Here is a 460047-nt window from a genome sequence, read left to right on the forward strand (position 1 = left end):
TTGGACATCTTGGCGGTGGGGTGCTGCAGATCGTAGATCTTCGCGGATTCCTTCTGGATGAAGGGCTGCGGCACCGTGAACGTCTGGCCGAAGCGGGTGTTGAACCGCTGGGCGAGGTCACGGCTCAGTTCGACGTGCTGGCGCTGGTCCTCGCCCACGGGGACACCGTGCGGCTGGTACAGCAGGATGTCCGCGGCCTGGAGGATGGGGTAGGTGAACAGGCCGACGCTGGCCTGGTCTGAGCCCTGTTTGTGGGCCTTGTCCTTGAACTGGGTCATCCGGGACGCCTCGCCGAAACCCGTGATGCAGTTCAGGACCCACGCCAGCTGGGCGTGCTCCGGCACCTGGGACTGGACGAACAGCGTGCACTTGTCCACGTCCACGCCGCCGGCAATGTACTGCGCGGCCGTGACCCGGGTGCGGTGGGCCAGCTCGGCGGGGTCCTGCGGAACGGTGATCGCATGGAGGTCCGGGATGAAGAAGACGGCGTCGTACTCATCCTGCATCCGGACCCAGTTCACGAGGGCTCCGAGGTAGTTGCCCAGGTGCAGGGAGTCCGCGGAGGGCTGCATGCCCGAGAGGATGCGGTGCCGGGCCCCGGTGGTAGCCGGAGCGGGTTTGCCGGCGGCTGTCTCAGGGTCAGGAGCGACGCCGGCGTCGGTCACAGTGGAAGTAGAGGTCATTCGTGGAAGCCTTAAAACTAGAGCCGGTAGTCCACTACCAGCGGGGCGTGGTCGGAGAAGCGTGTGTCCCAGGACGATGCCCGGTCAACAACGGCTGACACTGCGGCAGCAGCGAGAGCGGGCGTGGCCATGTGGTAGTCGATGCGCCAGCCGGTGTCGTTGTCGAAGGCCTGGCCCCGTTGCGACCACCAAGTGTAGGGGCCGTCGACGTTACCCGCCAGGCCCCTGTGAACATCCTTCCAGCCGATTTCCTCGCCGAAGAAGCGGTCAAAATACGCCCTCTCCTCCGGCAGGAAGCCTGCACGTTTGACGTTGCCCTTCCAGTTCTTGATGTCCAGCTCTGTGTGGCCGACGTTGAGGTCACCGACGACGAGGGCGTGGTCGCTGTGCTTGGTGAGTTCGGGCAGTCGCTTGATCATGACGTCAAGGAAACGGAACTTGTCATCCTGCTTGGGCGTGCCGGCCTCGCCCGAGTGCACGTACGCGCTCACGACGGTCAGCTGCGATGCCTCGCCCTCCGCGTTGCGGACGGTGTAGTCGGCTTCGACCCAGCGTCCGGTGGTGGCAAAGTAGTCATCCCCGATGCCCACGCGGGTGGCAAGCGGCTCTTCGCGCGAAGCGATGGCGACGCCGGCCCGGCCTTTGGCCTCGGCCTCGGCGTGCAGGATGAACCAGCCCTCGCCGAGCAGCTCCTGGACGATCGCATCGGGCGCGCGGACCTCCTGGAGGCACAGAATGTCCACTTCGCGCGGTTCAAGCCATTCCGCCATGCCCTTCTTATAGGCGGCACGCAGGCCGTTGACGTTGACTGATGCGATGCGAAGGTGGTCCTTCTTCAATGCCGAGCTCACCCGATCCACTCTAGTCGATGATGGTTCCGCTGACGGGTTCGTCGCCGCCGGCCGAGGATTTGATCATGTCCCGTGCGTTGGTCGAGGTGATCTCGATGGTCTCCAGGGCCCGGCGGATCGTGTCCTGGTCCGCGGCCTCGCCCTTGGCACGTTCCTGTTCGACGACGCGCACCTGAACCTGGACGATCTTGAAGGAGTGGTCGAGCTTCATGTCGCGTACGCTCTCCGCAGGGAGCCCTTCACTGACCACGCGGGTGCCGCCATGGTCCACGCTGCTGGCGGTCGGCGCCCGCCCGGTGGCGGCGTTGAAGGCGTTCTGGGCCTCGTCGAGCCTGGCCGCGGCCCGCTTGGCGGCCCGCTGGATGCTGAACACCACGAACGAGGCCAGCGCCAGCCAGGCGCCGGCGATGATCGCCACGACCCAGCCCACGACGTCGTTCTGGTTGGCCGCGAAGATCACGGCGACCGTGAACGCGATGATGAAGACCAGCATCCCCGGTCCGCTGATGCGGAACGTGGAGAACCGGCCCGTGGCCGTGGTGGACGAGGACGCGGGGCTACCCAGAGATTGCATGAGCCTATTATCGCAAACGGGGCAGGCCGCCCGCGGCGCTTCCACCCCGGGCGAACGCCGCCCCCGCCGCGGAGATAGGCGAAGCGGCCCCGGAGAGGCGCCCCGCACGGCGCGGCTGAGGCCACGCGGCTCAGTTCAGGCGGTTCAGGCCGCGCGGCCCAGTTCAGGCGGTTCAGGCCACGCAGCCCACTTCAGGCGACTCAGGAAAGAACCAGGCAGAACGGGTGGCCGCTGGGGTCGGTGTAGACCCGGAAGGATTCCCCGCCGCCTGCCAGGCGCGCAGCGCCGAGCCGGATGACTTCGGCCTCGCCGGCGTCGAGGTCGGTGACTTTCACATCCACGTGCATCTGCTGCGGGTGCTCGGCGTCGGGCCACTGCGGCCGGACCAGCCTGTCCACGCGCTGGAAGGCGACGGCGGGACGGTCGGCGGCGTCGCCGATCGAAATCCAGTCCGGGTCCTCCTGCACCCGGATCATGCCCAGCAGCTCCTGGTAGAAGCCTGCGAGCGTGTCCGGGTTCTCGCAGTCGATGACGAGTGCGTGCCATTGTCCGATCATGGGATCTCCTTAGGTGAGGAACAGCCGGCGCAGGCGGCCCGTGGTGAGCGTGACGCCGAGGGCGATCATGACGAGGTAGTAGCCGACGTGCACGGCGGTGGCCGGGGTGAACACGCCCACACTGATCTGGCGCAGCAGTTCCACGCCGTGCCACAGCGGCATGGCCTGGATGAGCCACTGGATGTACTGCGGGTAGACGCTGACCGGGTAGAACGTGGCGCTGAACAGGAACATCGGCAGCATCACGAAATTGATCCAGTCCATCTGCTGGAACGTCTTCATGAAGCTCGTGACCCCCATGCCGAAGCTCGCGAAGCCGAAGGCAATCAGCACCGAGGCCGGGATCATGAGGATGGCCCATGGCGTGGTGATGAGGCCCATCACGCCCATCACGGCGGTGAAGCCGGTGGCGTACATGAACCCGCGCAGGAGGGCCAGGAAGATCTCGCCCATGGCGACATCCAGCGGCCCCAGCGAGGTGTAGAGCATGCCTTGGTACAGCTTGGCGAAGTTCATCTTGAAGAAGACGTTCCAAGTGGAGTCGTAGACGGCGCCGTTCATGGCGGACACTGCCAAGAGTGCCGGCGCAATGTACGCGGCGTAGCTGATCTCCTGCCCGCCGGGGCCCTGGACGGACCCCACGATTGCGCCCAGGCCCACACCCATGGAGATCAGGTACAGCACGGGTTCGAAGAACCCGGAGACCATGACCATCCAGTTGCTGCTCTTGGTGGCCATGAGCCCGCGGGCGACGACGGCGCGGACGTTGCGGGAGTACATGGGCCCGAAACGCCGGCGGCGTGCGGCGTCCGTGACGCTGTGGTCCCCCGCATTGAAACTTCCGGTAAGAACGCTCATGAGGCCATCCTTTTGGCGAACTGGCGCTTGGACAGGACCCAGCCGGCGGCCGCGAGGCCCAGCAGGAAGACCAGGTGGACGATCGTGAGCCACGGCTCTTCCTCGTAGCCGTAGCTGACCACGCGGCCAAGTTCGGTGCCGTGCCAGATCGGCGAGATCCAGCCGATCCAGCGGACGCCGAGCGGAAGCGTGTCCAGCGGGAAGAACGTGCCGGAGAACAGGAACAGCGGCATGACGATGAACCGCATGACCATGGCGAACTGGCCTCTGTCATTCCGGATCGTCGCCGCGTAGGACATAAGCGGCAGCCCGAAGGACAGGCCGGCGAGCGTGGCGATGAGGATGGACACCCAGGCCCAGGTGCCGGGTGCGGCCCCGAACAGGGCGACGACGGCGAAGTAGAGGGCCGACTGCAGCAGGAAGCGGACGGTGACGGCGATGACCTGGCCCCCGGCGATCTGCTCCGGCGTCAGCGGCGAGGCGTGCGGGCCGTAGTAAACGCGCCGCCACTTGAAGCCGTCCATCACCGGAAAGGTGAACTCGTTGGCGGCCGTCATGACGGCGGCCGAGATCAGCAGGGCGGGCGCGATGAACGTCAGGTAGCTGACGCCGCCGAAGGCGCCGGCGCCGTTGGCCTCGACCAGTGTGGCCAGGCCGACGCCCATCGCGAACAGATAGGCCACCGGCTGCCCCACGCCGTACATGACGATGGTCCAGCCGTAGCCCTTCATGACACGCAGGACCTGTTCGGCGTAGTAGAAGGCGCCCCAGCGGCGGGCACGGGCGGCCGAGACTTCCGGCGAGTGGGCGCGGAGGGCGGGCGTCGCCGTCGTCGTTGGCTTAGTCAACGAGGCTCCTGCCGGTCAGGCGCAGGAAGACGTCTTCCAGCGAAGAGCGGCGGACCAGCGAGGTGACCGGCCGGAGTCCCCGGGCGGTGACCTGTTCCAGGGCGGCCTCGCCGTCATGGGCGTAGATGAGCACCCGGTCCGGCAGGGTCTCCAGGCGTTCGCCGATGCCTTCGAGCTCCGCGCCGACGCTCGCGTTGCGGTCCGAGCCGAAGCGCAGTTCGAGCACCTCCCGCGTGGAGTAGTCGCGGATCAGGCTGGCCGGAGAGCCCTCGGCCATGATCTTGCCCTTGTCCACCACGATCAGGCGGTCGCACAGCTGCTCGGCCTCATCCATGTAGTGGGTCGTGAGGATCAGGGTGACGCCCTGTTCCTTGAGCCGGAACAGCCGGTCCCAGAGGATGTGCCGCGCCTGCGGGTCCAGGCCGGTGGTCGGCTCGTCCAGCAGCAGGATCCGGGGTTCGTTGATGAGGGAGCGGGCGATCGTCAGGCGCCGCTTCATGCCGCCGGACAGGGCGTCCACCTTGGCGTTGGCCTTGTCCGTGAGCTGGGCGAATTCCAGCAGCTCGTCGGCTTTGCGCCTGAGGTAGCTCATGGGAAGGCCGAAGTAGCGGCCGTAGACCAGCAGGTTGTCCCGGACTTTCAATTCCTCGTCCAGGTTGTCCTGTTGCGGGACGACGCCCAGGTGGGCGCGGACTTCCGGACCGTGCTGCTCGGGGTCCAGGCCCATGATGCTCAGGCTGCCGGAGGTGCGCTGGGAGACCCCGCCGATCATCTTCATCGTGGTGGACTTCCCGGCGCCGTTGGGGCCCAGCAGGCCGAAGGCTTCCCCGGCGGGGACGCGGAAGGAGATGCCGTCGACGGCGGTGACCTCGCCGTAGCGTTTGGTGAGGTTTTCGGCGGTGATGACGTACTGCGGAGCGGCATCAGAGGGGCTGCTCACGGGGGATTCTTTCGAGACAAGTTCGGACACCCGCACCACGGTAGTGGATCCCCGCAAAGTATGAAAGAGTCTTTTCGTAAAAACTCCTGACGTATTCGTTCTGTTATGCGTCCCGGCGGGCAGGTGCGGCGTTCCGCCCGATTCAAGCCCCCGCTCTTAAAGCCACAGGGCACCTGCTTCGCGGGAAGCAGGTGCCCTGTCATCAGCTCGGATTCCTAGGCGAGCCCGGCGTGGCTTTTCGATGCCAGTTGGCGCTCGGCGGTTTCCACCACGTTGGCCAGGAGCATGGCGCGGGTCATGGGCCCCACTCCCCCCGGGTTCGGCGAGAGCCAGGCGGCGACGTCGGCCGCGGCGGGGTCAACGTCTCCCGTAACCACGGCCTTGCCGGTGCCGTCGTCCACGCGGCTGACGCCGACGTCGAGCACGATCGCCCCGGGCTTAAGGTCCCCGGCCTTGATCATGTGCGGCTGGCCGGCGGCGGCAATCACGACGTCGGCCTGGCGGAGTTCGGCCGGCAGGTCCACCGTGCCCGTGTGGGCCAGGATGACCGTGGCGTTGACGTCCTTGCGGGTCAGCAGGAGTCCCACCGGGCGGCCGATGGTGACGCCGCGGCCGACCACGAGGACGCGCTTGCCGTTGAGGCTGATGCCGTGCCGGGTCAGCAGTTCCACGCAGCCCTTGGGAGTGCAGGGCAACGGGGACTTCATGGGTCCGCTGACGTTGGCCACGAGCCGGCCCAGGTTCATCGGGTGCAGGCCGTCGGCGTCCTTCTCAGGGTCCATGGCCTCCAGGATGACGTCCTGGTCGATGTGCTTGGGCAGCGGCAGCTGGACGATGTAACCGGTGCACTCCGGGTTCTCGTTGAGCTCGCGGACCACGGCCAGGAGTTCATCCTGCGTGGTTTCCTCGGGCAGGTCGCGGCGGATGGACGTGATGCCCACCTCGGCGCAGTCCTTGTGCTTGCCGCCGACATACCAGGTGCTGCCGGGATCGGAGCCGACCAGGATGGTGCCCAGTCCGGGGGTGACGCCCATGGCTTTGAGTGCGGCCACGCGTTCTTTCAGCTCAGCCTTGATGGCAGCGGCGGTAGCCTTGCCGTCAAGGATCTGGGCGGTTTCAGCCATTTTTGCAGAAGTCATCGATTACCACTGCTCGTGCTGGGGGTACAGCGGGAAATCGGCGGCCAGCTTGTCCACGCGGGCCTGCAGGGCCTCGATATCCGTGGCCGCGCCGGACTTCAGCGCCGTGGCGATGATGTCGGCGACCTCGGTGAATTCCTCGGCGCCAAAGCCGCGGGTGGCCAGGGCCGGGGTGCCGATGCGCAGACCGGAGGTGACCATCGGCGGGCGGGGGTCGAACGGCACGGCGTTGCGGTTGACGGTGATGCCCACGGAGTGCAGGAGGTCCTCGGCCTGCTGGCCGTCCAGCTGGGAGTTGCGCAGGTCCACCAGGACCAGGTGCACGTCGGTGCCGCCGGTCAGGACCGAGACGCCGGCGTCGGCGACGTCGGTCTGGCCGAGGCGTTCGGCGATGATCTTGGCGCCTTCGAGGACGCGCTCCTGGCGTTCCTTGAATTCCTCGGTACCGGCGATCTTGAAGGCCACTGCCTTCGCGGCGATCACATGCATGAGCGGGCCGCCCTGCTGGCCGGGGAACACGGCGGAGTTGAGCTTCTTGGCCCATTCCTGCTTGGCCAGGATGACGCCGGAGCGCGGGCCGGCGAGGGTCTTGTGCACGGTGGAGGTGACGACGTCCGAGTGCGGGACCGGGCTCGGGTGCAGCCCGGCGGCCACGAGGCCGGCGAAGTGCGCCATGTCGGTCCAGAGCAGGGCGCCGACCTCGTCGGCGATCGAGCGGAACGCGGCGAAATCAAGGTGCCGCGGGTAGGCGGACCAGCCGGCGATAATGACCTGGGGCTTTTCGGCGATGGCCTGCTCGCGCAGCTTGTCCATGTCGATCCGGAAGTTGTCTTCCTCGACCTGGTAGGCGGCAACCTCGTAGAGCTTGCCGGAGAAGTTCAGCTTCATGCCGTGGGTGAGGTGACCGCCGTGGGCCAGGGAGAGGCCCAGGATCTTGTCACCGGGGGTGATCATGGCGGCGAGCGCGGCGGCGTTGGCCTGCGCACCCGAGTGCGGCTGGACGTTGGCGTATTCGGCGCCGAAGAGCTCCTTGACGCGGTCGATCGCCAGCTGCTCGGCGACGTCGACGTATTCACAGCCGCCGTAGTAGCGGCGTCCCGGGTAGCCCTCGGCGTACTTGTTGGTCAGGACGGAACCCTGGGCTTCCATCACGGCGCGCGGGGCGAAGTTCTCGGAGGCGATCATTTCCAGGGTGCCGCGCTGGCGGCCAAGCTCCTGGGCCAGAACGGCGGCGATTTCCGGGTCGAGTTCGGCCAGCGGCTGGTTGCTCACGGCGGCTGAGGTGGCGGTAGTAGTAGTCACGAGGAACTCCTGGTAGGCAACGGGTACGGCTAATGGTCAGGCTACCGGCTGGCCCGTTGCACCGCCCCTTGATGACGGACCCCTGGACAGCGGGACGCGACGTCGGCGATTGGCACCCTGAACGGGCGCCGGCAACGGCCTGACAGCGGTGAAGCTGCCAACCGGTAAGACATGACCCTCGGCCCAGGCGTACGATCCGTGGTCTTCGTGAGTGCCGCTCCCTGATGGTTAGCCATCCAACGCCAGTTGCGACGGGTTAACACTACCAAAACGCTTACAAAACTGCCCCTGAAGCGCGGGTAGGCTGTTCTTCGTGACTGACGAGAACCTGACTGCTTCCTACATCCTGACTCTGTCCTGCCCTGACCGGCCCGGCATCGTGCACGCCGTCGCCGGAGCCCTCCTCGTGGCGGGCTGCAATATTACGGACTCCCAGCAGTACGGCAGCCACGGCACGGGCACCTTCTTCATGCGGGTGGAGGCGACGACGGCCGCCGAGCGGGCCGAGCTGCAGGCGGCACTGGAGCCCGTGGCCCAGGCTTTCGGCATGCAGTGGAGCCTGAACCCGGCCGGCCGGAAGGTCCGCACCCTGCTGATGGCCAGCACCTCGGCCCACTGCCTGAACGACCTGCTGTTCCTGCAGCGCTCCGGCACCCTGCCGATCGACATTCCGGCCATTGTCTCCAACCACCGGGACCTTGAGGGCCTGGCGGAGTTCTACGGCATCCCCTTCCACTACATCCCCGTCACGCCGGACACCAAGGTCCAGGCCGAGGACGCCCTTCGTCTCCTGATGAAGGAGCACGACATCGAGCTCACCGTCCTGGCCCGGTACATGCAGATCATCTCCGACGAGCTTTGCAGCGAACTCACGGGCAAGGCGATCAACATCCACCACTCATTCCTGCCCTCTTTCAAGGGTGCCAAGCCCTACCACCAGGCGCACGCCCGCGGCGTGAAGCTCATCGGGGCCACGGCACACTACGTCACGGCAGCCCTGGATGAGGGACCGATCATCGAGCAGGAAGTCATCCGCGTGGACCACCGGCGCACCGCCGAGCAGTTCGTCCAGATGGGCCGCGACGTGGAGGGCCGCACCCTGGCCCAGGCCGTGCAGTGGCATGCCGAGCACCGCGTCCTGCTCGACGGCAACCGGACGGTTGTCTTTAACTGATTCCGGTCCTTGACTAGAGCCATGGACTCCATCCGGAAGGACCGGCTCGAATCATTTGTGGCCCTGCTCAAGTCAGAGGGGCGGCACGCGGTGCTGGGGCTCGACTGCGGCTCGGGCACCGACGGGCTGCACTTTGTGCAGTCCGGCATCCATTTCACCGGCGTCGACCCGTCCGAGGAAAATATCCATGCCGCACGGGCGCACGGGCTGGAGGCGTCCGTTGCGGGCCCGGAATCGCTGCCGTTCGCCGACGCCGCGTTCTCCTCGGTCTGGGCGGTGGACGCCCTGGCGGGCCTGCCGCCGGACCAGTGGGACGACGTCGTCCGCGAACTCGGGCGGGTGGCCGAACCCGGCGCGCCGATCGCCGTCGTCCTCCCGTCCCCCGCCCCGCGCAGCGAAGGCGACGCAAGCGACGGGGGAAGCGACGGCGCAAGCGACAGCAAAGGTGGCAGCGCAAGCGACAGGGGCGGAGAAGCCGCAAGTGACAGCAAAGGTGGCAGCGGCGACGGCGGCTTTACGGTCCTCCGCTCCCCCGGCTGACCCAAACCCCCGTTGCCCTATCGCTTATGGCTGCTCTGAGCGCTCAGAGCAGCCATAAGTGATAGGGCAACGGGGTGGGCAGGTGTCCTAGGCTGGAGGCATGGCTCCCCTCTACGCATTCGCCGGCACGACCCCGGCCGTCCATGACTCCGCTTTCATCGCGCCCACGGCCTCGGTGATCGGCAACGCCACGCTGGCTGAGAACTCGAGCGCCTTCTACGGCGTGTCCGTCCGCGCCGACACCGCCGCCATCACGGTGGGGGCCGGCAGCAACCTGCAGGACAACGTGGTGCTGCACGCCGATCCCGGGTTCCCCTGCACCGTCGGGGCCCGGGTCAGCGTCGGCCACAGCGCCGTGGTGCACGGCTGCACCGTCGAGGACGATTGCCTGATCGGCATGAGCGCCACCATCCTCAACGGGGCCGTGATCGGCGCCGGCTCGCTTGTTGCTGCCGGTGCCGTGGTGCTGGAGGGTACGGTCATCCCGCCGCGCTCGCTCGTCGCCGGGGTGCCCGCGAAAGTCCGGCGCGAGCTCAGCGACGAGGAGTTCGCGGGCGTCCAGCGCAATGCCGCGCACTACCAGGAGCTGGCGCGGGCCCACCGCGAACTCCACAGCGCCTGAGCCACGGGGCTGCTGCGTCCAGGCGCCGCTTAGTCCACAGAGCTGCTTAGTCGAGGGCGATCGGGCCCAGCTCGGGCAGGAGCTCGCCCGGGCCCGGGTTCCCGGCCGGTGTCCGGCCGCCGAGGTGGTTGACCACGCCCCAGACCGCGTTGAGGCCTGTGGTGACGGCACCCTCGGCCCAGCCGGCGGTGAAGGAGACGTCGTCGCCGGCGAGGAAGATCCCGCGCTGTTCGGCGGGCAGCCCGTCCTGCTTGAAGTGGGTGAAGAGCCGCTGCTGGTAGCGGTAGTGCCCCGGCAGGTTGGCCTTGAAAGCGCCCATGAAGTTAGGGTCGGCCTCCCACGAGACCGTGATCGGCTGTCCCACGATGTGGCTGGCGATGTCGACGCCCGGGTAGATCTGCTCCAGCGAGTGCAGCATGAGCTCCGCACGCTGGTCCGCGTCGAGTGAGAGCCACTTCAGCGCGTCGTCGTTCCACGTGTAGGACAGCAAGATCACGGCGGGCTGGTCCGGGCCGTTGTCCAGCAGGTACGTGGCCCGGTTCAACCGGTCGGTCAGCGTCATCGACAGGACCTCGCGGCCGGTCTCCGGATCGATGTCCTTCCAGAACGGCCGGTCCACCATGACGAAGGTCTTGGAGGACTGCATGTAGTGCGAGCGTTCGATCGCCGTCCACAGCTCGGCGGGAAACAGGGTTTCGTCCGTGTGGATCCGCGTCGACAGCAGCCAGGATTGGCACGTGGTCACCACCGCCGGGTAGGCGGACTCGCGTCCCCAGCGTTCGCGGATCCGGAAGTCGCCGCTGCCGTCGCGGGCGATGCGCTCCACGGCGCCGCGGGGGGCACCCGCATGCAGCGACGCCAGGGAGGTGCCGTCCGGCCAGTGCGCCATGCCCGACGGCGCGTGCTCCCACAGCGCCTCGGGGAGCCGCTGCGCGCCGCCGGCGATGAGCCGGTGCTGGTCGTCGGCGTCGGTGTAGACGACCCGGAGGATTTCGAGGATGGAGTTGGGGAAGTCGGTGTCCCAGCCGCCGGTGCCGAAGCCCACCTGCCCGAACGCCTCGCGGTGGGCGAAGCCGGCCTGCTTGAAGGAGTCGCTGCCGGCGATGAAACCGTAGAACGTCTGCTCGTCCAGCTCCGGCAGCAGCGCGTTCCACAGTTCCTTGATCCGGGCCGTGTCCCGGGCCCGGATGGCCTCCTGCATCTCGGCGAACCGGGCGCCGTCGTTCACGGCCGCCTTCCACGCGTCCGCGACCTCCAGGAAGAACGGGGGCAGGTCCGCCGCGGTCTCGGCGTAGTACTTCTGGCCCGCGAGCTCGATCACCGTGCTGGAGGTCGCCGGCGCCAGCGGATTGGGGAACTCCTGGGTGTCCAGCCCGAGCAGGTCCACGTAGTGGTAGAAAGCCTTCCCGGAGACCGGGAACCGCATGCCGCCGAGGTCCGCCACGATGCCCGGCGCGGACGGGAAGCTGGCGGTCCTCAGCCGGCCGCCGATCTGATCGGCCTCATAGACCACCGGCCGCAGGCCCAGCTTCATGAGCTCATAGGCGGTCACGAGCCCGGACAGGCCGGCACCGACGACGGCGACCTCCGTCCCGTACAGTTCCGGCGGCACGGACCCCAGGCCGTCCGGGTGGGCCAGATAGTGGTCGTAGCTGAACGGGAAATCCGGGTTCAGCATGGTGATGGGCGCCTCGGCCGGGGTGGAAGCCGGAGTGGTAGCCGGAGTGGTAGCCGGCAGTTCGGTGGCGGTGGTCATGAGATCTCTGCCTTCAGTTCCTCGGTTGTGGTGGTGTTGGCGGGTTGGCGGCTTGATAGTTCACGGTATTCCTCGTGCCCCAGGGCCGCCACCCTGGAGTTCTTGCGGCCGTAGCCGAAGTAGGCGGCAAGGCCCACGAGCATCCAGACACCGAAGACCGCCCAGGTCTCGGCGCCGAGGTTGGCCATGAGGTAGGCGCACATGAGGGCGCCGAGAATCGGGGTCAGCGGAAAGAGCGGGACGCGGAAGCTGCGCTTGAGCTCCGGGCGGTTGCGGCGCAGGTAGAGGACGGCCACGTTGACCAGCGCGAAGGCGAACAGGGTGCCGATGCTGGTGGCGTCCGCGAGGGCGCCCAGCGGCACGAGGCCGGCGGTCAGCGCGACGGCGGTGCCCACGATCAGGGTTCCGGCAACCGGCGTGCCGGTCCGGGGCGAGACGCGGCCGAAGACTTTGGGGACGAGGCCGTCGCGGGACATGGACAGCAGGATCCGGGTCTGCCCGTAGAGGACGGTCAGCACGATGCTGGCGATGGCAAGCACGGCACCGACGGCGAACACGACGCCGACCCACGGCTGACCGGTGATTTCCTCGAGGATCTTCACGAGGGCGGCTTCGGTGCCGTCGAACCAGCCCCAGGGTCGGGCGCCGATGGCGGCGACGGAGACGAGCACGTAGATGCTGGTGACGATCAGCATGGAGAGCAGGATGGCCCGCGGGAGGTCGCGCTTGGGGTTGCGGGCTTCCTCGCCGGCCGTGGAGGCGGCGTCGAAGCCGATGTAGGAGAAGAAGACCCGTGAGGCCGCGGCCGAGACCCCGGCGGCGCCCATCGGCATGAGGGGTTCAAAGTGTCCGCCGTTGAACGCGGTGAACGCCACGGCGCAGAAGAACAGCAGGATGCCGACCTTGATCAGGACAATCGCGGTGTTGATCCAGGCGCTTTCCTTGGCACCGCGGACCAGCAGCACCATGGCCAGCACCACAATGATGATTGCGGGGACATTCAGCACCCCGCCGGCTCCCGGCGGCTGCGACATCGCGTCCGGAAGCGTGAGGCCGAAGACCGCCAGGGCCTCGTTGACGTACTGGCCGGCACCGACCGCGACGGCGGCCACGGAGACGGCGTATTCCAGAACCAGGCACCAGCCGCAGATCCAGGCCATGCCCTCGCCCATGGTCGCGTAGGTGTAGGAGTAGCTGGACCCGGCGGCAGGCACCAGGCCGGCCATCTCCGCGTAGGACACGGCGGAGAGCAGCGCGGCGAATCCGGCGATGGCGAAGGAGATCCAGATGGCCGGTCCGGCGAGCGGCACGGATTCGCCCAGGATGACCAGGATGCCGGTGCCGAGCGTGGCGCCGACGCTGATCATGGTCAGCTGCAGTACCCCGAAACTGCGGACCAGCCGCGTGCCGCCGTGCCCGGTCTCGGCCTCGCTGACCAGCTGCCCGATCGGCTTGCGGCGCAGGAGCTGGGCGGCGAGCCCGGGACGGCCGGCGGCAGCCGGCGGGCGTTCCCCGATCAGAGTTGGCACAGTCATCGTTGACGTCCTTATCTTCAGTAGTGGTCGGTTTCCCCTGACCCACCCTAGGCTTGTGAGCCACCTCTCACGGGTGTGCAAAATGACCTATAGTCTTCAGTCATGAGACTTAATGCACTGCCGACCCGGTGGTGGGCCCGGCGTCCGGGCGGCCAGACCGGGATCCACGGCCGTGGCTGCTGAGGGCTCCGAGCGGCTCGGCTTCGTCACTCTGGCGCAGTTCCTGGGCCAGCTTCCGGCGCTGAAGGTCCTGCACGACGGCGGCAACGGAGAGGGGCGGCTGCGCTGGGTTGAGCCGAGTGAGCTGGACGACCCGACCCCCTACCTGCTCGACGGCGAGTTCCTGCTCACCGCCGGCCTGCCGTTCGTAGGCGACGGCGGCAGCCAGGATGCGGTGGACGCTTATGTGCGGCGGCTGGTTGAGGCCCGGGTCGGTGCCCTCGGATTTGGCCTGGAACCCTACTTCGATGCCGTGCCGGATACCGTGGTCCAGGCCTGCCGGCGGCAGGAGCTGACGCTGGTGTCCATCCCGGGGAACCTCCCGTTCGCCGCCCTGGGGCTCGAGTTCTCCCGGCTCCTCGAATCGGACAACGCCAAGACCTTCCGCCAACTGGCGGACACCAACCGGCAGTTGATGCGCGCGGTCCTGTCTGCGCGCCCCGAACATGAACTCCTCGCCGCCCTCGTGCAGCGCGTCCCGGTCTGGGCCGTGCTGGTCGGCGCCGACGGCCGGGTGCGTGCCCGCGGCCCGGCCGCCCCGGGCGTTGATTCAGCCGCCTTGCAGCCGCTGCTGACCCGGCTGCTCGCCGGCAGCGGTCCCCGGGTGGAGATGGATTCGTTCGACGCCGCCGGCTCGTCGCTGGTCTTCGGGCATCCGCTGCGCAGCACCCGGGACGCCAACCTCGGCGCTCTCGTCATCGGCACGGACGCCGCGCTGACCCCGGCGCAGAACAGTGTTGTCTCCACCGCCGTCGGCCTGCTGGAACTGCTGGTCCGCCAGCGCACCAGCGGTTCCCTGGCCCCCAGCCAGCTGGCCACGGCGCTGCTCCTGCATCCGGAAAGCGTGGCGTCAGGAACGGCACGGCACGTCACCGGGTTGAAGGACCTGCTGGCACAAAGCATTTCCTCCACCCGGTCCGGTCAGCTGCGCGTCATTCAGGGCCTCCGGCTGGACACCGCCGCCGGCAGCGGCAGGACGGCGGACGCGCCGCGCCGCACGGGCGAGGGCCCGGTCCGGGAGCTGCTCGAGTGGCGCAGGCTGTTCGACACCAAACTGGTGGAGCTCACCGACTACGGCTTTGCCGCCATAACGCGCCTGAAGGTCGACGACGCCCTGCTCGCCGAGGTCGAACGGCTCGGGTGGAGCCTGGTGATCGGCAGCAGCACCGAATTCGCCGGCCTGGCGGAGGCCTACCAGCGCGCCTCCTCGCTGCGGAAACGTGTGCTCACGAGCCGCCGGAGCGCCCGGGAGGACGACGTTACGTGGTCCGTGACGGGCCTGCTGGGCGCCGAGGCCGGGGCCCAGCTGGCGGGGCGCCTGCTGGCACCCGTGCTCGCGCTTGAGCCGGAACGCCGCGACAACCTGCTCGGCATCCTGCGGGCCTGGCTGGGCGAGAACGGCAGCTGGGACGCCACGGCAAAGGCCACGGGCCTGCACCGCAACAGCGTCCGCCGGCAGATCGGCATCATCACCGATCTGCTGGGACTTGACCTCAATCAGGCGCAGGCCCGCGCGGAGCTGTGGATAGCGTTCCAGTACCTAGGCGGCCTGGAGCTGCCCGGCGCCCCGGCTGGCTCGGCGGTGCCGGCCGCGTCCGACGTCGTTGCGCCGGCTGCTGGCTCCCCCGCCGCCCAGACCCGTGGCCGGACGCCCGCCGGTCAGACGTCCCAGGAACGGTAGATGTCCGGGCGGCGGTCGCGCAGATACGCCACGGCGGCCTCCGGATCGTCCGCCCTGTCTGCGCTGCCGGCCCCTTCGGCAGGGTCCGCGGCGGCGTTACTGGGTTCACCAAGCTCGGCAAACAGCAGTTCCGCCCCGGGGCCGGCCTCGGCCAGGACGGCTCCGTCCGGACCCGCCACGATGCTGCCGCCGTGGAAGTCATAGCTGCCCTCCACGCCGGTGTGGTTGGCATAGGCGACCGTGAGCTGGTTCTCCAGGGCCCGGGCCCTGACCAGCACCTTCGGCACGGCGTCGAACCCGCCGGCGAGGGCCGTCGGCACCAGGAGCAGTTCGGCACCGCGCACGGCGGCGGCCCGTGCGGACTCGGGAAATTCGATGTCGTAGCAAATAACCAGCGACGTTTTGAGCCCGTGGAACTCCACGACGCCGGGGGCCGCGGCGGCCGGCGCAAACGCAGCCCGCTCATCGGGGCCGAACAAGTGCACTTTCCCGTAGCTGAGCAGTTCGTCTCCTGACTCGTCGACCAGAGTCGCTGAGATGTGCCACCCTCCTGCTGGCGTCACGGCGGGCAGGCTGTAGACCAGGGCGATGTTATGGCGCCGGGCGATCCCCGCCAGGGCCTCCCGGAGCGCAGGCAGCGTGGCGGGGTCGAAGTCCGTGCGCAGCCGGCCCGGCGCGTAGCCCACGGGGAAGAGCTCGGGGGTCAGCAGCAATTGCGCCCCCGCGGCCGCCGCCGTGCGCGCCGCGTCATCCACCGCGGCGCAGTTCGCCGTTATGTCCAGCACGGCGGAGTTCGCCTGCATCAGGGCCAGCAGCACCATTACCACCTCAAGATTTTCCGGGCACCTCCGCAGGACCGCTGCGGACTCTCTTGTCCCAGCGTAGCTTCGGCCCACACGGCCTGCAGTGGTGCATTTCCGCCCGGCCGTCCGGCGGGCAGGGCAGAACGTCCCGGCAGCGGAGCGTGGAAGCGCTAAGGGCCGCTCGCGCCGCCGGAATCCTGCGGCACCGTTATCAATGCGTTAACTTCTTGACTACAAGCCGCGGATGCGTCACGCTTCATAGCATGCCCTCACCAACGCGCTCAACGAGGAGCCGAACCAAGAACCCGGGATCGCAGTCCGCGCTCCGGCATCTGAACCAGCAGCGGATCATCGAATGCCTCCTCGCCGGTCCTTCCACCCAGGCGGAACTGGCCCGCCAGACCGGCCTTTCCACTGCGACTGTTTCCAACATCGTCAAGATCATGCAGGACGCCGGACTGGCCTCGACCGAGCCGATCACCAGCTCCGGGCGACGGGCATTGAACGTACGGCTCAACAGCAACGGTGCCGTCGCCGTCGGGATCGACTTTGGCCGCCGCCACTTGCGCGTGGTCCTGGCTTCGCTCAGTTATCACGTGATCGCCGAGGAATCGGTCCTGCTTCCCTTGGGCCACCACGCGGAGGAGGGCATCCAGGCCGCCGTCGGTGTACTGGACCGGCTGCTCGCCAGCAGCGGCGTGGAACGCAGCGCCCTGGTGGGTGCCGGCGTCGGAATTCCCGGCCCGATCGACCGGCGCACCGGCACCGTGGCGCAGGGCGCGATTCTGCCCGAATGGGTGGGCATCAACATCCTCAAACGCCTCGAGGAAGCCCTTGACCTGCCCGTTTTCGTGGACAACGACGCCAATCTGGGCGCCCTGTCCGAGGTCACTTGGGGGCCGCACAGCGGCGTCAGCAACCTGATGTTCCTCAAGATCGGTTCGGGCATCGGCGCGGGTCTGATCCTCAACGGCGTCCCGTACTACGGCAACGTGGGGATCACTGGCGAAATCGGCCACGCCACCATCCACGAACATGGGCTGATCTGCCGTTGCGGGAACCGGGGATGCCTGGAAACCATCGCCTCCACCACCACCATGATCGAACTCCTGAGCCGTGGCGAGGATCGGCCCCTCACGCCCGGAGACATCGTCCGGAAAGCCCTGGAACGGGACTCCGCGACACTCCGTGTGGTGGACGACGCCGGTCTCGCCGTCGGACGCGCCCTGGGCAACGTGGCGAACCTGATCAACCCGGAAGTCATTGTGGTGGGCGGTCCGCTGGCAGGGCTCGGCGAGCTCCTCCTGGATCCGATCCGGCGCGGCCTGATCCGCCACGCGGTGCCGGTCATCGGGGAGACCACTACCCTCACGATGTCATCCCTGGGCGACCGGGCGGAGGCTCTCGGGGCCACGGCTTTGGTGTTCCAGCACGCCGGAATCCGGCGGAACTAACCATTCGTTATCGGGCCGTTGCGTTAAAGACTTGACGACAAGGCCTGTGATCCAGTTTACTTTTCCATCAGACGGCCCTGCGGTTTGCAGGGGCGGACAACGAAGTCATGCATTGGAGGCGTAAGGGCAGATGACGTCCCTCAACACGCACAGTGATCCGCTAATCCTCGAGATGCGTTCCATCACCAAGGAATTCCCCGGCGTTAAAGCTTTGGCCGATGTGAGCCTGCGGGTGAAGGCCGGCGAGATCCACGCCATCTGCGGTGAAAACGGCGCCGGCAAGTCCACCCTGATGAAGGTCCTGTCCGGGGTTTACCCGTACGGCACCTACACCGGGGACATCGTTTACCAGAACGAAGTCCAGGAGTTCAAGGACATCCGCGCCAGCGAGCACGCCGGAATCGTGATCATCCACCAGGAACTCGCGCTGATCCCGGAACTGTCGATCATGGAGAACATCTTCCTCGGCAACGAACCGACCAAGCGCGGCGTGATCGACTGGACCGAGGCCCGGAAGCGGTCCATCGAACTGCTGGCCCGGGTGGGGCTGCGGGAAGACCCGGACACCCCCATCAAGGAGATCGGCGTCGGCAAGCAGCAACTGGTCGAGATTGCCAAGGCCCTGAACAAGTCGGTCAAGCTCCTGATCCTGGACGAGCCCACGGCCGCGCTGAACGAGTCCGACTCCCAGCACCTGCTGGATCTCATGCTCGGCCTGAAGGGCCGCGGCATCACCTCGATCATCATTTCCCACAAGCTCAACGAGATCGAACAGATCGCGGATGAGATCACGATCATCCGCGACGGCAAGTCGATCGAGACCCTGAACGTCAAGGCCGACGGCGTCGACGAGGACCGCATCATCAAGGGCATGGTGGGCCGGACCCTGGAATCCAGGTTCCCGGACCACGAGCCGAAGATCGGCGACGTCCTCTTCGAAGTGAAGAACTGGAACGTCGGGCACCCTCAGATCCAGGACCGCCTGGTCTGCAAGAACTCCAGCTTCTTCGTCCGCCGCGGCGAGATCGTCGGGTTCGCCGGCCTCATGGGCGCCGGACGCACCGAGCTGGCCCGGTCCGTGTTCGGGCGTTCCTACGGCCGCTTCATCTCGGGCCACGTCTATAAGGATGGCAAGGAACTGCAGCTCAAGAACGTCCGCCAGGCGATCGACGCCGGGCTGGGCTACGTCACGGAGGACCGCAAGTCCCTGGGCCTGAACCTGCTGGACGACATTAAGGCCACCACGGTCTCGGCGAACCTGCGCAAGATCAGCAAGCACTTCGTGGTGGACACCAACAAGGAGTACATGGTTGCCGAGGAGTACCGGAAGTCGCTGCGGACCAAGACGCCCTCCGTCGAGGAAGGCGTCGCGAAGCTCTCCGGCGGCAACCAGCAGAAAGTCGTGCTGGCCAAGTGGATGTTCACCGACCCGGACGTGCTGATCCTGGACGAGCCCACCCGCGGGATCGACGTCGGCGCCAAGTACGAGATCTACGGCATCATCCAGAACCTGGCCAACCAGGGCAAGGCCGTGATCGTCATTTCCTCGGAACTGCCCGAACTGCTGGGCCTCTCGGACCGGATCTACACGATTTTCGAAGGCGCCATCACCGGCGTGCTGAACAAGGACGAAGCAAGCCAGGAAAGCCTCATGAAACTCATGACGTCCGCCCGCAAGACCGCCTCACCCTCTGAGACCATCCAGAACTAGCCGAACACCCCGGACACAAGGACTGAAACAATGAACGCGCTCAAGAAGCTCTTTGGCGGCAACACCCGCCAATTCGGCATGATCTTCGCCCTGGTTGCGCTGATCGTGTTCTTCGAGATTTTCACGGAGGGCCGCACGCTCACGTCGGGCAACGTCATCAACCTCTTCAACGGCAACTCCTACATCCTGATCCTCGCCATCGGCATGGTTCTGGTCATTATCGCCGGGCACATCGACCTCTCGGTCGGTTCCGTCGCCGCCTTCGTGGGCGTCTGCGTGGCCCTCTTCATCCGTGACTGGGGCCTACCCTGGTACATCGGCGTCCTGATGGGGCTGGGGCTGGGCATCCTGATCGGAGCCTGGCAGGGATTCTGGGTGGCCTACGTCGGCATTCCAGCGTTCATCGTGACGCTGGCCGGCATGCTGATCTTCCGCGGCGCCAACCAGTTGGTCGGCAAGTCGAACACCATCCCGGTCCCCACGGATTTCCAGTACCTCGGCTCCGGCTACCTGCCCGAGATCGGCCCGAAAACCGGCTATAACAACCTCACCCTGGTCCTGGGCCTGCTCGGCGTCGCCTTCGTGATCTTCAGCGAGATCCGCTCCCGCCGCAACGCCAAGGCACTCGGCGCCGAGGTCCCCGAAGTCTGGGTCAGCGTTCTCAAGCTGGTCCTGGTCTGCGGCGCCATCCTTTACGCCACCTACCTCTTCGCTACCGGCCGGCCGGGCACCTCCTTCCCGATCCCGGGCCTGATCCTCGCCGTCCTGATCCTCATCTACGGCTTCATCTCCTCCAAGACCGTGATTGGCCGCCACATCTACGCCGTCGGCGGGAACCGACACGCCGCCGAGCTCTCTGGCGTCCAGTCCAAGAAGGTCAACTTCCTGGTCATGATGAACATGTCCTTGCTGGCCGGCCTCGCCGGCATGATCTTCGTCGGCCGGTCCACCGCCTCAGGCCCGTTCGACGGCGTCGGCTGGGAATTGGACGCCATCGCGGCTGTCTTCATCGGCGGCGCCGCGGTCACCGGTGGCGTGGGCACCGTGATCGGCTCGATCATCGGTGGCCTGGTCATGGCCGTGCTGAACAACGGCCTGCAGCTCCTGGGCGTCGGCGCTGACCTCACCCAGATCATCAAGGGCCTGGTCCTGCTGATCGCCGTCGCGTTCGACGTCTACAACAAGTCGCAGGGCAAGCGGTCGATCATCGGCATGCTGATGAAGAACTTCGGCCGCAGCAGCGAGATCAAGGCCGACGAGACCACCCAAACCAAAGAGGTCATCTCCAGGGGGATATGATCCGCTACCCCGAATCCCGAATCCCACAATTCTCCGCACACCACCAAAAGAAAGAGAACCAAGCAATGCGAATGATTGGTAAAGCAGGAAAGGCAGCAGCAATCGCTGCAATTGCGGCACTGGCGCTGACAGCCTGCGGCCGTTCCGACACCGGAACCACCAGCGGTTCTTCCTCCGGGGGCGAGGCCTTCCCGAAGGGCTCTTCTATCGGTGTCGCGCTGCCCCAGAAGACCTCAGAAAACTGGGTCCTGGCTGAGCAGCTGTTCAACGACGGCCTCACCAAGGCCGGCTACAAGCCGGATGTGCAGTTCGCCAACGGCGGCGTTTCGGATCAGCAGAACCAGATCAGTGCCATGATCACCAAGGGCGACAAGCTCATCATCGTCGGTGCCATCGACGGTGCGCAGCTGGGCACCCAGCTCAAGCAGGCCAAGGACGCCGGCGCCACGATCATCGCGTATGACCGGCTGCTCCTGAACACCGAAAACGTGGACTACTACGTGGCCTACGACAACTTCAAGGTCGGCGAACTCCAGGGCCAGGCGCTGCTGGACGGCATGAAGGCCAAGAAGCCGGCAGGCCCGTACAACATCGAACTCTTCGCCGGTTCCCCCGACGACGCCAACGCGAAGGTCTTCTTCGACGGCGCCATGAGCGTCCTCAAGCCGAAGATGGACGACGGCACCCTGAAGGTCCTCTCCGGCCAGACGAGCTTCGAGCAGGCCGTTACCCAGGGCTGGAAGGCAGAGAACGCCCAGAAGCGCATGGACACCCTGCTCGCCGGAACGTACGGCAGCGCCGCGCTTGACGGCGTGCTGTCCCCGAACGACACCCTGGCCCGCGCGATCATCACCTCCGTCAAGGCCGCCGGCAAGCCGATCCCGGTTGTCACGGGCCAGGACTCCGAGGTTGAGTCAGTCAAGTCCATCATGGCGGGCGAGCAGTACTCCACCATCAACAAGGACACCAACGCGCTCGTTGAGCACTCGATCACCATGGTCAACGACATCCAGGCAGGCAAGAAGCCGGAGATCAACGACGACAAGTCCTACAACAACGGCGTCAAGGTTGTTCCCGCGTACCTGCTGAAGCCGGTCATCGTGACCGCCGAGAACGTCCACACGGCCTATGTCAACGATCCGGTACTTGGACCGATCACCAAGCAGTAGTTCCTGACCAGCAGTTCCTGACTTAGGCGCAGGTTCCACCGGCGCCAGCCAGACACGAGAGCCCCGGCTCCCCCGCAAGGGAGGGCCGGGGCTCTCGTGTTGCCTGCGGCGTTTTGCCACTCCCTTTTGCCTCTACTTTTTTTGCCTGCTCCCTTTTGCCTGCTCCCTTTTGCCTGCGGCAGAGAGCTTCACAGCGGATCCATAGCTTCACCGGGAGGTTCGCACAGCAGCCCGTACCACTGTGGGACCAGCCGCCGGACAGTGGGTCCGGCAAGAGACACCCAAGAAAAATTAGGAGTACCGTGAGCGTTCTTGCCCGGAGTGTAGGCAACGCCTTTCGAAACAAGGTCAGGACCGCCGCTGTGGTGGCCGTGCTGGCCGTAGCAATCGGACTTGCCCTGGCCATGCTCGTAGCCAACCAGGCTGTCACCGGCAAGGTCGCCGAGCTCAATGCCTCCGTAGGCACGGTCCTGACGGTCAACCCGGCCGGCGGCCAGGGGTTCGAAGGCGGCGGCGAGCCGTTGACCGCAGCGCAGGCGGCCACCGCGGCCGCCGTCCCCAACGTCACCAGCGTGGTCGGCACCAAGGCACTGCGCCTGCGCAACGCCGCCGAAGCCGCGGCCGAGGCCGCGTCCGGACGGACAGGCCAGGGCGGCCCGGGAGGCCAGTCGGCCACCTCCGTCACCACGAGCCTCACCGCCGCAGTCGACGCCGGCACGCTCGGGAACCGGAACCAGGCCGCCTCCGGGGCCTCCGGAAGCGGCACTGCCGGCTCCACCCAGGCCGCGCCGTCGTTCTCGCTGCCGGTCACCGCAACGGGCATCGGCGCCGAGGTGGACTCCACCGGCAAGGCCCTGCAACTGACGCAAGGCACCGGCCTGGGCGACTACACCGCCGCATCCACCGGCGCCCTGCTGGGCACCACACTGGCCACGAAGAACGGCCTGGGCGTGGGCTCGACATTCACCATCAAGGACCAGACCTTCACCGTCAAGGGACTCTTCGACGCCGGCACCGCCTTCGGCAACAACGCCCTCTACGTGACGCTCCCCACCGCCCAGACCCTCGCGGCGCTGCCGGGCGAACTGTCCACCATGATCGTCACGGTCAACAGCATGGAGAACGTCGACGCCGCCAAGACCGCCCTCCAGGCCGCACTCGGCTCCGATAAGGCGGACGTCACCCAGGGCCAGCGGAACCTGCAGACCGCCGTCAGCTCGCTGGACAGCGTCAAGAACATCTCCTTCATCGCCTTCGCTGCGGCCCTCGCCACTGCCGGCCTGATCATCCTGCTGATCATGGTCATGCTGGTCCGCGAACGCCGCCGCGAGATCGGCGTCCTGAAGGCCATCGGAGCGCCTAACCGCACCATCGGACTGCAGTTCGTGCTGGAGGCCCTCGTGCTGGTGGCCATGGGCAGCGTGGTGGGCGCGGCCATCGCGTCCTTTGCCAGCGGCGGGATCGCGAGCGCCCTCATCAGCTCAAGCAGCAGCACGACTGCGGCTACCGGCCAGCGCGGCGGCCCCGGAGGCTTCCCCGGCGGCCCGGGCGGTGCCTTCGGCGGGGCCAGCCAGCTGCTGACCTCCGTCACGGCGAGCGCCTCCCCCGAGATCATTGCCACGGGCATCGCCGCGGTATTCGGCGTCGCCATCATCGGGGCCCTGGTTCCGGCCCTGCTCACCGCACGCATCCGCCCCATCGAAGTCCTCCGAGGAGAATAGCCATGATCGAAGTGAAGAACCTGGTCCGCACGTTCAAATCCGGTGACCGGACCATCAAGCCGGTCAACGACGTCAGCTTCGAGCTCGAACAGGGCACGCTGGCCTCGATCGTGGGCAAGAGCGGCAGCGGCAAGAGCACCCTGCTGTCCCTGCTCGGCGCGCTCGACAAGCCGACCAGCGGCGACGTGGTGGTCAACGGCGTGAGCCTGGCCAGCATGCCGGACGCCAAGCTGACGAATTACCGGCGCCGGGACATCGGATTCGTCTTTCAGCAGTTCAACCTGATCCCGAACCTCTCGGCCGTGGACAACGTGATGCTGCCGATGGAGTTTGCCGGGGTGCGCAAGGCCGCCCGGCTCGAGCGTGCCCGGCAGCTGCTCGAACAGGTCCAGCTCGACCCGGACAAGCACGTGCGGCGCATCAACCGGCTCTCCGGCGGGGAGCAGCAGCGGGTGGCGATCGCCCGGGCGCTGGCGAACGAACCGAAGCTGATCCTGGCCGATGAACCCACGGGTAACCTCGACGAGCAGACCGGCGAGCACATCATCGAGCTCCTCAGCGCGCTCTGCCGGGACCACAACACCACCATCCTGGTCGTCACCCATGACCGGTCCCTGGCCAACAAGACCGAGCGGCGGTTCCGGCTTCAGCAGGGCCGGCTCACGGAGGAAACGACCCGGACCCGTGCGACCGCGGCCGTGACCGGCTAACGGCGGCGCTGCGGGCGGGTCCCTTCCGATCCTCCCGCAGCTTTTGCCCCCAAGAACCAATCCCTCCCGCAGATCCCGCCCCCAAAACCCAATCCCTCCCGCAGGTGGGTGAGAAGATGGCACCATGTCTGCCCTCATCGCGAAGCCGTGGCTGTTCAGCCAGCCGGACCAGGACCCCCGTACCGCCACCGGCGCCCGGCTGCGCTGGGGGATCATCGCCACCGGCGGGATCGCCGCAGCGGTCACCCGCGACCTCGAACTTCTGGCGGATGCGGAACTGCATGCTGTCAGCTCCCGCACCCAGGCGGCAGCCGACGCCTTTGCGGCCGACTACGGCTTTGTCCGCGCCTACGGCGACCACGACGGCGCGAACGGCTACGACCGCTTGTTGGCGGATGACACCGTCGACGTCGTCTACGTCGCTACGCCGCACGCCCACCACCACGAGATCGCCCTCGCCGCCCTCAACGCCGGCAAGCACGTACTCTGCGAGAAGGCCCTCACCATCAACGCGCGGGAAGCCGCCGAGCTGATCGCGGTGGCCCGGGCTAACGGATTATTCCTTATGGAGGCGGTGTGGAGCCGTTTCCTGCCCAGCATGCAGCGGGCGTTCGAGATCGCGGCCTCGGGCGAGATCGGTGAGGTCAAGTGGGTCGGCGCCGACCTCGGCTTCCCGGCACCGTACTCGCCGGGTTCCCGGCTTTGGGCGCCCAAGGACGGCGGCGGCGCCCTGCTGGACCTGACGGTCTACCCGCTGCTCTGGGCGCTCGGCACGCTGGGGTTCCCGCAAACAGTCAGCGCTACCGGCTGGCTCAACGACGACGGCGTGGACGCCCAGAACGCTCTGACGCTCGGCTACCACCACGGCGCGCAGGCCCAGCTGACCTCCTCGTTGCTCGCGCATGGGCCCCGTACTGCCACCGTCGCCGGCAGCAAGGGCTTCCTGCAGACCTCCGGCTCCATCAACAACCCGAAGGAGCTGCTGGTCAGGGTTGGCTTCGACGATCCGCGCACGGAGCAGTTCACGACGGTGGGTCGCGGCTACACCTACGAGCTCCGCGAGGTCACGCGCTGCATCCAGCAGGGGCTCACTGAGAGCCCGGTCATGCCGCTGGAGGACTCCCTGAACACCATGCGGCTCTTCGACGGTGTACGCGCGCAACTCGGAGTGAGTTACCCGAACGACGCCCACTGACGACCCCCCCGCCGGCCGCGAACCCGGCCGGGGCCCAGTGTCTCGGTATGCCTACAGTTTCGGCGCTGCTCTGGACTCGCCCGTTGGGGCCGACTTACCCTGTAGGCAATTGTCTACTCTTCCCGGAGCGGGGGTGCGCGCATGGATCCAGCAGCGTCGCCCTCCCGCGCGGGCCGCAGCCTCCGCCCCCTGCGCCGCGTCGTCTTGGCGGCCCTAGCCGGCGCCGCGTGGCTGACGCTCTCAGGCACCGCCGCGCAGGCGGACGACGCGTGCACGATCTACGGGCCGGCCGGCGACGAGCACGGGACTGTAGCAGCTGCCGAATGCGCGGATTCCGACGACTTCCCCGTTCCCGCCCTCGACGGCTCCCAGGTGCCTCTGGAGTCCGACCCGGCCCCGTCGGGCACGTGGACCGCGGGCGCCGTTCCTGCGCTGGCAGTAGCCCCGGCGGACGCTTCCCGTACCGTCGCCTCGAACGACGTCGCAGATGACGCGCGGGTCGCTGCTGACAAGGCGGCTAAGGGAGGCGCTGGGAGTGCCGTTGGGAGTGCCGCGCCAGTTCCGGACGCGCCACCGCCCGCAGTTGATCCCGGACCTCCTGCCTCCGATCCGGCGGTATCTGATCCTCCACTCCCCGCGCCAGACGCCGCCCCGCCTTCCACTTCGCCCGCCGCGGATCCCGCCGTCCCGGCAGTGGATCCGACAGTTCCTGGCACCGGGGTGGTTCCGCCCGCCGTCGACCCGGCCGCTCCTGTAGTGGACCCGGCCGTTCCAGGCACGGGCACTGTTCCGCCGGTCGGGGTCCCCGCGGCTCCGGTGGATCCGGCCCCACTGCAACCAGGTGACCCCGCCGCCATCGTTCCGGGCGTGCTTCCGGGCGCCGCCGTTCCGGGTGACGGCACAGCGGCAGCACCGCCGGCGGCCGTCGTCGGCACCTCCCCGCCAGCGAACAGCGTGAAGGCAGCATCACAGGAACCGCCAGCGCCCGCCGCTCTGGCAGGTCCTCCGGCTCCCGGCCCGCTCCAGACATACCGCCCTGCGGTTGCCCCGGTCACCTATGCCGGTTTGCTGATGTCGGAACCCGTTTCGGCGGCACCCGTCCAGTCGGCCGCTGCCCCACCTGCCGAACCTCCTGCCGGCACCGGTGGTCCGCCGGTCTCCCCCGGCACCCCCGGTCCGAGCCCCTGGCATGGCGGCACGGGCCTGCCTGCCCCTGACGCGCTCCCGGCTGCTCCGGGCTCGGGGTGCGGCAGCGGTCAGTCCGCCAACGGGCCTGTCGGAACGGCTGCCTGGATGCCCGGCCTGTACTTCTGCCTGCCCACAACAGGAGCCGATCCCATCACCGGTCCGCTCCAGCACGAATACGCCGCCGTTAGCGCTGATCCCGGTTCTTCTCCTGACTAGTCGGGCCGTCTCTGTCTCCACAGAGCACGGCCCGTCGGGCTGCCTTGGCGCCCGTTAACTGTCACCCAGGAGATTTCCCAATGGACTCAACCGTCCGCCGCCGGGTTGCCGGCACCCCAATTCGCAACGGGCTGATCCCGTCAGCGCCGTCACCGGCTGCGCCGCCAAAGCCCGCAGCATCAAACCCGGCACCGCCAAAGTCCGCACAGTCAGAGCCGGCACCGTCAATGTCCGGGCCGTCGGAAGTGCTGCCCGCACCCGCGCATCCGGAACGCTCCGGCCAGCATCCGCGCGCCGGATGCAAGGCCCGCCCGCCGTAATGCACTGCCCCGCTCCCCTCGAGGTCCTGTGACCGCCGGAGCGAGGTCGTTGGGTCCGCTGGGGGACCCAACGGCATTCACTGGCTCCGGCGGTAGGGCGCCTTCGAAGGAGCGGCCCGTCAACACAAACCCGTCAACAAAAGAGGCCCGCTGCCGGCCACGGCGCATCCGACACAGGCCCAGGGTGACGGCAGCCGATACCCGTCCCCGTATTATTCTTGTGGAGCGCCGCCGTGGCGCACAGGGAAGATACGGGGACATCGTGGACAGTTCGCCCAACAGCATCATGGCGGAGCCCTTGGGCGGCCGCTATCAGCTGGGGGATGTGATTGGCCGGGGCGGCATGGCATCGGTCTACACTGCCAAGGACCTGAACCTGGGCCGGGACGTGGCGCTGAAGCTCTTCGCACCGCAGTCGGCCGACCCGGATGAACTCCGCCGCCAGGAAGCCGAGATCGAACTGCTGGCCACCCTGAACCATCCAAGCCTGGTGACGTTGTTCGACGCCGGCACGGACACCCGGATTCCCAATGAGCCCAGGCCCTTCCTGACCATGGAACTCGTGGACGGCCAGGATCTGCGGACCAGGATCCGGCATAGTCCCCTGCCCCTGGACGAGCTGGCCGTCGTCGGCGCCGGGATCGCCGACGCCCTCGCCTACGTCCACGGGCTGGGCATCGTTCATCGGGATATCAAGCCCGCCAACATCCTCCTGGTGCCGGTCCGGCCCGGCGAGCCGCTCCGTCCCAAACTCACCGACTTCGGCATCGCCCGGATCATCGACGGGACCCGGCTGACGGCTACGGGAACCACGGTGGGAACCGCCGCCTACCTCAGCCCGGAACAGGCCCGCGGCGCCGATCTCGGACCGGCGAGCGACATCTATTCCCTGGGCCTGGTCCTGCTCGAATGCCTCAAGGGCCAGGTCGAATACCCGGGCAGCGCCGTCGAATCCGCCGTAGCCCGCCTGCACCGCGCCCCCGCCATTCCGGCCGAAGTCCCCGCCGAGTGGGCCCGGCTCATCCGGGCCATGACCGCGCTGGACCCCCTGGACCGTCCCTCGGCCGCCGAACTCGAGGCGGCATTGCGCTATGCCCTGGTTTCCCCGGGATCCCTGCCCGGGCCCATCAAAGAGGACCATACCCGGGTCCTCCCGTCGCCGCCGGCCAGGCCGGCACGGCCGCCGAGGCCCGGGGCTGCCCCCGGCACCGGCGCATTAGGGACAACTGGAACGCGCCCCCTGAATCTGCTGGACCCGGCAGCTGTGCCGCCCCGGCCACGACGCCGCCCCTCGCTTTCGCGAGGAACCGCTTGGTTCCGCCGTGCCGGGCTCCGTACCCGCGTGGCCCTGGTGCTCGCCGTCGTCGCCGTCCTGGCCGTGGGGGCTGTGATCGCGGTGGCGCTCTCCACCCCGGCCCCCGTCGACGTCGTCCCCTACCCCACTGTCACGGGACCGCTCGGGGACCACCTGAAGGATCTGCAGAAGAGCGTGGAACCATGAGCCGGCGAATCACGTGGCGGGACCGCAGCGGTTCCAACTACCGGAGGGCCGCAGGGCGCCTCGCCGGAGTGCTGCTGGCCGGGGTGCTGGCCGGATCGATGGCGGGCTGCGGCTCCCCCGCACCCGACTTGGGCCGCGATGCGGCCACGCAGCTACAATCCCAAGTCCTGGCCGTCAGCGAGGCGGCCGCCGCCAATGACCCCGCGGGCTCCCTCAAGCTGCTCGACGAACTTCTGACCCGACTGGATGCCGCTGCCGCCAACGGCGAGGTGTCCTTCAAACGCCACCAGAGCATCAAGTCATCGATCGACGCCGTCCGGGCTGATCTCGCCGCGCAGCAGGCGGCCGCCGAACGCGCCGCGGCGGACAAAGCGGCGGCTGAAAAAGCGGCGGCTGATCAAGCCGCTGCGGCACAGGCGGCGGCAGCTGCCGCACAGCCTGCACCGGCCGCCGTCGCGCCGGCTCCTGCACCCGCCGGGAAAGCGAAGGAAAAGGGAAAGGGCAAGGGCTGACCCGAGGCCCGCCGGCCGCCACCTCTGGGGCAGGATCAGGGCGTGCCCGCGCCGCCGTCGCCGTGGGTATCGACATGTGGTCCTGCGGCCTCATCGGGCAGCAAAACGCCCCGCGTCCCTTTCGGGAAGCGGGGCGTTCTGCGTCACAACCGGCTGCGCGCTGCGGGAGTGCTGCGCGGCCGTTGCGGCTGGAGCCTACTTCGTCAGCATCGCGAGGACTTCGCTGAACTTCGCCGAGGGACGCATGACGGCGGAGACCTTCGCCTCATCGGGGCGGTAGTAGCCTCCGATGTCCACCGGGGAGCCCTGCACGGCCAGAAGTTCGCCAGTGATGGCTTCCTCGTTGGAGTCCAGCGCGCCGGAAACGGCAGCGAAAGCGGCGGCGAGCTCGGCGTCGTCGTTCTGGCGGGCCAGTTCCTGGGCCCAGAACTTGGCCAGGTAGAAGTGGCTGCCGCGGTTGTCCAGCTCGCCGGCCTTGCGCTTCGGGGACTTGTCCTCCAGCAGGAACGTGCCGGTGGCGCGGTCCAGGGTGTCGGCCAGGACCTGGGCACGGGCGTTGCCGGTGCTCGTGGCAAGGTGCTCGAAGCTAACGGCCAGGGCAAGGAATTCACCCAGGCTGTCCCAGCGCAGGTGGTTTTCCTTGAGCAGCTGCTGGACGTGCTTCGGGGCGGATCCGCCGGCGCCGGTCTCGAACAGGCCGCCGCCGTTGATCAGCGGAACCACCGAGAGCATCTTGGCGCTGGTGCCGAGTTCGAGGATGGGGAAGAGGTCCGTGAGGTAGTCGCGGAGCACGTTGCCGGTGACCGAGATGGTGTCCTCGCCCTTGCGAAGGCGTTCCACCGTGAAGGCCGTGGCCTCGTCCGGGGACATGATGGAGATCTCCAGGCCCTCGGTGTCGTGGTCCTTGAGGTATTCCTCCACCTTGGCGATCATCTGGGCGTCGTGCGCGCGGCCCTTGTCCAGCCAGAAGACGGCGGGCGTGGCGGAGGCGCGGGCACGGGTGACGGCCAGCTTGACCCAGTCGCGGATCGGCACGTCCTTGGTCTGGCAGGCGCGCCAGATGTCGCCCGGGGCGACCTGGTGCTCGATCAGCACGGTGCCGGCGTCGTCGACGATCTGGACGGTGCCGGCGGACTGGATCTCGAACGTCTTGTCGTGGCTGCCGTATTCCTCGGCGGCCTGGGCCATGAGGCCGACGTTCGGAACGGTCCCCATGGTGGTGGGGTCGAACGCGCCGTGGGCGCGGCAGTCGTCGATGACGACCTGGTAGATGCCGGCGTAGCTGCTGTCCGGGAGGACGGCGAGCGTGTCGGCTTCCTGGCCGTCGCGGCCCCACATGTGGCCGGAGCTGCGGATCATGGCCGGCATCGAGGCGTCGACGATCACGTCGGAGGGCACGTGCAGGTTGGTGATGCCCTTGTCGGAATCGACCATGGCCAGTTCGGGGCCCTCGTTGAGGCCCTTCTCGATGGCTGCCTGAACGTCGCCGCGGATCTCCTCGGGGAGGTCCTCAAGGCCGTTGAGGATGGAGGCCAGGCCGTTGTTGGGGCTCAGGCCGGCCGCGGCGAGCTGCTCGCCGTAGGTAGCGAAGAGATCGGCGAAGTAGGCCTTGACGACGTGGCCGAAGATGACGGGGTCTGAAACCTTCATCATGGTGGCCTTCAGGTGGGCGGAGAAGAGCACGCCTTCCTTCTTGGCCCGGGCAACCTGGTCAATGAGGAATGCATCCAGGGCGGCGGCGCGCATCACGGTGCCGTCGATGACCTCGCCGGCCAGGACCGGGAAGGCGCGCTTGAGGACCTTCACCGTGCCGTCTTCCTTGACGAGCTGGATCTTGATGTTGGTGTCCGCATCGATCACCACGGACTTCTCATTCGAGCGGAAGTCGTCGGCTGCCATGGTGGCCACGTTGGTCTTGGACTCTGGAGACCACGCGCCCATGCTGTGCGGGTTCTGGCGGGCGTAGTTCTTGACCGAGAGCGGGGCGCGGCGGTCCGAGTTACCTTCGCGCAGGACCGGGTTCACGGCGGAGCCCTTGATCTTGTCGTAGCGGGACCGGATGTCCGTTTCCTCATCCGAGGCGGGGTTGTCCGGGTAGTCCGGCAGCGCGTAGCCATGGCCCTGGAGTTCGGCGATAGCCGCCTTCAACTGGGGGACGGAGGCGCTGATGTTGGGCAGCTTGATGATGTTGGCTTCCGGCGTCTTGGCAAGCGCGCCAAGTTCGGCCAGGGCATCGCTGACGCGCTGCTCTTCGGTGAGGTAGTCGCCGAATGCGGAGATGATGCGGCCGGCCAGCGAGATGTCGCGGGTCTCCACTTCCACACCGGCCGTCGAGGCGAACGCCTCAATGATCGGCAAGAACGAATAGGTGGCCAGCATCGGCGCTTCGTCGGTGTGGGTATAGATAATCTTTGCCATTGCTCGGGCGTCTCCCTGAAGGTCTGGGTATTTCCGGAATCTTGTGTTATCTCAACACCCCTAACTTACCCGAGGTGCCCCCTTTGACGCCTACCGGCGTCGTGCGCGGACGGGAGCATGACACCCAAAAACGGCATAACAAGAATTGACAAGTCACTTTACAGATTAGTCAAACTGCCGTAGTTTCGTTCCCATCCAGCGGCCGCCACAGGCGGCCGCCCCGCTTTTCACCGGTTAGGACACCCATGAGAACACCCAAGACTCTGGCCACCAGCCTGCTGACTCTTTCAGCCGCAGCGCTGCTGGCCCTGAGTGCCGCGGGGGCGGCCACCGCCTCCCCCGCACCGGCCAAGGCACCGGTCTCCGCCTCCGACGTCACAAGCCACACCGTCACCGAAACCGGGACGGCCGACTACTGGACCGCGGAACGCATGCGGAACGCGGTCCCCGGTGACGTCCTGGCGGACAAGGCCATGAAGCGCGGCAAGTCCTCGAAGTCCGCGGCGGCACCGCTGGAGGGTGCCGCCCCGAGCACTGTCGAGGCTGCGGCTCCGACGCTTCAGTCCCAAGCGCAGCAGTCGCAGACCCTGCAGACCAAGGCCAACGCAAGCGAGAACCCCGTCCCGCACATCGGGAAGGTCTTCTTCACCCTCGGCGGGACCAACTACGTCTGCTCCGGCAACTCGGTCTCCTCCGGCAACAAGAGCACTGTCACCACGGCCGGGCACTGCGTCAACGAGGGGCCGGGCGCCTTCGCCACCAAGTTCACATTCGTCCCGGCCTACCTCAATGGCGCAGCCCCCTACGGCAAGTGGACGGCCAAGGCCCTCTACGCTCCCACACAGTGGAGCTCCGCCGGCGACATGACGTACGACACCGGGTTCGCCGTGATGTCCACACTCAACGGCCAGTACCTGACCGATGTGGTCGGCGGCTCCGGGCTGCAGTTCAACGCCGCCCGCGGCCTAAGCTACAAGTCCTTCGGCTACCCCGCCGCGGCGCCCTTCAACGGCGAATCCCTCAAGAGCTGCTCCGGCACTGCCACCAACGACCCCTACAACCCGCAGTTCAACACCCAGGGAATCCCCTGCAACATGACCGGCGGCTCCTCGGGCGGTCCGTGGTTCATCGGCACCAGCGCTTCCGGTTACCAGAACTCCATCAACAGCTACGGTTACGGCAGCAACTCCACCACCATGTACGGCCCGTACTGGGGCAGCGTCATCCAGCAGGCCTACACGACGGCGGCCGCTTCCTAGCCTGACCGGCGTTCCTGACCCGGACCGCACGAGCCCCGGTTTCACCTACCCCTGCAGTTTCGCCTACCCCGGCGCGGGGTCACCTGCAGCCGGTCTCCAGCAGTGGGGACGGCCCACGGTGGCCCCGCGTCGGCGTTGAACAGTTGAACATGCGACGGCGGTCCGCCACGGGACATGCCCTCCCCACAGGCCAAGGCCTGGACATATCCCCCATATATCCAGCCCTTGGCCTGAAAAATGAGCATGTCCCCCGCGAGAATGAGCATGCTCCGCGGGCTCGCCCATCAGCCCACTCCTCGCCACAAGGAATGAACATGACCTACGGGCTCGCCCATCAGCCCACTCCTGGCCGCGAAGAATGACCATGTCCCACAGCCTGCCCACCGACCAACACCATGGCACAACGGACGAGCATGTCCCGCGAAAAGAATGAGCATGTCCCTTGGCCTGGCTGGTGACCTCCAACGGCGACAGAGGTCACCGGACATGCCCTCCCAACACTCCAAGGCCTGGACATATCCCCCTATGTCCAGCCCTTGGCCTGAGAAATGAGCATGTCCCCCGCAGGAATGAGCATGCTCCGCGGGCTCGCCCACCAGCCCACTCCTCGCCACAAGGAATGAGCATGACCTACGGGCTCGGCCATCAGCCCGCTCCCGCCCGCGAAAAATGAGCATGTCCCGCAGCCCTGCTCGCCGACGGACCCGGAGGGCACAAAAAATGGGCATGTCCTCCGGATAAGGGAGGACATGCCCATTCTTTGTGCGGCTTCTACTGCGGCGGCTTCTGCGTACAGCGGGAACCGCGGATGTGTGCAGCTGGAACCGCGGACTCCTAGTGGAAGAAGTGGCGGGCTCCCGTGAAGTACATCGTGATGCCGGCGGCGTTGGCCGCGGCGATGACTTCCTCATCCCGGACGGAGCCGCCGGGCTGGACCACGGCCCGCACGCCGGCGTCGACCAGGATCTGCAGGCCGTCCGCGAACGGGAAGAACGCGTCCGATGCCGCCACCGCACCGCGGGCACGCTCGGGAGCCTCGCTGGCGTCGGTGCCGGCCGCACCGCCGGCGGCGTCGACGTCGGACTCCACGGTGACGCCGAGCGTGTTGGCGCGCTCCACGGCGAGCTTGCAGGAATCAAGCCGGTTGACCTGGCCCATGCCGATGCCGACGGCGGCACCGTTGTCCGCGAGCAGGATGGCGTTGGACTTGGCGGCGCGGCAGGCGGTCCAGGCGAACGCGAGGTCGGCCAGGGTGTCGGCATCGGCGGCGTCGCCCGCGGCAAGGGTCCAGTTGGCGGGGTTGTCACCCTCGGCGTCGACCTTGTCCGTGGCCTGCACCAGCATGCCGCCGGAGACCTGGCGGAACTCGGTCGGGTAGCGGCCGTAGCCCTCGGGCAGCGCCAGGAGACGGATGTTCTTCTTCTTGGACAGGATCTCCACGGCCTCCTCGTCGAAGCCCGGCGCGATGACGACCTCCGTGAAGATTCCCGCCACAGTGCGGGCCATGCCGGCGGTGACAGTGCGGTTCGCGGCGATGACGCCGCCGAACGCGGACACGGGATCGCAGGCGTGGGCCTTGGCGTGGGCGTCGGCGATCGGGTCCGCCGCGGACGCGGAGCCCACAGCCACGCCGCAGGGGTTGGCGTGCTTGATGATAGCGACGGCGGGCTCGGCGAAGTCGAACGCGGCGCGCAGGGCGGCATCGGCGTCGACAAAGTTGTTGTAGCTCATGGCCTTGCCGTGGATCTGGTCGGCCTGCGCGATGCCGGCCGGGGCGGCCTTGTCCACGTACAGCGCGGCCTGCTGGTGCGGGTTTTCGCCGTAGCGGAGCACCTCGGAGCGTTCCAGGGCCAGGCCGGCGTAGGCGGGCCAGTTGATCAGGCCGTCGCCGTCCTCGTCGAGGAACTGGCTGGCGGTCCAGGTCGCCACGGCGGTGTCGTAGCTCGCGGTGTGCGCGAACGCCTTGGCGGCGAGCCGGCGTCGGGTCTTCAGGTCGAAGCCGCCCGAGGCGGCCGCCTCCACGACGGCACCGTACGACGCCGGGTCCACCACGATCGCGACGGCGGCGTGGTTCTTCGCGGCTGAGCGGACCATCGCCGGGCCGCCGATGTCGATCTGCTCGACGACGTCGTCCGCCGCCGCGCCGGACTTCACGGTCTCCACGAAGGGGTAAAGGTTGACGACGACGAGGTCGAACGGCTCGATGTTCATGTCGGCCAGCGTCTGCATGTGGGCCGGGACGCGGCGGTCCGCGAGGATGCCGCCGTGCACGCGCGGGTGCAGGGTCTTGACGCGCCCGTCCAGCATTTCCGGGGAGCCGGTGACTTCTTCGACTTCCTGCACGGGGATGCCTGCGGCGGCGATCTTCTTGGCCGTGGAGCCGGTGGAGACGATCTTGACGCCGGCGTCGTGCAGGCCCTGGGCGAGCTCCTCCAGACCGGTCTTGTCGTAGACCGAAATCAGTGCCCGGCGGATGGGCACTCGGTCGATGGATACACGGTCAAGCTGCGTGAAGCTCACAAAAAGTCTCCGTCTTATATCGCGGCGGGCCGCGGGTGGTGGGGATGCGGCCAGTTTATCGCGTCCCGGCCCTCCGCCTTCCCTCGGGGCTGCCCGCGCGCCGGAGTGTGAAGCATGCACCGGCCGTGCCCGGGCCACGTAGAGTTTTCACACAGGAGGCCAAGATGAACACGTACACCACTGTGCCCAGCGGCGAACAAGTGGTCCAGGAACTGCCGTGGCGGTGGAAGGTCCAAGGCCGGATCTTCCTGATCGGCGGCCTGGGCTTCATGTTCGACGCCTGGGACGTCACCCTCAACGGCATCCTCATTCCGTTGCTGTCCAAACACTGGTCCCTGAGCCCCGGCGATGCCGCCTGGATCGGCACGGCGAACCTGATCGGCATGGCCCTCGGTGCCTTCGTCTGGGGCACCATCGCGGACACGATCGGCCGCAAGAAGGCCTTCACCGCCACGTTGCTGATCTTCTCCATCTTCACCGTTCTCGGCGCGGTCTCCCCCGACTTCATGTGGTTCGTCGTGTTCCGCTTCATGGCCGGCTTCGGCCTCGGCGGCTGCATCCCCGTGGACTATGCGCTGGTGGGCGAGTTCACACCCCGCAAACAGCGCGGCCGGGTACTGACCGCGATGGACGGCTGGTGGCCGATCGGCGCCGCCCTGTGCGGTTTTGTCTCCGCCGGACTGGTCGCGGCCTTCGCTGACTGGCGCCTGACCATGCTCGTCATGGTGCTCCCGGCACTGCTCGTGTTCTGGATCCGCCGCAGCGTGCCGGAGTCCCCGCTCTTTTTGATCCGCAAGGGCCGCCGCGACGAGGCCGCCAAGGTGATCGACAGTCTGGTCGAGGCCACCGGCGCCGAGCCCCGCGTCTACAGCCTGCCCGCACCGCAGGACGCACCCCGGCTCTCCGCCGGCAGCGCGTGGACGCAATTGCGTGCGCTCTGGCAGTTCAACTGGAAGATCACGACGGCGGCCTGGGCCCTCTTCTTCAGCATCCTGCTGGTGTACTACCTGTCCCTGACGTGGATGCCGCGGATCCTGATCGGCGCCGGCTTCGAGGAGTACAAGGCCTTCCTGACCACGGCGTCCATGGCCGCCGTCGGTCTCCTCGGCGTGGTGGTGGCCGCCCTGCTCGTCGAACGCGTGGGCCGCAAGTGGATCCTGGCCATCACCGGCCCGCTCTCGGCCCTGACGCTCGTGATTGTGGCAATCGTGGTGGACATCCCGACGGCGGCCGTGTTCTGGCTCCTGGTCTTCGGCTTCGTGGTGCAGGTGGCCATCCCCGTGCTGTACGCCTACGTCTCCGAGCTCTACCCCACCGAGCTGCGCGGTTCCGGCTTCGGCTGGGCCTCGACGTTTTCTCGCCTCGGCGCCGGGTTCGGACCGCTGGTCTTCGCGGCCGTCCTGTGGCCGCAGCTGGGGCTCGCGACGTCGTTTGCGCTGGCCGGCGGCCTGGTGCTGCTGTCCGTGCTGTGGATGGCGTTCTTCGCCCCCGAAACCAAGCAGCGCCGGCTCGACTAGCGCGCTCTCCTTACTCCCGGATGCGCTATCACTTGTGGTCTCTCTGAGCCGCCGAAACCGCCATAAGTGATGGCGCATCCGGGGAATGACATCAGGGAGTTGGGGCGCGAGCAAACAGACGACGACGGCGCCCCTCACCTTGGGAAGGTGGGAGGCGCCGTCGTCGTGGTCGTCCAGCCCTGCTACTGGATGCAGGTCACGTAGACCGAAAGGGTGTTCGTCTTCAGCTGGGTGACGGACCAGCCCGTCGGCTGGCCCGATGCCCCCACGACCGGCTGGCTGGCCGTAACCTGGTTGCCGTTATTGCTGAGGGACGAGAAACCGCCACCGGTAGCGACGTGGCCGGCCGCGCAGCTGGCCACGACAGTGAGTGTGGAGGCGCTGGCCGACGCGACGGTCACGCTCGTGGACGCCGCGGCACCGGTTGCGCCGGTCGCTCCGGTTGCACCTGCGGGGCCGACCGGTCCGACAGGTCCCATGGGCCCGACAGCGCCGGTAGCACCTGCGGCGCCGGTCTCGCCCTGCAGGCCGGTCAGACCCGTCAGGCCGATGGCGCCGGTCGCTCCGACTGCGCCGGTCTCGCCCTGAACACCCTGGGCACCGGTCTCCCCGGTGTCGCCCTTGTCCCCGGTGGCACCCGTCGCGCCCGTGTCACCCTTGTCGCCCTGGGCGCCCTGGGCGCCGGTCTCCCCGGTGGCACCCGTCGCGCCCGTGTCACCCTTGTCGCCCTGGGCGCCCTGGGCGCCGGTCTCCCCGGTGGCACCCGTCGCGCCCGTGTCACCCTTGTCGCCCTGGGCGCCCTGAGCTCCTTCGGCTCCGGCGGCCCCCGTTTCGCCGGTGGCACCCGTCGCACCGGTCTCGCCCTTGAGGCCCGGCAGTCCCTGGATGCCGGCAAGCCCCTGGATGCCCTGGGCACCGGCGATGCCCTGGATGCCCTGGATGTTCCAGGAGATCGCGGTTTCCTTCTTTGAATCGCATGATGCACCGGCCGCGAGCACACGCAGCTCGCCGCCGTTGTTGTTGTTGTAGCAGCCCTTGATTTCGCCGGCGGGCGTCGAGGACGCCGCGACGGCCGCAGAAAGGGCGCCCGTTCCGAGAACGAGCGCCGCAGTGAGACAAAGGATCTTTGGACTTGTTCTGGCAAGGCTGAATCGAGCCATGGAATACCCCCGAATGACGCAACGAACGAATGAGACTGCGCCAGACTACGGGGCCATCCCACTACTTGCACCGGCTCAGAAATACCTGTCTTTGCCTCGGCACTACCCGACTTTTGCGGCGGAGTACTCGCTTTTGGGGGTCCGACTACTTGGTCGGGTTGGGAGTGCCGCTACTTGCGTCCGTTGTGGGCCGCGGCAAGGGACGCCAGCGTGGAGACCAGGAGGCGGCGCTCTACCACCTTGATGCGTTCGTGCAGGGACTCTTCGGTCTCGCCGTCCTCGATCGCCACGGCCTCCTGCGCGATGATGGGGCCGGTGTCCACGCCGGCGTCGGCCCAGTGGACCGTGCAGCCGGTGACCTTCACGCCGTAGGCCAGGGCGTCGCGGACACCGTGCGCGCCCGGGAAGGACGGCAGCAGGGCCGGGTGCGTGTTGAGGTATTTGCCGCCGAACGCATCGATGAAGCCGGCGCTGACAATCCGCATGAAGCCCGAGGACACCACGACGTCCGGGGCGTAGGCGGCGACGGTCTCAGTCAGGGCCGCGTTCCAGGCAGCCCGGTCCGGGTAGGCCTTGAAGTCCACCACGAACGTCGGGATTCCGGCGGCCGCGGAGCGCTCCACCCCGAATGTTCCGGGCCGGTCGGCGCCGACGGCGGCGATCTCGACGTCGAGCGCGCCGGCGGTCACGGCGTCGATCACTGCCTGGAGGTTGGAGCCGGTGCCGGAAACGAGGACTACGATGCGCATGGTCCTAGCTTATGGGGCCGCTCGCGTAGGCTGGAAACCATGAATTCCCCCACGGACTCCGGCGGCGGCCAGCCCGGCCGGCATCCGCGCGGCGCGGCGGTCAAAGACCCCCAGCAGCTGACCCACACCCTGTTCCGGCTGTTCATCGTCGCGGTCCTGGGCGCCTTCTTTGTCTTCCAGCTCGACGTCAGCTACCTGTGGCTGACGGCCCTGCTCACCACGGCCGGGATTGTGCTGGGCATTATGGTGCTGATCCGGGCCGTGAAGTACAAAGCACCGCGGTTGGTCCTGTTCGGCGCGATTTCCGGACTGATGGCCTCGGCAGTGATGCTGCTGGTGGTCCTGGCCTCGTCACTGTTCTTCAGCCAGATCCGCGACTACCAGCAGTGCGTCCGGCATGCCCTTACGGAGCAGGCAACATCCGAGTGCAGGACGCAGCTCAACAACTCCATGCCCACGCAGTTCCGTTAGCGGCCGTTGACCGCTTCGAGATCGGCTTCCCGCAGCTTCTGCTGGCGTTCCAGCCAGGGACCGGCCGCGTAGCCGATCACGACGCCGATCCCCACCTCCGCGGCCACGAACAGTGCCGTGCGGAGCGGGTCGGGGCCGATCTCCGTCAGCCTGCCGATTCCGGCGGACCCGCCGGCAAGCCAGGCGAGCCCCGCCGCGAGCAGCCCGGCGACCGAGCCGATTACCGCGCCCAGCACCAGGGTGGACGCCGCGGCGGTAAACCAGCGGGCCCGGACCTTGATGGACAGCCATTCGTCGAAGTGGTTCTCGCCTTCGCGCAGGAACCACCAGCCGGCCAGCACCCCGGCGAGCGCCGGCACCACGAGGGCCACGAAGCCGAAGTCCAGCGACCCGGACGGCAGCGCCGCGAACACGGGGATGGACGGCAGCGGCCCGACGGCGGTTCCGAGCGGGCCGGCCGCCGAGCCGACGCCCAGCGCAAACCCCGCGCCGGAGATCCAGGCCAGGGCAAACACAACGAGGTTGGGCAGAAAGCCCAGCAGCACAATGGTCAGGACAGCGCCGCCGATGGCACCGGCGTCGAGCCCCTCATACACGGCCACCACAAGGTTCCAGTGGATGAAGAGGTCGACGGCAAGCAGGGCCCCCGCCATCGCCAGGGTCGCCATCAGCGCCACCGATCCGGCCTTGATGGCGGAACCAAGGTAGGACCCGGCCCAGCGGGAGTGCTGACTGGTGCGGGACAGCCAGGCCACGGCGTCGACGCCGATCAGACGGCTCCAGGAGCCTGCCTCGCGGCGCGCGCCCACCACCATGCCCAGTCCGAACGGGATGAGCGGGATCAGCGCGGCGGACCACAAGCTGATGCCGACGTCGGACGTGCGGCAAACGAACCCCGTGGCGATTCCGAACCCCGCGTACATCAGCCAGGATCCGAGCAGGGCCTGCCAGAGCTGGTCCGTATACGAGGCGCGGGCGAGCCGACGCCCGGCACGCCAGGCGAGCAGGAACGGGATGAGGGTCAGCCCCAGCGGAATCAGTGAGAGCGTGCCGGAATCAGGGTGAGCCGCTGACCCGGCGCCGGCGGTGTCCAGCAGCAGCGGCACGCCGTGGATCAGCAGCCAGGCTTGGCCGGCGAGGCGGGCCAGGAGGTCGAACCCGCTGTTCTGGAATCCGGCCGTGGCCCAGACCGTGACGATCGGCGCCGCCACCACAAGGGCGGAGATAACGGCGGCCTGGGCGGACTCGAGGGCACCCTGCAGCCACAAGGGCATGGGAAGGCCACGTTGTCCGGTCTGATCAGCGCGCAGTTTCATCGAGTTCCATGGTGCCACGAGCCCGGCATCCGGCCGGTTACCGACAGGCACAACGCGCGGATCCGCGGAATTCGCGTCCCCCGGCTGCCGGCGCTTTTTCCACACCCGGGCCGTAAAATTGTAAATGTCCGCAATCAGTGGTTGGAGGCAGCAAATGACTACCGCATCTCCTCATGCCCATGGCGTTCATTTTGGTCGGACGGATGTACAGAACGTAGGCATGGGTGTAGGTATCGTCCTTATCGTCGTGGGCATCCTGGGGTTCATCCCGGGCATCACTACGAACTACAGCGAACTCAGGTTCTTCGGGCCCGATTCCAAGGCCCTGTTCCTGAACCTGTTCCAGGTGTCGATGTTGCTGAACATTGTTCAGCTCGCGATCGGCGCCACCGGCTTGACGATGTCCCGGACCGCCGTGGGCGCCCGGAATTTCCTCATGGGCTCCGGCCTGCTCTACATCGTCCTGAGCATCTACGGGTTTATCGTCGGCGTGAATTCGGCGGCCAACTTCCTGTCGCTGAACACCATGGACAATTGGGCCTTTATGGTCATGGGCATCGTAATGGCTGGCGCAGGCTGGCTCATGACAAGGCATCTTGAAGAAGACGTGAAGACCCGGTCATCAACCCCCGGGACCTAAGGGAGCCGCGAATGAGTAACGTTTCATAGCATTCGAAAAAATTCGTACTACCTGCTGGTGCAGTGGCTTAGCGGAAACGCGGCGGCTGCACCAGCTTCCTTTTGTGAGCACGACGACGACGGCGGCGGTGACGACGACGGCATCCTGGGCTGCCCCGCTCCCGCACCCCGTTGCCGACGACGGCCGCCAGCACTACTGCCTGGCGGCCGTTGCCGTGTGCCCGTGACTTATGGCTCTAGTCGCCCGGGGCACGGTTGAGGACCATCACAAGGGTCAGGACTGTGCTCGGCCAGGGGCATCCTCCTGCCCCGGCTACAGACCCGACCCGCAAGAAGGACCCGCCATGTCGGTGGCTTGGATTCGCGCATCATCCTTCCGGCTCACGGCCGCCAGCGTCGCCGTCGTGCTCACGGTCGCCCTGGGCGGGTGCACTCCCGGGCCGCAACCGCCGGCGCAGCCGCCGTCGTCGTCCGATCCCGTCTACCGGACCATGCTCGAAGAGTTCAGCAAGCGAATGCTCGACGGCGGCGCCCCCGCGGTGCTCATCCAGCTCCGTGTGGGGGCGGACGAGTGGTCCGCGGCGTACGGCGTCCGCAACCTGGACAGCGGTTCCCGCACCGAAATCACGGACCCTGTCCACATCGGCGGCATCACCAAGTCCATGGTGGCGGTGTCCGTGCTTAAGCTGGCCGAGGAGGGCATGCTCCAGTTGGACGCGCCGGTCAGCACGTACCTGCCGGAGTTCGACCAGGTCATGCACCCGCCGGGACCCGTGACCGTCCGCCAACTGCTGCAACATCGCTCCGGCATGCCGTCCGTGGACGGCCCCTTGTACGATCCGGCCACGGTGCAGCAGGCGCTGACCACCAGGGTGAGCCTGGCGGACCTGCTGGCCATGGCGGGCCGGATCACGTGGCAGGCAAAATTGGCCCAGGGATTTGAGTACTCCAACTCGAACTACATCGCCCTGGCGCTGATCGTCGAACGCCTGCGGGGCCGGCCGATCGGCGAAGTGATCCGCACCGACATCATTGAGCCGCTGGGCCTGGGCGGGACCCAGATGACGGCGTCCGGGCTTCCGCCCTCGGATATGGTCCACGGCTACATCACGCTGGACCGCAAACGGCTCGACGTCACCTATCCCGCGGCGCAGATCGACAACTCCGCCGGCGGCATGGTGTCCTCCATGGCGGATGTGAATGCGTTCTACCGCGCCTTGCTGCAGGACCGGCTGCTCAAGGCCGACACGATCATGCAGATGCAGAGCCCTCTCTATGCCCGGTACGGCCTCGGCGTCGTGCGCTGGAACGACCTCTGCACCAACGACTTCTACTACGGCCATCCCGGCGACGTGCCCGGCTACGGCACCATCGCCATGACCAGCGCGGACGGCACGCGGCAGCTCGCCATGGCCGTGGCCTACCCCCCGCAACCGCTCCAGTCCGGGGCCACCCGTATCCTGCGCGAAATGGAAGCCATCGCCGAGGACTCCCTCAACGCCACGTGCCCGGCCGCGCCGTCAGAGGGCGTCAAGGTTGCTGCCGGCAGTCCGGGCTGAATTTGCGCGAGGTGTGGCGGCCACTGCGACAAATAGGCATTGCGACGATCGGCACTGGGACAATGGGCACATGAGCGCGATCATCCTCGTCTGGAACCCCGACGAACGGAACAACTGGACCTACCCGGCGGTCTTGGAAGAAGTCGCGGACACAGGCTGGTTCCTAGCCAGCTGGGAGGTCGGAAACCGGGACGCCGGAAGCGGGGACGCCGCGTCCGGTGCGGAGGCGTGGCTCGTGCTCCAGGGCCGCCACGGGCGCGGCCTGATCGGTCACGGCGTCATCGTCTCGGAGCGACCGGCTCCCCGCTTTCCGGCTCCCGACCTTCAAACGCTCCGCGGTGAAGCGCCGGCCATTCGAACATCCGGCGGCCAAACATCCGGCGCCGGGGACGCAGCGCCGGCCGCTGCCCCGCTCTATGTCCGCGTGGCCTTTGATTCCCTTCTGGCCGCCGGAGACCAGATCCCGTTCGAGACCCTCACGGACGCCGTGCCGGGCATCGACTGGGAAGCTCTTCAAGGTTCCGGACTCGCCGTCGAACCGTCCGCCGAACCGCTGCTCCACGGGATCTGGAGCGAATACGGCCGGCAGCCCGCGGCCGACCCCACCCACACCGTGCCCGGCACCGTCCCGGCGGCAACGGTCAGCCGCGTGGAAGTAAACCGGTACGAACACAGCCCGGACGCGCAGCGCGTATGCATCGCCCATCACGGAACCAGCTGCGCCGTGTGCGGGTTCTCGTTTGAAATTGCCTACGGGGAGCTCGGCAAGGACTTCATCCCGGTCCACCACCTGGTCCCGGCGTCGCAGCTGGGCAGCAACTACGAACTGGATCCCGTCACGGACCTCGTGCCGCTCTGCGCCAACTGCCACGCCATGGCACACCACGGGGTGCGGACGCCGCGCACGGTCGCGGAGCTGCGCCGGATCATGGCCGACGCGGGCTACCTGGCGGGACAGACGCTGACCGTGAAAAAGCTCCAGGCCCAGCAGGACGCCCGGCGGATCCTCGACCAGCATTAGCAGTCACACCTCTCAGGCGGACCACACCTCGCGGAACTTGCCGCTGCGGTCCGGACGGGGCGGCTCGTCGGCGAACCGGACCTCCACGCCGTCGGCGCCCTGGGCGGCGAAGAACGCACCCAACCGTTCCTGTGCCGCGGTCCGCACGGCCGCCGTCGTGGCCTCCGGGTAGAGCTCGAGCCGCACGGTCAGCTGCCGCATCCCGGTGCGGATCGCCTGGAAGCGGCGGACGCCGGCGGTTTCCTCGATTACCGTCCCCAGCGCCAGTGGCAGCACCGTCACCGTTCGCCCGTCCGCGGCATTGAAGGTCAGCACGTCGCCGCTGCGGCCTTCGACGCGAAGCGCGGGGAACGGGCTGCCGCACGCGCACGGGCCGGGAATCATCTGCACCCGGTCGCCCAGGTTGTAGCGGATGAGGGGCTGGACCCGGTTGGCCAGGTTGGTGACCAACACCGTGTGGGAGAGTTCACCGGCCGGAACGGGCTGGAACGTCCTGTCCACGGGCTCCACGATGTACCAGTCCGCGTTGACGTGGAACTGCCCCTGCCGGCACCGGCTGGTCAGGGCGAGCGCCTCCGAGGCCAAGTACCGCACAGTAGCGCGGCAGCCGAGGGCCGCTTCGATCTCCGCCGCTCCGGTGGCCGCGAGGCTTTCCCCGGACGCGACGGCCAGGATCGGCCGGATCCTGAGCCGTCCGGCCTTATTGTTCGGCGGCCAGCTGCAGCATGGCGCTCGGATACCCGTAGAGCATGGTCGGTTGGAACTCGTTGAGCTCCACCACGAGATCCGGGAGCGGCCGGAGCACGGAGAACACGCGCACGTGGCGCGCGATCGTGGGGCTGCGGCGCCGCACGGTTTCGGTGAGCACGACGCCGGCAAAATGGTCCCCGTCCGCGATCAGTGCCGCGGCCCGCAGCCCCCGGTGCAGGAAGGCCCGGGTCTCCGCGGCCGTCACCATCGTCCGTCGTTCGCGGATCCGGGCGAGGAGGTTCGCCACCAGCCACGAGGTCCGGTCATGGACCAGGACCGCTGGCTCCCCGGTGGTCCCCGACGTCGTCAGGACGAGGTAGTGCCCGCGGTAGAAGCCGCCGACGCGCGAGGGGTCGTCAAGGAGGTCCGCCTTCAGTCCGGCGAGGGTGATGTGGGGGTCGGTCACCCAGTCATCGAAGTTTTCCATGAGCTCGCGCTTGCCCACGGGAGGCAGTTCCCCCAGGTTCGTGACAAGATCCGTGAGCGTCTCCGGGACGTCCCGGTACAACCTGCGGTAGAAGGGCGACGCCGACCGCGCGTGGTCAACGAGCGCCGCGAGCCGGTCCCGCTGCCGGCGGGCGATCGCGTCCTGGCCGGCATGCTCGGCCCGCCAGATGTCCCACGCGATACTGGTCATCCCGGCCGTCCGTGTCATCCCGAGAGGAGAGCCGCGCATCACCCATCACCCTTTCGCGGGCCCGGCACATCTGCTGCCCGCCCTCCCACGCTTGCGCGCTTGTGCTATTCCACGCTGGCACGCTACACCACGTTGGCACGGCGGCGACCGCCCCAACAGGGGCTTTCGGCACCGGCGGGGCTTGGGCGTATGCCCGGACACTGTCGAATTGCTGGACTTACCGGCAGGTAGCACCACAGACTGTGTACAACGGCTGGCTGGGCGGCGTCGCAGTTCCTGCTTTCCAGGCAGGCCGGGGACTACCAGCAGCATCGTTTGGGGCTTTGCTTTTACACCTTTTCCACCACCGTGAAGGGACCTGGTAATGCAGGACTTGTCAGCTTTCTACCCGCTCATTTCGATCATCCTCGGGGCGGTCGTGGTCATCGGCGTCATCTGGGTGGCAACAAAACTGATGTGGAAGGTGGCTGAACCGAACGAGGCCCTCATCATCTCCGGGCTGACGCGCGGCACGCTGGAAACCCGGGAGGGCATGGACTTCAAGATCGTCACGGGCAAGGGGGCCCTGGTGCTCCCGGGGCTCCAGACCGTGCGGCCGCTGTCCCTGACACTGAATGAAACCGAGCTCAAGGTCTCCTGTGTGACCTCCCAGGGCATCCAGGTCATTGTTGACGGCGTGGTCATCTACAAGATCGGGGATGCCCCGCCGTTCATCGCCAACGCCGCACGGCGGTTCCTGGGCCAGCAGCCCAAGATGGAAAGCCAGGTCTACAACGTCTTTGAAGGCCATCTTCGCTCCATCATCGGCAGCATGACGGTCGAGGAAATCATCCGCGAGCGCGACAAGTTGGCCTCCCAGGTCCGCAGCGCCAGCGGCGTCGAAATGGAGAAGCTGGGGCTTGTGGTCGACTCGCTGCAGATCAAGGACCTCCAGGACCCCACTGGCTACATCCAGAACATCGCCAAGCCGCACATTGCCATGGTCAAGATGGAGGCCCGCATCGCGGAGGCCACCCGGAACCGCGAGGCGGCGGAAAAGGAAGCAGAGGCCGAGGCCATGATCGCCGACGCCCAGAGTTTGTCCGCGATCCGGCAGTCCGTGGCGCAGGCCAATGCCGAGCGGGCCAAGGCGAACGCGGCCCAGGCCGGGCCCCTGGCCGATGCCTCGGCGCGCCAGCAGGTGGTGGTCCAGGAAACCGAGGTGGCGAAGCTCGAGGCCGACCGGGAGGAACAGAAGCTCCAGACCACCGTCCGCAAGCCCGCCGACGCGAGGGCCTACGCCAAGCGCACCGATGCCGAAGGCCAGAAAGCCGCGGACATCAGCGCCGCCGAGGCACTGGCCCGGCGCACCGAGCTTGAGGCCCAGGCCAACGCGCGCCGGACCGAGCTGCAGGCCCAGGCAAACGCCAACGCCGCGGCAGCAGCAGCCGGAGCCACCAAGGTCACCGGCGAGGCCGAGGCTGCTGCCACGAAGGCGCGCGGCGATGCTGCCGCCTCCGCCATCAAGGCCAAGGCGCTGGCCGAGGCTGACGGCATCAAGGCCCGTGCGGAGGCGCTCGGAACCAACCAGGACGCCGTCATCTCCCAGCAGCTCGCCGAGAACATGCCGGCCATCGTGGCGGCGGCAGCCGAGCCGTTTGCGCACGTCGGCCAGATGACCGTGCTCAATGGCGGCGAAGGGGTCAACCGGATGATCGGCGGGATTTTGGCACAGGTGGGCGACTACCTTCCGGCGCTCTCGACCGCGCTCAAGAACGGCCGGGACGCCCACAAACGGGACGGGAAGGCTCCGGAGGCATAGGGCCGGCGTGCGTGCAGGGATCAGGGGATCGTGATGCATAAGGATGTTGACCGGAGCCTGACCGGAAAGATTGGGCGCGTCACCGGACGGATCGGCCCGGGCACCATCGGCGAGGTCATGCTGCCGGTCCGCGGCGGAACCAGCGCGTTCCACGCTCACCCGTTCGACAAAAGCAGCGTCTTCGCCGTGGGCGAGCGGGTCCTGGTCATTTATTTTGAGCCGCCCCAGACCGTCTTCGTGGACGAGCTTCCGGACGTTCTCAAACCAGAATGACGGCCTCCCTGTTGCCTCACGTCAATAGGTCCGGGAGGGTTGATTCGTTGCCTCACGTGAAAAGGTCCGGTTCAGGGGCGGGTTGAACGAGGTGTTGACTTTGTAGTTGCGGGGTGCGGCTTTGGCTTGGGCGAGGGTTTCGAGTTCACCTGTCAGTCCCAGGATCTGCCGGGACAACACCGCGGGTTTTAGGCGTTTGAACTGGGCGTTCATGGTGATGACGGGGCGTTTGCGGGTGTCCGGGTGGCGGGCGGCGCGCTGGTGCGGGGTGAGCGCGGCATCATGTTTCTTGATGACTTTCGCGCCGTGGCGTTCCTTGGACACCAGCTTCTGCTGCGGGAGCAGATAGTTCGTGAACAGCCCGTCAAGCTCCCAGATCTCGTTGAGCTTCTCCAGTTCCGCGGCGGTGTCATAGCGGTAGTAGCCGACCAGCTCCCGGACCCTGGCCCAGTTCTTTTGTTCCACGTGGGCGCCATCGTTCTTGTTCCCCGGACGGGACCGGGTAAAGGTGATCCGGTGCTCCTGGCAGTAGGCGAAGAGGTAGTCGTTGATGAATTCGGTGCCGTTGTCCGAGTCGATCCCCACGATCGGGAACGGGAACCGTGCCAGCGCGTACTTCAGGGCCGCGAACACCCATTTCTGCGCCTTGTTCGGCACGGACCGGTTCACGGTCCATCCCGTGGCGATATCCGTGACCGTCAGCGTGAAGCAGAACTGCCCGGAGGCCACCCCGCCCTCGTGCCCCACCAGGTCGATCTCCACGAACCCGGGCACCGCATCGTCCCAGTCCGCCCAGGTCCGGACCGGGATCTGGGACTTCAGCAGCGATCCGGGCTTGGTGTGGGAACGGCCCCGCAGCACCAGCTTCTTCCGTTCCGGGGCCAGCCGGCGGTCAATCGTTGCCGCGCTCATCCGCATCAGCAGCTCCGCCTCCTCATCCGAGAGCATCAGTTCCCCGTCCCGGCGCAGCAACGGCACCAGCACCGGCAGCATCGGGGCCAGACGTTTGCCGGCCGGAGCGCGCAGCACCGCCCAGCACACCACCAGAGCCTCGACGACCCGCGGACCATACACCGGCGGCCTCGGCTCCCGGGCCCGCACCGGCCGCAGCTGAAGCGCCTGCCGCAGGGCCCGGCGCGCATAGTCCCGGTTCCAGCCCGTGAGCTCCACCAGCTCATCGAGGATCCGGACCTTCTCCGGCCGGCCGGCCCGGGCATACGCCCTGGCCTTGATCACCGTGACAGCCTTCCGCTGGCTCATCGTCAGTCCCATCCCTCAAGGATGTCCACGGCCCCGTCGTTCCCGGACCTTTTCAGATGAGGCAACGTACCCGGCTCCACGGACCTTTTCCATGAGTCAACGCGGCCTCTGGACGCTAGGAGGCGACGGGCGTATTCTGAAGTTCCGTCGCCTCTGGAGGTATTTCAGATGGAAGGCAATATGCGTGAGCGTCTCGGGCCGGCCGCCAGGTTCGTAAGTGGTTCCGGCATGCAAGCCCGCGGCCCGGTCGGCAACTGGCCCGATCCGCTGTAGCCCGTCCTTCCGCCATGCCGTCCGGCACCGCCGTTGAGTCGGAGTGTGCCGTGAACACATGGCCTCGATGATTCGCGCCCTCTTAGCCGCACGCTCCCGCCGTCGGCCCCCTCTCTGAGCCTCGCCCCGTTGCTCGCGGCACTCGGCTGACCGTGCCCACCTGTTAACCCAGTCTTCCCCTGCCGGCAACGCCCGCTCCCCCGCACCGCAAGGCGGCGCCCGCACCGTGGAGGAGTGAGGATCGCAATCGTCGCCGAATCATTCCTGCCGCTCATGAACGGAGTTACCCACTCCATCCTGCGCGTGCTGGAGCATCTGCAGGAGCGCGGGGATGAGGTGCTCGTGATCGCGCCGTCCACGCAGGACACAGACGTCCCGGACGAGGTCTATGGCGCCCACGTGCATCGGCTCCCCTCGGTCCCGCTGGCCGGCTATGCGAATGTGCGGGTGGCGTTGGGCGGTGTGTATCGGGTCAAGCGAATCCTTGCCGACTACGCGCCCGACGTCGTCCACCTCGCGTCCCCGTTCGTGCTCGGCTGGCGTGCAGCGCAGGCCGCTCACCAGCTCGGCATCCCGACCGTCGCGATCTACCAGACCGAGGTGCCCGGCTACGCTTCGCGCTACGGCGTCCCGTTCCTGGAGAACTGGGCCTGGAACCGGGTGGAACATATCCACCTGCTGGCCTCGCGCACCCTGGTCCCCTCCACCTTCGCGCTCAACCAGCTCCGCGGCCGCGGCATTCCGCGCGTGGACATGTGGCGGCGAGGCGTGGACACGCAGCGGTTCACCCCGGAGAAGCGCGACGCCGGCTGGCGGGCGTCCGTAGCCCCCGGCGGCGAGCGCCTGATCGGGTACGTCGGCCGGCTGGCGGCCGAGAAACAGGTGGAGGATCTGGCGGTGCTGGCGGATATCCCCGGAACCCGTCTGGTGATCGTCGGCGACGGGCCCCAGCGGGCGGCCCTGGAGGCTGCCCTGCCGGACGCCGTCTTCACCGGGTTCCTCGGCGGCGACGAACTGGCCCGGGCGGTGGCGTCTTTCGACCTCTTCGTGCACCCCGGCGAGTTCGAGACCTTCTGCCAGACCATCCAGGAGGCCATGGCCTCGGGGGTGCCGGTGGTGGCCACCGGCCGGGGCGGGCCGCTGGACCTCGTGGAGAATTCGCGGACCGGCTGGCTCTACGAGCCCGGCGACCTCGCCGGGCTCCGGGCCCGCGTGATGGACCTGATGGGCGACGACGCCAAGCGCCGCGCGTTCGCCGAGGCCGCGCATGCCTCGGTTCAAGGCAGGACGTGGTCGGCCCTCGGGGCCGAGCTCGTGGGCCATTACAAGGCCGTCACCCGGGAACCCGCCGTCGCCCGCTCCCCCCTCGTTGCCCTATCACTTAAGGCTGCTAAACAGGGGTTTTAAGCACCATTAGTGATAGAGCAACCCGAAGAATGGAGGCGGGGCCAACGGGGGCCGGACCCGCCCTGCGCTCGTGGTGACACCTCCGGGACCGTCGGGACGCCTATGATTTCCCGATGGGAGGGTTCTAAATGACTGATTGGTCTCAGATGTGCACGGCGGTAACCGGGTGACGGCGCCGTCGAACCCGGAGGGAGCATCCGGCAAGGCCCCACAGTACGAGGATCTGGTGGAATCCTGCCCCGACGCCCTGCTCGTGCTGGCCGAGGACGGCACCATCAGGATGGTCAACGCCGCCGCGGAGCGCATGTTCGGGTACCCCCGTGGGGAGCTCGCGGGCATGGACCACCGCATGCTCCTGGCCGAGGGATTCAGGAACGGGTTCCAGCGGATGTTCTTCACCCTTCGCCGTGAAGCGGACAGCACAGCAGCCGCAGACGCCGAAACTGCCGTTGCCTGTGCTGCTGCCCACGTGCCGATGGAGGTATACGGGTTGCGGCGGGAAGGCACAGAGTTCCAGGCCGAGGTGGCCTGCTCCCTCGTCGTCACCGATGCCGGGCCTCACTCCGGTGCCGCCGGCGGTACCGACGCCGATGCAGGCGCCGACGCCGACGCCCGGACGGCCGGCATGATTGTCGCGATCCGCGACACCTCGCACCGCGCGGAGACCGACGACGGACTCCGCGAGGCGATGTCGCTGCTGAGCGCGACGCTCGAATCCACAGCCGACGGCATCCTGGTGGTCAGCAGCGAGGGCGAGATCGCCGGCGTCAACAGCCAGTTCGTCACCATGTGGGGCATCCCGCGGGAGCTGCTGGCCACCCGCGACGATGGGGCCGTCATGGGCTTCGTCCTGGACCAGTTGCAGGATCCCGCCCAGTTCATTGAAAAGGTGGTTGCCCTCTACGCCGATCCCGCGGCCGAAAGCCACGATGTCCTGGAATTCCGCGACGGCCGGACGTTTGAACGCTATTCCCGCCCGCAGAAGGTCGCGGACCACGTGGTCGGACGCGTGTGGAGCTTCCGCGATGTGACCGCGGCCAAGGTGGCCCAGGACCGGATTGCCCGGGCCATGGCCGACCTCGCCGAGCAGTCCGCCCAGCTCAAGGCGCTGGCGTTCCGGGACGGATTGACCGGCCTGTCCAACCGGCAGCAGTTCAACGACAGCCTCGCCAGCGCCCTCGCAGGCCCGTGCGGCACCGCCGTCGACGTCCTGCTTCTGGACCTTGACGACTTCAAGGAAGTCAATGACATCCTGGGCCACCACGCCGGGGACCAGATGCTCATTGAAGTGGGCCGGCGGCTCCGGACGTGCGTCCGGCCGAACGACGTCGTGGCCCGCCTGGGCGGCGACGAATTCGTGGTGCTGCTGGTCGGCTCGCTGGATCCCGAAGCCGTCGCCGCCAGGATCGTCGACTCGCTGCGGGTGCCCGTGTGGATTGATGGCACCATGCTGCGGCCCAGCCTCAGCCTGGGGCTCGCCTCGATCAGCGAGGACGCCGTGGACGCCTCCGAGCTCCTGCGCCGTGCCGACGTCGCGATGTATGCCGCCAAAGCCGCCGGCAAGAACCGGTACATGCGCTTCCGGCCGGAGATGATGAAGGCCCTGGTGGACCGCAACGATCTCGAGGCCGGTCTGCGGCTGGCGGTGGACAACGGGCAGATTGCCGTGCACTACCAGCCGATCGTCTCGGCGGACCGCGGGACCGTGGTCAAGGTCGAGGCGCTGGCCCGCTGGGTGCGTGACGGGGTGCTGGTTTCGCCCAAGGATTTCATTCCGGCGGCGGAACGCAGCGGCCTCATCGTCGAGATCGGAACCGAGGTCCTGCTGCGCGGCTGCACCGAGCTCAAGCCCTGGCTGGATCAGGACGCCTCCCGGTCCCTGGCCGTGAACGTCTCCGGCATCCAGCTCCAGCATGGGGACTTTGCCGAACTGGTGCTGGCCGTGGCGGAGTCCTGCGGGGTGGATGCGCGCCAACTGGTCGTGGAAGTCACGGAAAGCGTGTTCTTCGACGACGACTGCCACGTCATCCGCCAGCTCATGAACCTACGCACGGCCGGCGTCCGCGTGGCGCTGGATGACTTCGGCACCGGCTTCTCCTCGCTCGGGCGGCTTCAGGGCCTGCCGGTGGACACACTGAAGATCGATCAGTCGTTCGTGTCCATGATCCGCACCGGCGCGGAACAGCTGCCCATCCTCAACGCCATGATCGGCATGGCCCACGGCCTGGGACTCACCGTCACCGCCGAGGGCGTGGAAACGTCCGCGCAGGCCGAGTACCTGATGGAGCTGCGCTGCGATTCCCTGCAGGGCTTCCTGTTTTCGGGCCCGCAGCCGGAGTCCGGGCTGCAGCAGGGACTGGAGCAGGCGGCCCGGGCCATCGCCGCACTGCGGGGCGACCGGGTCCCCGGTCACCGGTGACCGGCAAATCACCGGTGACCGGCAAATCACCGGTCCGATGTGCCGGACGGATGAACTGGACAAACGTACTGGAATGTACTGGACAGATGTACTGGACATTGGGCCGAACGACCCTATGATGCAGTGAAACGCATTGACCCTGGCACCTTGGCCGGGAACATCATCGCTCTATGAACTTCCGTCGCTTTGGGGGCCGGTATCGTCGTGGGAACTGGGTTTGGTGAAGCCCTGCTGGAGCAGGGTCCTGATGCGTTTCTGCTGTTAACTGCGGACGGCACCATCGCCTTCGTGAATTCGGCTGCGGAACGCCTGTTCGGATTTCCACGTGAAGAACTGCTGGGCGTGGACCACGCCGTCCTGCTCACGGAGGAAGGCAGCGGCGGCTTCCTGCGGGTCTTTGGCCGGCTGGGCCGGAAGAGCCGGGCCGCAAGCCGGCCGTTCGCCGCCGTCGGACGCCGCCGGGACGGGACGGAACTCCCCGTGGAGATCACGTGCTCGCTCGTGACGGTCGACGCCGGCACCGCCATGGCGGTCGCCGTCCGGGACGCCGATCACCGCAACGACCCCGACGCCGGTCGGCGGCTGGCCGTCTCCCTCCTGGACGCCACGCTGGAGACGACGTCGGATGGTATCGTCGTGGTCTCCAGCGAGGGCCAGATCACCGGGATCAACGACCAATACCTGAAGATGTGGGGCATGCCGCCGGAGCTGATCGCGGCCGAAGACCCCACCGCGCTGGTCCGGTTCATCGCCGACCAACTGACCGATCCCGACTACTTCCTGCAAAAGGTGTCAGCACTCTACGCGGACACGGTGATGCAGAGCCACGACGTCCTGGAGTTCGCCGACGGCCGCACCGTGGAGCTGCACTCGCGCCCGCAGAAGGTGGCGGACAGGATCGTGGGACGGATCTGGAATTTCCGCGACATCACCTCGCGCCGGCGCGCCCAGGACCAGGCCCGCCGCGCCATGGAGGAACTGGCCGAGCAGGCCGGAAAGCTCAAGGCGCTGGCCTTCCAGGACCCGCTCACGGGGTTGGCCAACCGGATGCTCTTCAATGAGCGGGCCGCGGCGGCGCTGCTCACGCCGGACCCTGTGCACGTCCTGCTCCTGGACCTGGACGACTTCAAGGAAGTCAACGACGTCCTGGGCCACCATGCCGGCGACGAGATGCTCGTGGAGATCTCCCGCCGGCTCCAGAACTGCGTGGGCCCGCACGGCACCGTCGCCCGGCTGGGCGGCGACGAGTTTGTCGTGCTGCTGGTCGGCTGCCGGGACGCCGACGGCGTGGCCCAGCGGGTGGTCAGCACTCTGAATGCCCCCGTCTCCATCGAAGGCACGCTCATGCGGCCCGGCCTGAGCCTGGGCGTGGCCTCGCGGGACGCCGGGACGGAGACGTCCTCGGAGCTGCTGCGGCAGGCGGACCTGGCCATGTACGCGGCCAAGGAGGCTGGCAAGAACTGCTATGTGCACTTCCGCCCGGAGATGCTCGCCGCGCTGCTGGAACGCACCCAGCTCACGGCCGGGCTGCGGCGCGCGGTGGAGCTGGGGCAGATCATGGTCCACTACCAGCCCGTCATCTCCAGCGACCGGCTCGACGTCGTGCAGTTCGAGGCGCTGGCCCGCTGGGAATGGGACGGCGAGCTGATCCCGCCGGACGATTTCATCGAGACGGCCGAACGCAGCGGCCTGATCCGGGAGATCGGGGCCGAGGTCCTGCGGCGCAGCTGCACCGAGCTCGCGCCGTGGCTGGCCGAGGATCCGTTCCGGAGCGTCGCCGTCAACGTCTCGGGCGTGCAGCTGCAGCACCGGAACTTCGCCGAGCGCGTCCTGGACATTGCGGCCTGGAGCGGCGTGGACCCGCACCAGCTGGTGCTGGAAGTGACCGAGAGTGTGTTCTTCGATGCCCACTCCCACGTGATCGGCCAGCTCGAGACCCTGCGTGAAGCCGGCATCCGCGTGGCCCTGGACGACTTCGGGACCGGCTATTCCTCGCTGGGCCGGCTGCAGGACCTGCCCGTGGACGTGGTCAAGGTCGACAAGTCCTTTGTGTCCATGCTGCAGACCGGTACGGAAAAGCTGCCCATCCTCACCTCGATGATTCACATGGCCCATAGCCTGGGGCTGAAGGTCACGGCCGAAGGCATCGAGACGCCGGCCCAGGCCCGCTACCTCATGGACCACGGCTGCGATGCCCTGCAGGGATTCCTCTTCTCCCGCCCCGAGCCCGCTGCGGCCAGGGAGCGGGCCGTCCGCAACTCGGTGGCGGCCATCGCGGAACTGGAGGGCGTACCGCTGCCCGGGTAGCCGGTGCGCCGCGGTCCGCCGGGCTGTTGGTGCCCCGCATTTCTGGCCTATTCAGCACTTTCGACACATTCGCTCGCGGCATGATGCCCACCGCCCTCGGCGGGCACGCACCGCATATGATTCAGTGAGCGCAGCGCCCGGTTCTCCGCCGGGCGCCCGATATCATCATCCGTCGCCTGGGGGGCAGTCAAACATCGTGGAAGCCGGTTTCGCACAGCAACTGTTGGAGTACAGCCCGGACGCCCTGCTGCTGGTCGGCCGGGACGGATCCATTTCCTTCCTCAACACGGCAGCGGAGCGGCTCTTCGGCTATTCCCGCGCGCAACTCCTCGGTGCGGACCATAGCCTGCTCCTGGCCGAGTCCTCCCGGGAAGAATTCCACGGCGTCCTGGCCGGGCTGGCCGCGGCCCCCAGTCCCCACGCTCCGTTCGCCGGCTCCGGGCGCCGGGCCGACGGCACCGAACTCCAGGTCGAAATCACGTGCTCGCTGGTCCCCGCCCCAGCAGCAGCGCCCGACACCGGAACCTCCGTCGCCCTCGCGGTCCGCGACGCCGGCCACCGGATTGCAGGCACCGGCCCGGTGGCCGGAGCCACCCCCGGCAGTGGCGCCCTCAGCAGCGCTGTGGGTGGCGGCGCGACCCACGGCAGCGCCGGCAGTTCGCTCAGCGGCGACTTCCGCCGTCGTACCCCTAGTGCTGCGGGCGCTCCGGGCGCCGCACGGGCGGCAGGGGCGGCTCCCGCGGCGTTCGTCGGGCACGACGACGAACTCAAGGCCGGGTCCCTCCGCGATCCACTGACCGCGCTGCCCAACGGTCCGTTCTTCAACGAGCGGCTCGCCGCGGCGCTGCGCCGGCCGGATCCCGTGGACGTCCTGCTGCTGGACATCGATGACTTCAAGCACCTCAACGACATGCTGGGACGCTCGGCGGCCGATGAGCTGCTGGTGGAGGTCGCGAGCAGGCTGCGCAACTGCGTCCGTCCGCACGACACCGTGGCCCGGCTGGACGGCGACGAATTCGCGGTGCTCCTGACCGAATGCCTCAACGCCGACGCCGTGGCCAAGCGGATCACCGAGGCCCTGCACCAACCGCTGCGCGTCGGCGGCACCATGGTCCGCCCCGGCGTGAGCATGGGCCTGGCGTCCAAGTCCGCGCAGACCCTGGACGGGGCCGAACTGCTGCGGCAGGCCGACGCCGCCATGACCGCGGTCAAAGCCGCCGGAAAGGACAACTGGCTGCGGTTCCGGCCGGAGATGCTGAACACCGCCGCCCACAAGGCCGACGGCGAGACTGGGCTCCGCCGCGCCGTCGAGCTCGGCCAGATCTCCGTGCATTACCAGCCCGTGGTGTCCCCCGGCATCGGCTCGGTGGTGCAGTTCGAGGCGTTCGCGCGGTGGGAACGGCACGGCCGGCTCGTGCCGCCCAACCAGTTCCTGCCCGTCGCGGAGCAAAGCGGCCTCATCCGCGAGATCGGAGATGAGGTCCTGCGCCGCGCCTGCGCCGAGATCCGGCCCTGGCTGGCCGGCGACGCCGCGTACAGCGTCGCGGTGAACGTCTCGGGCCTGCAGTTCCAGCACCGGGACTTCGCCACGGACGTGCTCGCGATTGCCGCGTCCACGGGCGTTGACCCGCACCAGCTGACGCTTGAGCTGACCGAAAGCGTGTTCTTCGATGCGTCCTCGGACGTGCTGGGCCAGCTGCGTCACCTGCGGGAGGCCGGCGTCCGGATTGCGATGGACGATTTCGGCACCGGATACTCCACGCTCGGCCGGCTCCGGGAACTGCCCCTGGACATGGTCAAGATCGACCGTTCCTTCGTGGCCATGATCAAGACAGGACAGGAACAGCTCCCGTTCTTCGGCACCATGGTCAACGCCGCGCACGCCCTGGGCCTGAAGGTCACGGCGGAAGGCATCGAGACCCCGTCGCAGGCCAAGTACCTCATGGACCGCGGCTGCGACTCCCTGCAGGGCTACCTCTTCGCGAAGCCCGCCCCCGCCAGCGACCTCGCCGGGACCATGGAGAGCGCCCTCACCGCCCTGGACAAGGTCGACGCCGGGCGGTGACTCTGCGTGTGCCCCCTGTTGCCGGGCGTCACCAGGTCGGCGCGCGTTGGCGCCCCCACACTCCGCCGCAATCCGCCATTGGACCCAAACGGCCGCTAAGCATCATGGCTTAGCGGCCGTTTTTGGCACTTCGTTGGATCGTCCGGGCCCGCCCCAGGAGCCCCAGAAGTCGGGGTCCCGGCGGGGTCCCCGCTCTAGCGCTTTTCGCAGGCGATGCCGTCGTTGTCACGGTCGAGGTCGTACTCGCCCCAGTGGCGCGCACCGCCGTCGTTGTAGCTGTAGACGGTGTTGTCGACGCGGAAGTTGGTGACCGGCTTTCCGCTGGTCTTGTCGCGGGCGCCAGCGCGGCCGACGCCGTGCGGGTAGACCTTGTTCAGCTCCGTGCAGTTCTTGTACGACTTCGACGCGGGCGCAGCGGATGCCGGCACGGCCGTGGCGCTCAGAACGACGGCGGTTACCGCCAGGGACGAGACAAGCAATTTCTTCAGGCGCACGGTAGACAGCACTCCCCCAAATAGAAGCCCTCGGCCGCGTCTCGGCGAGGGGCAGGAAAATGCTACCCCACCGATTCGCCGTTTCCCGTGAGGCTCCGCCCTGGTGAATTACTGCCGGGGGTCCAGCGTGTCGCTGTCCCGGGCCACCATCGCTTCGCTGCGCTGCCACAGCGCCTTGGCCAGGCCGGCGTCGTAGGCCTGCTTGTTGGCCTTGGAGAGCGTCCGCTTCGCGTAGTAGGTGCCCGAGATCCAGTCGTGGCCCGGGGTGGCGTTGGCGAGCCACACAAGGGTGTCCGCGCCTTGGTCCGGGGTCAGCATGAAGCGTTTGAGGAACGACTTGTAGGCGAAGCGCATGGGGCTCGTGGAGTCGGCCGCGAAGTTTGTGGCCACGCCGCCGGGGTGGAAGGCCGCCGTCGAGATCCCCTCGGCGTTGTAGCGGTTGTGGAGCTCGGTGGTGAAGAGGATGTTGGCGAGCTTGGCGTTGCCGTAGGCGCGGTTGGTGGAGTAGCTCCGGGCCGCGTCGAGGTCGTCGATGTCCAGTTTGCCGAAGATTGAATTCGCCACGCTGGAGGTGTTGATGACAGTGGCGTGGCTGGCGGTGAGAACGTCGATCAGCCGGGTGGTGAGCAGGAACGGGGCAAGGTGGTTCACCTGGAAGGTTTTCTCGTGGCCGTCCACGGTGAGCTCTCGGGGTCCCATAATGCCACCGGCGTTGTTCGCCAGGACGTCGATCCGCGGGTACTTCTCCGTCAGCTGCGCGGCCAGGGTGCGTACCTGTGCGAGCTCGGCGAAGTCGCTGACAAAGAAGTCGGCGCCGATTTCCTTCGCGATCGCCTCGGTCTTCTCCGCGGAACGCCCGACGACGACCACGCGGTCCCCCTGCTGGGCGAAAGTCCGTGCGGCGGAGGCACCGATGCCGTCGCTGGCTCCGGTGATGACGATAGTGCGCTCGGGCATTGACGTGTCCTTAGAACGAAAGCGGCCGGCTGGTCTTTTGGAATCCAGCCCCGTCGAATTCTAACGATCCCAACTCGGAGAACGTTCCGCTGGAGCCGGGGCTTTCCCCGGAGTCTGCTGGGAGTTTCCCGAAACTGGTGCGGGTTCTAAATCGAAATTGATGCAGGTGTTAAATGCGGGAGGACCCCCAACCTGTGGTTGGGGGTCCTCGACCTGAATGGTGTTCCGGCGGTGACCTACTCTCCCACACCCTCCCGGGTGCAGTACCATCGGCGCTGTGGGTCTTAGCTTCCGGGTTCGGAATGGGACCGGGCGTTTCCCCCACGCTATGACCGCCGTAACCCTGTGTCCGCACCCTGGTTCTTTCGTTCCGGGGTGGGAAATCTGTGTGGTTACAACCTGCTGCACCGGTGTTGCTGGTGCAGTTGTGGTGTTGTGTATGTTGTTGTGGTTTTGTTCCTGTTGCAACGTGCCGCGGGTGCGGGTTTGTTGGTTGGGAACCACATAGTGGACGCAAGCAGTCTTGTTTCTTTGTACCCTCCCCTGGTGCGAACCCCTTTTGAAACGGGTTCGCGGGAAGAGTGTGTGGTGTAAGTTATCGGCCTATTAGTACCGGTCAGCTTCACGAGTCGTTAGTCCTCGCTTCCACATCCGGCCTATCAACCCAGTGGTCTGGCTGGGGGCCTCTCACACACAAGGTGTATGGAAATCTCATCTCGAAGCGAGCTTCCCGCTTAGATGCTTTCAGCGGTTATCCCATCCGAACGTAGCTAATCAGCGGTGCACTTGGCAGTACAACTGACACACCAGAGGTTCGTCCGTCCCGGTCCTCTCGTACTAAGGACAGCCCTTCTCAAATTTCCTGCGCGCGCAGCGGATAGGGACCGAACTGTCTCACGACGTTCTAAACCCAGCTCGCGTACCGCTTTAATGGGCGAACAGCCCAACCCTTGGGACCTACTCCAGCCCCAGGATGCGACGAGCCGACATCGAGGTGCCAAACCATGCCGTCGATATGGACTCTTGGGCAAGATCAGCCTGTTATCCCCGAGGTACCTTTTATCCGTTGAGCGACGGCCATTCCACAATGTACCGCCGGATCACTAGTCCCGACTTTCGTCCCTGCTCGAGATGTCTCTCTCACAGTCAAGCTCCCTTGTGCACTTACACTCGACACCTGATTGCCAACCAGGCTGAGGGAACCTTTGGGCGCCTCCGTTACTTTTTAGGAGGCAACCGCCCCAGTTAAACTACCCATCAGGCACTGTCCCTGACCCGGATTACGGGCCGAAGTTAGATGTCCAAAGTGACCAGAGTGGTATTTCAACGATGACTCCACCCGAACTGGCGTCCGGGCTTCAACGTCTCCCACCTATCCTACACAAGCCACTCCGAACACCAATACCAAACTATAGTAAAGGTCTCGGGGTCTTTCCGTCCTGCTGCGCGTAACGAGCATCTTTACTCGTACTGCAATTTCGCCGAGTTTATGGTTGAGACAGCGGGGAAGTCGTTACTCCATTCGTGCAGGTCGGAACTTACCCGACAAGGAATTTCGCTACCTTAGGATGGTTATAGTTACCACCGCCGTTTACTGGGGCTTAAATTCTCAGCTTCGCCTTGCGGCTAACCGGTCCTCTTAACCTTCCAGCACCGGGCAGGAGTCAGTCCGTATACATCGTCTTGCGACTTCGCACGGACCTGTGTTTTTAGTAAACAGTCGCTTCCCCCTGGTCTCTGCGGCCCCGATCCCCTCCCACCAGCGTGTGGTGTTCAAGGTTGGGGCCCCCCTTCTCCCGAAGTTACGGGGGCATTTTGCCGAGTTCCTTAACCATAATTCTCTCGATCGCCTTAGTATTCTCTACCTGATCACCTGTGTCGGTTTGGGGTACGGGCGGCTAAAACCTCGCGTCGATGCTTTTCTCGGCAGCATAGGATCACCGAATCCCCCCCTACGGGGGTCCCGTCAGATCTCAGGCATCATGAACGGCGGATTTGCCTACCGTTCGCCCTACATCCTTAGACCGGGACAACCATCGCCCGGCTCGGCTACCTTCCTGCGTCACACCTGTTAATACGCTTGCCTCCCAGGATCAGGTCCCGCGCTCCACCAAAACCCTCACACCCAAAGGGTGATCGGGCAGGTCTCGGGCGGTTAGTATCCCCTGTTCAACATGGGCGGTTTTTCGCCGGTACGGGAATATCAACCCGTTGTCCATCGACTACGCCTGTCGGCCTCGCCTTAGGTCCCGACTTACCCAGGGCAGATTAGCTTGACCCTGGAACCCTTGATCATTCGGCGGACGGGTTTCTCACCCGTCTTTCGCTACTCATGCCTGCATTCTCACTCGTGTAGGCTCCACCGCTGGTTTACACCGCGACTTCACCGCCCACACGACGCTCCCCTACCCATCCAGACGCCTGAACCACAAGGGCTTAGCTAATATCTGAATGCCACAACTTCGGCGGTGTACTTGAGCCCCGCTACATTGTCGGCGCGGAATCACTTGACCAGTGAGCTATTACGCACTCTTTTAAGGATGGCTGCTTCTAAGCCAACCTCCTGGTTGTCTTCGCAACTCCACATCCTTTCCCACTTAGCACACGCTTAGGGGCCTTAGTTGGTGGTCTGGGCTGTTTCCCTCTCGACTATGAAGCTTATCCCCCACAGTCTCACTGCTGCGCTCTCACTTACCGGCATTCGGAGTTTGGCTGACGTCAGTAACCTTGTAGGGCCCATTAGCCATCCAGTAGCTCTACCTCCGGTAAGAAACACGCAACGCTGCACCTAAATGCATTTCGGGGAGAACCAGCTATCACGAAGTTTGATTGGCCTTTCACCCCTACCCACAGCTCATCCCCTCCATTTTCAACTGAAGTGGGTTCGGTCCTCCACGACGTCTTACCGTCGCTTCAACCTGGCCATGGGTAGATCACTTCGCTTCGGGTCTAGATCACGCCACTGCAACGCCCTGTTCAGACTCGCTTTCGCTACGGCTTCCCCACACGGGTTAACCTCGCGACGTAACACTAACTCGCAGGCTCATTCTTCAAAAGGCACGCCGTCACAACTACACAGCAAGCTGCGGTTGCTCCGACGGATTGTAAGCACACGGTTTCAGGTACTGTTTCACTCCCCTCCCGGGGTACTTTTCACCTTTCCCTCACGGTACTGGTCCGCTATCGGTCATTAGGGAGTATTTAGGCTTATCAGGTGGTCCTGACAGATTCGCACGGGATTTCTCGGGCCCCGTGCTACTTGGGATACTTCACCAGGCGGTACACAACATTTCGGTTACGGGGCTCACACCCTCTACGGCCGGCCTTTCAAGACCGTTCACCTATGCCTGCACATCACACCTCACCAGCCCGGCAGAACTGGTATGGAAAGTCCCACAACCCCGACCATGCAACGCCCGCCGGCTATCACACATGGAACGGTTTAGCCTGATCCGCGTTCGCTCGCCACTACTAACGGAATCACTATTGTTTTCTCTTCCTGCGGGTACTGAGATGTTTCACTTCCCCGCGTTCCCTCCACGCACCCTATGTGTTCAGATGCGGGTCACCAGGCAGCTCGCGCCCCTGGCGGGGTTTCCCCATTCGGACACCCTGGGATCACAGTCCGGTTATCGACTCCCCCAGGCTTATCGCAGATTCCTACGTCCTTCTTCGGCTCCTAATGCCAAGGCATCCACCGTGTGCTCTTAAAAACTTGACCACAAAAGATCAATCAGAAATTTTCGAGAGAACCATGAAAACCACCACCACCGCCCCGAAGGACAACAGCGACAGATCCAGGTTCATATTCTTGGAAATTGCTTCTTATAAAAGATGCTCGCGTCCACTATGTAGTTCTCAAACAACAACCCCGTACCACACACCCCACACACACAACCCACACGGGCCGATACATGCATGATCGATGCAGCCAGGAAACCAGAAACACAAGTCCCGGAACAATCACGGCCAAAGCCGCAACCACCCGGTCCTGTTGTCTCAGGACCCAACAGTGTGCCAAACACTAAACCGCTGATCATCTCTCCCGCACCGTTCCAGGACGCTCTCAAGAGAGCATCCGTACTGGGTGCCGGTGAAGAACCGGCGGCCGCTATTTGTTGATATTCCACCCGTGAGCACCCGCCGCAGAACAATCGTCTGCGCAACGGGCGTACTCCTGACAACCCCGCCACACTCAAATGCATGAGGCACGGTGGTTGTAGGTGCTCCTTAGAAAGGAGGTGATCCAGCCGCACCTTCCGGTACGGCTACCTTGTTACGACTTAGTCCCAATCGCCAGTCCCACCTTCGACAGCTCCCTCCCACAAGGGGTTAGGCCACCGGCTTCGGGTGTTACCAACTTTCGTGACTTGACGGGCGGTGTGTACAAGGCCCGGGAACGTATTCACCGCAGCGTTGCTGATCTGCGATTACTAGCGACTCCGACTTCATGGGGTCGAGTTGCAGACCCCAATCCGAACTGAGACCGGCTTTTTGGGATTAGCTCCACCTCACAGTATCGCAACCCTTTGTACCGGCCATTGTAGCATGCGTGAAGCCCAAGACATAAGGGGCATGATGATTTGACGTCGTCCCCACCTTCCTCCGAGTTGACCCCGGCAGTCTCCCATGAGTCCCCGCCATTACGCGCTGGCAACATGGAACGAGGGTTGCGCTCGTTGCGGGACTTAACCCAACATCTCACGACACGAGCTGACGACAACCATGCACCACCTGTGAACCGGCCCCAAAGGGGAAGGACTGTTTCCAGCCCGGTCCGGCCCATGTCAAGCCTTGGTAAGGTTCTTCGCGTTGCATCGAATTAATCCGCATGCTCCGCCGCTTGTGCGGGCCCCCGTCAATTCCTTTGAGTTTTAGCCTTGCGGCCGTACTCCCCAGGCGGGGCACTTAATGCGTTAGCTACGGCGCGGAAAACGTGGAATGTCCCCCACACCTAGTGCCCAACGTTTACGGCATGGACTACCAGGGTATCTAATCCTGTTCGCTCCCCATGCTTTCGCTCCTCAGCGTCAGTTAATGCCCAGAGACCTGCCTTCGCCATCGGTGTTCCTCCTGATATCTGCGCATTTCACCGCTACACCAGGAATTCCAGTCTCCCCTACATCACTCTAGTCTGCCCGTACCCACCGCAGATCCGGAGTTGAGCCCCGGACTTTCACGGCAGACGCGACAAACCGCCTACGAGCTCTTTACGCCCAATAATTCCGGATAACGCTTGCGCCCTACGTATTACCGCGGCTGCTGGCACGTAGTTAGCCGGCGCTTCTTCTGCAGGTACCGTCACTTTCGCTTCTTCCCTACTGAAAGAGGTTTACAACCCGAAGGCCGTCATCCCTCACGCGGCGTCGCTGCATCAGGCTTGCGCCCATTGTGCAATATTCCCCACTGCTGCCTCCCGTAGGAGTCTGGGCCGTGTCTCAGTCCCAGTGTGGCCGGTCACCCTCTCAGGCCGGCTACCCGTCGTCGCCTTGGTGAGCCATTACCTCACCAACAAGCTGATAGGCCGCGAGTCCATCCAAAACCACAATAAAGCTTTCCACCCCCCACCATGCGATGAGGAGTCATATCCGGTATTAGACCCAGTTTCCCAGGCTTATCCCAGAGTTAAGGGCAGGTTACTCACGTGTTACTCACCCGTTCGCCACTAATCCCCGGTGCAAGCACCGGATCATCGTTCGACTTGCATGTGTTAAGCACGCCGCCAGCGTTCATCCTGAGCCAGGATCAAACTCTCCGTTGAAGAAAAACAGACACAACACGCGCCCCCGGGAAAACGGGAGACACACGCTGCACAAAATTTGAAACCAGCCAAAAACACCAGACCACACCACGAGGTGGCGGGCCCGGCACATTCAACCAATTCAATACAATAAATTGGTATCAACAAACTTGGCACACTATTGAGTTCTCAAACAACAGACACACCCGGCACCACCACAACCAACAAACAGTCGCGGATCGCTCCGGAGCAACTTTTCAAACTTACCCGATCTCGGGAGCGTTTGCAAATTCGCATTTCTGCGATCTACATTCTCTCGAGAAGGTCCCCACCCTTATTCGGCACGCTAATTTGCGAACCATTTTCAGGCTGTTTAGAAGGGGGTCGGTCGCTTTCTTTCCGCATCAGCGGCGGCGACTCGAATTACTTTACACGCCGGGAGGACCCTGCACAAATCGGCTCGCAAAGGTGTCCCCTGGCGTCATATTCCCCGGATCCACGCGGAATCCGGCCGCATCACCGGCCCTTCCAAAACCCCAAAGACCAAGCCTTGCCCCTATGGCCTGCGTCACCTACTCCGTGCCCGGCGCCACGATAGCGTCGGGCAGCGGCTGCCCGACGCGTCACTCCAGGGCTGCTTAAGTCTCGGGTGTTGACGGAACTGCGGAATACGTGACGTCTCCCGGCAGCAGCCAGCAATACTGCAGTTCCGCGTCACGGGTGGAGGCCGTCACCTCCCCTGCGGGACGCGGGGCTGACGTAGCGCGCATCGCGGCCCACCATGTCCTAACGTTCAGCACTTCCGTTCCTTTCGATCGATATTGCGACGGGCTCGAAGACCCGGAAAGTCAGGACCAGCCGGCCGTGCAGACCTCCGCCGGGCGCCCGCCCGGGAGGCACTCCCCCCGCAGGCACTCCCCCGGGCGGCCCCATGAAGCCTGCCCCGTGAATCTGGCCAAGTGCCGACTCACGGTTACCTCCTTTTGGTACCCGGCTGCATCCCTCGTGTGAACCCGGTCAGCAGCACGTCGGCGAGGGTGCCGCGCGATCCCTGACTTCGCGATCTGTCCCCCCGGGGTTCCTGACCGCGCGGTCCCTCACCAAGCACTTCCAAGTCCGGATCCGCCTGCCCGGCCGGAGAGGCGGCCATCGCAACCAGCCAGTCGCCGTACCTGGTGATGTCCGTGCCGTTCGTGGCGGCGACCGCGTCGCAGGCAAAGCCGACGGCGCTGGACCCGTCGCTCAGGCGTACGGAGCCAAGAAGCATCGGCTCGGGCAACGCCGCCAGGAATTGACCCAGCGCCGCTTCGGAGAGAAGCCAGCGCTCGGCCACCAGTTCCGCCCCGTCCTCCGAGCGGTACACGCCGGGTTTGGGTGGCTGGGTGTCCAGCGAGACCATTCGGTAGCGTGCGGCCGTGCGTACGTGCCCGGCCCAGGAGGCTCCCAGGGTTTCGAGTTGGTGCGCCAGCGGCTGGCCCTTGCGGTGCGCCCCCACCACAACCAGGGGTACCGAGGACGCGCCGGCACGGACGGGCCACGGCTTTCCCGCGGGCAACTGCCGGGAAGGAGCGGCCCCGGCCGCGAACAGCGTCGGGGGCGGCGATGCGGTCTCAATCGTGCGGGCGATGTCGGCCACCACGGCGTCGTCGAACGTGCGACCCACAACGGTGAGCCCGAACTGGGCTCCCTCCACCTCTCCCGCGGGTACGGCAACGGCACACAGATCGAACAGGTTGCAGAAATTCGTGTAGGTGCCCATGCGCGAGTTCACGCCCACAGGGTCGGCCGCGACGTCCGCCAGGCTCGGGTGGAACGGCGCGGTGGGGACCACCAAGGCATCGAATCCTTCCAGGAGCGCCATCGCCTGCCGCTTCAGTCCGTCCAGCCGGGCGGTGTCCGCAACATAGCTGGGTGCCGGCACTTGGCCGGCGCGGCGGACGATTCCGGCGACCGTCGGATCCAGCCCCGCAGGATTTTCTGCGGTGTCGCCGGCGGCGTCAACGAAGGCCCCGACGGCCGCGTAGCGTTCGGCGACGAGCCCGCCGTCGTACAGCAGACGCGCGGCCCGCAGGAAGACCTCGAACTCGATCGGCTCGGCGTCCACGCCAGCGGCGTGAAGCCTGGCGATCTGTCGGCCGAATTCAGCCGCCCACGTCTGCGGGAGTTCCGGAAGGCTGGACGGATAGGCGACGCGCGGCCGGTCGGGCGCCGCGAGCCGGACATCGGCGGGCCACGGGCGAGCCCCGCCGGCCATAATCCCCATGGCCAACTCAGCCGAGCCCAGGTCCCTTGCGAAAATCGTCACGGCGTCCCAAGAGCGGCACGCCGGCACTACCCCGGCGGTGGACACCACGTCCAGCGTGGCTTTGATGCCGACGATCCCCTGGAGCCCGGCGGGGACGCGCCCCGATCCCGCGGTGTCCGTGCCGATGGCGATGTCCGCCAGCCCCAGGGCCACGGCCACGGCGGATCCGGAGCTGGAGCCGCCGGAGATACGGTCCGGGCGCCGCGCATCGCGGACCGCCCCGTGCGGGCTGCGTGTTCCCACCAGCCCGGTGGCAAACTGGTCCAGGTTTGTCGCCCCCACAACCACCGCGCCCGCCGCCCGCAGCCGGGCCACCGTCTCCGCGTCCCGCGCCGGGGTGTAGGCGAAGCCGGGGCACGCCGCGGTGGTGTCAATCCCTGCCACGTCGACGTTGTTCTTCACGGCGAGGAGCAGCCCGGCCAGGGGCAGCTCCTCGCCCGCGGCCACCGCGTCATCAACGGCCGCCGCCTCGGCCAGCAGTTCGTCCGCTCCCCGCACGGTGATCCAGATTTCCGGCCGGCCGGAGGCTTCGATGGCGGCCAGCGCCGCCCGCACCCGGGCGATCGCACTCGGTCCTTCAAACGTCGTCCTCATACTGTGGCCTCTTCCAGTTCCTTGGCGTCCAGTTCCTTGATTAGTTCCTCCGCGGAGGTCTCCACAGGCAGCCCGAGAACCACCAGAACTTCGCCGCCCACTACCTGGGATCCAGCCACCGGCAGCACCTGCTGGACCACACCGTCGCACGGGGCGGCCAGCACCGTTTCCATCTTCATCGCCTCCAGCGACACCAGCGGCTGGCCCTTCACCACGTGGTCCCCCGCGGTGACATCCACCTTCCACACGCTGGCGGCGAACGGCGCGGAGACCAGGGTGCCGCCGTCGGGGACCACCAGCTCTTCAGGCTCCGGGACGACGGCGGCTGCCGCGTCCGCGCGGTCGAACTCGCCGGCGTCGGCCCAGGCCTGACGTTCGACGGCGAAGGCCGCCGCCTGCTGCTCGCGGAACACCGCGATGGACTCGCTGTTCCTGGCGAGGAAGTCCTCATGGTCGGCAAGGGAGAAAGTGCCGTCTTCGATTTCGACGCCGCGTCCCCTGCCCGCGGCCATGTCCGCCCGCAGGTCCAGCAGCTCTTCCGGGCTGACCGGGTACCAGGAGATGCGGTCGAAGAACCGCAGGAGCCAAGGCGAACCCGGTTCGAACGGCGCGGAATCGGCGTAGCGGGACCACACCTGGGTGGTCCGGCCGACGAACTGGTAACCGCCGGGCCCTTCCATGCCGTAGATGCACATGTAGGCTCCGCCGATTCCCACGGCGTTTTCCGGCGTCCAGGTCCGGGCCGGGTTGTACTTGGTGGTGACCAGGCGGTGGCGGGGATCGAGGGGTGTGGCCACCGGGGCGCCCAGGTACACGTCGCCCAGGCCCAGGACGAGGTATTCGGCGTTGAAGACCGTGTCGAAGACATCGTTCACGGACTCCAGGCCGTTGATGCGCCGGATGAACTCGATGTTCCACGGGCACCAGGGGGCGTCGTCCCGGACGCCGGCCATGTAGCGCTGGATCGCTTCGCGGGTGGCCGGATCGTCCCAGGACAACGGCAGGCGGACGGTTCGGCTGGGCACCACCAGCTCTGAACTCGCCGGGAGGGCGGCTTCGATGTCCTGCACCAGGCCCAGGAGGCGCGGGGCCGGGAGCACCGTCGGGTCGATCTTGATCTGTAGGGACCGGATCCCGGGTGTGAGGTCCACGATCCCCGGCATGCGCAGCTCTTCGAGGTGCTGGTGCAGGGCGTGCACGCGGGCCCGCAGGCTGAGATCGAGCACCATGTCGCCGTATTCCACCAGCAGGTTGTCATCGCCGGAGCGGCGGTAGGTGACCGCGGGCCGTCCGCGCCCTTCCGGCACCCGGCCCAGCACGCCGTCGTCGCCGTCTCCCCGGCGGATACCGGCGGACGGCAGGGCCGTGCCAGATTTCAAGACGCCGGCACCGGCTGTGGAACGGGACCAGCCGGCGTCGCCCGGCAGCACCAGCTGCCGCCCCGGTCCCAGGTCCTTGGCCGACGGTGCCTGGCGGGCCTCCACCGGCACGAATCGGACGGTGTCGCCGGGACGGAGCTGGCCGAGCTTCCAGCGGTCGGCCGTCACCACCGTCACAGGGCAGACGAAGCCGCCGAGGCTGGGACCGTCGGGGCCGAGCAGGATGGGGGTGTCGCCGGTGAAGTCCAGGGCGCCCACCGAATAGGCGGTGTCGTGGATGTTCGACGGGTGCAGTCCCGCCTCGCCGCCGTCGCTGCGGGCCCACCGCGGTTTAGGCCCGATGAGGCGGACGCCGGTGCGGGCGGAGTTGAAGTGCACTTCGTAGCGAGCGGCGTAGAGGTCCTCGATGTCCTCGCGCTGGAAGAACTCGGGGGCGCCATGCGGGCCCTCCACGACCGTCAGTTCCCACGCGGAGGTCAGCACCGGCCTGCTGTCCGACGGAACGGGACCGGCCTGGCCAGGCGCTGCCGGCGACGGATCCTCCGCGGCAGGGTCCGCGGCAGCCACCGTGGCAGTCTCCGGGGCCACGGCGCGGAGCACATCCCCGGACCGGAGGACGCGGCCGCCATGGCCGCCGAACTGGCCCAGGGTGAAGGTGGACGCGCTGCCCAGATATTGCGGCACGTCGAGTCCGCCCTGGAACAGGATGTAGCCGCGGAGCCCGGACCCTTCGGCGGTGCCGACGTCGAGAGTGCCTCCTGCGGGCACCGTCACCGGTTCCCAGGCGGGCACGTTCGCGCCGTTCACGGTGAGCGTGGTGTCGGCGCCGGCGACGCACACCGTCGTCGCATGGGTGAAGTGCAGGCAGGGGCCGGTCATGGTGAACTCGAGCCCGGGTGCGCCTTCGGGGTTGCCGAGTGCCTGGTTGCCCAGCCGGAAGGACAGGTCATCCATCGGGCCGCTGGGCGGCACGCCCACCTGCCACAGCCCGGCCCGGCCGGGCCAGTCCTGGACGGAGGTCTGCAGGCCGGGCCGCTCCACGGTGATCCGGGGTTCCGGGTCGCCGAGGTCGTTCAGGGTGCCGGTGGAGTGGGTGGCGTCGCGGACCACGTCTAGGCCGGTCACGGCCCGGAGCATCCCGAGGTTGGTCTCGATGCCGTCGATCCGGGTGGCCTTCAGCGCGGCGCCGAGCCGGTCGAAGGCCTGGTTCCGGTCCGTGCCGGTGGTGATGATCTTGGCCAGGAGGGGATCGTAGTTGGTGGAGACCTCGCTGCCGGTTTCCACCCAGGCGTCCACGCGCACGCCGTCAGTTCCGGGGTAGGCGGCGTTGGTGACGGTTCCGGAACTCGGCTGGAAGTTGCGGGCCGGGTCCTCGGCATAGAGCCGGGCTTCGACGGCGTAGCCGGAGACGGGAATGCTGTCCGGGCGCCCGGCCAGCACGCCGGCGGCCTCAGTCCCGCCCTGGGCCAGCCGGAGCATCCATTCCACAAGGTCGACGCCGGTGACGGCCTCGGTGACGGGGTGTTCGACCTGAAGCCGGGCGTTGACCTCCAGGAAGGACGCTTCCTGGCGGGCCGGGTCGTAGACGAACTCAACGGTCCCGGCCGAGCGGTAGTCCAGCGATCCGCAGAGCGCCCGCGAGCTACGGTGCAGTTCGTCGCGGAGCGCGTCGGGCAGATCCGGGGCGGGCGCCTCCTCCAACACTTTCTGGTGCCGGCGCTGCAGCGAGCAGTCACGGTCGCCCAGGCTGACTACCCTGCCGTCGCCGTCGCCGAAAATCTGCACCTCCACGTGCCGGGCGTGCTCGACGTAGCGCTCGGCGAAGACGCCGGCGGTGCTGAAGCTCGCGCCGGCCAGCCGCGCCACCCGGGGGTAGCTCTCGGTGAGCTCATCCTGGGTGCGGCACACGGTCATGCCGATGCCGCCGCCACCGCCCGTGGCCTTGAGCATGAGCGGGAACCCGATGTCGCGGGCGGCAAGCACGGCCGCGTCCACGTCCGGGAGCAGGCCGGATCCGGCGATCATGGGCACGCCGGCGGCCCGCGCGGCGTCCCGTGCAGTGTGTTTGGTGCCGAAGATCCGGAGTTGTTCCGGGGTGGGTCCCACGAAGACCAGCCCGGCGGCCTCCACGGCCTCCGCGAAGCCGGCGTCCTCCGAGAGGAAGCCGTAGCCGGGGTGGATGGCGCCGGCACCCGTGGCCGCGGCCGCCGCCAGCAGGGCCTCGACCTTGAGGTAGGACTCCTTGGCGGGGGCCGGGCCCAGGAGCACGGCCTCATCCGCCAGCCTGACGTGGCGGGCGCCCCGGTCGGCTTCGGAGTACACGGCCACGGTGCGCAACCCGATTTTCCGGGCGGATTCGATGATGCGGCAGGCGATTTCGCCGCGGTTGGCGATCAGCAGGGTGTCGAAGCGGTTCACAGGGCAGCCTCCGGGCGGGTGACGATCATGCGGACGGGCGTGGGGTTGAAGCCGTTGCACGGATTGTTGATCTGCGGGCAGTTGGAGACCAGCACCAGGGTGTCCACCTCGGCCCGGAGGGCCACCCGCTTGCCCGGGGCGGAAAGGCCGTCCACGATCCCGAGGGCTCCGTCGGTGTCCACCGGAACGTTCATGAACCAGTTGATGTTGGAGACCAGGTCACGCTTCCCCAGCCCCCAGCGGGACCCCTCGATCAGGAAGTTCTCCACGCAGGCGTGCTGTTCGCGGGTGTGCTGCCCGTATCGCAGCGTGTTGGATTCCTGCGAGCAGGCTCCGCCGATGGTGTCGTGCACGCCGACTTCGTCCGCCACCACGGTCATGAGCGGCAGGCCGGCGTCGGAGCGGAGCACGGAGCCGGTGGTCAGCACGATGGAGCGCTGCGCGGCGAGGGTGACGGCGGCGGAGTACCGCACGTCCCTGTCGTCTGCCGCGTAGAGCAGGCAGTCCACCGCCTGGTTGCCTTCCAGATCCACGATGGTCAGGACGTCCCCGGCGCACACGACGGCGGACCAGGGACCGCGGGCTTCGACGTATTCATCCAGGATGACGGCGCCGTCCGCGAGCGCTGTTTCCCTGGCGGTGGCGGCCGGGGGTTTCAGGGTTTCAATGGCGGTGTTCATCGTGCGTTCCTTGCCATGAGGTCGTGGTCGGTGTTGTTCAGGGCCTGCCGGTGTTCGGGGGACAGTGGTCCGGTCAGGAGGCCCTCCGCGAGCAGGCCGAGGTCGTTCGGGGCGTGCCAGGCGACGACGTCGACGGCGGTTCCGCTGAAGTCCGGCCGGGGGTCCAGGGGGTGGGCGGTATTCGCCAGGAGCACCACGGCGTCCATGTGCAAGAGGATGTCGACGGCGGCACCGGCGCCGGCGGCACCGGTGAACCGGATGCTGCCGTCCGGGTCAACCCCGATGCCCTTGAACAGGGAGAGCGACGGCGCCACGTCCCGTGCGCCCAGCCCCTGCTTCAGTGCGGCCAGGGTCAGGAGTTCCCGCCCGGCGGGCGAGCTGCTGTGGGCGGTCCCGGCGCCGTAGCGGGCAGTGTTCCCGGCCAGCGTGGTGGTGCCGGTCAGGGCATCGTGGCGGGCGGAGGTATCGGCCACGATCGTGGCCATCAGCCGGCCGGCGTCGGAGAGTAGCGGGTGTCCCGCCGTGGGGTACGCCTGCCACGGGACCTTGACGGTGTCCGCCACGTTGAGCCGTTCGTGCAGAGCCCCGCTCCGGTAGAGCAGGACGTGGACGCAGGCGTCGCCGTCGGTGTCCGTGAGCCGGATCCGGGTTCCGCGGGCCAGCGGCAGGGCGGTGTAGCGGCCGAAGGCCACGGATTCGGCCCAGCTCAGGCGTTCCTTGGCGGCCTCGGGCAGGCCGGCGGTGTACCGCGCCGGGGCGGAGGCGGCCGGGACGTGCCGCATGGTGTCCGCGGTGCGGCCGTGCTGTTTCCGGGCGTGCGCGCGGGCGCCTGAAGTGGTGGATGTGGCGGTGGCTGGTGTTTCGGTGGTCTGTGTCATGTCAATCCTGGAGTGGGGCGTTGAGTGGCGCGGGCAGATAGTCAGGCGGCCTGGGAGTCAGGCGTTGCGCGGTCAGGCGTCGGCGGGGTCTTCGCTGCGGCTCGCGGACCGGGCGCTGGTGCGCCGGATCCCGAGGCCGAGCAGGAGCACGATGCCCACCATGAGCGGGGCGGAATAGAGGAGGATTCCGTTTTCTCCGGAGGGGTCGTACACCTCGGGCCGCGGCCAGGCGAGGTTGACCACCATGACGGCGCCGTAGAGCACCGCGAGGATGTTGACGGGCAGGCCCCAGCGTCCTAGGGAGAACAGCCCTGCCGGCATGGTCTGGCCCACCCGGTCCCAGTCGCCGCGGAGGCGGTTGAGGAGCTGCGGCACGGTGACCAGGAGGTACGCCACGTAGACCATGACGATGCAGACGCTGCAGAGCGTGGTGAAGAGGGCGGCGTTGCCGACGTTGATGGCCAGCACGCCCACGGCCAGTGCGCCGATGGCGATGGAGGGCCACATCGGGGTGCCGCGGGTCGGGTGCACGGAGGAGAGCAGGGCGGAGGCGGGGAGTTTGCCGTCGCGGGCCATGGAGAACACCAGGCGGGACCCGGCGGTCTGGATGGCGAGGGTGCAGACGAAGATGGCCACGGCCACGTCGACCAGGAGCACTTTGCCCCAGAAGGTGCCCAGGACGGCGGTCAGCACGTAGGGCAGGCCCTCGGTGGCGAGCCGGCCGTCGTCGAGGCTGGGCGCGGCCATCAGCGCCGTGATGATCATGAGCGCCCCGCCGATGCCGGAGATGATCAGGGCGGAAAGGATGGTCCGGGGTGCCGTCTGCCGCGGGGACTTGGTCTCCTCGGAGAGCTCACCGGCCGAGTTGAAGCCCACCATGACGTAGGCGGCCATCAGGCCCGAGACCATGAACGCGCCTACCGCGCCGAGGTCGGATCCGGCCAGGACGGTGGTGTCCATCACGACGTCGGGTCCGCGCTGAGCGGCGGTGATGAGCGCCAGGATCACGGCGGCGACGCCGACGATTTCGCATGTCACGCCCACCGAGTTCACGTGGGACATCAGTTTGACGCCCAGGGAGTTGATCACCGTGGTGACCACCAGCAGGATGGCCCCGAGGACGACGGCGTTCGCGGCGCCGGTGGTGGTGTTCAGGGCCGGGTCGCCTCCCACCAGCTGGAATCCATCCCAGAGCTGGGGCAGCACCACCTGCATGGCGATGGCCGCGGCGGCGGCGGTGACCACCTGCGCCAGGGCCATGAACCAGCCGGCGAACCACCCCACCGTTTCACCGCCGACGCGGCGGGCCCACTGGTAGACCGCCCCGGAGAGCGGGTAGCGTGCTGCGAGCTCCGCGAAATTCAGGGCCACCAGCAGCTGGCCGATCAGCACAACCGGCCAGGTCCAGAAGAAGGCCGGGCCGGCAAAGGAGTAGCCGAACGCGAAGAGCTGGAAGATGGTGGTCAGGATGGACACGAAGGAAAAGCCTGCCGCGAAAGAGGCATATCGGCCCAGCTTGCGGTGCAGGGACGGCTCGTAGCCAAGCGACGTGAGGTCTGCGTCATCCGTCTGCGCGGATGAGGGAAGAACTGTGGATGTCATCGGAATCTCCGGGGCTGGAACGGCGTTGGGGTTGATGCGTTCCGGCAAATGCAGCACTGGGCCCAACGCTGCGGAATACCGGTCACTTGATAGTTTTCCAGCCGGACATCCCGAACTCGTTTCGCCCGTGTAAAAGGTGGATTGACGGAATATTTCCGCGGTGTTTCCCGAATCTCACCGGGTTTTGGGCCGCACCGCGGGCCCCGCAGGGGTGCAAGAGCAGGGCTCCGCAGGGGTGCAAGAATGATGCCGTGACAACAACCGGCCCGGGGCGCCCCCGCAAGCAACAGCCTTCACGTCCCGGCGCCACGGCCCGTGACGAAATCCTTGACGCCGCCGCCGAACTCTTCACCACGCAGGGGTATGCCAACACTTCAACCCGCTCCATCGCGGAGGCCGTGGGGATCCGCCAGTCGTCGCTCTACCACCACTTCAGCCACAAGGACGACATCCTTGAGGTCCTCCTGGCGGGCACGGTAGCCGGTGGTCTCGCCTTCGCCCGCACAGTCTGCGCCCTGGGTGACGGGGACCGTAGTCCCGTGGCGGCTGCGGCGCGACTGCACGCCGTCGCGCTCTATGACGGGACCCAGTTGTGCACTGCGCGCTGGAACCTCGGGGTGCTCTACAACCTGCCGGAGGCGCGCAGCCAGCGGTTCCACAGCTTCATGGCCGACAGGACGGAGCTCCGGGGCCTGTACCAGCGGCTGGGGGCGGAACTCCCCGCGACCGGGTGGGCCGGCACCAGCCAGAACGGGGACCTGGCCTTCCGGCTCGTGGAGTCGCTTGTTAGCCTCCGGGCCGACGGGCTGAACACACCGGAGTCACCACTGCAGGCGGCCGACGCCGGCATAGTCCTTTGCGGCCTGGCGGACAGCCTTGCTGCGATCCGGGCCCGGAGTGCGGAGCTCGTGACCAGCATGGGTTGATGGTCGGCGGACCCCATTCTGCTCACCTGAAGGCGTCACAGGACTGGTTCCCGGCACGTCACCTGTCCCGGCCGCGCCCGAACGGCTAGCATTCAGCAGTACCGGTGCCCTGAGAACCCGGTATTGCTGTCTTCCCGCAGGACACGGCGGAGCGCTGCAGGAACCCGGGCAACAGAGCTGTCTGGAATCAGGACCGCAGGACCCTAAAGGAACCCCAGCGGGTTGAGGCTTAAGGAGGAAGAGTTGTCGAACTTCCTCTTCGCCACGCTCGACGCCGGCGGCAACCTCCCGCCCGCCCTGGGCATCGGTCGCGAGCTGTTGCAGCAGGGACACCGGGTCCGCATCCTCGGGCACGCCCGGCAGGCGACGGCGGTGGAGGCCACCGGCGCGGAATTCATTCCCTACCGACAGGCGGCCCCGCTGGATCTCGCCGTGCCGGCCCCCGCGCACCGGCAGTTCTCGGCCATGCTGTCCGCATTCAGCGACGCCGGCATCGGCCGGGACCTCGTGGAGGAGGCGCGACGGGAGCCGCCCGACGTCGTCGTCATCGATTGCCTGCTCCTGGGCGCGATCGATGCCGCCGCCAAAGCCGGGCTGCGGCACGTGGTGCTGGTCCACAGCTTCTTCGCGTTCTTTGACGGCCCGTTCCGGCATGGCCCCATGGGCGCCGCGCTCACGCTGAATGGGCTGCCTCCGCGCCGCGTGATGCGGCATGCGGAACGGGTACTGGTCTGCGCGGACCCGCTCCTGGACCCGGCAGGCTCCTGGGACAGGGTCTCTTGGGAGAGCCACCCGGACAAGGTGGTGTGGTCCGGGGCCGTGGTGGACGACGTCGTGTTGGCCGGTGCCGGGACGCCGTCTGCCCAGCAACTGGTTCCCGCACGGCCCCCGTCCGCGGCGCCGTCGTCAGGGGTCTTGACTGCCGGACCGCCTCCCGGACCTCCGCGCGTCCTGGTGAGTCTGAGCAGCACGGCGTTCCCCGGGCAGCAGGAGGTGCTGCAGAAGATCCTGGATGCGGCGTCCGGATCGTCCGTGGAGCTGATCGTGACCACGGGCCCCGCAGTGGATCCGGCGAGCCTATCCGCGCCGAAAAACGCCACGGTGCACCACTACGTCGACCACAACCGGATCATGCCGGGCTGCAGTGCGGTCATTTGCCATGGCGGCCACGCCACGTCCATGCGCGCGCTGGCCCACGGCCTGCCGGTGATGGTCCTGCCGATGCACCCCATGATGGACCAGCACATGGTGGGCAAGGCCATCAGCACGGCGGGCGCCGGTGTGCTACTGAACCGCACGTCATCGCCGGAACAGATCAGCGCTGCCCTCGCGGCCCTGCTGGCGTCCGAGAGCCACCTTAAGGCCGCGGCGTACATCGGCGACCGCCTCCGCAGGGCCGCCGGCGCCCGGACCGGTGCACCGATCCTCGCCGACCTGGTTGGCTGAGCGCGGGGCGTGAACCTCCCGTTGCGAACGGCTCGGCCTGCCGCACAATCCGGTGAGCTTGCCGCAGCCTCTGTCCCGCCGTCGTCCGCGGGACTAAACTTCCAGCTGCACCGATGGGATTGCCACCGTGCTGAAACCGTTGCGTGGAAGGACATCTGCCATGGAATGCATAACGTGGTTCGCACCGATCCTGCCCGGGAAACTGGAGGCGTGGAAAGCACTGGACGCCGAGATGAGCGGGGCCCGGGCGGAAGAACACAAACGCTCGCGCGAGCGCATGGGCATGACCCGCGAGGTTGCCAGCCTCATGCAGACCCCACAAGGGGACTTCGTCTGCCTGTTCCACGAGGCCGAGGATCTGGGCAAGGCGTTCCGGGCCCTGTCGACGTCGGACGATCCCTACGACGTGTGGTTCCGGGAGCAACTCGTGGAACTTCACGGCCTGACCCCGGAGATGCTGCAGGGCCCTCCCCCGGCCGAGCTGACGTTCAACTACAAGGCGGACTGAGCTGCAAGCCTCCAAACTAGCCAAACCCGCCGGGACTCCTTCGGGACTTGACTAGCAGGGACTGGGAGCTCTTCCTCGGAGTTCCCTCATCTGATCCTCAATCGCCCGAATGCCCCGAATTCTCCGCCGCCCGACGGAATTGGGTAGCAACGACAACTCCTGGCCTACTCGACGGCTCGAACCCGACGTTGTTCGGCTGTAGTGAGCGGCGCAAGGAGCCGCGACAAAAACCCGTAGAGGAGCCGGGCGAAGAAAGCCTCACCCCGCCGGCAGTCCCTCCACGAACGCCACCTGCGTCGAATACTGCTGATAGAGCTTGACGGCTTCGTCGATCTCAATGTGGCCGAAGTTCAACGCGACTTGCAGCCCCTCCAGTTGGGCGCTGCAGGTCTCGGCCGCGCTCACACGGTCCGCCAGTGAACGGGACGTGGCAAAATTTGTGGCCAGCGCCGCGGCAACGGAAAAGATCACCGCGAACAGGCACAGCACGCGCCACACCAGCGAGTCGTCGCTCAGGTTGAAGATTGCCGCCACCGATTCGGTGAACCCTGTGCCTCCGAAGGCGGGACCGGCAGTGAGCGCGGCGGCCAGCGCGCTGCCTACGATGCTGATATTGGCCAGCCGGGTGCGCCGGGGTCTTTCCTTGCTGAGATAGGAACGGAGGGCCTGCTGCTTCTCGTCGATGCGGGAGGACAGCCTTTGCCTCGTATCGGATGTTTCGTCCATGATCTGGTACCAGCTTCCCTCGCCGATCGTGTCCGCACGCCCGGAAAGTGAGAACCGTCTGCTGGCGGCCCGCCTGCTTCCCCGGAATCCCCCAGCCGGGCGGAAGCTCCCGCCCCGTTGCCGCTCTCCTCCCGAAACGCGCACACGTTTAGGATGCTCCCGCGTCACTGCGGGTGTCTATACGGATCATCCAGCTGGCTGCCGGGCGTGCCCAAGGCGCCGCTGGCCACTCCAGGTGCCGTGGGCGCCCGACGAAGTCGACGATCCGGCGCGCGTTCGCCCGCCTCGACGTCGTCCGGCCGGTGGGGACGAGCCGTCGTCCGGCCATGCGATTGCAGGAGTTGCGGTTGACAGCATCCGTTGGCGCGAGTAGTACGACTTTGGGTGAGAAACGAATGTGGAAGGAACGCGAATGGTAAGAATAATCGTTGAGTTCGTTCTGGCGGGGATCTTCGTGCTTCTTGCGATCGTGACCGCGGCGAACCCGCAGTGGATTGAGACGGTGTTCGGTATCGATCCGGACCGGGGAAGCGGCGCGTTGGAGTGGATAATCGTGGCGTCGTTTGGTGTGCTCGCGATTGTTGCAGCTGGGCTCGGCACTCGGACGGCGGTGCTCCGGAGGCGGACTGCGCAGGCATGACGGATTGGGTCCGTGTTGCCTGAACCGATCACAGTCTGTTCAGCAACCAGCGAGCCAGCCTCCTGAACGTGGATTGTTCGCGTCGCCGCGTGAGCGAGTAGGGCAATCGACGGCGTGCAGAGCCGGTGCAGGCAGGCTCAGCAGCCCACTGTCGCGCTTGGATCAACTGTGATAAACCGGGCCACATCAGATCAAGGAGGTGTCCCATGCCAGAAGCACGTCGCGGCGCTGACAAGGAAGCCCGCAAGGTCGGCCGGCGGGGCTACCGGCCCAAGAAGATCCCTGAGCGATTCGAGGAGGAGGCTGAACCGGGCCGAGTGCCGCCCGGCGTTGGCCCGTTGTCGGAGCAGCAGAGCGAACCGACCGGGACCGCTTCCACCGAGGGGCCGGAGGGACCTGGACGAGAACCCGTCACCTTCACTTCATACTCGCCGTTGGATCCGACCCAGCTGACCAACGTCAAGATCCCGGTCGACCCTTCGGGGGCGGCATCGCCGTCACGCGTGGTGGCGATGGTGGGCAACGTCTACCTCGCAGTCTCCAAGGACGACGGTGCCACCTGGCGATACTTCGACCCGACCACCATCTTCCCGTCGTTTGCCGGCGGCCTGGTCGGAGACCAGCAAATGATCTATGTCCCCGAGTTTGACCTGTTCGTATGGATTATGTTGCACAACCCTGTACCTGCCACTGCGGACGGCGCGTTCCGGATCGCCTGGGGGTCTGCCGACGACGTTGGCTCGAAGCCGAAGTCCGCGTGGACCTTCGTCGACTTCGTCGCCTCCGACCTCGACGTGGCCGCGGCCTTCCTGGACCAGCCGCACCTGTCCTACTCGAACCGAAACCTGCTGGTGGCCGTGGACGCGCAAGGGAAAGGTCGCGTCGTCGTCCGGATCCCGCTCACGGATCTGCGGACCGGCAGCGTGGGATGGGATTACACACCCCCGCTCTCGGGCATCAGCTACCAGTTCTCCGCCCCCTGCGGCGAGAGACCGCCCGGCGCTTTCCTTGCCGGTCACGTGGACACCTCCACGTTGCGGGTGATCGAGTGGCGCGACGGCGACCCGAACTTTCACGAACATGACGTCGCTGTCGACAAGTACTCCGACTCCGGCGATTTCTCGTCGACCACGCCGTCAGGGGTGGACTGGAGCAGTCGCTGCGGAGCTCGGCTCAGCGGATCGACCTGGCAGGACGAGAGTCTCTGGTTCTCATGGATGGCGCCGCGCAGCGGTGCCGGTGAAAGCCCCAACTACCCGCAGCCCTATACCCGAGTGGTGCGCATCAACACGTCCACGTGGAAGAGGGACAGCGAGCTCCAGGTGTGGAATCCCGACTACGCATTCGCTTACAGCGCGCTGTCGCTGAACTCGAACAACGAGGTCGGAATCGCGGTGGCATGGGGTGGCCCGAGCGCCGAGGTAGACGCAGCGTTCGGGATCCTCGGTGACTTCGTCGTCTGGTACCAAGACGGATCGACCGCGACCGAGGGCCGGTGGGGTGACTTCCTCCGCACACACCGGTCTCAAGTAACTCCAGCCCACTTCGACGGGTTCGGCTACTTCACCACCAATGGAGGCAGCATCACACAAAACCCCTACCACGTTCGATACGGGCGGTAAGCGGAACCGTCGGAAGGCATGAAGGTGGCGAGCTGACCGGTGGGCGACCGGTTAAATGGCGGCGTGAGGGGGCATAGCGACCCCAGAGCAGAGGCAGGCTCCTTCTCGAAGTCCGTCGATGAATCCGGCGATGCCTGCCCGGTCCCGGGCAGGCATCGCCTTGACCGACGCTCCAACGCTGAAATCGGCGGTTAGGCCCGTGCGATGACTGGACTGCGTTACTGGCGTGCGGTCAACGGAGGGAGCGCAGTGACGCGTATGGTTCGCTGGGGAGGGTACCTGCCGTCCAGGGGCGGGCAGACCGCTCGAGCGGGGTGTGGCCCCGGCCGTCGCGGACGACCGCGACGATGGTGGCGACGGCTGCGTAGACCATGAGTGCTACGAGCAGGATGGCGGCAAATTCCATGGAAAAACACCTCGGGCGATTGATGAATCCGGTTGTTGGGGCGAGTGATGAAACTGGTTGCTGGGGCCGGATTCCGGGGTAATCGGTGCGGTGAGGGCTGCAGTTGTGGTCGGGTTTCCGGACCCCATATTTCCGGTCCCTTTGGGGGACATGTCCAGTTTCCGCGGTCACCGTGTGAGCCAGCGTGTGAGCGGTTTCGCGCCCGTTTTGGCTTCGGGCTGGGTCCGTTCCCGCGAAGACGCCGACGCCGTTATGTCCTACCTGCCCGAAGAAGAGGCTGTTCCGCTGGCGTGGCCGCACTGCTACCTTGACTGGATGGAACGATCTCTGATGAGGCCAAGGAACCGCAAGATCCTCGCGGGAGTCTGCGCGGCTATTGCTCAGCGCTTCGGCATCTCCGTGACACTGGTCCGCCTCGGCTTCGTATTCTTCGGCTTCTTCGGCGTCGGCGAGCTGGTCTATATCGCGTTGTGGGTCCTCATCCCCAAGGCCAAATAACGGCCACATGTCCGAACAGTCCGCCGCGGACACCAGCATGACGGCAGGCGGCCGGCAGCGTTGCCGGCCTCCCGCCGTCGAATGGATGCTTCATCGCGCTGCGGTGCGTTGGGGGTCTGCGGCGTATTCGGACCAGCCGCCGGCGTAGAGCCGGCCTTGGCCGAGGCCTGCGTGTTCAAGGGTCAGCAGGTTGTGGCATGCCGTGATGCCTGATCCGCAGTAGGAGACGACGGTGGAACCGTCTCGGATCCCGGCGCGGGCGAACGCCTCGCGCACTTCCGGGATGGGGCGCAGGCGCCCGTGCTGGTCGAGATTCTCCCGGCAGGGCACATTCACGGCCCCGGGGATGTGCCCTGCCTGAGGATCGGTGGGTAGCTGAAGGCTGCCGTCGAAGCGATCCGTGTTGCGCGCGTCGACGATCGCCCCGTGCCACCTGTCGAGGTCTTCGGCCTGCACCAGGCGTTCCTCGGGCCAGTCGGCAGCGGTGAATGTCGCTGGGAAAGGACGTGCCGGATTCTTCTCGAGCGGGCCCGGCCATGCGGCGATTCCGCCGTCGAGCAGGGCCGCGCGCTTTCCGAGGGCTCGCAGCATCCACACGAGCCGTGCTGCGATGACTCCGCCGGCGTCGTCGCAGGCGACGACCGTCGAGTCGTCGCCGATGCCGAGCGAGGACATTCCTTGCGCGAACACTGCGGGATCCGGCAGCGGATTGAGTCCGCGCGGCCCGGTGTCGCCGGACAGCCAAGCGTCGAGATCGACGAACACCGCGCCCGGGATGTGCCCGCCGTCGTACTGCGTCCGCCCGGACGAACCGTCGAGATACCAGCGCACGTCGACCACGACTACGTTGCCGAGGTTCGCCCGAAGCCACATCGCGTCAACGAATACGGGCGGTAAGCCACGGGTTGCCTGAGTCGATTCCATGGCCCATGGTAATCATGCCGTCCACGATTCAAGACACTTAGTCTCGCATTTCGAACACTTGCGATGCGCGCTCGTCTCAGCACACGTTTTCCGCCAGCCGCCGCCGCCGGTCCCCCGGCGTAGCATGACTCATATGGCCGACACATGGATTCGGCTCCTCGGTCCGCCCAGGATCGAGTCGGCTGGCACCCCACTTAGGCAGCCCCGGGGCCGCAAGGCCTGGGCTGTGCTGGCCTACCTCGCGCTGCAACCGGACGGCACCGGCCGGGCCCGGACGGCAGCCCTCCTGTTCCCCGACGCCGAGGACCTCCTCGGCGCCCTGCGCTGGAACCTCTCTGAGCTGCGGCGGACCCTCGGCGCGGACTCCGTCGGCGGCGATCCCCTGCGGCTGGTGCTGCCGGCCGGGTGGAACTGCGATGTGCTGGCAGCCCTGCACCCCGCCGGCGACGCCGACCCCCGGGCCTTCGACGGCCAGCTCCTGGAAGGTCTCGCCTTCGCGGACTGCCCCGTGTTCGAGTCGTGGCTGGAGGACCAGCGGCACCGGCTCGAGAACTGCATGCTGGCGCTGCTCTACGAGGCGTCGCTCGCCGCACTGTCGGCGGGAAGGGCGGACGACGCCGTCGACCTCGCCACCCGCGCGCTGCGCCTGGACCCTTTCAACGCCGACTGCCACGCCGTGCTGATCAAGGCCCTGCTCTCCCTGGGCGAGTACCGGCGGGCGCGGGAGCAGGCCGACAAGTGCCGGGACCTCTACCGCCGGGAGCTCGGGCTCGGCCTGCCCGCGGAGGTGCGCCGGGCCCTGGCGGACGCGGACCCCGTGGCCGAGCCCGGGATGCCGGCCAGTGCGGCCACGGTGCGCTCCTACCTCGACGCCGCCAGGGCGTCGCTCTCGGCCGGCTCGGTGGACCGCGGGCTGGAGCAGCTGCGGCTGGCTGTCGGGCTCGCCCAGCGAACCGATGATCACCACCTGCTCGCCGAATCCCTGGTCACGTTGTCCGGGGCCATGATCCACCAGGCCGGCGGCCGCGGTGCCGAGGTGGCGGATCTCCTGCACCGCGCGCTGTCCGCCGAAGGGCCCGACGGCGCCTCCCGGACTGCGGCGACCGCCTTCCGCGAGCTGGGCTACTTGTCGGTCCAGCGCGGCGTTCCGGACCGCGCGGCCGGCTGGCTGGACCGGGCGATGCGCGCGGCCCAGGGAATCCCGGACGAGCAGGCACGGATCCCGGCGATCCAAGGCATGCTGGCCTCGGACACCGCGCACTACGGGGACGCCGTGGCGGCCTTCACCGAATCCGGAAGATTAGCCCGGGAGGTCGGGAACCGCCGGCAGCAGGCGTTCAGCGAGGCCCTGCTGGGTCGCGTGCATCTGCTGCGCGGAGACCTGGAGCAGGCGGCCGCCTGTTTGGACCGGGCCCGGAACTGGGTCGCCGGGGAACACTGGACGGCGTTCGAGCCGTTTGTCGCCGGAGTCCGGGGCGAAACCTACCTTGCCGCGGGCCGGCTGGACGCGGCGGCGGACCTGATTGACCGGTCCTGGGTCATGGCGGAGCTGGCCGGCGACCACTGCTACATGGCCCTGGCGGCGGGCGCCGAAGCGCGGCTGTTCCTGGCGCACGGCGACCTCGCCGCCGCCGAACACTGGATCAACCGGGGCCTCGAGCCCACGCCCTGGTATCTCTGGTATTCGGCCCGGCTGCTCGATGTCGCGGCGGAAGTCGCCATCGCCACCGGGTCTCCGCGTGCGTCCGAGTTCGTGGAGCGTCTGGCCGCACTGGCCAGCCGGAGCGGCATGCGGGAGTTCGTGGTCCGTGCGCAGTCCCACCGTGCGGTCCTCGGCGACGAGGCCGCGGCCCAGTCCGTGCCCTGGTTGGCCCGGGAGATCGACAACCCCGCGCTGACCGCGTTCCTGGACCGGCGCCACGGCGTCTCGCTGTGATGAGGCTGGCCGAGACGTGACGGCGTCGTACGCGTTCCGTGGCGAGCTATGGCACTATCCCGAGGAAGCCGGGTGGCATTTCATTACGCTGCCGCCGGACCTGGCCGAGGAGCTCCGGGACGACGCCGCCCCGTTCGCCAAGGCCTTCGGTTCGGTCAAGGTGACCGCTTCCATCGCCGGGCAGCGGTGGTCCACCTCGGTCTTCCCGGACAGCAAGAGCGGCTCGTACTTCCTGCCGGTCAAGAAGAGCGTCAGGACGGCGGCGGGGATCCGCGCCGGAGACGAGGTCGACGTCGTACTTCAACTGGAGCTGGGCAGCTGACCCGACACAGCACAGGTGGGTTAAACAAAAGCAGGGCCCGTCCGAAGACGGGCCCTGCTAGAAACCTAACGGTTCCGGGTATCTTAGGAAATTAGATAGCCTGGATGTTGGTGGCCTGGGGACCCTTGGGGCCCTGCTCGGTTTCGAAGGAGACCTTCTGGTTCTCTTCGAGGGAGCGGAAGCCGGAGGAGTTGATCGCAGAGTAGTGTGCGAAAACGTCCTGTGAGGAGTCATCGGGGGAAATGAAGCCGAAGCCCTTTTCAGCGTTAAACCATTTGACGGTACCAGTAGCCATTATTTTTGTCCTTCGTGAAGGTGGAGGAACTGTCCCGACTTTCGGGTCCTCCTGTTTGGGGTGCTCAAAACCGCTGCTTCAGAAGAACAAGGTCTTGCAACCTTGCGTACTGCCTGAACTACGAACTGCATAAACACAACAACAAGATCAACTGTACAGGAGATTCCGGACGCCATTTACCACAGTCCCAACTTCTCGATATATACGGGGCCACCGTCCGCTGCGGCTCCCGGGCGGCGCCGGCCCCGACTGCCTGCGGGCAGACCGCCTGTACCGTGCCCGGCCGCGGGCATATCCTGCAGGAAGACCAGTCCGCGACCATCAGTTACCGGAGGAAGACCCATGGAAATGCCGAAAGCGTCCGACGCCGACAAGGAGCACTTCCGCTCGGTGCTCCCGGATCGTCCCGAGGTGGTCATCAAGCCCATGTTCGGGAACCTCGGGGCGTTCGTGAACGGCAACATGTTCGCCGGCCTGTTCGGGCCCACCATCGGCGTGAAGCTGGGCGACGAAGACAAGGAAGTGCTCGAAAGTACCGAGCGGACTGTTCCGTTCGGGCCGCCGGAGCGCCCCATGGGCGGCTATACCGGCTTGCCGGAGATCTGGAATGCCGAGGGCGACGGCGATGAGGCGCGGGCCAAGGCCTGGGTGGAGAAAGCATTCGAACATGTGGCCCGGCTGCCGCCGAAGGCGTCGAAGGTTTCTAAACCCCGGCCCAAAAAGTTGGACGACTAAGGCACTACCACATTCACGAGTTCGGACCGGCTGCCGGTTTCCAGGTCCTCGGTAAGGCATAGGAAAAAGATAGGTCAGTCCGCACTGAACCAGAACAACCTTGACGAACACCAGGCGTGGAGAGGCACCGCCAGGAAGGCCGTCGGCTGTCGCAGGGCACCGCCGGAGAAATACTGGCGCGCAATCTGGCAGGCTTAGCCCCATGAGCAAATTCAAAGACATGGCGCAAGGGTTTCTTAGTAGCATGGCTCCGCAGCCGAACCCCTTCGCGGAGCAGACAATAGGGCTCCTCGGCGACCTCGATCCTGCAGCGAAGGCACAGGTACTCGCACAACTCGCTGTCGCCGAAGAAATCAACCAGCTCAGGGGTGCCGTGAAAGCGCTGGACTCGACCATCTCCTTAAAGAGCTAGACCGTCTTGGGTCGTTCCCTCGGCACCTTGGCCATCATTTCAGCGGAGGGCGCCGAGACTACACCATTGGTCCCACTGGCTGGCGGGCCCTATGCTCCCTTTGGCCTTCCTTCTGAGGGCCGCCGTCTCCTTCGCCAACCCTATTCCGCGTCCCGAATCCTCTGGGCATCGAAACCCTAGGTTGTGAGACGACCGGGAGCGCAGCTCGCAGGTCACCCTCAGCGGACAGGTCACCCAAGCCGGAAATCGATGCGTAACGTAGTAGGAGCTGGAGGCTACTTGCCCCCTGGTGCCTCCTTCACTGGAAAGTCGGAGATCCTCGCCAGTATCTCTCCGGATACGAAGTAGGGGTTGCCGGCATTGTTTAGCACTTCGATGAGGACCGCGTCCCCGTCGCGCTCGAGGACACGGTACTGGTCGCCGACCCGGAGCTTCGGTTCGCTGCGGTTGTCACCATCGCGGTCGGCGTGGACTGTGAACATCTGACCCGTCGTCGGGCTGGGTGAGGTGCGCTTCTCGATGGCGGCTTTCGCATGCCTGACGGCACTCGGCAGAAATGAGCCCGCGAAACTGCCAACGGCAAACGTGCCTCCGAGGATGATACCTACGGCTTTTCTGGGTCCGCCGAGCGCCTTGAAGATCGTCGTTATTGTCTGGTAGCCGCCCAGGTTACTCATCCACATCCCCCTCGTAGGTCTTGTTCTTGATCATTTTACCCAGCCGCTTCCGTTGGCCCGGTCATGGGCGTAGCGTCCGGTTGACGATCACCTTGCAGGCGGGCAGGCCCCTTCTTCCAACCCGACTTGGTGTCTCGAAAACTCAGGGTCGCGAAACGCATGCGTTGCAAGACAACTCAAAACCCATTAAGCGACACCACGCAGAACGCCGCCGCGAAGCGCTGAGCTCCACCCCGCCATCAGCAGGGAAGTCCGTCGGCTCCACTCCTTGAATGCTGTCCGACCGGGCGTAAGGTTTTTTACATGGGACCGATTCTGGACACCCTTATCGTCGGGGCCGGGCAGGCTGGCTTGGCCACGAGTTACTGGCTAAGCCGGGCCGGCGTCGAACATCAGTTGCTGGAACGGCGCGAAACGCTCGGCGGGGCGTGGCAGGACCGCTGGGACGCGTTTTGCCTGAACACGCCGAACTTCTCGCTCGCGCTGCCCGGCATGCCGTATGACGGCCCCGCCCCGGAAGCATTCATGCTGCGGGATGACCTCATCCGCCATTTCCGGCACTATGCGGAGCGCATCGGCGCTCCTGTCCGCACGGGTGCGGACGTCACCCGTATCGCGCCCGCGGAAGGCGGCGGCTTCAACGTGGCCACAACCCAGGGCAGCTGGCGGGCCCGGAACCTGGTGCTCGCTACCGGCGGTTACCAGAAGCCGAAAATCCCCGCACTGTCGGCGCAACTGCCCAGCCACATCCTGCAACTTCACACCGACAGCTACCGCAACCCGGACCAGCTGCCCGACGGTGCCGTGCTCATCGTTGGCACCGGCCAGTCCGGCGGCCAGATCGCCGAGGAACTGCTCGCCGTCGGCCGCGAAATCCACCTGGCGGTGTCCACGTGCCCGGAAGCACCGCGCCGGTACCGCGGCCAGGACCTCATCTATTGGATGATGCAGCTTGCACAATTCGGCCCCGACTATGGACTGAACGGCCTCACCGTGGGTCAGTTGCCCTCCCCCGCGGCGAGGTTCGCCTGCAACCCGCTGGTGTCCGGCGCCGCCGGCGGCCACGACATCCACCTGCGGGACTTCGGCCGGCGCGGCGTCCGGCTGCACGGCCATCTGGAAGCAGCCGACGACGGCGACCTCGTCTTCAGCGATGACCTTCCGGAACGCCTGGGGATGGTGGAGTCGGCGTTCTACCAGCGGATGAAGCCGATGTTCGACAGCTACATTGCCGCCACCGGCATGGCCGCACCGGAGCCGGAACCGCCGCGCAAGGACGACTGGCTTCCCTCGGAGCCGGCGCGGCTGAACCTCAAGACCGCCAACGTCACGTCGGTCCTCTGGGCCACGGGCTACCGGCTGGACTTCAGCTTCCTGGAGATCCCGGTGCTGGACGAGTGGAACTACCCCCGGCACCACCGCGGCGTCACCGAGCACCCGGGCCTGTACGCCGTCGGGCTGCCGTGGCTGACCGGGCACGGCTCGTCCATCGTGGCGGGCGTGGGCCGCGACGCCGAATACATTGCGCAGCACATCGCCGAGAACATCGCGCAGGACACCGGGCAGGACACCGCCGCTCCGTGACGGCGACGTTCCAGTGGGGTGGCTACCCCGCGCAGGCCCCGTCGACGTCCACTGGCGCCGCGAGGCCCGCGGAGCGGACCGCCGTCGTTATAGGTAGTCCCCGGCCCGTTCGCGGGCGATTTCGAGCAGCGTGGACTGGAAGGCGACCTCCGCCGGGGCATAGACCTTGTCCTGGCGCTGGGCCAGCAGCACGCGCCGCAGGGGCGCGGCGGAGCCCAGGCTGATGACCCGGACGTCCGGGTGCTGCAGGGCCACCGCCGTCTTCGGCACCAGGGCCACGCCCATCCCCACGCTCACCATCGCCTGCGCCTCCTGGTAGTCGTTGGCCAGGAAGCCGATGGCCGGTTCGAACCCGGCCTCGTGGGCGGAACGCTGCAGCACCTCGACGACGGGATGCGCCTCGGCCCGCACGATCCACGATTCCTTGCGCAGCTCCTCCATCCGGATCTCGTCCCGGTCCGCCAGCGGATGGCTGCGGGACACCAGCAGGACCGTGCTCTCCTGGAACACCTCGGTGAGCCGGATGGAATCGTCATGAAAGCGGTTCCAGGGGTAGTCCCAGAGTAGGCAGAGCCCGGTCACCCCGGACTGCAGGTCGCTCACCAGGTTATCAAAGCGCGCACTGCGAAGGGACAGGCCGATTGCCGGGTACCTCTTCTTGAAGGCCCGGATGACCACCGGCAGAAACGAGCCGGCGAGCGTCGGGAACGTACCAACAGTCAGCGAGCCCCGCTTGAGGCCGGCGATCTGGTCCAGGTCGGACTGGGCGGCGCGCATCTGACCGATGACCTTGCGCGCGTGGCCGGCCAGCACCTGGCCCGCCTCGGTAGGCACCACTCCCCGGGAGCGGCGGTTCAGCAGCGGCTGGCCGACTTCCTGCTCCAGCTTCCGCAGCTGCTGCGAAACGGCGGAGGGCGTGTACATCATCAGCTCGGCCGCGGCGGTGATGGATCCCTGCTCCACCACCTCCACCAGCAGGGCAAGGCGCCGTATATCGAACAATTCCTGCTCAGGATCGTTAAGCAACGCTTGGCCCTTCTGTTGAATCCGTTAATTCTATACATTCACGCTCCAGTTCGCCGGGTTGCGGGAGCAATTTCCGACGGCGGTAACCCCGGACGCGGGATCGTGCGAGCCTCATTAAGAGTGAATGAAGCATTACTACAGTCCTATGCAGATATCCAACCTTGTCTTCATTTGTGATCTGGATCAATCTCGAATCAAGCCCGTGAACACGATTGGGCAGAACCGAAGCAAGGAACAGACCATGAAGATCGAAGCGGAGTGGATGCGCGGAGGCACCAGCAAATGCTGGGTCTTCGAAACCGGCCAGCTGGATGAGACCGGGACCAGCCCGGACGTCCTGCTGCCCCGGCTGTTCGGCAGCCCCGACCACCGGCAGATCGACGGGGTGGGCGGCGCCACCTCCACCACCAGCAAGGCGATGATCCTCCACCGCCCCGCGGACGCCGGCGTCGACGTCGAATTTACCTTCGCCCAGGTGGGAATCGAAGAGGCCGCCGTGGACTGGGGCAGCAACTGCGGCAACTGCTCGGCCGTCGTCGGCCTGTACGCCATCGAAAAGGGCTGGGTGGTCCCCACCGGCGACGTCACCCGGATCGTCACCCGCAACACCAACACCGGCCAGATCATTATCCAGCGGGTCTCGACGCCGGCCGGCGCCCTGCCGATCGTTCCGCAGGCCCAGATGCCCGGCGTCCCGTTCCCGGGCTACCGGGTGGGGCTCGGCTTCCTGGACCCGGCCGGCAAGACCACCGGCACGCTGCTGCCCACCGGAGCGGCGACCGACACCATCACCGCCGGCGGCACCCGCTGGACCGTGTCCATGGTCGACGCCGGAGCGCCGGTCGTGATGCTTCGTGCCGAGGACCTGGGCCTGGACCCGGAGCGCCACGCCAGCTGGACCGCCGGTCTGGAACTGCAGCTGGACACCCTGGAGCACATCCGGCGCCAGGCAGCGGTGCGGATGGGGCTCGCGGCGACGCCCGCCGAGGCTGCCCGCGCCGTCCCCAAGGTCGCCGTCGTGGCCGCGCCGGCGCCGTCCGACGGCGAGTCCGACGTCGCCGTCGTCATGCTCTCGATGGGCAAGCCGCACCCGGCCCTGGCCATCACCGGAAGCATCGCGCTGACCCTCGCGGCCCGCACGCCGGGCACGTTGCTCGGCGAGATCACCGGCGGCACCGCCGGCCCCACCCTGCGGCTGCGCACCCCGGCCGGGGTCATTGAAACCTGGAGTGAGGAACGGGACGGGCAACTGCTGGTCGGCGTCGACCGCACTGCCCGCACCATCGCCACCACCACCATCCACCTTCCCGAGGCCCTCGGCACCGCCGTCGACGCCTCCCTTGCCAGCGCTACTCGATGAGGAGACAGCATCATGACGAACACCGCAGAAAAGACTTCAGAAAAAACCGCAGAACAAGCCTCAGAACAGACCGAGGCGCGGACCGCCCCCGGCGACACCCGGGTCCAGCCCTCCCGGCGTCCGGACCGCCGCCGCCGTATCCTGCTGGTGACGGTGGCCACGATTGCTGTCCTGGGTCTCCTGGCCCTCCTGTTCGGAGGTGGTCTTTTCACCCCCGCGGCCGCCTCTGAATCGGAGCCGACCATGACCGCCACCCAGATCATCCCGCTTGTCATCCTCGTGGTGATGTTCGTCGTCGCCACCAAATGGCCGCTGAACATTGGCGTCATGGGGCTGGTGGCATCCTTCGGCGTCGGCTATTTCATGCTCGGCATGAGCGACAAGGACATCCTGGAGGAGTTCCCGGCCAGCATCGTCCTGACGATCATCGGCGTGACCTACTTCTTCAGCATGGCCCAGCGGAACGGGTCCATCGACATCATCGTCCAGACCTGCGTGCGCCTGGTCCGGGGCAAAACCATGCTGCTCCCCTGGGTGTTCTTCCTCCTGGCTGCGGCGCTGACGTCGCTGGGCACCTTCTCCCCCGCTGCGGTGGCGCTGCTGGCGCCGGCGGCCCTCGGACTGGCCTACGAGTCACGCATCCACCCGGTCCTGATGGGCGCCTTCGTCATCAACGGCGCCCACGCCGGCGGCTTCTCCCCGCTGTCCGTCGCCGGGGTGCTGGTGCACGACATCGCGCTGAAGAACGGCTTCCCCATCTCGCAGGGCGGGCTCTTCCTGGCCAGCTTCGCGCTGAACTTCATCCTCTCCGCCCTGACCATCGGGCTGTTCGCCCTACTGGGCAAGCTGCGCGACAAGCACGCCAATGACTACGCCGGCCTGGACACGGCCCGCACCGGACGCCCCGGCGGCCAGCAGATCTTCACTTTGGTGCTGATCGCCGCGATCCTGGTGTGCACCCTGGGCTTCCACCTGCCGATCGGTTTCGTGGCCCTCTCCGCCGGCCTGCTGCTGGCGTTCGTCAACATCAAGGAACACAAAACGTTCATCGGGGGCGTGTCGTGGTCCACCGTCCTGCTGGTGGCGGGCATGATCACCTACGTCTCTCTGCTCCAGCACGTGGGCGTCATCGACACCCTCGCCGAGATGGCCCTGGCCCTGGGGGCGCCGCTGCTGATCGCCCTGGTCCTCTGCTACGTGATCGGCGTCGGCTCCGCCTTCGCGTCCTCGACGGCGCTGCTCACCGCGTTCATCCCGATGGCCGGCCCGCTGCTGGCCACCAGCTCGCTGAGCGCCTCCGGCACGGTTGCGGCCCTCGCCATCGCGGCCACCGTGGTGGACGTCTCCCCCTTCTCCACTGACGGCGCCCTTGTGGTGGCCAACGCCCGGGACAACGACCGCCAGCGCGTCTACCGCCAGCTCATGATGTACGCCGGCGGCGTGGTCCTGGTCGCTCCCGCCCTGGCCTGGGTGCTGCTGGTACCGACCGGGGTTATGTAGGCGGGACGCCCGGATCCCGGGGCCCCGCGCCGGCACGTAGGACTGCCGGACCGACTCCGGCAAGCGCACGGGAAAACCCTGCACTCCAACGCAACAGGAAACCCGATAGACGGGCGCAGGTAAACCCCGTACGCACCAAAGGCAGGACGGCTCTGACAGCCGCCCTGCCTTTGGCTTGCCGGGAAGCGTTAGTCCGCATCGACCGTGACTCAGCATCGACGCCCCTGTCCGGACGGGTGCGGAGGTCACGCGTATCGCGGCCGCGGAGGGCGGCGGCTTCGACGTGGCCACAACCCAGGGCAGCTGGCGGGCCCGGAACGTGGTGCTCGCCACCGGCGGCTACCAGAAGCCGAAAATCCCCGCACTGTCGGCGCAACTGCCTAGCCGCATCCTGCAACTTCACACCGACAGCTACCGCAACCCGGGCCAACTGCCCGAGGGTGTCGTGCTCATCGTGGGCACCGGCCAGTCCGGCGGCCAGATCGCCGAGGAACTCCTCGCCGCCGGCCGCGAAATCCACCTGGCGGTGTCCACGTGCCGGGAAGCACCGCGCCGGTACCGCGGACAGGACCTTATTTATTGGATGATGCAGCTTGCACAGTTCGGCCCCGACTACGGACTGAACGGCCTCACCGTGGGGCAGTTGCCCTCCCCCGCGGCGAGGTTCGCCTGCAACCCGCTGGTGTCCGGCGCCGACGGCGGCCACGATATCCACCTGCGGGACCTCGGCCGCCGCGGCGTCCGGCTGCACGGCCATTTGGAAGCAGCCGACGACGGCGACCTCGTCTTCAGTGATGACCTTCCGGAACGCCTTTCCCTGGTGGAGGCGGCGTTCTACCAGCGGATGAAGCCGATGTTCGACAGCTATATTGCCGCCACCGGCATGTCGGCACCGGAGCCGGAGCCGCCGCGGAAGGACGACTGGCTTCCTTCGGAACCGGCGAGCCTGAACCTCGAAGCCGCCAACGTCACGTCGGTCCTCTGGGCCACGGGCTACCGGCTGGACTTCAGCATCTTGGACATCCCGGTGCTGGACGAATGGAACTACCCCCGGCACCACCGCGGCGTCACCGAATACATTGCCCAGCACATCGCCGAGAACAGCACCGCCCGGTGAAGGCGACGTTCCAGACGGGAGGCTACCCCGCGCAAGGCCCGTCGAAGTCCACCGGCGCGGCCAGGCCGGCCGAGCTGAACCACTCCCTGGCCCATGCCTGGACCGAGGGTAGCGCGAGTTGTTCGGCAACAAGCTCCGGCGGCCCGTCGAACACGGATTTCCCCTCCTCCAGGAGGTCCCCGCTGCCGCTGCCGGCGAGGAGCCCGAAGAGGGCAGGCTGGTCGAGGAAGGGAAGCTTCCCGCCGTCGCCGTCGGTCAGCACGCCCCAGCGCGAGGTGAACAGCGAAAACTCCTCCGGACGTTCCCCATGCTCCGCCACGAGCGGGCAGGCTTCGCCGTCGAGCTGGACACGCCGGTAGTTGGGCTCCGTTTCGTCGAGAGCCATCAGTTGCACATCGTCCAACCACGACAGCCAGACCGCCGTGCACTCTCCCATCAGCGGATACGGGGCGGCGGCGATGTAGCCGGCCCTGCTCACGTGGGCGGAGTGGCCAACGGCGATGTTGCAGAGCTGCCCCCGGACCAGCGGCAAGACCGCACTGACAGGCTGGTGGTAGCTGGCGAATTTTCGCCGCATCACGTCGGCGCTGGAATTCGAGCCGATGGAGACCACCAGGGACCGGGCTTCCAGCGGTGCCGCGCCGGCTTGCGCGAGGGCTTCATCCAGTCCGGCTGAAAGCTCAAGGGGCCGGAATTCATTGCCGTCCGTGACCCCCGAGGCCACGGGCGGGTCCCACGGATACAGCAGCGGATCGAGATGTCCTGCCCCGCCGGCCCCGCTCAGTCCCATGGCGTCAGCCAGGTGAAGCCGTCGGCATCGTGCTGGAGACTAATCAAGGTGGCCCGCTTTCATGGCTCGGGACTTCCAGTGTCCCGCACTTTTGGGGGAACCGGGCCTTCGGCGCTTAAGGAGCCGGCCAGCCCGCGCCGCTTCGGTGCGAAGCCATTCCTGCAATCCCCGACGCAGCCGCTCAACGTCAGGCTCCGCAGAGGGTCAACGCCCTGGTGATCGGGGCCGGGCAGGCGGGGCCGGCTACCAGCTACTGGCTCACCCGGCGCGGCGTGGAGCACCAGGTCCTGGAGCGGCGGGATGCTCTGGGTGGGGGTGTCAGGACCGGTGGGACTCGTTCTACCTGAACACACCCAACTTCTCGTTCATGCTGCCGGGGCTGACGTACGAGGGTCCCGAGCCCGATGCCTTCCTCCCCCGCGACGCCGTCATTGACCTGTTCCGCGACGATGCGCACAGGATCGCCACAGCTGGGCACGGAGGCCACCCGGATCGCCAAGGCGGGCGGCCACCTCAGCGTGGCGACCGCCGGCGGGCGCTTCATGGCAGAGAACGTGGTCTGTTAGCGGCCATGAAAAACTGCACATAGCCGGCCACGAACGTGCCCACTGGCGGCCAGTGGAACTGCCCGCCGGTGGCCATGAGATCTGCCCACTTCCTTACTAAACCAACCGCGTCTTAAACGGTGGGGGCCTCTCCCTGGGGTTTGATGACGGTGTCTAAGCGCACCAAAAGCGAACCAGGAAGAGGCCCTGTATGAAGTCTGACGGAGAAATCATGGAAATTCTTGCTGCCTACGATCTGGCCGGATCGATGCGCGCCGCCGCGGAGCTCACGGGCTGCTCGCACCACACTGTTGCCAAACATGTCCAGGCCAGGGAGGCTGGCCGGCCGATCGGGGAACCCGCGGCCCGGGGCCGGGTCACGGACGTGTTTCTGCCCAAGATCGAAGAATGGATCGAAGGATCCAAGGGCCGGATCCGCGCGGACAAAGCCCACGAAAAGCTCCTCGCCCTGGGCTACACGGGTTCGGAACGCTCCACCCGCCGCGCGATCGCGCAGGTCAAGGCGGCGTGGCGGCTGGGCCATACCCGCGTGCACAGGCCTTGGATCACTGAACCGGGCATGTGGCTGCAGTACGACTTCGGCGACGGGCCCCGGATCGGCGGGGTGAAGACCATCCTGTTTGTGGCCTGGCTGGCGTTCTCCCGCTTCCGGATCGTGATCCCGCTCAAAGACCGGACCGCGCCGAGCGTGTTCGCGACCCTGGACCGGTGCTTCCGGATCCTGGGCGGGGCACCAACGTATGTGCTGACGGACAACGAGAAGACCGTCACCACCGCCCATGTTGCCGGAGTCCCGGTGCGGAACCAGCAGACCCTGGACTTCGCCCGGCACTACGGTGTCACCGTGCTGACCTGCCAGCCCGCGGATCCGGCCACCAAAGGCGGCGTCGAAGCCTCCGTGAAGCTCGCCAAGGCCGACATCGTGCCAAAAGACACCAACCTCCGCGGCGAGTACGGCACCTTCGCGGAACTGGAGGCTGCCTGCGCGGCCTTCATGGACGAGGTGAACAACCGTGAGCACCGGGTGACCCGGCGCAAACCGGCGGCCATGCTCGCCGAGGAAGCGCCCCGGCTGCACCGGATCCCGGACACCGCCCACACCGTCGCGTTCGGGCTGGCCCGCACGGTCCCGGAGAACACCCCGATGGTCACCTTCGAAAACGCCCAATACTCCGTGCCTTCCCACCTGCTCGGGGCCCGGGTGTTCGTGCGCACCCACGGGACCGGGCCCGGCGAGCAGGTCATCATCGTCCATCACGGCGCCTCCGGCCCGGTCGAAGTCGCCCGCCACGACCGGGCACGGCCCGGCAGCCCCGCCATCGACGATGAGCATTTCCCCGGAACCCGGACAAAGCTCCCGGGCGATTACGAGGTCAGGGCCCGCAGCGCGGACGAAGCCGCGTTCCTGGCCATCGGGGAAGGCGCCAGAACTTGGCTGGTCGAGGCCGCCGCTGCCGGGACGGCACGGATGAACATGAAGATGGCCGAAGCCGTCACGCTGGCCAAAATCGCCGGCACCGACCACGTGGACCGGGCCCTGGGCGACGCGGCCCTGCACGGCCGTTTCGCGCACCCGGACCTCACCTCGATCCTGAATGCCAACATCCGACGCACCACCACCCACGCCGCCAACGAAGCCACCTCCCTGACCCAAGGCACCGGCGCGTGGGCCGCCATCGGCAACCCCGCCCTGAACACCACGGCCGGCAATACCGCAGCGGAGGAGGCCTGATGAGCCCCGTCACCACGACCAACACCGCCGCCCCGCCGCTGCCGGCGGACCTCGAAGCGCTGATGCGGTCCCTGAAAATGCCCCACGCCCGGGCACTGGCCCCGGAACTGATCGCGACCGCCCGCGCGCAGCGCTGGGAACCGGCCGAAGTCATCAAGGCCCTCTTCGCCGAGGAAGCCGCGGGCCGGGCCCGGTCCATGCTCGCCTCCCGCCGCAAAGCCGCAGGCTTCCCGACCGGGAAAACCTTCGACGCCTGGGACCCCGCCGCGTCCTCCATCCCCGCCCCGACCCAGCAGGCACTGCGGACCCTGGAATGGATCACCCGGCGGGAGAACCTCGTCGTCTGCGGCCCGTCCGGGACCGGCAAGACGTTCTTCCTCGAAGCCCTCGGCCAGCAGGCCGTCGAAGCCGGAATGCGGGTCGCATGGTTCCGGCTCGAGGACCTCGGCGTCCTGATCCGCGCGCACCGCACCGATGACAGCGTCACCCGGGCAGTGTCCCGGATCCTGCGCGCCGAGCTCGTGGTGATTGATGACATCGGCCTGTTGCCGGTGGCCACGGACGCCGCCGAAGGCCTCTACCGGGTCGTGGACGCAGCCTACGAAAAACGCTCCGTCGCGATCAGCTCCAACCTGCCCCCCGCCGGCTTCGATGAACTCATGCCCAAGACCCTCGCCACCGCGACCGTGGACCGGCTGCTGCACCACGCCCACGTCTGCCAGACCAGCGGCGACTCCGTCCGCCTCACCCAGGCCCTCGCCGGAAGGAGTAACCCGACTGAACTGACCAACCCAACGATGGCCAACCCGCCGAACCAATCAGTGGGCAGATCTATTGGCCATCACCGGGCAGTTTTACCGGCCACCAACGGGCACATCAACTGGCCGCCCGTGGGCAGAAACTATTGGCCATTGACACTTCGTCGCGGTTCTTGGGGAAAATGGATTCCTGGGTGAGTGTCAGGCCGCCGTCCGGACGGCGCTGCCGGTCTCAAAGATCGCGCCAAGGATTGTCCCTAGCCAGTCACACTGCGTGCCTGCGCTTTTGCAATGAGGGGTCCAGCGATCCGGGCGGCGAGCAAGTCCACCTCAGCCAGCAGCTGGTTTGGGGGTTGATCCAAGTTCAAGGCGTGGCAGTGAATCGCTACGCGAGGCGGGTCAATGACATACGTCTTCACGTCTTCTTCGCCCTTGGCATACACGAGATGACCTTCGGTTAGGCCAAATTTTAGGCAGTAGGCCAGCATCTGGTAGACATCAGCGTGCGGGAAGCGTCCGTTCTTCTCTGCCTTGTATTTGGCGTCGACAGCGGCCCTGACGGAGCCCCTCGACCGCACCAGGATGTCAGGCTTTATTGCGAGCTCGCATCCCTGATCAAGGTACGAGGAAGACTGCAGATCAACTTTTTCACCGTGTTGTGACAGGCTGATGCGAAGAGCCGTCGAGACGAAATCTTCGAAGATTCGCCAAGTGTCGAACAGGAAGCCCGAAGCCGTACTGTCCCCTTGGCGGTGCTCTAGGGATGAGTTGCGCAAGATTAGTCTCGACAGCCCCACGGCACCCTTGTACCGTCCATTCAATCTCTGGAAATGCACGCGTGGCAACGAGCTACCGCGTCGTATGGGTGTTACGCCTTCAAACCGCTGAGTCAGCTTCATGATGGCTGCCCTATTGCCGGCATTCAATGATCGTAGGGCCAGAAGCCTCAGCGATGCAGAGAGCAGCAATTGATTTTCGGCCGTGTCAACCGTGTACTCGTCGAAAATGATCTGTGCCGGCAGCGCCAGTCCGCCGCGACGGCCGATCTGTGCCGAGATGTCCAGGCGCCCTCGAACCATAGGCACTGCGTCGTCGAACGTTTCGTAAGTTTGGTGCATCCCTTGGGCAAGGGCGATTCCAACCTGACGGATGAACGAATGCGCAATCGTGTCCAGAAGCGTTGCATCGCTTCCAAGGACGATGGGTTGTTCCTGCCAGAATTTCTGGTCTCGTGAGAAGCCCATCATGTAGAAGAGCCGAGCAATAGGAACCTTAGGGACGATTTCCACCTGCCAGCCGTCAACATGAACGACCCCGACTTTGCTGACACCCGAGATCGTCCAGTCCCCGTTACCAAGCGGAACGACGTTGGCCACGCCCAGACCGGAGATGGCGGCCGCGACACGGGCAGGAACCGAGACTGATGCCTCGTACCCGCCCTCCTTGAGAACTAGATGTTCCATGTCTTATTCGACCGGCGCCTCAGCGGGCAGTGATGGTTTCGCGACGCGGTGGCGCAGGGCTTCAATGCCGTACGTTTTTTCGATATCCAGGCCTTCACCAAAGTGGTATTCGGCCAACAACGGCAGGATGTCGTACTCCCAGATCTCCTCGAGCTGGCCCGGTTCGAATGCTAGCTGCTGGGGCATCAGATAACTTGGTCCCACCTTGAAATCAGCGTCGCCGATGCGCTGGTTGAGACGTGACAGCAGTCGTCCAGGTTCAGCGTCCAGATCGTGGTGCCGCAGCCACTTTTCAAGAACCTGTTGAATTGGGTACTTATCCGGATGCAGTTCAACGAATGAGAACCGCCGGCGCATCGCCGCGTCGAGGAGCGCAATTGAGCGATCTGAAGTGTTCATTGTACCGATTATGAAAAGGTTGGATGGTAGTTCGAAGAAGTCGTCGTTGTCACGGCTGTACTGCAGTTTTATGGGCCGATTTCGATACTCAAGGAGGAAATAAAGCTCACCGAAAATCTTGGCTAGATTACCCCTATTGATCTCGTCGATCACGAGCACGTAGTTGAATTCCGGATTCCCGACTGCCTGGTCCACTATCCGTCGCAAGGGTCCATCCATGAGCTCGTAGCTCAAGTTGCCGGAATCAGTCGTGACTGGACGGTAGCCCTGAAAGAAATCCTCGTATGAGTAGCTCGGGTGGAACTGAACAAGTTCCGTGTACTTCGCGTCGCCCGCAATATGCTCGGCCAGAGCCATGGCAACGTAGGTTTTTCCGGTACCGGGAGGACCGTAAAGGATGACCTGGCGACGACGTGAAATTAGATTGAGTAGCTTTTGCAACCAGTCCCCGTCGATGTGGAGGCGTTGCGAAAGTTCGGCAGTCGCCCTTCGGAAAACTCCGCGATCTACTGGCTCAGTCTCCGGCGGAAGTTGTTCATCGATAGGCTCCTGAATCGAGCCGGGACCGCGCCATTTGGGAAGCAAGGCATCGCTGTAAAAATCGATCGGGCCCGTTTCCGATTGCTGCATCGCCAGGACGATCCGGAAAAGGTCCTCGTCAATGTCGCCTGTAGATTCCCCGATTTCACCGAGGAATCTGTCGCGAACTGCCTTCTTGTCTACATCCGGAACTATGGATGTGAAGTAGTCAGGACGACCCACATACAGCAGTGAATTTCGCTGAGTCGGATATGTATTTCCGCGGACAGATGCGGTGAAATTTTTCCAGGACTGGGAATCTTCTAGGATCTTCTCCTGATCCTCAGCGTCCAATTGGAGCCATTCCTGAACCAGTCGGATGTGAATGCTGATGGCAGGATGAGCCTGACCCACCATCCACGGGCCGGGGTGGTAGACCCCGTCCTTCAGTGCTTCACGGATCTCCCTTGGCACTTCGACCGGGTGATTCATGGAACCGAGAATTTTCCCTATACGAGCCAGCTTCGCACGTTCCCCCATCGCACTCTTGTGGAGCGGAAGCAGCTGCCAAGTTGTCAGTTCGGCCAGCAACAGCTTTGCGTCGTCATCGAGTCCAGCCAACTGGACCTCAATCTTTGTTAGGAAGTCGGTTCCCTCCACGTTCACGGCACTGACGAAATGCGTGAGCAGGACATCGACATTCGGCTTGGTCCAGACCGAGCGCCCTGGGGAAAACACTGAACTGGATTGAGCGAGACCTCTCTCCCGAAAGAGTTGAGCCGCCGTTCGCACCCTTTCCTCACTGACATGACGGGCAACTATCGTTGTCCTCAGCAGCTCGGCCTTCTTTTGCCGGTTCTGCTTGCTCCACTCGTTGTACAGGGAGCGAGCCTCGAGAGCCAGAGACTCGTCGTCGGGGAAATCGACCAAGGCGGATCGGCCCGCTTCAGTGATCTTCCACAGCCCGTCGCTCTCGGGGTTCTTCCACAGCCACCCTGCCTTGGACAGATCCTCGGATGCCCACGAGAGATTGGCAGTTCCCCGTATGCCGCCGCTCGGTAACAACTCCAGTTCGTGCTCGGTCCATGGTGATCGATCCGCGGCGAGCGCCATTATGCCATCGTCTCCCGGCTTGTTATAGAGGCCCTCGGGATGTTCCGCCAAGAGTTGCAGAATAAGCCGCGATCGAGAGATGTTTCCATTGGGAGATGCCATTTTCGGTCCTGATCTGTGGATGCGATTTTCCTAGTGAGTGTGCACCATTGACTTCACAGCGCGCAGTATTCACGTTCGATTCTGGAAGGTGTGTCCGCGGGGCGGGCCACGTTGCATTTGAAGCAGTTCGAAAGGGTACCGCCCCGAATTCCGTTGCCTGACGAGTTCCTGTGCGCCGCTACGTTCGTCCAAGCTCTTGAGCACGCTCTCGCGCAGGTCATTGGCCAGTTGGACATGGATAGAAGCAAACCCACTCTCACGTAACTTTGCCGCCTTGTCCATCGCAAAGCCTTTCGATTGTCTTTGACAAATCTGATACTCAACTACGTAGTACCGAGCACGACTTTTACACCCAACGCCGGGCCCGACGATAGCCGATAAACTCGTACGCTAGCGTATGGTGGCAAATGGCTGGAATCTAACGCACACGCTAGTGTTCAAGTCATGGCAATTATTCGTAGCTTAGAGCCCGGCCGTTTTTCGGTGCGATTGAATCCAACCGAAGTCGACTGCACATATCAAATATTCGAGGACGAGACCCGCGGACGGGTGCTGCACCTCGCAACTTACGGATCCGACAATCGTGCATCCGCGCCTAAAGTCAGTCAGGTCATCCAGCTGGGTGAGCGTGAAGGCCGAAAGTTGCTTGAGATACTGCAAGAGCTCTATCCCTAGTCCTAACAAGAGGTCTGGACTGTTCTCCCCTGGCTCGCATATAGCTTCCCAACGCGGCACGGCATAGGGCCCTGTTATCCTCCAACCGTTCAGAAATCTGCACGGCTGATTAGGGCCATACTCGCGCACTTTTCCAGAGCACTAAGAAGGCGTGCGGCCTGCCTTTCAGTCGGAACCAGCTTTCGTCGCGCGACTGTCAAGATGATATCCCTGTCTGTGGGGCTGATCACTCCTGCGTGCCTGCCCTCGGAAAGGACTTCCTCCCAAACGTGCGGTGCAACGTTGAGCATCCGTTCGATCATCTCAAAGCCAGTGTCCATACGGCGTTGCTTTCGTGCCTCTGCTTGACGACTGCTGAGGCTCACGCCAGCAATCAAGTCACTTGCCAGTTCATCTGGCAACTCAGTTCGCGCTAGTTTTGCAAGGTTCCAGCAGGCTTCCTGCTTCGCCCATTGGGTTACGTTGTCCTGAGGCCGATCCTCGTCCGTCAGGACGCCGTGCATCGCGCGCGCGGTGGATATAAGCGTATCCAGTGTTGTCTTGCTCAGCTTTTGTCGCTGCCATACTGCCTCAAAGTCGAACTTGGACCCCGGGAATTGGCGCTCTACCTCATATGAGAACTTAGACATCGCGTACGTCACGACGTTGGCCAGGTAGCCAGTGCCCTGCCACGGCTCCTTCACGATGGATGAACGCAGTTCGTTGTACATGATGGCTTTCGCTATGTTCGTCCGGAAGTATGCGTCACCGAATTCGTCAGGCTTTTCACCCCAAGCCTTGTCTGCCAGAACGGCATATGCAGTGAAATTGCTCTGCGCCCCTCTGCTCACGAGGTGTGGCTTCTGAGACCAAGAGAAGGCATACTTTGCCCAGTCGGTCTTCGTCACCTTCTGGCGCTTCGGGTACTCCAGGTCGAACTTTCTCTTCTCGCTGGCGGAACCACCATTTCGAGTGTTTTCATATTGCCCGCGTGTGCGTTCATAGAACCATCTGGTTTGGTACTGCTCACCCTCCTGCGCGGGTGCCTTAAGCCGTCGGCTTATCTGCTCAAGTCGCACATGGAACTCACTATTCGAGAAGAAGTCAGCTTCGCTAACCTTGTTTTGGCTATTCGCAAAGCGAGAGATGTTGGCGACCAGACTCCCGGCCTGATCCGCGTCGACGGTGACCAGTTTCATCTGCACGAAAACGTCGTCCAATTCACGTCCCTGCTGCTTCAGGAAGTACAGCAGTGATGAGGTGGTCTGCCCTCCATTCACAATTTGCCAGTTCCGTATGGAACGAATTCTCACGCTGCCGGCCGAGGTGACGACGTCGATATCTGTGGCTGTGGTCGTAAGCCCATTGTTGTAGGCCAGGAACATCTCGGGTTCGTGCGCAAGTGTATACTGAATCCCCTTGTTGACCTTGCCACGCGCACTCAGAAACGTACGTACGTTGGACTCAAGTAGCTGGCTTCCGAATTCTTGGAAGACTTCGGCTAACAACTTGCCCGGCAAAACGGCCAGATAGCTCTTGGCGTGTTCGCCGCTCTGCGCTCCCACGAGACAGGGCAAACCATCTGGCATCCATCGCGTGAGATCGATTTCAAGCTCGTCACGGCCGCTTTCGGAGAGCGAGAGCTCCTCAAATCGACGAACATCCCAAATTGTGTACGACGCAGCTTTCTCACACACCTGATTGGTTGGGATGGTCTGAATGCGCTGGCTCATAGTCCCATCCGTCACGAGGATGAACTTGAGACGGTCCGCACGCTTCAACTGCTGGGCGAAGTAGGAGGCATGTTCGGATTCGCGGGAACTTGGTTCGAGATTTTCAGTCAGCCAGCCGTCCGCCGCATGCTCGAGGAAAGAAGCGCCAGACGCGAAGATTCGTTTTGCATCGGTCATCGTCAAGACTCGCCCTGGCTCGTCATAGTGCAGTCCCACTATTACAACCAGGGAATCGTCAGCATGGTCCTCTGCGTAACCTAGTATTTCCAACACTCGACCACGGCGGCCCGTGCAACGCAATGGCTCGATAGCGACGTCGAACACTACTTCTGCCGCCTCTAGTCGTTCCGCGAGCTCATCGGCAAACGCATACAGCTGGAATTCGGATTCTCCCGCAGCCCTCAAGGCAATGTTGTTGCGAAGCTCGTTCTCAAAATCGTTCATTACGCCCCCAATGCTCCAACTAGTTTTCCAGCTTCAGCGTGCTCTGGTAAGGCTCAAGAGCGCCAAGATCCAGGCTATAAGACACGTCCGATATACCCACCGGGACCGACGTCTCACTGACACGCGGGAAATCTCCCAAGACGTCGAACACCAGTTCATTTGTTGGCACGAACCACCACTCGCCGTAGTAGTCGTCAGTGAGGTCGATCTTGGTCGCGTCCAACGCATCCGCCCACAACGCCTGGCCTTCCAACGAACTGTCTACCTGCCCCGTCAGCGAGCCTATGAGCGACGTGAGACTAATAGCACCGTCGTCATTGGGGTTAGCCCGCTCCATCGGAACGACGGCAAGCTGTAGCGTGACATCCGGAGTCTCGAGTTGCTCCACACTGGTAATCCTCACCCGAGTCGCCGGGCGATGTGCTGATTTCACTTCCACACAGTGTCCGGAGACGAAGATGAAGTCTTTGCTATTTCCATAGGGGCCATTCCAAGCCCGAAGGGCTGTTATTGGTTCAAGGCCCAGCTCGAGCATGCGGCGCAACATGATGAGCTCGGCGAAGAGGCCACGGATTCCTTCTTCACTCAACCGACCCACCTGACGCGCCAGGAGTTTACGGAACCCTTCCAGGGCATTCAGGAATGTTTCCAAGGCACCGCTAAATGATGCAGCTTTACCACTTTCGCTAAGTAAATGCCGGCACAATGCTGAAAAAGCCGGCCGGAGCCCCTTTTCCGTCGATGCGATTTGCAAGTAGTTGGTTCCATCGTCCCGGGCCTCAATGAAGACTGTGAATCCCCTGGCCCCGTCAACGAACTGTGGCAGAGCCTCGCGCAGTTCCAAAACAATCGCCGGACGGCCTCCGACATTCTGGGCAAATACGGTGAACCATCTGTGCTCTATGGCTAGTATCTGGTTGTCGCCTTTCGCCAACACTCCAGCCAGCTTCTCCTCAATTCTCATTCCTCGACCTCATCGTCGTCCTCAGTAGTCGGCATACCGAAGTTAATTCGGGCGAAGACCTTGTTGACAATGAACTTGGCGCCATGTCCCTGTTCCAGCTCGACCAACTCTTCTTCCGCGGTAAGTCCTGGAAAGGCCACTTTGAGAGCGACCAGCGGGTCGTCTTCGGATATCCACTCTTCCAGGTCGGTGGATCGGGAAGTAATTGCGTAGATCAGGATGACTGGACGTTCAAGGGCATTGCGGGCGATCGTTCCTTCGGTGACTTTCTCATCCTCAGACAACTCCTGCTCCAAATGCCGGACACGCTCAATTGTGAGCACGTTCTTGAGGTCGCTACCGGCAGCCACGCGCCGATTACCCATTCGCAACACCTTGGCTCCGTGCTCCGCAGAGATACCGTCACGAACGCTACTTTTGACGGTGATAGGGCCGAACGAAGCATTCTCCCCGCTGCCGCTAACGAATGCTACGTCCCAGAGGTCGCCGTTCTTAGCGTCGGCGAGGTACGCCGCAAGTTGGGCCGACCCCTGCCCTCCTGTAGCTCGCCCAAAGAATGGTTCGTGGTCGTACCCACGGAACTTGGTGAAGAGACGCTCTATGAGGTCCGCCGGTACTGATCTCCACACCTGGAGGTGCCCGGAACGCAACTCGGGGTCTTCCGCATGTCCCAATTCATGAACTTCGACGGCAAACTTCTTCACAGCCTCCAGATTTCGTGCCCGATCCCCGGCCTCGGACGACAGGACGTGAGATTCGAACGTAGCTCCATGTATAGAAATCAAGCCTTCGAAGGCAACACCGTGCTTCTGTTTGTTCGCCGCAGTGATCATGAATGATTCAGGATGTCGACGCATCTTCAGGCCGAAGTCCTTGGGAGTAAGTTCAAGGGCATTCATTTCCCGTAGCGACGCACGAAGGTCCGCAGAGAGCTCGGCGACGTATTTGAAGAGTTTCACAACGTCGTCGTCGATCCAGATTCGGACTAGGTCTTCATACCGGGGCCGATAGCCAAACCAGCGTCCCATTTGGAGGAGTGTATCGGCCGCACCTGCTCGGCGCACGTAGTAGCTGATGTGCAGTCCGTCCAACGTCAGTCCGCGCGCCAAGACGTCGCCACCAATAAAGACTGTCGGTCTCAGGGACTCCTGGAAGCGGGCATCGCGCGACATTCCGCTCAGCCGCTTGTTTCGTCCCGCCATGGTCAAACCGTTTACAAGTTCCACACGGATGTCTTCGGCAACGGCGAGGACATGGGTGCGAACCTCGGACCAGGTAACTCCAGACTGTGAGTACTCGCGTTCAAACATCCTGCGCAATCGCCCAGTGGCTATAGATTCGGCACGATTCTCCGGCATCGCAAACTCTGCAAGAACGGCAGCAGTTATGTCACTCACGGCGAGTTCAGTCAAGCTCGCTATCTTGGCTTGCACGTCGTTGAAGCGCGAAACATTGATCATCATGGCGGCTGGACGTGGTCCATCCTCGCGGGTTAACCGGATTGCCGTGCCAACGTAGAACGCCGACAATGCCTCCAACATGCTTTCGGGCAGGGCATCGACCACCCGCGTGCGCTTGTGCGAGAAAGGCAATATTTCAAGACAGTCTGATACATCCGTGATTATTGAACGGTGGTTGGTTGCGCCAGGTTCACCGCCAAGATAGGTCTCGATCCCTTGATAGTTAGAAGGACTCTCCAGTGACTGGATATAGTCACGCGGGAACAAGTCGTCCTCAACTTCGTCGTCGATAAGTACGTTGGCGAAAGGAGTTGCCGTAATACCCATGTAGGAATTGCGTGACGAGGCGGAGAGAAGATGCCGTATGCCTTTATTTACCGCTGCAACCTCATCTTCCGATTTTGTGTTAATTGAAGCCCAATCCGCCTCGTCGTCGATGACCACCAAGGGTAGCGTGTGTTGTCCCTGGTGAGCCTGTCGTTTCAGGTAAGCCGCGAGGTTAGCGAGCACTTTGGCGTTCTTTTTTATGACAAACACTGTTGGTGTGTCACCAAAAGCGACTACTCCGGCTCTTTTGCTTGCGGCATTGAAATCTGAGCGAGCTGTAGTCAGTACATTTGCCTGGAGAGTTTCATCTATTTGGCCTACGCCCACTCGAATGGTGGCTTCCTGAGCAATATTCTCGCTCATGAATAGTGAGTCAAGTCCAGTTAGATCGGAGTCCACTCGGCGCTGAGTCTGCCGCCTCAAATCCTCCGTATGACCGCCAATTATAACGATTAGTTTGTACCCGTAATCTATCGCTTTGTTTAGAACTCCAATATAAGTAGCGGTCTTTCCTGACTGTACTTCCCCGATGGCCAGACCCCTTCTAGCCCATTCGCCGGTCTTTGTGGGATCACCCATTAAGTCCACAATTTTGTCAGTTTGAGCATCCAATTTGTCCACAACTCGGGGGCTCCACTCCCGTCGCAGGAGAAGTTCCTCATAGGCATCCCAGCGGGCACGGGGAACAGTCTCCTTCCGCATTTCGACCCAAGGTTGGAATGTCAACTTGTTGATGACGCCAATACCTATTTTGAGTTCAACGGCATGAAGCTCGAGCACTCTGTCGACGACCCACTGGATATCCACCGGGCCGAGCCCTTTCGACACGAATGGAGCCATTCCGACAGCCCGCGCCCGTACCTCGTCTAGGTCGATCGTCTCATCATCGATCATGGTGCCATTCAGCGCACGCAACAGTTTCCGCTTCTCAGCGTCCAGCTCGATCACGAATCTTCCTTCCAAACGGCATCAACAAGGGTTTCTAGGTCATTTACGCGGTCAAATGGTTCGATCGCTGCCAGGACCTTCACAATCTGATCCGGTGCGCCGGCAAAGGCGTGAGTGTCTCGCAGTCCTCGCAGTCGGGCACGCACATCGTCGACATCGGCAGTGGCTTGCACGGGATGGTCGTTCTGGGCTGCGTGAACATAAAGGTCTGAAACGGGGAAGGTTGCAGAAAGGTCAGCAAGCAAGCGGGCTAGGGTGACCTTGGACTCTGCATCAATGTTCTCGCTCAGTGCGAGAACCAATGGGTGCTCCTTGTTTACCTCGTAGCGGTAGCCGTCCCGATCAACAATCTTCTGCCACATCCGCACGATCTCTACGTCGGTTTCCCTCCGCCCCCTGAAGGTATGCACACGCTTGCTTTTTGCGATCACGCCGCTGAGGATGCGGCGTAGATGCGTTTTAAAAACCTGCGGCGGCTCGGCACGTGACTTCTTTATGTCCAGTTGCCACAGATGGTCCAGCGTATTTGGCAGGTCGACTCGGATCCTCGCCTGCTTAGTTAGTTCGTCTCGCTTCGCCAGTCCATACCAGTGGCCGTGAGAAATTAAGCGCCGATTCCTGTAGACATAGAAGCCCTGGGCTTCACGCATGTCGACCCCCAAGTCGGCGCGCTTGCGGTCCTTTGCGGTCATTCCAGATGCATGGGGAAGCGTAAAAGCGGTGGCCTCTATTTTGTGTCCATCGACAACAATGCGCTCCAAAGGTGTCCGCTGCGTCTTGGGGTTGGCTAACAAAAACGGATCCAAAGACGGAACGAGAACGCCATTGACGCTTATCCGAAGGCGCTCTGCGGTACGCCCCTCAAGGAACCGATGAAAGGTCAGACTCAGGTGCTCACGCAGGCCGGATAACCGCTCGGCCATCACTCCCCCCGCATCTTCCGCTCGACCCAAGAGGTAATCCAGGTTCCGCCAGACGACCAACGTTCCAGCGTCCCGCCCGCTAAAGGCCTCTATTCCGGGAATACCCTCGAGCTCTACATCATCTAAGACCTGAAGTGACCATTGACCCGTTGCTTTCACATGGTCGATGTCCCACTGAAGGGCAGTCGTTACTCCCGATTTACGCGTAACAACGGTGAGTTGCCTAGCTTGAGACAGTGAAGCAGTCTTCAAACCTAGACCGAATCGCCCAAGGTCCTGACTGTCCCGCACCCCGTTTCCCACAGACCCTGCGAGTCTTAGGGCTGCCCGGGCGGTCGCCGGGTCCATCCCATCGCCGTCGTCGGTGATGGTGACGAACTTTGCTTCTACCGGATCGCCGACAATGTCTACGCGTTTCGCCTTAGCGGTGATGCTGTTGTCTACCAGGTCGGCGATAGCGGACTCGAATGAATACCCGACCGAGCGCATCGATTCCAGCAGTTCTACTCCAGGCACCAGAACCTCGTCCTGCACTTGCCTACCGTCCCCCTTGGACTCCTGACGTCCTTCGTGCAGTCAACGAAAAACAGACCTCATCGTATGAGCCAACTCATGCAGTGGGCCCTGGGGGAACAATACCCGAGATCTGATCGTGCGATCGCTAACGTGGAACTGGGTCGCGTAGCCAAAGTACGCGAGATGCGACCGAACGTTGCATAGGCGGTCCTTGCGGCCGGCACGGAGCCCTAAACGCCAGCCAGCTTGGATTGCCCACCCGGCCGCCAGGTGGAACGGGATTCTCAACCTGAGAAGCACATTTTCCGAGGTCGGTGAACACCACCGACGGCCACTTCACTGAATTCATCGAAGCCCAGCAACCGTCATCCACATAGAAAGTGCATTCAATCTTCAAGTACAGGACAACCCGGAAGCCCGGCCGTATCGTCACCGGCCGGGCTCCACCGCCGAGATCCGGCGTAACCCGTTTCAAACCAAGCCCAGCGGGCATAGCAATACAGGTTTGTACTAGTGGACAGAGAAGTCGAGGGCGTACTGACCGTTTCCGAGGTAGGTCACGTCGATGTCCGAGCGCCCATAATGATCGAGTTGTTGCCTTCCAATGAACGCCCCTGATGCAAGGCCCATACGACGGCGAATGTAAGACCCCAAGTGCGAGTTTGGCGCAGAAGTTGTTAGGTCCTTCCCGTAAGGGTTGTCACCGCTGGCTATTCTCACCGACAGGAGCTCCAAATCATCCCCCACCATATCGAAAGTTACATTCCGTGGCGGAAAGAAGCCGCTCTGTCCGATTGCAGATGGGACAGAAATATACGCCTCATCTTCGCTTGCCCGACCACGGCTCAGGCCCCAGTTAATGCCCCCTCCGGGAGCATAGTCATCACCATTCGACTTAAGCAGAGACAAGCTACGCGTAATGCCTACCCACTCACCGTCGCCTGAAGGTTCCCCCGGTCTACGCTCAGTCAACCTCGCCAGGGCCAATTCGGACGGTCGTTGATGACGCAAGGGCAACTGATCACGTGTCACTTCGTCAACGTCGGCACAGGCAAGCAGCAGACCCACGCCGGACTCACAGTAGTCATCTGCCACCTCAGGATACACGTGGGTCATGACATTCTGCTGTCCCGTGCGTTGCAGGCCGAACCCGGGATTGGTGTAATTGGCCGACCCCACGAACGCGTCGACGGGCGAGCCTTTGGCTGACCACACATACACCTTGGAATGCACGACGTGTGGCCCTGGAAAATAGGAAACCTTCAGGTTTCCGTCCAAGAGCTTTTGTTCTGTCAGGCGCACGAACGCGTCGTGCTCCGGCCGCGTGGTACCGCCGGCCGCGAACATGCCGACGCGAAGATCGATAGACACTTTGGGCAATGCTGAACCCGAGATACCGAGGGCAACCTTGAGGCGACTTATATGCTCAATGATCGTGGCCGGTGATGCGTAGCCGGAAACAATTGTCAAGGTGTCAGCACCGGCTAAAACCGGCTGGATCAAGACTCGTTCGAAAAGCTCTGTGGCAAACATTAGACCCCATTAGGTCGAGCACTTAGCTCGAAAAGACCGGAACCCGCTTCATTAGATTGGGCTCCACAAAATCGTAAGCCAGCCCGGCGAAAGTACGCAATACGGCCTCAAAAACAACGCGGGCTCCTGCCACCGGCACAGCCATGCCGATTTGCTTGCGTACGCTTTCCTTGGATCCCTGGAAGTGGTACCAGTCGGGGAACGTCTGCAACCTAGCTCGCTCCCTATTTGTCAACGCACGGTTTTCCGACCAGTGATACACATGAGTGCCACCGCCCCCGGATCCGGTGATGGTATAGGAGGGCATGTCAGGGCGAAGTCTCTTGTAGATCTGGCTCATAGTCGCGCCGGCTACATTTAGCTTCAGGTGCTCGGGCAGATCTGCAGTGAACGCATTCTGGCCCGGCAGGATGTGAGACAGCCGCTCCTGCACGACCGGCGACTGCTTTGTATGTTCATTATTGTGAGCGTCAGCTGCGATAGGGGGGCATTCAATGGCCGCCTGGGAACTGACATCAAGGTCGCTGTAGAGCGCCGGCGAAGGGACCTTAAACTCAACATCCTGATCGTTTCGGATACCCACGATCAGAATCCGGTGTCGTGCCTGCGGCACTCCATACTGCTCGAATTTGTACAGGTGAGGAACAACGTTGTACCCGGCCTGGATCATTTCACCAAGAATGAGCCCAAAGGTGTCTCCGGAGTTAGAGCTTCGGAGTCCACCGACGTTTTCCGCCACGAACCATAGCGGCTGGTGAGAGTTTAGGACGCTTATACCATGCTGATACAAGGGTCCGAAGGTGCCGTCAATTCCTTTCTGCTCCCCGACAATACTGAAGTCATTGCAGGGAAACCCGAACGCAAATCCCTCGATCTCAGGCAGTGAGTGTGTCTCAAGGGTCCGGACATCCTCGCAGTGCACGGTATCGGTGGATGCCCCCGGGATGTTCGCAATGTAAGTGTCGCAAGTGGAGCGATCATAGTCGCTCGCCCACTGGTGGACTATTTCGTGTCCAGGTACGTTGACTCCCGCCAGCTTGGCGCCCAACGCGAGACCGCCTGGGCCTGAAAACAACTCACCGAGTCTGTACTTCACTGCATCTCCCTTGGGAACTAACGGCTGAGCGCGGACCGGGGCCCGCGCTGCGAATTCGCGTCTCATCGCAACTACGAATGTATGTTCGACTGCGCCAGTCTAGCAGCTGCCTACGACGACGAGAGAGATCGCGCGCGGGGACTCACGTGGCGGGAAACAAACACCAGTCCCCACGCGCAATGACCGCACCCTTTAACACGCCGCACTAGGTCGCGTGAGCATCCATGTCACTGACGGGCGACTCGTCCGCCAGCAGGCTCAGGTCGTCATCCTGGTCTAGTGGCGCCAGATCGATGTCGTCCTCCGGCTGCAGGGATTCCGCCAGCGCCCGGAAGACGCCGACGGCGTCTGCGACGGGCAGTGCACTAAGCCGCCGATATCCCATCATGAAGTTCGTCTCTTTGAAAAACGTCCTTGTGATGTTCTTCCCCCTGCTGTCGAAAACGCCTTCGTCGTCAAGCGCCTGCAACATGGTCATCAGAACTTCCCTTGACCAACCGATCTTTCTGTCTAGAAGTTCTTGGAGTAGCCGCTGGTTGGAAAACATGAGCTTCGTGAAGTGGTAGGGATCATCTCGGCGGAGCCCTTCAAAGCGCCCCGATGGATCGTTCCACGGCGATACGGTAAGCTCCGTCGCCCACCAGAGTCGGGATAGTGCGTTTCGACCGAGAGTACGTGGGCTCCCATCCGTAAACCATCGCCGCTCGACCTGGCGGGCGAACTTGGCCCTTTCTTCGCTGGTGATGCCAAAGGCAATCTGCGCCAGTCCGGATGGCCATCGGGACTGGACGTATTGACGAAAGGTGACATGTGTCAGATAGGTCCACAGCCGCGGGTCGGACGCTTGCAATCTCGTGAGACGAAGATATTGGTGCAACCGGACAGCATCTCTAAAGTCGTCTTCCCGGCGCCCGTCAAGTTGCGGCTGCACTCCGTGGAGCACAATCGGGGATTCAAGCCTGGACACGTCAGTGAGGTCGAAGTTCGACGATACGTATGGTTCGACCTTATGCTCCCGCTTTACAAGGTCCAAAAGTTCCTCTGTGTGGGCCCGTGTAAACACGTACTGCTTGTCGCTGGTCACAGGATTTCCCCCATCAGATCGTGGAACTCTGCATCGCTTTGCTTGGCCGCCAATCCCGCCAGGCATCTATCAACGGGGTCTCCTAGGAGGTCCTGCGCTGCCCGAAGTGGAGTCTCCTCGGTCAGCCCTCGCGTGGAACGCATCTCCTGCAGACGGTCGAACCATCCGTACCCGGCGAAGTCGGTCTCGCCGTTGTCAATCTGTTCGAGCGCTGCTACGAGTACGGGTAAAACGACTGCTGCGTGGACTACTTCGGGGGCGAATTCACGCGCTTTCATGTAATCATCGAAGGCGCTGGACGATAGACCGATAACCAGGAAATCGCCTTCATAATCAACAGACATGGCCTCCTCTTGCGTCGGGACCTTGTGAATCTTGACAAAGGATGCGGCCGAATTGTGCATTGGGTCGAAGGCTGGGTCTGCCACGAAAGAAGCTGTTCCGCCCGTCGCAATCACATCACCCGGCTCAAGCGTGAAGGGGTCACCGGCCAGATCTGCATGAGTGCCAGCCGGGAGATAGTCTGTAGCCCCACTTAGCGCCACTACGTCAAATGAAACCTCGACCAGGTCCCTGAGCTCCTCAGCTGGGATGGAGATGGAGAGACCCGGTTCGTGCGTGAGGACTGTTCGTCGGTAGAAGGTTTTGCGACAAACTATTTCCACAGAATACGTCGCATTGCGGTCCAGGATTAGTTCAGCGATGGTGGAGTGGTTCAAACCCATGACGATGTCCAGCTTGTACCGGTCATCGTCGGGCGTGCATTCCAGCGTTGGCTCGAATGTCCCCTGAAGGTCGTCGCTATTGCCGAGAACCGGGTACGGATAGCTGATCCGGAGGTCACTCATCTCAAGCCACCCCCAGGGTGTAGCGACCTGTGGATTTCAGGGTGATCATAAGCTTCATCGGGACGTCCTGCTCCAATTCCAGATTTAGAATTCGAGAGCCCTCGATTTCCAGCAACTGACCCGATTCCATCTGCACTGACTCCACAGGGATAGTCGAAGAGACCACCTCACCAATTGCAACGATCTCGAGCGCCCCGGACTGCGTGGTCTCCGGGTGGAGAGTAGCCGAATATCGACGTCGGCCCCCGGAGACGACCTCCCGCGAGCGGAAAAGCAGTTTGGATGTGTCCAGTGCCGGAGACGTGTTCGCCTCGCCCCCCTTGGGCGGCTGCGTGCTTGACTTCTTCTTGTTCTTTGGTTCGCCGGCTCGCCCGCCGCTGCCTCCGCCCTTTTGCCTCGGCTTCGTGACCTCAACGGTTCGCCTTGTTGGCTTGTTCGGTCCAGATACTTCCGCTTCGCCTGCCTTTGCGGATTCGGCCCCGCTCTCAACAGGCGACGTTTCTTGGGTCCGCTCGGACGAAGTAGTCCTACCGACTTGATCATCGCGCTGCGCCCGCTCTGGGAGATACCCAGCCAAATCCGGTATATCCTCCGGATCGGAATTGGCTACAGGCGACAACGTCTTCAGCTCGCGCTTGATCCAGTCTGTGATGTAGCGCAAGATCCTGGCCCCCTTTTCCCTGTCTCGACTCTGGTCCCACTTGTCGTGCGCGGGTGGCTCCAGCCCGCGAAGAAGTCGGTTGCCCTCAGGGTCGTCACAGATGAAAACCCCAGCAAAAGGTTCACTAAGCGCGTATGCGTTCTTCTCGAACACCGTCATCTTCGCCCGGCGCATCATCTGGATTTTTCGAGGAAGATTGGCTCCCGTTTTGACGTACAGATGAACTTGCCCAAGGAGCGGCAAATCACCCTTGAAGTGGCGGGTCCGGTCATTGACCGCATCGAAGTAGGGCCGAACACCCGCGAACTCGGGGGAGGATGAAATGATCTCACCCAAAGTGGCGGCATTGAGCTGGAGGATCTCCTGACCGTTCTTCCTGAAGTCGACAACCAGATCGCCGAAATGCACCGCAGCCCAGAAATTTGCGAGTACGGACTTGAGCAGCGCCTGGTGCCAAACGTCGGACGCTGATCGATACCCGAGGACAAACAGGTCCGTCCCGCGTTGGGTTCGTCTAAAGGGTGAGGGAATAGCATCTGGATTGCGGACGGACTTGACCCCCGGGCTGGCCAGGAATCCAAGCTGACCAACCCCACGCTTGACGTCTTGGTCTCCGGCTATGTAACTCGACAGCCGAGCTTTCCCTTGGAAGACCGACTCGCCGTCACCGTTGACGGTTCCGTACAGGACGGTTCGGAGTTGGGAAGCAGCAAACGGGGCCCCCTTGCCGATACCGAACGAACCGCCGCCGACCCCATGCATGGAATTTGAACCGGAGGCCCGGATTAGCCTGTACCAGCCGCCCTGTTTGTCGTCATCCTGACCGTCGAGCCCAGAGGTGTTGAAGTCAGAAACCTTGAGCACCGCGAGGGTATCCCGCGACAAAAGACCAATCGCCGTTTCATAGAACGCAGCGGCGCGCTCTTGGCCTTCGGCGTAGTCATAGGCTCGCGTCATGATCACTTGAAGTTGATCAAGCTTTGGAATGTCAGCCTTGTCAACGTCCATGAGGTCGAATGAAACGCGTACTGGGGTGGAATCATCCAGACGGGCGTCTAGAGAGTTTTGGATACTTTCACGAGCGATGTAGTGCTCATGCTGGCCCTCGAAAGTTTCTCGTAGGGGGTCGTTGATACCGTCCTCATCCCCACCGCCCGTGGTGGGAAAATACCACGAGTACGCCTCTGACGCTCCTAGCTCGGTCATTTGCATGATCCCCATTTAATTGTTGATTGTTTGGCATGTAACGCTCAAGTTGACGTCATAAGACGTTGCTCGGGCGGTCATCGCACTGAGCTTCGACGGACTCGTGGTGGCCCGGGCAACAAAACAGTAACGTTTACATAACCGTTATCGGCGGCCGGCGACGTGGCACGGCTTCGAAGCTCACTGCGTCAAGCCTGCATGCCTCCTCCAGGTTTCCCTGAAGCCGGTACAGGCCTGTTCCCGTTTTGGATCCGAACCCATAAAGGCGATACAGGTGCCCCTGAAGGTCCAAGACAAACATGTCGAAGTATTTTGCGACCGTGGCATCGACCTCGTCCACCGTCCACGGTTTTCCCGTCTCCCCCGTAAGCATGCCGCCAGGATATAGCATTCGTTAAGTTGCAAACGTCGTTTCGTCTTCGAGGAGTAGCCCCCGGCATGTTGAACTACTGGATGTTCCCGAGGCCCTTCCGCAAACTCACGGGGGTTCCGTTGCTAGTGGCGGTCAGCGTGAAGCTGGCGCTCGGGAGGGAATGGGCAGGCCAACGACAGACTCAAGTCAATTTCGAAGAGGCCTTGGAACTAGAAGGACTTAAGCGTCCGGGAGAACGGCGGGACGGCTCTGGAAGTGGCGGCCGAACACACCAGGCCGCACTCAAGACGCTCGGCCTCGTGTTTAACGGCACGGACCAGCACGGGGTCAGGAGACTGTTTACCACTCTTGCCGGCGACGCGCTGGCCAAGGGGTCCAACCCGATCCCGGTACTCACGGAACAAGTCATGAAGAACCAATTCCCTTGCTACCAGTACAGCGGCGCCCGGGGCCTCAAAGAAATGGCACCTCGATTCAAAGTGCGCCCATTCGTCTTCATCCTGCAGCTACTCCTGCATCCCCAATTGAGTGGGAACCTGACCCAAGAAGAGACCGCCAAGCTTGTCATAACGTACGGTGAGTCTAATAGCCCGAAGTGTGTCGATGACGTCGTTGACAGAATTCTGAAGTTTCGCGCTGACGGCGACTCGTCTCTGGAAGCCGACTTTGACGAAAAGTTCGGAACTAGCTGGGAACAGTCACGGGCGGGAAACCGGTTTGGTCACCTCCTCGATGTGGCCAATACCGCACTGAACTGGTTGGAATACACATTACTGACGCAACGTGAACTCCGGCCCTCGTCTGTCAGCCTGATTCCCAGCCAGGTGGCGAAGGCACAACAGTACGTGAACAATTACCAGTCGAAACCGTTGCTCCGGGACCACACCGACGAGGCGAAGTTCCAGCGGGCCTATGGCCTAGCTCCTGGAACCTTTCGCGACAACCGGAACCTAACGCGCGAAGCCACAGTGACCCTCCAAGCTGTAATGGCATCCGAAGTCAATGCTCAGTTCGTGAAGCTTTCTACAACTCGGATCATCACGGGCGTCGATGCAGGGCTTGTCCGAGAGATTAGAGACATTACCGGCTTCGATGAGGCTTTCGTCCAGAAGACCCTTCAGAAACTGCATCCTAACGGCGAATTGGGACCGTTCCTGACTAAGCTCAACGAGATGGCTCATCAGGGTCGTGAGGACGCGCGGGACTTCGAGCTGGCCACCGCTGAAGTGTTCCGCAAGGTCTTTGGCTTCGAAGCGGAGCAGATTGGCCAGCACGGACGTCAGCCGGACATTTGGGTCAAGGATCCGGCAAACGGGTACTCCGGCATCATCGACAACAAGGCGATCAAGGACTTCTCCATCAGCCACACTGCCGAATCGGTCATGGCCAACACCTATATCCCTGCATACCTTAGCAACGATGGGCACGACCTGGCGTTCTTCATGTACATCGCCGCGGGACTGAAACCGACCATTAACCGGGGTCTCTCCAACATCATCGAACAGACGGGTGTCGGCGGCTCTGCAATCGACATAGCCACGTTCATCGAACTGGTACTGCAGTATGAAGACACACAACACGAGTCCGGCCGCGACGCGCTGCGCGACCTATTCTCTATCGGCCGCGCCATTTCGCTCTCCGACATAGAAGAAGCCTTGTCCGTCAGAGAAACGTAGGAACCGGCCTGGACGTTGACCCAGCCCGGTAGCTTTCGTGTCCGTGGCCGCCTGGATGGCAAGCGGGGCGGCTCGCGAGGGCACCCGGGAGCGGCCCCGGTCCTCCCTGCAACGATTCGCTGCAGCCCAGCCCAACGAGACCTGGCAGTCGGACTTCACCCACTGGCGCTGGCCGCTGGCTGACGGCACGGGCACCGAGATCCTGAATTTCCTCGATGACCACTCCCCTCACCTGCTGTCCTGCACCGCCCGTGCCCGTATGACAGGGCCGCTGGTCGTGGCGGAATTCCTCGCCAGCATCGAAACGCACGGCGTCCAGGCCTCAACGCTGACAGACAACCGAATGGTCTACACAAGCAGGTTCTCCGGCGGAAAGGGCGGCCGGAACGCCTTCGAACGCACCCTTGCAGCTTTCGGCATCCGGCAGAACGACTCACCCAGCCCCCGCAGACCCAGGGAAAGATAGAACGGTGCCACCAGACACCCAAGAAATGACTGCACGGACAACCGCGCCCAAACCCTGGCCGAGCTCAAAGACCAGCTCCGGAAATTCCGGCACATCTACAACCCCGAACGCCCGCACCGTGCCCTGAACCGGCGCACCCCGGCCGCCGCCTACGCGGCCACACCCAACGCAGTCCCGGGCGCCGGCCCCGACCGGACGCACCTCCGTGCCAGCACCGACCGCATCGACACCACTGGGAAAGTCAGCCTTCGCTTCGCCGGCTACCTCCGGCACCTCGGCATCGGCCGGGCCCACGCCGGCGCCGCCGTCCTGGTCCTCACCGAGGAAAGGGAGGCCGTCGTCATGGACCCGGCCACCGCGGAAATCCTGGGTTATAGGACAAAACGTGTGTATGGGAGGGACTTGCTTCCCGGTGCTGGCGGGCGAAATTAGGGGTAGCTAAGCTTTGGGACCTTAGGGTGGCTGGGGTGCTTGTATATCTCTGGAATGTCTGGTTTGCGGCCGGGGGCTGGTTCGGAACGGTAAAACGGCTGCGGGCAAGCAGCGCTACCGGTGCCTGGATCGCGGGGCGAGCCGCTCGGGTGAACGCCCTGATGTGAGCCGTCGGGCGGAGCTTGAGGCGTTTCTGGGCTGGCTACTGGGCACCGGCAGCCAGGCAGGGACCGTCTCGTTCGGCACGCCCCGGTCGTTCCGGCGCCGCACGGCGTGGTGCTGGAATGTCGCCCCCGGGATACCGGCTACGGGCGAAGTCCACGATCAGATCCAGGTCGACGGGATCTATGCCGGCTCGTGGTGTTGCCTGATCGCGATCGCCGGAGACCACGTGATCGGCTGGCAGTGGTGCGACACCGAAAAGAAGGCCGCGTGGGCGGCCCTGCTGGACCGGTTCCCCGCACCGCGGGTCGTGATCACCGACGGCGGATCCGGGATCGCCGCCGCGTTATCTGGCTGCTGGTCCGATACCGCCGTGCAGCGCTGCCTGGTCCACGTCCCACGCAACGTGCGGACCTACCTGACCGGCCGCCCCCGGACCGAGGCCGGCAAAGCCCTCCTGCGCCTGGGCCGGGCCCTGACACGGATCACCACGGCGGCCGAGGCCGCGGCATGGCTTGGTGGCCTGAACGACTGGCATCGGGTCCACGGCCAGCTGGTCCGGGCCCGGACCTACCGCAGTAACAACACCCTGGCGCCGGCGTGGGTGCGGGCGAATCAGACCTGGTGGGTTACCCATGACCGGCTGCGCAAGGCCTACCGGCTCCTGGAACGGCTAAGCCAGGCCGGGACATTGTTCACCTACCTGCGCACCGAGTTCGCCGGCCTGGGCATCGCCTCCACGACCAATCGGATTGAAGGCGGCACGAACGCCCAGCTACGACTGTTGCTCAGGGCCCACCGCGGGATGAACGAAGAGCACCAGAAGCGGGCCATCGAGTGGTACCTCTACCTGCACAGCGAGAACCCGGTCCAGCCCGCCCGGCTAATCCGGCCAGAGCACCACACAACCGCACGCCTGCCGGCACAGCCAGCACCCGAGCAACCACACGGACCCGAGGAATACGGCACCGCGGCCAGCGCAGACGAAGGCCTCTGGGCCCGCAAGGGCTGGGCTGGACGCACCTGACACGCCCGGCATTTACACACGTTTTGTCCTATAACCCGAAATCCTCGCGGAATTCACCCTGGACCCGACAAAGAACTATCAGGGCAAAAAGAAACACCCCGGTCCGAAGACCGGGGTGTTTCGGATGACCCGACACATCCGTGATGGATGTCTCGTCTCACCACACTGGTGCGCGGAGGGGGACTTGAACCCCCACCCCCTTTCGAGGACTAGCACCTCAAGCTAGCGCGTCTGCCATTCCGCCACCCGCGCGGGTGGTAATTCGCGATATTTTTCGCCACTGGGCGTATCAATTTCTCCGAAGTAGCGTCAACGAGCTTAGCATGAAGCTACCGGGGCCGGGCTTGTGTTGGTGAATGTCCGCCGCGCTGGGACACGGCCTCCGCCAGGGTGTCGGCTAGTTCGGACAACTGGATATTCTGACGTTGGACCCGCCAGGCACCCCGAGCACCTTGAGCGTGCTCCGCGCGAGTGGGCCTCAGCGAGGCAGGACCAACCTGCCCATACCTCCTATCTAATCCCACAACCGCAGGCCCTCCCCAGCGTCCCGTCCGATGTCTGCTCCAACCCTGCCAGTTGAGGCTTCATGAACGGCCGGAATTTGTCTCCATCAAGGTAAGGGCTCGTCCAGTAGCTCTCCTTGATCCAGCGCCTGCGGTTAAACCGTCCACAGCAATTCCGTTGCTTTCATCCGGTGGGCATTTGGGCGGCCATGAGCTAAAAACTCCGTTCTACCTCTTGGTCCTTGCGGAAATGTTTGCCGTGCCCCGCACCCACAACCGCGACGGCCTCCCCCGCGTCCCGTCGGACATCTGCCCCGTTCCCGTCAGCTTCGGCTCCATGAAACGGCGGAACGTGTCACGCATTTGAGTCGCGCCGGCCACCGCCTCGTGCAGCTCCCGCAGATCCCGCAGCGTGAACGGCTCATCCAGCAGCTCGCCAGGATCCGGTGCCTCACGGTAGGCAGCCCGCAGCCACTCCACCGCCTTCGCCACAATGTCCGCGTGGCCGTACGGCAGCCCGGCGATCAGCTCCGGTTCCCCGGTCACCGAAGCCAGCCGGACGCCGTCGGACTTCAATGCCTCCTCGAGATCCTTCAGCGGCACCACATCCACGTGCGCCACCGACAGCACCCAGCCGCGGTCATCGCGCCCGGGCTCGTCAAAGACCTGCAACTGGCGCGGCACCCGCCCGGAGATGCCCGCCTTCTCTCCCAGACACCGCAGCACCGCGTCCGCGAGGGTCTCGCGTTCGCGCAGGAACGTGCCAGGCAGCGCCCACATTCCGTGCCGATGCTCCTCTTCGCGCCGCACCAGCAGCACGCACACGCTGCCGTCCGCCACCGTCAGCACCGCCGTATCCACCGCCACCGAGGGGCGCGGGTAGTCGAGCAGGGACGGACCGGGACTGTTCTTGGAATCCTTCACACGATTATTTAACGCAGTCTTGCGCTAAAGATGCAAGCCATGCATACTGGAGTCAATTAGCGCAGAAATGCATTAAATCAATTGGAGGTCCATCATGAAGATTCCACAGCTCCACGTCGGCGCCGGCAGCAGGCTCGGGCCCCTCGGCATCTTCCCGGTCTGGACCTCCGGCTTGGGCAGCCTCGGCATCAGCACCGGGACCCACGCCGACGTCGCCGTGACCGAACTCGCCAGCGGCGCCCAGGTCGACCGGCTCACCGTCACCAACAACGGCCCCCACCCCGCGCTGCTGCTGGAAGGCGAACTGCTCGAAGGCGGACAGCAGCACCGGACCTGCGCCCGCGACGTCGTCCTGGGCCGCGGCGAAACCCGCGACATCGACACCTTCTGCGTCGAAGCCGGCTGCTGGGAAGCCGGAGAAACCAGCCACCGCCGGCAGGCACGGCGCGCCCCGCTGAACGTCCGGTCCGAGCTGGCCAACGGTGGTCCCAACAGCCTGCGCGGGACCAACCGGCAGGGCCGCATCTGGGACCGCGTCCGCCGCTTCGACACCGCCCGCGGCGCCTCGGTGACCAGTTCCCTGCTCGACCACATGGACCGGTTCAAGGAGGACGTGCACAACCGCTTCGACGCCGCGGACGCACCGGCCGCGCTGGAAGGCCAGCGCGGCGTCGTGATCGGACTCGGCCAGCAGCCGCTGCTCCTGGAGGTCTTCGGCACCAACACCCTCTTCCGCCGCCACTACCGCCAGCTGATCGATTCCGCGCTGCTGGACCTGGAACTCCTCTCACCCCAAGCGCTGGCGTCCGGCCCCATGCCGGGCCAGCGTGCCCGCGACTTCGCCGCCCACGTCCAAGCGATGGACTTCGGAACGTTCGACGACGGCGCCGCGGCTGTCGAAGTCCGGAACCACGGCTCACTCCGGAGCCGCAATGTCTCCCGCGCCGCCGGAACCGTTTCCGCCGCCGGCATCGCCGTCGAGCTCGCCAAGCGTCGCCCCCAGCTGGCCCACCTGACTGGCTGGAACACCCAACACCCCCTGATGGAGATGGCATGAAACTGACCCCCTTGCAGAATGACCGCGCGGCCGGCGTCCTCGTCGCCCTGGCCGCCGGCGATGCCCTCGGAGCCGGCTACGAATTCGGCACGCCGCTGCCGGACGATGCCGAGGTCACCATGAAGGGCGGCGGGCCCTTCGGGTTCGCACCGGCCGAGTGGACCGACGACACGTCCATGGCCATCCCGATCGCCCAGGCCGTGCTGGAGGCAGCGTCCAACGCGGGGTCCTCCTCCTCCGCGGCGCTCACCATGATTGTCCGGGCCTGGACCGCATGGGCCGCCGAGGCCAAGGACGTGGGCGCCCAGACCAATTCCGTCATCGCGGCCGCCCGACGGCTCGCTTCCGCTGCCGGCAGGAGCGAAGTCCATGCCGCTGACTTCAGCGCCGCGGCCGCGGACTTCCACGCCCGCACCGGCCGCAGCGCGGGCAACGGCTCACTCATGCGCACGGCACCGCTGGCCCTGGCCTATCTCGACCGTGACCCGGCCGAGCTGATGGCTGCCGCTGGGGCGCTCAGCGCGCTGACGCACGCCGACCCGGACCCGCGGGAAGCCTGCGGCCTCTGGTGCGTGGCCATCCGTGCAGCGGTCCTGACCGGGAGGCTCGACGTCCGGACCGGCCTGCCGATGCTGTCCGCCGACCGGGCGGCACTGTGGCTGGAACGGATCGAAACGGCGGAGCGGTCCCGGCCGCGGGACTTCACGCGCAACGGCTGGGTGGTCGAGGCGTTCCAGGGCGCCTGGAGCGCCATCCACTTAGCGGGCGCGTCGGCGTCCGGCCCGGCGCACCTACGGGCAGCACTGGAAGAGGCCGTCCGCGGCGGCCGGGACACGGACACCGTCGCCGCCATCGCGGGCGGACTGGTGGGCGCCGCTTACGGCTACACGACCGTGCCTTTCGAGTGGCGGCGCCGCCTGCACGGCTGGCCCGGGCTGGGGGCACGCGACCTCATGATGCTTGGCATGGAGCTCGGCCGCGGTGAGGGCCGCCGGCCCGCGTCTTGGCCGCGCGCCGAGCACCAGGACTACAGCATGTGGAGCAGCACCGATGCGCTGGTCCAGCACCCGCACGACGACGGAGTGTGGCTGGGCGGCGTCGGGTCCCTCGCGCGCGTGGCGGAGTTGGGGATCGACGCCGTCGTCTCCCTGTGCCGGCTGGGAACTGCTGATGTGCCGTCCGTTGCGCCGGAGGACCATGCGACTTTCTGGATCATCGACTCCCCTGTTGAGCACGACAACGCCCACGCCGCGTTTGTGCTGCGGGACGCGGCATCCGCCGTTGAACGTTTCCGGGCGGAGGGCAAGACGGTGCTGCTGCACTGCGTCCGGGCGGAGTCGCGGACGCCTACCGTGGCCGCGTTGTACGGGGCGCGGGTTGCGGGGATTACGCCGCTGGAGGCGCTGGACGATGTGCGTCGGGTGCTGTCTGGCGCGAATCCGAACGGATTGTTCGTAAAGGTGCTGAAGAATGCTCAAACAGCACCATAAGATGAGCAAATTGTGGGTCTCGGAGTCCAAATAGCGGTTCGCGGAAATGCAGGGGGAAGATAGTGCCCGTTTACCTTGAAGAGCTCGCCCTGAGCGTTGCCCGGTGCGATGAACTATCGGCAGCAAATGATCCGGAAACGGGCCACGGGCACCCCTGCCACAAGATTGTCAGGTCCCAAGACGCCAATAAAGGTCCGGTTCAAGTCCCGGAAGCGTGGGCCGGCAACCTTGAAGCCGCACGAGTAGTCTTTCTTTCGTCAAACCCCGCCATTAGCGTCGGCAACCCGAACGCCAAGTGGGCGTCGAAAAAATATGCTGAAAAGTACCCCACTGTCGACTGGGCAGATTCTGACATCGCTGACTTCATGGTCAACAGGTTCGATTCGGAGCATGGGTGGGTGGTGGGACGACGACATCGTAAGGTGGATTCCGCGGCCGTCGACGGCTCCCCCGCGTACGGTTCTCCGGAGCCGTATTGGGGCTGGGTCGAGAAACAGACGAAGTCATTGCTGGGTCCAGACGTCGACTGGTACGACGCCGCCGTGATGACCGAAGTCGTCCACTGCAAATCCAACAACGAGTACGGCGTTCCTGAAGCAGCGCTGCGCTGTTCTACAAGTCATATGGGTCGAATCCTCGAATTGTCATCGGCCGGACTGGTCGTCGTCGTTGGTGGTCAGGCAGCCAACGCTTTTCGCGTCGCCTATGCCGAGCCGCTCGGGAGCAAGCCTAACTTCGGCAAACACAGTCTCAATGGACTGCCTGACGCAAACCACAACGTCTTCCAGCTTCAAATCGGCGGGCGCACGAGGCTTGTGTGCTTCGTCAAGCACCCGGGAGCGCGCGGCGGGTCCGCAATGTTGGAGACCCAGTATCCCGATGACATCGAACGTATTCGAAATGCAGCAAGGGGGCAGCGATGAAATGCATTCCGGAAGAACCGGACTTCGGTGACGGCCAGCTGGCGGAGAAGGTGCTCTGGGATACGCTGAAGAAGAGCCTGCCGGACGACGTCGTACTTGCTCACTCAGTCCAAGTTCGAGACGGGCGCGCGGAACACGAGATCGACATCCTCGTCCTGTGGCCAGGAGTGGGTGTGGCCGCCATTGAGGTCAAAGGCGGCAAGGTAGGCGTCGCGGACGGACAGTGGTACCAATCAGACCGCTCCGAGAAACGCCCTCTCAAAAGCCCAGTGGTGCAGTCCCAGGGATCCGCACACGCCTTCAAGAACTGGATCGAGTCTCGACTCGGGAGTCGACTGACCAGCCGTTTCGCTTACATGGTCAGTTTCCCGTACACGGACGTCCGGCAAGATTGGGAGATGGCCGGCTGCCCTCGGGCACTCGTCTTGGACAAGGCAGACACCGTTTCCCCCGCCGCACTGGTCCGCGCGGCCATAGAACAGGAAGGCAGTGGCTCAACCCCTTTGGTGCCGGCGTTCATGGATCGAATCGTCCGCGTGCTCAGCGGAAAGCTGGGAGAGGACGAGGCTCGGACTCAGGACCATAAGGAAGCCGAGGACGCGCAGGATCACCTCACCGAACGTCAATCAGTGTTGTTGCGGGCAACCCGGTCGGTCCCCCGGATCAGGTTCACCGGAGGGGCCGGCAGCGGCAAGACCTGGTTGGCCGTGGAAAAGGCCCGGCTGCTGTGCAGGGAAGGCAAACGCGTGGGCCTGTTCTGCTACAACAGAGGGCTGAGCCAGTACTTGCAGCAGCAAGTCTCCGGCTGGCGGCAGGCCAAACCCATTTTTACGGGCGAATTTCATGAGTACGTCCGGGCGCTCGGTGTCCCCAACGGTTCCGGGCAGGATTATTTCGAGGAGGAAATGCCCCGCCTTCTCATGGAACTGGCGGGCCGCATGGAACCGCACGAGCGTCTGGACGCCGTCGTCGTCGACGAAGCGCAAGACTTTGCCCCGCTGTGGTGGGAATCGCTGCTCGCCTGCACCACCGATGCCGAGGCCGGTGAGGTTTACGCGTTCATGGACGACCGGCAGGACGTTTACCAAAGGTGGGGCGGGACTGTCGCCATCGGCAAGCATCCGACGGCAGACCTGGTGCCGATTCATATCGATGAGAACCTCCGCAACACCAGGAAAATCGCCGAGACGTTTAGGTCTTTCGCAGGCGAGCACTTCACTCCCCGGGGCGGCACGGGCCTGCCTGTACGGCGAGTCGAATGCCTGACGGACGACGCCCTCGACACCGCCGACGAATGTGTCGAAGCGCTCATGGACGAAGGCTGGTCCAACAACCAGATAGCTCTCCTGACCACCAAGTCACGGCACCCGGTGCATCAGGAGCGCTTCGACAACGATTCCATTGCCGAGTACTGGCTCGACTTCCATGCGAACAACGACGTCTTTTACGGCCACGTCCTGGGATTCAAAGGCCTCGAACGATCCGCGGTGGTTCTTTGCGTCAACGGCTTCAAGGACCTCGGCCGCGCAGCGGAGCAACTGTACGTTGGCCTCTCCCGGGCCAGGAGCCTGCTGGTGGTGGTTGGCGATTCTGCTTTGTTGGAAGAGGCTGGCGGGCGGGACCTCAAGGCAGCACTCGCCCGGGCCGACACGTGGATGCCTGCAACTCCGGCCGATCGGTGAGGGGACGGGGTGGCTCCGCCAATATTGTCAGTGCCGCGAAGTATGACTTCCTACAGGAGACAGGACCCCGACTGGGATAGGGAACGAAGTGAATCTTGAAACGGATGTGATACTCGGTGCCTTTGCAGTCATCGGTATTTTCGTTGTATGGGTAACGCGTCGAAATAGTGCGAAAGACCGCCCGGGCGACAGGGCACTTAAGCCGACGGCAGACACCATCCCGCCCCGGGCGCCATCGCCGCCGGAACGGGGCCGACCACCACGGCCAACCACAGGTTTGGGGCAGGCTAAGGCACCGACCGAGTCGCAGCCTGAAGTCGTGCGCCGCTTTCACGCTCAGCTACTCACTGACACCTCGGGAGCGCCAATAGGCTCTGGAGATCGGGCCGCATGGTTAAAGGCTCGGCTGAATGGGGTGACAGCTACCGACGTCGGAAAGATCGTCAAACTCAACGGTCACTTCAGCGAGCAACGAGCTGCCCTCCTGGAAGCAAAGTTGAGCGGTCAAGAAGGTCCGTTCCTGCCCGCTTACCAGCACGGCATCGACAGGGAACCCATCATTGCCGCCTGGGTTGCCGGGAACTACGGGATCCAGCCCAACAGCCTGCTTTGTCGTGGCGACAACCCACGTCATCTGGCCACACCGGACGGTATCGGTGCCGGTGTCGTCGCCGAGATCAAGACGTCCACCCGGCCTTTGGACCAGGCGCTGGGCACGTACAGGGATCAGCTTCAGTGGCAGCTCTATGTGACGCAGTCGGAGCGTTTGCTGTTTGTCGTCGAGAACAGGGACACTCTCCAGAGGGAAGCCCGCTGGATAGAGCGGGATGATTACCGCATCTTGATCCTTGCCGCACATGCCGATGCGTTCATCCAGGAGCTGGACGAGCGTCGAGCAGCCGCCCGTCCTTCGATTGCGACGCCAGCGCAGCAGCCAGCAGCAGGCCCAGTTGCTCCAGTGCCGGCAGCAGTAGGGACTGCTTCGCCCGGCCTTCCGCACGCGCCTGCCTCGCTGTCTACCGCTGCGACTACCCCGGCCCCGGCAGTGACAGTTGAAAATGACGTCGATGAGACCCGTCCTTGGAACGACGCTGAACGCGGGAAGCTCGTGGCTGGCTACGTGGGAGGTGCAACGATTGCAGAGCTCGCGACGCGCGTCGGCACAACCCATCGGGCAGTCGTCTTCGAGCTCAGCCGGCTGTGGCTAAAGCCAGAAGGTTCGATGGTCGATCCCACGGCCGCGAGGTTCGGAGCCTACTGGAGTTCAGGGGAAGAGCGGACCCTTAAGGACCTTTACTCGACTGGCATCAGCCTCCCGAACATTGCCCGCAAAATGCAGCGCGACCAGCTGGGCATAGCCTTCAGGCTTTTCGAGAACCACATTCCGCAGTTGCCAGCGGCTCCTACGACTCCAGCAGAGAAACGCAAGGCACATACGAGTCCTACGCCTGAACCGTCGCTGCCTCTCGACTTCGAGACGACGAACCCCGCACCGCCAGCGCCGGCACCTGAGGCTATAAGCATTTCTGAAATGCCAATACCTGCCGTACTTCTTCCTCCCAAAGTCGCTGTCCAGCGTCAAGAAGTCGTGTTGCCACCCGAGACAATCGTCGGAGGCCTCGACCCAGATAACGACTCAGATGACAATCGCCATTGGTCGCCGATGGAGTTGGGGAGATTGCTGAATCTGTATGGCGACAACGAAGACATGGAGATCTTCGAACTGGCTCGACATTTCCGCACCACGAGCCGCGCCGTCGTTATTGCCCTGGCGTCCATAGTCCTTGAGCCGCAAGGTCCACTTGAAGATCCTCACCTCGCGAAGCGGGACTGGACCCAAGGTGATGTCGACACCGTCCATGACTTATTCAGAGCCGGGTCTCCTCTCCCCCAAATCGCGCATGCTACCGGACGTGACCAGTTGTCCGTCGCCTTCCGTCTTCTTGGGGATAGACTTCCGGAGATTTCAGGGCTGATTGAAGAATTCCAGACGGCATGACAATCGTGATGCCAAGCTTGGCCAAACAGGGGGGAAAATGACAGTTCCGGACATTCTGGATGACGACCATATCGATGCTGCAGCCAAACTTCTCAGCGCATACTACCGTCGAACAACTGCCGATCTGCCCGCCTACACGGGAAGCCTGTTCACCAGCTGGGCCGGCGGTGGAGATGCGCCGGACGTCGTGGACTGCGTAACGTCCGACGACCTCATCGCTGTCTCATTTCTTGCATTGGACGTCCCCGGCGAAGCAGCCTTCGGAATTCTGGAGACTCATGCAGCTCTGATTTCCGACCTTCTGGCGCAGATTCCGGCCGACCTCGACATGGCCGACATTCAAACGAACAACTTCGACAAACTATTCGGCGAAGACAGCCCTGCGCTTCAGCTATGGCACGTTCTCCGGGGACGCGACACCGGCCGCTGGGGCATGGGCGAGACTCGCACGAGCAAGTTAATTGCCAGGAAGCGTCCCAGGCTCATCCCCATCTACGATTCGATCGTAGGTCCGCTGATGGAACTAGAGACCGGGTCGGTGGGCCAGTGGAAAAAGTGGCACACGGCGTTAACCAATGGCGCAGGCCTTCCCCAGCGGCTCCGAGAAATTCGCAGGGTCTCAGGAATCTCAGATCCGATTTCTGATATTCGCGTCATGGATATCGTGCTCTGGATGCACGGGAAGCGGAATCTCGCCTCGTGATCGGCCGCAAACGGGGGCCCGAGACGCTCAGGGACAACTATGCGCAGTTCATCGAGCAGCTGGATGCCGCCTCGAAGAACCTACGCGCGCGTCACGCATCACTGAACAGAACGCTTGCAATGGTGGGCGTGCTGTTCAATCAAAATGAGCTCGGCCTCATTCTATGGAAAGAACGGCGAACCAGGCTCGGCAAGTTGGTTGCCAAAGAAACGAAGTCGCCAGACAAAGAAAATTCGCTGCGCGAGCTCCATGAGGTCGCGCTCAGGATGGAATCGATGTTTCTGCTCCGCACGCAACGCATCGGGGAGCAACAAGCCGCTGTCAAGGGCCGCTTCGAGGAAATCAATAAGTCACTTCTCGATCTTGACAGGAGCAAGCTCAAACTCCATTCGTCCCGAATGCTGTCGCGCGATCGCGAGAATCTCAACAGAGCTGTCGCAGGCCTTGCTGGCACACCCCAGGGCGCAAGCGCGGCCTCGGCGGATCTCGGCCTTCGCGATGACCTCAACGAAGCGCGACGGGCTATCATCTTGGCCGAAGCTCTCCTGGAACTGAAAGGGAAGTGACCGTGACGCAATCCCCATCAGAGAAGTTTGTCATCAGAAGTTTCACTTCTGAGCAGTGGGACGGCAGGAGCAACCCTGGACCAGTACATATTCTGAAGAGGTTCAGCCGGAAGCGGCTATTAGTCGGTCTCGTTGTTTTCGTCATCCTCCTGGGCCTAGGAACTTTCGGTGCCGTGATTTTGACACTCGGCGTGCTAGGAATTGTGTTCAAGTGGCTAGTGTCCGGGGACAAGCCCAGCCAGAAGTTTGTGAATGAGCTCATGGAAGATGTCAATGACGCTCTCATTGAACTCACCGGTGACCCGAATGTCAGTCTGTCCGCCAAGGATCTGAGGGGGTTGCACAATTCCGGCCGGCACGTACCGCTGCCCGTAAACGGAGTGGCAGGACTCGAGCTACGCGTCGGCAGCGAAAGGCTGGCTGCTGAGGTCCGAACAACTCGGGTCACTGTCGTTGCCACCGCACCCGACTATGGAACCGCCAGCTTCGACCGGCTGCTTCAGGCCACTCTCGACGCCGACTGACGAGACACGCCGGCAGGCCCAACATATCGAACCGGGTCTGCTCGCAGGACAGGGACTCCGGAAACTGCTGCTCCAAAGCGAACGCCGGACCGCCGACGGCTGGGGCCCGCTCAGCGAGCCTTCAGCCCGTCCCAGCCGTACTTTTTCGTCTCCAGCGAGCTAGGCCGAAGCCATTTGGCGATCACAGAATGCCGCCAAAGAACGCCGAAAGTCACGGGCGCGCCGCCAACAAGCGTCACATAACTGTTCACGTATTCTGAGACCCGCGAAGCTAGCTAGACACTGAACCCCTTTGGGAGGACTTGCCATGCCTCAAGATCCGATTGACGTTGTCGACGCCGTCGACGCTGTCAACACCGACGACGCCAATGATGCCGACCGGAAGGTCGTCGAGGATGAGCGAGCCGAGCTGCGGGATTTCATCAAGGGGCTCAGCCCGGACGACATCAAGTCTGGCGGATGGTTCACCAAGCTCGTTGCCCAGGCCCTGAGCTCCTACACCGGCAAGGTCACCTGGCAGTACTTCCAGGAGAAGTATGAGGGCGTACCCGCAGACGCCATCGTCGATCAGCGGATCAAGATGGCGACTCGGTACGCCGCGCTCGAAGGTGGGCTTTCCGCCGGCGCCTATTCGGCGGCCATCATCTCCACATTGGGGACCCTTGGTGGTTCCTCGCCGGCAACTGTCCCGGCCGCCGTCGCGACCGTCATGGTTGATGTGGCGTTCATCACCCAGCTCCAGCTCCGTCTGGCCTACGACGTCGCGGTCCTCTATAGGGTCCCGCTCGACTTGTCCGACCCCGATGACATGTGGAAACTCATCCGGGTGGCCTTCACGATCAAGAGCGGGGAACTCGTGCGTGGGGGCGTGGCCAAGGCGGTCCCGGCCATCATGCGGCCGGTGATCAAGCGCTTCTATTCCGGAGCGGTCCTGACCGCCGCGAAGGGGCTTCCCTTCGTCGGAAAGTTCCTCCTGCAGCGCACCGTCATCAAGATCGGAATCCCACTCGTCGGCGTTCCGCTCGCGGTGGTGCTGAACCGCTACACGACGCTGGTCGCGGGACGGCACGCGCAAGCCGTCTTCCGGAGTGAGGCGCGGGTGATTGAACTCGCCGAGAATCTGTGCGAGCGGAGTCAGCACCCGCAGCTGACACTGTGGGTCGCGTGGCTCGTCATCATGGCGGACGGCAAGATCGCCGACGAAGAGGCCCTGTTGATGCGTCACCTGGTGAGGCTGGTCCGGGACCAGCATCAGGTGGTCGATGAGCAGCTCGCTCGCCTCGTCGATATCGACCCCGCCGAGGTGTGGCGACGCCTAGACGCCGAGTCAGGGGATCTGAGTGAAATCCTCGACGTGGCCAACCGGGTGGCCGCTGTGGATGGTGCCGTCAACGCGCTCGAGAAAGCAATCATCTCCGAGCTTCAAGAGCGGTGCGTCCGCGTCTGACGCCGTCATGCGTCATCTGTCCGGCGCCTGAGACTTGCCTCCCCTGCACGGCCCCGCAACTGCTGAGGAAGCGTCGGCTACAGCTTCCGCGCTTGTGAGTCATCCGGTGCCTCGCCCGAGGAAGGGCCGGCGCTGCGCGCCGCTTTCCTTAGGCCACCAAATCCCTCAATCGGGTCTGCCCGGGAGACAGGCCAGGGGTGACGATCTCTTTCCCGGCCACCACGCCCAGCCGAAAACCGCCACCACCCGGCCCCTCCCCACAGCCACCGTAAACTGACAGCCACCCACCTCAACAGGGGGTACTTAAGAGATACAAGCCTTCAACGTCCGGTGAGCGCTGACGTTGAAAACGGGGCCGCACTTATCCGTCACAAGCTGTCCGGCTGGTCATGAAGCTGGGCCAGAAATAGCCGTCCTACCGGGGCCGTCCAAACCTGTCGCAGTCACGTGCGGCCCAAGGTAGCGGGTCGGTCCCGAGCAACGCTTTTGGACGGTTGCCAGCACTCAAGGACTAGCCGCGGCGCACGCTCCTTGGCGGCGACACCACGGGATTACAGAACGCCGCCAAAGAGCAATCAAATCCATACCCGAGATCTCATATCCAGAACGCACCACCGCTACCGAATCACGATGCGAAAGCGTCCTGGATAGTTCCTAGCCCCCGCCCTTCTCCGGCCGCCCGTTTACGAAACGCGACGCGATCCCACACCCACCCTCTACTGTTGATCCTGCACGCAACGAAACCGTTTACGTAAACCGTTTTCCGAAACCGATTACGCAATCAGAGCAGCAGAAAACAAGACACCCTCAGGGAGGAGGAACAGTGGTCACCATCCGCGATGTCGCCAAGCACGCCGGCGTTTCTCCTGCCACCGTTTCTCGGGTTGTCAACGGGCTGGTGGGCTACTCCGACGAGACCCGGGAACGTGTCGAAACTGCCGTCAAGAGCCTCAGCTACGAAACGGACTACCTCGCCCGGGGCCTCAAGACCCGGCAGACGTCCGTCATCGGGCTGCTCGCGCCGATGGTCTCCGATGCCCTGGCTTCCCAGGTGATGCAGGGCGTGGAGGAGGAAGCACAGGAACGCGGCTACGCCGTGATGCTCGGCCGCACCGGCGCCAAGTCCGCCTACATCGCCGGCTACCTGCGGACGCTGCGCACCTACCGGGCCGCCGGCGTCATCCTCATCTCCGCGGTGATCACGCCGGAGACCAGGCAGCTGCTGGGGCCCAACGTCCCCATCATCTCCGTCGCCATCAGCGACAAGTCGGGCTCCCCCAGTGTGGCCATCGACGACGAGCAGGCAGCCTACGACGCGACCCGTCACCTGCTGCGGCTCGGCCACCGGCGCATCGGTCTGCTGACCGGGGATCCGGCGTCCATCTACGTCGCCCAGCCCCGGAAACGCGGCTACCTCCGCGCCATGACCGAAGCCGGCTGCACCCCGATCACGGCCACCGGCAGCTTCTTCTACGAAAGCGGCGCCGCCGGCACGGACGAACTGCTGCAGCAGGAACCCGGCCTCACCGCGATCTTCGCGATGAGCGACGAGATGGGTGCCGCCGTCGTCAATGAACTGCAGCGGCGCGGCCTCCGGGTGCCGGAAGACGTCTCCGTCCTCGGCTTCGACAACACCTCGACCTCCCTGCACGTCAACCCGCCGCTGAGCACCATGGCCCAGCCGCTCGAGGACATGGGACGGATGGCCGTGAAAAAGCTGCTCCGCTCCCGCGACCTGGGGCCGAAGATCATGCCGCACCGGCTGATCGAGCGCGGCTCCACCGCGCCGCCGAGCTCAACACCGGCGGACCCGGCACCCCCCGGCACCCCAGAACCCTCCAGCTAAACCCAACAAACCAACCACCCACGGCGGCAGCCGGCACTCCCCCGTGCCACCAGGCAACCCGCCGCGATTCCGCATGCACCAAACCACCCGCACCAACCCATCGCACACCCTAGAAACAAGGAGCAACACATGAGGCAGCGCCGCCGCACCTGGCAGACTATTCTCGCCACCACCGCATCCCTGACCGTCGCCGCCGTCGCCCTCACCGGCTGCGGCGGGACCGCCACGGACGCGAAGAGCACCCCGAACGCCGCCGCCGCGTCCTTCGAGGGCAAGGGCCCCATCAACTATGTCTCCAACCGCGATGCCTCCGGCGCCGCGAACAAGAGCATCGAGGAATGGAACGCCGCCCACCCGGATCAGAAGGTCACGTTCATCGAACTGCCGGACTCCGCGGACCAGCAGCGCCAACAGCTCATCCAGAACGCCCAGATCAAGTCGGACACCTTCAGCGTGCTGAACCTGGACGTCGTCTGGACCTCTGAGTTCGCCGCCAACAAGTGGATCCTGCCGCTGCCCCAGGACGCGATCCCCACCGACAAGATGATCCCCGCCACCGTCAACGCCGCAACCTACCGGGACACCCTGGTCGGCGCCCCGTACTACACCGACGGCGCGCTGTTCTACTTCCGCTCGGACCTGCTCAAGGCCGCCGGCATCGCCGCCCAGCCCAAGACCTGGGACGAAATGAAGACCGCCTGCAAGGCCATCCTGGCGCTCCCGGAAGCGGCGGGCATGTCCTGCTACGCCGGCCAGTTCGACAAGAACGAGGCCCTCACGGTCAACTTCTCCGAGGCCGTGGCCTCCGCCGGCGGCACCGTGGTGGACGCCGACGGCAAGCCCACCGTCAACACCCCCGAGGCTCGGAAGGGCCTGAACCTGCTGGTGGACGGCTTCAAGGAAGGCCTCTTCCCCTCCGACGCCATCACGTACCTCGAGGAGCAGGGCCGCCGCGCGTTCCAGGACGGCAAGCTCGTCTTCCTGCGCAACTGGCCCTTCCTCTACGCCTCCCTGAGTGCCACGGACGGCTCCAGCAAGGTGGCCGGCAAGTTCGGCATCGCCTCCATCCCCGGCACCGACGGCCCCGGCGTCTCCACCCTCGGCGGCCGCAGCCTGGCCATCTCCCCGTTCACCAAGAACAAGGCCACTGCCCTGGAGTTCGTCAAGTTCTTCACCAGCGAAGAGCAGGCGCAGAAGCGCCTGGCCCTGTCCTCCCGTGCCCCGGTGTACGCCTCCCTCTTCGCGGACCCCGCCGTCGTCGCCAAGCGACCGTTCTTCCCCACCCTGCTGACCTCGCTGAACAACGCCCAGCCCCGCCCCAAGGTGGTCCAGTACGGCGCCACCACCAAAGCCATCCAGGAAGAGGCGTACGCGGCCATCACCGGCAAGAAGGACACGGACACGGCCCTGAACGACATGCAGGCCAAGCTCACCGAGCTCTCCGCCAAGTAATTCCGCCCCATAGCACCTGCCGGGCTGGCCGGTTCACCCCGGCCGGCCCGGCAGCTGCAACCCCAGTGAGGTTCCCAGAATGACGACGACGACGACCGCCCCGCCCGCCGGCGCGCAGCCCGGCACGCCCCAACCTGCCAGCCTGCGCAAACGCGGCAACCGCGCCAACCGCGCCAACCGCACCCCCGGCGAAGGCCGCATGGCAGCGCTGCTGCTCTCCCCCACCATCCTGGTGCTGGCCCTGGTGATCGCGTACCCGCTGCTCGCCGCAGTGCACCAGTCCCTCTACCGCGCCGAATCCGGGCTGGACGCGGACGGCTTCGTGGCCGACGTCGAATCCTTCGTGGGCCTGGCCAACTACGCCGACCTCTTCGTCGGGGAAACCGGGCGGCGCTTCCTCAACGCGCTCGGCAACACCACGTTCTTCACCGTCACCACGGTGTTCCTTGAGACCGCCCTGGGCCTCTGCCTGGCCCTGGCCATGAACCGAGCCTTCCGCGGCCGGTCCTTCCTCCGCGCCAGCATCCTGGTCCCGTGGGCCGTGCCCACCGCCGTGTCCGGTCTGCTGTGGCGCTGGATCTTCCAGTCCGACGGCATCGCCAACACCCTGCTGGGCAGCGAAATCCTCTGGACCGCCGAGGGTAACGCCTCCCGCGCGGCCATCATCATCGCCGAGGTCTGGAAGACCGCCCCGTTCATCGGCCTCCTGGTCCTCGCCGGCATGCAGGTTATCCCCGGTGAAGTCTACGAGGCCGCCAAGATCGACGGCGCCGGCTGGTGGCGCCAGCTCGGCTCCATCACCCTCCCATTGGTCAAGCCCACCCTCCTGGTCGCCGTGCTGTTCCGCATGCTCGACGCCCTGCGCATGTTCGATCTCCCCTTCGTGCTGATCGGCCCCGGCAAGGAATCCGTGGAAACCCTCTCCATGCTGGCCTGGGACGAATCCAACCAGCTCCGCTATGGCTCCGCCTCCGCGTTCGCGGTCATGCTCTTCCTGTACGTCGCCGTCGTCGCGATCGTCTTCGTCAAGGTGCTCGGCGCCGACGTCACCGGCGCCAAGGAACTGAAGCTGATCTCGAAGAAGAATCGCACCCAGGCAACCCGCACGCTGGCGAACACTGACCAGGCAACCGCCGAACAGAAGAAGGCCGAGGCCACCCGATGACCATCTCCAACCTCCGCAATGCCGCAGCGTCCTCCGGCGCACCTGGCGCCATCGCGCCCGACGCAACCGCCGCCGTCGGCCATTACGGCAATCCGAAAACAGGCAAGCCGAAAGCGCCGCGCACGTGGCGCTCCTACTCGGTGTACCTCGGCCTGGCGCTGATCTTCGCCTACTGCCTGGCCCCGTTCTACTGGATGCTGGTCTCCAGCCTCCGCCGCACCGCCGACATTTTCGACAACACCCTTCTCCCGGCGCCGTTCTCGCTGGAGAACTACGCCAAGGTGTTCGACGGCTCCACCATGTTCGGCCAGGCCCTACTTAACTCGCTGATCGTCGCCGGCACCACCACCGTGTTCGCGCTGCTGCTGGGCGTCTTCGCCGCCTACGCCATCTCGCGGCTGAACTTCCGCTTCAAGTCGGTGATCCTGGGCGTCATCATCGCGACGTCGATGTTCCCCGGCATCTCTGTCGTGGTGCCGCTGCTGCGCCTCTTCACGGACCTCGGCTGGATCAACACCTACCAGGCGATGATCGTGCCCAGCCTGTCCTTCGCGATCCCGCTCGCGGTCTGGAACCTCACCACGTTCATGAAGGCCCTGCCGTTCGACCTCGAGGAGGCCGCGATGATCGACGGCTGCACCAAGTGGCAGGCGTTCCGCCGGGTCCTGCTCCCGCTCGCCGCGCCCGGCGTCTTCACCACCGCGATCCTGACGTTCATCCACAGCTGGAACGAGTTCATCATCGCGCTGTCCATGATCAACGACCCCAAGATCCAGACCGCCACGGTGGCGATCTCCAAGTTCACCGGCGCCACCGAATTCCAGGCGCCCTTCGGCGAGCAGATGGCCGCCGGCGTGATCGTCACCGTACCGTTGGTCATTATGGTGCTGATCTTCCAGCGGCGGATCGTCGAAGGCCTCACCGCGGGCGCGAGCAAATGAGCTCTGTCGAGGAAACTGCGATCGCGCAGGCGGCTGACTGGTGGCAGTCCGCCGTCATCTACGAGGTCTACCCGCGCTCCTTCGCCGACGGCGACGGTGACGGCGTGGGCGACCTCGCCGGGCTGATCGCCCGGCTGCCGTACATCGCCTCCCTCGGCGTCGACGGCATCTGGATGACCCCGTTCCAGCCCTCGCCGCAGGTGGACCAGGGCTACGACGTCACCGACTACTGCGGCGTGGACCCCCTGTTCGGCACCATGGAGCAGTTCGACTCGCTCCTGGAGCAGGCCCACGCGCTGGGCCTGCGGATCCTGCTAGACGTCGTCCCCAACCACTGCTCCTCCGAGCACCCGCTGTTCCAGGCGGCCCTCGCGGCCGGCCCGGGCTCGCAGGAGCGGGACATGTTTCACTTTGTGCCGGGTCCCATGGGCATGTCCGACGACGGCGGCGCCGGTTCTGCATCTGACGCCGCCGACGGTTCGACCAACGACGCTTCAGCCGATGACGTCCCGCCGAACAACTGGCAAAGCGTCTTCGGCGGCCGGGCCTGGAGCCGCGCCAACCCCGAGTCCGAGACGGACAAGGACTGGTACTTGCACCTGTTCTCGGCTGGCCAGCCCGACTGGAACTGGCGGAATCCCGCCGTCGGCGATTACTTCGACGGCGTGCTGCGCTTCTGGTTCGACAAGGGCGTGGACGGGCTGCGGATCGACGTCGCGCACGCGCTGTTCAAGGCCGACGGGCTGCCGGACTCGCCCTCCACGGGCGGGGTGGTGGACGGGCTGCGGTCCAACCCGCAGGTGTCGGACCAAGAGGACGTCCACGAGGTCTACCGCCGCTGGCGCACCATCGCGGAGAACTATGAGCCGCACCGGCTGCTGGTGGGCGAGGTCAATCTGGAGCCGGCCCGCGCCGCCCGCTACACCCGAGCTGACGAGATGCAGCAGGCCTTCGCCTTCGCGTTCGTGAAACTCGGCTGGGACCCGGAGGCGTGGGCAGCTGTCGGCAACGAGCTCGAGGCCGCCCGGCAGCTCCACGGCGCCGCCCCCACCTGGGCGCTGGAAAACCACGACATCGTCCGCTCCGTCACCCGCTTCGGCGGCGGCGAGCTCGGCGGCATCCGGGCCCGGGCGGCACTCGTGGCCTTAATGGGACTGCCCGGCGCCGCCTACCTCTACCAGGGCCAGGAACTCGGCCTGCCCGAGGTCGACGTCCCCGTCGAGGCCCGGGTGGATCCGATGTGGGCCCGCGGCGGCGTCTGCCGCGACGGCGCCCGCGTCCCGCTGCCCTGGACCGAAAACACGGCGCTCAACCACGGCTTCTCCCTGACTGAACCTGTCGCGGATACGTGGCTGCCGGTCCCCGCGGGCTGGGGAACGCACGCCATTGAACGCCAGCAGCAGGACCCCGAATCCGACCTGAACCTGACCAAAGCGGCCTTGGAGCTGCGCCGGCAGTTGTGGAAGAACGAGGTATTCACCGCGGACGACGGCGGCACCTGGCGGGTCGAGGCCGGAAACCTCCTCATCTGCGAACGCAACGAGCACTTCCTCGTCGCCGTCGCGATGGGAACAGAACCGGTTCCGCTCCCGTCCGGCACGGTTCTGCTCAGCGCCTCCCCGCTGGACCAGGACGGCTGGCTGCAGCCGAACAACGCCGTCTGGGTGCTGAAAGGCTGAGGGTTGGCCGAGCTGACCGAAAGCGGCTCGCCCGGCTTCGCGGCGCTTGGAAGGCTGTCGAGATGACCGAAGGAAGGGTCTCCGGCAGAGAGGCACACACGCCGTCAAATTGCCATAGTCTTCCCAGGGAACTGGTAGCTTATTCCCAGCGAGCCCATCGGAAGCATCTGGCAACCACGCCCTTCCCGACAGTTGCGGCCTCGCTGCAAGCAGGGGGAATCTTGAAGAAAACACTCGCTCTAGTAATGCTCGCCGGTCTCATACTGACAGGCTGCGGCAGCAAACAGGCATCCGCCCAAACGGAAACCGCCAAGGCAACGGCTGTCGCCGAGAACACCATCGAGGTCCCCGACGTTGTCGGCCTTACCCTCGACAAGGCCACTGACCAGCTCAAAGACCTCCGGTTGAAAGCCCACGCCACGGATCTGACCGACGGCAAAACGATCATCATCGAGAAAAACTGGCAGGTGGTAAGCGAGGACCCTCTCGCCCACGCCAAGGTCGCCGAGGGTTCCACCGTGAAACTAGGGGTCAAGCACCTCACGGATGAAACGCCGACGCCGACGCCCACTCCCCCACCCACCCAGGCCGCTGCAAAGGTTGTAGCTCCTGTGGCGCCGCCGGTCGTGAAGGCACAGCCCGTGGCACCACCCGTAGTAAATGCACCGCCGGTGGCGCCGCCCGTTGTCAAGGCTCCGCCTGCAGTGGCACCGCCCGTTTACAGCGGGATCATTTGCAACGACGGCTACGCCTGGCCAAACCCGACCCGCCGCGGCGCCTGCCACGGCCACGGCGGCATCCGAAACTAATCGTCGCCAACGTGACAATGGCCGGGCCGCCCTCGCGGGCCGCCCTCGCGGGGCGCCCGTCGCTGTCGCGATGAGCACCGAACGCGTGCAACTGCCCGCCGGACGGTCCGGCTCAACGCGAACCCGCCAGAACAGGACGGTTGGCTGCAGTCGAACTACGCGGCCTGGGTGTTGCGCGGCTGAGGCTTCGGCTGCGGGGCCGTCCACGATTCTTCGGGAACGTGGACGGCCCTTTCGCCTCTCCGTTCGGGAGCATGAACCTACTGTGCCTCCAAATGAGGTACTACTGGATGAGGTTCTTCGTCCGGACTTCCTTGAGCCAGTCCGGAAACTCCGTCAGCATCTTCTTGAACAGGACGGCGTCGCTGATCGCGTCCACATCGCCAATCGGCTCATAATTGGCGTTGTCCACGAACCGCTCCGTGAGCGTATCCAGCTTCTCGAGGAATGCCATTGATTGGCTGCCGATGGAGAGGAATTTCCAGAAGATCGGCGCCGTCGACACCTCAGTCAGAGCGCGGACGGCCTTGGACTGGTTGTCCGGGGCGCCGTCGGTCAAGAACAGTACGTACACAGGAATGTCTGCGGGGGTGGTCGGCGCCGGAGCGATCGGCGCTGGCTGTGCCTTGCCAAGTCCGAAGAACCCCCTTTTCGGCGGGGCGGGCGGGGCCTGCGGTGCAGGCGGGGCGAACCCGAAGTGGTCACGGATGGTGAGGAAGGCATCGGCGTAGTTTGTGCTGCCCATTCGCCGGCCGTTGGTCAGGCGGTCCACGGAGCCGGCGAAGTCATCGATACTGATTTCGCCCAAGTACGCCGCTTTGGAGTCGAAGATGAAGAAGTCGATGTTTCCGTCGTCGTCGAACTGAGTTGCCAGGGCCAGCGCTTTTTCGACAAGGCGCTGCATAGACCCTGACTTGTAGGCCCGACTCATGGAGCCGGAGAAGTCTAGGGCGACGGCGACCTTGGCTTTCTGGCCGTTCAGCCCGGAGAGATCAACGGCCTGCGACGCGGTTTTGGCCAGTGAGAGGAGGCCCGGGGCCTGTTCACTGATCTTGTCGAGGGAAAGTGCCATATCGGTTCCTTTTCGTTGGGTTGTGCCAACCATATAGCTGACGTGTCCCGAGTTCATTTGGCGGCGCGTCGATTTCCTTGCAGGATTCCTTAAGAGGTGATTGAGAGCGATCTCTGGACCACGTGGAGGAGAATCCACGCCTCGATCGCCGAAACAATGTGACAGGAATCCTGATATCTGTTTGCAAGGCCATACAATCCCCTTTGACGCAGGATAGCGCCGAGGCCTGACACCCAGGGAAATGCTGAGGTGCCAAAAACATGGGGATGACAAATTGAATAGCTACCAACTGCTCCTAGGCACGCAGGGTTCGTACGTCGAGCCGCCAAAACCGCCGCGGAAGCCGAAAGTTTCAACATTCGTGGTCGGAGCGATCACGCTGGCATTCATGGCGATGGGGGCTGCAACCAGCGGGCTCGGTGGGGCACTGATTTTCCTCGCCATATTTGCCGCACTTACCGGCCTCTACGTCGTGATCACGGGCCGCCGCTCGTGGGCACGGCTGCCCGGCAGCCGAAAAGCCGGGGGTGTCGTCCTTGCAGCCTCTCTGGTGCTCTTCGTCGTCGGTGGGCTGACCGTCCCGCCTCGGTCTGCAGAAAGCATCGCTGCCGAGGCGGCTTCCGCGAACGAAAAGCGAGCAGCAGAAGAAGCGGCCCGCGCTTCCGCCGCTTCGTCACAGGCTTCCTCACCCTCCCCTTCCCCGTCCCCGACGGATACCGGGGAGCCGATGGACCCTGAGAACGTCACCGAACTCGCCAGGGGCGTCAGCTATACAGCTCCTAAATCCCAGCCGGCGTACGCAACGAAGGCGCTCGACCTCCTCGCTAGTCTCCCCGTCAAGGCAACGGCGCCGACGCCGGGCTACGATGACCGCGCCATGTTCGGCCAAGCATGGGCCGACACTGACAGGAACGGTTGCGACACCCGCAACGATATTCTCAAGCGGGATCTTTCGGACGTCACGTTCGCAGATGATGGGCATTGCAAAGTGCAGAGCGGGACCCTCGCGGACCCCTACACGGCAACAACGATCCACTTCCAACGCGGCCCTGACACCAGCAGTGCTGTACAGATTGACCATGTGGTTGCCTTGGGTGACGCATGGCTTACGGGCGCCCAGCAGTTAACGGGAGCGCAGCGCATGGCGTTTGCCAACGATCCCCTGAACCTTCAGGCCACAGACGGGCCGACCGACGTTCAGAAGGGGGATGGTGACGCTGCGGCGTGGCTACCGGCGAACAAGAGTTTCCAGTGCGCGTACGTTGCACGGCAGATTTCCGTTAAGGCGACGTACGGGCTGTGGGTGACGCAGGCCGAGCACGACGCGATGGCCCGCGTACTAGCAGACTGCGTCGACCAGTTGGTTCCGACCAGTGAGAAGGAAGTGACGGTGGTAGCGTCCGCCGAAGCGACAACGGAGCCGGAACCCTCGGCAAACGTGGCCGTGGTTGTTCCGGCACCGGTGGCACCCGCGCCCGATCCGTACGTTCCGGCGCCCGCTTACGTCGCGCCCGCTCCTGCGCCGTATGTTCCACCGGCACCGGCGCCTGCACCGTATGTACCGCCGGCGCCCGCACCGGCGGCAGCGTATTACGCCAACTGCACCGCGGCGAGACAAGCAGGGGCCGCGCCGATCTATGCAGGCCAGCCCGGGTACAGCAGCAAGCTCGACCGTGATGGCGACGGCGTCGCCTGCGAGTAACAATTATCGCCCGCTCTTGGTCCGGCTAGTGCGCGGGAAAGCCTCCCTCGCAGCCGGACCAGGGCTATGGCGGGACGAGTACGATCACAATCCAGAAACACTGGGGCGTCGCAGGACAAAGCGTCGCACCCGCCGCATATGATGTTGGCACGAAGTCTTGGGGGATAACTTCCGGGACGATTTTCGCCGTCCTGCCGTCGTTGACTGGACAGGACCTGTCGTTTCCAGGAGTTGTTCCAGCGTGTTTCTCAAGACTTTCGGTTGGTCGTTCGCGGTCACCCTCATCGCATTGGTGGTCGCTTTTCTTTATGGCGGCCCTCAGGCACTGATTCTCTGCCTCATCTTGGGCATTCTTGAAATCAGCCTGAGCTTCGATAATGCTGTGGTCAACGCGCGAATCCTTGAGCGGATGAACCCGTTCTGGCAGAAAATGTTCCTCAGTGTGGGCATTATTATCGCCGTGTTCGGTATGCGCATCCTCTTCCCCCTGCTGATCGTGGGAGTCACCGCTGGCCTGAACCCGGTGGAAGCTGTCAGCCTCGCAATGGAAAAGGGTGACCCGCACACCCCGGGCAGTTACGGATACCTGCTGCACGAGGCCCACCCGCAGATCGCGGCCTTCGGTGGAATGTTCCTTCTGATGCTGTTCCTGGACTTCATTCTGGCCCACCGGGATATTAGATGGATCAAGTTCCTGGAGATCCCGCTCGCCCGGCTGGGCAAACTCGAAGGCGCATCGTTGATCATCGGCCTGGCCGCTCTGGCCATCGCCGGGGCTGTATCCGGCGAGAAACAGGGCATCGTCCTTCTCGCGGGCCTGCTTGGCATGATCACCTATTTCCTCGTGAACGGCCTCGGAAATCTCTTCGACGTCGATGAAGACGGCGACGTTGATGCCGCGGATGCGGACCTCGTCGTGCACTCGGGCCCTTCCGGTACGGCTCAACTCGCCGGCAAGGCCGCCCTCATGCTGTTCCTGTACCTGGAAGTCATTGATGCATCCTTCTCCTTCGACGGCGTCATCGGAGCCTTCGCCATTACCGCGGACCCGATCATCATCGCGCTCGGACTGGGCTTCATCGGAGCCATGTTCGTCCGCTCCCTGACCGTGTTCCTGGTCCGGCAGGGGACGCTGGACGAATTCGAGTACCTGGACCACGGCGCACACTGGGCCATCGGCGCCTTGGCAGTAATCCTGCTGGTTACGATCGTGGTTCCCGTCAACGAGATCGTTACCGGCCTCATCGGCGTCGTGTTTATCGGTGCGGCATTTATCGGATCGGTGCAACGCAATAAGAGGAATCGTGTCGCTGAGCAGCCTCAAACGCGCGAGTCGGCGGACGCAAACAGCTAGCTCTACATCACTTATCAAGGCAACAGCCACCACTAAGAAAGCGAGCAGTTAAATGGGTTTGAGTTTGCAAAAAGGCCAGACGCTGTCACTGACGAAGCAGAACGGCGATTCGATGACGAACGTCCGTCTGGGCCTCGGCTGGGACTCTGCTGTCCCCGCAAAAAAAGGATTCTTCGGCGGAACTAAAACGGTGGAAATCGACCTGGACGCGTCAGCCATCCTGTTTGACGCGCAGGGCCAGCACCTCGACACTGTCTTCTTCAACCAGCTGACCAGCAAAGACGGTTCCATCCGCCACACAGGGGACAACCTTACGGGCGAAGGGGACGGCGACGACGAGACCCTCATGGTGAATCTGCCGAATGTGTCCCCGGCCGTCGCGCACATCGTGTTTGTTATCACCAGCTACAGCCAGCAGACCTTCGACATGGTCCAGAACGCGTTCTGCCGCGTCATCGACGACTCGGCTCAAGGCAGCCCCGAAGTCGCCCGCTACGACCTCACCGAATCGGGACCATACACAGCGATGGTCATGTCCAAGCTTTCGCGGAACGGCAACGTCTGGAACTTCCAGGCCATCGGCGCGCCGGCTAACGGACGCACGCCCGGCGATGTCCGCGGCGCCGCGGCATCCGCCCTCTAGGTCGTTAGCTCTCTCGAACGTACATCACCAAACTGAAGGAGTACCTCTTGTCTAGCCTGACTCTGAGCAAGGGCAGCAACCTGTCACTGACCAAAGCCGATCCCGGGCTCCGCAAGGCCATGATCGGCCTCGGGTGGGATCCGCGGACCACCGCCGGCGAACAGTTCGACCTCGACGCCTCAGCTCTCCTGGTCCGCGCCGACGGAAAGGTCCGCTCTAACGATGACTTCATCTTCTACAACCAGCTGTCCTCGCCGGACGGCTCTATTGTGCACCAGGGCGATAACCGCACGGGTGAGGGCGAAGGCGACGACGAGCAGATCCTGATCGATCTCGACTCGGTCGCAGCAGACATCGCAAAGATCGTCATTGTCGTGTCGATTGACCAAGCAGAGGCGCGCCGTCAGAACTTCGGCCAGGTCCGCGATGCATTCTGCAGAGTTGTGAACCAGGACACAGACAACGAGGTTGTCCGCTACGACCTGACAGAAGATGCCGCAGCGGAAACGTGCATGATCTTTGCCGAGATCTATCGAAATGGCGGCGAGTGGAAGTTCCGTGCCGTGGGCCAAGGCTATGCCTCGGGCCTCCGTGGCGTAGCCACGGACTTCGGCATAGCGCTGGACTAAAAGCCGGATGGCCCGGGCAACTCGGGCCATCCCTCCAACACCCGACAGACTGAACAAGGAGAACAACCATGGCTGGCTTGACGCTTACCAAAGGCAGTAACCTCTCGCTCACCAAGACCGATCCGGGGCTGAACAAGGTTCTCGTCGGGCTGGGCTGGGATCCTCGCACGACCACCGGTGACGCCTTCGATCTGGACGCCTCGGCGTTGCTTCTCGGCGCCGACGGCAAGGTCCGCAGTTCTGCGGACTTCATCTTCTACAACCAGCCGGCCGCAGCCGACGGCTCGGTAGTCCACAAAGGCGACAACCGATCCGGTGAGGGTGACGGCGACGACGAAGTGGTCGCGGTCGAACTCTCGGCCGTGGGCGCAGATGTTGAGCGAATCGTCTTCGTGGTCTCGATTGACCAGGCGGACACCCGCCGGCAGAACTTTGGCCAGGTACGCTCCGCATACTGCCGCGTCGTCAACCAGGATAGCGACGCGGAAGTGGTCCGCTACGACCTGAGCGAGGATGCGGCGCCGGAAACCTGCATGATTTTCTCGGAGCTCTACCGGCATAACGGCGAGTGGAAGTTCAAGGCCGTCGGCCAAGGGTACGCGACGGGCCTCGCTGGCATCGCCGCGGACTTCGGCGTCCAGCTCAGCTAAGCCCCGAGACCACAGAAAGAGAGACGCAATTATGAGCATGCAACTCACTCCGCCAGAGACGTCATCATCGACTCCCCTCGTCCTGAACCCTCCGGAGGCTCCGGGCATCGTCAAGGAAGACGACGCCCCGGGCATGGTCCCGGTTCCGGCGGAACGCCAGCAGGAGATCAACGCCCAGGCGCGTGCCTTCATCACCGAAGTGTCGGCCATGAGTCCGTTCAGCCCCGAATACTCCAGCAAGATCGATGGCATCAACCGGCTTGGCGGCCAGCAGCTCGTGGCATCCGCCAACACCTCGAGCCGGCTCCTGGAGCGGTCGTCCACGTCGCTGGCCGGCGCGAAGAAGTCTGGCAGCAGCGCCCAAGTGCAGGTCGCCTCAACGCTCGGTGAGCTTCGTTCCACCGTGGAGGACCTCACGCCCAACAACGCTGACCTGGGCGTCGGCCGGAAGATCCTTGGAATCATTCCGGGCGGCAACAAGCTAGCTAAGTATTTCCAGAGATATGAGAGTGCCCAGACCCAGCTCGACAAGATCATCAAGTCCCTGATGGCGGGCCAGGACGCGCTGCTCAAGGACAACGCCTCCCTGGCGCAGGAAAAGACCCAGCTGTGGGAGACGATGCAGGGGCTGAGCGAATACGCGGTATTCGCCAAGGCCCTGGACACGGCGACAGCCAACCGGATCGATGAGATGAAGATGCAGGGCCAGATCGAAGAGGCGGGCAAACTCGACTCTGACGTGCTGTATCCGATCCGCCAGCGCCACCAGGACATTCTGACCCAGCTGGCTGTCTCGGTGCAGGGCTATCTGGCTATCGACTTGATCCGCAAGAACAATACCGAGCTGATCAAGGGCGTTGAACGGGCCCGCACGACCACGATCTCCGCACTTCGCACGGCCGTCATCGTTGCTCAGGCACTGGCCAACCAGAAGATGGTGCTCGACCAGATCGATGCCATCAACACGACGACGAACAACATGATTCTGAAGACCAGCGAGATGCTCAAGGATCAGACCGCTCGGATCCACCAGCAGGCGGCCAGTTCCGGCGTCAGCGTGGAAACGCTGCAGAAGGCGTTCGACAATGTCTTCCAGACCATGGATGCGATCGACACCTTCCGCTCCCAGGCCAACAAGAGCATGGAAGGCACCGTTCACGCGCTCGAAACTGGGCTGGAACGGGCCCGCCCCTACCTGGACAGGGTGCGGAAACAGGAAGGGAATTAGTGGTCGTCACCCCTGAGCAATAGGCTTACGGGCTATGGTCGCAAAATTCTTAGGCTCGCTGTTTGGCGGCGGAGCGGTACCTCGCTCCGCCGCCTTCTCCGGTGACGAATCTCCTGCCCCGGCGGACTTGGCTGCAGACGAGCTGACAGTCACCCGGGACGCACTCGAGGAGCTGCGACGGACGGTGCTCGCCAATGGCGCCGAACTGCCTCCCCTCGTCGTGTCACAGGTGCTGCAGTTGGCCGACATCCTGCGTGCCCTCATCGGCTACATCGGCCGGTCAGGTGCATCGACGGAGCAGGGCGTCCTGCTGAACGCCGTCGTCACCGACTACCTTCCGTCCCCGCTGCGGGCATATCTGATGCTGGCCCCTGGGTCGCGGCGAGACGAATCCGCCGACACGGCGGTGTTGCTGGAACAGCTCGACACGCTCTACTCCACCGTCCAAAACCTGGACAATCAGGTCCGCACGGGTGCCATAACGGAACTGGCCGTCCACGGCCAGTTCCTCAGGGACAAGTTTGATATTGATGGTCTTCATCTGGAAGGACGCTAGTGGCTTCAATGGTCGCGGGCAGCAACGCCGCCCTCACTGCTGAGAACCCCGGGCTGGAGAAAGTGCTGCTGGGACTCGGCTGGGACATAGTCCCTAGCCGCGGCCCGCAGGCCGAGCTGGTGCCCATGGTGATCATGTGCGGGACCGATGGCCGCGCCATCTCGGATGACCATCTGGTTTTCTTCAACCAGATCACCAGCCCCGAAGGCAGCATTTCCTTCGCGGGAGCGGAAGACCAGGAACAGATCGACGTCGACCTCAACCGGGTGCCCGAGTCGGTCCACAAGATCGCAGTGCTCCTCTACGTGGATCCGGACGTGCGGGGCCCCGGTACCTTCGGTGCCGTCAAAAACGCCTACCTGCGGGTCGCCACCGACCAAAACCGCGAGCTCCTTCGTTTCACGGTGCCGCGGGGGAACCTCGACAAGATCAACGCCATGATTCTCGGGGAGCTCTACCGGCACGCCGGGGGCTGGAAATTCCGTGCCCTCGGCCAGGGCTATGAGGCCGGGCTCGCAGCCGTTGCCGCTGACTTCAAGTTGAGGCTCTGAAAATGGCGTTGAACCGAACCTTGCTGCGGACCGACATCGGATACCTCAGCCGACGCCGGAAGCCTGTGGATCAGCCGGAGCCTCTTCGACCCACTGCGCAAAGTGCAGCAACGTCCTCGCACCTCGACGCAAGCAGGGCGGGTTCCGGTGGCCTCACGCTCAATGCCAGCCCGGTGCGCATACCGTCCACGAAGGCCTCAGTGGCTTCCAAGTCGGGGCCCCGGCACGCTCCGTCCCTGTCGGAGCGGCTGTTCCCGGCCCCGGATTTTGGCAGCGTCCGCGAGTTGGGGGAAGCCAACCCGGTGGTGCGCTTGAACGCCAGGCAATCCGCGATTGGCTCGCTCCTGGTGGCCGGGGTTCGCTCGGTGGCATGGGAAGACCAGCAGTTCACCACAGGTGCCCACCACACGGACGGGCACAAGGCCGGCACCCCCGTCGTTACCCAGGGAAACCGACCCCTGGCAGGCGTGCAGGACGGGGCCGGCATCGTGTCCCTGCGCCATGTCCGGCTCCTGCGCCGGGCCCTCTTCATCGCCGGGGAAACCCCGCTGACAGTCGGAGTCTTCGACGGCGCGGCCGCAGCGGTGGCTGCCCGGAACGATGCCGGGTTGCGGAGCGTTCTGTACGTCGCGCGGATCGGCGCGGTTCTGGAGCTTCGCGCAGAATTCGTCCCGGCAGACGCCTCCGACGCAGCGATCTGGGCTATTTTCGGTTTCACGATGACCATTCCACTGGACCAACGGGTCCTCCTGCGCTGATCCGGCAGCGCACTACTGCAACAACTAGGGGACAATGCAGCACTTCAAAGCCTTGGCCGAATCCGTCAAGGATCGGCTTTTCCACCTGCGCCCCGAACTCCTTCACCGCACCTCGGACCCCGGCCTGCTGGCCGTCGCGCTGGGTGCCACCCTGTACTCGCCCGCCACGAGAAGCTCGCTGGCATATGGAATCCGGAAACAAGCCGGAGCGGGGTGCCTCAGCATCGTCGTCTGCCTCGAAGATGCCGTTCCTGACGAGGAGGTGCCCGCCGCAGAGGAGAACCTGCTCGCTGCACTGGCTGAACTGTCCCAAGACGATCCGGGCGAACTCCCGCTGATCTTCATCCGGTGCCGTACGCCCGAACAGTTGCTCGACGTCGGACGCAGGGCAGGTGCGGATCTCGGAGTCGTCTACGGCTTCGTACTACCCAAGTTCGAGAACGAGACAGGGCGCGGGCGTGCCTTCCTGGCGGCACTGGAGCTGTTGAACAAAGAAGCCGGACGCACGGGAGACTCAAAGGGACAGGCCCTGAGGGCGATGCCGATCATAGAGGACCTTTCGACAACTCATCTGGAGTCGCGCGTCCGGGTGCTGACAGACAACCTGGCCCTGGTGGAAGAGTTCCGCGAACTGGTCCTGTGCGTCCGGATCGGTGCCACGGACATGTCCAGTGCCTTTGGCCTGCGGCGTTCCCGCGACCTGACTATCTACAACGTCAAGGTCGTCGCGAACATCATTGGCGACGTCGTGAACATCTTCGGCCGCCCGAATGACGGCTGGGTCATCTCCGGCCCGGTCTGGGAGCACTTCGTCAACACGGAACGGGTCCTACGGCCCCAGCTGCGGTCCACGCCTTTTGAAGCCGTCAACGAGGGCGAACTCCGGAACCGCATCCTGATGGACAATCTGGACGGCTTGATTCGCGAGATCGAACTGGATCTCGCGAACGGCCTGCTGGGCAAGACCGTCATCCATCCCAGCCACGTGCCAGTGGTGCACGCCATGTGCGTCGTGAGCCACGAGGAATACCTCGATGCCCTGGACATAGCCGGGAGCCTAGGCGGAGGAGTGAAGGCATCGTCCTATGGAAACAAGATGAATGAGTTGAAACCACACCGTGCATGGGCGGAGCGCACCTTGTTGCGTGCCAGGGCCTTCGGGGTCGCGAGGCCCGGCGTTAGTTTTGTCGAACTACTGGAAGCGAGCATGCGGTGAAGCAACTCTCTACGGATGCTCCCTGGAGCGGCGGTTACGTGCGCGATGCCCTCGGCGTCGACGTGGCCTCGGACCAGAGTCGCAGCCTGCTGCCGGTAAGCGCCCTGGTCGGGCTGGCGCTGCGGCGCAATCCCAAAAGATCCCATCTGCTCGTCTCGCGGGTGCTTGCCAAGCACGTCCCTACCGAACCCGGGATCGCGACGTCGGCGGGGCAGCTTCTGGGGCTCATGGTCCGCAGGGAACTCCAGTTCCCCGCCAATGCCGCTGCCGGTCCGGATGCGGGCACCGATTCACGCACCGCCGGATCGCTGACCGCCGTCATTGACGAGGCCGCAGGGAGGCTGGCTCGCCTGCTGGAGGGCGACACCGCTCCGGACGGCGGCACGGCACCGAACGAGGACAGGCGACGCAGCAGAATTGCCGACATGGCCAGCCTGGGCGAACTGCTCGCCCGATGGCAAACAGAACTTCCCGGCGTCGCGACCATCGGTTACGCGGAAACAGCCACCGGGCTGGGCCAGCTGGTGGCCGGGCAACTGGGGACCTACTACATCCACTCCACCCGGCAGAGCAGCAGCGGGGTGGAACCCTACGGCGCGTTCGAGGAAATGCATTCGCACGCAACCTCCCACCAGTTGCTGCCGACCAGCCGCGCCGCCCTCGACCGGGCCGAGACCGTGGTCCTGGTCGATGACGAGCTCAGCACCGGCGCCACGATCATCAACACCATCCGCGAACTGCACCGCACCGCACCGCACCGCCATTACGTCGTCGCCTCCCTGGTGGACCTGCGCTCCCCCGCAGACCGGGACCGCCTTGACGCGCTGGCACACGAACTCGACGCCAGGATCAGCGCCGTGGCACTGGCGCAGGGAAGCATCCAACTGCCGGAAACGCTTGCTTCGGACGCGACGGAGCTGATTAGCGCCATCCCGCTCCCGCCTGCAGCGGCCCCCAGGCCGGGCCTGATCCAGCTGCTGGACCTCCACGGAATCGTGCCACCAATCCGCAGCGCCCGCTTTGGCGTTGCCGGGCGTCCCGATCCGGATCAGGCGGCGCGGATCGCGGGCGCTCTGGCCGCGGCCCTTGGCAGCCGCGGCGACGCGGGGGCCCGGGTGCTGGTGCTCGCCACGGAGGAATTTATGGCGCTCCCCCTGGCGGTCGCCACCCGGTTGCAGGACCTGCGCCCTGACGCCGACATCCGCTATTCCACCAGTACCCGCTCACCGATCGCCGCGCTGGACGAACCGGGCTACGCGATCCGTTCGGCGATTGCCTTTGGCAGCGACGACGACGCCCCGGACGGGCCCGGGCCGCGGTTTGCCTACAACTTCATGCACCCTGAAGGGCGTTTCGATACGGTGCTCATCATGGCGGAACCTGGTACAGCGGAGTCCGGGCTCCTGGGCCCCGGCAAGATCGCCGAGGCCGTCTCCGGCAGCGCCGACGATGTCCGGCTGGTCATGTTGCCGGCCCAGCCACCGTTCCCAACGCCGCTGCTCGGCCCCGACTTCGGCTCTTATCTGACCGAGGACGTCGAATGGCTACTGAAGGACCTGAGTTCCGCGCAGCTGGAAGCGCCGAGGGAAGAGCGTGAGGCCGCCATCCAATCCGGCAAGGCCAGTTACGCCGAATCGCTGCCGCAGGAGTTCAAACCGTCGCCCGAGTACGACGCCTTGTTCCAGGCCGCGCTGGAGAGCACGTCCGTCCGGATCGCGCACGCCGTCGGAACGCTCACCGAGCAGGTCCTGAAGCTGCGCGGCAACGCCCCCGTGCTGGTTTCTCTCGCCCGAGCCGGAACTCCCGTGGGCATCCTGATGAAGCGTTGGGCCTGGGAAGTCCACGGACTAAAGCTGCCGCACTATGCCATCAGCATCGTGCGCGGACTCGGCATCGACCAGACCGCCCTCGGCTATCTCGCGTCCCGGCACCGCCCGGACGACATCATGTTCGTCGACGGCTGGACCGGCAAGGGAGCCATCGCCCGTGAACTCGCCGCCGCAGTCGAACTCTTCCGACAGACCGACGGGCCGGCGTTCCGGCCCGACCTCGCGGTCCTCGCGGATCCCGGGCGCTGCGTCCGGATCTTCGGCACGCGGGAGGACTATCTCGTCCCCTCGGCCTGCCTGAACTCGACCGTCTCCGGTCTCGTCTCACGCACTGTCTTCAACAAGTCGCTCATCAGCCCCGGCGATTTCCACGGGGCCAAGTTCTACTCGGAGCTGGCCGGCAGCGACGTCTCCCACGACTTCCTGTCGGCCGTCACAGCCCAGTTCCTCGGCGTCCGGGACGACGTCCTGCGGGCAGCAGCGCACGCCCCCGCAGACATCGTCGGGCTCCCGGAAGCAGACTGGTCCGGATGGTCCGCCGTCGAGCAGATCAGCCGCAGCTTCGGAATCAACAACGTGAACCTGGTCAAACCAGGTGTCGGCGAAACCACCAGGGTCCTCCTGCGGCGCGTGCCTTGGAAGGTGCTGGTGCGCCCCGAGGCTGTGCCGGAGCTCGCCCATGTGCTGCACCTGGCCGAACAGCGCGGCGTCGAGGTGCTGGAGGTCCCTGACTTGGCATACAGCTGCGTCGGACTGATCCATCCGCTGCACACGCCGGGAGCAACCGGCGCCGATGGCAAGGCCGTGGTGGACGTATGAGCGTTCACTCAAGCGGCGCGCCGGTCATGGTGGCTAGCGACCTGGACCGCACGTTGATCTATTCGGCAAACTCCATGGCGCTCGTGGGAAGCGACCATCTGGCGCCCCGGATGGTGGTCGCCGAGGTGTATGACGCAGCTCCGCTGTCTTTCATGACCCGGACAGCGGAGGAGCTGCTGGAGGGGATCGTGGAGAGGAGCGTCTTCGTGCCCGTCACCACCCGCACCCGGGCGCAGTTCTCCCGGGTGCGGCTGCCCGGCTCGGGCCGCGGGTATGCCGTGACGACGAACGGCGCCGTGCTGCTCCACGACGGCGAGCCGGACGGCGACTGGTCGCGGCACATCCAGCGGTCACTGGGGTCAGAGTGTGCGCCCCTGGACGACGTGTTGTGCCACCTCAGGGGCGGCGCGGCAGTCCCCGCCGTCTTGAGGGTCCGGACGGCCGAAGAATACTTTGTGTACTCGATCGTGGACCGGCAGGCGCTGCCTGACGGGTACCTGGACGAGCTCGGCGCCTGGTGCGAGGCCCGCGGCTGGATGACGTCGTTGCAGGGGCGCAAGCTCTACTGTGTCCCGGCCCCGATCACCAAGGAAGCCGCTGTGGACGAGGTCCGGAGGCGGAGCGGATCAGGTCTTCTTGTAGCCGCGGGCGACTCACGGCTGGATGCGGGCATCCTCGAGCTGGCGGACATCGCGATCCGTCCATCGCACGGCGAACTCGACAGCGACTCGTTCAGCCTGCCGAACCTGACGGTGACTTCGGCTTCCGGAGTCCTGGCCGGCGAGGAGATCCTGAGTTTCGTCAGCGGCGTCCTGGCGGAAACTCTGGCTCCGCTCCCCTAGTTCGTCGCCGAGCAGAGGCCGTGACCCAACCACGTTCTTATCCGTATGGCGTCGGGGAGCGCTAGGAACGGCACCCTGAAGTCACTTCCTCCTCAAGTGCAACTGCACGAAGTTGAGTTAGAACACTGTCCCGGCGCGCACACGACGTCCTGATCCCGGACACGTCAGTCCATCCGTGCTCCCTAGGAAGGCCGGAAACTGGTGGGTGATGAAAGGAAAGCCCCGAAGTAGAGCGCGGCGGCGCGTCAAACCTCGGCTGGCTGAGGAGTCCATGCCGGGACCGGCTCACTAGTCTCGCGTCGGAGAGCCGACACGGAAATCCCGACTCACGGAGACCGACACCGGGAGCAGCCGGCGCGGCCGCCCGTCGCCTGTCGCCGAGCTTGGCCGACCGGCATCCATGACGAAGGGCGCGCCCGGCCAGACCGGACGCGCCCTTCAGATGCCCTGAGCCGAGAAGCGGTTCAGGCACCTGATTCAGTCGACGAGCACCGGCTGCTTGGCACTATCCGCAGATTCCGCAACCGGCGCAACCTTCCGGTTCCGGTGGTGCAGCCAGTTCGCCACCGCCAGTAGCGCCACAAGCGAGAAAGTGCTCAGGAGCTGGGGACGGGAATCCTCGCCGATGAATCCCACCGTGAAGATCGCGGCGAGGATGAGCAGGCCAAAGCCCGTCAGCCACGGGAAGCCAGGCATCCGCAGGGGAAGTTCCGTTCCCTCGCGATCGGCGCGGAGACGCAGCGCGAGCTGGGCGAGGAGCGCGGACGTCCACACCAGCAGGCACGTCGAACCCACGATGTTGAGCAGGACGGGAAGGACCTTCTCCGGGAAGGCCAACTCCAGCACAACCGTGACAACACCGAAAGCGACGCTGGCCAGGACCGCGACAACCGGAACCCGGGCCTTGGACACGGAGGCGAGCAGACGTGGTGCCTCACCCCGCTCGGCAAGGGAGAACGCCATCCGTGACGCCCCGTAGAGGTTGGCGTTGAGGGCGGAGAGCAGCGCTGCGACGGCCACCAGGGTGATGGCGGTGGCTGCGCCGGGCATGCCGGCGGCGTCCAGCACCGCGGCGAACGGGCTCTTCAGCCCCGCCGAACCCACGGGAACCACCGCGGCGATAACGAAGATCGCGCCGATGTAGAAGATGAGGATGCGCCACAGCACCGTCCGGACTGCCTTCTTCACACTGCGGGCCGGCTCCGCGGTCTCAGCTGCCGCCACGGACACGATCTCGGTGCCGCCGAACGCGAACGCCACCACGAAGAGTGCCGTGGCAATCCCGGCGAAACCGCTGGGCGCGAATCCTGCTCCGGTGAAGTTGGCCAGGCCCGGCGACGGGACGCCCGGCAGCCAGCCGAAGAGCAGGGCAGCTCCCACCAGGAGGAACCCGACGATTGCTGCCACCTTGAGCAAGGCGAACCAGAACTCGAACTCGCCGAAGTTCTTCACGCTGGTGAGATTCACAGCGGTGAGCACCACAATGAACACGAAGGCCATCAGCCACACCGGCAGGGCCGGGAAGATGGTGGCCAGCAGGCCTGCCGCACCCAGCGCTTCGGCCGCGATGACCACCACCAGCTGCAGCCACCATAGCCAGCCCACCGTGGCACCGGCCACCGGACCATAGGCCTTGGCGGTATAGACGGAGAAGGCACCGCTGTCCGGATTGGCGGCGGCCATCTCGCCGAGGGCCCACATCACCAGAATGATGAGGGTGCCGGCCACGAGGTAGGAGATCAGCACGGCCGGCCCCGCGGCCTGGATGCCGGCGCCGGAGCCGATAAAGAGGCCCGCACCGATGGCGCTACCGAGCCCCATCATGGTGAGCTGGCGGGGTTTGAGTGCGGCGCCTAGTGGGCGGCCAGACGTCATTGTCTGTTGTTCCATGAGGAGTCCTCTGGTTTGTTGGTGGAACGGATGGGGTTTCAGGTCAGTCGGTTTCTCAGGCTGCGTGGGCTTCCAAAACCCGGAGCACGCGATCGTTGGAGGCGGGGCCGGCAACGGTAATCCGCACACCGTCCCCCTGGTATGCCCGGACCATGATGCCCGCGCGGTCAAACGCGTCCACCAGCCTCGCCTGGAGGCGGTCCTCCGCACGGATCCACAGGAAGTTGCCCTGGCTCGCCTGCAGGTTCCAGCCTTGTGCTTCCAGCTGCGCGGCCATTCGGGCGCGCTCCTGCTTGACGGCGGCCACCCGGGCTTCCATCTCGTCCCCGGCGTCCAGCGACGCGATGGCCGCCTTCTGGGCCAGCGCGCTCACGGAGAAGGGAAGGGCGGTCCGGCGCAGTCCCTCAGCGATGTCCGGCGCGGCCACGGCGTATCCCACGCGCAGGCCGGCGAGGCCGTAGGCCTTCGAGAAGGTGCGCAGGACGCAGACGTTCGGGTACTGGCGGTAGAGCGCCAGGGAATCGTGGCCGCTGCCCGCTTCGGCGTATTCCACGTAGGCCTCGTCGATCACCACCAGGATGTCGGAGCGGACGGCTTGCAGGAAGGCCTCGACGCTTTCGTGGCTGATGGGCACGCCGGTGGGATTGTTGGGGGTGCAGAGCAGGATGACCTTCGTGCGGGCAGTGACGGCCGCGGCCATGGCATCAAGGTCGTGGCCCTCAGCGTCGTCCAGCGGGATGCGGACCGGCCGGGCGCCTGCCAGTTCAACCAGGATGGGGTAAGCCTCGAAGGAGCGCCACGCGAAGATCACTTCATCCCCGCCGTCGCACAGTCCGGTGATGATCTGCTGGAGGACGCCGACGCTGCCCGGTCCCACGGCAACCTCTCCGGCCGTGACGCCGAGGTGGCGGGCAATCCGTTCGCGGAGTTCGACGGCGGCACTGTCCGGGTAGCGGTTCATCGTGCCGGCCGCTGCGGCCACCGCAGCGGCGGCGGCGGGCAGCGGCTCGTAGTGGCTTTCGTTGCTGGCGAGGGCTGCAATGTCCACGCCGGCGCTGCGCCGGCCCGGGACGTAGGACGGGAGGCCAGCCACCGCGCCACGAAGGGCGGGGAGCGCGGTGTCCGGTGCGGTTAGGAGCTGATCACGGGTCATAAGGACCGATCATGGTTGTGACCCCGCCCACAATGCAAGATACCCTCAACTCATGGGGACTTTTGCTCAATTTCTAGCGTCTGTGGTGAAAATATGACCATCCCGAACCCCCGCACCCTGGATTCCCTCGACGGCAGGATCATCCTGGCCCTCGACAAGGATCCCGAAGCCAGCGCCCTGGCACTCTCGCGGACGCTCGGCGTCGCACGGAACACGGTCCACGCCCGGCTGGCACGGCTCGAGCGCAGCGGCGCCCTCCGCTCCTTCAGCCGGAGGCTGGATCCCGCCGCGCTTGGCTATGACCTCATGGCCTTCCTCTCGCTGTCCATCAGCCAGACGCGGACAGGCGCGGTCGAAGACGGGCTCGCCGCCATTCCCGAGGTCATCGAGGTGCACGCCACCACCGGCGACGCGGACCTCATGGCCAAGGTGGTGGCACGCAGCACGGCCGATCTCTACCGCATCACCAACCAGATCCTGGAAATCGAGGGGATCCAGCGGACCAGCACGGCCATTTCCGTTCTCGAACTCATGCCGCCCCGCTACGACGGCCTCCTGAGCCGGCTCTCGGAGCAGGAATCCCACCCCTCCGATTAAGCGCGGGTGATACACGCCACAAGTGGGCATATTTTCACTTCTGCCACCCGCGCCTGCCAAATATCCCACCGTAATACGCGTCTCTTGCCTATTTGTGGGCCAGCGCACAAGATTTCTGCATGACTTCACTTACCGTCTCCGGCCGCGTGGCGCAGGTTCTCAGCAGCTACCTCAGCGATGTCTTCGGCGTCATGGGCAACGGAAACGTCTACTTCCTGGACGCCGCGGAAAAGCTGGGCCTCCGCTTCTCCGCCGTCCGCCATGAAGGCGCCGCCATCGCCGCGGCCGACGCCTACTACCGGACGTCAGGACGTCTCGCAGCGGGCACCACCACCTACGGCCCCGGCTACACCAACGCACTCACCGCCCTCGCAGAGGCGGTCCAGGCACAAATCCCGGTCGTACTGGTCACCGGGGACGCCCCCACCAGCGGCGTCAGGCCCTGGGACGTGGACCAGGCGGCAATCGCCGCAGCACTCGGCGCAGCCACCTTCACCGTCACCCGCAATGCCGCGGGCTCCATCACGCAGCAGGCGGTGGAATACGCGCTCACCAAGCGGACCGCCGTCGTGATTGCCATTCCCTACGACCTCGCGTCGCTCGGGGCGGCAGACGAGGAACTTCCGGCGCCTCTGGCACCGGTGGTGAGTGACGACGTCGACCGCGGCCTTGGGCAGGTAGCCCGCCTGCTCGCTGAGGCGAAGCGGCCGCTGATCCTCGCCGGCCGCGGTGCGCACCTCGCCGGAGCCGGCCCGGAGCTCCGGGAACTCGCCGACCGTCTGGGCGCCCTGACCGCCGGAACCGCCCTGGCGCTCAACCTCCTCCAGGGCGACGGGTATCTCGGCGTCGCGGGCGGCTTCGGCACGGACACCGCGGCCGGGCTCATGGGTGAGGCCGATGTGGTCCTCGTTGCCGGGGCAAGCCTGAGCCCCTTCACCATGCGGTTCGGGCACCTGCTCGGCCCGGACAGCACCGTCATCCAGATCGACACCGCCCTGCAGCCGACGCACCCCAGGGTGGACACCTTCGTCAGCGCGGACGTGAAGTCTGCTGCGGGACACATCCTGGGGATGCTGGATGGCACGGCCTCGCCGGACGCCCGCCGCGCAGAAGCCTGGCGCGCGGAAGCCCGCAAGCGCCTGTCGGAGGGACCAGCCCACCAGGCAGGCTCATCGGAGACGCCGGACGGCCGGCTGGACCCGCGCGCCCTTGCCACAGCATTGGATGCCGTGCTTCCGGAGCGCCGCACGGTGGTCCAGGACGGCGGGCACTTCCTCGGTTGGGCCCCCATGTACTGGAACATTCCGCGGCCGCAGGACCTGGTCATGGTGGGGACCGCCTACCAGACCATCGGGCTCGGCCTCGCCAGCGCCGTCGGGGCAGCCCGCGCAGTGGAGGACGGCCGCACCCTGGTGCTGGCCTCCGGCGACGGCGGTTTCCTGATGGGCCTGTCCGACCTCGAATCGCTGATCGGGGCGGCGGACAGCGCCGTCGTCGTGATCTACAACGATGCCGCCTACGGAGCTGAAATCCACCAGTACGGTTCCAAAGGCCTGACTGAAAAGCCCATGCTGATCCCCGAAGTAGACTTCAGCGGCGTCGCCCGCGCGCTCGGTGCCGAGTCGGCGATCATCCGCTCACTCGCAGACCTTGAGGCGCTCAAGGACTGGATCGACGCCGGCGCCAGGGGAACCTTCGTGGCCGACTGCCGGATCACGTCCAGCGTCCGGGCACCGTGGATGAGCGAATGGATGGAGACCTCGCAGGCCGCGAAGGCTGCGGTGGCGGGCTAGCGGCGAACAAGCCGCCACAGCGACGTGACCTCGGCGGCGCGCGCCTCGAACAGAGGATCATCGCGGTCCGACGCCTTCGGATGCGTTGGCTTGGTGTCCAGCCGTTCCACCACCTTCAGCCCGGCCGCCGTGATGGCGGTCAGCAGATCCTCACGTGTCCGCAGGCCAAGGTGCTCGGCCAGGTCGGAGAGGACCAGCCAGCCCTCACCGCCCGGGTCCAGATGGTCGGAGAGTCCGTTCAGGAAGCGGAACAGCATCCTGCTCCCGGGGTCGTAGACGGCGTTGTCCAGGGTGGAGTGCGGCGTGGCCGGAATCCAGGGCGGGTTGCACACGATCAGGGGTGCCCGCCCGGGCGGGAACATGTCGGTCAGGACGGCCTCAGCACGGTCCTGGACACCGAGGTTCCGGAAGTTCTCAGCGGCGCAGGCGATGGCACGCGGTTCATTGTCCGTCGCCACCACCCGGTGGACGCCACGGCGCGCGAGGACGGCAGCGAGTACACCCGTGCCGGTTCCGACGTCGAACGCCAGTGTGTCAGAGGGCAGCGCAGCGGCGGCCATGAGATCCACATACTCACTCCGGGTGGGGAAGAACGTGCCATAGTGCGGGTGGATGCGGCCCTGCAGGGCATCGACGTAGACGCCGTTCCGTCGCCACTCGTGGGCGCCTATGGCCCCGACAAGCTCATGCAGGGACACAATGGAAGGTTCGCCGATATCACCGTACGCTTCAGCGGCGGCCTGCCGGATGTCCGGTGCGCGGCGCAGCGGCACCACCGGGCCTGGATCAAGAGGAATCAGCAGCAGGCCGAGAACCCGTGCACGGTGCGAGCGGGACTGGCGGTGCCGATAGAACTTGTCGGCCGGAGTTGCTGCGATCTCTTTCTTTCCGACGCCTATCCGCCGGTCCAGGGCGTTGAGGATCTGCCGTGCGTTGTGGAAGTCACCGTGCCAGAGCATCGCGATCCCCTGTGACGCCATCCGGTTCGCATCATCGGCCGTGAGGGAGTCGGAGACCACTTCGACGCGCGTCGGCGCCGGTCTGCCGTTCGCCGAACGCCATCGCGCGGTCATGCTGATCCCGGCCTCGGCCCAGGTCACAACAACTGGCTCATCCCCCGCAGCTGCGCGCACGGGATTGGGGACCGGCGTCGGGATTCCCACGGGGACTGGTGTTTCAATGCTGATAGAGGATCCATTCCGAGCATTCGGGAGCCGATCGCAGACTGACGATTGCGGTGGCGATTCGACGACGTCCAAGGCTGCGGCCCAGCTTCCAGACCCCTCATCCGGCTGCGCACCGGGCTTGGTCGATGGCCGCTGGGGCCCTTGAACTACATTCTCAGGATACAGGGGTGCCGCGGCCGCGCTGCGGGACCACACGCTTTAGGTGGTCAACCGCTCAGTTGCCACGGGCTACTGGCACTTTGATGGTCGCACCCCGGCTGCGCCCGGAGTGCCGCCACTAAGATGAGGCATGGACTTCGAGGACACGCTCTGGACGGTTCTGGGGACCGGGCTGGTTCTGCTGATGCTCGTTGACGTCTTTCGTACACTCCTTTATCCGCACGGTTCCGGTCCTCTGGGCCGGGCGATCATGCGCGGATTCTGGCTTGTATCAAGAAAACTGCGGGGCCGGGGCTCCTTCATAGCCGCCCCCTTGGCGATGGCCGCTGTCATTGGTACCTGGGCAGGCTTGGCGGCCATCGGCTGGGCCCTGCTATACCTGCCCCATCTGACGGACGGTTTTGCTTACGGAGCCGGGGTTCCACTGCGGGCCGACTTTGCCGAAGCCCTCTACATCTCCTTGGTCACTCTTTCCACCGTGGGGTTTGGCGATATCGTGGCAACACATCCGGTGCTCAGGCTGGTTGTCGCCTTCCAGGCCGTCACCGGTTTCGGCTTGCTGACAGCAACGGTCACTTGGATCCTGCAGACTTTCCCGGCCCTGAACCGCCGCCGGGCCCTTGCCCACCAGCTGACTCTGTTCAGGGAGGCTGCCGGTCCGGCCGGTGTATTGGCCATGGAGCCCAGTCACGCTACCGGATTGCTGGAGGCAATTGCCGGAAACGTGGCTACGGTGACCATAGACCTGCTTGCGTTCCATGAAACCTACTACTTCCGTGAAATTGAGCAGCGCGGCTCCTTGCCCGCCACGGTGGCCTACGCCCATGAGTTGGCATCCCAGGCCCAGCGTAGCGAGAGCCCTGAACTGCAGTTCGCTGGACGGATGCTCCACGCGGCGCTGGACGGACTCGCGGAGGTCCTTCGCGGCAAATTCGGCCATTCCGGAGCCACATCTTCCGATGTGTTCGACAGCTACGAACTCCACCACCGGCACCTCCGGGGCGGGAAACCGGACACGACCTAGGGTGTGCGGGTAGCCACTGCTGCGAACCCTGCTGTTCTGAACGCGCTCGTTGCCCTGTCCGGTTGCCCTGTCCAGCGGCGACGTCAGGCCCGAGACCGGCTCCCGCCCTCAAGGCGCGGTCCGGTTCCCTCCGGCTCCATTGCCGGCGGTAGAGATGGAGTCGCTGATCGGTGTCAGACTCCGGCCTACGAGCGCTGGGCGATGTTGATGATGTTCCCCTCGCTGTCCAGGAACCAGGCTGCCTTTCCCCAGGAAGCGGTGGCAATGCCGTTCTCCGTCTTCAGACCGGGAAAATTGTAGTCTTCAAAGACGACGCCGCGGCCTCGCAGTTCCTCCATCTCGCGTTCGAGATTGTCCGTTTCCCAGCCCATCTGGGTGTTCTTGGCGGTCCCGGCATTCTCTGTCTGGTAAAGGAGGAAGCGGGTTCCTTGGCCGCAGCTGTACATCACGCTGCCCTCCTCCATGGATTCGGAGGGTTCGATTCCCAGCTTCTCCCGGTAAAACTCCTTCGCCCTGTTGATGTCCTTCGCGGGGAGGACAGCCATGATGTTTGAATCCTTGAGCATGATGATTCCCTTCAGTGCGCTGATGATCGCAGCGACGGCGTTGCTCCCCCCGGTTTCGGTCCCCGGAATCCTTGTCCGGAGCCCGTGACCGTCCCTTGCGCAAAGCCGGGGCAGCCACCTGGGACTCTTCAACGCAGCGACACCCATCGTCAGCGTGAGGGATCCCCGAAGTTATGTGGCCATTATGGACCGATACGGGTCTGCGGAAATAGGGCCGCCTGGTATCCGGCTGCCGGCCACGCCTAGAAAAGTACGGCCAGCAGGGCGCGCATGGCGCTCTCCGCCGTCCGGACCGCTGTGCGACGATGTCCGAATGGAACAGACCACGGAAGTCCTGCGCTATGCCGCCTTCACTACCACCCCCGACGGCGGAAATCCGGCGGGAGTAGTTCTGGACGCAACCCGACTCGATGACGCCCGGATGCAGGCCATCGCGGCCGACGTCGGGTATGCCGAAACGGTCTTTGTTACGGAGGTTTCGGTTGACGGGGACTCCCGCCGAAACCGTGTGCGGTACTTCTCCCCGATTGCGGAGGTGCCGTTCTGCGGCCATGCCACGATTGCTTTGGCCGTAGCGCTGTCAGGCCGTGATGGTGCCGGGACCTTTGTTTTCGAGACCCCTGCGGGGCCGGTCGCGATCGAGACTGCAGGCCAGGGCTCAACGGTGACGGCAAGCTTCACGAGCGTGGAGCCGCGAGTGGCCGAGTTCCCCGACGATGTTCTGAGCACCCTCCTCGGGTTGCTCGGCGTGGGCCGGGGCGACCTGAACTCCGCGTACCCTCCGATGATCGCCTTTGCCGGAAACTGGCACCCCATCCTTGTCTTCGCAGAACGAAAGACTTTTGACTCGTTCGTGTTCGACCCGGCTCCCATGCGCACGCTGATGGACGCCCAGAACTGGGCCGGCACCGTCACGACGCTCTACGAGATGGGACCGGGCGAATTCGACTCGCGCAACCTCTTCCCGGTGGGCACCATCACCGAAGATCCGGCGACCGGTTCGGCCGCCGCTGCCTTCGGCGCATACCTCCGCCTGCTTTCACTCGTGGAGCCGCCCAGCCGCGTGGTGGTGCACCAGGGCAGCCATGTCGGCCGCCCGAGCGTGCTCACCGTCGACATTCCCCCGACCGGCGGGATTACCGTGAGCGGTGAGGCCGTCGAGATCAGTTGACTCGTCCGAGCCGGTCGTGGGTCCAGCTCTTCAGGCGATCCGCCGAGACCGGGCGCCGGAGCGCCTCCTCGCTGGCCGCTGACGGCCACGCTCCCCCGCAATCTAGTAGCGATGTACGACGCCGGTCCGTGGCGCGCCCGCAGACTGGTAGTAGCTTCCGCCACGACAGGGCATCGCCGAGCACGAATTCCTCGCTGGCTAGAGCTTGGGAATCAGGACCGGGGTGCTTCTCTTGTAGGCCTCATAGTCGGCCTGACCGCCCCACTTCGAGTCGGACTTCTTCTCCAGGAGCGGAACGCCGCTGACCCTGGTGATCAGCAGGGTCACGAATACCGGGGAGATCAGGGCAACCCACTGCCACCCCTGCAGCACGGGGGCGGCGATGATGGCGACGCCCAGCCAGAGCAGGATCTCGCCGAAGTAGTTCGGGTGGCGGGACTTCGCCCATAGCCCGGTGGAGATGAACCGGCCCTTGTTGGCGGGATCGGCATTGAAGCGGCTCTTCTGTGCGTCCGCCACGACCTCGATGCCGAACCCGGCTGCCCAGACGAGGAAGCCGGCCAGCGCGAACCAGTCCAGCCCCACCCTGGTCTCCGCTGTGATGGCCACCCACGCGGCGGCCGCGGTGAACACAACCCACAGCCCCTGGATGGTCCACACATTAAGGAAGCGCACAAAGGACGGCTTGATCTCGTCAAAACGGTCATCCTTGCCGGCCTTGCTGATGCGGCGGAACAAGAAACTCCCCAGCCTCATGGCCCAGGCCAGGACCATGGCTGCCAGCAGCAGCGCCCTCGCGTCGATCCCGGGGGTCAGCAGCACCAGCAGCACAGTGATCGCGATATAGGTCAGGGAGCCGGTCAGGTCGTAGAACTTTTCAGTCTGGGCCCTGAACGAGGGAATGAATACCACCCACTGGATGAGGAACGCCGCCCCGACGGCTATCGCAAAGATGGGCACTCCGCCCAGCGTAGCCCCGTGCTGGCTGCCGGCCAGGGCAACGAGAGCGGCCAGCAGCACCACCGCGGGAGTGACGATGAGCGCCTTGCGGTCTGAATCCTTCATCAGGCCATTCCTTTCCTACGCCGAACCGTGTACTGGCACGCCGGGTCCTACCCTGGCACCACCGTATATTCAAACTTGTTTGATGATCAATCTTCATTGATTACTATATAAACTAGCAAAATCGAGGAGGAACCATGAGTGCAACGCCCTACCACCCGGCCGCAGTGGCGCTGCAGACCCTGTTCACCCTCGCCACCGAAACTGAGCGCGAGATCGCCCGCGGGATGGGCATCAACCTCACTGACTTCCGCGCGCTGTCAGCGCTGGAGCTCTCGGGACCGGTCACGGTGGGCAGGCTGGCCGACGAACTCGGCGCAACGCCTGCCACTGCCACCGCGATCGTCAACCGTCTGGAGCGCCGCGGCTACGTGGTACGGCACCGCGGCACGGACGACCGGCGCCAGGTCCAGGTGAGCGCCACACCAGCGTCCTCCGACGGGATCATGGCCTTGATGCGGCCCCTGATGACCGCCACGGACCAGCACCTCAAGGCCCTGCCCGCCGCAGAGCAGAAGGCTGTGACCGATTTCCTCGGCGCCGCCCAGCAGCTGATGCGCGGCCACCTCCGCGCACTTTCCGAAAAGGACACCCGATGAGAGAGTTCACCGCCCCGCTGCTGGTGGAGCTGTCCATTCACCGGAACGCCACCGACCTGTTGATGCAGCGGTTCCGGACAAACCCCGGCCACGTGGCCTTCGAGGTACGCGCCACGGACGCCGCGATCACGGAACCTTGGCGCCGGGTGACCACCGCCCAGTTCGTGGACGAGGTGCGGGCCCTGGCCAAGGGCCTCATCGCCGCCGGCCTTCAGCCCGGCGAATCGGTGGCCATCATGTCCCCCACCCGGTACGAGTGGGCGCTGGCCGACATGGCAGGGTGGTTCGCCGGCGCCGTCGTCGTCCCGATCTACGAGACGTCGGCGGCTCCCCAGGTGACCGCGATCCTCGCCGACGCCGATGTGCGGCTCGCCATTGGCGGCACAGCCGAGCACGCCGTCCTCCTGGAGGGCGGATTCGAGGAGGCGGGGTTGACCGGCCTCGGGGTCTGGACGATGGATGCCCGTCCGGGCGCGGACCTGGCGGAGCTCGTGGCCCTCGGCGCCGGGATCTCCGATGATGCGCTGGAGGAGCGGCGCCTGCTGGCAGGCCTCGACGCGGTAGCCACCATCGTCTACACCTCCGGCACCACCGCCGCGCCCAAGGGCGCCCTGATCACCCACGGCAACTTCGTGGGCCAAGTGCTGAACGTGGCCGCCGCCTACACCGAGGTGGTCCGCGAGCGCGGCAACACCATCATCTTCCTGCCAATGGCCCACGTGCTGGCCCGCGGACTGCAGCTGATCTGCCTGGCCAACGGCATGCGCATCGCGCACCTGTCCGATCCCCGGGAGGTGGTTCACGCACTCGGCGTCCTGCGGCCCACGTTCCTCGTGGTGGTCCCACGCGTTCTGCAGAAGATCCAGGCGTCTGCTGCGGACGCCGCGGCGAAGAAACACCTCGGACGGGTGTGGGCGTCGGCGCAGCGCACCGCGGTGGCGTGGGGTAGGTTCGCAGAAGCCCGCGACGGCGACCCGGGGGCAAGGCCCGCGCCGGGCCTGCGGTTGCGGCACGCGCTGTACGACCGCCTGTTTTATGCGCGGCTGCGGAGTCTGATGGGGGGACGGCTCGATTACCTCCTCTCCGGCGCCGCCGCGCTCGACGCCGAGCTGTCCCTGTTCTTCCGGGGCCTCTCCCTGCCGGTGATTGAGGGCTACGGCCTCACCGAAACCACCGCCCCGCTGACCGGAAACATGCCCGGGGCCATCAAGTCAGGGTCCGTGGGCGTCCCCATGCCGGGCACCACCGTGCGCATCTCGGAGCAAGGCGAGGTGCTGGCCCGCGGCGTGGGCGTCTTTGCCGGCTACCGCAAACCCTCCGACAACGCTGAAGCTTTCACGGACGGGTTCTTCCGCACCGGGGACCTCGGCGCCCTCGACGGGACGGGACGGCTCACCCTCACGGGCCGGCTCAAGGACGTCATCGTAACCGCCGGAGGCAAGACCATCTCCCCTGCCATCTGGGAAGGCTATGTTGAGGGCGACCCCCTCGTGGCGCATGCCGTGATGGTGGGAGAGGGCAAACCGTTCCTCGGCGGACTCGTGCTGCTCGATCCGGAGTCCGTCGCGGCCTGGGCGGAGCGGGAAGGCATCACCGACCTGACCCGTCTGCGGCTGCCGGACGACGGCGGCGCGCTCCAGATCGACGACGCGCGGCTTCTCGCCGTGATCGGCAACGCCGTGAGCGCCGCCAACGCGAAGATTGCCCGCTCCGAGCGGGTGCGCCGCTTTGTGCTGCTGCTCACCGACCTCAGCGAGGCCAGCGGCGTGGTGACCCCCACCATGAAACTCAAGCGCGCCGCCTTCGCCGAACGCACCCAACACATCGTCGACACCCTCTACGCCCAGCCAAGGAGCCAAGCATGAACGTCCAGGTCAAAAGGTGGCTGCTCGCCTACGCGGTTGCCGCCGTGGTCTTCGCCGTCATCGACGTCGCCTGGATCCTCACCGTGGCGAACAGGCAGTACGAAAGCCAGATCGGCGGCCTGCTTGCGCCCAGCGTCAATCTCGCCGGAGCCGTTCTGTTCTACCTCGTCTACGTCATGGGAATCGTGCACTTCGGCATCCGGCCCAACGACGCCCGCGCCACCATGCGGCAGCGCGTGACGGGAGCTGCCCTCTTCGGTTTCTTCACCTACGCCACCTGGGCACTCACCGCGCTCGCCGTGCTCAAGGACTTTCCCGCCGTCGTGGCCGTGACGGACATCGCCTGGGGCGTCGCGGTGTGCAGCACCGTCACCTGGCTCACGGCCAGCGTGCTCCGGCCGGCCCGTGCCAGGCAGCGCGCGTCCTAGTCAGCCGAACCACTTGGCCGGCCCGCTCCGCAACTTCGTGACACCCAGGTTTCTAGGGCCATTCCCCGCTCAGGGCAGAATGGACGCATGACCCTCACAACTTTCGCGCTCATCCGTCACGGCCAGACCGACTGGAATGCGCAGCGCCGGCTGCAGGGATCCACTGACATTCCGCTGAACGACGTCGGCCGCGGCCAGGCGCGCGACGCCGTCGCCACCGTGTCCGGTTACGAATGGGACGCGATCGTGTCCTCGCCGCTGAGCCGCGCCGCGGAAACGGCCGACCTGATCGCCGCAGGGCTCGGGCTCAGCGTGGCGAAGCGCGTCCCGGAGCTCACCGAGCGTCACTTCGGGCCCGCCGAGGGTCTGCAGGCCGGCCCCGAACTGGAGGCCCTGCGCACGCCCGACGGTTTCCGCGGCGCCGAAAGCGACGACGACGCAGCCAACCGCGGGCTGGCAGCACTGGAAGCCCTGGCCGAGGAGTTCCGCGGCCGCCGCGTCCTCGTGGTCGCCCACGGCACACTCATCCGCTTGAGCCTCGGCCGCGCGATCGGCCACACGCTGCAGAGCATCGACAACGCCGCGCTGAACCTGGTCCACCACCACGCGGTCGACGGCTGGGAACTCGAATACCTCAATGGCGAACCGCTGACCGCGGCCGCCGTCAGCTGACCACGGTCCGGGACGAGTGAACCCATGCTGAAACGATTGAAGGCCGCCGATCAGGCCCGGCTGCACCTGTTCCTCATGCTCGTGCTGACGTTCTCCACCGGGGTCATCGACGCCGTCGGCTATCTGGGCCTGGACCGGGTCTTCACCGGCAACATGACCGGCAACGTCGTCATTCTGGGCATGGCTCTGATCGGAGCCGACAACCTGCCTGTCGTCGGACCGTCGATTGCCTTGGGCTGTTTCATGCTTGGCGCCGTGATCGCCGGCCGTGCCCTTCGGCCCGAAGCGGCAGGCTGGAGCCGGCGGACGACGGCCCTGCTGACCGCCGTCGGCCTCACGATGGCGGCCGTCGCCGTCGTGCTGCTCTTCCACGCCCCGCACGCCGGCGACCCCGTCACTCTGGCAATCACCGGCGCGCTGGCGGTCGCTATGGGGATCCAGGCGGCCACGGCCCGGCACCTGAGCGTCAAGGATGTCACCACCGTAGTGGTGACCTCGACGCTGACCGGGCTGGCCGCCGATTCCCGCCTCGGCGGCGGCAAGGGCGCCCACGCAGGCCGCCGGTTTGGCGCCGTCGTGCTCATCCTGGCCGGCGCGGCCGTCGGCGCGGCCCTGCTGCACGTGCATCCGGGTTTCGGCGTGCTGCTCACCGCGCTGCTCACCACGGCTGTGGCCGTCGCCGGCGGCATCGCCCGGCAGCGGGCACAGGATGGCGCTGCCGCTGTGGAGCATGCGGCGTCGGTGGCATCAGACCGTTAAGCTCCTAGCGACTGTTGCTCGGCGGGCTGTTGGCCGGGAGGGCCGTCGTGCGGGCAGGGTTCCGATCTGCTGTATGAGGGGTCATGGTGTCCGTGGTTCCCAGTGCTCGGCGATCTTGCCGTCCTGGACGGATGATTTCCGTCCCGCCGAGTTCGACTGTCTTGCCCGTCGCCGGAATGCCCAGCAAGTCCCCGTGTTCGGTACCGGCCATTACAACGTGGGCGGCCTCAAAATCTCCGTCGGAATCTCAATGATGTTGTCAACGGATGTTGGCACGCCTTTGGGATGTCCCGGCCGGTAGCCGCCGGGACACCCGGGTGTTTCTAGTCCGTCCAGCCGGGGTAGGGTTTTCGGTCCTGGTTCGGCAGTTCGGCGGCGGTGGCGGGGAGGTTGTCCGGGCCGTCGGACTGTCCGGAGGCCCAGTTGAAGAAGTCCTCGACGGTGATCGCTGCGGAGCAGGCGTCCTGGGTCCGGTACCAGTGCGTGGCGGTGTCGCCCTGGACGTAGGCGCCGTAGCCGAACAGTTCCCCGTTCCGATCGCGGGTGCGGGCGATGGCGAAGACGATGCAGGGCCAGGATCCGGCGTTCCATCCTTCGCTGCCCCCGTTCGGCAGCACCGACCAGACGGCTTCGTTGAGACTATCCATCCAGTCGTACCCATCCCCTGACAAGTCGTCGGAGGGACGGACCAGGGCTGCGACCGGTTCGGCGGTGTCGCCGGTCGTCGTGTCGGTCATGGTTTCTGTGCTCATGAGGTGATGCTCCGTTTCGCTCGGGCGGGCGGGTGCCTCAACAATCGGCTGCCCTTCTCCCCCAACCATGTTTTTGCCTGCTGGCGGAGCTTCGCGTAGCTGTGCCCGACGGAACCGGGGGAACCCGAAGTGCAAGCAGCGGATGGATTGCGTCAGGAAATCAGCGCAGCGCCGAAGCTAATCCATCTGCTGCGCGGCCTTCCCCGGGACGGTTGCGCCGGTGGAGTGGGCACGTAAGATCCAACGGACAGCAGTAAATAAGGACAAAAGAGCTTGTACTGCGCGAGCACAGGGAGGCCCGCGAACTACCTCGGCGCTATCTGGGCGAAGCTGGGCAACGAGGCCCTCCGTCACCCGCCCCGGGAGCACCTGCATTGCGGCTGCGGCTGTCGTAGCCAGTGTTCTAGTGTCTTGGCCGGGAAGTCTGCAGTAGTCCCTGAGGCGTCGGGCCTAGCCGGATCAGCCACGACCCGTTGCCGTAATAGATGAAGTATGCTTCACTAATTGAGTGTGGAGGGGAGTACCCCACGAATGTCCCGTCGTCAGTACGGCCGACCCTGAGCGGCCCGGCGGGGCAGGTTCCTTGGGACCGGGAAAGACCTCCAGTTGGTTTGAACTGACTGGAAGCGGGTACTCCCTGATGAATGTTCCTTTTTGGGCCTGGTTGGCCGTTCTTGCCTTCATTGTCCTGATGCTTGCCGTGGACCTGTTCGCGCACCGCAAAGCGCACGTCATCCGTGTCCGGGAAGCCGCGCTCTGGTCAGCCGTCTGGGTCGCCCTCGGTGTCGGCTTCGGCGTCCTGATATGGCAGGTCTACGGTGCGGAGTTTGGCCAGCAGTACTTCGCCGGGTATCTGATCGAGAAATCCCTGGCAGTGGACAACGTGTTCATCTGGGCGATCATCTTCACGTACTTTGCAGTCCCCCGCGAATACCAGCACCGGGTGCTGTTCTTCGGGGTCCTGGGCGCCCTGATCTTCAGGGGCATCTTCATCGCGGCGGGCTCCGCCATCATCGCCAGTGCCGGCTGGGTGCTCTACATCTTCGCGGCGTTCCTGCTCATCACCGGCTACCGGATGATCCGCCACCGCAACGACATGCTTGACCCGGCAAGGTCCCGGGCGCTGAAACTCTTCCGCCGGCGCGTGCCCATGACGGACGACTTCCACGGCCAGCGGTTCCTGATCCGCAAGAACGGCATCTTGCTGGCCACCCCGCTGCTCGCGGTGCTGGTCCTCATCGAGGTCACGGACATCATCTTCGCCGTGGACTCCATCCCCGCGATCTTCGCCGTCACCGACGAAGTCTTCCTGGTCTTCACCGCCAACGCCTTCGCCATCCTGGGCCTGCGGGCCATGTACTTCCTGCTCGCTGACCTGATCCACCGCTTCGTCTACCTCAAGATCGGACTCGCGCTCGTCCTGATCTGGGTCGGCATCAAAATGCTCCTCAAAATCGACGTCTACTACATCCCCACCCCGCTGTCCCTGGCCGTCATCGCCACTATCCTCGGTGTGTCCATCGGCGTCAGCCTCTGGGCCACCCGCGGCCAGGAACGCCGGGCTCCCGAGGGGCTGGCGCACTCCCCCTTCGGAACGGCCTCACCCGAGGAGATCGTGGCCCTGGAACCACTATGGGGCAGACGCCGTGGCACGAAAGCCACCTCAACACCGCAACAGGGCGACGCCGGGAAATCAGACGCGGACCCACACTCACCTACAAAGGGTGACGCGCATGAAAGATGAGCCGGTCCGCCCGGTGGCGGCACTGATACTTGATGGGGCAGGAGCCCCTGAGACTGCGCGGCGCGCAGCGGCGGTGGCCAGGATGGCGGGCAGCCCCCTGGTACTCCTGGTGCCCGTGGAACGGACCGGATTCAGCCTCAACCCCCTCACCCGCCGGCTCGCAGCCATCCGGCAGACTGCCGAAGCAGATGCGATCGCTGCCCGGGTCCGGCCGGTGCTCGAAAGTACCGCGAGCGATTTTCAAGTCCGGGCGGTTCCCTGTCTTTTCACACAATCAGGGATCACCGGAGGCGCCTCCCTGAGAAGCATCAAGGCCGCCGCACGGCGAATCCGCGCTTTCATCCTCGTAACTCCAATCAGGCAAGATGGTGGAACGATCATCACGAAGGCGCAACGCCTGCGTCCCGACAGGCATGCCGACGCCATCGGAGACTCCAGCGAGGAGCAACCATGACAATCCCGCCGCCGGTTCCGGAAAATGGCCTGCAACCACCGCTTCCTGCAACACCGCCAACACCTTTGCGCCCAACATGGACCTTTCTCACAAACCACGGCCATGTCCTGCTGGCGGTGGCAACAGACCCTGACGCCCGCGTGAAAGACATCGCCGAGACGGTCGGGATCACACCACGCTCGACCCTGCAAATCCTCAAGGATCTCGAAGCCGGCGGATACCTGCACCGCAGCCGGGACGGACGACGAACCCGCTATGCCATTGAACCCCACCAGCACTTCCGGCACCCCGCCGCAGCGACCAGGGAAGTCGACGGACTGATCGGCCTGTTCGCAGACCCCCGCCCTTAACCGCGGCGGAGCCACCCCAGGACATTCGTTTATCCCGACCGCATGACCGCCCCCGGAAGCGGTATCCCGCAACCTAATTTCGCGCATTCGAAGGATCACGTTCACCACCGGCCTGTAGCCGCTTGCCAAGCGGCCAGCCGGGCCGTCGGGACGGGTACCGGTGTGTTGGGTGGCGTCGCGGAGCATGGCCCAGGGGACGTTGAGCCGGGGCCGGGCCAGGGAGAGCATGGATTGGATGTGGGTTTTACCTTCGCTGCGTTCTTCGGTCGTAGTGGGTGCGGGAGGCGGAGCAGCTTTTCAGCGCGGAAGGCCCGGAGAAGTAGAAGACACGGAGGAGGCGTCTGTCGTAGCGCCGGGGGCGTTGGTGGTGGTGGTTGCCGGTGATTCGGCCGGAGTCCCGGGGTGGTGGCGGCGCGGCCGGCGAGCACCGATTCGGCGGCCTGGTAGGCATCGAGCGGGTCGGATTTTCCCTGCAGCCGGCGCGCGTGCCGGTTCGGGCGCATCACCTCCACGACGTGAATGCCCTCGCGCACGAGCACGCGTGAGAGTTCGGCACCGTAGCTGCCGGTCCCTTCCACGCCCACGGCGAGGACGGGACCGAATCCGGTGATGAAGTCGATGATCCCCTGGTAGCCGGCACCCGCGGCCGGGAATTCCCTGTCGGCCATGTGCCGGCCGGTATCGGTGATGACGGCGACATGGTGGGTATCGGCGTGGGTGTCGATCCCGGCGATGACTTTCGTTTGTTCGTTTGCCATGATGAAACTGCCCTGACCTTCCGTTGCGTGCGGTGAAACACGAAGGGCACGCCGGCCGGGTGGGCAGACAAGACAGTAATGGGACTCTTCGAACAGGCTCCTATGAGGTCATGTCCACCTGGCCGCCGCGTCAACTGCAGGCTGTGGTGCGGCGGACAGATCAATGTCAAGACAAACCCTCACACGGGCGTCAGTCACACTTCGAGCCACGCCGCAACACAGGCCAATTCCGTCATTACTGTCACACCGGCCGCGTAGTCTGCCTTCACGAGCTTGAACCGTCCGGCAGGGGATGACATGGCTGACCTGATCCACGAGGCAAACGACAGGACGCCTTCCCCGCACGCAGCAGTTGCCTCGCTCCCTGAATCGTTCGAGCCGAATAACCGTGACTGGCCGGAAAGGCTGGCAGCCGGCGGTGAGTTCACCGACGACGCCGTCGCGGACTACCTGCGCCGGCTGAGCCAATACGACTTGCTCACCGCCGAGCAGGAAGTGGAACTGGCACAAGAGATCGAGGCAGGCCTTTTCGCGGAACAGCTCTTGGCGGACGGCACATCTCGGCCCGGCAAGGACACAAGGGAGCTTCGGACCATCGTCCTTCTGGGGAAGCGGGCTGCCGACGCGCTGCTCCAAGCCAACCTCCGGCTAGTAGTGTCCATCGCCAAGCACTACACCCACCGGGGCCTCGACTTTCTGGACCTGATCCAGGAGGGAAACCTCGGACTGCACCGGGCCATCTGCAAGTTCGACTTCACCAAGGGTTTCAGATTCTCCACCTACGCCGCGTGGTGCATCCGCAGCGCCATCACCCGGGCGCTGGTGAATCAGGCCCGTCTTATCCGGCTGCCAGGGAACGTCGTCGATCAGCTGCAGAAAGTGAGGTCAGCACAACGGACGGCCGCAATGACGGGGACCCTTTGCAGCCGGGAAGATCTTGCCCGGCTGACGAACAATTCGGTCGAGAACGTCGAATATCTGCTGACCTGGGACAAGCCGATCTATTCGCTGGACGGTCAAGTGCCCGACGGCAAGGGCGGCACCGAAGCGATGGCCGAACAGCTGTTGGATCCTTCTGACCCCGAGGCGGCTGATTTGCTCTTTCACCAACAGATGAAGGCGCAGGTGCATGCCGTACTCAACACACTCGAGGCCCGGGAAGCCTGGATCATTGCGATGCGCTTCGGCGTGACGGGCGGTGCAGGGAATACCTTGGACGCCGTCGCGAAAGCGTTCGGCATGACCCGCCACCGCGTACGCCAGATCGAGGCCACGGCGATGGAGAAGCTCAAACAACCGTCCCGGTCCAATGCCCTGCGGCAGTATCAGTTTGACTGCTGGAGCCCATCCCGCGGGGAGACGGCGTCGGAGTCCGCGCTGGCGGCCCCTAAGCTTTCCGCTGCTCCCGCCACAGCAGCGACACCACAAACACCACTGCACCCAGCCCCAGCATGACGAACACCATCAGCCCCCAGTTCTCCTGGTTGACGCCGGTGCCGTAGAAAATGCCGATCAGCACCGTGGCCGTGATCGCCCCCAGGTACCGGCAGGTCTGGTAGATCCCCGCGGCCACGCCGCGCTCCTCCATCCGGGTGGACAGGTACATGCCCTGGCTGGAGGCAATACCCACTACGCCGTAGGGCACGCCCAGCAGTGCGGTCAGCCCAAACACCAGCGGAATGGCGAACGACGCCGTCAGCAGCCACATCGCCCCCGACGCCACAATCAGCAGCACGACGCCGGCGATCAGTACCCGCTTCACGCCGAAACGATCGATCGCGCGGACTGCGAGCGGCGTCACGACCACCGACATCGCGGCGAGCGGCAGCATCAGCAGCCCTACAATGCCGGGATCGTAACCGCCGGCTTCCTGCAGCAGCTGCGGCAAGCCGAAGAACGCGAAGTAGTAGACGCCGCTGAACACCGCAAAGCCCAGATAGACCAGCAGCAACGGCCGGTTGCGGCCCAGCAGCCGCAGGTCCAGGAACGGCGGCTTAAACCGCAGCTCACGCCGGACGAACAACACCGCGAGGAGCGTCCCGCCGCCCAGCAGCCACCAGCGGTAGGGCGGCAGCACGTTCAGGAGGGCCATCATCACCAGCACCATGGCGCCCAGGAACGCCAGAATCCCGGGAATGTCCGAGTCCCGCAGCAGCTCGGAGGCCCGGCCGCGTTCCCGTCCTTCGTCGGCGGGCGCAAACCGCCGGACCAGCAGGATGGCCGCGAGCGAGAGCGGGACATTGATCAGGAACAACGCCTGCCACCCGACCAGGCTCACCAGCAGCCCACCCACCACCGGCCCGACGGCGGCAGCGGAGGTGTTCGCCATCTGGATCCGGCCCAGCGGCCGCGTGGACTTCACGTTCGCCTGCCGTGCCAGCGCCGCGACCATGACGACGGCGCTCGGAAAGGCCGTCGCGGTACCCAGCGCCATGAAGGCACGTGCCACGCAAAGCAGGGCAAAGTTCGGAGCGAAGGGAGCCAGCGCGCACGTCACTGCCACCAGGGCCATGCCGAGCATGAACAGCCGGCGCGGGCCGAAGCGGTCCGCCAGCCGCCCCATGAGCGGCTGGCCGGCCGCGGAGGTGAGATAGAACGCCGTGATGACCCAGGTGACCGTGGCGACGTCGAGCCCGAAGTCCGCGCGCAGCACCACAAGGGCGACGGCGATCATCGAGGAGTTCAGCGGGTTCAGGGCCGTGCCGAGGCTGAGACCGGCGACGGCGATGCCCGTCCGGGGAGAGTTGCTCACGGCAACAGTCTGTCCCATACCCGGCGGTGCCTGGAAACCTTGTGACGCGTCAGAGGACCTTGGAGAGGAACGCCTTGGTCCGGTCATGCTGCGGGTCGCTCAGGATCTGGCGGGGAGGCCCGGCCTCCACCACCACGCCGTCATCCATGAACACCAGCGTGTCCGCCACCTCGCGGGCAAACCCCATCTCATGGGTCACCACAATCATGGTCATGCCGCTCTTGGCCAGTCCCTTCATGACGTCCAGGACCTCGCCTACGAGCTCCGGGTCCAAGGCGCTTGTCGGCTCGTCGAAGAGCATCAGCTTCGGATCCATGGCCAAGGCGCGGGCAATGGCCACCCGCTGCTGTTGGCCGCCCGAAAGGTGCGCCGGATAGGCATCGCCCTTGTCCGCCAGCCCCACGCGCTCCAGAAGTTCCACGGCCCGGGCAGTGGCCGCGGCCTTGGAAATCTTCTTCACCCGCATAGGCGCTAGGGTGATGTTCTCCAACGCAGTCAGGTGCGGAAACAGGTTGAATCTTTGGAAGACCATCCCGATTTCCTGGCGTTGGAAAGCCGCTTCCTTGAGCTTGAGCTCGTAGAGCTTGTCTCCTTTCTGCCGGTAGCCGACCAGCTGTCCGTCGACCGAAAGCCGGCCGCCATCAACCACTTCCAGGTGGTTTATGCACCGCAGGAACGTCGACTTACCCGAACCGCTGGGCCCCACCATGCAGAGGACCTCCCCCGGGTCCACCTTCAGGCTGATTCCGCGCAAGACCTTGTTCGAGCCGAAATTCTTGGAAACCTTCTCCGCAAGGACCATGGGCACGCCCGTCATCCCTTACCTCCAGCATCAGTACTGAGCGGTGCACCCGGTGCACCCGGTTCGCCGGGCCCCGCCTTCGGTCCCGGTTCTGGCCCCGCGGGTTCCTTGCCTTCCTTGAGCCGCCCTGTTCCCCGGGAGAACCGCTTTTCAATGAAGTGCTGGCCGACCATCAGGATGGAGGTGAAGAGCAGGTACCAGAGGGAAGCCACAATCAGCAGCGGCACGGGTGTGAACGTCACGGCTGAAATGCCGCGGGAAACGCCGTAGAGGTCGATGCTCAATGGAATCGCGGCCACCAGGGAGGTGGTCTTGAGCATCGAAATCACTTCGTTGCCGGTAGGCGGAATGATGATCTTCATGGCCTGCGGAACCACGACGTACCGCATCGTCTGCCCCCAGGACATCGCCAGCGCCGTCGAGGCTTCTGCCTGGCCCTCGTCCACTGACAGCAGGCCGGCACGCACGATTTCAGACATGTAGGCGGCTTCGTTCAAGGCCAGCCCGATCACGGCGGTGATGAAAAGGTTGGTGAAGATATCGTTCGGGAGGGTGACCCAGGGTGTCATGAACGGAATCCCCAGCGTGAACCGCGGATAGATCAGGGACACGATGCCCCAGAACACGAGCTGCACGTAGACGGGGGTGCCCCGGAAGATCCAGATATACAGCCAGGCAATGCTCTTCAGCACCGGATTTGGTGAGAGCCGCATGATGGCCAGCAGCAGGCCGATGACGATCGCGCCGATCATCGCGTAGATGGTCAGCCACAACGTCACCCACGCGGCCTGGCTGATCCGGCGGTCGAAAATGTACTTTCCCACGTCCGGCCAGCCGTAGTCGGGGCGCTGGGCAGCGTCGAGCACAAAGACCGCCAACCCGAGCACCAGGACCACGGCAATGAAGATCCGCCACGGGTGACGCAGCGGGATCGCAACGATCGCCTCCGCCGGCGCGTCGTCCGTGTCCTGTCTTGCGCGGGCTCGCGGCTTCCCATCAGGTTCCGACTCAAGCATCCTGCCGGATTCCGGCTCGCTCATTTACTATCACCCTTTGGCTGCCACGTTGAGTGCCGCCGTCTTGATGCCGCCGGCTTCCACTCCCCACTTGGTCAGGATCTTGTTGTACGTGCCGTCGTCGATCAGCGCCTGAAGGGCCTTCTGGAGGACGGGCGTGAATTCACTGCCCTTGGCCACAGGGATGCCGTACGGCGCCACCTCAAAGGCGTCGCCGGCGGTCTGCAGCTTGTCCTTGGTCTTGGAGATCGCATAAAGAGTCACGGGCGAATCGGCGCTCATCGCGTCGACCTGTCCCACCACGAGGGCGTTGGTCGCCTGGTCCTGCGCGTCGTACTTGAAGATGGTGATCGCCGGCTTCCCTGCATCCGTGCAGGCCTTCGATTTTGCTGGCACCTCATGCGTGTCCTCATAGGTGGTTGCCTGGACAGCGACTTTGAGCCCGCACGCGTTGTTCGGGTCCACGGTCTTGCCCTTGGGAGCGGCCCATTGGATGCCGGCAGAGTAGTAGTTCACGAAATCCACCTGCTTTTCGCGTTCCAGTGTGTCCGAGAACGAGGACATTCCCATGTCATCCTTCCCTGCTTTGACGGCAGGAAGAATGTTGTCAAAGGTGCCGATGTCGAAATTGACTTTCAAGCCCATTACCTTGCCCAAGGCATTGGTGAGGTCCACAGACCAGCCAGCGGGCGCACCGTTATCGTCCTTGAACTCGTTGGGCGGGTAGTTGTTAGCCATGCCGACATTGAGCACGCCGGAACTCTTCATTTTCTCCGGAAGCGACGCGGCAATGGCGTCATTATTTTTTCACGTCGATCGTGTCAGCTGTTCCGGATGCCCCGCCGGAGGGGGTTGGTTCACTGTTGTTGACACAACCGGAGAGGGACATCGCCGTAGCTATGGTGAGAACGGGAAGAAGGTATCGGATGCGCATGGTTTCCTTAGCTGTTCAAAGATCCTCTAGGCTCCCGCAACGCTGCGGAAGGACACTACGTGACTGCTAGTTCAGAACTCATCAATTCGTGTTACCTGACGCTCTTGTTTCAAGGATTTCTCCGGAATGACGAATGTCCCGAAGAATTTCCCCACCTCGAGCTTTCAACTCGGAAATGCTGGAAACGCCCACTAACGTCATCGTACGCCGGAGTTCATCTGCGAGGATCTCAATGATGCGCCCGACACCCGGTGAGCCGGCCGCCACCAATCCGTAAAGGTAGGCCCTGCCGATCGCACAGGCATCGGCTCCGAGTGCCAACGCCTTGAGGATGTCGTTCCCCCGGCGGATGCCTGAGTCCACATAGATCTCGATCGAATCGCCCACCCGCTGCCGCGATTCCTGGAGGACATCCATGGGGCTCAGCATGTGGTCGAGCTGGCGTCCGCCATGATTGCTCAGCTGGACGGCGTCCAGGCCAATGCGGGAGGCCTTCGCCACGTCGGCCGGGTTGACGCAGCCTTTCAGCACGATCTTGCCATGCCAGGCCTGCCGCAAGGCTTCCAGTTCCGTCCATCCGCTGGTCGCATCCGAGTGGCCAAGGATGTCCTGCCACATGGACGGGGTAACAACAGAGGTGGCCGCGGCACTGCGCGGATCCAAATTGGGAAAACTGATTCCGTCCGACTTCAGGAAGTTGATCCACCAGGACGGACGTCGGGCGATGTCCGCAATGGTTGACAGCGTCAGCGCGGGAGGCGCGGTGAAGCCGTTGTGGAGGTCCCGTTCCCTGGAACCCAGCGCCCGCGTATCGACGCCGACAATCAGGGTGTTGAACCCTGCGGCGTCGCAGCGCGCCAGTTTGTCCTTCAACGCCTGGGCGTTGGAGGTGAGCCCGAAGTTGAACCAGCGGTCAAGAGACGGGTGGCGCTCGGCGATCGTTTCCATCGCCACGGTGCTCAGCCCGGCCAGCCCGTAGGGGATGCGGGCCCGGTCCGCGGCAGCAGCGACGGCCAGCTCCCCCTCGGGATGGAACAGCCGGGTGGCCCCTGTGGGGGTCAAGGTGAGGGGCAGGGCACTGTCTTTTCCGAGCAGGGTCGTCATCGTATCGGGTCCGGACACCGGGCCCCAAGTGGGCATGAGTGCCCAGGCGTCGAAGACAGCCCGGTTGCGGCGGAGCGTCACTTCGTCTTCAGATCCGCCGTCGAGGTAATCGAAGATCCCTGCCGGCAAGACCTTCTTTGCCGATTTCCGGTATTCCTCGACGTTGTAGGCGCCGGCCAGCACACGCCGTTGGCGGGACAATACGGGAGCCTTGATCTGGATAAGCTGCCTGGCGTCGCTGAATTTCAATGAGGGCCTCCCGTTGCGTTCTTGCGTTATCGTTCGGCCTGCGGGGCCGAAGACGCGGACGCCGTGGACCCTGCGTCCCGGTGCCCCCACGCCAGCTCACGGAGCCGGACCAGATCCAGCGCCGGCTGGGCGGGCGGGACGCCGGGACGTTTCCGCGGAACCAGGACCCGCAGGGCACCGGGTTCGATGCTGCACCGCACTGGCGTGCTCATCTGCAGGGCCTCGCCGTCCACTCCGACGGGGATTGCTGGCACGTCTGCGTCAACCACCACCTCCGAGGCGGCGCGTTGGATCAGGCCGTGCTTGGTCGCGCGGCGCAGCAGGCCCACGGCTTCACGGGTGGTCGCGGCGGAAATCGTCACCGCGCCGAGAACGCCGCGGTCCAGCCGGGTCCGCCGGCCCAGGCCCGCGAGGTCGTTGCTGCCGTAGGGGCCGTTGCTCACAAGCACCGCCTGCGGTCCGTCCACCGTCACGCCGTCCAGCTGGGCTCGCAGCCGCGTGCCCTTGTCCCCTTTGATCAGGTCCGGCAGCATCTGCAGCACGGTGCCGGCCTTGTCATCCCGGTACTCCGGGCTCTGGACCACCTCGGCATACACGCCGAAGGAGGCGTTGTTGACGAAGGTGCGGCCGTTGATCTTGCCGAGGTCCACGTTTAGCTCCACCCCGTCGCGGAGGGCATCCAGGCAGCCGGTCGGATCCTCCCGGTCCAACCCGAGATCGAGGGCGAAGTGGTTGCGGGTGCCAGCGCTGATCACCAGGAATGGCAGGTTGTGCTCGGCCGCGATGCCGGCCACGAGCGCCTGGGTTCCGTCACCGCCGGCGACGCCGAGCAGATCGGCCCCGCGCTCCACCGCCTGCCGGGCCAGCGCATCGACATCCACCGGGCCCGGGCCCTCGAGGAGCGCCACCTCGGCGCCGAGTTCCTCCGCCTTCCGTTGGAGGTCGAACTTCACCACCTTGCCACCGCCGGAACGCGGATTCATCACCAGGAAAGCATGCCGCCAGGTGGGAGCGGGGTACTCGGGCATCTTTGAGCCTTCCCGGCTCTCCCGGAGAGCCGCGCGGGCACACACCAACGCCACAAACACGAGCCCCACGGTGACCATGACCTCCCACAGGAGTCCGGCTTGAACGAACAAGAACAACACGACCAGCGGGGCGAGCACCGCCAGTCCCAGTGCGCACCAGCGCAGGACTCCGCGGCTGATGAGGAACCAGTAGATACCGACCATGGTCACCACGAGGCCGCCGGCACCCGTCAGGAGCAGCGCGATGGTTCCTGCCAAACCCGCAGCCGCCAGGGGAACGAGCGCCGCGCAGACGATCGCGACGTAAGCGGCCCTGGCCCACCACCGCCGGGTCTGTGGGACTTCGTCGAAAGGGATGACAGTCATATCCTGCTCCTTGCGGTAATCCGGCCCCTGGTCGATCGACCGGTCTCCCCGCCTGCGGCTGTGCCGTCAGGTATTGATTTTGGCCACGGTCATCAGGATCGCCGAGTCCTCTTCCGCTTCCAGGCTGTGCAGCCCGTCGGGCACGATCAGCAGATCGCCGGTCTTGCCCTGCCAGGATTCGTTGCCGGCCCGAAGCCGGACACAGCCGCGGAGCACAAACACGGTCGCTTCGCCGGGGTTCTGATGCTCGCTCAACTGCGTCCCCGCCCTGAATGCCATGACGGTCTGGCGAAGAACTTTCTCATGTCCGCCAAACGCAGTATCTGCCGCACGTCCGCTGGGGGCCGCCACCGCAGCTGCAATCTGCTGCCGGGCAAGGGCATCAAGCGATATCTTCTGCATGGGGCCACCCTACTCAGAAACACGTTCTCTGCCGAGGGTCCTTTGTCCCGTCCGCCCCGGACCGGACCGATCCCGGGCGCACGAGTTTCGTAACTCTTCGGGCACGTCCTACGCTGAAACCAACGGCCCGCACCATGGCCGCCCCGCTTCACCGCAAACTGTCGCAACGGAGCTGCAATCATGACCGAGGCCGTCGCTCCCAGCGCGGAACCGCCGGTACCGGCCGCCCCGGTGCCCCAGGTTCCAGCGCTCCCGGCGCCCCAGCTCCCTCCGCCCCAGCGTCCAGTGAACGACGACGCCGACCTCCGCCACCTCGCGGACGTCACCTTTGGCCTGGCGCACCTCCGCGAAGGCCAGCTCACCGGGATGCGCGCCCTCGCCGCCGGCCGGGACGTCCTCGCCGTCATGCCCACCGGCTACGGAAAGTCGGCCGTCTACCAGGTCCCCGCCCTCATGCTGCACCGCCGGCAGCAGCGGCCCACCGTCGTCGTGTCCCCGCTGATTTCCCTGCAGGAGGACCAGCTGGACGGGTTGCGGGACACCGCGGGGCCGGCCGTCGCCGTCGCGGTCAACTCCTCACACAGCGCCGGGGAACAGGAGCACGCCTGGCAGGCGGTGGAATCCGGCGAGGCGGCGTTCCTCTTCCTCGCGCCGGAACAGCTCGCCAAGACCAGTACGGTGGAGCGGATCGCGGCGCTCAACATCGCCCTGTTCGTGGTGGACGAGGCCCATTGCGTCTCCGCCTGGGGCCACGATTTCCGGCCCGATTACCTCCGGCTCGGCGAGGTCCGCGAGCGCCTCGGCAACCCGACCACCGCGGCGCTGACGGCCACTGCCTCTCCCCCGGTGCGCGAGGAAATCCTGGCCCGCCTCGGCATGATCGGCCCGCTGGTCCTGGTCCACGGCTTCGACCGGCCCAACATCCGCCTGGAGGTGCACCGCCACCACGAGGACAAGGAGAAGCGTGTCGCCGTCGTCAACCAGGTCACCGAACTGGTCGCCGGGCACGCCGCCGAAGTCCTCCTAGAAGGTGTCCCCGGCCCGGTCCCCGCGAAGCCCGGGCGCGGGCCCGGGCTGGTGTACGCCGCCAAGCGGAAGGACACCGAGAAGTACGCCGCGAGGCTGGCCCGGAATGGCCTCCGCGCCGCGGCGTACCACGCCGGCCGCACGGCCGCCGAGCGGGAACTCGTCCATGAGCAGTTCCTCGACGGCCGCCTGGACGTCGTGGTTGCCACCACAGCGTTCGGCATGGGGATCGACAAGCCCGACGTCCGTTTCGTCATCCACGCCGACATCCCCGAATCGTTGGACAGCTACTACCAGCAGATCGGCCGCGCCGGACGGGACGGGCAGCCCGCCGTCGCAGTGCTCCACTACCGCTCCGAGGACCTCGGCCTGCGGCGCTTCTTCGCCACCCACACTCCGGACGAGGCCTCGCTGCTGGCGGTCCTCACCGTGCTGCGGGAGGCGGGCGGCCCGCTCCAGCCACAGACGCTGGCCGAGTGGACTGGCTTCCCCGCCCGACGGATTACCGGCCTGCTGAACCAATTGCAGGACACCGGCGCCGTCACAGCACACCACGACGGCGTCCGGCTCGAGGTGGCGCTAGACCCGGCTGCGGAGCCCGCCCGCGTGGTGGAACGCGCCGTCGAACTCGCCGCGGCCCGCGAGCGCGTGGACAAGTCCCGCATTGCGATGATCCGCAGCTATGCCGAAACGCACCGCTGCCGCCGCCAGTTCCTCCTCGGCTACTTCGGTGAAGACCTGCCCGAACCTTGCGGGAACTGCGACACCTGCACCGAAGGCACCGCGCTGCTCTTGGAGCACGGGCACGACGGCCAGCACGACGGCGGGTCTGCCGCCGTCGGTGATTCCGCAGTCGGTGATTCCGCAGTCGGTGTTTCCGCGGCCCGCATCTCCGCCAACATTTCCGCCAGCGGTGCTGAGGCGTTCCCGCTGAACTCCCGAGTGGAGCATGCCCTCTGGGGTCCGGGCCTGGTGATGGGGCACGACGGCGACCTCATCACGGTGCTGTTCGACCGCGAGGGCTACCGGACGCTGTCCCTCAAAGCCGTCCTGGGCCACGGGTTGCTGACGCTCAGTACATCACCCGGAAACTAGTAAACGCCCCCGTCGCCGCCGACACGGACTCCTGGACGTCCTCCACCCTGCCCGGCGCCTCCGACGAGCGCAGCCAGCGCCGCAACTCCAGCACCAGAGGCTGCGGCCCCTCCGCCACAATGCCCACGGAGCCGTCGTCGTTGTTCCTGACAGTGCCGGTCAGCCCGAGGTCTTCGGCCTTCCGCACCGTCCAGTACCGGAAGCCGACCGCCTGGACCACGCCGGACACCCGCGCGTTCAGCCGCACGGGCTCCCCGGCATCCGCGGAAAACTGCCCAGGGTGCTTGTCAGTCATGCTCCCAATGTAGCGCCCGGCACAGCCCGGGGGTCTGGTTCCACGGGTGCGGTCCCACGGGTGCGGTCTCACCTGCCAGATAGTAAGGGACCTTAGCCTCTTATCCGTGGCTGCAGTCCGCGCAAGGCTGGCTGCCAGCACTACGGCTTGTCGAAAACCGGCAACAGCACAAGGAAGTGCTCTTAACCTCCCCGGCAGCAACAACTGCCCGAAAGGACAAGACGATGGCTGGACAGTTCGAAATCTTCACTGACTCGGAATCCAACGTCCGGTTCCGGCTTCTCGCCGCCGACGGGACCGTATTGGCCATTTCCACAGCATTCGGCGACAAGCGCCAGGCGGCGGACGGCATCATGGCTGTGCGCGAGTGCGCAGGCACCGGGCTGATCAGTGAGGCCCGCAGCAACCCGTGGACAGGGCCGCGCACTAGCAGGAGCGCCTCGCCGGGGCCGACAAGCCGTCGACGGCGGCATTTGCCCGCCGTATAGCCGGGCTACTTCGCCGGCTCGCTCACCGCACCCTTTGCAGGTCGAAGCGACGTGATCATCTTCCGGACATCCTGGTACTCCGCCGTGGTGGCATAGAGTTTCGCCTTCGCGAGGTATGGCAGCCCGGGGTCCCCCGGCGTCGTGTTATTCGCCGGATTGTAGGCCTGGCCGAATAACGCTCCGCTGGGCGGCCAGAGGAAGAGCTGGAACATCGGGCACGCCGTAGGCCCCGTCTCGGGCGGCATCATGGTGATTCCGTACGACGCGATGGTTGGCGGCGACGCTTGCGCCGCACTGAAGTCACCGCGGGCCTCGAAGACGTAGCGGGGCCCGTTCTGGTCCGCGGAGCCGGGCTCGGTGAGTGCCTGCATCGGCTGCGAATCGATCAGCAGGTAGGGCTGCTGATCGCCGCATTCGGTGCCTGTGACCACGTTGGTGCGCAGCGCGGCCATCTGCTTCCCGGCGGCGTTCACAACGTCCACGAATTCGCCCCCCAGCGGCGCCTGCCCGGCGGGATCCTTGACGGACCAGGTGGCCGGATAGTCGAAACTCAGCGTCCCGTCCGACGTCGTGAATGTCTTCCAGTCCGACGACGGCGGCCCCACCGCCGTCGCCGAGCCGTCCGGCGGCGCGGTTCCCGGCGATGTTCCCGGTGCTGTTCCCGGAGAGCTTCCCGGCGTTGCCGATGAAGCGCCCGGCGACGCGGTCCCGGCTGCTGTCCCCGACTCTGTGCCCTGCTCTGTTCCCTGTTCAGTTCCATGTGAATTTCCAAGGGATTTTCCCGGCGTCGCGGTGTCCGACGTCGGGCCTGCCGTCGTCGCGGCGCCGGAAGGCGCCGGCGGCCCAGCGGGCGAACCGCAGCCGACCAGCAGCAGAGCCGCGACCGTCAGCGCGGACAGTACAGGAGCGGGAACCGCTGCCGGAGCCACTGCCGAACCGGCGGAAGACGCCGCCGCCCGTCCCTTCATCCCCATTGCCACGAGCCCGGCCGCCTCTACTGCCCCGCCGGCCGCAGCGAGGTGATCATTCTCTTGACGTTCTGGTATTCGGCGGTGTTCATGTACGCCTCCGGGGTGTCCACATTGGGCTCGTTGCCGGGGGTGGTGTCGAAGGGGTTGTAGACGCCGCCGAACGAGGCTCCGCCGGGAGGCCAGGTGAAGTAGTGGAAGATCGGGCAGGCGTCGGGGCCGGCCGGTTTGGGTGCCGAGCTGAGGCCGTACGCCATGACGTTGGCCTTCGTGGGGTCCTTCTCCGCCGGATAGAGCCGCAGTTCAAAGATGAAGTGAGGGGTGACCCCTTGCTGGGCCAAAGCGGGCACGGGCACGAGGTCGAGTACCGAGTACGGGATCCTTGGCGTGCATTCGGCACTGGTGGCCACATTGGTCCGCAACGTGGCCAGCGACTTGCCGCCCGGGTTGAGGACCTCCAGGAACACCCCGCCGGGAGTGGCCTCGGCGCCGCGGTCCTTGATGGTCCACTCGGCCGGGTGGTCGAACTGCAACTTCCCGTCCGGCGTCTTGAGGGTCTGCCAGTTCGCCGCCGTCGGCGCGGGCGTGTCCGGTGCCGCCGACGGCTCAGTCGGCGCGGTATCGGCGGCGCCGCTGCTGGCGGGCGCGGAGGTCAAAGGCGGCACGGTCGGCATGGTTGGCGACGGCGAACCAGAACCGGAGGGCGAACTGCAGGCGCCGAGCAGCGCCGCAACCAAGACGCCGGCCGATGCTGCCGTGCCGAGTGCCGAAAGTCGACGCATGTCACCCTCCCCCTGGGATTCAAGTGGTTCGACCATTCTCGATCGCCGGGCCGCAGAAACCAGAGCCAAAAGTCCCGCGGCGGCCACGCCGTTCCACGCCGCGGCGGCCACAGAACCGGGCCCGGTGCGGCCGTGGCGCCGCCGAACGAAACCGAGTGCCCCGGCGTGACGGGACGCACGTTGACATTCCGCCGATTTCAGTTGGCCACGGAAGCTTGCTAGAGCTTAAGTAATGCAAGAGTTCCTGACACAAGCAATGCCGTTCCTGGCCATGGCCCTCGCCGTGGTTGCCGGACTCGTCCTGTCCTGGCTGGTGCGCAAGATTGTGCTCCGGCTCAACCGCAGCAAACCCGAACTGCGCGAGACCTCCCGCGTGGCCCGGCTGCCGCTGCGCTTTTCCCTGTGCCTGATCGCTGTGCGGATCGCGCTGGCCATTTCCACCGGGGACCTCGAATGGCGCCACGCCCTGGACCATCTGCTGCTCATTGCGCTCATCGCGTCTCTGGCGTGGCTGGCCATCGCCATGCTGCTGATCGTCGAGGCGATGGTCCTGACCCGGTACCGGGTGGATGTCGCAGACAACCGCCGCGCCCGCCGGCTGCGCACCCAGGTGATCCTGGCCCGGCGGATCGGCGTCGCCCTGATCGTGGTGGTGGCCCTGGGCAGCATGATGCTGACGTTCCCCGCGATCCAGGCCCTCGGCGCCGGGCTGTTGGCCTCTGCGGGCGTGATCTCGATCGTCGCCGGCCTCGCCGCGCAGACCTCGCTGGTCAACGTCTTCGCCGGCATCCAACTCGCCTTCACGGACGCAATCCGGGTGGACGACGTGGTGGTGGTCCAGAAGGAATGGGGCCGGATCGAGGAAATCACCCTGACCTACGTGGTGGTCCACATCTGGGACGACCGCCGCCTGATCCTGCCCTCGACCTACTTCACCACCACCCCGTTCGAGAACTGGACCCGCCGGCAGTCCGAAGTCATGGGCACCGTGGAGTTCGACCTCGACTGGCGCGCACCGGTCGAGGCGATGCGCGCCGAACTCAAGAAGGTCCTGGCCGACACCCCGCTGTGGGACAAGCGCGTGGGCATCCTGCAGATCACCGACGCCACCGCCGGCTTCGTCCGGGTGCGCATCCTGGTCAGCGCCGCGGACAGCGCCTCCCTCTTCGACCTCCGCTGCCTGATCCGTGAAGAACTCGTGCTCTTCCTGCAGCAGGACCACCCGACGGCGCTCCCCCACGTGCGCCTCGAACGGCTGCCTTCGGCCGCCACTGCTTCCGCCGCTTCCAGCGCCTCCGACGCCGGGACAGGTCCCCAGCGCCCGGGGTCCCAGCGCCCGGGCACAGTCTCCGCCGCGGACGAGCACCACCGGCACGCGGACCCCCACGACTCCCAGCTGTTCACCGGGTCCATCGAGGCGATCCAGCGTTCCAAGGCCTTCTCCGGTCCCGGCGAGGATGTCTTCGAGGACCGCGACAACGCCATCGCCTCGCAGAACTAGCGCCGGGCCGGCCCTAAACCCGGCAAGGTCTTCCCAGCCCCCGCCAACTGGTCAATAATCAGACGTTGGCGGGGGCAGCAACAGCGCTCTCCCGCATCGCCTGCCGGACCAGCTGAGGAGTCCCATGACGGTTGAACATGCCCCCGCGGAAATACCTAAGGCGACGTCAGGCGACTGGTTCCAACGCGCCGTCGTCTATCAGATCTATCCGCGCAGCTTCGCCGACTCCAACGGCGATGGCATCGGCGACCTCCGCGGCATCATCAGCAAACTGGACTACCTGAAGCGCCTGGGGGTCGACGTCGTCTGGCTGTCCCCGATCTACACCTCGCCGCAGGACGACAACGGCTACGACATCAGCGACTACCGCAATGTCGACCCGCTTTTCGGCACGCTGGAGCAGCTCCGGGACCTGACCGACGGGCTTCACGCGCGGGGCATGAAGCTGGTGATGGACCTCGTGGTCAACCACACCTCGGACGAGCACCCCTGGTTTGTTGAATCCCGCTCCTCGAAGGACAACCCGAAACGGGACTGGTACTGGTGGCGGCCGCCGCGCGAGGCGGCTGCTGCCGGGGCCGGCCCCACACCGGGCACGGGCTCGGAGCCGAACAACTGGGGCTCGGCGTTCTCCGGGCCCGCGTGGGAGTTCGATCAGGCCACCGGGGAGTACTACCTCCACATCTTCTCGAAGAAGCAGCCGGACCTGAACTGGGAGAACCCCGAGGTCCGCGCGGCGGTCTACGAGATGATGAACTGGTGGCTGGACCGGGGTGTGGACGGCTTCCGGATGGACGTCATCAACTTCATCTCCAAGGACACCTCCCTCCCGGACGGCCCCCGCGGCGACGGCAAGCTCTACGGCGACGGCACCCCCTTCTACATCGACGGCCCCCGCATGCACGAGTTCCTGCAGGAGATGCACCGGGAAGTCTTCGCCGGCCGCACTGGAGAGCTCCTCACTGTCGGCGAAATGCCCGGCGTGACGGTGGAGGAAGCCGTCCTGTTCACCGACCCGGCCCGGGCCGAGGTGGACATGGTGTTCCAGTTCGAGCACGTGGCGCTGGATCAGGAAGAGGGCGACAAGTGGCGGCCTAAGAAACTCCTGCTCACCGAGCTGAAGCAGACCCTGGGACGCTGGCAGGACGGCCTGGCCGAGCGCGGCTGGAACAGCCTGTACTGGGGCAACCACGACCAGGCCCGGGCCGTGTCCCGCTTCGGCGACGACGGTACGTACCGTGAGCTGTCCGCCAAGATGCTGGCGGGCATCCTGCACCTGCACCGCGGCACGCCCTATGTCTACCAGGGCGAAGAACTCGGCATGACCAACATGACCTTCGGTGCGATCAGCGACTACCGCGACATCGAGGTCCTCAACCACCACCGCGAGGCCACCACGCACCTCGGCCATACCGACGCCGAGGTCCTCGCCGCCCTCGCGCCCCTCAACCGGGACAACGCGCGGACCCCGGTCCAGTGGGACGCCTCCCGGCATGCCGGTTTCACTACCGGGGCTCCCTGGATCGCGGTGAACCCGAACGCCAACCACATCAACGCCGCCGCCCAGGTGGATGACCCGGACTCGGTCTTCAGCTTTTACCGCAAGGTGATTGCGCTGCGGCATGCGGAGCCGGTGGTCTCGCACGGGACCTTCACGATGCTCCTGCCGGATGACCCCCACGTCTACGCCTTTGTCCGGTCGCTGCCGAATACCACGTTCCTGGTGCTCGGCAACTTTTCCGGTCAGGACCAGGAGGTGACGCTCGACGACGCCGACGTTGCGGTTGTTGATGTTCCAGCTGTTTGGGACAGCGCGGAACTGGTCCTGGGAAACTACCCTGCAGATGCCGCGGTGCCCCTACTGCATCTCCGGCCTTGGGAGCTGAAGGTCCTGCGCGCCGGAGCAGCGCTGCCGGATCGATAGACCCCGGACGGGAAGTCCGGCGCAACACACACCATCCGCAAAGACTGAGGGAGCCCGACATGACAATTCCTCCGACACCAGAACCCGATGCGTTTCCGCCGGAACCGGGACCCACGACGCCGCCGCCGGAGCCCGGGGATCCGTTCCCGCCCGAACCCGGTCCGATCACGCCGCCGCCGGTTCCTGGGCCTGAGCCGGGGCCCGAGCCGTTGCCAGGACCGGCGCCCACGCCGTCACCGGCACCGGGTCCGTTCCCGACGCCCAATCCCCTCCCGATTCCGGATCCCGGCCCGATGCCGCCGCGGCCGGACCCAACCCGATTCTGATGGGCATCACCCGGCTCTGGCGTCAATCCTCGGGCTGGCTCACCCGGCAATCCCGTGCAGGAAGTTTCGCACTTCCCTGTTGAAGGCGTCCGGCGCCTCGACGGCCGCCATGTGCCCGACGTCGGGAATCGTCACGAGAGTCGAGCCCGGGATCCGCTGGTTCATTTCGCGGGCCACGCTGAGCGGCGAGCGGACGTCCTCCGTGCCGTACAGCAGCAGCGTGGGCACCTCTATGGTTGGCAGGACATCTCGATAGTCGGCGTGTGCGTTCGCGTTTAGGAGTGCCCGCATGCCGCTGGGATGGAAGTCGGCCATGATGGCGCTGACTTCTTGCACCACCGCGGGATCGGCACGGTCGGTGAACAACGTGGGCAGCCACACGGGGATGAATTGTTCCGGCGGCTGCTCAAGTTCGGCCAGCACCTGCGCGTAGCGGCGCTCCACTTCCTCGGGCGGCAGGGATCCCGCCCAGCCGGCGTACGCCGAGACCAGCAGCAGCGACTCAGGGACTGACGGGTAAGTCCGGTACAGCTCCAGGGCAATGCCGGAGCCCATCGACAGTCCGAGGACGTGCGGCCTGCCCGGCACTGCTTCGCGCAGAAATCCGGCCAGGGCGTCGCCCAAGTCCTTGCCGGTAAAGTCCGGTGGCGGATCGTCGGAGCCGCCGCACCCGGGTGCGTCCCAGGCGAAAACCGTGAATTCATCCGACAGCGCCTCGAGCTGCCGCTGCCAGATCCGGCTGTCTTCGTAGGCGCCGTGCAGCAGGACCAGCGGCGGCCCCTGGCCCGCACGCTGGTACCGGATCCTCAGACCCGCAATCTCAACCGTGTCCACGAGGTAATGCTAGGCCGGCCCGGGGTCCCCAGGGCAGGCTCAGGATGCGCGGAGCCGCCCGCGACGCGCAAATGACCCTTCGATGCCGGAATTCGGGCATCGAAGGGTCATTTGCGCGTCAGCCGGGAGATTGGGTGTCAGAGCCTACGGCAGAACGATGTCCCGGGTGCGGTGGTCGTACTGAATGACCAAGACGCCACCGTCGTGGTGGACCTCGTGGTTGGGGCCGTCGAAGGTGCCGAACGCGCCGTAGTTTTCGTCCCACGAGCGGTTCAGGGCGATCTTGAAGGTGTAGAAGCCGGCGGGAATGTCCGCGGCGATCTTCCACAGCTGGTCTACAAGGTCCAGTTCCATCTGTACTTCGTCATACTGCGGCGCCCAGTTGGCCGGGGCGCCCAGCAGGATGTTGAAGTCGCCGGCAACCGCAACGGCCTCCGGCTGTTCGATGGTTTCGGTGCTGACGGCCGGCGCTTCTGCTGCCGGAGCTGCCGAAACGGCCGTCGGAGCTTCTGCCGCAGGGGCCTTGGCAGCGGGCTTGCGCTTCCGCACCGCCTTGGCGACGGGCGCAACGGCCTCCTCGACGAGCTTGGCGGCCTTGTCAGCGACCTTACCGGCTGTCGACGGCGCCTTCTCGGCCTTCGCTGCGGTCTTTGCTGTGGCCTTCGCAGCAGTCTTGGCCGGAGCCTTCGTGGCGGGCTTTTCTGCCGGCGCAGACGGCAGCGGGGTGCCGGCCGGAACCGGAGTACCGGCGTCGAGCGCTTCGGCGAAGGCGCCGGGCTCGGCGAAAGCAACCGTGGCGCGCTGGCCGTCGTCAGTGATGGACCAGCCGGAGCGGCCCTTGACCAGCCAGCCGGCCTTGACCAGCTTGGCTGTGGCAGAGGTCAGCGTCTTGTGGCCGCGGGGAATGCCGCCGCTCAGCAGTTCACGTTCGTGGTCATTGAGGGGCACCCGCACGATGGCCTCGCCCAGGACGGCTCCGGCGTTCAGTTTTTCGCCGGTCCATACCTCCTCTGACAGGACATCCAGCACGGCCTTTAGCCGAAGGTTGGTGTTTTCCGCGGTGTTCGCGCCCATGGGTCTCCTTTAGAAGCAATTGATCCACCTGCATTTTGCCAAGGAAACGTTGGTTTTTGCGAGCGGGATCTGTTAACTCTATGTGTCGTGACCCACTATGACAGCGCCAACCGGGGCGCGCGGGGGATCAACTCACCAGTACCCGCCAGTAGCAAAGCAACGCGGGGTCAGTCCCCGCTCAGTCCTCCGTGCTCCACGTAGCCCCCGTGAGAGCCACGTAAGCCGCCACCGCAGCGTCGAGGGTGGGGTAAAAGTGGTGCGGATCGATTTCCTGTTTGAGCCCGTAGAGTTCGATCTTGTCCTTGACCCGGTGTTTGAGCTCGGCAAACACCAGGGACGTGCCCTGCGCGTCGAGTTCGCGGTCCAGCTCGATCAGCACGTCCGCGGCGGTGGTGTCCACGTCCGTGATCGGTTCGGCCGCGAGCAGGATCCACCGCGGCTTGGGTTCGGTCCGGGCCAACTGACGGATGTTGTCGCGGAATGGATTGACGTTGGCGAAGAACACCGGTGCGTCCCAGCGGTAGATCACCAGTCCGGGCAGATGCTTCGCGTCGGGGTGGAAGTTCACATCGTGAAATCCTTCGTATCCCGGCACCCGCCCGATCACCGTCTCGTAGGGCCACCATGCCCGGCGGAAGATGTTGAGAATGGACAGCCCGACGGCGATGCCGATGCCTGGCAGCACACCCAGGAACGCAACCCCTAGGAAGGCAGCAAGCGACAAGCTGAATTCGGCCTTGCTCTGGCGCCACAGACGCACGGTGCCGGGGATGTCGGCCAGGGACACCGACGCCGTGATCACCACGGCCGCCAGAGCCGGCTGTGGCAGGTTCCGGAACAACCCGGGAAGCAGCACCAGCATGAGGAGCACCAGCACGGCGCCCGTCACACCGGTGAGCTGGGTCTTAGCCCCGGATCGTTCCGCGACCGCTGTCCGGGAGCCGCTCGTGCTCACCGGGAAGCCCTGGAAGAACCCCGCGGCCAGGTTCGCGGCACCAATGCCGATCATCTCCTGGTTGCCATGTACCTCTTGCCCTGAGCGTGCCGCGAACGCCGACGAATTCGAGATCGTGTCCGTCAGGGACACCAACGCAATGCCCAAGGCCCCGGCGAACATCAGTCCGATATCCGAGAGCTCCACGCGGGGAATGGTGAACGGCGGGAAGCCTCGCGGGAGTTCCCCGACAAGGGAGACGCCCCGGCTGGCCAGATCGAAGATCGTCGTCGCCACAATGGCGAGGACCACCATGACGAGCACGGCAGGGACCTTGGGCAGCCACTGCTGCAGGGCAAGTATCAGCACGATCCCGGCGATGCCGACTGCTGCGGCCGCGACCACTGTCTCGCCGTTGGCCACGCCTTGAACAAAGCCGACGAAGTCACCGACGAAGGTATCGCTGTCCACTTTGAAACCGAAGAGCTTCGGAAGCTGGCCCACCAGGATGGTGATTGCGAGGCCGTTCATGTAGCCGATCATGGTGGGTTTGGAGATGAGATCGGCGATGAAGCCGAACTTGGCCACGGACGCCAGGACCATGATGAGGCCGACCATGAGCGCGAGCATCGACGCGAGTGCCACCGCCTTCTGCGGGTCGCCGTCGGAGGCGATGAGCGGCAGGACTGTCGCGGCAATCATTGGACCGAGCGCAGAGTCCGGTCCCAGCACCAAGATGCGGGACGGGCCGAAGACCGCATAGGCGAGCAGGCAGAGGATGGTGGTGTACAGGCCGGTGATCGTCGGCAGTCCTGCCAGCTCCGCATAGGCCATGCCCTGGGGAACGAGCAACGTCGCCAGGACGACTCCAGCGATGATGTCCTTGCCGAACCACTCTCTCTGGTACGTGGCGGGGACGTCGAGCCCAGGCATCACCCCGCGCAGCCATCCGACGCGCCGCTGTCCAGTCTTCGTCATACGTGCACTCTGCCGTTCGGCGCCGCCCGGCGCATCCTCCGGCGAGGGTGAACCGGGCCGGCCGCTGTTCCGTTGTGCCGCTCGCCCGATGGGCCTAGAGTGGCGGTCTGCCCACTGCGCGCCGTCCGGCCGCCCTGTCAGATGCCCGATCGGTGCCGGATCAGGTGCCGGAGGCCGCCCCCGCCGTTCTTTTTGAGGAGATTTCCATGGAAACCCGCACACTCGGTTCGCTCACCGTCTCAGCCCTGGGTTTGGGCTGCATGGGCATGAGCGAGTTCTACGGCCACGGCGACGACAACGAGTCCATCGCCACCATCCAAGCCTTCCTCGACGCCGGCGGAAGCCTGCTCGACACCGCGGACATGTACGGCCCCTTCACCAACGAAACCCTCGTCGGCCGGGCCATCGCCGGCCGACGGGACGACGTCGTCCTGGCCACCAAATTCGGCAACGAACGCCGGGCCGACGGATCCTGGGTGGGCATCAACGGCTCCCCCGATTACGTGCGCGCCGCCTGCGACGCAAGCCTGCAGCGGCTGGGCGTGGACCACATCGATCTGTACTACCAGCACCGGGTGGACAAGACCGTCCCCATCGAGGACACCGTCGGAGCCATGGCCGAGCTGGTCCAGGCCGGCAAGGTCCGGCACCTTGGCCTGTCCGAGGCCAGCGCCGACACCGTCCGCCGGGCCCATGCGGTGCACCCCATCACCGCCTTGCAGACCGAATACTCGCTCTGGGAACGCGAGCCGGAGACGAAGGTGTTCCCGGTGCTCGCCGAGCTGGGCATCGGCTTCGTCCCGTACAGCCCGCTGGGCCGGGGCTTCCTGAGCGGACAATTCCGCAGCCCCGATGACTTTGCTGCGGACGATTTCCGCCGGCACTCCCCGCGTTTCCAAGGCGAGAACTTTGCCCGGAACCTGCAGCTCGTGGATCGGGTCAAGGAACTGGCCGACGCGAAGGGCTGCACCCCGGCGCAGCTGGCGCTGGCCTGGCTGCTGGCCCAGGGCGCGCACATCGTTCCGATCCCGGGCACCAAGAAGCGCGACCGCCTGCGGGAGAACCTGGGGGCCGTCGACGTCGAACTCTCCGCCGAAGACCTCAACCGTCTGGATGAGCTCGCTCCGGCCGGCGTCGCCGCCGGCGCACGCTACCCGAACATGGGCACGATCGACGTCTAAGCGCCACCGCCGTTGCCCTATCACTTATGGCTCCTATCCGGGCGTTTTAGCGACCATAAGTGATAGGGCAACCGTGGTGTTAGACGCCGGACGCCGCCAGTTCGGCCAGCAGCTCGGCTTTGCGCTCGTCGGTGGCGAAAGAGGAGCGGATTGAGTTCGCGGCCATCCTGACGCAGTCAAACTCGGACAGGCCGATCACCGACTTCAGCTGGGCGAAGTTGTCGTCCACGTAGCCACCGAAATACGCGGGATCGTCCGAGTTCACGCTGACGTTCAGGCCCGCCGCGAGCATCGCCGGCAGCGGGTGCTCGGCCAGGGTGTCCACCGCGCGGAGCCGGACATTGGACAGCGGGCACACGGTCAGCGGCATGAGCTCGTCAACCAGCCGTTCCACGAGATCAGGATCTTCCATGCACCGGATGCCGTGATCGATTCGCTCCACGTCCAGCAGGTCCAGCGCATCGATGATGTACGACGGCGGTCCCTCTTCGCCGGCGTGCGCGATCCGGTGCAGGCCGGCGTCCTTGGCCCGGGCGAAGAGCCGCTGGAACTTCGCCGGCGGGTTGCCCACCTCGGCGGAATCCAGCCCGATGCCGGCAATCGGGGCGTCCATGGCAAGCAGCTGCTCCAGGACCTCGAGGGCGGATTCCTCAGTGAGGTCGCGCAGGAAGGCCGCGATCAGCAGGGTGGAGATACCGAACTCTTCGCGGGATCCTGCCAGCACCGAGGCCACCCCGTTGACACACGTCTCCAGCGATATCCCGCGGGACAGGTGCGCCTGCGGGTCCAGCATGATCTCCGCATGCTTAACACCGGCGAGCGCCGCCCGGCTCAAGTAGGCCCGTGTCATGTCCGCGAAGTCCTGTTCGGTCTGCAGCACCGCCATGTTGGCGTAGTACAGGTCCAGGAAGGACTGCAGGTCGGTGAACTCATACCGGGAACGCAACTCGTCCAGGTCCGCATACGGCAGCTGGATCCCGTTGCGCTCGGCGAGCGCGAAGATCAGCTCCGGCTCGAGCGTTCCCTCAATGTGCAAGTGCAGTTCAGCGACGGGAAGTACGTGGGCTTCCTGGGGGATCTCGGCAAGTTCGGCGGCCTCGGTGAGTTCCGGGGCTTCGCCGCTGTCAGGGCCAGTCGCGGCCGCATCTGTGCCGGCGGCGGTTTCGGTGCCGGTGCCCGTGCCGGCGTCGTTTGTTTCCATTCGGTAAGGATATGCCTGCGCTCCTATATGCCCGCACCGATACGCCCGCACCCCTCCGACACCGATAGAGTCGAATCAATGCAAAGTAAACAGCATGCTTCCGAACTGCCCGGCCCCACCGTTCCGGACCTGACTCCGGGGAGCCCCACGGACGGTTTTGTGCGGGTGCGCGGCGCACGGGAGAACAACCTGCGCAACGTGGATGTGGATGTGCCCCGCGACGCGATCGTCGCCTTCACCGGCGTCTCCGGCTCCGGCAAGTCGTCCCTCGCCTTCGGCACCATCTACGCCGAGGCCCAGCGCCGCTACTTCGAATCCGTGGCCCCTTACGCCCGCCGGCTCATCCAGCAGGGGCACAACCCCAAAGTGGAGATGATCACCGGGCTGCCGCCCGCCGTCGCGCTTCAACAACGCCGCGGCACCCCGAGTTCGCGCTCCACCGTGGGCACGCTCACCACGCTGTCCAACTCGCTGCGCATGCTCTTCTCCCGCGCCGGCAGCTACCCGGACGGCGCCGCACCGCTGGACTCGGACGCGTTCTCGCCGAACACCGCCGCCGGAGCCTGCCCGGAGTGCCACGGCCTGGGGATCGCGCACACCGTGACCGAAACCTCCCTGGTCCCGGACACCTCGCTCACCATCCGCGACGGCGCCATCGCCGCCTGGCCCGGGGCCTGGCAGGGCAAGAACCTGCGCGACATCCTCACCCACCTGGGCTACGACGTCGACACGCCCTGGCGGAACCTGCCCAGGAAGGACCGCGATTGGATCCTGTTCACCGAGGAACAGCCCGTGGTGGAGGTGACGCCGCAGCGCGACCGCGTCGCCAAGCCCTACAAGGGACGGTTCTGGAGCGCCAAGAGCTACGTGCTGCACACCCTGGCCGATTCCAAGAGCACCACGATGCGCGACCGGGTGCTGCGCTTCATGGAAACCGGCCCGTGCCCGCGTTGCGGCGGCAGCGGCCTGACGCCCGCCGCCCTGGCGGTGACCTTCGCGGGCCGCACGATTGCCGAGCTGAACGCGGTCCCGATGACGGAGCTGGCGGACATCATCCGCCCCACCACCGAGCTCACACAGGCCGGAACCGCCTCACGCAAACAGACCCCCGGCAAACAGTCCTCCGCCGAGGGCACCGAGGTGGCCGTCGCGATCACCCGGGACCTCCTGCAGCGCGTCACCGTGTTGCTGGACCTCGGCCTCGGCTACCTCGCCCTCGGCCGCTCCACCCCCACCCTCTCCCCCGGCGAAATGCAGCGGCTGCGGATCGCCACCCAGCTCCGCTCCGGCCTTTTTGGCGTGATTTACGTACTGGACGAGCCTTCCGCCGGGCTGCACCCCGCCGACGCCGAACCCCTGCTCGCGGTCCTGGACCAGCTCAAGTCCTGCGGCAACTCGGTGTTCGTAGTGGAGCACAACATGGACATTGTCCGCCGCGCCGACTGGCTGGTGGATGTGGGCCCGCGCGCCGGTGAGGGCGGCGGCGAAGTGCTCTACAGCGGTCCCGTGGCCGGTCTCGCCGAGGTGGACGCGTCGGTCACCCGGCCGTTCCTATTCCCGGATGGTTCGGCAGGTTCCACTGGCGGCGCTGACACGAGGGACGACGACGGCGGCCGCTCGGCTGACGCTGGCACGGCTGGCGGCGCCCGCCGGGAAGCCGCGGACTGGCTGGAACTGCGGGACATCAGCAGGCACAACCTGCGCGACCTCGACGCCAACTTCCCGCTGGGCGTGCTAACCGCAGTCACGGGCGTCTCCGGTTCCGGCAAGTCCACGCTGGTCAGCCAGGTCCTCGCCGACGTCGTAGGCGCCCGCCTCCATCCGGAGGCCGATGCAGCAGCGAAAGCCCCCCAGGACCTGGAGTCCGAGACCGGCGAGTCCACCGAGCCGCTCAGTGTTGGCCCGGTCACCGGGCTGGACCGGCTGGACCGGCTGGTCCAGGTGGACCAGAAGCCGATCGGCCGTACCCCGCGCTCGAACCTCGCCACCTACACCGGACTCTTCGACGCGGTCCGCAAGGAATTTGCGGCCACGGACCAGGCCAAGGCCCGGGGCTTCGGCGCCGGACGCTTCTCCTTCAACGTTGCCGGGGGCCGTTGCGAGACCTGCCAGGGTGAAGGCTTTGTGGCCGTGGAACTCTTGTTCCTGCCCGGCAGTTACGGCCCGTGCCCGGAATGCCACGGCTCGCGCTACAACCCGGAGACCCTCGAGGTCACCTACCGCGGCAAGAACGTCGCCGAGGTCCTGGGCCTGACCGTCAACGCCGCCGCGGAGTTCCTCGCCGGGGTACCTGCAGCGGCACGCAGCCTGGAGACGCTGCGCGAGGTGGGCCTGGGCTATCTGCGCCTCGGCCAGCCAGCCACCGAGCTCTCCGGCGGTGAGGCCCAGCGCATCAAGCTCGCCACCGAACTGCAGCGGGCCCAGCGCGGCCACTCCCTTTACCTGCTGGACGAGCCCACCACCGGCCTGCACCCGGCCGATGTCCAACTACTCATGGCCCAGCTTCACCGGCTCGTGAACGCCGGCAACACCGTCATCGTGGTCGAGCACGACATGGATGTGGTGGCCGCCGCGGACTGGGTGATCGATCTGGGCCCGGCCGGCGGCGACGCCGGCGGTCAGATCGTGGCAACCGGGACGCCCGCCGCCGTCGCGCGCTCCGGGACGAGCCGGACTGCGCCTTACCTGGCCACCATGCTCGGGGTCTGACGCGAACATGTTCGCGTGAGCCAGCGGCGGGATGATAACGGCAGAAACGGGAAAAATAACGTCTTGATAACGGGCAGGCCCTGCCTTAATCTGGTTTGCATGCCCGGCAACCGGGTATTGAATGCCCGGTGCTGCCACCACCAGATACTGCCCGACCGGTAGACACCGTAATGACCTCTAATGTCAGGGGCGGGCAGTGGCGCGACAACGTCCGGGGACGGACCGAGCGCCGGTGGCCCTCAGGAGCATCTGAACCATGAAGAAATCCACCTATGGCACTGCCGCGCGCCGCGGCATCACACTGGCGGCTGTCTCGATTGCAGGCGTCGCATTGTCGGCCTCGGCAGCCAACGCGGCCGCCCCGGCCACAGCCCCCGCCTCCACGTGGGACTCCCTGGCCCAATGCGAAAGTGGCGGCAACTGGGGCACCAACACCGGAAACGGTTACGGGGGCGGGCTGCAGTTCAGCCCCGGCACCTGGGCCGCTTACGGCGGAACAGGCTCTGCGGCCAATGCCAGCCGTGAGCAACAGATCGCCGTCGCCCAGAAAGTGCAGGCCGCCCAGGGTTGGAGCGCATGGCCCGCCTGCGCCGCGAAGCTGGGCCTGCACGGAGGCGCCGGGGCTCCGCAGAGCGCAACAACGTCACGCCAGCCCGCCGCGGTTGCAGCCCCAGCGAGGGTGCCTGTGCGGAATGTAGCGCTCAAGGCGGCCGTCCCGGCACCCCGCCACGTTGCGCCGGTATCAGTCAGTGGCCAGACCTACACCATCCGGAGCGGCGAAACCTTGAGTACGATCGCCGAGAAGCTCAACATTGCCGGAGGCTGGCGCTTGCTGGCCGACGCGAACGCGGCGATCATCAGCAACCCCCATGTGGTGTTCCCGGGCCAGATGCTGCAGCTTCCCGCATAGGCCACCCGCTAAAGCACGACGCCGTTACAGCACGACGCCGGAGCAATCCCGCGAGGGGACGCTCCGGCGTCGTGGTGCGTGAGTGACCCGTGCTTCTCGGGTGGTCGGTGCTGGCTAGGCGGCCTGCGGGATTTCGCGGACAATCTGAAGTTTCCACGCGGCGTCGTCGCTCGTGTCCAGCAGGGCCACGGTGCCCATAGCCAGGTGCAGTGCCACCCGCTTCGCGGCGAGCAGTTCCAGGTAGAGGTTTTCGTTCACGCGCGCAGGGGCGTCGATGACGTACTTCACGGCGTCGCGGACCTTGCGGTAGTTGTCGCTCCGCTCGCGGTGCAGGTGCAGTTCCAGCATGCGGCGCTGCTTGATCCGCGGCTCGTTCCGGTTCAGCCAGGACACTGCGGCGTGGACGCCAACCACCAGGGCCAGTGAGACGACGTAAATCCACCAGCCCGTGTTGAGCAAGAAGAGGGGCAGGTTGGCGATCGCCACGACGGCGATGAAGAGGCGAAGCGCCAGAATCCGCCGCATGGTCAGCGCTACCGATGCCATTGCGGCGCGGAACCCATGCTGTTCCTTACGGGCTGCCACGGGGTCAAGAATGACCTCCTCCAGCACCACAATGCCGTTCGCTTCCGGGTCGAGCAGTTGGCCGTATTTCGGCACAAACGGCATAACAGGGGCTGGATTCATGGCGTGTCCTCCGGGCGGCATTGATGGGGTCCTGCTATATTACGCCCCTTCGTAATGAGCTGTCTGCTTCATTCCAAAATGTGAACATGCCCACGCGCGGTCCTGTGCAATTGGTGGATTCGTCGCGTGGCCTCAAACTGGAGAGATGCAGACTTTCCTCCCCTTCCCCGATTTCCAGCAGAGCGCCGCGGTTTTGGACCGCGAGCGGCTCGGCAAGCAGCGCGTTGAAGCGCTGCAGATTCTGCGTGCGCTGGTGATCCCGGAGTATGGCTGGCAGTCGCACCCGGCCATCCGGATGTGGATGGGGTACGTCCCAGCATTGACGATGTACGGCCTGGCCGTAGTGGATGAATGGACGGCCCGCGGCGGCGAGGACACCACCCGCGAGAAGATCATGGAGTTTGCCCCGCAGGCGGCCCACCCCGACTACGCCTCCAAGATTCCGATGCCGCCGTGGCTGGGCGAGCCGGATTTCCACCTCAGCCACCGGTCCCGGCTGATCGCCAAGGATCCGCGGTTCTATGCCAAGGTCTTCCCGGGCACGGACCCGGACCTGGAGTATGTCTGGCCGGAGCCCAGGCTCGAGCTCGTGCCCGAGGATCCTGCCGGGGAGCGGATGTGGGTCCTGCGCCTGCCGCTCGGCGACACCGGACCGGAGCAGCTGAAGACTGTCAGCCTGCCGCCCGTGGGACGCGCCAAGCCCGCGGCCGATGACGACTACCAGTTCGTCTACGCAGATTCGGGCTCCCGCCGCCCCAAGGTACGCAAACTGCCGCCGAAGCAGCTCGTCAAGAAGCCCACCCGCAAGCGCCAGCAGCAAGAAGATGCGTTCACCACCCTTCCGGGCAACTCCGTGGTCGCCATCCCGGTCAACGGCGGCACCTCCTTCGCCATCGGCAAGGTCCTGGGCCATCCGATCACCGTGGACGGCCAGTTCGCGCGCAACTTCCAGGTCGACGAGATCGTGGACCGCTCGGCCTTCGATTACCCGGCCCTGCTGCAGGACCCGCGGGCCTTCTTCCCGATTCCGGCGAGGTAGCCGAGCGGCTGCAGCCGAACGACGTCGGGCGGGGTCCGACGTCGGGCGGTGCCTGGCGTCGGGGTCTGGCGTCGGGTCCGCTGGTTCAGTGGGCCACAAGTTCAGTTCAAGTTTTGCCCGGGCCTGTGCGCAGCGCTCCGTGAAGGCTGGCAGACTGGCCCTATGACTGTACTTTTGGCCGGTTGCGGCGATTTGGGCACTGAGGCCGGGCTGCGTTTCGCGGCCGCCGGACACCGTGTGGTGGGCTGGCGTCGCTCGCCGGGCAAGCTTCCGGCTGCGATTGAGGGGGTCGCCGCGGACCTGAGTTCGAGCGAGCTGCCGGCCGTCCCGACGGACACTACCGCCGTCGTCGTCGCGATTGCCGCCGATTCCCCCACGGAAGATGCGTACCGGAGTGCATATGTAGATGGTCTCGCACACGTGCTGGACGCAGTGCTGGCGTCCGGAGCCACCGTCCGCCGGGTCCTGTTTGTGTCCTCGACCGCGGTCTACGGTGACGCCGGCGGCGGCTGGATCGATGAACGCACGACGCCGGAACCCGGCGGGTTTTCTGGCCGCATCATCCGCGAAGCAGAGGAACTCCTCTACCGCCGTTTGAGCGGCACCGGCATCACCCCCGTCGTGCTGCGGCTGGGCGGCATCTACGGTCCCGGCCGGACCCGACTGATCGACCAGGTGCGCGGCGGAACGGCCGTTATTCCGGCGACGTCGCGCTTTACCAACCGTATTCACCGGGACGACGCCGCCGCGGCAATCGTCCACTTGTGCACCATGGATGCGGTCCCCGGGCCCGTGTACATAGGCGTCGACAACGAACCGGCCGAGCTCGGTGACGTGCTGGGCTTCCTGGCGGCCGAGCTGGGACTCCCCCAGCCGGCGTCGGAGTCGGCGGACCCATCGGGCGCGGCATCGACGTCGGGCGGGACTTCGACGTCGGGCGGGGAACCGTCACGGGGTGGCAACAAGCGGGCGAGCAATGCCCGGCTCCGCAGCACCGGCTTCAAGTTCCAGTACCCGAGTTTCCGCGAAGGCTACCGGGCCATTCTTGCCGGGGTCGGCGTCCGGCACCCCTAAAGCCTGCTTCGATCACCGCACACTTCACTACCACCTTCAATGAGGGGAACCATGGATCTTCAGCACACTATTGAGACGGTCGGCAGCTTCATGGACTTCGCGGGAGTGGCCGTCATGGTGATCGGCGCGATCGTGTCCATCCCCCTGGCGCTGCGGGGATATCAGCCGGAACGGTTGCCGGCTGGCTCCGAGCCGCTAACCGTCTACCGCTCCTACCGGCAACTGCTGGGCCGGTCCATCCTGTTGGGTCTGGAGCTGCTGGTCGCCGCCGACATCATCCGGTCGGTCGCCGTCACTCCGACCTTCGAGGGTGTCGGCGTGCTGGGCATTATTGTGCTCATTCGAACCTTCCTGAGCTTCTCGCTCGAGCTGGAAATCACCGGACGCTGGCCCTGGCAGAGCCAGCGCGGAGGTCCATCGGCCTCCTCAGTGACCGGCTAAAGCCATTCCAGACGTCGCCGCCGAACTGAGGCGACATCTGAACTGAGCCGACGTTCGAGGTGGGGGCGCTGAACTACGGAGCTTGCAGGAAGGAAAATTCACATGAACATAGTTCCTTGGCCCGCCGCACCCGAGCTTCCGCGCCCGATCATCATGGATCAACGCTGGACCGATGCTGTCTTCCTGCACTGGCGAATCCCTGAGCCGGTGGCGGCGTCGTTCATGCCTCCGGGAGTTGTCCCGGACAGCTTTGACGGATCCGCCTGGGTGGGGCTCATCGGTTTTCGAATGCAAGGCGCCGGTCTGGGCCGCGGACCCGGTATCCCGTATTTCGGAAGCTTCACCGAGATCAACGTGCGCCTCTACTCCCGGGAACCGGACGGCACCCGGGGAGTAGTCTTCCTCAGTCTGGATGCGTCGCGGTTGGCGGTGGTGCTCGCTGCGCGGGCCGCCGGGATTCCCTATGTCTGGTCTCGCGCGAGCTTCGCCGGTGGGGATGCCGTGCCACCCGGGGAGCTTGGAGCCGCCAGCATGGCGGGGCCCCAGAGCGGTTACTTGGTGCGGCGTTTCCGGGGAGGCGCTCGGAGCGATTTCGCCGTCGTCCCGGAGTTCGACGTCGAGGCGACCGACTCGTTATCAGTACACCTGACGGCCCGGTTCGGCCTGCATTCCCGGTTTAGGGGCAAGACCCTCTATGTTCCGAACGAGCACACCGCGTGGCCGCTGTACCAGGCGCACGTGACCCGGCTGGAGGATCAGTTGGTGCGCGCTGCCGGCATTGAAGTCACCGGGGCGCCGGAGTCCGTGCTCTTCTCGCCCGGAGTGCGCACGCAGTTTGGCCGGCCGCGGGTCCTGACCCGCGCACCCTGACCCGCGCGCTTTGACCCGAGTGCCCTGAAATCCTGGCGACCGGGCACCGGGCGCCACGGGGGCAGTTGGCTCGCACGGTTCCCGCTAAAACTGTCACACCCCCGGAGGAGACTGGTGTCATGGAAGCCGCCAGGGGTTTCATTCCGTTCGGGGACGACGGGCACGGCACGGATCAGTGCACCGGTCGCGCTGCAGGCTGCGGCGCGGATCCCGGCACCGGCCGCGGCGCAGGTGCCGGTTCGGGTCCGGCCGGGCGGTCGGGGGTGGGTGTTGCCCTGGCCGCGTTGGAGGCTGTGGGGTCGACGGTGCTTCAGGATGCGGCGTTGTGGGATTTCCGGGCCGCGGCGGACTTCGCCGGGGGTGTGGAGGAGCTCTCGCGCCGGTTGGAGTTTTTGCAGCTGGTGGCGGCCGGCGCGGTGGACCGGACCAGGAAGCAGTCCGCCACGGCGGGGACGGCGGCGGGGGCCGGCACGTCGTGGACGACGGGCTGGCGCGACGACGTCCCCGGAACCGCGGCCGCCAGTGGCGCACCGTCCGGCACGGTGAGCGCCGGGACCGATGACGTGACCGACGGCGGAATCAACGGTGGGATCGACAGTGTGCCCGAGTCTGCGGCTTCGCCCGATGCGCTGACCGGGGAGGGTGTGCCGTGGGATGCGGCCGGTGACGCGGCGGTGGTGGATGACGGGTATCGGAACACGGCGGAGTTCCTGCGGGCGCGGCTGCGGATCAGCGCCCCGGAGGCTAAGCGCCGGCTCGCCCTCGCCGGGGGTGTGCTGCCGCGCCGGGGACTCACCGGCCAGCCCGTCCCGGCCGTGCACGCGGAGCTCGGTGCGGCGGTCGCGTCCGGGCAGGTCGCATCCGGGGCCGCGACGATCATCACGGCGGCGCTGGAGAAGGTCCGGCACGTCTGTGACGCCGGGTCCCTGGCGCGGATGGAGCACGCCCTGACGCGCACGGCGGCGGAGAACGACGCGGACTTCCTGGCCCGGGTGGCCCGGGGCTGGGCCGATGCGCTGGATCAGGACGGTGCCGAGCCCTCCGAGGAGCTGCTGCGCCAGCTACAGGGCGCCTTCATCCGGCGCCGGCGCCACGGCCTGCACCATCTTGAGATTTTCGCGACCACCGAACAGTTCGAATACCTCCTCACCGTCATGAACACCGGCACCAACCCCCGGACCACGGACACCGCCGGGACCACGAACGCTGCCCGGGCCGCTGTTGAGGGCACGCCCGCGTCCGACGGCCCCGCGGCCAGCGCCGAGACTGCCATCGGCCACGGCTGGCCCTCCGGTGCTGGCGCCCCTGATGGCTCCGCCACCGGTACGGCGGCTGATCGAGGGGCCTCCGGTGCAGAGACGGCCGCCGGTCACGGCTGGACGGTTGATGCCACCCCCGGTGCCGCCGCTTCTGCTGACTGGGCCGCAGGTGCAGAGACGGTCGCCGGTCACGGCTGGACGGTTGATGCCACCGGCGGTGGCACTGCGGCCTTTGCTGGCTGGGCCGCAGGTGCCGGGGCTGCGGCCGTTCACGGCCGGGCAGGTGATGCCACCGACGCTGAGGCCACGCCCGTTTCTGCTGGCTGGGCCGCCGAGCCTGCTGGCATGGCTTTCGCCGTGGGGTGGGCTCCGAGTGCGGCCGCCGGCGAGCGTTCGGGCCTCGGACCCGCCAACGCAGCCGGTGCCGGCGGTCAGTGGCCGGTCACGGATGCCGGGGCCAGCGTATGGGCCTGTGATGCCCGGGCCGCAGGCGTGTCGACTCACGCGGATACCCAGGCCCCGGCCCCGGCCCCGGCCCCGGCCCCGGGGAATTATTCCGCTCCGGATGACGCCCCCGCAGCAGCGGGGCAGTCAATGTGCGAGGAGGATCCCGGGACGGAGCGGCTGGATCCCCGGTCCCGGGCCCAGCGGCTGCTGGACGGCCTGGTCGGTGCCTGCGGGATCGCCCTCGCCACCGGCGGCCTGCCCGCCGCCGGCGGGCTCCGGCCCCAGGTCATGGTCACCATCGACTACCGGGACCTGCTGACCCGGCTCGGCACCACCCCCGACCGCACTGCCGCCGGTGAGGCAGACGCGGGCGGCGCGCCAGACGCGGGCGGCGCGCCAGACGCGGGCGGCGCGGCGGGCGAAGCCGGCGAGGCCGCCTGCCAAGCTGGCCCGACAGAAGGTCAGGAAACGGCCGGTGGGGCGTTCCGGCCCGCGGGGGCGGTGCGGGAAACGGGATCGCTGCTGTTCACCGGACCCGTCACCGCCTCCACCATCCGGAAGATCGCCTGCGACGCCGACTTTATCCCCGTCCTGCTCGGGGGTGAGGGACGGATCCTGGACATCGGCCGGGCCTCCCGGATCTTCCCGCCCCACCTCCGCAAAGCCCTCATCGCCCGGGACCTCGGCTGCGCCTTTCCCGGCTGCACCATCCCCGCGCCCTGGTGCGAAGCGCACCACATCACGTACTGGTCCCGCGGCGGGACCACGGGCACGGAGAACGGGGCCCTGCTCTGTTCCCATCACCACCACGTGATCCACAAAGAGGCGTGGACCATCCGGCTCCGGACCGGGATTCCCTGGTTCATCCCGCCACCCCACATCGACCCCGGCCAAAAACCCCGCCGCAACCACTACTTCACACCCGCCCGACCCGCCCAGGCCGCATAACCGCAAGCCGCAGAGTGACACCGCAACTCCTCAACCCGGCCTATGGCGGCAGACCGGTCAGTGGCGGCGTCATCCGGGCTAACGTGCCGGCCGTGTAATCACGGACCCGGCAGCGACGGGAGTCCGGTCGGTAGTCACGGCACCTCGACCTTCCGAACAGCCCACGAGACTCCAGGCCACCTCTCCAGTTATCTCGATCATGGAGATAACATCGCACTGTGAACGATGCGATGCCGAAGGACCCCGGCAAACCTGTTGTTGATCCTGGGCCGGATGCAGCGAGTGGAGCCCGTCGGCCTGAATCGTCCGCCCCTGCGCCGGACCCCGCAGATTTGGAGTCCCCACACCTAAGGTCCGCTCAGGTCAACGCGGCTGGAACCGAGTCGGCGGGCTTCAGGTCGGCGGTGCTGAACTGGAGCGGCGCCTTCGCCGCCGCCGCGCTGATCGTGGTTCCGCTCTGGATGCTGATTGGCAACCCTGCAGTCCTCGGCGGCCACCCCGCACTGCCCGTGCTGCTGATCGTCGCGGCCGTGGCAGGTCTGCTCTGGGCGTTCATCCTGGTCAAACGCTCGACTCTGCTCGAACGCTGGAGACTGAACAAACAGCAGAATCCAAGAGAACATGGGCAGAAGTTGGTCAGCGTGTCATCCTGGCAACTGATTCGCGGCCTCGCTGGCAGGATCGTGGTCTTGGGGGTCGTCGCGGCGTTGTTGTGGCTCAACCCGTTCCCCTACCAGCCAAGCGGCACCGCCGGCCAGACCACCGCACCCGGCGGAACCACCGGAAGCGCCGCGAAAACCAGAACCGCGACGATCACGGAGGACGCCACCTCGATCACCCTTGTTCCGGAAGGCAAAGCCACCACGGGGCTCGTCTTCTACCCCGGGGCCAGAGTCGATGCGCGCGCCTATCAGGACATCCTGCGCCCGCTTGCAGACGCCGGCCACCTGGTGGTCATCCTGAAAACCCCACTGGGCATCCCCCTGCTGAACACCGGCCAGGCCCGTGAGGTCATGGACCGGCACCCGGAGATCGGTTCCTGGGCTGTCGGTGGTCATTCCTTGGGAGGGGTGAGTGCGTCCTCCTTCGCGAAGTCGAATTCCGATGTCTCCGGGCTGCTGCTGTTTGCCTCGTATCCGGCCGAAAACATGGCAGACGCCCCCGGCCTCTCAGTGCTGTCCATCTCAGGCTCGAATGATGGCCTGAGCACTCCCGCCAAGATCGCGGCGTCGAAATCCCTACTCCCGCCGAACACCACCTACGCAACGGTCGTGGGCGGCGTGCACGCGTTCTTCGGGGACTACGGCGAGCAGCCCGGGGACGGCGAGCCGGGCATCTCCCGTGAACACGCGCAGCAGCAGATCGTCGCTGAGTCGCTCAGCTTCATGGACCAACTCCAAGCCAGCCGCTAACAGCAACCAGGCGAAGGCCCCTCCGGAACCGCACGAAGTCTGCACCGGCGGAGCGCTCCATCCGCTACCGGCCCGCGGCGTACCCCTGCGCACCGCGCGGGTTCGCGGCCGCCTGCAGGACGCCGGTTTCAGGATCCCGTACGACGGCGGACAGCCGTCCCAGCGTCCAGTCACCAGCCCGGGTGACAATATGGCCCCGGCGCTCCAAGCCCTCGATGACGTTCTCCCCCAGCCGGCCTTCGACGACGGCGCCGCCCGGCTCCCCCGTGCGCGGCCAGAACGACCCGGGCATCGACGTCGTATGGAACGTCGGCGCGTCGATTGCCTGCTGCGGCGAGTACCCGCCCACGATAGTCCGCAGCAGGTAGGGTAGCTGCCATTGGTCCTGTTGGTCTCCGCCGGGCGAACCCAGTGCGGTCACGGCCCGGCCGCCACGCAGCACGAGAGTCGGCGTCAACGTGGTCCGCGGTCGCTTGCCGGGCGTCAGCGTGGACGGCGTCCCGGGTTCCAGCCAGGTCATCTGCAGCCGGGTGCCGAGACAGAAGCCCAGCTCCGGGATCGCGGGCGAGGACTGCAGCCAGCCACCCGAGGGCGTAGCCGAGACCATATTGCCCCAACGGTCCACGACGTCGATGTGACAGGTGTCGCCCCGGGTCTCACCTGTCGGCGCCACGGTCGGCTCCCCGATGCCCAGGGCCGCGTGACGACGGGACCCAGTCCCGCGCCCGTCGGCCGTGCCACCGCCAGCCACGCCGCCGTCGAGCGCAACACCTGCGGCGCCGCCACCCGACCGTCCAGCGGCCACCGGCGGCACGTACTCGGTGCGCAGCGGCGGGATGTACGGCTCACGGCCCGGCACTGTTCCGGGACGGAAGGCGTGGGACGCCCGGTCCGTGATCAAGGCCCGACGGCTGGCGCAGTAGTCGGCCGAGAGGAGGTAGTCCAGCGGAACGTCGGTGTCCCCGTAGTATGCCTCGCGGTCTGCCAACCCAAGCTTCTGCGCCTCCAGGATGGTGTGCGCACCCAGCTCCGTGGACGGGTCCAGGTAACGGTCCTCGAAACCATCCAGGATGGCGAGTGTCTGGAGCAGTGCCGGCCCCTGGCCCCACGGGCCGGTTTTGGCAATTGTGTGGCCGCGGAACTCTGCGGTGGAGGCGGCCTCGTAGCTGGCCTCGAACCCTGCCAGATCCGCCAGGGCCAGCACCCCGCGGTGGTCCATGCCCGAGGAGTGCCGGTGCGGGGCCTGAACCGAATCCACCATGGCCCGGGCCACGAATCCCTCGCGCCACTCGCGCCGGGCTGCATCAATCCGGGCCTCGCGGGACGGTGCTCCAGCACCGCTCTCGATGAGCTGTTCCAGCGTCCGGGCATAGGCCGGATTCCTGACCACCACACCCTCAGCCGGGATTCTGCCGCCGGGCATCCACAGCTCCGCAGAGGTGGTCCAGTGCGCCTGGAACAGAGCGGCCACGGCCGCAATGGTGGTTCCGACCCGGCCCAGCATCGGGTGGCCGTCCCGCGCGTAGCCGATCGCGAAGTCCAGCACGGTCTCCAGCTCCCAGGTGCCGTGGTCACGGAGCAGCAGGAGCCAGGCGTCGACGGCGGCAGGCACCGCGGCGGCGAGCGCACCGGAGCCCGGCACGAGTTCCAGGCCTTCGGCAAGGTAGTGCTCCACGGTGGCCCCGGCAGGCGCGGGACCCTGGCCCATCAGGACTACCGTCCTGGACGGTTCGTCTGCCGTGACAAACACGCCGGTCATGTCGCCGCCGGGTCCGTTGAGGTGCGGCTCCACCACATGCAGCACGAACGCCCCCGCCACGGCGGCGTCGAAGGCGTTACCGCCGCGTTCCAACACGGCTTGGGCCGCCGCCGTCGCGAGCCAATGCGTGGATGCGCTCATCCCGAACGTGCCCTGCAGTGTGGGGCGGGTGGTGAACGGATCCGGGCGCGTAAACGCGGCCGCACCAGTGTGCTGCCGGTGCAAGGAATCTTCTGCCGCCACGGGGTCAGCCAAACAGTGCCGCCACCCGGGTCAGGGTCTCGTACACTCCGAAGGCGAGCGGCACTCCCACGAGGCCCCACGCGATGATCAATTTTCCGGTCGACGATTCCACGGGTGTCTGCGCATTACTCATCTCAAGCCTCCAAGGCGGGTTCTTCGGGCCGGACACGGCCGGGACGTGGTTCGTGGAATCGCGCATCCACGGGCGTGACCAGCAGGTTTGCCACGAAGCCGATCACCAGCAGCCCCACCATGGTCAGCAGGGCGGCCTGATAGGACGCGGCCGTGAGCGCGCCGGGCTTGCCCTGCGCGTCCAGGAACGCGTTGACGATCAACGGACCGGCGACGCCGGCCGCGGACCAGGCGGTCAGGAGGCGGCCGTGGATGGCACCCACCTGGAACGTGCCGAAGAGGTCCCGCAGGTAGGCGGGGGCGGTAGCGAACCCGCCGCCGTAGAAGGAGATGATGACAAACGCGAGCGCCACGTAGAGCACGGTGGACGTCGAGCCCGCCAGGGCGAGCACGGTGTAAAGCAGGGCGCCGACGCCGAGGTACACCATGTAGATTCGCCTGCGGCCGGTCACATCGGAGGTCGCTGACCAGGCAAAGCGGCCTGACATGTTGCCGATGGACAACAGCCCGACGAAGCCAGCGGCGACGGCGGCACTGACCAGGGAGGTGCCGTCGGACTGGCGGAAGAAGTCCTGGATCATCGGGGCAGCCTGTTCCAGGATGCCGATGCCTGCCGTGACATTGCAGAACAAGGCAATCCACACGAGCCAGAACTGCCGCGTCTTCACCGAGTTCCGGGCGGAGACGTTGTCCGTCGTGACCAGAGCGGCGGCCTTGACCTTGCCGGGGTCGAAGCCTGCCGGTTTCCATCCCTCGGCCGGGACCTTGATGGTGAAGGCGCCGAACATCATGTAGGCCAGGTAGACGACGGCGAGGGTCAGGAAGAGCTTGGCCACCGAGTCGCCGCTGGCCACCCAACCCTTGGCGCCGGAGTTGGGGTCGTACAGCTTGAGCAGTGCCGTCGAGACGGGGCTGGCGATCAAGGCGCCGCCGCCGAACCCCATGATCGCCATGCCGGTGGCCAGCCCGGGCCGGTCAGGGAACCATTTGATGAGGGTGGACACCGGCGAAATGTAGCCGATCCCCAGCCCGATGCCGCCAACGACGCCGTAGCCCAGGTATACGAGCCAGAGCTGGCCGCTGAAGATCCCCAGAGACCCGATCAAGAAGCCGCTGGCCCAGAACACGGCAGAGGTGAACATCGCCTTGCGCGGCCCGTTCCTGTCCACCCACGTGCCCATGATGGCGGCCGAGAGGCCCAGCATCACGATCGCGATGGAGAAGATGACGCCGATCTCGGTCAGGCTGGCACCAAAGTGCTTCACCAGAGCGGTCTTATAGACGCTCGTCGCGTACGCCTGGCCGATGCACAGGTGCACGGCGAGCGCCGCAGGCGGCACGAGCCACCGGTTGAATCCCGGCGGTGCGATGGTTCGTTCGCGGTCCAGCCAGCCCATAAATGTTCCCCCTGCTCGTCAACGACGTCGGTGTCCAGCACACTGAGGCGAAGGGCCACTCACACAGACCGTTGCCTCCGGCAATCATGGTGCAGATCGTCAGCAAACGTATTATTTATGCGCCGAGCGGTAGCTGTTCAGCGATGAGCGGTAGCCGAGTGGGTGGCAATAGCGTCCGGGGGGCGGCTACTTGCCGAGGCCTACTTGCCGAGGCCTACTTGCCGAGGCCGGCTTTTCGGAGCGCCTCCGCCATCGCGGTGTTGACGGGCGACGGCGTGGACCTCGGCTGGGAGGCCGACCGTTGCGGCTGGGACTGTTGCGGCCGGCCCTGCTGCTGGCCTGCCTGCTGCTGTCCACTCCGGGGCTGACCGGCCCACGGCTGAGCTGGCCGCGACGTGTCAGGCTTAGGCGTGCCGGGGCTGTTGCCTGCCCGGCCCCGGGACGAAGGTGAGCTGCCGCCGGAAGCTGCCGGTTCGTCGTCGAGCCTTAGCGTGAGGGAGATGCGTTTCCGCTCCGGATCGGCTTCCAGCACTTTGACCCGGACCACCTGCCCGGACTTCACCACTTCGCGCGGGTCGGAGACGAACCGGTTGGCCAGCGCAGACACGTGCACCAGCCCGTCCTGGTGCACGCCGACGTCCACGAATGCGCCGAATGCCGCCACGTTGGTCACCGTACCCTCCAGCACCATGCCAGGCCTGAGGTCTGAGATCTTCTCGATCCCTTCCGAGAACGCCGCTGCCGCGAAGGCCGGACGGGGGTCCCGGCCGGGCTTCTCGAGCTCGGCGATGATGTCCTGCACCGTGGGCAGGCCGAAGGATCCGTCGACGAAGTCCTGCGGGTTCAGCGCGGAGGCCGGGCCGGCCTTCGCTGCCGCCTTGATCTTCCGGGCGACGGGGTACGCCTCCGGGTGCACACTGGAGGCATCCAGCGGCTCAGCTCCCCCGGTGATCCGCAGGAAGCCGGCGCACTGTTCGAATGCCTTGGCGCCGAGCCGTGGGACCTTCTTCAGCTCGCTGCGCTTCGCGAACGGGCCGTGTTCGTTCCGGTAGGCGACGATGTTCTCGCTCAGCAGGGGCCCGACGCCGGCCACCCGGCTCAGCAGCGCCGGCGAGGCCGTGTTGACGTCCACGCCGACCGCGTTCACGCAGTCCTCGACGACGGCGTCCAAGCTGCGGTCCAGCTTCGCGGCCGTGACGTCGTGCTGGTACTGCCCGACGCCGATCGACTTCGGCTCGATCTTCACGAGCTCCGCGAGCGGGTCCTGCAGCCTCCGGGCGATCGAGACGGCACCCCGCAGGGACACGTCCATGCCTGGCAGCTCGGCGGCAGCGAGCGCCGATGCAGAATAGACCGATGCTCCGGCCTCGGACACCACGATCTTCTGGGGTTTGGTTTCTGATCCGGTGCCGAGCTGCTTGATCAGTTCGCCGGCGAGTTTGTCCGTCTCCCGCGACGCGGTGCCGTTGCCGATCGCCACGAGCTCGACGCCGTGCTTCTTCGCCAGGCCTACGAGGGTCCGCAGCGCCTCGTCCCATTTCCGGGCCGGGGCGTGCGGGTAGATCGTGTCCGTCGCAACCACTTTGCCGGTGCCGTCGACCACTGCGACCTTCACGCCGGTCCGCAGTCCCGGGTCCAGCCCCAGGGTGGCGCGGTTCCCGGCAGGTGCGGCGAGCAGTACATCGCGCAGGTTGGCCGCGAACACGCGCACGGCTTCGTCCTCAGCGGCGGCAAACATCCGGCTGCGCAGGTCGGCGGTCAGCCGGGCCAGGACCCGCGAACGCCACGCGAGCTGGGCCGTCTGCAACAGCCAGGCGTCGGCGGGCCGGCCGCGGTCGGCGACCCCGAGGAACCTGGCCACGGCGGCTTCGTAACGGCCGCGCGCCGCGGTGAGGGCGGCGTCGTCGTCCGGTGCGGCCTCGGCGAGGTCGAGCTCCAGCACGCCGTCTTTTTCGCCGCGCAACAGTGCGAGAACGCGGTGCGAGGGCATCCCGGACGGCTGCTGGGAGAACTCGAAGTAGTCCTTGAATTTCTGGCCCTCGGCCTCCTTGCCCTTCTTGACCCGGGACACCATCCGGCCCTGCGTCCAGAGCCGTTCGCGCAGCGTCTCTGCCAGGTCCGCATCCTGGGCCACACGCTCGACCAGGATGGATCGGGCACCGGCCAGCGCTGCGGCGGCGTCCCCGATCGAATGTTCGGCGTTGAGGTACTTGGCGGCTTCGCGCTCCGGGTCCAGCTCCGGGCGCTTCAGCAGCACGTCGGCGAGCGGCTCCAGCCCGGCTTCGCGGGCGATCTGCGCCTTCGTGCGCCGCTTGGTCTTGAACGGGAGGTAGATGTCCTCGAGGCGCGACTTCGTGTCGGCCCCGACGACGGCGGCCTGCAGTTCCGGGGTCAGCGCCCCCTGCGCGGCGATCGCTTCGAGGATGGTCCGACGCCGGTCCTCAAGTTCGCGGAGGTAGCGCAGCCGCTCCTCCAGATCGCGCAGCTGGGTGTCATCCAGCGTCCCGGTGGCTTCCTTGCGGTACCGGGCGATGAAGGGCACGGTGGAACCGGCGTCGAGCAGATCCACGGCGGCCTTGACCTGCCAGGCCTGCACGCCGAGCTCGGCCGCGATCTGGGCGGCGATGCCCGATTCCTGGGTCTGCGTGGACGCGGCCCTGGGCGACGGGCTGGAGGCGGGTGAGGCGGGGCGCTGCGGGAGTTGGGTCACCCTGTCCATTTTGCCTTACGCGGGTCAGCGGCCTGATTCGGCCAGCGGAGTAACAGGCTCCTGCACGTCCTGAACAACCTCGTTGTGGCGCAGGAGCCACGGTTTGAAGGGCGGATCAAAGCGGGCAAACCGTGGCGGGCCCACGGCCGTCAGCCCGGCGACCACCAGTGCTGCCTGGAGGCCAGTGTTGTGCCGTTCAAAGGCGGCTTCCGACCCGCTGCCCGTGAACCGAAGAGCAGCTGCCAGGGACCCGGGAATGGCCCGCACCTTGACGTCGGGGTTCGCCGGGACCGGGGCGGTCTCCGCCGTCAACCCGGCGGGGAGCACAAAGGCCACAACAAAATCAGCAGGATCTTTGCTTCCCGGCAGCGGACCACTCTGCAGCACCGGGGCGGTCATCGCCAGCTTCTGCGAAGGACCGAGCTCCTGGATCACCGGTGCCGTCATCGCCAGCTTCTGTTGGGCCGTATTGCTGCCGGTGATGTAGTTGAACAGGTGCCGGAAGGCGGCATTCCCGGCCCGGTCAAAGGTTGCGTTGACCTGTATTTCGGCCACAACATGCGCGGGATAGCGGCGCAACTCGAAGTGCGCGTATCGCCGGACCAGCTCATAGGGTTGCTGTTCAGTCATAGTTCTCAGACCCTACGCCGAACCGGCGACAGGAACCAGATCCGGACTGCTCCCCTGGTTCGTGGTTTTTGGTTCCGGCTTCGTGGTTTTTGGTTCCGGCTTCGTGGTTTTTGGTTCCGGCTTCGTGGTTTTTGGTTCCGGCGTGATTGTCAGAGGGCTTTGATACCTTGAACAACAGAAGGCCGGACCCGGCTCATTCCAGCAACAACGGGGGCACAGTGTTTTTCCTTGAACCTGAAGTGCCGGGATCATCACCGGATCTGGTCTACTCCGCGAGCGATCTTGTGGTGGCTGCCAGCTGCGAGTACCAACTGCTCCGCAAGCTCGACGAGAAGCTGGGCCGCTCCCCCAAACCGGACTTTGGCGTCGACGAGATGCTCGAACACGCCGCCAAGCTGGGCGACGTCCACGAGCGCAGGGTCCTCGCGGATTTCGTCGAAGAGTTCGGCGCCTGGGATCCGGCCACCGGACGCGGAGTGTACGACGTCGCTCCTGCCGACAGCATGGATCGCGCCACCTTGGCGGCTAAGCACGCCGAGTCCATCGAGGCACTGCGGGCGGGCGCCGACGTCGTCTTCCAAGCAGCCTTCTTCGACGGCCAGTTCCATGGCCGCTCCGACTTCCTGGTGCGGCAGCCGGACGGAAGCTACGCCGTGTTCGACACCAAGCTGGCGCGCCACGCAAAGGTGACGGCACTGCTTCAACTTGCCGCCTATGGGGACCAGCTCCTGAAGGCCGGCATCGCACCGGATCCGGCAGTCACCCTGGTTCTCGGCGCCACCGTCCCGCTCCCGGGCGGCGGCTTCGACTACCTCCGCAGCCACCACAACTTGCCGGACATCCTGCCGGTGTTCCTAGAGAGGCGCGAGCGCTTCCTCACCCTGACTTCTACGCACATGGCACAGCCCAACACCGCGCAATGGGGTGCGCCCGGGCTGACCGCCTGCGGCCGGTGCGATTACTGCCAGGAGATGGTCAAGGCCACCGATGATCTCCTCCTCGTGGCGCGGATGAACTCCGCGCAGCGCAAGGCACTGCACGAACGGAAAATCTTTACGGTCAAGGACCTCGCCGAGGCACACCTTCCCGGGGCGAACAGCGCGCTGCGTCGCCTGCAGGACCAGGCCCGAATGCAAAGCGGCGTTGGCGCCTACGACGGGGAAGTCCGGTACGTCAAGGACGGCGAAGAGCACATCATCCGCTTTGCGGTGCTTCCGGAAAACGCGCTGGCGGAACTGCCGTCGCCCTGCGAGGGCGACATCTTTTTCGATTTTGAGGGCGACCCTCTCTGGCAGGAAAGCGCCACGGGGGTCTGGGGGCTGGAGTACCTGTTCGGCGTCATCGAAGCACCGACGCAGCCCGGCGTCCCCGGGGTTTTCCGGCCCTTCTGGGCGCACAGCCGGGAGGCCGAGAAGCAGGCGTTCCTGGATTTCCTTGACTATGTGGAGCAACGCCGGCAGACGTACCCGGATATGCACGTCTACCACTATGCCGCCTATGAGAAGACGGCCCTCCGCAAGCTCTCCGTGATGCACGTGGCCGGCGAGGACACCGTCGACCGCTGGCTGCGTGAGGGGCTTTTGGTGGACCTCTACCAGACCGTCCGGAACAGCATCCGGATTTCCGAGAACTCATACAGCATCAAGAAGCTTGAGCCGCTGTATATGGGGACAAACCTGCGTTCGGGGGACGTGAAAGACGCCGGAGCCTCGGTTGTTGCCTACGCCCAGTACTGCGAGGCCCGCGACTCCGATCAGCCCGAGGAGGCAGCCAGAATCCTCTCCGGGATCTCCGACTACAACGAATACGACTGCCTCTCCACGCTGGAGCTGCGGAACTGGCTCTTGGGCTTGGCCCGGGAGCGCGGGATCGGACCGGGTACCGGGCAGGGCACCGGAGCGGAAGCGGTCCCGGCCGAACTTCGCGCCCCCGCCGATCACGCCGAGGCAGATGCCGGCCTCGGACCCGCTGAGCTTGCCCTGGCCGAGTTCCTCGAGCCAGATTCGGGGCTGCCGGACGCGGATCGACAAGCGGTCGCCATCCTCGCTGCGGCCGTGAGCTACCACCGTCGCGAACGCAAGGCGTTCTGGTGGGCCCACTTCGACCGGTGCGAGAACGGACCGGACGCGCGCCACCCGCAGGACCGCAACGTGTTCCTGGTCGAGGACGCTGTGGCCCTCGAGGACTGGTGGAGGGACGGGACCAAGCTGCCCGAACGCAGGGTGAAGCTGATCGGTACCGTGACCGCCGGCTCGGATCTGCGTGAAGGAAGCATCTGGTTCCGCATGTACGAGCCCCCGCTCCCCGCGGGACTCGCAGGCACTGGCATCAACGGGACCGGCCGGAACGGCTGGTTCGGCACGGAAGTTCTGGAACTTGGCGAGGAAGACGGCCGGGACACGGTCATCATCCGGGACAAGCTGAAGAGGAACATCGAGCCGTACGCCCAACTGCCGATGGCGCTGACCGAAGACCAGCCCATCGCCACCAAGAATCTGGAGGAGGCGTTGGCGGCGCTGGCCGACGACGTCGCGGCGGGTTTGCGCGCTTCCCGGTCCGGAGCCAGCCGGTTCGGGAAGCATCCAGCCCTCGACCTCGTGCGCAGAGTGCTTCCGCGGCTTGCCTCGGGGGCGCCCCTGCCGGTGCCGGGACAGGGCCCGGAACGCTTCGTTGACGCCATCACGGAGGCCGTCGGGGCCTTGGACCATTCCTACGTGGCGGTCCAGGGGCCCCCGGGGACGGGCAAGACCCATGTGGGATCGCACGTGATCGCCCGGCTCGTCTCCCGCGGGTGGAAGGTTGGCGTCGTCGGCCAGTCGCATGCGGTGGTCGAAAATCTGTTGCGGACCGCAGTCACAAAGGCCGGCGTCGATCCCGCCCGGGTCGCGAAAGACGTCAAGCACCGGGATCCGCTGCCCTGGAGCCAGCGTTCCGCCCAGGATGTGGCACGGCTGCTCGAGTCCCCCGGCGGCGCCCTCATCGGAGGCACCGCGTGGACGATGACCGGGGCCACCGTGCCGCGCGGCTCGCTCGATCTGCTGGTGATCGATGAGGCCGGTCAGTTCTCGCTGGCCAATACCCTCGCCGTGGCGCAGGCCAGCAGCCGGCTCCTGCTGCTCGGCGACCCGCAGCAGCTTCCCCAGGTCAGCCAGGGTTCACACCCTGAGCCGGTCGACGCCTCGGCCCTCGGCTGGATCTCCGCCGGTCACGCCACCCTGCCGCCCGAACTCGGATACTTCCTTGCGGACTCGTGGCGGATGACGTCGCCGTTGTGCCGGGCCGTGTCCGAACTCTCCTACGAGGGACGGCTCGTCTCGGCACCGGCCGCCGACGCCCGGCGCCTGGACGGTGTTGCCGCGGGTATCGAAACGGTGATGGTCGAGCACCAGGGTAACGTCACGTCCTCGCGCGAGGAGGCTGACGAAGTGGTCCGGCAGGTGCAGCGGCATGTGGGCCGCGGTTGGCACACGGAGGATGGCACCCGGCCGCTGGCGGAAACCGACGTCCTCGTGGTGGCGGCCTACAACGCGCAGGTCAACCTGATCCGCGAGGCCCTCAATGCTGCCGGGCTGCTGCGTGTGAAGGTGGGAACCGTGGACAAGTTCCAGGGTCAGGAAGCCGCCGTGGTGACCGTGTCCATGGCGTGTTCGGCAGTGGCGGAGGCGCCCCGGGGAATGGAGTTCCTGCTCTCGACCAACCGGATCAACGTGGCGGTGTCCCGCGGGCAGTGGCGTGCGGTCATTGTCCGCGCGCCGGAGTTGACCAACTATCTCCCCACACATCCCGAGGGCCTGGAACAGCTGGGTCGGTTCATCGGCCTGTGCCAAAGGTCAGTCCGCGCCTAGCTCCAAGGGGACATGCTCATTGTTCACTCGTCATTTCGAGGGACATGCTCATTCTTTGCCTTGGCCAAGGGACATCAGGGCATCATGTCCATCGCTCGCGGTCAGGGCTGGACATGCTCACGCTTCGCTAGCCATGTCGGAGAACATGCCCAATCACAGGCTGTTACAGCATGGGACATGCTCATTCACAGGCAGCTACAACACGGGACATGCTCATTGTTCACGCGTGACCCCAAGGAACATGCTCATTCTTTGTCGTGACCAAGGGACATCAAGGCATCATGTCCATCGCTCGCGGTCAGGGCTGGACATGTCCCGCGGGCGCCCGTGAGCAGCAGTGCCTCGTCGAGCACGCACCCGAAGTTCGCGGGGTTGTGCGCGAAGCGGCCCAGGAACAGGCCGGAGACACCCTCGAGCGTGGGCAGCAGACCGGGCTTGGCCGAACCGCCGTAGATGATCGGAAGCCCGGGCACCCCGGCCGTGGCCAGGCGCCCGCGGAGCCCGCGGACGACGTCGGACACGTAGGCCGCGGCCGCCGGCTCTGCCGCGCCGATGGCCCAGACCGGTTCGTAGGCCACCACCAAACGGCCGGCGCGGTTCCAGTCGCCGTCGACGGCCGATGCGATCTGGCGGTACACATGGTCCGCCGCGGCAGCCGACTCCCCGGCCTCGGTCTCCCCCACGCACAGCAAGGGCGTAAGCCCGGCGTCGTCGGCTGCCCGAGTCTTGAGGGCCACCATGGCGTCGTCTTCGCCGAAGTGCCGGCGTCGTTCGGCGTGGCCGATTTCCACGAGGCGGACGCCCAGCTCCGCGAGCATGGACGGAGCCACTTCCCCGGTCCACGGGCCGTCGGCCCAGCCACAGTTCTGCGCCCCGAGCAGCAGCGGCGACCCCTCTAGTAGCCGGGCTGCCGCGGGCAGGACGGGGAAGGACGGAATTACAAACGGGACAACCCGCCCGGCCGCGAGGGCCGGACGGGCGTCCACTTCATTCCGCAACTGCTCCAGCCACGCCAGGCTGTCCCGGTAGCCCAGGTACATCTTGGTGCTGACGCCCACCAGAATGCTCTGGCGGGACGTCTGGCGGCTGGAAGTCTGCTGCATTGCGGGTGCTTTCTGCTGGGTCCAGGGACTGCGAAGTTGGGGGCTGCGACGTGTAAGCCGGTTACTGCTCCAGCAGCTCGTCGGCCTTGTTCCGGAACCTCTTGGTTGCGAACATCATGACCGCGGCCAGGAACGGCAGCACGCCCAGGGCATAGACACCCATGGTTCCGGTGTCGGATGCCGTGATCTGGTTGACGGACGTCCGCAGGATCGGGGCGACGAAGCCGCCCAGGTTGCCCAGCGAGTTGATCAGGCCAATGCCTGCGGCTGCCGCAGTTCCGGTCAGGAACGCCGTCGGGTAGGACCACGCGATGGGACCGATGGACAGGAAGCTGCAGACGGCCAGGCTGATGAAGACGATGCCGAGGGCCGGAATGTGGTTGGCACCGGCCCAAGCCGAGCCGAAGATGCATAGACCGGTGGAGATGAAGAGCCCGGTGCCCCAGACCCGGCGGCGGACCACGGTGTTAGCCGCCCTGCCAATGAAGTAGCAGGCGAAGATGCCGAAGAACCACGGGATTGCCGCCATGAGTCCGACGGCGAGGCCCACCTTTTGCCCGGTCAGTTGCGCCACCTGTTGCGGCAGGTAGAAGGTGACGCCGTAGACGGCGACCTGCAGGCAGAAGTAGATGACCGTGAAGTACCAGACCTTGCCGTTCTTCATGGCAGCCAGCACACCGCGCGGGCCGGTCTCTTCCTTGACGCCGTCCTCCAAGGCCATGACGTCCAGGAGCGCCTTCTTCTCGTCCTTCTCCAGGAACTTGGCGTCCTGCGGGCTGTTGATGAGGAAGAAGTACGCCGCGACACCGGCCAGGACGGCCAGCATGCCTTCGACGAAGAACATGACCTGCCAGCCCTGGACGCCGGGGACCTGGTCGCCGATGTTGATGAGCCAGCCGGACAGCGGTGCGCCCATCATCTGGGAAAAGGGCTGCGCGAGGTAGAAGATCGCGAACATCTTGACCCGGACTTTGTTGGGGAACCACGCGGCCAGGAACATGATGACACCCGGGAACAGGCCGGCCTCGGTCACACCCAGCAGGAAGCGCAGGATGATGAAGGACGTCTCGCCCTGCACGAACGCGAAACAGGCGGAGACGATGCCCCAGGTGATGGCGATGCGGGCCAGCCACACCTTGGCCCCGAACTTGGTCAGGAGCAGGTTGCTCGGAATTTCGAACAAGGCGTAGCCGATAAAGAAGATCCCGGCGCCCAAGGCGAAGGCGCCAGCGCTAATGCCCTTGTCCACTCCGAGGGCCGCCTCGGAAAAGCCCACGTTGGTGCGGTCCAGGAACGCCACCACGTACAGGATGACGAGCATCGGCATGAGCCGCCGGGACGCCTTGGAGATGGCCGATTTCAGGACCGGTGTCTCCAGGAGATCCCTGGTGGAGGTTGTTGCTACGGACATCAAAACTCCTCATTGAGTGAATCAGTTGAGTAGATCAGGAAGGTAGAACAGGTCGAACGAGCAGATGGAACGGGTGGAGACGCAGAGGTGTAAGGCAGAGGTGCAAAGCAGATGGGTGAAGCGAGCGGGCGAAGCGCCGGCTAACGGGATAAGGCCATCATCAGGATTCCGGCCAGGCAGGCCAGGATCCCGATGGCGAGATAGATCTTCCGTCCTTTGCTCCAGCTCGCGAATCCGGCGGGAGCGGCAGTCTTGCTGTGATGTGCCACGGGACTACTTCCTTAGTGCATGTAGAGTCCGCCATCCACATTCAGCGTCTGGCCGGAGATGTAGCCGGCGTCCTCGCTGATGAGGAAGGCGATGGCGGCCGCGATGTCCCGGGTGGAACCGACGCGGTTGACCACGAGGTCTTTGGTGAGTTCGTCTTTGCGTTCTTCGCTGAGCGTGCCGCCCATGATGTCGGTGTCGATGGGGCCCGGGGAGATGGCGTTGACCGTGATGTCGTAGGGGCCCAGTTCCCGTGCGGTGGACCGGGTCAGGCCGATCACGCCGGCTTTGGCCACCGAGTAGGGCGTCTTGGAGTAGGTCCCGCCGCCGCGCTGGGCGGAGACCGAGGAGATGTTGACGATCCGCCCGATTCCGTTCTTGACCATGGATTCAGCCACGCGGCGGGTGGCGTAATGGACACCGTTGAGGTTGATGCCGAGCACCCGGTCCCATTCGGCGGCGTCAAGTTCCAGGTACGGGACCGGCGAGCTGACGCCGGCCACGTTGGCGAGGGCCACAATCTGGGGCAGCTCGGCCTCGATCTCGTCGATGGCGGCACGGACGGATGCCTCGTCGCCGACGTTGGCGCCCGCGCCGTAGGCCTTGACGCCGTGCTCCGCGGCCAGTTCCTTCGCCGTTGCCTTGCAGCGGGCGTCGTCGAGGTCAATGATGCCGACGTTCCAGCCCTGCGCCGCGAGGTAGCTGGCGGTGGCGCGGCCGATGCCGCGCTCGGACACGGCGCCGGTGACGATTGCCGTGCGTTCGGCGGGGAAAATGCTCATGGGATTGCTCCTGAAGAGTGCGAAAGAAGAAGTGGGTTCAGTTGATCGGGGCGGGACCAAGGTCCTCCAGGAGCTGCTGCATGGCCACGTACGCCTTGTTCCGGTACGCGATCAGCTCCGGTGTGCGCTCGGCCGGCACGTTGAGGAATCCGGCGCCGGACTTGGTGCCCAGCTTGCCTGCCTCCACCAGATCGGTGAGGATCTGCGGCGTCGCAAAGCGTTCGGGGAAGTCGGTCTGAAGGGACTTGTAGCAGAAGTTATAGACGTCCAGCCCGGCCATGTCGGCGATGGCGAACGGTCCGAAGAACGGCAGCCGGAAGCCGAAAGTGGTGCGGACCAGGGTGTCGATGTCTTCCGCCGTCGCGATCTCCTGCTCCACCAGCTGCGCCGCCTCGTGGAACAGCGCGTACTGGAGCCGGTTGAGCACGAACCCGGTCACGTCCTTGACGACGGCGGTCTGCTTCCCGGCGGCGTGCACGAGGTCGCGGACGGCGCCGACCGTGGCCGCCGAGGTGCCGGCGTGAGGGATGATTTCGACGCCGGGGATGAACGGTGACGGGTTCGAGAAGTGCACGCCCAGGAACCGCTCCGGGTGGCTGACGGGCTCGGACAGGTCCGCGATGGAGATCGTGGAGGTGTTGGATCCGATGATGGCGTCCGGGCGGGCGGCGGCGCTGATGCGGGCCAGGGTCTGGTGCTTGATCGCGATGACCTCGGGGACGGCTTCTTCGATGAAGTCGGCGTCGGCCACGGCTTCCTCAATGTCCTTGGCGGGCCACAGGTTTTCCTTCAGGAGCTCCGTGGAGCCTTGCGGGAACAGCCCGGCGGCAACGAATTCGTCCGATTCCGTCAGCAACCGCTCGTAGTTCTTCTGCGCCACTTCGGCGGACACGTCAGCCAGCGCGACGCGCGCGCCGCCGAGGGCCAGCACCTGCGCGATCCCGCCGCCCATGTAGCCGGAGCCGACGACGGCGATCTTGCGGGCGGCGTTGATGGCGCCTGCGGTGTCCGGTGCTGTGCTCGTTTCAGGAGCCGGGGCGTTGGTTGTTGATTCGGTCATGGTCAGACTGCCTTCGTGTAGTCGGGCTCGTAAGAGCAGATGGCGTCCACCTTGGCGGCGGAGGAGGAGTTTTCGTCGAAGTGGTGGCCCAGCCATTCACTCACGAGCTTCTTGGCGAGTTCCAGGCCGATGACGCGCTGGCCGAGGGTGAGGACCTGGGCGTTGTTGCTCAGGACCGAGCGCTCCACGGAGTAGGCGTCGTGGGCGGTGACGGCCCGGATGCCGGGAACCTTGTTGGCCGCGATCGCCACGCCGAGGCCGGTGCCGCAGATCAGCAGCGCCCGGTCGGCGTCGCCGTCGGCGACTTTCCGGGCCGCGTCGACGGCCACGTGTGGGTAGGCCGTGGCGTCGTTGGCGCCGACTCCCACGTCCTGGACGGAAGCCACCCGAGGATCCGCTTCGAGCAGCGCCTTCAGCGCGATCTTGTATTCGACGCCGGCCTCATCGTTGCCGATGACGACGCGCCAGCCTGTTGCTGCGCTCATGCTTGTGCTCCTTGTTCCGCCCGCTCGGGGTTGGCGAGCCAGGTTCCAGTAGGGGAAATGTGTGCAGAGATCCGCGTCGCGATGAGGGCGAAGGACACCGCGCCGGGGTCGGGGTGGCCGAGGCTCTTTTCGGCGAGCGGGCGGGCCCGGCCTTTGAGCGGGCGCAGCTCGGCGGTCCGGTCTGCGGCGGCCGTGGCGGAGGCCGCCGCTGCGGCGAGCGAGGCAGCCACTGGGGTGCCGGCGTCGAACGCCGTGAAAAAGGCGTCCTGGAACGGCAGCAGGGCGTCCACCATGGTCTTGTCCCCGGGCGCGGCCTTGCCGAGAGCGGTGATGGCGTCGGTGAAGGCGGTGACCGCGGCCGCCGCGTCCTCGCCGCTGTAGCTGTCCCGGTTGCCCAGGGCCAGCCCGGCTGCGATGACCGCGGAGCCCCAGAGGGCGCCGGAGGTGCCCCCGGCGCGTTCGCTCCACGCCTCCCCCGCAGCGGTCAGGATCCGCGCAACTGACGCACCGCCGTCGTTCGCGGCCGCCTGCCGGGCCGCCGCGACGGCCGCATCGACGCCGCGGCGCATACCGATCCCGTGGTCGCCGTCGCCGGCGATGGCGTCCAGCCGGCCCAGTTCTTCTTCATGCTCGACGACGACGTCGCGCACCTGCCCGAGGAGCTCTGCGGCCAGCCGCCCGAGTGCTGCCGCCGCCGGGGTGGGGCGTTCGACGTCGGCGGCCTCCTCGGCTTCCGGCCCGGCGAGTTCGCGGCGGGCCCGGGACGCCAGGTTGCCCTTGCGGAACGCCGGAGTGTCGGCCGGGGCGGCCCAGTACTGCTCGAGTTCCTCGTCCAGCCACAGCAGGGTCAGGGAGAGACCGGACATGTCCAGGCTCGTGACGAGTTCGCCGCATTCGGGTTCCACCACGTTGAGCCCGGCGGCGGTGAGGAGTTTCTCGATCTTGCCGTAGAGCAGGAAGAGTTCGTCGTACTTGACGGTGCCGAGTCCGTTGACGATTGGGACCACGCGGGTGCCGGCGTCGTCCGGCTTGTCGGCCAGGAGCTTGCTGACGAGGAGGCCGGCCAGTTCAGAGGCGGTGGGCATGGGGTGATCGGAGATGCCGGGTTCGCCGTGGATGCCCAGGCCGAGGGACATGTGCCCCGGAGGGACAGAGAACAGCGGCGCCTCCGCCCCGGGCAGGGTGCAGCCGTCGAAGGCCACGCCGAGGGAGCGGGTGCGGTAGTTGGTGCGGATGGCCAGACGCTCGACGTCGTCCAGGTTCAGTCCCGCCTCCGCGGCGGCGCCGGCGATCTTGAAGACTGTCAGGTCCCCGGCGATGCCGCGGCGCTTCTCGATCTGGTCCAGCGGGGCACTGGCGATATCGTCGGTGACCAGGACGGTGCGGGTCTCGATGCCTTCGGCATTGAGCCGCAGCTGGGCCTGGCCGAAGTGCAGGACGTCACCGGCGTAGTTGCCGTAGCTCAGCAGCACGCCGCCACCGGCGTTGGCCACCTTGGCTACCCGGTAGACCTGGCCGGCCGCGGGCGAGGCGAACATGTTGCCACAGGCCGAGGCGGTGGCCAGTCCGGGCCCGACGAGGCCTGCGAAAGCCGGGTAGTGCCCGGAGCCGCCGCCGACCACTAGGGCAACCTGCCCGGCCGGGACCTCGGTGGAGCGGACGACGCCGCCGTCGACACGGGCCACGTAGCCGCGATTGGCTGCCACGAAGCCGTCCAGTGCCTCATCCGCAAAGTCAGCGGGGTTGTCGAAGATCTGGGTCATGGTTTCCTCATTGAATCCGTGTTGGAGAAGTGGATCTGGGGTGAAACGGGGTGGTGCAGCCGCCCCCAATTGGCTAGACGGCCGCACCGGGCGCCGGGTCAGACGCTGGCGAGTTCCGCCGTCGCGGGCTGCTGCCGTCCCTGGGCCACCTGACTCTGGCCGAGGGCGTAGCCGTCGGTCTTCGGCAGGACCTGGCGGCGGAGGTAGTCCTGGTTGCTGGCCGTGACGCTGAGGCCGTCGCCGCCGTAGTGCTCGGTGCAGAGGATTCCTTGGAAGCCGACCGAGAGCGCCACCTTGAATGCCTCGCGGTAGTTGATGAGGCCGCTTTCCATCGGGGCCGGCATCGCGACGTAAGTGTTCCGGGCGACGTCCTCGTCGCGGATGTAGTTCTTCATGTGCCAGTAGTTGGAGTACGGGAGGGTCTTGGCGACCATTTCGCGCCAGTCCTCGATCGGTCGGTGGAGCCGGATGAGGTTGCCAAGGTCCGGGTTGAGGCCGACGTTGGCCAGTCCGATGTCCTGGACCAGCTGGACGGACGAATCCGCGGTACCGAGATAAGTGTCCTCGTACATTTCGAGCGAGAGCAGGACGCCGACGTCGGCCGCGTGCCGGCCCAGTTCCCGGAGCCGGGTGACGGCGTTGTTCCAGGCTTCTTTGTCCCCCACCGGGTCTTTGTAGCCTTCGACGGTCCAGAACCAGAGCTGTTTCTGCTGCTCGGCGGTGATGGCCTGATGCAGTCCGAACGAGACGACCTCGCAGCCCAGCTCGGCGGCGGCGTCGATGGTGCGGTGGCTGTACGCCAGGTTGGCTTCCCAGTTGCCGGCCTCGATGACGCTGCGGCGGATGGCCGAGATGACGGGGATGCCGATGCCGACGTTGTCCGCGGTCTGCTTGAACTCGGCAAGCCGGGCGGCGCTGAGGTCGCCGGGGCGGACCCAGCTGTCCGTGAGGTCCGCGTTGGCAAAGCCGGCGTCCTTGACTTCCTGCAGGACGTCGGCCCAGGCGGATGCCGGGGCGTCGTTGATGGGGGTGCCCTGGGCGTCGGTGCCGGGGAACTGCAGCAGCGCCGCGGTGATGGGCCAGTTTTCGGCGGTGTAAGCCATGGGTCACTCCTTCGTGGAATCCTGTTTCCTATAGGATTTACTATCGAAAGGGTGTTGTCAAGGTCACATCGGGGTCATTGGCAACAATCGAAGATCCTATAGGCATTCATCGTTCGCGTGAAGGGATCTCCGGGAATGCTGGGTGGTCAGTCTGCCGGCGCGTCCGCAATGGCCCGGCCGCGCACCTTGTGCACGTGCTCCGCCATGGCGGCCTCAGCCTTCTGCGGGTCTCCCGAGGCCAACGCATCCAGGACGGCCTGGTGTTCGGCGATCGCGTGGTCGGCGTCGGTGATGCCTACTCCCCCGAACAGGCGGAAGCGCTGGATCTGTCCGCCGAGGGCGGCATAGGCGGCCACCATGAACTGGTTGCCGGTCTGCTCGGCGATGAGCCGGTGGAACCGCTCGTCGGCTTCGAGGTAGCCGCGGAATTCGGCAAAGGACGGCCCGCGCGGCGCGTCCTTGAGGTCCGCCACCGCCTGTTCCAGTTCCTTGAGGTGATTCGGCGTCAGCCGGACGCACGCCAGGCGGGCGTTGACCGGCTCGATCGCAAGCCGGGCCTCCATGAGCTCGGCGAAGTCTTCCTGGGTGAACACCGGAGCAACCCGGTAACCCTTGAGCGCGACCCGCCGCACCATGCCGGTGTGCTCCAGCCTGGCCAGCGCCTCCCGCACGGGCGTGGGTGAAACATCGAGCTCCCGGGCGGTCCCGTCGATGCTCACCGCGGCACCGGGTTCCAGCCGGCCATCCATCAGCGACGCCAGAAGTTCTTCATAGACGTGGTCCGCCAGAACCTGCCGGCTGACGGGGCGGCCCGCGGGACGCCCCTCAGAGGCGCTGCCGGTGGAAGCTAGTTGCATGTTCAGATCCTATAGGACTGGGGTGGAAGCGTGCGTGGGGAGGCTCCCTCCGGGACATGCTCATTCGCACCGCTCACGAGTGGACATGTCCCTCCCCGGGGGCTGCACCAGCGGCAAGGGACCACGGGACATGCCCAGCCACGCGACCAGCCAAGGCACATGTCCTGTGGCGCGTTGTAACAGTGGACATGTCCAGTGCCCCAGGGACGTGGAGCGGGACATGTCCGGCCGCACGTGTCATCGCGGAGCATGTCCATCCGCAGGACCGCTCAACGAGGGACATGCTCATTGTTAAATGCCAGCAGCGGACAGAATGGCATTCTGTCCGCTGCTCGTGGCCGAAACTGAGCATGTCCACTGGCCATGATGTGCCGCGAGGGAGATGCGCAGCCGCGAGGGACGCGGCGGGACATGTCCAGCCGGGGGTCCGTCGCAGTGCACAAAGTGCGCAGCGGGTGTGCTTCAAGGCGCGACGTAAGCCCAAGGTGTACTGATGCGGTGGACATGTCCAGCCTTAGACCTGGTCAATGAGGGACATGCTCGTTGTTAAATGCCAGCAGTGGACAGAATGGCATTCTGTCCACTGCTGGTGGCCGACGCTGGGCGTGTCCAGCGGCCAAGACGTGCGGCGAGGGGCATGTCCAGCCGCGAGAGGGTGCTCCGGCGGGACATGTCCAGCCGCGGGCGTGGCGCGGGCAAGTGCCACGCGATGCGAGCCCGCAGGAATGTCCAGCCGGTGGCCCCGTGGCTGCCTAGTTCTGGTAGGCCGGGTAGTCCGTGTAGCCCTCGGCGCCGGCGGCGTAGAAGGTGGAGGGGTCGGGCTCGTTGACGGGCAGGCCTTCGCGCCAGCGGCGGGCGAGGTCCGGGTTCGCGATGGCCGGGCGTCCGACGACGACGGCGTCCGCGTGACCGTCGGCCACGAGTGCCACCGCCTCGTCGCGCGTCGTGATGACGCCAAAGCCGGTGTTCACGAGGAAGGTCCCGCCGAAGCGAGCACGCAGGTCCTGGACGAGTGCGCTCGTAGGCTCCTTGTGGAGGACGCTGAGGTACGCGAGCTTCAGGGGAGCCAGCCCGTCGACCAGCCGGCCGTAGGTCTCCCGGACATCGGCAGCATCCAGCTCGAGGGCGCTCTGGACGTTGTGTTCCGGCGAAATGCGGATGCCCACCCGGTCCGCGCCGAGGGCTGCAACCACGGCCTCGACCACTCGGAGGACAAAGCGGGCGCGGTTCTCGGGTGAACCGCCGTAGATGTCATCGCGCTGGTTAGCGGACGGAGCGAGGAATTCGTGGAGCAGGTAACCGTTGGCGGAGTGCAGCTCCACGCCGTCGAACCCTGCCTCGACCGCCTTGCGCGACGCCGTGACGAATTCGTCGACAATGCCCGGCAGTTCCTCGGTGGTGAGGGCGCGCGGAACGGGGAACGGCTGCTTGCCCGCGTAGGTTCGGGTTTCGCCGTCGATCGCGATGGCGCTGGGCGCCACAACCTCATGACCGCCGTTGGTGTCCTGGTGCGTGACCCGGCCGGCGTGCATGACCTGGGCGAAAATCCGGCCACCCTCGGCGTGGACGGCCGCAGTGACGTTGGACCAGCCCTCGAGCTGCTCAGGGGTGACCAGGCCGGGCTGGCCCGGGAAGCCCTGGCCTGCGTGGCTCGGGTAGGTGCCCTCGCTGACGATCAGGCCGAGCGAGGCGCGCTGGCGGTAGTGTTCCACAACCAGCGGCCCCGGGATTCCTTCCCGGCCCGAGCGAAGACGGGTCAGCGGCGCCATCACGAGACGGTTGGGCAGTTCCAGCTCGCCGAGGGTCATCGGGGAAAACAGCATGCGCAATTCCTTTCACAGTGAAATGGGTTCACTGGCGGCAACTGCGAGGCGTCTGCAACTATTCCTGATGAGACTCGAATCACTACGGGTGGACGATGATTTTCACCGCGGTGTCGTTGTGGTTGATCAGCGTGTCGAACCCCTGGTCCACCAGATCATCCAAGGCGATTCTTCCGGTGATGAAGGGTTTGAGGTCGACTTTTCCGTCCTGGACGAGCTTGATGGCGGCGGCATGATCACCGCAGTAGGCGATGGTGCCGCGCAGATCGATTTCCTTCAGCACGACTTTCTGCATGTCCACCGTGGCCGGATGCCCCCAGATCGACACGTTGACGACGACGCCCGCGGGCTTGACGACGTCGAGCATCGTGTCCAGCACGGCATTCACGCCGGCACATTCAAACGCCGCGTTGGCCCCTGCGCCGCCGGTCAGTTCCAGCACGCGCGCCTTGACGTCAACTGAGCTCGGGTCGAGAACGTGATCGGCAACCCCGGACGAGGCCGCCTTGTCCTTGCGGGCGGTCGACAACTCGGTGACGATCGTAGTGATGCCGATGCCTTTGAGGACCGCGGCGGTGAGCAGGCCGATGGGTCCGGCTCCTCCGACGACGGCGACGTCCCCGGCCTTGAGCCCGCTGCGGCCGACGGCGTGATACGCCACCGCGAGGGGTTCGATGAGAGCGGCCTCATCCAGAGGGATGTCTCCGACGGCGTGCACCCACCGGGCGTCGACGACCACCTTCTCGCTCAAGCCGCCACCGCCGCCCGCCAAACCGATGAATCCCAGCTTCGTGCACAAGTTGTAGTGTCCGCTGAGGCACGGGCCGCATTCATTGCAGACGAAGTACGGCTCCACGACGACGCTGTCTCCGACCGCCAGGCCACTGACCCCTTCCCCGAGTTCCTCGACCGTGCCGGAAAACTCGTGCCCCAGGGTGACCGGCGCGGCCTCGTGGGAAAGTACGTGGGGGTTGCCGGGAGGCGGGGTGAAGATGGGCCCTTCCAGGAATTCGTGGAGGTCTGTGCCGCAGATGCCGCACCAGGCGACCGCGATCTTCACCGCCCCCGGACGCAGCTCAGGCTCAGCGATATCTTCGATCCGGAGATCCTTACGGGCGTGAAATCGTGCTGCTTTCATGGTGTATCGCCTTTGCATTCCAGGCCGTGGATGCGCCCGGTAAGGCGCATCCACGGAATGTCATTGGTTTCTCACAACGGAGCCTTAACCCCAGTCTGGTTGCCGTGCCTGTGATTGTCACGGGCCGTTCGAATCAGTTCAATTCAGCGCGCGTGGTGTGTGGGCTGAAGCTCGAAGACCGGCGTCGGCAGTCCTTCCATCCTTGCCTTGAGCTGCAGCGCCAGGTAGTTGGAGTAGTGTCGGCTCTGGTGCAGATTGCCGCCGTGGATCCACAGGTTCTCCACGTTCGTGGGCTTCCACATGTTGCGTAGTTCGCCCTCCCACGGCCCCGGGTCTTTCGGCGTCTCCGATCCATACCCCCAGCACTTGCCGACGGCGTCGGCCACCTCGGGCGAGACCAGATCGGCCAGCCAGCCGTTCATGGACCCATAGCCGGTGGCGTAAATGATGACGTCCGCCTCCAGTTCCGTGCCGTTGGCCATCACGACCGAATTCCCGGTGATCTTGCCGATCTCGCCGTTGGCGAGCTTGACCCGGCCGTCGATGATCAGCTGGGAGGCACCGACGTCGATGTAGTAGCCGGAGCCGCGCCTGAGGTACTTCAGGAACAATCCGGAGCCGTCAACACCGAAGTCCAGGTCAAAGCCGGCAGCCTCCAGCTCGGAATAGAACTCGGCGTCGCGCTCGGCCATCTCCGCATACACCGGGATCTGGGCTTCGGGCAGGATCCGGTACGGCAACGAGGCAAACAGGAGATCGGCCTTCTCCGTGGTGACGCCGTTGGCGAGCGCCTGTTCGGAGTACAGGCCGCCGAGCGCCAGGTCCATGAGGGATTCGCTGCGGGCGATGTGCGTGGAAGACCGCTGGACCATGGTGACGTCCGCGCCGTGCTCCCAGAGGTCCGCGCAGATATCGTGCGCGGAATTGTTGGAACCGATAACCACGGCTTTCTTCCCGGTCCAGTCTCCGCCGCCCGGGTGCTTGGACGAGTGGTATTGCTCCCCTAGGAAGGACTCGGCGCCGTCGAACACGGGAACGCTGGGGTACCCCGAGACGCCCAGGGCGAAGACGAGCTGCTTGGGGCGCAGGGTGACCGGTTCGCCGTCGCGCACCACCTCCACCACCCACTCCTGGGACGCTTCATCGAAGCGGGCGTTGGTGCACTCGGTCTTGGACCAGTAATTCAGCTCCATGATCCGGGTGTAGTTCTCGAGCCAGTCGCCGATCTTGTCCTTCGCCGCGAAAACCGGCCAGTCGTCGGGGAACTTCATGTAGGGCAGGTGGTCGTACCAGACAGGGTCGTGCAGGTGCAGGGACTTGTAGCGGTTGCGCCACGAGTCACCCGCGCGCTCATTCTTTTCGATGATGATGGTGGGCACGCCGAGCCTGCGCAGCCTCGCACCCAGCCCGATCCCTCCCTGGCCGCCGCCGATAATCACGGTGTAGGGCTGGTCTTCGTAGCCGAGCCGCGCTTCTTGCTCTTCCTTCAGTTCCAACCAGGACTTGCGGCCCTTCGTGATCTGATGGGCCACTCCCTTCTCCCGGTTCGGCCCCTTCTTTTCCTCAAAGCCCTTGAGCTCCTGCATGGTGGTGAGCAGGGTCCAGCATTTGCCGTTGCGGAGACGCAGATGGGCGTAGCCGCGGGCCTGGCCGGTCTCGAAATTGACCCAGGCCTCGGCGTTCGCAGCGTCCCCGGTGGCGTCCTCGGCGAGGGCCCAGTTGCTGGGCTGCACGTCGTCAAGGGTCGCCTCCAGCATGCGACGAATGTCCTCTTTACCCTCGAGGGTCTTGAGGTTCCAGGTGAAGGAGACGAAGTCGCGCCAGTACGAATCGTCGTCGAAAAGCTCCAGTGCGGCGTCCGTGTTGTGGCTGCGCAGTGCCTCTTCGAACTGCGCCAACCACGCCCCGACGACGCCGTTTGGTGTCTCAGGCATGATTCCTCTTTCTATTGCTGACAGTGGGTCGCTCCCGTTGCGTGACCCCTAGACCACACAGTGACCCGCATCACAAGTAAAAGTCGCAGGGGGTTACAATCGGGTTACACGGAGCTCTCAAGCCGTTGTCCGGCGCTCACAGCAGCCGACGGCGGCGGCGAAGCGGCGGGGAACCGGCCGGGTGCGACGATTCGAGGGCGAGTTGGGAGAATGAGCATGCGGCAGGGCAATGGCTCCATCACGCACCCCTCAGACCTCAGGTTTTCGGCGCCGGCGGAGTACGCCCGGACGCTCCGGGCGGCTCACGAGGCCACTATTTCCGGCAATCCGGATCCGCACCTGCCGCCGTCGCTCATCAAGTCCTGGCAGCGGTCTCTGGCATTGGGCATCAATCCGGACCAGCACCGGCCGCCCCACCGGCATGAGGTCTCGGAGGCGCGCTCCCTAAGTGCCGGCCACCGGCTGGCCGCTGTCATGCCCGCGCTGTCGCAGTTGCTGGCCGATGAGACCGTGACCGGCCGCCATTTGCTGATCGTGACTGACCACGAGGGCGAAGTCCTGTGGCGCGTTGGCAGTAAGCAGGCGTTGCGGCTCGCGGACTCCCTGGAGTTCGTCGAGGGCGCCGACTGGTCCGAGTCCGGCGTCGGCACCAACGCCATCAGCGAGGCGTTGGTGACCGGCGCCCCGGCGCAGCTCTTCTCGGCCGAGCACCTTGTGCGGACCCATCATGAGTGGGCGTGCACCGCATCCCCCATTCGCGATCCTTTGACGGGCGAAATCGTCGGCGTCCTGGACGTCTCCGGTCCGTTCGAATCGGTCACGCCGGACAGCCTGCGGCTGGTCCGGTGTGGGGTGCGGCTTGCGGAGGAACTGCTGAAATCGGTTCCGGCTCCCGGCGGCGGCGTCCGGCGTCCGGGGCAGCCGGCACTACGTGACGAGCGGACACTGCGCGACGGCGGCGCCCGGGAACAGCTGCTGCTGCGGCTGCTGGGAGACTCACCATCGGCGGCGCTCGACGGCGGCACCAGACGCCCGCTGACGTTGCGCCGTGCCGAGATCCTGGCTCTGTTGGCCTCGCGCGACCAGGGCTGGAGTGCCGACGAACTGGCGTACGAGATCCATGGCGACGCGGGAACCGGGGCGGCGATCCGGACCGAGATGCACCGGATCCGCAGCATCCTGGGCGATGTCGTGGAAGCGAACCCCTACCGATTCTCGCCAACCGTCACCGTCGTGACGGATGCCTCGGTCGTGGCCGGCCATCTGCGGGAGGGGCGTGTGGCCGAAGCCTTTGCGGCTTACCCGGCGAAACTGCTCACCCGTTCGACCAATTTGGCGGTCGGGTTTATGCGCGACGAGCTCAACCTGGCAGTGGGGGCCTCCGTACGGTCCAGCGGCGATGCTGGGCTGATGCTGCAATGGTGCACAAGCGATATGGGATCCTCCGACACGGCAACGGCGGCGGCCGCGGCCGCATTGCTCGGACCGGGTGATCCCCGCTGCCAGCTGGTGAGCGCCCGGATGGACCGGGTAGACCGGGAGTTGCGAGCCTAGCCACGGGCTGTGGTGCCGCCTCAGGGAGGCGGCGCGACGCCGGGGCAGCCTTGGCCTTGGGGGTTCTGCAGGCACGTGTCCGCGTAATTCCTGGTGATCGACCGCCAGACGCTGATGGTCTGCGGGGGCGAGCTGAATTGTCCTTGGCCGGGAATCGGCAGCGCCGGTCCTCCATTTACGGAGTAGGTGCCTTGGAAATGCGTTGTCAGCACCACCGGGAAGTCGCCGGTCTGGGCGTAGACGTGGCTCGTCAGGGTCTTCTCGCCCCACCGGTACTGCGGAAGCGGTCCGCCGGGCGCCGTTTGCGGACCCAGCGACGTGCCGTCGCCGTAGTTCCAGGTGTATTCGACGGGTTTCGCCACAATGGAGACCCTCTGGCCCAGCATGTCGACGCCAAAGGTTTGCTCGACAGCTTCCGCGTAAAAATTTGTCTCGGCGCCTCGGAGTGTGTGTGGACTCGGCTGCATGACGGCATTTCCTGGACTGACTGGCAGCTGCTGAAATTTAGTCTGGATCTGCGCCGAGATTCTGCCGAGTACATCGTCAGGATTCTCTGAATAGACGCACCGATCGGGACGAATCGTTGACCATATCGGGGGAATGAAAACTTTCAGCGATGAATACCACCTTACGGGGCGCCCGTCAGTCCCTTGGTCACACCGCACTGCACCTGCCAGGCAAGCAATGTCGAAATTATTCTTTGTGGGGTCAAGACAGAGGTATTCAAATCGATAAGTGTTCGGGTCTTCCGATAGAGCACCTGGCGCATCCACCCATACTCCAACGCCTGAGTCGTAGCGCCACACACCAAGTCCGGACTTGTTCCAGGAGACGTCCGAGTCGTTGGCCACCGCAGACATCGGAGCCACCAGAAGACCTGCCGCTACTAGGAAAGTTGTCACAATCGACCGCAATGCAGCTCCGGCGGACATGGCTCAGCCCCCGAGCCGATCAACGTTCTGGACGGCCCAACGTCCCCCCTCATATCTGGCAACCATCAAGTCCCCCAACATGGCGGACTCGGAAACTACCTGCGCTTCAGTTCCGTCTGCATTCTTCAACGATCCCGCCGCTTGTTGAGACTGGATGGCAACTTGGAAATCTCCATTCGGCGTTTTGACGAATCTTGACTGGACCGCATGGACGGTGACGGTAGCGCCGACTATCCATCTTCCCTCTGCATTCCATTTCTGGATCCCAGGAAAGACTTTTCCACAGAGGGCACATGAAGGGCCGGAGATGGAGTTGATGCCGGATAAATCACCGGTCTCGTATGAATAATTCAAGAGCGCGTACCAGTACCGGGCAAACGCCTCAAGCCCTTCCTTAGTTTCCGCTTTCGCTGCCTCGGGCAGTACCGGAACAGGGACGTTCTGAGCCCTACCCGAGGCGTCGGCGGGTTTGTAAGCGGCCGTGGGCGTCGGAGTGGCGCTCGGAGTGGTCGATGCGGCCGAGCTTTGGGACTCGGAAGGTGAGGATCCGGGAGGTGGCGCTCCACCTCCGGTACAAGCGGAGACCGACATCAGGGAGAGCGACACCACGGCAACCGTGCAGGCGCGCCAGGGACCGGATAACGAACTGCGAGATGTCATGGTCAGCTACTCCCCCGATAGAAATCAAGACGCGCGAAGCCAAGCAATTGCTTAAGGGTAACCGACGTCACATTTTGGGCAACAAAGTTATCCACAGGCACCTGATTGACGAGGCTTTCGCCGTGCCGGACGGCGGGCCGTCAGTCCTTTAGCCCCTAGCAATCGTCGGCTCGTTTCAGAACAATGAACCCATGATGTTCGAACACGAAGACGGCAATCCCATCCTCAAGCTGGACGACGAGCAAAGCTGGAAACTGATCGAGGGCACAAAACACGGCAGGCTCGTGGTCACCGTGGCCGGAGACCCCGACATCTTCCCTGTGAACTACGCGGTCAGCGGCCGGAAATTGTTCCTCCGCACCGCCCCGGGAAACAAATTGGCCGAGCTCACCATCAATTCGAAGGTGCTTTTCGAAACGGACGGCATTTTGTCCGAGGAAGCGTGGTCTGTGGTCCTGCGAGGCACTGCGCGCGTTCTTGACCAATCGGCCGATATCGCCGAAGCCGAGGCCCTCGGACTGAAACCCTGGGTTCCAACATTGAAGGACTTCTACGTAGAAATTACGCCAGCGTCTGTCAGTGGCCGACACTTCCAGTTCGGCGAACACCCTGAACGGGAGATCTAAGGCCCGACGTCGTCTCCCGGCCGCCGTTCGGCGTCCGGCATCGCCGGGGTCTCGTTGCCCGTCGGTCACCGTCCGCGCGCTGAGGCCGAGGACCTTCCCGGGGACCTGCCCGGGGCGGCCGCCTAGACTTGAATGATGGCGGACAAGCTGACCCCCGAGCGGCGCAGCTGGAACATGTCCCGCATCCGGGGCAAGAATACGAAGCCCGAAATGCTGGTCCGCAAGCTGCTGCACGCAAAGGGCTACCGGTACCGGCTGCACGGCAGCGCAGCCGGCGGCAAACTCCCGGGCAACCCGGACCTCGTCTTCGCCGGCCGGCATAAAGTCATCTTCGTCAACGGCTGCTTCTGGCATTTCCACGATTGCCGGGCGGGGCAGCACGCGCCCCAAGCCAATGCGGAATTCTGGGAAACAAAGCGCACGCGGACCCGGAACCGCGACGCCGAGCAACGGCTCCAGCTCGAACGCGATGGCTGGGAGGTTCTCACCGTCTGGGAATGCGAGCTCAAGGACCCATCGGCGCTGGAGGACCGCCTCGAGGCTTTCCTGCAGCGCACGCCGCCGGCATGAACCGGCATCGACGTCCGGCCTAAGCCGGCATCGGCCTCCACCTCGAATCAGCAAAAACCATGAGAAGTCCTGCGTGTCGCGTGGCCCGGCTTCCGGTTCAGGCAGGTGGTCTCCGCTACTATTCGAATTCGGGGACCTTAGGCACTATTCGGTCAGTACCACTACGTACTGCAAACACGGGAGAGCGCATGCCGCACTTGCTGATGTCCAACGACGAGCCCGACACGGCTGCTACGCCGGCAGATTCCAGTCCCTCAGATTACAGTCCCACAGTCCTGCAGTTCCGTCCCCTCAGCCACTCCACACACCGCGCCGTCCGGCCCCGCCGGTTCCGCGGAGCGGACCCGGATCTTGAACCCTTGCGTCGGCAGTCGACCTCAATCATTAATGAGGTTCTCGCATCGACCAACCCGGATGATGCTGAAGCGCAGGACAAACTGCTGTGGCATGTCGCCAACAACCCGGGCCAGCCGGAAAAAGCGCTTCTGGACCACCTGCTGACCGTGGGCGTCCGGCAGGACGAATCCGCCTAACGCGCTGAGCAGTTTAGCTGGCTGACCTGTCGATACTGGCCTGCCGGAGCACTTCGCCCCAGGACTGCTGGGCCAGATCTGCCACCGAGGCAAGAATTTGCGACGGCGGCAAGGACAAATCCAGCGGGAACTCGACAATGTCGATGTCGGTGTTGAGGATCCGGCGCAGCTTGATTTCCCCGGCGCCCGGGTAAATAATCCATGCCGTCGGCACCCGCAGCGATGTGCAGTAGGCCAGCATCCGGTAGTGGTCGCCCGAGAGCGATGCGCCGGCGTCGGCTGCTGCTTTGTACTTGGCGTCGTACACCATGACGGGCCGGCCGCCGAGGAAATGGACTGCCCCGGGCTGCACGACGATCCTGTCCGAGTCGCGGACGGCCTCGTTGAGGAGCGCGTTGTAGCGCAGCCGCATCTCGCCGGGGAAGGCAGCCATGGCTTCGCGCAGGGCCGTCCCGACAAAGTCCTCGAACACTTTCGCCATATCTACCACGAACGACGCCGACTGCTGTTTGCCGTCGCCGGCCTCCGCCGAGGCGTTCCGCAGGATCAGCTCGGCGAGCCGGAGAGCCGCGTGGTAGCGGGTGTTCATCCGGCTGGGCCGCCACTGCGGCAGCGGCGCGCCGGACTGAAGGCGCGTCACGGCGTCGAGCTTTCCCTTTAGCTGGCGCAGCCGGCTGAGGACTTCCGGCCGCACGCGCGGCACTTGGGACATCCGTTCCAGCGCGGCGCGCAAAATCCGGTTCTCCGCGATGTCCTCGGTGAATTCGTCGTACGAGACTTCCAGCGGGACCAGCATTCCCGGCCGGCGGGAAATTTGGTCCGAGATCCGGATCCGGCCCTTGACGGTCCGCAGGGATTCCTCCACCATCAGGTACCCCTGCAGCACGCCGCGGCTCAGCGCCCGGTCGGCAAGCTGCGCCAGGGACTCGGCCAGCGCGCTCCAGAGATCGGTGTGCTCCACGGCGGCGACGGATTCGTCGCGGAACCCTTGATCCCCGGCGTAGCCGAGCAGGAACAGGAGCCGGCTCAGACCGAGCCGTCCCTTCGGCCGCACCTCCAACTGGACGGTGGGGGTGCGCACCGAGCCCACCTTTCCGACGGGTTCAATCCGGTACAGGCCCATGCCCATCGGCGAGGCTTTTGCCAGGCCGCTGGCATTGACGTAGGCCGCGGTGTCCGGATCAAGCCGCTCCACGACGCCGGCGGAGAGCTCGTCGATGACAAGGTGCCGCCCGGCCACCGCGCCGCCGCGCCCGGCCACAGCCGGGCCAGACGCCGCCCGGGCCTGCATGCCCCGTCCGGGCCCGCCCGGCCCGAGTGCGCCCGGCGCGGACGTACCCCGGCCGGCCGTGTTCCGGTCCGCCACACTCCGGTCCAGCGCCACAGCGCCCCCGGACGGCGTCAGCCTAGACGTGCGCAAGGCGGCCGAGGAGTTGTTCCAGTCCAAACCGCTCCTCGAGCTGGGCGCGGTTGAGCTGGCCGTGATAGTGCTCTTCCAGCAGCGGCATGAGCTCGTACTTCCAGATCCGGCGGAGGCCCTTGGGCGTCTGCGCAGACTTCTTCATGAAGTAGGAGGGCCCGATCATCAGGTCCCGGTCCCATTCATCGATGGCGTCGTTCAAGGCGTCCAGCAACAAGGCCGGCGTCGTGTCCAGGTCCCGGGCCTGCAGGAATCGCAAGAGCGAGCCCTTCACAGGCTCCGTCTTCGGATGGAGCTCAATGAACGAGAAGCGCCGCCGGATGGCCGCGTCCATCATCGCGATGGAGCGGTCCGCGGTGTTCATGGTGCCGATGATGTAGAGGTTGTCCGGCAGCGTGAACGGCTCATTGGGGCTGTACTGGAGGTAGATCCGGTCATCCCGGTATTCGAGCAGGAAGTACAGCTCACCGAACACCTTGGCGAGGTTCGCCCGGTTCATCTCGTCGATGATCAGGAAGTACGGCTTGCTCTCGTTGCCGGGTTTGGCGGCCTCCTCCGCGAGCCGCCGCAGCGGACCGGCCACGAGCTTGAAGGACACCTGGCCCTCATCCGTCTTGTCCGGGCGGAAGCCCTCGAAGAAGTCCTCATAGGCGTACGAGGGGTGGAACTGCACCAGCTTGACCCGCTCGTCCGTGGTGTCGCCGGCGAGCTCGGCGGCGAGATGTTTGGCGAGGTACGTCTTGCCGGTTCCCGGCGGACCGTAGAGGACCAGCTGCCGGTTCTCCTCAAGGAGTTCTGCGATTTCTTGCAGCGGCTCCAGGTCCATATGCAGGGACGCGGCGAACTCCTCCGTCAGCGGGCGGAAACCTTCACAGGCCGGTTCGACGGCGGCGGCCGGCTCGACGCCGTCGCCGGCCTCGGATTCGGCTTCTGCGGGCAGGAGCGCCTCAAGCGCCTGGATCACGCGGGTGATGTCCACGATGTTGCCGGACGTGGTCAGCTGCCGCTGCACGTGCCGGGGCAGGCCGGTGACGTCGTGTTCCTCATCGAACCAACGGACCTTGCGGCGGAGCTGACGGTTGTCCTTGCCGTGCTCCGGCTCGCCGAGGACCACACCGATCCGGACCTTGCCCGAACTCTGGTAAAGCGCGAGATCGCCCGGCTTCATCACGGTCAGGAAGGCGAAGACGGCGGTCTTGGTGTCCTCCCGCTCCACGTAGCCGAGGTGCTTGTAGTCCTCGTCAACGGCGTTCTGGACCAGCCCGGCGGTAACGCCGGGGTCCAGGAGGCGGAGGTGTTCGACGTCGAGCGTCACTGCTTCCTCGTCCCGCCACTCCCCCAGCAGCTCAGCGTTGTCGTGGTGGGTGCGCAGCAGCCAGGCGCGACGACCCGGATCACCGACCTTCCTCCACTGGCTTACCAGCTGGCGGGAGTACCAGTCGATCCGCTGCCCGGCCTGCTGGTCCAGGTGCAGGCGGATGCGGTGGATGTCCGCGGAAATTTCCTCGTCGCTGTCCCCCTTGGCGCCGCCCACGAGGGATGCGAAGGCGTCGCGGATTTCCTGCCGTTCGACGTCGGCCACGACAGGTTCGAAGTAGCTGGGCCAGACCAGGAACTCGATGCTGCGGCGGATGGCCGGCTGGTCATCCGGGGTCCCGGCGACCAGCCGGTGGAAGGCCAGCGGGTCCTTGACCGCGGCCTGGACGACGCCGGCCGGCCGCTGGGCGACGTGCTGCACGAAGCGGCAGAGCCACTTCAGATGGTCCCAGATGGTCCAGTTGAATTCCGCGGTCCGGTCCCGGATCACACCGTGGTCCGTCATGCCGGCGTAGAGCTCGTCGGGGAGCTCAAGCGGGGGCTCCAGCCAGGACGCGGCCTCGGCGACACGGGCCCGCTTGACCTTGAGTGACTTGACCTCGTGGGCCAGCGGCAGGGACTGGAGGAACAGGAGCTCCACTGCGAGTTGCTTCGCCCCGCGCGTGGCGTCCTCCAAGTTCTGGCGCAGGTTGGTCATCATCGGCGCCTTGGGGTCCGGAACGCCTCGTTCGAGACGTTCCAGCAACTCCGCGGCCGCCGGGACAGACCATGTCTTGGTGCGGCCGTCCAGGGCGGACGCCTTGCCGAGCAACCCCGGGCCCAGCACGAACCACGCCGCGTCTTCAATCTCCTTGGAGATACCGAGGGCACGGTGCAGGGCAGGCTTTTTGGTTGGGGTCATACGTTCAATTTACAGGCTTAAACTGAACGCGCGCATTTAACGCTGCCCTCCAGCTACCTGCCAGTAGATCCCGGGCGGGTGGTTGGCCGTGGCTATTTCGTGGCGGGAAGGCGCTTCACGCCGAAGGTGAAATAGCACCCCGGACCGATGAAGTTCACTAGGGTGGCAGCCCTCCACATCGCTTTGCTGCCGCGGATTTCCGCTGCGGGCCTGCGCGAAATGTCGCGTTGGGCTGCAACGAGCAGCGTCAGTTGGATAACCGCGCCGGCGATTGTTCCGATCTTCGCCCTCGGGGAGAGCTCTTTCCATGTCTTCTTGCGGGGGTGCCTCATGTGCATCTTCTGGTGCATGTCCTTGCCCATGTTCTTGTGCATGTTCTTGCCCATGTTCACAGCGACCACTGCTCCTTATGCGTCGGGATTGTTCATTGTAGGAGCCGTGCCAAGAACGGGGGTAGGGGCTATTGGACCGGGTGGGCGCGGGTATAGGGTGCCAGCCGTTCCTTCTGCTCCGGCGTCAGCCGCAGGACCCGTCCGGTTGCCTCGTCGACGAAGGCCAGATGGCTTGTGGCCCGGACGCAGTCCTCCCGGGTCACCGGATCCTGCACCAGGTAGTGGATATCGAAGCTGGCGCCCTTGACCGCGCCGACCCAGAGCTGGACGACGGCGGGCACGTTCCGGTACTCCAGGGTCCTGACGTACCGGATCTTGTGCTCCACCACGAGCGCCAGAGTCCCCTCCGGGATGTCGTTGAAGAGCGACACCAGGGGTTCGGTCCCGGGCAGCCCGGCTCCGCGCGGCGGCCCGAACCCGGCGATCCGCGCTTCCTCCAGGATCCGGACGATCTGGACGTTGTTGATATGCCCGTACGCATCCATGTCGCTCCAGCGCATCGGCACCTCCACCTCGAGGCGCCTGGGCTCGGTGGCTCCCGCCTCCCCCGCTGCCGGGGCTCCCGCCTCGCCGGCGTGTCCTGCGGCGCTCAACTTCGCACCGCCGTCGCGTCCTCTGCCGCCTCTGCTGAGGCCGGGTCTGCGTCCTCGCCCGCGAATTGGGACATGTACAGCCGGTAGTACGCGCCCTGCAGTGCCAGCAGTTGGGCGTGCCGGCCCTGCTCGACGATCCGGCCGGCCTCCATAACCAGGATGGTATCCGCGTCCCGGATGGTGGAGAGCCGGTGGGCGATCACGAAGCTGGTGCGCTCGGTGCGGAGCGCGGCCATGGCCTTCTGCACCAGGACTTCGGTGCGGGTGTCCACGGAGCTCGTGGCCTCGTCCAGGATGAGCAGTGACGGGTTCGCCACGAAGGCCCGGGCGATGGTGATGAGCTGTTTTTCGCCGGCGCTGACGTTGTTGCCTTCTTCGTCAATGACCGTGTTATAGCCATCCGGCAGGGCGCGGACGAAGCGGTCCACGAAGGTGGCCTTGGCTGCCGCCATGATCTGGTCTTCGGTGGCGTCCAGTTTGCCGTAACGGATGTTCTCGTAGATGGTCCCCCCGAACAGCCAGGCGTCCTGCAGCACCATGCCGACCTTGGCGCGCAGCTCCGACCGGCTCAGCCGGGTGATGTCCACCGCCTCCAGGGTAATGCTGCCGGCGTTCAGTTCGTAGAAGCGCATCACGAGGTTGACCAGGGTGGTCTTGCCGGCCCCGGTCGGACCCACGATCGCCACGGTGTGTCCGGGCTCGGCGGTGAACGACAGGTCCTCGATCAGCGGCTTGTCCGGCGAGTAGCTGAAGGTGACGTGCTTGAACTCGACGTGGCCGTCGGTCTTGGCCGGGAGGTGCTCGGTGGCCGTCTCGGCGTCCTGTTCGTCGGCGTCGAGGAATTCAAAGACCCGCTCCGCGGAGGCGACACCGGACTGCAGCATGTTGGCCATGCCGGCCATCTGCCCCAGCGGCTGGGTGAACTCGCGCGAGTACTGGATGAACGCCGTGGCGTCGCCGAGGCTCATGCTGCCCGAGGCCACGCGCAGTCCGCCCACGACCGCGATCCCCACGTAGCTGAGGTAGGAGACGAACTGCATGACCGGCATGATCATGCCGGAGACGAACTGGGCGCCGAAGCTGGCCCGGTAGAGTTCCTCGTTCCGTTCGTCGAAACGGGCCAGCATGTCGGCGTCGCGGCCGAACACGCGGACGAGGTCGTGGCCGGAGAAGGATTCCTCGATCTGGCCGTTGAGCTCGCCGGTGTTCTTCCATTGGGCGGCGAAGAGCTTCTGGCTGCGGGCGCCGATGATGCCGGCGGCCACCCCGGAGAGCGGCAGTGCGATCAGCGCGATGAGGGCCAGCTGCCAGGACACGATGAACATCATGATCACAATGCCGAGCACCGTCAGGGCCGAGTTCACGAGCTGCGCAAAGGCCTGCTGGAGCGCCTGCTGGATGTTGTCGACGTCGTTCGTGACGCGGGAGAGGACGTCGCCGCGCTGGCGGGTATCGAAGTAGTTCAGCGGCAGCTCGTTGAGTTTCTTCTCAGTGTCGTCACGAAGCTTGCGGACCACGCGCATGACCAGCACGTTCAGGACATAGCCCTGAAGCCACAGGAAGATGTTGGCGACGAAGTACATCACCAGCACCACGCTGATGAGGAACGCGAGCTTCTGGAAGTCGATGCCCGCACCGGGCACCACATCCATCTTGGTCAGCATGTCGGCAAAGTTGTCCTGGCCCTGGGAGCGCAGTCCTTCGATTAACTGCTCCTTGGTGGCGCCGGCCGGGAGCTGCTTGCCGACCACGCCCGCGAAGATCACGTCCATCGCCTGGCCGAGAATCCGCGGGGCGATGACGTTGAGTACGACGGCGACTGTCACCATCGCGAGAACCGCGATGATGCCGGCACGCTCGGGCTTCAGCAACCCCATGAGCCGTTTGGCCGAGGGCCAGAAGTGCTGGGCCTTCTTGGCCGGCACGGCGCCGAACATGCCGCCGTCGGCTTCGCCGGGAGTGAACTCCTCCTCGAGGAAATCATCGTCCAGTACGTCCGTTGCCGGCATCGCGGCTGCTGTCGCGTCCGGTGCTGTCCCGTCCGGGGCCTGGGCCGAGGCGGTGGAGACTTTCTCGTTGGTGCTCATGCCACTGCCTCCGCGCTCAGCTGGGATTCGACGATTTCCTGGTAGGTGCTGGAGCTTTGCAACAGTTCCTCATGTGTTCCGCGGTCCACGATCCTGCCGTTATCCAGGACGAGGATCTGGTCCGCATCGGCGATGGTGGACACGCGCTGGCCGACGATGATCACCGTGGCGTCGGCCGTCTTGGCCTTGAGCGCGCGGCGGAGCCTGGCGTCGGTGGCGACGTCAAGGGCCGAGAACGAGTCGTCGAACAGGAAGACCTTGGGCTCGGTGACGAGGGCACGGGCGATGCAGAGCCTCTGCCGCTGCCCGCCCGAGACGTTGGTGCCGCCCTGGGAGATCCGGGACGCAAGGCCGCCCTTCTTTTCGCGCACGAAATCCGCGGCCTGGGCGACCGTCAGGGCTTCCCACAGGTCCTCGTCGGTGGCCTCGGGCTTGCCGAAGCGCAGGTTGTGCTCGATGGTTCCGGAGAACAGGTAGGGCCGTTGCGGCACCATGGCCACGCGCTGGGTGATCTCGGCACGGTCCAGTTCGGTGACGGGCACGCCGTCGAGCAGGACCTCGCCGGATTCGGCGTCGTAGAGCCTCGGCAGCAGGGCCAGCAGGCTCGTCTTTCCGGCGCCTGTGGAGCCGATGATGGCCACGGTCTGGCCGGGCTCAGCCGTGAAGCTGATGTTGCTCAGCACGGGCGCTTCGGCGCCGGGGTAGGCGAAGGTCACGTTCCGGAATTCCACGCGCCCGGCCTTTGCCGCCGGCGCCACCGGGGTGAGCGATTCGTGGATGGAGGGTTCGACGTCGAGCACTTCACCGATGCGGTCGGCGCAGACCGAGGCACGGGGAATCATCATGGCCATGAACGTGCCCATCATGACGGCCATGAGGATCTGCAGGAGGTACTGCAGGAAGGCCGTCAGCGAGCCCACCTGCATCTCGCCGGCGTCGACGCGCTGGCCGCCGAACCACAGCACGGCTGCGGTGGAGATGTGCAGGATCATGCCGATGGCGGGGAACATGAGCACGAAAAGGGAACCGATCTTCAGCGAGACGTCGGTGAGGTCCTTGTTGGCGGCGCCAAAGCGCTCGGCCTCGTGGGGTTCGCGCACGAACGCCCGGACCACGCGGATGCCGATGATCTGCTCGCGCAGGACCCCGTTGAGCCGGTCGATCTTCGCCTGCATGGAACGGAAGAGGGGCATGAGGCGAACCACGAGGTAGCCCACCACAACCACCAGCAGGGGCACCGAAACCCAGACGAGCCAGGACAGGTTGAGGTCCTCGCGCACGGCCATGAAGATGCCGCCGATGCACATAATGGGCGTGGCCACCATGAAGTTCAGCGTCATGAGCATGAGCATCTGGACCTGCTGGACATCGTTGGTGCCTCGCGTGATCAGCGTGGGGGCACCGAAAACGTTGACGTCGCGGGCCGAGAAGCTGCTGACCTTCCGGAAGACCCCGCGGCGCAGGTCCCGGCCGAACGCCATGGCCGCCTTCGAGCCGAAGTACACGCCGGCGATCGCGGTGGCCACCTGGATCAGGGCGACGCCGAGCATGATGCCGCCGGTGCGCCAGATGTAGTCCGTGTCGCCGCGGGACACGCCCTCGTCGATGATCTGGGCGTTGAGGCTGGGCAAGTACAGAGCCGCGATGGTGGACGCCAGCTGGAAGATGACCACAGCCGCGATATATGGCAGATACGGCTTGGAATAACGCCGCATGAGGGTGACGAGCATGCCCACGAGTCCTTAGGAGTACCGAATGAGGGGAGTCTGACGAATCAGGAGACCGAACAAGACCGAAAAATGAAGTGCGTTGAAGAGCTGATTGGAGACTATCTTTTGGGTCCGACAGCCACAGCCATCCAACTCTACGAAATCCCCCGCCCGGGTGGAACACGGGACACCAAATATCATCCAAACGGTGTACTTAGTGGCTGGCGCCCGTCCCTCGGCTAGAAGGCGGCCCCCCGGCGGATACGCCGAAAGCCCCGCGGCTGCCCAAGGGGCGGCCGCGGAGCCTTGAGGGTCCGGAGCGGCGGACGCGGAACCGGGTGCTACTCGGTCCGGTGCCGCCCGTGCGTGGCGATGTAGTCGGCCGCCGCGCGCTGCATCTTGCGCTGCTTGGCCAACTGCCGGCGCAGGACCGTGAGCTCCTCGGCAACACGGGCCTGTTCCGCGGCAATCGCACGCTGCTCAGCAGCTTGGTCGTACACGGCGCGCAGCGCCTCGGCCAGCTGGAGCTGCTGCTCGGCCAGCAGCTGCTGGGTCTGCAGCAGTACGGGCACGACGTCGGCTGCCTCGGGCCGGTCATCGGCCACAAGGGTCCGGGACCGTTGACGGGCGCCTTCCCTGTCGGCCGCGCGCTCTGCGGCTGACTCCCCCTGGCGAGGCTCCCCTTGGCGGAAAGCCGGGTCGGACGTCAGGCCTGCCTCCTGGCGGGCGGCGTCCGGGAAGCGGGATTCGGCCCGCTCGCGGCTGAGCACCTCGATGAATTCCCGGTCCAGGTCCACGATGCCGGTTCCGGTGGCGGACGAGGCGCCCCGGACGGCGTCGTTTCCGGTATTTCCAAGTGCGGTCGCAGAAGCACCTCCGGCGGCGACAGCAGCAGCGGCGTCGCCTGCCTGCTCGGCCGACTCGGGCCGGATATCGACAGTCCGGCGCAGCGGGCGTTCCTTGATGAACAGGATGGCCACCAGGGCAATCACGCCGATGATTGCCGAGATCATGAAGACCTCCGCGATCGCGTCACCGTAGGCGGCCCGCATGATGTCGCGGATGGGTGCAGGCATGTCCTTGAGGTCCATGCTGGCTCCCGAGGATCCCGCCGGAACCTGGATGCCGGCGGAAGCGAGCCCCTCCGTGACGAGTTCCTTGACCCGGTTGCCCAGGACGGCTCCGAGGACCGAGACGCCGATGGCGCCGCCGACGGACCGGAAGAAGGCAACAGAGGCGCTGGCCGTGCCGATGTCCTTGGCCTGGACGGTGTTCTGCACGGCGAGCACGAGGTTCTGCATCAGCAGGCCGAGACCGATGCCGAGGATGGCGGTGTAGATGCCGGTCAGCCACAAGTCGGTGGTGTGGTCCATGGTGCCGGCCAGGCCGAGGCCGCCGATCAGCAGGATGGAGCCGGCGATCAGGTACCGCTTCCACTTGCCGGTGCGGCTGATGAGCATGCCCGAGGCGACGGAACCGATCAGGTTGCCCGCGATCATGGGCAGCGTGAGCAGGCCGGCTTCCGTGGGGGTGGCACCGCGTGCCACCTGGAAGTACTGGCCCAGGAAGGTCGAGGAGCCGAACATGCCGACGCCGACGGCCACCGAGGCGAGGATCGCGAGGGCGGTGGTCCGCTCCGAGATGATCTTGAGCGGGATGATCGGCTGGGCCACGCGGGATTCCACCAGCACCAGCAGGCCAAGGAGCACGACGCCGCCGCCCACCATGGCGACCGACTGCCATGACCACCAGTCGTAGTAGTCGGGGTTGCCGGCGAAGGAGACCCAGATGAGCAGCAGGCTGACGCCTGAGGTCAGCAGGACGGAGCCGAGCCAGTCGATCGTGGCCGGGCGCTTGACGTGCTGAATCTTCAGGGTGATCTGCAGCAGGATGAGGGCGACGACGGCGAGCGGGACGCAGACGAAGAAGGTCCAGCGCCACCCGAGCGGGCTGTCGACGATGAAGCCGCCGAGCAGCGGGCCGCCGGCTGTGCCTACGGCCATGACGCCGCCCATGTAGCCGGAGTACTTTCCGCGGTCACGCGGGGGGATCATCGAGCCGATGATGGCCTGGGCCAGGGCGGTAAGGCCGCCCATGGCGATGCCTTGGATGACGCGGGCGGTCAGCAGCAGCGGGATGGTCTGGGACAGGCCGGCCATGACGGAGCCGGCCACGAAGATCACGATGCTTAGCTGGACGAGGACTTTTTTGTTGAAAAGGTCGGCGAGCTTGCCCCAGATCGGGGTGGTTGCGGCGTTGGCCAGGAGCGCCGCGGTGATCACCCAGGCGAAGTCCGTCTGGGTGCCCTTGAGCTCGGACATGATGGTGGGAAGCGCGTTGGCAACGATCGTGCTGCTCAGAATGGCGGTGAAGAACGCCGCGAGCAACCCGGTGAGTGCTTCCATGATCTGGCGGTGGGTCATCGCCGCAGGTTCTGCGGCGGTCTGGGATGCGCGGGGCGCCCCCGGCTGAATGCCTGATGGGACCGGGGACGGCCCTGTGGCGGCAGCGTGGCTAGCCATATGTCTACTCCTCAACAATTTCGGTCGTATTCGTGGGTCCGGCCGTCGTTGCCCGGGCTGAGGTCCTGAGGGACTCAGCGAGTTTTTGCAGGGTGCGCGCCGTCTCTTCGACGTCGTTCTGGCTCCAGTCCTGCAGGAGGTCCTGGATGGTTGCCGTGCGATGGTCCTCGATAGCGCGCAGCTTTTCCGCACCGGTGGCGGACAGGGCGATCAGTTGCGCGCGGCCGTCCTCGGGGTCCGGCCGGCGGACCACATAGCCGTGCTCTTCGAGTTCGGCGATGTGGCGGCTGAGCACCGGAGCGCTAACGCCGAGGCGCTCCGCAAGATGCGTGGCCCGGGATTCGCCCTCCCCCACAAAACGGAGAACGCCCTGTAGCGCCACTCCGGTGTCCTGCCCGCGCAAGTTAGCGGTGGCAACACAGCGGACGGCGCGCTGGAGGTCGAAGATTTGGTAAACGAGTTTGGCTGCAGCGTTGGATTCAACTGACATGATGGACACCCCTTTTTTGCTTGCCCTAGGCAACCATATCACCAAAATGGTTACTTCGGGAAACTAACCCTTTTTGATGGCCGTGTGAGGTGCCGGTCCGATCCCGAAGAAGGGTGTTTAAACGCCAAACGCGGACCTGCCGGGCCCATCCCTCGCGGTGAGGGGTGGACCCGCCAGGTCCGCGCGGTAAGCGTGCAGGATCCTACGGTGCCAGGCGGCCGGTTGGCCGCCCAAGCCAGGCGGCCGGACGGCCGGCCCGCTTAGGTGGCCAGGTGGGTGGGGCCGAACATTTTGAGCAGGGTTTCGACGACGACGACGTTGGGGCCGTCGGCGGCGAAGCCGGCCTTCAGGGCATCCCCGACGTCTTCGGGGGCGACCCGGACTGCCGGGACGCCGAAGGCCTCGGCAAGTTTGACGAAGTCCGGCCGGGAGAGCTCGGTGGCCGTGGCCTTGCCGAACGCGCCGACCATGTATTCGCGCAGGATGCCGTAGCCGCCGTCGTCCACGATCAGCCAGGTGACCGGGATGTTGTGCTGCTTGGCGGTGGCGAGCTCGGAGATGGAGTACATGGAGGACCCGTCCCCCGAAACGGCCAGCACCCTGCCGGGCTTGCCGGTGGTTTCCAGGCCGACGGCGCCGCCGATCGCGGCGGGGAAGCCGAAGCCCAAGCCGCCGGCGCCCTGCGCGGAGTGGAACTGGCCGTCCCGGGCGTCCCAGCAGCTCCAGGCCCAGTAGGCCGAGATCGTCATGTCCCAGAACGTCTGCATGTCCGCAGGCACGGCCTCGCGGATGTCGGCCATGAACTTCAGTTCCTTGGCCAGGTCCTGGGACTCGAGCCGGGCCGTGACCTTGGCCAGGGTCTCCTTGACCAGGGTCTCGGGGGCGGTGCCGTGCCAGTCGGGGCCGGCTTCGCCGATCACGAGGGCCTCGTCGAGGGCAGCGAGGGCCTGGCCGGCGTCGGCGCGGATGCCCAGTCCGGGCCGGTTGGACTCCAGGACGCGGGGTTCGGCGTCGATCTGGATGATCCGGCCGCGGGGTTCGAAGGTGAAGTAGTTCGACGTCACCTCGCCCAGGGAGGAACCGATCACAATCAGGACGTCGGCGTCCTCGAGAAGCTCGGTCATGTACCGGTCCTCGATCCACGCCTGGAGCGAGAGCTCATGATTCCAGGGGAACGCGCCGTTGCCGCCGGGCGTGCAGATCACCGGGGCGCGGAGCTTTTCCGCGATCGAAAGCAGGGACTTCTCGGCCCGGCCGCGGCGGGTGCCGCCGCCGGCGATGATGGCCGGACGTTCCGCCGTCGAAAGCCATTTCACGGCCTCGCGGACCAGCTCCACCCGGGGCGGGTTGTCCGCGGCCTCGGCCAGGGCATCCTCCACCGGGGGCACCACGATCGGGTCCAGCAACACGTTCTGCGGGATTTCCAGCCACACCGGACCCTGCGGCGAGGAAATCGCCTCGGTCCACGCGTCCTGGATCGCCGAGGGAATGCCGGAGGCGTGCTGGATCAGCCGCTGGCTCTTGGTGACGTTGGCGGCCGAGGCCTTCTGGTCATCGAGCTGGTGCAGCATGCCCTTGCGCCGGGCGCCGAGTCCTTCGAGCGGGATCTGGCTCGCCACGACCACCATCGGCACGCCGGTGGCGTAGGCCTCCTGCAGGCCGGCCAGCGACGTCAGCGCTCCCGGACCCGTCGAGAGGAACAGCACGCCGACCTCGCCCGTGGCGCGGGAGTACCCGTCGGCCGCGAACGCGGAGTTATTTTCCACCCGGGAGGAGACGAAGTGCAGGTTTCCGCGGCCCATGGCGTCGAAGAGGCCCAGGGCGTGCTGGCCCGGGATGCCGAAGACCGTCTTGGCACCGAGAGCCTCAAGGGTCTCGACGACGAGGTCCCCGCCGTTGCGCACGCCGGTCACCGCGAGGCCACCGGCGAAGCCACAGAGGAGCCGAATCCGGCCGGGCGGCGGGATTCCCGGCCGAGGGCCTGGGCGGCGTAGCCGTTCGGCGCGCCGAAGCGGTCGCCTTCGACGGCGCGGTCCGCCATGAGGGTCACGAGTTCGTAGGCGACGTGGCTTGCTGCCACACCGGTGATCTCGGCGTGGTCGTACGCGGGGGCGACCTCGACGACGTCGGCGCCCACCAGGTTCATGCCGCGGAAGCCGCGGATGATTTCCAGCAGTTCGCGGCTGGTGATGCCGCCGGCCTCGGGCGTGCCGGTGCCGGGCGCGTGCGCGGGGTCCAGGACGTCGATGTCCACCGAAATGTAGAGCGGGCGGTTGCCGATCCGGTCCCGGACTTTGGCGACGGTCTCCAGGACGCCCTGGTAGTAGACGTCAGCGGAGGTGACGATGCCGAAGCCGAAGCGGTGGTCGTCGTCGAGGTCCTTCTTGCCGTAGAGCGGGCCGCGGGTGCCGATGTGGCTGATGGCCTCGGTGTCCAGGATGCCTTCCTCGACGGCGCGGCGGAAGGGTGTGCCGTGGGTGTATTCGGCGCCGAAGTAGGTGTCCCAGGTGTCCAGGTGCGCGTCGAAGTGCAGCATGGCGATGGGTTCGCCGGCGCGCTCGGCGGCGGCGCGCAGCAGCGGCAGGGCGATGGTGTGGTCTCCGCCGAGGGTCAGCAGCTTGCTGCCGGACGCCGTCAGGTCCAGGGCGTTCTGCTGGATGGTTTCGATGGCCTCGTTGATGTTGAACGGGTTGACGGCCATGTCGCCGGCGTCGGCCACCTGGATGGCTTCGAAGGGGCTGACGTCCCAGGCCGGATTGTACGGCCGGAGCAGCCGGCTGGCTTCACGGACGTGGTTGGCGCCGAAGCGGGCGCCGGGGCGGTAGGAGACGCCGGAGTCGAAAGGCACGCCAACTACAGTGACGTCGGCCTTGGCCACCTGGTCCAGCCGCGGCAGGCGGGCATAGGTGGCAGCCCCTGCGTAGCGCGGGATGCGGGATGAATCGATGGGGCCAAGGTTGCCATTGGCCTCGATGCGCAGCTCTTCCAAAAGAAGCCTCTCCTTCGAGGATTGACCGACGGTTGTGATAGCCATCATACACTCGAAGTTTCATGTCGCGCATCATTTGTTTACCAAAGGACCCGGCCGCCGGCAGCCTTCCCCAGGCGGGTCCGACATGTTTCGGACCCGCCGGCGCGCCGCCAGAGGCGGCCGCCCCGGCCCCGCAGCCTCACGCGATGGCCGAGGCTCCCCGCTCCCCCGTCCGCACGCGGACGGCGTCGTGCACCTCAATGATCCAGATCTTGCCGTCGCCGAAGTGTCCGGTGCGCCCGCCCTCTTCGATGGCGGCCATGACGCCGCCCAGGGCGTCCTCGTTGGCCAGCACTTCCAGCCGCACTTTGGGCAGCAGGTCGGAGTTGTATTCGGCACCCCGGTACACCTCGGTGTGGCCGCGCTGCCGTCCGTAGCCGCTGGCCTGGCTCACCGTCAGGCCGTTGACTCCAAACCGCTCCAGGGCCGTACTGATGGCGTTGACCCGCTCCGGCCGCACGATGGCGGTCACGAGCTTCACGTGGAGACCTTGCCGCGGACAGCCTCACTTTCGGCCTGGCCTTCGGCATGGGCTTCCGGCTGCGACTGGACCGCTGCAGCGTCAGCCCGGTTGTGGGGGTCTCCAGGGTGGAAGCTGCCGCCAACCATGAGGAGTTCATAGGCCGTTTCGGCGTGTTCCGTCACGTCGATGCCGGAGAGTTCGTCGGCCTCAGAGACGCGCATGCCGATGGTCTTGTGGATCGCAAAGCCGATCAGCAAGGTCATCACTGCGCTCCAAGCCGTGACAATCAGCGCGGTGAGGATCTGCGGCCAGAACTGTGCCAGCCCGCCGCCGTAGAACAGCCCGCCGCCGGTCTTGGCGGACGGGAGGGCGAAGAATCCCAGGGACAGGGTCCCCCACAGGCCGCCGACGAAGTGCACGGCCACCACGTCCAGGGAGTCATCCAGTCCGATCTTGAACTTCAGCCCGACGGCGAGCGCGCAGACGGCCCCCGCGATCGTACCAATCAGGATTGCCCCGACGGGGTCGATGAACCCGCAGGCCGGGGTCACGGCGACGAGTCCCGCGACAGCGCCCGAGGCGGCGCCCAACGACGTGGCATGCCCGTCGCGCAACCGCTCCACGAACAGCCAGCCGAGCAGGGCGGCGCTGGTGGCAAGCAGCGTGTTGGTCCAGGCCAGGGCGGCCGTGGCGTCGGCGGCAAGTTCCGAGCCGGCGTTGAAGCCGAACCAGCCGAACCAGAGCAGGCCCGCGCCGAGCATGACGAACGGCAGGTTGTGCGGGCGGATGTTGGGATCCTTCATGAAGCCGAGCCGTTTGCCGAGCACCACCGCCAGCAGGAGGCCTGCCATGCCGGCGTTCATGTGGACCACGGTACCGCCGGCAAAATCGAGGGCCGAGATCTTGCTGCCAATGACGCCGGTGGGCCCGAAGATGCCGCCGCCCCAGACCCAGTGCGCGATCGGCGCGTACACGAGCGTGACCCAGAGCCCGGCAAAGAGGAGCCAGGGGCCGAACCGGACGCGCTCGGCTACCGCCCCGCTGATCAAGGCGACGGTGATGATGGCGAACGTGGCCTGGAAGCCGATGAACACCATATCCGGCAGGCCCGCCGCCTTGGTGCCGATGCTGGTGGTCAGCCCGCTGAGTCCGAAGTTCGTAAAGGGGTCTCCGACGAAGCCGCCCAAGGTATCCGGCCCGAACGCGAGGCCGTAGCCCCACAGGGCCCAGACGACGGCGACCACGCCCATGGCGCCGAAGCTCATCATCATAATGTTGAGGACGGATTTCATTCTGACGAGGCCGCCATAGAAGAATGCGAGCCCGGGGGTCATCAGGAGGACGAGGGCGGAAGCCGTGAGCATCCATGCCGTCGATCCAGGGTCAAGGGTTTGCGGATCGACGTCCATTCCTACTGCAAGCACAGCGAAGTTCATTGCGGGAGCCTTCCTCGAGGGCCGGCGCTCCGAGGGCGCCGATTCGGCGAGACCATGAGACGAATGGGACTGTTGTGCGTCCCCCCGCAGATGACGCTACCCACCGCGTGTTTCAGGAAGGCTTTCCTCGTTTTGCGGGCGCGTTACGGGACGGCCCCGGGCATGAATTCGCCGTTTCCGGCAGGTTACCGGAATGTGACGTACATCTCACCAAAACTCGCAGCTGTCGGCCGCGCGCGGGTCAGCTGTACTTGAGGCTGAGCAGCAGGCGCTTGAGCTGGGTGTACTGCTCCGTGGTCATCCAGGCTTTCGCGGAGTCGACGGAGGCGAACGCCGGGCTGCCGAACAGTACCTTGGCCTCGGCGCCGCCATTGGGGAACTGGACGTGGGAATAACCGGCTTCCGTGACCGAAGGTGCGAAGTCGCGTTCTTTGCGCACTCCCATATGGAAGTCCGACTTATCGGCGAAGGAGTCAAACGCGAACCCGAAGGCCAACTGTTCGCCGTCCACATCTTTCAGCCCCGGCACCGGAGCGGTGTCCAGGACGGTCCGGGCCACCGGGCCGGACGCACTGCTGCCGTTGGTGCTGCTGACAATCGACGCCAGCTCGTTGCCCGTGGCATCGGCGAGGACCGCCTGCACGCCACGCAGCTTGGCGGCATTCTCGGGAGAGCCGACCACCCGGATGGACCAGTCGCTCGGGTAGGAAAAGGACAGATGTCCGTCCGGGAACGTAAAGGTTTTGACGCCGGCTTCAGCACCCGCTGTCGGCGTGGCCGGCGAGGTGGCAGTGACTGCGGGGGCCGGCGTGGCCGCGGTCGCGGAGGGTTCCGCCGACGCGACGGGGCCGGACTCCTGCTGCGTCGGGGCCGCCGCGGTGGCGCTCGCCGTGCCGCTTCCGGTCTCGCCGGCACGCTGGCCCGGCGCGGCACAGGAGCTCAGGCCGAGTCCGGCCGCGAGCGTGGCGGCCAGCGCCAGGGACAGAAAGACGTCGTTGCGGTTCATGAAATCCCCCAGTTGAAGCTAGTGTGAGCGGCTTCCGCTCGTCCTGTATGGTTCCGGCACAGATATTTCCGACAGATATTTCCGGCGGAGCCGGAGTGGTTACTTCCTCACGCTTACCAGCCTTACCGGCTGGCGGCCGGTACCAGCACCCACAGCACCTCGACGGCGTCGTCCGTGGGGTTGACCCAGGTGTGGGGCTCCCGGCCGGGGAACGTCACCGTGTCACCTGTGCTGAGCTCGAATTCCTCGTTGGTGAGGATCAGCCGGATGCTTCCCTTGACCACGTGAAGGACGTCGACATCGCAGTCCACGGCATAGAGTTCGGACTCGCCGCGCCCGCGGGGCTCGATCACGGCCTGGATGATCTGGACGCGGCGCTCGGAGCGGGCAGTCAGCAGCCGCTCGACGATCCCCTCGCCCCCGAGGGAGATCCGGGGGCCTTCGTTCCGCTTCGTGAGGTGGGTCTCGGGGGCGGCGAAGAGGTCGCCGATCGAGATGGACAGGACCTGGCACAGTGTCACCAGGGAGGCGACAGAGGGCGAGGTGAGGTCCCGTTCGACCCTGCTGAGGAATCCCTTGGTGAGCCCGGTGGCGTCGGCGACCTGTTCAATGGTGAGCCGCTGGGACTGCCGGGCGGCGCGGATCCGCGAACCGATGGCAACGGGAACGTTGCTCGGTTCAACTGGTAGAGCCTTCATTTAGGAACCTTTCACGGCCGGCCGCTTGGCCCCATCATTGGAGCAATCCTAGCCGGAGCGGGCGTTGGTGACGCGGAACCGGCGGCGGCACGCGCTGCGCCTTGACTGTTACCGGAGTCACAACATACCCTTTGGCAACATGTGTTGCCTATGAGGCAATACTGGAGGTTCCGACGGACACCTCCTCCACCCCCGTCACGCGCAGCAGCTGACTTGCCGAATGCACCGTTGAGGCCCGGCAATGCCCGCGCACGCTGCCCATCAGCTCCAAGGAGCCCTTTTTATGGACGCAAGTTTCGTCAACATCGCCATTGTGGTGGTGTATCTGCTCGCCATGCTGGCGTTCGGATGGTGGGGCAAGTCCCGCACCAAGAACAACAGCGACTTCCTCGTCGCCGGCCGCCGCCTCGGGCCGTTCCTCTACACCGGCACCATGGCCGCCGTCGTGCTGGGCGGCGCCTCGACGGTCGGCGGCGTGGGCCTGGGCTACAAGTTCGGCATTTCCGGCATGTGGCTCGTGGTCGCCATCGGTTCCGGCGTCCTGCTGCTGAGCCTGCTCTTCGCCAGCACCATCCAGAAGCTGAAGATCTACACCGTCTCCCAGATGCTCACCCTGCGCTACGGCAGCAATGCCACGCAGACCTCCGGCATCGTCATGCTCGCCTACACGCTGATGCTCTGCGCCACCTCCACCGGCGCCTACGCCACCATCTTCGTGGTGCTCTTCGGCTGGGACCGCGCCCTCGCGATCGCCGTCGGCGGCGCAATCGTGCTGGTCTACTCGACCATCGGCGGCATGTGGTCCATCACGCTGGCCGACCAGGTCCAGTTCGTCATCAAGACGGTCGGCATCTTCTTCCTCATGCTGCCGTTTACGCTCAACGCCGCCGGCGGCCTTGACGGGATCCGCAGCCGCGTGGATGCCACCTTCTTCCAGATCGACGGCATCGGCGCCCAGACGATCATCACGTACTTCGTGGTCTACACCCTCGGCCTGCTGATCGGCCAGGACATCTGGCAGCGCGTGTTCACCGCCAAGACGCCCGAAGTGGCACGCTGGGGCGGCGCCACGGCCGGCATCTACTGCATCCTCTACGGTGCAGCCGGTGCCCTGATCGGCCTCGGCGCCCGCGTGGCCCTCCCGCAGATCGACGTCAAGGCCCTCGGCAAGGACGTTGTCTACGCCGAGGTCGCCACCCACCTGCTGCCCATCGGGATCGGCGGCCTCGTGCTCGCCGCCGCCGTCGCCGCCATGATGTCCACCGCCTCCGGTGCCCTGATCGCGGCCGCCACCGTGGCCCGCGCCGACGTGCTGCCGTTCGTCGCCGGCTGGTTCGGCAAGACCGTCAACACCGATGACACCGACAACCCGGAGCACGACGTCAAGGCAAACCGCCTGTGGGTCCTGGGCCTCGGCGTCGTGGCGATCGTGATCGCCATCATCACCAAGGACGTCGTCGCCGCCCTGACCATTGCCTACGACATCCTTGTTGGCGGCCTGCTCGTGGCCATCCTCGGCGGCCTGGTGTGGAAGCGCGGCACCGGCGTTGCCGCCGCGGCGTCCATGGCGGTCGGCTCGGTCATCACTCTCGGCACCATGATCATCCTGGAAATCAACGCCGAAGTTCCGCTGGACGGCATCTACGCCAACGAGCCGATCTACTACGGCCTCATCGCCTCCGCGGTCGTCTACATCGCGGTGTCGCTGCTGACCAAGCCGACGGATCCGGCGGTCATGCAGAACTGGCACCGGCGGGTCGCCGGCGGCGCAGCCGAGGACGAACAGGTCCCCGTTCTGACGCACTGAAAGTAAGTTAATGCTCGACGGCGGCGCTCCCCTTCCGGGGGCGCCGCCGTCGTCGTTTGTTGGCTCGTTGTTTAGTGAACCGTCACCCGGGTGGGAGAATCACTCGTTTTCCTCGGGTTCAAGGAATTCTTCCCCTTCGAGGGGCACTACCGGTTTCTCCTCGCCCAGGAAGTCCTCCCTGTCCAAGGGAACGAGCCGGTCCGCCTCCTCCAGAAGCTCCTCCTCCTCGGTCTCCGCGCCATCACTCACGGGCGCGTCCTCGGCGTAGTCGTAAGCGGGATCGGACTCGAGGGAGTCCCGGGCCGGCGGGATGGGTGATCCGGTGCTGTCCATGGTGCAACCTCCGTGTGACAGGGGTGGCGGCAAGGGCCCCGGAGGGCCCGCCCTGGGTTTCATTCGAACACCGTGAACCCGGGCGGTCAAGGGCCCGCAATCGTTGGCGGAAACTATCTGCGGGCAGCCCTGCCACTGCTCGCCGGTTACGGCTTCCCGAAACTTTCCGCTAAGGATTGCCAGCCGGAAAAGCTCGGAATTACGGGGTACTCTGGAGTCGCAATGGGGCCGGACCATGCCCGACCAAACCCAGGAGTTTTTTCGTGTCTCAGTACACCGAATCGGACCACAACGATTCCCAGCAGCCCCACCCGACACAGGATTCTTCGGACCGCGGCCACACGGACCCGCGCCCCGCGCCGCCGCAGGCCTCGACGCCCGGCCCCGCGCCAACCGCAACTCCGAGCGCTGCGGACATCAAACGCTGGCGGCAGTACCTCGCCGATGAACGCGCCGAGGCATCCGTCTACCGCGATCTGGCGCAGAACCGCAGCGGCGAGGAACATGCCATCCTGCTCGCGCTGGCCGAGGCCGAGGGCCGCCACGAGGCCCACTGGCTTCAGCTGCTGGGCGAACACGCCGGCAAGGACCGGCATGCCTCGCTCCGGAGCCGGTTCCTTGGCTTCCTGGCCCGGCACTTCGGCTCGGTCTTCGTCCTGGCCCTGGCCCAGCGCGCGGAGAGCCGCTCCCCCTACGCCAACGACCCCTCTGCCACGCCGGCAATGGTCGCCGACGAGCAGATCCACGAGGAAGTGGTCCGCGGACTGGCCACCCGGGGCCGCAATCGCCTGGCCGGAACCTTCCGGGCCGCCGTCTTCGGCGCCAACGACGGGCTGGTCAGCAACCTGTCCCTCGTCATGGGCATGGCGGCCTCGGGCGTTGGAAGCCAGGTGGTCCTCCTCAGCGGTGTCGCCGGGCTGCTGGCCGGTGCGCTGTCCATGGGTGCCGGCGAGTTTATTTCCGTCCGGTCGCAGCGGGAGCTCCTTGCCGCGACCCGGCCCACCCAGATCACCTTGGCGGCGGCGCCGTTGCTGGACATCGAGCACAACGAACTCCTGCTCGTATACCTGGCCCGCGGCATGTCCCGGGAGGCCGCCGAGCACCGCGTCGCCGAGCGCATGGGCCTGCTGGACTGCGACTGCGATCCGAGCCTGTCCCTGCAGCCGGAACTGCCGGATGCCGAGGACCAGCATGAGGCTGTCGGCACGGCCTGGGGAGCAGCGGCGTCGAGCTTCTGCTTCTTCGCCTCCGGCGCGATCGTGCCCATCATCCCCTTCCTGCTGGGCATGACGGGAATAGCCGCGCTGGTGGTTTCCGCGGCCCTGGTCGGCTTGGCGCTGCTGCTTACCGGCGGCGTCGTAGGTCTGCTGTCCGGCACGTCCCCGACCACCCGCGGCCTGCGCCAGCTGGGCATCGGCATGGGCGCCGCGGGCGTGACGTACCTGCTGGGCATGGTCTTTGGCGCCGTGGTGGGCTAGTGGACGGTCCTGAATTTCGGGACCGCGGGCCGCAGCACAGCCGGCCCGCCACGGCATTGCGGGTGGTCAGGAACCTGGTCGCCGCTGCCATGATCGCCGGTGCGGCGTTCCTCGCGGCCGGACTCATCTACGGCGATCCCGGGTTCACGGGGCTCTTCGAGGTCTCCCGCGGCACTGGGCACAACGCAGGGCAGAACGCAGGCCACAGCCAGGGCGCTGACGTGCAGCCGGCGCCGCGGACCGGCCAGGTGTCGGGCCAGCCTGCTGTTCCGGCCGGAGAGTCCCGGACGGACACTCCCCCGCCCGGGCTCGAGGAACAGGACAAACCTCTCGGCTCGGCCCGGAAACCGGACGTCGCCAGCACCTCCTACAAGTTCCTCGCAACGAACGAGGACGGCAGCCCGGTGGGCTACTCGCCGTGCCGGCCGCTGCATTATGTGGTCAATGCCGCCCTGGCTCCGCAGGGGTCCGAACGGCTCGTGGACGACTCCATCCGGACCATCTCGGAGGCCACCGGGATTAAGTTCATCAATGACGGCCCCACGGGCGAGCTCCCCTCGCCAAACCGTGCGCCATACCAGAAGGACGTCTACGGGGACAGGTGGGCGCCGCTGCTGATTGCCTGGACCACACCGGAACAGGCCCCGCAGCTCAAGGGCCCGGTGATCGGCACGGGCGGCAGCACCCACTTCAGTTTCGGCGACGGTCCCAAGAGCTTCGTCACCGGCAGCCTCGAACTGGATGCCCCGCAAATCACGGAAGACTTGGGCCGGTCCGACGGGGCGTCGTATGCCACGGCGGTGATCCTGCACGAACTCGGCCATGTCATGGGCCTGGAACACGTCAATGACCCCGCCCAGCTGATGTATCCGGAGATTGGAACCCCCGACGGGCTTGCCGCCGGCGACCTGAACGGGCTGTACGAGCTCGGCCACGCCCAGTGCCGCAAAGACCTCTAGCCGGATGGCACGGGACAGCTAGCGCGCCAGCGCGTCGAGCGCTTCCTCCACGGTGTCGACCAGGAAGATCCGTCCTTCCATCCGGCGGCCGGAGGCCAGGCTCTGCAGGAGCGGCCATGCCGGGAGCCGCCGCAGCCAGTGCTCCTCCCCGACCAGGACCATGGGGGTGATGGTTTCGGGGGCGCCGTAGTAGTTCTCGCAGGCGTCCTGGAAGATCTCCTGCACCGTGCCGCCGGAGCCCGGCAGGAACACGATGCCGCCGTTGCAGAGCTCGAGCAGGATCGCTTCCCTGATGGCATTCGCGAAGTATTTGGCCACGTGCGTGGCGAAGAAGTTGGGCGGCTCATGTCCGTAGTACCACGTGGGAATTCCCAGCGACGGCGTTCCCTCAGGATGGCGTTCGACGACGGCGGCGGCCGCCCGTGCCCAGGCGGACACCGAGGGGCGGAAGGCCGGCACCGCAGCGAGGTCGGCCAGGGCCTGCCGGAAGACCGGCTCCGGGGCTTCACTGAGGAAGGCGCCCAGGTTGGCGGCCTCCATGGTCCCGGGGCCGCCGCCGGTGGCAACCACCCGGTTGTTCCGGGCCAGCAGCCGGCCCAGCAGCGCGGCTTCTTCGAAGAGGGCCGTGCCGCGGCGGGCAGCGTGCCCGCCCATGACGCCCACCATCGTGCGGCCCGCGCAGAAGTCCGAGCGGGTCAGCTCGTCGAGGGCATCGCCGATCGAGTGGTCATGCAGGGCCGCGGCCAGGGTGGCATCGAGGCGGTGGCGCTGGCCCGGTCGGATGCTCCACTGGTAGATCCGCGCGTCGAGAGTGTCCTCATAGCGTGACGTGTTGATGCCGGCATACAGTTCCTGCGGCGTGTACAGCTTGCCGCGGTAGGGGTTGAACGGCACGGCCTCGAGCCGCGGAAAGAGCAGGGCCCCCCGGTTGCGCAGCGAATCCTCCACGCCGCCGTCGAACGTGCAGCCCAGGAAAATCGCACCCTGCACGTCCAGCACCTCGAGCTGGTGCCGGCGGCCCCGCAGGTCCAGCGACTGGACATGCCAGCCGTGCATGCTGCGCGCCCCGGCGGCGACAAGCCGGTCGAAGCCGGCCAGGCTCTCGACCTCCAGGGTCCGGGGGCTGGGGTGCAGGCTGCGGGCGGCGCTCATGGAGCCAGCCTAGACCGTGGCCGGCCCCTCCCTCCCCCCGTTGCTCTATCACTTGTGGCGGGCATTCCGGGGTTTTAAGGGCCACAAGTGATAGCGCAACGGGGAGGTTGGGAGGGCGGGGAACGGTCAGGAGACCTGGAGGCCGCCGTTGATGTCGTAGGTGGCCGCGGTGATGTAGCCGGCGTCCGGGCCGAGCAGGAAGGCGATGAGGGCCGCCACTTCCTCGCGGCTGCCGACCCGTCCCATCATGATGCCCTCGGACATCTGGGCCTTGCGTTCCTCGCTCAGCGTGCCGCCCATGATGTCGGTGTCGATGGGGCCGGGGGCGATGGCGTTGACGGTGACCCCGAATTCGCCCACCTCGCGGGCCAGGGCGCGGGTGAATCCGATGATGCCGGCCTTGGATGCGCTGTAGGCGACCTTGGAGTACGTGCCGCCACCCCGCTGTGCCGAAATCGAGGAGATGCTCACAATCCTGCCGAGCCTGCGCTCGATCATGCCCTTGAGTACCCGCTGGGAGACGATGAAGGATCCGCGCATGTTGATGGCGAAGACCTTGTCCCATTCTTCGACCGTGGTCTCCATGAACGGCGTCGGGGAGCTGATGCCGGCCAGGTTGGCCAGGGCAACGATCGGGGGCAGCGAGCCTTCGATCTCCGTGATGGCCCGGTCTACCGATGCGGCGTCTGAAACGTCCGCGCCGACGCCGATGGCCTTGACCGCGCGGTTGGAGCCGATTTCGGCGGCAGCTGCGGCAGCGTCCTCGGCATTGATGTCCAGGATCGCAATGGACCAGCCCTCGCTGGCCAGGCGGTCGGCGGCGGCGCGGCCGATGCCGCGGGCCGAGGCGGCGCCGGTCAGGACTACGGTGCGTTCAGTCGGGAAAGGGGTAATTGATGTCATGACGACGGTTCCTTCTGGGAGTTCGGGGTTAGGAGACTTTGGCGGGGTCGACGGCGGCCGCCGCTGCGACGGCGGGGTCGAGGGCGGCGTCACCTTCGGGGCGCTTGCGGGCGTAGAGGTACGTGGCCGCCGCGGTCAGGCACAGGCAGAGGGAGAGGAACAGCAGTCCGCTCTGGTTGCTGCCGGTGGCGTCCTTGAGGAGGCCGACGGCGTACGGGGAGATGAAGCCGCCGAGGTTTCCGAGGGAGTTCACCAGGGCGAGGCCGGAAGCGGCAGCCGCGCCGGTCAGCGCCGCGGAGGGCATCGAGAGGAACGGGGCGATGGCCCCGTAGATCCCCATGGCCGAGACCGTCAGGCCGATCATCGCCAGGACAGGGTTGACCGGCAACAGGTAGCCGGCGGCCAGAAGTCCCACGCCCGCGAGCACCATGCTGACGGCGGAGTGCCAGGCACGCTTGCCGGTCCGGTCGGCGCGCTTGCTCCAGAAGTAGACGAAAACTGCGGCCACGGCATAGGGGATAAAGACGATGAATCCCACCTCGGCCATGGAGAACTTGCCGAGGGCCGCGACGATGGTGGGCATCCACAGGCCCAGGCCGTAGATTCCGCACACCAGGCCGAAGTACAGGGCGGAGTAGACCAGAGTGCGCTTGTCCTTGAGCCCGGCCAGGAAGTTGTGCTTTCCGGACTGGGACTTGGCCGCCAGTTCGGCGTCCATGGTGGCGGACAGCCAGTTGCGCTCGTCAGTCTCAAGCCATTTGGCGTCCCGCGGGCGGTCCGTCATGAGGAGGGGCGTCAGGACGCCGAGGAGGATCGCCGGGATGCCTTCGATGATGTAGAGCCACTGCCAGCCTTGGAGGCCCATGACGCCGTCCAGCTGCAGGAGGAGCCCGGATACCGGGGCGCCGAGCGCGTTGGAGACGGGCTGGGCGAGGATGAAGATGCCCAGCACGGTCACGCGCTGCGCAGCGGGGAACCATAGCGTCAGGTAGAACAGGATCGCCGGGAAGAATCCGGCCTCGGCGGCGCCCAGCAGGAACCGGACGATGTAGTAGGTGCTTTCGCCGTTCACCAGGCACATGGCGGTGGCGAAGAGGCCCCACGTGATGAGGATGCGGGCCAACCACTTCCGGGCCCCGAACCGGTACATGCCCGCGTTGCTGGGAACCTCGAGGAGTGCGTAACCGAGGAAGAAGATGCCGGCGCCAAGGCCGTAGGCAGCGGAGTTCAGGCCGATGTCCTCGCTCATGGTGAGTTTGGCGAATCCGACGTTGTTGCGGTCCAGATAGGCAACGAAGTAGAGCAGGACAATCAGGGGCATGACGCGGCGGCGGACCTTGCGGAGCGTGCGGTCACCCAGTTCGCCGAGTCCGGAGGACTTGGGGGCTAATAGAGTCATCATCGACCTTCTTACGTGCGGTTCCCTCCGGCAGCTTTGCCGCGTAGGGATTCGTGGGTATGTGGGAGAGGTCCTGTCCGCAGCTGCGACTGCGGAATCAGGATCAACCTTTGAGTCAGATGTCAGACATCTGACTCAAGAACTAGGCACGAGCTTAGAATGTGATCCGGATTACGTCAAGAGTCTGTTGGATCAGGCGAAGAGTCCGCAGGCGGGCGTCAGGACTTGGCGCCCCGGACGTAGCGTTCGTAGTCCGCGTTGGTCTGGTCCATGTGCGCATCCATCGCCTGCCGCGAGCGCTCGGCGTCGCCGCTGAGGATGCCATCCAGGACTCTCTGGTGGTAATCGATGGCGTGCTGCTGGATCACGTCGACGGCGGATGTTTCCCGTCGGGTCATGTACAGCAGCTGGCCCAGCTGGGCGAAGAGGGCACGGACAAAGGGGTTGCCGGAGGCCCTCAGGACGGCGTCGTGGAATCCGATATCCGCCTCCACGAAGCGGTCCAGGTCGCCGGACTCGTGGGAGCGCTTCATGTCCTCGATGCACTCGCGCATCCGCTCGGCGTGCTCCGGGGTATAGCGCGTGGCGGCGAGTGCGGCCGCCCCGGTTTCCACCATGCGGCGCATCTCGATCAGCCCCACGGAGACCTGCTCGGCCGCATTGCCGTGCGAGGCCGCCCTGAAGATCGCGTCGAGGCCGGTCCAGTTGTCCGTGGGATTGACGAAGGTTCCCCGGCCGGCCTTCACATAGAGAATGTTTTGCGCGCGGAGCGCCTTCAGGGCTTCACGCACGGTCAGCCTGCTGACACCGTAGGCCTTGGCGATGTCGGCTTCCGGCGGAATCGCAGTGTGGGGCGGGAGCTTTCCGTCGAGGATCTCGGTCAGCAGGCCGTCGACGAGATCGTCGACCAGTGTCCTGCGGCCCATCCCAGTTCCCACCTTCAGTCGCGGCTCGTGCTTCCATCCACATTACCCAAGTCCCTGCGTGCCCCAAGTCACCGCGCAGCCATGTAGGCGTCGAGCTTGGCCAGCGTCCGTTCCAGGTTGACCGGATGGCGGCGAAGGTAGCCGGCCAACCGGAGCAGGCTCTTGCCGCGGACCCGCCGCGCGTCCCACTGTTCCGTGACGAGGGTGCCGGCGGTGCCGTCCGGACCCGTGGACGGTTCGAGCAGGTAACGCCACACGTGGCCGTAGAAGTGCCGCCAGGCGATCCGGTGGCCTTCCTCGAACTCGCAGACCCTGTTCAGGATCTTGTAGTTCACCCGCATCCTCATTTGCATGCCGAACTTGGCGCCGAGGTAGAGCCGTTCGGGCCCGCGCGGCTGGGCTCCCTTCACGGTGTCCGAGCCGTCGATCGCGCTGTGCAGGGCGGGCGTGGCGAGCACGTCGAAGATGGCATCCGGGGCGGCCGCGATGAACCGGCTGCGGGACACGAGATAGCGGGCTTTCATCTGGCAATCCTAGTCCGGGGATGGTGTTGCAGAATGAGGCATGCAGATTTTCCGCAGCACCCCGGGCAACCGGCCGCGCATCGGCGTTCCTGTCCGCCTCACCAGCTCATCCGATCCCGACCCGCGGGTGGCGGAAGCCAACGCATTGTTCGAATACATCGTGGAGCTGTTGCGTGAGGGCGGCGGCGAACCGGTGCTGCTCACCGCTGCGGTGAGCGACGACGGCGGCCTCGGGGCTGCGCTGGAGTCTCTCGACGGCGTCGTGCTTCCCGGCGGCGGCGACCTCGACCCCGGCCTGTACGGCGAGGAGCGAAGCGGAGTCTGTTACGACGTCAATCATGCCCAGGACGAGCTGGACGCGGAGGTGGCGCGGCAGGCGATCGACGCCGGCCTGCCGCTATTGGGCATCTGCAGGGGGCATCAGCTGCTCAATGTCCTCTATGGTGGGACCCTCATCCAGGACATGGCTCCGGGGACGGTGGCGCACCGCGAGCCCGCGCCGGCACACGGGGCCGGTCCGTGGGCCTGGCACGAGGTAGCGGTCCAGGCCGGCTCCAAGGTGGCAGCCCTCTACGGCGGCGGATCCGGTGCCGTGACGGTGAAGATCGCATCGGGCCACCATCAGGCCGTGGCCCGGGTGGCCGGAGCACTGCGGGTGACGGCCGTCGCCGAGGACGGGACCGTTGAAGCGCTGGAGCATCCGGACCGCTGGGTGGTGTCGGTGCAGTGGCATCCCGAGGCATTGGAACTTTCTGCGGCGGAACGGCTGGCACCGTTCCGGGCCTTCGTCGAGGTGTGCCGGAACCGGCCCTAAGGGAGACAACAGAACCCCCGGGGCCAGTTCAATGAGCCCCGGAGGTTCCGGTTCCTTCAATTCCATCCGGGCCAGGGGTCCCGCACGGGGCCCCGGTCAGCTAACGACGCTCACCGCCACCTCGACCGGGACACCGGTGGCCAGCGATTCCTGGGCCGCGTCCGCCACCCGGGACGCCGCCACGGCATCTTCCGGGGTGCAGGGGTTGTCCCGGCGACCAAGGATCAGTTCGACGAAGGCCTCCATCTCGGAGCGGTACGCCTGGTCGAACCGTTCGGCAAACGTCTGGTGGGGCTTCCCGGAGGGGAAGGTAGTCCCAGCTTCGGCGGAGGCCATCGCCGTCTTGTCGTCCAGGCCCACCATCAGCGAACTGCGGGAACCCTGGATTTCGAGCCGGACGTCGTGGCCTGCCCCGTTGTAGCGGGTCGCGGAGACCGTGCCCACGGTGCCGTCGTCGAACGTCACCAGCGCGAGGGCGGTGTCCACATCGCCGGCTTCGCCGATCGCCGGATCCCCGTTGTTGGAGCCCTTGGCGTAGACCTCGACGATTTCGCGGCCGGTGAGCCAGCGCAGGATGTCGAAATCGTGGACCGAGCAGTCCCGGAACAGGCCGCCTGAGCTGGCCAGGAATTCGACCGGGGGCGGCGTCATGTCGCACGTGACGGCGCGGAGGGAATGGATCCAGCCCAGCTCGCCGGCCTGGTAGGCGCGGCGGGCCTCAAGGTAGCCGGCGTCGAACCGGCGCTGATGCCCGATCTGCACCACGCCGTTGCGCTCCCGGATGTAATCGAGCACCGGCAGGGCGTCGTCCACGTTCAGGGCCACAGGCTTTTCGCAGAACACCGGGATCCCGGCGTCCACGCCGGCTTTGATGAGCTCGGGGTGGGTTCCGGTTCCGGTGGCGATGACGAGGCCGTCCACCCCGGAGGCAAGGAGTGTCTCGACCGACGGCAGGAATTCCGCGCCGAGACCGGATGCCACGGTCCGGGCATGATCTTCTGCGACGTCCGTGAGCCGGAGAAGGACACGGATCCCCTGCGGGTTCAGGACCTCGTTGAGGGCGGCGATGTTGTTGGCGTGCATGACGCCGATCCGCCCAACTCCGACGAGCCCCAGGATTACGTCTTTCATACTTCTACTCTCGTGTGTAGTGCGGGCACGGTGGATGCTGCCCGGAACGTCCCAGGCCTTCCAGCGTGGGGATGGCCGTTATCCGTAGGTCTTGCCGGTCGTCTGAGCCACTTCGGCGACTTCGCCCTGGACTTCTTTGACGACGTCGCCGTGGCCGCCGAGTTGTTCGAGTTCGTGGGCGAGTTCGGCGAGTTCGGCGCCGCCGGCCATCTGGGCGGTGAGTTCGTCGAGGGTGATGTCTTTCTTGTCGTAGTAGCCGATCGATTTGCCGCGCTTGAGCAGCAGGAAGCGGTCACCGACGGGGAAGGCGTGGTGCGGGTTGTGGGTGATGAAGATGACGCCGAGGCCGCGGTCGCGGGCTTGCAGGATGTAGCGGAGCACGACGCCGGACTGCTTCACGCCCAGGGCGGCGGTGGGCTCGTCCAGGATCAGGACCTTCGCGCCGAAGTACACGGCCCGGGCGATCGCGACGCACTGGCGTTCACCGCCGGAGAGCTGGCCGATGGGCTGCTCGACGTCGCGCAGGTCGATGCCCATCGCGGCGAGTTCCTTGAGCGTGATCTCCTTCATCTTCTCGACGTCCATGCTCTTGAACGGGCCGAAGCCGGACGTGAGTTCCGAGCCGAGGAAGAAGTTCCGCCAGATCGGCATCAGGGGCACGACGGCGAGGTCCTGGTAGACCGTGGCGATGCCGACGTCCAGGGCGTCACGGGGCGAGGTGAATTTCCGTTCCTCGCCCATGACCTTCAGGATCCCGGCGTCATGCTGGTGCAGGCCGGCGATGATCTTGATCAGGGTGGACTTGCCCGCACCGTTGTCGCCCAGCACGCAGGTGACGCGGCCGTTGTCCACGGCCATGGTGACCTCGGACAGGGCGATGATGTTGCCGTAGTGCTTGGCGATCCCGTCGAGGGAGAGCAGGTGCACCGGGGTGTGGGTGAGGGGGTCTTTTTCGTTCTGCAGCAGGGTCTGCTGGTCGATCTCTTTGGCGTTCATTGTAGTCCGTGCCCCTTTACTTGAGTTCCGCGCGGCGCTTGACGATGAGGTTGACGATGGTGGCCAGCAGCAGCATCAGGCCCAGGAAGAACTTGAACCAGTCCGGGTTCCACTGCGCGTAGACGATGCCCTTGTTGGCCATGCCGAAGATGAACGCGCCGATCGCGCCGCCGATCGCCGAGCCGTAGCCGCCGGTGAGGAGGCAGCCGCCGATGACCGCGGCGATGATGTAGAGGAACTCGTTGCCCACGCCCTCTCCGGACTGCACGGCGTCGAAGGCGAAGAGGTTGTGCATGCCCAGGATCCAGGCACAGAACCCGACTGCCATGAACAGGCCGATCTTGGTGGCCTTGACCGGCACACCGACGGCGCGGGCCGCGTTCGCGTCGCCGCCCACGGCGAAGATCCAGTTCCCGACCCGGGTCCGCATCAGCACCCAGGTGGCCACCGCGACGAGGAGGAACCAGTAGAACACGGTGATCTTGACCTCGACGCCGCCGATGTTGATGGAGGAGGCGAACACCGCCCGGGCCGAGGCGAAGCCGTCCATGGAGGAGATCGAGGGCGAGGACACCGAGCCGCCGATCAGGCGGGTCAGGCCCAGGTTCAGGCCGGTCAGCATCAGGAAGGTCGCCAGGGTCACGATGAAGGATGGGAGTTTGGTCTTCATCAGGATCCAGCCGTTGATGAAGCCGATGGACAACGAGACCACCAGGGCCAGGCCGACACCGACCCAGACGTTCGTGGTGAAGTACCAGCTGAACAGCGACGCCGTCAGCGCCGAGGAGATCACGGCGACGCCGGTGGAGAGGTCGAACTCCCCGCCGATCATCAGCAAGGACACCCCGACCGCCATGATGCCGATCGTGGAGGAACCGTACAGGATGGTCGCCAGCGCGTTGGGCTGGGTGAACGTCGGGGACACCAACGCGAAGAAGATGAAGAGGACGATGGCCCCGACGAGGGCACCGACCTCGGGACGTCCGAGCAGTTTCTGGAACGGACTGCGCTTGGCGACGCGCTCATCGGGCGCCGGCGACTTTGTCTTTGTCTGGGTGATGGTCATGATGATTCTCCTTGCTGCCGGGCCGGCCAGCGGCCGGCCCGGCCAGCGGGCTGTTAGCGGATACCCTGCTTGGCGAACGTCAGGACATCGGCCGCATTTGACTTGTCGACGATGCTCGGGCCGGTGAGGACCGACTGGCCGCCGCCGAGCTTGAAGCCGCCGCGCTTGTTCTGCCAGAGCGCGTCAACGGACATGTAGCCCTGCAGCCACGGCTGCTGGTCCACGGTGAAGAGGACTGCCCCGTCGACGATCTTCTGGGCGAGCTCCGCGTTCAGGTCGAAACTTGCCACCTTGGCTGAGCTGCCGGCATCCGTGACCGATTTGAGGAGCGTGAGGGTGATCGGGGCGCCGAGGCCGATGATGACGTCGGCGTCCTTGGAGGCCTGGAGCTTGGCGGTCGCGGTGGACTGGACGGCGGTCATGTCCTTGCCGTCGACGTAAAGGATTTCAGTTCCGGGGACCTTGGCTTTGACGCCGGCGCAACGGGCTTCAAGGCCCACGTGGCCCTGCTGCTGGATCACGCAGACGGGATGCTTGTAGCCCTCCGCTGCGAGCCTGGTGCCGACGGCCTCGCCGGCGAGTTGTTCGTTGGAACCGAAGTGGGTGAAGGCACCGAGAGCTTGGGAGACACCCTCGCCGGCGTTGAGGCTTACGATGGGGATCCCGGCGTCGGTGGCTTTCTTGAGGACGTCCTTGAGCGCGTCCGGCGTGGCGAGCGTGACAGCGATGCCGTCAACCTTCTGGTCAATGGCCTGCTGGACGAGCTGGGCCTGGCGCCCGGCTTCGGGATCGGACGTGTAGAGAAGCTCGACGTTGTCCTTCGCTGATGCCTCCTCAGCGCCCTTGCGAACGATGTCCCAGAAGGTATCCCCAGCCGCTGCATGCGTAATGAGGGCGACCTTGAGCCGCGGCGTCGAGACGGCCTGGCCGCCACCGGCCGCATTTCCTGTATCCGCGGGCTTGCCGCCACTGCTGGAACACGCGCTCAGGGCCAGCATGGGTACAACGGCAGCCACAAGGGCTGCCTTCCGCCACGAGAACTTGGTCACGATTAATCTCCTTCGATTCTGGGCCACGCCGGCCGCTTCATCGCGTCGGTCTGTGAGCCATCTACAACCGATCATGGTGACTTCAATCACAGATGTCAATAGTTTGTCCTGACATTAGGATGTTTTGACGTAACGCTAAGCGATGAAAACGCCGGTTTCGCGGGCGTGACCAGCACAAAGCTGACAATGCGCCCCCTACTCGCACGGCTCCCCACGGCAGCCCTTGGCTCCTTTTGTCCACCCTGCTACTATCAGAAAAAGGCAGTATGTCCTATCAAGCGAACATGAGCCTGACAAACGCAGACAGACCGCTATCACGGCCGCTGCGGAGCGCAAGGGAGCACGTCCAGTGGCGAATCAACTAAATCTGCGGATCGACCGGTCGTCCCCGGTACCGCTGTACCACCAAGTGGTCCAGGGCATCGAGGCCGCGATACATACCGGACTGCTGGAGCCCGGCAGCCGGCTGGAAAATGAGATCGATCTGGCCGCCCAGCTGAACCTGTCGCGCCCCACGATGCGCAAAGCCATGGATGAGCTGGTCCGCTCCGGCCTCCTGGTCCGCAAGCGCGGCGTTGGTACCCAGGTGGTGTCCAGCCAGGTCCGCCGCCCGCTGGAACTCTCCAGCCTCTACGACGATTTGAGCAACAGCGGCAGCAAACCCACCACCGACGTGCTCAGTTTCTCCCATGAAGAGGCAGACGCCTCGATCCGGAAGGCGCTGCAGCTCCCCGACGGCGCCAAGGTCTACCACTTCACCCGGCTCCGGAAAGTAGGCGGCAAGCCGCTGGCCCTGATGGAGAACTGGGTGCGCGATGACATCACCACGATCGACGAGGCATCCCTGGCATCGCAGGGCCTCTACGGCATTCTGCGCAATGGTGGCGTGAATTTCCGTCTCGCCTCCCAGCGGATCGGCGCCATGATCGCCAACGACTACCAGGCGCCGCTGCTCGAAACAACCGCCGGCTCCGCCCTCGTCACCATGGAGCGCACGGCTGTGGATGACACCGGGCGGATGGTGGAAACCGGCCACCACGCCTACAGGGCCGATTCCTACAGCTTTGAAATGACACTGGTTCAGAGATAAGAGTTCAGAGATAGGCGTTCCGTAACCGGCGCCGTGAGACAAGCGGTCCGACCTAGGCGCCCTGACATCGGCGTCGAGAGAACCACAGTCCGGACACCGGCGTTCAACAGCGAGCACCGCCACCTCCAACCCCGCACACCCGCGCCTTCTTCCGGCGCGACTACGAAAGGGCAGCTTCCATGGCCAACTGGGTCTATCCGCTCGGCACCGCCGCGCAAGGCAAGTGGGACATTTCCATCGGAACATCCGATTCCTCACTGGAGGTGGAGGGCTGGGCCCATACCGGACTGAAGGTCGCCACACTGGCCGCCGGCGGCGCCGTCGAACTGGCCGCCGCAGCGGAGGAACGCATCGTGGTGCCGCTCAACGGCTCCTTCGTGGCGACCGTGGACGGGCAGGAGTATCCGCTGGCCGGGCGGGACAGCGTCTTTAGCGGCCCCAGCGATGTGCTCTACACGGGAACAGACAAGGCCGTGAAGATCACCTCGGCCGACGGCGGACGGGTGGCGGTTGCCACCGCCCCGGCCAAAGCGTCCTACCCGACCCGCCTCATCACGGCCGCCGAGACGCCGGTGGAACTGCGCGGAGCGGGCAACTGCTCCCGCCAGGTGCACAATTTCGGGACCCCCGCCGCACTCGAAGCGGACCGCTTCATCGTTTGCGAGGTCCTCACCCCGGCCGGCAACTGGTCTTCCTATCCCCCGCACAAGCACGATGAGGAAAAGGACGGCGAGACGAACCTCGAGGAGATTTACTACTTCGAAACCCGGGTCACACCGGGAGCGCCGCAGCGCCCGGGCGCCGACGACGCCATCGGCTACCAGCGCGTCTACGCGTCCGACGAGCGGCCCATCGACGTTTCGGCCGAGGTCCGCACCGGCGACGTCGTCCTGGTGCCCTACGGCTGGCACGGGCCCGCCATGGCCACCCCCGGTTACGACATGTACTACCTCAACGTCATGGCCGGCCCGGGCCCGGTCCGCGCTTGGCTCATCAGCGACGACCCGCACCACGGCTGGATCCGCCAGACCTGGGAGGGCCAGGACCTGGACCCGCGGCTGCCGTTCGGCCAGTAGGTCTGCAGGCCGGGCAGTTAGGCCGTCTGCAACTCAGTCGCGGCATCCGCCGTGGAGCTGTCGACGGCGGCCGGCCGGCCGGCGTCGTGCTTCTTTGCAGCGGCTGCCGCGAACACCATGACCGCCAGGCCCAGCACGGTGATCCCGGCCCCGGCCCAGATCGGCGAGGTGTAGCCGAGGCCGGCGGTGATGGTCACGCCGCCCAGCCAGGCACCGAGGGCGTTGCCGACGTTGAAGGCACCGATATTAGCGCCCGAGGCCAGGGTGGGAGCACTGCTGGCGTACTTCATGACGCGCATCTGCAGCCCGGGGACCGTGGCGAAGCCGAAGCCGCCCAGCAGCACCATGGAAGCAATAGTCATCGGCTGGTTGCCGGAGGTCAGGGCGAAGACCACGAGCACCACCACCAACACGGCGAGCACCACGAGCAGGGTGCGGTCCACGTTCTTGTCGGCCGCCTTGCCGCCGAGGGTATTGCCGATGAAGAGCCCGACGCCGAAGAGGATCAGCAGCCACGGCACGGTGGAGGCGGCGAAGCCGGTGACCTCCGTGAGGGTGAACGCGATGTAGGTGAAGGCGCCGAACATGCCGCCGTAGCCCAGGATGGTGACCAGGATGGAAAGCCAGACTTGGCCGGACCGGAAGGCCCGGAGCTCGCTTCGGAGCCCACCGGCGGCCGCCTCGCCGGAGCCGGTTTTCGGGACCAGGGCGAGGATGCCCGCCAGGGCGAGGACGCCAATGACGGTGATCGCCCAGAACGTGGCGCGCCAGCCCGCAGCCTGGCCCAGCATGGTGCCGAACGGGACACCCAGCACATTGGCCGCCGTCAGGCCGGTGAACATGATCGCGATCGCGCCGGCCTTCTTATCGGGCGCCACCATGCTGGCGGCCACCACGGCGCCGATGCCGAAGAACGCTCCGTGCGACAGCGCGGCCAGGATGCGCCCTGCCATCATGATCGGGTAGTCGGGGGCGAGCGCGGAGACGAGGTTGCCGGCGATGAAGAGCACCATCAGCACGGCCAGCACGGGCTTGCGTTCGAATCGCGTCACGGCCGCGGTGAGGCCCAGCGCCCCGACCACGACGGCGAGCGCGTAGCCGGAGATGAGCCAGCCCGCGTTGGCCTCGGTGACGTGGAAGTCTGCGGCCACTTGCGGCAGCAGACCCATGATGACGAACTCGGTGAGTCCGATGCCGAACCCGCCGAGGGCTAGGGCTATCAGGCCAACAGGCATGGGGGTGCTCCTTACAAAGCTGTACGGAAAGGGGTATGACGCGTAAGCTAGTAGTTGCAGACGCGTTATTTATTCTTGCACAAGCAGATACAGCGCGCAAGCAACTATTATTTGATGTGCCTGGCACCACTCCCGCCGGGCACGCTAGCTGAAGGGATTCACCAGATGGGCATCAAGGACGACGCCGTCGAGGTCCGGGCGCAAGGCTGGCGGACCCTCGCGGCCCTGCACGGGCTGATCGAAGCCGAGCTGGAGCGCTCCCTGCAGGCCGAGGCGCAGCTCTCCGTCGTGGAGTACACGGTGCTGGACGCGCTGAGCCGGCAGGACGGCTGGCACATGAGGATGCAGCAGCTGGCCCGCGCCACGGCGTTGAGCGCGAGCGCCACCACGCGCCTGGTCAACCGGCTGGAGGACCGCGGGCTGCTGACCCGGATCCTGTGCGCGGATGACCGCCGCGGGATCTATACCGAGCTCACGCCCAGTGGCATCACGCTGCTCGAGCAGAGCAGGCCGGTCCACGACGCTACCCTGGAGCGCGCGCTGGCCGAGGCTCAGGAAGTGCCGGAACTGGCGCCGCTCGTCGACGCCCTCCCCCGGCTGCACGCCGCGGTCTAACGCGATAACCGCTTCAACCGTATCAACGCAGAAAGCCCCGCCCCCGCTACAGCCCAAGTGACTCGCAGCAGGGGCCGTTATGAAGGCTCATAACGGCCCCTGCTGCTAGCTAGTTGGGTCATGCCGGGGGCGGGGCTTGCTGCTTTGTCAGGCTACGCGGTTGGTAACGCTATACGGTGACGGATTGCTTGGCGGCCGCCTGTTTGAAGAAGTGTTCCAGATCCTCGAGGCTCTTGCCCCGGGTCTCCGGAACCACGCGCTTCACCCAGACGATGGCTGCCAGTTGGATCGCCACGAAGATGAAGAAGGTCACGGAGACGCCGATCCAGGACACCATCTGCGGGAAGAAGAACCCGATCAGGAAGTTGATCATCCACAGGACGAAGACACAGATCCCCATGCCAATGCCGCGGACGTGCAGCGGGAAGATTTCGGCCATCGTCAGCCACGTCACCGTGCCGATGCAGGACTGCATCGAGGCGAGGAACGTCACCATGAACAGCAGCACCAGATAGCCGCGGAGCATGCTTTCCGGGATCGCCATGGAGATGATGCCGATGGCCAGCAGGGACGTTGCCGTGCCGATCAAGCCGGCGATCAGCATGGACTTCCTGGGCAGACGCGACATGAGGGACATTCCGACGACGACGGCGACTACCGAAGTGACGCCGTTGACGACGTTGGCAATCAGGGCGCCCTGATCGCCGAAGCCGGAGCTGGAGAGGATGGAGGTGCCGTAGTACATGATGGCGTTGACGCCGCTGATCTGGTTGATCACGGCCAGCCCCAGTCCGACGACGAAGATGCGCCGGATCCACGGCACCGTGAGGTCGCGGAATGTGCCGAGTTTGGATTGGTAATCTTCCCTCGCGGCCTGCCGGACTTCGTCGAACTCGGTGGAGATGTCCTCCGTGGCGCGCGACCGGCGCAGTACCTCAAGCACTTCACCGAAGCGGCCGGCCGAAGCCAGCCAGCGGGGGCTTTCCGGCAGAACCAGCATGCCAAACCAGAGGACGACGGCGGGCAGCGTGGCAATAACGAGCATCCACCGCCACACGTGGGAGGCCTCCGGGAAGGCGTTGCCCAGTACGGCATTGAACGTAAAGGCCAGGAACTGCCCCGTGACAATCATGAGTTCGTTCTGCGTCACGATGCGTCCGCGCTGGGCTGCCGGGGACATTTCCGCGAGGTAGACCGGAACAATCACCGATGCTCCGCCGACGGCAAGGCCCAGCAGGGTGCGCGAGGCGATGAGCAGTTCAGTGCTCGGCGAGACAGAGCAGGCAACGGTGGCCACCGCAAAGATCAACGCGAGCCCCATGATGGTCCGGCGCCGGCCGAAGCGGTCCGAGAGCCGGCCCGCCGAGATGGCACCGAACGCCGCACCGAAGAGCAGTGTGGATGTCACGAGTCCCTCGGTCAGCGGAGTGAGGCCGAGGTCCCGCTGCATGAACGGCAGGGCGCCGTTGATGACGCCCGTGTCATAGCCGAAGAGGAGGCCGCCAAACGTGGAGAAGAGCGCCACGCGCCGCATGAACCTCTTGGGATTCGATGCTCCACCGGTTCTCCGGACGGCGGCTTCCTGGACATCGGAGTCAGCCTCGGAAACGGGCGCGTCCGTGGGCGGAGCCGAATTCGTCAGTGTTCCGTCGGACTTCGTCATAGACTCGCCTTCTCGACGCGCTGCATCATGGTCTCCAGCTGGTAGCGGGAGACCTCGGCAGCGTTGTCGTCCTCGGCGAAGACGCTGGAGACCATGACGGTGTCCTCGCGGTCGAGGAAGCCGATTTCCTTCAGGCCGCCGAAGAACTCGTCCCAGTTGACGTCGCCGTCGCCGATTTTCAGGTGCTGGTGCACGCGCACCGGGTTCCCGGGCGGGTTGGTGATGTAGCGCAGCCCATGCGAGGCGTGGTGGTTCATGGTGTCGGCGACGTGGACCAGGCGCAGCTTGTCCCCCGCGGCCCGCATGATCTCCAGCGGTTCGTTCTTCATGTGGAAGCTGTGCGAGGCCACGTAGACCAGGCCCACGTTCTTCGAGTTCAGTCCGCGGATCACCCGGATCGCGGCGAGGCCTTCCTCGACGAAGTCGTCCGGGTGCGGATCGATCAGCAGGTCAATCCCCTCCCGCTCGATGATGGGGAGCAGTTCCTCCATCGAACGGTAGAAGGCACGCTCGGATTCCTCGGCCTTCTCCGGTCGGCCGCTGAATTCGGTGTTCATGGTGCTGACGCCGAGGTCCACGGTGATCTGGATGGCGCGCTTCCAGTAGCGGACGGCGGCCTCGCGGGCGTCCTCGTCCGGGCCGGACCATCGCAGCACGGGCAGCACCGAGGCAATTTCGATTCCCGCGTCCTTGCAGGCCTTGTTCAGCTTGCCCACAAGCTCGTCGTCGGCCTTCGGGTGGTTGAAGAACGGGATGAAATCGGCGTGCGGGGTCATCTGCATGTACTTGTAGCCGAGGTCGGCGACCACGCGCGGGAACTCGAGGAGTCCGTGGCTGTGGTGGAACGGCGTGGGGTCAAGGGCGATTTTCACTTCTGAACACTCCATTGTGGATCTGGCGGACGCGCGGCCGGCCGGCGCCGTGTTGTTAGCAGAAGGCGGCCGGCCGGCAGGGTTCCTAGCGGTAGAGGGCAGGCTTGGCGTTGAGCTTCACGGCGACCTTTTCGCCGTTCTTCTGCGCCTCGACGCCGGCTTCGCAGCAGGCGGCGGTGGCGTAGCCGTCCCAGGCGGTGGGGCCGCCGATCTCGTCGCGGAGGGCCGCGTCGACCCAGGACTGGATTTCGACGTCGTACGCCGCCCCGAAACGCTCCTCGAAGCCGGGGGTGACGTTGCCGCCCCAGTGTCCGTTGCTGCGGGTGTACGGGCCCTTGTCCCCGCCGATGCTGACGATGCCGTCCTCAAAGGAGGCCTGGGTGGCCACTTCGTAGCCGAACTTCGCGTTCACGTAGATCTCGACGTCGGCCAGGACGCCGGACTCGGTCTCGATCAGGACGTGCTGCGGGTCGTGCTGACCAGCCGGGGCGTTCCTGGTGGGCTTGCCGAGGCGGACCTGGACCGAGGTGATTTCCTCGCTGGTGAAGTAGCGGATGGCGTCGAACTCGTGGACCACGGAATCGTTGATCAGCATCTCGTTGGTGAAGCCTGCCGGGGTGGTCGGGTTCCGGTGCTGGTGGTGCAGCATGAGCAGCTCGCCGAGTTCGGAGTCGCGGATGATCTTGCCCAGGGCGGCGTATTCGGCGTCGAAGCGGCGCATGAAGCCGACCTGGATGCGCTTGTGGCCGAGCTTTTCTTCAGCCTCGACGATCTTCCACGCGGACTCGGCGTCCGGGGTGAGCGGCTTCTCGCAGAGGATCGGGATGTCCTTGGCGATCGCCTTGAGCAGGATGTCCTCGTGCAGGAAGCCGGGGGTGGCGATCAGCACAGCGTTGACGTCGCCGTTGTTCAGGGCTTCGTCGGCGTCGGCCAGGGCGACGGCGCCCGGGATGCCTTCGATGGCGGCCTGGGCGCGGGCGAGGTCGACGTCGACGACGGCGGCAACTTCGGCGCCGTGGATGCGGGTGTTGAGCCGCTGGATGTGGTCTGCTCCCATACGGCCGGCGCCGATGACAGCTACGCGGAGGGTCTTGGTCATGATTTTGTCCTCAGTTCTAGTTGACGGCGGTGCGGGAGCCGCAGGAGAGCAGGTAGTTGCGGGTGCGCTTGGCGATCGGCATCGGGACGTCGAAGGCCACGGGGTACATGTCCTGTTCCACAATGCCAAAGATCGGGCGGTTGAGCGCCTCGACGGCTTCGATGACGGCGCGCAGGTCCGGCAGTCCGTTCGGCGGTTCGGTCATGACGCCGGCCAGGTTGGCGGCGGCCCAGGTCATGTTTTCCTCGTTGACCTTTTTGAGGATGTCCGGGTTGATCTGCTTGAGGTGCAGGTAGCCGATCCGGTCCGGATAGTTCTTGATCAGGTCGAGGCTGGAGGCCCCGCAGTATTCTGCGTGGCCGGTGTCCAGGCAGAGGTTGAGGTATTTGGAGTCCGTGGCGGCGAGAAGGGTCTCGATGTCCTCCTGTGCGCCGACATGGGAGTCTGCGTGCGAGTGGAACTGTTGCTTCAGGCCGAAGTCCTCCAGCAGGGTCTTGCCCAGACGGTTGTGGCCCGTGAAGAGGTCGCTCCACGCCTTCTCGGTAAGCGTGCCGCTCTCGACGGCCTCGCCGGTGACGTCGTCGCGCCACATCGCCGGGATGACCACGATGTGTTCCCCGCCCATCGCGGCGGTGAGTTCGGCGACCTTGCGGGCCGGCTCCCATGCGGTTTCCCACTGGTGCAGGCCGCGGTGGAAGGCGGTGAACACGGTGCCTGCGGTGACCTTCAGGTCGCGGGCCTTGAGTTCTTCAGCGAGGCGGGAGGGGTCGGTGGGAAGGTAGCCGTAGGGGCCCAGTTCGATCCACTTGTAGCCGGATTCGGCGACCTCGTCCAGGAAGCGTTCCCACGGGGTCTGCTGCGGGTCGTCCGCAAACCAGACGCCCCAGGAGTCCGGCGCGGTGCCGATGATCAGCTTGTTCTCTGTCATTTCCATTCCTTCTCATCGATTGCTCCGCAGGTGCCGTTTTGGACGCTCAAAACGGCGGTTGCGGAGCAATCGATCGTGTCTGTTGGGTGGGCCCACGCCGCCAGGGTTCCCTGGCGGTGGGGACTAGTTGGAGGGGAAGTTGTAGGAGGCGCCGGAGGCGTGATGCGTTTCGGGCCAGCGGGAGGTGACCACCTTGCCGCGGGTGTAGAAGGAGACGCCTTCGGGGCCGTAGATGTGCTTGTCACCGAAGAGGGATGCCTTCCAGCCGCCGAAGGAGTGGTAGGCGACCGGCACGGGCAGGGGGACGTTGATGCCGATCATGCCGACGTCCACGGAGCGCTGGAACTTGCGGGCGCTGGCGCCGGAGGAGGTGAAGATCGCGGTGCCGTTGCCGTACGGGTTGGCGTTGATCAGGGCGATGCCGGCGTCGAGGTCCTCGACGCGGACCACAACCAGGACGGGCCCGAAGATTTCCTCGGTGTAGGCGGTCATCCCGGCCGTGACGTGGTCCAGGACGGTGGGGCCGACCCAGAAGCCGTCCTCGTGGCCGGGGACGACGAGGTCGCGGCCGTCGACCACCATGGCGGCGCCGGCGGTTTCGGCTTCGGTGACGATCCGGACGATGCGTTCCTTGGAGGCGGGGGTGATGACCGGGCCCATTTCGGCGTCGGGCACGGTGCCGTTGTTGACCTTGATGTCCAGGGCGCGTTCCTGGACCTTCTTGACCAGCAGGTCGGCGGCGTCGCCGACGGCGACGGCAACCGAGATGGCCATGCAGCGTTCGCCGGCGGAGCCGAAGGCGGCGGCGGCGAGGTGGTCGGCGGCGTTGTCGAGGTCGGCGTCGGGCAGGATGATCGCGTGGTTCTTCGCCCCGCCGAGGGCCTGGACGCGCTTGCCGTGCTTGGTGGCGGTCTCGTGGACGTACTTCGCGATCGGGGTGGAGCCGACGAAGGAGATGCCGTCCACGTCCGGGTGGGTCAGGAGGCCGTCGACCGTTTCCTTGTCGCCGTGCAGGACCTGGAAGACGCCGTCGGGCAGGCCGGCCTGCTTCCACAGCTTGGCCAGGAGCATGGAGGCGGAGGGGTCGCGTTCGGAGGGCTTGAGGATGAAGGCGTTGCCGGTGGCGATCGCCATCGGGGCCATCCACAGCGGCACCATGACCGGGAAGTTGAACGGGGTGATCCCGGCAACGACACCGAGGGGCTCGCGGAAGGAGAAGACGTCGATGCCGGTGGAGACCTGGTCCGAGTAGTCGCCCTTGAGCAGCTGCGGGATGCCGCAGGCAAACTCGATGACCTCCAGGCCGCGGCCGATCTCACCCTTGGCGTCGGAGAGGACCTTGCCGTGCTCGGCGGTGATCAGCTCGGCGAGCTCGTCGATGTGGGAGGCGACAAGTTCGCGGAACTTGAACAGCACCGCGGTGCGCTTGGCCAGGGAGATATCGCCCCAGGTGTCCGCAGCCTTGCGGGCCGCGGCGACCGTGGCGTCCAGGTCCGCCCGGTTGGCCAGCCGCAGCTCCGCGGAGACCGCGCCGGTCGCGGGGTTGTAGACGGGCTGGGTGCGGGTGCCCTCGCCGGAGGTTTCGGCGCCGTTGATGAAGTGGCTGATGGTGGTGACGGTCGTCGTTGACATGGTGATGGACTTCCTTGGTCTGTGGCTGTTCGTGGTGGTGAGGGGGTCAGCCGAGCAGCTTGCGCTGGCGGCTCTTGTGGTCGACGTAGGTCTGGAAGGCCTGCTTCGTGGATTCGAGTTCGGAGACCTGGGAGACCGGAACGTCCCACCACGACTCGGAGCTGGGGGCATCCAGCAGCGGGTCGGATTCGACGTGGATGACGATCGGGCCGCCGTTTTCCGGGGCGGCCTTGGCGTCGCGGATGGCCTGCTCAAGCTCGGCGATGACCTTCTCGCCGGGTTCGATCCGGATCACCTTCACGCCGAGGGACTCGGCGTTCAGGGCCAGGTCCACCGGCAGCCGCTCGCCGTCGTCGAAGCTGTGGTGTTCCTCATCCAGGGCCCGGTACTGGGTGCCGAAGCGCTGCGAGCCGAGGGACTCGGAGAGCGAGCCGATCGAGGCGTAGCCGTGGTTCTGGATCAGGACCACGATCAGCTTGATCCGTTCGGCGACGGCGGTGACGAGTTCGGTGTGCATCATCAGGTAGGAGCCGTCCCCCACCATCACGACGACGTCGCGCTGCGCCCCGCCCTTCGCGGCTTCGGCCAGGGCGGCACGCTTGACGCCGAGGCCGCCGGGGATTTCGTAGCCCATGCAGGAGTAGGCGTATTCGACGTGGTAGCCGAACGGGTCCCGCACGCGCCACATCTTGTGCAGGTCTCCGGGCAGGGACCCGGCGGCGCAGATGACGACGTCCGCCGCGTCCATGGCGCGGCTCGTGGCGCCGATGATCTCGTTCTGCGCGGGCAGCGGGGTGAAGCGGGTGTCGAAGGCCGCATCGACGGTGGCGTTCCAGCGGGTCTTCTCGTTCGCGATCTGCTGTTCGAGGTCCGCGCCGATCCGGTAGCCGCCGAGGGCCTGGTTCAGCTTCACCAGGGCCTTGCGGGCGTCCGCGACGATCGGCAGGGAGGTGCCGTGTTTGTAGGCGTCGATGGCGGCGACATTGATGTTGATGAACTTCACGTCCGGGTTCTGGAACGCGGTCCGGGACGCGGTGGTGAAGTCCTCGTAGCGGGTGCCGATGCCGATGATGAGGTCCGCTTCGGCGGCGATGGCGTTGGCCGCCGTCGTGCCGGTGGAGCCGATCGCGCCGAGGGAGAACTTGTGGTCCCAAGGCAGGACGCCGACGCCGGCCTGGGTGTTGCCCACCGGGATGCCGGTAAGTTCGACGAATTTGGCGAGTTCCTCGTTGGCGTAGGCGTAGAGGACGCCGCCGCCGGCGATGATCAGGGGGCGCTTGGCGGCGCGGATCGCGTCGGCGGCGCGGCGGACGTCCTCGTCGTCGGCGTCGGGGCGGCGGATCCGCCATTCGCGTTCGGCGAGAAATTCCTCGGGCACGTCGAAGGCCTCGGCCTGGACGTCCTGGGGCAGCGAGATGGTGACCGCACCGGTCTCGGCCGGGTCGGTCAGGACACGCAGGCCGTGGTGGAACGCCGAAAACAGCTGCTCGGGCCGGGAGACCCGGTCGAAGAACTTGGACAGCGGCCGGAAGGCGTCGTTGACGGTGATGTCGTAGGCGTAGGGCTGCTCAAGCTGCTGCAGCACAGGGTCGGCGGCACGGGTGGCGAAGGTGTCACTCGGCAGCAGCAGGACCGGCAGCCGGTTGGTGGTGGCCAGCGCCGCGCCGGTGAGCAGGTTTGAGGAACCCGGGCCGATCGAGGTGCTGATCGCGAACGTCTGGCGGCGCCGGGTGTGCCGGGCGTAGCCGACAGCCTGGTGTGCCTGGGCCTGTTCGTTGCGGCCCTGGTAGTACGGCATGATCGTCGGATCGAGCTGCTGGTACTGCTTGAGGGCCTGGCCGACGCCGGCAACGTTGCCGTGGCCGAAGATGCCGAACGTGCCCGGAATCAGGCGTTCCCGGAAGTCCCGGCCGCCGATCGAATCGACGGTGTACTGCTTGGACAGGTATTCCACGACAGCCTGGGCGACTGTCATTCTGCGTGTTCCTGAGGCAGTTCTCATTCCCATGGGAAGTTACTCCGATGCTTTCAGGGGGATGCGGTCCGACCAGGTCGGCCCAGCAATCCCAGCGTGCTCTGCGGCTGCGGGCACGGACGCTTTGTTGTTTAGCAGCGAGGCGGCGGTTGCCACGGCGCCGGCGACGTCGCCGTCGTGCGGGTAGAGCAGGGTCCGGCCGACCGTGAGGCCCTGGACACCCGGCAGGGCCAGGGCCGCCTGCCAGCTGGCGAAAACGTCCTCCTGGCTGCCCTCGGGGTCTCCGCCCAGGAGCACGGTGGGCATGGTGGTAGACGCCATGACACGTTCCATCTCGGCCACCACGGGGAGCTTCATCCAGGTGTAGGCGCTGGTCGCGCCGAGGCCTTCGGCAATGCCGACGGACTTGATCACGGCGTTGGTGGAGAGGTCGTTGCGGACCTTGCCGTTCTCCCAGACGGACAGGAACGGTTCCACCATGGCGATCAGCTTGCGCTCGGCCAGGGAATCGATCGCCCTCGCCGTTGCCTCGAGCGTGGCCACGGTGTCCGGATCACCGAGGCAGATGCGCGTCAGCATCTTGCCGCCGTCGGCGCCGAGGGCCTCGAGGGCGGCCGCGGTGTGGCCGGTGAAGCGGTCATCGAATTCGTTGACCAGGCCGGAGAGGCCGCCGCGGTTCATCGAGCCGAAGAGCAGTTTGCCCTCGAGCGCGCCGAGCAGGAGGAGGTCGTCCATGATGTCCGGCGAGGCCAGGACACCGTCCACGTCCGGGTTGGCCAGCGCAATCTGCAGGCGGTCCAGCAGCTGGCGGCGGTCGGCCATGGCCACCGGATCGCTGCCGACCGCGAGGGCCCCGCGGGCGGGGTGGTCGGCGGCGACGATGAAGTTCTGCTTGCCGGCCTTGACGCCGGGGTGGCGGCGCCGGGCCTTCGCGGCGCGGGCGATCGCGTCCGGGTCTTCGAGCCGGATGATGCTCAGGTGCTCGTAGCGGCGGGGGTCATCGCCCAGCGTGAGGGTGGCGGCGGCCGGGTTGACACTCACAGTGTTGCTCCTTCGGTGGCGTAGGAACCCGGCGCCAGACGGCCGCGTTCGGCGAGCAGGCCCGTGACTTCTTCCGGCGTCGGCATTGCGTCGGCGCAGGACAGGCGGGAGGCGACCAGGGCGCCGGCGGCGTTGGCGAAGTCGAGCACCTGGGCCAGCGGCCAGCCGGAGAGCAGACCGTGGCAGAATGCCCCGCCGAAGGAGTCGCCGGCGCCGAGGCCGTTGACGGTTTCCACCGGCACCGGGGCGGAGACGATGCGTTCGGTGCGGGTCTTGGCCATGACGCCTTCCGGTCCAAGCTTCACGACCGCGATTTCGACGCCGGCGGCGAGCAGCCGGTCGGCCTGTTCGTCCGGGGTGCCCTCGCCGACGGCGACGGCGCATTCCTTGTCGTTGCCGATTGCCACGGTGACGTGCGGCAGGATCTTGCCGACCTGTTCCCGGGCTTCCTCCTCGGAGGCCCAGAACATCGGCCGGTAGTCGAGGTCAAGGATGGTGAACTGGCCTGGCTTCAGCCCGGTGCGCGGACGTGCCTCGTGGGCCTTGATGTGGGCGGTGCGGCTGGGCTCCTGGCAGAGGCCGGTGACGGTGGACCAGAAGATTCCGGCGTCCCTGATGGCGTCCAGGTCCAGTTCCTCGGCCCTGATCTGCAGGTCCGGCGCCGTGGGGAACCGGCCGTAGAAGTAGAGCGGGAAATCTTCCGGCGGCTTGATCGCGCAGAACGTGACCGCAGTGGGCCACTCCTTGACCGCGGTGACGTAGGAATCGTCCACGTTGAACTTGCGCAGCTCGCGGTGCAGGTACTTGCCGAAGGCATCGTCGCCGGTGCGGCTGATAACGGCGGTGCGGCGGCCATGGCGGGCAGCGGCGACCGCTACGTTGGATGGGGATCCGCCAAGGTACTTTCCGAAGGACGTGACATCCTCCAGATCCACCCCGATGTCGTTCGGGTAGATATCAACGCTGATTCGCCCGATCGTGAGCAGTTCGTGGGTCACGGTGATCGTGGACCTTTCTGGTGTGAACTCGGTACCTTTTCGCAGCCTGAGCTTCGGTGCTTAGGGGCCGGCGTGAGCCGGGCCACATCCACTACTTTGCCCTAGAATCCATGTACTGTCAAAGGTTTGTACTGACATATTTACAACTTGACACGGGACGCACTAACAGCGCCGTGGAGTGGCCGTCCTGACGGCGGCAGGACGGCCCTCGGCTACTGACTGGGGACCCCAAGTTCGCCGGTCATGTACTGGGCCCGGCCAAAGCCGAACGACCAGTCCCCGGCCGTGTTTTCGACGTAGCCAATGAAGACGTCCTCGCCGGAAACCCCTACCGCGGCCAACTTTTCCGCGATGGCAGCGAACAGGGACTGCTTGGCGGGCTGGCTGCGCCCGGCCTGGGTGAAGATCTGGATCATCACAACATCCGGCGTCCGGTCAAAGCCGAGGCCGGCGTCCTGGGCGACGATCTGCCCGGCCGGATGTTCCGTCAGGATGTGGAAGTAGTCCCGTTCCGGAATGCCGTATTCAGCCACGATCGCAGCGTGGATTCCCTGGCTGAGTCCCTGCAGCTGCTCCGTGGTGCGGCCCTGATTGACGTCGATTCGCACGAGAGGCACTCGCGTCTCCTTCGGTAGTTTGTCCTGACATACTAACAAAGTTCGAAGGAGTGGCGCAAGGATTCCCGGGGGCTCACAGTGTTGGGGTATTGCGCGGCTCGGAGTGTCGGCGTAGCGTTAACAACCTAGAGATTGATCAAGCAGTTAGTTGATTAATTAGTTAGTTGATTACTGAGCAGGTGACTACTGAAGAGGAGGCACCCACCCCATGGATTCCAGCGACGACGGCGACCTCGACGCGGCCTTCCTGGCCCTCGCCGATCCCGTCCGGCGCCGCATCATTGCCCGGCTCAGCCGGGGTCCGGCCACCGTCAATGAACTGGCGGAACCTTTCGGGATCACCAAACAGGCGGTCTCGAAACACATCCAGGTCCTCGAGAAGGCGCAGCTGGTCACGCGCACCCGTGACGCCCAGCGCCGGCCCGTTCACCTGAACCCCGCACGGCTTGAGGCGCTCACCGCCTGGATCGACCAGTACCGGCTGATCCGCGAGGGCCAGTACCGCAGCCTTGACGCCGTGCTTGAAACCCGCGCCGCGCAGGGCGGCACACAGGCAAAGGACGCATCATGAGCAACGCACTGACGCTGAAGGTCCCCGCGGGACTCCCCTTCATCGACTTCGAGCGCGACTTCGACTTCCCGGTCTCCGAGGTCTTCCGGGCGCATCAGGACCCCGAACTCGTCGCCCAGTGGCTCGGGCCGCGGAGGATGCGCATGAGCATTGACCACTATGACTTCCGGACCGGCGGCAGCTACCGCTACACCCACACAGCGCCGGACGGCAGCGCGTATGTTTTCAGCGGCGTCTTCCACACCGTCCGCGAGAACGACTTCGCCATCCAGACCTTCGAGTTCGACGGCTACCCGGATGTGGTGAGCCTCGATTCCATGACCTTCGTGGATCTGGGTGGCGGCCGGTCCCGGCTCATCGGCCACGCGGTCTACCCCAGCGTGGAGGCGCGCGACGGCATGGCGCAGTCCGGGATGGAGGGCGGCATGTCCGAGGGCTACGACCGGCTCGAAGAAGTCCTCACCGGGGCAAAGGTCTAACCGGAGCCCCAAATACATCGAACACAAAGTACGACGGCGGCAGTGCCACCTCCGCCGGGAAGGTGGCACTGCCGCCGTCGTACTTGAACAACAACGCGGGGCCACTTCGCGCCCGTCCCAGTGAGTGGGACGGGCCGCAAGTGACCCCGCGTTGCTTTTGGTGCGTGGTGCAGGTGCTTCGAACTAAAGGGTTGCGAAGACCTCACGCAGGAGCTTGGCGGTCTCGGACGGCGTCTTGCCGACCTTGACGCCGGCAGCCTCAAGGGCTTCCTTCTTGGCCTGGGCGGTGCCGGCGGAGCCGGAGACGATGGCGCCCGCGTGGCCCATGGTCTTGCCTTCCGGGGCGGTGAAGCCGGCCACGTAGCCGACAACCGGCTTCGTGACGTGTGCCTTGATGTAGTCGGCGGCACGCTCTTCGGCGTCGCCACCGATTTCGCCGATCATCACGATCGCCTTGGTCTCCGGGTCAGCTTCGAAGGCCTCGAGGGCATCGATGTGGGTGGTGCCGATGACCGGGTCGCCGCCGATGCCGATGGCGGTGGAGAAGCCGAGGTCGCGCAGTTCGTACATCATCTGGTAGGTCAGGGTGCCTGACTTGGAGACGAGTCCGATGGGGCCCTTGCCCGTGATGTTTGCCGGGGTGATGCCGACGAGGGCCTCACCCGGGGTGATGATGCCGGGGCAGTTCGGGCCGATGATGCGGGTGACCTGCTTGCCGTTGGCGTCGACCTTGGACTGGGCCAGTGCCCAGAACTCGGCGGAATCCTGGACCGGCACGCCTTCGGTGATGACCACGACGAGGCCGATGCCGGCCTCGATGGCTTCAACGACGGCGTCCTTGGTGAAGGCCGGCGGCACGAAAACGATGGAAACGTCAGCGCCGGTCTCGGCCATGGCTTCCTTGACGGTGCCGAATACGGTGATCTCGGTGTCGCCGTGCAGGACCGTGGTGCCGGCCTTGCGGGCGTTGACGCCGCCAACAACGTTGGTGCCGGCCTTGAGCATCAGGGCGGTGTGCTTGGTGCCTTCGCCGCCGGTGATGCCCTGGACGATGACCTTGGAGTCCTTGTTCAGATAAATAGACATAGTCGAGTCCCTCTACTTCGCTGCGTTGGCGAGCTCGGCGGCCTTGTCGGCGCCCTCGTCCATGGTGGCGGCCAGGGTAACCAGCGGGTGGTTGGCCTCGGCCAGGATGCGGCGGCCTTCCTCAACGTTGTTGCCGTCGAGGCGGACGACCAGCGGCTTGTTCGCGGAGTGGCCCAGCTCGGCCAGTGCGCCAACGATGCCCTTGGCAACGGCGTCACAGGCGGTGATGCCGCCGAAGACGTTGACGAAGACGGACTTGACCTGCGGGTCGCCCAGGATGACGTCGAGGCCTGCTGCCATAACCTCGGCGGACGCTCCACCGCCGATGTCCAGGAAGTTGGCGGGCTTGACGTTGCCGTGGTTCTCACCGGCGTAGGCAACGACGTCGAGGGTGGACATCACGAGACCGGCGCCGTTGCCGATGATGCCGACTTCGCCGTCCAGCTTGACGTAGTTGAGGTCCTGCGCCTTGGCCTTGGCCTCGAGCGGGTCAGCAGCGTCCTTGTCTTCAAGGTGCGCGTGCTTGGGGTGGCGGAAGTCGGCGTTCTCGTCGAGGGAGACCTTGCCATCGAGGGCAACGATGTCACCGGCGCCGGTCAGGACCAGCGGGTTGACCTCCACGAGGGTGGCGTCTTCCTTCTTGAAGACGTCCCAGAGCTTCAGAATTACGCTGGCGACCTTGCCGCGCAGTTCCTCGGCGAAGCCTGCAGCGGCGACGATTTCGTCGGCCTTGGCCTGGTCAATGCCCACGGCCGGGTCGATCGAGATCTTGGCCAGGGCTTCGGGGCGCTCAACGGCGAGCTGCTCGATTTCCATGCCGCCTTCAACCGAGCACATGGCCAGGTAGTTGCGGTTGGCCCGGTCCAGCAGGACGGAGAAGTAGTATTCCTCGGCGATGTCAGCACCCTGGGCGATCATCACGCGGTGGACGGTGTGCCCCTTGATGTCCATCCCGAGGATGTTGGTGGAGTGTTCAAATGCCTCGTCAGCGGTCTTGGCGACCTTGACGCCGCCGGCCTTGCCGCGGCCTCCGGCCTTAACCTGGGCCTTGACGACAGTTACGCCGCCGATTTTCTCGGCAGCTGCCTTTGCTTCTTCAGGGGTGTGCGCCACGATGCCAGCAAGCACGGGTACACCGTGCGCCTCGAACATATCGCGCGCCTGGTATTCAAACAGGTCCACGGTTTAGTGTCCTTCTACGTCGAAGTAGTTTCTGTACAGCCGGACCCCACGTATTCGCGGTTACCGGGCTGCGGAATAAACGCACCCTGCGACAAGCTTGGAAACGAGCCACACGGCGCAATGCTCCTCTGGGAACTCTAGTCCTTCGATCGGACCAGCCCGTTCCAGAGTACCCGTTATGTGAGTAAGGACACTATTCTATGGAGCGTAGAAAAACCGCTAGATTACGCGGTTTTTGGGGTGTCCGACGGCGTGCGGACCGGCCGTGAGGCCGTGTCAGATGCGCCTTCGTAACGTAGGCGGGAGGAGCCGGCGCAGGCGCCGGCAGATGCGCGGCGGCCGGCAGATGCGCGGCGGCCGGCAGATGCGTGCTCGGCGAGGGCCGGCGAGCGGTCATGCGCAATGGCCTTCTGGCGCGTGCGCTGGCGGTGCCGGCGCCGGGCACCTCCCCTAGGCGTCCAGCTTGGTCAGCGGCGCGTAGCGCAGCAGCAGCCGCTTCTCCCCGACGTCGAACTTCACCTTGGCGACCGTCTTGTCCCCGGCGCCCTCCACGGCAAGGACGGTGCCGTTGCCGAAGCTGGTGTGGTTGACCTTGTCCCCCACGCTGACGGCGACGATTTCCTTCTGCGGCTGGACCCTGTTCTTGGCCACGGCGGCGGGAACATCGGCGTTGAAGCCCGCAGACGGGCTGGCGCCGGCGCCGCGGGGCGTTCCGGCGCCCCAGAATGATCCGCTGTAGCGGCTGGAACCGATCGCGGGGCCGCTCCCCCAGCCGCCGCTCTGGCGGCTGGCGCCTTCCCGCTTCCATTCCACGAGTTCGGCCGGGATCTCCTCGATGAACTGGCTGGCCGGGTTGTACTGGCTCTGGCCCCACATGCTGCGAACCTCGGACCGAGTGAGGTAGAGGCGCTTCCGGGCGCGGGTGAGCCCGACATAGGCCAGCCGGCGTTCCTCGGCCAGTTCCTTGGGATCGGTGGCGGAGCGCTGGTGCGGGAACAGCCCGTGCTCCATACCGGTGAGGAACACGACCGGGAATTCCAGCCCCTTGGCCGTGTGCAGGGTCATGAGCGTGACGACGCCCAGACGCTTGGCCTCGGCCACCGCGGCGTCAATATCTGCCCCGGGAGCATCGGGAATCTGATCGGCGTCGGCCACGAGGGACACCTGCTCCAGGAAGGCGCCGAGGGAGCCTTCGGGGTTGTCGCGTTCGTATTCGCGCACGACGGCGACGAGTTCCGCCAGGTTCTCGACCCGCGATTCGTCCTGGGGGTCCGTGCTGGAGCGCAGCGCCGCGAGGTAGCCGGTCTGTTCGAGCACGGCTTCCAGGGCGGCGGCGGCACCCGAGCCGGAGGCCACCTCGGCGAGGTCGTCGAGGAGTTTCACGAAGCCCAGCACGGCGTTGACCGAGCGGGTTGCCATGCCCGGGGCTTCGTCGGCGCGCCTCGCGGCGGTCATGAAGGAGGTGCGATCGCGCTCGGCAAGGGCAGCGACAGCGCCCTCGGCACGGTCGCCGATGCCACGCTTGGGTTCGTTGAGGATCCGGCGGAGGTTGACGTCGTCGTCGGGGTTGACCAGAACCCGTAGGTAGGCGAGGGCGTCCTTGATTTCCTTGCGCTCGTAGAAGCGGGTGCCGCCAACCACCTTGTACGGCAGGCCCACGCGCACCAGGACGTCTTCGATCGAGCGGGACTGGGCGTTGGTGCGGTAGAAAATGGCGACGTCGCCGGGACGCAGATTGCCCTCGTCCTGCAGCCGGTCGATTTCCTTGGCGATGAACTGCGCTTCGTCGTGCTCGTTCTCGCCGACGTAGCCGACGATCTTTTCGCCGTCGCCCTCGGCCGTCCAGAGCCGTTTCTCCGGCCGGTTGGGGTTGCGCGAGATGACCGAGTTGGCGGCGCTGAGGATGGTCTGGGTGGAGCGGTAGTTCTGCTCCAGCTTGATGGTCCGGGCGTCCGGGTAGTCCTTCTCGAACTCCACGATGTTGCGGATGTCCGCGCCGCGGAAGGCGTAGATGGACTGGTCGGAGTCGCCCACCACGGTGAGCTCGGAGGCCTCCGGCCCCTCGCCGACAATCTCGCGCACTAGGGCGTACTGGGCGTGGTTCGTGTCCTGGTATTCGTCCACGAGGACATGCCGGAAGCGGCGCCGGTACGAGTCGGCGAGCGCGGGGAAGGCCCGGAACATGTAGACGGTCTGGGCGATCAGGTCATCGAAGTCCATCGCGTTGGCCTGGCGGAGGCGCTGGGTGTAGCCCTTGAAGACCTCGGCGACAGCCTGCTCGAAAGGATCGTTGTAGTTGGCGCTGGAGGCGTAGGAGTCGTCGTCGATGAGCTCGTTCTTCAGCGCGGAAATCTTGTGCTGGATGGCCTTGGGGGCGAAGCGCTTGGGGTCGAGGTCCAGGTTCTTGGCGACGAGAGTGATCAGGCGCAGCGAGTCCGCGGAGTCGTAGATGGAGAAGTTGGAATTGAGGCCGACGTTCTTCGCCTCGCGGCGCAGGATCCGGACGCAGGAGGAGTGGAAGGTGGAGATCCACATGGTCTTCGCCCGGGCGCCGACCAGGACCTCGATGCGTTCCCGCATCTCCGCCGCGGCCTTGTTGGTGAAGGTGATGGCCAGGATCTCGCCGTGGTGCGCCCGGCCCGTGGCGATCAGGTAGGCGATCCGGTTACTGAGCACCCGGGTCTTGCCAGAGCCGGCGCCGGCCACGATCAGCAGGGCGCTGCCGGCGTGTTTCACGGCTTCTTCCTGCTGCGGGTTCAGGCCTTCCAGAAGCTCGCTCGCGTTCGGAAGCTGCGGACCGTCCCAGGCGTTGCCAGGGGCGCTGCCGAGAGCATGGCCCGGGCCGAAGCCGTTGCCGTCCAGGCCAAAGCCGGCCTCTGAATCCAGCCCCGGAAGGCCGGTCCCGGAAGGCTCTTTGGTGCCTGCCGCCGCCTTGGAGGCAGCTTGGAAGGGTCCGTCGGCATAAGGGTCAAACAACATATCCATGGTGTATCTAAGTCTAGGCGGTGGCGCTGACAGCCACGTCCGCCCCTCGGGACATGCCCTCCGCCGCCCGCAGCCAGTGGACATGATCCCCTTATGCCCAGTCCTGACCACGAAGAATGAGTATGTCCCACGCAGGTTGGACCGTGGAGTGAGCATGTCCCGCGGAGCCTGCGCTAAAGAATGAGCATGTCCCTGAACATTGGACTGCGCGATGAGCATGTCCCTGAACATTGGACAGCGCGATGAGCATGTCCCGTGGAGGTTGGGCCGTGGAATGAGCATGTCCTGCGGAACCAGCTACCAATGGGCACAACCCCCATATGCCCACGCCTGAGCGCGAAGAATGAGCATGTCCCACGCAGGTTGGACCGTGGAGTGAGCATGTCCCGCGAAGCCTGAGCTCAAGAAAGAGCATGTCCCCTGAACGTCGGACTGTGCAATGAGCATGTCCCGCGGAACCAGCCACCAATGGGCACAATCCCCACATGCCCAGTCCTGACCACGAAGAATGAGCATGTCCCACTGAAAAACTTCGCTAGGGAATGAGCTTGCCGGCTGGCGGCGCCGGCCTGTTTATCGGGAGAAGCTCCAGGCTGGCTTAACGCATGAGGTCCATCTGCGACGCGAGCCGCTTCGCTTCCAAAGCCGTCTTAGTGGCAGTCTTGGCGCCGGCCAGCCTCTGGACGGCCACTGCGAAGTCTTGGGCTGTTGCGGTTGTCCGGTGATCAACAGGAATGGATTCCCAGAATTCCGTGCAAGTGGCGAGCAGTTCACTGGTCCCGGCAGGAAGCCTCTGCTGTTTGGAGGACGTCACCACAAGGGCGGTGAGCACCGGCCAGACACACTCCAGATGACCCTCATAGGCCACCAGCGCCATGGCCCTCGACAGCCGGCCCAGCGATTGGTCGCCGGCCTCGACGCGCTTCCGTGCAGCCATGGCCAGGTGTTCAGCTGACAACTGGCGCCTCGCGGCCATTTCCAGCACCGTTTCAAGGGTGCTGCTCCTGTCGTCCGGGCGGGAACTGGTGAGCATGGCAATGAACCAATCGTGAGTCAGTTGCCCGAGTTCTCCGGCCGTTGCCCCCGCAGGTCCGCCTGCCGCCAGTGCGACGAGCCCGCTGTAGACCACCCGCCTGTCCAACCAGATGGCGCCCAGGTCGGGCCAGAAAGGCACCACCGCCGAGGCCTCAGAGGCGAGCCACGTACCCAGATGTCCGCGTCCGCTGCCACTCCACACCTCTGGCGACAGAAGCTCCGGGGGGATCGACGGAAACCGTTCCAAGGGGACCGGCAAGGTAAGCGGAGCGTCCACCGGAGGGGGCCTGAATCCTCCTCCTCCGACCCACTCGCGCAGAATTCGACCGGCATGCCGCTCCTGCCCGTCCGGACCGTCAAATGGCAGGACGGGCAGTTCAGGGACATCGGCTGCCAGCCGCGCATCCATCGGCCCCAGGCGCAAGAGTGCCTGAAACAGGTCGGCTTCACCATACGCCCAGCCTTCGCGTTCAAAAAGCCGGAGCAGTGACACCAGCCTGCCCAGTTCCACACGGAAGTTGTCATAACTCGGTGTGGCCAGGGAGTAGGGCACGGTTCCTGCCTGGACCACCAGCTCACTTTGACGAAATATGTGGACTGCGGCCAAAGGACTCGACCAGCCAAAAGGGTCGTCCGTATCGGAGGAGCGGGCCAGGGATGCCCGGACCAGGCCGATCAGATTCCGGTGAGCGGCCAGGTTGTGTTGCCCTGATGCCCACATCGACAGGACAACCTCCGGGCCCGGGGCCGCCCAGTGCCGCCAGGTGTTCGGCGACCGCGGCCAGTTCCGGCGATACCAGTCCTGAACGTTTTGGGGGCGGCGGTAGACGGTCCGCAGGAAGCGATCAACATGCTGCTCGTCGGCGATGGAATGCTCGCGCGGTCCGAACCACCGCGGTAACGGTTTGTTCGAATCGACCTCTTGAGCCACGAACAGGGGAATTTCTGGAGGCTGTCGGACCCCCGTCCCCCAGAGCGATGTGGCGTAAAGCGGCTCTTCCCGGGCTGGGTCCAGACCTCGCCCCGTCATCTCCTTCGCTGTCGTCCGGACCAACAGATCGGAGGATCCGGCCGCCGCCTCCCAGCAGGCGGCAAGGACGTCGCCGTCGTATGCCTGCGCAGCCTGGAGCGACTTGAGGTGCCGAACCAAAAGCTCCTGGGGCTTCTTCTCCGTCCTGCCGAACACGGCAACACTCAGGTCCCGGAGGTCACCGCCGTCCAGTGGCGCCTGGAGCAGAAGCCCAAGCGCCGGGAAGGACAGGAATCCGGGGGCTGTGGCGACCACGGACAGCAGGAGCGGAATGCTGGCAGCAACCTCCCCAGGGCTGGGCGGACACCACTTCAGGACATCGGCCAACACTCGCTGGGTCGGGAGTCCATCGTCGCGTGCGAGCGCCGTGCGGAGCTTGTCGAAGACCTCCTCGCTGCTGAAGGTCTCCCGGTTGAGGTAGCCGCCGATTGCGGCCCCGACGGTCCACTCCGTCGGCGTTCCTACCCTGGCCAGGGGCCCCAGCGCGTCAGGCGCCTCAAAGCAACGCAACAGAGTTTTCGAAGCCGTCAGGTCCTGATCCCACAACTCCAGCAACGATTTCTGCATTTTCGGAAAGACCACCGCGCTTCCGGCGGCATTGATGCGGAACCCGAGTCCGGACCAACGGGGGGACTCAAAGTGCGCCGCAAGCTCATCGTTCCAGTCCTCGTGGAGCCGGCCGTTCGCGAGCCCCCGATAGTAGAACGCCCAAAGCCGCGGATAGGCCTCGAAATCTGCAGTGGCAACTCCAAAGTGCAGAATGAGCGGCAGGCAATAGCGGATGACGGTTGTGGCAATCTCCTGCCCGGCTCTCGCGTTCCGGCGGATCGCCGCGGCCACGAAGCGCCGGCACCAATGGTCGCCTTTTGAAACCAGAACATCCAGCAGCGTCAGGATCTGAACGTTGCGGTTCCATCCCATCGCCCGCCAGGGCAGGAATCTGGCGGCATCGGCAGGTGCGCTGACGGCGACGGTGACCATTTCCCTCACAATTGAGCGGGAATGCGAGTCGATGGGGCTGATGGTCCCGTGGAGTCGCCAGTCCAGGTCCTGGGTCAGCAGGGTCCGGCCGCCTTTGGCGAACCACGTCCTCGCCTCGGCGAGTTCGTCCGGCGGGGGCGCGGCAATGTATTCGCGAAGGGCAATCCAGTCTTCGGCTGTGGCGAGCCGGCGTACCTCCTGCACGAGCGGCGGGTCGCCGCGGCCCTCCGGCGCCGTCATGTGTTTTCCAGTACGTGGCCGGGTGCCGTCTCGAGCCGCAGAAGCTGAACGGCGAGCGCATGCTTGCAAGGACCCCTGGAGCCGCGAAAGTCGTACCACCAGGCACAGGTGCACTGGTAGAGTCCGTCCCCGACCGTCACCCGGTAGGCGTATTTTCCGTCTGCGGCCAGGACATCCCAGCAGTCCTCCAACGGGGATACCCCGCCCCGGGCAACAATGCCACGGGCAGCCTGCAGCCGGGGGTGGTCCCTGACGGTACGGCCCGGGTCCAGCGGCAGTTCCCGGTGGAAGTAGGCGTCTTCCACCAAGTCGAACCCCACCTTCCCGGAAGCACCCAACCAGGCCAGCCCCTGGCTGACGCGCTCCGACGAGAGACAGGTCTTTGCGCGGAGCGCCTCTATCGAAATGACCGCCTGCCATCCAAGGAAGTCCAGGACAGTCGCTCCGGCTTCCTTCACGCCAGGGGCGGCGAGTGCCGCAAGGATCCCGCCTTCCCCCGAGAATCCCCGGCCGGCCGCCGGGGACAGCAGCAGCGTGAAGTCGGCACCGGGGAGCCTGAACACCCAGCCGCTGGCCCCGTTGTCGTGACGGAAGATGTCCAGGCGGGTGGCGAATCGGGCGACCCGCCTGGCGGCGGCAAGCCGTCCGGTACCTGCCAGCGTGACCGTTGACGGCTTCGCCGCCGCCACCTCGCGCAATCCCCGGGCCGATGGCAGTAGGAAGACCGTGCGTCCGGGCTGGGCTGCCGGCAAGGAGGCCAGAAACTGACTGACTCCGGAGCCGGAAACGGCGGCCAGATGCGTCATGCCGGCAGCGATGGCGGGTGTCTCGGCGAAGCCGCGGACCCACCGGTCAGGCAGGTCCACCTTCCGCTCCACGTGGCTCTCTTCGGGAGTGGAGACCACCAGCCGGTCCCGGCCGACGTCGAAGTGGAGCAGGTCGTTGCGGTGCACGTTGGCGAGCGCAGAGCGAAGCGGGCTGTTGATGTCCACGTTGGTGGTTCCGAAGCCGATCTCGCCGCCATCCAGGCCGCTGCCCAGCAGGTCCAGCCGCGCCTGGACCCCATTGCATGCCGAAAACGACTCACAACGCAGGCGGTCTCCTCCTGCAGTCATGACCGGGTCTACGACATCGCTGAGCCGGAAACCTGCGTCGTAGTACCTCGACGCCGCGACGTCGGCAACGGCGAGAAGCGCGCTGGACACCACGTCCGGCCTTGCCGCAAACCCGTGAAAGAAGCTGGGATTTTCCACCAGTCCTTGTGGGGTGGCGCCCAGACCTGACTCCAGGAGGAGCCGCCTGGCGCCGTGAGCTTCAACGAGTACGGATTCGGCGAGGTAACCGCTCATCCTGCTCCCCGCAGCCGGCGGGTCCGCACCCGATCAGTTCCTCGTCTGGGCAGCACATCAGGCACGTCCGGAATTGGTGATCGGTCCCCCATGTCCGGAAGTATAGGCCGCGTCCCTGGCCCTCCGATAGACCCGGAAACGGAGGAGGGGACCCCCTAGCCCGCGGACCCCCGGGCTCCGGGCTCCGGGGCCCGGGGACCGGGCGGGAAGCTAGCCGACGCTACCGGAGACGAGTGCGGCACGCAGCTGCCGGACCGCCGTCGTGCCTCCCGCGATGAACCAGTCCAGGCCGTTGACTCGCACGACGTCGGTCGCGCCGCCGGCCGCCTCGACGATCGCCTTGCCCGGCAGCCAGTCCCACTCGGGGCAACTGTGCTGGAACCAGCAGCCGAGCTCGCCGTCGGCCACCCGGCCAAGGTCACAGGAGCCGGATCCGAACATGCGAAGGGCCGCTGCCGACGTCGCTGCCGCATGCCAGGGCATGGCACACATCGGATCGGCGAGCCACGTCGGGTGGATGTACGTTGCGGCGCCGAGCTCCGAGACCGGTGTGGCCGACCTTCCCTTGCCTCCGGACGCGCCGGGGAGGAAAGTGAGGAGCTTCTCGCCGTTGAGCGTTGCCGCCCGGGACGTCCCGCCAAGCCAGAGCTTGTCCTCCTCCGGCTGGAAGATGGCGCCGAGCCCGGCACCGGACGGGTCCTTCAAAGCGATGGCCGAGCACCAGTACGTGGATCCATGCAGGAAGTTGTACGTCCCGTCGACGGGGTCGATGACCCAGGTCCGGCCGCTGCTGCCCGCCACGGAGGCGCCCTCCTCGCCCAGGATGCCGTCCTCGGGCCGGCAGCGCCGCAGCTGCTCCAGCACATAGGATTCGGCGGCGTGGTCTGCGGCCGTGACAACGTCGGAGACAGACGTCTTCTGCCTGCCCTCGAGCCCTGCCTGCCGCATCAAGAGCGCGAGCGTGCCGGCCTCGCGGACCAGGGCCTCGGCCAGTTGGTAGTCATCCAGCGACGGGTCAAGATCTGCGGTGCTGTGCCGGCCAAGCCGGTGTTTTCCTAGTTCGGTCACGCGTTCCAGAGTATCGGCGCCCGCTGGCAGTGAACAGCCGGCGCGGGAGGCCGAGCCGGACGGGCGATAATGGAGCCATGGCCAAGACACCCGCGCAGCGGATCAAGAAGCACGGCGCCAATGCGGCGGTCCCCCAACACCACCTTCCGCCGGTGATCAATCCGACCACCGACCGGACCCCGCAGAAGGCACAGAACAACACCCACCTGATTGTGATCGCCGGGGTCGTGGCCAGCCTGTTCCTGTTCTGGTACCTGCATCTGCTCACCCTCAACCAGCTCACGCAACTGTCGGGCGGCCAGGCGATGCCGGATTCGATGGTGGGCGGTTTCGACCAGGGGTTCGTGGAGCAGCTGCGAGCGGCCATGGACTCCGACGCCCGCGGCCAGCTCAGCTATGTCCACAAGACAGCCGGCATGCTCTTCCCGCTGATCTTCGGATTCACCTGGCTGCTCCTGATCGGAACCAACGTGGCCAAAAAATCCCTGCGCTGGGCGCTGTGGGCATTGCCGCTGCTCTTTGCCGTGGTCAGGCTGTGGGGCAACATCGTGATCGATGCAATGATGTCCGCCGGGACTCTCGACGCCGGTCAGGTGGCCCTGGCCTCCGGGCTCACCGTGGCCGGCTGGGCACTTCTGGCGCTGAGCCTCGTGGCCGGCGGCGTGGCCGTATTCCTCGGACGCAAAGCCACTGCAGCTTCCCCCACCACGGGACATGTCCAGCCTTAGTCCCTGTCCCTGGACTTGTCCCTCGAACCCGGCTTCACCCGTAGAACATGTCCAGCCTGGGTCCCCGGCGCTGGACTTGTTCTTCGTACCCTGATTCGACCACGGGACATGTCCAGTCCTGACTCCCGCCATTGGACTTGTCCTTGGCACACTGACTCAACCACGGGACATGTCCAGCTATGACCACGAGCAGCGGGCCCAGTGGTCCTATGCCCACTCCTCGGTCCCTGCACGGGGCATGTCCCGCGAAGCAGCACGAGACCCACGACGGGACATGTCCCCCTTTGGCCGCGGCCGCCGGACATGTTGGCGTTATGTCCAGTCCTCGCCGACAACGAGGGGCATGTCCACTTCGGTGGGAAGTCAGGGCACGTTCGTGAGGAATTCTCGGGCCTGTTCTGCGCGTTGCGGTGCGCCGGCCTTCTCGAAGTGATCTGCGGCTTCCAGCAGGTGTGTCCGTGCCTCGGGAACGTTGCCCATGGCAGCATAGGATCGGCCAAGCAACAGTGAGGCCTCGCCCAGAATTTGCGGCGACGTCTTTTCCGCAACCGTGCTGATCTCGGTCAGGATTTCGATGGCAGACTGCGGGTCGCCCGCCAGGAAATTCCAGTGACCGCGATTTAGCTTCAACAGAATATGGTCCTCGTCGGAGCCGCCAATGACGTCTGTGGCCAGTTCCGCCCGTTCAATGCAGCGGAGTGTGTCCGCGTCGGCGACCTCGGCGGCCAGGCGCATAGCCGCCGATGCCTTGTTGAACTTTGCCCAAACATCAAGATTTCGCGCCGGCGAAAATGTCTCCGCCGCAAGTTCGTGATACTCGAGCCCTTCGATCACTTTGTTGCAGAGAAAAGCAACATTGCCGATGACCCAGTACGCCTTGCCGACCAACTGGTCGTCGACCTCGTTGGATATGTCGTCGGCCAAAAGCAGACTCTCATTCCAGGCTTCCTCCAACCTTCCGCTTTCGGCGAGGGCCGCGATGAGGGCCTGCCGGGCCTTGACGTTATTCTCCACATCGCCAGCACCCGAGGACAAAAGCGCGGCTATTCGCGCGGCGTCGGCCGCCTGCCCCAGCATCCCGGCGCCCTGCCTGGCTTTTGCGAGCAGGATATTTGCTTTGCCACGGGCATCTTCAGCCGGGGCTCCAGGAGCGCCATCCACCAACTCGGCTGCAATCACGGCGCACGCCTCGAAATCGCCGGCGTCGAGCAGATTCTCGGCCTGAAAGAGCCGCATGCCCCAGGCTGCCGCCAAGTCACCATCGTTCCGCGCGATTTCCGAGGCCACCTGCGCACTGCTAGCCGCACGGCCGAAGTCATGGCTGGTTCGATATTCCCGTGCCTGCAGCTCTGCAGCGGCGTAGGAGGGTGAAACAGAGTTTCGTTGCATGCCTCAATTATCCGTTGCCGCGAGAGCGGAATCGAACCAGCCACGCAAGAAGGACCTGCGCAGGCTTCACGCAAGATTCACCCAGGAGCGCGGATATCACACTCCAGCGCAATTCTTTATAAATCGTTACCTTGTGGCGTGTCGATTTCCCCATATACTAAACCTGCACCACATGAGTCACATCAGCCTCTTACGTATCAGGAGTTCAAATGAAGAAAATCCTCGCAACGCTCCTCGTCGCTGGCGCGCTGGCCGGCGCCGGTCTGTCCGCCTCAGCAGCAGTGTCTGCCTCAAGCGGTTCGAGCCAGGGCTCTGTTGTAGCGGTCGGCTGGTGGCCGAACTCCACTCAGAAGTAACGGAGACTGTAGTGACAGGCGGCGGGTGCCGGAAGAAATTCCGGCACCCGCCGTCGCTGTTTAAGCTCAAGGATCAACCAGCATGACCTGAAAGCGGGCCCAAACGCCTACGTCCGCCGGCTCATCAACGCCGCAATATCCGCAGCCGGCGCGGGCCGGCCAAAGTAGTAGCCTTGGCCGCTGCCGCAACCCATCTCGCGCAGGATCTCGGCCTGTTCCGCCGTCTCTATGCCCTCGGCCAGGGCTTTGAGGCCGCAGGCGTGAATGAGATGCAGCACCGCGGCCACAAAGTCCCGCTGTTGCTCGTCAGTGCCCAGGCCGCTGATCAGGCTCCGGTCGATCTTGACGACGTTGACGGGCAGCTTGCGCAGGTAACTGATGGAGGAATAGCCGGTTCCGAAGTCATCGATCTCAAGCTGCACGCCGAGTCGCCGGAGGCCGTTGAGCGAATACTGGTCCACATCCCCGCCGTTGACGGCCATGGACTCGGTCAGCTCCACGATCAGGTTTGACGCATCCACCCCGGTCTCCCGCAGGATGTCCCGGACATGTTCGATCAGTTCGAGGTTCTGCAGTTCGGTGGTGGAAATGTTGACGCGGACGTTGAAGGTGCTGTCCACCTGCTGTTCCTGCTGCCATTGCCGCAATTGACGCACGGAATTACGCAGCACCCAGTGGCCCAGGTCCACGATCATGCCGGTTTCCTCTGCCAGCGGAATGAAGCTGTCCGGCATGAGCAGGCCGCGTTCGGGGTGGTTCCACCGGACCAGCGCCTCCACGCCTTCGATCCTGCCGGTGGCGAGGTCCACCACCGGCTGGTAGTGCAGGGTCAGCTGGTCTTCCCTGATCGCTTCGCGCATTTCCGTAATCATGACGCTCTGCAGCCGGCGCGCGTACAGCAGGGCCGGTTCGAACACTTTGATGCTGCTGTGCGGCTGGGCCTTGGCGGCGTACATGGCCGTGTCGGCTTCCATCACAAGGTCATCAACGGACTGTCCGGGCTCCGCGATCCGCAGGCCGATGCTCGTTCCGCACGTAATTCTCAGGTCCCCGACGTCGAGGCTCTCGTTGAGCGCGGCGAGGATCCTGTTCGCCACCCGGCGGGCGCGGACCAGATTGGACTTGGGCAGCATGACCGCGAATTCATCGCCCCCGAGGCGGGCCACGGTGTCAGTTTCGCGGACGGCGCCCTCCAGCCGCCGCGCGATCACCCGCAGGACGTCGTCGCCGGCGCTGTGCCCCAGGGTGTCGTTAATGCCCTTGAACGAATCGAGATCAAGAATCAGGAGCGCCGGCGGCATCTCGCCCCGCGAGGACTCGGCCAGGGCATGGCTCAGAACCGCGTTGAGTGCTGTGCGGTTGGCAAGTTGCGTGAGGGGGTCGGTCAAGGCCATGCGTTCGAGTTCGACCTGGGCGTCACGCAGCATCGCCGTGCGGCTTTCGACGCGCTCCTCCAGCTCCTGATAAATGGTCTGCAGGTCATCAGCCATCAGGTTAATGCCGGCAATGACGGCGGCGACGTCGTCCCGGGCCCCTGAGTGCGGGATCCTGGTGCTCAGATCGCCGCCGGCGATGCGCACAATGCCCTCCACGAGAGCATGCAGCCTGGGGTCCTGCGCTTCACTCGTCACGGACGTACTGCCTTAGCCATTCGACGGCCGCGGATTCGGAGCTGAAGAACTGTGCCGGAATCGTTTCGCTCCTGGACCGCAGGAGGTAGTGGGCAATGACCCGGTCCACCGGGCTCTCGCCCACCAGGGCGAACGCCGTCGCCGCGATGGATCCCGTGTAGACCTGCCGGGCCTCGACGCTGACACCAACGACGCCGGTAATCACCAGGAGCACCGGCATCCGCCGGCCCGCGGCGAGGGCACGGACGGCGTCACCGGCAATACGCGCTTCGGGCCCCTCGATTTCCTGGTTGGGGGGCAGCAGGACCTCGATGATGGCGCCGTCGATCATCCGTACGCCTATGGCGCGGGCCGCGTCCCCGGCCAGGTCCCGGGCGGCACCGGCGTCCGCGGAAGGCCCGTCCGACGTCGGCACTTCCGACGCCGGGGGTGCCGCAAGCGTCGCGGCCGTCGCCATCGCGGCGGCCGCCGTAAGGGCCGCTGCTGTCTCCAGTGTGGCAGGCGTCTCCGGCATCGCGGCCGCTTCGCTGTCCGCGGCAGGCGAGCCGGCCGTCACCGCCACCTCCGAAGGCACCGCCGCTTCGGCCGTCACCGCCGCACCCTGGGCGGCGCCGGTTTCATCGTCCGGGAGCCGCTCGCCGTGGCCGGCCAGGGCCTCGAGCGTCATCGGATCGCAATTCGACGGCGGCGGTCCGCGGAACCCCGGAGGTCCCGGTTCAGCCGGCGGTCGCCGTGATAGAGAATCGTTTCCCAGTCGACTTCCTCGGCTGTTTTGGCAATCACGGGGCTCTCCTTCACCTTCTTGGGGCGGGGACTGACATAAAGCCAGTTAACCATCCCGAGGAAAACATCCACGGCGGAATTGAAGACGCCGATGTAGGCGCGGATGGCGCCTGCGGCCAGGACGGCGTTCAGGGAGGCGAATGCCACGTTGCCCCAGTTGCCCACTTGGGCGTCCCGCCACACGGTCAACAGCGAGAACGCCACAATCGCGTACGGCGTCAGGACGTAGATGGCCGGGGCCGCGGTGCGGTCCTTGACCTTCGGGGTGCGGGCAAATGGAATCTTGTCGCCGGTGACGGCCTGCTGCAGCGATTTCAGCACGCCCGCCAGGTTCACCGGCAGCAGGACGAGGTTGAAGCCGTAAATCCGGAAGATGTCACTGAACCGGTGGCCGCAGTCGCGCAGGTCGCTGCCCATGGCCAGGAAGTAGGGCAGGGCCGCGAGGAACACGATCGGACTCAGCAGCCGGCTGTCATACGGGTATGCCAGGAGGAACACCAGGCCGAAGCTCGCCCAGGCGATGGAGGCCATGTAGTTCACCCGGAGCAGCACCTCCCGGAACAGGATCTTGCGGCGGTCGGACCGGTGCTGGAGGAGCTGGGCCCACAGTTTGGGCAGGATCAGCAAGCCGCCGTTGGCCCAGCGGCGGCGCTGGACCACGAGGGAGCCGAAGTCGGGAGGGGTGGCGCTGTAACTGAGCCGTTCCGGGTAGTTCACCAGGGTCCAGCCGTGCTGGCCGAGGTCGATGCTGGATTCGGTGTCTTCGATGACGGTGCGGTCCTGGATGTAGGTCCGGATTTCGAAGGCCCCGTTGGTTTCCACCTCCACGATGTCCTCGAGGGCGCGCTTGCGGATGACGGCGTTCGCGCCCACCCAGAACGTCGCACCGTAATAGCTCATGCCCTGGTGCAGGATGTGCTGGAGGTCGGTGGTGGCTCCCGCAACCCGCTCGATGCGGGTGGGGGCGCCGCGGAAGGAGGAATAGGGCGTCTGCGTCACAGCCACGCGCTCGTTGCCGGCCGATTCCAGGAAGTAGACCAGGCGGAGGCAGTAGTCGCGCAGAAGCAGGGAGTCGGCGTCGAGCGTCAACACGTAGGTGGTGTCACGGACTGCCATGACCTGGCCCTGCTCGTCAGGGGCGACGTCGGCGGCCACCTTCCGGAGCACCACGCCGTCGGCGGTGGTCTCCTTGTTCCAGGTGTGGCCCATGAGCGAAATGTAGGCGTTGAGGTTCATGGCCTTGTTGGCTTCATGCGAAAGGCTCGCGTACTTCTTGCGTTCGAATGTCTCGGTGGAGACGTTGAAGATCCAGGTCAGCCGGAGGTACAGCTCTTCGATCCGGGACAGCGGCAGCGATGCCTGCTGCACTGACGCGGCGTTCAGGCCCAGGAGCACGAGCCTCAGTTCGCGGGCCAGGCCCATGAGGACGAGGTCGACAAAGAACTCGTCGACGTGGTCCTCAACTTTTTCGGCCGACGCCATCGCTTCAAGCCATTCGGCGGCTGCCTCGTATTCGGAGACCAGCAACTCCAGTTCGCGCCCCTCGGGGCCCGCGGGCGTCTTTTGCCGACGTCGGTATTCGGCCAGGGCGGTGTTGACGCGGGCGGCCGGGGCGCTGAGTGCGGCGGAGATCTCCCCAGTCAACGCGCGGGTTGTGTCCAGCCGGGCGCGATCGCCGGGGTCCGCGGGGTGCGGCGGGTCATCGAGGAGCAGCACCACTTTGAGATCCGGGAACTCCTGCAGGGCGGCGGACCACAGCGTGGCGCGCACCACCTGGGGTTCTTCGGCATAGGAGGGCACCAGCACCGTGATGCCCTCGGAGTATTCGGCAAAGTGGCGGTCCAGTTCGCCGCGGGGCACCCTGGAATGATCGCGGAAACGATATAGGGCCCCTTGCCGGGCCAGAAGATACATGAGGGCCGAAAACGTCAGGAATGTTACGACGACAAGATAGGAAGTCGTCTCAAACTGAAACCTGAAGCCGGCATTCGGGTTGTCCGCGAGCTCTTTCAGAATGGTGGAAATGAGGTAGGTAACCCAGGCAGCCAACGTGGTCAGAATTCCTAGCCGGCCCAAGATTATTTTGCGCCTGGACGGCCTCGGATGAACAATTGAGAGCGGCTCGGAACGCCGCTCAGCCCCCCATTGACGGCGCCGGACCGCACCCTTTTGTTCGGAAGTCACGCTTTCCGCTTCTACGCGCGGCAAGACAAGCTGATCTGGCATTAGTCCCCATAAGACTGCAAAGTCGGCATATTGGCGCGCGCCTACGGCAAAACCCGCACGCCGCACCGGAATGTTCCGGTGAGTGCCCTTATGATAATGCAAGGTCAGACGCTTGCCGGACATCAGACACTCCGGCAAATGCGCGCGCTGATACCGGCGGCCGGCGCATGCCCGGCTGCTCCATGCAAGACACACAAGGGGGGCCCTGTGTCCGAACGATTCCCAGGCCGCAAGCTGTCGCTGGTCCGGCTGGGCGTACTCATCACCGCCGTAGCGGCAGTCGCCGCCGGCGGCGTCGCCGCGTGGGGCAATTTCCAGGATGTCCGGGCGGCCGAGAGCATCCCGTCCGTCTTTTCGGGATATGTCGACGTCACGGCAACGCCGCGGTATGCCTTCGAGGCCCCGGCGTCCAAGGAAGCCGAAAAAGTCGTACTGTCCTTCGTGGTCGCTGATCCCAAGGATCCGTGCACGCCATCGTGGGGCGCCGCCTACTCCCTCGCCGAGGCAGCGAACTCGCTGGACCTGGACCGGCGCGTGGCACGGCTTCAGCAACTCGGCGGGAGCGTGGCCGTTTCCTTCGGTGGGCTGACCAACCAGGAACTCGCCGTCGCCTGCACCGATTCCGCGAAGCTGACGTCGGCCTACCGGAGCGTCGTCGACCGCTACAACGTCAGCAGCATCGATCTGGACGTCGAAGGCCAGGCCCTGTCCGACCCCGCGGCCCTTGAACGGCGTGCGACGGCCATCGCGGCGCTCCAGCACGACCGCCAGCGCGACGGCAAGGGACTCAGCGTGTGGCTGACGCTGCCGGCGGATCCCAACGGCCTCACAACCGCGGGCAGCGACGCCGTGAAACACATGATCACCGCAGGCGTCGACCTCGCCGGGGTCAACGCGATGACCATGGACTACGGCGGGAGCAAGCTGCCGGGTCGTTCGATGTACGAGAACGCGGTGTCCGCCGCGGAAGCCACCCACCGCCAGCTGACGGGCCTGTACCGGGCAGCCGGCAGTGAACTCGGCAGCGAAACGGTATGGCGGAAGGTCGGCCTGACGCCGATGATCGGCCAGAACGACGTCGCCGGCGAAATCTTCACGCTCAACGACGCGCAGGATCTCAGCGCCTACGCAAGTGCAAAGGGCATCGGCCGCCTGTCGATGTGGTCCCTGAACCGAGACCGTACCTGCAGCCAGAACTTCCCCGACGTCACGAAGGTCTCCGATGGCTGCAGCGGGGTGGACCAGGGCGGCTCATCGTTCGCCACGATCCTCGGCGCCGGGGTGATGGCGAGCCCGTCGGCCGCGCCGGCCAGCGCCGCTCAGCCGACGCCGGTCCCTGCCGTCAGCGATAACCCCTCCACCAGCCCGTACCCCGTGTGGTCTGAGAACGCCGCGTACAACGCGGGCGAGCGGATCGTGTGGCATTCCAACGTGTACGAGGCCAAGTGGTGGACGCGCGCCGACACCCCGGACGATCCCGTACTCCAGGGCACAGCGACCCCGTGGCGCATCATCGGTCCGGTCCTGGCTGGAGACAAGCCCACGCCCCAGCTCACGGCGCCGGCCGGCACGGCACCGGCGTGGCAGCCCAGCACGGTCTACCGCAAGGGCGACCGGGTGCTCTTCGAGGGCAGGGTCTTTGAGGCAAAGTGGTGGACCCAGACCGACAGCCCCGAAGCTTCGCTGCAGGGATCACCAGACTCGCCGTGGTCCAAACTGCGCGATGAAGAACTGCTGAAAATCATGGCCGCCAAGTCGGCGACGCCCGCTTCTCCGGCTCCGAGCACGACGGCGTCCGCTCCGGCGCCCTAGAAGGTCCGGTTCAGCGGGTCCGGGCCCGGCCCGCGTCAGCGTCAAGCGTCAGCGTCAAGCGTCAAGCGTCAGCGGGTCCGGGCCCGGGCCCGGGCGCGCTTGCGGAGCGTGCGCTCATGCTGGACCCGCTGGGCGATGACGAGGCCGGCCGCCGCGACGCCCACCGTAATGGGGTAGCCCATGAGCCGCTCCAGCGTGCCAGGTTCCGGCACATGCATGCCCGTCACGCCGCCGGCAACGAGCGCCGCAAGGGACACTGCGCCGCAACCCAGGATGAGCCACCCCAGCGGGGTCTGCCTGAGCCACAGCCAGCCGATCACCAGGAGGGCCAGGGCGCCGGCCGCGAAGTACATGAGGGCACCGGCCACGTGCCAGGGGGATCCGGTGTTTTCGGGTACGAACCCCACAATGACGGTGCCCACGCCGGCGGTGCCGGTCAACAGCCGTGCCGCAGCCGCGGCGGCCACGCCCGCGCTCCAGCGCGCCGGGTTCTGCGCTCGGCCTGTATTCCCACGCGCCTGGGCCGGCCGGCCGGCGCCCCGCGTGAGCGGAACACCGGGCCGCGCGGCAAGGCACAGGAGTGCCGAACCGAGCAGGAGCGCGCCGACAATCATGCCAAGACCCTGGACCACAAAGGACGCGTTCATCAGCACGTGCGCCGGCGAGCAGACGTCCCGGCCGGAAAAGTCCCCGCAGGCCGAGGCGCCGAGGTCGCTGATGTAGCCGGTGCGGCGGCTGTAGGGGTCCGCTCCGGCCCAGGCGCCGATCACGGCAGACTCCGCCACGAAATACTGCAGCACGCTCAGCTTCGCCAGGGCTCCGACGTAGAACCGGGTGGCGGCCACATCCGGGTAGTAGATGGCTCCGGCGGAAAGTTCGGTGGTTCCTGCGGTCATGCCACGAGCGTAGTACCCCCGCTCACCTTGTATGCTTGTATCCGTGTCCGACTGGGCCGGCCAGTGGCCGGCCGCGGATGCCCGCCCTCGTAGCTCAGTGGATAGAGCACGGCTCTCCTAAAGCCGGTGTCGTTGGTTCGATTCCAATCGAGGGCACTTGAACTTTCCTGCCCCGGAAGAAACCCCGGATTCGGCTCCGGACTTTGACCTCCGCGCCTACCTGCGCGGCTCTTGGTCCGTCGACCGCGCGCTGCTGGACCGCAAGACCGGAACCCGCGGTACCTTCACCGGCGTCGTCCGTTTTACCGACGACGACGGCGGCCTGCACTGGCGCGAAGAAGGCACCGTCCGCTGGGCCTCCTTTGACGGCACGCCGTTCACCGCGCCGGCGAGCCGGGAATATCTGCTGCGGCCGGCGGACACGCCGGCTGTCCTGGACGTGTATTTCCCGGACGGCCGTCCCTTTCACCGCATGGGCTTTGCGGGGCAGGCCAACCGGGACGTGCACTGGTGCGACCCCGACACGTACCGCGTGACCTACACCGTGGCCGGGCCCGACGAATGCGGCTACCGCTGGGACGTCACCGGGCCGGCCAAGGACCAGCTGCTGGAGTCGGTCCTGCGCCGGCTGGACGCCGCAGTGGACACGAAACTCGATCCAGCGCCGAACGCTAGGCTTTCAGAGTGAACCCCCGCATCGTCGTCTCCGCCGTCTGCGTCTTCGATGACGCCGGACGCCTCCTGACCGTCCGGAAAAGGGGCACGGACAAGTTCATGCACCCCGGCGGCAAACCCGAGGCCGGCGAAAGCGCCGCGGAGGCGGCGGTGCGCGAGCTCCGGGAAGAAGTCGGGATTGTCCTGGCCGCTGACCGGCTGGACCTGCTGGGCTGCTGGCTCGCGGACGCCGCCAACGAGGCGGCCACGCAGATCGAGGCCACCGTCTTCACAGCTCCGGGCGTGTGGAGCGCCCGGCCGTCGGCGGAAATTGCCGAGATCCGCTGGCTGGATCTGGCAGGCGAACTGCCCGGCGACCTCGCCCCGCTGCTGACGGACCATGTGCTGCCGGCACTGTCGGCCAAACCGTCCGCGGGATAGGCCCGCCAGCGCCTGAGGGCCCGGGATCATCACACGTGATTCGTCACGATCCACGGCCCCCTTCGCCGTGTTCGGGTTGGCTCAGCTCTTACCGGGTTCGGCCGGTTCGCTCGCCTTGGCGGCTTTGCTGCCCAACAGGGGGATGAAGGCGATGAGCGCGACAACTTGGGTACCGATGGTGAAGGTGATGAGTCCGGTGTACGACGCCGTGTAGAGGGCGCCGATGATGGTTGACCCGGCGAGCCAGGCGAGGCCGTAGATGGCGGTGAAGATGCCGTATCCGGTCCCGCGTCGCGCAGTCGGGACCAGATCCGCGACCGCGGCCCGGAGGGTGGATTCGTGGATTCCCAAGGCCGCTCCCCAGACCACGGCCCCGACCCAGACGAGGGCCGGGGTGGCCGTGAAGGACAGGAAGGGGACGGCAGCGGTAAGCGGTAGGGCGATGAGCAGCCCGCGCAGCCCGATCCGGTCATAGAGCGCCCCGGAGGCCAGTGCGGCCAGCGCCGCTGCGCCCATGGAGACGGCGTAGGTGACCGGTATCAGCGCCGAGGGCAAAACTTTTTGGACTTCGAGGTGGTACGAAATGACACCGAAGGTGGAGAACCCGAACATTGATATGGCCGTGAAGGCGCTGTACCACCAGAAGCGGGCTGGCAACGGGACACGTTCCGGTGCCGGGCCGGTGGCCGCCACGGGTTCGTTGATGGCATGGGTGTCATATCGTCCTGGCTCCGGGGCGGCCCGGCGGAGCAGCAGCACGGCGATGAGAGCGAGCGCGCCGGGGACGGCCAGAACGCCGAATCCCAGCTGGTAGCCGGAGACGGCGATCATCAGTCCGACGAGCAACGGGCCCAGCAGGGCGCCGGACTGGTCGAGGGCTTCGTGGATACCGAAGGCTTTTCCCCGGCCCATGTCCGCCCCGGCGTGGGAGAGCATGGTGTCCCTTGCGGGCGTGCGGACGGCTTTGCCGAACCGCTCCATGATGACCAGCGCAGCTGCCTGCCACAGGGAGCTGGCGAGAGCAAGGAGCGGGACGGCGATCACGGTCAGGGCGTAGCCGGCGATAGTCAGCGGCCAGTACTTGCGGGTCTTGTCGGCCAGGGGGCCGGTGCCAAGCCGCAGGACCGTGGCCACGGCTTCCCCGAATCCGGTGATGAAGCCGACCATGACCGCACTGGCGCCGAGGGTGGCCAGGAACGGGCCGGTGATGGATCGGGCGCCTTCGTAGACGACGTCGGCGAGCATGCTCACCACGCCGAACGTCAGCACGAACCCCATGGGTCCGAGCCTGTTCGGCCCGGTCTTCCCGGCCCGGGCTGCCTCGAGGGGCTGATGGCTCATGTCCGGCAACGGTGCTCCTCGCGGTGGTTCCCGGCTACGGTCGGGCTGGTGTCCGGCCTCATAACAGGCTGGCCACGGCCAGACCGGCTGCCGCGGCACCAACCGCGGCGGAGGCGGTGCCAATGCCGTTCAGAAGGGCCAGGCCGGTGCGGCCGGCCTGGATGAGCCTGACGGTCTCGAAGCTGGCCGTGCTGAAGGTGGTGTAGCCGCCCAGGAATCCGGTGCCGGCTATGGCCTGCAGCTCGGGCGGTGCCGCGTGGACGATCACGGCGCCGGCGACCAGCCCCAGGAGGAAGGAGCCGGTTACGTTGATGGCGATGGTGCCAACAGGCAGGGCTGTCCGGAGTCTGGATCTAACCAGCCCGTCCACCACGAAGCGGGTCCCGGCGCCGAGTCCGCCGGCGAGTCCGAGCAAGACAATGGTCAGGGCGTTCACCGGTTCCTCCCGGGCTTGTTGGGCTGTTGCCGGCCGGTGTGCAGGTCCGTGTCCCGGTGCCGGGCGGCCTTCCTGCGATGGTGTTCGACGGCGGCACGGATCCCGGCCGCTGTTGCCGCGGCGCCGCCGATCAGCGTCGCTGTCACGTAGAGCACAGCATCGGCGGTGCGTCCTGCGCCAAGCAGGGCATTCGTTTCCAGGGCCAGGGTGCTGTAGGTGGTGAACGCGCCCATGAAACCGGTACCGGCAAGCAGCCGGATGATCCGCAGCTTCCCGGCGTCCGGACCGCGGCGGACCAGGGCCTCCAAAAGGCCGCCGAGCAGGAACGCGCCGGTCAGGTTGATGATCAGGGTGGGCAGCGGCCAGCCGGACGGGGACGGCAGGACGCTGCTGAGCCCGAAACGGGCCAAGGCTCCCAACACACCCCCGGCGATGACCACCAGCACGAACCCCGGGTGCAGGTGCACAGGGCGGTGGGCGCGTGCCGCACCCAGCGTCCCCGCGTCTGCGGCGTCGGTCCTTCCGGAAGAGCCGGCTGCTGCCGCGGCCTCGGGGGCGGGCGGTTCCATCAGCGGCCTTCCTTCGGATGGTGCCGGGGCTGGGGAGCAAGCGGGACCACCAGCACGGGCCGGTGTTGACGGTGGGTGAGATGGACAGCCACGGAACCGACCAGCAACTCCTCGAACCGGGCCCCAAAGCCGCGTTCGCGGGTGCCCACGACGATGATGGACGCGTCCCTGGCCTCGGCGAGCCGCCCCAGGGCCCGTGCCGGTTCCCCGGCGAGGGTCAGGAAGGACCACCGGATCCCGGTCCCGCCCAGGGCCTCCCGGAGGTGTTCGGCGATGCCAGCGCTGATGCCTTCGATGTCGTCGTCGACGCCGTCCGGATCAATCGGCCGGGCTTCGACCCGCCCGTCGGGTTCTTCGGCGAGGTAGGTGGTGACATCCACGTAGGCGCAGATCAGCTCGACGTTCAGGCTGAAGGCCAGTTCCGCGGCCCGGTGCGCGACCGCGAGGGGCTGGCCCGGCACCACACCCATCAGCACCGGTCCTGTGATCTTCCGTGGGACGTAGGCGACGGGTCCGGTGGCGGCCCGGGTCTCGTTGTCGGGCTCATTCATGGGCGCTCCTGATACATGGGGTCGGCTCGTTGGGATCGTTGAGGTAGGTCCCGGTCGGACCGTACGGCAGGGACGGGTCCTCGTCGGTGATTTCCAGAAGCCGATTGTATTTGGCCACACGTTCACGGCGGGCCGGCGCCCCGGATTTCAGCTGCACGAAGCCTCCCCCGACGGCGGCAGCGAGGGCATCGAAGGTTTCGCTCCCGGTGGCCGCCCGATTCGGTCTGATCAGCACGGCGGTCGCCGACGCGGTCCGGATGCCCTCCCGGGCCCGACCGTTCGGGACGCCCTGGCCGTGACGCAGCAGGACGAGGTTGCGGGGTGCGGGCAAGGCTCACCTACCTTCGGATCAGCAAAGGTAGGAACCATTAGCCAGGCGGCGGTTCGAACAGCCGCACCTGACGTGCCTGCTGTTCCGGCGGGATCCATCACCGTGAACAGAGACTACAGGCCCGGCGGCGACGGCCGCCACCATTTCGCGGCGGTGACTTCCTCGCCGGGACACTTGGTGTCGGGATCCGTCACCGCTAACCCCGGCTTAGTATCCGGGCACAGCCTCCTGGGCAACCGCGCTGGCCTCGGCAAACTGGGTCCGGTACAGCTCGGCGTAGCGGCCCTCGGCGGCGAGGAGCTCGCTGTGGGTACCGCGCTCCACGATCGAACCGTTCTCCACCACGAGGATCGCGTCTGCTGCGCGGATCGTGGAGAGCCGGTGGGCGATCACGACGGCGGTGCGGCCCTCCAGGGCGGCGCCCAACGCCTCCTGCACGGCGGCCTCGTTGGTGGAGTCCAGCGCGGCGGTGGCCTCGTCGAGGATGACCACCCGCGGCTGGGCGATGAGCAGGCGGGCAATGGTCAGGCGTTGCCGTTCGCCGCCGGAGAGCCGGTAGCCGCGCTCCCCCACCACCGTGTTCAGGCCATCGGGCAGGGACCGGATCATGTCTTCGAGCCTGGCCCGCCGCAGCACATCCCACATTTGCTCATCAGTGGCATCGGGGCGGGCCAGGCGCAGGTTGGAGGCGATGCTTTCGTGGAACAAGTGGCCGTCCTGCGTCACCATGCCGAGGGTCTCGCGCATGGAATCGAAAGTGAGGTCGCGGACGTCCACCCCGGCGCCGGGCTCGGTTCCGCCGAAGCGCACGGCGCCGGAATCGACGTCGTAAAGGCGCGACAGCAGCTGCGCGATCGTGGACTTCCCGGCGCCCGAAGAGCCGACGAGGGCGACCGTCTGGCCGGGCTCCACCCGGAAGCTGATGCCGTGCAGTACTTCCTCGCCGCCGCGGGTGTCCAGGGTCAGCACGTCCTCCAGCGAGGCTAGCGAGACCTTGTCTGCCGAGGGGTAGGCGAAGCGGACATTGTCGAACTCCACCGAGAGCGGACCGGGCGGGGACGCCACGGCGTCCGGCTTCTGCTCGATCAGCGGCTTCAGGTCCAGGATCTCGAAGACCCGCTCGAAGCTGACCAGGGCGCTCATGATTTCGACCCGGGCGCTGGAGAGTGCGGTGAGCGGCGCGTAAAGGCGCGTGAGCAGCAAGGCCAGCACGACGACGTCGCCCGCGGCCAGTTGCCCCTGCAACGCCAGGAAGCCGCCCAGGCCGTAGACCAGGGCAAGGGCCAGTGCCGAGACGAGCGTCAGCGCCGTGACGAAGGTGAACTGCAGCATGGCGGTGCGGACGCCGATGTCCCGGACGCGGCCGGCCCGGAGGGCGAACTCGCGGGACTCCTCGTCGGGGCGGCCGAAGAGCTTGACCAAGGTGGCACCGGGCGCGGAGAAGCGCTCGGTCATTTGGGTACCCATGGCGGCGTTGTGTTCGGCGGCCTCGCGCCGCAGATCGGCAAGTTTTGACCCCATCCGGCGGGCCGGGATCAGGAAGATCGGCAGCAGGATCATGGCGAGCACGGTGACGAGCCACGACTTGTTGAGCATCACCGCGAGGGTCAGCGCGAGCGCCACGACGTTGCTGACCACACCGGACAGGGTACCGGCGAAGGCCGACTGCGCTCCGATGACGTCATTGTTCAGCCGGCTCACGAGGGCGCCGGTCCGGGTCCTGGTGAAGAAGGCGATCGGCATCTTCTGGACGTGGTCGAAGACCTTGGTGCGCAGGTCCACGATGACGCCTTCACCGATTGTGGAGGACATCCAGCGGGTTACGAGGCCGATTCCGGCCTCGGCTACCGCCACGATGGCGATGAGGACCGCGAGCCAGATCACCGTTCCGGCATCCGCGTGGGCAATGATCTCGTCGACCACCTGCCCGGCGAGGACCGGGGTGGCGACCGCCAGGAAGGCCATCACGATGGACAGCAGCACGAAGGCGATCAGTTTGCCGCGGTGCGGGCGGGCAAAACTGAAGACACGCTTCAGCGTCTCCTTCGAGAACGGCTTGGACCCGCTCGAGGCGCGGGTGATGTTGTAAAGGGAGCTCCAGGCGACCCGGTCCATGCTCATGTGATGTTGCCTTTCGGGGCATCGGCGTGTAACTCGGTGACGACGCCGTTTTCGACGTTCCAGCGCACGTCAAGACGGACGTTTTCCAGCAGCCGGCGGTCGTGGGTGACGAGCAGCAACGCGCCCTCGTAACCGTCCAGTGCTTCTTCAAGCTGTTCAATGGCGGGCAGATCGAGGTGGTTGGTGGGTTCGTCCAGCACCAGCAGGTTTACCCCCCGGGCCTGCAGCAGCGCCAGCGCGGCCCGGGTCCGTTCCCCCGGGGAGAGGGAATCGACGGGCCGGTTGGTGTGATCGGCCTTCAGGCCGAACTTCGCCAGCAGGGTGCGTACTTCCGCAGGGGTCTGCTCGGTCAGGACGGCTTCGACGGCGTCCCCCAGCAACAGATCGCCGGCCAGCAGGCCGCGGGCCTGGTCGATCTCCCCGACGGCCACGGACGCACCCATGGAGGCGTCACCGGAGTCGGGCTGCTGGATTCCCAGCAGGAGCCGGAGCAGGGTGGATTTGCCTGCACCGTTGGGACCGGTGATTCCGATCCGCTCCCCCGCATTCAGTTGCAGGTTTACCGGCCCCAGGGTGAAATCACCCTGCCGCACGACGGCGTCGCGGAGGGTGGCCACCACGGCACTGGACCGGGGGGCGGCGCCGATGCTGAACTGCAGCTGCCATTCCTTGCGCGGCTCCTCGACTTCTTCGAGACGGGCAATGCGGGATTCCATCTGCCGGACCTTCTGCCCCTGCTTTTCCGAGGACTCGGTGCTGGCCGCCCGGCGGATCTTGTCATTGTCCGGGTTCTTCTTCATTGCGTTCCGGACGCCCTGGGAGCTCCATTCGCGCTGCGTGCGCGCCCGGGAGACGAGGTCAGCCTTGGTGTTGGCGAACTCTTCGTAGCGTTCGCGGGCATGGCGGCGCGCCACGGCGCGTTCCTCGAGATACGACTCGTACCCGCCGTCGTACACCGCGACCGAATTCTGGGCCAGGTCCAGTTCCACCACCGTGGACACGCAGCGGGACAGGAACTCGCGGTCATGCGAGACCAGGACCACGCCGCCGCGCAGGCCCTGCACGAAGGACTCCAGTTTGGCCAGCCCGTTGAGGTCGAGGTCGTTGGTGGGCTCGTCGAGGAGCACAATGTCGAAGCGGCTGAGCAGCAGGGCTGCCAGGGCAACGCGCGCGGCCTGGCCTCCGGAGAGCCCCGTCATCCCGGCGTCCGGCCCCACTTCCAGGCCCAGGTCTGCCAGCACGGCCGGGATCCGGTCCTCGAGGTCGGCGGCGCCGGAGGCCATCCAGCGGTCGAATGCCAGGGAGTATGCGTCGTCGGCGCCGGGGGCGCCCGAGCCCAGGGCCTCGGCGGTGGACTCCATGGCCGAGGTCGCCTCGGCGCAGCCGGTGCGCCGGGCGATGTAGCCGGCCACCGTTTCGCCGGCAATCCGCTCGTGTTCCTGCGGCAGCCAGCCCACAAAGGCGTCCGCGGGGGCCAGGCTCACGGTGCCTTCCTGCGGTTCGTCGACCCCGGCCAGCAGGCGCAGCAAGGTGGACTTGCCGGCGCCGTTGGCACCGACGACGCCGACGACGTCACCGGGAGCTACTGTCAGGGAGAGCTTTGAGAAGAGTGTGCGGTGATCGTGACCACCGGAAAGGTCCTTGGCAACAAGGGTTGCAGTCATTAGTTCATCCTCTCACCCCGGCCCGGGACGGGCTGCCCCGACGGGCAGAAACCGGTCGTCCCGGCCGACCGAAAACGGGCCGGGCATAGAAGAACCCGCCGGTCCGGACTTGGGGGGTGTACGGACCAGCGGGTTCGACCATTTAGCATAGTTGAATCACGACCTTACTCAAAATCCCAGACCCCGAAGCCACTACGCGGTCCTCCGGCACCGCAGCTCCACCGCAGACCGAAAGCAATACTGCCAACTGCACTGACAACCGACCCTGCAGGAAACCCTAGATGCCCCTACCCGCAAAGGCGTTCCAACTCTGGCTTCATCAGGTTGCCCCGTCAGCGAGCACTGCCGATATCTGCAGGATCTCCGGGATCAAGCGCACCACGCTTGCCCAGCAACTGGTGCGCGGGAAAGTTGCCGAAACCACGCTGGTCAGCATCAGCCGGGCCCTGAATCTGAACCCGCTGGCGGCGCTGGCCACCTTTGAGCACTATGCGGAGCTGGCCACCTCGCCGCAACCGCCGACCCCCGCCGAGCTCGTCAGCCAGGTGGCGACAATGGACCTGTTGCGCGCCGTCATTTCCCGGTCGTCCCCGGCGTACGGCGGCTACGGCGACAGCGGCAGTTCACTGACGCCCGGGCTGGGGCCGGCCCCGCACGCCACCTCCGTCCGAAATTGGGTGGACGCGATCGACGACGGCGAGTTGCGTCACCGTGTTTCGGCCGCCACGGGAGTCGCCCCGCAAAACTATTCGGCCCAGCTCACCGCCAACAGACTGTCTCCCGAACTGGCGGTCGCGACATCCCGCGCGGCGGGCGTAGGCTTCACAGGCGGCCTTGTCGCCACCGGCTTGATCACCGAGGAGGAAGCCGGCTGGCCGCCCGGGGCGAAGCAGTCGGCGTTGGATGCCCTCTCCGACGGAGAACTTGCGTCATTGGCCGGCGAGCGGCTTCAAGCGCTCGGAAAATCGCTGCGACGCCAGGAACAGGAACAAGCACAAACAGAGAAGATTTGGGAGAACCTCGGATGATCGGGATCCTGCAGTGGACCACGCTCGCGGTGTGCGGCGTCGTCACGCTCGCCCGCATTCCAAGCGCCCTCCGGGGCCAGAACCGGTCCCTGTTCTCCATTTTTGCCCTCATGACCCTGGCGATCCTGCTCAGCATCGATGCCCCGTATCTGGCGGTGGACCGGGCCCTGGGCGGCATGAACATCGCCAACCTGGTGCTCCGCTTTGTCATCTTCGCCGCCATCTTCTTCCTTGGACTCCGGGTGGCGCGGGGGTTCAGCGCCAACGACGCCTTGCGGCTCATCACGGGCCCGGTCGGAATCTCCGTGGCCGCCGCGGCATCGCTCGTCGTCATTGCGGTCTTCCTCATGATGGATACAGCGGGATCCTCAGCCGGGCTGGTCGGGGTGGCTGCCAAGGACCACCGCAACGCCGCCTTGGTGGAGTACTACGGAGCCGCCGGACGTCTCTATCCGGCGTTCATCACCGCAGCCCTGTTCCCCGCCATGGTGCGGACCTTCCGCAGCAGGCTCCCCGTCCTGGTGCGGTCCAGCGCGGCGTTGCTGGCGCTCGGTACCGTGGCGATTTCCCTGAGCCTGCTGTCCCCGGTTATTCCGCCGTCCCTCGGATTCTTGCGGTTTGTCTTCAACTACACCGCCATCCTGTGCCTGGTCCTGGGGCTGTGCCTGGTCTGGATTGCGAAGACTCTTGCGGTGCGGGCGCCGAAGAAGCAAGCTAACTTCACCTGAATGTCCAGGGGCTGAACAGGCGAACGATGTGGACGAACCCGGGATGATGGCGACCCTCCAGTGGGGCACCCTGGTCATATGCACCGTGGTGCTCCTCCTCCGCGTGCCGGATGCGATCCAGGGCCGGAACAGGACAGTGTTCGGAATCTTGCTGATTGCGACGCTTTGCAGCCTGCTCTCAGTTGCCGGGCCCTACGAGGCGATCGACGGGGTTCTGGGCGGCTGGAACCTCACCCACCTCATCCTGCGTTTCCTCGTGTTCGCGGCAGTGCTGCTGGTGGGCTTGCGGATGGCCAGGGGGCTCGCGGACGCACGGGGCTACCGCCTCATTGCCGGTCCGGCCGGACGCTGGGCACTGGCTGCGAGCGCCGTCGCCGTGGCGGCTACCTTCTTCCTCATGGATACCCGCGGGTCCTCGGCCGGCCTGCTGGACATAACGGACCACGGTGGACGTAACGCCGTCCTGGCCCCGTTCTACGCCGCGGCCGGGCGCACCTATCCGGGCTTTGTCTCCCTCGCCCTCCTGCCGGCGCTGCTGGCCGCCACCCGCAGCCAACTGCCGCGGCTGGTGCGTGCCGCGGCTTTCCTGACCTGCGTCGGGGCCCTTGCCACCGCCGTCAGCGTCCCTGCCTCGTTCGCCCCGGAAACCTGGACCCTCGCGCAGCAAACGGTCAACTATTTGGCCGTTGTGGGCTATGTCCTGGGGCTGGGCCTGTTCTGGTTCTCCGGGGTCGCTGCACAGGGGCCTGGTAACGCTCGTGCAACATTCCGCAAGAACAAAGGGTAGGGCATTCACAAAATCATTAGACCGTGAAAGAATCATGAATGTGTGAAAGCGACATTCGCTTTGTGTACGGAACTTAGCCGTGCGAAGCAGAGGCAGTCGTCCAAGCGCCATTGGGGGGATGAGTGGTAGCGGTCCAAATGGACCGCTCCCACTCAGCCTGTTTAACGGTGCTTTAGCCGGAACCCCGGTGGTTTCCGTTACCCGGCAGGCAGCACCAAAGCGTCTCTTTGCCCCGCCTTCGGCGCACAAACCTCAGCGCACAAACCTCAGCGTGACCAGCTGGAACGGGCGCAGCGTGAGCTCGGCCGAATCAAGGGCAGCCGTCACGCCGGGCGCATCGACGGGCCGCTCCAGCAGGTCCACGGCGCGCGCTCCTGTCACCGGGAAGTTCGCCGTCAAAAGGCCCGTGGACCGCTCCCCCAGCGATTCGTACAGCCGAACGATCACGTCGCCGGAGCCGTCCTCGGCGAGCTTGACGGCCTCGATGACGAGCGCTTCGTTGGACACGGTGAAGAGCGGTTGAACCCCGTGGGCTCCCCTGGCAAGCCGCGGTGCCAGGTTGGTGCGGTAGCCCTCTTCGACGGCGTCGGCGATGCTGGCACCCGGCCGGATCGTGACCTGGAGCTCGTGCCTGCCCTGGTCCGCGCCGGGATCCGGAAACTTCGGTGCCCGCAGGAGCGAGACCCGCACTGTGGTGGTGGTCCCGCCGTCGTCCTCCCGGATGTTGCGGGTGACGTCGTGGCCGTAGCTGGACGCGTTGGAAATGGCCACCCCGTAGCCGGGCTCCGCAACGTGGATCCAGCGGTGGGCGCAGATCTCGAACTTCGCCGCCTCCCAGGACGTGTTGAGGTGCGTGGGCCGGAACACGTGCCCGAACTGCGTCTCCGCCGCAGAGCGGTCCGCCCGGACGTCCAAGGCAAAGCCGAGCTTGAGCAGCTTTTCGCTTTCCTGCCAGTCCACGACGGTGGAGATCGCGAGGGAGTCGGCACCGGCCGCGAGCGCAATCCGCTGGGTCACAGCCGAGGAGCCGGCCATCCGTTCCACCACGACGACGGCGTTCAGGCCTTCCGGGCCGGGGCCGCGCTCCAGCGTGACCGATCGCGCCTCCACCAGCCGGACGACGTTCCTGCGGTAGAAGGCGTCGATGTCCCACGCGTCCCATTCATTCGGTGTATCCCGGTGCAGCTCCAGGAGGTTGCCGGACTCCCCGGGAGCAATCGCCTCCCGCCCGGTGGCATAGTCCATCAGCGAGGCGAGCAGTCCGTTGGCGTCCACCACGGCCCGGATGAGGCCGTTGTCCAGGATGTAGCCGCCGTTCGTTTCCGTGACGGCCACCGGTTGCCCGGACGGAACCGGCTCGGCAGCGGCCAGGGCCGGCACTCCCTGGCGCTCGTGCGGGGCGGCATTGAGGAGGAATTCCCGGTTGCCGGTGCCAAGCGCCGCACCCGCGGCCTCGGTGATGATGGCTTCAAGACCGCGTTCGACGGCGGCGTAGTTGCGTTCGGCGTCCTGGTGGACCCACGCGATGGAACTGCCGGGCAGGATGTCGTGAAACTGCTGCAGCAGGACCAGCCGCCACAGCCGCTTGAGCTCCGCGGCCGGGTAGCTGTGCCCCGCACGCACTGCCGCGGTGGCACTCCAGAGTTCGGCCTCCCGGAGCAGGTGCTCGCTGCGCCTGTTCCCCCGTTTCGTCTTGGCCTGGCTGGTGTAGGTGCCGCGGTGGAGTTCCAGGTACATCTCGCCCACCCAGACCGGCAGGGGCTCATACTCGGCCTGGGCATGCGTGAAGAAGCTGGCTGCCGAGCCGATCCGCACCTTGGGGGATCCTTCCAGGTCCGCCGTGCGCTGCGCCGCGGCCAGCATTTCGCGCGTGGGTCCCCCGCCGCCGTCGCCGTAGCCGAACGGAACCAGTGAGGTGGTTCCGCGTCCGTGGTCCCGGTAGTTGCGCTCCGCGTGTGCCAGGTCCCTGGCGCTGAGATCGGAGTTGTAGCTGTCCACCGGCGGGAAATGCGTAAACACCCGGGTGCCGTCGATGCCCTCCCAGTTGAACGTGTGATGCGGCATCCTGTTGACCTGGTTCCACGAGATCTTCTGGGTCAGGAACCAGCGGCTGCCTGCGGCCTTGATGATCTGCGGCAGCGCCGCGGAGTACCCGAACGTGTCCGGGAGCCACGCTTCCTGGCAGTCCACGCCGAACTCGGCCAGGAAGAAGTTCTTGCCCTCGAGGAACTGCCGTGCCATGGCCTCCCCGCCGGGCATATTGGAGTCAGACTCGACCCACATCCCGCCGACGGGAACGAACTGGCCGGCCCGGACTTTGTCCACGATGCGGCCGAAAAGCTCCGGATAGTACTCCTTCATCCATGCAAGCTGCTGGGCTGAGGAGCAGGAGAAGATGAAACCTGGGTCCTCGTCCATCAGCGCGACGACGTTGGAAAACGTCCGGGCGCACTTGCGGATGGTCTCCCGCACGGGCCACAGCCAGGCCGAGTCGATATGGGCGTGCCCCGTGGCCACGAGCTGGTGCGCGGAGGCGTAGGCCGGCCGGGACAGGACGCCGGCGAGCGCGGCCCGGCCGGCCTCCGCGGTACCGGCCACGTCCTCAGGGTCCATGATGTCCAGCATGCGTTCGAGTGCCCGCAGGATCTCGTGGCGGCGGGGCAGCTCGGTCGGGAGCTCGTGCATGAGTCCGCTCAGCGTGAGGATGTCCTGTTGCAGCTCCCAGACCGTCCGGTTGAGCTCGGCGATGGCGATCCTGCCGAGTCGGTATTTCGGCTCGCTGCCGGACGTCGCCTTGTCGCCGTAGGGCGTGGCGGCGAAGGTCCAGTTCTGGGACAGGTCCGGGTTGGCCGCGGCTTCGACGTAGAAGTCAACGGCCATGCCGCCGCCCAGGAGCTTGAGCGGGATGTACTGGTTGCGCGGGGAAATCGCCTTGATGATGGTCCCGTCGGACCGCCAGGCGATGCCTTCGCACTGGAAGCCCGGGAGGTCGCCGCCGAACCCCAGGTCCACGAGGATTTCCACCGACGTGCCGTCCGCCGTTCCCCAGGATTCCGGCACCTCGCCCTGCAGCCGGAGCCACTTGGTGCTCCACGGCCGGCCCCAGGCCGCGCCGTGTTCCTGCGGCGTGAACTCGTGCCGCAGGGCCTCCAGCGCCGGCACGGGCTCGTCCGGTGCGTCCCAGCTGCTCAGCCTCAGGGGCAGGGTGCGGGGGTAGACCGCGGGAGCGATGCGGTCACGCAGAAAGCGGTCCAGCCGGACTTCCGTAAGACGGCGGTCGTCGTGCAATGTGATCCTCTTCAGCGCGGGCGGGTCAGCGCTGGCGGGCCCGTTTGACTCCAGTCAATGGATAAAACTTACGTCGCGGGGAACCTTTTGGCCAAGTGCCGCCGTCAGCCGGTCACGCTAGCCGGCTGCGGGTGCCGGCACCGCCACCCTGTGCTGGCCGGCGTAGATGTTCAGGCTGGTCTGGCGGCTAAACCCGGCCAGCGTCATCCCGCTGGCCTCGGCCAGCTCGACGGCCAGGCTGGAGGGTGCGCTGACGGCTGCGAGGACCGGGATTCCGGCGAGGGATGCCTTCTGGACGAGCTCGAATGAGGCCCTGCCGGAGACCTGCAGCACGGTCCCCCGGAGCGGCAGCAGGCCCTCTCGGAGCGCCCAGCCGACCACCTTGTCCACCGCGTTGTGCCGTCCGACATCTTCCCGGAGGCACAGCAGGTCCGCCGAGCCGTCGTCGGAAATCCTGAAGAGTCCGGCGGCATGCACCCCGCCGGTCACGTCAAAGACGTCCTGGGCGGACCGTAGGGCCTGCGGGAGGGCCGCCAGCGTCTCCACGGGAATGGTCAGCGGGTCCTCGGCCGGGCTGTAGTGGGAGGACTTGCGCACGGCGTCGATCGAGTCGGTCCCGCAGATGCCGCAGGAACTGGACGTGAAGACATTGCGCCCCGTCTCGGGCCGGACGACGTCGGGCCGGAGCTGGGCCTCCACAACGTTGAAGGTCTGGACACCGTCGGCGTTTTCGCCCGCGCAGAACCTGAGCGAGACCAGCTGCTCGGGGGTCCAGATGACCCCCTCCGAGACCAGGAACCCTGCGACGAGGTCGAAATCGTTGCCCGGCGTCCGCATGGTGACGGAGAAGGACATGCTTCCGATCCGGATCTCCAGCGGTTCCTCGACGGCGAGGACGTCTTCCCGGTGGCGGACGGGGAATTCGAGGGCCTGCGGGGAACCGTCGAGGACAATCTTGTGCACCTTGCGGCGCTGTGTCACGCGGCCCATCCGATACTCCTAAGCAACATGGTGTGTGATTTTTTGGACGTTACGTTGTTTCCATCATTGCAAGCGCCCGACCCTGAAGCCAGCGCGGCAGAGGCCGGGGGCGGGAGCAGGGTGCCGGGCCGTCGATATTCAGCCCAGAAGGGCGCTCCAGTCCACCGGCCCGTCGCTGGCCGAGGTTTTCCTGGCCGTCCGCTTCACCGCCGGCTTGGGTGTCCCGGAGGCCGCCGCGGCGTCCGGGAGCGGTGTGCCCCATGGAAGCGCGAACGCGGGCACCAGTTCCCCCAACTGGACGCCGTGGGGCGGGACCACCAGTACGCCGTCGGCCGCGGCGAGGCCCCGCATCATGCCCGGGCCCGTGTGCCGCGCCGGGGACGCCATGCCGTACAACAGCCGAAAGGGCATGAGCCGAGTCCGGCCGGGATCGGCGTCAATCGTCGAACCGCAGGGGACCTCGCTGAGCGGCGGAATGGAGCAGTGGCCCAGGGCCGCGAGGAGCGGGGCTCCGATGGTGGACAGAGCCATCATGGCCGCGAGCGGGTTCCCCGGCAGGCCGAGGATGTACCTGCCGTCGGGCAGCTCGGCGAGCACGGCAGGGTGGCCGGGCCGCATGGCGATCCCGTCGATCAGCAGGCGGCCGCCGAGCTCGTCCACCGAGCGCCGGAGATGGTCCGTTGCGGAACGGCCGGTGCCGCCGGTGGTGATGACGACGTCGGCGGGCAGGCTTTCGGCGGCAGGATCGGCAGCCGGAGCAGCGGACCTGCCGCCGGACGCGTCGCGGAACGGGATGTCTGACGCGCTGCTTGACTGGCTGCTTGGCTGGCCGCTCGACTGGCCGCTTGGCTGGCCGCCGCCCGCGGGGACGGGCTCCCCGTCCTCAAGCGCGGCGAGCCATTCGGCGTAGGTATCGCCGATTTTCACCTCTTCGGTACAGATGCCGCCGAGCATCCCCACTACTGCCGCCAGTTGAGGACCGAACGTATCCCGAACTTGCCCGGGCGCCGGTAATCCGGACGTCACCACCTCGGAGCCGGTGAGGACGAGGCGGACGAGGGCCTTGCCGAGCACGGGCAGGGTGTCGTTACCGGCCAGCGCGGCGAGGGCCAGGTGAGCCGGGTTCAGGACGGCGCCGCGTTTGATCAGAACATCTCCGGCGGCCGCCTCTTCGCCGGCTTTCCTGATGTGGTCACCGTTGCGCGGATCCCCCGGCTTCGCGCTGCCGCCGAGCTTCAGGACGGGCAGTCCGTCCTCGTCGGTGCCGATGACGCCGCTTTCACTGCGCAGCACGGCCTTGGCCCCGGCGGGGATGAGGCCGCCGGTGGCAATCCGGCTGGCTTGGTGCGGCGCCAGCCGCTGGTTGGGCTCGGCCAGAATCCACGGACCGCTGCCGTTGACGGCCCAGCCGTCCATGGCGGAGGAGGCGTAGTGCGGCATGTCCTGCAGGGCAACCACGTCCGCTGCCAGGGTCCGGCCCAGTGCCTGGCGGAGCGGGACGGGGGCTGCGGGGATGGGAGTGGCACAGTCGAAGGCGAGCTGCCGGGCCTCCTGCCACGTGTGGGCTAGATGCCGGTGCTGGACGTCGGCACTGTCCTGGTCGGCGGCGTCCTTGTCGGCACTGTCCTGGCCGGCGGCGTCCTGGTCGGCGGCGTCCTTGTCGGCACTGTCCTGGCCGGCGGCGTCCTGGTCGGCGGCATCGTGACCGGCAATGCCCGGCCCGGCAGAGTCTGGTGTGTGAGCGTCCAGGGCGCCGGCTTGGGGGTCGCCGGGGACGGCCTCCAGTCCGTCCTCAAAGCTGTCCCCGGCGCCGCTGTCCCCGGCGCCGCCGTCGACGTTATTCCCGCGGGGGACGCTGGTGGGTCCGCTGCCGTCTGGAGCCGCAGGCGTCATGCCCCGGAAGCTTCGGCGGCTGCATAGTCTGTGGCGAGCCGGCGGGCTACGGCCATGGCGGCCTGCATGGATGAGGCGTCCGAGGCCTTCCCGGAGCCGGAGGCCAGGCCTGCTGCAAAGCCTGCGATGAACGTGGTCAGCGGCGCCGCCGGTCGCACCACCGAGTGGGCGGCTACGCCTGCCAGGGCAAGGACCTCGTTCACGTCAATCTCAACGCCTTCCAACTCCAGGGCCTGGAGCAGGGCACGGCACCAGTCTTCAAGCGTTTCATCCTGGCTTTTCACCGTTTGCCTCCATGGTCGAGTTCAGCTGCGGAGTTCCGGCCCGGAACCCGGACCGGGGTCTGAAGTCCTGCCGGATACCCCTAGTGCGGAAGCGTCATCCCAGGTGTCAACGTCATCCGTGGAACCGGGGGGAACGCGAACTTCCCGCACGTCCAGCCTAGCAAGAAGGGCGAAGACGGACGCGTTTTCCAGGCTGCCCGCACGCGCGGCGTCCGCGGCACTTCGTTGTAGCGCAGCTGTGCCATAAAACCCAACGAGCGGCTGCTTCCGGCCGTCGGCCGACACGGCCATGACGCCGTCGCCCGTCTCCCCCGGCTGGTCAGCGGCTGGCGCCGCGTCCCCGGCCTCTGCCAGGTTCTCGGTCACCGTTTCAATCACTGCCTCCGCCAGCATCTCCGCCAGCGTCCCGGCCAGGGCACGGACCGCCACGGCAGAGCGCGGCATGTCACAGGCCAGGACAAGGGTGAACGGCGCGGGAGCGCCGGCGTCGGAACGGCCGGCGTGCCCGGCGGCCAGCGCGTTCAGTCCCGCGGCGATCGCGGCGGCCGGGCCCGCGAACGGCGGGTCTTCCCGGCAGTTCAGGGTCCCGGCGGGCAGGTCCCCGGGGTCAGGACCGACGACGACGACGCGGCGGGCCCCGCCCGCGGCGCGCAGCGACCGCTCAAGCAGGGTGGCGCCGTCGTAAGTCAGCCGCGACTTGGGCACACCGCCCAGGCGGGCCGACCTTCCGCCGGCGAGAATGATGGCATCGAACTCCACCGGATCAGCCTAGCGCGGCGCGGGCTGCCCGGAGGCTCAGGCGCCACGGCCGGGTCCTGGCCGGGGCCGCCGTAATGCAGCAGCCGGGGCAGCGGTTCAAGCGATGGGTCAGGCGGCCGATTCCGGTAGCAGGAACGGATCCCACGCGGGGGTCGGCTTCTCGAGTTCCTTGATCTGCCAGATGGTGCCCTTCGGGGGACCCGGGACAAATCCGAGCTTCCAGCCCATCTCTGCCGGCGTGTGGTCGCCCTTGGCATTGTTGCAGCGCAGGCAGGCGGCCACGAGGTTCTCCCAAGAATCAGCACCGCCCCGGGACTTGGGCTGGACGTGATCGATCGTGTGGGCTGCCTTGCCGCAGTACGCGCAGTGGTGGGCATCGCGGCGGAGCACGCCGCGGCGGCTGACCGCCGTCATCGTGTTGTACCGCGGCCGGATGTAGCGGTTCAGGAGGATCACGGACGGGCGGCCGAGAATGTCCTGCGGGCCGACAACGGGGTCGTCCCCTTCAGCCACCACGCTGGCCTTTCCGGTCAGGACAAGGACGAGCGCCCGGCGGAAGGTGATGACCGCCAGCGGTTCATATCCAGCATTCAGAACGAGAGTGCGCATCCGCATACCTCTTCACGGCCGCACCCGCCAGGGGCACGAGGGCCGGCTGCCCTGTGCATGGTCGGGCTATGGATCGACAAGACAAGAGTAAACACTCAACTGCCAGATCACCGAATGTTTTTTCGGCGGCGCGGCCTCCTGCGCGGAAAATTCATATCCCGGTAACACGAAAGACCCCCGCCTCAAGAGGCGGGGGTCTTTGAAAGTGCGGGGGCTTGTGCCTAGCCGCCGACGCGGATGAAGACCGGGCCGGAACCGACGTTCACGCTGTAGAGAGCGGTGGTGCCGCCGTTCCAGCCGCCGTGGACTGCCATGCCGTTGCCGACGTAGACAGCGATGTGGGCCATGCCCACGCCACCGTTCTGGTAGTAGGCGAGGTCGCCCGGACGAGCTTCGGCGGCGCTCACGGTGCGGCCGAGGGACAGGTAACCTGCCGGCCAGCCGTGGTAGTGGATACCGGCCGCGGCCAGGGCGTTGGTGGCAAGGGCGGTGCAGTCCTGCGCCACGCCGAGCTGTGCGTAGGCAGCGGCAGCGATGGTTGCACCGGCGCCGCTTCCGATTCCGGCGGGGGCCAGGGCAGCTGCGCCGCCGTTGACGCCGGCCTGGGCGCCGCCGGCCTGGGTAGCTGCGGCGGTCTGGACCTGCACGACGGGCTTGGGAGCCTCGACGACGGGAGCCGGCGACGTGGTCACGGCGGGCTTCTCGTAGGAGATCGCGATGGTGGAAGCAGCCGAAATCGTGGCCGGAGCCGACGACTGGACTTCCAATGCGGAAGCGGAGGTGGATTCGCGCTGAACATTGGTCTCAGCAGCGTTGGCTGCGATTCCGCTGGTCAGAACCAGACCGGAAGCTGCGGCGATGACCGCGGCCTGACGGCCCATGCCGCCGGCGTTGTCGCCGACTGCCTTGGCAATAACAGCCAGCGAGTTGGTCTTGGTGACCTCGGCGCGGTGCCGTGCAACGGTTGCACGAGTAGTCATTAAGTTCTCTCTTTCGTGATCCTTGGACCGCGCGTTTTTGGGCGCGGACTGAGGACGCTCCGGCATCTTGGGGGTACGCCGGATCGCCCCGAAATGGGTTACTTAGCGAAGGGTGTACTGCGAAGACGCGCCAAAAGCGGAAACTGCATGCTGTCCGGACTCGGTAGAGAATGAGCCAGCGGAACGTGATCCCATCCGGGCGCCGGCAAGGGCGGCACGTGATGTGGAAGTCAGCGGGCTCAAAAGAGCCGCGCCAGTGCGCATACGCGCAGCATTGTGGCGTGAAGACACGAAAGTAGCCTCTCCCAATGCCTACGAGGTGAGCTGTCGGATTCGGATGGGAGTCACCCGGCCGCGCTGCTTCCTGGGAAGCGTTGCGACTTAACCCCTAGGCCTTCTTTCGAAGGCCAAAATTGGTTCCCCCGCCCCTGCCAGACGATGTAATGCGAACGGACCTTGAGCGGTGGCAGAGCTAGGCAATCCACTCAAGAGCGCCAACTTCGGAAAAGTTGGCGTGCTTCAAACCCTACAGGACTCCGGACTCAATGTCACATTCAGATCACGGCGTGTCACGGGAATTTGAGAGCTCTCCATCGTCTTTATTAGAGCCAGCCGAGGGGGTCAACAACGTCGCCGTTGACCATCACTTCAAAGTGGAGGTGGCAGCCCGTGGAGGCGCCGGTGGTCCCGCTCAGCGCGACGATATCGCCGCGGGAGACCTTCTGGCCGACCTTCACCGAGGACGAGGACAGGTGGTTGTACGTGGTCTCCAGACCGTTGCCGTGGTCAATGACCACACGGTTGCCGCCGCCGTAGGGGTGCCATCCGTTGAAGGTCACGGTGCCGCTGGCGGCGGCGTGGACCGGCGTGCCGCACTGGGCGGCGAAATCCTGGCCGCGGTGAAACTCCCCCGGGCCGCCCGTGATGGGGCTGACACGGTAGCCGAAGGGCGATGCCGTGATCAGCTGGTCCAGCGGCGGACCCAGCGTGCCGGCTGAAGCCGCGCGGGTAATGCTGCCGACGGACTGGGCGCTCAGCAGTTGCTTGAGCTTCCCGTCCGGGTCGCCTTTGGTGGCGATGGCCGTCCGGCTGAAATCAAGCTTTGCGGCGGCGGCAGCCGTGACGTCCGGCTGTACTGCGGCCGAGACTGCGGATCCGTCGGTGTTCGAGGCCATGACGGGACTCGTGACGGGGACCGTCACCGTGAGGACCAGACCGGTGGCGGCCAGCGCGATTCCGGCCTTCTGCCCCACGCCGCTGGCGGCGGCAAAGTCCGTTACCTGACGGAACGGGCTGCGGCGGCTGCGGCGCTCGTCGCGGTGTGCGTCACGCGGGCGTTCGGCCGTATGCGCGACGACCGGGCGCGGCTCCGGAGCGGGACCGGTCGCGCGGCGACGGCCCCTGGCGGTCTGGGTGGTCAAGAACGGTTCCTCTCTGAGAGCCTGCGAAGTTAGCTGTCGGATTCGGGTCAGAGAGATCAAAGACCCGGTCCGCCGTTGCAAGCACCCGGTCACCGAGGCGTCCTTAGGGGATCGTTCGATGGAAGCTGCTTGCCGCTGACGGACTTCACCCCAAGGCTGCCGAAGAAGCAGCCGATAGTGGTTCCCCCGCCCCTGCCAGGAGGTGGTTCTGCGACTGATCCGCTGGCAGGGCTCGGCTTCGGATCAGGTAACGCTTTGGTATCGGTACAGGGCACTAACTATAGGTGATTAAGCCGCTCGGTGATAAATCCGTGATCGCGTTTGTGCAGAACTCATGGGTCGTCCCATGACGGTGACGTTTTGGCTGGTCAGGCGACTGTTACAAAGACATGCGCGGCAACCTCTGGCGGCAGCTCCAAGGCGCCCTCGATATCCGGGACCCGGACCGAGATGTACTCCCCCACCCGCTCCAGCGAGACGAGCGCACCGGGGCGGATTCCGCCCTCATCGAGCTGGGCCAGAAGCTCCGGTTCCACCTGGATGGGCTCCGCGAGCCGGTTGACCGTGATCCGCGAATCCGCACCGTAGCCGGCCATGGCCTCCAGCAGGTTCACGACCCCGTCCGCGTGGGCCCCCGAGGGTGCGCCGCCAAGTTCCGCGAGCCCCGGAATCGGGTTCCCGTAGGGCGAAACGGTCGGGTGGTCGAGCATCTCGAAGATCCTGCGCTCGACGCGCTCACTCATGACGTGCTCCCAGCGGCACGCTTCCTCGTGGACGTAGGCCCAGTCGAGCCCGATCACGTCGGCGAGCAGGCGTTCCGCGAGGCGGTGCTTGCGCATGACGCCGACGGCGCGTTTCCGTCCAGTTTCGGTCAGTTCAAGGTGCCGGTCGCCGGAAACAATCACCAGGCCGTCACGCTCCATGCGGCCGATGGTCTGGGAAACAGTGGGGCCGGAGTGGCGGAGTCGTTCGGCGATGCGGGCGCGGAGGGCGACGATGTTTTCTTCTTCAAGTTCCAGAATGGTCCGGAGATACATCTCCGTGGTATCGATCAGATCCGTCATTCAGCTCAGCTCCTCGAGCGCAGTCCTTGCGTCATTCCCACCGTACCGCGTGCGGGCTGCGTGTAAGGATGCGCCCTGGCGAGATCCGCCGTACGTTCGCAGAACAGCCTAGCCTATTTTGAATTACTCCGGATAATTCTTGATCCGGACTGCGGATGCTCCCCCGGCGCCCGCCGGACGGCCCCTCGGGGCCGTCTCAATGACCGGACTATGACAGAGGCTTTTCCGTATCGCCGGGGGCTGTCAGGCAGAATAAAACAGGCAGAATGACAAGGGGTGTCCGTTGTAGCCATCCGGCCAGGCCACCTCCCAGCCACGCTACGAACCAGCCGAAAATTGGAGCCACTGTGAGCGACACCAGCATCACGATCCCCGCCAACCTCCTGCCCAAGGACGGACGGTTCGGCGCCGGCCCGTCCAAGGTCCGACCGGAACAGATGGAGGCCCTCGCCGCGGCGTCGACAAAGCTGCTGGGGACCTCACACCGCCAGGCACCCGTGAAGAACCTCGTCGGTTCGGTCCGCAATGGCCTCAGCGAGTTCTTCCGCGCCCCCGAGGGCTACGAAGTGATTCTCGGCGTCGGCGGCTCCACCGCATTCTGGGACATTGCCAGCTTCGGACTCGTCGAGACCAAGGCGCAGCACCTGTCCTTCGGTGAATTCGGCTCGAAGTTTGCTTCGGCTACCAACAAGGCGCCGTTCCTCGCCGAATCCTCCATCATCAAGGCCGAGCCCGGCACCCGCCCCACCGCCCAGGCAGAGGCCGGCGTGGACGTATACGCGTGGCCGCAGAACGAGACGTCCACCGGCGTGGCCGCCCCCGTCCGGCGCGTGGCCGGCGCCGACGAAGGGTCGCTGGTGCTGGTGGACGCGACGTCGGCCGCAGGCGGACTGGATGTGGACGTGGCGGAGTCCGACGTCTACTACTTTGCGCCGCAGAAGAACTTCGCGTCCGACGGCGGTCTTTGGCTTGGCCTGTTCTCCCCGGCGGCGCTGGAGCGGGCGGCCCGGATCAAGGCCAGCAACCGCTGGATCCCCGACTTCCTGGACCTCCAGACCGCAATCGACAACTCCCGGCTGAACCAGACCTACAACACCCCCGCGCTGGCCACCCTGGTGACCTTGGATGCGCAGGTGCAGTGGCTCAACGCCAACGGTGGCCTGGACTTCGCCTCCGCCCGGACCGCGGATTCCGCCGGCCGGATCTACCGCTGGGCCGAGGCGTCCGGCTACGCCACGCCGTTCGTGGCCAAGGCCGAGGACCGCTCCAACGTGATCGCCACGATCGACTTCGACGAGTCGATCGACGCCGCGGCCATCGCCAAGGTGCTCCGCGCCAACGGCGTCGTCGACACCGAGCCGTACCGCAAGCTGGGCCGCAACCAGCTGCGCATCGCCACGTTCGTGGCGATCGAACCGGACGACGTCTCGGCGCTGCTTGAGTGCATCGACTTCGTCGTGGCAGAACTCAAGAAGTAGCCTCAGCGTCCGACGGCGTCGTCCCGGCCACGTGCCGGTGCGGCGCCGTCGTCGTATCCCGGCATGCTCTCCGGCTGGGCGGCCGGGCCCGCGCCGGCTGCACCGGCCCCGGATCCGCCGGCTCCAATTGCGCCGGCGCGGCTTGCCACGCGGAAGTACCGCAGCCCGCGGGCCCGGCGGTTGAAGTGGAGCCGCAGCTGCTTCGCCCGGATGATCCACAGCAGCCCGATCAGGGCCGCGAGCAGGCCGGCAACGGCCGCGACACCCATGGACCAGCGGGGGCCAGCGATGTTTGCCACCCAGCCGACGAACGGCGCCCCGATGGGCGTTCCGCCCATGAAGATCGCCATGTACAGGGCCATCACCCGGCCTCGCATCACAGGGTCCGTGGTGGTCTGGACGTACCCGTTGGCGCTTGTCATCATGGTGATCGCGAACAGCCCCACCGGCACCAGCGCGACGCCGTACCAGAAGTAGTTGGGAGCCAGGGCTGCGATGCCGGAGGTCACTCCAAACGCCCCGGCCGCCGCGAAGATCACCCGCAGGCGCGGTGTGCCCCGGCCGGCGGATAAAAGGGCCCCGGCGACGGAGCCGATCGCCATGATCGAATTCATGAGGCCGAAGGCCCCCGCGTCGAGGCCGAATTCGGTGCCCACCATGGCCGCGATGAACAGGGCGAAATTCAGCCCCAGGGTTCCCACGATGAAGATGGCCACGAGCACCACGACGAGGTCCGGACGGTATCTCACATAGTGCAGCCCCTCGCGGATCCTGCCCTTGCCGGCCGCTGCCCGCGGCAGCCGGCGCAGCGACGCCGCCGGGATTTTCGCCAGGCTCAGCAGCAGGGCGGCGAACGTGAGGGTGTTGATGAGGAAGACCCAGCCCGGCCCGACGACGGCCGTGAGCACGCCGGCCACGGCGGGGCCGATCATCCGGGCCACGTTGAAGGAGGCGCTGTTGAGGGCCACGGCGTTGGGAAGGTAGTCGTCCTGGACCAGTTCCGAGACGAAGGTCTGGCGGACGGGGGCATCCAGCGCGGAGACCACGCCGAGCAGCAGGGCGAAGGCGTAGACCTGCCAGAGCTGCGCCGCGCCCGTTATCACGAGGATGCCCAGCCCGGCGCTCAGCAGCGCCATCGCGGACTGGGTCAGGACCAGGAGCCGTTTACGGTTGAAGCGGTCCGCGACCAGTCCGGCCACAGGGGCCAGGAAAAGCTGCGGGCCCAGTTGCAGGGCCATCGTAATGCCCACCGCGCCGGCGTCGTGCGCCGTCAGGTGCGCGAACACCAGCCAGTCCTGGGCGGTGCGCTGCATCCAGGTACCGATGTTGGAGATGAGGGCGCCGACGAACCAGATCCGGTAGTTCAGGATGTGCAGGGATTTGAACGTGGACATCAGGCCCAGCCCTCGCTATGCACTCTCCCGGACGCTTCCAACCGCTAGTCGGCCTCGTCGGCGGAGCGTTCCCGAGCATCCTCGGCGTCGTACTCGGCGGCGTCGTCTTCGGTGGCGTCCTGCTCGTCGTCGTCCTGCTCGCTGGCGGCCTGGGCATCGCCGTCGTGCTGGACGTCGTCCTCGGCGTCGGGCGCCTGCGACGGCGCCCGGGCGCCGGCCGCCTCCTCGGTCTCGTCCGTCTGCGCGTCTTCGGGGCGGACCCGTTCAGCCCACGGGACCCAGGCCGGCGCCAGGATGGAGTCTTCCGAGGGCAGCAGGCCGAGCTCGTCGACCGTCACCACTTTGGACCGCGAGTTGCGGGTCAGCACGGCGTACCACTGCCAGCCCAGGTATCCGGGCAGCCTGGATTCGAACAGATGGGTCACCAGGCGGTCGCCTTCGCTGCGGGCACCGAGGTGCTCGCCGATCTGCTCCGCGGGGGCGATGCTTTCCACTGCGGCGCGGGCGACGTCGACGGCGGCGGCCAGAAAGGCGTCAGGCTTGCCGGTGCGCCAGACGGGCACGCCGGCGCGAGGGCGGGGCCCCTGCTTCGGGCCGGTTCCCTTGGATCCGGCCGGCACTTTGGATCCGGCATCCGGCGCCGGCAACTGATCAGGTTCCTGAGTCATCAAGAGCCTTATACGTCCAGCTCGTCGGCAACCTTACGCAGGGCGGCTGCAATCGCCTTGCCCTTGTTGCCTTCCGGGTACTTGCCCGCGGACAGGGTTCCGGACAGGTTGTCCAGCACGCTGACGAGGTCCTGGACCAGAGGGGCAAGGTCCTTGGCGCTGGGCCGCTTTGCTTTGGCGATGGACGGTGTCTTGTCCAGCACCCGCAGGCCGAGGGCCTGGGCCCCCTTGCGGCCGTCGGCTACCCCAAATTCAACGCGCGTTCCGGCCTTGAGGTCCGTGACGCCCTCGGGCAACGCGGACTTGGGCAGGAAGACTTCCTGGCCGTCCTCGCCAGCGAGGAATCCGAAGCCTTTTTCCTTGTCATACCACTTGACCTTGCCGGTAGGCACGTAATCAACCTTCTTCGTTCTGCGGGGACACGGCCGGCGGTCACCGCATCCGCATGGATACGCGGGTTCAGGGTATGACTGCCCGGACCGTGTTGGTCTGTATCTCCAAGGTTATCCTGCCTTGTTCACTTTAGCGGCGTGAGGCGCGGGCGAGGCCGGACTGTTAGCGTTGCCCTCATGACACTGACGCGTTACCGGCGGCCCTTCATGATCCTTGCGGCCGCCATTGCCGTGCTGTCCCTCGTCGCCGTCGGCGCTGTCATGGCCCTGGCGTTCAACCATGTCGTGGCGCCCGTCTGGATTACCTCGGTGGCCCTCTACGGGCTCCCGGTGGCATTTATGCTCATGCTCGCCCTTGTTGTCGACGCGGCGGTCGCCCGGCGCCGCCCGCGCGGGCCCGGCGAAAGGTAACGTTGGATCGATGTCCCTCATCCGCGCGCTCAGCAAGGAACTTCAGGCACGAAGCGACGACTCGTTGCGGGCCCTGTTCTCCGCGCGGCCGGACCTGATCTCTCCCGGCGTCCCGGACTTCGCCGCCCTGGCCGCCCGCGCCAGCGGACGAGTCAGCGTGCAACGGGCACTCGAGCGGCTCAACCGTCCGCAGATGCAGGTGCTGGAAACCTTGCACCTGTGCACCAACGCCGACACCGGACACAGCGCATCCGCGGCAACGCTGAAGAAACTGATCAATGGCTCCTCGGTTGCCGCGATCGACCGCCTGCTCCATTCCCTGCAGGAACTGGCCCTCGTCCACCGCACCGATCCACCGCACGGCGCGACTCCCGCCGCCGCCAAGGCGCGGCACTACCTCCCCGTCGGCAGCCTCAAGGATGTGATCGGCATCTACCCTGCCGGGCTGGGACGCAGCTACACCGAGCTCGTGCGGCTCCAACCGGCTTTTGCGCAGCGCGTGGTGCAACTGGTGGGGGAACTGCACCGTAGCGGGGCATCCATCTCCCCCGCCACGACGCCGATGGAAGCGGCCCTGGCGCTGCAGCACTGGACGGCAACACCGGAGTCTGTCCAGGGCATCCTGGCCAGCGCGCCGGAACGCACGTCCGCGCTGCTGGCCCGGTTCGGCAACTGGGCCATGGGCGCCGTTCCGCAGGCGCAACGCCGTGCCACAGTGCTCCACGAAAGTTCCGACGTCGGCCCGGTGGACTGGCTGCTGGCGCGGGGACTGCTGGTGCCGCTGGACGCCGCGCACGTCGAACTGCCGCACAGCGTCGGCGTGTCACTGCGTGGCGGGTATGTCATTGAGGACTTCTCCCTCGTGCCGCCCGTACCCCGGCTGGGCCTCACGAGCGCCGGGCTGCGCCGCAACGCCGCCCTGGGCGCCATCGCCGAGACGCTGCGGCTCGTGGGCGAAGTGCTGTACACCGTGCGTGAGCAGCCCCTGGCGACGCTGCGCAGCGGGGGCGTCGGGGTACGGGAGATGAAGCGGCTGGCGGATTCGCTGCGGATCGGCGTGCAGGAGGCCGGGGTGCTCGCGGAGCTCTGCGGCATGGCAGGCCTGCTCCGGCTGGATGTCGACAGCTCCGCGTGGGTGCAGCCGCCGCAGCTGGAGTGGCTGGCGCTTCCCCGGCAGGAACAATGGCTGTGGCTGGTCAACGCCTGGCTGGCGAGCGAGCGCGCCCCCTCGCTCGTGGGCCAGCCCGTGAATGCTGCTGCCCCGGGGCCGGCGGGCCACCGGGGCATGGCCGGGACCACTATCAACGCGCTCTCGGCCGAGGCACAGAGGCCCGACGCCCCGGTGGTCCGCAAACGGGTCCTGGAAATCCTGAACGAACTCACCCTGGAGGCCGCGGCCCCCGACGGGCAGGCGCCCGTCCTCGATGCCGGTGCCGTGCTGGAGCGGGCCGAGTGGACCCAGCCCCGCATGGCCCGCCGGTTCAGCTCGCTGATCCGCGGCATTCTCATGGAGGCAGAGATGCTGGGCCTCATCGGTTCAGGCGCGCTCAGCCAGCTTGGGGCCGCCATCGCCGCCGAGCAGCCGGATGATGCCCTCGGAATCCTAGGCGAACACCTGCCGGCAGCCCTGCAGCACATACTGCTGCAGGCGGACCTGACCGCGGTGGCCCCCGGCTATCTCGATCCCGAACTGAGCGACCGGCTCCTCACCATGGCAGCGGCCGAGGGGCAGGGACCGGCAACCATCTACCGGTTCTCCGTTGGTTCGGTCCGCCGGGCCCTCGACGCCGGCCAGGACGCCGCGGCGATCCTGGAGTTCCTGCGGCGGCATTCAGCCACGGCCATCCCCCAGCCCCTGCAGTACCTCATCGAGGACACCGCCGCCCGCCACTCCCGGCTGCGCGTCGGGGCTGCGGCGAGCTTTATCCAGAGCGAGGACGAGACGGCCTTGCTGGATCTGCTCAACGCCCCGGCCGCCGCCGGCCTCGGGCTCGTGCGGATCGCGCCCACCGTGGTCATCTCGCACGCCGCACCGCGGGATACCGCCCAGGTGCTCAAAGGCCTGGGCCTGGCCCCCGTGCTGGAGGACGCCTCGTCCGCCGTCGTCCGGCTGCGCCGCAGCACCCCGGTTTCCGGCGGCGGCAGGCCGGTCTACACGGCCCCGCGCACGGCCCCGCCGGAGGCGGACATCGACGCCCAACTGGCCGTGCTGCGCAGCGACGGGACCCGCGCCCCCGGCGCTGCCGGTGCTCATCCTCCGGCGGCTGCCCCAGGCAGCGAGGAGGCCACCCAGCTGGGGCTGGAAACCCTGCTGAAGGCGATCCGCCTCAAGCAGCGGGTGGTCATGAATGTTGTGGACGGTATGGGGAATGCCAGCCGCGAGAACGTTGTTCCGGTAGCAGTGAATGGCGGGCGTGTCCGGGTGTTCGATCCTGACAAGGAGACCGAGCGTGTCCTGTCCATCCACCGGATTATCGACGTAGAAGCCACAGAGGAATTGCTCCAGTGAATGACGGGCCCCTGATCGTCCAGAGTGACAAAACCATCCTGCTGGAGGTCGACCACGAACTCGCAACAGAGGCCCGGCACGCCATCGCGGCGTTCGCCGAGCTGGAACGGGCCCCGGAGCACGTGCACAGCTACCGGTTGACGCCGCTGGGGCTGTGGAATGCCCGGGCTGCAGGGCTCGACGCCGAAAAGGTGCTGGACACCCTGCTCAAGTACTCCCGGTTCCCCGTGCCGCACTCCCTGCTGATCGACGTCGAAGAGACCATGTCCCGGTACGGCCGGCTCCGGCTGGAAAAGGACCCGCAGCACGGCCTGGTCATGCGTACGTCCGACTATCCGGTGCTCGAAGAGGTCAGCCGGGCCAAGAAGATCGCCCCGCTGCTCGGGCCGCGGATCGACGGCGAGACGGTGGTGGTGCATTCCTCCCAGCGCGGGCAGCTCAAGCAACTGCTGCTCAAGATCGGCTGGCCGGCCGAGGACCTGGCCGGCTACGTCGACGGCACGCCGCACCCGATCATGCTCAACGAATCCGGCTGGAAGCTCCGCCCCTACCAGAGGCTGGCAACGGAGAACTTCTGGGCCGGCGGCAGCGGCGTCGTCGTGCTCCCCTGCGGCGCCGGCAAAACGCTGGTGGGCGCCGCCGCCATGGCCACCAGCTCCACCACCACCCTGATCCTGGTGACCAACACCGTCTCGGCCCGGCAGTGGAAGGACGAGCTCCTCAAACGCACATCCCTGACCGAGGAGGAGATCGGCGAATACTCCGGCTCCGTCAAGGAAGTCCGGCCCGTCACGATCGCCACCTACCAGGTCCTGACCACCAAGCGCGGCGGGCTGTACCCGCATCTGGAGCTCGTGGACGGCAACGACTGGGGCCTGATCATCTACGACGAGGTCCACCTGCTGCCCGCGCCCATCTTCCGCATGACGGCGGACCTGCAGGCCCGGCGCCGGCTGGGACTCACCGCCACCCTGGTCCGCGAGGACGGCCGCGAGGGCGAGGTCTTCAGCCTCATCGGCCCGAAACGCTACGACGCGCCGTGGAAGGACATCGAGGCACAGGGCTACATTGCGCCCGCGGACTGCGTCGAGGTCCGGATCGACCTGCCCCGCGACGAACGCGTGGCCTACGCCATGGCCGAGGACGCAGACAAGTACCGCCTGTGCGCCACCTCGGAGACGAAGACCCGCGTGGTGGAAGAACTCGTCGCCGAACACGCCGGCGAACAGCTGCTGGTGATCGGGCAGTACATCGACCAGCTCGACGAGATCGGCGAGCGCCTCAACGCGCCCGTGATCAAGGGCGACACCACGGTCAAGGAACGCCAGCGCCTCTTTGATGCGTTCCGTGCCGGCGAGGTGCAGACCCTGGTGGTGTCCAAGGTGGCCAACTTTTCCATCGACCTGCCCGAGGCCTCGGTGGCGATCCAGGTCTCGGGCTCCTTCGGCTCCCGCCAGGAAGAGGCCCAGCGCCTGGGCCGGCTGCTGCGGCCCAAAAAGGATGGCCGCGCCGCCCGGTTCTACTCGCTCGTGGCCCGGGACACCCTGGATCAGGACTTCGCCGCGAAACGTCAGCGCTTCCTGGCCGAACAGGGTTACGCCTACCGGATCATGGACGCCAACGACGTCGGTACCGCCGGTTGAGCCGGGGCGGCGCCGCGCTTGGTGCGGCCCCGGCAGTTCCCCGAGGGCGGGAACAGCCCATGCAACACCCATCTTTCATTCAGAAAACTCCCAGAGTCTGGGAGCATCATGGGAGCATGAAGAAGAACGGTCCCGAAGCCAAGCTGCTCGTCGTCGATGATGAACCCAACATCCGCGAGCTGCTGTCAACGTCCCTGCGTTTTGCAGGTTTTGAAGTTGTCTCCGCCGGCAGCGGGCGCGAGGCACTGGCCGCCGCGGAGGAGCACGCCCCCGATCTGGCAGTCCTGGACGTCATGCTGCCGGACATGGACGGCTTCACCGTCACCCGGCGCCTGCGTGCCGCCGGCAAGCACTTCCCCGTCCTGTTCCTCACGGCCAAGGACGACACCGAAGACAAAGTCACCGGCCTGACCGTGGGCGGGGACGACTACGTCACCAAGCCGTTCAGCCTCGACGAGGTGGTGGCCCGCATCCGCGCCGTTCTCCGGCGCACGCAGCCCCAGGTCGACGACGACGCCGTGATCCGGGTCGATGACCTCCAGCTCGACGACGACGCCCACGAGGTCCGCCGCGGCGGGACCGTGATTGAGCTGTCCCCCACCGAATTCAAACTCCTGCGCTACCTCATGCTCAACCCGAACCGGGTCCTGTCCAAGGCCCAGATCCTGGACCACGTCTGGGAGTACGACTTCAACGGCGATGCCTCCATCGTGGAGTCCTACATCTCCTACCTGCGCCGCAAAGTGGACATCGATCCCGATGCCCCGGCACTGATCCAGACCAAGCGCGGCGTCGGCTACGTCCTGCGGACAGCGGAGAAGCGCTGACCTTGCTGTACCGCTGGAAGTCGGCGTCTCTGCGGTCGCAGCTCGTGGCCATCATGATGGCGCTCATGCTCGTGGCCCTTACGGCCACGGGTGCGGGCACGCTGACCCTGCTGCACAGCTTCCTGCAGGGCCAGGTGGATGACAAGCTCCGGGCCGCCGTCGATTCCGCGCGTCAGCAGCAGTCCTTCAGCCAGTTGCAGGAAACGACCTCCACCGTTCCCACCGACTATTCGCTGATGCTCTTCAGCCCGGGCGCGCCCCCTTACACGTTTGGCGGCGACAAGGACTCCCACCCCGCCATCAAGACTTTCTCCACGGTCGAAGCCCGGGAACGCCAGCAGGCGCCCTTCCAGGTGCGCGGCACCGACGGCGGCAACTGGCGGGTCGTGGCGGTCAACGTGGTGGACAACAACCAGCGCAGCGCCGTCGTCGTGATCGGCCTGCCCCTGGACCCCGTCGATTCCGTGATGGAACACGCCGCCTTGGTGGTCGTGGGGGTGGGTCTGCTGACGCTGGTCCTGGCATTCTTCATCGCCACGTGGACCGTATCGCGGTCGTTCCGGCCGCTGGCTCGCGTGGAGAAGACGGCCGCCGCCATCGCCGCCGGAGACTTGTCCCGGCGCGTGGAGGTTGAAAACCCGGGCACTGAGGTGGGCCGGCTCGGGAGTTCGCTCAATGCCATGCTCGCGCACATCGAAACAGCATTCGCCGCCCGGATGGCATCCGAGGCCAAGATGCGGCGCTTCGCGGCCGACGCCTCACACGAACTGCGCACCCCGCTGGTGACCATCCGGGGATTCTCCGAGCTCTACCGGCACGGCGCGCTGTCCACGCCGGAAGACGTGGCCACCGCGATGGGACGGATCGAGAGCGAAGCCAAGCGCATGGGGGCCATGGTCGAGGACCTTCTGCTGCTCGCGAGAATCGACGAACAGCGCCCGCTGCAGCAGAAACCGGCGGATCTGCTGCTCCTGGCCAACGATGCCGTGGTGGACACCCAGGCCAGCGACCGCAGCCGCACCATCACCCTCACCGGACTCGACGGAGCTGCCCCGGCTGCTGCCCCGGTCCTGGGCGATGAAGCCAAGCTGCGCCAGGTGGTGAGCAACCTGGTGGGCAATGCCCTGCGGTATACGCCGGAGGGCAGCCCGATCGAGATTGGCGTCGGGGTCCGGACCGCGCCGGACGGCGCACGGCACTCCGTAATCGAGGTCCGAGACCACGGACCGGGCGTCCCGGATGAGGAGGCGGCCCGGATCTTCGAGCGCTTCTACCGGGCCGATACGTCGCGGACCCGGGAAACCGGCGGCAGCGGACTTGGCCTGGCCATCGTGGCTGCCATCATCGGCGCGCATTCCGGGTCCGTGCGGGTCGAAAAGACCGACGGCGGCGGCGCCACGCTGGTGGTCAGCATCCCGTTCCTGGACGAAGACGCCACGGCATTGTCCGCGCCGGAGTTGTCCACATAGGAGCCGACGGCGGTGTCCGCCCGGTGCGCTGCCTGCCTACGCTCGAGGTGTCCGGAAGATCCGGATGAGGCAGACACTCCCCGCAAGCTTGTCCAGCAAAACTGTGTTGTGAGAAGAGACCACAGTAGATTTTTCGACTGACTCCAAGCGCTGACTGTCACGTTGCCGGGTCCCTGCTGCCTCCTTCGAACATTTGAGAGGGCACGGCCATGAGCATCATCTCCGTCGATACGGAACTCCTCCAGCTGAAATCCGCCAACGTGAAGGCCACGGTGGAGCGGATCAGCGCGGACGTCCACGCCATGAAACACGGGCTGGACGAACTTCAGGGCAGCTGGCGCGGCTCCGCGGCGACAAACTTCCAGAACCTGGTCGCCGAGTGGGCGCTGACCCAAGGCAGGGTCGAAGCATCCCTGGCGTCCATCAACCTGGCACTGAATTCGGCGGCCGCCACCTATGACCAGGCAGAGCTGGGGAACGTGCAGCGCTTCACCTGAGCCTCCCGGGTCCGGGTCAGGCCGCCCCGGGGCGGGTCAGGCCTCGGGCGTGCCCTGGTGGAAGCGCAGCCGCCACTGTGCGCCCTCAAGGACCCACAGGGAGCTGCGCAGGGCTGATCCCTCGCGCGTGTGGCTGCGGTACGTCAGGAGCACGGTCTTCTCTCCCAGCCGGTCCGCGCCCAGCAGTTCCAGTTCGGCGGGTCCGCCCGGGTTGTCCTCCAGGGCCATCATCATGGCGTCGCGGGTCCAGATGCGTCCGGAGCTGCCGATTTCGGTGAAGTCGGGGTGGAGCAGGACTGCTGTGCGGCCCATGTCCGCCCGGGTTTCCGGTTGGAGCAGTTCCCGCTCGAGCGACTCGACCACTGCTTCGGGGCTGGTCTCCGCCAAGGCTGCGGCCGGTTCTTCTTCGAGTTCGCTGAAGAGGTCCGGCTCGTCGAAGGCGCCTGGTGGGCCGAAGAGTTGCTGTTGGCCGGAGGGAGCCGCGGACTGGGTCGGTCGCATGGCCTGCTGCGGGGCCGCCGCCCTGGACGGGGCCGCCGTTGCCTGCGCTGCCTGAGGGGCCGCCTGCGGCGTCGTGGAGACCGCGTGGGCTGCTGGTGGCGTCCCGACTGCCGCTGTCCCGAATCCGGGACCCTGCCGGACGGCCACGCCTTGCTGGTACGCCGTGGCAGCTGCCCGGGCGCGGTCGTCTGCCGCTTCGTTGAGCTCGTGACCTGCGTGGCCCCGCACCCATTCGAAGGTGTACTTGCGGCCGACGAGGGCCTGGTCGATGTCCTTGAGGAGGTCGACGTTCAGCACCGGCTTGCCGTCCGCCTTGCGCCAGCCCTTGCGTTTCCAGCCGGGCATCCACTTGGTCACGGCGTTGATGACGTACTGGCTGTCGCAGAGGATGAGCAGGTCTTCGCCGGGCACGTGAGCCGTGGCCCGGAACAGGTCCAGCACCGCCATCAACTCGCCCTGGTTGTTGGTGCCGTGGGGCCATCCGCCGGCGCGCCAGCAGTCGTCATTCACGTACCAGGCCCAGCCGGCCGGGCCGGGATTTCCTAAGGCCGAACCGTCGGCCGCTGCTGTAATCGTCACTGATCTATCCTGCCAGACCCCGCCGACGTCCACCGACGCCCCCTCACGTCGGCAACAAACCACCCGGCGCCCCTCACATCCTTCCCCCACCACGCAACGCTCCCTCACCGCCGTTCTCAGCAGAGCAGTCGCGTGATCACCGTGATACCTGAGGCGGCGTCGGCTGGATCAGTGCGTTAAGTGAGGGAGGGTGTCCGGGCGGGGATGTGCTTAACCGACGACGGCGGCCCCACCCGAAGGTGGGACCGCCGTCGTTGAACAATTAGTTCAGGTGGCTGGAAGCCGGGTGGTTAGAAACCGCCCATGCCGCCCATGCCGCCCATGTCGTCGCCGCCGCCCATAGCCGGGGAGTTCTTCTCCGGCTTGTCGGCCACAACGGCCTCGGTGGTGAGGAACAGACCGGCGATGGAAGCCGCGTTCTGCAGGGCAGAGCGGGTTACCTTGACCGGGTCGTTGATGCCGGCGGCCAGCAGGTCGACGTACTCGCCGGTGGCTGCGTTGAGGCCGTGGCCTGCGGGCAGGCCGCGGACCTTGTCCACCACGACGCCGGGCTCGAGGCCGGCATTGAAGGCGATCTGCTTCAGCGGGGCGTCGATGGCAACGCGGACGATGTTCGCACCGGTTGCTTCGTCACCGGAGAGCTGCAGGTTCGCGAATGCCTTGGCACCGGCCTGGATCAGGGCAACGCCACCGCCGGCGACGATGCCCTCTTCAACAGCAGCCTTGGCGTTGCGGACAGCGTCCTCAATGCGGTGCTTGCGTTCCTTGAGCTCGACTTCGGTTGCGGCACCGGCCTTGATGACTGCAACGCCGCCGGCCAACTTGGCCAGGCGCTCCTGCAGCTTCTCGCGGTCGTAGTCGGAATCCGAGTTCTCGATCTCGGCGCGGATCTGGGACACGCGGCCGGCGATCTGGTCGGCGTCGCCTGCACCCTCAACGATGGTGGTCTCGTCCTTGGTGACAACAACCTTGCGGGCCTTGCCGAGGAGTTCGAGTCCGGCGGTCTCAAGCTTGAGGCCGACTTCCTCGGAGATGACCTGGCCACCGGTGAGGATGGCGATGTCGGCCAGCTGCGCCTTGCGGCGGTCGCCGAAGCCCGGAGCCTTGACGGCAACGGACTTGAAGGTGCCGCGGATCTTGTTGACGATCAGGGTGGCCAGGGCCTCGCCCTCGATGTCTTCGGCAATGATCAGCAGCGGCTTGTTGGACTGCATGACCTTTTCGAGGACAGCAACCAGTTCCTTGACGTTGGAGATCTTGGAGTTGACGATCAGGATGTAGGGATCCTCAAGGACCGTTTCCTGGCGCTCGGCGTCTGTGACGAAGTAAGCGGAGATGTAGCCCTTGTCGAAGCGCATGCCTTCGGTGAGCTCCAGCTCGAGGCCGAACGTGTTCGACTCCTCGACCGTGATGACGCCTTCCTTGCCGACCTTGTCGAGGGCTTCGGCGATCAGGGCGCCGATCTCGTTGTCGCCAGCAGAGATGGACGCGGTGGCGGCGATCTCTTCCTTGGTCTCGATTTCCTTGGCGGAGGCCAGGAGCTCGCGAGTGACGGCTTCGACGGCCTTCTCGATGCCGCGCTTGAGGGACAGCGGGTCAGCGCCGGCCGCGACGTTGCGCAGGCCTTCCTTGACCAGGGCCTGGGCCAGCACGGTGGCCGTGGTGGTGCCGTCGCCAGCGACGTCATCCGTCTTCTTGGCAACTTCCTTGACCAGCTCGGCGCCGATCTTCTCGTAAGGATCGTCCAGCTCGATCTCCTTGGCGATGGAAACACCATCGTTGGTGATCGTGGGGGCGCCCCACTTCTTTTCGAGGACGACGTTGCGTCCCCGCGGGCCGAGGGTGACCTTGACGGCGTCGGCGAGGATGTTCAGGCCCCGCTCAAGACCGCGGCGTGCCTCTTCATCAAATGCAATGATCTTGGCCATAACGGCAGTAGTCCTTTCGGGACAGTCGTTAAGAATGAACCTTCGCTGCGGTGCCCGCGACGGACGATCCCAACCCGGCGGCCTCTGTATGCCGCTGGGTCCGGGATCTCACCCCAGCAAGGTGTTTCTTTAGCTCCTGGACCGGCCGCCTCACTTCGCGGCCGGGCGGACCGGGCGTCGTGTTAGCAGTCAGTGCGCTGGAGTGCTAACTCAATAATTAGCACTCCCCCGGGGAGAGTGCAAGCAGTGGCCGGCCCGAACCGCCCGCCACGCGGGCCCAATACGCTATGAGCGATCAGCCGCCGTTGCTGCTGGCGGTCTCCGTGCCGCTCATCTTGGCCATGTTGTCCTCGCCGTAGGTGTAGACCACGTAGTTCGCCTGAGTGATGTCCCCGTGGGAATCGAAGCTGATCCGTCCGGACTGGCCGTCGTAGTCCGGACGCTGGCCTGCATGCAGCGCGTCTTCACAGTCCTTGTAGCTCGTGCACACCTTGCTAGCGGCCGGGCTGGCGGTCTGGCCGTCTGCTGCCGCGGCGCCGCCGGAGATGGGGACGAGGGACGCCGCGATGGAGGTTCCGGCGTCGTCCTCTGCCGCGGCGGCAGCGACGGCGGCCAGGATGACGGCGTCGTACGTCTCGGCGGCGAACGTCATGTCCTTCAGCCCGGGATCTACCGCCACGAGGTCCGCCTGGAAGGCGGCGGAGGGGAACACACCGGGCAGGATCCCGCGTGCGCCGTCGAGAGCGCGTGCGCCCAGCCCGGAGCCGTACTGGTTGACTGCTCCGTCGCTGAGGACGAGTTTCTTCCCAGCAAGGCCGGCGTTGTTCAGTTCGGCGATGGCGCCCTGGGCGCCATCGCGCGCGACCAGGACCACGGCGTCGGGATTCGCGGCTTTCGCGGCGGCAACAGCTTGTTGCGCCTGGCCCGGTTTGAACTCCGCGTCCGCCACGGTGTCCATGCCGGACTGCTTGGCCGCACTGTCGACGGCGGCGGCGACATCCTTGCCGTAGTCACCTTCCTCGTGCAGGACGGCCAGGGTATTCGCGCCGCCGTCTTTGGCCAGCTTGGCCAGGACGGAGGCCTGGGCGACGTCGGCCGCCGCGGTGCGGAAGTAGTAGCCGCCGCTCTTGTAGTTGCTGAGCCCGCTGGCAGAGTTGGCCGGCGAAATGAGCGCTACCTTGGCGTTGGACAGCACGTCGATGGCGGCCGGGGCACGGCTGGAATCAGTGGGACCGATCACGACGTCGGCCTTGGCGGCCACGAGCGCTTTGGCCTGGGCGGCGGTGTCCGTGCTGATGGTTTCCGGCAGCAGCTCCACGGGTTTGCCTTTGTGGCCGCCGGCGGCGTTGATGTCCTTGACGGCAAGCTGTGCGGCCGCGAGCTGGGGGGCGTTGAGGAAGTTCTGCCGCCCGGTGTTGTCCAGGATTAGGCCGATGCGCAGGGTACCGTCGCCACTGGCGTCGGCGCTGGCCACGCGGGCGCTGCCCGCAGGCCCCAGGCAGCCTGTCAGTGCCAGGGCCGTTACCGTTCCCGCTGCCAGGGCGCGGCCCAACGGGAAAGCTCCTGTGCGACGCCGGGCGGTGTCCCGCGGGGTGTCCGTGAGGGCGGGAAGTGCCACTAGGCGGGCCGAACGCTTTCAGCCTGCGGGCCCTTTTCGCCCTCGCCGATTTCCAGCTCCACCCGCTGGCCCTCATCCAGGGCGCGGTAGCCTTCCCCGATGATCGCGGACCAGTGCACGAAGACGTCGTTCTCGGACCCGTCGACAGTGATAAAGCCGTAGCCCTTTTCGGCGTTGAACCATTTGACGGTTCCCAGTGCCATGGTGTCCACACTTTCAACTAGCTTGCGTGCGGCCCACGTCGATGTGCGCCGCGGACTGCGAAGAGAAATCCGCAGCCACTGTATCCACAGCGTCCCGCAGTAATGCCGGTGACGGGCAGACCCGCCGGTGAATAGTTATTGAGGCGTAACCGGAATGGGTTACTGGAAGCCGGGGCCGATCACCACGACGAGAGGCATGTTGAACTCGGCGGACTCCACCAGGGTGTCGATGCCCAGGAGCGTTCCCAGAGCCTCGGCGTTGCCCTTCTGGTCCACGCTGCTGTAGAAAATCACCGACGTCTGCTGGGGAACGCCGGGCCAGTTGCCCGTCTGGCCCAGGACCCAGCCGGCGGAACTGACGGTGCCGCCGACCCTGCTGGCGAGGCCGGCGGTGGTGGTCCCGTTATAGATCGTCACCGGCTGCGTCTTGTCCACGCCGGCGGCAGTGTCCCCCGGTGTTGCAGAGGGCGAGGCTTCCGGCGCCGTCGTGGCAGCTTCGGGGCTGGCCGGGGCCGTGCTGGTCGCCTCGGGACTGGGGCTCGCCGGGCTCGTAGCAGACGGGCTGCTGCTGGCGGACGCGCTGCTGCCGGCGGAGACGGCCGATGCCTGGCCCGCAGAAAAGCCGAGCTTGGGCAGGATCAGGAAGGCCACCAGGCCGATGGCCAGCGCTATGCAGCCCGCCGCCAGGATGGGAACCAGGCTCCGGCGGCGCGATTCGGCGACGGTCCGGTGGACACCCTGCCGGGTAGAGGTCTCGGGGACCCGATCAAATTCATCCCGAGCGTATTTGGTCATGGTTAAACGACGTCCTTGCTGATTTCATACGGGGTGCCCGAGGCCGGAAGCGGGCGCAACAGGACCTGCGAATCCGGCTGCGCGTGGCGCTACTTTACGAATCTGTTCCCAGACGACGGGCAGTGCGGGCACGTTGGCGTGATGTACGTAGTCTACGCAATCTCTTGACCAGCATGGGATCGTGGGCCAGCGCCTCCTCGGTATCGATGAGGGCGTTGAGGATCTGGTAGTAGTGCGTGGCGGAAAGGTCGAAGAGCTCGCGGATGGCCTGTTCCTTGGCCCCGGCGTACTTCCACCACTGCCGCTCCAAAGCAAGCATCTGCTGGTCACGGGCACTCAGCGGCGATTCGTCCGCCACCGCCCCCAGGCTGTCCCCCGACTCGGAAATTCCGTCAAAATCCCCCGCGAGCACGTGCTCTTGCGCTGTTTCGGCCACGACACACTCCCTTGGCTGGATCCGGTAAAAAGTCAGTCCCATGCTACGGCCGAACGACAGGGTTGTCATTTGGGCGCGGTCCAGGAACGGGCGGCGCGCGCGGACGTGCGGGAGAATGGGACCTGTGTTTGATTCCGATGCCCTGTTCGAGCTGGAGCCCGCAGCCGCCGACAACCTCAGCTTCGCGGAGCTGGCACGCCAGCCGCTGAGCGAGCTGGTTGCCCAGGACTGGGCCGAGGCGCTGGCGCCGGTGGAGCCACAGCTGCGGGACGTCCTGCACTACCTCGCCAGCGACGCGGCCGCGGGTCATGAGGTCCTCCCGTCGCCGTCCAACCTCCTGCGCGCTTTCCGGCAGCCGCTGTCCGGCGTGCGGGTCCTGATCGTGGGACAGGACCCGTATCCGACGCCGGGGCACGCCGTCGGGCTGTCCTTCGCCGTCGATGGTGGCACCCGGCCGATCCCCCGCAGCCTCGCGAACATCTACAAGGAACTTGAGGCCGATCTCGGCTTCCCGCCCCGCGTCCACGGGGACCTTAGCCGCTGGGCGGAGCAGGGCGTGCTGCTCCTCAACCGGGTCCTCAGCGTCCGCGCCGGCGCGGCCGGTTCGCACCGGAGCAAGGGCTGGGAAGCCGTCACGGCGGCGGCCATCCGGGCTGTCGCGCATCGCGTGTCCGCGGACGGCGCTGGCACGGCTCCCCTCGTCGTGATCCTGTGGGGAAAGGATGCCGAGTCCGTCAGACCACTGCTGGGGTCCGCCGCCGTGATCGCCAGCGCCCACCCCAGCCCGCTCTCGGCATCCCGGGGCTTCTTCGGTTCCAGGCCGTTCAGCCGGACCAACACGCTGCTGCAGGAACAGGGCAACGGGACCGTCGACTGGGAACTGCCGCCGCTGCCGTAACAGGCCTCCCCGCCGGGGTTCCCGGCCGGGGTTCTTGGTTAGGCTTAGCTGCATGACCTCCGTCCCCGCCGCCACCACAGCCAACAAGAACTCGCGCCCCCAGACTGACCTGACAGTCCTGCGCCGGGAACAGCTCTCCCCGCACATGGTCCGGATCATCGCTGGCGGCCCGGGCTTCGCCGGGTATGTCAACAACGACTATGTGGACCGGTACGTCAAGATCGTGTTTCCGCAGCCGGGCATCGACTACCCGGACCCCCTGGACTTGTGGGCCATCCGGGAATCCATGCCGCGCAGCCAGTGGCCGTTCACCCGGACCTACACGGTCCGTTGGGTGGACGCGGCGGCCCAGGAACTCGCCATCGACTTTGTCATCCACGGCGACGAGGGCCTCGCGGGCCCCTGGGCAGCAGCGGCCAAGCCCGGTGACCGCCTCACTTTCACGGGCCCAGGCGGCGGCTACAACCCGGACCCGACGGCGGACTGGCACCTCTTTGCCGGCGATGAATCGGCGCTCCCGGCCATCGGCGCCGCCATCGAGTCGCTGCCCCAAGACGCCCGCGGCCTCGCCTTCCTCGAGGTGGACAGCGACGCCGACATCCAGGCGATCGCGGCGCCTGCCGGCGTCGAACTGCGCTGGCTGCTGCGCAGCGGCGTCCCCGCCGGCGAGAGCGAACTGCTGGTCACGGCCGTGCGCGAGGCCGAGTGGCCCGAGGGCCGCGTCCAGGTCTTTGCCCACGGCGAGCGGGGTTACATGAAGGGCCTGCGCAGCGTTTTCTACGTGCAGCGCGGGCTGGAGCGGACCCAGGTTTCCCTCTCCGGCTACTGGGCCAAGGGCCGCGTGGAGGACGACTTCCAGGCGGAGAAGAAGCTGCCGATAGGCAAGATCTGAGGCCGAATATCTCACGGCACAGGATCTAACGGCGCCAGATCCAAAGGCACCGCTGGCCGGACAGCCTAGCGGCGGCGGGCCCGGCGCCGCTCGTTGCTGGCGAGGCTTCGCGTCAGGGGCCGTGCCAGGGTGTCACCGAGCACAATCCCCGCAGCGACGCCGAGCACGATCGCCCCGGCGTTCAGCATCCCCCCGGCGCCTATGAGAATCTCGGATTCCTCGATGGTCAATACATACATGGAGCGGAATATGGTGAGGCCGGGAAGCAGGATCAGGGCCGCGGGGACGGCCACGACCAGCTGGGGAGCACCCATCCGGAGGGCCAACACCCGGGCCAGCAAGCCGATCGCCACGGCCGCGAGGGCCGGCGCGAACCGGGACCCGATGCCCACGGCGTCGCCCCCGATCAGGACCAGATAGCCCACCACCCCCACGGCCGCCGTCGGCAGCAGCAGCTTCACGCTGGTCTGTTCCGTAATGCCGATCATCAGCACCGCAATGGCGATCAGGACCACGATGACCCACAAGTCATACCTGGGCGGGAATGTTTCCGTGACGTCGATCGGTTCCATGCCGGTCATGTCGCCCACGACGAAGCCGACGGCGATGCCGGCGACCAGCGCCCCGAAGGTCAGCATCGTGGACAGGAACCGGCCCGCCGCCGTGACGGGGAAGCCGTTGATCGCATCCTGCACCGAGGATACGAGCCGTCCCGTGGGCAGGAGCAGCAGGATGCCGCCGACCACCACGATCGCCGGGGCAATCTGTATCCCCACCGGGCTGCCGAAACGCCACAACAGCAGGGCAATGATGGTCACCAGAAACGAACACGAGGCCGTGATGAAGAAGTCCGGAGTACGCCAGCGGCCCAGCTGGCGGGCCAGCAGGCTCACGAACATATTGGAGATGAACGCGACCATGGACGCGCCCAGCCCTCCGCCCAGGACGCCGACGAAGACGGCGGAGAACACGCCGAAAGCCACCGTGACCATCCACCGCGGGAAAGGCTTGGCGCTGCGGGTGATGTCCTCGAGCCGGCGCACGGCTTCCTCGCGGCCGACGCCGCCGGCCACGATGTCCGTCACCAGCTGGTGCACCTGCGAGAGGCCCGCGTAGTTGTTGGTCCAGGACCGCACGACGCGCAGCAAGGAGATGGGGGTCTGGTCCTTCGGGGCATAGTTGATGGCCACCGACTGGTTGGTGATGTCCACCTCGATGTTCTTCAACCCGAGCGCGGCGGTGATGGCAATGATGCTGGTCTCGACCTCGAGGGCGCCGGCCCCGTACCGGAACATGGATTCCGCCAGTTTGAGGGCGAAGTCGATGGTCTTGCGGGCCGAGGCGTCCACCCCGCCGACCTGGATCATGGGGTTGGCATAGGGGCTGCCGGCGAGCCGGTCCACGATGCTCAGCGGCGCCGTCGGCGGGTTTTCACCTTGGACCAGCCGGCGCAGCATCCGCTTAGCGGCGACGTTCTGGCGCACCTGCATGGGCGACATCGGTTCGGTCCGGGGCAGGCCGTCCGTGGGCGGCCTGCGGCGGCCGTCGGGTTCTTTGTTCATTCCGGCCTCCTCACTGTCCTTGACGGTTTTTGCCGATGGCCTAGTAGAACTGCTGGCCCGTGCGCCGGGTGTAGAGCTGGCGTGCCACGCGCTCCCCCGCCGTCATCCAGGCCTTGTACTTCAAGGGGCTCAGCACCTGGTCGTAGCAGCCGACGAAGTCGGTCACGGTCTTGCTGAAGCTCGTCTTGAAGAGGCCCAGCCCGTGGAACGGGTTCGACGTGTCCTTGAGCTTGTCGCTCGGCGGGGTGCCGCAGAAGTCGTACTCGGTGCAGCCAAGGTCCTTGAGCTGGTTGATGGCCGTCCACTGCACAAGGTGCGAGTCGCCGTACTGACCCCGCTTCTGCAGCGACCCGCCGTCCTTGTACGTGCCCTTGCGGCCGTAGTTGATCACGAACGCGCCCACCGAAGGCACGCCGTTCTCGTACACGAAGAGCAGCCTGCCCTGGTCCCGCTTCAGGAAGTTGGTCCAGAACTGGCGGTAGTACTCATACTCGCGGACCCGGACCTGGGATTTGGCCTCCACCGTGGTGGTCATCAGGGCATACATGGCCCGGAAATTCTCATCCGTGGGTTCGACGTTGTGGACCTCCACGCCCTCGCGGATGGCCCGGCGCACGGCATTGCGGCCGCGGGAGTGCAGGTTGCGCAGCAGCTGGTTTTCCTCCGGCGCAATGTCAAGAAGCGCCGTGGAGTCGTTCGGCTGCAGGTTGTGGGTCTTGACGAGTCCGGCGCCTTCAAGGACCCGGGCGGCGTCGTCGGAGAGGATGATGTCCGGCTCGATTTTGATTGCGAAGACGCCCAGCCTGGCCCGCTTCACGAAGTCCGCGTTCGCGGCGGTGATCCCGGGGATGTCGTCGACAGACGCCACGTCGGGGCCCTTGATCAGATACCACAGCTTTCCGAGCAGCGGGAAGGACTTCTCCAGGACCAGGTTGTAGCTCGTGTAGTCCGCCGTCTCGTAGACCAGGTGCAGGGGTTTCCAGCCAAAGTGCTGCTTAACCTCGGCGAAGGCTTCGGATTGCAGGAGATTGCCGCCGTTGGGGTTCGCGGTGACGTGGGCATCCCAGTTGGCAATCTCTTCGGCGGAGGCAAAGCGGGCAGTGAATTCACGCAAGGGTGCGGCATCCAATCATTGCGGTACGAGCGTCGGCGGCATGCGGACATGCAGCCCCAAGTCTATCGGTCCGCACCCTGCCGCCGGTCCGGACAAGACGGTTACGCTGGTCTCATGCAGGCTCAGCAACAACCGCTGGAAGGCCGTCCCGGGGCGCCCGGCGGACGCTCACGAGACGCCGGAAGCGGCTCCCAGGTGATCGCACTGTTCGTGTTCCTCGGCGCGTCGGCGCTCGTTGCGGCCCTGGGCGGCCTGGCCACGGCCAACCACGTCAACGGCTGGTACGCCACGGCGGACAAGGCGCCATGGTCCCCGCCCAACTGGGTCTTCGGCCCGGTCTGGACGCTCCTGTACACCGCCATGGCCGTCGCGGCGTGGCTGGTCTGGCGCAAACACGCCGAAGGGTCCAGGACGGCGCTCACCGCCTACGGGCTCCAACTGGTGCTGAACCTGCTGTGGACCCCGGCCTTCTTTGCCCTGTACCCGGTCCTCGGGACGCCGGCGCTGTGGATCGCGTTCGGGATCATCGTGGCACTCGCCGTCGCGGTGGCCGTGACCGTGGTGCTCTTCGGGCCCATCAGCCGGACGGCAGGGCTGCTGATGCTGCCCTACCTGTCCTGGATCGTGTTCGCGTCCACGCTGAATCTGTGGGCGGCCCTGCACAACTAGCGTCCGCCGCAAGTGGCCCCGGCGGGCGCCGGCTAGCCCGCTAGCACTCCACGACGTTCACGGCTAGGCCGCCCATCGCGGTTTCCTTGTACTTGGAGCTCATGTCCTTGCCGGTCTCGCGCATGGTCACGATGACCTCGTCGAGGGAGACCCGGTGCGAGCCGTCGCCCCACAGGGCCATCTTGGCGGCGTTGATGGCCTTCGCCGCGGCGATCGCGTTGCGTTCGATGCAGGGGATCTGGACGAGGCCGCCGATCGGATCACAGGTCAGGCCAAGGTTATGCTCCATCGCGATTTCCGCGGCGTTTTCCACCTGCTGGGGCGTGCCGCCCATGACTTCGGCCAGGCCGGCGGCGGCCATCGACGACGCCGAGCCCACCTCGCCCTGACAGCCGACCTCCGCGCCGGAGATCGAGGCCTGTTCCTTGTACAGCACGCCGACGGCGGCCGCGGTCAGCAGGAACTTGACCACGACGTCGTCGCGGTCGGCCTGGGTGGCCTTATCCATGCCGGGTGCGAAGTGCAGCGCGTAGTAAAGCACGGCCGGGATGATGCCCGCGGCGCCGTTGGTGGGGGCGGTGACCACACGGCCGCCCGAGGCGTTTTCCTCGTTCACGGCCAGCGCGATCAGGTTGACCCATTCCTGCCAGTACTTCGGGTCCCGGTCCTTGTCCTCCTTCATGAGGCGCTCGTGCCAGTCGGGGGCCCGACGCCGGACCTTGAGGCCGCCGGGCAGCAGCCCGACGCGCTTGAGGCTGACCTCGACGCAGCCCTCCATCACCGAGTAGATGTGCAGGAGCCCCTCGCGGATCTCCTCCTCGGTGCGCGAGGCTCGCTCGTTGACGAACATGATCTCACCGATCGAGAGGCCCTTGGACTGGCAGCGGCCCAGCAGTTCCGCGGCCGTCCGGAACGGCAGGGGAAGTTCCTTCTTCGATTCGTCGAGTTCCTTCAGGGCCGCCTCTTCCTCGCCCTCGCGGACGATGAAGCCGCCGCCCACGGAGAAGAACGTGGCGCTGTGGAGGACCTCGCCGTCGGCGTCCGAGACGGTGAACGTCATCCCGTTGGTGTGCCGGGGCAGGATGGTGAGCGGCCGCAGGACCATGTCCTTCACGCCGTACGGCAGGGAAACAGCTCCGGCCAGTTGCAGGATGCCGGTCTCCGCGATCGTGGCGAGCCGGCCTTCCACTTCCTCGGGGAGGATCAGTTCGGGGTGGAAGCCCTCAAGCCCGAGCAGGATGGCGGTCATCGTGCCGTGGCCGTGGCCCGTGGCGGCAAGCGAGCCATAGAGGTCAACGCGCAGGGACGCCACCTTGTCCAGGTCGCCGGAAGCCTTGAGTTCTTCGGCGAAGACGGCGGCGGCCCGCATGGGGCCCACGGTGTGCGAGCTGGATGGCCCTATTCCGATGGAAAAGAGGTCAAAGACTCCAACAGCCATTGTCGGTTCCTAACTAGGTCTTGCTGTGGCCCGGCAGAGGGTCTTGCCGGAAGGCGGCGCGGCCGCCGGTCGGCGGCAGTACCGCCGGATGCACGACGCCGGGCGGCGGCTTGTGGCCGCGGCCCGCCCGGCGTCGTGTCTACTTCAGTGATACGTCGCCTAGGCGAGGTTATCAACCGAGGGGTACAGCGGGTGGGCGGCGGCGAGGGCCTCCACCCGGGTGCGCAGACCGGACAGGTCCGCGCCGGCGTCGGCGGTCAGGGCCTCGGCGATGATGTCGGCGACCTCGGTGAAGGCCGCTTCGCCAAAGCCGCGGGTGGCCAGCGCCGGGGTGCCGATCCGCAGCCCCGAGGTGACCATCGGCGGGCGCGGGTCGAACGGGACGGCGTTGCGGTTGACGGTGATGTCGATGGCCGCCAGGCGGTCCTCGGCTTCCTGCCCGTTGAGCTCGCAGTTGCGCAGGTCCACGAGGACCAGGTGCACGTCGGTGCCGCCGGAGATCACGTTGATCCCCTTGGCGGTGACGTCCGGCTGGAGCAGGCGGTCGGCGAGGATCCGCGCGCCGGCAAGGACGCGTTCCTGGCGTTCTTTGAACTCCGGGGACGCGGCGATCTTGAAGGCCACGGCCTTGCCGGCGATCACGTGCTCCAACGGGCCGCCCTGCTGGCCGGGGAACACCGCGGAGTTGATCTTCTTCGCGATGTCGGCGTCGTTGCTGAGGATGATGCCGCCGCGCGGACCGGCGAGGGTCTTGTGCGTGGTGGACGTCGTGACGTGGGCGTGCGGGACCGGGCTCGGGTGCAGCCCGGCCGCCACGAGGCCGGCAAAGTGGGCCATGTCCACCATGAGGTAGGCGCCCACGGAGTCGGCGATCCGGCGGAACTCGGTGAAGTCGAGCTGGCGGGCGTACGCGGACCAGCCGGCAACGATCAGCTGCGGCTTGTGCTCCTGGGCCAGGCGTTCGACCTCGGCCATGTCGATCCGGTGGTCATCCTCGCGGACCTGGTACGGGATGACGTTGTAGAGCCGGCCGGAGAAGTTGATCTTCATGCCGTGGGTCAGGTGCCCGCCGTGGGCCAGGTTCAGGCCCATGATGGTGTCGCCCGGACGGATCAGGGCGTGCATCACGGAGGCGTTGGCCTGCGCGCCGGAGTGCGGCTGGACGTTGGCGTACTCGGCGCCGAACAGGGCCTTGACCCGGTCGATCGCGAGCTGCTCGATCACGTCAACGTGCTCGCAGCCGCCGTAGTAGCGCTTGCCCGGGTAGCCCTCGGCGTACTTGTTGGTCAACACCGAGCCCTGCGCCTGCATGACGGCCCTGGCGGTGTGGTTCTCCGAGGCAATCATCTCCAGGCCCTCGCGCTGGCGGGTGAGCTCGTCATCGATCTTCGCGGCGATCTCCGGGTCCAGGGCGGACAGGTCCGCGTCCAGGCTCGGCGAGACGACCTGCTCAAACGCCAGAGTCTCTGTTCCTACAGCCCCTCCCGCGCTCACAGTTCGCCGCCGTTCTTGGAGGCGTATTCCTGGGCCGAGAGCAGCGGGCCGTCCGAGTCAGCGGCCACCTTGAAGAGCCAGCCGGCACCGTACGGATCGCTGTTGATCAGCGCGGGGTCCTCGACGACGGCGGCGTTGATTTCGGTCACCTCGCCCGTGACGGGGGCGTACAGGTCCGAGACGGACTTGGTCGATTCGACCTCGCCGCAAGTCTCTCCGGCGGTCACCGCGGAGCCGACCTCGGGCAGGTCGACGTAGACAATGTCGCCGAGGGCGTCGGTGGCGACGGCGGAGATGCCGATGGACACGACATTCCCGGCCTCACGCGCGACCCACTCGTGCTCGTCGGAGTACTGCAGTTCAGGGGCAACTTTTGCCATGTGTTTTTCCTAAGTCTTGGAGTGGTCGTTGGTGCTAATTCAATTGTGGTTGGGTTACGTACTGACCGTGGCCGGGTTACGCGGCCGGAAACCGAATTCCTCCGCGTGCTCGGTCGCGAAGGCGCCCGCTGGGCGGACGCGTCGCTCCCTTAGACGCACGCTTCCGGAATCCGCTCCCCTGCCGCTTTCGGTTAGTTCAGTTCCGCGGGCCAACAGTTTCGGACGGGCCACCAGTTCTCCGGAAAGAAACCGTGGCCGTTCGAATCTTCTAGGGCCGGGCTGCTTCTTGGCTTCAAGGGTGTCATCAAGCTCACCCCCCAATGTTCGAGCTTGACAGGGCACCCGTTGGAACAAGCCGACCCCCGGTAGGCGGCTCATCCCCCAGCACCCTTGGTGTTCGAAGGCGCTTGTTCCCGTTGCTCCGGTTCCAGGGCGTGGTCTCAAAGGTGACGTGCCCCCAAGGGGTTGGCCGGCCGCGGTTTTCGAAAGCGTGCGTCTAAGCGAGGAACGAGCGAGCACGCGTGAAAACTGGGGCCAGCCAGCCCCGGAGCCGGGCACCGGTGAGGCACACGGCTCCGGGACCGACCCAGCCGGGCTACTTTTGGCGCTTGTAGAACGGCAGTGCGACAACTTCGAAGGGCTCCGTCTTGCCGCGAAGATCGATGTCCAAGGCCGTGCCGGGTTCGGTGAACTCAACATCGACGTAGGCCATGGCAACCGGGTAGCCCAAAGTGGGTGAGGGCTGGCCGGAGGTGACCTCGCCCACCACGTTGCCGTCCTTGAGGACCGGGTAGTGGCCGCGGCCTGCCCGGCGTCCGAGGCCCTTGAGACCGACGAGCTTGCGGCCCGTGGTGGAGCCGGCGCCGGCTTCCTTCTTGGCGGCCAGGGCCGCCTTGCCGATGAAGTCGCCTTCCTTGGACAGCGCGACGACGGGGCCCAGTCCCGCGGCGAAGGGGTCGCCTTCGAGCGAGAGTTCGTTGCCGTAGAGCGGCATGCCGGCCTCGAGCCGCAGGGAGTCGCGGGAGGCGAGGCCAGCGGGGGTCAGCTCGCCGTCCTCGGCGATGGCGATGAGCGCTTGCCAAAGGGCTGCGGCGTCGTGGTTGTCCACGAAGATCTCGAAGCCGTCTTCGCCGGTGTAGCCGGTGCGGGCCAGCAAGAGGTCTTGGCTGGCGCCGCCGACCATGAAGGGCACCTCGACGGCGGCGTAGTACTTCAGGCCGGTGACGAGCTCGTGCTGCGCGGCCGGGACAAGGCGGAGCAGGATGGCCTCCGCTTTGGGACCCTGCACGGCGATCAGCGAGGTTTCGGCGGAGGCGTCCTGGACGGTGACCTCAAAGCCTGCAGCGCGCTCAGCCATGGCAGCTGCGACCACCTTGGCGTTGCCCGCGTTGGGGACCACCAGGAACTTCTGCTCGCCACGGCGGTAGGTGATGAGGTCGTCGATGATGCCGCCGTCCTCGTTGCAGATCAGCGAGTACTTGGCCTTGCCGATCGCCATGGCGGAGATCTTGCCGACCAGGGCGTAGTCGAGGAAGGCCGCGGCGTCCGGGCCGGTGACCCAGACTTCGCCCATGTGGGAGAGGTCGAACAGGCCCGCGGAGTTGCGGACGGCGTGGTGCTCGGCGAGTTCGGAGCTGTACTTCAGGGGCATCTGCCAGCCGCCGAAGTCCGTGAAGGAGGCGCCGAGCTTCTTGTGCTCTTCGTACAGGGCCGTGTAATTCTCAGTCATCGTTGGCTGTCCTTAGTTGGCGGAGGCGGAGTCGTCGGAGTGGTCCTCGAAGGCTTCGAGGGGTGGGCAGGAGCAGATCAGGTGGCGGTCGCCCGCGGCGCCGTCGATCCGGCCGACCGGCGGGAAGTACTTGTCCTGCTTGAGCGTGTGGACCGGGAAGACGGCCTGCTCGCGCGGGTACTCGCGGGTCCAGTCGGTGCTGATCACCGCGGCGGCGGTGTGCGGCGCGTTGCGCAGCGGGCTGTGCTCCACGGTGAAGTCACCGTGGGCCACCTGGTCGATTTCGGCGCGGATGGCGACCATGGCCGTGATGAAACGATCGATCTCGCCGAGGTCCTCGGATTCGGTGGGCTCCACCATCAGGGTGCCGGCCACCGGGAACGCCAGGGTGGGGGCGTGGAAGCCGTAGTCGATGAGACGCTTGGCGACGTCCTCGGCGGTCACGCCGGTCTTGGCCGTGAGCTCGCGCAGGTCCAGGATGCACTCGTGGGCAACCAGGCCGCCTTCGCCGGTGTAGAGCACCGGGAAGGAGTCGTTCAGGCGGGCCGCGATGTAGTTCGCTGCCAGGAGGGCCGACTTGGTGGCTTCGGTGAGGCCCTGGCCGCCCATGAGCTTCACATAGGCCCAGGAGATCGGCAGCACGCCGGCCGAGCCGTAGCGGGAGGCGGAGATCGGGGTGCCGTCGGCGCCGTTGGCCGGGTCCGCAGCGTTGCCCGGCATGAAGGGTGCCAAGTGTGCCTTGGCCGCGACCGGGCCGACGCCGGGGCCGCCGCCGCCGTGCGGGATGCAGAAGGTCTTGTGCAGGTTCAGGTGCGAGACGTCGCCGCCGAACATACCCGGCTGGGCCAGCCCGACGAGGGCGTTGAGGTTGGCGCCGTCGATGTAGACCTGGCCGCCAGCGGCGTGGACGGCGTCGCAGACCTCGCGGACGTCGGCGTCGTACACCCCGTGGGTGGAGGGGTAGGTGATCATGATCGCGGAGAGCGCGTCCTTGTGCAGCTCGATCTTGGCCTGCAGGTCGGCGTGGTCGATCGTGCCGTCGGAGGCGGTGGCCACGACAACGACCTTCATGCCGGCCAGCACGGCCGAGGCGGCGTTGGTGCCGTGCGCCGAGGCCGGGATGAGGCAGATGTTGCGCTGGGCGTCGCCGCGGGAGAGGTGGTAGCCGCGGATGGCCAGCAGGCCTGCGAGCTCGCCCTGGGATCCGGCGTTGGGCTGGATGGAGACCTGGTCGTAACCGGTGATCTCGGTCAGCTGGGCTTCGAGGTCCTCGATGAGTTCGCGCCAGCCGGCGGTCTGGGATTCCGGGGCGAAGGGGTGAATGGAGGCGAATTCCGGCCAGGAAATCGCTTCCATCTCGGCCGTGGCGTTCAGCTTCATGGTGCAGGAACCCAGCGGGATCATCGTGCGGTCCAGCGCGAGGTCGCGGTCTGAGAGGCGGCGGATGTAGCGCAGCAGCTGGGTCTCGGAGCGGTGGGTGTTGAACACCGGGTGCTGGAGGTAGTCGGAGGTCCGCTCGACGGCGGCGTCCAGGACGAAGCCATCTACGGAATCCACCACGGTGGCCCCGAAGGCGGCGACGACGTCGGCGACGATGCCCGCCGTCGTGGCTTCATCGGCGGAGATGCCGACAGTGTCGGCGTCGATGGCGCGCAGGTTAATGCCCTTGGCGTCGGCGGCCGCGATGATTTCCGCGGCCTTGCCGGGCACGGAGACGGTGATGGTGTCGAAGAAGGAGGTGTGCAGCACGTCCAGGCCCGCGGCCTTCAGGGAAGCGGCGATGGTCTTGGCGTGCCCGTGGACGGTCTGCGCGATGGCCTTCAGTCCGTCGGGGCCGTGGTAGACGGCGTAGAAGGAGGACACGATCGCCAGCAGCGCCTGAGCGGTGCAGATGTTGGAGGTGGCCTTCTCGCGGCGGATGTGCTGCTCGCGGGTCTGCAGGGCCAGACGGTAGGCGGGGACGCCGGCGTTGTCCTTGGAGACACCCACGAGGCGGCCGGGCATGGAGCGCTCGAGGCCCTTCTGGACGGCCATGTAGGCAGCGTGCGGACCGCCGAAGAACAGCGGCACGCCGAAGCGCTGGGCGGAGCCGACGGCGATGTCCGCGCCCTGCTCGCCCGGGGACGTGATCAGGGTCAGGGACAGGAGGTCGGCGGCGACCGTGACGAGCGCGCCGCGCTCCTTGGCCTCGGCGATCACGGCGCTGTGGTCAAACACCCGGCCGGAGACGCCCGGCTGCTGCAGGACGACGCCGTTGATGACGCCTTCCGGCAGGCCCTTGGACAGATCGGCGACCTCGACCTCGAAGCCGAGGGCTTCGGCGCGGCCCTTGACGATCGCGATGGTCTGCGGGAGGCAGTCGGCGTCGAGGACGGTCTTTCCGTCGTGCGCTTCCTTGTTCTTGTTGGCGCGGCGCATCATCAGCACGGCTTCCGCGACGGCGGTGGCTTCGTCCAGCAGCGAGGCGTTGGCGATCGGCAGGCCGACGAGGTCCTGGACCATGGTCTGGAAGTTCAGCAGCGCCTCGAGCCGGCCCTGGGAAATTTCCGGCTGGTAGGGCGTGTACGCGGTGTACCAGGCCGGGGCCTCGAGGATGTTGCGGCGGATCACGGCCGGGGTCACGGTGTCGTAATAGCCCTGCCCGATCATCTGCACGGCCGTCTTGTTCTTGCCGGCCAGCTTGCGCAGCTCGGCGAGGACTTCCACTTCGCTCAGGGCCGCGCCGAGAGCGAGGTCGGAGTCCTGGCGGATGTCTTTCGGAACGGCGGTGTCCACAAGGGCGTCGACGGTGTCGTAGCCGACAGCCTTCAGCATGGCGTCGACGTCGGACTGGCGACGGGCACCGATGTGCCGGTCGACGAAGGACGTGGAGGCTGGGGTAACAGTCACAAGGAACTCCATAACTCAGGCGGCGCTGGGTACGCCACATTGATTCGGGTTCCTCCCCGCTCTGTATTGGACCTGAGAGTTTCCGCGCAGCCGTGCGTATAAGAGGGCTTCGCTTGCACCGTCGGTGAGCACAGCGTGTCGAGGACAGCCTGCCACTTTCCAGAGGTGCCTTGCCGCGGCGGTACGTGGGCCTGAGAGATTCCTGGGGAGGATTTGCTCCTACGGCGCCTGCTTGTACCTACTTGCAGGACTCTCCCGCCGCAGATCAAAGGCGTATTCAATTGGGTGTTCAATCGGGGGTGACAACAGTCACAACAATCATTGTCCTATGCCGGGCGCGCGTCCGCAAACTCCCGCCCGCCTTCGGCCCCACGTTACGAGGAGCGGCGGCACCGCGAATTCGCCGGAAACGTGCCGGGTCGCCGTAACGTTCGAGCGAACTCGCACTCTTCCGGCGACTTCGGCGGACTCGGAGGTCGCAGCGCGAGCAGTTCAGGGCCTCAGCGGCGCAGCTTCTCGACGGCGGCCAGGAGGCCCTCGACGTCTGCCTCGATTTCAGCGGGCGGACCGGCGGGCCCCCGTCCGAGCATGGCGTTGAAGTACAGCCCGTCCCCCATGTACAGGACCGCCTTCGCCATGGCGGGCCCGACGTCGGCCGCCAGCAGTTCCAGCCAGCTCGCCTGGCCTGCGGCGAAGCGGCGCTGGGTTTCCTCGTGCGCCACCTCGGCGAGCCGGGTGGCCGCCACGAAAACCCGGTCCATGGGCGTGTCCGCCCATACCGAGGACTTGATGAAGTACGCCGCCGCGCCTTCCGGAGCCGCGGCCATGGCGGCGACATCCGCGGCCAGATGCCGGTCCAGCCGTTCGAGCAGGACCGAGATCATCGCCTCCTTGGTCGGGAAGTGGTAGAGCAGGCCGCCCTTGGAGACGCCGGCCCGCCGGGCGACGGCGTCCAGCGTCGCGGCGCGTTCGCCCACTTCGATGAGCAGGGATTCAAAGGCGTCGAGGACGGCCTCGCGGGCCACCGGTTTTCTGGGCATGCTTCCCATCATGCCCGTCCGGCCCCGCATTTCTTAACTGTACCGTCCAGACGGTATAGTTATGACTCATGAGCACCACATCGACTACCACAGCCACCAGCAACCCGGCGGCCACCCGGCCCCAGGCACCCTGGCGTGACTGGGTGGCGCTGGCCCTGCTGATGTTCCCCGTTCTGCTCGTGGCCGTGGACAACACCGCTCTGACCTTCGCCCTGCCGGCCATCGCCCGCAGCCTGTCCGCCTCCGGCGTCCAGCTGCTCTGGATCATCGACGCCTACCCCCTGGTCCTGGCCGGGCTGCTCGTCGCGATGGGCAGCCTGGGCGACAGGATCGGCCGCCGCAGGCTGTTGTTCGTGGGCAGCGCGGGTTTTGCCGCGGTTTCGGCCGCGACGGCGTTCGCCCCGAGCGCCGAATGGCTGATCGCCGGCCGCGCGGGGCTAGGCCTCTTCGGCGCCATGCTCATGCCCTCTACGCTCTCCTTGATCCGCAACATCTTTCCCCAGCCCAACCGGCGCCGCCTGGCGGTGGCCATTTGGGCCGCGGGCTTCTCCGGCGGTGCCGCCCTCGGCCCGATTGCCGGCGGCTGGCTCGTGGAACACTTCTGGTGGGGCGCCGTCCTGCTGGTCGCGGTGCCGATCATCCTGCCGCTGCTGCTGCTCGGGCCGGGGCTGATCCCGGAATCCCGAGATCCGAAGCCCGGCCGCGTGGACGCGCCCAGCATCATTTTGTCCCTGCTGGTCATGGTGCCCGTGGTCTATGGGATCAAGGCGCTCGCCACGCACGGGCCGGCGCCGGAGGCCTTCGCGAGCATCGGCGTCGGCCTGTTGATGGGCTATGTCTTTATCCGGCGCCAGCGCAACCTGGCCGAAGGCCACAGCACAGCCCGCGCGACGGGCCACAGTACCGCGCCGATGCTCGACGTTAGCCTCTTTGGCAACCGGATCTTCAGCACGGCCATCATCGCCAACGTCCTGGCGCTGTTCTCCTTCAACGGCTTCATTCTCTTCCTGGCCCAGCACCTGCAACTGCTGGAGGGCCAGTCCCCCTCGGCCTCGGGCGTCGCCATGGTCCCGGCCCTCATCGCCACCGTCGTTGCCGGCCTGCTGGTGGTCCCGCTGGTGCGGAAGGTCCGGCCCGGTTTCGTCGTGGCCGGCGGCCTGCTGCTGAGCGCGGCGGGCTATTTCATGGTGGCGTTCGGCGACCACAGCCACGGGCCGTCACTGCTCCTGGCCGCCCTGATGGTCCTCTGCCTGGGAGTGGGTGCCGCGGAGACCATCTCCAACGACCTGATCCTGGGCGCCGCGCCGGCCGACAAGTCGGGGGCCGCCGCCGCGATCTCCGAGACCGGCTATGAGGTGGGGTCCCTGCTGGGCACCGCGATCCTCGGCTCCATCCTCACGGCCTCGTACCAGGGCAACCTCCGGCTCCCCGCGGGTGTGTCCGAGCTCGCGCCGGCCGGAGCGACGAGCCAGGCCGGCGAAACCCTCGCCGGCGCGGTGGAGCTCGCCGGGATGCTCCCCGCTCCCCTGGCGGAATCCGTGACGTCGGCCGCGCGTACTGCCTTCGACTCCGGCGTCCACATCACGGCCGCCATCGCACTGGTCCTGATGTCCGGGGCCTGCGTCCTGGCCGCGATCGTGCTCCGTACGGTGCCGAAGGCCAAGTAGCAGGCTCAGTTGCCGTCGACGTACTTCTGCAGGGCGTCAAGGAGCTCGCCCGTGCCTTCCTTGCGCCCGGCGACCTGAGCCCCGTCACTTTCCGGGGACCCGGTGAAGAAGGCGCCCTGCTCGGTCAAGGTCAGCAGGGTGCCGTCGCCGTCGGGCTCGAGTTCGACCGTACTGAGCGAGACGGACATGCGTCGTCCATCGAGCAGCATTTCGTAGCTGTAAACGATCCGCTCGTTCTCGACGATGTCGTGGTAGATGGCATGCATGGTCGAAACCCAGCTGCCCACCGGACCTCCGACGTCGGTCTCGCGGCCGCCCTCCCGGAAGTCGAGGCTGGATTCGCCCTGGTACCACTCCGGCGGACCGCCAAACCACTTCTTCTTGCTGGCATGGTCGGCAAACGCGGCAAAGACGCGCGACGGCGGTGCGTTCAGCCGGCGCTCCAGGGAAAAACTCGCGTGCGTAACGGGGACACTCATGACGGACTCCTCATTGCTCAGTGTGGAGGCTGGGATCCAGGAATTGCTCCAGCCGGTCGAGGCGGCGCTCCCCCGGCGTCCGGCGCTGGCCCAGCCAGTCCTCTGCGCGCCGGACTGTGACAGGGTCGATGCTGCAGCTGCGGACCCTGCCGATCTTTTCGCTGCGGATCAGGCCGCTGGCTTCCAGGACCTGCAGGTGCTGCACAACGGCGGGCAGGCTCATCCCGAACGGCGCGGCCAGCTGCGAGACCGAAGCCGGCCCGTCGCAGAGCCGGACCACGATTGCGCGGCGGGTGGAGTCGGCGAGCGCGTGGAAGACGCCGTCGAGCTCCCGCTCACTGAGACCGCGGACCGCTGAATTGTTAAGCACATCGTTAAGTATTCGCCGGTCCGGAGGGAAGTCAAGAGGGCGCTTAAACGCAACGGCCGGCGCCGGGACAACCCGGCGCCGGACACTGTGTTTTAGGGAAGGGCGGGCGGTGGGAGCCGACCCCTACTTGCTTTCAGGTGTGGTCACGCTGGCGGTGGCCTTCATGGTTTCCGCATTGACCATCCAGGCGTACTGTTCAAACTTCGCAATGAACTCATGCAGGAGGTCTGCGGTGGTGGGGTCTTCCTCGTCCACTTCATCGTGCACCTTGCGCATTGTGCCGACGGCCGCTTCCAGGGCCGCGACAATCCGTTCGATGGCGTCCTTGGTGTTGATCAGGCCCGCGGGGAACTCCGCGAGTGCGGTGGATTTGGAAACCGTGGAGCTGCGGCCGTCCGGCAGGGCGTGGAGGGCGCGCATGCGCTCGGCGAGGTCGTCGGCGAATCCCCGGGCGGCGTCGATGATTTCATCAAGCTGAAGGTGGAGGTCCCGGAAGTTGGTTCCCACGATGTTCCAGTGCGCCTGCTTACCCTGGACATGCAGTTCAATCAGGTCCACCAGAACCGCCTGCAGGTTGTTCGTCAGTGTGGGTGATGCTTTCATGCGTCCTCCTCGATAGAACCGGTGCAGTGAAGGCCTCGTGCGCCATCTGGTGGCGCTCCGGCCGGTATCTTCGACGCTACCGCAGGGCATCGCCGCGCCGCGATGGTTCCGGGAGGAATTTCTCAGTCAGCTTACTAAGTAGGCTGACTAACCGTGAAGGGCCCGCTCAGACAGCCTCGTTGAGGACCGGGCCTTGCGGAAAAATGGCCCGGGTGATGCCTCCCGAAGTGGCCTCGGAGAGCTGGCTGAGGTAATCGTTGCGGCGTCGGGGGGTAATCCTGGACTGGGGTTCGAAGGCCTGTTCGGGGTCGTCGGCGTAGTGGGCCGTCAGTCCGTCGCGCATTAGCCGGATGGCCTCGGACCGCTGCTGGGATACTGCGGCGTGCGTGGATCCGAGTTCCGCGGCGAGGTCTTTGACCGTCCGGTCACGGAAGTAGATTTCCTCGACAACGTAGCGCATCCGTTCGGGCAGGGACTTCACGGCGGCCCGGAGGTACTGGAGCCGTTCGTCCGCAAGCACGGAGTGCTCGGGTGAGAGGGTTTCAGCGGCGAGGGTGTCCACCACGGCCTCATCGAGGGGCGTCAGCGTGCGGGACGCATCGGCCAGCGCGGCCTCCACCACGCTTTGCTGGACACCCAGTGCGGACGCGATTTCGTCCACCGTCGGAGTGCGGCCCAGCGCGGACGCCAGCGTTTCCTGCACGGACATGGTTTCTTTGATCCGCCGGCGGGCGGAGCGGGTGGCCCAATCACTGGCCCGCATCTCGTCCGCGAAAGCGCCAAGGATGCGCCGTCGCGCAAACGCGCCGAAGGGCACACCGAGGTCCGGATCGAACGAATCGGCCGAGGTGATCAGGGCAATAGCGCCGGCAGAGGCCAAGTCATCGCGAGAAAGGTGTGACGCCTTTGAGCACAAATCTGAGACGAGATACCCCACCAGCGGAAGGTGCTGCGTGACCATCTCGTTGCGTTCCACGCGATTCACTACTGTGTCCCCCCATGAGACCGGATCCGAAGGGTCGTAGACCCTTAAAACGCCGAGAGCCGCACCCAAGAACGGACCGGTACTCCCCCCATAGGAGTCAGCGTTCGATAGTGGGGTGCAGCACCCATGGTGGAAACCTATCACTTGATCCGCGATCTGCGTGTACCCTCAGGAAAAAGCTTGGCCAAAAATGCGGTAACCGCGCGATCGCCTGTTTCAGCTCTGGTTCAGGCGGCGGCAAGGGAATGGGGCCCATGAGCGCAAGTGATCTCTCCGCAGCACTGTGGCAGGAGCGGCGACAGCTGGAGCTGCTCCTGTTCAGGCTGGAAACGCAGCGGCTGCACGTCGACGCCGGGAATCTGGAGTGGCTGAACTTCATGGCGTCCGAGGTCGAAACCGTGCTGGACCGCCTGCGCTTCGAAGCCCTGGCCCGGAGCGTCGAATCTGCGGCCGTGGCGGCCGAATGGGGCCTGCCGGCACAGACAACGCTCGTGGAACTGATTTCGGCCGCACCCGCCGGGCCCTGGCCCGAGATCCTGGGCGAGCATCTGGACGCCCTGCGTGGACTCCTGGCCCGGCTCGGCGAGGCCGCCCGCGTGAACGAACAGGCGCTGCGGGCGCTCCCGCTGCGGGGACGTCCCGGCCCGGCGGGCACGGCCGGGCTTCTGGATCAGCTCACTACGGCGGGGAACCTGGAGCGGTCCCTGGCCGTGGTGCGGCGCACGTCCCAGCCCCTCCTGGCGCAATACCTGGGCATGGAACGGGACTGATCCGGAGCCGGCTCAGTCGGCGGCGGGGGCTGCGGGCGGCGGCATGAGACCGCGCAGCGCGTCTTCAGTATCCGGTCCGGCTTCCGCCGCGGCGAGGTTTGCCGCCGCGATGGCCTCAATGACTTCCCGGCGCTGGATCGGCACGCCCCGGGGCGCCTCAATGCCTATGCGAACACCGTCACCGCGGCCTTCCAGAACCGTGATGACGATGCCGTCGCCGATCATGATCTGTTCGCCCGGCTTGCGTGTAAGTACCAGCATCCTCTCAATCTACCCTTCGCCGCGGGGAGCGCCGGACGATTCCCGCCGGTTCTGCCATGTCACATCAGGGCCGGCCGGGCGCGCGTCGATCCAGCCCACGGGCAGTCCCAGGGCGTTGACGCTTTCCGGGGTTCCGGTCTCCGAGGCGCCGACCACCGCCACGGCGGTCAGGTTGAGCTGGGCCGCGAGAACGCCGACCCAGCGCGCCGTGTCCTCATGCTTGCGCCCTGCGTCAACCACCACCCAGATCTGGTCGGCCGAGAGCGCGGCCACGGACTGCACCCGGGCCAGGGTGTTCCGGGCCCTGCCGATTCCGAACGCCACCAGGACGGTGCGCTCCGTGACCACAGCGTGCGCGCGGGCGGCCGTGGCGCCTTGGCGGCCGTCAACGTGCAGGTGGCCGTAGGCGGAGAGGTCGCCGGCGGTCCGCACATCGGCACCGCCGGCGGCCATCGACATCGCCAGGGCGGCATCCATGGCGTCGTCCCCCAGCCCGACCAGGGCCACGAGGTCGCCGACGCCGCTCAGCGGGACCGGGACCGGGACCGGGACCGCCGCCAGCGGCGTCTCGGGGCGCCCGGCGTCGCGGGCGGCAGCCACCTTAACGGCAGGGATCCCGGCGTCAGACGCTGGAACGGCAGGCGGGTGAACGATGGAACCGTGAACGGCGGGAGCTTGGGTTGCCGGAGTTCCGGGGGCGGAAAGCGGACCTGCGGGGGTTCCGGCGGCACGCCCCGCGGGACCGGCCACCGGTTCCGCCGGGGCGCGCAGTCCGGCGCCGAGCTGCTCCAGGATCTCGGCGAAGTCCCGCGACTCGGTGGAAACCCCTGCAGCTGCGGGCCGGTGCAAGCTCAGTTCAGCAGCGTCTGCCTCTTCCAGCAGTGCGGCGATGGCGGATCCGTGAAGGTGATGGGCCGGTCCGACGGCGGGCCGGCCCTCGGGCGGCCCGCCCGGCTCCCCGGCGGGGGACGCGGACGGAGCCGCCGCGGCCTTGGCGCCGGCGGCAGCGCCGGCGTCGAACTTCCCGGCATCGGGAAGCTTCCCTGCGGAGGCCGTCGCGCGGGTCCCGCCGGCGGCCGTGCCAATGGCGGGGCTGGCGGCGGGGTCTGCGTCGGCCCCGGCGAGGATGTCGGCGTCGGGCACCACTTCGCCGGTGACGACTTCATGCTTGGGCAGGACCTCAACCATGGCCTCGTAGCGGTCCTGAGCGAAGAGCCCGGCGATTCCGGGACTACTGACCCGTTCGGCGGACACGATCCTGGCGGCCGGCCCGTACTGCTGTTCCGCCTTGCGGCGGATCTCATCGAGCGAGGCTCCCTTAAGCCGATAGCGGTTCGGCATGGCGCACGACTCCTACTGTCTCGATCCGGACATTGGCAGAGGTCACCTCGCGGTAGGACAGCACCGGAACCGACCCCGGCTGTGCCCCCACGAGGCGGTGGATGGCCGGCCGGAGCGCCGGGGCGCACACGAGCACGGCTTGGCGGTTGGCGGCGGCCGCGGCGTCGACGGCGGAGCTCACGGACCGCAGCACGGCGTCGAGCCTGTCCTGCCCCATGACGATCTGGCTGCCGCCTTCCGCGGGCCGCATGTCCTCGAGCATGTGCTGCTCCAGGACGGGGTCGATCATGATGACGTTGAGTACCGGACCGTCCATGAACTTGGCCGTGAGGGCCGGGCCGAGGGCCTGCCGGGCGGCTTCGACGAGCGATTCCGGGTCCGTGGAAATCTTGGCGCGCAGCGTGAGGGCCTCGTAGATCCGGGCGAGGTCGTTGATGGGCACCTGCTCGTCCAGGAGCCCCTGGAGGACGCGTTGCAGCTCGGCGAGGGAGAGCAGAGCGGGGGTCAGTTCGTCGACGGCGGAGGGGCTTTGCTTGCGCACGCCCTCGGTCAGGACGCGGACGTCCTCGCGGGACAGCAGCCGGGCCGCGTTGGCCGAGACGATCGAGGACAGGTGGGTGACCAGGACGGAGACCCGGTCGATCACGGTGGCACCGGTCATTTCGGCGTTGTGGCGCATCTCCCCCGGAATCCACTTCCCGGCGAGCCCGAACACGGGTTCGATCATCGCAGGACCGGGGAGCGAGTCCAGGTTGTCGCCCAGGGCGAGCATCTGGCCGCTGGGGGCCGTGCCGCGCCCGGCTTCCACGCCCGCGATCCGGATCGAATAGGTGGCCGGCGGCAGGTCCACACTGTCCCGGGTGCGCACCGGCGGGATGACGAGGCCCAGTTCCATGGCGATCTTGTGCCGGAGGGAGCGGACCCGGGCCAGGAGGTCGTCAGAGGCGCCCGAGACCATGTCCACGAGGTCCGGAGCCAGCAGGATCTCCACGGGGTGGATGCGCATGTCCTCCAGAAGTTTCTCGTTGGGGTCCATCTCCGGGAAATTCAGCGCGGTGGACTCGGCCTCCCGGGCCCTCTCCGCCAGCTGCTGGCTGGCGGCGGTGCGGCGGGAGGCGAGGATCAGTGCGGCGCCGACCAGGATGAACGGGATGGGCGGCATGCCGGGGATCAGGGCCATGGCCATGGCGGCGACACCGGCGATCATGAGCGCGTTGGGTGACTGCAGCAGCTGGGTGGACGCGGTCCGGCCCATGTCCGACTCGGCGTTGGACCGGGTCACGATCATGCCGGTGGAGACGGCCATGAGCAGGGCCGGGATCTGGGTGACGAGCCCGTCTCCCATGGTCAGCAGGCCGTAGGTGTTCAGGGCGTCGCCGATGTCCAGGCCGCGCTGGATCATGCCGATGGCGATGCCGCCGACGAAGTTGATGATGATAATGATGATGCCCGCGATGGCATCGCCCTTGACGAACTTCGAGGCGCCGTCCATGGCGCCGTAGAAGTCTGCCTCGGCCGAGACCTCGGCCCGCCGCTCCCTGGCCTGGGTGTCGGTGAGGAGCCCGGCGTTGAGGTCGGCGTCGATCGCCATCTGCTTGCCGGGCATGGCATCGAGGGTGAAGCGCGCGCCCACCTCGGCCACGCGCTCGGCGCCCTTGGTGACCACGACGAACTGGATCACCACAAGGATCAGGAACACCACCGCGCCGATGATCATGGAACCGCCGACCGTCACCTTGCCGAAGGCCTCAATGACCTGCCCGGCGTACCCGTTGCCCAGGACCAGGCGGGTGGAGGCGACGTTCAGGCCCAGCCGGAACAGCGTGGCCACCAGCAGCAGGGAGGGGAACACGGAGAAGTCCAGGGGCTTCTTCACGAACATGCTGGTCAGCAGCACCAGCAGTGCCAGCAGGATGTTGCAGACGATGAGGAAGTCGAGCAGGGGCGCGGGCACGGGAACCACCAGCAGCAGCACGATCCCCACGATGCCGATTGGCACCGCCAGCCGGTTCAGCCTGTTGTTCATGGTGCGGTCCTTTCACAGACGCTGATTCCCAAAGTTGTCCCGCGGCGCTTCATCTGCCGTTGCCTCATGCGGTGCCTCATGCAGCGCCTCCCACAATGGCGGCCGGGCGGCTCATGCGGTGCATCCCGGCGGCGGCGCCCCGGGCCTTGAGCGCCATGACGAACGCGAGGACGCCGGCCACCGCCCGGTAGAAGTCCACCGGGATCTCATCGCCCAGCTCACAGGCTCCGTGGAGGGCCCTGGCCAGCGGGATGTCCTGGACCATGGGCACGTTCTTCTGCTCGGCTTCTGCCCTGATCCTGGCGGCCACGTGGCCGGCGCCCTTGGCCACCACGCGGGGGGCTGACTTGCCGGGCTCGTATTTGAGGGCCACGGCCACGTGCGTGGGGTTGACCAGGACGACGTCGGCATCACCGATCGCGGCGATCATGCGGTTCCGGCTCATGGCCATCTGGCGGGCCCTGCGCTGGGACCGGATCAGCGGGTCGCCCTCGCTGTTCTTGTTCTCGTCCTGAACTTCCTTCTTGGACATCCGGGTCTTCTTGCGGTTGCGCCGCATGACGACGAAGAAGTCCGCCGCGGCCAGCACGATGCCGGCGGCCACAGCGAACTGGACCAGGGAGGCGATGCCGCCGGCCGCTGCCGCGGTAACACCGGCCACGGGGAGTCCTCCCGCGGTCAGCAGCACCGGGACGAGCCCCTGCACCACCATGTACAGCACCAGCCCCACCACGCTTGCCTTCAGCAGCGCTTTGATGCCGCCCCACACCGCCTGGGCGCCGAAAAGCCGCTTGACCCCGCTGAGCAGGTTGAAGTGCTCGAATTCGAACCGGAATTTCTTCAGGTGGACGCCGCCCTGCAGGGCGGAGGCGGCCAGGACGGCCAGGAACACGACGACCAGCAGGGGCCCGACAATGCCGGCGATGGACGCAAAACCGTCCTCCAGCGCCTGGACGGCTTTGCCGGGGTCGGGTGCCGAGATGATGCCGCGGATGCTGAAGAGCTGGTCCGCGGCGGCGTTGGCGCCCCGCTCCACAGTGCTGGGCAGCATGAGGGCGGCCGCACCCACGCCTACCCAGGCGGTGAGGTCCTGCGAGCGGGAGAGCTGGCCCTTGGAGCGGACCTCCCTCATCCGTTTGTCGGTGGCTTGCTCGGTTTTCTCCTGTGAATCCGCCATCAGCCCACCCCCAGCACAGCTTTGGCCGCCTGTCCGGCGAGGCTGGAAACGATCCGCGGCAGGGCCAGGAACATGAAGCCGGCCAGCATGAGGGTCAGGAGGATCTTGAGCGGGAAGCCCAGCGAGAACGCGTTCAGCGCCGGTGCAACGCGGGTCAGGAGGCCGAGTCCGACGTCGGCGAGGAACAGGACCACCAGCAGGGGCCCGGCGATCTGCACGGCGGCCAGGAACATGCCGGATACTGCCGCGATGATGGCTTGGACGGGCTGTGTCAGGTCTATTCCCCCGGCCAGGGGCAGGGCCGCGAAACTGCCGGTGAGGCCCGTGATGACCAGCTGGTAGCCGTCGGAGGCGAACAGCAGGGCCAGCGCCGCCATCTGCAGGAGGCGGGTGAACTGGGCGCCGTTGACCATCATTTGGGGGTCGAAGGCCTGGGCCATCTGGAAACCGCTGGCGAGGTCGATCAGGCTGCCGGCGGACTGGATGGCGGAGAAGATCACCAGGACCAGGAATCCCAGGGCAAAGCCCGTGACGAGCTCCAGGACCACTCCGGTGAGGAACCCGGCGGTATCGCGGGGCGTGTAACCGCCCGCCAGGCGCTGGGTCACTGCCAGCCCCAGGCCCAGTCCCAGCATGGCCTTCACGCGCCCCGGAAACGCCTGGTGCGAGAACGGCGGTGCCACGATCAGGAAGGCGGTCATCCGGACCGTGGCCAGCAGGAGGACTTCCAGCCAGCTCGGGTCGATGGGGATGCCCACCTCACAGGCCTCCGAGCAGGGACGGAATCTTCGCGAAGAGGTCGTTCGTGAACGTAACCATCTCCGAAATCATCCAGTGTCCGCAGACGATCAGGGCCACGGCCACGGCGGCGGCCTTCGGCACGAAGGACAGGGTGGCTTCCTGCAGCTGTGTGATGGACTGCAGCAGCGAGATGGCCAGGCCCACCACCAGCGCCGTGACCAGCACGGGTGCGGCGAGCTTGGCGGCCACGATCATGGCCTGGAGGCAGATGTCCAGGACGGCGTTGGCGTTCATCCGCTGCCCGCATAGCTTTGCACGAGCGCGGTGATGATCAGGCCCCAGCCGTCCACGAGGACGAAGAGCAGGATCTTGAAGGGCAGCGAGATCATGACCGGCGGCAGCATCATCATGCCCATGGACATCAGGGCCGCGGACACCACGAGGTCGATCACGAGGAACGGGATGAAGATGACGAAGCCGATGATGAATGCGGCACGAAGCTCGGAGATCATGAACGCCGGAATGAGGGTCTGCAGCGGGACGGCCTCAGGGGATGCCGGGTTCTCGGCCCCGGCGGCGCGGGACATCAGGGCAATGTCCTCTTCCCTCGTGTGAGCGAGCATGAAGTGCTGCAGCGGACCCGACGCGGCGCTGACCGCACCGTTGAAGTCCAGGGTGCCGTTGAGGTACGGCTGGATGCCGGCGGTGTTCATCTCGTTGATGACGGGCCACATCACGAAGATCGACAGGAACAGTGCCAGCCCCGCCAGCACCTGGTTGGGCGGGATGGACGGCAGGGAAAGCGCGTTGCGGGTCATCGCCAGGACCACGAAGATCTTGGTGAACGACGTCATCATTAGCAGCAGCGAGGGCGCAACGGCCAGCAGCGTGATCCCGATCAGGGTCAGGACGGCGGTGGAGGGTTTGCCGTCCACCCCGTTGATCTGGATGTTGACGTTCCCGGTTCCGGGAGTGGCCGGATCGGTCGGCGCCACCGGCGGGGCCGGGTCGATGGGTGCTGCGTGGCCGGTGGAGGCGTTCAGCCACAGCAGGAGGACCGCAAACAGCACGGCGGCGAGCCCCAGGGCCAGGAGGCGGAAGGGTCCAGTGCGGGCGGGACGCAGGCGGGTCGTGCCGGTGGTGAGGGGGCGGATCAATTGCGGCGTCCGCTCCTGAGAGCGGCGGCGGCCTGCTTCCACGTGGAGCCGGCAAGGATGGACCCGTGCAGGGGCGGATGGGCCGGGGCGCCGGCAGCACTGCCACGGCCGGCGGGGCCGCGGGCATGCGGGTTCCGGTGCAGGGAACTGCGTCGCGACGGCGGCAGGTCCGGGCCGCCGTCGGCGTTCTCAACGAACGGGCCGTCAACCACCGGGCCGTCAGCGAGCAGTCCGTTGTGGCCGTCCGCGGCCGGGCGGCCCGGCTGGCTGCTGAAGTGGTCGCCGGCGAGCGGCCGGGCGTCGGCGAGGATGCGGGCGAAATCCCCGAAGCCTCGGCTGATGCCGGGGACCGGGACGTCTTCGGGTTCGGGCGGGATATCCCCCGTGTGCAGGACGTTCACGGCGTGTTCGGTGACGCCCAGCAGGAAGCGCTGCCCGGCGGCGTCGACCACCACCACGGAGGCTTTCTGTCCGAGGCTCTGCCGGCTGACGATGGTCAGGGCGCGGTCAGCCCGGCGCCGCCCGGTGCCCTTGCCCAACCGGCGCTGCAGGAACCACATGAGGCCAAGCACCGCGCCCAGGGCCACGACTACCCGTAGCCCGAGGATCAGTGCGTCCATTCAGCTGAGCCCCTCGGCGACGTCGAGGATGCGGGTGATCCGCACTGCGTAGTCCTGGTCCAGGACCACCACTTCGCCGTGCGCGATCAGGCGGCCGTTGAGCAGGATGTCCGCGGGGGCTCCGGCGGAGCGGTCCAGTTCGATGATCTTGCCCGGTTCCAGGGAGAGCACGTCGCGGACGGACATCCGGGTGCGGCCGATCTCCACGGTCAAGGCCATCTCGATGTTGTTGATGCGGCCGAGCCGGCCGGCCGCCGTGTCCCCGCCGGCGAAGACGTCCCCGGCGCGGTCCTGGCTGTTGCCGTGTTCGCGGAGCCGGACAGCAAACCAGGCCGCGGCGTTGCTGCCGTCGGACAGTTCAAAGACAGCCGTGTCGGGGTCCGAGAGGAGCCCGGAGACATCGGATTCGCGCAGGTCGGACAGGACGCCGGCCCCGAAGACGGAGCTGGCGCTTTCCATGGCCGGGCGCAGCACATCGGTCACGGAGACGTGTCCCAGCTGGGTCCCGGCGCCGGCCGCCTCGTCAAGGAAGGTGCGGTCGCTGAGCATGAGCGCGAGGTCGGCGGTGACCGCGCCGACGAAGGTCGCCGTGACCGCCTGGCGGGCGTAGGCCGCAGCGGCGCGGGCGGGCACCAGGGCAACGACTTTCAGGGCCACCGGGCTGGGCAGTTCCTCGACGAGCCGCTCCGCCGACAATTCGTGCTTGGTCAGGGTGATGCTCATCGTTGGTTCTCCTCGATTGTGACAATGACTGCGGCCGCGCGGGAGCCGTTGCGGGCCGGTGCGGCGGTGGCCAGCCGGGTTCCGTCCAGGGTGAGGTCAAAGGGCCGGTTTTCCAGGTGGGGCAGGGTCAGGACGTCGCCGACGGCGAGGCCCAGGACCTGGCCGGGGGTGACGAACGACGTCGAAAGCCGCACCGACAATTCCACCGGCACCTGCTCCAGCTGGGCGCTGATGCGCGCTGCGGCGTCGCCGCGGTTGTCGGTGGGGTTGACCTTCTTGAGCCGTCCCAGCAGGATGGCGGCCGGCACGGCCAGGGTGGCGGGGGCGTTGACGTCGCCGACACTCATGGTGAAGGAGGCGACGATCATCAGTTCGCTCGGCGCGGCGGCCTGGGCGAACTGGGAGTTGTACTGGATGGTGTCCACCCGGACGGTCTCGCTGAGCAGCGGGCCCAGCGAGTAGCCGAGGTCTTCGAGGGCCTCGTCCATGAGGCCCTTGATCAAGGCCTGCTCGATCTGGGTAAATTTCCGGTCCGGCATGGGCGAATCATTCGAGGCGCCGAGCATGCGGTTGACCCAGCCGAGGGCGGCCGGGCCGGGGAACTGCACCACCAGCTTGGAATCCTGGGCTTCCACGGTGCAAAGGACCATGGCGGTGACGGCGGGCAGCGAGGCGGCGTATTCGTCGTAGCTGAGCATGCTCACGTCTTCGAGGCGCACCACGGACTTGACCCGGACCTTGGCGGTCAACTGGGTTCCCCACTGGCGGGCGAAGGTTTCGAAGGCGAGCTCCAGCACACGGCTGTGTTCGCGCGCGAGCGTCGCAGGACGGCGGAAGTCATAGACGCTGACGGTCCGCTCCCGTGCCACTTCCCGCTCATCCAGAACACTCACGGTTGCCACTATCGGCAAGGGATCCGCCGGCGTAAGCAGTATGCCCTAGGCAATACGGTGCAATCCGCTGTAAGCAAGGGACAGCCTATTTCTCGCTCAGCTTCAACGCTTCCGGAATGAGGGCGCGGACGACGTCGGGCTTGTCCGAAATGACCACGATGTCCACCCGGCGGTTCCGCTCCATGAGCTCCGGGGTGGAATCGTCGTTGACCTGGCGGGCCGAGCCGAAGGCGACGGCGCCGATGGTCGCGGGGGCAATGCCGCCGTCGTCCACCATGTAACGCAGGACGTTGACGGCACGTGCCGAGGACAGTTCCCAGGTGGACGGGTAGGCCGTAATGCCGTTCGCGGCATGCCCCTCGACCATGATTTCCATCCCGGCCGGCTTCAGGACCGGGGAGATGATCTGCAGGACCCGGGTGGCCCGGGACGTGAGTTCGGGCCGGTCGGGCTCGAAGAAGGCCTGTGACCCGACGAGCTTGACCGTCAGGCCGCGTTGGTCGATCTGGAACTCGACGTTTTCGCTCAGCCCGGCCGCTGCCAGGCCGGCCTGCATTTTCGCCTGCAGCGCCTTGAGCCGGTCCACTTCCTTGATCGCCTCGGCCATGTTCTCGGGCGACGCCGTTGCCGCGCCCTTCACGGCGGCGAACGCCTCGAGGTTCTTGTCCACGAGTTCCGGCGGCACCACGGTGCCCGACGCCGTGTCCACTGTCTGCGACGCAACCGCGCCGAAGCCCGTGGCCAGGGAGTTGCGGAGCTTTTCGAACTTGTTGGCATCGACGGTGGACATCGCGAAGAGGACGATGAACATGCACATCAGCACGGTGACCATGTCCATGTAGGACGCCATCCAGCGTTCGTCGACGTGGTGTTCTTCCGGCTTCTTGCGTCCGCGCCGCCTGGGGCTCACGCGGCCTGGTCCATCTTGCCGGGTTTGTCGCTGTCACTCTTCTTGCCGCCCCGAGCCGTGCTCTTGAGCTGGTGCTCCGGGACCATGGCACGGAGCCGTTCGGCGAGCAGCAGCGGCTGGGCGCCGGACTGGACCGACAGCATGCCTTCCATGAGCAGCGTCATCCGTTCGATGTCCAGTTCCGAGAGCCGACTCATCCGGGCGCTGAAGGGAAGCCAGATGAAGTTGGCCGAGAGCAGGCCCCACAGGGTGGCGACGAAGGCTGCCGCGATCATCGGGCCCAGATGGTCCGGGGTGGAGAGGTTTTCCAGGACGTGGGTCAGGGACACCACGGTGCCGATGATGCCCACAGTCGGGGCATAGCCACCGAGGCTGGCGAAGAATTTGGCGTTGGCGTGGTCGCTGCGGGACTTCGAATCGATCTCGTCCTCCATCAGCATCCGGAGGTCCTCGGCGTCGGTGCCGTCGGCGATGTTCTGGAGTGCACGGGCAAGGAAGGGATCTTTGACGCTGGCCGCTTCTTCCTCCAGGGACAACAGGCCCTCGCTGCGGGCCTTTTCGGCGAAGCGGACCATCTGGTCGATGCTTTCCTGCGGCTTCGCCGTCTTGCCTTGGAACATTTTGGGCAGGGCTTTGAACGCCTGGACGACGTCTTTGAGGGTGTTGCCGGCGATCCCGACGGCGAGCGTGGCACCGAAGACCAGGATCATGGGGGCCGGGAGAAGCAGTGCCGACAGGCTGGCGCCTTCAAGGGACACCATGGCGATAACTGAGCCAAAGGCGAGGAGCAGTCCGATGACTGTTGCGGGATCCATGGTTACTTTCTGGGTTTCACGGGCGCCGTGGTTCCGGCTCCGTCGGTGTCGTCTGTGTCGTCGTCCGGCTCAACAGTCCGGACCAGGCTCAGCGGATAACCGGTGATGGCCGGGAAGTCCCGGGCCTTACTCAGGATGTAAGCCCGGTAGTCGGCGATGAGCTCGACCACTTCCGCGAGGCTTTCCAGGACCACGTAGGCGGCGCCGTCGAGCGTCACCAAATGCGTATCCGGGCTCTCGTGGATGCGTTCGATGAGGTCCGGATTGACCGCGAAGCGCGTTCCGTTGAGGCGTGTGACGACGATCATGGGCCGATTCTGCTCTGTGAGGGGAAGGGTGTTCTCCTCCGTACTGTCGGCAGCCCCTGCCCCTTCGTTAGGCGGCCGGGCCAGGCGCCGGCGCTGACGGGTGGCCGAGGCGACAGGATTTACTGTAATTGCCGGTGATTGCCCGTGATTTCCTGTGCGCCGCATGCCGGGCGGTACTAGGGTGGGTCCTGACGGGGCCATGCGGCCCGCCCCGTTGGAGCCTTGGTCCGATGCGGTTGATCCATCGCGTTCACAGCTCTTAGATCTGCCCCACGACGCATCGGCCGCCCGCCTCATCAGGAAGGCCAGCCATGGTGCATTTTCCGGCTCTGGAGCCGTTGAACCCGTTTCCCCAGTACAAAGCCATGCGGCGCAGCGACCCCGTCTTCCAGGATGAGGAGACCGGTGTCTGGCACGTCTTCGGCTATGACGACGTGCAGCGCGTTCTGTCCGAGCACGCCACGTTTTCTTCCCGAATGGGCGGGGACAATCCAACCGAAACAGGGCAACTGTTCGCGGCCAGCCTGATCAATACGGATCCGCCCAGACACCGCCAGCTGCGTTCCCTCGTGACGCAGGCGTTCACGCCGCGGTCGGTGGAAGCACTCGCACCGCGCATCCTGGCACTCACGCACGAGTTACTGGATCCGGTCGTTGCCACGGGCAGCACGGACCTGATCGATCAGCTGGCCTATCCACTCCCGGTGATCGTGATCGCGGAGCTCATGGGCATCCCGGCCGCGGACCGGGACCGGTTTAAGCAGTGGTCTGACATGATCGTGAGCCAAGCTCCGGGCGCCGACGAGTCCGGCCACCCCGATACCCACCGGGAAATGGCGGAGTACTTCATGGGCATGATCGAGGAGCGGCGCCGCCAGCCGGGCAGTGATTTGATCAGCGCGCTCCTCGCGGCCGAGATCGACGGGCAGAAACTCAGCGTCATCGAGCTGCTCGGATTCTGCGCCCTGCTGCTCGTCGCGGGCAACGAGACCACCACCAACCTGATCGGCAATGCCGTACTGTGCTTCGCCGAATCGCCGGGCACGGCGGAGCGCCTTGTCGCCGACCTGGACCTGCTCCCGCAGGCGATCGAAGAGGTGCTGCGCTACCGCTCCCCCGTACAGTCCATGTATCGGATCTCGGCCGTGGACACCACGCTGCGCGACCGGTCGATTCCTGCGGGGTCGCCCCTCGTGGCCTGGATCGGCTCGGCGAACCGCGACGGGGAGCAGTTCCCGGATCCCGATGTGTTCGACGTCGGCCGCTCACCCAACCGTCACCTCGCCTTCGGGCAGGGCATCCACTTCTGCCTCGGGGCTCCCCTGGCCCGGCTCGAGGCCAAGGTCGCGCTGCAGGCCGTGCTCTCCCGGTTGCCCGGGCTGGCAGTGGACCCCGGTGCGCAGCTGGAGCGGATGGAAAGCACGATCGTCTATGGGGTAAAGCATCTTCCCGTGTCCTGGCAGGCTGGCTGACCGCGAGCGCCGCGGCCGCCCTTCCCCTCCTTGTTGCGCTATCACTTATGGCGGCCATTTCGACGGCAAAGTCATATGGTCGCTGCAACGCTCTGATTGATGGAGCGTTTGATGGTGAATGTGTTTTCCCTGGATGCGCGTACTGAGTTCTTTGATCTGGTGTGTGGCGGGATGTCGATTCTGGCTGCGGCCCGGCGTGTCGGCGCCACGCATGGGACCGGGAGGAACTGGTGGGCCCAGTCTGGCCACATGATGACTGTGGACACGGGGCCCGTTGGGGGTCTTTCGGATCCGGCGCCCACGGCCGAAGGGCCGGAGGGCCGGGCACTGAATCTGGCTGAGCGGGGGATGATCCAGATGGGCCTGCGCAGCGGACTCAGTTACGCCAGGATCGGTGAGGTGATCGGCCGGGACAGGTCCGTGGTCTGGCGGGAGGCGAAACGGAACACCGGCGCGGACGGGGTGTATTACGCCTCGGTCGCCCATACGAAGGCACATCAGGCCAGGCGCCGGCCGAAGGCGTTGAAGCTGGTCGGGGACGAGGCGCTCTGCCGGCTGATCGGGGTGTGGATGGATGACGGGTGGAGCCCGAAACTGATCTCGGCGATGTTGGCCTTCTACTTCCCCGACGATCAGACTATGCAGGTGAGCCACGAAACGATCTACCAGGCCTTATATGTTCAATCCCGCGGAAGTCTGCGGGCAGATCTGGCGGAGAAGCTCAGCCTGAAGCGGAAGCAGCGCGTTCCCCACGCCGGGGACCGGCACAAGAACAGCCCCTACAAGGAGGCGTTCAAGATCAGTGAGCGCCCGGCCGAGGTCCAGGACCGGGCGGTCCCGGGCCACTGGGAGGGTGACCTCATCATCGGCTGCGACGGGACCGCGATCGGCACTCTCGTGGAACGCTCGACGAGGTTCACGATCCTCCTCCACCTTCCCGGGGATCACACCGCTGACACCGTCGCTGCGGCGATGATCCGGGAGATGGGAAAGCTCCCGGATCACCTGCGCCGGTCGATCACCTGGGACCGCGGCACGGAACTCGCCGCGTACGCCCGGATCCAGACCGCACTGGACACCACGCTCTACTTCTGCGACCCGCACTCGCCCTGGCAGCGCGGGTCCAATGAGAACACCAATCGGCTCCTGAGATTCTGGTTCGAGAAAGGCTCAGACCTTTCCGTCCATACCCCGGAGGACCTCCGCCAGGTCGCCGCGAAACTCAACCGCCGCCCCCGACCCACCCTGAACCTGGAGACCCCAGCCAACCGGCTGAACCAGCTGCTGCACGCAGCCTAAACCCCGGCGTTGCTCCAACCAGTTGACTTTGCCGACGTTTTGGCAACCATAAGTGATAGCGCAACGGGGGGCTGTGGATAACGCCGGCAGCATCACGCCTTTGCGGCAACAATGGTCCGCATGCGACCTGCCGAGCCATTGCCCTCCCATTTGTCGGATGCCCCGTTCACCGTGCATGAGGCGAGAGCTGCAAACCTGAGCCGGTCCCGGCTCCGTGCATCCGACGTCGCCCCGGCCGGCCGGTTGATCTATCTGCCGGCCGGCTGGGACTTTGAGATCCGAAGCCTGGCACGCGCACTCTCGGCGGCGACGCCGGGCGGCTGGATCTCGCATCTGACCGCTGCAGTGATCCACGGGCTGTGGCTTCCGGCTTGGTTGTGCGGAAGCCGGGAATTGCATCTCAGCAAGCCCAAAGCGCTGCCGCCGGTCCGGCGGGAGGGCGTCGTGGGGCACACCGTCCTCGCCTTCCCGGACGAGGTCACGGTGCTGGACGGTATCCGCATTTCGACCCCGGCCCGCACTTGGCTGGACCTTGCCCGCGTCCTGCCGTTGGAAGCCCTCGTGGCAGTGGGCGATCAGCTCGTGCGTCAGCCGCGCCCGGGTCTGGAGATCCGCACCGATCCATGGGCGACGCGCGAGGAACTGCGGTCGATGCTCAAGCATCATCCGAAGTTCCAGGGGATCGTGAAGGCCCGCCAGGCGGCCGAGCTGATCCGTGCCGGTGCCGACTCCGCACCGGAGACGTTCTTGCGGCTGGCGCTCACCGCGGCCGGACTCCCGGAACCGGAGTTGCAGCTGCGGCTTGTCCCGGAGGACCCGTACTCACCCGCCGCGGACATGGGCTACCGCAAACAGCGCATAGCCGTCCAGTACGACGGCGCCCACCACCGCACGCGCGAACAGCAAACCCGGGACTACCGCCGCGACGAAGTCTTCCTTGCCGCTGGATGGCGGTACTTCAAGTTGAACGCCGACGATCTGGCCAACGACTTTCGGGGCGCGGTGCGCAAGGTACGGATCGCCCTTGGCACCGGTTCTGCCCGCTAAACACCCGTTGCTCTATCACTTATGGCTGCCTTGCCGCTGGCAAAGTCAACTGGTTGGAGCAACGCCGGGGTTTAGGCTGCGTGCAGCAGCTGGTTCAGCCGGTTGGCTGGGGTCTCCAGGTTCAGGGTGGGTCGGGGGCGGCGGTTGAGTTTCGCGGCGACCTGGCGGAGGTCCTCCGGGGTATGGACGGAAAGGTCTGAGCCTTTCTCGAACCAGAATCTCAGGAGCCGATTGGTGTTCTCATTGGACCCGCGCTGCCAGGGCGAGTGCGGGTCGCAGAAGTAGAGCGTGGTGTCCAGTGCGGTCTGGATCCGGGCGTACGCGGCGAGTTCCGTGCCGCGGTCCCAGGTGATCGACCGGCGCAGGTGATCCGGGAGCTTTCCCATCTCCCGGATCATCGCCGCAGCGACGGTGTCAGCGGTGTGATCCCCGGGAAGGTGGAGGAGGATCGTGAACCTCGTCGAGCGTTCCACGAGAGTGCCGATCGCGGTCCCGTCGCAGCCGATGATGAGGTCACCCTCCCAGTGGCCCGGGACCGCCCGGTCCTGGACCTCGGCCGGGCGCTCACTGATCTTGAACGCCTCCTTGTAGGGGCTGTTCTTGTGCCGGTCCCCGGCGTGGGGAACGCGCTGCTTCCGCTTCAGGCTGAGCTTCTCCGCCAGATCTGCCCGCAGACTTCCGCGGGATTGAACATATAAGGCCTGGTAGATCGTTTCGTGGCTCACCTGCATAGTCTGATCGTCGGGGAAGTAGAAGGCCAACATCGCCGAGATCAGTTTCGGGCTCCACCCGTCATCCATCCACACCCCGATCAGCCGGCAGAGCGCCTCGTCCCCGACCAGCTTCAACGCCTTCGGCCGGCGCCTGGCCTGATGTGCCTTCGTATGGGCGACCGAGGCGTAATACACCCCGTCCGCGCCGGTGTTCCGTTTCGCCTCCCGCCAGACCACGGACCTGTCCCGGCCGATCACCTCACCGATCCTGGCGTAACTGAGTCCGCTGCGCAGGCCCATCTGGATCATCCCCCGCTCAGCCAGATTCAGTGCCCGGCCCTCCGGCCCTTCGGCCGTGGGCGCCGGATCCGAAAGACCCCCAACGGGCCCCGTGTCCACAGTCATCATGTGGCCAGACTGGGCCCACCAGTTCCTCCCGGTCCCATGCGTGGCGCCGACACGCCGGGCCGCAGCCAGAATCGACATCCCGCCACACACCAGATCAAAGAACTCAGTACGCGCATCCAGGGAAAACACATTCACCATCAAACGCTCCATCAATCAGAGCGTTGCAGCGACCATATGACTTTGCCGCTCAAATAGCAGCCATAAGTGATAGAGCAACCCCGGGGCTAGCGCTTCAGCTGGGTCAGTTCCTGCAGAACCTCATCCGAGGTGGTGATGATGCGGGCGTTGGCCTGGAAGCCGCGCTGCGCGACGATGAGGTTGGTGAATTCCTGGGACAGGTCCACGTTGGACATTTCCAGGGATCCGGCGGTCAGGGTGCCCATGCCGGGGTCGCCCGCAGCACCCAGCTGCACGCCGCCGGAGTTGCCGGTGGCCACGTAGGAGGAGCCACCGGCCTTCTCCAGGCCACCGGGGTTGGTGAACTTGGCGAGGGCGATCTTGGCCAGGACCTGCTTGATGCCGTTGCTGAAGGACCCCACCAGGGAGCCGTCGTTGCCCAGCGTGTAGGACTCGAGCTTGCCGACGGCGGCGCCGTTCTGGCCGCTGACGGTCAGGGAGCTCATGGAGGCGTAGCCGGAGACCTTGGAGAGGTCCACCGTGATGCCGGATACGCTCAAGGCCCCGCTGGGGGTGAGCTGGCCGTTCGACTGCTGCGCGAGCTGAATGGTCGACGTCGTTGCCCCGTCTTTTGCGGTGACGTTCCAGCCGCTAGCGCTCTTGGCGAATGTCACTGTCAGGCTGCGCTCGGCGCCGGCCGCGTCGTAGACATTGACGACGCGGTCCAGTGGAGCGTCGGTAACGAGGGCATCGCTGGGCAGGTTCCCGTCCATGGTCACCGTGTCCGTGGCCTTCGCAACCATGGTGTTGGGGTTCAGCGTGATGTCGCCGACGGGAGAACCGGCGTTGATCACGCCGTTGGTGGCGGTCCAGCCCTGGAGGATGCCGCCGTCGGGGCTCACCAGCTGGTTGGCCGCGTCGGGGCTGAACGAGCCGGCGCGGGTGAAGAGCTGCTGGCCGCCCTTGCTGGTCACGAAGAAACCGTCGCCGGAGATCATCATGTCCGTGGCGCGGCCGGTGCTCTGCGAAGAGCCCTGGCTGAAGTTGGTGGTGACTCCGGCCACGCGGACGCCGAGACCGATTTGGGCGGGGTTGCTGCCGCCGGTTCCGGCCTGCGGACCGGAGGCGCCCTGCTGCAGCTGGGACAGGGTGTCCTGGAACTGGGTGGAGGATGCCTTGAAGCCGGCGGTGTTGACGTTGGCAATGTTGTTGCCGGTGACGTCGAGCATGGTCTGGTGGGCGCGAAGGCCGGAGATTCCGGAGTACAGCGAGCGGAGCATGGGAACTGCCTTTCTACGGGTAAAGAACTGGTTAGGATGCGGCCGGAGCAGTAAGCCCGGTGATGGAGTCGAGGGGAACGGTGATGTCGCCGACCTTGACGGCCGGGACCGAGCCCGCATAACTGACGGAGCTGGCGATGCCGGTCCCGGTGGTGCCGTCCGCGAGGGTGTAGCCCACCGACTGGCCGATCAGCTGGGCTGCCGCCGTCCGCATCTGGAGGGAGAAACCCTCCTTGCTGTTGGTGGTCAGTTCAGTCATTTTTTCCATCGTGGAGAGCTGGAGGGTCTGGCTCATCATCTGGTTGGTGTCCATGGGCGCGCTCGGATTCTGGTTCTTGAGCTGGGCCACGAGCAGGGTCATGAACACGTTGGCATCCATGGACTGAGCGGGTGTCCGGTCAGCAGACGCCGGGGCGGCTGCTCCCGCCGGCGTCACTGGCTGGGATGCGATCGGCTGAATCGTCATATGTCGCGTTCCTTCGTGTCAGACAAGAATGTCGAGGGTGGTCTGGGGGCCGTTCAAAATCCTGGCGGCGCGCACGGCTTGGCCATCAGCCAGCGCGTCCCAGCGGTGACCGGGGCGCTGCTCGGCCGGGTCGTTGCGGCCGCTGGGACCAGAGCCGTTTCCGCCGCCGCCGGACTCCCGTCCGGCGGCGTACTGGGTGCCCGCCCGGTCCTGGGCCGTGCCGTGCTGGCCCCCGTTCTGGCCCCCGTTCTGGCCGAGGCCCATGGGACCGCTGTGATCGGACAGGTCAAGGCTGGCCCCGAATCCGGCGTCGGCGAGCTCCTTGCGGAGTTCGGGCAGGATTCCCCGGACCGCCTCACGTCCAGCCTCGCCCGGCGCGAAGAGTTCAATCCGCACACCCGCGGCGTCGATCTGGGCCCGTACCGTCAGCGGACCCAGATCTTCCGGGCTGACCTTGAGCGTCATGATGTGCTCGCCGCGGGGCGCCCCCACCAGGGTGAAGAGCGGTTTGGCCAGCTGAGGCTGAAGGGGTTCCGCGGGCTGGGGCGCCGGCTGCGACGGCGGCTGGGCAGCGGCCTGCGCAGCCGGCTGGGGCATGGTTGTGCCGGCCGTCAGCGACTGAACAGGTACCGCCACTGCGCCAGCCGGACCTCCACTCACCTGATCCGTCAGCGCTTCCGCGGTGCGTGGTGCCTGTGCCTTTGCTTGTGCAGGGTCCGTTAGGGACCCAGGCGGCACCACGGCGGCTGCGGGGGCCACTCTGCTGCCCAGGACATTGCCGGCTGCGGTGCTGCCGGCCGAGGTTATCGCCGATTGTCCGGCGGCTGACGGAGCGACGGCGGTGGCTCTGACGGTCGCTACGGCGGCGGCCTCTCCCCTGCCCGAAAGCGGAGCTCCCGCCATGGCAACAGGAGGGCTGGCCGCCGGGTTGACCGGTGTCGAACTGCCAAGCACCGCACTGCGTCCCGGCCCTGTCTGGGCCGATTCACCTGCCGTGGCCTTCGTTGGCGCCTTCGCTTGAGCCGTGGCCGCCGCGGCCTCGCGCGGCAGCGTGGTTGCCTCGGCCGTGGCGGAAACTGCACCGGCGGGCGAGCCAGTGAGCACCGAGGCGGGACCCGCTGCAGACGCGGCACCTGCCGCGCCGGTGGCGGGCGAGGCCGCTAGCGCAGCCACACCGGGCTCCGGTGCAGCCGCCAGGGCAGGAACGGGTGCAGCGGACGCGGCACCGGCTGATCCGCCAGTGGCTGCAGTCGGCCCCGAGGACGGTACCGCGCCCGCGATCTGCGCGGCAGCAACGGCAGACGAATCACCGCCCGCGACGGGACGAACGGGGATCGCGCCGGGCATCTGGAGCCGGGCGTCGGGCATTCCGGGGGCAGCGGGTACGGCTGTACCCTCTGCCGCGGCGGCCGGCACGCCGGCGGGACCCGCTGCCGCGGGGGCGGGGAAAGCCGGTGCCGCAGCGCGGGGGCTACCGTGACCGTCCGAGGCCACGGCCTGGGCTGCTTGTCCGGGCTGCGCTGGCGGTCCCACCGGGGCTGGCTGTCCGGGTTGCGCGAAAGCGACAAATTGGGCGGGGGCCCACTGGGCGGAGGCATACTGCGCCGGCCATGCAAAGCCGGCAACGGCGGGAGAAGCGGCGTCGGACGGCGCGGAACCTGCTGCAGAGGGCGCCGAATCGGCTTCGTCGTCGGCCGCCGTCGTCGGTTTTGCAGCGGCGCCTGCCGCTGAAGCACCGGTCAGGTCGCCGTCACGCACGGGCACGTCTGGCGTCCGCTCGCCGACCGCCGTTGAGGCGGCTTCGGGGAAGCCGGCGTTGGCGGGCACCCAGTCGGACGCACTTTCCGTGAGTCGGCCGGATGCCTGATTGGCCGGACGGCCGGCGCCCTGAAGCTCGGGCCGTCCGGGCGTGGCGTTGGACTCGTTGTCAGTAGCGGGCTCGGGGTTGGCGGCGGGCTCTGCCTCGGTGGCGGGGTCCGCGAGGTTACCGTTGCCTGCTGGGCCGATCCCTGCCGAACCCTGGACGTCGGTGAGAACCGAGTCGAAGGACGCAGTGTCCGGGCTGCCGTTGCCGGGCCGCGGGTCTGCTCCCTGACGTGCTGCCCGGGCCGGTGCCGAGGCGGCCAGCGCGGTCGCGAGATCCCCCGATGCCGCGGCCTTCACGATGCCGTCCCGGCAGGAACTATGCGCCGGATGGAAGTCAGGTTGGACTGCTGCTCCCAGGCGTCGCGGATCTGGATGGTCTTGCCGGGTACGGGTGCGTCGATCGCCTTGCCGTTGCCCAGGTAGATGGAAACGTGGTTGCCGCCGAAGCTCACCAGCAGGTCGCCGGGTTTCGCTTCGGCGAGGGAGGCCACCGGGGTGCCTTGGCGCATCTGGTCGCTCACCACGCGGGGAATCTCCACGCCGAGGTCTTTGAACACCCGCTGTGTGAAGCCGGAGCAGTCCATGCCGGTGGCCGGATTGGTGCCTCCCCACACGTAGGGAACACCGATGTACTTCTTGGCCGCCGCCACCACGTCGTTACCCGTCGCCGCCGCGCCCGTGTGCACCGTGCCCGTTGCCTGGGCGCCGGTGAGCCCGGCCACGCCGGTGAGCCCGGCCACGCCGGTGAGCCCGGCCACGCCGGTCCCCGTCGTGCTGCCGAGTCCCAGCGAGCTGCCGAGCCCCAAGCTGTCCGTGAGGGAGGATGCATCCGTGGCGCCGGTCCCGCCCATGGCCGCGGCGAGTGCCTGCGTGAAGGAAGCGGAGTCGCCGGTGCCCGTGGCGGTCGCGAGCGAGGTGGCCGCGGCTGCCTTGACCGCGGCCGCGTTGGTCTCCGCCGTGGCCGCCGGCCGGGACAGTTCCGCGATCATCGCTTGGATGCCCTGCATCCGGCCGATTGCCTCTGTCATGCTCATGGCTTCACCTGCTGTTCGTCGCGGTGCCAGAGCGTCGAGGCGATCTCGTCGAGGGCGGACTGTTCGGCGCGCAGGTCCGCGGAATTGATCTCGGCGTCGTGGCGGGCTTGCAGTTTTTCCAGGCCCACGGAGCGCGTGCGGGCGGCGATGAACTCGGCGCGGGCGGCGGCCTCTTCGGCTTCGGCCAGGTGCGTGAGGTTTTGCAGGTCCGCGAGCATGCTGTGGGAGGAGGACCGGGCGGCGGCCACGGCACGCAAGGAGGCCGAGCTGGAGATGGGGTCATCCGTGGCGGCAAGCTCGCGGCGGGCGGCGGCTTCGCGGACCCGGACGGAACTGGAGCGTGAGCGGGCCCGCGCCAGTCCGGTGGCTGCCTGGTCCTGCTGGAGCTGGCGGAGGCGCAGGAGCCCTGCCAGAGAGAATTCGCGGTTCATGCTGCTGCTCCCAGGATCGAAGTAAGGTAGCCGAGCCGCTGCCAGGACTCGGAGTGCGCCGTGGATTCGTCCATCGGCTGTTGGAGGAACGCGCTGACCTCGTGCTCGTGGTTCAACGCGGCGTCCACCATCGGGTTGGTCCCGGCCTGGTAGGCGCCGACGTCGATCAGGTCCTGTGCGCCCTTGCGGGCCGCGAGGACCCGGCGGAGTGTGGCGGCGGCGTCGAGGTTCGGCCGGGCATTGACCTTGCTGGCCACCCGGGACACCGATCCGAGCACGTCCACGGACGGAAAATGCCCCGTGACGGCCAGTTTGCGGTCCAGCACGACGTGACCGTCCAGGATGGACCGGGCCGCGTCGGCGATGGGCTCGTTGTGGTCATCACCGTCCACCAGGACGGTATAGATGCCGGTTACGGAGCCGGTTTCGGCAGTGCCGGCGCGTTCCAGGAGACGGGCCAGGATGGAAAAGGTCGACGGCGGGTAGCCCCGGGTGGCCGGAGGCTCGCCGGCCGAGAGGCCGATCTCGCGCTGGGCCATGGCTACTCGGGTGAGGGAGTCCATCATCAGGACCACGTCCTGGCCCTGGTCGCGGAAGGACTCGGCGATCCGGGTGGCGGTGAAGGCTGCGCGCATCCGCATGAGGGCGGGTTCGTCGGAGGTGGCGACCACCACCACGGAGCGCGCCAGGCCGGCGGCGCCGAGGTCATCCTCGAGGAACTCCCGGACTTCGCGGCCGCGTTCACCGACAAGGGCAATCACCGAGACCTCGGCGTCGGTGCCGCGGGCGATCATCGAGAGCAGGGAGGATTTGCCGACGCCGGACCCGGCAAAGAGGCCCATGCGCTGGCCCTTGCCGAGCGTCGTCATGGTGTCCAGGACGCGCACCCCGGTCTGCAGTGCCGTATCGATGCGGGCACGTTTCATGGCGTTCGGCGCCTCGTTGTCGATCGGCACGCGCGGACCGCTGAGCAGCGGACCCTTGCCGTCGATCGGACGTCCGAGCCCGTCAAGGACCCGGCCGAAGAGGCCCCGGCCGGTGGGGACCAGCACGGCGCCGCCCTTGGCACGGACGGGGTCTCCGGCGGCCACACCGGCGAGACGGCCCAGCGGCATGCAGCGGACGGAGCCCTCCAGCGCGGCCACGACTTCGGCGTCGAGGCCGGGGTTCTCCCCCACCGTGACGAGGTCTCCCAGCGCGCAGTCGAGCCCGGAGACTTCAAGGCCCAGCCCAACGACGGAGGTGACGACGCCGACCCTCTGCGGGGCAGCCGCGGCCAGCGCGGCGGCGTAGTCGGCACCCTTCGGGCGCCACTCGGCGATCATGCCTGGCCCCGATAGGCGCCGGTGCCGGGAAGGCCGCCAGCAGGCAGTCCGCCGCCAATAACGCCGGTGCCAGGACCGGCGTCGGCCTGCCCGGACTCCCCCAGCAGGGCCGTGCGGGCACGTTCCAGGGAACTGCGCAGGCCGGCGTCGAACCAGCCCTGCTGGTATTCGACCTTCGCGTCGCCCCGGCCCAAGGAGGGATCCGGGACGAGCGGCAGCCCGGCGGGCAGTTCCTGCCCTTCCCGGGTAAGGACGTCGATGTCTGCAGGGTGCAGCCGGATCGCCAGCACGGTGGCGGTGTCGCTCCCGGAGAGGGCACGTGCCAGGGCGGCGCGCGCGGTCCTGGTGCCTTCGGCGAGTTCGTAGCCGAGGATGGCCTCGGCCAGTTCCAGCGCGGTACGTGCCAGGATCTCTTCGGCGTCTTGCAGGGCCTGCACGTTGCGGTGGGCGAAGTCGTTCCGGGCGACGGCCAGGGCGCGCACGGCACGGTCCAGGTCCTGTTGCCCGGCGGCCAGGGAGGCGGCCTGTTCGGCGGCCATGCGGTCCCGCCAGCGGCGCTGTTCCTTCGCGGCGGCCCGCACGCCGGCGGCGTAGCCTGCGGCGTGGCCCTCGGTGTAGCCGGCCTGTTCGGCGGCCGGCCCGTTCGCCCGCAGCGAGGGAAAGACGACGCGCGCCGGGGCAGGGGCCGCGCCGCTGTCAGTAGACATAGTCTTCTTCGTCCCCGCGCTGGATGGTGACCTGGCCGTCGGCCTCGAGCTCGCGGATGGACCGGACGACGGCGGCGCGGGCCTCTTCGATCTGCGAGGCACGCAGCGGGCCAAGGGCAGCGATCTCGGATTCGAGGATTTCGAGGTTGCGTCCGGAGACGTTGGTGGTGATGGTTTCCAGGACCGCCTCGGAGGCGCCCTTCATGGCGATCGCCAGGACAGACGCGTCGAGGCCGCGGAGCACCAGCTGCACGTCGCGGCGTTCCAGTTTCACGATGTCGTCGAACGTCACCATCTGGGCGCGGATCTCCACCGCGAGGTCGGGGTCGAGCAAGTCCAGGCCGTCCAGCACGGATCGTTCCGTGCCGGCGTCGGTCCGGTTGATGATCTCCAGCAGCGGCTGGATGCCGCCCACCACCTTTGAGGCCTGCTGGGATACGGCGGCACCGCCGCGGAGTTTGAGGGTATCGGCGACGATCCCGATCGCCTCGGGCGCGCCGGATCCCATGGTGGCGATGCTGAGGGCGACGTCGGCGCGCAGCGAACCGGGCAGCCCGGACATGACGGCCGAGGCCTTGCGCGGGCTGAGGTGGGCCAGGACCAGGGCGATGGTCTGCGGCAGTTCCCCGTCGATCAGGGCCAGGATCTGCACGGGTTCGATGTCTTCGAGGAACTCGAAGGACTTGCCGGCCATGTTGACCGTGAGGCGGTTGATGAGTCCGGCGGCCTTTTCCGAGCCGAAGGACGCCTCGAGCAGGCCTTCGGCGAGTTCCCGGCCGCCCCGGGCCTGGCGGGAGTTGGTCTGCGCGGCCTGGTGGAAGTCCTTCATGATCTGTTCGGCGACGTCCGGGTCCACTTTGCGGAGCTTGACGATCTCGGCGGCAATCTCCTCCGCCTCCGTATCAGTGAGCTGGGCCATGACCTTGGCGGCGTTCTCGGGGCTCATCTGCATCAGGACGACGGCGGCGCGCTGGGTGCCGGTCAGGACGGTATCGGCTGGTTTCATGCCGGCTGCCTGTCATCCATGAGGCTGCGCAGGTAGTCTGCCGCCCGCTCCGGGTTGGCGGCGACCATGTTGTCGATCTCCAGCCGGCGTTGCTCGGACTCCAGCTGCTCGGTGGTCGGTCCCGGAAGCGGCGGCAGGGCGGTGATCGGGATCGCCGACGTCGCCGGGGCCGGCGGAAGGGCGGTGACGGGCGCGACCACCGGCACGATCTCCAGATCCAGGCGTTCACCGAGGTCCACGGGCTCGCGCTTCTGGCGGCGCCGCAGGATGATCGTGACCACCAGAGCCAGGATCAGCAGGCCGAGCAGGATGCTGCCGGCCGTGACGAGGGTTCCGAAGAACGCGGCCTGCCTCTCGGCCTCCGCGTTGGCCTGGGCCTCGGCAAGTGCTTTGGCGGCGTCATCGGCGGCCGCGGTGCTGAACGGCACCACCTCAACGGTGACGACGTCGCCGCGCGTGGCATCGACGCCGGCTGCGGAGGTGACGAGGTTCTTCAGCGACACGAGGTTCAGGCCGTTGGCGGCGGCCTGGCTGACCGCTACGGAAATGGTCTGGCGTTTGACGGCTCCCGCCGGGATGACCCGGTCCTCGGTGACCTTGTTGACGGCGTTGTTCTTGGTCTCGGTGGTGGAATCGAAGTTGCCGTTGCCACTGGTGCCGCCGGGAACGGCGATGTTGTCCGGGCCGAGGACGCCCGCGGCCCCTCCCCCGGTTCCCGTGTATTTCTCGGTCTTGGATGATTCGCTCAGCGGCAGGGCGCCGGCGGTGTTGGAGAACGTTTCGCTCGTCTGCTGGGCGGATTCCCCGGTGACGTCGGCGGCGACCGCTACCGTGGAATTCCCGGGACCCACCACTCGGTCCAGGACTGCCTTCACGGCGTCGGACGTACGGTTCTGGTAGTCGCTGGCCTGCTTGGAGGTCGAGCCTGTGGCGCCGCCGCCGACAGTGGAGAGCACATTGCCTTGGGAGTCGACCACCGACACGTTGTCCGGCTTGAGGTTCTCGATCGCGGCGGAGGTCAGGTGGACGATGGCCTGCACTTTGTCGCTGGAGAGCGTGGTCCCCGCGGCGGTTTCGACAAAGACCGAGGCCGTGGTGTCGGGGGTCTTGGACACAAAGACGGTCTTCTCCGGGATCGCGAGCCGGACGGCGGCGGTCTTCACGCCGTCCATGGCTTCGATCGTGCTGGCGAGTTCCCCTTCGAGCGCCCGCTTGTAGGTGACGGACTGCTGGAATTCCGAGGACGTCACCCCCATCTTGTCCAGGAGGGAGTACCCGGTTGCTGCAGCGGTCGGCAGGCCGGCGGAGGCCGCCTTGAGCCGCTCGTCGTAGACCTTGTCCTGCGGGACCAGGATGGTGGCGCCGCCGTCGCTGAGTTCGTACTGAACGTTGTCCTTTTTGAGCTGATCCACGATTCCGCTGGCATCGGTGCTCTTCAGGCCAGAGAACAGCGGGGTCAGGGCCGGGCGGGTGAGCCAGGCGGACAGGGCCACGATACCCACCACCAGCAGGGCAGCACCGATCACGGCGAGGGTGCGCTGGCCGGCGGTGAAGCTCTTCAGGCCCGTGCCGACGCGCTGGAAGAACGCGGTTATCTGCGGAGGCATCAGGCCTGCATCCTCATGATCTCGTTGAACGCGTCAACGCCCTTGTTGCGCACCGTGGACATGAGTTCCAGCGTGACCTGGGCGCGGGTGGCGGCGAGCGTGGCGTTGTGGATGTCGTCCAGGTTGCCGGTGACGGCGGAGACAGCCAGCTGGTTCGACGTCGACTGCAGCTGCTGGAGGTTGTCCACCGCACCGGTGAGGGAGGTGGCGAAGGCGGAGCCGTCCGTGCCGGCGACAGGGCTGGCGCCGCCGACGTAATTGGTCGGCAGGACACCCTGGACGGGGGTGATGGGGGCAACAGTCATTAGGAGCGTCCAATCTCAAGGGCGGCCGTGTACGTTTCGCGGGCGCGGTCCACCACCTGCGCGTTGGCCTGGTAGCCACGCTGGGCGATGATGAGCGCGCCCATTTGTTCAGCCATGTCGATGTCCGGGTACTTCACGTTGCCGTTGGCATCAGCCAGCGGGTGGTCCGGCTGGTAAACGATCCGGCCCGCGGCGCTGCCGAGCTGGGTGCTCTTGACGTACACGCCGGAGCCGTCCGACCCTTCGGCGGCCTCGACGTACCGGGCCTGAAAAGCGGGGCCGCTGGTGGCGGAGGCGTTGTTCATGTTGGCGAGGTTGTCCGAGACAGCATCGAGCCACTTGCGGTGGACGGTGAGGGCGGAGCCGGCGATGCCGATCATGTCGAAGGTCATCAGCTGGTCCTCAGGGCGGAGCGTATGGCGGTGAATTCGTTATTGACGGCGCGGGCGGCGAACTGGAAGCGCAGCACGGTGTCGATGTTGGACAGGGTCTCGGTGTCCAGGTTGACGTTGTTGCCGTTCAGCTGGGTGGGTTCCAGGGATTCCGCCGTCGTTGCCTGCACGTGGCCGTCCCCGGACTGCACTGACGCCGCCAGGGCGTCCTCGAAGCTGACGCGCTTCGCGTGGTAATTCGGTGTGTTGACGTTCGCGATGTTGTTCGCGATAGTGCGCTGGCGCAATGCCAACCCGTCCATGGCGCTGGCCAGGGCGGCGGAAGTCACGGATTCGAGCACAGAGTCCTGCCTGGGAAAGGTGAGGGTGGCCAATCCGTGGCCGGTAAACGAGCGATCCGTGCTCTTACAGTGGTTATCGGCACTGGTCAGCGCTGCGTTAGGAGAAAATGCGACTGTTATCCGAAAGATTCGGGCCGAGGAAACTTCAGCCGTTCACGTCGAGGTAGATCGCACTGGACGGGTCTCCGACGCCCGGTACTGAGGACACCGCCTGGAGCTGCCGGGCCATGTCCTGCCGGGCCTCCTCCAGCCTGAGGGCAACGCGTTCCTGGGCCGCGGCCAGGGCAACGGCGCGGCGCCGTGCTGCGGCCGGCAGCGGCCCGGGCACCGACGGTGGGGACCAGCGTTTTTCCGCCCGGGGCTCCGCCACGGATCCTGCTGCTATGGCGAGCGGGCCCAGCGGATCCTTCAGGGTGCGCTCGGCAGCCTGGACCGCCATTTCAAGCACGTCCAAGACAGCCATCCAAGCGGCCAAGCCGGCGTCGACGGGCATGGCCTCCGCAGGAAGTGATGCGGCGTTGGTGGATCCGGCTTCCCCAAGGCCGGACTCCGTCTCGGTCTGGTTAGCCAAAACCGAGGCTCCCGCCACCTGTTCCCGGCTGGGCGTTCCAGGCCCCGGTGCCGGCAAAGGCGGGTGCAGCCGCTGCGGAGGGGACTGCCGGTGGCGCCGGAACGGACGCGGCGGCTTCATGCCAGGCCTGGCGCAGGGGTTCCAGGAGGTCAATTGCCTCCCGTGTGAGGGCCTGGTCGCGCTGGATGTTGGCGTTAACCAGCGCGGTGAAGGCGTAGTTGTAGATGCCGAGGAGTCCGTCGGCACCGTCCCAGGCGTCGACCTTCAAGGACGAGGTCAATTCAGCAATGATGGCCTGTGCATGCAGGAGGTTTTCCGCGGCGACCGGCCAATTGGCGCCCTGCTGGGCCGTCTCGGCCCGTCCAAGATCCAGCAGAAGGCGGTCGTAGAGCATGGTCAGGAGGCGTGCGGGAGGAGCGGAGAGCACAGAATCCGCCAGGTACTGATTCCGTTGGGCTGCGCTTCCAAAGCTTGTGGTGGTCATGCTGGTGTGCTTCCTGTGGAGGGACCGAAGATCTGCGAGGAGAGCCAGGCAGACTGGGACTTAATTTCACTGAGTGACACTTCGAGCGCGGCCTGCGAACGCTGCAGAACGGACTTTCGGGCGACGAGCCCGCTGTCCCAGCCGGCAGGAAGGTCCGCCGAAGCACCGGCCTGCTCGCCGAATTTTACGTGGGCGCTCTTTCCGTTCAAGTCGGGGACGATCGTTGCAGCCGCGCCGGATTTGGACACCGCAAATTCCAGCCGGTACTGGCCGCCGCCGGCAGGCACCTTACTGGCCGTAACGCCGGCATTTGCGCCGTTGACCGCGGCGGCAACATCGTCAATGGAGCTGGTGGCTGGCGTGACCGTGACGATGTTGCCCTCGCTTTTGATGGTGATGGTGGTGAAAGGCCACACGAAGACCTTCTGCGAGGAGGACACATGGGACATAGCGGCCTGCCTTCCGGGTAGGAACAACACGGCCGATTTCGTGACCGTGCTTCGGGTAATCCCTGCTTACCTTCTGCTCTCGGCATGCGAGGGGTCATGCGTTAGCAAAAAATGCTGGACTATCTCCTGCGGGTTCCCGTGAGACGGGGTCACATCCACACGAGAGGTCATCTCAGCCCCGGACGTCAATGAGCAGTGCGTGGCCTGCTCCGGACGATGCCGGGACTAAATTGAGGGCCTCCAGGTGCGCTGCGGCGACCTGCCTGGTCTTCGTGAGGATGGCAATGCTTTCCTCCTGAGCATTCAGGACCCGGCGCGCACGGTCTTCCAGCTCGGCCGGGATGGGGCCCGGTAAAGCGGGAGGTGCCCACGGTTCGGGTTCCGCCCCTGAAAAGGCCACCGCGATGTCGGCCTCGAGCCGGTCCAGGATCGCGGTCCAAACTGCGTTGGTATCGGCGATCCCCGGGGCGTCACCGAGCGGGCGGTCCGGGCCCCGGCGATAGACAGCGGTGCTGGACATTGGCTAGTTTCCGCTCGAGGACGACGTGGAGAGTCCGGCGAGCTGGCCCGTAAGCCAGGATGACTGCGCCTTCAGCCCACCCAGCAGAACTTCCATATTGGTGAACTGGGCCTGAAGGGTTGCCCGGCGGTTTGTTAGTCGCGTATCCCAGTTGGAGATCTGGTCGTTCAGGTCAGCGACCTCGGATTGTTGACCCTTGATGAGGGACGTCACGGAACCCTGGACCGGGTCTGTGGCGTTACTCGTCGAGGTGGCGACGCGCGAGGCAATTGTCTGGAGCGCGGCACTGGTCCCGGCCGGGTCGCTCGCCATCGCCGCCGCCAGCTTGTCCTTATCGAAGGTGAAGTTCCCATCGCGGGTGATCACGATCCCGTACTCGGACGGGGACTTGCCGTTGACCGGGGCCGCCATTGCGGTGAGCAGGGCATCGCCGACGGCGCGGACGCTGGAGTTGCCGGTGAAGATTCCGCCTTTGGCGGCCGAGGTTCCGTCCGCCGTTGTGGTGGTGGTGACGGAGCTGTTGTCGGAGATGAAGCCGAGTGCATCATTGACAGCTTTGACGAGATCCGATGCCTTCTGGGATATCGCCGCGGTGTCGCTGGCTACGGTCACGGTTACCGGTGCGGCGCTGACAGCCGTCGCAGTGACCGAGACGCCGGGGAGCAGGTTGGTGAAAGTGTTCGTTGCCGAGGTGATTTTCTGCTCGGCGGCGGTGCCTGCGTACAGGACGGCTTCGGCGTCCTGGGCGGTCCTCACGACGGCGGCGGCAGGATCGGACATCAGGTCCGTGGCGGTGCCGGCAGTGACGTCCGCGGCGCTGCCCTGGTAGATCTGAAACGCGCCAGCTGCGCCGGATGCGGTCGCGGTGAGCTGGAGGCGGTAGGTGCCGTTGCCGGCCGGGACTTTCACCGCGGCGGCGCCTCCGGAAGCGGCGTTAATGGCGGTGACGACGTCGTCGAGCGACGTGGAGGCCGGGGCGATCTCGGTCTGCTTGCCTGTGGCATCGACGATTGTCAGCTTCGCGGGCGCTCCCCCGGCATCGACGGGCCACGATGCCATCGCTGCGGTGACATCGACCTGGGTCTGCGCGAGCTTGGTGACCGTGACATCGAGGGACCCGGCCGCCGCAGAGGTGTTCGCGGTGGCGGTGAGGGACGGCGCCGAGGTGCTCGCGGTGAACAGATTCAGTGCGTTGACGGTGGCATCTCCGGAGGCGGTGCTGTTGAGGAGCGTCAGACGGGTGTTGAGGCCCTGCAGCGATGTGATCATCGACTGGTCGGAGGCCAGCTTCGTCTTCAGTTGCGTCTGCGGCAGTGCCTCGACGGCCATGAGGGAGTTAATCATGGACGTTGTGTCCAGGCCGCTGGACAGTCCGTCGATTGCTGTTCCCACGGGGGTTCCTTCCGGAAAAGTTTGGGGCCGTGACCGGCGGCGTAGGTCAGACGCCAGTGGCGGTCAGGCGGGATGGGCCCGACCTAACCGCCACAGGCGACCATGGAATCCGTTGTTACGGTTCCGCTATTGACTAGCGCAGGAGCGACAGAACGCCCTGGCCGGACTGGTTGGCCTGAGCCAGCATTGCGGTACCGGCCTGGGACATGATGTTGGCCTTGGTGAACTTGACCATTTCCTGTGCCATGTCGGTGTCGGTGATGCGGGACGCAGCAGCCGACAGGTTCTCGCCGGAGACCTGGAGGGTCTTGGTGGCGTGTTCCAGGCGGTTCTGGGTTGCACCCAGGTCTGCGCGCTGAGCGGAGACAGCAGCGATGGCGGTGTCGATGGTGCCGATCGTGGTCTGGGCGTTGGCCGCAGTGTCGACCAGGAAGCCTGCAGAAGCGGCAGCGCCAGCCAGCGTGCCAACGGCGGTGGGAACGTCACCGAGGGTGATGTCGATCTTGTCGTTGGCGGTGCCGCCGGTGCCGACCTGGATGCTCAAGGTAGCGCCGCTGTTGCCAGCAGCACCCTGGAGCAGGTCGATGCCGTTGAAGTTCGTGGACTTGGTGAGGCGGTCCAGTTCCTTGCCCAGCGAGTCGCCTTCACCCTTGATGGCGTTGCGGGCAGCCACGTTGTTGGTGTCGTTAGCGCCCTGGACAGCGAGGTCACGCATGCGCTGCAGGATCGAGTGGACTTCGGTCAGGGCGCCTTCGGTGGTCTGGATGACGCTGATGCCATCCTGGGCGTTGCGTGAAGCCTGCGCCGAGCCGGTGACCTGGGACTTCAGGCCTTCAGAGATGGACAGGCCGGCAGCGTCGTCAGCAGCACGGTTGATGCGCAGGCCGCTGGAGAGCTTCTCCATCGACTTGGACACAACGTCCTGGGTGTTGTTGAGGTTGCGGTAGGCGTTGTTCGCCATCGTGTTGGTGTTGATCATCATGCCCATGGTGTTTCCTCCGTGAGTGGGACTGTAAGCGACGGCCCATCCGTGGGCCTTCAGGAGTAGTTATCGCCCGGCGGATAACTCAGGTAAGGGGAATCCGAAAAAAGTTTTCCCAGTTCACGCGCTCTTGTCCGCGCTCCTGCCCGATTGCCAAGAACGCCCTTGTTATCCGCCTCATTGCTGCTAACGCATCCCGCAGCCCTGCCGATAGTTTCTACGAACCCTGCTGGTGGCTGAATCGTCCGCACGATCAATCGGCCTCCCCGGCACCACCGCACCTGTCGCCCGCTACATTCACACATGAGGGAGCCGTCCCGAACATGGCCATCCACGAACTTTCAGCCCTGCTGTGGCGGGAGCGTGAACTCCTGGACGTTCTCACTTTCAAGCTGGAGGAAGAGCAACTGCTCCTCACCTCAGGCAAATCCCGCTGGCTGGCTCACGGCACCAAAGAAGTCGAGCAGGTCCTCGAACACCTCTCCAAGGCGAGCCTGGCGCGCACCATCGAGGCCGCCGTCGTGGCCGAAACCTGGGGTTTGCCGTCGGACGCGTCCCTCGGCGAGCTGGCTGCCGCGGCCCCGGAGGGTGCCTGGTCCGAAGTCCTGACCGCGCACCTGGCCGCACTGACCCGCCAGACGGCCCTCATCAAGGAACTGCGCGACTCCAACGAGCAGTACCTGCGCACCGCAGTCCGCTCCACCCAGGAGTCCCTGGCCGATCTCCGGCCCGCCGCGGCCGCCGGCACTTACGACTCCCATGGCAAGACCGGGGAAACCGCCGGCTCCCGCCTCTTCGACAAGCAATTCTAAGGAAGCGACCATGAGCACCTTTGGCGCCCTGAATACCGCCTACCGGGGGCTGACCGCCGCCCAGCAGGGCCTGAACGTCGCCGGCCAGAACATCGCCAACGCGGCCACCGAGGGCTACACCCGGCAGCGCGTGCAGCAGTCCTCGATTGCTGCCCCGGCCCCGGGTCTTTTCGGCTCAGGCCGCCCGGAGTCCGGCAACGGTGTTTCCGTGGACGGCATCGCCCGGCTCGGCAGCAGCTTCCTGGATGCCGGCGTCCGCTCGGCGGGAGCCCAGGCCGGCTTCGCCAGCGTCCGGTCCTCCGTGCTCCAGGGCATCGAGGGAATCCTGCAGGAACCCGGCGACAACGGGATCTCCGCATCCCTGCAGACGTTCTGGTCCGCCTGGCAGGGCGCGGCCAACCAGCCCGGAGAAACCGCTCCGGCGGGGCAGCTCCTGCAGGCCGGCAATGAGCTCACCGCCAAGATCTCGTCCGGTTACCAGTCGCTCACCGCGCAATGGAGCAGCGTTCGCGGGCAGGCACAGGACAACGTCGACGCCGTCAACGCGGCGGCCGCTCAAGTGGCCGCTTACAACGCCACCATTCGTTCCACCACCGCAGCGGGCGGTTCGGCTAACGAACTCATCGACGCGCGGGCCAAGCTCACCGAAACGATCTCCCGGCTGACCGGCGGGACCGTGCGCGAACAGGCAGACGGCACGGTGGACATCCATGTCGGCGGCAATGCCCTTGTCATGGGAACGTCCGTCAGGGCTCTGGCCCTCTCGGGCACCCAGTCCGGGGATTCGCTTGGGTCTTCGGTCCAGCTTGAATGGGCCGACCGGCCTGGCCGGGCTGTACCGGTCACCGACGGCGAAATCGCCGGCGCGCTGTCCGTCCTGGCGCCGGCAAACAGCAACGGCACCGGCGGCGCGATCGCCGAGGCGGCGGCGTCGTACAACACGTTTGCCGGAAATTTGCGGGACGCCGTCAACGCTCTTCACAACGGCGCCCAGACTTCCACCGGGGCCGTGGCCGGCGACTTCTTCAGCCCCGCCTCGGGCATGCCGGCGGCGTTGAGTCTCGCCGTGCTGCCCCAGGACGTCAGCGCTATTGGCATTGGCGCCGGCGCAGGGAAGCTGGACAACAGTGTGGCGGACAAGATCTCCCAGCTCGGCACGGGGCCCGGGTCACCGGACAGCCTCTGGGCCGGCGTCGTGACGGGAATCGGCGTCCAGTCGCGGGGCGCCCAGCAGCATGAGTCGCTGACCACCGCCTCGGAGTCGTCCGCCCTCGCCAACCGCGCGTCGTCCGCGTCCGTCAGCCTGGACGAGGAAAACGTCAGCCTGCTCACCAACCAGCACGCCTACCAGGCCGCCGCCCGGGTCATGACAGCCGTGGACGAAGCCCTGGATGTTTTGATCAATCACACCGGACTGGTAGGAAGGTAGCCATGCTGAACCGGGTAACAAACCTGACCATGACCTCTGCCGCCCAACGCAACCTCCAGGCACAGCAGTCCAAGCTCGCCGAGCTGCAGGACAAGGCCGGCACGCTAAACAAGCTCTCCCGGCCCTCGGACGATCCCGCAGCCACGGCCCAGGCCCTCCAGACCCGCTCCCGGATCGCCGCCGCCGCCCAGTACGGCCGGAATATCGACGACGGCGACAGCTGGCTCACGGCAGCCGACTCAGCCCTGTCGCAGGCCACCAACGTGGTCCACAAAATGCAGGACCTCACCGTCCAGGCCGGCAACGGCACGCTCAACCAGACGGGCAGGGACGCGATCGCCCTCGAGCTGGAAGGCCTGAACAAGGACCTGCTGTCGATCGCTAACAGCAAGCACCTGGGCCGCAACATCTTTGCCGGAAGCTCGGACGCCGCCAGCGCGTTCAACCCCGGCAACCCGCCCACGTTCAACGGCGTTGCCAACAGCTCCGTGGAGCGCCGCATCAGTGATACCCAGACCGTCCGGGTGGATGCCGACGGCGCGGCCATCTTCGGCGACGGCACCTCCTCGATCTTCCAGACCGTCAGCGGGATCGTCGACGGGCTGCGGAACAACACGGACGTGACCGCGCTGGCGGCCCAGCTCACGACCGGTGTTCAGAACATCGTCAACGGGCGTGCGGAGGTCGGAACACGCCAAGCCCAGCTGGACCGCGCCAGCAGCGTCAACACAGATTTGGAGGCCACCTTGGATGCACAGAAGACGGGCATTGAGAAGGCAGATCTTGGCAGTGTCATCATGGACCTGAAACTTCAGGAGACTAACTATCAGGTGGCTCTCGCCGCGACGGCCCGGGTCCTGCAGCCCACCCTGATGGACTTCCTGCGGTGAGCACCCCCGTCATGGACACCCCCGTCGCCAGCCTGCCCGTCACATTCACCGCGCCCATGCCGGGCTTTGAGGATCTGCACGACTTCTCGCTTCGGAGCGTCCAGGGCGCGACAGGGCTGTTCGCGCTGGAGGCCGCTTCCACCCCGGTGCGGCTGTTCCTGGCCGATGCCGCCGTGTTCGCGCCGAGCTACGCTCCGCCGATCCCGGCAGCCTCCCTGGAGGCTCTCGGGCTCGACGAGCGGGAGGCACTCCAGGTGCTGATCGTGGTCAACCATGCCCCCGGTTCCACGACGGTCAACCTCATGGCTCCGATCATTCTCAACCGCGGCACGGGACGCTGCACGCAGCTCGTGCTGGACGGTCGGGACTACCCGCTCCGGGCCGAAATCGACTCCCTGTAGTCAGCCGCTGGCGAGCCTGCCACTCAAAGCGGCCCGCCGTCGGACTTACCAGAAATGCGCGACGTCCACCACGAGCCGTGAGCCGGAGCCCGGGCCGGGCAGGGTAAGGACCCGGAACGGCAGCCGCGCGCGGACCCCCAGCCCGAGGCTGCTGTAGCCCTCGAAGCTGCCCGCCCACGCCACCTGCCGGAACGTCTGGTACCCGGCCACGTTGGAGAGTTCATTCTTGTTCGCCGGGTTGTAGGTGGGGTTGCCGGCGTCGTCATAGGCCGGCGCGTTGACCGTGAGCTGAATGAAAGCCTGACCCCGCAGCGGAACCGGCAGCCCGGACCCATCCTGCACCACCTGGGGAACGTAGCGCACGGTGTAGCCAGCCACGGGGCCGTTGAGGTCAATGACCAGCCGGTCAAAACAGTAATGCTGTCCGGTCCGGACGTTGACCACCTTGGCCTGGCTCATGGCCGGATCCGTCTTGAGCAGTGAACCCCATACCAGGCCGCAGTAGGGGTCCGCGGCGGCCGGGGATGGCGACAGCACCCCGAGGCCCACAGCCATCAGCACTGCCCCAAACAACGCTTGGATCTTCTTCAACCGGGTCTTCTTGACCTGAGTCTTTTTCAAAGCCTTCAAAGCCGCCACCCCCTGAGACTGGCTGAACAGCCAGCACGATCAGACCCTCTCAGCGTAGGCGGGCCCGAACCGGCGGGCGAGGCCCTCGACCGTTTCGGCGCCCAACTGTTAAGGTGACGCGTTGCTGATCACGGACTGATGTCACCAGCGAAGGCCATGGCCTCATCGCAGGCCGAGCGGTCCGTGCCGGGAACGGCGAAGCGCCGGCACCCTTGCGGGTCCGGCGCCTCAAGTTGCTTCACTGTGCCATCAGTCTTGGGCCATCATTGTTGGGCCATCAGTGTTGTGTCAGCCGCTGCGGGGAGCAGCCAGACTGCCAGCTGGTTCCTTAGCCTTCGCAGTCGCGGCAGTACTTCATGCCGTTCTTTTCGCGGGCCACCTGGGACCGGTGACGGACCAGGAAGCACGAGGAGCACGTGAATTCATCGGACTGCTCGGGAACAACAATGACGGTCAGCTCTTCGCCGGACAGATCCGCCCCCGGAAGATCGATGCCTTCCGCGGTGTCGTTCTCGTCGACGTCGATCACAGCGGTCTGGGCGCCACCACCGCGGGACGCCTGGAGGGCCTCCAGTGACTCAGCGGGAGACTCTTCTTCTGTCTTGCGTGGGGCGTCGTAATCGGTAGCCATATCGGGGTTCACTTTCGTTGCTGCGCAGCGCCATTTCAGGCACCTCAGTGAAGCAGTTTAGGACATTATGCATGGAGTTGAAGAAAAGTGTGGCCAATCAGACACTATGAGTCATTGGCGGCACCGGAAGCGACGGGGCATAGCCCCTAAACGGCGCCCTAAACGGCGCCCTGAACAGCGCCCTGGACACGGCGCCAACAGCGCCGGCCGCTCGCTTCCAGACGCCGTTCCGGACATCCTTCCGGCGGTTGTTCCGGCGGGCATTTCAGGCGACCGGCCAGACCACGAGGGTCTGCCATTTTGCCGGGTCCGGTTCAGCGCCCGGATCGCTCAGGTAGTACTCCCACATTGCCTCCCCCGGACTCACTCCGTCTTCCCGCATCCGCTCCATGATCGCCCCGTAGGTGTGCTGCAGCGATTCATAGGAACCAATGTGCAGTGCCTCGTATGCCTGGCCGGCGGGGAGAGTCCCGGCCGTGACCGTAGTGGCCTCACCGCCGGCGTTCGTGAAGGGCGCGGCGAGCGGGAACCCCGCCTCGACGTCGACGACGTCGGTCGGCATCCCCCGATAGAGCGCGAACGGGGGTCCGGCCAGCTGGACATGCTGCGCCTGGACCGCGCCCGTGACGGCGCCGAAGGCACGGCCAAAGAAGTCACGGAGCGCGTTCATCGGAACGGTCTCGCGTACTACCGCCGTCGGCTGCTCCTTGAGTTGGGCGGTCTTGATGTCCGGAGCCGACCCCGGGTTCATTTCAGTCATACGCCCAGAGTCTGCTGTGTCCATTCCATGGTCTAGGGCCTTACGGCCCGCGCCGCGGGGAGGGTTCGCCCGTGGCGGGCCGGCCCCGAGGGCCGGCCGCAAGTACACGTCCCGGCGCTGCCCTGCCGCAGGCGAAGGCCAGCGCCGAATAAATAAATGAACTTTATTCATATTAGGTCTTGCCCCGAGCCGGGATCGCCCCAATACTAAATGAACACAGTTCATTTATGTGATGCCCGTCTCACTGGAGTAGCCATGATCGACATCTTCGATGCGTGCCATCTCTTCGCCCGCGGCGGTGGCATCCACGGCATCACCCGACAGCAACCATCCGTTTCCCAGAAAACAGGTCACCAATGAGTCAAACTATCGGCCGCGAAGACGGCATCACCACCGGGCACGACGTCGTCGATCCGGCCGGTTCCAAGCACGGCATCAGCGGCAAGGGACTCAAGGGCGGCCAGCTGGGCCTGCTCGCCGTCGTCGTCCTGGGCATTTCCTCCGTGGCACCGGCCTACAGCCTCACCAGTTCACTGGGTCCGGCGGTCGGCGCCGTCGGCCTGCAGCTGCCGGCGATCTTCATCGTCGCGTTCATCCCCATGATCCTGGTGGCGTTCGCCTACCGCGAGCTCAATGCCGATTCCCCGGACAGCGGCACCACCTTCACGTGGGCCACGAAGGCGTTCGGGCCGTTCGTCGGCTGGATGGGAGGCTGGGGGTTGCTGGCTGCCAACATCATCGTCCTGTCCAACCTCGCCGGCGTCGCGGTGGACTTCTTCTATCTCTTCCTGGCCCAGATGTTCAACAACCCCGACCTCGCGGACCTGACCTCCAACACGGCCGTGAACATCATTACGTGCCTCGTGTTTGTCGCACTCGCCGTCTGGGTCAGCTACCGCGGCCTGCACGCCACAAAGCTCGTGCAGTACACCATGGTCGGATTCCAGGTGCTGGTCCTGGGCATCTTCGTCGTCATGGCACTCACCCACGCCGCCTCGGGTGACGCGGGCACCTCCATCGCCTTCAGCTGGGACTGGTTCAACCCGCTGAAGATCGGCAGCTTCGAGCAGTTCACCGCCGGCATGTCCCTGGCCGTCTTCGTCTACTGGGGCTGGGACGTCTGCCTCACCGTGAACGAGGAAACCAAGGGCGGCAAGGGCACCGCCGGCCGGGCAGGAACCACGACGGCGGTCGCCGTCCTGGCCCTCTACCTCGTCGCGATCGTGGCCACCATGATGGTAGCCGGCACCGGAACCGACGGCATCGGCCTCAACAACCCGGACAACCAGTCGAACATCTTTGCAGCACTGGCTTCCCCCGTCATGGGCCCGCTGGCCATCCTGATGTCCCTGGCCGTGCTCTCCGGCACCGCATCGTCCCTGCAGTCCACCATGGCCTCCCCCGCCCGCAGCCTGCTCGCGATGGGCCACTACGGCGCGCTCCCGCCGCGCTTCGCGACGGTCAGCAAGCGCTTCGGATCCCCCGGCTACGCCACGATCCTGGCCGGCGTAATCTCCGGCGGCTTCTACGCCGTCATGAAGGTGGTCAGCGAGAACGTGCTGAACGACACCATCATGGCCCTGGGCCTGATGATCTGCTTCTACTACGGCCTCACCGCATTCGCCTGCACGTGGTACTTCCGGCACAGCCTGTTCTCCAGCGTCCGCAACTTCTTCATGCGGCTCCTGTTCCCGGTGGTGGGCGGCCTGGTTCTCACCGTGGTCTTCTTCCAGACCGCTGTGGACAGCTGGTCGCCGGAATTCGGTAGCGGCTCGGAGGTCTTCGGCGTGGGCCTGGTGTTCATCCTGGGGATCGGCATCCTCGCCCTCGGCGTCGTGGTCATGCTCCTCGCCTCGAAAAAGCATCCGGGCTTCTTCCGCGGCGAAACCATCCGGAAGGACACCCCCGCCCTGGTGGTTCCGGAGTAACCTCCGGATTTCCAAACCCGTACGGCCCTGCTCCCCGGACTCCGGGAGCAGGGCCGTACGTTTTTGTGCCTGCGGTGCCCTGCACCGCGTGCGCCGACCCGCCGTGTTCGCCCCGGTACCGCGACCAGCCGACGGCGGCCAGGCCCACCACGGCGCCGGCCAGAATGCACGTATTCCCGGTGCCGTCGATTTCGAAGGCATTGGTGACTGTTCCGAGGTAGAAGGTCTGCTCCAGACCCAAACAGAGCAGGACGAGGCCCGCGAGCGCGGCGACGGCCCAGGCGGTCCGGGCCGTAATGGATGAAACTTTCATGAGCCCTCCGTCTGTCTTCGGTGAACTGAAACGTTACCGACGGGCTGTACCGCCATCGAGCGGCAGGGTGAAGGACCCTCATGTGGGTTGGATGCCGGCTCCGCGGTTGGGCTCACGGCGCCGGTGGTGCGGGCCGCCGACGCTGATGCCGGCGATTCCGCCGCGCCGATGTTCAACCCCTGTTCTTTCCTGGCTGCGCGGCAGGCGGGACGGACCGGCCAAAGCCCCGGGCCACGTCATGCCGTGTGCCCGGGGAGCCGTGGGTTAGCTGGCGATTCGCGCCGCGCTGGTCCGGGAGACGGTCGTGTAACCGAACCGGGAGCCCGTGACGCGGACGGTGAGCTTGGTGCCCTTGTCGGCGGTCCGGACCTTGTAAGTCGACTCCGTGGCGCCCGAGATCGGGACACCGTTGCGCAGCCAGCGGTACGTGAAGGCAGTTCCCCAGGACCAGGTGCCCCGGTTCACGGTCAGGACGTTCCCGGCCTTGACTGTGCCTTCAATCGTCGGGGTGGCCGACGTCAGGGGCAGACCCGCCACCCTCGCCGAAGCGGTGAGCGTCTGGCCATTGCCGCCCGATGTAGTCGGGTTCACGTTGACCGAGAGCTTCGTGCCGGCGTCGGCCTTCGCCAGGATGTAGCTCCAGCCGTCGGCCCCGGCGATCTGGACGCCGTCGCGCAGCCAGTGTACGTCCGAGGAGATCCCCGCTCGGTCATACCAGGGGTCGGGCGTCAAGGTCACCTTCGACCCGACGGTCAGGGTCCCGCTAATGGCCCGCGTCGACTCACGCACGGTCACGGGTTTGGACGCGGCGACTTTTACCCAGGCGGTGGTGTAGCCGGGGGCGGACGCGGTCACGACGACGGTGAGGGTCTTGCCAACTTGGGGCGTGTCCGGGGTGAACGTCGGGCCGCTCGCCGCCGTCACGTCCAGCCAGTTGTAGGTGAACGTCAGCTTGTCGGAGGGCACGGACCAGGTGCCGGCCGACACCTTCATCACAGAGCCGGTCACGGAGTCCCCGGTCACGGCCGGCTTGGTGACGTTCGTCAGCTGCTTCAGCTCCCCGGCCGCCGGCACGGCGACCGGGTTGGAGTAGATGTGGGTGTCGTACCAAGTGCCGGACTCGAGGACCAGGGTGTGGCCCTGGTCCTTGGCCGTGATCTTGTAGGTCAGCGCGGTGGCTCCGAGAATCGCGACGCCGTCGCGCAGCCACTTGTAGGTGACCTCGCCCCGCCAGGCCGTCCACGGAACATCATCTACGGCGGTGAGGACGTCCCCCAGGCCGGTGCCGCCGGTGACCACGGCGCCGGGGGCCGGGTCGAAGTCAGAAACCTTTCGCTGTTTAGAGGTCACGGTGGCCGGCTTGAACCCGGGCGCGTGGCCGGTGATCCTGACGCTGAACAGCCCCGTTGAACGGCAGCCCCTCGGGTCGAACATTTCCGTGGTGGCACCCGGGATGGGTTTGCCGTCGCAGAACCACTGGTACTGGTAGTGGATGTCGGGCGCGCCCTTAAAAGTCGCCCCACCGGACACGAGGCGGCTGGGCCTATCCGGGTGGGTGTTATATGAATAGATACCAACGTACCCCGCATACACGACAGACGGGACGGTGCCGCCGGCGTTCGTGACAGGAGCGGTTTTGGTGGACTGCAGGGTCGTCTTTGCATAGCTCGGTGCTGCCGCCGTGGTCTTGACCCGGATGCCCTGGCCGAGGTCCGCCGTGGTGAGCAGGTAGGTGGGGCCGGTGGCGCCCAGGACCGGCACGTCGTTGCGCAGCCACTGATGCGTGAGCTTGGCGTCGGCGGGATCCCAGTCACCGTCAACAACGGTCAGGGTGCTACCGATCTGGAGGGCCCCGCTGATGCCGGGCCGCGGGCCGGCGACGGCACCGCCGTTGACCTGCACCGGGTACGGATGCCCGTCCGGCGCCGTGCAGAACCTGACGGAGTCGACCACCGGGCCGCAGGAGTCTGCGTTCGGAGTGGCCCACATTTCCTCATCGGCCTGCGCCGGAACGGCGAGGCCCGCAAGCGAGAGCGCGGCGAGTGCCCCGGCGATACCGAGACGGATGGCACGTGTTTTCAATTGTTCCCCCAAGTCTTCGGGCCGGTCCCCCCGGGCCCATGATGATAGTAGCGCCCGGTACCGGCTTGCGGCTATGTCGCTGCAGGTCAGGGGGCAGGATTCACGGTGAAGCCTCACCTGGTCACCAACGAGGGCAACGGTGCCCGGGGCGACGCCAGGACCCTTTGCCTCGTACCAGGCGAGGACTGCGATCAGCGGGCGAAGTACGCTCCGCTGGTCTGGGTGACGGTCGTATAGCCGAGCCGTGAGCCTGTGACACGGACGGTGATCCTTTTGTCCCTATCGGCCGTCCGGACCTTGTAGGTCGACTCCGTTGCACCGTAGATCGGGGCACCGTTGCGCAGCCAGCGGTACTTGAAGGCAGTGCCCCAGGTCCAGGTGCCGGGCTTCGCGGTCACCACTGTTCCGGTCTTGACGGTTCCGGCGATCGTCGGCGTGGCCGAACGCAACGCCGCAGCAGCCACCTTCGCCGTAGCATCGGTCGTCTGGGTCTTCAGGATCCTGCCGCCCATCGTGGACGTGACCTTGACGGAGATTTTCTTGCCGTAGTCGGCGCCCGCCAGGGTGTAGCTCAGGCCGGTCGCCCCGACGATCGGGGCGCCGTCACGCAGCCACTGGCGGGTCTCTGTCAGTCCCGGGGCATAGCCGGACCAGGTGCCGGTGGAGACGGTGAGCTTCTCTCTCACCGTCGCGTTGCCCCGGATGGCCGGGGCTTTGGTCTGGGTCGGGTCTGGCGCGGTCACGGGCTTGGGCGCGGTGACCTTTGCCCAGGCGGTGGTGTATCCGGGAGCGGTGGCGGTCGCTATGAGCGTGACCGTCGTCCCAAGCTGAGTCATGTTGGGGATGAACGTCGGGCCTGTGGCCGATACCTTCCCGTCCGGGGACTGCCAGTAGTAGATGACGGTCAGATTTTCGGCAGGTTCGGACCACGTGCCGGCCGTCGCGGTCATCGCCGTGCCAATCACGGCGTCACCGGTCAGGACAGGCTTGGTGACGTTCGTCAGCGGCTTCAGCTCAACCTTCGGGGGCTCCGGGGGTGCCGGGATGACGGTGCCCGCGGCCGGGGGAACGGTCACTGCGTTGGAGCTGGCCTCGGGTCCGCCAGACGTGGTCACCATCTCCAGGGTGTGGCCCTGGTCCTCGGCGGTGATCGTATAGGTCAGTTCGTTGGCGTCGGGAATTCGTATGCCGTCGCGCATCCACTGGAAGCGGTGCTCATTCCAATCGCTGGTGTTCCGGTCTGTGTGGTCAAACCAGGGAAGGTCGACAGCGGTGAGGACGTCCCCCACCTCGGTGCCGCCGGTGACCACAGCGCCGGGCGTCTCGGGGGTGAAGGTTCCGCGGCTGGCTGCGGAGGTCACGGAGACCGGGTCGAGGCCGGCGGCGTAGCCGGTGACGCGGAGGCTGAGCAGCCCCGTCGGGCCCCATGTTGTCCTATCAAATCTTGGGGCGGTGGCGCCAGGGATGGGCGAGCCGTCCCGGAGCCACTGATACCTGAGCTGGACGCCATTCGGGCCCCAGTCCCCCAGTTGGGCGACGACGACGGGCCAGTATTCGCCGTCTTCTGCGCCCAGGGGTTCGAAGCCTACAGACCCCGCCCGGACCGTCGGAACGGCGCCGTCGGCGTCCGTGACCGAAGGCGTCTTGGTCGACTGGACGGTGGTTGCCTTGCACTCCGGAGCACGGCCCGTGGTCGCGACCCGGATGCCCTTTCCAAGGTCCGACCTGGTCAGCCGGTACGTTTTACCGGTGGCGCCCAGGATCGGTACGTCATTGCGTAGCCACTGGTGCGTGAGCGTCGCGTTGGCGGGATCCCAGACGCCGTCGTAAACGGTGAGGGTGTTGCCGACCAGCAGGGCGCCCCCGATAATCGGCCGCGGGCCGGCAACCGGGCGGTTGACCATCACCGGATACTGACTCCCGTCCGGCGTCGTGCAGAGCTTGATCGAATCAACGATCGGGCCGCAGGACGGCACGAAGGCTGCCTGCGCCGGAACGGTGAGGCCGGCCAGCAACAGGGCGGTGAGGGCCCCGGCGGCGCCGAAACGGATGGTCTTGTTTTTCAATTGTTCCCCCAGAGTCTTCGGGCCAGTCCCCCGGGCCCCTTGATGATAGTAGCGCCATGACTGCAATGCGCGGCCATGTTGTTGCAGGTCAGGGACGGGCAGGATTCATCACGCCCTCAAAAAGCGAACGCCATCCAAGTCGCTAGGATCAGGCGTCGAAAACAACGGTGTCCGAATCGGGATTGCCTTGGGACGCAGTGGGCGGCAGGGACACACGAGCCGTGTCGGTCGATGACCGACATGGAGCGTCTTGGCCAGGTTTCTTGTGTCACGGTTGGAGGTCAACTGCGCCCGTCGATTATCCAGTGATGCTCATGGTTTTCCCAGCCACGCATCGGAGAATGAAGGTATGTATTTGGTCGAAACCGGCGCCTACGAACAGGCATCGTCGCACATCGCATTGGCATCTGGTTCCGGTTCCTGCTCGTTGTCGACCTTCGAGGGGCGCCGCTGCTGAACCTGATAACCCGGGGTGCGCTACCTGGGCGACGTCAGCGGACGCGTCCTCAATAGCAGCCATACTTGACGCCGGTGATGGAGCGGCCTTTCTTGCGTGCGTTCCAGCCCTCCACTTTGAATAGGATGCACGCTCTCGACACCGGCACTCGTGAACAGCGGCGAGCCGGTAGAACGTGCATCCGGCCGGCAGGTCCGGGGTCTCACCCTTGATGCCGGCCGCCCTGAAAGGAATCCTCGTGACTGTGCTGACGCCTGATCACGCAAGCACGCCATTTTCCGTTGCCGGGCCCTTGAAAAGGCTACGCGCCGCTCCGGTGACGGTGGGCTTTGTCCTGGCGTTCTGGGCTGCGGGAGCATTGTCCTCCTGCCTGATCTCTGGCCCGAGCCCGTCCCTGCGGACCCACTTGGCGGCGACAGCGCACTCCCTGCCGGGGAACTGGTGGGCTGTGCTGACGTGTGCGCTCTGGGCACAAAGCCTCGGCGGGTACCTGCTGGGCACGGCGTTGGTCCTCGCCGTCGGCATTCCGCTTGAACCTCGGATGGGAAGCCTGAAGTTCGCCGCCGCAGGTCTGGCTTCACACGTTCTGGGCATCGGCGCAGCCCTGGGCTTCCTGGCCGTGACACAGCAAACGCTGAGGAGCTTGACCCTGGAAATGAGCGGGCATCTGTTACTGGGGCCCAGCGCACTGATCGTGGGAGCCCTGATGGCCGGGACCGCCATGATGCCAACCCTGTGGCGGCGCCGGGTCCGCCTGGTCGTCTTCGCGTTGCTGATACTCCTGGCCCTCTACAGCGGCGGGTTCGCCCACCTTGTCAGGCTCGGCGCCGCGGCGACCGGAGCTCTTCTGGGCCCGATCCTGCTGGGCAGGCTTCCCACGTTCGGGCGCCCGGTGAGCTCCAGGCATGAAGGCCGGGTCTTGATCGCGCTCCTGCTGGCGGTTTCGGCCGTCGGCCCGGTCGTGGCCGGTCTTGTCCCGCATGCCGCCGGCCCCCTGGCGGTCCTGCGATTCCTGTTTACCAACATCCAACCGGTGGATCCGCAGAACCTCCAGAACCTGTGCTCCGACCCCGGCCAGGCCAAGGACTGTGCCGCGGCCCACCTGCAGCTGCGCGCCGGGGCCGGTGGCATCTTCATGGGAATCCTTCCATCGTTTCTGCTGTTGCTGCTTGCGGACGGCCTCAGCCGCGGGCGCCGCTTCGCTTGGACCGGCGCCGTACTGATCCAGCTCGCGCTCTCGCTGCTGGCCGGCATCACTATTGCCGGGGTTCTCCTGCGAGCAGCACCGGACACTTCGGCCATGGAGGGGATCGGCGCCATCGCAGCATCGGGGTACGCACACCCGTTCAGCCTGATGGTTCCGTTGCTGTTGCCAATCGCGCTGAGCCTTCTGTTGCTGATAACGCGCAGGCTCTTCTTGGTGGCGGCTCCGTCTGGGACATACACCCGGCTCTTGTCACGGGTTCTTGCCCTGGGAGTGTCCCTTGGTGCGTTCTACCTGCTCGCGGGACTGGCTCTTGCCGGTGGCTTCGCACCCGTTCCCGGGCCGGCCGAACTGTTGGCGGATATTCCGGACAGATTCCTGCCGCTCGGATACATGGTGGACGTGTCGCCGGCGTTTTTCCCCCAAAGCACCGCAGCGGTTCTGCTGTACGAGGGCATCGGCGTCATCTTCTGGGCCGCGACCGCCGTTCTGGTGCTGAACACCTTCTTGCGTCCGGTCCCGATCCAGCACAACGCCGGCGCTGCGCGCGCCCGGGACATACTGAAAACGCGGGAAGGCAGCTCGTTGTCCTGGATGACGACCTGGCAGGGCAACAGTTACTGGTTCTCCGCCACGGGAGAGAGCTTCGTCGCCTACCGCGTCATCGGCGGGATCGCCCTCACCATGGGTGTGCCGGTCGGTCCCGGGCCGGACCGCGAGGACGCCTTCGCGGACTTCACCAGCTTCTGCACCAGAGAAGGGTGGACTCCGTGTTTCTACTCCGTCCCCCAGGACCTGCGGGACCATGCCGCGTCACGGGGCTGGCGGTCCGTTCAGGTGGCTCAGGAGACGGTCCTGCCGCTGGACTCGATGTCCTTCAAGGGAAAGAAATTCCAAGACATCCGCACGGCCATGAACAACGCCGCGAAGGCCGGCATTCGCGCGGAGTGGATGACATACGCCACCGCACCGTTCCCGGTCCTTGCCCAGATCCAGGAGCTCTCCGAAGAATGGGTGGCGGACAGGAAGATGCCCGAAATGGGGTTTACCCTCGGCAGCCTGGACGAACTCAACGACCCTGATGTCCGCCTGCTGCTTGCCATCGACGGGCATCACAGGGTCCACGCCGTCCTCTCCTGGCTGCCCGTCTACCGCAACGGGACCATCGAGGGCTGGACCCTGGATTACATGCGTCGACGCAGCACGGGGTTCCGTGCCGGCATCGAATTCCTCATCGCCTCCGCGGCACTCAGCTTCAAAGACGAAGGATGTGGTTTCATGAGCCTGTCCGGGGCGCCCCTGGCCCGGGCGAATGTGACGTCACCGGACCTGGCCGCCCCGTCGGATCCGCAGACAGTCGGCGGCCTGGACCGGCTGCTGGACCGGCTGGGCGCAACGCTGGAACCCGTGTACGGGTTCAGGTCCCTGCTGGCCTTTAAGGCAAAATTCCAGCCCCGTTACGAAGCCCTTTACATGCTCTATCCCGATGCGGCATCACTGCCCGCCATCGGAAACGCCGTCACCCGGGCCTATCTCCCCACCATCAATTTCGGAGAAAGCCTTGCACTGGCCCTGCGAATGGTTCACCGGCCCACCCGAGAGCGGTCCGCAGCGCTCCGCCATCCAGCGCCGGTCCCCGCCGCCAACCACGTCGACGAGCCCAAGGATGAACGGCCCGGTGCCGTCACCCCCGGGTGACGTCCCGCGGACCGCCGGGACGATGCCGGGGCGATGCGACGCGCGGCGCGGCATCGTCGGCGAGTGCGGTCGGGTGTGTGCCGGGTCTTGAACGCCGAGGTCTTCGGCGCGGTGGCTGCGAAGCGACTGTTCAGTTCAGGGCCGGACGAGGCCGAACCTTTGGTTTAGCAGCGGGAGCCCGGATCTGAGGCCGAAGTTAACGGCGTCCCCGAGGTGACCTATCCCGTCGCCGACGAACCGGCTGGTAGTCATGCCGGCGGCCTTAGCGTCCGCCTCGGCCTTGGCGCCCTCCGGCCCGTACCTGGAGTCCAGGGCGCCGTTGGTGAAAATGGCGAGTTCGTCGTTGTATTTGTGTGCTTTGAGGATCGTGGCGGGTTTCTCCGCAGTGAATGCGGCTTTGTCGCCGCCGAAGATGGTCTTCACCGTGTTGTCGGCGTTGCGGTCCACGGGGTTCAGCTCTCCCGAGATGTCCAGCAGCGAGCCGAAGATCTCCGGCCGCTTGGCCGCGAATGAGAGGGCGCATTCCCCGCCGTTGGAGTACCCGGCCACAGCCCACTGGGTCCGGCCGCTGGCCACGTTGAGGTTCTTGTGGATGTAATTGACGACGTCGGTAGTGACGTAGGTGTAGACGTTGCCTTTGGCGGAATCAACGCAAACCGGATTTCGGTAAGGATTGCCCAACTGGTCGATCGTGAGCACGATCGGTGCCAGACCGTTGTTTTGCTGCGCCAGCGCGTCCAGCTGCTGCACGGCGGTTTTGCTCTGTTCCGGGCCGCCCGGCTGGCCCATCATCATGACGATGATCGGCAGGGCCGGCGGATTGTCCACCAGGGCCGCGGGCGGCAGATATAAGAAGGCGTCGCGGGCGTGGAAACCGGACGCGTTCGCGGGTATCGTGACCGAGCCGCTCACTCCGGCTGACGGGATCCCCGCCGGGGGTTTCCAGCTCTGCCACAGCGCTGTCCCACTTTGTGCCTGCGGCACAGGGTTGAGTTTCGGCAAGACCAGATGGCTGGTATGGTCCACGCCCAGCATGGCCCCCAACGTCGGGTTCAGCCCGTAGCCGGCGTTGATCCCCAGCGCCGCCGTCACAACGAACACCAGGCTGGCGGCGATGGCGGCCACTTTGCGCCACCAGCGCGACCGCCACAGGTTCACGACGGCGAGACCGACGCCGGCGAACGCAACGATGACCCAGGTGCGGGTGCCGGCATCCAGTGGCAGTCCGAAGACGTTCAGCACGACTTCGCAGACGAACAGGGTAACGGCGCCTGACAGGGCGCCCCCGGCAACACCCGCGGTGGCGGTGATGATCCACGAACGGCGTCCTGGCCCCGTGGTCCCGCGGCGCAGCTGCCGCGGCAACAGCACCGGGCGCACGAGCAGGTAGAGCGCTGCCAGAGCGGAAAGGGCATAGACGGTGTAGAGCAGTGACGTGTCGATGACATTGAGGTTGAAAAGCTGTTCCACCCCGCCTCCTCCTGTATGGCATGGCCCGTGCTGGCAGTCCCGGTCTGGACAGATCCACGGCGGGCCCCGGCAGCGGCGACCCCCGGAACGTTATAGCACGGCAGTCATCATGGACGCTGGGAATCCGTCCTCCCAGCCGGCAGCAATCCTCAGCCGCTATGATCAGCGGCGTGACCGGACGGGCAGTCCGGGATGGGTTCAGGGGCGAAATGGCCCCGGCACGCCGGACGATGCCGTTCCGGCGGGACGCTGGCCGCAGAATATGGTCGACAGGGGACATGAAAAAATTCATTCTGGCTCTCAACATCGTTGACGGTCCCTTGATCGTCGCGGCATACGTGCTCAGCGCGGCCTTATGCGCGGCCCTTCTGGTGCGACGCGGGCCCAAGCCGGTCGCCATGACGGCACTCTGGGGTGCTGCCGGCGCCGTGGTCGGGGCCGGCACCTTAGTGGTGGCGGAGAAGATCGTGCAGGCATTCGGCAGTCCCCTCGACTGGTCCGTTCGGATCTGGGTCATAGTGTTCTTCGCCGGCCTCGGCGTCTGCGGGGCGAACTTCCGGGGATCCGGCATCTGGCGGAAGGTGCTCGCATCCGTGGCGGCTCTCTGCTTTGCTGCCACGGCGACCCTGGGAATCAACGCCTACTACGGACTGAACGTGACGCTGGCCTCCTTCCTGGGGGTCTCCCTGGCCCCAAGGATTGACTTGGGACCGGTCCCGCCCCACGCCGCCGCACCCCAGAAGCCCCTGTGGGATACGTGGAAGGCGCCGGCCGGAATGCCCTCCGAGGGTTCAACCGCCCAGGTGGTCATCCCGCCCCAAATATCCGCGTTTCCCTCACGCCCGGCTGGCCTGTACCTGCCCCCGGCGGCACGGGTCCCCAATCCACCGTCCCTGCCACTGGTGGTCCTGATGATGGGTCAACCCGGCGACCCGGACCCGCAGTACGCAGCCGCAGTCCTGGACGACTACGCAGCACACCACGACGGACTGGCACCGATCGTCATCGTCGCCGACCAACTCGGCGACCCCATGGTCGACAACCTGTGCCTCGACTCGCCCCTTCACGGACGCCCGGAAACCTTCATCAACCGCGACGTGGTCGACTGGGCACGAAGCCACCTGAACATCATTGACAACCCGAAATACTGGACCATTGCGGGCTATTCAAACGGTGGCCAGTGCGCCATTTCCTTCGCCGCCAAGTACCCCTCGATCTGGGGCAACGTCTTGGACATATCCGGGGAAGAATACCCGGGGGCCGAGGACCCCGAGGGCAACCTCCAGGATGTCTTCGGCGGCAACCAGGCAGCCTACGACGCCCAGAAACCGGTCAACATCATGAAACAACAGAAGTACCCCGATACCCGTGCCATCTTCACGGCCTCAACCGACGACCCCGTCTACCTGGACGCGGCCCGTCACGTCTCGGCAGCGGCAGCGGCCGCGGGAATGACCGTCACCTACTACGAGGTCCCCAACGGGGGACACGTCATCGGGGCGCTGAACGGGGGCCTGAACAAGGGATTCGAAGTCCTCTACCCCCGGCTCGGCCTCTCCCGCCCCACCCCGTAGGAGCCTCCCGGCAGGCGCTTGAACGCGCCGGCACCGGTCTCCTCAAACCCCACGTCTCCCACCGTCATCTCCCACATCGGGGGCAATACCAGCTTCGCGTGGTGGCCGTCCTACCGGATCGAAATGGCCCAGACCTACGGGACCGGGAAGTCACTGCAGTGCGTGGCCCTGCACGAATGCGCCCACATCGCCTCTTTCAGCTAACCGCACGGATGAACGCCATCTACGGCAGCCGGCCGGCGGGCAAGGAGCAACTCGCCGACTGCATGGCGTACGCGATGGGCGCCGACAAGAACTATGGCGGCACCTACACCCGGGACTGCAGCTGCTACCGGGGGCACTGCCGCCCGGAAAATCCTGGCCGGACAGAAGCCCTGACAGCGGGGCCTGCTGCCCCTTCACCGGGACGGCGGCCGTTGGCAGTGGCCTCGTCCACCTGCAGGTCATCGGTCCTCGCTTTCCGTCTCCTGACCTGCGAAAACACTGCGCCCGATACCGCGGCCCGAGGATGTTTCGCCGATACGATGGCAGCGCAGAGCCCGGTCGAAACCGGCGTCCGCTGATCTAGCCCTATCCACACCATTGAAGGAGCACGATGTCAGGTCTTCAACCTCCGCAGGGCCCCGGCCAGCAGTCGTGGCCGAGCGAGCAGCCGCGACACACCCAGGGGTGGGCGTCCAACCCGTACGCCGCGCCTGCCTACCAGGGCTCGGTATCCGGGCCGGTGCCGCCCTGGGCACCGTTGTACGGCGCTTCCCTGCCGGAGGCCGTGGCGAGATTCTTCAAGAAGTACGCAACGTTCTCCGGCCGGGCCAGCCGGAGCGAATACTGGTGGGTGGGACTGGTCTCCGGAGTCCTCTCACTCATCCTGAACATCTTCACGCTTGTCGGCGGATCCGCCGGCGCGACCCTGCGACCCGACGGCACCACCGTCCCTGGCCCCGGGTACATCATCGGACTCATCCTGTCCGTCATCATTTCCCTGGCCATCATCGTCCCGTCCCTGGCAGTATCCGTCCGGCGGCTCCACGATGCGAACATGAGCGGCTGGATGTACCTCCTGGTGCTGGTTCCTTTAGTCGGGCCCATCCTGATCCTCGTCTTCCTGGCGCAAGGCCCCAGGCCGGAGGGCCAGCGGTTCGACAGGCCGACCTGGTAGGCAACTTGCTCCACGGTGAAGGCGTGCTGCGCTATCAGGCAGGAAGAAGTTCCCAGCCATCTTCTTCATGGGTCAGGCTCCGGACGATCCGGTAATCCCCAGAGGCCTTGAGCGCCGGTACGGCATCGAGGGCGGCCTGTGCCGCTTCGAGGCTGCCATGAGTGACGACGCCGTTGCGGCCGGGCAGAAACTTCACGCCTACTCGAAGTAGGTCTCTTCGAACTCGGTAAAGTCAGCCTCGAACTGCTCTTTCGTCAGCAACAGTCCAAGGCAGGACGCGGTGACGCCGTTCTCGACGAGTTAGGCGACGATGCTGGCCTGCCGTGCCGGCCGGCCAGTAACGACCCGCTGGAACGACCGTGGTGCACCGTCTTCCATGTCCGGGCATAGAGCGACCTGCTCGCCGAACTGGACACGGCCGCCTGACCGGCGCGGCGCAGCGGCCCCGGGCACGAACCGCGGGGTAGAACAAACAGGGGGAGTTTCGGCTCCCCTTTCTGCTGTCCGACCGGGCACGCTCTTCCGACCCGCCGAACACATGAGGACCATGACCTTCTCCCGCCGCCGCATTGCCCTGCTCGCCACTCTCCTCGTCACCGCCCTGGTGGTCGTCGGCTACCTCTACACCAGTTCACGAAACTCCCACGCCGCAGCGCCGAAAGCATCAGCCTCCGCAGCCCCGTCAGCGTCCGCCGGTCCCGCGCCTGCGGTGAAGTCGGTGCACTCCCCCGACAAGGTCGCCGTGGACGAGACGCTCGCCGCCGGCCAGTGCAAGGCCCGCACCGTGGACGCCAACGCCGGACTCTACCTGCCCGATCCGGCCTGCACCCCCGGTGCGATTGATCCGGCCGTCACCCAGGACAACCTTGCCTCCACCATCTGCACGTCCGGCTACACGACCACGGTCCGGGCGGGCACGACCCAGGCCAAGAAGCTCAGCCTCCAGCAGTACGGCCAGACCACGGCGCCCTCCACCGAATACGACCACCTGATCTCCCTCCAGCTTGGCGGCACCAACTCTGTCTCCAACCTCTGGCCGGAACCGAACCGTGCCGGTGCCCCGGGGACCACCAACCCCAAAGACGCGATCGAGACCCGGCTGAACAAGGCCGTGTGCGCGCACAAAGTCACGCTCGCCGCGGCGCAGAAGGCGATCGCCGCCAACTGGGTCACCGCCGAGAAAGGCCTCGGCCTCTAAGCGCCAAAAGTCCAGAGAAGGGAGGCGGGGATTGGCTGGAAGACGCAGCGGCACGGCGGAGGCAGGCAGACTCCGTGGGGCAATGGCCCGATGCGCAAACAATCGGCCACGGTCAGACGTCCGGCCTGGCTCAGGCACGCTTCACTGGAACAGCCCATGATGACCATTTCGCGCCTTGGCGGGTAGGTGGCGTAAAAGTTGAGGCGCATCCGCTCCTCTCCTTGGCAGTGCCATCATCATGGCGATCATTCGCTGCAGTCAGGCTAGCCGGACCAAGACGGCGAAGCCGACCGTCGCATCGCAGATCGAGGACTTGGCCCGGCTTAGAGACAAGGGCCTGTTGACGCCCGACGAGTTCGAGTTGAAGCGGCAAGAACTGCTGCGCCGTCCGAGTCGCCGCTTTGCGGCCTAGGAATGAAGCGTGTCGTGCCCTGTTGGCACACACAAAAACCCCTCCACTCCGGGCAAAATCGCCGGAACGGAGGGGTTCGTGGGGCCCCCTGTCGGATTCGAACCGACGACCCCCGCTTTACAAGAGCGGTGCTCTGGCCAACTGAGCTAAGGAGGCATTCCTGCAGCCCAGCCTACCCACATCAGATGCAAAATGGGGCAGATATCAGGACGCTAGACAAGGGTAGCCCACCGACGCCCGGTGAGAAAAACGCGCAACGCCCCCGCCGCGAAGCAACGGCCAACGCGACGGCCACCAGGAAGGCCCGGCCCCCGAGAAAATCCGGGGCCGGGCCTCGACTGCGGGCCTTTAATAGCTGCCCTCAACAGCCGTTTCAACTGCGGCCGCGTGATGTCCTGTTACTTCTTGGCGTCGACCGCGGCCTGGAGGTACTGGTCGAACGGGGTCTGGGCGCTGTCGCCGACGCCCCACTGCTTGCCTTCGACGAAGACGGTCGGGGTGCCGGTCACGCCGATCACCGCGGCCTCCTGGGTGGTGTGCTTAACCCACGGACGGAACGTCTTGTCATCCACGCACTGGTCGATGCTCTTGGCTCCGACGTCGGTGGCCAGCTTCTTCAGCTCGGCATCGGAGAGCCCGGCGCTGCCTTCGGCCGGCTGCTTCGCGTACAGCTGGTCGAAGAAGTCCGAGTACTTCTCCGGGGACTCGTTCACGACGCAGGCTGCAGCGGCGGCCGCGCGGGAGGAGTAGTTGGTGGTGGATCGGCTGTCGAGGAAGCCGAGCGGGCGGTATTCCACCGTGATCTTGCCGTCATTGCGCAGCTTGGTGAGGGTCTCGTTGTACTGCGTCTCGAAGTTCTTGCAGACGGGGCAGATGAAGTCGACATAGAGGACCACCTTGACCGGCTTGCCGGCCTCAGCCTCGGCGCCCGGGGCCGTGACCGGCGACGGCGGCGTGGCCGGCGCGGCGGGGAGGTCGGACAGCTTCACCGTGGCGGGATCGGTCTTGGCAACCTGGTTGTTCGCCAGCAGGGTGACGCCGCCGTGGATGTTGCCGTTGGCCGGGGTGGGCCCCTCGTCGGCAACCGGGGCGTTGTTCTTGATGTTGGACGTGACAACCAGCGCCACAATCACGATGATGGCGACGACGGCGGCAACAATGCCCCAGCCGATCAGCAGCTTGTTGCGCTTGTCCTTTTTCAGCTGCGCCTCGCGGATCTCACGGGCTTTCTCGCGCGCCGCGGCAGTGCGCTCTGCCTTAGACTGTCGGGGTTCGTTTGCGGGGCTCATTGGTTCCTCGGGTCGTTCGGCCAGGGGCGGTCCACTCAGTGGCAACTTCATCATTTTAGGGGAGAAACCCGAGAACTTGCGCTTTCAAGTTTCCCTCCGCCTGCCCAACGGACGAATAGCCCGGAAGATTCCGTACAGCTAGGGTTGATAGACAGCCACGAGCGACCCCAGGGGGCACCAATGGAAGCAACGGACAGCGCCGATCACGGCGCACGAGACACCACTGAAGCGGCGAAAACAGCCACCGACGGGGCAGCAACTGCTGCCGGGGCGGGGGGCCAGTTCGACTTCATCGTAGTGTCCAACCGGCTGCCCGTTGATCGCTGTTCCCCCGAGGACACGGGCTGCGAGGACGGCTGGCGCCGTTCCCCCGGCGGACTCGTGACGGCGCTGGCTCCCATGATGACCAAGACGGACGGCGCCTGGGTGGGCTGGCACGGCGCGCCCGATGAAACGGTCAAGCCCTTCAGCCACGGCGGCATCGACCTGGTCCCGGTCCATCTCAGCACGGCCGACATCGAACTTTTCTACGAGGGCTTCTCCAACGCCACCTTGTGGCCGCTGTACCACGACGTGATCGCCCCGCCGGAGTTCCACCGCACCTGGTGGGACTCCTACCGGAAGGTCAACCGGAGGTTCGCCGACGCCGTCGTTCACCACGCGGCCGAGGGCGCCACCGTGTGGGTGCAGGACTACCAGCTGCAGCTGGTCCCGAAGATGCTGCGGGAGGCCCGGCCGGACCTGAAGATCGGGTTCTTCAACCACATCCCGTTCCCGCCGCCGGAGATCTTCGCGCAGCTCCCGTGGCGCCGTGCAATCATCGACGGTCTGCTGGGCGCGGACCTCGTGGGCTTCCAGCGCAGCAGCGACGCCGGGAACTTCATGCGCTCCGCCCGTCGCTTCCTGGGCGCCAGCGTCAAGCAGCAGCAGGTGCACGTCAAGGGGAACGACGGCGACACCACCCACATCGCCCGCGCCCAGGCCTTCCCGATTTCCATCGACGTCAAGCAGATCAGCGAACTGGCGCGGAAGCCGGAAGTCATTGAGCGCGCCCGCCAGATCCGCCGGGACCTGGGGAACCCGAAAACCATCCTGCTCGGCGTCGACCGCCTCGACTACACCAAGGGCATCCGCCACCGGCTCAAGGCCTACGAGGAGTTGCTCGCCGACGGCAAGGTCACGGTGCAGGACGCAACCCTGATCCAGGTGGCCAGCCCCAGCAGGGAACGCGTGGAGCAGTACCGTCTGCTCCGCGAAGAGGTCGAGGGCACCGTCGGCCACATCAACGGCACCTACGACACCATGGAGAGCACGGCCGTCCGCTACCTCCACCACAGCTACCCCATCGAGGAGATGGTGGCGCTGTACCTCGCCGCGGACGTCATGCTGGTCACCGCGCTGCGCGACGGCATGAACCTCGTGGCCAAGGAATACGTCACCGCCCGGACAAACAACGACGGCGCGCTGGTGCTCAGTGAATTTGCCGGCGCTGCCGACCAGCTCAAACAGGCCCTGCTGATGAACCCGCACGACATCGACGGCCTCAAGGACACCATCATGAAGGCCGTCAACATGCAGCCGGCCGAGGCCTCCCGGCGCATGCGCGCCATGCGCAAGCAGATCCTGGATCACGACGTCGACCTCTGGTCCTCGGACTTCCTGGCAGCCCTGGCCGAAAAGGTGGTGCGCGATGACTCCTGATGCCACCGGCAGGAATTCGGACACCAGTAATTCAGACACGGCCCCGCTCTCCCTCTCCCCCGAACTGCTCGAGGCGGTGCGCCGTATCGCCGGCACCGAGCAGCTGCTCGTGGCGATGGACTTCGACGGCACCATGGCCCCCCTCGTGGACCATGCGGCCGACGCCCGCGCCCTCCCGCGTTCGGCCGCGGCCTTCGCCGAGCTCACCGGACTTCCGCGGACGACGACGGCGCTCATCTCCGGGCGCGCCCTAGACAGCCTGCGGGCCGTTGCATCCCCGCCGGAACACACCCTGCTGATCGGCAGCCACGGCGCCGAGGTCTGGATGGGCCCCGGCTCTTCGGAACTGATGCTCGACGACGCCCAACGGAAACTCTTGGCCGAAGTCCGGAAGGAGCTTGAGGGAATCGTCGAACAGGCCCCCGGGACCCTGCTGGAAGACAAGCCGGCCGGCGTCGTCCTCCACACACGGCTGGCCGCCGACGACGTCGCCGAGGACGCCGTCGCCGCGGCGCGGGCAGTCCTGCAGGACCGCAGCGGCGTCTTCCTCAAGACCGGAAACCGCGTGTTGGAGACCTCCGTGGTGCACGCCTCCAAGGGAGAGGGCATCGCCTTCCTGCGGCAGGCCACCGGAGCCACGGCGGTAGCCTTCGCCGGGGACGACACCACTGACGAGGACGCCCTGGCCAGCCTCATCCCGGGCGATCTCGGCGTGAAAGTCGGGCTTGATTTCACCCGGGCCGAGTTCCGGATCGAGTCGCCGGTGCACGTCTGCGAACTGCTCGAAGCCCTCCTCCGGGAGCGCAAACGCGCCGTCGGGGCCTGAACCTAAAACCGCGGGGGAGCAAGAAAAACGGCCGCCAAGCGGGCCCGGGTGGGCAGCATCACATGTGACATCCGTAACTTTTTGGCCCAATTGCCACAAATCTGACATACTCTGTTTGTGATGTGGCGCACAGCTACCGTGCGGCGTCACTGGATACTCCTCGGCTTCGGCCGAGGAGTATGCGCATGAAAACCCACAATTGAATTAACAACTGCATAAAAAGACCATTCACTACGGATCGTCCGGCACGTACCTGCCGGTGAAGGGATTGATAACTGTGGCTACAGTTACTTTTGATAACGCAACACGTCTGTACCCGGGCACCGATAAGCCCGCTGTTGACAAGCTCAACATTGACATCGCCGATGGCGAATTCCTGGTCCTCGTTGGACCCTCCGGCTGCGGAAAGTCGACCTCCCTGCGCATGCTTGCAGGTCTTGAGGACGTCAACTCCGGCCGCATCCTGATTGGCGATCGTGACGTCACTGACGTTCCGCCGAAGGACCGCGACATCGCCATGGTGTTCCAGAACTACGCCCTGTACCCGCACATGACTGTCGCGGACAACATGGGCTTCGCGCTGAAGATCGCCGGCGTCAGCAAGGAAGAGCGCGCCGAGCGCGTCCGTGAAGCCGCCAAGCTCCTGGACCTCGAGCCGTACCTGGACCGCAAGCCGAAGGCACTCTCCGGCGGCCAGCGCCAGCGTGTTGCCATGGGCCGCGCAATCGTGCGTAACCCGCAGGTCTTCCTCATGGACGAGCCGCTGTCCAACCTTGATGCCAAGCTGCGCGTGCAGACCCGCACCCAGATCGCATCCCTGACCCGCCGCCTGGGCGTCACCACGGTCTATGTGACCCACGACCAGGTCGAGGCCATGACCATGGGCGACCGCGTCGCCGTGTTGAAGGACGGCCTGCTGATGCAGGTCGACACCCCGCGCAACCTCTACGACAAGCCGAAGAACGTCTTTGTGGCCGGCTTCATCGGCTCCCCCGCCATGAACCTCCTCGAACTGCCGGTCGTCGACGGCGGCGTGCAGTTCGGCGGGACCGTCTACCCGGTTCCGCGCGACGTCCTCGAAGAGGCCCACGGCCAGACCGTGACCCTCGGCTCCCGCCCGGAAGACCTTGAGACGGTCGCCCAGGGCGAAGGCCTCCAGGTCGAGGTCGACGTCGTCGAGGAACTCGGCGCCGACGCCTACGTCTACGGCCACACCACGCTGGACGGCACGAGCCACGACATCGTGGCCCGCGTCGATGGTCGCCGCCCCCCGATGAAGGGTGAGTCCATCTGGGTCCGCCCGCAGTCAGGCCACGTGCACCTGTTCGACACCAAGACCGGTCTGCGCCTCGGCGACTAGTCCCCACCGGCCCCCTAGGCTGCAACCGACGGCGGTCCTCCCCAGTGGAGGGCCGCCGTCGGGCTTTAACTGCTCCGCGTTAGGCGCGGCACCATAAACACGGAAGAATTGACCCATGACCGAGGAAAACCCCACATGACCGAGGAAAACAGTGCCCAGTGGCACGACGAGCCCACCGACTACGGTCAGATCGGGAAGCTGCCCCGGTTCGAGGCCGCCAGCGCCAATGATGACAAGGCCTCCATGGCGTCCAGTTCGCTGAGCATCACGGCCGCGGCCACCGAGCCCGAGCTCCTGGACCTGCCCTGGCACATTGCCCTCGAGGACTGGCCGGCAGAGTACCTGGCGGCGCTGCCCCGCGGTATCTCGCGGCACATCGTGCGCTTCGCCCATCTTGGCGGGTCGGTCATCGCCATCAAGGAGACCTCGGAGCACGTCGCCCGGCACGAGTACCACATGCTCCGCAAGCTCGCCCGGCTGGACGTGCCCTGCGTGGAGCCGGTGGCCGTCATCACCGGACGCACCACCCCCGAGGGCCGGCCGCTGAACCCCGTGCTGGTCACCCGGCACCTGAAGTTCTCGATGCCCTACCGCGCGCTCTTCTCCCAGATGCTGCGCAAGGACACCCTGACCCGGCTCATCGACGCCCAGGCGCTGCTGCTGGTCCGGCTGCACCTGATCGGCTTCTACTGGGGCGACGTCTCGCTCTCAAACACCTTGTTCCGCCGCGACGCCGGCGCCTTCGCCGCCTACCTTGTGGATGCCGAGACCGGCGAGTTGTACCCGGATCTCTCCACCGGGCAGCGCGAGTACGACCTCGAAATCGCCCGGGTCAACATCGCCGGGGAGCTCATGGACCTCCTCGACGGCGGCCTGATCGAGGAAAAGGTCGATCCCGTGGCCACCAGCGAGCTCATCATGGACAGCTACCGGCGGCTGTGGACCGAACTGACGGCCAAGGAGTCGTTTGAGATCGGCGAACGCTGGCGGGTGGCCGCCCGCATCCGGCGGCTCAATGAGCTCGGCTTCGATGTCGAGGAATACGCCATCAAGACCACGCAGAACGGCTCCACCATCCAGCTCCAGCCGAAGGTCGTCGACGCCGGGCACCACCAGCGCCGGCTGCTGCGCCTGACCGGCCTGGACGCCCAGGAGAACCAGGCACGCCGGCTCCTGAATGACATGGACTCGTTCCGGGCCGACAACAACCCAGGCATGGACGAGGAATACAGCGCGCACCTGTGGGTCAGCCAGATCTTCGAGCCGATCGTGCGGGCCATCCCCCGCGACCTCTCCGGCAAGCTCGAGCCGGCCGAGGCCGTGCACGAGGTCCTGGAGCACCGCTGGTACATGTCCGAGGCGGAGAACCGGCACATCCCCCTGGCCGAGGCCGTCCAGTCCTACATCGACAACGAGCTCCGCCACCGCCGGGACGAGGCCGCGATCATGCTCAACCCGGACACCGGGCTGCTCAAGATCCTCGAGGTGGAAACCGAGGAATCACGCTACGGCGCCGACGAATCCATCGCCGAATACCCGGACTCCGACGACTAGGCAACGCGCCTAGTTCCAGCGCCGGGCGCGTTGTGGCACGGGCGGGCTAAATCGCCTTTCCGGGGTTCAGTATCCCGGCCGGGTCGAACAGCTCCTTGATCCGGCGCTGCAGCTCACGCACCGGTTCCTTCTGCTCCAGGCCAAGCCAGCGCAGCTTGTACTGCCCGATCCCGTGTTCGCCCGTGATGGTGCCCCCCATGGCCAGGGCCACAGCAATGGACTTGTCCAGGGCGGCGCCGAGCCGGGCCATGGCATCGGCGTCCACGGCGTTGTCCACGCGGTCGATCCAGAAGGTGGGATGGAGGTTCCCGTCGCCGGCGTGGGCCACGACCTTGAGCTGGACCCGGTGCTCGGCCGCGATGGCCTCAAGCTCTGCGACGTAATCCACCAGCCGCGAGCGCGGCACAGCCACGTCCTCGCCCACCCGGTATTCGTCATCCACCTCGGTTCCGCGGCTGTTGCGGCGCAGTTCGACAAGCTGCTCTGCCTCGGCGTTGGCTTCCATGGTCACCACCGCTCCCCCGGCGGCGAGGACCGGACGGATGGCCGCGGCTTCGGCTGCCGCGCCGAAGCCGTCGGTCTGGATCAGCAGCAGGGACGCCCCGCGCGCCGCCAGGTCCGAGCCGTGGATGTCGTCGAGCTGGGCGAGCGAGCCGCCGTCGAGCAGTTCCATGATGGCCGGCTGCACGCGGGCCTTGCCGACCGCAAGGACGCCGGCCGCGGCGCTGCGGAAGTCCGGGTAGAAGGCGGCGATCGTATGGACCTCGCGCGGCAGGTACTTGAGCCGCACGGTCACCCCGACCACGATCCCCAGCGTCCCCTCTGAGCCGACGAACAGCCCCGTGAGGTCGTAGCCGGCGACGCCCTTGAACGTCTGGTGGCCGGTGTGGATCAGGGTGCCGTCCGCGAGCACGACGTCGAGGGCCAGGACCGAGTCCCGCGTCACCCCGTACTTCGCACACCGCAGCCCGCCCGCGTTGGTGGCCACGTTGCCGCCGATGGTCGACATCTTGAAGCTCGCCGGATCCGGGGCGTACATGAGTCCGTGGTCGGCGGCGGCGGCGTTGAGGTCCGCGTTGATGACGCCGGGTTCGACGACGGCGGTCTCGTCATCCGGGTTGAGGTCCAGGATGCGGTTCATCCTCTCGAGGCTGAGCACCACGCAGCCCTCGCTCGCGTGGGCGCCGCCGGAGACGCCGGTACCGGCCCCGCGGGCCACGAGCGCGACACCGCGGGCGGCGCAGGCACGCACGGTGGCCTGGACGTCGGCCACCGATTCGGCGCGGACCACGGCCTGCGGGAGCTGGTAGTCCAGGACGGGTGCCTGGTCCACCGCGTAGGCGGCCAGGCTGGCGGGGTCCACGGCAATTTTCGCCGGGCCCAGGGCAGAGGTCAGCTCGTCGATGATGCTGCGCATGCGGTCTCCAGTTCGGTCGAATCCGGCTCCCAGTCTAAGACTGCGGGGCCGGCACCCGGGTCCCCGGCAGCACCCACGCCGCGGCCGCCGGGCCCAGGGTGCAGATCAGGGCACTCCCGGCAGCCCCGTCCGCCCTGCTCTGCGCGGCAGACGCGTCCAGTTCCGGTGCCCGTCCAGTGCCGGTCTCCCTGTCCGCCTCCGTGTCCGGGCTCAGCGCCACGCTGACCTGGGCCGTCGCGTACGCAGGCGGCCGGGTGAGGGCCGCGAGCTGGATGTCCGAGAGCGCGCCGGGCGCCAGCCGAACCCCGGCGCCGGCCCGGGCCACCACCACCAGCACGGCGCTCTGCGCGGTTTCGCGCACAAACGCCAGGGCGTCCCCGTGGGCGTACAGCCAGCGCACGCCGCCGGCGGTGAGCGCGGGTTGTTCCCGGCGCAGCGCGGTGAGGGCCGCGTAGTCCGCCCGGAGGTCGGCGGGGATGCGGCCGGGGTCGTTCCACGGCATGGGTGTCCGGGAGAACTCCCCGTTGTCGCCTGTGAGCCCGAATTCATCCCCGGCGAACAGCACGGGAACCCCCGGCAGGGTGAACATCAGCAGCGCGCCGAGCCGTTGGCCGCCGTCGATCATCGCGGTGGCCGCCCGTGCGGTGTCATGGCTGTTTAGGGCGTTCATGTTCTGCTGCCGCACGTCCCAGCTGAACGCGGAGGCGAGGTCCAGGTGTGTGGCCAGGAAGTCCTCGGCGCCGGTCCGGTTGGGCCCGGGCAGCGGGGTTCCGAAGAAGTTCACGTGCCGGGCGTCCCCGGCCAGCCAGGACCACAGCGGACGGGTGAAGTTGGAGTAGGTCATGGCGCCGTGCCAGTGCTCGCCGCTGAAATCGGGTGCGGCGTCGTTGGTGGCCTCGGCGAGCAGCGCGGCATCCGGGTTGATCGAGCGGACCCGGTCCGCGATCAGCCGGGCGACGTCCTGGTTGAGGTCCGTTCCCCCGAGCCTCCCGGTCATGTTGCCGACGTCGATCCGCCATCCGTCCATGTTGAACGGCGGCCGCAGCCAGCGCGCCACCGGGGAATCGTCGTCCAGGACGAATTTCTCGCGCAGGCCGCGGGAGGCCCAGTTGAGTTTGGGCAGCGACGGGACGCCGTACCAGGCCTCGTACTCCGTGTGCTCGGCGTTGAAATAGTAATACCCGGCCTCCTCCGAGGCAGGGTCCGCCAAGGCGCGCCGGAACCATTCGTGGGCGGCGCCGGAGTGGTTGGCCGTGAGGTCGCCCATGACCCGCAGGCCGCGGGCATGCGCGGCCTCGACCAGTTCCACGAGGGCCTCGTCCCCTCCCAGCAGCGGATCCACGCAGCTGAAGGTGGCGGCGTCGTAGCGGTGGTTGGAGCGGGCCGGGAAGAACGGGGTCAGGTAGATGACGTCGGCCCCGAGGGCCTGGATGTGGTCCAGCCGTTCGGTGATGCCCCGGAGGTCGCCGCCGTAGTACTGGTAGGGGGTCTGCGGGCCTGCGCCCTCCACGGGGGTGTCGTCCCAGCTGCACGGCACGGCCCAGTCGGGGACCTGGCGCGCCGGGCCGGGCGCGGACGCGGAGCGGGCGAAGCGGTCCGGGAAGATCTGGTACATCGTGCCACGGCGCAGCCATTCGGGCGCGGGCCGGAACGTCGTGAGGCGGAAGTCGGCGTAGTCGGAGACGTCCCGGCTGAACAGTCCCTGCGCGTTCAGGCTCCAGTACCGCAGACGGCCGCCGGCTTCTGCGCCGGTTCCGGCGCCGTCCGCACCGCAGTCGCCGGCGGCACCGGCGGGGACTTCCAGGAGGAATCGGTAGCGGGCCACCGGGTTGGTCACCGCCGTGGCGGCCTCCCACCAGACCCAGCCGTCTGCCTCGCCAAGGGAGCTGGCGGGATCGTAGCGGGGCTCGCCGTCGTGGATTGACCGGAGCCACACCTTGGAGGCCTGCCCCCAGCCGGCGGGCACGCGGAGCCGCAGGCGGATCTCCGCCCCCAGGTCCGCGTGCCCGGGTGCGTGGAGAGCCGAGCCGTCGTGGTGCGGCAGGGGGCCCGTGCCGCCCGGCGGTGTCATGCCCGTCCCGTGCATGCCTAGCCCTTCACCGAGCCCTGGGTGAGGCCGCTGACGATGTAGCGCTGCAGGTAGAGGAACAGGGCCATCACGGGGACGGCGGACAGTACGGCGCCGGCGGCAAAGACTCCCCAGTTCTCGGAGCGCTGCTGGGCCACGAAGGAGTAGAGCCCGACGGCGAGCGTCTGGCTGTCCGGATCCGTGAGCACCACGCTGGCGATCACGAACTCGCCGGAGATGGCGATGAAGCTCAGCAGGCCCACCACGGCCAGGATGGGGGTGACGAGCCGCAGGATGATGCCGAAGAAGATCTGCGCGTGGCTGGCGCCGTCGATCTTCGCCGCCTCGTCGAGGGACTGCGGCACGGTGTTGAAGAAGCCGTACATGAGGTAGGTGTTTACGCCCAGGGCGCCGCCGAGATACACCATGATCAGGCCCAGCTGGCTGCCCAGGCCGAGGGCAGGGATGACCTCGGAGATCCCGCTCAGGAGCAGGAAAATGGCGACGACGGCGAGCAGTTGCGGGAACATCTGCAGCAGCAGCAGGCTCAGCAGGCCGATCCGGCGACCTGTGAAGCGCATGCGGGAGAATGCGTAGGCCGCCATGGCGCCCAGGAACACGGTGGCCGCCGACGTCACGCCGCCCACCACCATGGTGTTGACGAACCAATGGGCGAAGGGCCGCGAGGGATTGTTCATGAGCTCGGCGAAGTTGCCGAAATCGATCCGGCTGAAAAGCGCGTTGGATCCCACCAGGGTTCCGGTGGAGTTGAAGGCCGCGGAGAGCACATACAGCAGTGGGAAGATCGCAAAGATGGTGACCACGATCCCCACAACGTGCCGCCAGCCCTTGTCCTTGAACCAGGCGCCGAAGGGCTTGCGGCGCCGGAGGGCTGGGAGCTCGCCGGCGAGCGCGGGTTCAGCGCCGATTTTCTCGCGTGTGTTGTCGCCTGCGGCGGCGGCCAGCGGCTGGTCCGTGATGGAGACGACGCGTTGTGCGGGCCCGTTCATGAGTTCACTTCCTCAAGTGCCTTGGTCTGCTTGAAGCTGATGGCCGAGACAGTGGCCACGATGATGAAGATGATGATCGCCAGGGCGCTGGCGAGGCCGTAGTCGCGCCCGGTGCCCTGCCCGAAGGCCACTTTGTAGACGAGCGTGATCAGGATGTCCGTGGCCCCGATGTCCCGGTCCGTGTCCGCGAACCGCGGACCGCCGCCGGTGAGCATGAAGATCACGTTGAAGTTGTTGAAGTTGAAGGCGAAGGAGGAGATCAGCAGCGGCGCGATCGAGACCAGCAGGAGCGGCAGCTTGATGGAGCGGAATACCCGCCACGGGCTGGCGCCGTCCATCCGGGCCGCCTCGTCCAGTTCAGTGGGCAGGGACTGCAGGGCCCCGGTGCAGACGAGGAACATGTACGGGAAGCCGAGCCAGAGATTGACCACCAGCACGCTGATCTTGGCCAGGACCGGGTCCGTCAGCCAGCCGATCGTGGCCCCGCCCAGCAGGGTCTGGTTGAGCCAGCCGAACTGCGGGTTGAGGATGCCGGACCAGACCAGGCCGGAGAGGAACGCCGGAAACGCGTAGGGCAGGATCATGAGGATCCGGTAGACCTTCTTGCCGCGCAGGTCCTCGCGGTTGAAGGTGATCGCCAGGAACAGTCCCAGGGCGAAAGTCAGGGCCACGGACGCGACGGCGAAGGTGAAGGTCCAGAGTATGACGCCGAGCAGCGGACCGCGGAGGCTCGGATCGGTGAAGGCACGCGCGAAGTTCTCCATGCCGACGTCGATCTTCCAGCCGGTGCTCAGGGTCTCGCCGCTGTCCGTGGCGAACGCTCCCTTGCCGTTGTCCCGGTAGACGGCGCCGGTGTCCGTGTCCGTGAAGGTGCCGGCACCGGCGTCGTACTTCAAAGCCGGTTTGAACTGGTAGGCGGAGCTGCCGTCGGCGGTGCGCAGGGTGCCGTCGGCGGGGTTGGCCGAGACCGGAACGGTGATGGCCAGGATCCGCTGCTGGTTGGCGACGATCTCCTGGAAGTTCAGGGTCCTGTACCCGTCCAGGGCGTTGGCCTTCCCGGTGGAATCCGTGCCGGCGCCGGAGACCTCTTCCAACGGTTTGCCGGTGCCACCCAGGGATATCTTGCCATCCGGGTCCGTGAACAGCAGGTAGAAGGACTCGTCCTTCGACAGCACGGCCGCCTTGTACGCCGGGGAATCGGGAACGCGCTTTTGCGCCGTGAGCTGGATGGCCGCGATCGCGTCATCCTTGGTGCTGTTGTGCCCGTCGCCGTAGTTGGTGAAGGCGATATAGCCGCTGAAAAACACCACGAAGACCTGGAACACGAGCAGGAACAGCACGCCAGGGGCAAGATACTTCGCGGGCAGTCCGCCCTTGCGCAGGTAGATCCAGTTGATCACCAGCACGACGGCAGCGGCGACGGTCAGCACACCCCAAGACTGGCTGAGGAACAGCATCATAAGCACGTAGACGGCGACGGCGTCCACGAGGCCCAGCAGCACGATCTTGGCGACCGTTCCTTTGGTGGTGTCGGGGACGAAAGTTCGGCGGCGGGGCACTGCTTGTTTCCCTGCGGGTTTCCCGACGGGGCTGCCGGGTGCTGCGGGGGCGGAATCGTCGGCCGGGCGGAGTTCGGTGTCTGTCATGGCTGTCTACGGTCCTCGGGAGAAAGCTGGGGGTGGTGCAGGAACGGGCCGGGCGGCATGGTGTGCCGCCCGGCCCGGTGCTGTGCGGTGTCCCGGGTCCTTGGGAGCCGGGGAACCGCGCGGGGGCTGACTGTATTAGCCCGCGATCTTGGCCTTGATGCTGGCAGCCATCTTGGCCCAGTCAGCGGCGGGATCGCCCTGGCCCTTGATGAGGGCGAGCTCGGTGGCTCCCCAGTCCGCCCAGACGGCACTCATTTCCGGGATGGCCGGCATCGGGACGCCGGCGGCGCCGATCTTGCCGAAGGCTGCCACGACGGGGTCGCTGGCGGCCTTCTCGAAGGAGGCCTTCAGGGCCGGCGGACGGCCTCCGGCCTTGTACATCGAGTCCTGCGCTGCCTCGGTGGTGAGGTAGTTGGTGACGAACTCATTCGTGGCGAGGGCGTTGGCGCTCTTGGAGCTGATAAAGAAGCCGTTGACGCCGATGAACGGCTGGGCGGGCTTGTCACCGGCGGTGGGCAGCTCGTCGACGGCGAACTTGATGCCCTTCTTCTGCACGTCCGGCACGTTCCACGGACCGGTCAGGTAGTACGGGGACTCGCCGGCCAGGAATTTCTCCTTGGCGATGTCACCGGTGATGTTGGAGTTGATGATCTTCTCACCGGCGTCGCCCCAGGCGGCCAGCTTCTTGGCGAACTCGACGCCGGCAGCGTCGCCGATCAGCAGCTGCTTGGGATCGTAGCCGCCGTCGGCAGACTTGCCGAAGACCTCTGAGCCCATGGAGGACTGCAGCGGGTAGAGGTGGTACGGGTCGCCCTGCTTCGGGTCCATGCCGACGAGGAACGGGAACTTCGCCTTGCCGTCGGCCACGGCCTTCTTGCCGTTGGCGATGACTTCATCCAGGGTCTTGGCGCTCTGGGGCACGAGGTCCGTGTTGCGCAGCAGTGCGATGTTCTCGATCGCGTACGGGACACCGTAGACGGAGCCGTTGTAGGTCATCGCCTTGATGGAGGAGTCCTGGAACGCGGACTTCTTGTCGCCCAGTTCCACCGGTGCGATCACGCCGTTCTGGACGAACTTGCCTACCCAGTCGTGCGGGCCGACGATCAGGTCCGGGCCCTTGCCGGTGGGAACCTGGGTGATGAAGTCGTCGCGGACTGCGGCGAAGTCCTTGACGACGAGCTTGACCTCGATGCCGGTGTCGGCCTGGAACTTGGCCGTAATGTCCTTCAGCGCGGGTGAGCGCTCGGCGTCGACCCACATGGTTATCGTGCTGGCGCCGGAGGCCTTCAGGTCAGGCTTGGCCGTCGCGGTGGCGGGTGCGGTGGCTGCGGCGCCGCCGCATGCGCTGAGGGCCAGCGCGGCCACTGCGGAGATCGCGCCCGCGGTGAATACGCGGCGGGTCGTCCCGTTTGTGAGGGTGTTCTGCACCTTCATTGGTGTCCCTTTCATAAAATCCTGCATCCACGCATAAGGCCCTGGAAGTCCATTCCAGAGCCCCGTGGCATCGTCGGTGATGTGGCTCACAGCTGCAAGCGCTTCCAAAGTACACGCTAAGTGCGGCTTTGAAAAGTCAGTCTACCGAGCAGTAGCGGGGCCGCGGGGTCCCGCCGCTTCACGACGCGTCAGCGCTATGGGGTTACCGTTTGCCGCCCTTCGTGGCCTGGACGCCGGGGCTGCGGCCGGCAATAGTCCAATCGCTTGCCGAAAATACTCGGCCGAATATGACTGGAAGCGTTTTCAATTTCGGTGGTCGGGGCTTACGATTACCGCCATGTCCGTTGATTCAGTTCTCTTCTCCCCCGCCGCGCTGGCCGGCTTCCCGGCCGGCCCCCTGACGGGTCCGTTGACCCCGGTGCACGCCGCAGACCAGCTCCCCGGGTGGTGGCGGTCCGCTGTCATCTACCAGGTCTATCCGCGCTCGTTCCGGGACCTGGACGGCGACGGCATCGGTGACCTCGCCGGCATCACCGCTGAACTGCCCCGTCTCGCCGAACTCGACATCGACGCCGTCTGGCTTTCGCCGTTCTACCGGTCTCCGCAGCGTGACGCCGGCTACGACGTCAGCGACTACTGCGACGTCGACCCATTGTTTGGCACCCTGAATGATTTCGACGCCATGATGGCCGAGGCCACCCGGCTGGGGCTGCGGATGATCGTGGACCTCGTGCCCAACCACTGTTCGGACCAGCACCCGGCCTTCCAGGCAGCTCTGGCCGCTCCCGCCGGCAGCCCCGAGCGGGACATGTTCATCTTCCGGGACGGCCGCGGGACGTTTGGCGAAGAGCCGCCGAACAACTGGCAGTCCCACTTTGGCGGACCGGCCTGGACCCGGATTACGGAGCCGGACGGCGCCCCGGGCCAGTGGTACCTGCACCTCTTCGATTCCTCCCAGCCGGACTTCAACTGGGACAACCGCGCGGTCCACGATGAATTCGAGCGAGTCCTGCGCTTTTGGCTGGACCGCGGGGTTTCCGGGTTCCGGGTGGACGTGGCGCACGCCCTGGTCAAGGCCCCGGGCCTGCCCGAGTGGGGCGGCCGCGCCGACGGCAACAGCTGCGACGGCTTTCCCGGCCACGACGCTCCGATGTTCGGCCAGCCGGCCCTGCATGACATCTACCGCCAGTGGCGGCGGATTCTGGCAGAGTACGGCCCCGACCGGATCCTCTGCGCCGAGGCCAATGTGGACCCGCTCCCCCGCCTGGCCGATTGGGTCCGTCCGGACGAAATGCACCAGGCCTTCAACTTCCCGTACCTTCACGCGGGCCTCGACGTGCACCGCATGCGCCACGTCATCACCGAGTCCCTGACGGCGCTGGACGCCGTCGCGGCTCCCAGCACATGGGTGCTCTCCAACCACGACGTCGTCCGACATGCCACGCGCTTCGGATACAGCGGCCAGGCGCCGCGTGACGGTGACGGAATAGGCACCTCGGACCCGCAGCCCGACGAGGAGCTGGGCCGGTCCCGAGCGGCCGCCGCGTCCATGTTCATGCTGGGGCTGCCCGGCGGGGCCTACCTCTACCAGGGTGAGGAGCTCGGCCTCTCGGACGGAATCGACATCCCGGACGCCCGGCGCCAGGACCCCACCTTCGCCCGCACCGGCGGCGCGCGGCTGGGCCGCGACGGTTGCCGTGTCCCGCTGCCCTGGCGGGGAGGGGAACTCCACGCAGGATTCGGCGACGGGCAGGATCCCTGGTTGCCGCAGCCGGAGAGCTTCGCGGGCCTGGCGCGCGATGTGCAGGCTGCTTCGCCGTCGTCGCACTTGAACCTGTACAAGCGCATGCTGGATTTGCGCCGCGGGTTGGACATGGGCCGCGGCTCCCTGTCCTGGTACGAGGACCTTTGCACGAACACGAGCCTGGCCTTCCTCAACGGGACCACGTTGGTGCTCCTGAACACCGGCTCCGAACCCCTGGAGATGCCTGCCGGACGGGTTCTGCTGCGCAGTTCAACGCCCCCGGGCGCAGGCTACGCAGCCGGGGACATGTCCAGTGCCGGGGATCAGTTAAGCTCAGGTGAAACTGTTTGGCTGGAAATCTACATCGAGGACACGGAGGGGTAGGAATGCCCGGCATCAAGGACGTCGCAGAACGGTCCGGCCTCTCCATCGCCACCGTTTCGCGCGCCTTGAGCGGCAAGGGCAACGTCTCCGCCCGCAGCCGGGAGCGCGCCCGGGCCGCCGCCGCCGAGCTCGGCTTCGTCCTCTCCTACCACGCGTCCAGCCTGGCCTCCGGGCGTAACCACAATGTCGGCGTCGTGGTGCCTTCGGTCCACCGGTGGTTCTTTTCCTCGGTGGTCGAAGGCGTCTCGGCGACCCTGCTGGACGCCGGCTACGATCTCACGCTGTACAACGTGAGCGAGGGGCAGGAGCGCCGGCACAGCGTACTGAACGACTTCCTGCTGCGCAAACGCGTGGACGCCGTGATCGCGGTATCCCTGGAGCTCTCCGAGGCGGAAATTGACCAGCTGCTGGCCATCCACCGTCCGATCGTGGGGATCGGCGGCCCCCTCCCCGGAGCCTCGACGATCCGCATCAATGACTCCGGCATCGCGGAGGCTGCGGCGCGGCACCTGATCCAGCTCGGCCACAGCAGGATCGCCCACATGACCGGCGACGCGGCCTATGAGCAGGACTTCCGCCTACCGGGGACCCGCCAGGCAGGGTTTAAGAAAGCAATGCGGGATGCTGGACTGGCCGTCCGGCCGGAGTGGCAGGTCTCTGCCGATTTCACGATCCAGGGAGCCTATGCCAGCGCCCGGCAGTTGCTAGGCAGCTCGGCGGAACGTCCCACGGCTGTCTTTGCCGCCTCCGATGAGATGGCGATCGGCACCATTCTCGCGGCCCGGGATTTCGGCCTGAGCGTGCCACACGACCTCTCGGTCATCGGCATCGACGGCCATGAGCTGGGCGAGGTCTTCGGGCTGACCACGATCGATCAGGACGCGCGGGGCCAGGGCGCGCTGGCCGTGCGGCGCCTGCTGGCAGGGCTCGACGGCGGCGAGGACGCGGGGGCCGCAGACACCGAATACCCCACTCGCTTTGTGATCCGGTCCAGCACTGCTGTTCCCCCCGTTGACCAGGGGCCCTTGCGCAACTAGGCATCGGGCTGCGCAGCCGCGTCAGAGGGTGCGGTCGCCCAGGAGTGCGTCTACGGCTCGCTCAGGCGTCCGGGCTGCCGGCACCGGCGCCGCCCATGAACCGGACGAATCGGTCCAGGACACCGGGCCAGCCGGCCGCATAGTCGGCCCGGGCTGCCGCGGGATCCTCGGCGCCTTCCCAGCCGCTGTGCACCAGACGCAGCTCCGTCCCGTCACCGACCGCCTTGAACGCCACCCGGAGCTCAGTGGACCACATGGCCGTGGTTCCGGGGTGCCAGCTGGCGTGGAAGGACAGCGGAGGCTGCCAGTCATCAATCGAGCCCCAGACGGCTGTCCTGCCATCATCCGAGGTCTCCAGGATGAGGCTCTCCTCGAACTCCACGTAGGAGCCGAGGCCATAGACGCTGTGGTCCTCCATCGGCCACCAGAGGTGCGTGTGTTCGGTGAAGCCCATGAACGCCCGTGCGACAGCGCCAGGGACCACAACACTGACGACGACGGGATCAAGTTCGTCGGCCGGCTCAGGTTCCGGCGCGCTCGACGGAGCATGGCTGAAGAGGTTATCCATGGGCAACCACTCTACCCGCGTGACGCTCCCGCACGTTTCGCACTGATCGGTCCGACGCTCCCGCACGTCTGACAGGGATCGCTGCGGTGCTGCCGCACGTCCCGGGGGTGTGCCGGTGGTGGGGGTGGGTCGCGGAGTGTGTGATGTCTCGGGTGATGGGTTTTGTTGGTTAAATGCGGGAGGACCCCCAACCTGTGGTTGGGGGTCCTCGACCTGAATGGTGTTCCGGCGGTGACCTACTCTCCCACACCCTCCCGGGTGCAGTACCATCGGCGCTGTGGGTCTTAGCTTCCGGGTTCGGAATGGGACCGGGCGTTTCCCCCACGCTATGACCGCCGTAACCCTTGCTCCACCGCCTGTCCGTTGCCGGAGGCGGGGAAATCTGTGTGGTTACAACCTGCTGCACCGGTGTTGCTGGTGCAGTTGTGGTGTTGTGTATGTTGTTGTTGGTTCCTGTTGTAACGTGCCGCGGGTGCGGGTTTGTTGGTTGGGAACCACATAGTGGACGCAAGCAGTCTTGTTTCTTTGTACCCTCCCCGTGGTGCGAACCCCTTTTGAAACGGGTTCGCGGGAAGAGTGTGTGGTGTAAGTTATCGGCCTATTAGTACCGGTCAGCTTCACGAGTCGTTAGTCCTCGCTTCCACATCCGGCCTATCAACCCAGTGGTCTGGCTGGGGGCCTCTCACACACAAGGTGTATGGAAATCTCATCTCGAAGCGAGCTTCCCGCTTAGATGCTTTCAGCGGTTATCCCATCCGAACGTAGCTAATCAGCGGTGCACTTGGCAGTACAACTGACACACCAGAGGTTCGTCCGTCCCGGTCCTCTCGTACTAAGGACAGCCCTTCTCAAATTTCCTGCGCGCGCAGCGGATAGGGACCGAACTGTCTCACGACGTTCTAAACCCAGCTCGCGTACCGCTTTAATGGGCGAACAGCCCAACCCTTGGGACCTACTCCAGCCCCAGGATGCGACGAGCCGACATCGAGGTGCCAAACCATGCCGTCGATATGGACTCTTGGGCAAGATCAGCCTGTTATCCCCGAGGTACCTTTTATCCGTTGAGCGACGGCCATTCCACAATGTACCGCCGGATCACTAGTCCCGACTTTCGTCCCTGCTCGAGATGTCTCTCTCACAGTCAAGCTCCCTTGTGCACTTACACTCGACACCTGATTGCCAACCAGGCTGAGGGAACCTTTGGGCGCCTCCGTTACTTTTTAGGAGGCAACCGCCCCAGTTAAACTACCCATCAGGCACTGTCCCTGACCCGGATTACGGGCCGAAGTTAGATGTCCAAAGTGACCAGAGTGGTATTTCAACGATGACTCCACCCGAACTGGCGTCCGGGCTTCAACGTCTCCCACCTATCCTACACAAGCCACTCCGAACACCAATACCAAACTATAGTAAAGGTCTCGGGGTCTTTCCGTCCTGCTGCGCGTAACGAGCATCTTTACTCGTACTGCAATTTCGCCGAGTTTATGGTTGAGACAGCGGGGAAGTCGTTACTCCATTCGTGCAGGTCGGAACTTACCCGACAAGGAATTTCGCTACCTTAGGATGGTTATAGTTACCACCGCCGTTTACTGGGGCTTAAATTCTCAGCTTCGCCTTGCGGCTAACCGGTCCTCTTAACCTTCCAGCACCGGGCAGGAGTCAGTCCGTATACATCGTCTTGCGACTTCGCACGGACCTGTGTTTTTAGTAAACAGTCGCTTCCCCCTGGTCTCTGCGGCCCCGATCCCCTCCCACCAGCGTGTGGTGTTCAAGGTTGGGGCCCCCCTTCTCCCGAAGTTACGGGGGCATTTTGCCGAGTTCCTTAACCATAATTCTCTCGATCGCCTTAGTATTCTCTACCTGATCACCTGTGTCGGTTTGGGGTACGGGCGGCTAAAACCTCGCGTCGATGCTTTTCTCGGCAGCATAGGATCACCGAATCCCCCCTACGGGGGTCCCGTCAGATCTCAGGCATCATGAACGGCGGATTTGCCTACCGTTCGCCCTACATCCTTAGACCGGGACAACCATCGCCCGGCTCGGCTACCTTCCTGCGTCACACCTGTTAATACGCTTGCCTCCCAGGATCAGGTCCCGCGCTCCACCAAAACCCTCACACCCAAAGGGTGATCGGGCAGGTCTCGGGCGGTTAGTATCCCCTGTTCAACATGGGCGGTTTTTCGCCGGTACGGGAATATCAACCCGTTGTCCATCGACTACGCCTGTCGGCCTCGCCTTAGGTCCCGACTTACCCAGGGCAGATTAGCTTGACCCTGGAACCCTTGATCATTCGGCGGACGGGTTTCTCACCCGTCTTTCGCTACTCATGCCTGCATTCTCACTCGTGTAGGCTCCACCGCTGGTTTACACCGCGACTTCACCGCCCACACGACGCTCCCCTACCCATCCAGACGCCTGAACCACAAGGGCTTAGCTAATATCTGAATGCCACAACTTCGGCGGTGTACTTGAGCCCCGCTACATTGTCGGCGCGGAATCACTTGACCAGTGAGCTATTACGCACTCTTTTAAGGATGGCTGCTTCTAAGCCAACCTCCTGGTTGTCTTCGCAACTCCACATCCTTTCCCACTTAGCACACGCTTAGGGGCCTTAGTTGGTGGTCTGGGCTGTTTCCCTCTCGACTATGAAGCTTATCCCCCACAGTCTCACTGCTGCGCTCTCACTTACCGGCATTCGGAGTTTGGCTGACGTCAGTAACCTTGTAGGGCCCATTAGCCATCCAGTAGCTCTACCTCCGGTAAGAAACACGCAACGCTGCACCTAAATGCATTTCGGGGAGAACCAGCTATCACGAAGTTTGATTGGCCTTTCACCCCTACCCACAGCTCATCCCCTCCATTTTCAACTGAAGTGGGTTCGGTCCTCCACGACGTCTTACCGTCGCTTCAACCTGGCCATGGGTAGATCACTTCGCTTCGGGTCTAGATCACGCCACTGCAACGCCCTGTTCAGACTCGCTTTCGCTACGGCTTCCCCACACGGGTTAACCTCGCGACGTAACACTAACTCGCAGGCTCATTCTTCAAAAGGCACGCCGTCACAACTACACAGCAAGCTGCGGTTGCTCCGACGGATTGTAAGCACACGGTTTCAGGTACTGTTTCACTCCCCTCCCGGGGTACTTTTCACCTTTCCCTCACGGTACTGGTCCGCTATCGGTCATTAGGGAGTATTTAGGCTTATCAGGTGGTCCTGACAGATTCGCACGGGATTTCTCGGGCCCCGTGCTACTTGGGATACTCTCCAGGCGGTACACAACATTTCGGTTACGGGGCTCACACCCTCTACGGCCGGCCTTTCAAGACCGTTCACCTATGCCTGCACATCACACCTCACCAGCCCGGCAGAACTGGTATGGAAAGTCCCACAACCCCGACCATGCAACGCCCGCCGGCTATCACACATGGAACGGTTTAGCCTGATCCGCGTTCGCTCGCCACTACTAACGGAATCACTATTGTTTTCTCTTCCTGCGGGTACTGAGATGTTTCACTTCCCCGCGTTCCCTCCACGCACCCTATGTGTTCAGATGCGGGTCACCAGGCAGCTCGCGCCCCTGGCGGGGTTTCCCCATTCGGACACCCTGGGATCACAGTCCGGTTATCGACTCCCCCAGGCTTATCGCAGATTCCTACGTCCTTCTTCGGCTCCTAATGCCAAGGCATCCACCGTGTGCTCTTAAAAACTTGACCACAAAAGATCAATCAGTAATTTTCGAGAGAACCATGAAAACCACCACCACCGCCCCGAAGGACAACAGCGACAGATCCAGGTTCATATTCTTGGAAATTGCTTCTTATAAAAGATGCTCGCGTCCACTATGTAGTTCTCAAACAACAACCCCGTACCACACACCCCACACACACAACCCACACGGGCCGATACATGCATGATCGGTGCAGCCAGGAAACCAGAAACACAAGTCCCGGAACAATCACGGCCAAAGCCGCAACCACCCGGTCCTGTTGTCTCAGGACCCAACAGTGTGCCAAACACTAAACCGCTGATCATCTCTCCCGCACCGTTCCAGGACGCTCTCAAGAGAGCATCCGTACTGGGTGCCGGTGAAGAACCGGCGGCCGCTATTTGTTGATATTCCACCCGTGAGCACCCGCCGCAGAACAATCGTCTGCGCAACGGGCGTACTCCTGACAACCCCGCCACACTCAAATGCATGAGGCACGGTGGTTGTAGGTGCTCCTTAGAAAGGAGGTGATCCAGCCGCACCTTCCGGTACGGCTACCTTGTTACGACTTAGTCCCAATCGCCAGTCCCACCTTCGACAGCTCCCTCCCACAAGGGGTTAGGCCACCGGCTTCGGGTGTTACCAACTTTCGTGACTTGACGGGCGGTGTGTACAAGGCCCGGGAACGTATTCACCGCAGCGTTGCTGATCTGCGATTACTAGCGACTCCGACTTCATGGGGTCGAGTTGCAGACCCCAATCCGAACTGAGACCGGCTTTTTGGGATTAGCTCCACCTCACAGTATCGCAACCCTTTGTACCGGCCATTGTAGCATGCGTGAAGCCCAAGACATAAGGGGCATGATGATTTGACGTCGTCCCCACCTTCCTCCGAGTTGACCCCGGCAGTCTCCCATGAGTCCCCGCCATTACGCGCTGGCAACATGGAACGAGGGTTGCGCTCGTTGCGGGACTTAACCCAACATCTCACGACACGAGCTGACGACAACCATGCACCACCTGTGAACCGGCCCCAAAGGGGAAGGACTGTTTCCAGCCCGGTCCGGCCCATGTCAAGCCTTGGTAAGGTTCTTCGCGTTGCATCGAATTAATCCGCATGCTCCGCCGCTTGTGCGGGCCCCCGTCAATTCCTTTGAGTTTTAGCCTTGCGGCCGTACTCCCCAGGCGGGGCACTTAATGCGTTAGCTACGGCGCGGAAAACGTGGAATGTCCCCCACACCTAGTGCCCAACGTTTACGGCATGGACTACCAGGGTATCTAATCCTGTTCGCTCCCCATGCTTTCGCTCCTCAGCGTCAGTTAATGCCCAGAGACCTGCCTTCGCCATCGGTGTTCCTCCTGATATCTGCGCATTTCACCGCTACACCAGGAATTCCAGTCTCCCCTACATCACTCTAGTCTGCCCGTACCCACCGCAGATCCGGAGTTGAGCCCCGGACTTTCACGGCAGACGCGACAAACCGCCTACGAGCTCTTTACGCCCAATAATTCCGGATAACGCTTGCGCCCTACGTATTACCGCGGCTGCTGGCACGTAGTTAGCCGGCGCTTCTTCTGCAGGTACCGTCACTTTCGCTTCTTCCCTACTGAAAGAGGTTTACAACCCGAAGGCCGTCATCCCTCACGCGGCGTCGCTGCATCAGGCTTGCGCCCATTGTGCAATATTCCCCACTGCTGCCTCCCGTAGGAGTCTGGGCCGTGTCTCAGTCCCAGTGTGGCCGGTCACCCTCTCAGGCCGGCTACCCGTCGTCGCCTTGGTGAGCCATTACCTCACCAACAAGCTGATAGGCCGCGAGTCCATCCAAAACCACAATAAAGCTTTCCACCCCCCACCATGCGATGAGGAGTCATATCCGGTATTAGACCCAGTTTCCCAGGCTTATCCCAGAGTTAAGGGCAGGTTACTCACGTGTTACTCACCCGTTCGCCACTAATCCCCGGTGCAAGCACCGGATCATCGTTCGACTTGCATGTGTTAAGCACGCCGCCAGCGTTCATCCTGAGCCAGGATCAAACTCTCCGTTGAAGAAAAACAGACACAACATGCGCCCCCGGGAAAACGGGATGCACACGCTGCACAAAATTTGAAACCAGCTAAAAACACCAGACCACACCACGGGGTGGCGGGCCCGGCACATTCAACCAATTCAATACAATAAATTGGTATCAACAAACTTGGCACACTATTGAGTTCTCAAACAACAGACACACCCGGCACCACCACAACCAACAAACAGTCGCGGATCGCTCCGGAGCAACTTTTCAAACTTACCCGGCCGCTTCACCCTTGTCAAATCGGCGGTCCCGACTCAGTCTTGCCATAGGCTTCTGGGTCTTGGTGGCCGTTCAACTCCGGGGAGCAGCGCGGAAATAAACTCTACCACCACTTGGCCCCGCTGACAAAGCCGCCTCGAAGAGGGCGCGGAAACGCCCGGAATCACGGGGATTCCGGGCTTCTCCCAGATGCTCACGCGAGGCTGACCGCGCTCCCCCACCGGCTTCGCGCCGGGCGGCGCCTACGCCAGCGGTTTGAAGTAGGCGGCCCCGAGCGGGGGGAGGGTCACGGTGAGCGACGCCGGCTGACCGTCGATGCCCTCGTCCGCGGCAGTCAGAGTTCCGGTGTTTTCCACGCCGGAGCCTCCATAGCTGGCGGCGTCGGTGTTGAGCACTTCCTGCCATGCTCCGGCAGACGGGACGCCCAGGACATAGTCGGTGTGCGGGCCGCCGGAGAAGTTCACGGCGCAGACCAGCGGGTTGCCGTCAGCATCGCGGCGGATGAACGTCAGCACGTTGCGGTCCGAGTCTCCCCCGTTGATCCACTGGAAACCCTCCGGCTGATTGTCCCGCTCGTACAGGGCCGGCGTGGAACGGTACAGCTCGTTGAGGTCCTTGGTCAGGAGCTGCATACCGTTGTGTGCCGGGATGTCGGCGAGCCACCAGTCCAGGCCGTACTGCTCTGACCACTCCGCTTCCTGGCCGAATTCCGTGCCCATGAAGATCAGCTGCTTGCCCGGGTGCGCCCACTGGTACCCCAGAAACGCGCGGAGGTTGGCCAGCTGCTGCCACCGGTCGCCGGGCATCTTGCGCAGCATGGAACCCTTGCCGTGCACAACTTCGTCGTGGCTGATCGGCAGGAGGAAATTTTCCGAGTAGGCATAGACCATCGAGAAGGTGATGGTGCCGTGGTGCCACCTGCGGTTGTAGGGGTCCTCCGCCATGTACTGGAGCGAGTCATGCATCCAGCCCATATTCCACTTGAGGCCGAAGCCCAGGCCGCCGCCGCTGGTGGGTGCGGTGACGCCCGGGAATGCGGTGGACTCCTCGGCAATCATGACGGCGCCGGGGTGCGTCTTGTAGACCGTGGCGTTGACTTCCTGCAGGAAGGAGATCGCTTCCAGGTTCTCGCGGCCGCCGAAACGGTTGGGCCGCCACTGCCCCTCCTCACGCGAATAATCGAGGTACAGCATGGAGGCGACGGCGTCCACGCGCAGCCCGTCGATGTGGAATTCGTCGAGCCAGTACAGGGCATTGGCCACCAGGAAGTTGCGGACCTCCGTGCGGCCGAAGTCGAAGATCAGCGTTCCCCAGTCCGGGTGCTCGCCCAGGTTCGGGTCGGCGTGCTCGTACAGGGCCTCGCCGTCGAACCGCGCCAGGGCCCATTCGTCCTTGGGGAAGTGCGCCGGGACCCAGTCCAGGAGGACGCCGATGCCGGCCTGGTGGAGTTCGTCGACGAGGTGCCGGAATTCGTCCGGGTGCCCGAACCGTGAGGTCGGGGCGAAGTAGGAGGTGACCTGGTAGCCCCAGGAGCCGCCGAAGGGGTGCTCGGCCACGGGCATGAACTCCACGTGGGTGAAGCCGAGCCATTTGACGTACTCCACCAGTTCCTTGGCCAGTTCACGGTAGCCCAGCCCCACCCGCCACGAGCCGAGGTGGACCTCGTACACGCTCATGGCTGAGTTGTGAGGATCGCGGCCGGCGCGGGCCTGCATCCACTCGGCATCCTTGAAGACATAGGAGGGCTCGATCACGCGGGACGCCGTCAGCGGCGGGACCTCGGTTCCGAAGGCCAGCGGGTCCGCTTTTTCCACCCAGTAGCCATGCCGGGTCCGGATCTCAAACTTGTAGCACGCCCCTGCTACAACGCCGGGGATGAAGAGCTCCCACACGCCGCTGGAACCCAGCGAGCGCATCGAGTGTTCCCGGCCGTCCCAGCCGTTGAAGTCGCCCTTCACACGCACCGCCTGCGCGTTCGGGGCCCAGACGGCGAAGGACACGCCGTCGACGTCGCCGAGGGAGGACTTGTAGTGCTGGACGTGCGCACCGAGAGCCTCCCACAGGCGCTCGTGCCGGCCCTCACCAATCAGGTGCAGGTCGATTTCACCGATTGTCGGCAAGTAGCGGTAGGGGTCATCCATGAGCTGCGGCTCGTGGTCCTTGTAGGTCACTTCGAGGCGGTAATCCGGCACGTGGCCACGCTCGAGCGGTTCCATCACAGCCACCCACACGCCGCCCGATTCGTGCGTCATGGGCACAGCACCTGCCGACGTCACGACAGAAACTGCCTCCGCCAGGTGCTTCACGGTCCGGATCGTGACGTGGCCGTGGTCATCAAGGTGGGCACCCAGGACTGAGTGGGGCGCGTGGTGTTCGCCGGATGCGACCCTCGCAAGAGTCTCGCCGTCCACGGGCAATGGTGCGCCGGGCCGATCGATACGTGCTGATCCTGTCATTTTTATACCTTCCGCTGTGGCTTCGGCGGCGACGCCGGAACCTGTACTGCCGAGGAGACGACGCGATGCGTTCACCGGGATGGAGAGCCAGTCCGGCCTGTTCCTTAGTTCGTAGATGACTTCGTAGAGTGCTTTGTCGAGCCACAGCGCCACAAAGAGCGGCGAGTCGCGGTCGATGCTGCCGGGGATGACTTCGGCGTAGCCCGCCAGGAAGGCCTCCGCGCAGTCATCCACCCATGTCCCCGGCACCACGGCACCGGGGTTCTCGCGGACGGCGGCGCCGGCGGCGTAGTCGAAGGACCGCAGCATGCCGACGACGTCGCGCAGCGGGACGTCGGGGAAATTGCGTTCGGAGATCGGGCGCAGCGGCTCACCCTCGAAGTCGAGGATGGCCCAGCGCGGCGCAGCCCCGGGCTCGCCCGGGACGCTACTGCCCGGAACCTGCAGGATCTGTCCGAGATGGAGGTCGCCATGGATGCGCTGCAGCCGCCCGGCGCTGGTGCCTTCAAGCCGGCCGAGGAGCCGGTCCAGCCGGTCCTCGTACGGTCCGACGGCGTTGCCGGCCTGGGCCCAGGACTGGCGCACCCGCTGGGCTACTCCGGGGGCGATGTCCTCGCCCGGCGCGGATTCGGTGGCGGTCCCCAGCGCCTCGGCGAGCCGCCGGTGCACCGTGGCCGTCGCAGCGCCCAGGGCATGGGCCTCAGCGGTGAATCCGATCCCCCGGCTGGCCGCGTCGACGGCGAGCCGCCAGGCATCGAGCCCGCCGGAGAGGAATTCGTGCGCGACGGCGAGCTCGCCGCGGACGGTACGGACAGCAGCGGACGGGTCCACACCGAGCGCAGCCGCAGGAGTCTCCCATTCCCCCGTAACCCAGCCAAGGGTCGCCGGGACTTCCTCGGTGCGCCCCGCCGTCAGCGCCGCGCCGATTTCGACCTCGGGGTTCTGGCCCTCGGACAGCACCCGGAAGAACTTCACGATGGCGGCCGAACCGCCGTCGTCCACTATTACCGAACTGTTCGATTGCTCCCCGGCGAGCACCTTCACCTTGCCCGTCGCGAACGGCAGGCGGTAGCCGGACTCCACCAGGTGGCCGGTCGCGTGTCCCGACGGCGTGCTTCCGCCGTCGCGGATGAGCTCCAGCCACGCGGCGACGAAGGAGGCGTCGTGGACGCCGTCGTAAACCCAGCGGTGTGCAGCGTCATCGCGCGTGCCGGGAAGTTCACCGATCAGCGCACGCTCGCCACCGGGCAGCGGTTCCGTGCGGAAACTCAGCGGCACCTGGACGATGTCGGTCCGGCTGCCGTCGGGGGTGGGATAGGACACCGCCAGCAGGAACACCTCGCAAACGGCCGTGCCGGGAGCGCCCTCCCCGCCGCCGGTCTCGAGGCGCAGACCGCCCGCCGGTTCGAAGCTGAACTCCGCACTTTTGACGGGGAACCATCGCTGGCGCGGAAGCCAGGCGCCAAGCAGTGCGCTCAGGGCCGGGGCAAGGGTCGGTCGGGTCATCTCAGCCTTCGATGGACAGGATAGGCATCGCCTGAGTGAACGGGGATGCCGGGTTGGAAGCTGCGGAGCGGATCCGCAGCCAGAAGAAATCGTGGCTGCCCAGGGTCAACGTCAGGGTTCCGTCATCGCCGATGGCCGGGAACGCCTGGCCGCCGAACACGTCCCGGAGTCCCCGGCCGGCGAATTTCGGCACGCGCAGGGTGGTTGCCACGGGGTGCTGCGAGAGGTTGAAGGCGCACAGGATGGTCTCGGCGTCCTCACCGGCGGCGTTGCCTTCCGGGAGCTCGCGCAGGTAGGCGAGGACGACGTCGTGGTCGGCTTCCACATGCTTGAATCCGCCCAGGCCGAAGGCGGGGTGGTTCTTGCGGACGCTCAGGATTTGGCGGGTCCAGCGCAGCAGCGACCCCGAATGTGCGGCCTCGGCCTCCACGTTGGCCATGCTGTAGTTATAGACCAGCGACTGGATCACGGGGAGGTAGAGCTTTCCGGGGTCCGCGTTGGAGAACCCGGCGTTGCGGTCCGGGTTCCACTGCATCGGGGTGCGGACGGCGTCGCGGTCCTCAAGCCAGATGTTGTCCCCCATGCCGATCTCGTCCCCGTAGTACAGGAACGGGCTGCCCGGCAGGGACAGCAGCAGGGCGTTGATGAGCTCGATTTCGGAGCGGGAGTTATCCAGCAGCGGGGCCAGCCGGCGCCGGATGCCGATGTTGGCGCGCATGCGCGGATCCGGCGCGTACCAGCCCAGCATCGCGGCGCGTTCATCGGACGTGACCATTTCCAGCGTCAGTTCGTCGTGGTTGCGCAGGAACGTGCCCCACTGGGCGCCTTCGGGAATGTCCGGGGTGTCCTTCATCGTCTCGATGATGGGTGACGCCTTCTGGTCCCGCAGCGCATAGTACAGCCGCGGCATGATCGGGAAGTGGAACGCCATGTGGCATTCCGGTTCCTCTTCGGTGCCGAAGTACTCCACCACTTCGGCGGGCGGCTGGTTGGCCTCGGCAATGATCACGCGGCCCGGGTAGCTTTCATCGACCATCTTGCGCAACTTGCGGAGGAATTCGTGGGTCTGCGGCAGGTTCTCGCAGTTGGTGCCCTCCTCCTCGAACAGGTACGGGATGGCGTCCGCGCGGAAGCCGTCGATGCCCTGGTCCAGCCAGAACCGGACGACGTCGAAGAGCGCGTCAATGACCTTGGGGTTCTCGAAGTTGAGGTCGGGCTGGTGGCTGAAGAACCGGTGCCAGAAGAACTGCCGCCGGATGGGGTCGAAGGTCCAGTTGGATTCCTCGGTGTCCACGAAGATGATGCGGGCGTCTTCATACTTCTCGTCCGTGTCGCTCCAGACGTAGAAGTCCCCGAAGGGCCCCTCCGGATCCTTGCGCGACTCCTGGAACCACGGGTGCTGGTCCGAGGTGTGGTTCAGCGGAAGGTCGATGATCACCCGGACGCCGCGGGCATGGGCCTCCGCCACGAGCCGCTTGAAGTCACTGATGGTCCCGAACTCGTCCAGGACGGAGTTGTAGTCCGAGATGTCGTAGCCGCCGTCGCGCAGCGGTGACTGGAAGAACGGCGGGAGCCATAGGCAGTCCACGCCCAGCCACTGCAGATAGTCCAGTTTCTCGATCAGTCCGTGAAAGTCGCCCGAGCCGTCCCCGTTTCCGTCGGCGAAGCCCCGGACCAGGACCTCGTAGAACACCGCTTTGCGGTACCAGAGGGGGTCGTGCTGAAGGCCTGGAGCGTTCAGTTCAAAGCTTCCCCTCGGGCTGAAGTGCTGGCTGGGGTTCTGCGGGCTAAAACTCACTGGCACTACCTCCGGATGCTAAGAATGTGGGCGGGCTCGACGTGCGGGTCCAGACGGACGTAGTTGTACTCCCCCCATTCCCAGCTCTCGCCGGTCAGCAAGTCATCGACCATGAAACGGCCGTTGTGCGTGAAGTTCTCCGGGTCCAGTTCCAGCGCCGGCAGATCCAGGGACACGGTGCTCTCCCGGGTGCCGTGCGGGTCCACGTTGACGACGATGATCAAGGTGTCCTTGGTCCCGTCGGGGAGGGTCTTGTGCTTGGAGTACACCACGGTGGACGTGTCCGTGCTCTGGTGCAGCGTCAGGTTCTGCAGGTCCCCGAGGGCCGGGTGCGCGCGGCGGATCTCGTTGAGCCGGGTCAGGTACGGCGCCAGGCTACGCCCGGTTTCGGCCGCCGCATCCCAGTCGCGTGACTTGTACTCGAATTTCTCGTTGTCGATGTATTCCTCGGCTCCGGGACGCGCCACGTGTTCGTAGAGCTCAAAGCCGGCGTACACACCCCAGATCGGGCTGGCCGTTGCGGCCAGCGCGGCGCGGATCTTGAACGCCGACGGTCCGCCGAACTGCAGGTACTCGGTGAGGATGTCCGGGGTGTTGACGAAGAAATTCGGCCGGAAGTAGGCCGGTGACTCGTGGCTGACCTCCTGGAAGTACTCCTCCAGTTCTTCCTTGGTGTTCCGCCAGGTGAAGTAGGTGTAGGACTGCTGGAAGCCGGCCCGGCCGAGGGCGTGCATCATGGCCGGGCGGGTGAACGCCTCGGCCAGGAAAACGACGTCGGGATGCTTCTTATTGACCTTCCCAATCAGCCATTCCCAGAACCACACGGGTTTGGTGTGCGGATTGTCCACCCGGAAGACCTTGACGCCGTGGCTGACCCACAGCAGCACGATCCGCAGAATTTCGTTGGACAGCCCCGCGGGGTCGTTGTCGAAATTCAGCGGGAAGATGTCCTGGTATTTCTTGGGCGGGTTTTCCGCGTAGGCGATGCTGCCGTCCACCCGGGTGGTGAACCATTCCGGGTGGCTTTGCACCCACGGGTGGTCCGGCGCGGCCTGCAGGGCCAGGTCCAGGGCGACTTCGAGCCCCAGTTCCTCGGCCCGGGCCACGAAGGCGTCGAAGTCTTCGAAGGTGCCCAAGTCCGGGTGGATCGCGTCGTGGCCGCCGTCCTTGGACCCAATGGCCCACGGGGAGCCGGGATCGTGCGGTCCGGCAATCAGGGTGTTGTTCGGCCCCTTGCGGTGCTGGACACCGATCGGGTGGATCGGCGGCATGTAGATGATGTCGAAGCCCATGGCGGCGACGGCGTCCAGGCGTTTCGCGGCGGTGCGGAAGGTGCCGGAGGTCCACTCTCCGGTGTCGTGGTTGCGCACGGCACCTTCGGAGCGCGGAAAGAATTCGTACCAGGAGCCGCTGCCGGCGAGCGCACGCTCCACCAGCAGCGGGTACGGTTCGGAGACCGTCACGAGTTCGCGGATGGGCTGGCGTTCGACGACGGCGGCGATCTCGTCGCTGAAGCCGGCGGCGAGGCGCTCCTCCGGCGTCCGGGCGGTGTCCGAGAGCACGACGACGGCCATCCGTAGCGTCCGGCGGTCGGCAGAGGGCCGCGAGGCGTCCTCGGAGGCTTCCGCCAGCAGGGCCGCGCCTTCGGCCAGCATGAGCTCGACGTCGATGCCGGCCTCCACCTTCACCTCGGCGTTGTGGTGCCAGGTGCCGTAGCGGTCATGCCATGCCTCGATGACGAAGGACCACTTGCCGGTGGCGGGCGGGGTCAGGAGGCCTTCCCAACGGTCGGTGCCCATGCCGCGCGGTCCGCGCGGCGGTGCGAGGCGGACCCGCTGGCGCTCTTTGCCGCGGGGGTCGAGCAGGACGGCGCTGACGCCGAGCTGGTCGTGTCCCTCCCGGAACGCGGTGGCACCCACCACAATGGATTCGCCCGCAACAGCTTTGGCCGGGAACTTTCCGTCTTCTACCGACGGCTGCACGGCGGTGATCGGAAATCGGCCAAATCGAAGGCCATCCGTGATCAGGGCCTTGGGCTTTTGCTTGGACAGGGCACTGGTTCGCGAGTTATTCGTCACAGGCTCGACGTTATCTACAAAACGGCCAGAATGCTAAGGCCTCGAACGTTTTGTGAGAGGTTTCCGGTTCGAGTCGGACCGATATCCGTCATTTACCGGAAAGAATCTTAAAGCGGTTCCGGGGCACCGAGTTGTCCGTTAGTGTTTCGCTGGTGAAGGCAATCCGCAGATTTACTGTCCGAACCGTTCTTCCGGAGTCCATCCGGCCGTTGGCCCGTCTCGCCACCAATCTTCGGTGGTCCTGGCATCGGCCCACCCGGGAGCTTTTTGAGGGGCTCAACCCCGGGATCTGGGCGGAGAGCGCCCATGACCCCGTGACGTTCCTGGGCTTGGTCAGCCGGGAAGAGCTGCAGCGCCTCGCGGCGGACCAGGACGTGGTGCGGCGTGTCCATGCCGCCGCCGACGACCTCGACCGGTACCTGGAGCAGCCGCGCTGGTACCAGAGCCTTGGCGACGGCGCCCCGTCCTGCATCGCCTATTTCTCGCCCGAGTTCGGCATCACCGAGGTCCTCCCCCAGTACTCGGGCGGTCTGGGCATCCTGGCCGGAGACCACCTGAAGGCGGCGTCGGACCTCGGCGTGCCGCTGATCGGCGTCGGGCTCCTGTATCAGGCCGGATACTTCAAGCAGTCCCTGTCCCGTGACGCGTGGCAGCAGGAAACGTACCCGGTCCTGGACCCGGACGGGCTGCCCCTGACGCTCCTGCGCGAGGCGTCGCCGGACGGCAACGGCAAACCCGTGCAGATCTCCCTTCCCCTCCCCAACGACCGGCGCCTGCTGGCGCATGTGTGGCGGGCCGACGTCGGGCGTGTTCCGCTGCTGCTGCTGGACTCCAATGTTCCGGGCAATGACGAAGCCGCCCGCGGCATCACCGACCGCCTGTACGGCGGCGGCGGTGACCACCGGCTGCAGCAGGAGCTCCTGCTGGGCATGGGCGGGGTTAAGGCACTGCGCGAGTTCCAGCGCCTCACCGGGGTCCCGGCCCCGGAGGTCTTCCACACCAACGAAGGGCACGCCGGGTTCCTGGGCGTCGAGCGGATCCAGGAGTTGATGTCCGGCCCGGCCCCGCTGAGCTGGGACGAGGCCCTGGCCGCCGGTCGGGCGTCCACCGTGTTCACCACCCACACGCCAGTCCCGGCCGGGATCGACCGCTTCGAAATCTCCCAGATCCAACACTTCTTCGAAGCCGGTCTCGCACCGGACGTCCCGGTGGCAAAGATCCTGGATCTGGGCCGCGAGGACTTCACTGACGGCAACCCGTTCGTGTTCAACATGGCGGTCATGGGCCTGCGGCTTGCCCAACGGGCCAACGGCGTGGCCAAACTGCACGGCGTGGTCTCCCGCGGAATGTTCTCTGCCCTCTGGCCGGGCTTTGACCACTCCGAAGTCCCCATCACCTCCGTCACCAACGGCGTGCACGTCCCCACCTGGGTGGACTCCCGCATCTCGGCGCTGGCGCGGGAAAAGTTCGGCGCCGATGCTGAGGCGCAGGGCCCCTGGGACCTGGCCTACAACGTCACCGACGAGGACCTGTGGGCGTTGCGGCGCGAAATGAGGGTGTCCCTGGTCGAGGACGTCCGGCGCCGACTCCGGGCCGCCTGGAAGAAGCGCGGCGCGGCCGACGCCGAGCTGGCATGGACGGACTCCGTCCTGGATCCGGACATCCTGACCATCGGCTTTGCCCGCCGCGTGCCCACATACAAGCGGCTGACCCTCATGCTGCGGGATCCCGAACGACTCAAGGCTCTCCTGCTGCACAAGACTCATCCCATCCAGCTGGTGATCGCCGGGAAGTCGCACCCGGCCGATGACGCGGGCAAGAAGATGATCCAGGACCTGGTCCGGTTCACCGACGACCCAGCCGTGCGACACCGGATCGCGTTCCTGCCCAACTACGACATCGCCATGGCGCGGACCCTGTTCCCGGGCTGCGACGTGTGGCTGAACAACCCGCTGCGCCCGCTGGAAGCCTGCGGAACCTCCGGCATGAAGGCGGCCCTGAACGGTTCGCTGAACCTCTCGGTCATGGACGGCTGGTGGGACGAGATGTACGACGGCGAGAACGGCTGGGCGATCCCGACCGCCAACAATGACGCGTCGCCGGAAGAACGTGACGACATCGAGGCAGCGGCACTCTACGAACTGCTTGAAACCCAGGTGGCGCCGCGGTTCTACGGGCTGACCGTCTCGGACGGGGCCGGCGCTGCCGGGCCCTCGGAGTCCGGCCCGCAGAAGGTGCCCACCCATTGGGTGTCCATGATCAAGCACACGATGTCCCACCTTGGCCCCGCGGTCTCCGCGGAGCGGATGCTCAAGGACTACGTCAACGTGCTGTACCGCCCGGCCGCGGTCGCGGGACGCCACGCCGTGGCGGAGAACTACGCCCAGGCCAAGGCCCTGGCGGGGTGGACCTCACGGATCCGGGCGGCGTGGCCCCACATACAGGTGGAACACGTCGACTCCGTGGGGGTCTCCGAGGACCCGCAGATCGGCGATCTCCTCCAGGTCAACGCCTATGTCTCCCTCAGCGAGCTCTCACCGGACGATGTCTACGTTGAGGTGGCCTACGGCCGGGCCGAAGAATCCGACGAACTGGCGGACATCACGGTCGCGGAGCTCAAGGCCGCCGAAGACCTCGGCCGCGGCCGGCACCTCTTCAGCGGCACGCTGGTGATCGACCGTTCCGGGTCCTTCGGTTACACCGTGCGCGTGCTGCCCAAGCATGAGGCACTGGCGTCCAAGGCCGAGCTCGGCCTGATCGTCAACGCGTAGCGTGCCCAGCTTGCCCTGGCGGGCCGGCGTTCTCAACGCCGGCCCGCCGGGGGCTGGCGGCCCGGAACCCGGGCCTAGAGGCAGACGGCGATGACGGCCAGGCTCGTACCGGCGTAGCTCTCGGCGTCCTGCAGGGTTTCGCAGATGACGCCGAAGGAGCGGTCCGCGCGGAGCGCGGCCGGGACCTGCCAGATGAAGGTGACAGGGGCCTCGCCGTCGTCCGTCACGGCATCGGCGACGTCGTGCAGCGAGTCGTGCAGGGCGTCCAGGTCCACGCCGTCGTCCTCGGGGAAGTCCAGGACTTTACTGAAGGTCTCCAGGACCGCCTGCTTGGTGTCGGCGGCGGGGATCACTAGGGTGCGGCGGCCGGCGTCGTCGATTTGCTCTGTGAGTTCTTCAATGGTCCAGGTGTCTGCCGAGTAAATCTTCATGGGGTCCTTAGATTGCGGATGATCAGGTGCGGTAAATATTGATCGTGTTGGCCTGGACGACATCCCGTTCACCGGAGGCAACGCGGGCGCCCTGACGCCGGTCATGGAGCTCGGAGGTGGTGACGCGAAGCTCGAAGCGCCGGTGCCCGGTACCGTCCTCATTGCTGAGCCGCGGCAGGGTGACCTTGACGTCGTCGGCACCGCCGTTGACCACCACCAGGCCGTCCACGTGCCCGTCGTCGGAACCGAGCAGGAGCTGAATGACGCGGTGGGCCGGGTCATTCCACGTGTCGGCCGACATCGGGTTGCCGTCCACATCGAACCAGTGGAAGTAGGACTGGGTGTCGCGCGTGGGGTAGTCATGCGGCTGGCCGGCCAGGAACTCCTTGCGCAGCCTGATGACGCGCTTGGTGGTGCGCAGCATCGCATGGGATTCCGCGGTGTTGGTCCAGTCAATCCAGGTGAGCGCGTTGTCCTGGCAGTAGGCGTTGTTGTTGCCCTGCTGGGTCCGGCAGATCTCGTCGCCGGCGGCAATCATGGGTACGCCTTGGGAGATCATGAGGCAGGCCATGAGGTTCCGCCTGCTTTGGGCCCGGCGGGCCAGGATGTCGAGGTCTTCGGTGGGGCCTTCGAAGCCGTGGTTGTAGCTGCGGTTGTCCCCGTGGCCGTCGCGGTTCTGCTCCCCGTTGGCCTCGTTGTGCTTGCGGTCGTAGGCCGTCAGATCGGCCAAGGTGAAGCCGTCGTGGGCGGTGATGAAGTTCAGCGAGGCGAGCCGGGACCGGCCCGAAGACTCGAACAGCCCGGCGGAACCGGAGAGGGCATCCGCGAGGCGGGCCACGGGGCCGCCGTTACCGCCGGCGTCGATCGCAGCGCGGTCGGCGAGCCAGAAGCTGCGGACGGCGTCGCGGAAGTGATCGTTCCAGTCCACCCAGCCGGCCGGAAAGCGGCCCGTCTGCCAGCCGCCGTAGCCCACGTCCCAAGGCTCGGAAATCAACTTGATCCCGGACAGGACAGGATCGGCGCCCACCGCGACAAGGAAGGGGTGCCGGGGATCGAATTCGTTGGCACTGTTGCGGCACAGCGTGACGGCGAGGTCGAAGCGGAATCCGTCGATGTGGAATTCGTTCACCCAGTAGCGCAGGGAATCCAGTACCAGCTGCACCACGCGGGGCTCGCCGAAGTTCAGGCTGTTGCCGCAGCCCGTGGTGTCCACATACCTGCCGTGGCCGTCGTTGCGGTAATACTGCATCTCGCCCAGGCCGCGGAAGCTTAAGGTGGGACCGTCCGTGCCGCCCTCGGCGGTGTGGTTGTAGACGACGTCGAGGATGACCTCCAGCCCGGCGGCGTGCAACAGCTTGACCATGCCCTTGAACTCGTCCTGGACCGCGTGCGCGCCGGCAGCCTGGGCCGCCGCGGTGGCGTAGCCGGGGTGCGGGGCGAAGAAGGCGGCCGTGTTGTAGCCCCAGTAATTCGTCAGCCCGAGCTGCTGCAGGTGCGGCTCGTCGACGTGGAAGTGGACGGGCAGGAGCTGGATCGCTGTGACGCCCAGCGAGATCAGATGCTCGATCATGGCCGGGTGGGCCATGCCGGCGTAGGTCCCCTGCAGTTCCTCGGGAATATCCGGGTGGAGCTTTGTCTGGCCCCTGACGTGGGCCTCGTAGACGATCGTGTTGCGCCACGGCACGCGCGGGCTGCGGTCCAGCCCCCAGTCAAAGTCGCTGCCGACCCGGACGCTGGTGATCAGCTCTTCGCGTTCGTCGACGGCCCGGCCGTACGGGTCCATCAGCAGCGGCTGCTCGCCGGCGGCGTCAAAATCCGTGGCAGGCATGGACAGCGGGAGGGCCTCGTGTTCCGGAGAGGCCCGGAAGCCGTAGCGCGACCCTGCGGGGATGCCCTCCACAATGCCGTGGTGGACACCATCGGTGATGTTGGGCAGGGTCTTGACCTGCCAGGTTCCCCCGGGCGGCTGATACGCGATCTCGAGGGTGGTCACGCCGGGCGCGTAGACAGCCACGTTGGCGAACGCGCCGCGGGGATCGTCCACTGCCGGCGACCCGGTGTGCGGAACGCTGATTCCCAGCGGAAACGCTCGCGAAGCGTCTACGGTGGAAGCTGTGTCTATAAAGGGCATAACCATTGCTTAAAGCTTAGCCGGGCCGAACAAATGGCCCTCATTTTCGTTTTCATGACGTTTTGCAGTGTACGGAAGCGCCGCACTGCATACTGGAATGAAGCGCCGAGTTGGAGGTAATTGTGCGCGCAGCATTAGCCCAAATCATCACCGGACGCGATCTGGCCGCGAATCTGGCCCTCATAGAGGACTATGCACGTCAGGCAAAAGCCGGCGGCGCGGACCTGGTAGTGTTCCCGGAAGCCGCCATGCGGGCTTTCGGAAATTCACTTCTGGATATCGCCGAGCCGCTGGACGGTCCGTGGGCATCACGCCTGCGCGCCCTCGCCGCGGAACTCGACATCGTCATCGTCGCGGGGATGTTCACCCCCGGCACCGCCGGCAACGGCGCGAAGGTGCGCAACACCCTGCTCGTCACCGGCCGCGGCCTCGAGGCCAGCTACGATAAAATCCACCTCTTCGACGCCTTCGGCTTCGCGGAGTCGGACACGGTCGACGCCGGCGCCGACCCCGTCACCTTTGAGCTCGACGGCGTGACGTTCGGCCTCGCCACGTGCTACGACATCCGCTTCCCGGACCTTTTCACGGAAAACGCGGACCGCGGCGCCGACGTGAACATTGTGTGCGCATCCTGGGGCTCGGGCCCCGGCAAGGCCGAGCAGTGGAAGCTCCTGGCCCGCGCCCGCGCCCTGGACTCCACCACTCTGGTCCTCGCCTGCGGCCAGGGCGACCCCGCCAGCGTGGGCCACCCGGTCAAGGGCTCCGCCCCCACCGGCGTCGGGCACTCCGTAGTGGTCTCCCCCATGGGCGACATCCTGGAAGAGCTCGACGGCGCCCCCGGCCTACTATTCGCCGAGCTCGACACCGCCACTGTCAAGGAAGCCCGAACCAACCTCCCGGTCCTAGCCAACCGCCATAAGTTCTAGGTCAACATCGGCCAAGTTGGCGGTGGTTAGGTCCCGCGGTCACCGGCGCCCTGCCGTCGCTTAGACACCTCCCGCCGCTTACTTCGGCCGCTGGCCGGCCTCATCCAGCTCTGGTCGGCGATGCGCTCCTTAGCAGGACCCCGGCGCCCGCTGTATGCCGGGGCACCGCCCGCTGGGTTGCCTTTGAAAGAGACGCTCCCGCACGTTTGGCACGTTAAACGGAAACGCTCCCCCACTATGAACTAATGGTGAGAGCGTTTTGCCGTTTACCGCGAAAGGCGAGGAAGCGTCAGAGACGGAACCGGAGTTTTGCTAAGGAGCGCATCGCCGACCAGAGACGATGAAGGCCGCCCGCGGCCGAAAGCGTCGACGAGAGGAAGAGAAGCTCCTAGGGACCCGAACTGAGCTTGCGAAGTTTGGGAAGGGGCTGACCGCTAAGCGACGGCAAAACTACGGTTCCGGCGGAACCCGACCACGACTGCAGTTCCGGCGGGACCCAATCCCGCCGAAGCTTGGACTACTTAGCGGCGCGCTGGCGGGAGATCTCGTAGAGGGAGATGCCCACTGCCATGGAGGCGTTCAGGGATTCCATGGCGGAGTCGATCGGGATGGAGACGATCTGGTCGCAGTTTTCGCGGACCAGGCGGCTGAGGCCCTTGCCCTCGGAACCCACGACGAGGCACACCGGCTCTGTGGCCAGGGCGAGATCGGGCAGCGAGACGTCGCCGTCGCCGTCGAGCCCCAGCACATAGATACCCATGTTCTTGAACGCCTTGAGCGTGTTGTTCAGGTTGGCAGCGCGTGCCACCGGTACACGGACAGCCGCGCCGGCGCTTGTCTTCCAGGCCGAGGCGGTAACGCCCACGGAGCGGCGCTCCGGGACGATGACGCCGTGGCCGCTGAAAGCCGAGACGGAGCGGATGATCGCACCGAGGTTGCGGGGATCGGTGATGCCGTCCAGTGCCACGAAGAGCGGGGCGTTGGCCACGTGGCCCTTCTTCCAGGCCTCGAGAGTCTCTTCCGCGAGTTCGTAGGCGTCCTGGTATTCGTACGGCGGAATCTGCAGCACGAGGCCCTGGTGGATGGCGTCATCGGTCATGCGGTCGAGCTCGGGCTTGCCGGTTTCCATCAGCGGGATGCCGCGTTCGGCGGCGAGCTTCAGGGATTCCTTGACGCGGTCGTCCATTTCAATGCGGACGGCGACGTGCAGGGCCTTGGCCGGGATGCCAGCACGCAGCGCTTCGACCACCGAGTTGCGGCCGGTGACGACCTCTTCAGTGGCGCGGCCCTTCGGACCTGAGCGGCCGGTCCGGGCTGCGGTGCTCGTGGTGCGGCTTCCGCTGGCACGCTTGGCCTCGGAGCGTTCCGCGAGCTGCTTGTTCTTAAACGCCTTGTGGTAGGGGCGGTCCTCCGCCTTCGGCGTGGGGCCCTTGCCCTCAAGTGCCTTGCGCCCGTGACCGCCGGTTCCGACGGTAGGGCCCTTCTTCATTTTGACCGACCGGCGACCGTTGTTGGCCATGAGTTCCACCCCTGCTTGTTACGTACTTTGTTGATAAGTCTGACCTCCAGTCTACTGACCCGAGTAAAATCCTCGATCAGGGATGGCCCGAGGCAAGGCCAGACTTGGATGTCAGACGGCGCAGCAGCAGTTATTCAGCCACGCTTCAGGCTCCAGCTGGCCCCGTCCGGGCCGTCCTCGACGACTACTCCGGCGGCGGCGAGGGTGTCCCGGATGGCGTCGGAAGCAGCCCAGTCTTTAGAGGCCCGGGCCTTGGCCCGCGCTTCCAGCTGTGCCTCGACAAGGACGCCAAGAGCCGTGGTGGCGTGCGCGTCCGCGGCGGGCCCTGCCGTGGCATTCAGGCCCAGGACATCCAGCATGGCGGTGACGCTGCTGAGTGCCTGCCCGGCCGCATCGAGGTCGCCCGCGGTGAGGGCCGTATTCCCGGACCGGACGGCGTCGTGCAGCGCGGCCAGGGCCTGCGGGACATTAAGGTCATCGTCCATGGCGGCCGCGAACGCCTCCGGCACGGACGCGGCGGGCAAGTCTTCGGGCGGGGCGGACCTGGCCGAAACCGTGGCCGAGGCGTCAGGCAGGACCCGGCCGGCCCGGTTGAGGAAACCGTCGATCCGTTCGACGGCGGCGGCCGCTTCCTGCAGGGACGTCGGCTGGTAGTCCAGGACCGAGCGGTACTGCGCCTGCCCCAGGTAGTAGCGGACGACGCGGGCCGGGGCGAGTTCGAGCATTTCCGCCGGGCTGACGGTGTTGCCGATGGACTTGGACATTTTTTCGCCGGCGTAGGTGACCATCCCGTTGTGCATCCAGAAGTTGGCGAAGCCGTGGCCTGCCGCCTGGGACTGGGCCATCTCGTTTTCGTGGTGCGGGAAGCGCAGGTCCAGCCCGCCGCCGTGGATGTCGAACTCGGTGCCGAGGTATTTGGTGACCATCGCCGAGCATTCGAGGTGCCAGCCCGGGCGGCCGGCGCCCCACGGGGAGGACCAGCTCGCCGTCGTCGGCTCCCCTTCCTTGTGGCCCTTCCACAGCGCGAAGTCGCGGGGATCCTTCTTGCCGCGCGGGTCCGCGTCCGGGGCACCCTGCATGTCGTCGATTTTCTGGCGCGTCAGGGAACCGTAGGCGGACCACGAGCGCACGTCGAAGTAGACGTCGCCGGAGCCGTCCAGGGCCGGATAGGCGTGGCCGCGGTCGATCAGCTGCTGGATGAGGGCGTGCATTTCCGGGATGTGGCCGGTGGCGCGGGGCTCATAGGTGGGGCGGGAGACGCCTAAGGTGTCGTAGGCCTTGAGGAATTCCTGCTCGTAGCGGTAGGCCAGCGCCCACCATTCCTCGTTACGGACCGCTCCGGGTTCGTCCTCAAAGTCGGGGCCGAAGGAGGAAGCGGACTTGGCAAGGATCTTGTCGTCGATGTCCGTGACGTTGCGGACCACCGTCACGCGGAAACCCCGGTACTGCAGCCAGCGGGTCAGCTGGTCGAATGCGATCGCGGAACGGATGTGGCCCACATGTGGCATGCCCTGCACGGTTGCTCCGCAGTAGTACAGGCTCACCTGGCCAGGTACCAGGGGGACGAAGTCGCGGACTTCGGCGGATGCTGTGTCGTAAAAGCGCAGGGTCACCGCTCCAGATTAGCCGATGGCGGTCCGCGGGCTCACCGGCGTGTCTGCCGCCGCGCCTACTGCCTTGCGGCCAGTCCGGGACCGTCGGTCCGGCAGCCCTACTTGCAGTACTGCCCGATCTTGTTGATCTGCTCGGTGAGCTGGGCCGTTTGTGCGTCCGTCTTGGCCCCCGTGGGGCTCGCGGCAACCTGTTTCATGATGTCGGCCATCTGCTGGATGGGGGCGCCCACCTCCGGCGCCACCTTGTCCGCGACCTCCTGGTAGTGCTGCCCGATCTGCGCGGCCTGCTCCTTGGCGGTCCCGGAGGGCACGAAGGTATCGGTGTTGAGGAACTTGCAGCTGTCCTCGACGCTCATCTTCGGGGTGGCGCTGGGGGTCTGGGGCGCCGTCGTCGAGACGGCGCAGCCGCTCAGCATGGTCCCGGCCACAAGTACGACGGCGGTCAGCAGCTTCTTCACGGCAGGTCTCCTGGCAGTTCGGGACGGGATGTCACGGCGGGGTCTTCCCCCCTCAAGCGTAGGTGACGGAGGCCAGCAGTGTTCAACCTCCGGTCATCAGCCGGCCGGATAGACGAGCGCCGTGGCCACCGCCGAGATCCCCTCCCCGCGGCCGGTGAACCCGAGTCCGTCGCTCGTGGTGGCCGTGACGCTGACCGGCGCGCCGGCTGCGTCGCTGAGGACTCGCTGGGATTCCTCCCGCCGCGGGCCGAATTTCGGCCGGTTGGCCACAAACTGCACGGCGATATTGCCGATCTCGAACCCGTGGGCCCGGACAATCCGGGCGGCCTCGGCCAGCAGGGTCACACCGGACGCTCCGGCATACTCGGGCCGGTCCGTCCCGAAATGCGTGCCGAGATCGCCCACCCCGCAGGCGGAGAAGAGCGCGTCGGCAGCAGCGTGCGCCACGGGGTCGCCGTCGGAATGCCCGGACAGCCCGCGTTCCCCTTCCCAGAAGAGTCCGCCAAGCCACAGCGGTTGCGGCTGGTCCTCGGCGGCGAAGGCGTGGACGTCGATTCCGATTCCGGTCCGGGGGATGACGGGCGGGTTGGTGGACATGCTCATCCCTCTACCCAGCGTGCGCCGAGGGGTCCTTCGAGGAGCCCCTCGGCAAGGACCAGGTCCAGGGGCGTGGTGATCTTGAGGGACTGGCTGGCACCGCGCACGGCGTGGACAGGCACGCCGAGGAGTTCCACGAGCATTGCGTCGTCCGTGACGAGGGCGGCCTGTCCGGCGTTGAACACGGCGGCGGCCTCGTGGGCGCGTTTGAGGGTATCGAGGGCGAATCCCTGCGGTGTTTGGACGGCCCGGAGCGACTCCCGGGGCGCCGTCCCGGTGACCAGCTCGGGGGCCACCGCGGCGCCGGCGCCGGTGGTCGGTTCGACGGTCTTGACAGTGTCCACCACCGGCATCACGGGAATAACGGCTGCGGCGCCGGCGCCCAGCGCGGCGGCGACCCGGTGAAAGACGGATTCCGGCGTTAGTGCCCGGGCGGCGTCGTGGACCAGCACTGATTCAACACCGGGCAGGAGCGCGGCCATCGCGGCGCGAACTGACTCGGCGCGGCTTGCACCGCCCTCGACGACGGTCACGACCGGACCTTGGAGGGCGTGACCCGTCGCCGCGTTGCGGCGGTGTGCGGCCGCCAGCTCATGCGCGAAGGCCTCGCACAACGCACGCAGTTCGGCATCTCCTGGGGGGATGGCAACGCAGATTTGCTGCGCGATCCCGGCGGCGGCCACGCCCCGCAGGGCGTGGGTGAGGATGCTATCCCCGCCCAACGGCACCTTGGCCTTGGGCATGCCGTAGCCCAGGCGTTGGCCCGAGCCGGCAGCCACAACAATGACCGCGGTGACGGGACCGGCCGGTGACGTGTTCGTCGGTGCAGTATCCATGCGCACAAGACTACGTCCCCGCGCCCCCCGAGCACCCCCCGTTGCCCTATCACTTGTGGCGCTTCTGAGCGCTGAGACGGACCACAACAGATAGCGCAACCGAGGGGGCCGCCGACAACGGGCAAGAAGAAACCCCGGCGGCCTGATGCCACCGGGGTTCGATTCTTATCTGCGCCGACTCTTAGGTGAGCCGGCCTTGTGCTAGGAAGCCAAGACCTCGTCGAGAACGCTTGCAGCCTTCTCTTCATCCGTCTTTTCAGCCAGTGCCAGTTCCGAAATAAGGATCTGGCGGGCCTTGGCCAGCATGCGCTTCTCTCCCGCGGAGAGTCCCCGGTCGTGATCGCGGCGCCAAAGGTCGCGGACGACCTCTGCCACCTTGATGACGTCACCGGAAGCAAGCTTTTCCAGGTTTGCCTTGTAACGACGCGACCAGTTTGTGGGCTCTTCAGTGAACTCGGCGCGCAGCACGTCAAATACGTGCTCCAAGCCTTCCTTGCCCACTACGTCCCGAACCCCAACCAGGTCAACGTTTTCTGCTGGAACTTCAATGGTCAGATCACCCTGAGCCACCTTGAGCTTGAGATACATCTTCTCTTCGCCCTTGACGGTGCGCATCTTGATTTCTTCAATTTTGGCTGCACCGTGGTGAGGGTAAACTACTGTCTCGCCGACCTCAAAAACCATGTGGACATTCCCCTTTCCCGCAGACCAGTTTATCACGATTAAGGCATACAACTGGCATCTAAAGGTGCCGGGAACCGCATGAATCCGGGGAAAATGGCCCTAATCCACCCCCTCAAACCCCTTGACGGATGCAGATAATAGTGCCTTCGACGCTAACTGCCAAGAGGTTTCGGACTCCCGTGGAACGGGCCGCTGCTGCCCGGACGCACCCGTCCGCGCTCTTATGTGTAGGCGCCGAATCCTTGTTTGAGGCCGATTGCGGCTAGGCTATGGCTGAATAATGTTTCAAGACTCTCAAGGAGTGCGTGACGTGCGTTTCACTGCGATGAACCGGGGCCAGCGCGGCAAGCTGGCAATGGCAACGGCTGCACTTGGCATCGGGCTGCTGTCCCTGACTGGCTGCAGCTACATCAACCCCCAGCAGACCTCGGAGCAGTACTCGGCGTCGGACGGAACCCGCACTGATCTCGGCCCGCTGCAGCTGCGCAACTTCATCATCGTTGCCGACGGCCAGGACAAGCCGGGCCGCGTGATCGGCGCCGTGTACAACACCTCCTCCAAAGACGTGGTGCTGACCATCAAGGGCGCGGAAGGGTCACAGGCCGAGGTCCCGGTGAAGCAGAACTCCCACACCATGCTCAACGACTCCACCGCCGCGGTGCTCCTGACCCCCGCCGGCGCCAAGCCCGGCGCGATGACCGAGGTCACGATCTCCGAGAGCGGCACCAACATGGACGCCAAGTTCAAGGTTCCGGTTCTGGACGGCACGATTGTGGACTACAAGACGTACCTGCCGACGCCGGAGCCGACCCCCAGCAGCACGGCGACCCCCAGCAGCACGGCGACTTCCAGCAGCACGGCAACTTCCACCGAAACGGCC

Annotated in this window: 384 protein-coding genes, 3 tRNA genes, 6 rRNA genes, 4 pseudogenes and 5 riboswitches (2 of these 402 cut by a window edge); of the genes and pseudogenes, 160 read left to right on the forward strand and 237 right to left on the reverse strand. The window is 66.1% G+C overall.

The window, feature by feature from the left end; translation table 11 throughout:
• The 9 genes from trpS to glyA (ACVWYS_RS13905) all read right to left on the reverse strand — a co-directional run.
• Positions 1-683: the 5' portion of a tryptophan--tRNA ligase gene (gene trpS / locus ACVWYS_RS13865; RefSeq protein WP_456507258.1), read on the reverse strand. Its footprint begins 424 nt before the window's first position; only the first 683 of its 1107 coding nucleotides appear in the window; the start codon lies at positions 681-683; the stop codon falls past the left edge of the window.
• A gap of 17 nt (positions 684-700) precedes the next feature.
• Entirely contained in the window at positions 701-1534 is an 834-nt protein-coding gene (locus tag ACVWYS_RS13870) for an exodeoxyribonuclease III (RefSeq protein ID WP_116765970.1), read from the reverse strand.
• A 10-nt stretch (positions 1535-1544) separates the two neighbouring features.
• Entirely contained in the window at positions 1545-2108 is a 564-nt protein-coding gene (locus ACVWYS_RS13875; RefSeq protein WP_116765969.1) for a hypothetical protein, read from the reverse strand.
• A gap of 200 nt (positions 2109-2308) precedes the next feature.
• Positions 2309-2665, reverse strand: coding sequence for a VOC family protein (locus ACVWYS_RS13880; RefSeq protein ID WP_116765968.1), 357 nt, complete (start codon positions 2663-2665; stop codon positions 2309-2311).
• Positions 2666-2674: 9 nt separating this feature from the next.
• Positions 2675-3523, reverse strand: a complete 849-nt coding sequence (locus ACVWYS_RS13885; RefSeq protein ID WP_456509904.1) for an ABC transporter permease — start codon at positions 3521-3523, stop codon at positions 2675-2677.
• Positions 3520-4371: an ABC transporter permease gene (locus ACVWYS_RS13890; RefSeq protein ID WP_456507260.1), complete on the reverse strand. Its 852-nt coding sequence runs from the start codon at positions 4369-4371 to the stop codon at positions 3520-3522. Before ACVWYS_RS13890 ends, ACVWYS_RS13885 begins: the two co-directional genes overlap by 4 nt.
• A complete protein-coding gene (locus tag ACVWYS_RS13895) occupies positions 4364-5311 on the reverse strand; it encodes an ABC transporter ATP-binding protein (protein ID WP_456507261.1) in 948 nt (315 codons plus the stop codon). Before ACVWYS_RS13895 ends, ACVWYS_RS13890 begins: the two co-directional genes overlap by 8 nt.
• 215 nt (positions 5312-5526) lie before the next feature.
• Positions 5527-6435 (reverse strand): bifunctional methylenetetrahydrofolate dehydrogenase/methenyltetrahydrofolate cyclohydrolase, encoded by a 909-nt coding sequence (locus tag ACVWYS_RS13900; RefSeq protein WP_116765965.1) that lies wholly within the window; start codon positions 6433-6435, stop codon positions 5527-5529.
• Positions 6436-6453: 18 nt separating this feature from the next.
• Positions 6454-7752 carry a serine hydroxymethyltransferase gene (glyA, locus tag ACVWYS_RS13905; RefSeq protein WP_456509905.1) on the reverse strand — a complete coding sequence of 433 codons (1299 nt, stop codon included), beginning with the start codon at positions 7750-7752 and terminating at the stop codon, positions 6454-6456.
• Positions 7753-8065: 313 nt separating this feature from the next.
• Here glyA (ACVWYS_RS13905) and purU point away from each other — a divergent pair, with 313 nt between their 5' ends.
• From purU to ACVWYS_RS13920, 3 genes are all read left to right on the forward strand, one after another.
• A complete protein-coding gene (purU, locus tag ACVWYS_RS13910; RefSeq protein ID WP_091250903.1) occupies positions 8066-8926 on the forward strand; it encodes a formyltetrahydrofolate deformylase in 861 nt (286 codons plus the stop codon).
• Between the two features lie 21 nt (positions 8927-8947).
• A complete protein-coding gene (locus tag ACVWYS_RS13915; RefSeq protein WP_456507263.1) occupies positions 8948-9466 on the forward strand; it encodes a class I SAM-dependent methyltransferase in 519 nt (172 codons plus the stop codon).
• Between the two features lie 100 nt (positions 9467-9566).
• Positions 9567-10088 (forward strand): gamma carbonic anhydrase family protein, encoded by a 522-nt coding sequence (locus ACVWYS_RS13920; protein ID WP_456507264.1) that lies wholly within the window; start codon positions 9567-9569, stop codon positions 10086-10088.
• A 46-nt stretch (positions 10089-10134) separates the two neighbouring features.
• On the opposite strand, the gene ACVWYS_RS13925 is transcribed toward ACVWYS_RS13920, so the two are convergent.
• Both ACVWYS_RS13925 and ACVWYS_RS13930 read right to left on the reverse strand, forming a co-directional pair.
• A complete protein-coding gene (locus tag ACVWYS_RS13925; protein ID WP_456507265.1) occupies positions 10135-11844 on the reverse strand; it encodes a flavin monoamine oxidase family protein in 1710 nt (569 codons plus the stop codon).
• Positions 11841-13379 carry an amino acid permease gene (locus ACVWYS_RS13930; protein ID WP_344364306.1) on the reverse strand — a complete coding sequence of 513 codons (1539 nt, stop codon included), beginning with the start codon at positions 13377-13379 and terminating at the stop codon, positions 11841-11843. The genes ACVWYS_RS13925 and ACVWYS_RS13930 overlap by 4 nt, the downstream gene beginning before the upstream one ends.
• Positions 13380-13491: 112 nt before the next feature.
• Here ACVWYS_RS13930 and ACVWYS_RS13935 point away from each other — a divergent pair, with 112 nt between their 5' ends.
• The gene (locus ACVWYS_RS13935) at positions 13492-15279 is read left to right on the forward strand and encodes a PucR family transcriptional regulator ligand-binding domain-containing protein (protein WP_456507266.1); all 1788 of its coding nucleotides are present in this window, start codon (positions 13492-13494) and stop codon (positions 15277-15279) included.
• Here the strand turns inward: ACVWYS_RS13935 and ACVWYS_RS13940 are convergent.
• Positions 15258-16100, reverse strand: coding sequence for a nitrilase-related carbon-nitrogen hydrolase (locus ACVWYS_RS13940; RefSeq protein ID WP_456509071.1), 843 nt, complete (start codon positions 16098-16100; stop codon positions 15258-15260). The genes ACVWYS_RS13935 and ACVWYS_RS13940 overlap by 22 nt on opposite strands.
• 245 nt (positions 16101-16345) lie before the next feature.
• On the opposite strand from ACVWYS_RS13940, the gene ACVWYS_RS13945 reads away from it, so the two are divergent.
• From ACVWYS_RS13945 to ACVWYS_RS13990, 10 genes are all read left to right on the forward strand, one after another.
• The gene (locus ACVWYS_RS13945) at positions 16346-17536 is read left to right on the forward strand and encodes an ROK family transcriptional regulator (protein WP_116765959.1); all 1191 of its coding nucleotides are present in this window, start codon (positions 16346-16348) and stop codon (positions 17534-17536) included.
• Between the two features lie 130 nt (positions 17537-17666).
• Positions 17667-19247: a multiple monosaccharide ABC transporter ATP-binding protein gene (gene mmsA, locus ACVWYS_RS13950; RefSeq protein ID WP_116765958.1), complete on the forward strand. Its 1581-nt coding sequence runs from the start codon at positions 17667-17669 to the stop codon at positions 19245-19247.
• 30 nt (positions 19248-19277) lie between these two features.
• A complete protein-coding gene (gene mmsB, locus ACVWYS_RS13955; RefSeq protein ID WP_456507267.1) occupies positions 19278-20546 on the forward strand; it encodes a multiple monosaccharide ABC transporter permease in 1269 nt (422 codons plus the stop codon).
• 65 nt (positions 20547-20611) lie between these two features.
• Complete coding sequence (locus tag ACVWYS_RS13960) at positions 20612-21715, forward strand: sugar-binding protein (protein ID WP_344364314.1); 1104 nt, start codon at positions 20612-20614, stop codon at positions 21713-21715.
• 302 nt (positions 21716-22017) lie between these two features.
• Positions 22018-23436, forward strand: a complete 1419-nt coding sequence (locus ACVWYS_RS13965; RefSeq protein WP_456507268.1) for an ABC transporter permease — start codon at positions 22018-22020, stop codon at positions 23434-23436.
• A 2-nt stretch (positions 23437-23438) separates the two neighbouring features.
• The gene (locus ACVWYS_RS13970; RefSeq protein WP_456507269.1) at positions 23439-24146 is read left to right on the forward strand and encodes an ABC transporter ATP-binding protein; all 708 of its coding nucleotides are present in this window, start codon (positions 23439-23441) and stop codon (positions 24144-24146) included.
• A gap of 124 nt (positions 24147-24270) precedes the next feature.
• Positions 24271-25341: a Gfo/Idh/MocA family protein gene (locus ACVWYS_RS13975; RefSeq protein WP_456507270.1), complete on the forward strand. Its 1071-nt coding sequence runs from the start codon at positions 24271-24273 to the stop codon at positions 25339-25341.
• A gap of 141 nt (positions 25342-25482) precedes the next feature.
• The gene (locus tag ACVWYS_RS13980; protein WP_456507271.1) at positions 25483-26745 is read left to right on the forward strand and encodes a hypothetical protein; all 1263 of its coding nucleotides are present in this window, start codon (positions 25483-25485) and stop codon (positions 26743-26745) included.
• 579 nt (positions 26746-27324) lie between these two features.
• Positions 27325-28566, forward strand: coding sequence for a serine/threonine-protein kinase (locus tag ACVWYS_RS13985; protein WP_456510290.1), 1242 nt, complete (start codon positions 27325-27327; stop codon positions 28564-28566).
• Entirely contained in the window at positions 28563-29078 is a 516-nt protein-coding gene (locus tag ACVWYS_RS13990) for a mucin-associated surface protein (protein WP_456507272.1), read from the forward strand. The genes ACVWYS_RS13985 and ACVWYS_RS13990 overlap by 4 nt, the downstream gene beginning before the upstream one ends.
• A gap of 195 nt (positions 29079-29273) precedes the next feature.
• Here the strand turns inward: ACVWYS_RS13990 and ACVWYS_RS13995 are convergent, their stop codons facing one another.
• A complete protein-coding gene (locus tag ACVWYS_RS13995; protein ID WP_456507273.1) occupies positions 29274-31496 on the reverse strand; it encodes an NADP-dependent isocitrate dehydrogenase in 2223 nt (740 codons plus the stop codon).
• A 245-nt stretch (positions 31497-31741) separates the two neighbouring features.
• Between ACVWYS_RS13995 and ACVWYS_RS14000 the strand changes: the two genes are divergently transcribed.
• Positions 31742-32755, forward strand: a complete 1014-nt coding sequence (locus ACVWYS_RS14000) for a trypsin-like serine peptidase (protein ID WP_456507274.1) — start codon at positions 31742-31744, stop codon at positions 32753-32755.
• Positions 32756-33589: 834 nt separating this feature from the next.
• On the opposite strand, the gene purH is transcribed toward ACVWYS_RS14000, so the two are convergent.
• Entirely contained in the window at positions 33590-35275 is a 1686-nt protein-coding gene (gene purH / locus ACVWYS_RS14005) for a bifunctional phosphoribosylaminoimidazolecarboxamide formyltransferase/IMP cyclohydrolase (protein WP_456507275.1), read from the reverse strand.
• A 164-nt stretch (positions 35276-35439) separates the two neighbouring features.
• Here purH and ACVWYS_RS14010 point away from each other — a divergent pair, with 164 nt between their 5' ends.
• Positions 35440-36792 carry an MFS transporter gene (locus ACVWYS_RS14010; RefSeq protein ID WP_456507276.1) on the forward strand — a complete coding sequence of 451 codons (1353 nt, stop codon included), beginning with the start codon at positions 35440-35442 and terminating at the stop codon, positions 36790-36792.
• A 182-nt stretch (positions 36793-36974) separates the two neighbouring features.
• Here the strand turns inward: ACVWYS_RS14010 and ACVWYS_RS14015 are convergent, their stop codons facing one another.
• Together ACVWYS_RS14015 and purN are read right to left on the reverse strand one after the other, a co-directional pair.
• A complete protein-coding gene (locus ACVWYS_RS14015; protein ID WP_456507277.1) occupies positions 36975-37952 on the reverse strand; it encodes a hypothetical protein in 978 nt (325 codons plus the stop codon).
• Positions 37953-38122: 170 nt separating this feature from the next.
• Positions 38123-38701 (reverse strand): phosphoribosylglycinamide formyltransferase, encoded by a 579-nt coding sequence (gene purN / locus ACVWYS_RS14020; RefSeq protein WP_344364338.1) that lies wholly within the window; start codon positions 38699-38701, stop codon positions 38123-38125.
• A gap of 39 nt (positions 38702-38740) precedes the next feature.
• Between purN and ACVWYS_RS14025 the strand changes: the two genes are divergently transcribed.
• A complete protein-coding gene (locus tag ACVWYS_RS14025) occupies positions 38741-39172 on the forward strand; it encodes a hypothetical protein (RefSeq protein WP_456507278.1) in 432 nt (143 codons plus the stop codon).
• On the opposite strand, the gene ACVWYS_RS14030 is transcribed toward ACVWYS_RS14025, so the two are convergent.
• Positions 39169-40488 carry a cell division protein PerM gene (locus tag ACVWYS_RS14030; RefSeq protein WP_344364344.1) on the reverse strand — a complete coding sequence of 440 codons (1320 nt, stop codon included), beginning with the start codon at positions 40486-40488 and terminating at the stop codon, positions 39169-39171. The genes ACVWYS_RS14025 and ACVWYS_RS14030 overlap by 4 nt on opposite strands.
• A 220-nt stretch (positions 40489-40708) precedes the next feature.
• On the opposite strand from ACVWYS_RS14030, the gene ACVWYS_RS14035 reads away from it, so the two are divergent.
• The 4 genes from ACVWYS_RS14035 (at position 40709) to ACVWYS_RS14050 (ending at position 43707) form a co-directional block, all read left to right on the forward strand.
• On the forward strand, positions 40709-41128 hold the full coding sequence (locus ACVWYS_RS14035; RefSeq protein ID WP_237563317.1) for a DUF4383 domain-containing protein: 420 nt from the start codon (positions 40709-40711) through the stop codon (positions 41126-41128).
• Positions 41129-41231: 103 nt separating this feature from the next.
• The gene (locus ACVWYS_RS14040; RefSeq protein ID WP_456507279.1) at positions 41232-41354 is read left to right on the forward strand and encodes a hypothetical protein; all 123 of its coding nucleotides are present in this window, start codon (positions 41232-41234) and stop codon (positions 41352-41354) included.
• A 117-nt stretch (positions 41355-41471) separates the two neighbouring features.
• The gene (locus ACVWYS_RS14045) at positions 41472-42686 is read left to right on the forward strand and encodes a serine hydrolase domain-containing protein (RefSeq protein ID WP_456507280.1); all 1215 of its coding nucleotides are present in this window, start codon (positions 41472-41474) and stop codon (positions 42684-42686) included.
• A 70-nt stretch (positions 42687-42756) separates the two neighbouring features.
• A complete protein-coding gene (locus tag ACVWYS_RS14050) occupies positions 42757-43707 on the forward strand; it encodes an HNH endonuclease (protein ID WP_456507281.1) in 951 nt (316 codons plus the stop codon).
• Between the two features lie 12 nt (positions 43708-43719).
• Here ACVWYS_RS14050 and ACVWYS_RS14055 read toward each other — a convergent pair whose 3' ends face one another.
• Positions 43720-44292, reverse strand: coding sequence for a hypothetical protein (locus tag ACVWYS_RS14055; protein WP_456507282.1), 573 nt, complete (start codon positions 44290-44292; stop codon positions 43720-43722).
• A 115-nt stretch (positions 44293-44407) separates the two neighbouring features.
• On the reverse strand, positions 44408-45094 hold the full coding sequence (locus ACVWYS_RS14060) for a hypothetical protein (RefSeq protein ID WP_456507283.1): 687 nt from the start codon (positions 45092-45094) through the stop codon (positions 44408-44410).
• A 364-nt stretch (positions 45095-45458) separates the two neighbouring features.
• Between ACVWYS_RS14060 and ACVWYS_RS14065 the strand changes: the two genes are divergently transcribed.
• On the forward strand, positions 45459-46895 hold the full coding sequence (locus ACVWYS_RS14065; RefSeq protein ID WP_091250968.1) for a flotillin family protein: 1437 nt from the start codon (positions 45459-45461) through the stop codon (positions 46893-46895).
• Between the two features lie 33 nt (positions 46896-46928).
• Positions 46929-47168 carry a hypothetical protein gene (locus tag ACVWYS_RS14070; protein ID WP_456509073.1) on the forward strand — a complete coding sequence of 80 codons (240 nt, stop codon included), beginning with the start codon at positions 46929-46931 and terminating at the stop codon, positions 47166-47168.
• 21 nt (positions 47169-47189) lie between these two features.
• Here the strand turns inward: ACVWYS_RS14070 and ACVWYS_RS14075 are convergent, their stop codons facing one another.
• A complete protein-coding gene (locus tag ACVWYS_RS14075; RefSeq protein ID WP_456506949.1) occupies positions 47190-48428 on the reverse strand; it encodes an integrase catalytic domain-containing protein in 1239 nt (412 codons plus the stop codon).
• A gap of 507 nt (positions 48429-48935) precedes the next feature.
• Between ACVWYS_RS14075 and ACVWYS_RS14080 the strand changes: the two genes are divergently transcribed.
• The 4 genes from ACVWYS_RS14080 (at position 48936) to ACVWYS_RS14095 (ending at position 56899) form a co-directional block, all read left to right on the forward strand.
• Positions 48936-50108: a glycosyltransferase family 4 protein gene (locus ACVWYS_RS14080; protein ID WP_456507284.1), complete on the forward strand. Its 1173-nt coding sequence runs from the start codon at positions 48936-48938 to the stop codon at positions 50106-50108.
• Positions 50109-50274: 166 nt separating this feature from the next.
• Positions 50275-52527, forward strand: a complete 2253-nt coding sequence (locus ACVWYS_RS14085; RefSeq protein WP_456510291.1) for a sensor domain-containing protein — start codon at positions 50275-50277, stop codon at positions 52525-52527.
• A 204-nt stretch (positions 52528-52731) separates the two neighbouring features.
• Positions 52732-54834, forward strand: coding sequence for a putative bifunctional diguanylate cyclase/phosphodiesterase (locus ACVWYS_RS14090; protein WP_456509906.1), 2103 nt, complete (start codon positions 52732-52734; stop codon positions 54832-54834).
• A 196-nt stretch (positions 54835-55030) separates the two neighbouring features.
• Positions 55031-56899: a putative bifunctional diguanylate cyclase/phosphodiesterase gene (locus ACVWYS_RS14095; protein WP_456509907.1), complete on the forward strand. Its 1869-nt coding sequence runs from the start codon at positions 55031-55033 to the stop codon at positions 56897-56899.
• Positions 56900-57093: 194 nt separating this feature from the next.
• Here the strand turns inward: ACVWYS_RS14095 and ACVWYS_RS14100 are convergent, their stop codons facing one another.
• The 10 genes from ACVWYS_RS14100 to ACVWYS_RS14145 all read right to left on the reverse strand — a co-directional run bounded on the left by ACVWYS_RS14100 (position 57094) and on the right by ACVWYS_RS14145 (position 73946).
• Entirely contained in the window at positions 57094-57405 is a 312-nt protein-coding gene (locus ACVWYS_RS14100; protein ID WP_456509908.1) for an excalibur calcium-binding domain-containing protein, read from the reverse strand.
• Positions 57406-57501: 96 nt separating this feature from the next.
• Positions 57502-58350 (reverse strand): SDR family NAD(P)-dependent oxidoreductase, encoded by an 849-nt coding sequence (locus ACVWYS_RS14105; protein WP_456509909.1) that lies wholly within the window; start codon positions 58348-58350, stop codon positions 57502-57504.
• A 223-nt stretch (positions 58351-58573) separates the two neighbouring features.
• A 5S ribosomal RNA gene (gene rrf / locus ACVWYS_RS14110) occupies positions 58574-58690 on the reverse strand.
• A 245-nt stretch (positions 58691-58935) separates the two neighbouring features.
• Positions 58936-62071 (reverse strand): 23S ribosomal RNA (locus ACVWYS_RS14115).
• Between the two features lie 513 nt (positions 62072-62584).
• Positions 62585-64111 (reverse strand): 16S ribosomal RNA (locus ACVWYS_RS14120).
• The 16S, 23S and 5S rRNA genes sit together here, the layout of an rRNA operon.
• 952 nt (positions 64112-65063) lie before the next feature.
• Complete coding sequence (gene atzF, locus ACVWYS_RS14125) at positions 65064-66989, reverse strand: allophanate hydrolase (RefSeq protein ID WP_456509910.1); 1926 nt, start codon at positions 66987-66989, stop codon at positions 65064-65066.
• Positions 66986-70786 carry an urea carboxylase gene (uca, locus tag ACVWYS_RS14130; RefSeq protein WP_456509911.1) on the reverse strand — a complete coding sequence of 1267 codons (3801 nt, stop codon included), beginning with the start codon at positions 70784-70786 and terminating at the stop codon, positions 66986-66988. The genes atzF and uca overlap by 4 nt, the downstream gene beginning before the upstream one ends.
• A complete protein-coding gene (locus tag ACVWYS_RS14135) occupies positions 70783-71466 on the reverse strand; it encodes an urea amidolyase associated protein UAAP2 (RefSeq protein WP_456509912.1) in 684 nt (227 codons plus the stop codon). The genes uca and ACVWYS_RS14135 overlap by 4 nt, the downstream gene beginning before the upstream one ends.
• Entirely contained in the window at positions 71463-72344 is an 882-nt protein-coding gene (locus tag ACVWYS_RS14140) for an urea amidolyase associated protein UAAP1 (protein WP_456509913.1), read from the reverse strand. Before ACVWYS_RS14140 ends, ACVWYS_RS14135 begins: the two co-directional genes overlap by 4 nt.
• A 72-nt stretch (positions 72345-72416) precedes the next feature.
• Entirely contained in the window at positions 72417-73946 is a 1530-nt protein-coding gene (locus ACVWYS_RS14145; protein ID WP_344364698.1) for an amino acid permease, read from the reverse strand.
• 251 nt (positions 73947-74197) lie between these two features.
• On the opposite strand from ACVWYS_RS14145, the gene ACVWYS_RS14150 reads away from it, so the two are divergent.
• The 3 genes from ACVWYS_RS14150 (at position 74198) to ACVWYS_RS14160 (ending at position 76826) form a co-directional block, all read left to right on the forward strand.
• On the forward strand, positions 74198-74872 hold the full coding sequence (locus ACVWYS_RS14150; protein WP_344364696.1) for a TetR/AcrR family transcriptional regulator: 675 nt from the start codon (positions 74198-74200) through the stop codon (positions 74870-74872).
• A 243-nt stretch (positions 74873-75115) separates the two neighbouring features.
• Positions 75116-76318, forward strand: a complete 1203-nt coding sequence (locus ACVWYS_RS14155) for a nucleotide disphospho-sugar-binding domain-containing protein (protein ID WP_456509914.1) — start codon at positions 75116-75118, stop codon at positions 76316-76318.
• Between the two features lie 160 nt (positions 76319-76478).
• Positions 76479-76826, forward strand: a complete 348-nt coding sequence (locus tag ACVWYS_RS14160; protein WP_456509915.1) for a DUF6176 family protein — start codon at positions 76479-76481, stop codon at positions 76824-76826.
• Between the two features lie 258 nt (positions 76827-77084).
• Here ACVWYS_RS14160 and ACVWYS_RS14165 read toward each other — a convergent pair whose 3' ends face one another.
• Complete coding sequence (locus ACVWYS_RS14165) at positions 77085-77552, reverse strand: hypothetical protein (protein ID WP_116768145.1); 468 nt, start codon at positions 77550-77552, stop codon at positions 77085-77087.
• Between the two features lie 412 nt (positions 77553-77964).
• Between ACVWYS_RS14165 and ACVWYS_RS14170 the strand changes: the two genes are divergently transcribed.
• Both ACVWYS_RS14170 and ACVWYS_RS14175 read left to right on the forward strand, forming a co-directional pair.
• A complete protein-coding gene (locus tag ACVWYS_RS14170) occupies positions 77965-78192 on the forward strand; it encodes a hypothetical protein (protein WP_456509916.1) in 228 nt (75 codons plus the stop codon).
• A 206-nt stretch (positions 78193-78398) separates the two neighbouring features.
• Positions 78399-79814 carry a hypothetical protein gene (locus ACVWYS_RS14175; RefSeq protein WP_456509917.1) on the forward strand — a complete coding sequence of 472 codons (1416 nt, stop codon included), beginning with the start codon at positions 78399-78401 and terminating at the stop codon, positions 79812-79814.
• Positions 79815-80046: 232 nt separating this feature from the next.
• Here the strand turns inward: ACVWYS_RS14175 and ACVWYS_RS14180 are convergent, their stop codons facing one another.
• Complete coding sequence (locus tag ACVWYS_RS14180) at positions 80047-80220, reverse strand: hypothetical protein (RefSeq protein ID WP_456509918.1); 174 nt, start codon at positions 80218-80220, stop codon at positions 80047-80049.
• 174 nt (positions 80221-80394) lie between these two features.
• Here ACVWYS_RS14180 and ACVWYS_RS14185 point away from each other — a divergent pair, with 174 nt between their 5' ends.
• A complete protein-coding gene (locus ACVWYS_RS14185; protein WP_456509919.1) occupies positions 80395-80718 on the forward strand; it encodes a PspC domain-containing protein in 324 nt (107 codons plus the stop codon).
• A 90-nt stretch (positions 80719-80808) separates the two neighbouring features.
• Here the strand turns inward: ACVWYS_RS14185 and ACVWYS_RS14190 are convergent, their stop codons facing one another.
• Positions 80809-81642: a sulfurtransferase gene (locus ACVWYS_RS14190; RefSeq protein WP_456509920.1), complete on the reverse strand. Its 834-nt coding sequence runs from the start codon at positions 81640-81642 to the stop codon at positions 80809-80811.
• Positions 81643-81775: 133 nt separating this feature from the next.
• Here ACVWYS_RS14190 and ACVWYS_RS14195 point away from each other — a divergent pair, with 133 nt between their 5' ends.
• Together ACVWYS_RS14195 and ACVWYS_RS14200 are read left to right on the forward strand one after the other, a co-directional pair.
• Positions 81776-83578, forward strand: coding sequence for a BTAD domain-containing putative transcriptional regulator (locus ACVWYS_RS14195; RefSeq protein WP_456509921.1), 1803 nt, complete (start codon positions 81776-81778; stop codon positions 83576-83578).
• A 16-nt stretch (positions 83579-83594) separates the two neighbouring features.
• Positions 83595-83900 (forward strand): DUF1905 domain-containing protein, encoded by a 306-nt coding sequence (locus tag ACVWYS_RS14200; RefSeq protein ID WP_456509922.1) that lies wholly within the window; start codon positions 83595-83597, stop codon positions 83898-83900.
• A gap of 91 nt (positions 83901-83991) precedes the next feature.
• Here the strand turns inward: ACVWYS_RS14200 and ACVWYS_RS14205 are convergent, their stop codons facing one another.
• Positions 83992-84195, reverse strand: a complete 204-nt coding sequence (locus tag ACVWYS_RS14205) for a cold-shock protein (protein WP_011690916.1) — start codon at positions 84193-84195, stop codon at positions 83992-83994.
• 342 nt (positions 84196-84537) lie between these two features.
• On the opposite strand from ACVWYS_RS14205, the gene ACVWYS_RS14210 reads away from it, so the two are divergent.
• Together ACVWYS_RS14210 and ACVWYS_RS14215 are read left to right on the forward strand one after the other, a co-directional pair.
• Positions 84538-84930 carry a TfoX/Sxy family protein gene (locus ACVWYS_RS14210; protein ID WP_456509923.1) on the forward strand — a complete coding sequence of 131 codons (393 nt, stop codon included), beginning with the start codon at positions 84538-84540 and terminating at the stop codon, positions 84928-84930.
• A 244-nt stretch (positions 84931-85174) separates the two neighbouring features.
• Positions 85175-85342, forward strand: coding sequence for a hypothetical protein (locus ACVWYS_RS14215; protein ID WP_456509924.1), 168 nt, complete (start codon positions 85175-85177; stop codon positions 85340-85342).
• A gap of 275 nt (positions 85343-85617) precedes the next feature.
• Here ACVWYS_RS14215 and ACVWYS_RS14220 read toward each other — a convergent pair whose 3' ends face one another.
• A complete protein-coding gene (locus ACVWYS_RS14220; RefSeq protein ID WP_456509925.1) occupies positions 85618-86019 on the reverse strand; it encodes a hypothetical protein in 402 nt (133 codons plus the stop codon).
• A gap of 303 nt (positions 86020-86322) precedes the next feature.
• Here ACVWYS_RS14220 and ACVWYS_RS14225 point away from each other — a divergent pair, with 303 nt between their 5' ends.
• Positions 86323-87603 carry a flavin-containing monooxygenase gene (locus ACVWYS_RS14225; protein WP_456509926.1) on the forward strand — a complete coding sequence of 427 codons (1281 nt, stop codon included), beginning with the start codon at positions 86323-86325 and terminating at the stop codon, positions 87601-87603.
• A gap of 87 nt (positions 87604-87690) precedes the next feature.
• Here ACVWYS_RS14225 and ACVWYS_RS14230 read toward each other — a convergent pair whose 3' ends face one another.
• Positions 87691-88629, reverse strand: coding sequence for a LysR substrate-binding domain-containing protein (locus tag ACVWYS_RS14230; protein ID WP_456509927.1), 939 nt, complete (start codon positions 88627-88629; stop codon positions 87691-87693).
• A gap of 241 nt (positions 88630-88870) precedes the next feature.
• Between ACVWYS_RS14230 and ACVWYS_RS14235 the strand changes: the two genes are divergently transcribed.
• From ACVWYS_RS14235 to ACVWYS_RS14245, 3 genes and pseudogenes are all read left to right on the forward strand, one after another.
• Complete coding sequence (locus ACVWYS_RS14235; protein WP_456509928.1) at positions 88871-89989, forward strand: PrpF domain-containing protein; 1119 nt, start codon at positions 88871-88873, stop codon at positions 89987-89989.
• A 243-nt stretch (positions 89990-90232) separates the two neighbouring features.
• The gene (locus tag ACVWYS_RS14240; RefSeq protein ID WP_456510292.1) at positions 90233-91489 is read left to right on the forward strand and encodes an SLC13 family permease; all 1257 of its coding nucleotides are present in this window, start codon (positions 90233-90235) and stop codon (positions 91487-91489) included.
• A 211-nt stretch (positions 91490-91700) separates the two neighbouring features.
• A pseudogene (locus tag ACVWYS_RS14245) lies at positions 91701-92606 on the forward strand (NAD(P)-binding domain-containing protein); the annotation flags it as partial.
• Between the two features lie 22 nt (positions 92607-92628).
• On the opposite strand, the gene ACVWYS_RS14250 reads toward ACVWYS_RS14245, so the two are convergent.
• Positions 92629-93396 (reverse strand): hypothetical protein, encoded by a 768-nt coding sequence (locus tag ACVWYS_RS14250; protein WP_456509929.1) that lies wholly within the window; start codon positions 93394-93396, stop codon positions 92629-92631.
• Positions 93397-93611: 215 nt separating this feature from the next.
• Between ACVWYS_RS14250 and ACVWYS_RS14255 the strand changes: the two genes are divergently transcribed.
• The 4 genes from ACVWYS_RS14255 to istB all read left to right on the forward strand — a co-directional run bounded on the left by ACVWYS_RS14255 (position 93612) and on the right by istB (position 96650).
• Positions 93612-93743: an NAD(P)-binding protein gene (locus tag ACVWYS_RS14255; RefSeq protein WP_456509930.1), complete on the forward strand. Its 132-nt coding sequence runs from the start codon at positions 93612-93614 to the stop codon at positions 93741-93743.
• Between the two features lie 57 nt (positions 93744-93800).
• Complete coding sequence (locus ACVWYS_RS14260; RefSeq protein WP_456509931.1) at positions 93801-93962, forward strand: hypothetical protein; 162 nt, start codon at positions 93801-93803, stop codon at positions 93960-93962.
• Between the two features lie 190 nt (positions 93963-94152).
• On the forward strand, positions 94153-95694 hold the full coding sequence (gene istA / locus ACVWYS_RS14265) for an IS21 family transposase (protein WP_456509932.1): 1542 nt from the start codon (positions 94153-94155) through the stop codon (positions 95692-95694).
• On the forward strand, positions 95694-96650 hold the full coding sequence (istB, locus tag ACVWYS_RS14270; protein WP_456509933.1) for an IS21-like element helper ATPase IstB: 957 nt from the start codon (positions 95694-95696) through the stop codon (positions 96648-96650). Before istA ends, istB begins: the two co-directional genes overlap by 1 nt.
• A 59-nt stretch (positions 96651-96709) precedes the next feature.
• Here the strand turns inward: istB and ACVWYS_RS14275 are convergent, their stop codons facing one another.
• Together ACVWYS_RS14275 and ACVWYS_RS14280 are read right to left on the reverse strand one after the other, a co-directional pair.
• On the reverse strand, positions 96710-97915 hold the full coding sequence (locus ACVWYS_RS14275) for an McrC family protein (protein WP_456509934.1): 1206 nt from the start codon (positions 97913-97915) through the stop codon (positions 96710-96712).
• 3 nt (positions 97916-97918) lie between these two features.
• Positions 97919-100048, reverse strand: a complete 2130-nt coding sequence (locus ACVWYS_RS14280; RefSeq protein WP_456509935.1) for an AAA family ATPase — start codon at positions 100046-100048, stop codon at positions 97919-97921.
• A gap of 444 nt (positions 100049-100492) precedes the next feature.
• On the opposite strand from ACVWYS_RS14280, the gene ACVWYS_RS14285 reads away from it, so the two are divergent.
• Positions 100493-100723 (forward strand): hypothetical protein, encoded by a 231-nt coding sequence (locus ACVWYS_RS14285; RefSeq protein WP_456509936.1) that lies wholly within the window; start codon positions 100493-100495, stop codon positions 100721-100723.
• A gap of 89 nt (positions 100724-100812) precedes the next feature.
• Here ACVWYS_RS14285 and ACVWYS_RS14290 read toward each other — a convergent pair whose 3' ends face one another.
• The 9 genes from ACVWYS_RS14290 to ACVWYS_RS14330 all read right to left on the reverse strand — a co-directional run bounded on the left by ACVWYS_RS14290 (position 100813) and on the right by ACVWYS_RS14330 (position 114460).
• On the reverse strand, positions 100813-102879 hold the full coding sequence (locus ACVWYS_RS14290; protein WP_456509937.1) for an AIPR family protein: 2067 nt from the start codon (positions 102877-102879) through the stop codon (positions 100813-100815).
• Between the two features lie 19 nt (positions 102880-102898).
• Positions 102899-103843, reverse strand: a complete 945-nt coding sequence (locus tag ACVWYS_RS14295; RefSeq protein ID WP_456509938.1) for a PD-(D/E)XK motif protein — start codon at positions 103841-103843, stop codon at positions 102899-102901.
• Positions 103840-106578, reverse strand: coding sequence for a Z1 domain-containing protein (locus ACVWYS_RS14300; RefSeq protein ID WP_456509939.1), 2739 nt, complete (start codon positions 106576-106578; stop codon positions 103840-103842). The genes ACVWYS_RS14295 and ACVWYS_RS14300 overlap by 4 nt, the downstream gene beginning before the upstream one ends.
• The gene (locus ACVWYS_RS14305; protein ID WP_456509940.1) at positions 106575-108035 is read right to left on the reverse strand and encodes an ATP-binding protein; all 1461 of its coding nucleotides are present in this window, start codon (positions 108033-108035) and stop codon (positions 106575-106577) included. Before ACVWYS_RS14305 ends, ACVWYS_RS14300 begins: the two co-directional genes overlap by 4 nt.
• Before the next feature lie 492 nt (positions 108036-108527).
• Positions 108528-109550 carry a restriction endonuclease PLD domain-containing protein gene (locus ACVWYS_RS14310; protein ID WP_456509941.1) on the reverse strand — a complete coding sequence of 341 codons (1023 nt, stop codon included), beginning with the start codon at positions 109548-109550 and terminating at the stop codon, positions 108528-108530.
• Between the two features lie 22 nt (positions 109551-109572).
• Positions 109573-110646, reverse strand: coding sequence for a DNA cytosine methyltransferase (locus ACVWYS_RS14315; protein ID WP_456509942.1), 1074 nt, complete (start codon positions 110644-110646; stop codon positions 109573-109575).
• A 205-nt stretch (positions 110647-110851) separates the two neighbouring features.
• Positions 110852-111730 (reverse strand): DUF6339 family protein, encoded by an 879-nt coding sequence (locus tag ACVWYS_RS14320; protein ID WP_456509943.1) that lies wholly within the window; start codon positions 111728-111730, stop codon positions 110852-110854.
• Positions 111727-112578, reverse strand: a complete 852-nt coding sequence (locus ACVWYS_RS14325) for a hypothetical protein (protein ID WP_456509944.1) — start codon at positions 112576-112578, stop codon at positions 111727-111729. Before ACVWYS_RS14325 ends, ACVWYS_RS14320 begins: the two co-directional genes overlap by 4 nt.
• A gap of 1 nt (position 112579) precedes the next feature.
• Positions 112580-114460: a hypothetical protein gene (locus tag ACVWYS_RS14330; protein WP_456509945.1), complete on the reverse strand. Its 1881-nt coding sequence runs from the start codon at positions 114458-114460 to the stop codon at positions 112580-112582.
• Positions 114461-114883: 423 nt separating this feature from the next.
• Here ACVWYS_RS14330 and ACVWYS_RS14335 point away from each other — a divergent pair, with 423 nt between their 5' ends.
• The 4 genes and pseudogenes from ACVWYS_RS14335 to ACVWYS_RS14350 all read left to right on the forward strand — a co-directional run bounded on the left by ACVWYS_RS14335 (position 114884) and on the right by ACVWYS_RS14350 (position 118581).
• Entirely contained in the window at positions 114884-116494 is a 1611-nt protein-coding gene (locus tag ACVWYS_RS14335; protein ID WP_456509946.1) for a restriction endonuclease FokI C-terminal domain-containing protein, read from the forward strand.
• Positions 116495-116537: 43 nt separating this feature from the next.
• Positions 116538-116960 (forward strand): DDE-type integrase/transposase/recombinase, encoded by a 423-nt coding sequence (locus ACVWYS_RS14340; RefSeq protein ID WP_456509947.1) that lies wholly within the window; start codon positions 116538-116540, stop codon positions 116958-116960.
• A 33-nt stretch (positions 116961-116993) separates the two neighbouring features.
• A pseudogene (locus ACVWYS_RS14345) lies at positions 116994-117392 on the forward strand (integrase core domain-containing protein); the annotation flags it as partial.
• 58 nt (positions 117393-117450) lie between these two features.
• Complete coding sequence (locus ACVWYS_RS14350) at positions 117451-118581, forward strand: IS1249 family transposase (RefSeq protein ID WP_456510293.1); 1131 nt, start codon at positions 117451-117453, stop codon at positions 118579-118581.
• A gap of 166 nt (positions 118582-118747) precedes the next feature.
• On the opposite strand, the gene ACVWYS_RS14355 is transcribed toward ACVWYS_RS14350, so the two are convergent.
• Both ACVWYS_RS14355 and ACVWYS_RS14360 read right to left on the reverse strand, forming a co-directional pair.
• Positions 118748-118833 (reverse strand) — tRNA-Leu (locus tag ACVWYS_RS14355).
• Positions 118834-119312: 479 nt separating this feature from the next.
• Positions 119313-120008 carry an NrtR DNA-binding winged helix domain-containing protein gene (locus ACVWYS_RS14360; RefSeq protein WP_456509948.1) on the reverse strand — a complete coding sequence of 232 codons (696 nt, stop codon included), beginning with the start codon at positions 120006-120008 and terminating at the stop codon, positions 119313-119315.
• Between the two features lie 94 nt (positions 120009-120102).
• Here ACVWYS_RS14360 and ACVWYS_RS14365 point away from each other — a divergent pair, with 94 nt between their 5' ends.
• The 15 genes from ACVWYS_RS14365 (at position 120103) to ACVWYS_RS14435 (ending at position 138291) form a co-directional block, all read left to right on the forward strand.
• The gene (locus tag ACVWYS_RS14365) at positions 120103-121065 is read left to right on the forward strand and encodes an ARPP-1 family domain-containing protein (RefSeq protein ID WP_456509949.1); all 963 of its coding nucleotides are present in this window, start codon (positions 120103-120105) and stop codon (positions 121063-121065) included.
• Positions 121062-122555: an ADP-ribosylglycohydrolase family protein gene (locus ACVWYS_RS14370; protein WP_456509950.1), complete on the forward strand. Its 1494-nt coding sequence runs from the start codon at positions 121062-121064 to the stop codon at positions 122553-122555. Before ACVWYS_RS14365 ends, ACVWYS_RS14370 begins: the two co-directional genes overlap by 4 nt.
• 62 nt (positions 122556-122617) lie before the next feature.
• Entirely contained in the window at positions 122618-123478 is an 861-nt protein-coding gene (locus tag ACVWYS_RS14375) for a hypothetical protein (RefSeq protein WP_456509951.1), read from the forward strand.
• Positions 123475-125160 (forward strand): NERD domain-containing protein, encoded by a 1686-nt coding sequence (locus ACVWYS_RS14380; RefSeq protein WP_456509952.1) that lies wholly within the window; start codon positions 123475-123477, stop codon positions 125158-125160. The genes ACVWYS_RS14375 and ACVWYS_RS14380 overlap by 4 nt, the downstream gene beginning before the upstream one ends.
• A 319-nt stretch (positions 125161-125479) precedes the next feature.
• Positions 125480-127159, forward strand: coding sequence for a YqaJ viral recombinase family protein (locus ACVWYS_RS14385; RefSeq protein ID WP_456510294.1), 1680 nt, complete (start codon positions 125480-125482; stop codon positions 127157-127159).
• A 37-nt stretch (positions 127160-127196) separates the two neighbouring features.
• The gene (locus ACVWYS_RS14390; RefSeq protein ID WP_456509953.1) at positions 127197-127862 is read left to right on the forward strand and encodes a DUF6308 family protein; all 666 of its coding nucleotides are present in this window, start codon (positions 127197-127199) and stop codon (positions 127860-127862) included.
• On the forward strand, positions 127859-128428 hold the full coding sequence (locus ACVWYS_RS14395) for a hypothetical protein (RefSeq protein ID WP_456509954.1): 570 nt from the start codon (positions 127859-127861) through the stop codon (positions 128426-128428). The genes ACVWYS_RS14390 and ACVWYS_RS14395 overlap by 4 nt, the downstream gene beginning before the upstream one ends.
• A gap of 2 nt (positions 128429-128430) precedes the next feature.
• Positions 128431-128952 carry a hypothetical protein gene (locus tag ACVWYS_RS14400; RefSeq protein ID WP_456509955.1) on the forward strand — a complete coding sequence of 174 codons (522 nt, stop codon included), beginning with the start codon at positions 128431-128433 and terminating at the stop codon, positions 128950-128952.
• 307 nt (positions 128953-129259) lie between these two features.
• On the forward strand, positions 129260-130399 hold the full coding sequence (locus ACVWYS_RS14405) for a hypothetical protein (RefSeq protein ID WP_456509956.1): 1140 nt from the start codon (positions 129260-129262) through the stop codon (positions 130397-130399).
• Between the two features lie 823 nt (positions 130400-131222).
• Positions 131223-132245 (forward strand): LacI family DNA-binding transcriptional regulator, encoded by a 1023-nt coding sequence (locus ACVWYS_RS14410; protein WP_456509957.1) that lies wholly within the window; start codon positions 131223-131225, stop codon positions 132243-132245.
• 129 nt (positions 132246-132374) lie between these two features.
• Positions 132375-133697 (forward strand): ABC transporter substrate-binding protein, encoded by a 1323-nt coding sequence (locus ACVWYS_RS14415; protein ID WP_456509958.1) that lies wholly within the window; start codon positions 132375-132377, stop codon positions 133695-133697.
• Positions 133698-133776: 79 nt separating this feature from the next.
• Positions 133777-134862, forward strand: a complete 1086-nt coding sequence (locus ACVWYS_RS14420; RefSeq protein ID WP_456509959.1) for a carbohydrate ABC transporter permease — start codon at positions 133777-133779, stop codon at positions 134860-134862.
• Positions 134859-135803, forward strand: a complete 945-nt coding sequence (locus ACVWYS_RS14425; protein WP_456509960.1) for a carbohydrate ABC transporter permease — start codon at positions 134859-134861, stop codon at positions 135801-135803. Before ACVWYS_RS14420 ends, ACVWYS_RS14425 begins: the two co-directional genes overlap by 4 nt.
• Positions 135800-137482, forward strand: a complete 1683-nt coding sequence (locus ACVWYS_RS14430; protein WP_456509961.1) for an alpha-amylase family glycosyl hydrolase — start codon at positions 135800-135802, stop codon at positions 137480-137482. The genes ACVWYS_RS14425 and ACVWYS_RS14430 overlap by 4 nt, the downstream gene beginning before the upstream one ends.
• Before the next feature lie 221 nt (positions 137483-137703).
• Positions 137704-138291, forward strand: coding sequence for a PASTA domain-containing protein (locus ACVWYS_RS14435; RefSeq protein ID WP_456509962.1), 588 nt, complete (start codon positions 137704-137706; stop codon positions 138289-138291).
• Between the two features lie 283 nt (positions 138292-138574).
• On the opposite strand, the gene ACVWYS_RS14440 is transcribed toward ACVWYS_RS14435, so the two are convergent.
• A complete protein-coding gene (locus tag ACVWYS_RS14440) occupies positions 138575-139363 on the reverse strand; it encodes a VWA domain-containing protein (RefSeq protein ID WP_456509963.1) in 789 nt (262 codons plus the stop codon).
• 274 nt (positions 139364-139637) lie between these two features.
• Here ACVWYS_RS14440 and ACVWYS_RS14445 point away from each other — a divergent pair, with 274 nt between their 5' ends.
• The 12 genes from ACVWYS_RS14445 to ACVWYS_RS14500 all read left to right on the forward strand — a co-directional run bounded on the left by ACVWYS_RS14445 (position 139638) and on the right by ACVWYS_RS14500 (position 152140).
• Positions 139638-141065, forward strand: coding sequence for an excalibur calcium-binding domain-containing protein (locus ACVWYS_RS14445; protein WP_456509964.1), 1428 nt, complete (start codon positions 139638-139640; stop codon positions 141063-141065).
• 241 nt (positions 141066-141306) lie between these two features.
• Complete coding sequence (locus tag ACVWYS_RS14450) at positions 141307-142419, forward strand: DUF475 domain-containing protein (RefSeq protein ID WP_344364566.1); 1113 nt, start codon at positions 141307-141309, stop codon at positions 142417-142419.
• Between the two features lie 52 nt (positions 142420-142471).
• Positions 142472-143062, forward strand: a complete 591-nt coding sequence (locus tag ACVWYS_RS14455; protein ID WP_456509965.1) for a TerD family protein — start codon at positions 142472-142474, stop codon at positions 143060-143062.
• A 47-nt stretch (positions 143063-143109) separates the two neighbouring features.
• On the forward strand, positions 143110-143691 hold the full coding sequence (locus tag ACVWYS_RS14460; protein ID WP_344364561.1) for a TerD family protein: 582 nt from the start codon (positions 143110-143112) through the stop codon (positions 143689-143691).
• Positions 143692-143759: 68 nt separating this feature from the next.
• On the forward strand, positions 143760-144341 hold the full coding sequence (locus ACVWYS_RS14465) for a TerD family protein (protein WP_344364558.1): 582 nt from the start codon (positions 143760-143762) through the stop codon (positions 144339-144341).
• A gap of 31 nt (positions 144342-144372) precedes the next feature.
• The gene (locus tag ACVWYS_RS14470; protein WP_456509966.1) at positions 144373-145569 is read left to right on the forward strand and encodes a toxic anion resistance protein; all 1197 of its coding nucleotides are present in this window, start codon (positions 144373-144375) and stop codon (positions 145567-145569) included.
• Between the two features lie 34 nt (positions 145570-145603).
• Complete coding sequence (locus ACVWYS_RS14475; RefSeq protein ID WP_456509967.1) at positions 145604-146125, forward strand: hypothetical protein; 522 nt, start codon at positions 145604-145606, stop codon at positions 146123-146125.
• Positions 146126-146133: 8 nt separating this feature from the next.
• Positions 146134-146676, forward strand: coding sequence for a TerD family protein (locus ACVWYS_RS14480; protein ID WP_344364713.1), 543 nt, complete (start codon positions 146134-146136; stop codon positions 146674-146676).
• A gap of 200 nt (positions 146677-146876) precedes the next feature.
• Positions 146877-147434 carry a hypothetical protein gene (locus ACVWYS_RS14485; protein WP_456509968.1) on the forward strand — a complete coding sequence of 186 codons (558 nt, stop codon included), beginning with the start codon at positions 146877-146879 and terminating at the stop codon, positions 147432-147434.
• A 34-nt stretch (positions 147435-147468) separates the two neighbouring features.
• Positions 147469-148650: an HpcH/HpaI aldolase/citrate lyase family protein gene (locus ACVWYS_RS14490; RefSeq protein ID WP_456509969.1), complete on the forward strand. Its 1182-nt coding sequence runs from the start codon at positions 147469-147471 to the stop codon at positions 148648-148650.
• Positions 148647-151298 (forward strand): phosphoribosyltransferase domain-containing protein, encoded by a 2652-nt coding sequence (locus ACVWYS_RS14495; RefSeq protein ID WP_456509970.1) that lies wholly within the window; start codon positions 148647-148649, stop codon positions 151296-151298. The genes ACVWYS_RS14490 and ACVWYS_RS14495 overlap by 4 nt, the downstream gene beginning before the upstream one ends.
• Positions 151295-152140 carry an HAD family hydrolase gene (locus ACVWYS_RS14500; RefSeq protein ID WP_456509971.1) on the forward strand — a complete coding sequence of 282 codons (846 nt, stop codon included), beginning with the start codon at positions 151295-151297 and terminating at the stop codon, positions 152138-152140. The genes ACVWYS_RS14495 and ACVWYS_RS14500 overlap by 4 nt, the downstream gene beginning before the upstream one ends.
• A gap of 477 nt (positions 152141-152617) precedes the next feature.
• On the opposite strand, the gene ACVWYS_RS14505 is transcribed toward ACVWYS_RS14500, so the two are convergent.
• A complete protein-coding gene (locus ACVWYS_RS14505; protein WP_456509972.1) occupies positions 152618-154030 on the reverse strand; it encodes an amino acid permease in 1413 nt (470 codons plus the stop codon).
• A 55-nt stretch (positions 154031-154085) separates the two neighbouring features.
• Positions 154086-155183: a histidinol-phosphate transaminase gene (hisC, locus tag ACVWYS_RS14510; RefSeq protein WP_456509973.1), complete on the reverse strand. Its 1098-nt coding sequence runs from the start codon at positions 155181-155183 to the stop codon at positions 154086-154088.
• A gap of 93 nt (positions 155184-155276) precedes the next feature.
• Between hisC and ACVWYS_RS14515 the strand changes: the two genes are divergently transcribed.
• Both ACVWYS_RS14515 and ACVWYS_RS14520 read left to right on the forward strand, forming a co-directional pair.
• Complete coding sequence (locus ACVWYS_RS14515; RefSeq protein ID WP_456509974.1) at positions 155277-155780, forward strand: Lrp/AsnC family transcriptional regulator; 504 nt, start codon at positions 155277-155279, stop codon at positions 155778-155780.
• A gap of 119 nt (positions 155781-155899) precedes the next feature.
• Complete coding sequence (locus tag ACVWYS_RS14520; protein ID WP_456509975.1) at positions 155900-157573, forward strand: thiamine pyrophosphate-binding protein; 1674 nt, start codon at positions 155900-155902, stop codon at positions 157571-157573.
• Here ACVWYS_RS14520 and ACVWYS_RS14525 read toward each other — a convergent pair.
• Positions 157570-158646 carry a methyltransferase gene (locus ACVWYS_RS14525; protein WP_456510295.1) on the reverse strand — a complete coding sequence of 359 codons (1077 nt, stop codon included), beginning with the start codon at positions 158644-158646 and terminating at the stop codon, positions 157570-157572. The two genes, ACVWYS_RS14520 and ACVWYS_RS14525, sit on opposite strands and share 4 nt — an antisense overlap.
• 403 nt (positions 158647-159049) lie before the next feature.
• On the opposite strand from ACVWYS_RS14525, the gene ACVWYS_RS14530 reads away from it, so the two are divergent.
• Positions 159050-159943 carry a potassium channel family protein gene (locus tag ACVWYS_RS14530; protein WP_456507330.1) on the forward strand — a complete coding sequence of 298 codons (894 nt, stop codon included), beginning with the start codon at positions 159050-159052 and terminating at the stop codon, positions 159941-159943.
• A gap of 185 nt (positions 159944-160128) precedes the next feature.
• On the opposite strand, the gene ACVWYS_RS14535 is transcribed toward ACVWYS_RS14530, so the two are convergent.
• Positions 160129-160509, reverse strand: a complete 381-nt coding sequence (locus tag ACVWYS_RS14535) for a VOC family protein (RefSeq protein ID WP_456509976.1) — start codon at positions 160507-160509, stop codon at positions 160129-160131.
• Between the two features lie 313 nt (positions 160510-160822).
• Here ACVWYS_RS14535 and ACVWYS_RS14540 point away from each other — a divergent pair, with 313 nt between their 5' ends.
• Positions 160823-161680 (forward strand): PhzF family phenazine biosynthesis protein, encoded by an 858-nt coding sequence (locus tag ACVWYS_RS14540; RefSeq protein ID WP_456509977.1) that lies wholly within the window; start codon positions 160823-160825, stop codon positions 161678-161680.
• A gap of 198 nt (positions 161681-161878) precedes the next feature.
• On the opposite strand, the gene ACVWYS_RS14545 is transcribed toward ACVWYS_RS14540, so the two are convergent.
• Entirely contained in the window at positions 161879-162745 is an 867-nt protein-coding gene (locus tag ACVWYS_RS14545) for a DUF1295 domain-containing protein (RefSeq protein ID WP_456509978.1), read from the reverse strand.
• Between the two features lie 134 nt (positions 162746-162879).
• Between ACVWYS_RS14545 and ACVWYS_RS14550 the strand changes: the two genes are divergently transcribed.
• From ACVWYS_RS14550 to ACVWYS_RS14570, 5 genes are all read left to right on the forward strand, one after another.
• The gene (locus ACVWYS_RS14550) at positions 162880-163341 is read left to right on the forward strand and encodes a MarR family winged helix-turn-helix transcriptional regulator (protein WP_456509979.1); all 462 of its coding nucleotides are present in this window, start codon (positions 162880-162882) and stop codon (positions 163339-163341) included.
• Complete coding sequence (locus ACVWYS_RS14555; protein ID WP_456509980.1) at positions 163338-165206, forward strand: AMP-dependent synthetase/ligase; 1869 nt, start codon at positions 163338-163340, stop codon at positions 165204-165206. Before ACVWYS_RS14550 ends, ACVWYS_RS14555 begins: the two co-directional genes overlap by 4 nt.
• Positions 165203-165634, forward strand: coding sequence for a DUF2177 family protein (locus ACVWYS_RS14560; protein ID WP_456509981.1), 432 nt, complete (start codon positions 165203-165205; stop codon positions 165632-165634). The genes ACVWYS_RS14555 and ACVWYS_RS14560 overlap by 4 nt, the downstream gene beginning before the upstream one ends.
• 87 nt (positions 165635-165721) lie before the next feature.
• Positions 165722-166306 (forward strand): histidine phosphatase family protein, encoded by a 585-nt coding sequence (locus ACVWYS_RS14565; RefSeq protein WP_456509982.1) that lies wholly within the window; start codon positions 165722-165724, stop codon positions 166304-166306.
• Positions 166307-166330: 24 nt separating this feature from the next.
• Entirely contained in the window at positions 166331-167065 is a 735-nt protein-coding gene (locus tag ACVWYS_RS14570) for a YoaK family protein (protein WP_456509983.1), read from the forward strand.
• A 323-nt stretch (positions 167066-167388) separates the two neighbouring features.
• On the opposite strand, the gene ACVWYS_RS14575 is transcribed toward ACVWYS_RS14570, so the two are convergent.
• A complete protein-coding gene (locus ACVWYS_RS14575) occupies positions 167389-167817 on the reverse strand; it encodes a hypothetical protein (protein WP_456509984.1) in 429 nt (142 codons plus the stop codon).
• Positions 167818-168457: 640 nt separating this feature from the next.
• Between ACVWYS_RS14575 and ACVWYS_RS14580 the strand changes: the two genes are divergently transcribed.
• Positions 168458-169561 carry a TerC family protein gene (locus tag ACVWYS_RS14580; protein ID WP_456509985.1) on the forward strand — a complete coding sequence of 368 codons (1104 nt, stop codon included), beginning with the start codon at positions 168458-168460 and terminating at the stop codon, positions 169559-169561.
• A gap of 274 nt (positions 169562-169835) precedes the next feature.
• Here ACVWYS_RS14580 and ACVWYS_RS14585 read toward each other — a convergent pair whose 3' ends face one another.
• Positions 169836-170093 (reverse strand): hypothetical protein, encoded by a 258-nt coding sequence (locus ACVWYS_RS14585; protein ID WP_456510310.1) that lies wholly within the window; start codon positions 170091-170093, stop codon positions 169836-169838.
• Here ACVWYS_RS14585 and ACVWYS_RS14590 point away from each other — a divergent pair.
• On the forward strand, positions 170012-170365 hold the full coding sequence (locus ACVWYS_RS14590; RefSeq protein ID WP_456509986.1) for a MarR family transcriptional regulator: 354 nt from the start codon (positions 170012-170014) through the stop codon (positions 170363-170365). The genes ACVWYS_RS14585 and ACVWYS_RS14590 overlap by 82 nt on opposite strands.
• Positions 170366-170539: 174 nt before the next feature.
• Here ACVWYS_RS14590 and ACVWYS_RS14595 read toward each other — a convergent pair.
• Together ACVWYS_RS14595 and ACVWYS_RS14600 are read right to left on the reverse strand one after the other, a co-directional pair.
• Positions 170540-170774 (reverse strand): annotated as a pseudogene (locus ACVWYS_RS14595) (IS110 family transposase); the annotation flags it as partial.
• A gap of 22 nt (positions 170775-170796) precedes the next feature.
• Positions 170797-171123, reverse strand: a pseudogene (locus tag ACVWYS_RS14600) (IS110 family transposase); the annotation flags it as partial.
• A gap of 297 nt (positions 171124-171420) precedes the next feature.
• On the opposite strand from ACVWYS_RS14600, the gene ACVWYS_RS14605 reads away from it, so the two are divergent.
• Positions 171421-172578, forward strand: a complete 1158-nt coding sequence (locus ACVWYS_RS14605) for a sigma-70 family RNA polymerase sigma factor (RefSeq protein ID WP_456509987.1) — start codon at positions 171421-171423, stop codon at positions 172576-172578.
• Here the strand turns inward: ACVWYS_RS14605 and ACVWYS_RS14610 are convergent.
• From ACVWYS_RS14610 to ACVWYS_RS14640, 7 genes are all read right to left on the reverse strand, one after another.
• Complete coding sequence (locus ACVWYS_RS14610; protein ID WP_456509988.1) at positions 172511-173875, reverse strand: MFS transporter; 1365 nt, start codon at positions 173873-173875, stop codon at positions 172511-172513. The two genes, ACVWYS_RS14605 and ACVWYS_RS14610, sit on opposite strands and share 68 nt — an antisense overlap.
• 49 nt (positions 173876-173924) lie before the next feature.
• A complete protein-coding gene (locus ACVWYS_RS14615) occupies positions 173925-174692 on the reverse strand; it encodes an amino acid ABC transporter ATP-binding protein (RefSeq protein ID WP_456509989.1) in 768 nt (255 codons plus the stop codon).
• The gene (locus ACVWYS_RS14620) at positions 174689-175717 is read right to left on the reverse strand and encodes an amino acid ABC transporter permease (RefSeq protein ID WP_456509990.1); all 1029 of its coding nucleotides are present in this window, start codon (positions 175715-175717) and stop codon (positions 174689-174691) included. Before ACVWYS_RS14620 ends, ACVWYS_RS14615 begins: the two co-directional genes overlap by 4 nt.
• Positions 175718-175723: 6 nt before the next feature.
• A complete protein-coding gene (locus ACVWYS_RS14625; protein ID WP_456509991.1) occupies positions 175724-176431 on the reverse strand; it encodes an ABC transporter substrate-binding protein in 708 nt (235 codons plus the stop codon).
• Between the two features lie 277 nt (positions 176432-176708).
• Positions 176709-177980: an alpha-hydroxy acid oxidase gene (locus ACVWYS_RS14630; RefSeq protein WP_456509992.1), complete on the reverse strand. Its 1272-nt coding sequence runs from the start codon at positions 177978-177980 to the stop codon at positions 176709-176711.
• 26 nt (positions 177981-178006) lie between these two features.
• Positions 178007-179374 (reverse strand): diacylglycerol/lipid kinase family protein, encoded by a 1368-nt coding sequence (locus tag ACVWYS_RS14635; protein WP_456509993.1) that lies wholly within the window; start codon positions 179372-179374, stop codon positions 178007-178009.
• A gap of 66 nt (positions 179375-179440) precedes the next feature.
• A complete protein-coding gene (locus ACVWYS_RS14640; RefSeq protein ID WP_344364471.1) occupies positions 179441-179776 on the reverse strand; it encodes a cupin domain-containing protein in 336 nt (111 codons plus the stop codon).
• Between the two features lie 285 nt (positions 179777-180061).
• Here ACVWYS_RS14640 and ACVWYS_RS14645 point away from each other — a divergent pair, with 285 nt between their 5' ends.
• Positions 180062-181897 (forward strand): RecQ family ATP-dependent DNA helicase, encoded by a 1836-nt coding sequence (locus tag ACVWYS_RS14645; protein WP_456510296.1) that lies wholly within the window; start codon positions 180062-180064, stop codon positions 181895-181897.
• Here the strand turns inward: ACVWYS_RS14645 and ACVWYS_RS14650 are convergent.
• The gene (locus ACVWYS_RS14650) at positions 181875-182192 is read right to left on the reverse strand and encodes an acylphosphatase (RefSeq protein ID WP_456509994.1); all 318 of its coding nucleotides are present in this window, start codon (positions 182190-182192) and stop codon (positions 181875-181877) included. The genes ACVWYS_RS14645 and ACVWYS_RS14650 overlap by 23 nt on opposite strands.
• A 224-nt stretch (positions 182193-182416) precedes the next feature.
• Here ACVWYS_RS14650 and ACVWYS_RS14655 point away from each other — a divergent pair, with 224 nt between their 5' ends.
• On the forward strand, positions 182417-182680 hold the full coding sequence (locus ACVWYS_RS14655; RefSeq protein WP_456509995.1) for a YegP family protein: 264 nt from the start codon (positions 182417-182419) through the stop codon (positions 182678-182680).
• 5 nt (positions 182681-182685) lie between these two features.
• Here the strand turns inward: ACVWYS_RS14655 and ACVWYS_RS14660 are convergent, their stop codons facing one another.
• Positions 182686-183654: a hypothetical protein gene (locus tag ACVWYS_RS14660; protein ID WP_456510297.1), complete on the reverse strand. Its 969-nt coding sequence runs from the start codon at positions 183652-183654 to the stop codon at positions 182686-182688.
• A gap of 20 nt (positions 183655-183674) precedes the next feature.
• A complete protein-coding gene (locus ACVWYS_RS14665; protein ID WP_344364463.1) occupies positions 183675-184430 on the reverse strand; it encodes a hypothetical protein in 756 nt (251 codons plus the stop codon).
• A gap of 232 nt (positions 184431-184662) precedes the next feature.
• Between ACVWYS_RS14665 and ACVWYS_RS14670 the strand changes: the two genes are divergently transcribed.
• Positions 184663-185931: a mechanosensitive ion channel family protein gene (locus ACVWYS_RS14670; protein ID WP_456507346.1), complete on the forward strand. Its 1269-nt coding sequence runs from the start codon at positions 184663-184665 to the stop codon at positions 185929-185931.
• Positions 185932-186055: 124 nt separating this feature from the next.
• Positions 186056-187855, forward strand: a complete 1800-nt coding sequence (locus ACVWYS_RS14675) for a glycoside hydrolase family 13 protein (RefSeq protein WP_456509996.1) — start codon at positions 186056-186058, stop codon at positions 187853-187855.
• Between the two features lie 365 nt (positions 187856-188220).
• Here the strand turns inward: ACVWYS_RS14675 and ACVWYS_RS14680 are convergent, their stop codons facing one another.
• The 3 genes from ACVWYS_RS14680 to ACVWYS_RS14690 all read right to left on the reverse strand — a co-directional run bounded on the left by ACVWYS_RS14680 (position 188221) and on the right by ACVWYS_RS14690 (position 192001).
• Positions 188221-189015, reverse strand: coding sequence for an alpha/beta fold hydrolase (locus ACVWYS_RS14680; protein WP_456509997.1), 795 nt, complete (start codon positions 189013-189015; stop codon positions 188221-188223).
• A 144-nt stretch (positions 189016-189159) separates the two neighbouring features.
• The gene (locus ACVWYS_RS14685; RefSeq protein WP_456507349.1) at positions 189160-190089 is read right to left on the reverse strand and encodes a pullulanase X25 domain-containing protein; all 930 of its coding nucleotides are present in this window, start codon (positions 190087-190089) and stop codon (positions 189160-189162) included.
• Between the two features lie 178 nt (positions 190090-190267).
• Positions 190268-192001 carry a SulP family inorganic anion transporter gene (locus tag ACVWYS_RS14690; RefSeq protein WP_456509998.1) on the reverse strand — a complete coding sequence of 578 codons (1734 nt, stop codon included), beginning with the start codon at positions 191999-192001 and terminating at the stop codon, positions 190268-190270.
• Positions 192002-192207: 206 nt separating this feature from the next.
• Between ACVWYS_RS14690 and ACVWYS_RS14695 the strand changes: the two genes are divergently transcribed.
• Positions 192208-193182, forward strand: a complete 975-nt coding sequence (locus ACVWYS_RS14695) for an aldo/keto reductase (protein WP_344364451.1) — start codon at positions 192208-192210, stop codon at positions 193180-193182.
• Positions 193183-193261: 79 nt separating this feature from the next.
• On the opposite strand, the gene ACVWYS_RS14700 is transcribed toward ACVWYS_RS14695, so the two are convergent.
• Positions 193262-194383 (reverse strand): adenosine deaminase, encoded by a 1122-nt coding sequence (locus ACVWYS_RS14700; protein ID WP_456509999.1) that lies wholly within the window; start codon positions 194381-194383, stop codon positions 193262-193264.
• 78 nt (positions 194384-194461) lie between these two features.
• On the opposite strand from ACVWYS_RS14700, the gene ACVWYS_RS14705 reads away from it, so the two are divergent.
• Both ACVWYS_RS14705 and ACVWYS_RS14710 read left to right on the forward strand, forming a co-directional pair.
• The gene (locus tag ACVWYS_RS14705) at positions 194462-197092 is read left to right on the forward strand and encodes an ABC transporter (protein WP_456510000.1); all 2631 of its coding nucleotides are present in this window, start codon (positions 194462-194464) and stop codon (positions 197090-197092) included.
• A gap of 256 nt (positions 197093-197348) precedes the next feature.
• The gene (locus ACVWYS_RS14710; protein ID WP_456507352.1) at positions 197349-198002 is read left to right on the forward strand and encodes a LysM peptidoglycan-binding domain-containing protein; all 654 of its coding nucleotides are present in this window, start codon (positions 197349-197351) and stop codon (positions 198000-198002) included.
• 114 nt (positions 198003-198116) lie between these two features.
• On the opposite strand, the gene ACVWYS_RS14715 is transcribed toward ACVWYS_RS14710, so the two are convergent.
• On the reverse strand, positions 198117-198689 hold the full coding sequence (locus ACVWYS_RS14715) for a hypothetical protein (protein WP_344364441.1): 573 nt from the start codon (positions 198687-198689) through the stop codon (positions 198117-198119).
• Positions 198690-198834: 145 nt separating this feature from the next.
• Between ACVWYS_RS14715 and ACVWYS_RS14720 the strand changes: the two genes are divergently transcribed.
• The 6 genes from ACVWYS_RS14720 (at position 198835) to ACVWYS_RS14745 (ending at position 206179) form a co-directional block, all read left to right on the forward strand.
• The gene (locus ACVWYS_RS14720; protein ID WP_456510001.1) at positions 198835-199728 is read left to right on the forward strand and encodes an MSMEG_6728 family protein; all 894 of its coding nucleotides are present in this window, start codon (positions 198835-198837) and stop codon (positions 199726-199728) included.
• Between the two features lie 162 nt (positions 199729-199890).
• On the forward strand, positions 199891-200802 hold the full coding sequence (locus ACVWYS_RS14725; protein WP_456507354.1) for an SDR family oxidoreductase: 912 nt from the start codon (positions 199891-199893) through the stop codon (positions 200800-200802).
• A gap of 51 nt (positions 200803-200853) precedes the next feature.
• Complete coding sequence (locus ACVWYS_RS14730; protein ID WP_456507355.1) at positions 200854-201243, forward strand: DUF1622 domain-containing protein; 390 nt, start codon at positions 200854-200856, stop codon at positions 201241-201243.
• 102 nt (positions 201244-201345) lie between these two features.
• Positions 201346-202113 carry a YqjF family protein gene (locus ACVWYS_RS14735; protein ID WP_456507356.1) on the forward strand — a complete coding sequence of 256 codons (768 nt, stop codon included), beginning with the start codon at positions 201346-201348 and terminating at the stop codon, positions 202111-202113.
• A 119-nt stretch (positions 202114-202232) separates the two neighbouring features.
• Positions 202233-204767, forward strand: a complete 2535-nt coding sequence (locus ACVWYS_RS14740; protein ID WP_456507357.1) for a DUF222 domain-containing protein — start codon at positions 202233-202235, stop codon at positions 204765-204767.
• Between the two features lie 404 nt (positions 204768-205171).
• Positions 205172-206179 carry an alpha/beta hydrolase gene (locus ACVWYS_RS14745; protein ID WP_456507358.1) on the forward strand — a complete coding sequence of 336 codons (1008 nt, stop codon included), beginning with the start codon at positions 205172-205174 and terminating at the stop codon, positions 206177-206179.
• Positions 206180-206243: 64 nt separating this feature from the next.
• On the opposite strand, the gene ACVWYS_RS14750 is transcribed toward ACVWYS_RS14745, so the two are convergent.
• The 5 genes from ACVWYS_RS14750 to ACVWYS_RS14770 all read right to left on the reverse strand — a co-directional run bounded on the left by ACVWYS_RS14750 (position 206244) and on the right by ACVWYS_RS14770 (position 213050).
• Positions 206244-208079 (reverse strand): gamma-glutamyltransferase family protein, encoded by a 1836-nt coding sequence (locus ACVWYS_RS14750; protein ID WP_456509078.1) that lies wholly within the window; start codon positions 208077-208079, stop codon positions 206244-206246.
• Positions 208080-208185: 106 nt separating this feature from the next.
• A complete protein-coding gene (locus ACVWYS_RS14755) occupies positions 208186-208314 on the reverse strand; it encodes an MFS transporter small subunit (protein WP_456507359.1) in 129 nt (42 codons plus the stop codon).
• 1 nt (position 208315) lies between these two features.
• Positions 208316-209710 carry an OFA family MFS transporter gene (locus tag ACVWYS_RS14760; protein ID WP_456507360.1) on the reverse strand — a complete coding sequence of 465 codons (1395 nt, stop codon included), beginning with the start codon at positions 209708-209710 and terminating at the stop codon, positions 208316-208318.
• A 214-nt stretch (positions 209711-209924) separates the two neighbouring features.
• Positions 209925-212420 (reverse strand): Tex family protein, encoded by a 2496-nt coding sequence (locus tag ACVWYS_RS14765; RefSeq protein ID WP_456507361.1) that lies wholly within the window; start codon positions 212418-212420, stop codon positions 209925-209927.
• A gap of 24 nt (positions 212421-212444) precedes the next feature.
• Positions 212445-213050, reverse strand: coding sequence for an SOUL family heme-binding protein (locus ACVWYS_RS14770; protein ID WP_456507362.1), 606 nt, complete (start codon positions 213048-213050; stop codon positions 212445-212447).
• 218 nt (positions 213051-213268) lie between these two features.
• On the opposite strand from ACVWYS_RS14770, the gene ACVWYS_RS14775 reads away from it, so the two are divergent.
• On the forward strand, positions 213269-216895 hold the full coding sequence (locus ACVWYS_RS14775) for a TM0106 family RecB-like putative nuclease (protein ID WP_456510002.1): 3627 nt from the start codon (positions 213269-213271) through the stop codon (positions 216893-216895).
• A gap of 245 nt (positions 216896-217140) precedes the next feature.
• Here ACVWYS_RS14775 and ACVWYS_RS14780 read toward each other — a convergent pair whose 3' ends face one another.
• The 12 genes from ACVWYS_RS14780 to ACVWYS_RS14835 all read right to left on the reverse strand — a co-directional run bounded on the left by ACVWYS_RS14780 (position 217141) and on the right by ACVWYS_RS14835 (position 230621).
• Complete coding sequence (locus ACVWYS_RS14780) at positions 217141-217998, reverse strand: triose-phosphate isomerase family protein (protein ID WP_456507364.1); 858 nt, start codon at positions 217996-217998, stop codon at positions 217141-217143.
• A gap of 61 nt (positions 217999-218059) precedes the next feature.
• Positions 218060-219409 carry an MFS transporter gene (locus ACVWYS_RS14785; protein WP_456507365.1) on the reverse strand — a complete coding sequence of 450 codons (1350 nt, stop codon included), beginning with the start codon at positions 219407-219409 and terminating at the stop codon, positions 218060-218062.
• Positions 219410-219549: 140 nt separating this feature from the next.
• Positions 219550-219678 (reverse strand): hypothetical protein, encoded by a 129-nt coding sequence (locus ACVWYS_RS14790; protein WP_456507366.1) that lies wholly within the window; start codon positions 219676-219678, stop codon positions 219550-219552.
• Between the two features lie 12 nt (positions 219679-219690).
• Positions 219691-220458, reverse strand: coding sequence for an SDR family NAD(P)-dependent oxidoreductase (locus ACVWYS_RS14795; protein WP_456507367.1), 768 nt, complete (start codon positions 220456-220458; stop codon positions 219691-219693).
• A gap of 37 nt (positions 220459-220495) precedes the next feature.
• Positions 220496-221518: a 3-hydroxyacyl-CoA dehydrogenase family protein gene (locus tag ACVWYS_RS14800; protein ID WP_456507368.1), complete on the reverse strand. Its 1023-nt coding sequence runs from the start codon at positions 221516-221518 to the stop codon at positions 220496-220498.
• 2 nt (positions 221519-221520) lie between these two features.
• Positions 221521-222003: a ribose-5-phosphate isomerase gene (locus tag ACVWYS_RS14805; protein WP_116768491.1), complete on the reverse strand. Its 483-nt coding sequence runs from the start codon at positions 222001-222003 to the stop codon at positions 221521-221523.
• A complete protein-coding gene (dhaL, locus tag ACVWYS_RS14810; protein WP_456507369.1) occupies positions 222000-223766 on the reverse strand; it encodes a dihydroxyacetone kinase subunit DhaL in 1767 nt (588 codons plus the stop codon). The genes ACVWYS_RS14805 and dhaL overlap by 4 nt, the downstream gene beginning before the upstream one ends.
• Positions 223767-223864: 98 nt before the next feature.
• Positions 223865-224869 carry a sugar phosphate isomerase/epimerase family protein gene (locus ACVWYS_RS14815; RefSeq protein WP_456507370.1) on the reverse strand — a complete coding sequence of 335 codons (1005 nt, stop codon included), beginning with the start codon at positions 224867-224869 and terminating at the stop codon, positions 223865-223867.
• A gap of 146 nt (positions 224870-225015) precedes the next feature.
• Entirely contained in the window at positions 225016-225726 is a 711-nt protein-coding gene (locus ACVWYS_RS14820; RefSeq protein WP_456507371.1) for a GntR family transcriptional regulator, read from the reverse strand.
• A gap of 752 nt (positions 225727-226478) precedes the next feature.
• Positions 226479-227549 carry an alkene reductase gene (locus tag ACVWYS_RS14825; RefSeq protein ID WP_456507372.1) on the reverse strand — a complete coding sequence of 357 codons (1071 nt, stop codon included), beginning with the start codon at positions 227547-227549 and terminating at the stop codon, positions 226479-226481.
• Positions 227550-227631: 82 nt separating this feature from the next.
• On the reverse strand, positions 227632-228687 hold the full coding sequence (locus tag ACVWYS_RS14830) for a 2,3-butanediol dehydrogenase (RefSeq protein ID WP_116768486.1): 1056 nt from the start codon (positions 228685-228687) through the stop codon (positions 227632-227634).
• 143 nt (positions 228688-228830) lie between these two features.
• Positions 228831-230621: an NAD(P)-binding domain-containing protein gene (locus tag ACVWYS_RS14835; RefSeq protein WP_456507373.1), complete on the reverse strand. Its 1791-nt coding sequence runs from the start codon at positions 230619-230621 to the stop codon at positions 228831-228833.
• 216 nt (positions 230622-230837) lie between these two features.
• Here ACVWYS_RS14835 and ACVWYS_RS14840 point away from each other — a divergent pair, with 216 nt between their 5' ends.
• Positions 230838-232175 carry a helix-turn-helix domain-containing protein gene (locus ACVWYS_RS14840; protein WP_344363723.1) on the forward strand — a complete coding sequence of 446 codons (1338 nt, stop codon included), beginning with the start codon at positions 230838-230840 and terminating at the stop codon, positions 232173-232175.
• Positions 232176-232195: 20 nt separating this feature from the next.
• Here ACVWYS_RS14840 and ACVWYS_RS14845 read toward each other — a convergent pair whose 3' ends face one another.
• Complete coding sequence (locus tag ACVWYS_RS14845; RefSeq protein ID WP_456507374.1) at positions 232196-232642, reverse strand: PKD domain-containing protein; 447 nt, start codon at positions 232640-232642, stop codon at positions 232196-232198.
• A gap of 468 nt (positions 232643-233110) precedes the next feature.
• Complete coding sequence (locus ACVWYS_RS14850; RefSeq protein WP_456507375.1) at positions 233111-233767, reverse strand: DUF6318 family protein; 657 nt, start codon at positions 233765-233767, stop codon at positions 233111-233113.
• Between the two features lie 191 nt (positions 233768-233958).
• Here ACVWYS_RS14850 and ACVWYS_RS14855 point away from each other — a divergent pair, with 191 nt between their 5' ends.
• The 3 genes from ACVWYS_RS14855 to ACVWYS_RS14865 all read left to right on the forward strand — a co-directional run bounded on the left by ACVWYS_RS14855 (position 233959) and on the right by ACVWYS_RS14865 (position 235496).
• The gene (locus ACVWYS_RS14855; protein ID WP_116768482.1) at positions 233959-234393 is read left to right on the forward strand and encodes a pyridoxamine 5'-phosphate oxidase family protein; all 435 of its coding nucleotides are present in this window, start codon (positions 233959-233961) and stop codon (positions 234391-234393) included.
• A 135-nt stretch (positions 234394-234528) separates the two neighbouring features.
• Positions 234529-234963, forward strand: coding sequence for a very short patch repair endonuclease (locus tag ACVWYS_RS14860; protein WP_116768481.1), 435 nt, complete (start codon positions 234529-234531; stop codon positions 234961-234963).
• Positions 234964-235151: 188 nt separating this feature from the next.
• Positions 235152-235496, forward strand: coding sequence for a hypothetical protein (locus ACVWYS_RS14865; RefSeq protein ID WP_456507376.1), 345 nt, complete (start codon positions 235152-235154; stop codon positions 235494-235496).
• A gap of 13 nt (positions 235497-235509) precedes the next feature.
• Here the strand turns inward: ACVWYS_RS14865 and ACVWYS_RS14870 are convergent, their stop codons facing one another.
• From ACVWYS_RS14870 to ACVWYS_RS14935, 14 genes are all read right to left on the reverse strand, one after another.
• Positions 235510-236787 carry a 5-methylcytosine restriction system specificity protein McrC gene (locus ACVWYS_RS14870; protein ID WP_456509079.1) on the reverse strand — a complete coding sequence of 426 codons (1278 nt, stop codon included), beginning with the start codon at positions 236785-236787 and terminating at the stop codon, positions 235510-235512.
• A 115-nt stretch (positions 236788-236902) separates the two neighbouring features.
• On the reverse strand, positions 236903-239134 hold the full coding sequence (locus ACVWYS_RS14875; RefSeq protein ID WP_456507377.1) for an McrB family protein: 2232 nt from the start codon (positions 239132-239134) through the stop codon (positions 236903-236905).
• 92 nt (positions 239135-239226) lie between these two features.
• Positions 239227-239535, reverse strand: coding sequence for a hypothetical protein (locus tag ACVWYS_RS14880; protein WP_456507378.1), 309 nt, complete (start codon positions 239533-239535; stop codon positions 239227-239229).
• Positions 239536-239594: 59 nt separating this feature from the next.
• Positions 239595-240026, reverse strand: coding sequence for an acyl-CoA thioesterase (locus ACVWYS_RS14885; protein ID WP_091251521.1), 432 nt, complete (start codon positions 240024-240026; stop codon positions 239595-239597).
• 89 nt (positions 240027-240115) lie between these two features.
• The gene (locus ACVWYS_RS14890) at positions 240116-242206 is read right to left on the reverse strand and encodes an ABC transporter ATP-binding protein (protein ID WP_456507379.1); all 2091 of its coding nucleotides are present in this window, start codon (positions 242204-242206) and stop codon (positions 240116-240118) included.
• The gene (locus ACVWYS_RS14895) at positions 242203-243936 is read right to left on the reverse strand and encodes an ABC transporter ATP-binding protein (RefSeq protein WP_344363707.1); all 1734 of its coding nucleotides are present in this window, start codon (positions 243934-243936) and stop codon (positions 242203-242205) included. Before ACVWYS_RS14895 ends, ACVWYS_RS14890 begins: the two co-directional genes overlap by 4 nt.
• Before the next feature lie 320 nt (positions 243937-244256).
• The gene (locus tag ACVWYS_RS14900; protein ID WP_456507380.1) at positions 244257-246338 is read right to left on the reverse strand and encodes an MDR family MFS transporter; all 2082 of its coding nucleotides are present in this window, start codon (positions 246336-246338) and stop codon (positions 244257-244259) included.
• Positions 246339-246441: 103 nt separating this feature from the next.
• Positions 246442-246927 carry a MarR family winged helix-turn-helix transcriptional regulator gene (locus tag ACVWYS_RS14905; RefSeq protein ID WP_116768499.1) on the reverse strand — a complete coding sequence of 162 codons (486 nt, stop codon included), beginning with the start codon at positions 246925-246927 and terminating at the stop codon, positions 246442-246444.
• 260 nt (positions 246928-247187) lie between these two features.
• Positions 247188-248840, reverse strand: a complete 1653-nt coding sequence (locus ACVWYS_RS14910) for a thiamine pyrophosphate-binding protein (protein ID WP_202615933.1) — start codon at positions 248838-248840, stop codon at positions 247188-247190.
• The gene (gene speB, locus ACVWYS_RS14915) at positions 248837-249916 is read right to left on the reverse strand and encodes an agmatinase (RefSeq protein WP_456507381.1); all 1080 of its coding nucleotides are present in this window, start codon (positions 249914-249916) and stop codon (positions 248837-248839) included. Before speB ends, ACVWYS_RS14910 begins: the two co-directional genes overlap by 4 nt.
• Positions 249917-250097: 181 nt before the next feature.
• Positions 250098-250439 carry a P-II family nitrogen regulator gene (locus ACVWYS_RS14920; RefSeq protein ID WP_456507382.1) on the reverse strand — a complete coding sequence of 114 codons (342 nt, stop codon included), beginning with the start codon at positions 250437-250439 and terminating at the stop codon, positions 250098-250100.
• Entirely contained in the window at positions 250436-251857 is a 1422-nt protein-coding gene (locus ACVWYS_RS14925; protein ID WP_456507383.1) for an ammonium transporter, read from the reverse strand. The genes ACVWYS_RS14920 and ACVWYS_RS14925 overlap by 4 nt, the downstream gene beginning before the upstream one ends.
• A 241-nt stretch (positions 251858-252098) precedes the next feature.
• Entirely contained in the window at positions 252099-252863 is a 765-nt protein-coding gene (locus tag ACVWYS_RS14930; RefSeq protein ID WP_344363695.1) for a hypothetical protein, read from the reverse strand.
• Positions 252864-252985: 122 nt separating this feature from the next.
• Positions 252986-253561 carry a helix-turn-helix domain-containing protein gene (locus ACVWYS_RS14935; protein ID WP_116768469.1) on the reverse strand — a complete coding sequence of 192 codons (576 nt, stop codon included), beginning with the start codon at positions 253559-253561 and terminating at the stop codon, positions 252986-252988.
• A gap of 283 nt (positions 253562-253844) precedes the next feature.
• Between ACVWYS_RS14935 and ACVWYS_RS14940 the strand changes: the two genes are divergently transcribed.
• Positions 253845-255368 (forward strand): sodium:solute symporter, encoded by a 1524-nt coding sequence (locus ACVWYS_RS14940; RefSeq protein WP_116768468.1) that lies wholly within the window; start codon positions 253845-253847, stop codon positions 255366-255368.
• A 99-nt stretch (positions 255369-255467) separates the two neighbouring features.
• On the opposite strand, the gene ACVWYS_RS14945 is transcribed toward ACVWYS_RS14940, so the two are convergent.
• Complete coding sequence (locus ACVWYS_RS14945) at positions 255468-255701, reverse strand: hypothetical protein (RefSeq protein ID WP_344363690.1); 234 nt, start codon at positions 255699-255701, stop codon at positions 255468-255470.
• Between the two features lie 263 nt (positions 255702-255964).
• On the opposite strand from ACVWYS_RS14945, the gene ACVWYS_RS14950 reads away from it, so the two are divergent.
• Together ACVWYS_RS14950 and ACVWYS_RS14955 are read left to right on the forward strand one after the other, a co-directional pair.
• Positions 255965-257179, forward strand: a complete 1215-nt coding sequence (locus tag ACVWYS_RS14950) for a VIT1/CCC1 transporter family protein (protein ID WP_456507384.1) — start codon at positions 255965-255967, stop codon at positions 257177-257179.
• A gap of 56 nt (positions 257180-257235) precedes the next feature.
• Positions 257236-258138 (forward strand): matrixin family metalloprotease, encoded by a 903-nt coding sequence (locus tag ACVWYS_RS14955; RefSeq protein ID WP_456509080.1) that lies wholly within the window; start codon positions 257236-257238, stop codon positions 258136-258138.
• Between the two features lie 18 nt (positions 258139-258156).
• Here the strand turns inward: ACVWYS_RS14955 and ACVWYS_RS14960 are convergent, their stop codons facing one another.
• From ACVWYS_RS14960 to ACVWYS_RS14980, 5 genes are all read right to left on the reverse strand, one after another.
• Positions 258157-259290 carry an LOG family protein gene (locus ACVWYS_RS14960; protein ID WP_456510003.1) on the reverse strand — a complete coding sequence of 378 codons (1134 nt, stop codon included), beginning with the start codon at positions 259288-259290 and terminating at the stop codon, positions 258157-258159.
• Positions 259291-259416: 126 nt separating this feature from the next.
• Positions 259417-260193, reverse strand: coding sequence for an SDR family NAD(P)-dependent oxidoreductase (locus tag ACVWYS_RS14965; RefSeq protein WP_091251491.1), 777 nt, complete (start codon positions 260191-260193; stop codon positions 259417-259419).
• Positions 260194-260221: 28 nt separating this feature from the next.
• A complete protein-coding gene (locus ACVWYS_RS14970) occupies positions 260222-261595 on the reverse strand; it encodes an MFS transporter (RefSeq protein WP_456507386.1) in 1374 nt (457 codons plus the stop codon).
• Between the two features lie 215 nt (positions 261596-261810).
• Positions 261811-262518: a FadR/GntR family transcriptional regulator gene (locus ACVWYS_RS14975; protein WP_344363679.1), complete on the reverse strand. Its 708-nt coding sequence runs from the start codon at positions 262516-262518 to the stop codon at positions 261811-261813.
• A 68-nt stretch (positions 262519-262586) separates the two neighbouring features.
• Complete coding sequence (locus ACVWYS_RS14980; RefSeq protein WP_344363676.1) at positions 262587-263042, reverse strand: SRPBCC family protein; 456 nt, start codon at positions 263040-263042, stop codon at positions 262587-262589.
• Positions 263043-263082: 40 nt separating this feature from the next.
• Between ACVWYS_RS14980 and ACVWYS_RS14985 the strand changes: the two genes are divergently transcribed.
• A complete protein-coding gene (locus ACVWYS_RS14985) occupies positions 263083-263856 on the forward strand; it encodes a gamma-glutamyl-gamma-aminobutyrate hydrolase family protein (protein ID WP_456507387.1) in 774 nt (257 codons plus the stop codon).
• A 96-nt stretch (positions 263857-263952) separates the two neighbouring features.
• Here ACVWYS_RS14985 and ACVWYS_RS14990 read toward each other — a convergent pair whose 3' ends face one another.
• The 4 genes from ACVWYS_RS14990 to ACVWYS_RS15005 form a co-directional block, all read right to left on the reverse strand.
• Positions 263953-264987 (reverse strand): Gfo/Idh/MocA family oxidoreductase, encoded by a 1035-nt coding sequence (locus tag ACVWYS_RS14990; RefSeq protein ID WP_456510004.1) that lies wholly within the window; start codon positions 264985-264987, stop codon positions 263953-263955.
• A 78-nt stretch (positions 264988-265065) separates the two neighbouring features.
• A complete protein-coding gene (locus ACVWYS_RS14995; RefSeq protein ID WP_456507389.1) occupies positions 265066-265983 on the reverse strand; it encodes an ATP-binding cassette domain-containing protein in 918 nt (305 codons plus the stop codon).
• A gap of 16 nt (positions 265984-265999) precedes the next feature.
• Complete coding sequence (locus ACVWYS_RS15000) at positions 266000-267049, reverse strand: ABC transporter permease (RefSeq protein ID WP_344363666.1); 1050 nt, start codon at positions 267047-267049, stop codon at positions 266000-266002.
• Positions 267050-267102: 53 nt separating this feature from the next.
• Positions 267103-268098, reverse strand: a complete 996-nt coding sequence (locus tag ACVWYS_RS15005; RefSeq protein WP_344363664.1) for a substrate-binding domain-containing protein — start codon at positions 268096-268098, stop codon at positions 267103-267105.
• A 349-nt stretch (positions 268099-268447) separates the two neighbouring features.
• Between ACVWYS_RS15005 and ACVWYS_RS15010 the strand changes: the two genes are divergently transcribed.
• Positions 268448-269188 carry a GntR family transcriptional regulator gene (locus tag ACVWYS_RS15010; protein ID WP_456507390.1) on the forward strand — a complete coding sequence of 247 codons (741 nt, stop codon included), beginning with the start codon at positions 268448-268450 and terminating at the stop codon, positions 269186-269188.
• Positions 269189-269367: 179 nt separating this feature from the next.
• A complete protein-coding gene (gene iolB, locus ACVWYS_RS15015) occupies positions 269368-270264 on the forward strand; it encodes a 5-deoxy-glucuronate isomerase (protein ID WP_456507391.1) in 897 nt (298 codons plus the stop codon).
• Between the two features lie 17 nt (positions 270265-270281).
• Here the strand turns inward: iolB and ACVWYS_RS15020 are convergent, their stop codons facing one another.
• Positions 270282-271499 carry an MFS transporter gene (locus tag ACVWYS_RS15020; RefSeq protein WP_456507392.1) on the reverse strand — a complete coding sequence of 406 codons (1218 nt, stop codon included), beginning with the start codon at positions 271497-271499 and terminating at the stop codon, positions 270282-270284.
• Positions 271500-271664: 165 nt separating this feature from the next.
• Between ACVWYS_RS15020 and ACVWYS_RS15025 the strand changes: the two genes are divergently transcribed.
• Positions 271665-272114 (forward strand): MarR family winged helix-turn-helix transcriptional regulator, encoded by a 450-nt coding sequence (locus ACVWYS_RS15025; RefSeq protein WP_091251470.1) that lies wholly within the window; start codon positions 271665-271667, stop codon positions 272112-272114.
• A 169-nt stretch (positions 272115-272283) separates the two neighbouring features.
• Here the strand turns inward: ACVWYS_RS15025 and ACVWYS_RS15030 are convergent, their stop codons facing one another.
• The 9 genes from ACVWYS_RS15030 to ACVWYS_RS15070 form a co-directional block, all read right to left on the reverse strand.
• Entirely contained in the window at positions 272284-273777 is a 1494-nt protein-coding gene (locus ACVWYS_RS15030) for a sugar porter family MFS transporter (protein ID WP_456507393.1), read from the reverse strand.
• Positions 273774-274649 carry a sugar phosphate isomerase/epimerase family protein gene (locus ACVWYS_RS15035; RefSeq protein WP_456507394.1) on the reverse strand — a complete coding sequence of 292 codons (876 nt, stop codon included), beginning with the start codon at positions 274647-274649 and terminating at the stop codon, positions 273774-273776. Before ACVWYS_RS15035 ends, ACVWYS_RS15030 begins: the two co-directional genes overlap by 4 nt.
• 85 nt (positions 274650-274734) lie before the next feature.
• The gene (locus tag ACVWYS_RS15040) at positions 274735-275748 is read right to left on the reverse strand and encodes a Gfo/Idh/MocA family protein (protein WP_456507395.1); all 1014 of its coding nucleotides are present in this window, start codon (positions 275746-275748) and stop codon (positions 274735-274737) included.
• Between the two features lie 16 nt (positions 275749-275764).
• Positions 275765-276676, reverse strand: coding sequence for a sugar phosphate isomerase/epimerase family protein (locus ACVWYS_RS15045; RefSeq protein ID WP_456507396.1), 912 nt, complete (start codon positions 276674-276676; stop codon positions 275765-275767).
• A gap of 123 nt (positions 276677-276799) precedes the next feature.
• A complete protein-coding gene (locus tag ACVWYS_RS15050; RefSeq protein ID WP_456506738.1) occupies positions 276800-278308 on the reverse strand; it encodes a CoA-acylating methylmalonate-semialdehyde dehydrogenase in 1509 nt (502 codons plus the stop codon).
• Between the two features lie 46 nt (positions 278309-278354).
• Positions 278355-280283, reverse strand: coding sequence for a 3D-(3,5/4)-trihydroxycyclohexane-1,2-dione acylhydrolase (decyclizing) (gene iolD, locus ACVWYS_RS15055; protein ID WP_456506739.1), 1929 nt, complete (start codon positions 280281-280283; stop codon positions 278355-278357).
• Between the two features lie 39 nt (positions 280284-280322).
• The gene (locus ACVWYS_RS15060) at positions 280323-281324 is read right to left on the reverse strand and encodes a Cgl0159 family (beta/alpha)8-fold protein (protein WP_456507397.1); all 1002 of its coding nucleotides are present in this window, start codon (positions 281322-281324) and stop codon (positions 280323-280325) included.
• Positions 281321-282322, reverse strand: a complete 1002-nt coding sequence (gene iolC, locus ACVWYS_RS15065; protein WP_456507398.1) for a 5-dehydro-2-deoxygluconokinase — start codon at positions 282320-282322, stop codon at positions 281321-281323. Before iolC ends, ACVWYS_RS15060 begins: the two co-directional genes overlap by 4 nt.
• 212 nt (positions 282323-282534) lie before the next feature.
• Entirely contained in the window at positions 282535-282939 is a 405-nt protein-coding gene (locus tag ACVWYS_RS15070) for a tautomerase family protein (RefSeq protein ID WP_456507399.1), read from the reverse strand.
• Positions 282940-283147: 208 nt separating this feature from the next.
• Here ACVWYS_RS15070 and ACVWYS_RS15075 point away from each other — a divergent pair, with 208 nt between their 5' ends.
• Both ACVWYS_RS15075 and ACVWYS_RS15080 read left to right on the forward strand, forming a co-directional pair.
• On the forward strand, positions 283148-283510 hold the full coding sequence (locus tag ACVWYS_RS15075) for an ArsR/SmtB family transcription factor (protein WP_456507400.1): 363 nt from the start codon (positions 283148-283150) through the stop codon (positions 283508-283510).
• Positions 283507-283989: an SRPBCC family protein gene (locus tag ACVWYS_RS15080; protein WP_456507401.1), complete on the forward strand. Its 483-nt coding sequence runs from the start codon at positions 283507-283509 to the stop codon at positions 283987-283989. The genes ACVWYS_RS15075 and ACVWYS_RS15080 overlap by 4 nt, the downstream gene beginning before the upstream one ends.
• Positions 283990-284172: 183 nt before the next feature.
• Here ACVWYS_RS15080 and sucD read toward each other — a convergent pair whose 3' ends face one another.
• The 6 genes from sucD to ACVWYS_RS15110 form a co-directional block, all read right to left on the reverse strand.
• Complete coding sequence (gene sucD, locus ACVWYS_RS15085) at positions 284173-285075, reverse strand: succinate--CoA ligase subunit alpha (protein ID WP_018776033.1); 903 nt, start codon at positions 285073-285075, stop codon at positions 284173-284175.
• A 12-nt stretch (positions 285076-285087) separates the two neighbouring features.
• Positions 285088-286257 (reverse strand): ADP-forming succinate--CoA ligase subunit beta, encoded by a 1170-nt coding sequence (gene sucC / locus ACVWYS_RS15090; RefSeq protein WP_018776032.1) that lies wholly within the window; start codon positions 286255-286257, stop codon positions 285088-285090.
• A gap of 450 nt (positions 286258-286707) precedes the next feature.
• Entirely contained in the window at positions 286708-289242 is a 2535-nt protein-coding gene (gene pcrA, locus ACVWYS_RS15095; protein ID WP_456507402.1) for a DNA helicase PcrA, read from the reverse strand.
• Between the two features lie 598 nt (positions 289243-289840).
• Positions 289841-292288, reverse strand: a complete 2448-nt coding sequence (locus ACVWYS_RS15100; protein WP_456510005.1) for a hypothetical protein — start codon at positions 292286-292288, stop codon at positions 289841-289843.
• 236 nt (positions 292289-292524) lie between these two features.
• Positions 292525-293877 (reverse strand): SWIM zinc finger family protein, encoded by a 1353-nt coding sequence (locus ACVWYS_RS15105; RefSeq protein WP_344363617.1) that lies wholly within the window; start codon positions 293875-293877, stop codon positions 292525-292527.
• Between the two features lie 210 nt (positions 293878-294087).
• Positions 294088-294945: an inositol monophosphatase family protein gene (locus ACVWYS_RS15110; protein WP_456507404.1), complete on the reverse strand. Its 858-nt coding sequence runs from the start codon at positions 294943-294945 to the stop codon at positions 294088-294090.
• Between the two features lie 77 nt (positions 294946-295022).
• Here ACVWYS_RS15110 and ACVWYS_RS15115 point away from each other — a divergent pair, with 77 nt between their 5' ends.
• Entirely contained in the window at positions 295023-295673 is a 651-nt protein-coding gene (locus ACVWYS_RS15115; protein WP_116766943.1) for a hypothetical protein, read from the forward strand.
• A gap of 363 nt (positions 295674-296036) precedes the next feature.
• Here ACVWYS_RS15115 and ACVWYS_RS15120 read toward each other — a convergent pair whose 3' ends face one another.
• Complete coding sequence (locus tag ACVWYS_RS15120; RefSeq protein ID WP_456507405.1) at positions 296037-297062, reverse strand: hypothetical protein; 1026 nt, start codon at positions 297060-297062, stop codon at positions 296037-296039.
• A gap of 209 nt (positions 297063-297271) precedes the next feature.
• Between ACVWYS_RS15120 and ACVWYS_RS15125 the strand changes: the two genes are divergently transcribed.
• On the forward strand, positions 297272-297418 hold the full coding sequence (locus tag ACVWYS_RS15125) for a hypothetical protein (protein ID WP_456507406.1): 147 nt from the start codon (positions 297272-297274) through the stop codon (positions 297416-297418).
• A 107-nt stretch (positions 297419-297525) separates the two neighbouring features.
• On the opposite strand, the gene ACVWYS_RS15130 is transcribed toward ACVWYS_RS15125, so the two are convergent.
• The 3 genes from ACVWYS_RS15130 to ACVWYS_RS15140 are packed head-to-tail and all read right to left on the reverse strand — an operon-like array spanning position 297526 to position 302058.
• Positions 297526-299049, reverse strand: a complete 1524-nt coding sequence (locus ACVWYS_RS15130) for a putative bifunctional diguanylate cyclase/phosphodiesterase (RefSeq protein ID WP_456507407.1) — start codon at positions 299047-299049, stop codon at positions 297526-297528.
• Complete coding sequence (locus tag ACVWYS_RS15135; protein ID WP_456507408.1) at positions 299039-299716, reverse strand: DUF7793 family protein; 678 nt, start codon at positions 299714-299716, stop codon at positions 299039-299041. The genes ACVWYS_RS15130 and ACVWYS_RS15135 overlap by 11 nt, the downstream gene beginning before the upstream one ends.
• The gene (locus ACVWYS_RS15140; protein WP_456507409.1) at positions 299713-302058 is read right to left on the reverse strand and encodes a glycosyltransferase family 2 protein; all 2346 of its coding nucleotides are present in this window, start codon (positions 302056-302058) and stop codon (positions 299713-299715) included. Before ACVWYS_RS15140 ends, ACVWYS_RS15135 begins: the two co-directional genes overlap by 4 nt.
• 207 nt (positions 302059-302265) lie before the next feature.
• On the opposite strand from ACVWYS_RS15140, the gene ACVWYS_RS15145 reads away from it, so the two are divergent.
• A complete protein-coding gene (locus tag ACVWYS_RS15145) occupies positions 302266-303870 on the forward strand; it encodes a chitinase (RefSeq protein ID WP_456507410.1) in 1605 nt (534 codons plus the stop codon).
• 68 nt (positions 303871-303938) lie between these two features.
• On the opposite strand, the gene ACVWYS_RS15150 is transcribed toward ACVWYS_RS15145, so the two are convergent.
• Positions 303939-304766, reverse strand: a complete 828-nt coding sequence (locus ACVWYS_RS15150) for a hypothetical protein (RefSeq protein WP_456507411.1) — start codon at positions 304764-304766, stop codon at positions 303939-303941.
• An 83-nt stretch (positions 304767-304849) separates the two neighbouring features.
• On the opposite strand from ACVWYS_RS15150, the gene ACVWYS_RS15155 reads away from it, so the two are divergent.
• The 3 genes from ACVWYS_RS15155 (at position 304850) to ACVWYS_RS15165 (ending at position 305861) form a co-directional block, all read left to right on the forward strand.
• A tRNA-Arg gene (locus ACVWYS_RS15155) sits at positions 304850-304922 on the forward strand.
• A gap of 1 nt (position 304923) precedes the next feature.
• A complete protein-coding gene (locus ACVWYS_RS15160) occupies positions 304924-305454 on the forward strand; it encodes a DUF6314 family protein (protein WP_456507412.1) in 531 nt (176 codons plus the stop codon).
• On the forward strand, positions 305451-305861 hold the full coding sequence (locus tag ACVWYS_RS15165) for an NUDIX hydrolase (RefSeq protein WP_344363594.1): 411 nt from the start codon (positions 305451-305453) through the stop codon (positions 305859-305861). The genes ACVWYS_RS15160 and ACVWYS_RS15165 overlap by 4 nt, the downstream gene beginning before the upstream one ends.
• Positions 305862-305942: 81 nt before the next feature.
• On the opposite strand, the gene ACVWYS_RS15170 is transcribed toward ACVWYS_RS15165, so the two are convergent.
• The 7 genes from ACVWYS_RS15170 to ACVWYS_RS15200 all read right to left on the reverse strand — a co-directional run bounded on the left by ACVWYS_RS15170 (position 305943) and on the right by ACVWYS_RS15200 (position 312874).
• The gene (locus ACVWYS_RS15170) at positions 305943-307202 is read right to left on the reverse strand and encodes an MFS transporter (protein WP_456507413.1); all 1260 of its coding nucleotides are present in this window, start codon (positions 307200-307202) and stop codon (positions 305943-305945) included.
• Between the two features lie 58 nt (positions 307203-307260).
• Positions 307261-307629: a fluoride efflux transporter CrcB gene (crcB, locus tag ACVWYS_RS15175; protein ID WP_456509081.1), complete on the reverse strand. Its 369-nt coding sequence runs from the start codon at positions 307627-307629 to the stop codon at positions 307261-307263.
• Positions 307630-307634: 5 nt separating this feature from the next.
• Positions 307635-308207: a fluoride efflux transporter FluC gene (locus tag ACVWYS_RS15180; protein ID WP_456507414.1), complete on the reverse strand. Its 573-nt coding sequence runs from the start codon at positions 308205-308207 to the stop codon at positions 307635-307637.
• The gene (locus ACVWYS_RS15185; protein ID WP_116766953.1) at positions 308207-308758 is read right to left on the reverse strand and encodes a universal stress protein; all 552 of its coding nucleotides are present in this window, start codon (positions 308756-308758) and stop codon (positions 308207-308209) included. Before ACVWYS_RS15185 ends, ACVWYS_RS15180 begins: the two co-directional genes overlap by 1 nt.
• On the reverse strand, positions 308751-309089 hold the full coding sequence (locus ACVWYS_RS15190) for a hypothetical protein (protein WP_456507415.1): 339 nt from the start codon (positions 309087-309089) through the stop codon (positions 308751-308753). The genes ACVWYS_RS15185 and ACVWYS_RS15190 overlap by 8 nt, the downstream gene beginning before the upstream one ends.
• Positions 309090-309110: 21 nt before the next feature.
• Positions 309111-309200, reverse strand: a riboswitch (Fluoride riboswitch).
• Positions 309201-309296: 96 nt separating this feature from the next.
• Positions 309297-311210 (reverse strand): ABC transporter ATP-binding protein, encoded by a 1914-nt coding sequence (locus ACVWYS_RS15195; protein ID WP_344363580.1) that lies wholly within the window; start codon positions 311208-311210, stop codon positions 309297-309299.
• On the reverse strand, positions 311207-312874 hold the full coding sequence (locus ACVWYS_RS15200) for an ABC-F family ATP-binding cassette domain-containing protein (protein ID WP_456507416.1): 1668 nt from the start codon (positions 312872-312874) through the stop codon (positions 311207-311209). The genes ACVWYS_RS15195 and ACVWYS_RS15200 overlap by 4 nt, the downstream gene beginning before the upstream one ends.
• Before the next feature lie 281 nt (positions 312875-313155).
• Here ACVWYS_RS15200 and ACVWYS_RS15205 point away from each other — a divergent pair, with 281 nt between their 5' ends.
• Genes ACVWYS_RS15205 through ACVWYS_RS15215 form a run of 3 tightly spaced genes read left to right on the forward strand, consistent with a single transcriptional unit; the run spans position 313156 to position 315417 of the window.
• Positions 313156-313902 carry a hypothetical protein gene (locus tag ACVWYS_RS15205; protein WP_116766957.1) on the forward strand — a complete coding sequence of 249 codons (747 nt, stop codon included), beginning with the start codon at positions 313156-313158 and terminating at the stop codon, positions 313900-313902.
• Entirely contained in the window at positions 313899-314630 is a 732-nt protein-coding gene (locus ACVWYS_RS15210; RefSeq protein ID WP_344363574.1) for a hypothetical protein, read from the forward strand. Before ACVWYS_RS15205 ends, ACVWYS_RS15210 begins: the two co-directional genes overlap by 4 nt.
• A 28-nt stretch (positions 314631-314658) precedes the next feature.
• Entirely contained in the window at positions 314659-315417 is a 759-nt protein-coding gene (locus ACVWYS_RS15215; RefSeq protein ID WP_456507417.1) for a hypothetical protein, read from the forward strand.
• 252 nt (positions 315418-315669) lie between these two features.
• Here ACVWYS_RS15215 and ACVWYS_RS15220 read toward each other — a convergent pair whose 3' ends face one another.
• The 9 genes from ACVWYS_RS15220 to ACVWYS_RS15260 form a co-directional block, all read right to left on the reverse strand.
• Positions 315670-318705, reverse strand: a complete 3036-nt coding sequence (locus ACVWYS_RS15220; RefSeq protein WP_456507418.1) for an alpha-mannosidase — start codon at positions 318703-318705, stop codon at positions 315670-315672.
• A gap of 117 nt (positions 318706-318822) precedes the next feature.
• Entirely contained in the window at positions 318823-319695 is an 873-nt protein-coding gene (fdhD, locus tag ACVWYS_RS15225) for a formate dehydrogenase accessory sulfurtransferase FdhD (RefSeq protein ID WP_091251418.1), read from the reverse strand.
• Positions 319696-319824: 129 nt separating this feature from the next.
• Complete coding sequence (locus ACVWYS_RS15230; protein ID WP_456507419.1) at positions 319825-321579, reverse strand: molybdopterin molybdotransferase MoeA; 1755 nt, start codon at positions 321577-321579, stop codon at positions 319825-319827.
• Positions 321576-321863, reverse strand: a complete 288-nt coding sequence (locus ACVWYS_RS15235; protein WP_175460449.1) for a DUF6457 domain-containing protein — start codon at positions 321861-321863, stop codon at positions 321576-321578. Before ACVWYS_RS15235 ends, ACVWYS_RS15230 begins: the two co-directional genes overlap by 4 nt.
• 21 nt (positions 321864-321884) lie before the next feature.
• Complete coding sequence (gene mobA, locus ACVWYS_RS15240; RefSeq protein WP_456507420.1) at positions 321885-322622, reverse strand: molybdenum cofactor guanylyltransferase; 738 nt, start codon at positions 322620-322622, stop codon at positions 321885-321887.
• Positions 322623-322730: 108 nt separating this feature from the next.
• Complete coding sequence (locus ACVWYS_RS15245; RefSeq protein ID WP_091251585.1) at positions 322731-323231, reverse strand: HNH endonuclease; 501 nt, start codon at positions 323229-323231, stop codon at positions 322731-322733.
• A 221-nt stretch (positions 323232-323452) separates the two neighbouring features.
• On the reverse strand, positions 323453-324211 hold the full coding sequence (locus tag ACVWYS_RS15250) for an NlpC/P60 family protein (protein WP_116766961.1): 759 nt from the start codon (positions 324209-324211) through the stop codon (positions 323453-323455).
• A gap of 295 nt (positions 324212-324506) precedes the next feature.
• Positions 324507-324676: riboswitch (cyclic di-AMP (ydaO/yuaA leader) on the reverse strand.
• A gap of 137 nt (positions 324677-324813) precedes the next feature.
• Positions 324814-325632, reverse strand: a complete 819-nt coding sequence (locus ACVWYS_RS15255; protein WP_456507421.1) for a M23 family metallopeptidase — start codon at positions 325630-325632, stop codon at positions 324814-324816.
• Positions 325633-325636: 4 nt separating this feature from the next.
• Positions 325637-325850, reverse strand: a riboswitch (cyclic di-AMP (ydaO/yuaA leader).
• A gap of 150 nt (positions 325851-326000) precedes the next feature.
• Complete coding sequence (locus ACVWYS_RS15260; protein ID WP_116766963.1) at positions 326001-326696, reverse strand: metal-dependent transcriptional regulator; 696 nt, start codon at positions 326694-326696, stop codon at positions 326001-326003.
• A 347-nt stretch (positions 326697-327043) separates the two neighbouring features.
• On the opposite strand from ACVWYS_RS15260, the gene serC reads away from it, so the two are divergent.
• A complete protein-coding gene (gene serC / locus ACVWYS_RS15265; RefSeq protein WP_344363554.1) occupies positions 327044-328174 on the forward strand; it encodes a phosphoserine transaminase in 1131 nt (376 codons plus the stop codon).
• A gap of 2 nt (positions 328175-328176) precedes the next feature.
• Here the strand turns inward: serC and ACVWYS_RS15270 are convergent, their stop codons facing one another.
• From ACVWYS_RS15270 to ACVWYS_RS15280, 3 genes are read right to left on the reverse strand one after another with little or no spacing between them, the layout of a single operon-like run.
• Positions 328177-329568, reverse strand: coding sequence for an MFS transporter (locus ACVWYS_RS15270; protein WP_456507422.1), 1392 nt, complete (start codon positions 329566-329568; stop codon positions 328177-328179).
• A 44-nt stretch (positions 329569-329612) separates the two neighbouring features.
• The gene (locus ACVWYS_RS15275; RefSeq protein ID WP_456507423.1) at positions 329613-330236 is read right to left on the reverse strand and encodes a DUF3027 domain-containing protein; all 624 of its coding nucleotides are present in this window, start codon (positions 330234-330236) and stop codon (positions 329613-329615) included.
• 8 nt (positions 330237-330244) lie between these two features.
• A complete protein-coding gene (locus ACVWYS_RS15280; protein WP_091251405.1) occupies positions 330245-330628 on the reverse strand; it encodes a cold-shock protein in 384 nt (127 codons plus the stop codon).
• A gap of 177 nt (positions 330629-330805) precedes the next feature.
• On the opposite strand from ACVWYS_RS15280, the gene ACVWYS_RS15285 reads away from it, so the two are divergent.
• From ACVWYS_RS15285 to ACVWYS_RS15310, 6 genes are all read left to right on the forward strand, one after another.
• A complete protein-coding gene (locus ACVWYS_RS15285; protein WP_116766967.1) occupies positions 330806-331039 on the forward strand; it encodes a hypothetical protein in 234 nt (77 codons plus the stop codon).
• Between the two features lie 10 nt (positions 331040-331049).
• Positions 331050-333548, forward strand: coding sequence for a helicase-associated domain-containing protein (locus tag ACVWYS_RS15290; protein WP_456507424.1), 2499 nt, complete (start codon positions 331050-331052; stop codon positions 333546-333548).
• Entirely contained in the window at positions 333545-335191 is a 1647-nt protein-coding gene (locus ACVWYS_RS15295) for a DNA repair helicase XPB (protein ID WP_344363543.1), read from the forward strand. The genes ACVWYS_RS15290 and ACVWYS_RS15295 overlap by 4 nt, the downstream gene beginning before the upstream one ends.
• 116 nt (positions 335192-335307) lie before the next feature.
• Entirely contained in the window at positions 335308-336018 is a 711-nt protein-coding gene (locus ACVWYS_RS15300; protein ID WP_091251396.1) for a response regulator transcription factor, read from the forward strand.
• Between the two features lie 2 nt (positions 336019-336020).
• Positions 336021-337487, forward strand: a complete 1467-nt coding sequence (locus ACVWYS_RS15305; RefSeq protein ID WP_116766970.1) for a sensor histidine kinase — start codon at positions 336021-336023, stop codon at positions 337485-337487.
• A 209-nt stretch (positions 337488-337696) separates the two neighbouring features.
• Positions 337697-337984, forward strand: coding sequence for a WXG100 family type VII secretion target (locus ACVWYS_RS15310; protein ID WP_091251583.1), 288 nt, complete (start codon positions 337697-337699; stop codon positions 337982-337984).
• Between the two features lie 36 nt (positions 337985-338020).
• On the opposite strand, the gene ACVWYS_RS15315 is transcribed toward ACVWYS_RS15310, so the two are convergent.
• From ACVWYS_RS15315 to ACVWYS_RS15340, 6 genes are all read right to left on the reverse strand, one after another.
• Positions 338021-339064, reverse strand: coding sequence for an RNase H family protein (locus ACVWYS_RS15315; RefSeq protein ID WP_456507425.1), 1044 nt, complete (start codon positions 339062-339064; stop codon positions 338021-338023).
• A gap of 290 nt (positions 339065-339354) precedes the next feature.
• Entirely contained in the window at positions 339355-340992 is a 1638-nt protein-coding gene (gene groL, locus ACVWYS_RS15320) for a chaperonin GroEL (protein WP_091251391.1), read from the reverse strand.
• 295 nt (positions 340993-341287) lie between these two features.
• Positions 341288-342610 (reverse strand): ABC transporter substrate-binding protein, encoded by a 1323-nt coding sequence (locus ACVWYS_RS15325; protein WP_456507426.1) that lies wholly within the window; start codon positions 342608-342610, stop codon positions 341288-341290.
• Positions 342610-342813: a cold-shock protein gene (locus tag ACVWYS_RS15330; RefSeq protein ID WP_139184482.1), complete on the reverse strand. Its 204-nt coding sequence runs from the start codon at positions 342811-342813 to the stop codon at positions 342610-342612. The genes ACVWYS_RS15325 and ACVWYS_RS15330 overlap by 1 nt, the downstream gene beginning before the upstream one ends.
• 159 nt (positions 342814-342972) lie before the next feature.
• Entirely contained in the window at positions 342973-343608 is a 636-nt protein-coding gene (locus ACVWYS_RS15335; protein WP_344363493.1) for a LytR C-terminal domain-containing protein, read from the reverse strand.
• A gap of 94 nt (positions 343609-343702) precedes the next feature.
• Positions 343703-343996 carry a DUF3263 domain-containing protein gene (locus ACVWYS_RS15340; protein ID WP_456509082.1) on the reverse strand — a complete coding sequence of 98 codons (294 nt, stop codon included), beginning with the start codon at positions 343994-343996 and terminating at the stop codon, positions 343703-343705.
• A gap of 163 nt (positions 343997-344159) precedes the next feature.
• Between ACVWYS_RS15340 and ACVWYS_RS15345 the strand changes: the two genes are divergently transcribed.
• Positions 344160-344942 (forward strand): uracil-DNA glycosylase, encoded by a 783-nt coding sequence (locus ACVWYS_RS15345; RefSeq protein WP_456507427.1) that lies wholly within the window; start codon positions 344160-344162, stop codon positions 344940-344942.
• A 52-nt stretch (positions 344943-344994) separates the two neighbouring features.
• Positions 344995-345834 (forward strand): siderophore-interacting protein, encoded by an 840-nt coding sequence (locus tag ACVWYS_RS15350; protein WP_456507428.1) that lies wholly within the window; start codon positions 344995-344997, stop codon positions 345832-345834.
• Positions 345835-345899: 65 nt separating this feature from the next.
• On the opposite strand, the gene ACVWYS_RS15355 is transcribed toward ACVWYS_RS15350, so the two are convergent.
• Both ACVWYS_RS15355 and ACVWYS_RS15360 read right to left on the reverse strand, forming a co-directional pair.
• Positions 345900-347396 (reverse strand): threonine/serine ThrE exporter family protein, encoded by a 1497-nt coding sequence (locus tag ACVWYS_RS15355; RefSeq protein WP_456507429.1) that lies wholly within the window; start codon positions 347394-347396, stop codon positions 345900-345902.
• 40 nt (positions 347397-347436) lie between these two features.
• Positions 347437-348510, reverse strand: coding sequence for a lipid II:glycine glycyltransferase FemX (locus tag ACVWYS_RS15360; RefSeq protein WP_344363481.1), 1074 nt, complete (start codon positions 348508-348510; stop codon positions 347437-347439).
• A 114-nt stretch (positions 348511-348624) separates the two neighbouring features.
• Between ACVWYS_RS15360 and ACVWYS_RS15365 the strand changes: the two genes are divergently transcribed.
• Complete coding sequence (locus ACVWYS_RS15365) at positions 348625-349179, forward strand: TspO/MBR family protein (RefSeq protein ID WP_456507430.1); 555 nt, start codon at positions 348625-348627, stop codon at positions 349177-349179.
• 40 nt (positions 349180-349219) lie between these two features.
• Here the strand turns inward: ACVWYS_RS15365 and ACVWYS_RS15370 are convergent, their stop codons facing one another.
• The 6 genes from ACVWYS_RS15370 to ACVWYS_RS15395 form a co-directional block, all read right to left on the reverse strand.
• On the reverse strand, positions 349220-350617 hold the full coding sequence (locus ACVWYS_RS15370; protein ID WP_116766978.1) for an L-serine ammonia-lyase: 1398 nt from the start codon (positions 350615-350617) through the stop codon (positions 349220-349222).
• A gap of 159 nt (positions 350618-350776) precedes the next feature.
• Positions 350777-352111, reverse strand: a complete 1335-nt coding sequence (gene glyA / locus ACVWYS_RS15375; RefSeq protein WP_456507431.1) for a serine hydroxymethyltransferase — start codon at positions 352109-352111, stop codon at positions 350777-350779.
• Positions 352108-352491 carry a glycine cleavage system protein GcvH gene (gene gcvH / locus ACVWYS_RS15380; RefSeq protein WP_091251371.1) on the reverse strand — a complete coding sequence of 128 codons (384 nt, stop codon included), beginning with the start codon at positions 352489-352491 and terminating at the stop codon, positions 352108-352110. The genes glyA (ACVWYS_RS15375) and gcvH overlap by 4 nt, the downstream gene beginning before the upstream one ends.
• A gap of 595 nt (positions 352492-353086) precedes the next feature.
• A complete protein-coding gene (gene gcvT / locus ACVWYS_RS15385; RefSeq protein ID WP_456510006.1) occupies positions 353087-354220 on the reverse strand; it encodes a glycine cleavage system aminomethyltransferase GcvT in 1134 nt (377 codons plus the stop codon).
• A gap of 12 nt (positions 354221-354232) precedes the next feature.
• Entirely contained in the window at positions 354233-357121 is a 2889-nt protein-coding gene (gene gcvP / locus ACVWYS_RS15390; RefSeq protein ID WP_456510007.1) for an aminomethyl-transferring glycine dehydrogenase, read from the reverse strand.
• Positions 357122-357160: 39 nt separating this feature from the next.
• Positions 357161-357277: riboswitch (glycine riboswitch) on the reverse strand.
• 1 nt (position 357278) lies between these two features.
• Positions 357279-357377, reverse strand: a riboswitch (glycine riboswitch).
• A gap of 232 nt (positions 357378-357609) precedes the next feature.
• A complete protein-coding gene (locus ACVWYS_RS15395; RefSeq protein ID WP_116767039.1) occupies positions 357610-358149 on the reverse strand; it encodes a TetR/AcrR family transcriptional regulator in 540 nt (179 codons plus the stop codon).
• Between the two features lie 68 nt (positions 358150-358217).
• Here ACVWYS_RS15395 and ACVWYS_RS15400 point away from each other — a divergent pair, with 68 nt between their 5' ends.
• Positions 358218-359816 carry an MFS transporter gene (locus ACVWYS_RS15400; RefSeq protein ID WP_456507433.1) on the forward strand — a complete coding sequence of 533 codons (1599 nt, stop codon included), beginning with the start codon at positions 358218-358220 and terminating at the stop codon, positions 359814-359816.
• Positions 359817-359821: 5 nt separating this feature from the next.
• Here the strand turns inward: ACVWYS_RS15400 and ACVWYS_RS15405 are convergent, their stop codons facing one another.
• The 4 genes from ACVWYS_RS15405 to ACVWYS_RS15420 all read right to left on the reverse strand — a co-directional run bounded on the left by ACVWYS_RS15405 (position 359822) and on the right by ACVWYS_RS15420 (position 362253).
• The gene (locus ACVWYS_RS15405) at positions 359822-360295 is read right to left on the reverse strand and encodes an SRPBCC family protein (RefSeq protein ID WP_456507434.1); all 474 of its coding nucleotides are present in this window, start codon (positions 360293-360295) and stop codon (positions 359822-359824) included.
• Between the two features lie 10 nt (positions 360296-360305).
• On the reverse strand, positions 360306-360665 hold the full coding sequence (locus ACVWYS_RS15410; RefSeq protein ID WP_456507435.1) for an ArsR/SmtB family transcription factor: 360 nt from the start codon (positions 360663-360665) through the stop codon (positions 360306-360308).
• Positions 360666-360788: 123 nt separating this feature from the next.
• The gene (locus ACVWYS_RS15415) at positions 360789-361268 is read right to left on the reverse strand and encodes a Dps family protein (protein WP_091251364.1); all 480 of its coding nucleotides are present in this window, start codon (positions 361266-361268) and stop codon (positions 360789-360791) included.
• Positions 361269-361434: 166 nt separating this feature from the next.
• A complete protein-coding gene (locus tag ACVWYS_RS15420; protein ID WP_456507436.1) occupies positions 361435-362253 on the reverse strand; it encodes a sigma-70 family RNA polymerase sigma factor in 819 nt (272 codons plus the stop codon).
• Between the two features lie 254 nt (positions 362254-362507).
• Between ACVWYS_RS15420 and flgN the strand changes: the two genes are divergently transcribed.
• Positions 362508-363023, forward strand: coding sequence for a flagellar export chaperone FlgN (gene flgN, locus ACVWYS_RS15425; RefSeq protein WP_344363456.1), 516 nt, complete (start codon positions 362508-362510; stop codon positions 363021-363023).
• A gap of 12 nt (positions 363024-363035) precedes the next feature.
• Here the strand turns inward: flgN and ACVWYS_RS15430 are convergent, their stop codons facing one another.
• The 13 genes from ACVWYS_RS15430 to ACVWYS_RS15490 form a co-directional block, all read right to left on the reverse strand.
• Positions 363036-363284, reverse strand: a complete 249-nt coding sequence (locus ACVWYS_RS15430) for a carbon storage regulator (protein ID WP_456507437.1) — start codon at positions 363282-363284, stop codon at positions 363036-363038.
• Positions 363285-363293: 9 nt separating this feature from the next.
• A complete protein-coding gene (locus ACVWYS_RS15435; protein WP_456507438.1) occupies positions 363294-364625 on the reverse strand; it encodes a hypothetical protein in 1332 nt (443 codons plus the stop codon).
• Positions 364603-366651 carry a flagellar biosynthesis protein FlhA gene (locus ACVWYS_RS15440; protein WP_116766987.1) on the reverse strand — a complete coding sequence of 683 codons (2049 nt, stop codon included), beginning with the start codon at positions 366649-366651 and terminating at the stop codon, positions 364603-364605. Before ACVWYS_RS15440 ends, ACVWYS_RS15435 begins: the two co-directional genes overlap by 23 nt.
• A 76-nt stretch (positions 366652-366727) precedes the next feature.
• A complete protein-coding gene (locus tag ACVWYS_RS15445; RefSeq protein WP_116766988.1) occupies positions 366728-367828 on the reverse strand; it encodes an EscU/YscU/HrcU family type III secretion system export apparatus switch protein in 1101 nt (366 codons plus the stop codon).
• Positions 367828-368586, reverse strand: coding sequence for a flagellar biosynthetic protein FliR (locus ACVWYS_RS15450; RefSeq protein ID WP_116766989.1), 759 nt, complete (start codon positions 368584-368586; stop codon positions 367828-367830). The genes ACVWYS_RS15445 and ACVWYS_RS15450 overlap by 1 nt, the downstream gene beginning before the upstream one ends.
• Position 368587: 1 nt before the next feature.
• Positions 368588-368863, reverse strand: coding sequence for a flagellar biosynthesis protein FliQ (fliQ, locus tag ACVWYS_RS15455; protein ID WP_090956900.1), 276 nt, complete (start codon positions 368861-368863; stop codon positions 368588-368590).
• Entirely contained in the window at positions 368860-369726 is an 867-nt protein-coding gene (gene fliP, locus ACVWYS_RS15460; protein ID WP_344363447.1) for a flagellar type III secretion system pore protein FliP, read from the reverse strand. The genes fliQ and fliP overlap by 4 nt, the downstream gene beginning before the upstream one ends.
• Positions 369723-370346, reverse strand: a complete 624-nt coding sequence (gene fliO, locus ACVWYS_RS15465; protein ID WP_456507439.1) for a flagellar biosynthetic protein FliO — start codon at positions 370344-370346, stop codon at positions 369723-369725. Before fliO ends, fliP begins: the two co-directional genes overlap by 4 nt.
• A complete protein-coding gene (gene fliN, locus ACVWYS_RS15470; protein WP_344363443.1) occupies positions 370347-371069 on the reverse strand; it encodes a flagellar motor switch protein FliN in 723 nt (240 codons plus the stop codon). It abuts the gene before it with no gap.
• Complete coding sequence (locus ACVWYS_RS15475) at positions 371066-371962, reverse strand: flagellar motor switch protein FliM (RefSeq protein ID WP_237563415.1); 897 nt, start codon at positions 371960-371962, stop codon at positions 371066-371068. The genes fliN and ACVWYS_RS15475 overlap by 4 nt, the downstream gene beginning before the upstream one ends.
• A gap of 85 nt (positions 371963-372047) precedes the next feature.
• On the reverse strand, positions 372048-372872 hold the full coding sequence (locus tag ACVWYS_RS15480) for an OmpA/MotB family protein (RefSeq protein ID WP_116766993.1): 825 nt from the start codon (positions 372870-372872) through the stop codon (positions 372048-372050).
• The gene (locus ACVWYS_RS15485; RefSeq protein WP_456507440.1) at positions 372869-373687 is read right to left on the reverse strand and encodes a motility protein A; all 819 of its coding nucleotides are present in this window, start codon (positions 373685-373687) and stop codon (positions 372869-372871) included. The genes ACVWYS_RS15480 and ACVWYS_RS15485 overlap by 4 nt, the downstream gene beginning before the upstream one ends.
• A 2-nt stretch (positions 373688-373689) precedes the next feature.
• Positions 373690-373995 carry a flagellar FlbD family protein gene (locus ACVWYS_RS15490; RefSeq protein WP_344363436.1) on the reverse strand — a complete coding sequence of 102 codons (306 nt, stop codon included), beginning with the start codon at positions 373993-373995 and terminating at the stop codon, positions 373690-373692.
• Positions 373996-374306: 311 nt separating this feature from the next.
• Here ACVWYS_RS15490 and ACVWYS_RS15495 point away from each other — a divergent pair, with 311 nt between their 5' ends.
• The 3 genes from ACVWYS_RS15495 (at position 374307) to ACVWYS_RS15505 (ending at position 377813) form a co-directional block, all read left to right on the forward strand.
• Positions 374307-375467: a cytochrome P450 gene (locus tag ACVWYS_RS15495; RefSeq protein WP_456507441.1), complete on the forward strand. Its 1161-nt coding sequence runs from the start codon at positions 374307-374309 to the stop codon at positions 375465-375467.
• Between the two features lie 111 nt (positions 375468-375578).
• On the forward strand, positions 375579-376766 hold the full coding sequence (locus tag ACVWYS_RS15500; RefSeq protein ID WP_456509319.1) for an IS30 family transposase: 1188 nt from the start codon (positions 375579-375581) through the stop codon (positions 376764-376766).
• 120 nt (positions 376767-376886) lie between these two features.
• Entirely contained in the window at positions 376887-377813 is a 927-nt protein-coding gene (locus tag ACVWYS_RS15505) for a hypothetical protein (protein ID WP_456507442.1), read from the forward strand.
• Positions 377814-377884: 71 nt separating this feature from the next.
• Here ACVWYS_RS15505 and ACVWYS_RS15510 read toward each other — a convergent pair whose 3' ends face one another.
• From ACVWYS_RS15510 to ACVWYS_RS15600, 19 genes are all read right to left on the reverse strand, one after another.
• On the reverse strand, positions 377885-379072 hold the full coding sequence (locus ACVWYS_RS15510) for an IS30 family transposase (RefSeq protein WP_456509319.1): 1188 nt from the start codon (positions 379070-379072) through the stop codon (positions 377885-377887).
• A gap of 86 nt (positions 379073-379158) precedes the next feature.
• Entirely contained in the window at positions 379159-380331 is a 1173-nt protein-coding gene (locus tag ACVWYS_RS15515; protein ID WP_344360922.1) for a flagellar hook protein FlgE, read from the reverse strand.
• Positions 380332-380362: 31 nt separating this feature from the next.
• Positions 380363-380797, reverse strand: coding sequence for a flagellar hook assembly protein FlgD (locus ACVWYS_RS15520; protein ID WP_456507443.1), 435 nt, complete (start codon positions 380795-380797; stop codon positions 380363-380365).
• An 18-nt stretch (positions 380798-380815) separates the two neighbouring features.
• Positions 380816-382960 carry a flagellar hook-length control protein FliK gene (locus ACVWYS_RS15525; RefSeq protein ID WP_456510008.1) on the reverse strand — a complete coding sequence of 715 codons (2145 nt, stop codon included), beginning with the start codon at positions 382958-382960 and terminating at the stop codon, positions 380816-380818.
• Positions 382957-383697: a C40 family peptidase gene (locus tag ACVWYS_RS15530; RefSeq protein WP_456510009.1), complete on the reverse strand. Its 741-nt coding sequence runs from the start codon at positions 383695-383697 to the stop codon at positions 382957-382959. The genes ACVWYS_RS15525 and ACVWYS_RS15530 overlap by 4 nt, the downstream gene beginning before the upstream one ends.
• The gene (locus ACVWYS_RS15535) at positions 383694-384128 is read right to left on the reverse strand and encodes a flagellar FliJ family protein (RefSeq protein ID WP_116767001.1); all 435 of its coding nucleotides are present in this window, start codon (positions 384126-384128) and stop codon (positions 383694-383696) included. The genes ACVWYS_RS15530 and ACVWYS_RS15535 overlap by 4 nt, the downstream gene beginning before the upstream one ends.
• A complete protein-coding gene (locus ACVWYS_RS15540; protein ID WP_456510010.1) occupies positions 384125-385453 on the reverse strand; it encodes a FliI/YscN family ATPase in 1329 nt (442 codons plus the stop codon). Before ACVWYS_RS15540 ends, ACVWYS_RS15535 begins: the two co-directional genes overlap by 4 nt.
• On the reverse strand, positions 385450-386160 hold the full coding sequence (locus ACVWYS_RS15545) for a FliH/SctL family protein (RefSeq protein WP_456510011.1): 711 nt from the start codon (positions 386158-386160) through the stop codon (positions 385450-385452). Before ACVWYS_RS15545 ends, ACVWYS_RS15540 begins: the two co-directional genes overlap by 4 nt.
• Entirely contained in the window at positions 386150-387166 is a 1017-nt protein-coding gene (gene fliG / locus ACVWYS_RS15550) for a flagellar motor switch protein FliG (protein WP_116767004.1), read from the reverse strand. The genes ACVWYS_RS15545 and fliG overlap by 11 nt, the downstream gene beginning before the upstream one ends.
• Positions 387163-388773 carry a flagellar basal-body MS-ring/collar protein FliF gene (gene fliF, locus ACVWYS_RS15555; RefSeq protein WP_456510012.1) on the reverse strand — a complete coding sequence of 537 codons (1611 nt, stop codon included), beginning with the start codon at positions 388771-388773 and terminating at the stop codon, positions 387163-387165. Before fliF ends, fliG begins: the two co-directional genes overlap by 4 nt.
• The gene (gene fliE / locus ACVWYS_RS15560) at positions 388773-389078 is read right to left on the reverse strand and encodes a flagellar hook-basal body complex protein FliE (protein WP_456510013.1); all 306 of its coding nucleotides are present in this window, start codon (positions 389076-389078) and stop codon (positions 388773-388775) included. Before fliE ends, fliF begins: the two co-directional genes overlap by 1 nt.
• Positions 389078-389470, reverse strand: coding sequence for a flagellar basal body rod protein FlgC (locus ACVWYS_RS15565; protein ID WP_116767007.1), 393 nt, complete (start codon positions 389468-389470; stop codon positions 389078-389080). Before ACVWYS_RS15565 ends, fliE begins: the two co-directional genes overlap by 1 nt.
• Positions 389470-389811: a flagellar basal body rod protein FlgB gene (locus ACVWYS_RS15570; protein ID WP_116767042.1), complete on the reverse strand. Its 342-nt coding sequence runs from the start codon at positions 389809-389811 to the stop codon at positions 389470-389472. Before ACVWYS_RS15570 ends, ACVWYS_RS15565 begins: the two co-directional genes overlap by 1 nt.
• A gap of 145 nt (positions 389812-389956) precedes the next feature.
• Positions 389957-390382, reverse strand: coding sequence for a hypothetical protein (locus tag ACVWYS_RS15575; protein ID WP_456510014.1), 426 nt, complete (start codon positions 390380-390382; stop codon positions 389957-389959).
• A complete protein-coding gene (gene fliS / locus ACVWYS_RS15580) occupies positions 390375-390866 on the reverse strand; it encodes a flagellar export chaperone FliS (protein ID WP_456510015.1) in 492 nt (163 codons plus the stop codon). Before fliS ends, ACVWYS_RS15575 begins: the two co-directional genes overlap by 8 nt.
• The gene (locus tag ACVWYS_RS15585; RefSeq protein WP_456510016.1) at positions 390863-391315 is read right to left on the reverse strand and encodes a flagellin hook IN motif-containing protein; all 453 of its coding nucleotides are present in this window, start codon (positions 391313-391315) and stop codon (positions 390863-390865) included. Before ACVWYS_RS15585 ends, fliS begins: the two co-directional genes overlap by 4 nt.
• Positions 391316-391487: 172 nt before the next feature.
• On the reverse strand, positions 391488-391835 hold the full coding sequence (locus tag ACVWYS_RS15590) for a hypothetical protein (RefSeq protein WP_456507453.1): 348 nt from the start codon (positions 391833-391835) through the stop codon (positions 391488-391490).
• 3 nt (positions 391836-391838) lie between these two features.
• Positions 391839-393227, reverse strand: coding sequence for a flagellar filament capping protein FliD (fliD, locus tag ACVWYS_RS15595; RefSeq protein WP_456510017.1), 1389 nt, complete (start codon positions 393225-393227; stop codon positions 391839-391841).
• A 133-nt stretch (positions 393228-393360) separates the two neighbouring features.
• The gene (locus tag ACVWYS_RS15600; RefSeq protein ID WP_344360958.1) at positions 393361-394215 is read right to left on the reverse strand and encodes a flagellin N-terminal helical domain-containing protein; all 855 of its coding nucleotides are present in this window, start codon (positions 394213-394215) and stop codon (positions 393361-393363) included.
• 317 nt (positions 394216-394532) lie between these two features.
• On the opposite strand from ACVWYS_RS15600, the gene ACVWYS_RS15605 reads away from it, so the two are divergent.
• The 4 genes from ACVWYS_RS15605 to fliW are packed head-to-tail and all read left to right on the forward strand — an operon-like array spanning position 394533 to position 397741.
• Entirely contained in the window at positions 394533-395021 is a 489-nt protein-coding gene (locus ACVWYS_RS15605) for a flagellar protein FlgN (protein WP_344360961.1), read from the forward strand.
• Between the two features lie 10 nt (positions 395022-395031).
• Positions 395032-396450 (forward strand): flagellar hook-associated protein FlgK, encoded by a 1419-nt coding sequence (gene flgK / locus ACVWYS_RS15610; protein ID WP_456507455.1) that lies wholly within the window; start codon positions 395032-395034, stop codon positions 396448-396450.
• Positions 396451-396452: 2 nt separating this feature from the next.
• Positions 396453-397340, forward strand: a complete 888-nt coding sequence (flgL, locus tag ACVWYS_RS15615) for a flagellar hook-associated protein FlgL (RefSeq protein WP_456507456.1) — start codon at positions 396453-396455, stop codon at positions 397338-397340.
• The gene (fliW, locus tag ACVWYS_RS15620; RefSeq protein WP_116767016.1) at positions 397337-397741 is read left to right on the forward strand and encodes a flagellar assembly protein FliW; all 405 of its coding nucleotides are present in this window, start codon (positions 397337-397339) and stop codon (positions 397739-397741) included. Before flgL ends, fliW begins: the two co-directional genes overlap by 4 nt.
• A gap of 45 nt (positions 397742-397786) precedes the next feature.
• Here the strand turns inward: fliW and ACVWYS_RS15625 are convergent, their stop codons facing one another.
• The 3 genes from ACVWYS_RS15625 to ACVWYS_RS15635 form a co-directional block, all read right to left on the reverse strand.
• Positions 397787-398332: an AMIN-like domain-containing (lipo)protein gene (locus tag ACVWYS_RS15625; RefSeq protein WP_425547101.1), complete on the reverse strand. Its 546-nt coding sequence runs from the start codon at positions 398330-398332 to the stop codon at positions 397787-397789.
• Between the two features lie 367 nt (positions 398333-398699).
• Positions 398700-399002: a DUF4193 domain-containing protein gene (locus ACVWYS_RS15630; protein ID WP_090956868.1), complete on the reverse strand. Its 303-nt coding sequence runs from the start codon at positions 399000-399002 to the stop codon at positions 398700-398702.
• Positions 399003-399267: 265 nt separating this feature from the next.
• Positions 399268-399762 (reverse strand): GyrI-like domain-containing protein, encoded by a 495-nt coding sequence (locus tag ACVWYS_RS15635; protein WP_456507457.1) that lies wholly within the window; start codon positions 399760-399762, stop codon positions 399268-399270.
• A gap of 356 nt (positions 399763-400118) precedes the next feature.
• Between ACVWYS_RS15635 and ACVWYS_RS15640 the strand changes: the two genes are divergently transcribed.
• Positions 400119-401690 (forward strand): APC family permease, encoded by a 1572-nt coding sequence (locus ACVWYS_RS15640; protein ID WP_456510018.1) that lies wholly within the window; start codon positions 400119-400121, stop codon positions 401688-401690.
• A gap of 577 nt (positions 401691-402267) precedes the next feature.
• Here the strand turns inward: ACVWYS_RS15640 and ACVWYS_RS15645 are convergent.
• Entirely contained in the window at positions 402268-404085 is a 1818-nt protein-coding gene (locus tag ACVWYS_RS15645) for a hypothetical protein (protein ID WP_456507459.1), read from the reverse strand.
• A 191-nt stretch (positions 404086-404276) separates the two neighbouring features.
• A complete protein-coding gene (locus ACVWYS_RS15650) occupies positions 404277-406151 on the reverse strand; it encodes a hypothetical protein (protein ID WP_456510019.1) in 1875 nt (624 codons plus the stop codon).
• A gap of 749 nt (positions 406152-406900) precedes the next feature.
• Here ACVWYS_RS15650 and ACVWYS_RS15655 point away from each other — a divergent pair.
• Positions 406901-409510, forward strand: coding sequence for a phosphatidylglycerol lysyltransferase domain-containing protein (locus ACVWYS_RS15655; protein ID WP_456510020.1), 2610 nt, complete (start codon positions 406901-406903; stop codon positions 409508-409510).
• 135 nt (positions 409511-409645) lie between these two features.
• Here ACVWYS_RS15655 and ACVWYS_RS15660 read toward each other — a convergent pair whose 3' ends face one another.
• On the reverse strand, positions 409646-410980 hold the full coding sequence (locus ACVWYS_RS15660) for an alpha/beta hydrolase (protein WP_456510021.1): 1335 nt from the start codon (positions 410978-410980) through the stop codon (positions 409646-409648).
• 278 nt (positions 410981-411258) lie between these two features.
• Here ACVWYS_RS15660 and ACVWYS_RS15665 point away from each other — a divergent pair, with 278 nt between their 5' ends.
• The 3 genes from ACVWYS_RS15665 (at position 411259) to ACVWYS_RS15675 (ending at position 413713) form a co-directional block, all read left to right on the forward strand.
• Positions 411259-412554 (forward strand): alpha/beta hydrolase, encoded by a 1296-nt coding sequence (locus ACVWYS_RS15665; protein WP_456510022.1) that lies wholly within the window; start codon positions 411259-411261, stop codon positions 412552-412554.
• An 18-nt stretch (positions 412555-412572) separates the two neighbouring features.
• The gene (locus tag ACVWYS_RS15670) at positions 412573-412758 is read left to right on the forward strand and encodes a hypothetical protein (protein WP_456507464.1); all 186 of its coding nucleotides are present in this window, start codon (positions 412573-412575) and stop codon (positions 412756-412758) included.
• A 391-nt stretch (positions 412759-413149) separates the two neighbouring features.
• Positions 413150-413713 carry a DUF805 domain-containing protein gene (locus ACVWYS_RS15675; RefSeq protein ID WP_456510023.1) on the forward strand — a complete coding sequence of 188 codons (564 nt, stop codon included), beginning with the start codon at positions 413150-413152 and terminating at the stop codon, positions 413711-413713.
• 34 nt (positions 413714-413747) lie between these two features.
• On the opposite strand, the gene ACVWYS_RS15680 is transcribed toward ACVWYS_RS15675, so the two are convergent.
• The gene (locus ACVWYS_RS15680; RefSeq protein WP_456507466.1) at positions 413748-413909 is read right to left on the reverse strand and encodes a hypothetical protein; all 162 of its coding nucleotides are present in this window, start codon (positions 413907-413909) and stop codon (positions 413748-413750) included.
• Between the two features lie 351 nt (positions 413910-414260).
• Here ACVWYS_RS15680 and ACVWYS_RS15685 point away from each other — a divergent pair, with 351 nt between their 5' ends.
• Together ACVWYS_RS15685 and ACVWYS_RS15690 are read left to right on the forward strand one after the other, a co-directional pair.
• Positions 414261-414911, forward strand: a complete 651-nt coding sequence (locus ACVWYS_RS15685; RefSeq protein WP_344361001.1) for a hypothetical protein — start codon at positions 414261-414263, stop codon at positions 414909-414911.
• A gap of 238 nt (positions 414912-415149) precedes the next feature.
• A complete protein-coding gene (locus ACVWYS_RS15690) occupies positions 415150-415323 on the forward strand; it encodes an SHOCT domain-containing protein (RefSeq protein WP_456510024.1) in 174 nt (57 codons plus the stop codon).
• 79 nt (positions 415324-415402) lie between these two features.
• Here the strand turns inward: ACVWYS_RS15690 and ACVWYS_RS15695 are convergent.
• Positions 415403-415479, reverse strand: a tRNA-Thr gene (locus tag ACVWYS_RS15695).
• Between the two features lie 242 nt (positions 415480-415721).
• Positions 415722-416612 carry a DsbA family protein gene (locus ACVWYS_RS15700; RefSeq protein WP_456510025.1) on the reverse strand — a complete coding sequence of 297 codons (891 nt, stop codon included), beginning with the start codon at positions 416610-416612 and terminating at the stop codon, positions 415722-415724.
• A 180-nt stretch (positions 416613-416792) separates the two neighbouring features.
• Here ACVWYS_RS15700 and ACVWYS_RS15705 point away from each other — a divergent pair, with 180 nt between their 5' ends.
• The 4 genes from ACVWYS_RS15705 to ACVWYS_RS15720 all read left to right on the forward strand — a co-directional run bounded on the left by ACVWYS_RS15705 (position 416793) and on the right by ACVWYS_RS15720 (position 422053).
• Complete coding sequence (locus tag ACVWYS_RS15705; RefSeq protein WP_344361006.1) at positions 416793-418313, forward strand: alpha,alpha-trehalose-phosphate synthase (UDP-forming); 1521 nt, start codon at positions 416793-416795, stop codon at positions 418311-418313.
• Positions 418303-419139 (forward strand): trehalose-phosphatase, encoded by an 837-nt coding sequence (otsB, locus tag ACVWYS_RS15710; protein WP_116767021.1) that lies wholly within the window; start codon positions 418303-418305, stop codon positions 419137-419139. The genes ACVWYS_RS15705 and otsB overlap by 11 nt, the downstream gene beginning before the upstream one ends.
• Before the next feature lie 277 nt (positions 419140-419416).
• A complete protein-coding gene (locus tag ACVWYS_RS15715; protein ID WP_116767022.1) occupies positions 419417-420499 on the forward strand; it encodes an ABC transporter ATP-binding protein in 1083 nt (360 codons plus the stop codon).
• Between the two features lie 135 nt (positions 420500-420634).
• On the forward strand, positions 420635-422053 hold the full coding sequence (locus ACVWYS_RS15720; protein ID WP_116767023.1) for a DUF4032 domain-containing protein: 1419 nt from the start codon (positions 420635-420637) through the stop codon (positions 422051-422053).
• Between the two features lie 46 nt (positions 422054-422099).
• Here ACVWYS_RS15720 and ACVWYS_RS15725 read toward each other — a convergent pair whose 3' ends face one another.
• The 5 genes from ACVWYS_RS15725 to ACVWYS_RS15745 all read right to left on the reverse strand — a co-directional run bounded on the left by ACVWYS_RS15725 (position 422100) and on the right by ACVWYS_RS15745 (position 429628).
• Complete coding sequence (locus tag ACVWYS_RS15725; protein ID WP_456510026.1) at positions 422100-423470, reverse strand: FAD-binding oxidoreductase; 1371 nt, start codon at positions 423468-423470, stop codon at positions 422100-422102.
• 34 nt (positions 423471-423504) lie between these two features.
• Complete coding sequence (locus tag ACVWYS_RS15730) at positions 423505-425541, reverse strand: glycoside hydrolase family 13 protein (RefSeq protein ID WP_456510027.1); 2037 nt, start codon at positions 425539-425541, stop codon at positions 423505-423507.
• 17 nt (positions 425542-425558) lie between these two features.
• Positions 425559-426548: a sugar ABC transporter permease gene (locus tag ACVWYS_RS15735; protein ID WP_456510028.1), complete on the reverse strand. Its 990-nt coding sequence runs from the start codon at positions 426546-426548 to the stop codon at positions 425559-425561.
• Positions 426545-428194 carry an ABC transporter permease subunit gene (locus ACVWYS_RS15740; protein WP_456510029.1) on the reverse strand — a complete coding sequence of 550 codons (1650 nt, stop codon included), beginning with the start codon at positions 428192-428194 and terminating at the stop codon, positions 426545-426547. Before ACVWYS_RS15740 ends, ACVWYS_RS15735 begins: the two co-directional genes overlap by 4 nt.
• Positions 428195-428329: 135 nt before the next feature.
• Positions 428330-429628 (reverse strand): sugar ABC transporter substrate-binding protein, encoded by a 1299-nt coding sequence (locus tag ACVWYS_RS15745; protein ID WP_116767027.1) that lies wholly within the window; start codon positions 429626-429628, stop codon positions 428330-428332.
• A 337-nt stretch (positions 429629-429965) separates the two neighbouring features.
• On the opposite strand from ACVWYS_RS15745, the gene ACVWYS_RS15750 reads away from it, so the two are divergent.
• Positions 429966-431756, forward strand: coding sequence for a glycoside hydrolase family 13 protein (locus ACVWYS_RS15750; protein WP_456510030.1), 1791 nt, complete (start codon positions 429966-429968; stop codon positions 431754-431756).
• A 2-nt stretch (positions 431757-431758) separates the two neighbouring features.
• Complete coding sequence (locus ACVWYS_RS15755; protein ID WP_116767028.1) at positions 431759-432793, forward strand: LacI family DNA-binding transcriptional regulator; 1035 nt, start codon at positions 431759-431761, stop codon at positions 432791-432793.
• 61 nt (positions 432794-432854) lie between these two features.
• Here the strand turns inward: ACVWYS_RS15755 and ACVWYS_RS15760 are convergent, their stop codons facing one another.
• From ACVWYS_RS15760 to ACVWYS_RS15790, 7 genes are all read right to left on the reverse strand, one after another.
• On the reverse strand, positions 432855-433361 hold the full coding sequence (locus ACVWYS_RS15760; protein WP_344361027.1) for an SRPBCC domain-containing protein: 507 nt from the start codon (positions 433359-433361) through the stop codon (positions 432855-432857).
• 223 nt (positions 433362-433584) lie between these two features.
• Positions 433585-433701, reverse strand: a 5S ribosomal RNA gene (gene rrf / locus ACVWYS_RS15765).
• A gap of 240 nt (positions 433702-433941) precedes the next feature.
• A 23S ribosomal RNA gene (locus tag ACVWYS_RS15770) occupies positions 433942-437075 on the reverse strand.
• Between the two features lie 513 nt (positions 437076-437588).
• Positions 437589-439115: ribosomal RNA gene (locus tag ACVWYS_RS15775) — 16S ribosomal RNA — on the reverse strand.
• Between the two features lie 490 nt (positions 439116-439605).
• Positions 439606-443325 carry a 1,4-alpha-glucan branching enzyme gene (locus tag ACVWYS_RS15780; protein WP_456510031.1) on the reverse strand — a complete coding sequence of 1240 codons (3720 nt, stop codon included), beginning with the start codon at positions 443323-443325 and terminating at the stop codon, positions 439606-439608.
• A 1-nt stretch (position 443326) separates the two neighbouring features.
• Positions 443327-445123: a maltose alpha-D-glucosyltransferase gene (gene treS / locus ACVWYS_RS15785; protein WP_456510032.1), complete on the reverse strand. Its 1797-nt coding sequence runs from the start codon at positions 445121-445123 to the stop codon at positions 443327-443329.
• A 5-nt stretch (positions 445124-445128) separates the two neighbouring features.
• The gene (locus tag ACVWYS_RS15790; protein WP_456510033.1) at positions 445129-447201 is read right to left on the reverse strand and encodes an alpha-1,4-glucan--maltose-1-phosphate maltosyltransferase; all 2073 of its coding nucleotides are present in this window, start codon (positions 447199-447201) and stop codon (positions 445129-445131) included.
• Between the two features lie 152 nt (positions 447202-447353).
• Between ACVWYS_RS15790 and glgP the strand changes: the two genes are divergently transcribed.
• The gene (gene glgP, locus ACVWYS_RS15795) at positions 447354-449972 is read left to right on the forward strand and encodes an alpha-glucan family phosphorylase (protein WP_456510034.1); all 2619 of its coding nucleotides are present in this window, start codon (positions 447354-447356) and stop codon (positions 449970-449972) included.
• Positions 449973-450046: 74 nt separating this feature from the next.
• Here the strand turns inward: glgP and ACVWYS_RS15800 are convergent, their stop codons facing one another.
• Together ACVWYS_RS15800 and glgX are read right to left on the reverse strand one after the other, a co-directional pair.
• Entirely contained in the window at positions 450047-450403 is a 357-nt protein-coding gene (locus tag ACVWYS_RS15800) for a barstar family protein (RefSeq protein ID WP_116768623.1), read from the reverse strand.
• Positions 450404-450425: 22 nt separating this feature from the next.
• Positions 450426-452540: a glycogen debranching protein GlgX gene (gene glgX, locus ACVWYS_RS15805; RefSeq protein ID WP_116768622.1), complete on the reverse strand. Its 2115-nt coding sequence runs from the start codon at positions 452538-452540 to the stop codon at positions 450426-450428.
• Positions 452541-452656: 116 nt separating this feature from the next.
• Here glgX and ACVWYS_RS15810 point away from each other — a divergent pair, with 116 nt between their 5' ends.
• Complete coding sequence (locus tag ACVWYS_RS15810; RefSeq protein ID WP_456510035.1) at positions 452657-453460, forward strand: carbon-nitrogen hydrolase family protein; 804 nt, start codon at positions 452657-452659, stop codon at positions 453458-453460.
• A gap of 517 nt (positions 453461-453977) precedes the next feature.
• On the opposite strand, the gene rlmB is transcribed toward ACVWYS_RS15810, so the two are convergent.
• From rlmB to ACVWYS_RS15840, 6 genes are all read right to left on the reverse strand, one after another.
• A complete protein-coding gene (gene rlmB / locus ACVWYS_RS15815; protein WP_344363084.1) occupies positions 453978-454979 on the reverse strand; it encodes a 23S rRNA (guanosine(2251)-2'-O)-methyltransferase RlmB in 1002 nt (333 codons plus the stop codon).
• A gap of 134 nt (positions 454980-455113) precedes the next feature.
• On the reverse strand, positions 455114-456592 hold the full coding sequence (gene cysS / locus ACVWYS_RS15820; protein WP_456510036.1) for a cysteine--tRNA ligase: 1479 nt from the start codon (positions 456590-456592) through the stop codon (positions 455114-455116).
• Positions 456593-456690: 98 nt separating this feature from the next.
• Positions 456691-457050 (reverse strand): hypothetical protein, encoded by a 360-nt coding sequence (locus ACVWYS_RS15825; protein ID WP_344363079.1) that lies wholly within the window; start codon positions 457048-457050, stop codon positions 456691-456693.
• A 96-nt stretch (positions 457051-457146) separates the two neighbouring features.
• Complete coding sequence (gene ispF / locus ACVWYS_RS15830) at positions 457147-457653, reverse strand: 2-C-methyl-D-erythritol 2,4-cyclodiphosphate synthase (RefSeq protein ID WP_344363076.1); 507 nt, start codon at positions 457651-457653, stop codon at positions 457147-457149.
• Positions 457650-458483, reverse strand: a complete 834-nt coding sequence (gene ispD / locus ACVWYS_RS15835) for a 2-C-methyl-D-erythritol 4-phosphate cytidylyltransferase (RefSeq protein ID WP_456510037.1) — start codon at positions 458481-458483, stop codon at positions 457650-457652. Before ispD ends, ispF begins: the two co-directional genes overlap by 4 nt.
• A 201-nt stretch (positions 458484-458684) precedes the next feature.
• Entirely contained in the window at positions 458685-459167 is a 483-nt protein-coding gene (locus ACVWYS_RS15840; protein ID WP_026266570.1) for a CarD family transcriptional regulator, read from the reverse strand.
• 325 nt (positions 459168-459492) lie between these two features.
• Here ACVWYS_RS15840 and ACVWYS_RS15845 point away from each other — a divergent pair, with 325 nt between their 5' ends.
• On the forward strand, positions 459493-460047 hold the 5' portion of the coding sequence (locus ACVWYS_RS15845) for a hypothetical protein (protein ID WP_456510298.1). The gene runs 33 nt beyond the window's last position; only the first 555 of its 588 coding nucleotides appear in the window; it begins with the start codon at positions 459493-459495; the stop codon falls past the right edge of the window.

It is taken from the genome of Arthrobacter sp. TE12231 (assembly GCF_054062895.1).

What these genes read in the sequence shown, in the direction of transcription:
- ACVWYS_RS13875 (WP_116765969.1), bottom strand. Translation starts at nt 2,108, where the DNA reads ATGCAATCTCTGGGTAGCCCCGCGTCCTCGTCCACCACGGCCACGGGC.
- ACVWYS_RS13880 (WP_116765968.1), bottom strand. Translation starts at nt 2,665, where the DNA reads ATGATCGGACAATGGCACGCACTCGTCATCGACTGCGAGAACCCGGAC.
- ACVWYS_RS13885 (WP_456509904.1), bottom strand. Translation starts at nt 3,523, where the DNA reads ATGAGCGTTCTTACCGGAAGTTTCAATGCGGGGGACCACAGCGTCACG.
- ACVWYS_RS13900 (WP_116765965.1), bottom strand. Translation starts at nt 6,435, where the DNA reads ATGGCTGAAACCGCCCAGATCCTTGACGGCAAGGCTACCGCCGCTGCC.
- ACVWYS_RS13915 (WP_456507263.1), top strand. Translation starts at nt 8,948, where the DNA reads ATGGACTCCATCCGGAAGGACCGGCTCGAATCATTTGTGGCCCTGCTC.
- ACVWYS_RS13920 (WP_456507264.1), top strand. Translation starts at nt 9,567, where the DNA reads ATGGCTCCCCTCTACGCATTCGCCGGCACGACCCCGGCCGTCCATGAC.
- ACVWYS_RS13925 (WP_456507265.1), bottom strand. Translation starts at nt 11,844, where the DNA reads ATGACCACCGCCACCGAACTGCCGGCTACCACTCCGGCTACCACTCCG.
- ACVWYS_RS13930 (WP_344364306.1), bottom strand. Translation starts at nt 13,379, where the DNA reads ATGACTGTGCCAACTCTGATCGGGGAACGCCCGCCGGCTGCCGCCGGC.
- ACVWYS_RS13935 (WP_456507266.1), top strand. Translation starts at nt 13,492, where the DNA reads ATGCACTGCCGACCCGGTGGTGGGCCCGGCGTCCGGGCGGCCAGACCG.
- ACVWYS_RS13940 (WP_456509071.1), bottom strand. Translation starts at nt 16,100, where the DNA reads ATGGTGCTGCTGGCCCTGATGCAGGCGAACTCCGCCGTGCTGGACATA.
- ACVWYS_RS13945 (WP_116765959.1), top strand. Translation starts at nt 16,346, where the DNA reads ATGCCCTCACCAACGCGCTCAACGAGGAGCCGAACCAAGAACCCGGGA.
- mmsA (WP_116765958.1), top strand. Translation starts at nt 17,667, where the DNA reads ATGACGTCCCTCAACACGCACAGTGATCCGCTAATCCTCGAGATGCGT.
- mmsB (WP_456507267.1), top strand. Translation starts at nt 19,278, where the DNA reads ATGAACGCGCTCAAGAAGCTCTTTGGCGGCAACACCCGCCAATTCGGC.
- ACVWYS_RS13960 (WP_344364314.1), top strand. Translation starts at nt 20,612, where the DNA reads ATGCGAATGATTGGTAAAGCAGGAAAGGCAGCAGCAATCGCTGCAATT.
- ACVWYS_RS13970 (WP_456507269.1), top strand. Translation starts at nt 23,439, where the DNA reads ATGATCGAAGTGAAGAACCTGGTCCGCACGTTCAAATCCGGTGACCGG.
- ACVWYS_RS13975 (WP_456507270.1), top strand. Translation starts at nt 24,271, where the DNA reads ATGTCTGCCCTCATCGCGAAGCCGTGGCTGTTCAGCCAGCCGGACCAG.
- ACVWYS_RS13980 (WP_456507271.1), top strand. Translation starts at nt 25,483, where the DNA reads ATGGATCCAGCAGCGTCGCCCTCCCGCGCGGGCCGCAGCCTCCGCCCC.
- ACVWYS_RS13990 (WP_456507272.1), top strand. Translation starts at nt 28,563, where the DNA reads ATGAGCCGGCGAATCACGTGGCGGGACCGCAGCGGTTCCAACTACCGG.
- ACVWYS_RS13995 (WP_456507273.1), bottom strand. Translation starts at nt 31,496, where the DNA reads ATGGCAAAGATTATCTATACCCACACCGACGAAGCGCCGATGCTGGCC.
- ACVWYS_RS14000 (WP_456507274.1), top strand. Translation starts at nt 31,742, where the DNA reads ATGAGAACACCCAAGACTCTGGCCACCAGCCTGCTGACTCTTTCAGCC.
- ACVWYS_RS14010 (WP_456507276.1), top strand. Translation starts at nt 35,440, where the DNA reads ATGAACACGTACACCACTGTGCCCAGCGGCGAACAAGTGGTCCAGGAA.
- ACVWYS_RS14015 (WP_456507277.1), bottom strand. Translation starts at nt 37,952, where the DNA reads ATGGCTCGATTCAGCCTTGCCAGAACAAGTCCAAAGATCCTTTGTCTC.
- purN (WP_344364338.1), bottom strand. Translation starts at nt 38,701, where the DNA reads ATGCGCATCGTAGTCCTCGTTTCCGGCACCGGCTCCAACCTCCAGGCA.
- ACVWYS_RS14025 (WP_456507278.1), top strand. Translation starts at nt 38,741, where the DNA reads ATGAATTCCCCCACGGACTCCGGCGGCGGCCAGCCCGGCCGGCATCCG.
- ACVWYS_RS14030 (WP_344364344.1), bottom strand. Translation starts at nt 40,488, where the DNA reads ATGAAACTGCGCGCTGATCAGACCGGACAACGTGGCCTTCCCATGCCC.
- ACVWYS_RS14035 (WP_237563317.1), top strand. Translation starts at nt 40,709, where the DNA reads ATGGGTGTAGGTATCGTCCTTATCGTCGTGGGCATCCTGGGGTTCATC.
- ACVWYS_RS14045 (WP_456507280.1), top strand. Translation starts at nt 41,472, where the DNA reads ATGTCGGTGGCTTGGATTCGCGCATCATCCTTCCGGCTCACGGCCGCC.
- ACVWYS_RS14050 (WP_456507281.1), top strand. Translation starts at nt 42,757, where the DNA reads ATGAGCGCGATCATCCTCGTCTGGAACCCCGACGAACGGAACAACTGG.
- ACVWYS_RS14060 (WP_456507283.1), bottom strand. Translation starts at nt 45,094, where the DNA reads ATGACCAGTATCGCGTGGGACATCTGGCGGGCCGAGCATGCCGGCCAG.
- ACVWYS_RS14065 (WP_091250968.1), top strand. Translation starts at nt 45,459, where the DNA reads ATGCAGGACTTGTCAGCTTTCTACCCGCTCATTTCGATCATCCTCGGG.
- ACVWYS_RS14070 (WP_456509073.1), top strand. Translation starts at nt 46,929, where the DNA reads ATGCATAAGGATGTTGACCGGAGCCTGACCGGAAAGATTGGGCGCGTC.
- ACVWYS_RS14075 (WP_456506949.1), bottom strand. Translation starts at nt 48,428, where the DNA reads ATGAGCCAGCGGAAGGCTGTCACGGTGATCAAGGCCAGGGCGTATGCC.
- ACVWYS_RS14105 (WP_456509909.1), bottom strand. Translation starts at nt 58,350, where the DNA reads ATGCCCGAGCGCACTATCGTCATCACCGGAGCCAGCGACGGCATCGGT.
- atzF (WP_456509910.1), bottom strand. Translation starts at nt 66,989, where the DNA reads ATGAGGACGACGTTTGAAGGACCGAGTGCGATCGCCCGGGTGCGGGCG.
- ACVWYS_RS14135 (WP_456509912.1), bottom strand. Translation starts at nt 71,466, where the DNA reads ATGAACACCGCCATTGAAACCCTGAAACCCCCGGCCGCCACCGCCAGG.
- ACVWYS_RS14140 (WP_456509913.1), bottom strand. Translation starts at nt 72,344, where the DNA reads ATGACACAGACCACCGAAACACCAGCCACCGCCACATCCACCACTTCA.
- ACVWYS_RS14145 (WP_344364698.1), bottom strand. Translation starts at nt 73,946, where the DNA reads ATGACATCCACAGTTCTTCCCTCATCCGCGCAGACGGATGACGCAGAC.
- ACVWYS_RS14160 (WP_456509915.1), top strand. Translation starts at nt 76,479, where the DNA reads ATGGAATGCATAACGTGGTTCGCACCGATCCTGCCCGGGAAACTGGAG.
- ACVWYS_RS14165 (WP_116768145.1), bottom strand. Translation starts at nt 77,552, where the DNA reads ATGGACGAAACATCCGATACGAGGCAAAGGCTGTCCTCCCGCATCGAC.
- ACVWYS_RS14170 (WP_456509916.1), top strand. Translation starts at nt 77,965, where the DNA reads ATGGTAAGAATAATCGTTGAGTTCGTTCTGGCGGGGATCTTCGTGCTT.
- ACVWYS_RS14175 (WP_456509917.1), top strand. Translation starts at nt 78,399, where the DNA reads ATGCCAGAAGCACGTCGCGGCGCTGACAAGGAAGCCCGCAAGGTCGGC.
- ACVWYS_RS14180 (WP_456509918.1), bottom strand. Translation starts at nt 80,220, where the DNA reads ATGGAATTTGCCGCCATCCTGCTCGTAGCACTCATGGTCTACGCAGCC.
- ACVWYS_RS14190 (WP_456509920.1), bottom strand. Translation starts at nt 81,642, where the DNA reads ATGGAATCGACTCAGGCAACCCGTGGCTTACCGCCCGTATTCGTTGAC.
- ACVWYS_RS14195 (WP_456509921.1), top strand. Translation starts at nt 81,776, where the DNA reads ATGGCCGACACATGGATTCGGCTCCTCGGTCCGCCCAGGATCGAGTCG.
- ACVWYS_RS14205 (WP_011690916.1), bottom strand. Translation starts at nt 84,195, where the DNA reads ATGGCTACTGGTACCGTCAAATGGTTTAACGCTGAAAAGGGCTTCGGC.
- ACVWYS_RS14210 (WP_456509923.1), top strand. Translation starts at nt 84,538, where the DNA reads ATGGAAATGCCGAAAGCGTCCGACGCCGACAAGGAGCACTTCCGCTCG.
- ACVWYS_RS14215 (WP_456509924.1), top strand. Translation starts at nt 85,175, where the DNA reads ATGGCTCCGCAGCCGAACCCCTTCGCGGAGCAGACAATAGGGCTCCTC.
- ACVWYS_RS14220 (WP_456509925.1), bottom strand. Translation starts at nt 86,019, where the DNA reads ATGAGTAACCTGGGCGGCTACCAGACAATAACGACGATCTTCAAGGCG.
- ACVWYS_RS14225 (WP_456509926.1), top strand. Translation starts at nt 86,323, where the DNA reads ATGGGACCGATTCTGGACACCCTTATCGTCGGGGCCGGGCAGGCTGGC.
- ACVWYS_RS14235 (WP_456509928.1), top strand. Translation starts at nt 88,871, where the DNA reads ATGAAGATCGAAGCGGAGTGGATGCGCGGAGGCACCAGCAAATGCTGG.
- ACVWYS_RS14240 (WP_456510292.1), top strand. Translation starts at nt 90,233, where the DNA reads ATGACCGCCACCCAGATCATCCCGCTTGTCATCCTCGTGGTGATGTTC.
- ACVWYS_RS14250 (WP_456509929.1), bottom strand. Translation starts at nt 93,396, where the DNA reads ATGGGACTGAGCGGGGCCGGCGGGGCAGGACATCTCGATCCGCTGCTG.
- ACVWYS_RS14260 (WP_456509931.1), top strand. Translation starts at nt 93,801, where the DNA reads ATGCCTTCCTCCCCCGCGACGCCGTCATTGACCTGTTCCGCGACGATG.
- istA (WP_456509932.1), top strand. Translation starts at nt 94,153, where the DNA reads ATGAAGTCTGACGGAGAAATCATGGAAATTCTTGCTGCCTACGATCTG.
- istB (WP_456509933.1), top strand. Translation starts at nt 95,694, where the DNA reads ATGAGCCCCGTCACCACGACCAACACCGCCGCCCCGCCGCTGCCGGCG.
- ACVWYS_RS14275 (WP_456509934.1), bottom strand. Translation starts at nt 97,915, where the DNA reads ATGGAACATCTAGTTCTCAAGGAGGGCGGGTACGAGGCATCAGTCTCG.
- ACVWYS_RS14280 (WP_456509935.1), bottom strand. Translation starts at nt 100,048, where the DNA reads ATGGCATCTCCCAATGGAAACATCTCTCGATCGCGGCTTATTCTGCAA.
- ACVWYS_RS14285 (WP_456509936.1), top strand. Translation starts at nt 100,493, where the DNA reads ATGGCAATTATTCGTAGCTTAGAGCCCGGCCGTTTTTCGGTGCGATTG.
- ACVWYS_RS14290 (WP_456509937.1), bottom strand. Translation starts at nt 102,879, where the DNA reads ATGAACGATTTTGAGAACGAGCTTCGCAACAACATTGCCTTGAGGGCT.
- ACVWYS_RS14295 (WP_456509938.1), bottom strand. Translation starts at nt 103,843, where the DNA reads ATGAGAATTGAGGAGAAGCTGGCTGGAGTGTTGGCGAAAGGCGACAAC.
- ACVWYS_RS14310 (WP_456509941.1), bottom strand. Translation starts at nt 109,550, where the DNA reads ATGTTTGCCACAGAGCTTTTCGAACGAGTCTTGATCCAGCCGGTTTTA.
- ACVWYS_RS14325 (WP_456509944.1), bottom strand. Translation starts at nt 112,578, where the DNA reads ATGAGTGACCTCCGGATCAGCTATCCGTACCCGGTTCTCGGCAATAGC.
- ACVWYS_RS14330 (WP_456509945.1), bottom strand. Translation starts at nt 114,460, where the DNA reads ATGGGGATCATGCAAATGACCGAGCTAGGAGCGTCAGAGGCGTACTCG.
- ACVWYS_RS14335 (WP_456509946.1), top strand. Translation starts at nt 114,884, where the DNA reads ATGTTGAACTACTGGATGTTCCCGAGGCCCTTCCGCAAACTCACGGGG.
- ACVWYS_RS14365 (WP_456509949.1), top strand. Translation starts at nt 120,103, where the DNA reads ATGAAGATTCCACAGCTCCACGTCGGCGCCGGCAGCAGGCTCGGGCCC.
- ACVWYS_RS14370 (WP_456509950.1), top strand. Translation starts at nt 121,062, where the DNA reads ATGAAACTGACCCCCTTGCAGAATGACCGCGCGGCCGGCGTCCTCGTC.
- ACVWYS_RS14380 (WP_456509952.1), top strand. Translation starts at nt 123,475, where the DNA reads ATGAAATGCATTCCGGAAGAACCGGACTTCGGTGACGGCCAGCTGGCG.
- ACVWYS_RS14390 (WP_456509953.1), top strand. Translation starts at nt 127,197, where the DNA reads ATGACAGTTCCGGACATTCTGGATGACGACCATATCGATGCTGCAGCC.
- ACVWYS_RS14405 (WP_456509956.1), top strand. Translation starts at nt 129,260, where the DNA reads ATGCCTCAAGATCCGATTGACGTTGTCGACGCCGTCGACGCTGTCAAC.
- ACVWYS_RS14415 (WP_456509958.1), top strand. Translation starts at nt 132,375, where the DNA reads ATGAGGCAGCGCCGCCGCACCTGGCAGACTATTCTCGCCACCACCGCA.
- ACVWYS_RS14420 (WP_456509959.1), top strand. Translation starts at nt 133,777, where the DNA reads ATGACGACGACGACGACCGCCCCGCCCGCCGGCGCGCAGCCCGGCACG.
- ACVWYS_RS14425 (WP_456509960.1), top strand. Translation starts at nt 134,859, where the DNA reads ATGACCATCTCCAACCTCCGCAATGCCGCAGCGTCCTCCGGCGCACCT.
- ACVWYS_RS14430 (WP_456509961.1), top strand. Translation starts at nt 135,800, where the DNA reads ATGAGCTCTGTCGAGGAAACTGCGATCGCGCAGGCGGCTGACTGGTGG.
- ACVWYS_RS14440 (WP_456509963.1), bottom strand. Translation starts at nt 139,363, where the DNA reads ATGGCACTTTCCCTCGACAAGATCAGTGAACAGGCCCCGGGCCTCCTC.
- ACVWYS_RS14455 (WP_456509965.1), top strand. Translation starts at nt 142,472, where the DNA reads ATGGGTTTGAGTTTGCAAAAAGGCCAGACGCTGTCACTGACGAAGCAG.
- ACVWYS_RS14465 (WP_344364558.1), top strand. Translation starts at nt 143,760, where the DNA reads ATGGCTGGCTTGACGCTTACCAAAGGCAGTAACCTCTCGCTCACCAAG.
- ACVWYS_RS14470 (WP_456509966.1), top strand. Translation starts at nt 144,373, where the DNA reads ATGAGCATGCAACTCACTCCGCCAGAGACGTCATCATCGACTCCCCTC.
- ACVWYS_RS14475 (WP_456509967.1), top strand. Translation starts at nt 145,604, where the DNA reads ATGGTCGCAAAATTCTTAGGCTCGCTGTTTGGCGGCGGAGCGGTACCT.
- ACVWYS_RS14480 (WP_344364713.1), top strand. Translation starts at nt 146,134, where the DNA reads ATGGTCGCGGGCAGCAACGCCGCCCTCACTGCTGAGAACCCCGGGCTG.
- ACVWYS_RS14490 (WP_456509969.1), top strand. Translation starts at nt 147,469, where the DNA reads ATGCAGCACTTCAAAGCCTTGGCCGAATCCGTCAAGGATCGGCTTTTC.
- ACVWYS_RS14500 (WP_456509971.1), top strand. Translation starts at nt 151,295, where the DNA reads ATGAGCGTTCACTCAAGCGGCGCGCCGGTCATGGTGGCTAGCGACCTG.
- ACVWYS_RS14505 (WP_456509972.1), bottom strand. Translation starts at nt 154,030, where the DNA reads ATGGAACAACAGACAATGACGTCTGGCCGCCCACTAGGCGCCGCACTC.
- hisC (WP_456509973.1), bottom strand. Translation starts at nt 155,183, where the DNA reads ATGACCCGTGATCAGCTCCTAACCGCACCGGACACCGCGCTCCCCGCC.
- ACVWYS_RS14515 (WP_456509974.1), top strand. Translation starts at nt 155,277, where the DNA reads ATGACCATCCCGAACCCCCGCACCCTGGATTCCCTCGACGGCAGGATC.
- ACVWYS_RS14520 (WP_456509975.1), top strand. Translation starts at nt 155,900, where the DNA reads ATGACTTCACTTACCGTCTCCGGCCGCGTGGCGCAGGTTCTCAGCAGC.
- ACVWYS_RS14525 (WP_456510295.1), bottom strand. Translation starts at nt 158,646, where the DNA reads ATGACCGCGCGATGGCGTTCGGCGAACGGCAGACCGGCGCCGACGCGC.
- ACVWYS_RS14530 (WP_456507330.1), top strand. Translation starts at nt 159,050, where the DNA reads ATGGACTTCGAGGACACGCTCTGGACGGTTCTGGGGACCGGGCTGGTT.
- ACVWYS_RS14535 (WP_456509976.1), bottom strand. Translation starts at nt 160,509, where the DNA reads ATGCTCAAGGATTCAAACATCATGGCTGTCCTCCCCGCGAAGGACATC.
- ACVWYS_RS14540 (WP_456509977.1), top strand. Translation starts at nt 160,823, where the DNA reads ATGGAACAGACCACGGAAGTCCTGCGCTATGCCGCCTTCACTACCACC.
- ACVWYS_RS14545 (WP_456509978.1), bottom strand. Translation starts at nt 162,745, where the DNA reads ATGAAGGATTCAGACCGCAAGGCGCTCATCGTCACTCCCGCGGTGGTG.
- ACVWYS_RS14550 (WP_456509979.1), top strand. Translation starts at nt 162,880, where the DNA reads ATGAGTGCAACGCCCTACCACCCGGCCGCAGTGGCGCTGCAGACCCTG.
- ACVWYS_RS14555 (WP_456509980.1), top strand. Translation starts at nt 163,338, where the DNA reads ATGAGAGAGTTCACCGCCCCGCTGCTGGTGGAGCTGTCCATTCACCGG.
- ACVWYS_RS14560 (WP_456509981.1), top strand. Translation starts at nt 165,203, where the DNA reads ATGAACGTCCAGGTCAAAAGGTGGCTGCTCGCCTACGCGGTTGCCGCC.
- ACVWYS_RS14565 (WP_456509982.1), top strand. Translation starts at nt 165,722, where the DNA reads ATGACCCTCACAACTTTCGCGCTCATCCGTCACGGCCAGACCGACTGG.
- ACVWYS_RS14570 (WP_456509983.1), top strand. Translation starts at nt 166,331, where the DNA reads ATGCTGAAACGATTGAAGGCCGCCGATCAGGCCCGGCTGCACCTGTTC.
- ACVWYS_RS14575 (WP_456509984.1), bottom strand. Translation starts at nt 167,817, where the DNA reads ATGAGCACAGAAACCATGACCGACACGACGACCGGCGACACCGCCGAA.
- ACVWYS_RS14580 (WP_456509985.1), top strand. Translation starts at nt 168,458, where the DNA reads ATGAATGTTCCTTTTTGGGCCTGGTTGGCCGTTCTTGCCTTCATTGTC.
- ACVWYS_RS14590 (WP_456509986.1), top strand. Translation starts at nt 170,012, where the DNA reads ATGACAATCCCGCCGCCGGTTCCGGAAAATGGCCTGCAACCACCGCTT.
- ACVWYS_RS14585 (WP_456510310.1), bottom strand. Translation starts at nt 170,093, where the DNA reads ATGTTGGGCGCAAAGGTGTTGGCGGTGTTGCAGGAAGCGGTGGTTGCA.
- ACVWYS_RS14605 (WP_456509987.1), top strand. Translation starts at nt 171,421, where the DNA reads ATGGCTGACCTGATCCACGAGGCAAACGACAGGACGCCTTCCCCGCAC.
- ACVWYS_RS14615 (WP_456509989.1), bottom strand. Translation starts at nt 174,692, where the DNA reads ATGACGGGCGTGCCCATGGTCCTTGCGGAGAAGGTTTCCAAGAATTTC.
- ACVWYS_RS14620 (WP_456509990.1), bottom strand. Translation starts at nt 175,717, where the DNA reads ATGAGCGAGCCGGAATCCGGCAGGATGCTTGAGTCGGAACCTGATGGG.
- ACVWYS_RS14625 (WP_456509991.1), bottom strand. Translation starts at nt 176,431, where the DNA reads ATGGCTAACAACTACCCGCCCAACGAGTTCAAGGACGATAACGGTGCG.
- ACVWYS_RS14635 (WP_456509993.1), bottom strand. Translation starts at nt 179,374, where the DNA reads ATGACTGTCATCCCTTTCGACGAAGTCCCACAGACCCGGCGGTGGTGG.
- ACVWYS_RS14640 (WP_344364471.1), bottom strand. Translation starts at nt 179,776, where the DNA reads ATGCAGAAGATATCGCTTGATGCCCTTGCCCGGCAGCAGATTGCAGCT.
- ACVWYS_RS14650 (WP_456509994.1), bottom strand. Translation starts at nt 182,192, where the DNA reads ATGACTGACAAGCACCCTGGGCAGTTTTCCGCGGATGCCGGGGAGCCC.
- ACVWYS_RS14655 (WP_456509995.1), top strand. Translation starts at nt 182,417, where the DNA reads ATGGCTGGACAGTTCGAAATCTTCACTGACTCGGAATCCAACGTCCGG.
- ACVWYS_RS14660 (WP_456510297.1), bottom strand. Translation starts at nt 183,654, where the DNA reads ATGGGGATGAAGGGACGGGCGGCGGCGTCTTCCGCCGGTTCGGCAGTG.
- ACVWYS_RS14665 (WP_344364463.1), bottom strand. Translation starts at nt 184,430, where the DNA reads ATGCGTCGACTTTCGGCACTCGGCACGGCAGCATCGGCCGGCGTCTTG.
- ACVWYS_RS14670 (WP_456507346.1), top strand. Translation starts at nt 184,663, where the DNA reads ATGCAAGAGTTCCTGACACAAGCAATGCCGTTCCTGGCCATGGCCCTC.
- ACVWYS_RS14675 (WP_456509996.1), top strand. Translation starts at nt 186,056, where the DNA reads ATGACGGTTGAACATGCCCCCGCGGAAATACCTAAGGCGACGTCAGGC.
- ACVWYS_RS14685 (WP_456507349.1), bottom strand. Translation starts at nt 190,089, where the DNA reads ATGGGCGCGAACACCGCGGAAAACACCAACCTTCGGCTAAAGGCCGTG.
- ACVWYS_RS14690 (WP_456509998.1), bottom strand. Translation starts at nt 192,001, where the DNA reads ATGACGAAGACTGGACAGCGGCGCGTCGGATGGCTGCGCGGGGTGATG.
- ACVWYS_RS14695 (WP_344364451.1), top strand. Translation starts at nt 192,208, where the DNA reads ATGGAAACCCGCACACTCGGTTCGCTCACCGTCTCAGCCCTGGGTTTG.
- ACVWYS_RS14700 (WP_456509999.1), bottom strand. Translation starts at nt 194,383, where the DNA reads ATGGAAACAAACGACGCCGGCACGGGCACCGGCACCGAAACCGCCGCC.
- ACVWYS_RS14705 (WP_456510000.1), top strand. Translation starts at nt 194,462, where the DNA reads ATGCAAAGTAAACAGCATGCTTCCGAACTGCCCGGCCCCACCGTTCCG.
- ACVWYS_RS14710 (WP_456507352.1), top strand. Translation starts at nt 197,349, where the DNA reads ATGAAGAAATCCACCTATGGCACTGCCGCGCGCCGCGGCATCACACTG.
- ACVWYS_RS14715 (WP_344364441.1), bottom strand. Translation starts at nt 198,689, where the DNA reads ATGAATCCAGCCCCTGTTATGCCGTTTGTGCCGAAATACGGCCAACTG.
- ACVWYS_RS14720 (WP_456510001.1), top strand. Translation starts at nt 198,835, where the DNA reads ATGCAGACTTTCCTCCCCTTCCCCGATTTCCAGCAGAGCGCCGCGGTT.
- ACVWYS_RS14725 (WP_456507354.1), top strand. Translation starts at nt 199,891, where the DNA reads ATGACTGTACTTTTGGCCGGTTGCGGCGATTTGGGCACTGAGGCCGGG.
- ACVWYS_RS14730 (WP_456507355.1), top strand. Translation starts at nt 200,854, where the DNA reads ATGGATCTTCAGCACACTATTGAGACGGTCGGCAGCTTCATGGACTTC.
- ACVWYS_RS14735 (WP_456507356.1), top strand. Translation starts at nt 201,346, where the DNA reads ATGAACATAGTTCCTTGGCCCGCCGCACCCGAGCTTCCGCGCCCGATC.
- ACVWYS_RS14740 (WP_456507357.1), top strand. Translation starts at nt 202,233, where the DNA reads ATGGAAGCCGCCAGGGGTTTCATTCCGTTCGGGGACGACGGGCACGGC.
- ACVWYS_RS14750 (WP_456509078.1), bottom strand. Translation starts at nt 208,079, where the DNA reads ATGAGCGCATCCACGCATTGGCTCGCGACGGCGGCGGCCCAAGCCGTG.
- ACVWYS_RS14755 (WP_456507359.1), bottom strand. Translation starts at nt 208,314, where the DNA reads ATGAGTAATGCGCAGACACCCGTGGAATCGTCGACCGGAAAATTGATC.
- ACVWYS_RS14760 (WP_456507360.1), bottom strand. Translation starts at nt 209,710, where the DNA reads ATGGGCTGGCTGGACCGCGAACGAACCATCGCACCGCCGGGATTCAAC.
- ACVWYS_RS14770 (WP_456507362.1), bottom strand. Translation starts at nt 213,050, where the DNA reads ATGACTGAACAGCAACCCTATGAGCTGGTCCGGCGATACGCGCACTTC.
- ACVWYS_RS14780 (WP_456507364.1), bottom strand. Translation starts at nt 217,998, where the DNA reads ATGCAGCAGACTTCCAGCCGCCAGACGTCCCGCCAGAGCATTCTGGTG.
- ACVWYS_RS14785 (WP_456507365.1), bottom strand. Translation starts at nt 219,409, where the DNA reads ATGTCCGTAGCAACAACCTCCACCAGGGATCTCCTGGAGACACCGGTC.
- ACVWYS_RS14795 (WP_456507367.1), bottom strand. Translation starts at nt 220,458, where the DNA reads ATGAGCATTTTCCCCGCCGAACGCACGGCAATCGTCACCGGCGCCGTG.
- ACVWYS_RS14800 (WP_456507368.1), bottom strand. Translation starts at nt 221,518, where the DNA reads ATGACCGAATCAACAACCAACGCCCCGGCTCCTGAAACGAGCACAGCA.
- ACVWYS_RS14805 (WP_116768491.1), bottom strand. Translation starts at nt 222,003, where the DNA reads ATGAGCGCAGCAACAGGCTGGCGCGTCGTCATCGGCAACGATGAGGCC.
- dhaL (WP_456507369.1), bottom strand. Translation starts at nt 223,766, where the DNA reads ATGACCCAGATCTTCGACAACCCCGCTGACTTTGCGGATGAGGCACTG.
- ACVWYS_RS14815 (WP_456507370.1), bottom strand. Translation starts at nt 224,869, where the DNA reads ATGGCTTACACCGCCGAAAACTGGCCCATCACCGCGGCGCTGCTGCAG.
- ACVWYS_RS14820 (WP_456507371.1), bottom strand. Translation starts at nt 225,726, where the DNA reads ATGCAACTAGCTTCCACCGGCAGCGCCTCTGAGGGGCGTCCCGCGGGC.
- ACVWYS_RS14825 (WP_456507372.1), bottom strand. Translation starts at nt 227,549, where the DNA reads ATGCTGTTTTCCCCGATGACCCTCGGCGAGCTGGAACTGCCCAACCGT.
- ACVWYS_RS14830 (WP_116768486.1), bottom strand. Translation starts at nt 228,687, where the DNA reads ATGAAAGCAGCACGATTTCACGCCCGTAAGGATCTCCGGATCGAAGAT.
- ACVWYS_RS14835 (WP_456507373.1), bottom strand. Translation starts at nt 230,621, where the DNA reads ATGCCTGAGACACCAAACGGCGTCGTCGGGGCGTGGTTGGCGCAGTTC.
- ACVWYS_RS14840 (WP_344363723.1), top strand. Translation starts at nt 230,838, where the DNA reads ATGCGGCAGGGCAATGGCTCCATCACGCACCCCTCAGACCTCAGGTTT.
- ACVWYS_RS14845 (WP_456507374.1), bottom strand. Translation starts at nt 232,642, where the DNA reads ATGCAGCCGAGTCCACACACACTCCGAGGCGCCGAGACAAATTTTTAC.
- ACVWYS_RS14850 (WP_456507375.1), bottom strand. Translation starts at nt 233,767, where the DNA reads ATGACATCTCGCAGTTCGTTATCCGGTCCCTGGCGCGCCTGCACGGTT.
- ACVWYS_RS14855 (WP_116768482.1), top strand. Translation starts at nt 233,959, where the DNA reads ATGATGTTCGAACACGAAGACGGCAATCCCATCCTCAAGCTGGACGAC.
- ACVWYS_RS14860 (WP_116768481.1), top strand. Translation starts at nt 234,529, where the DNA reads ATGGCGGACAAGCTGACCCCCGAGCGGCGCAGCTGGAACATGTCCCGC.
- ACVWYS_RS14865 (WP_456507376.1), top strand. Translation starts at nt 235,152, where the DNA reads ATGCCGCACTTGCTGATGTCCAACGACGAGCCCGACACGGCTGCTACG.
- ACVWYS_RS14870 (WP_456509079.1), bottom strand. Translation starts at nt 236,787, where the DNA reads ATGCAGGCCCGGGCGGCGTCTGGCCCGGCTGTGGCCGGGCGCGGCGGC.
- ACVWYS_RS14875 (WP_456507377.1), bottom strand. Translation starts at nt 239,134, where the DNA reads ATGACCCCAACCAAAAAGCCTGCCCTGCACCGTGCCCTCGGTATCTCC.
- ACVWYS_RS14885 (WP_091251521.1), bottom strand. Translation starts at nt 240,026, where the DNA reads ATGCGCTGGAGCGACATGGATGCGTACGGGCATATCAACAACGTCCAG.
- ACVWYS_RS14890 (WP_456507379.1), bottom strand. Translation starts at nt 242,206, where the DNA reads ATGAGCACCAACGAGAAAGTCTCCACCGCCTCGGCCCAGGCCCCGGAC.
- ACVWYS_RS14895 (WP_344363707.1), bottom strand. Translation starts at nt 243,936, where the DNA reads ATGCTCGTCACCCTCATGCGGCGTTATTCCAAGCCGTATCTGCCATAT.
- ACVWYS_RS14900 (WP_456507380.1), bottom strand. Translation starts at nt 246,338, where the DNA reads ATGACCCACCGCCAGATCATGGAAGCACTCACCGGGTTGCTCGCGGCG.
- ACVWYS_RS14905 (WP_116768499.1), bottom strand. Translation starts at nt 246,927, where the DNA reads ATGTCAGTTGAATCCAACGCTGCAGCCAAACTCGTTTACCAAATCTTC.
- ACVWYS_RS14925 (WP_456507383.1), bottom strand. Translation starts at nt 251,857, where the DNA reads ATGAACTTCGCTGTGCTTGCAGTAGGAATGGACGTCGATCCGCAAACC.
- ACVWYS_RS14930 (WP_344363695.1), bottom strand. Translation starts at nt 252,863, where the DNA reads ATGAACCGCAACGACGTCTTTCTGTCCCTGGCGCTGGCCGCCACGCTC.
- ACVWYS_RS14935 (WP_116768469.1), bottom strand. Translation starts at nt 253,561, where the DNA reads ATGAAGGCTCTACCAGTTGAACCGAGCAACGTTCCCGTTGCCATCGGT.
- ACVWYS_RS14940 (WP_116768468.1), top strand. Translation starts at nt 253,845, where the DNA reads ATGGACGCAAGTTTCGTCAACATCGCCATTGTGGTGGTGTATCTGCTC.
- ACVWYS_RS14945 (WP_344363690.1), bottom strand. Translation starts at nt 255,701, where the DNA reads ATGGACAGCACCGGATCACCCATCCCGCCGGCCCGGGACTCCCTCGAG.
- ACVWYS_RS14960 (WP_456510003.1), bottom strand. Translation starts at nt 259,290, where the DNA reads ATGAGCGCCGCCCGCAGCCTGCACCCCAGCCCCCGGACCCTGGAGGTC.
- ACVWYS_RS14965 (WP_091251491.1), bottom strand. Translation starts at nt 260,193, where the DNA reads ATGACATCAATTACCCCTTTCCCGACTGAACGCACCGTAGTCCTGACC.
- ACVWYS_RS14970 (WP_456507386.1), bottom strand. Translation starts at nt 261,595, where the DNA reads ATGATGACTCTATTAGCCCCCAAGTCCTCCGGACTCGGCGAACTGGGT.
- ACVWYS_RS14975 (WP_344363679.1), bottom strand. Translation starts at nt 262,518, where the DNA reads ATGGGCCGCAGGACACTGGTCGACGATCTCGTCGACGGCCTGCTGACC.
- ACVWYS_RS14980 (WP_344363676.1), bottom strand. Translation starts at nt 263,042, where the DNA reads ATGAAAGCCCGCTATCTCGTGTCCCGCAGCCGGTTCATCGCGGCCGCC.
- ACVWYS_RS14985 (WP_456507387.1), top strand. Translation starts at nt 263,083, where the DNA reads ATGCAGATTTTCCGCAGCACCCCGGGCAACCGGCCGCGCATCGGCGTT.
- ACVWYS_RS14990 (WP_456510004.1), bottom strand. Translation starts at nt 264,987, where the DNA reads ATGAAAGACGTAATCCTGGGGCTCGTCGGAGTTGGGCGGATCGGCGTC.
- ACVWYS_RS14995 (WP_456507389.1), bottom strand. Translation starts at nt 265,983, where the DNA reads ATGAACGCCAAAGAGATCGACCAGCAGACCCTGCTGCAGAACGAAAAA.
- ACVWYS_RS15000 (WP_344363666.1), bottom strand. Translation starts at nt 267,049, where the DNA reads ATGACCATCACCCAGACAAAGACAAAGTCGCCGGCGCCCGATGAGCGC.
- iolB (WP_456507391.1), top strand. Translation starts at nt 269,368, where the DNA reads ATGGCCAACTGGGTCTATCCGCTCGGCACCGCCGCGCAAGGCAAGTGG.
- ACVWYS_RS15020 (WP_456507392.1), bottom strand. Translation starts at nt 271,499, where the DNA reads ATGCCTGTTGGCCTGATAGCCCTAGCCCTCGGCGGGTTCGGCATCGGA.
- ACVWYS_RS15025 (WP_091251470.1), top strand. Translation starts at nt 271,665, where the DNA reads ATGGGCATCAAGGACGACGCCGTCGAGGTCCGGGCGCAAGGCTGGCGG.
- ACVWYS_RS15030 (WP_456507393.1), bottom strand. Translation starts at nt 273,777, where the DNA reads ATGACGAAGTCCGACGGAACACTGACGAATTCGGCTCCGCCCACGGAC.
- ACVWYS_RS15040 (WP_456507395.1), bottom strand. Translation starts at nt 275,748, where the DNA reads ATGACCAAGACCCTCCGCGTAGCTGTCATCGGCGCCGGCCGTATGGGA.
- ACVWYS_RS15045 (WP_456507396.1), bottom strand. Translation starts at nt 276,676, where the DNA reads ATGACAGAGAACAAGCTGATCATCGGCACCGCGCCGGACTCCTGGGGC.
- ACVWYS_RS15050 (WP_456506738.1), bottom strand. Translation starts at nt 278,308, where the DNA reads ATGTCAACGACGACCGTCACCACCATCAGCCACTTCATCAACGGCGCC.
- iolD (WP_456506739.1), bottom strand. Translation starts at nt 280,283, where the DNA reads ATGACAGTCGCCCAGGCTGTCGTGGAATACCTGTCCAAGCAGTACACC.
- ACVWYS_RS15075 (WP_456507400.1), top strand. Translation starts at nt 283,148, where the DNA reads ATGGATTCCAGCGACGACGGCGACCTCGACGCGGCCTTCCTGGCCCTC.
- ACVWYS_RS15080 (WP_456507401.1), top strand. Translation starts at nt 283,507, where the DNA reads ATGAGCAACGCACTGACGCTGAAGGTCCCCGCGGGACTCCCCTTCATC.
- sucD (WP_018776033.1), bottom strand. Translation starts at nt 285,075, where the DNA reads ATGTCTATTTATCTGAACAAGGACTCCAAGGTCATCGTCCAGGGCATC.
- pcrA (WP_456507402.1), bottom strand. Translation starts at nt 289,242, where the DNA reads ATGGATATGTTGTTTGACCCTTATGCCGACGGACCCTTCCAAGCTGCC.
- ACVWYS_RS15100 (WP_456510005.1), bottom strand. Translation starts at nt 292,288, where the DNA reads ATGGTCACCGTCGCCGTCAGCGCACCTGCCGATGCCGCCAGATTCCTG.
- ACVWYS_RS15105 (WP_344363617.1), bottom strand. Translation starts at nt 293,877, where the DNA reads ATGAGCGGTTACCTCGCCGAATCCGTACTCGTTGAAGCTCACGGCGCC.
- ACVWYS_RS15115 (WP_116766943.1), top strand. Translation starts at nt 295,023, where the DNA reads ATGGCCAAGACACCCGCGCAGCGGATCAAGAAGCACGGCGCCAATGCG.
- ACVWYS_RS15120 (WP_456507405.1), bottom strand. Translation starts at nt 297,062, where the DNA reads ATGCAACGAAACTCTGTTTCACCCTCCTACGCCGCTGCAGAGCTGCAG.
- ACVWYS_RS15125 (WP_456507406.1), top strand. Translation starts at nt 297,272, where the DNA reads ATGAAGAAAATCCTCGCAACGCTCCTCGTCGCTGGCGCGCTGGCCGGC.
- ACVWYS_RS15135 (WP_456507408.1), bottom strand. Translation starts at nt 299,716, where the DNA reads ATGACGCTCGAGGCCCTGGCCGGCCACGGCGAGCGGCTCCCGGACGAT.
- ACVWYS_RS15140 (WP_456507409.1), bottom strand. Translation starts at nt 302,058, where the DNA reads ATGCCAGATCAGCTTGTCTTGCCGCGCGTAGAAGCGGAAAGCGTGACT.
- ACVWYS_RS15150 (WP_456507411.1), bottom strand. Translation starts at nt 304,766, where the DNA reads ATGACCGCAGGAACCACCGAACTTTCCGCCGGAGCCATCTACTACCCG.
- ACVWYS_RS15170 (WP_456507413.1), bottom strand. Translation starts at nt 307,202, where the DNA reads ATGAGCCATCAGCCCCTCGAGGCAGCCCGGGCCGGGAAGACCGGGCCG.
- ACVWYS_RS15180 (WP_456507414.1), bottom strand. Translation starts at nt 308,207, where the DNA reads ATGGAACCGCCCGCCCCCGAGGCCGCGGCAGCAGCCGGCTCTTCCGGA.
- ACVWYS_RS15185 (WP_116766953.1), bottom strand. Translation starts at nt 308,758, where the DNA reads ATGAATGAGCCCGACAACGAGACCCGGGCCGCCACCGGACCCGTCGCC.
- ACVWYS_RS15195 (WP_344363580.1), bottom strand. Translation starts at nt 311,210, where the DNA reads ATGAGCATGGACCGGGTCGCCTGGAGCTCCCTTTACAACATCACCCGC.
- ACVWYS_RS15200 (WP_456507416.1), bottom strand. Translation starts at nt 312,874, where the DNA reads ATGACTGCAACCCTTGTTGCCAAGGACCTTTCCGGTGGTCACGATCAC.
- ACVWYS_RS15205 (WP_116766957.1), top strand. Translation starts at nt 313,156, where the DNA reads ATGCCCCTACCCGCAAAGGCGTTCCAACTCTGGCTTCATCAGGTTGCC.
- ACVWYS_RS15210 (WP_344363574.1), top strand. Translation starts at nt 313,899, where the DNA reads ATGATCGGGATCCTGCAGTGGACCACGCTCGCGGTGTGCGGCGTCGTC.
- fdhD (WP_091251418.1), bottom strand. Translation starts at nt 319,695, where the DNA reads ATGGGCCGCGTGACACAGCGCCGCAAGGTGCACAAGATTGTCCTCGAC.
- ACVWYS_RS15230 (WP_456507419.1), bottom strand. Translation starts at nt 321,579, where the DNA reads ATGACGCCTGCGGCTCCAGACGGCAGCGGACCCACCAGCGTCCCCCGC.
- ACVWYS_RS15245 (WP_091251585.1), bottom strand. Translation starts at nt 323,231, where the DNA reads ATGCGCACTCTCGTTCTGAATGCTGGATATGAACCGCTGGCGGTCATC.
- ACVWYS_RS15250 (WP_116766961.1), bottom strand. Translation starts at nt 324,211, where the DNA reads ATGACTACTCGTGCAACCGTTGCACGGCACCGCGCCGAGGTCACCAAG.
- ACVWYS_RS15260 (WP_116766963.1), bottom strand. Translation starts at nt 326,696, where the DNA reads ATGACGGATCTGATCGATACCACGGAGATGTATCTCCGGACCATTCTG.
- ACVWYS_RS15270 (WP_456507422.1), bottom strand. Translation starts at nt 329,568, where the DNA reads ATGTCCACGTTCAAATCCCTGCACATCCTGAACTACCGGATCTGGTTC.
- ACVWYS_RS15275 (WP_456507423.1), bottom strand. Translation starts at nt 330,236, where the DNA reads ATGACTCAGGAACCTGATCAGTTGCCGGCGCCGGATGCCGGATCCAAA.
- ACVWYS_RS15285 (WP_116766967.1), top strand. Translation starts at nt 330,806, where the DNA reads ATGACACTGACGCGTTACCGGCGGCCCTTCATGATCCTTGCGGCCGCC.
- ACVWYS_RS15290 (WP_456507424.1), top strand. Translation starts at nt 331,050, where the DNA reads ATGTCCCTCATCCGCGCGCTCAGCAAGGAACTTCAGGCACGAAGCGAC.
- ACVWYS_RS15300 (WP_091251396.1), top strand. Translation starts at nt 335,308, where the DNA reads ATGAAGAAGAACGGTCCCGAAGCCAAGCTGCTCGTCGTCGATGATGAA.
- ACVWYS_RS15310 (WP_091251583.1), top strand. Translation starts at nt 337,697, where the DNA reads ATGAGCATCATCTCCGTCGATACGGAACTCCTCCAGCTGAAATCCGCC.
- groL (WP_091251391.1), bottom strand. Translation starts at nt 340,992, where the DNA reads ATGGCCAAGATCATTGCATTTGATGAAGAGGCACGCCGCGGTCTTGAG.
- ACVWYS_RS15330 (WP_139184482.1), bottom strand. Translation starts at nt 342,813, where the DNA reads ATGGCACTGGGAACCGTCAAATGGTTCAACGCCGAAAAGGGCTACGGC.
- ACVWYS_RS15335 (WP_344363493.1), bottom strand. Translation starts at nt 343,608, where the DNA reads ATGACCAAATACGCTCGGGATGAATTTGATCGGGTCCCCGAGACCTCT.
- ACVWYS_RS15345 (WP_456507427.1), top strand. Translation starts at nt 344,160, where the DNA reads ATGGGACCTGTGTTTGATTCCGATGCCCTGTTCGAGCTGGAGCCCGCA.
- ACVWYS_RS15350 (WP_456507428.1), top strand. Translation starts at nt 344,995, where the DNA reads ATGACCTCCGTCCCCGCCGCCACCACAGCCAACAAGAACTCGCGCCCC.
- ACVWYS_RS15355 (WP_456507429.1), bottom strand. Translation starts at nt 347,396, where the DNA reads ATGAACAAAGAACCCGACGGCCGCCGCAGGCCGCCCACGGACGGCCTG.
- ACVWYS_RS15365 (WP_456507430.1), top strand. Translation starts at nt 348,625, where the DNA reads ATGCAGGCTCAGCAACAACCGCTGGAAGGCCGTCCCGGGGCGCCCGGC.
- ACVWYS_RS15370 (WP_116766978.1), bottom strand. Translation starts at nt 350,617, where the DNA reads ATGGCTGTTGGAGTCTTTGACCTCTTTTCCATCGGAATAGGGCCATCC.
- gcvH (WP_091251371.1), bottom strand. Translation starts at nt 352,491, where the DNA reads ATGGCAAAAGTTGCCCCTGAACTGCAGTACTCCGACGAGCACGAGTGG.
- gcvT (WP_456510006.1), bottom strand. Translation starts at nt 354,220, where the DNA reads ATGACTGAGAATTACACGGCCCTGTACGAAGAGCACAAGAAGCTCGGC.
- gcvP (WP_456510007.1), bottom strand. Translation starts at nt 357,121, where the DNA reads ATGGAGTTCCTTGTGACTGTTACCCCAGCCTCCACGTCCTTCGTCGAC.
- ACVWYS_RS15395 (WP_116767039.1), bottom strand. Translation starts at nt 358,149, where the DNA reads ATGCCCAGAAAACCGGTGGCCCGCGAGGCCGTCCTCGACGCCTTTGAA.
- ACVWYS_RS15400 (WP_456507433.1), top strand. Translation starts at nt 358,218, where the DNA reads ATGAGCACCACATCGACTACCACAGCCACCAGCAACCCGGCGGCCACC.
- ACVWYS_RS15405 (WP_456507434.1), bottom strand. Translation starts at nt 360,295, where the DNA reads ATGAGTGTCCCCGTTACGCACGCGAGTTTTTCCCTGGAGCGCCGGCTG.
- ACVWYS_RS15415 (WP_091251364.1), bottom strand. Translation starts at nt 361,268, where the DNA reads ATGAAAGCATCACCCACACTGACGAACAACCTGCAGGCGGTTCTGGTG.
- flgN (WP_344363456.1), top strand. Translation starts at nt 362,508, where the DNA reads ATGAGCGCAAGTGATCTCTCCGCAGCACTGTGGCAGGAGCGGCGACAG.
- ACVWYS_RS15430 (WP_456507437.1), bottom strand. Translation starts at nt 363,284, where the DNA reads ATGCTGGTACTTACACGCAAGCCGGGCGAACAGATCATGATCGGCGAC.
- ACVWYS_RS15435 (WP_456507438.1), bottom strand. Translation starts at nt 364,625, where the DNA reads ATGCCGAACCGCTATCGGCTTAAGGGAGCCTCGCTCGATGAGATCCGC.
- ACVWYS_RS15440 (WP_116766987.1), bottom strand. Translation starts at nt 366,651, where the DNA reads ATGAACAACAGGCTGAACCGGCTGGCGGTGCCAATCGGCATCGTGGGG.
- ACVWYS_RS15445 (WP_116766988.1), bottom strand. Translation starts at nt 367,828, where the DNA reads ATGGCGGATTCACAGGAGAAAACCGAGCAAGCCACCGACAAACGGATG.
- fliQ (WP_090956900.1), bottom strand. Translation starts at nt 368,863, where the DNA reads ATGAACGCCAACGCCGTCCTGGACATCTGCCTCCAGGCCATGATCGTG.
- fliO (WP_456507439.1), bottom strand. Translation starts at nt 370,346, where the DNA reads ATGGACGCACTGATCCTCGGGCTACGGGTAGTCGTGGCCCTGGGCGCG.
- fliN (WP_344363443.1), bottom strand. Translation starts at nt 371,069, where the DNA reads ATGAGCATCACCCTGACCAAGCACGAATTGTCGGCGGAGCGGCTCGTC.
- ACVWYS_RS15485 (WP_456507440.1), bottom strand. Translation starts at nt 373,687, where the DNA reads ATGGATCCCGCAACAGTCATCGGACTGCTCCTCGCCTTTGGCTCAGTT.
- ACVWYS_RS15490 (WP_344363436.1), bottom strand. Translation starts at nt 373,995, where the DNA reads ATGATCGTCGTCACACGCCTCAACGGAACGCGCTTCGCGGTCAATCCG.
- ACVWYS_RS15495 (WP_456507441.1), top strand. Translation starts at nt 374,307, where the DNA reads ATGGTGCATTTTCCGGCTCTGGAGCCGTTGAACCCGTTTCCCCAGTAC.
- ACVWYS_RS15500 (WP_456509319.1), top strand. Translation starts at nt 375,579, where the DNA reads ATGGTGAATGTGTTTTCCCTGGATGCGCGTACTGAGTTCTTTGATCTG.
- ACVWYS_RS15505 (WP_456507442.1), top strand. Translation starts at nt 376,887, where the DNA reads ATGCGACCTGCCGAGCCATTGCCCTCCCATTTGTCGGATGCCCCGTTC.
- ACVWYS_RS15510 (WP_456509319.1), bottom strand. Translation starts at nt 379,072, where the DNA reads ATGGTGAATGTGTTTTCCCTGGATGCGCGTACTGAGTTCTTTGATCTG.
- ACVWYS_RS15515 (WP_344360922.1), bottom strand. Translation starts at nt 380,331, where the DNA reads ATGCTCCGCTCGCTGTACTCCGGAATCTCCGGCCTTCGCGCCCACCAG.
- ACVWYS_RS15520 (WP_456507443.1), bottom strand. Translation starts at nt 380,797, where the DNA reads ATGACGATTCAGCCGATCGCATCCCAGCCAGTGACGCCGGCGGGAGCA.
- ACVWYS_RS15530 (WP_456510009.1), bottom strand. Translation starts at nt 383,697, where the DNA reads ATGAGCATGACAGAGGCAATCGGCCGGATGCAGGGCATCCAAGCGATG.
- ACVWYS_RS15535 (WP_116767001.1), bottom strand. Translation starts at nt 384,128, where the DNA reads ATGAACCGCGAATTCTCTCTGGCAGGGCTCCTGCGCCTCCGCCAGCTC.
- ACVWYS_RS15540 (WP_456510010.1), bottom strand. Translation starts at nt 385,453, where the DNA reads ATGATCGCCGAGTGGCGCCCGAAGGGTGCCGACTACGCCGCCGCGCTG.
- ACVWYS_RS15545 (WP_456510011.1), bottom strand. Translation starts at nt 386,160, where the DNA reads ATGTCTACTGACAGCGGCGCGGCCCCTGCCCCGGCGCGCGTCGTCTTT.
- fliG (WP_116767004.1), bottom strand. Translation starts at nt 387,166, where the DNA reads ATGAAACCAGCCGATACCGTCCTGACCGGCACCCAGCGCGCCGCCGTC.
- fliF (WP_456510012.1), bottom strand. Translation starts at nt 388,773, where the DNA reads ATGCCTCCGCAGATAACCGCGTTCTTCCAGCGCGTCGGCACGGGCCTG.
- fliE (WP_456510013.1), bottom strand. Translation starts at nt 389,078, where the DNA reads ATGACTGTTGCCCCCATCACCCCCGTCCAGGGTGTCCTGCCGACCAAT.
- ACVWYS_RS15565 (WP_116767007.1), bottom strand. Translation starts at nt 389,470, where the DNA reads ATGACCTTCGACATGATCGGCATCGCCGGCTCCGCCCTCACCGTCCAC.
- fliS (WP_456510015.1), bottom strand. Translation starts at nt 390,866, where the DNA reads ATGACCACCACAAGCTTTGGAAGCGCAGCCCAACGGAATCAGTACCTG.
- ACVWYS_RS15585 (WP_456510016.1), bottom strand. Translation starts at nt 391,315, where the DNA reads ATGTCCCATGTGTCCTCCTCGCAGAAGGTCTTCGTGTGGCCTTTCACC.
- ACVWYS_RS15590 (WP_456507453.1), bottom strand. Translation starts at nt 391,835, where the DNA reads ATGTCCAGCACCGCTGTCTATCGCCGGGGCCCGGACCGCCCGCTCGGT.
- ACVWYS_RS15600 (WP_344360958.1), bottom strand. Translation starts at nt 394,215, where the DNA reads ATGGGCATGATGATCAACACCAACACGATGGCGAACAACGCCTACCGC.
- ACVWYS_RS15605 (WP_344360961.1), top strand. Translation starts at nt 394,533, where the DNA reads ATGGCCATCCACGAACTTTCAGCCCTGCTGTGGCGGGAGCGTGAACTC.
- flgK (WP_456507455.1), top strand. Translation starts at nt 395,032, where the DNA reads ATGAGCACCTTTGGCGCCCTGAATACCGCCTACCGGGGGCTGACCGCC.
- flgL (WP_456507456.1), top strand. Translation starts at nt 396,453, where the DNA reads ATGCTGAACCGGGTAACAAACCTGACCATGACCTCTGCCGCCCAACGC.
- ACVWYS_RS15630 (WP_090956868.1), bottom strand. Translation starts at nt 399,002, where the DNA reads ATGGCTACCGATTACGACGCCCCACGCAAGACAGAAGAAGAGTCTCCC.
- ACVWYS_RS15635 (WP_456507457.1), bottom strand. Translation starts at nt 399,762, where the DNA reads ATGACTGAAATGAACCCGGGGTCGGCTCCGGACATCAAGACCGCCCAA.
- ACVWYS_RS15640 (WP_456510018.1), top strand. Translation starts at nt 400,119, where the DNA reads ATGAGTCAAACTATCGGCCGCGAAGACGGCATCACCACCGGGCACGAC.
- ACVWYS_RS15665 (WP_456510022.1), top strand. Translation starts at nt 411,259, where the DNA reads ATGAAAAAATTCATTCTGGCTCTCAACATCGTTGACGGTCCCTTGATC.
- ACVWYS_RS15675 (WP_456510023.1), top strand. Translation starts at nt 413,150, where the DNA reads ATGTCAGGTCTTCAACCTCCGCAGGGCCCCGGCCAGCAGTCGTGGCCG.
- ACVWYS_RS15685 (WP_344361001.1), top strand. Translation starts at nt 414,261, where the DNA reads ATGACCTTCTCCCGCCGCCGCATTGCCCTGCTCGCCACTCTCCTCGTC.
- ACVWYS_RS15690 (WP_456510024.1), top strand. Translation starts at nt 415,150, where the DNA reads ATGGCGATCATTCGCTGCAGTCAGGCTAGCCGGACCAAGACGGCGAAG.
- ACVWYS_RS15700 (WP_456510025.1), bottom strand. Translation starts at nt 416,612, where the DNA reads ATGAGCCCCGCAAACGAACCCCGACAGTCTAAGGCAGAGCGCACTGCC.
- ACVWYS_RS15705 (WP_344361006.1), top strand. Translation starts at nt 416,793, where the DNA reads ATGGAAGCAACGGACAGCGCCGATCACGGCGCACGAGACACCACTGAA.
- otsB (WP_116767021.1), top strand. Translation starts at nt 418,303, where the DNA reads ATGACTCCTGATGCCACCGGCAGGAATTCGGACACCAGTAATTCAGAC.
- ACVWYS_RS15720 (WP_116767023.1), top strand. Translation starts at nt 420,635, where the DNA reads ATGACCGAGGAAAACAGTGCCCAGTGGCACGACGAGCCCACCGACTAC.
- ACVWYS_RS15725 (WP_456510026.1), bottom strand. Translation starts at nt 423,470, where the DNA reads ATGCGCAGCATCATCGACGAGCTGACCTCTGCCCTGGGCCCGGCGAAA.
- ACVWYS_RS15730 (WP_456510027.1), bottom strand. Translation starts at nt 425,541, where the DNA reads ATGACACCGCCGGGCGGCACGGGCCCCCTGCCGCACCACGACGGCTCG.
- ACVWYS_RS15735 (WP_456510028.1), bottom strand. Translation starts at nt 426,548, where the DNA reads ATGAACGGGCCCGCACAACGCGTCGTCTCCATCACGGACCAGCCGCTG.
- ACVWYS_RS15740 (WP_456510029.1), bottom strand. Translation starts at nt 428,194, where the DNA reads ATGACAGACACCGAACTCCGCCCGGCCGACGATTCCGCCCCCGCAGCA.
- ACVWYS_RS15745 (WP_116767027.1), bottom strand. Translation starts at nt 429,628, where the DNA reads ATGAAGGTGCAGAACACCCTCACAAACGGGACGACCCGCCGCGTATTC.
- ACVWYS_RS15750 (WP_456510030.1), top strand. Translation starts at nt 429,966, where the DNA reads ATGTCCGTTGATTCAGTTCTCTTCTCCCCCGCCGCGCTGGCCGGCTTC.
- ACVWYS_RS15755 (WP_116767028.1), top strand. Translation starts at nt 431,759, where the DNA reads ATGCCCGGCATCAAGGACGTCGCAGAACGGTCCGGCCTCTCCATCGCC.
- ACVWYS_RS15760 (WP_344361027.1), bottom strand. Translation starts at nt 433,361, where the DNA reads ATGGATAACCTCTTCAGCCATGCTCCGTCGAGCGCGCCGGAACCTGAG.
- ACVWYS_RS15780 (WP_456510031.1), bottom strand. Translation starts at nt 443,325, where the DNA reads ATGACCCGACCGACCCTTGCCCCGGCCCTGAGCGCACTGCTTGGCGCC.
- ACVWYS_RS15800 (WP_116768623.1), bottom strand. Translation starts at nt 450,403, where the DNA reads ATGAAGATTTACTCGGCAGACACCTGGACCATTGAAGAACTCACAGAG.
- glgX (WP_116768622.1), bottom strand. Translation starts at nt 452,540, where the DNA reads ATGGTTATGCCCTTTATAGACACAGCTTCCACCGTAGACGCTTCGCGA.
- rlmB (WP_344363084.1), bottom strand. Translation starts at nt 454,979, where the DNA reads ATGGCCAACAACGGTCGCCGGTCGGTCAAAATGAAGAAGGGCCCTACC.
- ispF (WP_344363076.1), bottom strand. Translation starts at nt 457,653, where the DNA reads ATGAGCATGTCCACCAACCCGCCCGTCATCCCCCGGACCGGAATCGGA.
- ispD (WP_456510037.1), bottom strand. Translation starts at nt 458,483, where the DNA reads ATGGATACTGCACCGACGAACACGTCACCGGCCGGTCCCGTCACCGCG.
- ACVWYS_RS15840 (WP_026266570.1), bottom strand. Translation starts at nt 459,167, where the DNA reads ATGGTTTTTGAGGTCGGCGAGACAGTAGTTTACCCTCACCACGGTGCA.